Annotated in this window: 352 protein-coding genes, 13 tRNA genes, 3 rRNA genes, 5 pseudogenes, 4 riboswitches and 1 other annotated feature (1 of these 378 cut by a window edge); of the genes and pseudogenes, 289 read left to right on the forward strand and 84 right to left on the reverse strand. The window is 45.2% G+C overall.

What is annotated here, in order from left to right:
* Positions 1-124: 124 nt before the first annotated feature.
* Positions 125-301 carry a YjfB family protein gene (locus tag ACEN8J_RS02745; RefSeq protein WP_165148697.1) on the reverse strand — a complete coding sequence of 59 codons (177 nt, stop codon included), beginning with the start codon at positions 299-301 and terminating at the stop codon, positions 125-127.
* Between the two features lie 56 nt (positions 302-357).
* The gene (locus tag ACEN8J_RS02750) at positions 358-2328 is read right to left on the reverse strand and encodes a methyl-accepting chemotaxis protein (protein WP_069011024.1); all 1971 of its coding nucleotides are present in this window, start codon (positions 2326-2328) and stop codon (positions 358-360) included.
* A 164-nt stretch (positions 2329-2492) separates the two neighbouring features.
* On the opposite strand from ACEN8J_RS02750, the gene ACEN8J_RS02755 reads away from it, so the two are divergent.
* Positions 2493-2909: a hypothetical protein gene (locus ACEN8J_RS02755; RefSeq protein WP_069011025.1), complete on the forward strand. Its 417-nt coding sequence runs from the start codon at positions 2493-2495 to the stop codon at positions 2907-2909.
* A gap of 219 nt (positions 2910-3128) precedes the next feature.
* Here the strand turns inward: ACEN8J_RS02755 and ACEN8J_RS02760 are convergent, their stop codons facing one another.
* Both ACEN8J_RS02760 and ACEN8J_RS02765 read right to left on the reverse strand, forming a co-directional pair.
* Positions 3129-4256, reverse strand: coding sequence for an SGNH/GDSL hydrolase family protein (locus ACEN8J_RS02760; RefSeq protein ID WP_069011026.1), 1128 nt, complete (start codon positions 4254-4256; stop codon positions 3129-3131).
* Between the two features lie 253 nt (positions 4257-4509).
* Positions 4510-5223 carry a GT-D fold domain-containing glycosyltransferase gene (locus tag ACEN8J_RS02765; RefSeq protein ID WP_029518346.1) on the reverse strand — a complete coding sequence of 238 codons (714 nt, stop codon included), beginning with the start codon at positions 5221-5223 and terminating at the stop codon, positions 4510-4512.
* A 215-nt stretch (positions 5224-5438) separates the two neighbouring features.
* Between ACEN8J_RS02765 and ACEN8J_RS02770 the strand changes: the two genes are divergently transcribed.
* From ACEN8J_RS02770 to ACEN8J_RS02790, 5 genes are read left to right on the forward strand one after another with little or no spacing between them, the layout of a single operon-like run.
* On the forward strand, positions 5439-6146 hold the full coding sequence (locus ACEN8J_RS02770) for a glycosyltransferase family A protein (protein ID WP_029518347.1): 708 nt from the start codon (positions 5439-5441) through the stop codon (positions 6144-6146).
* Positions 6147-6165: 19 nt separating this feature from the next.
* Complete coding sequence (locus tag ACEN8J_RS02775; RefSeq protein ID WP_322252280.1) at positions 6166-7146, forward strand: polysaccharide biosynthesis protein; 981 nt, start codon at positions 6166-6168, stop codon at positions 7144-7146.
* Positions 7147-7148: 2 nt separating this feature from the next.
* Entirely contained in the window at positions 7149-8492 is a 1344-nt protein-coding gene (locus ACEN8J_RS02780; protein WP_340887102.1) for a nucleotide sugar dehydrogenase, read from the forward strand.
* On the forward strand, positions 8485-9360 hold the full coding sequence (locus tag ACEN8J_RS02785) for a class I SAM-dependent methyltransferase (RefSeq protein ID WP_165148709.1): 876 nt from the start codon (positions 8485-8487) through the stop codon (positions 9358-9360). Before ACEN8J_RS02780 ends, ACEN8J_RS02785 begins: the two co-directional genes overlap by 8 nt.
* Positions 9357-10472 carry a tetratricopeptide repeat-containing glycosyltransferase family 2 protein gene (locus tag ACEN8J_RS02790; RefSeq protein ID WP_029518351.1) on the forward strand — a complete coding sequence of 372 codons (1116 nt, stop codon included), beginning with the start codon at positions 9357-9359 and terminating at the stop codon, positions 10470-10472. The genes ACEN8J_RS02785 and ACEN8J_RS02790 overlap by 4 nt, the downstream gene beginning before the upstream one ends.
* Here the strand turns inward: ACEN8J_RS02790 and ACEN8J_RS02795 are convergent.
* Positions 10464-11342, reverse strand: coding sequence for a DUF72 domain-containing protein (locus ACEN8J_RS02795; RefSeq protein ID WP_495594225.1), 879 nt, complete (start codon positions 11340-11342; stop codon positions 10464-10466). The two genes, ACEN8J_RS02790 and ACEN8J_RS02795, sit on opposite strands and share 9 nt — an antisense overlap.
* A gap of 254 nt (positions 11343-11596) precedes the next feature.
* Between ACEN8J_RS02795 and ACEN8J_RS02800 the strand changes: the two genes are divergently transcribed.
* The 5 genes from ACEN8J_RS02800 to ACEN8J_RS02820 all read left to right on the forward strand — a co-directional run bounded on the left by ACEN8J_RS02800 (position 11597) and on the right by ACEN8J_RS02820 (position 15907).
* Positions 11597-12382, forward strand: a complete 786-nt coding sequence (locus ACEN8J_RS02800; RefSeq protein ID WP_029518353.1) for a class I SAM-dependent methyltransferase — start codon at positions 11597-11599, stop codon at positions 12380-12382.
* A gap of 22 nt (positions 12383-12404) precedes the next feature.
* Entirely contained in the window at positions 12405-13415 is a 1011-nt protein-coding gene (locus ACEN8J_RS02805) for an MBL fold metallo-hydrolase (protein ID WP_340886261.1), read from the forward strand.
* 75 nt (positions 13416-13490) lie between these two features.
* Entirely contained in the window at positions 13491-14126 is a 636-nt protein-coding gene (locus ACEN8J_RS02810; RefSeq protein ID WP_029518355.1) for an NAD(P)-dependent oxidoreductase, read from the forward strand.
* 245 nt (positions 14127-14371) lie between these two features.
* Positions 14372-15010 carry a TetR/AcrR family transcriptional regulator gene (locus ACEN8J_RS02815; protein ID WP_029518356.1) on the forward strand — a complete coding sequence of 213 codons (639 nt, stop codon included), beginning with the start codon at positions 14372-14374 and terminating at the stop codon, positions 15008-15010.
* A gap of 105 nt (positions 15011-15115) precedes the next feature.
* On the forward strand, positions 15116-15907 hold the full coding sequence (locus ACEN8J_RS02820) for an SDR family NAD(P)-dependent oxidoreductase (RefSeq protein ID WP_165148718.1): 792 nt from the start codon (positions 15116-15118) through the stop codon (positions 15905-15907).
* Positions 15908-16049: 142 nt separating this feature from the next.
* On the opposite strand, the gene ACEN8J_RS02825 is transcribed toward ACEN8J_RS02820, so the two are convergent.
* Together ACEN8J_RS02825 and ACEN8J_RS02830 are read right to left on the reverse strand one after the other, a co-directional pair.
* Complete coding sequence (locus tag ACEN8J_RS02825) at positions 16050-16487, reverse strand: GNAT family N-acetyltransferase (RefSeq protein ID WP_069011036.1); 438 nt, start codon at positions 16485-16487, stop codon at positions 16050-16052.
* Positions 16488-16556: 69 nt separating this feature from the next.
* Positions 16557-17114, reverse strand: a complete 558-nt coding sequence (locus tag ACEN8J_RS02830) for a phosphatidylglycerophosphatase A family protein (RefSeq protein ID WP_069011037.1) — start codon at positions 17112-17114, stop codon at positions 16557-16559.
* Between the two features lie 152 nt (positions 17115-17266).
* On the opposite strand from ACEN8J_RS02830, the gene ACEN8J_RS02835 reads away from it, so the two are divergent.
* The 3 genes from ACEN8J_RS02835 (at position 17267) to ACEN8J_RS02845 (ending at position 19994) form a co-directional block, all read left to right on the forward strand.
* Positions 17267-18325: a GerMN domain-containing protein gene (locus ACEN8J_RS02835; protein ID WP_069011038.1), complete on the forward strand. Its 1059-nt coding sequence runs from the start codon at positions 17267-17269 to the stop codon at positions 18323-18325.
* Positions 18326-18600: 275 nt separating this feature from the next.
* A complete protein-coding gene (rph, locus tag ACEN8J_RS02840) occupies positions 18601-19362 on the forward strand; it encodes a ribonuclease PH (protein WP_013311675.1) in 762 nt (253 codons plus the stop codon).
* Complete coding sequence (locus tag ACEN8J_RS02845) at positions 19362-19994, forward strand: XTP/dITP diphosphatase (RefSeq protein ID WP_165148721.1); 633 nt, start codon at positions 19362-19364, stop codon at positions 19992-19994. Before rph ends, ACEN8J_RS02845 begins: the two co-directional genes overlap by 1 nt.
* Positions 19995-20089: 95 nt before the next feature.
* On the opposite strand, the gene asnB is transcribed toward ACEN8J_RS02845, so the two are convergent.
* Positions 20090-21934 (reverse strand): asparagine synthase (glutamine-hydrolyzing), encoded by a 1845-nt coding sequence (gene asnB, locus ACEN8J_RS02850; RefSeq protein ID WP_340886259.1) that lies wholly within the window; start codon positions 21932-21934, stop codon positions 20090-20092.
* 163 nt (positions 21935-22097) lie between these two features.
* Here asnB and ACEN8J_RS02855 point away from each other — a divergent pair, with 163 nt between their 5' ends.
* Positions 22098-22457 (forward strand): hypothetical protein, encoded by a 360-nt coding sequence (locus ACEN8J_RS02855; RefSeq protein WP_318628045.1) that lies wholly within the window; start codon positions 22098-22100, stop codon positions 22455-22457.
* Positions 22458-22781: 324 nt separating this feature from the next.
* Here the strand turns inward: ACEN8J_RS02855 and ACEN8J_RS02860 are convergent, their stop codons facing one another.
* Positions 22782-23075 carry a magnetosome magnetite crystal formation protein family gene (locus ACEN8J_RS02860; protein WP_016324668.1) on the reverse strand — a complete coding sequence of 98 codons (294 nt, stop codon included), beginning with the start codon at positions 23073-23075 and terminating at the stop codon, positions 22782-22784.
* Between the two features lie 174 nt (positions 23076-23249).
* On the opposite strand from ACEN8J_RS02860, the gene ACEN8J_RS02865 reads away from it, so the two are divergent.
* Positions 23250-23323: transfer RNA gene (locus tag ACEN8J_RS02865), tRNA-Arg, on the forward strand.
* Positions 23324-23391: 68 nt separating this feature from the next.
* On the opposite strand, the gene ACEN8J_RS02870 is transcribed toward ACEN8J_RS02865, so the two are convergent.
* Positions 23392-24735: a 6-phospho-beta-glucosidase gene (locus ACEN8J_RS02870; RefSeq protein ID WP_318628046.1), complete on the reverse strand. Its 1344-nt coding sequence runs from the start codon at positions 24733-24735 to the stop codon at positions 23392-23394.
* A gap of 186 nt (positions 24736-24921) precedes the next feature.
* Here ACEN8J_RS02870 and ACEN8J_RS02875 point away from each other — a divergent pair, with 186 nt between their 5' ends.
* From ACEN8J_RS02875 to ACEN8J_RS02890, 4 genes are all read left to right on the forward strand, one after another.
* Positions 24922-25896, forward strand: a complete 975-nt coding sequence (locus ACEN8J_RS02875; RefSeq protein ID WP_318628047.1) for a LacI family DNA-binding transcriptional regulator — start codon at positions 24922-24924, stop codon at positions 25894-25896.
* A gap of 240 nt (positions 25897-26136) precedes the next feature.
* Positions 26137-27531: a helix-turn-helix domain-containing protein gene (locus tag ACEN8J_RS02880; protein WP_141695476.1), complete on the forward strand. Its 1395-nt coding sequence runs from the start codon at positions 26137-26139 to the stop codon at positions 27529-27531.
* Between the two features lie 230 nt (positions 27532-27761).
* Positions 27762-27923: an aspartyl-phosphate phosphatase Spo0E family protein gene (locus ACEN8J_RS02885; RefSeq protein ID WP_176715706.1), complete on the forward strand. Its 162-nt coding sequence runs from the start codon at positions 27762-27764 to the stop codon at positions 27921-27923.
* A gap of 61 nt (positions 27924-27984) precedes the next feature.
* Positions 27985-28182, forward strand: coding sequence for an XRE family transcriptional regulator (locus tag ACEN8J_RS02890; protein WP_370682681.1), 198 nt, complete (start codon positions 27985-27987; stop codon positions 28180-28182).
* A 261-nt stretch (positions 28183-28443) separates the two neighbouring features.
* Here ACEN8J_RS02890 and thiE read toward each other — a convergent pair whose 3' ends face one another.
* The 6 genes from thiE to ACEN8J_RS02920 all read right to left on the reverse strand — a co-directional run bounded on the left by thiE (position 28444) and on the right by ACEN8J_RS02920 (position 34727).
* Positions 28444-29130 (reverse strand): thiamine phosphate synthase, encoded by a 687-nt coding sequence (gene thiE / locus ACEN8J_RS02895; RefSeq protein ID WP_495594226.1) that lies wholly within the window; start codon positions 29128-29130, stop codon positions 28444-28446.
* Entirely contained in the window at positions 29127-29957 is an 831-nt protein-coding gene (thiD, locus tag ACEN8J_RS02900; RefSeq protein WP_069011045.1) for a bifunctional hydroxymethylpyrimidine kinase/phosphomethylpyrimidine kinase, read from the reverse strand. Before thiD ends, thiE begins: the two co-directional genes overlap by 4 nt.
* Entirely contained in the window at positions 29954-30799 is an 846-nt protein-coding gene (gene thiM / locus ACEN8J_RS02905; protein WP_039272594.1) for a hydroxyethylthiazole kinase, read from the reverse strand. The genes thiD and thiM overlap by 4 nt, the downstream gene beginning before the upstream one ends.
* A gap of 71 nt (positions 30800-30870) precedes the next feature.
* A complete protein-coding gene (gene tenA / locus ACEN8J_RS02910; RefSeq protein ID WP_029518370.1) occupies positions 30871-31560 on the reverse strand; it encodes a thiaminase II in 690 nt (229 codons plus the stop codon).
* 136 nt (positions 31561-31696) lie between these two features.
* Positions 31697-31799, reverse strand: a riboswitch (TPP riboswitch).
* Between the two features lie 178 nt (positions 31800-31977).
* Positions 31978-32931: an AEC family transporter gene (locus tag ACEN8J_RS02915; protein WP_495594227.1), complete on the reverse strand. Its 954-nt coding sequence runs from the start codon at positions 32929-32931 to the stop codon at positions 31978-31980.
* 74 nt (positions 32932-33005) lie between these two features.
* On the reverse strand, positions 33006-34727 hold the full coding sequence (locus ACEN8J_RS02920) for an NAD-dependent malic enzyme (protein ID WP_495594228.1): 1722 nt from the start codon (positions 34725-34727) through the stop codon (positions 33006-33008).
* A 397-nt stretch (positions 34728-35124) separates the two neighbouring features.
* On the opposite strand from ACEN8J_RS02920, the gene ACEN8J_RS02925 reads away from it, so the two are divergent.
* From ACEN8J_RS02925 to ACEN8J_RS02940, 4 genes are read left to right on the forward strand one after another with little or no spacing between them, the layout of a single operon-like run.
* Entirely contained in the window at positions 35125-36246 is a 1122-nt protein-coding gene (locus ACEN8J_RS02925) for a glycosyltransferase (protein ID WP_029518373.1), read from the forward strand.
* A gap of 4 nt (positions 36247-36250) precedes the next feature.
* Positions 36251-37516, forward strand: coding sequence for a polysaccharide biosynthesis protein (locus tag ACEN8J_RS02930; RefSeq protein WP_340886256.1), 1266 nt, complete (start codon positions 36251-36253; stop codon positions 37514-37516).
* Positions 37500-38726 carry a glycosyltransferase family 4 protein gene (locus tag ACEN8J_RS02935; RefSeq protein WP_029518375.1) on the forward strand — a complete coding sequence of 409 codons (1227 nt, stop codon included), beginning with the start codon at positions 37500-37502 and terminating at the stop codon, positions 38724-38726. The genes ACEN8J_RS02930 and ACEN8J_RS02935 overlap by 17 nt, the downstream gene beginning before the upstream one ends.
* A complete protein-coding gene (locus tag ACEN8J_RS02940) occupies positions 38686-39597 on the forward strand; it encodes a glycosyltransferase family 2 protein (RefSeq protein ID WP_029518376.1) in 912 nt (303 codons plus the stop codon). The genes ACEN8J_RS02935 and ACEN8J_RS02940 overlap by 41 nt, the downstream gene beginning before the upstream one ends.
* Here the strand turns inward: ACEN8J_RS02940 and ACEN8J_RS02945 are convergent.
* A complete protein-coding gene (locus ACEN8J_RS02945) occupies positions 39565-40272 on the reverse strand; it encodes a response regulator (protein ID WP_029518377.1) in 708 nt (235 codons plus the stop codon). The two genes, ACEN8J_RS02940 and ACEN8J_RS02945, sit on opposite strands and share 33 nt — an antisense overlap.
* A gap of 45 nt (positions 40273-40317) precedes the next feature.
* On the opposite strand from ACEN8J_RS02945, the gene ACEN8J_RS02950 reads away from it, so the two are divergent.
* The 3 genes from ACEN8J_RS02950 to ACEN8J_RS02960 are packed head-to-tail and all read left to right on the forward strand — an operon-like array spanning position 40318 to position 46975.
* Positions 40318-40767, forward strand: a complete 450-nt coding sequence (locus tag ACEN8J_RS02950) for a hypothetical protein (protein WP_029518378.1) — start codon at positions 40318-40320, stop codon at positions 40765-40767.
* Positions 40764-42497 (forward strand): ATP-binding protein, encoded by a 1734-nt coding sequence (locus tag ACEN8J_RS02955; protein WP_483595104.1) that lies wholly within the window; start codon positions 40764-40766, stop codon positions 42495-42497. Before ACEN8J_RS02950 ends, ACEN8J_RS02955 begins: the two co-directional genes overlap by 4 nt.
* 50 nt (positions 42498-42547) lie before the next feature.
* A complete protein-coding gene (locus ACEN8J_RS02960; protein ID WP_029518380.1) occupies positions 42548-46975 on the forward strand; it encodes a putative glycosyltransferase family protein in 4428 nt (1475 codons plus the stop codon).
* 42 nt (positions 46976-47017) lie between these two features.
* Here ACEN8J_RS02960 and ACEN8J_RS02965 read toward each other — a convergent pair whose 3' ends face one another.
* Positions 47018-47713 (reverse strand): response regulator transcription factor, encoded by a 696-nt coding sequence (locus ACEN8J_RS02965; RefSeq protein ID WP_069011053.1) that lies wholly within the window; start codon positions 47711-47713, stop codon positions 47018-47020.
* Between the two features lie 160 nt (positions 47714-47873).
* Between ACEN8J_RS02965 and ACEN8J_RS02970 the strand changes: the two genes are divergently transcribed.
* Positions 47874-49247 carry a sugar phosphate nucleotidyltransferase gene (locus tag ACEN8J_RS02970; protein ID WP_340957594.1) on the forward strand — a complete coding sequence of 458 codons (1374 nt, stop codon included), beginning with the start codon at positions 47874-47876 and terminating at the stop codon, positions 49245-49247.
* Between the two features lie 94 nt (positions 49248-49341).
* Here the strand turns inward: ACEN8J_RS02970 and ACEN8J_RS02975 are convergent, their stop codons facing one another.
* The 7 genes from ACEN8J_RS02975 to ACEN8J_RS03005 all read right to left on the reverse strand — a co-directional run bounded on the left by ACEN8J_RS02975 (position 49342) and on the right by ACEN8J_RS03005 (position 57393).
* Positions 49342-50676: an ISL3 family transposase gene (locus tag ACEN8J_RS02975; protein WP_341039891.1), complete on the reverse strand. Its 1335-nt coding sequence runs from the start codon at positions 50674-50676 to the stop codon at positions 49342-49344.
* A gap of 19 nt (positions 50677-50695) precedes the next feature.
* On the reverse strand, positions 50696-51877 hold the full coding sequence (locus ACEN8J_RS02980) for an MFS transporter (RefSeq protein ID WP_029518384.1): 1182 nt from the start codon (positions 51875-51877) through the stop codon (positions 50696-50698).
* 72 nt (positions 51878-51949) lie between these two features.
* Positions 51950-52240, reverse strand: a complete 291-nt coding sequence (locus ACEN8J_RS02985) for an ArsR/SmtB family transcription factor (protein WP_058710457.1) — start codon at positions 52238-52240, stop codon at positions 51950-51952.
* Positions 52241-52481: 241 nt separating this feature from the next.
* Positions 52482-53000, reverse strand: a complete 519-nt coding sequence (locus ACEN8J_RS02990) for a thioredoxin family protein (protein ID WP_029518385.1) — start codon at positions 52998-53000, stop codon at positions 52482-52484.
* Between the two features lie 256 nt (positions 53001-53256).
* Positions 53257-55113: a beta-glucoside-specific PTS transporter subunit IIABC gene (locus ACEN8J_RS02995; protein WP_495594229.1), complete on the reverse strand. Its 1857-nt coding sequence runs from the start codon at positions 55111-55113 to the stop codon at positions 53257-53259.
* A gap of 232 nt (positions 55114-55345) precedes the next feature.
* Entirely contained in the window at positions 55346-56188 is an 843-nt protein-coding gene (gene licT / locus ACEN8J_RS03000; protein ID WP_341039889.1) for a BglG family transcription antiterminator LicT, read from the reverse strand.
* Positions 56189-56421: 233 nt separating this feature from the next.
* Positions 56422-57393 (reverse strand): LacI family DNA-binding transcriptional regulator, encoded by a 972-nt coding sequence (locus ACEN8J_RS03005; protein WP_495594230.1) that lies wholly within the window; start codon positions 57391-57393, stop codon positions 56422-56424.
* 213 nt (positions 57394-57606) lie between these two features.
* Between ACEN8J_RS03005 and ACEN8J_RS03010 the strand changes: the two genes are divergently transcribed.
* Both ACEN8J_RS03010 and ACEN8J_RS03015 read left to right on the forward strand, forming a co-directional pair.
* On the forward strand, positions 57607-59064 hold the full coding sequence (locus ACEN8J_RS03010; protein WP_342434415.1) for a glycoside hydrolase family 1 protein: 1458 nt from the start codon (positions 57607-57609) through the stop codon (positions 59062-59064).
* Between the two features lie 165 nt (positions 59065-59229).
* Positions 59230-59306, forward strand: a riboswitch (glycine riboswitch).
* A gap of 18 nt (positions 59307-59324) precedes the next feature.
* A riboswitch (glycine riboswitch) is annotated at positions 59325-59419 on the forward strand.
* A gap of 159 nt (positions 59420-59578) precedes the next feature.
* A complete protein-coding gene (locus ACEN8J_RS03015) occupies positions 59579-60997 on the forward strand; it encodes an alanine/glycine:cation symporter family protein (RefSeq protein ID WP_029518389.1) in 1419 nt (472 codons plus the stop codon).
* 57 nt (positions 60998-61054) lie between these two features.
* Here the strand turns inward: ACEN8J_RS03015 and ACEN8J_RS03020 are convergent, their stop codons facing one another.
* The 5 genes from ACEN8J_RS03020 to ACEN8J_RS03040 all read right to left on the reverse strand — a co-directional run bounded on the left by ACEN8J_RS03020 (position 61055) and on the right by ACEN8J_RS03040 (position 67097).
* Complete coding sequence (locus ACEN8J_RS03020) at positions 61055-62227, reverse strand: iron-containing alcohol dehydrogenase (protein WP_340933007.1); 1173 nt, start codon at positions 62225-62227, stop codon at positions 61055-61057.
* A gap of 148 nt (positions 62228-62375) precedes the next feature.
* On the reverse strand, positions 62376-63203 hold the full coding sequence (locus ACEN8J_RS03025; protein ID WP_029518391.1) for a carbohydrate ABC transporter permease: 828 nt from the start codon (positions 63201-63203) through the stop codon (positions 62376-62378).
* 22 nt (positions 63204-63225) lie between these two features.
* Positions 63226-64101 carry a carbohydrate ABC transporter permease gene (locus ACEN8J_RS03030; RefSeq protein WP_029518392.1) on the reverse strand — a complete coding sequence of 292 codons (876 nt, stop codon included), beginning with the start codon at positions 64099-64101 and terminating at the stop codon, positions 63226-63228.
* Positions 64102-64134: 33 nt separating this feature from the next.
* Positions 64135-65418: an ABC transporter substrate-binding protein gene (locus ACEN8J_RS03035; protein WP_029518393.1), complete on the reverse strand. Its 1284-nt coding sequence runs from the start codon at positions 65416-65418 to the stop codon at positions 64135-64137.
* Positions 65419-65615: 197 nt separating this feature from the next.
* Positions 65616-67097 (reverse strand): PTS transporter subunit EIIC, encoded by a 1482-nt coding sequence (locus ACEN8J_RS03040; RefSeq protein ID WP_340933003.1) that lies wholly within the window; start codon positions 67095-67097, stop codon positions 65616-65618.
* A gap of 318 nt (positions 67098-67415) precedes the next feature.
* On the opposite strand from ACEN8J_RS03040, the gene ACEN8J_RS03045 reads away from it, so the two are divergent.
* Both ACEN8J_RS03045 and glpK read left to right on the forward strand, forming a co-directional pair.
* Positions 67416-68240, forward strand: coding sequence for an MIP/aquaporin family protein (locus ACEN8J_RS03045; protein ID WP_029518395.1), 825 nt, complete (start codon positions 67416-67418; stop codon positions 68238-68240).
* Between the two features lie 32 nt (positions 68241-68272).
* Positions 68273-69766, forward strand: coding sequence for a glycerol kinase GlpK (glpK, locus tag ACEN8J_RS03050; RefSeq protein WP_029518396.1), 1494 nt, complete (start codon positions 68273-68275; stop codon positions 69764-69766).
* 85 nt (positions 69767-69851) lie between these two features.
* Here glpK and ACEN8J_RS03055 read toward each other — a convergent pair whose 3' ends face one another.
* Positions 69852-70892, reverse strand: coding sequence for a LacI family DNA-binding transcriptional regulator (locus tag ACEN8J_RS03055; RefSeq protein ID WP_029518397.1), 1041 nt, complete (start codon positions 70890-70892; stop codon positions 69852-69854).
* 311 nt (positions 70893-71203) lie between these two features.
* Here ACEN8J_RS03055 and ACEN8J_RS03060 point away from each other — a divergent pair, with 311 nt between their 5' ends.
* Genes ACEN8J_RS03060 through ACEN8J_RS03070 form a run of 3 tightly spaced genes read left to right on the forward strand, consistent with a single transcriptional unit; the run spans position 71204 to position 73197 of the window.
* The gene (locus tag ACEN8J_RS03060) at positions 71204-72550 is read left to right on the forward strand and encodes a GH1 family beta-glucosidase (RefSeq protein ID WP_495594231.1); all 1347 of its coding nucleotides are present in this window, start codon (positions 71204-71206) and stop codon (positions 72548-72550) included.
* 18 nt (positions 72551-72568) lie between these two features.
* Complete coding sequence (locus ACEN8J_RS03065; protein WP_029518399.1) at positions 72569-72847, forward strand: hypothetical protein; 279 nt, start codon at positions 72569-72571, stop codon at positions 72845-72847.
* 26 nt (positions 72848-72873) lie between these two features.
* The gene (locus tag ACEN8J_RS03070; RefSeq protein WP_230585102.1) at positions 72874-73197 is read left to right on the forward strand and encodes a hypothetical protein; all 324 of its coding nucleotides are present in this window, start codon (positions 72874-72876) and stop codon (positions 73195-73197) included.
* 86 nt (positions 73198-73283) lie between these two features.
* On the opposite strand, the gene ACEN8J_RS03075 is transcribed toward ACEN8J_RS03070, so the two are convergent.
* The 3 genes from ACEN8J_RS03075 to ACEN8J_RS03085 all read right to left on the reverse strand — a co-directional run bounded on the left by ACEN8J_RS03075 (position 73284) and on the right by ACEN8J_RS03085 (position 75530).
* On the reverse strand, positions 73284-74048 hold the full coding sequence (locus ACEN8J_RS03075) for an exodeoxyribonuclease III (protein ID WP_029518401.1): 765 nt from the start codon (positions 74046-74048) through the stop codon (positions 73284-73286).
* 16 nt (positions 74049-74064) lie between these two features.
* Positions 74065-75144, reverse strand: a complete 1080-nt coding sequence (locus ACEN8J_RS03080) for a hypothetical protein (protein ID WP_029518402.1) — start codon at positions 75142-75144, stop codon at positions 74065-74067.
* A 312-nt stretch (positions 75145-75456) separates the two neighbouring features.
* A tRNA-Arg gene (locus tag ACEN8J_RS03085) sits at positions 75457-75530 on the reverse strand.
* Positions 75531-75787: 257 nt separating this feature from the next.
* Between ACEN8J_RS03085 and ACEN8J_RS03090 the strand changes: the two genes are divergently transcribed.
* From ACEN8J_RS03090 to yajC, 67 genes are all read left to right on the forward strand, one after another.
* Positions 75788-76696 carry a hypothetical protein gene (locus ACEN8J_RS03090; protein ID WP_185156363.1) on the forward strand — a complete coding sequence of 303 codons (909 nt, stop codon included), beginning with the start codon at positions 75788-75790 and terminating at the stop codon, positions 76694-76696.
* A gap of 143 nt (positions 76697-76839) precedes the next feature.
* Positions 76840-78153, forward strand: coding sequence for a trigger factor (gene tig / locus ACEN8J_RS03095; protein WP_028541569.1), 1314 nt, complete (start codon positions 76840-76842; stop codon positions 78151-78153).
* A 411-nt stretch (positions 78154-78564) separates the two neighbouring features.
* Entirely contained in the window at positions 78565-79155 is a 591-nt protein-coding gene (gene clpP, locus ACEN8J_RS03100; protein WP_016324659.1) for an ATP-dependent Clp endopeptidase proteolytic subunit ClpP, read from the forward strand.
* A 12-nt stretch (positions 79156-79167) separates the two neighbouring features.
* The gene (gene clpX / locus ACEN8J_RS03105; RefSeq protein WP_013311623.1) at positions 79168-80424 is read left to right on the forward strand and encodes an ATP-dependent protease ATP-binding subunit ClpX; all 1257 of its coding nucleotides are present in this window, start codon (positions 79168-79170) and stop codon (positions 80422-80424) included.
* A 110-nt stretch (positions 80425-80534) separates the two neighbouring features.
* The gene (ispG, locus tag ACEN8J_RS03110) at positions 80535-81653 is read left to right on the forward strand and encodes a flavodoxin-dependent (E)-4-hydroxy-3-methylbut-2-enyl-diphosphate synthase (protein WP_025718670.1); all 1119 of its coding nucleotides are present in this window, start codon (positions 80535-80537) and stop codon (positions 81651-81653) included.
* A 218-nt stretch (positions 81654-81871) separates the two neighbouring features.
* Positions 81872-83599, forward strand: coding sequence for an ATP-dependent protease LonB (gene lonB, locus ACEN8J_RS03115; protein WP_029518404.1), 1728 nt, complete (start codon positions 81872-81874; stop codon positions 83597-83599).
* Positions 83600-83709: 110 nt separating this feature from the next.
* Positions 83710-86046, forward strand: coding sequence for an endopeptidase La (gene lon, locus ACEN8J_RS03120; RefSeq protein WP_023989969.1), 2337 nt, complete (start codon positions 83710-83712; stop codon positions 86044-86046).
* An 18-nt stretch (positions 86047-86064) separates the two neighbouring features.
* Entirely contained in the window at positions 86065-86676 is a 612-nt protein-coding gene (gene yihA, locus ACEN8J_RS03125) for a ribosome biogenesis GTP-binding protein YihA/YsxC (RefSeq protein ID WP_029518405.1), read from the forward strand.
* A 287-nt stretch (positions 86677-86963) separates the two neighbouring features.
* Positions 86964-87551, forward strand: coding sequence for a hypothetical protein (locus tag ACEN8J_RS03130; protein WP_029518406.1), 588 nt, complete (start codon positions 86964-86966; stop codon positions 87549-87551).
* Between the two features lie 271 nt (positions 87552-87822).
* The gene (gene speD / locus ACEN8J_RS03135; RefSeq protein ID WP_480282588.1) at positions 87823-88221 is read left to right on the forward strand and encodes an adenosylmethionine decarboxylase; all 399 of its coding nucleotides are present in this window, start codon (positions 87823-87825) and stop codon (positions 88219-88221) included.
* Positions 88222-88467: 246 nt separating this feature from the next.
* A complete protein-coding gene (gene hemA, locus ACEN8J_RS03140) occupies positions 88468-89862 on the forward strand; it encodes a glutamyl-tRNA reductase (protein ID WP_029518407.1) in 1395 nt (464 codons plus the stop codon).
* A gap of 16 nt (positions 89863-89878) precedes the next feature.
* On the forward strand, positions 89879-90706 hold the full coding sequence (gene ccsA, locus ACEN8J_RS03145; protein WP_029518408.1) for a cytochrome c biogenesis protein CcsA: 828 nt from the start codon (positions 89879-89881) through the stop codon (positions 90704-90706).
* Between the two features lie 8 nt (positions 90707-90714).
* On the forward strand, positions 90715-91362 hold the full coding sequence (locus ACEN8J_RS03150; protein ID WP_069011260.1) for a precorrin-2 dehydrogenase/sirohydrochlorin ferrochelatase family protein: 648 nt from the start codon (positions 90715-90717) through the stop codon (positions 91360-91362).
* 1 nt (position 91363) lies between these two features.
* Positions 91364-92290: a hydroxymethylbilane synthase gene (hemC, locus tag ACEN8J_RS03155; RefSeq protein WP_165148789.1), complete on the forward strand. Its 927-nt coding sequence runs from the start codon at positions 91364-91366 to the stop codon at positions 92288-92290.
* Positions 92291-92294: 4 nt separating this feature from the next.
* Positions 92295-93851 carry a uroporphyrinogen-III C-methyltransferase gene (gene cobA, locus ACEN8J_RS03160; RefSeq protein ID WP_165148791.1) on the forward strand — a complete coding sequence of 519 codons (1557 nt, stop codon included), beginning with the start codon at positions 92295-92297 and terminating at the stop codon, positions 93849-93851.
* 48 nt (positions 93852-93899) lie between these two features.
* Positions 93900-94898, forward strand: coding sequence for a porphobilinogen synthase (hemB, locus tag ACEN8J_RS03165; RefSeq protein WP_069011262.1), 999 nt, complete (start codon positions 93900-93902; stop codon positions 94896-94898).
* Positions 94899-94928: 30 nt separating this feature from the next.
* Entirely contained in the window at positions 94929-96233 is a 1305-nt protein-coding gene (gene hemL / locus ACEN8J_RS03170; RefSeq protein ID WP_165148793.1) for a glutamate-1-semialdehyde 2,1-aminomutase, read from the forward strand.
* Positions 96230-97144 carry an RluA family pseudouridine synthase gene (locus ACEN8J_RS03175; RefSeq protein ID WP_340932990.1) on the forward strand — a complete coding sequence of 305 codons (915 nt, stop codon included), beginning with the start codon at positions 96230-96232 and terminating at the stop codon, positions 97142-97144. The genes hemL and ACEN8J_RS03175 overlap by 4 nt, the downstream gene beginning before the upstream one ends.
* Positions 97145-97270: 126 nt before the next feature.
* Positions 97271-98596, forward strand: coding sequence for a LysM peptidoglycan-binding domain-containing protein (locus ACEN8J_RS03180; protein ID WP_069011265.1), 1326 nt, complete (start codon positions 97271-97273; stop codon positions 98594-98596).
* A gap of 409 nt (positions 98597-99005) precedes the next feature.
* Positions 99006-101672 (forward strand): valine--tRNA ligase, encoded by a 2667-nt coding sequence (locus tag ACEN8J_RS03185; protein ID WP_029518416.1) that lies wholly within the window; start codon positions 99006-99008, stop codon positions 101670-101672.
* Between the two features lie 36 nt (positions 101673-101708).
* Complete coding sequence (locus ACEN8J_RS03190) at positions 101709-103085, forward strand: bifunctional folylpolyglutamate synthase/dihydrofolate synthase (RefSeq protein WP_029518417.1); 1377 nt, start codon at positions 101709-101711, stop codon at positions 103083-103085.
* A gap of 6 nt (positions 103086-103091) precedes the next feature.
* Positions 103092-104471: a UDP-N-acetylmuramate--L-alanine ligase gene (gene murC, locus ACEN8J_RS03195; protein ID WP_013311605.1), complete on the forward strand. Its 1380-nt coding sequence runs from the start codon at positions 103092-103094 to the stop codon at positions 104469-104471.
* Between the two features lie 166 nt (positions 104472-104637).
* Complete coding sequence (locus ACEN8J_RS03200; RefSeq protein WP_495594232.1) at positions 104638-105858, forward strand: SPOR domain-containing protein; 1221 nt, start codon at positions 104638-104640, stop codon at positions 105856-105858.
* 121 nt (positions 105859-105979) lie between these two features.
* Positions 105980-106222 (forward strand): DUF4321 domain-containing protein, encoded by a 243-nt coding sequence (locus tag ACEN8J_RS03205; RefSeq protein ID WP_023989955.1) that lies wholly within the window; start codon positions 105980-105982, stop codon positions 106220-106222.
* A 22-nt stretch (positions 106223-106244) separates the two neighbouring features.
* Positions 106245-106853: a Maf family protein gene (locus tag ACEN8J_RS03210; protein WP_039272577.1), complete on the forward strand. Its 609-nt coding sequence runs from the start codon at positions 106245-106247 to the stop codon at positions 106851-106853.
* Positions 106854-106866: 13 nt separating this feature from the next.
* Positions 106867-107559, forward strand: a complete 693-nt coding sequence (radC, locus tag ACEN8J_RS03215; protein WP_025722728.1) for a RadC family protein — start codon at positions 106867-106869, stop codon at positions 107557-107559.
* A gap of 106 nt (positions 107560-107665) precedes the next feature.
* Complete coding sequence (locus tag ACEN8J_RS03220) at positions 107666-108700, forward strand: rod shape-determining protein (protein ID WP_013311600.1); 1035 nt, start codon at positions 107666-107668, stop codon at positions 108698-108700.
* A 55-nt stretch (positions 108701-108755) separates the two neighbouring features.
* Positions 108756-109577 (forward strand): rod shape-determining protein MreC, encoded by an 822-nt coding sequence (mreC, locus tag ACEN8J_RS03225; RefSeq protein WP_029518420.1) that lies wholly within the window; start codon positions 108756-108758, stop codon positions 109575-109577.
* On the forward strand, positions 109577-110107 hold the full coding sequence (mreD, locus tag ACEN8J_RS03230; RefSeq protein ID WP_029518421.1) for a rod shape-determining protein MreD: 531 nt from the start codon (positions 109577-109579) through the stop codon (positions 110105-110107). Before mreC ends, mreD begins: the two co-directional genes overlap by 1 nt.
* Positions 110108-110189: 82 nt before the next feature.
* Positions 110190-110852 (forward strand): septum site-determining protein MinC, encoded by a 663-nt coding sequence (locus ACEN8J_RS03235; RefSeq protein ID WP_029518422.1) that lies wholly within the window; start codon positions 110190-110192, stop codon positions 110850-110852.
* Positions 110853-110855: 3 nt separating this feature from the next.
* Positions 110856-111653 carry a septum site-determining protein MinD gene (gene minD / locus ACEN8J_RS03240; RefSeq protein ID WP_013311596.1) on the forward strand — a complete coding sequence of 266 codons (798 nt, stop codon included), beginning with the start codon at positions 110856-110858 and terminating at the stop codon, positions 111651-111653.
* Positions 111654-111993: 340 nt separating this feature from the next.
* Positions 111994-112839: a peptidoglycan DD-metalloendopeptidase family protein gene (locus tag ACEN8J_RS03245; protein ID WP_495594233.1), complete on the forward strand. Its 846-nt coding sequence runs from the start codon at positions 111994-111996 to the stop codon at positions 112837-112839.
* Positions 112832-113710, forward strand: a complete 879-nt coding sequence (locus ACEN8J_RS03250) for a M50 family metallopeptidase (protein ID WP_029518424.1) — start codon at positions 112832-112834, stop codon at positions 113708-113710. The genes ACEN8J_RS03245 and ACEN8J_RS03250 overlap by 8 nt, the downstream gene beginning before the upstream one ends.
* Before the next feature lie 47 nt (positions 113711-113757).
* Entirely contained in the window at positions 113758-114942 is a 1185-nt protein-coding gene (locus tag ACEN8J_RS03255) for an Rne/Rng family ribonuclease (RefSeq protein ID WP_341071169.1), read from the forward strand.
* Between the two features lie 98 nt (positions 114943-115040).
* Positions 115041-115128 (forward strand) — a sequence feature (ribosomal protein L21 leader region).
* 13 nt (positions 115129-115141) lie between these two features.
* The gene (rplU, locus tag ACEN8J_RS03260) at positions 115142-115453 is read left to right on the forward strand and encodes a 50S ribosomal protein L21 (RefSeq protein ID WP_013311592.1); all 312 of its coding nucleotides are present in this window, start codon (positions 115142-115144) and stop codon (positions 115451-115453) included.
* A 13-nt stretch (positions 115454-115466) separates the two neighbouring features.
* Complete coding sequence (locus tag ACEN8J_RS03265; protein WP_013311591.1) at positions 115467-115805, forward strand: ribosomal-processing cysteine protease Prp; 339 nt, start codon at positions 115467-115469, stop codon at positions 115803-115805.
* Positions 115806-115810: 5 nt separating this feature from the next.
* Positions 115811-116128, forward strand: coding sequence for a 50S ribosomal protein L27 (rpmA, locus tag ACEN8J_RS03270; RefSeq protein WP_039272574.1), 318 nt, complete (start codon positions 115811-115813; stop codon positions 116126-116128).
* A 146-nt stretch (positions 116129-116274) separates the two neighbouring features.
* Entirely contained in the window at positions 116275-117012 is a 738-nt protein-coding gene (locus ACEN8J_RS03275) for a Spo0B domain-containing protein (RefSeq protein ID WP_029518427.1), read from the forward strand.
* Between the two features lie 13 nt (positions 117013-117025).
* Positions 117026-118336 carry a GTPase ObgE gene (gene obgE / locus ACEN8J_RS03280; RefSeq protein ID WP_029518428.1) on the forward strand — a complete coding sequence of 437 codons (1311 nt, stop codon included), beginning with the start codon at positions 117026-117028 and terminating at the stop codon, positions 118334-118336.
* Between the two features lie 157 nt (positions 118337-118493).
* Positions 118494-118931 (forward strand): ACT domain-containing protein, encoded by a 438-nt coding sequence (locus tag ACEN8J_RS03285; RefSeq protein ID WP_013311587.1) that lies wholly within the window; start codon positions 118494-118496, stop codon positions 118929-118931.
* A gap of 43 nt (positions 118932-118974) precedes the next feature.
* Positions 118975-120261 carry a homoserine dehydrogenase gene (locus tag ACEN8J_RS03290; protein WP_029518429.1) on the forward strand — a complete coding sequence of 429 codons (1287 nt, stop codon included), beginning with the start codon at positions 118975-118977 and terminating at the stop codon, positions 120259-120261.
* Positions 120262-120288: 27 nt separating this feature from the next.
* Positions 120289-121257, forward strand: coding sequence for a homoserine kinase (gene thrB / locus ACEN8J_RS03295; protein ID WP_029518430.1), 969 nt, complete (start codon positions 120289-120291; stop codon positions 121255-121257).
* Positions 121254-122153: a prephenate dehydratase gene (gene pheA, locus ACEN8J_RS03300; protein WP_029518431.1), complete on the forward strand. Its 900-nt coding sequence runs from the start codon at positions 121254-121256 to the stop codon at positions 122151-122153. Before thrB ends, pheA begins: the two co-directional genes overlap by 4 nt.
* Positions 122154-122170: 17 nt before the next feature.
* Positions 122171-123055, forward strand: coding sequence for a branched-chain-amino-acid transaminase (gene ilvE, locus ACEN8J_RS03305; protein WP_029518432.1), 885 nt, complete (start codon positions 122171-122173; stop codon positions 123053-123055).
* Between the two features lie 159 nt (positions 123056-123214).
* Positions 123215-124813 (forward strand): LysM peptidoglycan-binding domain-containing protein, encoded by a 1599-nt coding sequence (locus tag ACEN8J_RS03310; RefSeq protein WP_029518433.1) that lies wholly within the window; start codon positions 123215-123217, stop codon positions 124811-124813.
* Between the two features lie 547 nt (positions 124814-125360).
* Positions 125361-126916 (forward strand): 16S ribosomal RNA (locus ACEN8J_RS03315).
* A 402-nt stretch (positions 126917-127318) separates the two neighbouring features.
* Positions 127319-130265, forward strand: a 23S ribosomal RNA gene (locus tag ACEN8J_RS03320).
* 151 nt (positions 130266-130416) lie between these two features.
* Positions 130417-130533 (forward strand): 5S ribosomal RNA (gene rrf, locus ACEN8J_RS03325).
* Together the 16S, 23S and 5S rRNA genes with 11 tRNA genes alongside form the textbook arrangement of a ribosomal RNA operon.
* Positions 130534-130552: 19 nt before the next feature.
* Positions 130553-130628 (forward strand) — tRNA-Asn (locus ACEN8J_RS03330).
* Positions 130629-130631: 3 nt separating this feature from the next.
* Positions 130632-130723: transfer RNA gene (locus tag ACEN8J_RS03335), tRNA-Ser, on the forward strand.
* 17 nt (positions 130724-130740) lie between these two features.
* A tRNA-Glu gene (locus ACEN8J_RS03340) sits at positions 130741-130812 on the forward strand.
* 10 nt (positions 130813-130822) lie between these two features.
* Positions 130823-130898, forward strand: a tRNA-Val gene (locus ACEN8J_RS03345).
* Between the two features lie 29 nt (positions 130899-130927).
* Positions 130928-131004 (forward strand) — tRNA-Met (locus tag ACEN8J_RS03350).
* Between the two features lie 26 nt (positions 131005-131030).
* Positions 131031-131107, forward strand: a tRNA-Asp gene (locus ACEN8J_RS03355).
* 28 nt (positions 131108-131135) lie between these two features.
* Positions 131136-131211 (forward strand) — tRNA-Lys (locus tag ACEN8J_RS03360).
* A gap of 35 nt (positions 131212-131246) precedes the next feature.
* Positions 131247-131321 (forward strand) — tRNA-Gly (locus tag ACEN8J_RS03365).
* 5 nt (positions 131322-131326) lie between these two features.
* Positions 131327-131403: transfer RNA gene (locus ACEN8J_RS03370), tRNA-Arg, on the forward strand.
* A 12-nt stretch (positions 131404-131415) separates the two neighbouring features.
* A tRNA-Leu gene (locus ACEN8J_RS03375) sits at positions 131416-131495 on the forward strand.
* A gap of 7 nt (positions 131496-131502) precedes the next feature.
* Positions 131503-131576 (forward strand) — tRNA-Pro (locus ACEN8J_RS03380).
* A 115-nt stretch (positions 131577-131691) separates the two neighbouring features.
* Complete coding sequence (locus ACEN8J_RS03385) at positions 131692-132396, forward strand: BofC C-terminal domain-containing protein (protein ID WP_029514796.1); 705 nt, start codon at positions 131692-131694, stop codon at positions 132394-132396.
* Positions 132397-132625: 229 nt separating this feature from the next.
* The gene (gene ruvC, locus ACEN8J_RS03390) at positions 132626-133129 is read left to right on the forward strand and encodes a crossover junction endodeoxyribonuclease RuvC (RefSeq protein WP_029514797.1); all 504 of its coding nucleotides are present in this window, start codon (positions 132626-132628) and stop codon (positions 133127-133129) included.
* The gene (gene ruvA, locus ACEN8J_RS03395; RefSeq protein WP_307347889.1) at positions 133126-133740 is read left to right on the forward strand and encodes a Holliday junction branch migration protein RuvA; all 615 of its coding nucleotides are present in this window, start codon (positions 133126-133128) and stop codon (positions 133738-133740) included. Before ruvC ends, ruvA begins: the two co-directional genes overlap by 4 nt.
* A 50-nt stretch (positions 133741-133790) precedes the next feature.
* A complete protein-coding gene (gene ruvB, locus ACEN8J_RS03400; RefSeq protein ID WP_013372650.1) occupies positions 133791-134798 on the forward strand; it encodes a Holliday junction branch migration DNA helicase RuvB in 1008 nt (335 codons plus the stop codon).
* A 228-nt stretch (positions 134799-135026) separates the two neighbouring features.
* Positions 135027-137120, forward strand: coding sequence for a SpoIID/LytB domain-containing protein (locus tag ACEN8J_RS03405; protein ID WP_495594234.1), 2094 nt, complete (start codon positions 135027-135029; stop codon positions 137118-137120).
* 7 nt (positions 137121-137127) lie between these two features.
* A complete protein-coding gene (gene queA, locus ACEN8J_RS03410) occupies positions 137128-138156 on the forward strand; it encodes a tRNA preQ1(34) S-adenosylmethionine ribosyltransferase-isomerase QueA (protein WP_029514801.1) in 1029 nt (342 codons plus the stop codon).
* Between the two features lie 20 nt (positions 138157-138176).
* Positions 138177-139316 carry a tRNA guanosine(34) transglycosylase Tgt gene (gene tgt / locus ACEN8J_RS03415; protein WP_318627550.1) on the forward strand — a complete coding sequence of 380 codons (1140 nt, stop codon included), beginning with the start codon at positions 138177-138179 and terminating at the stop codon, positions 139314-139316.
* 34 nt (positions 139317-139350) lie between these two features.
* Complete coding sequence (gene yajC / locus ACEN8J_RS03420; protein WP_029514804.1) at positions 139351-139686, forward strand: preprotein translocase subunit YajC; 336 nt, start codon at positions 139351-139353, stop codon at positions 139684-139686.
* A gap of 87 nt (positions 139687-139773) precedes the next feature.
* On the opposite strand, the gene ACEN8J_RS03425 is transcribed toward yajC, so the two are convergent.
* Positions 139774-140163, reverse strand: a complete 390-nt coding sequence (locus ACEN8J_RS03425; RefSeq protein WP_029514806.1) for a TIGR04086 family membrane protein — start codon at positions 140161-140163, stop codon at positions 139774-139776.
* Positions 140164-140369: 206 nt separating this feature from the next.
* Between ACEN8J_RS03425 and ACEN8J_RS03430 the strand changes: the two genes are divergently transcribed.
* Positions 140370-141146 carry a YetF domain-containing protein gene (locus tag ACEN8J_RS03430; RefSeq protein WP_029514807.1) on the forward strand — a complete coding sequence of 259 codons (777 nt, stop codon included), beginning with the start codon at positions 140370-140372 and terminating at the stop codon, positions 141144-141146.
* Positions 141147-141151: 5 nt separating this feature from the next.
* On the opposite strand, the gene spoVB is transcribed toward ACEN8J_RS03430, so the two are convergent.
* Positions 141152-142726, reverse strand: a complete 1575-nt coding sequence (gene spoVB, locus ACEN8J_RS03435; protein WP_209949769.1) for a stage V sporulation protein B — start codon at positions 142724-142726, stop codon at positions 141152-141154.
* Between the two features lie 307 nt (positions 142727-143033).
* On the opposite strand from spoVB, the gene ACEN8J_RS03440 reads away from it, so the two are divergent.
* From ACEN8J_RS03440 to ACEN8J_RS03470, 7 genes are all read left to right on the forward strand, one after another.
* Positions 143034-143291, forward strand: coding sequence for a post-transcriptional regulator (locus ACEN8J_RS03440; RefSeq protein WP_013311570.1), 258 nt, complete (start codon positions 143034-143036; stop codon positions 143289-143291).
* Positions 143292-143381: 90 nt separating this feature from the next.
* Positions 143382-144638 carry a protein translocase subunit SecD gene (gene secD / locus ACEN8J_RS03445; RefSeq protein ID WP_028542425.1) on the forward strand — a complete coding sequence of 419 codons (1257 nt, stop codon included), beginning with the start codon at positions 143382-143384 and terminating at the stop codon, positions 144636-144638.
* The gene (gene secF, locus ACEN8J_RS03450; RefSeq protein WP_495594235.1) at positions 144628-145545 is read left to right on the forward strand and encodes a protein translocase subunit SecF; all 918 of its coding nucleotides are present in this window, start codon (positions 144628-144630) and stop codon (positions 145543-145545) included. Before secD ends, secF begins: the two co-directional genes overlap by 11 nt.
* Before the next feature lie 199 nt (positions 145546-145744).
* Positions 145745-146701, forward strand: a complete 957-nt coding sequence (locus ACEN8J_RS03455; protein ID WP_029514810.1) for a cation diffusion facilitator family transporter — start codon at positions 145745-145747, stop codon at positions 146699-146701.
* A 33-nt stretch (positions 146702-146734) separates the two neighbouring features.
* Entirely contained in the window at positions 146735-149131 is a 2397-nt protein-coding gene (gene recJ / locus ACEN8J_RS03460) for a single-stranded-DNA-specific exonuclease RecJ (RefSeq protein WP_209949770.1), read from the forward strand.
* Positions 149132-149200: 69 nt separating this feature from the next.
* Positions 149201-149713 (forward strand): adenine phosphoribosyltransferase, encoded by a 513-nt coding sequence (locus tag ACEN8J_RS03465; protein WP_029514814.1) that lies wholly within the window; start codon positions 149201-149203, stop codon positions 149711-149713.
* A gap of 222 nt (positions 149714-149935) precedes the next feature.
* The gene (locus ACEN8J_RS03470; protein WP_318627549.1) at positions 149936-151993 is read left to right on the forward strand and encodes a methyl-accepting chemotaxis protein; all 2058 of its coding nucleotides are present in this window, start codon (positions 149936-149938) and stop codon (positions 151991-151993) included.
* A gap of 137 nt (positions 151994-152130) precedes the next feature.
* Here ACEN8J_RS03470 and uraA read toward each other — a convergent pair whose 3' ends face one another.
* The gene (uraA, locus tag ACEN8J_RS03475; RefSeq protein ID WP_318627548.1) at positions 152131-153441 is read right to left on the reverse strand and encodes a uracil permease; all 1311 of its coding nucleotides are present in this window, start codon (positions 153439-153441) and stop codon (positions 152131-152133) included.
* Between the two features lie 269 nt (positions 153442-153710).
* Between uraA and ACEN8J_RS03480 the strand changes: the two genes are divergently transcribed.
* The 29 genes from ACEN8J_RS03480 (at position 153711) to crcB (ACEN8J_RS03620) (ending at position 224258) form a co-directional block, all read left to right on the forward strand.
* A complete protein-coding gene (locus ACEN8J_RS03480) occupies positions 153711-155888 on the forward strand; it encodes a RelA/SpoT family protein (RefSeq protein WP_495594236.1) in 2178 nt (725 codons plus the stop codon).
* 137 nt (positions 155889-156025) lie between these two features.
* The gene (gene dtd, locus ACEN8J_RS03485; RefSeq protein WP_069012461.1) at positions 156026-156472 is read left to right on the forward strand and encodes a D-aminoacyl-tRNA deacylase; all 447 of its coding nucleotides are present in this window, start codon (positions 156026-156028) and stop codon (positions 156470-156472) included.
* Positions 156473-156590: 118 nt separating this feature from the next.
* Complete coding sequence (locus ACEN8J_RS03490; protein ID WP_165150826.1) at positions 156591-156752, forward strand: hypothetical protein; 162 nt, start codon at positions 156591-156593, stop codon at positions 156750-156752.
* Positions 156753-156983: 231 nt separating this feature from the next.
* Complete coding sequence (locus ACEN8J_RS03495) at positions 156984-157490, forward strand: type 1 glutamine amidotransferase domain-containing protein (RefSeq protein ID WP_029514821.1); 507 nt, start codon at positions 156984-156986, stop codon at positions 157488-157490.
* A gap of 59 nt (positions 157491-157549) precedes the next feature.
* Positions 157550-158020 (forward strand): hypothetical protein, encoded by a 471-nt coding sequence (locus ACEN8J_RS03500; RefSeq protein WP_069012463.1) that lies wholly within the window; start codon positions 157550-157552, stop codon positions 158018-158020.
* Between the two features lie 392 nt (positions 158021-158412).
* On the forward strand, positions 158413-160770 hold the full coding sequence (locus ACEN8J_RS03505; RefSeq protein ID WP_029514825.1) for a PEP/pyruvate-binding domain-containing protein: 2358 nt from the start codon (positions 158413-158415) through the stop codon (positions 160768-160770).
* A 294-nt stretch (positions 160771-161064) separates the two neighbouring features.
* Positions 161065-161664 (forward strand): acyl-CoA-like ligand-binding transcription factor, encoded by a 600-nt coding sequence (locus ACEN8J_RS03510; RefSeq protein WP_029514826.1) that lies wholly within the window; start codon positions 161065-161067, stop codon positions 161662-161664.
* A 465-nt stretch (positions 161665-162129) separates the two neighbouring features.
* Positions 162130-162750 carry an antiterminator LoaP gene (gene loaP, locus ACEN8J_RS03515; RefSeq protein WP_029514827.1) on the forward strand — a complete coding sequence of 207 codons (621 nt, stop codon included), beginning with the start codon at positions 162130-162132 and terminating at the stop codon, positions 162748-162750.
* Between the two features lie 240 nt (positions 162751-162990).
* Positions 162991-166362 (forward strand): condensation domain-containing protein, encoded by a 3372-nt coding sequence (locus tag ACEN8J_RS03520; RefSeq protein ID WP_318627547.1) that lies wholly within the window; start codon positions 162991-162993, stop codon positions 166360-166362.
* Positions 166363-166399: 37 nt separating this feature from the next.
* The gene (locus ACEN8J_RS03525; protein ID WP_340932961.1) at positions 166400-170188 is read left to right on the forward strand and encodes a non-ribosomal peptide synthetase family protein; all 3789 of its coding nucleotides are present in this window, start codon (positions 166400-166402) and stop codon (positions 170186-170188) included.
* Between the two features lie 87 nt (positions 170189-170275).
* A complete protein-coding gene (locus ACEN8J_RS03530) occupies positions 170276-171010 on the forward strand; it encodes an aspartate/glutamate racemase family protein (RefSeq protein ID WP_029514833.1) in 735 nt (244 codons plus the stop codon).
* Positions 170992-172038 (forward strand): methyltransferase, encoded by a 1047-nt coding sequence (locus ACEN8J_RS03535; protein WP_029514834.1) that lies wholly within the window; start codon positions 170992-170994, stop codon positions 172036-172038. Before ACEN8J_RS03530 ends, ACEN8J_RS03535 begins: the two co-directional genes overlap by 19 nt.
* A 104-nt stretch (positions 172039-172142) precedes the next feature.
* Entirely contained in the window at positions 172143-173123 is a 981-nt protein-coding gene (locus ACEN8J_RS03540; RefSeq protein ID WP_029514835.1) for an acyltransferase domain-containing protein, read from the forward strand.
* Positions 173117-175417, forward strand: coding sequence for an ACP S-malonyltransferase (fabD, locus tag ACEN8J_RS03545; RefSeq protein ID WP_029514837.1), 2301 nt, complete (start codon positions 173117-173119; stop codon positions 175415-175417). Before ACEN8J_RS03540 ends, fabD begins: the two co-directional genes overlap by 7 nt.
* Positions 175410-178418 (forward strand): type I polyketide synthase, encoded by a 3009-nt coding sequence (locus tag ACEN8J_RS03550; protein ID WP_340932954.1) that lies wholly within the window; start codon positions 175410-175412, stop codon positions 178416-178418. Before fabD ends, ACEN8J_RS03550 begins: the two co-directional genes overlap by 8 nt.
* Entirely contained in the window at positions 178394-183025 is a 4632-nt protein-coding gene (locus ACEN8J_RS03555) for a type I polyketide synthase (RefSeq protein WP_049816864.1), read from the forward strand. The genes ACEN8J_RS03550 and ACEN8J_RS03555 overlap by 25 nt, the downstream gene beginning before the upstream one ends.
* A gap of 42 nt (positions 183026-183067) precedes the next feature.
* A complete protein-coding gene (locus ACEN8J_RS03560; RefSeq protein ID WP_495594237.1) occupies positions 183068-193519 on the forward strand; it encodes an SDR family NAD(P)-dependent oxidoreductase in 10452 nt (3483 codons plus the stop codon).
* A 119-nt stretch (positions 193520-193638) separates the two neighbouring features.
* Complete coding sequence (locus ACEN8J_RS03565) at positions 193639-199395, forward strand: SDR family NAD(P)-dependent oxidoreductase (RefSeq protein WP_495594238.1); 5757 nt, start codon at positions 193639-193641, stop codon at positions 199393-199395.
* 16 nt (positions 199396-199411) lie between these two features.
* Positions 199412-206416 carry a beta-ketoacyl synthase N-terminal-like domain-containing protein gene (locus ACEN8J_RS03570; protein WP_495594239.1) on the forward strand — a complete coding sequence of 2335 codons (7005 nt, stop codon included), beginning with the start codon at positions 199412-199414 and terminating at the stop codon, positions 206414-206416.
* Positions 206413-211368: a type I polyketide synthase gene (locus tag ACEN8J_RS03575; RefSeq protein WP_342434390.1), complete on the forward strand. Its 4956-nt coding sequence runs from the start codon at positions 206413-206415 to the stop codon at positions 211366-211368. Before ACEN8J_RS03570 ends, ACEN8J_RS03575 begins: the two co-directional genes overlap by 4 nt.
* A gap of 605 nt (positions 211369-211973) precedes the next feature.
* Positions 211974-213218, forward strand: coding sequence for a histidine--tRNA ligase (gene hisS, locus ACEN8J_RS03580; RefSeq protein WP_029515740.1), 1245 nt, complete (start codon positions 211974-211976; stop codon positions 213216-213218).
* 85 nt (positions 213219-213303) lie between these two features.
* On the forward strand, positions 213304-215082 hold the full coding sequence (aspS, locus tag ACEN8J_RS03585; protein ID WP_029515739.1) for an aspartate--tRNA ligase: 1779 nt from the start codon (positions 213304-213306) through the stop codon (positions 215080-215082).
* Between the two features lie 152 nt (positions 215083-215234).
* Positions 215235-215984: a tRNA threonylcarbamoyladenosine dehydratase gene (locus ACEN8J_RS03590; protein ID WP_029515738.1), complete on the forward strand. Its 750-nt coding sequence runs from the start codon at positions 215235-215237 to the stop codon at positions 215982-215984.
* Between the two features lie 175 nt (positions 215985-216159).
* On the forward strand, positions 216160-217458 hold the full coding sequence (locus ACEN8J_RS03595) for an NCS2 family permease (RefSeq protein WP_029515737.1): 1299 nt from the start codon (positions 216160-216162) through the stop codon (positions 217456-217458).
* 97 nt (positions 217459-217555) lie between these two features.
* Positions 217556-219373, forward strand: a complete 1818-nt coding sequence (locus ACEN8J_RS03600; protein ID WP_029515736.1) for an ABC transporter ATP-binding protein — start codon at positions 217556-217558, stop codon at positions 219371-219373.
* Positions 219374-219608: 235 nt separating this feature from the next.
* The gene (locus ACEN8J_RS03605) at positions 219609-221750 is read left to right on the forward strand and encodes a HelD family protein (RefSeq protein WP_318627539.1); all 2142 of its coding nucleotides are present in this window, start codon (positions 219609-219611) and stop codon (positions 221748-221750) included.
* 357 nt (positions 221751-222107) lie between these two features.
* Positions 222108-223418: a replication-associated recombination protein A gene (locus ACEN8J_RS03610; protein ID WP_029515734.1), complete on the forward strand. Its 1311-nt coding sequence runs from the start codon at positions 222108-222110 to the stop codon at positions 223416-223418.
* Positions 223419-223503: 85 nt separating this feature from the next.
* Entirely contained in the window at positions 223504-223905 is a 402-nt protein-coding gene (crcB, locus tag ACEN8J_RS03615; RefSeq protein ID WP_029515733.1) for a fluoride efflux transporter CrcB, read from the forward strand.
* Entirely contained in the window at positions 223902-224258 is a 357-nt protein-coding gene (crcB, locus tag ACEN8J_RS03620) for a fluoride efflux transporter CrcB (RefSeq protein WP_029515732.1), read from the forward strand. The genes crcB (ACEN8J_RS03615) and crcB (ACEN8J_RS03620) overlap by 4 nt, the downstream gene beginning before the upstream one ends.
* Before the next feature lie 114 nt (positions 224259-224372).
* On the opposite strand, the gene ACEN8J_RS03625 is transcribed toward crcB (ACEN8J_RS03620), so the two are convergent.
* Entirely contained in the window at positions 224373-225203 is an 831-nt protein-coding gene (locus ACEN8J_RS03625; RefSeq protein ID WP_165149671.1) for a PPK2 family polyphosphate kinase, read from the reverse strand.
* Positions 225204-225302: 99 nt separating this feature from the next.
* Here ACEN8J_RS03625 and ACEN8J_RS03630 point away from each other — a divergent pair, with 99 nt between their 5' ends.
* The gene (locus ACEN8J_RS03630) at positions 225303-225767 is read left to right on the forward strand and encodes a DinB family protein (RefSeq protein ID WP_069012468.1); all 465 of its coding nucleotides are present in this window, start codon (positions 225303-225305) and stop codon (positions 225765-225767) included.
* 90 nt (positions 225768-225857) lie between these two features.
* Here ACEN8J_RS03630 and mnmA read toward each other — a convergent pair whose 3' ends face one another.
* Positions 225858-226979 (reverse strand): tRNA 2-thiouridine(34) synthase MnmA, encoded by a 1122-nt coding sequence (gene mnmA, locus ACEN8J_RS03635; protein WP_029515730.1) that lies wholly within the window; start codon positions 226977-226979, stop codon positions 225858-225860.
* 304 nt (positions 226980-227283) lie between these two features.
* Between mnmA and cymR the strand changes: the two genes are divergently transcribed.
* The 4 genes from cymR (at position 227284) to ACEN8J_RS03655 (ending at position 229746) form a co-directional block, all read left to right on the forward strand.
* Positions 227284-227703: a cysteine metabolism transcriptional regulator CymR gene (cymR, locus tag ACEN8J_RS03640; RefSeq protein ID WP_013311532.1), complete on the forward strand. Its 420-nt coding sequence runs from the start codon at positions 227284-227286 to the stop codon at positions 227701-227703.
* 10 nt (positions 227704-227713) lie between these two features.
* Positions 227714-228865: a cysteine desulfurase family protein gene (locus ACEN8J_RS03645; protein ID WP_029515729.1), complete on the forward strand. Its 1152-nt coding sequence runs from the start codon at positions 227714-227716 to the stop codon at positions 228863-228865.
* 136 nt (positions 228866-229001) lie between these two features.
* Entirely contained in the window at positions 229002-229523 is a 522-nt protein-coding gene (locus tag ACEN8J_RS03650; RefSeq protein WP_029515728.1) for a PRC-barrel domain-containing protein, read from the forward strand.
* Positions 229524-229533: 10 nt separating this feature from the next.
* Entirely contained in the window at positions 229534-229746 is a 213-nt protein-coding gene (locus ACEN8J_RS03655; protein ID WP_013311529.1) for a YrzR-like zinc ribbon domain, read from the forward strand.
* A 165-nt stretch (positions 229747-229911) separates the two neighbouring features.
* Here the strand turns inward: ACEN8J_RS03655 and ACEN8J_RS03660 are convergent, their stop codons facing one another.
* Positions 229912-231885 carry a methyl-accepting chemotaxis protein gene (locus ACEN8J_RS03660; RefSeq protein ID WP_029515727.1) on the reverse strand — a complete coding sequence of 658 codons (1974 nt, stop codon included), beginning with the start codon at positions 231883-231885 and terminating at the stop codon, positions 229912-229914.
* A 211-nt stretch (positions 231886-232096) separates the two neighbouring features.
* Between ACEN8J_RS03660 and ACEN8J_RS03665 the strand changes: the two genes are divergently transcribed.
* The 11 genes from ACEN8J_RS03665 to ACEN8J_RS03715 all read left to right on the forward strand — a co-directional run bounded on the left by ACEN8J_RS03665 (position 232097) and on the right by ACEN8J_RS03715 (position 245396).
* A complete protein-coding gene (locus tag ACEN8J_RS03665; protein ID WP_029515726.1) occupies positions 232097-233164 on the forward strand; it encodes an AI-2E family transporter in 1068 nt (355 codons plus the stop codon).
* A 351-nt stretch (positions 233165-233515) separates the two neighbouring features.
* A complete protein-coding gene (alaS, locus tag ACEN8J_RS03670; protein WP_029515725.1) occupies positions 233516-236149 on the forward strand; it encodes an alanine--tRNA ligase in 2634 nt (877 codons plus the stop codon).
* A 136-nt stretch (positions 236150-236285) separates the two neighbouring features.
* Positions 236286-236546, forward strand: coding sequence for an IreB family regulatory phosphoprotein (locus tag ACEN8J_RS03675; RefSeq protein ID WP_007431624.1), 261 nt, complete (start codon positions 236286-236288; stop codon positions 236544-236546).
* A gap of 9 nt (positions 236547-236555) precedes the next feature.
* On the forward strand, positions 236556-236972 hold the full coding sequence (gene ruvX / locus ACEN8J_RS03680; protein WP_029515724.1) for a Holliday junction resolvase RuvX: 417 nt from the start codon (positions 236556-236558) through the stop codon (positions 236970-236972).
* Positions 236973-236985: 13 nt separating this feature from the next.
* Complete coding sequence (locus ACEN8J_RS03685; RefSeq protein WP_241113411.1) at positions 236986-237294, forward strand: DUF1292 domain-containing protein; 309 nt, start codon at positions 236986-236988, stop codon at positions 237292-237294.
* Positions 237291-237596, forward strand: coding sequence for a DUF1292 domain-containing protein (locus ACEN8J_RS03690; protein ID WP_013311522.1), 306 nt, complete (start codon positions 237291-237293; stop codon positions 237594-237596). Before ACEN8J_RS03685 ends, ACEN8J_RS03690 begins: the two co-directional genes overlap by 4 nt.
* Positions 237597-237690: 94 nt before the next feature.
* Positions 237691-238719: an endolytic transglycosylase MltG gene (mltG, locus tag ACEN8J_RS03695; protein WP_069012469.1), complete on the forward strand. Its 1029-nt coding sequence runs from the start codon at positions 237691-237693 to the stop codon at positions 238717-238719.
* 11 nt (positions 238720-238730) lie between these two features.
* Positions 238731-239660: a peptidase U32 family protein gene (locus ACEN8J_RS03700; protein ID WP_318627537.1), complete on the forward strand. Its 930-nt coding sequence runs from the start codon at positions 238731-238733 to the stop codon at positions 239658-239660.
* A 32-nt stretch (positions 239661-239692) separates the two neighbouring features.
* On the forward strand, positions 239693-241024 hold the full coding sequence (locus ACEN8J_RS03705) for a peptidase U32 family protein (protein WP_069012471.1): 1332 nt from the start codon (positions 239693-239695) through the stop codon (positions 241022-241024).
* 223 nt (positions 241025-241247) lie between these two features.
* Complete coding sequence (locus tag ACEN8J_RS03710) at positions 241248-243494, forward strand: methyl-accepting chemotaxis protein (RefSeq protein ID WP_495594240.1); 2247 nt, start codon at positions 241248-241250, stop codon at positions 243492-243494.
* Positions 243495-243620: 126 nt separating this feature from the next.
* Positions 243621-245396: a peptidoglycan D,D-transpeptidase FtsI family protein gene (locus ACEN8J_RS03715; RefSeq protein WP_495594241.1), complete on the forward strand. Its 1776-nt coding sequence runs from the start codon at positions 243621-243623 to the stop codon at positions 245394-245396.
* On the opposite strand, the gene ACEN8J_RS03720 is transcribed toward ACEN8J_RS03715, so the two are convergent.
* Entirely contained in the window at positions 245384-246538 is a 1155-nt protein-coding gene (locus tag ACEN8J_RS03720; protein ID WP_069012474.1) for an AI-2E family transporter, read from the reverse strand. The genes ACEN8J_RS03715 and ACEN8J_RS03720 overlap by 13 nt on opposite strands.
* 179 nt (positions 246539-246717) lie before the next feature.
* Between ACEN8J_RS03720 and ACEN8J_RS03725 the strand changes: the two genes are divergently transcribed.
* Positions 246718-248103: a polysaccharide deacetylase family protein gene (locus ACEN8J_RS03725; RefSeq protein WP_449292374.1), complete on the forward strand. Its 1386-nt coding sequence runs from the start codon at positions 246718-246720 to the stop codon at positions 248101-248103.
* A gap of 99 nt (positions 248104-248202) precedes the next feature.
* On the opposite strand, the gene ilvD is transcribed toward ACEN8J_RS03725, so the two are convergent.
* The 3 genes and pseudogenes from ilvD to ACEN8J_RS03740 form a co-directional block, all read right to left on the reverse strand.
* Entirely contained in the window at positions 248203-249891 is a 1689-nt protein-coding gene (gene ilvD, locus ACEN8J_RS03730) for a dihydroxy-acid dehydratase (RefSeq protein ID WP_341039864.1), read from the reverse strand.
* A 353-nt stretch (positions 249892-250244) separates the two neighbouring features.
* Positions 250245-250484, reverse strand: a pseudogene (locus ACEN8J_RS03735) (KGG domain-containing protein); the annotation flags it as partial.
* A gap of 176 nt (positions 250485-250660) precedes the next feature.
* A complete protein-coding gene (locus ACEN8J_RS03740; protein WP_069012476.1) occupies positions 250661-251695 on the reverse strand; it encodes an acyltransferase family protein in 1035 nt (344 codons plus the stop codon).
* Positions 251696-252008: 313 nt separating this feature from the next.
* On the opposite strand from ACEN8J_RS03740, the gene ACEN8J_RS03745 reads away from it, so the two are divergent.
* The 4 genes from ACEN8J_RS03745 (at position 252009) to mgrA (ending at position 255420) form a co-directional block, all read left to right on the forward strand.
* The gene (locus ACEN8J_RS03745) at positions 252009-252815 is read left to right on the forward strand and encodes an alpha/beta fold hydrolase (protein WP_039272872.1); all 807 of its coding nucleotides are present in this window, start codon (positions 252009-252011) and stop codon (positions 252813-252815) included.
* A gap of 14 nt (positions 252816-252829) precedes the next feature.
* Positions 252830-253600 (forward strand): HAD family hydrolase, encoded by a 771-nt coding sequence (locus ACEN8J_RS03750; protein WP_069012477.1) that lies wholly within the window; start codon positions 252830-252832, stop codon positions 253598-253600.
* Positions 253597-254337 carry an NAD-dependent protein deacylase gene (locus tag ACEN8J_RS03755; protein WP_039272876.1) on the forward strand — a complete coding sequence of 247 codons (741 nt, stop codon included), beginning with the start codon at positions 253597-253599 and terminating at the stop codon, positions 254335-254337. Before ACEN8J_RS03750 ends, ACEN8J_RS03755 begins: the two co-directional genes overlap by 4 nt.
* An 84-nt stretch (positions 254338-254421) precedes the next feature.
* The gene (mgrA, locus tag ACEN8J_RS03760) at positions 254422-255420 is read left to right on the forward strand and encodes an L-glyceraldehyde 3-phosphate reductase (RefSeq protein WP_039272878.1); all 999 of its coding nucleotides are present in this window, start codon (positions 254422-254424) and stop codon (positions 255418-255420) included.
* A 126-nt stretch (positions 255421-255546) separates the two neighbouring features.
* Here mgrA and ACEN8J_RS03765 read toward each other — a convergent pair whose 3' ends face one another.
* On the reverse strand, positions 255547-256413 hold the full coding sequence (locus tag ACEN8J_RS03765; protein ID WP_495594242.1) for a helix-turn-helix domain-containing protein: 867 nt from the start codon (positions 256411-256413) through the stop codon (positions 255547-255549).
* Between the two features lie 219 nt (positions 256414-256632).
* On the opposite strand from ACEN8J_RS03765, the gene ACEN8J_RS03770 reads away from it, so the two are divergent.
* The 10 genes from ACEN8J_RS03770 to ptsP all read left to right on the forward strand — a co-directional run bounded on the left by ACEN8J_RS03770 (position 256633) and on the right by ptsP (position 269528).
* A complete protein-coding gene (locus tag ACEN8J_RS03770) occupies positions 256633-257811 on the forward strand; it encodes a galactokinase (RefSeq protein WP_029515710.1) in 1179 nt (392 codons plus the stop codon).
* 1 nt (position 257812) lies between these two features.
* Positions 257813-258802: a UDP-glucose 4-epimerase GalE gene (gene galE, locus ACEN8J_RS03775; protein ID WP_029515709.1), complete on the forward strand. Its 990-nt coding sequence runs from the start codon at positions 257813-257815 to the stop codon at positions 258800-258802.
* Between the two features lie 17 nt (positions 258803-258819).
* Positions 258820-260463 carry a UDP-glucose--hexose-1-phosphate uridylyltransferase gene (locus ACEN8J_RS03780; RefSeq protein ID WP_029515708.1) on the forward strand — a complete coding sequence of 548 codons (1644 nt, stop codon included), beginning with the start codon at positions 258820-258822 and terminating at the stop codon, positions 260461-260463.
* Positions 260464-260647: 184 nt separating this feature from the next.
* The gene (locus tag ACEN8J_RS03785; RefSeq protein WP_069012479.1) at positions 260648-261811 is read left to right on the forward strand and encodes an iron-containing alcohol dehydrogenase; all 1164 of its coding nucleotides are present in this window, start codon (positions 260648-260650) and stop codon (positions 261809-261811) included.
* Between the two features lie 174 nt (positions 261812-261985).
* Positions 261986-262504: an NfeD family membrane protein gene (locus ACEN8J_RS03790; protein ID WP_029515706.1), complete on the forward strand. Its 519-nt coding sequence runs from the start codon at positions 261986-261988 to the stop codon at positions 262502-262504.
* 48 nt (positions 262505-262552) lie between these two features.
* Positions 262553-264088 (forward strand): flotillin lipid rafts scaffold protein FloT, encoded by a 1536-nt coding sequence (gene floT, locus ACEN8J_RS03795; RefSeq protein WP_039272892.1) that lies wholly within the window; start codon positions 262553-262555, stop codon positions 264086-264088.
* 189 nt (positions 264089-264277) lie between these two features.
* Positions 264278-265153 carry a glucose PTS transporter transcription antiterminator GlcT gene (gene glcT / locus ACEN8J_RS03800; protein ID WP_029515704.1) on the forward strand — a complete coding sequence of 292 codons (876 nt, stop codon included), beginning with the start codon at positions 264278-264280 and terminating at the stop codon, positions 265151-265153.
* 238 nt (positions 265154-265391) lie between these two features.
* Positions 265392-267437 carry a glucose-specific PTS transporter subunit IIBC gene (ptsG, locus tag ACEN8J_RS03805; protein ID WP_029515703.1) on the forward strand — a complete coding sequence of 682 codons (2046 nt, stop codon included), beginning with the start codon at positions 265392-265394 and terminating at the stop codon, positions 267435-267437.
* Between the two features lie 110 nt (positions 267438-267547).
* Complete coding sequence (locus ACEN8J_RS03810; protein ID WP_013372579.1) at positions 267548-267823, forward strand: HPr family phosphocarrier protein; 276 nt, start codon at positions 267548-267550, stop codon at positions 267821-267823.
* Complete coding sequence (ptsP, locus tag ACEN8J_RS03815) at positions 267816-269528, forward strand: phosphoenolpyruvate--protein phosphotransferase (protein WP_029515702.1); 1713 nt, start codon at positions 267816-267818, stop codon at positions 269526-269528. The genes ACEN8J_RS03810 and ptsP overlap by 8 nt, the downstream gene beginning before the upstream one ends.
* Before the next feature lie 119 nt (positions 269529-269647).
* On the opposite strand, the gene gcvPB is transcribed toward ptsP, so the two are convergent.
* From gcvPB to gcvT, 3 genes are all read right to left on the reverse strand, one after another.
* Positions 269648-271144, reverse strand: coding sequence for an aminomethyl-transferring glycine dehydrogenase subunit GcvPB (gcvPB, locus tag ACEN8J_RS03820; RefSeq protein ID WP_029515701.1), 1497 nt, complete (start codon positions 271142-271144; stop codon positions 269648-269650).
* Complete coding sequence (gene gcvPA / locus ACEN8J_RS03825) at positions 271141-272496, reverse strand: aminomethyl-transferring glycine dehydrogenase subunit GcvPA (protein ID WP_341071151.1); 1356 nt, start codon at positions 272494-272496, stop codon at positions 271141-271143. The genes gcvPB and gcvPA overlap by 4 nt, the downstream gene beginning before the upstream one ends.
* A 126-nt stretch (positions 272497-272622) precedes the next feature.
* A complete protein-coding gene (gcvT, locus tag ACEN8J_RS03830) occupies positions 272623-273723 on the reverse strand; it encodes a glycine cleavage system aminomethyltransferase GcvT (protein WP_340886200.1) in 1101 nt (366 codons plus the stop codon).
* A 176-nt stretch (positions 273724-273899) separates the two neighbouring features.
* Positions 273900-273999, reverse strand: a riboswitch (glycine riboswitch).
* A gap of 392 nt (positions 274000-274391) precedes the next feature.
* Here gcvT and gcvH point away from each other — a divergent pair.
* The 15 genes from gcvH to ACEN8J_RS03905 all read left to right on the forward strand — a co-directional run bounded on the left by gcvH (position 274392) and on the right by ACEN8J_RS03905 (position 295314).
* The gene (gene gcvH, locus ACEN8J_RS03835; protein WP_069012484.1) at positions 274392-274784 is read left to right on the forward strand and encodes a glycine cleavage system protein GcvH; all 393 of its coding nucleotides are present in this window, start codon (positions 274392-274394) and stop codon (positions 274782-274784) included.
* A 427-nt stretch (positions 274785-275211) separates the two neighbouring features.
* Positions 275212-276690, forward strand: coding sequence for a PTS mannitol transporter subunit IIBC (locus ACEN8J_RS03840; protein WP_340956525.1), 1479 nt, complete (start codon positions 275212-275214; stop codon positions 276688-276690).
* Between the two features lie 81 nt (positions 276691-276771).
* On the forward strand, positions 276772-278850 hold the full coding sequence (locus tag ACEN8J_RS03845) for a BglG family transcription antiterminator (protein ID WP_341071150.1): 2079 nt from the start codon (positions 276772-276774) through the stop codon (positions 278848-278850).
* Positions 278847-279281: a PTS mannitol transporter subunit IIA gene (locus ACEN8J_RS03850; RefSeq protein WP_165149651.1), complete on the forward strand. Its 435-nt coding sequence runs from the start codon at positions 278847-278849 to the stop codon at positions 279279-279281. The genes ACEN8J_RS03845 and ACEN8J_RS03850 overlap by 4 nt, the downstream gene beginning before the upstream one ends.
* On the forward strand, positions 279278-280423 hold the full coding sequence (locus tag ACEN8J_RS03855) for a mannitol-1-phosphate 5-dehydrogenase (RefSeq protein WP_165149649.1): 1146 nt from the start codon (positions 279278-279280) through the stop codon (positions 280421-280423). Before ACEN8J_RS03850 ends, ACEN8J_RS03855 begins: the two co-directional genes overlap by 4 nt.
* A 214-nt stretch (positions 280424-280637) precedes the next feature.
* Positions 280638-282791, forward strand: coding sequence for a DUF454 family protein (locus ACEN8J_RS03860; RefSeq protein WP_495594243.1), 2154 nt, complete (start codon positions 280638-280640; stop codon positions 282789-282791).
* Positions 282784-284439: an amino acid ABC transporter ATP-binding/permease protein gene (locus ACEN8J_RS03865; protein ID WP_449292376.1), complete on the forward strand. Its 1656-nt coding sequence runs from the start codon at positions 282784-282786 to the stop codon at positions 284437-284439. Before ACEN8J_RS03860 ends, ACEN8J_RS03865 begins: the two co-directional genes overlap by 8 nt.
* Before the next feature lie 255 nt (positions 284440-284694).
* Entirely contained in the window at positions 284695-287229 is a 2535-nt protein-coding gene (gene pulA, locus ACEN8J_RS03870) for a type I pullulanase (protein ID WP_495594244.1), read from the forward strand.
* Between the two features lie 232 nt (positions 287230-287461).
* The gene (locus tag ACEN8J_RS03875) at positions 287462-288103 is read left to right on the forward strand and encodes a 50S ribosomal protein L25 (RefSeq protein WP_029515690.1); all 642 of its coding nucleotides are present in this window, start codon (positions 287462-287464) and stop codon (positions 288101-288103) included.
* 284 nt (positions 288104-288387) lie between these two features.
* Entirely contained in the window at positions 288388-289884 is a 1497-nt protein-coding gene (locus ACEN8J_RS03880; protein ID WP_495594245.1) for a methyl-accepting chemotaxis protein, read from the forward strand.
* A gap of 189 nt (positions 289885-290073) precedes the next feature.
* The gene (locus ACEN8J_RS03885; RefSeq protein ID WP_495594246.1) at positions 290074-290322 is read left to right on the forward strand and encodes a hypothetical protein; all 249 of its coding nucleotides are present in this window, start codon (positions 290074-290076) and stop codon (positions 290320-290322) included.
* A 36-nt stretch (positions 290323-290358) separates the two neighbouring features.
* Positions 290359-292020 carry a sensor histidine kinase gene (locus tag ACEN8J_RS03890; protein ID WP_176715758.1) on the forward strand — a complete coding sequence of 554 codons (1662 nt, stop codon included), beginning with the start codon at positions 290359-290361 and terminating at the stop codon, positions 292018-292020.
* Positions 292017-292781 (forward strand): LytR/AlgR family response regulator transcription factor, encoded by a 765-nt coding sequence (locus ACEN8J_RS03895; RefSeq protein WP_029515686.1) that lies wholly within the window; start codon positions 292017-292019, stop codon positions 292779-292781. The genes ACEN8J_RS03890 and ACEN8J_RS03895 overlap by 4 nt, the downstream gene beginning before the upstream one ends.
* A 190-nt stretch (positions 292782-292971) precedes the next feature.
* Positions 292972-294225 (forward strand): L-lactate MFS transporter, encoded by a 1254-nt coding sequence (locus tag ACEN8J_RS03900; RefSeq protein ID WP_029515685.1) that lies wholly within the window; start codon positions 292972-292974, stop codon positions 294223-294225.
* Positions 294226-294402: 177 nt separating this feature from the next.
* Complete coding sequence (locus ACEN8J_RS03905; RefSeq protein WP_029515684.1) at positions 294403-295314, forward strand: serine/threonine protein kinase; 912 nt, start codon at positions 294403-294405, stop codon at positions 295312-295314.
* Between the two features lie 43 nt (positions 295315-295357).
* Here the strand turns inward: ACEN8J_RS03905 and ACEN8J_RS03910 are convergent, their stop codons facing one another.
* On the reverse strand, positions 295358-297445 hold the full coding sequence (locus ACEN8J_RS03910; protein ID WP_238437891.1) for a vWA domain-containing protein: 2088 nt from the start codon (positions 297443-297445) through the stop codon (positions 295358-295360).
* Positions 297446-298083: 638 nt separating this feature from the next.
* Between ACEN8J_RS03910 and ACEN8J_RS03915 the strand changes: the two genes are divergently transcribed.
* The 22 genes from ACEN8J_RS03915 (at position 298084) to ACEN8J_RS04020 (ending at position 321372) form a co-directional block, all read left to right on the forward strand.
* Entirely contained in the window at positions 298084-300252 is a 2169-nt protein-coding gene (locus ACEN8J_RS03915) for a hypothetical protein (protein ID WP_023989860.1), read from the forward strand.
* A gap of 119 nt (positions 300253-300371) precedes the next feature.
* Complete coding sequence (locus tag ACEN8J_RS03920) at positions 300372-300797, forward strand: hypothetical protein (RefSeq protein WP_013311475.1); 426 nt, start codon at positions 300372-300374, stop codon at positions 300795-300797.
* 130 nt (positions 300798-300927) lie between these two features.
* Positions 300928-301377 (forward strand): J domain-containing protein, encoded by a 450-nt coding sequence (locus ACEN8J_RS03925; RefSeq protein ID WP_069012492.1) that lies wholly within the window; start codon positions 300928-300930, stop codon positions 301375-301377.
* A gap of 32 nt (positions 301378-301409) precedes the next feature.
* Positions 301410-301958 (forward strand): FHA domain-containing protein, encoded by a 549-nt coding sequence (locus ACEN8J_RS03930; protein WP_495594247.1) that lies wholly within the window; start codon positions 301410-301412, stop codon positions 301956-301958.
* A gap of 67 nt (positions 301959-302025) precedes the next feature.
* Positions 302026-302553: an FHA domain-containing protein gene (locus ACEN8J_RS03935; protein WP_025720819.1), complete on the forward strand. Its 528-nt coding sequence runs from the start codon at positions 302026-302028 to the stop codon at positions 302551-302553.
* Positions 302554-302588: 35 nt separating this feature from the next.
* Positions 302589-303419, forward strand: coding sequence for a PP2C family protein-serine/threonine phosphatase (locus ACEN8J_RS03940; RefSeq protein WP_340956510.1), 831 nt, complete (start codon positions 302589-302591; stop codon positions 303417-303419).
* A gap of 22 nt (positions 303420-303441) precedes the next feature.
* Positions 303442-305319, forward strand: a complete 1878-nt coding sequence (locus ACEN8J_RS03945; RefSeq protein ID WP_165149639.1) for a serine/threonine protein phosphatase — start codon at positions 303442-303444, stop codon at positions 305317-305319.
* A gap of 44 nt (positions 305320-305363) precedes the next feature.
* Complete coding sequence (locus ACEN8J_RS03950; protein ID WP_069012495.1) at positions 305364-306683, forward strand: normocyte-binding protein; 1320 nt, start codon at positions 305364-305366, stop codon at positions 306681-306683.
* A complete protein-coding gene (locus tag ACEN8J_RS03955) occupies positions 306680-307369 on the forward strand; it encodes an iron-dependent peroxidase (protein WP_134902813.1) in 690 nt (229 codons plus the stop codon). Before ACEN8J_RS03950 ends, ACEN8J_RS03955 begins: the two co-directional genes overlap by 4 nt.
* Positions 307370-307400: 31 nt before the next feature.
* On the forward strand, positions 307401-310052 hold the full coding sequence (locus ACEN8J_RS03960; RefSeq protein ID WP_495594248.1) for an Hsp70 family protein: 2652 nt from the start codon (positions 307401-307403) through the stop codon (positions 310050-310052).
* A 62-nt stretch (positions 310053-310114) separates the two neighbouring features.
* Positions 310115-310627, forward strand: coding sequence for an RDD family protein (locus tag ACEN8J_RS03965; RefSeq protein ID WP_029515675.1), 513 nt, complete (start codon positions 310115-310117; stop codon positions 310625-310627).
* A 68-nt stretch (positions 310628-310695) separates the two neighbouring features.
* Complete coding sequence (locus tag ACEN8J_RS03970) at positions 310696-311274, forward strand: RDD family protein (protein ID WP_029515674.1); 579 nt, start codon at positions 310696-310698, stop codon at positions 311272-311274.
* A 108-nt stretch (positions 311275-311382) separates the two neighbouring features.
* Complete coding sequence (locus ACEN8J_RS03975; RefSeq protein ID WP_340886180.1) at positions 311383-312159, forward strand: DNA and RNA helicase; 777 nt, start codon at positions 311383-311385, stop codon at positions 312157-312159.
* A 25-nt stretch (positions 312160-312184) separates the two neighbouring features.
* Positions 312185-312784, forward strand: coding sequence for a hypothetical protein (locus ACEN8J_RS03980; RefSeq protein WP_039272935.1), 600 nt, complete (start codon positions 312185-312187; stop codon positions 312782-312784).
* Positions 312781-314193 carry a phage tail protein gene (locus tag ACEN8J_RS03985; RefSeq protein WP_318627527.1) on the forward strand — a complete coding sequence of 471 codons (1413 nt, stop codon included), beginning with the start codon at positions 312781-312783 and terminating at the stop codon, positions 314191-314193. Before ACEN8J_RS03980 ends, ACEN8J_RS03985 begins: the two co-directional genes overlap by 4 nt.
* Complete coding sequence (locus ACEN8J_RS03990) at positions 314190-314837, forward strand: hypothetical protein (protein ID WP_495594249.1); 648 nt, start codon at positions 314190-314192, stop codon at positions 314835-314837. The genes ACEN8J_RS03985 and ACEN8J_RS03990 overlap by 4 nt, the downstream gene beginning before the upstream one ends.
* A complete protein-coding gene (locus ACEN8J_RS03995) occupies positions 314819-315343 on the forward strand; it encodes a hypothetical protein (RefSeq protein ID WP_342425119.1) in 525 nt (174 codons plus the stop codon). Before ACEN8J_RS03990 ends, ACEN8J_RS03995 begins: the two co-directional genes overlap by 19 nt.
* Before the next feature lie 15 nt (positions 315344-315358).
* Positions 315359-315748 (forward strand): DUF4280 domain-containing protein, encoded by a 390-nt coding sequence (locus tag ACEN8J_RS04000; RefSeq protein WP_342425118.1) that lies wholly within the window; start codon positions 315359-315361, stop codon positions 315746-315748.
* A 24-nt stretch (positions 315749-315772) separates the two neighbouring features.
* The gene (locus ACEN8J_RS04005; RefSeq protein ID WP_495594250.1) at positions 315773-318499 is read left to right on the forward strand and encodes a hypothetical protein; all 2727 of its coding nucleotides are present in this window, start codon (positions 315773-315775) and stop codon (positions 318497-318499) included.
* A 10-nt stretch (positions 318500-318509) separates the two neighbouring features.
* Positions 318510-318998 (forward strand): hypothetical protein, encoded by a 489-nt coding sequence (locus tag ACEN8J_RS04010; protein ID WP_029515665.1) that lies wholly within the window; start codon positions 318510-318512, stop codon positions 318996-318998.
* A 56-nt stretch (positions 318999-319054) separates the two neighbouring features.
* Complete coding sequence (locus tag ACEN8J_RS04015; protein ID WP_029515664.1) at positions 319055-319675, forward strand: suppressor of fused domain protein; 621 nt, start codon at positions 319055-319057, stop codon at positions 319673-319675.
* Between the two features lie 764 nt (positions 319676-320439).
* Positions 320440-321372 (forward strand): DUF2167 domain-containing protein, encoded by a 933-nt coding sequence (locus ACEN8J_RS04020; protein ID WP_449292415.1) that lies wholly within the window; start codon positions 320440-320442, stop codon positions 321370-321372.
* A 170-nt stretch (positions 321373-321542) separates the two neighbouring features.
* Here ACEN8J_RS04020 and ACEN8J_RS04025 read toward each other — a convergent pair whose 3' ends face one another.
* The gene (locus tag ACEN8J_RS04025) at positions 321543-322574 is read right to left on the reverse strand and encodes a PocR ligand-binding domain-containing protein (protein ID WP_318627524.1); all 1032 of its coding nucleotides are present in this window, start codon (positions 322572-322574) and stop codon (positions 321543-321545) included.
* 188 nt (positions 322575-322762) lie between these two features.
* Here ACEN8J_RS04025 and ACEN8J_RS04030 point away from each other — a divergent pair, with 188 nt between their 5' ends.
* The 4 genes from ACEN8J_RS04030 (at position 322763) to ACEN8J_RS04045 (ending at position 328156) form a co-directional block, all read left to right on the forward strand.
* On the forward strand, positions 322763-323896 hold the full coding sequence (locus ACEN8J_RS04030; RefSeq protein WP_495594251.1) for a glycerol dehydrogenase: 1134 nt from the start codon (positions 322763-322765) through the stop codon (positions 323894-323896).
* Position 323897: 1 nt separating this feature from the next.
* Positions 323898-325658 (forward strand): dihydroxyacetone kinase subunit DhaK, encoded by a 1761-nt coding sequence (dhaK, locus tag ACEN8J_RS04035; protein ID WP_165149623.1) that lies wholly within the window; start codon positions 323898-323900, stop codon positions 325656-325658.
* A 228-nt stretch (positions 325659-325886) separates the two neighbouring features.
* Complete coding sequence (locus tag ACEN8J_RS04040) at positions 325887-326138, forward strand: hypothetical protein (RefSeq protein ID WP_039273050.1); 252 nt, start codon at positions 325887-325889, stop codon at positions 326136-326138.
* Between the two features lie 404 nt (positions 326139-326542).
* The gene (locus ACEN8J_RS04045; protein WP_340886173.1) at positions 326543-328156 is read left to right on the forward strand and encodes a cellulase family glycosylhydrolase; all 1614 of its coding nucleotides are present in this window, start codon (positions 326543-326545) and stop codon (positions 328154-328156) included.
* 331 nt (positions 328157-328487) lie between these two features.
* Here ACEN8J_RS04045 and ACEN8J_RS04050 read toward each other — a convergent pair whose 3' ends face one another.
* The gene (locus ACEN8J_RS04050) at positions 328488-329492 is read right to left on the reverse strand and encodes an LLM class flavin-dependent oxidoreductase (RefSeq protein ID WP_341039819.1); all 1005 of its coding nucleotides are present in this window, start codon (positions 329490-329492) and stop codon (positions 328488-328490) included.
* Between the two features lie 151 nt (positions 329493-329643).
* Here ACEN8J_RS04050 and ACEN8J_RS04055 point away from each other — a divergent pair, with 151 nt between their 5' ends.
* A complete protein-coding gene (locus ACEN8J_RS04055) occupies positions 329644-329967 on the forward strand; it encodes a DUF3817 domain-containing protein (protein WP_029515655.1) in 324 nt (107 codons plus the stop codon).
* Between the two features lie 129 nt (positions 329968-330096).
* On the opposite strand, the gene ACEN8J_RS04060 is transcribed toward ACEN8J_RS04055, so the two are convergent.
* Together ACEN8J_RS04060 and ACEN8J_RS04065 are read right to left on the reverse strand one after the other, a co-directional pair.
* Positions 330097-331047: an acetylxylan esterase gene (locus ACEN8J_RS04060; protein ID WP_069012508.1), complete on the reverse strand. Its 951-nt coding sequence runs from the start codon at positions 331045-331047 to the stop codon at positions 330097-330099.
* Between the two features lie 36 nt (positions 331048-331083).
* Positions 331084-331347: a YkgJ family cysteine cluster protein gene (locus tag ACEN8J_RS04065; RefSeq protein ID WP_238437904.1), complete on the reverse strand. Its 264-nt coding sequence runs from the start codon at positions 331345-331347 to the stop codon at positions 331084-331086.
* A gap of 296 nt (positions 331348-331643) precedes the next feature.
* Between ACEN8J_RS04065 and ACEN8J_RS04070 the strand changes: the two genes are divergently transcribed.
* A complete protein-coding gene (locus tag ACEN8J_RS04070; RefSeq protein WP_013311445.1) occupies positions 331644-331901 on the forward strand; it encodes a GlsB/YeaQ/YmgE family stress response membrane protein in 258 nt (85 codons plus the stop codon).
* 118 nt (positions 331902-332019) lie between these two features.
* Here ACEN8J_RS04070 and ACEN8J_RS04075 read toward each other — a convergent pair whose 3' ends face one another.
* The gene (locus ACEN8J_RS04075) at positions 332020-333321 is read right to left on the reverse strand and encodes an MFS transporter (protein WP_029515653.1); all 1302 of its coding nucleotides are present in this window, start codon (positions 333319-333321) and stop codon (positions 332020-332022) included.
* Positions 333322-333600: 279 nt separating this feature from the next.
* On the opposite strand from ACEN8J_RS04075, the gene ACEN8J_RS04080 reads away from it, so the two are divergent.
* The 3 genes from ACEN8J_RS04080 to ACEN8J_RS04090 all read left to right on the forward strand — a co-directional run bounded on the left by ACEN8J_RS04080 (position 333601) and on the right by ACEN8J_RS04090 (position 335961).
* Positions 333601-334452: an amino acid ABC transporter substrate-binding protein gene (locus ACEN8J_RS04080; RefSeq protein WP_165149613.1), complete on the forward strand. Its 852-nt coding sequence runs from the start codon at positions 333601-333603 to the stop codon at positions 334450-334452.
* Between the two features lie 73 nt (positions 334453-334525).
* Positions 334526-335194 carry an amino acid ABC transporter permease gene (locus ACEN8J_RS04085; protein WP_069012510.1) on the forward strand — a complete coding sequence of 223 codons (669 nt, stop codon included), beginning with the start codon at positions 334526-334528 and terminating at the stop codon, positions 335192-335194.
* A 14-nt stretch (positions 335195-335208) separates the two neighbouring features.
* On the forward strand, positions 335209-335961 hold the full coding sequence (locus ACEN8J_RS04090; protein ID WP_069012511.1) for an amino acid ABC transporter ATP-binding protein: 753 nt from the start codon (positions 335209-335211) through the stop codon (positions 335959-335961).
* A gap of 118 nt (positions 335962-336079) precedes the next feature.
* Here ACEN8J_RS04090 and ACEN8J_RS04095 read toward each other — a convergent pair whose 3' ends face one another.
* From ACEN8J_RS04095 to ACEN8J_RS04105, 3 genes are all read right to left on the reverse strand, one after another.
* A complete protein-coding gene (locus ACEN8J_RS04095) occupies positions 336080-337234 on the reverse strand; it encodes an MFS transporter (protein ID WP_495594252.1) in 1155 nt (384 codons plus the stop codon).
* Positions 337235-337496: 262 nt separating this feature from the next.
* Positions 337497-338777 (reverse strand): AAA family ATPase, encoded by a 1281-nt coding sequence (locus tag ACEN8J_RS04100; RefSeq protein ID WP_029515648.1) that lies wholly within the window; start codon positions 338775-338777, stop codon positions 337497-337499.
* A gap of 1 nt (position 338778) precedes the next feature.
* The gene (locus ACEN8J_RS04105; RefSeq protein ID WP_029515647.1) at positions 338779-340236 is read right to left on the reverse strand and encodes an RtcB family protein; all 1458 of its coding nucleotides are present in this window, start codon (positions 340234-340236) and stop codon (positions 338779-338781) included.
* A gap of 546 nt (positions 340237-340782) precedes the next feature.
* On the opposite strand from ACEN8J_RS04105, the gene ACEN8J_RS04110 reads away from it, so the two are divergent.
* The 5 genes and pseudogenes from ACEN8J_RS04110 to lpdD all read left to right on the forward strand — a co-directional run bounded on the left by ACEN8J_RS04110 (position 340783) and on the right by lpdD (position 351612).
* Entirely contained in the window at positions 340783-341112 is a 330-nt protein-coding gene (locus ACEN8J_RS04110) for an ArsR/SmtB family transcription factor (protein WP_013311437.1), read from the forward strand.
* Between the two features lie 29 nt (positions 341113-341141).
* Positions 341142-342923, forward strand: a complete 1782-nt coding sequence (locus ACEN8J_RS04115) for a SulP family inorganic anion transporter (protein ID WP_029515646.1) — start codon at positions 341142-341144, stop codon at positions 342921-342923.
* Positions 342924-343442: 519 nt separating this feature from the next.
* Positions 343443-345047: pseudogene (locus tag ACEN8J_RS04120) on the forward strand (S8 family serine peptidase).
* Positions 345048-345571: 524 nt separating this feature from the next.
* Positions 345572-351085 carry a S8 family serine peptidase gene (locus ACEN8J_RS04125; protein ID WP_495594253.1) on the forward strand — a complete coding sequence of 1838 codons (5514 nt, stop codon included), beginning with the start codon at positions 345572-345574 and terminating at the stop codon, positions 351083-351085.
* Between the two features lie 179 nt (positions 351086-351264).
* Positions 351265-351612: a prenylated flavin chaperone LpdD gene (gene lpdD, locus ACEN8J_RS04130; protein WP_029515644.1), complete on the forward strand. Its 348-nt coding sequence runs from the start codon at positions 351265-351267 to the stop codon at positions 351610-351612.
* Positions 351613-351623: 11 nt separating this feature from the next.
* Here the strand turns inward: lpdD and ACEN8J_RS04135 are convergent, their stop codons facing one another.
* Entirely contained in the window at positions 351624-352211 is a 588-nt protein-coding gene (locus ACEN8J_RS04135; RefSeq protein ID WP_029515643.1) for a hypothetical protein, read from the reverse strand.
* Between the two features lie 223 nt (positions 352212-352434).
* Here ACEN8J_RS04135 and ACEN8J_RS04140 point away from each other — a divergent pair, with 223 nt between their 5' ends.
* Both ACEN8J_RS04140 and brfA read left to right on the forward strand, forming a co-directional pair.
* Positions 352435-352806 carry a DUF4190 domain-containing protein gene (locus ACEN8J_RS04140; protein ID WP_025720792.1) on the forward strand — a complete coding sequence of 124 codons (372 nt, stop codon included), beginning with the start codon at positions 352435-352437 and terminating at the stop codon, positions 352804-352806.
* Between the two features lie 93 nt (positions 352807-352899).
* Positions 352900-353139, forward strand: coding sequence for a ribosome rescue factor BrfA (gene brfA / locus ACEN8J_RS04145; RefSeq protein WP_495594254.1), 240 nt, complete (start codon positions 352900-352902; stop codon positions 353137-353139).
* A 153-nt stretch (positions 353140-353292) separates the two neighbouring features.
* Here brfA and ACEN8J_RS04150 read toward each other — a convergent pair whose 3' ends face one another.
* Both ACEN8J_RS04150 and fabV read right to left on the reverse strand, forming a co-directional pair.
* The gene (locus ACEN8J_RS04150; RefSeq protein WP_013311427.1) at positions 353293-353445 is read right to left on the reverse strand and encodes a DUF1540 domain-containing protein; all 153 of its coding nucleotides are present in this window, start codon (positions 353443-353445) and stop codon (positions 353293-353295) included.
* A 296-nt stretch (positions 353446-353741) separates the two neighbouring features.
* On the reverse strand, positions 353742-354929 hold the full coding sequence (fabV, locus tag ACEN8J_RS04155) for an enoyl-ACP reductase FabV (RefSeq protein WP_495594255.1): 1188 nt from the start codon (positions 354927-354929) through the stop codon (positions 353742-353744).
* A gap of 189 nt (positions 354930-355118) precedes the next feature.
* On the opposite strand from fabV, the gene ACEN8J_RS04160 reads away from it, so the two are divergent.
* From ACEN8J_RS04160 to ACEN8J_RS04180, 5 genes are all read left to right on the forward strand, one after another.
* Positions 355119-361871, forward strand: coding sequence for a WIAG-tail domain (locus tag ACEN8J_RS04160; protein ID WP_495594256.1), 6753 nt, complete (start codon positions 355119-355121; stop codon positions 361869-361871).
* A 157-nt stretch (positions 361872-362028) separates the two neighbouring features.
* Complete coding sequence (locus ACEN8J_RS04165) at positions 362029-362526, forward strand: hypothetical protein (RefSeq protein ID WP_029515638.1); 498 nt, start codon at positions 362029-362031, stop codon at positions 362524-362526.
* 168 nt (positions 362527-362694) lie between these two features.
* The gene (locus ACEN8J_RS04170) at positions 362695-363405 is read left to right on the forward strand and encodes a response regulator transcription factor (protein ID WP_029515637.1); all 711 of its coding nucleotides are present in this window, start codon (positions 362695-362697) and stop codon (positions 363403-363405) included.
* A 2-nt stretch (positions 363406-363407) separates the two neighbouring features.
* The gene (locus ACEN8J_RS04175; RefSeq protein WP_342434371.1) at positions 363408-364787 is read left to right on the forward strand and encodes a HAMP domain-containing sensor histidine kinase; all 1380 of its coding nucleotides are present in this window, start codon (positions 363408-363410) and stop codon (positions 364785-364787) included.
* Between the two features lie 214 nt (positions 364788-365001).
* Positions 365002-366069, forward strand: a complete 1068-nt coding sequence (locus ACEN8J_RS04180) for an ABC transporter ATP-binding protein (RefSeq protein ID WP_029515635.1) — start codon at positions 365002-365004, stop codon at positions 366067-366069.
* Positions 366070-366217: 148 nt separating this feature from the next.
* Here the strand turns inward: ACEN8J_RS04180 and ACEN8J_RS04185 are convergent, their stop codons facing one another.
* On the reverse strand, positions 366218-367501 hold the full coding sequence (locus tag ACEN8J_RS04185) for a pectate lyase family protein (protein ID WP_029515634.1): 1284 nt from the start codon (positions 367499-367501) through the stop codon (positions 366218-366220).
* Positions 367502-367881: 380 nt separating this feature from the next.
* On the opposite strand from ACEN8J_RS04185, the gene ACEN8J_RS04190 reads away from it, so the two are divergent.
* Entirely contained in the window at positions 367882-368619 is a 738-nt protein-coding gene (locus ACEN8J_RS04190) for a cyclase family protein (RefSeq protein ID WP_029515633.1), read from the forward strand.
* Positions 368620-368780: 161 nt separating this feature from the next.
* Here ACEN8J_RS04190 and ACEN8J_RS04195 read toward each other — a convergent pair whose 3' ends face one another.
* Positions 368781-369194, reverse strand: coding sequence for a DUF4183 domain-containing protein (locus tag ACEN8J_RS04195; RefSeq protein WP_013311418.1), 414 nt, complete (start codon positions 369192-369194; stop codon positions 368781-368783).
* A gap of 446 nt (positions 369195-369640) precedes the next feature.
* Between ACEN8J_RS04195 and ACEN8J_RS04200 the strand changes: the two genes are divergently transcribed.
* A complete protein-coding gene (locus ACEN8J_RS04200; protein ID WP_080658569.1) occupies positions 369641-370282 on the forward strand; it encodes a DUF4183 domain-containing protein in 642 nt (213 codons plus the stop codon).
* On the opposite strand, the gene ACEN8J_RS04205 is transcribed toward ACEN8J_RS04200, so the two are convergent.
* Positions 370260-370439: an oxidoreductase gene (locus ACEN8J_RS04205; RefSeq protein ID WP_238437886.1), complete on the reverse strand. Its 180-nt coding sequence runs from the start codon at positions 370437-370439 to the stop codon at positions 370260-370262. The two genes, ACEN8J_RS04200 and ACEN8J_RS04205, sit on opposite strands and share 23 nt — an antisense overlap.
* A 282-nt stretch (positions 370440-370721) precedes the next feature.
* On the opposite strand from ACEN8J_RS04205, the gene ACEN8J_RS04210 reads away from it, so the two are divergent.
* Together ACEN8J_RS04210 and ACEN8J_RS04215 are read left to right on the forward strand one after the other, a co-directional pair.
* Positions 370722-371306, forward strand: a complete 585-nt coding sequence (locus ACEN8J_RS04210; protein WP_165149595.1) for a TetR/AcrR family transcriptional regulator — start codon at positions 370722-370724, stop codon at positions 371304-371306.
* 74 nt (positions 371307-371380) lie between these two features.
* Complete coding sequence (locus ACEN8J_RS04215; protein ID WP_134902644.1) at positions 371381-371962, forward strand: NAD(P)H-dependent oxidoreductase; 582 nt, start codon at positions 371381-371383, stop codon at positions 371960-371962.
* Between the two features lie 145 nt (positions 371963-372107).
* On the opposite strand, the gene ACEN8J_RS04220 is transcribed toward ACEN8J_RS04215, so the two are convergent.
* Together ACEN8J_RS04220 and ACEN8J_RS04225 are read right to left on the reverse strand one after the other, a co-directional pair.
* A complete protein-coding gene (locus ACEN8J_RS04220; protein ID WP_029515629.1) occupies positions 372108-372437 on the reverse strand; it encodes a hypothetical protein in 330 nt (109 codons plus the stop codon).
* A gap of 215 nt (positions 372438-372652) precedes the next feature.
* The gene (locus ACEN8J_RS04225) at positions 372653-373846 is read right to left on the reverse strand and encodes a glycoside hydrolase family 5 protein (RefSeq protein WP_495594257.1); all 1194 of its coding nucleotides are present in this window, start codon (positions 373844-373846) and stop codon (positions 372653-372655) included.
* A gap of 378 nt (positions 373847-374224) precedes the next feature.
* Here ACEN8J_RS04225 and ACEN8J_RS04230 point away from each other — a divergent pair, with 378 nt between their 5' ends.
* The 10 genes from ACEN8J_RS04230 to ACEN8J_RS04275 all read left to right on the forward strand — a co-directional run bounded on the left by ACEN8J_RS04230 (position 374225) and on the right by ACEN8J_RS04275 (position 385144).
* Positions 374225-375247, forward strand: coding sequence for a substrate-binding domain-containing protein (locus tag ACEN8J_RS04230; protein WP_495594258.1), 1023 nt, complete (start codon positions 374225-374227; stop codon positions 375245-375247).
* A 322-nt stretch (positions 375248-375569) separates the two neighbouring features.
* On the forward strand, positions 375570-376820 hold the full coding sequence (ulaA, locus tag ACEN8J_RS04235) for a PTS ascorbate transporter subunit IIC (RefSeq protein WP_322157765.1): 1251 nt from the start codon (positions 375570-375572) through the stop codon (positions 376818-376820).
* Positions 376821-376894: 74 nt separating this feature from the next.
* Complete coding sequence (locus ACEN8J_RS04240; protein WP_165149587.1) at positions 376895-377236, forward strand: cupin domain-containing protein; 342 nt, start codon at positions 376895-376897, stop codon at positions 377234-377236.
* A gap of 118 nt (positions 377237-377354) precedes the next feature.
* Positions 377355-377798 carry a HEAT repeat domain-containing protein gene (locus ACEN8J_RS04245; RefSeq protein ID WP_029515623.1) on the forward strand — a complete coding sequence of 148 codons (444 nt, stop codon included), beginning with the start codon at positions 377355-377357 and terminating at the stop codon, positions 377796-377798.
* 168 nt (positions 377799-377966) lie between these two features.
* Positions 377967-378959 (forward strand): Gfo/Idh/MocA family protein, encoded by a 993-nt coding sequence (locus tag ACEN8J_RS04250; protein ID WP_165149585.1) that lies wholly within the window; start codon positions 377967-377969, stop codon positions 378957-378959.
* 297 nt (positions 378960-379256) lie between these two features.
* Positions 379257-381017, forward strand: a complete 1761-nt coding sequence (locus ACEN8J_RS04255; protein WP_495594259.1) for a cache domain-containing sensor histidine kinase — start codon at positions 379257-379259, stop codon at positions 381015-381017.
* Between the two features lie 2 nt (positions 381018-381019).
* Complete coding sequence (locus ACEN8J_RS04260) at positions 381020-381820, forward strand: response regulator transcription factor (protein WP_495594260.1); 801 nt, start codon at positions 381020-381022, stop codon at positions 381818-381820.
* A gap of 135 nt (positions 381821-381955) precedes the next feature.
* Positions 381956-383299 (forward strand): extracellular solute-binding protein, encoded by a 1344-nt coding sequence (locus ACEN8J_RS04265; protein WP_029515619.1) that lies wholly within the window; start codon positions 381956-381958, stop codon positions 383297-383299.
* Positions 383300-383325: 26 nt separating this feature from the next.
* Positions 383326-384207 (forward strand): carbohydrate ABC transporter permease, encoded by an 882-nt coding sequence (locus ACEN8J_RS04270; protein WP_029515618.1) that lies wholly within the window; start codon positions 383326-383328, stop codon positions 384205-384207.
* Positions 384208-384262: 55 nt separating this feature from the next.
* Positions 384263-385144: a carbohydrate ABC transporter permease gene (locus ACEN8J_RS04275; protein WP_069012544.1), complete on the forward strand. Its 882-nt coding sequence runs from the start codon at positions 384263-384265 to the stop codon at positions 385142-385144.
* A 476-nt stretch (positions 385145-385620) separates the two neighbouring features.
* Here ACEN8J_RS04275 and ACEN8J_RS04280 read toward each other — a convergent pair whose 3' ends face one another.
* From ACEN8J_RS04280 to ACEN8J_RS04290, 3 genes are all read right to left on the reverse strand, one after another.
* Positions 385621-386043 carry a hypothetical protein gene (locus tag ACEN8J_RS04280; protein ID WP_165149566.1) on the reverse strand — a complete coding sequence of 141 codons (423 nt, stop codon included), beginning with the start codon at positions 386041-386043 and terminating at the stop codon, positions 385621-385623.
* A gap of 467 nt (positions 386044-386510) precedes the next feature.
* Positions 386511-386897, reverse strand: a complete 387-nt coding sequence (cdiI, locus tag ACEN8J_RS04285; RefSeq protein ID WP_165149564.1) for a ribonuclease toxin immunity protein CdiI — start codon at positions 386895-386897, stop codon at positions 386511-386513.
* 24 nt (positions 386898-386921) lie between these two features.
* Positions 386922-390248, reverse strand: a complete 3327-nt coding sequence (locus ACEN8J_RS04290; RefSeq protein ID WP_495594261.1) for a CdiA family toxin C-terminal domain-containing protein — start codon at positions 390246-390248, stop codon at positions 386922-386924.
* A 377-nt stretch (positions 390249-390625) separates the two neighbouring features.
* Here ACEN8J_RS04290 and ACEN8J_RS04295 point away from each other — a divergent pair, with 377 nt between their 5' ends.
* From ACEN8J_RS04295 to ACEN8J_RS04310, 4 genes are all read left to right on the forward strand, one after another.
* The gene (locus tag ACEN8J_RS04295; protein WP_165149562.1) at positions 390626-391588 is read left to right on the forward strand and encodes a helix-turn-helix transcriptional regulator; all 963 of its coding nucleotides are present in this window, start codon (positions 390626-390628) and stop codon (positions 391586-391588) included.
* 109 nt (positions 391589-391697) lie between these two features.
* On the forward strand, positions 391698-392324 hold the full coding sequence (locus tag ACEN8J_RS04300) for a type 1 glutamine amidotransferase family protein (protein WP_495594262.1): 627 nt from the start codon (positions 391698-391700) through the stop codon (positions 392322-392324).
* Between the two features lie 51 nt (positions 392325-392375).
* A complete protein-coding gene (locus ACEN8J_RS04305; protein WP_495594263.1) occupies positions 392376-392900 on the forward strand; it encodes a VOC family protein in 525 nt (174 codons plus the stop codon).
* Between the two features lie 307 nt (positions 392901-393207).
* Positions 393208-394332 carry a serine hydrolase gene (locus ACEN8J_RS04310; protein ID WP_340886134.1) on the forward strand — a complete coding sequence of 375 codons (1125 nt, stop codon included), beginning with the start codon at positions 393208-393210 and terminating at the stop codon, positions 394330-394332.
* A 354-nt stretch (positions 394333-394686) separates the two neighbouring features.
* On the opposite strand, the gene ACEN8J_RS04315 is transcribed toward ACEN8J_RS04310, so the two are convergent.
* From ACEN8J_RS04315 to ACEN8J_RS04345, 7 genes and pseudogenes are all read right to left on the reverse strand, one after another.
* Positions 394687-395046, reverse strand: coding sequence for a putative zinc-binding protein (locus tag ACEN8J_RS04315; RefSeq protein WP_029515604.1), 360 nt, complete (start codon positions 395044-395046; stop codon positions 394687-394689).
* Between the two features lie 190 nt (positions 395047-395236).
* A complete protein-coding gene (locus ACEN8J_RS04320) occupies positions 395237-395569 on the reverse strand; it encodes an Imm8 family immunity protein (RefSeq protein WP_495594264.1) in 333 nt (110 codons plus the stop codon).
* A 216-nt stretch (positions 395570-395785) separates the two neighbouring features.
* Complete coding sequence (locus ACEN8J_RS04325) at positions 395786-396577, reverse strand: hypothetical protein (RefSeq protein WP_165149552.1); 792 nt, start codon at positions 396575-396577, stop codon at positions 395786-395788.
* Between the two features lie 632 nt (positions 396578-397209).
* On the reverse strand, positions 397210-397392 hold the full coding sequence (locus ACEN8J_RS04330) for a hypothetical protein (protein ID WP_238437884.1): 183 nt from the start codon (positions 397390-397392) through the stop codon (positions 397210-397212).
* A gap of 4 nt (positions 397393-397396) precedes the next feature.
* Positions 397397-397597, reverse strand: a complete 201-nt coding sequence (locus ACEN8J_RS04335; RefSeq protein ID WP_412178793.1) for a nucleic acid/nucleotide deaminase domain-containing protein — start codon at positions 397595-397597, stop codon at positions 397397-397399.
* Positions 397598-397668: 71 nt separating this feature from the next.
* Positions 397669-398139 (reverse strand): hypothetical protein, encoded by a 471-nt coding sequence (locus ACEN8J_RS04340; RefSeq protein WP_165149548.1) that lies wholly within the window; start codon positions 398137-398139, stop codon positions 397669-397671.
* Between the two features lie 9 nt (positions 398140-398148).
* Positions 398149-401108, reverse strand: a pseudogene (locus ACEN8J_RS04345) (contractile injection system protein, VgrG/Pvc8 family).
* Positions 401109-401527: 419 nt separating this feature from the next.
* Between ACEN8J_RS04345 and ACEN8J_RS04350 the strand changes: the two are divergent.
* Together ACEN8J_RS04350 and ACEN8J_RS04355 are read left to right on the forward strand one after the other, a co-directional pair.
* Positions 401528-402094 (forward strand): GNAT family N-acetyltransferase, encoded by a 567-nt coding sequence (locus ACEN8J_RS04350; protein ID WP_340886133.1) that lies wholly within the window; start codon positions 401528-401530, stop codon positions 402092-402094.
* A gap of 460 nt (positions 402095-402554) precedes the next feature.
* On the forward strand, positions 402555-402722 hold the full coding sequence (locus ACEN8J_RS04355; protein WP_017426816.1) for a hypothetical protein: 168 nt from the start codon (positions 402555-402557) through the stop codon (positions 402720-402722).
* Between the two features lie 171 nt (positions 402723-402893).
* Here the strand turns inward: ACEN8J_RS04355 and padC are convergent.
* Positions 402894-403145: pseudogene (gene padC, locus ACEN8J_RS04360) on the reverse strand (phenolic acid decarboxylase); the annotation flags it as partial.
* Between the two features lie 200 nt (positions 403146-403345).
* Here padC and ACEN8J_RS04365 point away from each other — a divergent pair.
* The 28 genes from ACEN8J_RS04365 to ACEN8J_RS04500 all read left to right on the forward strand — a co-directional run bounded on the left by ACEN8J_RS04365 (position 403346) and on the right by ACEN8J_RS04500 (position 434790).
* Positions 403346-405586 carry a right-handed parallel beta-helix repeat-containing protein gene (locus ACEN8J_RS04365; RefSeq protein ID WP_495594265.1) on the forward strand — a complete coding sequence of 747 codons (2241 nt, stop codon included), beginning with the start codon at positions 403346-403348 and terminating at the stop codon, positions 405584-405586.
* A gap of 1069 nt (positions 405587-406655) precedes the next feature.
* Positions 406656-406946 carry a TIGR04540 family protein gene (locus ACEN8J_RS04370; protein WP_440723522.1) on the forward strand — a complete coding sequence of 97 codons (291 nt, stop codon included), beginning with the start codon at positions 406656-406658 and terminating at the stop codon, positions 406944-406946.
* Between the two features lie 3 nt (positions 406947-406949).
* Positions 406950-407546 carry a DUF1819 family protein gene (locus tag ACEN8J_RS04375; protein ID WP_449292400.1) on the forward strand — a complete coding sequence of 199 codons (597 nt, stop codon included), beginning with the start codon at positions 406950-406952 and terminating at the stop codon, positions 407544-407546.
* A 10-nt stretch (positions 407547-407556) separates the two neighbouring features.
* Positions 407557-408123, forward strand: a complete 567-nt coding sequence (locus ACEN8J_RS04380; protein WP_449292401.1) for a DUF1788 domain-containing protein — start codon at positions 407557-407559, stop codon at positions 408121-408123.
* Positions 408124-408141: 18 nt separating this feature from the next.
* On the forward strand, positions 408142-411711 hold the full coding sequence (brxC, locus tag ACEN8J_RS04385; RefSeq protein WP_449292402.1) for a BREX system P-loop protein BrxC: 3570 nt from the start codon (positions 408142-408144) through the stop codon (positions 411709-411711).
* Between the two features lie 77 nt (positions 411712-411788).
* Positions 411789-415340 (forward strand): BREX-1 system adenine-specific DNA-methyltransferase PglX, encoded by a 3552-nt coding sequence (pglX, locus tag ACEN8J_RS04390; protein ID WP_495594266.1) that lies wholly within the window; start codon positions 411789-411791, stop codon positions 415338-415340.
* Between the two features lie 79 nt (positions 415341-415419).
* Entirely contained in the window at positions 415420-417978 is a 2559-nt protein-coding gene (gene pglZ / locus ACEN8J_RS04395) for a BREX-1 system phosphatase PglZ type A (RefSeq protein ID WP_495594267.1), read from the forward strand.
* Between the two features lie 17 nt (positions 417979-417995).
* Positions 417996-420050 carry a protease Lon-related BREX system protein BrxL gene (gene brxL, locus ACEN8J_RS04400; protein WP_449292406.1) on the forward strand — a complete coding sequence of 685 codons (2055 nt, stop codon included), beginning with the start codon at positions 417996-417998 and terminating at the stop codon, positions 420048-420050.
* Positions 420051-420575: 525 nt separating this feature from the next.
* Complete coding sequence (locus tag ACEN8J_RS04405; protein WP_449292407.1) at positions 420576-421235, forward strand: hypothetical protein; 660 nt, start codon at positions 420576-420578, stop codon at positions 421233-421235.
* Between the two features lie 57 nt (positions 421236-421292).
* A complete protein-coding gene (locus tag ACEN8J_RS04410) occupies positions 421293-421604 on the forward strand; it encodes a hypothetical protein (protein ID WP_449292408.1) in 312 nt (103 codons plus the stop codon).
* The gene (locus ACEN8J_RS04415) at positions 421553-422035 is read left to right on the forward strand and encodes a hypothetical protein (RefSeq protein ID WP_495594268.1); all 483 of its coding nucleotides are present in this window, start codon (positions 421553-421555) and stop codon (positions 422033-422035) included. The genes ACEN8J_RS04410 and ACEN8J_RS04415 overlap by 52 nt, the downstream gene beginning before the upstream one ends.
* A 158-nt stretch (positions 422036-422193) precedes the next feature.
* The gene (locus tag ACEN8J_RS04420; RefSeq protein WP_449292410.1) at positions 422194-423039 is read left to right on the forward strand and encodes a tyrosine-type recombinase/integrase; all 846 of its coding nucleotides are present in this window, start codon (positions 422194-422196) and stop codon (positions 423037-423039) included.
* A 175-nt stretch (positions 423040-423214) separates the two neighbouring features.
* Entirely contained in the window at positions 423215-424765 is a 1551-nt protein-coding gene (terL, locus tag ACEN8J_RS04425; RefSeq protein WP_495594269.1) for a phage terminase large subunit, read from the forward strand.
* 199 nt (positions 424766-424964) lie between these two features.
* The gene (locus ACEN8J_RS04430) at positions 424965-425171 is read left to right on the forward strand and encodes a hypothetical protein (RefSeq protein WP_318627481.1); all 207 of its coding nucleotides are present in this window, start codon (positions 424965-424967) and stop codon (positions 425169-425171) included.
* Between the two features lie 90 nt (positions 425172-425261).
* Positions 425262-425567 (forward strand): hypothetical protein, encoded by a 306-nt coding sequence (locus ACEN8J_RS04435; protein ID WP_318627480.1) that lies wholly within the window; start codon positions 425262-425264, stop codon positions 425565-425567.
* 174 nt (positions 425568-425741) lie between these two features.
* Positions 425742-425975, forward strand: coding sequence for a hypothetical protein (locus ACEN8J_RS04440; protein WP_495594270.1), 234 nt, complete (start codon positions 425742-425744; stop codon positions 425973-425975).
* 88 nt (positions 425976-426063) lie between these two features.
* Positions 426064-426744, forward strand: coding sequence for a hypothetical protein (locus tag ACEN8J_RS04445; RefSeq protein ID WP_318627478.1), 681 nt, complete (start codon positions 426064-426066; stop codon positions 426742-426744).
* 260 nt (positions 426745-427004) lie between these two features.
* Positions 427005-427292: a hypothetical protein gene (locus ACEN8J_RS04450; protein ID WP_449292413.1), complete on the forward strand. Its 288-nt coding sequence runs from the start codon at positions 427005-427007 to the stop codon at positions 427290-427292.
* Positions 427293-427404: 112 nt separating this feature from the next.
* Positions 427405-428712 carry a phage portal protein gene (locus ACEN8J_RS04455; protein WP_495594271.1) on the forward strand — a complete coding sequence of 436 codons (1308 nt, stop codon included), beginning with the start codon at positions 427405-427407 and terminating at the stop codon, positions 428710-428712.
* Positions 428702-429088, forward strand: coding sequence for a cysteine-rich VLP protein (locus tag ACEN8J_RS04460; RefSeq protein WP_016821850.1), 387 nt, complete (start codon positions 428702-428704; stop codon positions 429086-429088). Before ACEN8J_RS04455 ends, ACEN8J_RS04460 begins: the two co-directional genes overlap by 11 nt.
* 403 nt (positions 429089-429491) lie before the next feature.
* Positions 429492-430106 carry a DUF4355 domain-containing protein gene (locus ACEN8J_RS04465; RefSeq protein WP_340956409.1) on the forward strand — a complete coding sequence of 205 codons (615 nt, stop codon included), beginning with the start codon at positions 429492-429494 and terminating at the stop codon, positions 430104-430106.
* A 31-nt stretch (positions 430107-430137) separates the two neighbouring features.
* Positions 430138-430968: a phage major capsid protein gene (locus tag ACEN8J_RS04470; RefSeq protein ID WP_495594272.1), complete on the forward strand. Its 831-nt coding sequence runs from the start codon at positions 430138-430140 to the stop codon at positions 430966-430968.
* 98 nt (positions 430969-431066) lie between these two features.
* On the forward strand, positions 431067-431285 hold the full coding sequence (locus ACEN8J_RS04475; RefSeq protein WP_340956407.1) for a hypothetical protein: 219 nt from the start codon (positions 431067-431069) through the stop codon (positions 431283-431285).
* Positions 431278-431589: a phage head-tail connector protein gene (locus tag ACEN8J_RS04480; RefSeq protein ID WP_016821846.1), complete on the forward strand. Its 312-nt coding sequence runs from the start codon at positions 431278-431280 to the stop codon at positions 431587-431589. The genes ACEN8J_RS04475 and ACEN8J_RS04480 overlap by 8 nt, the downstream gene beginning before the upstream one ends.
* Complete coding sequence (locus ACEN8J_RS04485) at positions 431589-431879, forward strand: hypothetical protein (protein ID WP_016821845.1); 291 nt, start codon at positions 431589-431591, stop codon at positions 431877-431879. The genes ACEN8J_RS04480 and ACEN8J_RS04485 overlap by 1 nt, the downstream gene beginning before the upstream one ends.
* On the forward strand, positions 431876-433027 hold the full coding sequence (locus ACEN8J_RS04490; RefSeq protein ID WP_449292414.1) for an Ig-like domain-containing protein: 1152 nt from the start codon (positions 431876-431878) through the stop codon (positions 433025-433027). Before ACEN8J_RS04485 ends, ACEN8J_RS04490 begins: the two co-directional genes overlap by 4 nt.
* 62 nt (positions 433028-433089) lie before the next feature.
* Entirely contained in the window at positions 433090-433215 is a 126-nt protein-coding gene (locus ACEN8J_RS04495) for an SHOCT domain-containing protein (protein ID WP_256873800.1), read from the forward strand.
* 90 nt (positions 433216-433305) lie between these two features.
* Entirely contained in the window at positions 433306-434790 is a 1485-nt protein-coding gene (locus tag ACEN8J_RS04500; RefSeq protein ID WP_495594273.1) for a recombinase family protein, read from the forward strand.
* 200 nt (positions 434791-434990) lie between these two features.
* Here the strand turns inward: ACEN8J_RS04500 and ACEN8J_RS04505 are convergent, their stop codons facing one another.
* The 3 genes from ACEN8J_RS04505 to ACEN8J_RS04515 all read right to left on the reverse strand — a co-directional run bounded on the left by ACEN8J_RS04505 (position 434991) and on the right by ACEN8J_RS04515 (position 438976).
* Positions 434991-435278: a hypothetical protein gene (locus ACEN8J_RS04505; RefSeq protein WP_340956397.1), complete on the reverse strand. Its 288-nt coding sequence runs from the start codon at positions 435276-435278 to the stop codon at positions 434991-434993.
* 204 nt (positions 435279-435482) lie between these two features.
* Entirely contained in the window at positions 435483-437159 is a 1677-nt protein-coding gene (locus tag ACEN8J_RS04510; RefSeq protein ID WP_340956396.1) for a hypothetical protein, read from the reverse strand.
* 398 nt (positions 437160-437557) lie between these two features.
* The gene (locus ACEN8J_RS04515) at positions 437558-438976 is read right to left on the reverse strand and encodes a hypothetical protein (RefSeq protein ID WP_340956394.1); all 1419 of its coding nucleotides are present in this window, start codon (positions 438974-438976) and stop codon (positions 437558-437560) included.
* 584 nt (positions 438977-439560) lie between these two features.
* Between ACEN8J_RS04515 and ACEN8J_RS04520 the strand changes: the two genes are divergently transcribed.
* The 10 genes from ACEN8J_RS04520 (at position 439561) to ACEN8J_RS04565 (ending at position 451202) form a co-directional block, all read left to right on the forward strand.
* The gene (locus tag ACEN8J_RS04520) at positions 439561-441519 is read left to right on the forward strand and encodes an ATP-dependent nuclease (RefSeq protein ID WP_449292835.1); all 1959 of its coding nucleotides are present in this window, start codon (positions 439561-439563) and stop codon (positions 441517-441519) included.
* Between the two features lie 154 nt (positions 441520-441673).
* Positions 441674-442477, forward strand: coding sequence for a hypothetical protein (locus tag ACEN8J_RS04525; RefSeq protein ID WP_069010468.1), 804 nt, complete (start codon positions 441674-441676; stop codon positions 442475-442477).
* A gap of 154 nt (positions 442478-442631) precedes the next feature.
* Positions 442632-442775, forward strand: a complete 144-nt coding sequence (locus tag ACEN8J_RS04530; RefSeq protein WP_176715681.1) for a hypothetical protein — start codon at positions 442632-442634, stop codon at positions 442773-442775.
* 255 nt (positions 442776-443030) lie between these two features.
* On the forward strand, positions 443031-443336 hold the full coding sequence (locus ACEN8J_RS04535) for a hypothetical protein (RefSeq protein ID WP_318627462.1): 306 nt from the start codon (positions 443031-443033) through the stop codon (positions 443334-443336).
* A 402-nt stretch (positions 443337-443738) separates the two neighbouring features.
* On the forward strand, positions 443739-445133 hold the full coding sequence (locus ACEN8J_RS04540; RefSeq protein ID WP_318627461.1) for a TldD/PmbA family protein: 1395 nt from the start codon (positions 443739-443741) through the stop codon (positions 445131-445133).
* A 2-nt stretch (positions 445134-445135) separates the two neighbouring features.
* Positions 445136-446479: a TldD/PmbA family protein gene (locus ACEN8J_RS04545; RefSeq protein ID WP_449292833.1), complete on the forward strand. Its 1344-nt coding sequence runs from the start codon at positions 445136-445138 to the stop codon at positions 446477-446479.
* 216 nt (positions 446480-446695) lie between these two features.
* Positions 446696-448087 carry a threonine synthase gene (thrC, locus tag ACEN8J_RS04550; protein ID WP_208332658.1) on the forward strand — a complete coding sequence of 464 codons (1392 nt, stop codon included), beginning with the start codon at positions 446696-446698 and terminating at the stop codon, positions 448085-448087.
* A gap of 381 nt (positions 448088-448468) precedes the next feature.
* Complete coding sequence (gene gdhA / locus ACEN8J_RS04555) at positions 448469-449845, forward strand: NADP-specific glutamate dehydrogenase (RefSeq protein ID WP_025718156.1); 1377 nt, start codon at positions 448469-448471, stop codon at positions 449843-449845.
* A gap of 258 nt (positions 449846-450103) precedes the next feature.
* Positions 450104-450496, forward strand: a complete 393-nt coding sequence (locus ACEN8J_RS04560) for a MarR family winged helix-turn-helix transcriptional regulator (protein WP_318627554.1) — start codon at positions 450104-450106, stop codon at positions 450494-450496.
* Between the two features lie 52 nt (positions 450497-450548).
* Positions 450549-451202 carry a nitroreductase family protein gene (locus tag ACEN8J_RS04565; protein WP_069010473.1) on the forward strand — a complete coding sequence of 218 codons (654 nt, stop codon included), beginning with the start codon at positions 450549-450551 and terminating at the stop codon, positions 451200-451202.
* A gap of 143 nt (positions 451203-451345) precedes the next feature.
* Here ACEN8J_RS04565 and ACEN8J_RS04570 read toward each other — a convergent pair whose 3' ends face one another.
* From ACEN8J_RS04570 to ACEN8J_RS04580, 3 genes and pseudogenes are all read right to left on the reverse strand, one after another.
* Positions 451346-452503, reverse strand: coding sequence for a VanZ family protein (locus ACEN8J_RS04570; RefSeq protein WP_342425095.1), 1158 nt, complete (start codon positions 452501-452503; stop codon positions 451346-451348).
* 7 nt (positions 452504-452510) lie between these two features.
* A complete protein-coding gene (locus ACEN8J_RS04575; RefSeq protein WP_340956375.1) occupies positions 452511-453854 on the reverse strand; it encodes an amino acid permease in 1344 nt (447 codons plus the stop codon).
* Positions 453855-454148: 294 nt separating this feature from the next.
* A pseudogene (locus tag ACEN8J_RS04580) lies at positions 454149-455452 on the reverse strand (VWA domain-containing protein).
* 179 nt (positions 455453-455631) lie between these two features.
* Here ACEN8J_RS04580 and ACEN8J_RS04585 point away from each other — a divergent pair.
* Positions 455632-457626 (forward strand): AraC family transcriptional regulator, encoded by a 1995-nt coding sequence (locus ACEN8J_RS04585; protein ID WP_495594274.1) that lies wholly within the window; start codon positions 455632-455634, stop codon positions 457624-457626.
* Positions 457627-457799: 173 nt separating this feature from the next.
* Here ACEN8J_RS04585 and ACEN8J_RS04590 read toward each other — a convergent pair whose 3' ends face one another.
* Positions 457800-458852, reverse strand: coding sequence for a 2,3-butanediol dehydrogenase (locus ACEN8J_RS04590; RefSeq protein WP_029515549.1), 1053 nt, complete (start codon positions 458850-458852; stop codon positions 457800-457802).
* Positions 458853-459192: 340 nt separating this feature from the next.
* Between ACEN8J_RS04590 and ACEN8J_RS04595 the strand changes: the two genes are divergently transcribed.
* Together ACEN8J_RS04595 and ACEN8J_RS04600 are read left to right on the forward strand one after the other, a co-directional pair.
* The gene (locus ACEN8J_RS04595; protein ID WP_013311372.1) at positions 459193-460230 is read left to right on the forward strand and encodes a LacI family DNA-binding transcriptional regulator; all 1038 of its coding nucleotides are present in this window, start codon (positions 459193-459195) and stop codon (positions 460228-460230) included.
* Positions 460231-460348: 118 nt separating this feature from the next.
* Positions 460349-460999: a hypothetical protein gene (locus ACEN8J_RS04600; RefSeq protein WP_029515548.1), complete on the forward strand. Its 651-nt coding sequence runs from the start codon at positions 460349-460351 to the stop codon at positions 460997-460999.
* A 140-nt stretch (positions 461000-461139) separates the two neighbouring features.
* Here the strand turns inward: ACEN8J_RS04600 and ACEN8J_RS04605 are convergent, their stop codons facing one another.
* Positions 461140-461373, reverse strand: the 3' portion of a protein-coding gene (locus ACEN8J_RS04605; protein WP_029515547.1) for an AraC family transcriptional regulator. It continues 696 nt past the right edge of the window; the window shows 234 of its 930 coding nt (coding positions 697-930); its start codon lies beyond the right edge, outside the window; the stop codon is at positions 461140-461142.

A 461373-nucleotide genomic window follows, 5' to 3' on the forward strand; every position in this document is an offset into this window, starting at 1 on the left:
GTGGACGATATGTCTAGTTTACTACGTTTTATGCTGAACGAGAAATTGGGAGATAAAAAAACGATTCTACCCGGGTCTGTCCAGACCTGAGTAGAATCGCCCTTAACCAAGCATATGCATGTATTTACGCGCGAATGTCCAGTTGACCGCCAAGATGAGGCTGTACGCTTTTTTCCATCATCTGCACTAAGGCCTGTCCTTGTTCACTGGCCTGATCCGTAGCCATACTTAATACCTTCACACTTGCGGCTTGAGCCAAGCTGGCCTGACTCATACCTGTTGATAATGCTGCGATATCCATGTTCCAACCCTCCTTCATTGTGAAGACTCTTTCTCTGTATTTATCGGTTGGAACGGTTATTTTGTTTCATCCAATTGGAATTGTGTCAGCAAATCTTGAAGCTGCTCTGCCAGACGGGTCAAATCTGCGGCAGACGAACCGATCTCTTCCATGGAGGCGAGCTGTTCCTCAGCGGCTGCGGACACGGTCTCCGTATGGGATGCCGCTTCTTCAGCGATGCGTGTAATTTCCTCCATGCTGCTGACGACTGTACTTGTTCCATCTGCGACTCCAGCGGTAGAAGCTGCGACGTTATCCAGCTGCTTCGCTGATTTGGCTACCGCTCTACGGATACGTGAGAAGGAGCGACCGGATAGGTCAATGGAATTGATACCTTCGCTTACGCGTTCCTTGGCGGATTCCATAGCGGTCAGGGCTTCAGATACACCGCTCTGTATTCCTTGAATCTGTTCACGAATTTGTTGTGCGGAATGAGCTGAGTTTTCAGCCAGCTTGCGGACCTCTGTGGCCACGACAGCAAAACCTTTACCATGCTCCCCTGCACGTGCCGCTTCAATAGAAGCGTTCAATGCGAGCAGATTAGTCTGGCTGGCGATTTCCGTAATGACAGTAACAATCGTTCCAATTCGTCCAGATCGATCATTCAAAGCACCGATAATGGTGTCCAGTTCTTCCACGGTAGTGCGAATGCCATCAATGGAAACGACGCTGTTGCCGATATGCTCACTGCCTGCATCCGACGCCTGAATGGCCTGTGCGGAGTAAGTAGTCATTTCAGCCATAGTTTCGGTCATAGCGGTGATGTCTGTTGCCATGCCGCTAACCCGTGTCTGATTAGCTTTAGCACTGCCCACTTGGCGTTCGCTGCCAGCAGCCACATCTTGAATGGCTATGGTCACATGCTCGATAGCCCGGGTCGTTTGTTCTGCACCTGCTGCAAGCTCTTGCGAGGATGCCGACAAATTGCCAGTCATCGCTTGAATTTCTCTAATCATGTTACGCAGGTTATCTACCATTTGTTGAAAATATCTTGATAATTCACCAATTTCATCTGTACTGGTCGTAGCCACGTTAATCGAAAGATTACCTTGGCTGATGGCATCCATAGAATTACGCAATCTTTGGATAGGCTTAAGTATACTGCTGATTAGCCACATTGCGAGCACGCCAATGATGATGGCTGCAATCACCAACACTACGATCGTCGTGATAAGAATCGGTTGGGCGGAGGCACTGGTTTCTGCTTTGTCCATTGTGCCGGCAATTTTCCAGCCTGTCAGCGCATTGGTTTTGAAAATCAGGTGTTTATCTACGCCATTAAGATCGTAATTAAAGCTGCCTTCCTTAGAGTCAAACAGTTTGGGTATTGTTTCTCCCATTTTGGTACTTCCGCTGACTTCTGTCGGGTGGGTAACGATACGTTTGGTACCATCTAATATCATAATATAGCCATTTTGTCCGATTTTTAAATTTGTGATTTCTTTCAAATTTTTCAGGTTCAGGGAAAGGCCGAGAACACCGCTGTTGTCGGGAAGTGTACGTGAAATATACACAACGGGGATCTTAGCCGTATTGAGTCCAACAGGGCTGATTACGGTTTGGCCGGGTTTCTCCAGGGCCTGTTTGTACCACGGGCGCTCACGAGGATCGTTTGTGGAGCCTACGGCTTTGCCAATAATGAGCTTACCTTCGGGGGTTCCTACAAACATATCAACAGCTTCCGCGTGCATTTTCAAATAAACTTGTAATCTTTTTAGAATGGCATCATCTGCTTCAGCACTGTTATCACTAGCCGTCATCGTTGTAGAGTAATATTCGAGATCCGCGATTTTGGCTTGAATCGTTTGAGTAACTGCACGATCGGATGCAGTAACGCTAGTTGTCGCACTATCAAGTAATTGGCGGTCCGTCTGGTTATATGCTGCTTGATAAGAAAAAGAACTTACAATAATACTAGGAACAAGCATGACCAGAAGGAATGCTGCGGTCAATTTCTTGCGTAGTGTTAATGTTTTCAGTCGTTTCATCTAACCCCTGCTTTCTATCTATATATTCATTTCTAAAGCTTATATCATATGTATTTACTATCGGTTATTTTGAGCTGAATTGATAGATTTATTACTAATTTGTCCAATACGCCAAAGAATTTCTTGCATAACATGGAGTATCTTGCAATTTGGAGGGATAAGGTATGGGTTTTTTTCTGGATATGAGAAGCTCCACCAATTCATCAAAGACAGGTGAAGGTCCCGATATTCAACTGGGTCCTATACCGGAGCGATTCGGTTTGATTACTCTGCGAACCTTTCTTGTGCCAGGTCCGATTGTGACTTTTAGTGGTTCCATTGGTCTAATCGGTGAGCTTGGCGATACGTATGCAGTTGAAATCGTGCGTGGAGCCGACTATGATCCGAGCGAGGTAGTCTACCGCGCCGAGGGGGTACTGGGCGTGACCGGATCTAATGAAACGCAAGCTTTTAATGCACAGGATCTATCCGCTCCATTGGCAATACAAACAGTATATTCTTCTTATATTTCTGGTGTTTCGACCACTGTTCGTAATGGTCCAGAGGTATTCACGGGCATCGCTTCGACTCCGTTTCTGTAAATATATCAGGTGAATATTTCTTTAGTAAATACTCGCTGCCTGTTCGTGGTTCTCCTAGGATAGGCCGCTGCGCAGAAGCTTAACTAGCCACGAGCATAGACAGACAGCTGCTACAGACTCGTGGCTATAATTCTCAACAACACCCAGAGCACAAATGACCTAGTTGTTGTAATTTCCTTTATGAGCGTGTTCTACAAAGTTGATCGTGCTTCTCGGATTCTATTTCTTAAGAATCTCTCGCAAATACACTGTCAACTCATCTGCCGCTTTGGTATGGGCGGGGAGCCCGGGATGGCTGCGAGACCCTATCGTTTCTTCCGTCGTGTTAGGCAGTTGGAATACAGACACATTCCCATCCCTCGTTCTTTTCTTGTATGCATCTACTGCTCGGTAGATTGAGGGCATCATAGGAGTACCCAGCATCCCATAGGCCCATACAATATGAGCCGCAGGATTGCAATTCCGAAGCTTGACAAGAAAACATTCGATAGCGCTTTCAAAAGCTTGTAAATCTTCTTCATTGAATGTGCCGTCCTCGTTCAAGCGTTGCTTGTACACTTTACCGCTTGCTGGGTCCGTCCATGCAGGAGAATAAAAGGCTCCCCCGTCATTAGTCCCCAAATTCACTACGACCACGTCCGGCTGCCATGAGGTAAAATCATGATCTGAAAATGCCCCTAATGCTTCATTTCTCTCACCGGTCAGCACACCACATATCTGTTCATAATATGCCGGTATGTTCGTATCGGGATTATTATCCCAGCCCGTTAGGACACCCCAGCCGCTTTGTGAAAACACTCGGTAGTCCGCATTTAGTGCTTCGGCTGTTATGGCTGTATAATTGCGTAGTGCTGTGAACAGCATGGGAACCCAGTCTGTCTCGTCCTTCGCTCCAATCGTTCCTTCTCCCGAGGTAATGCTGTCACCGATAAATTCCACCTTGAGGGGCTTATCAGTGACCGGTAGCAATTCTCCGTCAACCTTCAGGGCATGAATTTGCAACAAGCAGTGCGGGTCCGAACTCATAGGCTGGACATCCTTGACCACACGGACATTTTTGACTGTATCAGGGTTTAACCCTCTCAAAAGACAGATCCAATGCCGTCCTGCAGTCACCATCAGGCGACTCATCGGGACACCATTGATGACAATACTGATCCAGGGCTCATACACCTGGTAATCGGCCTCAATTTCAATCCACAGCTCTGAGCCTTTGATATTCAATTCAATGCCACTTCCTGTCCAAAATAGAGTAAGCGGTGTACGTGTTTGCGTAGTTCGACCATGAACCTTTATATGCTTTGCTTTTGCAAGTGGGTATGTCTTCAATCTCTTGTTATGTGACATTTCAACACCCTCCTTATGGTTTTTAATGAATGCTAGTTTCTGTAATATTGTAAAAGAAGTTACAGGAAATCTCAAATTCTATTTCTAAACAAGCAAGGGCTCAAAGCTTTATATGGATTATCCTTTTTGATCACGCTTTAGAACTACATATGGTATCAAAAAGCACCAGCCAATTGAAATTTGCTGGTGCTTTTTGATATACGGAGCAAGGATTTTTGCTAAGTATATTTTTTCACAAATATTATTTTATCTATTAATTAGCTTTGCCGAACATGACGATATTAATCGCCTTGCCGAAGTCTATACCTACTTTGCCAGTGAGTTCTGCTGTTTTTTGTGCTAACACGACTGCATTGACACCACAAGAGAACAGCGCAATGTCAAAGTCATCTTTGTGTGCTGCGATCCATTGGAGAGTTTCAGGCATTTGTTCATATTGATGAAATGCCAGTGTGTGGGCAATATGCAGCTTGTACGGATCTGCCTCAAGAACAGGCTTTACTTCAGTGGCCGTCCGGGTGACCAGCAGAATGCGTCGATTTTTCAGCATGTCCCAGAAAGCGGGTGTCCCAGCCAAATACCGATTCAGGCAGGCGTGGCAGGTCAGCGCGGGGGAAAGAGCATAGTGAGCAAAGACCTGATCGGTCAGCTCCCGCTTCATATAGGATGGTGCTTTAATAGATTCGTCATCATATGGCAAAATGCCAGTAATGGTGGCTTTGCTCACTGCCTCAGCCACCGCGTCCCGTAGTTCCGTATTTGGTAGAAACAGTCCCTTTTGACCGAGATTGGCTTTGACCGCCCAACGTTCCTGTAACACCTTTTCCATCGGCCAGACGGTATCCTGCGCCAACACCAAATTTTCACCATCTCCAATACGAATGAGCGAAAAGGACTGGTGCTGATCGAGTGCTAGCTTCAAACGCTTCAGTACCTCGTCCATCTCCAGATACTTTGGATTCGTCATATCATGTTTCCTCCCTGTCGTTCCTGCTTGTTCAACTTTTCAGATGGAGTAAAAAACTTTGTATTCTATCATATGTCGAAAGCGAAAAGGTTTTTGTATGAACGGCTATTCTTTTTGGATTCTACCTATTTTTACAAGATTCGTTGTATCTGTACGTGCCGTTTCAGGAGCGTCTTCATAACTTGAGAGAAGACGGTTGAAAGGGAGGAAGATCAATGAATCGCAAGGTTGTAATTGAAATTAATTTTAATAACTATGGGATGAATCCCAACCGCCTGACACGTGAGTGGATCAGCGAGCGACTGGATATATTCAGAACCTTTACGCTGCGTAGTTTACTCAGTCAGACAAATGCGGATTTCCTATCTGTCGTCAAGCTGGCGGGCGGATGCAGTGACATCGTGGAAGAGGAGCTGGCCCGACATGAGCCCATTCCCGACCACATCCGTTTTGGTACGAGCATCGAAAGTAAACGTCGTATCCATGCGTACATCGAAGGTGCGGACGAACTGCTCATTGCTCGAATAGATTCCGACGATTTGTATCACCAGTCCTTTGTACAACAGTTGCATGATTACAAGTTTCAATCGGAGACGGTTGCGCTGGTGAACCAGATGGGTTACCTGTGGGATGCGGTTGAGGGGCAGATGGCACCGGTGTTTCACCGTTCGCCTTCTTTTTATGTGTTTCGCTATCAAGTGGAAGATTTTCTGAATGATTACCGTGTGGTCATTCCTGGAAAGGGTACGCACGGATATGTAACGGAGCTGCCGCATGAGATCATTCCACTTCGCAACTATGTGAACGTCATTCATGCTGCCAATACTTCGGTGAAAAAAGTGCCGGCGAAGGATCGGCTGTCAGAGAATGAAATGAATGCTGTGCTGGCAGAATTTCTGGGAACAGGCATTGCCAATTCGTAACGGTCAGGAGGAGATTATATTGTTCAAAGGAAAAAAACTGCTGGTGACCGGAGGAACGGGATCTTGGGGGCAACGCCTAACCGCTGAATTGCTGAAGGAGGACCCGGCGGAGATTCGTATTTTCTCACGCGGTGAATTTGCACAGATTGCCATGCAGCGGCAATTTCTATCGGATCCTCGCCTGAATTTCATGATTGGAGATATTCGAGATCTTCAGGCATTGCAGGAGGCATGTCGCGGAGTGGACTATGTATTCCATTTGGCGGCATTAAAGCATGTCCCTGTGTGTGAGAGACAGCCGGAAGAGGCTTTCAAGACGAACGTACACGGTACGGAAAACGTGATCCGGGCCAGCATTGAGCAGGGAGTCGCCAAGGTAATTGATGTCTCTACAGACAAGGCAGTAGATCCGGTGAATGTATATGGCATGACGAAGGCGATAGGTGAAAGACTGATGATCCGCGCCAACACTTTAAGTGAGCGTACTCGCTTTGTGTGTATACGCGGCGGCAACGTGTTGGGGACGAGTGGAAGTGTCGTGCCCCTGTTCAAGCGCCAGATCGCGGATGGGCAGGATTTAACGCTGACGAGCCCAGATATGACACGCTTTTTCCTCACGCTCGGAGAGGCGATTGGCTTGCTGCTGAAGGCTTCTGTCACGGCGGTTGGGGGAGAGACGCTAGTGATGAAAATGAAGGGCTGCAATATTGCAGATCTAGCAGAAGTGATGAAAGAACAGGCGGGGCAGCCTGCGTTGAAAGTAAAGGAGATTGGTATACGTGGTGGGGAAAAGCTGCATGAGGTGCTGATTTCGCCCTATGAGGTGCCGCATACGTATCGCTATGATGATCGCTATTTTGTTATTCTTCCCCAGCAAGCAGACAAGCGCTTACTGAGCCAATACGGTGGATTGGAACGAGTGAGCTTCGATCAATATCGCTCGGACGATGAGTTAATGGATCGCGCTGGAATTGCTGAGCTACTGCGAGGCATGGAGTAATGATGAAAGAGGTGGGTATTTTGCAGCTTATGGAAAAAATAACTAAAGGAACTATAAAGGTTGCGGTAATCGGCCTCGGTTATGTAGGGCTGCCCATGGCAGTGGAAATGGCAAAGGCTGGTTATGATGTATATGGTGTGGATTCCGATCCCGTCAAAGTAGCCAAGCTGCTTCAAGGAAAGTCGTACATCATAGACATTGGTGATGATGCATTGGAAGGTCTGATTGGACAGCAATTGCATCCGGTTACGGATATCAAGGTACTGGAGCAAGCGGATATCGTCGTGATCTGCGTGCCTACGCCGCTGACGGACGGACACCAGCCGGATACGTCCTATATTGAAACGGCTATTGATCAGGCTATACCTCATTTGCGTAGACAAACACTGTTGATTCTGGAAAGCACCACCTATCCGGGAACGACCGAGGAACTGATTCGACCGGTGATAGAGCAGCGCAGGGGCTGGACGGTAGGTAAGGATTTCTATGTGTGCTTCTCGCCGGAACGTGTGGATCCGGGTAGCGTTCATTTTAACATTCGCAACACACCCAAGGTGATCGGCGGTTGCACGCCGGATTGTCTGGCAGTGGGAGCAGGGTTTTATGGGTCCTTTTTGGACCAGATTGTTCCGGTAAGCTCGACGACCGTGGCGGAAGCCGCCAAGCTATTCGAGAATACGTTCCGCAGCGTCAACATTGGAATGGTCAATGAGTTGACAGCCGCCTGTGAGAAAATTGGCATCAATATATGGGAGGTACTGGATGCAGCGGCCACCAAGCCATTCGGCTATATGCCTTTTTATCCGGGACCTGGCATCGGGGGGCACTGTATCCCGGTTGATCCGCTATACTTGTCATGGAAATCCGAGCAGCATGGTTTTCCATTGGAATTCGTGGACTTGGCAGATCGCATGAATCGGCGTATGCCGCTGTATATTGCGGAGCGAATTGAAGCTATGCTTGCTCAGAAAGATAAAGCCATAAACAAAGCCAACATCATTCTGGCAGGTGTGGCCTACAAAAAGGACATTGATGATGTTCGCGAATCCCCGGCTCTTGTCCTGTTCGAGCATTTAACTAAAATGGGTGCTTCGGTTAGCTTCACCGACCCGTATGTATCAAGTTTTAAGCTGAACGGTGAAGAAATCCCATCTCGGACGGCAAATGCCCAGCTATGGGAAAGTGCAGATATCGTAGTCATTACGACAGACCATTCTGTGGTGAATTACCAACAGCTGGTCGACCATGCCCCGCTGGTCTTCGATACACGTAATGCGACTGCACATTGCACAGGTGGACATGTCGTGATCTTGGGGCATCCCGGAGGGGGCGCCGCTGTTGGCTAACCGTGATCAGGTAAACGAACGTTATTACGGGCAGATTAATTCGGAGGAATCTCATGAAGCCACCCGCAATAGAATTCACTGGATTTGTCGCCATGTACAGGGTCATACGGTGTTGGATGTTGGGTGCAGTCAGGGCATAACGGCTATTTTGCTCGGGCGGGAAGGCTTTGAGGTAACGGCTATTGATTTGGAAGAGGGCAGCATTTCTTATGCAAAAAAAGAACTTCGTCAGGAATCCGCACCCATCCGGGGACGAGTCCACTTTCAGTTAAAGGACATTTCACAATTTGAGCGTCCTCCCGGTGGATTTGATACCATTATTTTAGGGGAGATTTTGGAACATTTTGCGCATCCCGACAACCTGCTGGCTCATGCTTACCGCTTGTTGAATAAAAAGGGTACGCTCGTCTTGTCTGTACCTTATGGTTACCATCCGTTTCATGATCACAAGCGGACTTACTATGCCGGGAGCCTCTCCCGTGTGTTGTATCCTTATTTTGATGAACAAGCGTTGGAGGTGCATCACAAATATTTGTGCTTTGCAGGCCGCAAGAAGTCGAAAGAACTGCGTGAGGTCAAACCAGAGGCAGCGCATCTGAATGAGTGGATGAAACTGGACGAGGAGCAATTTCGACTGGTGGAGCAGCAGCATGTTCGCAAAATGAATCAGCGAAAGGCCGCACTCGACAAGGCGGTACAGCGAATCCGGTATATGGAGGAACAACTTTTGCCGATGGAAAGGTATGCACGTGTCGAACAGTTAGACAAGACGCAGGCTGAAAGGAGAGTTGCATATACTGCTGGCGAGTCTACCGGAAAAACGAGGGGAGAATCAGCCAAAGGTAAAGGGGATGACGTGAAGTCATGACTGAGCATCCAATGACCATCAGCTTGTGCATGATCGTAAAGAACGAGGAGCACACACTTACCCGCTGTCTGGATTCGGTCTCAGACCTGATGGATGAAATCATTATTGTGGACACGGGGTCGACGGATCAGACGAAGACGATAGCGGCGCGCTATACGGATCGGCTATATACATTTGAATGGAAGGATGATTTTGCAGCCGCCCGTAATGAATCATTTGACAAGGCGACGTGTTCCTACGTCATGTGGCTGGATGCGGACGATGTGCTGCTGGAGCCGGATCGTGAGCGCCTGCGTGCCTTGAAGCAGCGTTTGTCTAAGGATATCGACGCAGTGGTGATGCCACTTCATTTGGCAGAGGGGGAGCAGGGTGAACTGTTGTTCACCTCACGCCGTATCCGTCTCGTGAAGCGCGAGCGACAATACCGCTGGGAAGGGCGTCTGCATGAGGATCTGGTGATACCTCAGGGGCAAATCGTTCATTCAGATGTGGCAGTAACACACCGCCGAATGCAAGACCACATGCTCCGTAACCAACGTATTCTCGCCCGGTGGATCAGCGAAAGCGGCAAGCTGGAGGGGCGTCTGCTGTATTTGCACGCCAATGAATGTTTTGACCGTAAAGAATATGCCGAGGCGGTAGAGGCGTTCAATCTTCTGTTGGAGGAGCCGAGCGGCTACCGTGAGGATCGGATTACCGCTTGTGCGCGGTCGGCGGAATGCTATCTTCACCTCGGGAAGCCGGAGCAACAGCTGGATCGTCTGTTACGTTCCTTTCGATACGGTGTACCGCAATCAGACTTGTGCTGCATGATCGGTGACTGGTTTTTCACAAGAAACGAATGGAGCACTGCCGCGTACTGGTACGAAAAGGCATTGGAGCAACAGCATCACCTTCCGGGTATGCGACCTGTTCCACTACCATGCTACTCCTGGTTACCTCATGTGCGGCTCAGCCATTGCTATGCCCATGTAGGTCAGCTGGACGCTTCGTATGAGCATAACCAGACCGCTTTACGCTATTTACCTGACGACCCGCATTTACTGGATAATGCACGCAAGCTCAAGGAGGCTATTTCCAACTCCCCACCCTCAGCCCGTTCCTCAAAATAGTTCAAGCTGTTCCGGCCCGTTATTCTCTTCGTGTGGCTTGCGAGGGGGAAAAGGTTTAGGGTCCATGCCAAGCATGGTCATGAGTTGCTTGGCATTAGCAGCGGCGTCTCCACCGGAGTTGTTGTTGAAAATAACACACACCTCGCGGCTTTGCTGCTCCAGCTCCAGCAACCTGTCTCTCCATTCGGTCAACTCTTGTTCATTGTACCGATACAGATAACGAACCTCCCGCCAATTCGGTGCAGAGCTTTGATTCCAGCCCGATATGTTCCGCCCGTGGAGACGTACGATTGTCAGATTACCGTCTGTAGCCAACGGCACAATGGGAACCGACCCTGGTCCTGCCTGCGGCTCGTCGCATACGCTGTGTATCCAGCCTTCTTCACGCATGAATGCCAGCGTTTGTTTCCGAAAATCGGGTGTGAACCAGCTTTGATGTCTGAATTCAAGTACGGATGGGACCTCTCCCATCCTATTTTTTGTGTCTCGCAGTACAGCGACATTCTCACGTGTACAGTCGAACCAGGGTGGGTACTGAAACAGCACGGCTTTGAGCTTGCCCGCTTCGTGAAGAGGCTGTATCGATGCATGCAGTGCTTCGTACATGGCATCTATTGTTTTGAAGTAAGGTTGCTTGCCGCGGGTATGTCCAGTCATGCCTTGGTAGGCTTTGACGAGAAATGAAAAAGAGTCAGGGGTTTCCGCCGCCCAGCGTGCCATACGATCTGTGGGCTGCACCGCATAGAAAGAGCTATCCATTTCTACTACCGGAAAATGGCTTCCATAGATACTTAGTTTTTGGTTAGCTTTGGTACCCGTTGGATACAAGTCATCGTGATCGCCCCAACCCGTAAGTCCAATTCGAATCATAATTTCCCCGCTCCTTTCCTTCATGAAAACTTCGAAAGGCGTTCCCATGAATCATTTTAATGATAAAATGGGGTGAATCACATGAAGTTGGTATGAAGTTCCTATGAATATTTAAGCTCAAATACGGTTATTGTAACATGTTTCCTTATTCAGGATTTTGCGAAACCCTTATTCGTAATGCTTTTGAGTTTCCAGTTTGAAAAAGCTAATATAGTATGTAATAGAGCGAAATGAGTTCATGGAGGAGAAACGATATGGCAGAATGGTACGAGCAAAGCTTTGGGGAAGATTATTTATTGGTATACAAGCATCGCGACTTTCAGGGAGCCTATCAGGAAGTGCAAAAAATGATCTCCTGGCTTAAATTACCGCAAGGCTCCAGCGTATTGGATTTATGTTGTGGGATGGGACGTCATTCGCTTGCGCTCGCAGATGCAGGTTATCAGGTGACAGGTGTGGACCTTTCCAATGTGCTGCTGAGAGAAGCTCGTGCAGCTGATTCCGAAGGACGGGTAAGTTGGCATCAAGGGGATATGAGAGAGGTGCCGCTGGATGAAAGCTATGACGCGGTGATGAATTTGTTCACCTCCTTTGGTTATTTTGAACAGGATGAGGAGCAGCTTAAAGTGCTAAAGGAAATATATCGGCTGTTGAAGCCGGGAGGACGCTTTATCATAGATTATTTGAACCCTGCTTACGTAGCCGCTCATTTGGTACCGCATTCGTCGCGGGAGGATGAAGGGAATTGGATTGAGGAGCATCGGGTCATTGAAGATGGATTTGTGAAAAAGCAAATTGCGATTCGGTCAGCTGCATCCGTTACGGGCACTGAGGCAGCCTCTGCTCTGGGCACGACTCCTACTGAGGGAGAACCTGCGCGCGTGTATCATGAACGAGTGAAGCTATATCCATATGAGAAGTTTCGTGGATTGCTAGAGCAAGCCGGACTATCTGTAGAGCAGGTACACGGAAGCTATAATGAAGATCAATATATTGAAGATGCTTCGCCTCGAATGATTTTTGTCGGCGTGCGGGCTTGAAACAGAAAGGCGGGTGGAAGCCATGAAAATGCCAGAGCTTACACCGTGTGAGCGAATAGACGGAGGCTTTCAGGTCAAAATATCCATGTCCTTTCCGCTGCGCTGGGTGAATAGCTATGTGCTCAAGGGAGAGCACGGTTTTACAATTGTAGACCCGGGGCCGCGCAATATGGACACCGAGGCAGAATGGGCGCATGTCTTCCACCAGCTGGGAATGTCCTTTGGGGATATTTCGGACATTGTGGTCACTCATCATCACCCCGATCATTACGGATTGGCGGGCTGGATGCAGCAGCAAAGTCAGGCTCGTGTACATATGTCAGCCCGAAGCCATAAGGAAGCGATGATGATGTGGGACGCTCCAGAATCGACGGTCGCTATGGAGAACAGGCTTCCCAGCTTTTTTGTCCAGCATGGTTTTCCTTTGGAGCAAGTGCCGGCCTTGGAATTACATATGCGGCAGGCTTATTTGCAAGTGAATCCACAGCCTGAGATTACCGTTATTCCTACCGGCATAGACGCTCGTCTGGAATGGGGTGGACGCAGTTGGCTGCCCGTCGAGACGGGAGGGCATGCGCCCGGACATATGTCCTTATATGACCCGAATAGCGGTGTTATCCTCTGCGGTGACGCAGTTTTGCCGCAGATTTCTCCTAATATCAGTCTGCTGCCGGGCAGTGATGCCCAGCCGTTGAAGTCTTATGTAGACGGCTTGCAGCGTCTAGGCGAGCTGGAGGTAGCGTGGGCATATCCGGGGCACCGCAATCCGTTTGGTTATTTTCGGGAGCGGACGCAAGCGTTGCTGGCACATCATGAAGAACGACTGGAGAAATTTCAGCAGCTGATCCAACCGGAGGGAAGCACAGCCTATGAGCTGTGCATTGCCATGTTCGGTGGCAAGCTGGGTATTCACCAGCTAAGGTTTGCCATGTCCGAGACGCTGGCTCATCTGGTGGAGCTGGTGCGCCGTGAACGGGCCTCTATGAGCGAGACGAACCCAATCACGCGCTTCTATCCCTTTTGCCGTCAATAGTCACGGAAAGTTGACCAACAAGTGACATAACGAAACAACATGACAAGCGGCATGCATGCCGGAAAAGAGGACTTTATGAATTTGCTGCTGCTGGGAGCTACCGGACGCGTAGGACGGTATATATTAGATTATGCGTTAGCGGACGGTCATACCGTTACGGTCCTTGTTCGTTCACCGGACAAGTTGGAGGATTACATACCTGGATATGGGAATCAGCTGCAAATCGTACAAGGCGATGCCACTAATGGAGAGGACGTAGCACAGGCGCTGAAGGGTGGGGCGACGACTGTGATCAGTGCGCTGAATACGGATGGAACGACTACCTTATCCGTTAATATAGCCCTGCTGATCCGGCTCATGCAGGAACAGTCCATTTCTCGGCTCATTACGGTAGGAACGGCAGGAATTTTGCAAAGCCGGACCGAACCGGACCTGTATCGTTACGAGTCCTACGATACCCGACGACGCAGCACTCGTGCGGCCCAGGAACATCGGCGAGTGTACGAATTGCTGCGTGAATCGGCACTAGACTGGACAATCGTATGTCCAACCTATCTACCGGACGGAGCGCGGACAGGTATTTATCGCGTGGAAAAAGATTTTTTGCCTGAAGGTGGCTCACAAATTACCACCGCGGATACGGCTGATTTTACTTATTGGCAATGCAAGAGTTACGAATTTATCCGTACACGGGTAGGTATTGCCTACTGATCGTGAAACACCCAACATAGCTTCATTTTTAAGCAATCAACCAGAGCACGGTAAGTGTATCTACTTATTGTGTTTCTTTTTTTATTTGACAAATACTCAGGCTTAGAATACTATGATTCTTAACGGAAACACCGTTTCCCGAAAGTCTTGTGTAGTTCTTTAATTTATTATAGTAGCAACAAGCAACAGTTTTTAATAAGCCAGGATTTTGCAAAATCCTCAAGCAAAAGGAAGTGCATTCAATCATGTCCGAGCCATCGCCTCCCTATAAAACCTATTCGGAAGTGAAGCAACAGCAGCAGCAATTGCTACGTAAAAATGTCATCGATGCCGCATGCATCCTTCTTGTGGAAGAAGGGCCTGAGGCTGTGACCGTACGGCGAGTTGCGCAGAAATTAAGCTGTTCCACCAAGATCATTTACAATATTTTTGGCAGTAAGGATGGTCTTGCCAATGAGATGTACCTGGATGGATGTCGGCTATTGGCTGAAACCTTCCAGCAAGTACCTGTTACCGAAAGCGTACTCGCTGATCTGGAAGCTCTATGCTGGGCGTACTGGGAATTTGCACAGCTCCATTCAGCCTATTATAAAATGATGTTTGGCGGGGCATTGTCTGATTTCAAGCCCGATGAACAGAGCTTGGAGGGGACCACAACGGCACTGTCACGAATTCTGCAAACCGTCATACACGCTATGGAGCAGGGAGCATTGAAAGAGCATGATCCGTTGCTGGTTGTCCGGATGTTTTGGTCTGCTTTACATGGGGTCATACATCTTCAGTTTGCAGGTCATTTTTCAGATGTAGATATGGCTCAAGGGGTGTATGCATTTACACTGAAGAATACGCTCGTAGCATTTAAAACATCCTCATCCCCATCGTAAAAATGAAGTGTACTGAGGTCGTCATAGTAGATGACTTCAGTTCATTATAGAGTAGTGGTAACAATGTTTCTAAAATAAAACAACGATACTATGGAGGTTATCATCATGTTTATGTACGCAAACAAAACAGCTCTGATCACAGGGGCATCATCCGGTATTGGCGAGGCATTTGCCTATTCGCTCGCAGCTAAGAAATGTGACCTCATTTTGGTAGCTCGGAATGAAACCAAATTAGAAGCGCTGGCCAAGGAGCTCATAGCTAAATATAACGTAAAAGCAACAGTGATTGCGCTGGATCTTTCCACACCCGGAGCATCCCAGACATTGCATCAGGAGGTTCAAAAACAACAGCTAAAGGTAGATCTCCTGATTAACAACGCGGGTTTTGCCACCTATGGATACTTTGAGCAGGTTTCAGGAGAACGACAACATGAGGAAGTGATGCTCAATGTGGCTGCTTTAGTCGACATCACACATGCATTTATGCCTGATTTATTGCGTAAGCGGGATGGGGGGCTCATCAATGTTTCTTCCACAGCCGCATTTCAGCCCGATCCTTATATGGCCGTATATGGAGCAACCAAAGCATTTGTGCTTTCTTTTACTGAAGCGCTATGGGCCGAAAATCGGAAACGGGGGCTTAAAGTTTTGGCCCTTTGTCCAGGCTCAACAGAAACGCCGTTTTTTGATATTGTTGGCGCAAGTGAAGCGTCAATTGGAATTAGGGAAACTCCCCAAACCGTTGTGAAGAACGCGTTGAGAGCATTTGAAAAGGGACGTAGTCACATCATTTCCGGTCGCCAAAACTATTGGGTAGCTCAGGTGTCCCGGTTCTTCTCTCGTCAATCCACGCTGGGAATTGTAGAACGTGCACTGCGTCCACAAAATGGATTGTAATTTATGAATGAAGGTAATCTGAGCTTGAAATGTTAGAATGGCAATGAATAAGCTGTGAGTATTATGCACCGGGTCTGATCGTTTATAGCTCGACTTGAATCAGACCCGGTGTTCCTATTTGTATAGATCAAGCGCTTAGATCCTATTCTAGTCCTCGGGAATATAGTAAAATTCCATCCCGTTTCTCCCAGCCATTAGCTGACCAGAAGCGTTGACCCCCTGCGTTATGCTCCATCACAAACAGATGACATTTATCAATGCCTTCTCTCAGCAAAGCAGATAACGCTTTATCCACCAATCTGGGCGCGATCCCTTGACCACGATGTGCTGCAGCTACACCCAGATGATACAGAAACCCCCTGCGACTATCGTGGCCCGCTAAAATCGTGCCTATGATGTTTCCGTTGTACTCACAGACAAAGCTAAGTCCTTCGTTCCGTTGTAAAAAGCGTGCAATTCGCTCCGGTGAGTCGGCCTCGCTTAATCCCAATCCGTCTAAGCCATTCCACAGCTCAATGGCTTGATCATAATCATTAGCCTGCATCGTACGGAATGCATACCCTTCAGTAATGTTTGCCATGTCTAGTTCTCCTCTAACCCTTATATATCTGCTATATTCCCACGCGTTGTTTGTTATTTAGCATGTTGTTTAACGTGTTGTATTCGGTGCGCTTTCTTCCCCAAGCTCCTGCTCACGCTCTGCCTGTTTGCGATGGGCGATACGGCTGCTGGCCGAAGCTGCGATAGCGCCCACAATGTCGTCCAGGAACGTATGGATCGGCCCGAGGCTTTTATCATTCAGGCGTTCCAGCACACCTGGTTTGAGTTTATCGACATAACCGTAATTGGTGAATCCAATGCTGCCGTACACATTTACAATGGAAAAGGCCAGAATTTCATCCACCCCGTATAATCCCTCATCATTTTCAATCATATCCTGCAATGGGGGAAGAAGAGCGCCCTGTTCTGCAAGGATATCCAGTTGGATGCCCGTGAGCACGGCATTTTGAACCTCGCGCTTCATCAGTACCTTGTCCACATTCTCCATACATTCTTCCATCGTTAGGGTTGGGTAATATTTTTTCTGTAAAAGCATGACCAGTTCTGCGATTTCAGTCATGTTAACGCCACGCTTGTGCAGCCACTCGCGGGTGGCATCAGCTACCTTTTTACTGTTCAGGCTGTAAGGTACTTTTTTCTTGTCCATAAAATTGAAGTTACCCTCCTCGTATAGATCCTGATTTCTACTGCAATTATGACCAGTGTGTCCAGTCTGCTGAAAAAGTAGTTATTTTTTACGCGAGGCTTGTATACATATTAGTACAATCTGTACAAAATTGTTAGGGAGGAACTTCACTTATGAATATAAAACACCCATGGCGTATGACCTCTGTAGCTGGACTGCTATCCCTACCCCTGTTGTTGTCAGGCTGCAGCCTTTTCGGCAACGAATCGGCATCCATTGACCCCCCGCCGTCCACGACAGAGCAGTCCATGATTAAGGCTGTAACCGGAAAAGCACCTGCCAGTACAGGGCAACTGAGGGCTGTTTTTTTGCAAGATCATAACGGTTTGCTGGCCCCGGTATCTTTACCGATGGCTACAGGGGATGTACAGGCAGATGCCAAGTCGGCGCTGGAAGCCCTGGTTGAGGGGGGGCCGTATGCCGGATTATTGCCAGAGGGATTTAAAGGTGTAATTCCCCAAGGCACGGAAGTGAAAAGTGTGACAGTGGACAAGAACAACAAGCTGGCTGTTGTCGAATTCAACAAATCTTTCGCCAACTATAAGCCACAGGATGAACGAAAATTAATGGAGAGCTTGACCTGGACCCTGACCGACCGTCCTGATATTGAGAGCGTACAGATCTGGGTGGAGGGCAAAAAGCTGAACGAAATGCCTGTTGGCGGCACACCGCTGGATCATCCGTTGACACGTGCAGTAGGTATTAACTTGGAGATTGGTCATGGCGTAACACCACTGGATTCCAGTCCAGTCACTGTGTATTTCTCTTCATCTTCTCCTGCTGGAGTTCAATACTATGTACCTGTAACACGGTTGGTCAGCCCTGAAAAAGATCGTGTCCAGTCAGCACTGCATCAATTGATTCAAGGGCCGCAGACCAAAGATGGGTTACAAGAAGTGATGACAGGAGAGACGGCACTGAAATCGGTAGAACGCTCCAAAGACAACGTCATTACGGTATCGCTCTCGGATGATATGTTCGCTAAGGGAGAAGCAGTGCCTGCTGAATTTTTGGAATCGGTTGTGCTGACAGCGGCAGACAATTCAGATGATGCAGTCAAAACAAAAATTCGGATTGAACTGAATGGTGAAAAAAGCGTGATTGGACAAAATAATCAAAATTATGGAGAGCCTGTAGCCAAGCCGCAGCATATTAACGAAATCCCTCTTTAAGGGCGTGTTCAAAAGTCGGCTTTTCAGGACCGAGAAGATTGGATGAAGCTAGGGACTGAGTAGCGGAGCGTAGACAGATCTACGTGAGCAACGGAAGGCCCGGCTGAATTCAAGATTCGACGTTGAATCCGCTTCTTGATTAGCTTCGTCATGGAAAGACGACTTTTTGAACAACCTCTTTAAGGGCGGGAATCGTCCTTGGGGTGCTTTTGCCTGCACACTTTGGTAAAATAAACATATAAGAACAGGTTGCATACGACGTAGGAGGAAAAAGCATGAGTAGATCTAACGGACGAAACGGTGATGAGCTGCGCCCGATGAAATTGACAGCAGGAGTAAATAAATACGCGGAGGGCTCTGTTTTTATAGAGGTTGGCGAGACGAAAGTCATTTGCACGGCTACTGTAGAAGAACGCGTCCCCCCCTTTATGAAGGGACAAGGAAAAGGCTGGGTAACCGCAGAGTATTCCATGCTTCCGCGTGCGACTCATAGCCGTAATCAGCGTGAAGCTGCGCGTGGCAAGCTGACAGGCCGTACCATGGAAATTCAGCGTCTGATTGGAAGAGCATTGCGTTCGGTGGTCAATTTGCAGGCGCTTGGTGAACGGACGATTACGTTGGATTGTGATGTCATTCAGGCGGACGGCGGAACACGTACAACCTCAATTACCGGTTCTTTCGTAGCGTTGGCGATTGCGGTCAATAAAATTGCTACCCAGCACAAGCTGCCTGTTTTTCCAATTACCGATTTTCTGGCTTCCGTCAGCGTAGGGGTTGTAGGTGAAAAAGCGTTGCTGGATCTGAACTATGAAGAGGATTCCAAGGCCAAAGTGGACATGAATCTTGTCATGACTGGCAGTGGAAAATATGTCGAGCTGCAAGGTACAGGTGAAGAAAGCCCATTTGACCGTAACGAATTGGATCAACTGCTTAGCTTGGGCGAACAAGGGATTCTGCAAATGATTGAGCGCCAAAAAGAAGTACTTGGACCGATTGCTGATAAGATCGGTGCTGGACGTACAGGAGCTGGCGCCTAATGCAGCTGGATGGCCCGGTCGTCATTGTAGCTACGAAAAACAAAGGAAAAGTGCGGGAATTTGCGCATGCTTTTGCGCCGTTTGGCAAGGAAGTGAGAAGCATGTACGATTATCCCGACATTCCTGATGTCGTTGAAGATGGCAAAACCTTTGCCGAAAATGCACTGAAAAAAGCTAAAGCGGTTGGAGATGTGCTCGGATTGCCCGTGCTGGCCGATGATTCAGGCCTCTGCGTGGACTTGCTGGACGGTGCACCGGGGGTATACTCTGCCCGTTATGCTGGAGAAGGTGCCAGCGATCACGAAAACAATATTAAGCTGCTCGACGTTCTGGAATCGAAGCAGCTGGGTGATGATACGGGACAGCCTTTGCTAAGCCCGGCTCAATTCGTCTGTACCTTGATTCTGTATAATCCGCAGACTGGCGAGACGCTGGAATCGACAGGTTCTGTGGAAGGCTGGATTACTACTGAAACCGCCGGCAGCGGTGGGTTTGGGTATGATCCGCTGTTTTATTTGCCAGAGTTTGAGAAGACAATGGCCGAGCTGACGTTGGAACAAAAGCAGGCTATCAGTCACCGAGGGATAGCTCTGCGTAATTTGGCAACAAAGCTGGGTAATCCACAGGCATAGCTTGGTAACAGGGGCGAAATTATCCCCCATTCACATAACGAAAAAAGGCTATCCGTCAGTCATGAGTTGCGGATAGCCTTTTTGGTATTTTTAGCTTATCGAATCGCAACCTTGTAAGTGCGCAACCAGTTATCCACTTGGGCCAAATAGGCAAACAACTGCGGACCCGACATCAGTTGACCAAACCAAGGCAGATTGGTGGATGCCTCCGGTGAGGCGGCAATATCGCGTACCTTTTGCGCATCAATCAGCTTGAGCAGTGGGGAAGAGGAGTCATCCAGCAGCTGCAGCGCCTGCTTTTTCACAGCCTCAAGGTAGGAAGGGTTATGCGTTTTTGGATATGGGCTTTTTTTGCGATACAGCACATCATCCGGCAATACGCCTTCAAGCGCCTTGCGCAAAATACCTTTTTCACGTCCGCCTGTCATCTTGATGCTCCACGGAATGTTCCATACATATTGCACCAATCGATGATCGCAATACGGCACCCGCACTTCGAGTCCGGCTCCCATACTCATCCGATCCTTGCGGTCCAGCAGAGTAGGCATAAAGCGGGTGATGTTCAAATAGGACATAACGCGCATTTGTGCAGCTTTTCCTGTTTCTCCTGGTAGCTTCGGCACTTCTCCTACCGCTTCGGAGTAGCGGTCGTTCAAATACTCCAGCGGCTTGATCCAGTCCCGCACTTCGGGAGACAACAGACTGGCTCTCATGTCGGGTGCAACTGCCCACGGGAATGTACCCGAATTCAGCATATCCTCCCGGTGGAACCATGGATATCCGCCAAAAACTTCATCCGCAGCCTCGCCGGAAATAGCGACCGTAGCCCCTTTTTTAATCTCCCGGCAAAAGAGATACAGCGACGAATCCACGTCCGCCATTCCGGGTAAATCCCGCGTTAGCGTGGAGTTGTTCAGAGCTGCTACGACTTCTGGCGTATCGAATTCAATCCAGTGATGATTTGTCCCTAATTCATCCACCATCCGCTGAATCCAGGGGGCATCGGCTCCTGGTTGAAACGCATGGGCTTTAAAATGCTTGTCGTTATCCACATAATCGACCGAATACGTATGAACTTGTCCCTGCCCGGTACGTTTGTAATAATTGACAGCTAATGCGGATAGAGCGCTTGAATCCAACCCGCCAGACAATAAGGTACACACCGGAACATCCGAAATGAGCTGCCGCTCCACCGTATCCAGCAACAGTTCTCGTACCTTAAGCGCCGTTTCTTCGGTGTTATCCTCATGCGCAATGCTTTCCAGTGTCCAGTAGGCTTGAATGCGCACGCCGTCGCGGCTGTAAGTTAGCGTATGCCCGGGGCGTAGCTCCTTCATAGACGAATAGACGCCGTGTCCGGGGGTACGTGCAGGCCCGATGATAAAAATTTCAGCCAATCCCTCGGCGTCCACTGCTGCTTCTACCGCTGGATGCTGAAGCAGTGCTTTGGGTTCTGAGCCAAATACGAATACTTCTTCGGTCTGGCTATAAAATAGCGGCTTCACTCCCAGCCGATCCCGTGCCAGAAATACCTGCTCCCGCTCACTATCCCAGACTGCAAACGCAAAAATGCCGTTTAACCGATTCACACATTCGGGGCCCCATTCGATATAGGATTCGAGCAGCACCTCCGTGTCGCATTGTGTACGGAAAAAATGCCCGCGCTGTTGCAGCTCTTTTTTCAACTCAGGCGCGTTATATATTTCCCCGTTATATACAATCGTATAAGTGATATCCTCCAGCTGCCGGATCATGGGTTGAGCGCCATTTTCCGGGTCCATAACGCTCAGTCTTCGGTGTCCGAAGGCACACGGATTGGATATCCAGGTACCCGCAGCATCTGGTCCGCGATCGGAGAGCGTTTGTGTCATATTCAGCAGCAGCTCAGATTGATGCATTAAGTCTCCGTTCCACTGTATGAAACCTGTAATTCCGCACATGTCTGTTCATCCTCTCTTTATCGTGTTCATCCAGTGTTGGAATGAATCAAAAACTAAATCCCCAGTTCAACAGTATATATGCCGAAAAGAAGCATAAAATGTCTGTCCGTTCCGAAAACTACTGATGGGGCAACCCGTCTACTCGCAAGGAAGGAGGAAGACCATGTACTACATCAAGGATGCCAAAATACGCCGCTTCACTGAACTGGACGGAGTGCGCTGCGCTGAGGTAGAGGTGCGGCCCGGTGCCGCAGATGACCCGGAACTACTGGTCTATATTACAGCCAAGGATCAGACGGATGGTCAGCATGACTATGACATGGTACGGATCATCCGTAATGACGCCAATCTGGAGCTGGATTGGTACGACAATAATCTGCATTCGGCATTTGAGGAAGTGACAGACAAGGCTTTTACCGACTCTACACACATTACTGCTGGTGAGGAGCGAGAGAAGTTCAAAAAAGAATTGCTCTCGTATGGGCAACTCAGTACAGAGTTCGCCAAGGAGTTCGGGGCATGAGGATATGGTGTGCTATGCCTCGGCTTTTGTTGATTTGGGCCCCGGCGCCATCGCCGGATCAGCGTGAAAGGAGGGGGAAATCATAGACGGCAAAGCGAATTATAAGAAAAATAAAGGCAGCAGTTATATTCATAACAATGAGTTTGCAGAAGAAGTACTGGAGAAAAACGTAAGACATGAGGTACGTAGAAGCCCTAAACGCTTTGGGAATAAATAAGTAGCCATAGCCATTGAACTAAATAGCAACAGCAACTCATCAAAAATAACCCTAAAGAAGCCTCTGTATCCCGCCAAATTTGCGGAATATAGGAGGCTTCTTTTGAACTAAGCCGCTTCACGCAGCGTCATAATTCCTTTGTAGATGTTATACACAAAAACCCCGAGATAGACCACTACGAATAGCAGTACAAACCCGATCACTGAACCTGCATGATTCGCCGTTATAATAAAATACACTAGCGGAATCGCCGCAATAATGGGGAAAATATGCGATAAAATAGCTTTTTTTGCATGTCCCTGAACATATTCGTCCCGTACTGCAATCCACACAATGACAGGCACTAGAAAAGGTGCGAAGAAAATGCTGAAATAACAAAGTGACGACAAAAGACCTCTCACGGATTAACCCCTCCTTTATGCATGGTTCTTTGTACATAATACCCCGTTAGCGTCCAAATGATTCCTTTGCAGCCAGCTTCCCTACATCATGAAAAAAATGCTTTTGACAGTTGCTCGAAATGTGATATAATAATCAATGCGCTGAATACATAAAGTTTTATTGATCACCATCTTGTCCCAGTAGCTCAGCTGGATAGAGCAACGGCCTTCTAAGCCGTCGGTCGGGGGTTCGAATCCCTCCTGGGACGTATAGCAAAAAAAGCTTCCTACATGTAGGAAGCTTTTTTGTGTTTTAGTGGGATGATAGACGCCCTTTTTATACCGTTGCCTTCTCCTTATGAGCAAAGAATTGAGGCAGATGCTCTTTGTGTGCTTCTAGTAATTCATCCAGCACGGTTTGAGCAATGTCCCCGCTTGGTACGAGCGGATTCAGGGTGAAGGCTTGCAGTGCGGTTGCATAGTCACCGGTGACCGCCGCTTCTATCGTCAGCTCTTCCATTGCCTTCATCACTTGCAGCAAGCCCCGCTGTGCAGGTGGAAATTTGCCAAAGTTGACAGGTTCGGCACCATGAGCGCGAATGACACTGGTCACTTCGATGGCGCTATCATAGGGAACATCATCAATCGCACCATTGTTACGTGTACTAACCACCATCAATGTGCCTTTGTTGTTATAAATGGAATTAATGATCTCACAGGCTGCATCGCTGTAATGCGCACCGCCGCGTTTGGATAGTTCCTCTGGTTTGTAATCCAGATTCGGATCTTTATACAATTCAAACAGACTTTCTTCCAGACGTTTGACCACTTGGCCCCGAGTTCCTTCGTTTTTGGCTTCCTCTAATTCTTCCTTGAGCATGTTATCCGTCATATAGTAATACCGATGGTAAGGACAAGGCAGCATTTTCAATTGACGAACTTGATCATACAGAAAGCGCATGTTCTTAATATTTTCTACGACTTTCTCTGGCTTTGCGCCCGGAGCGTACAGTCCTTCAATAACTTGCTCTGTTAATTCGACCCCTGTTTTGTCATAAACTTTGTGCCAATGAAGGTGGTTAATGCCTGCAAATTTAAAGAATAGCTCTTCTTCCGGTTTGTCCAGCACAGCCGATGCACTCTTGATCGCGCCGATTGGAACATTACATAATCCGATGACTTTATCCCACTGACCATAACGAAGCACGGCTTCGGTGACCATACCCGCAGGGTTGGTAAAATTAATTAACCATGCATTCGGACACAGTTCTTTCATATCTTCGACGATACTGAGGATAACAGGGATGGTACGAAAAGCTTTGAACATCCCACCGGCCCCATTAGTTTCCTGACCGATTATGCCGTGCTTTAACGGAATACTTTCATCCTTAATCCGCGCTTCCAGCAAGCCTACCCGAAATTGGGTCGTTACAAAATCAGCGTCCTTCAACGCTTCCCGGCGATCCAGGGTCAAATGTACCTCACAATCAATGCCTGCGGCTTTTACCATCCGTTTGGCCATGGCGCCTACGATCTCCAGTTTTTCACGACCTGCCTCAATATCTACCAGCCACAATTCCCGAATGGGAAGCTCTGCATAACGTTTGATGAAGCCTTCTACTAGTTCTGGTGTATAGCTGGAGCCTCCGCCAATGGTTGCAATCTTTATGCCTTTTTTCATAGTTAGTGCCTCCTAAGTATGTTTTGTAAACCGCTTTCTTAAGCACAAATTCACTGTAATCCCTGTAATGCATTACAGGTCAAGCGCTTTTAAAAAACTTATTTTGGGAAGGTGACAATTATAGGGCGGACACTACGAACATGCTAAACACGAACATGCTAAAATAGAAAGAATGAGGTGAGAAAAATGGCGAATATTCATGAAATTGCAAAGCTGGCGGGGGTATCCTCGGCTACGGTGTCCCGTGTCATTAACAACCATCCGTACGTAAGTGAACCGACAAGACAGCGTGTGCAGGAGGTCATAGATCGACTGGATTATGTTCCTAATCTCAATGCGGTATCTTTAAAAAAAGGGATGACCAAGCTCATAGGGATTATTTCACTTTCTTTTAATGATTCATTGGGTTTATTTGTGCGCGGATTTACAATGTATGCCCAGGAGCATGGCTTTAATATAGCGCTGTTTATTACCAATGGGGAGAAGGAACAGGAGCTTGAAGCGCTGGAAATGTTGCGGAGAAAGCAACTGGACGCTTTGGTCTGTATGATTCGCGTTAATGAGTGGAGTGTGATTGAGCATTATACAAAATATGGTCCGATTGTGACCTGGCAGCGTGTAAACATTGAGGCAATCCCGTCTGTATTTATGGATCAGTATCAGGGCTATACGCTGGCATTGGAACATTTGTACACCCGAGGATATCGGAAAATTGTGAATGTGTACGGCAGCATGCGGGGGTTGAATACAAAAGAACGCATTCGAGCTTATCATGACTTTTGCGAAAAATATGATTTGGACGCTGAGGCCTTCCCGCATTTTTATGATTTAAATTCAATAGAAGCTGGTGAACAAATAGCTCATTGGTGGGCAGAACGAGCACCAACAGACAGGCCGGACGCCTTCGCCTGTTCTACCGATTATTTGGCAGCAGGTCTTTTGACTGAAGCGCGTAGGCTAGGTGTTTCTGTACCGAGTGATTTTGCAGTAGTAGGCTTTGATAACACCGAAATCTCGCATTTGCTTGATTTAACTACGATTCATTACCCGATAGACAAGCAAGCTGAGAATGCGTTCATTATGATTCGAAATGCCCTCGAAGGGCTGGAAGAAACGATACATCATCTGGAATTCAAATTAGTAGAGCGAGCGACCACCTGAATTCTGAAAGGGTTGTGTATCAAAGCTTCTCAATGAAAATGATGGAGGTGTTCACCCATCCATTGTTACAAATATTTAAATGCTAATGAATATATGAATTAATGTGGTATTTTCACCTTTTTAAGGGGTACTAATAATGTGGATATTGACTAATGCTCATTGACGTATGTTAAAATTTGGACAATAATTTGAGATGAGATTATAAAAATTTGGTATTTTTATATGAAAGGTGGTTATGACTTGGGACATACACCTACGATCTTAGATAAGTTTGAGAATTTTTTAAAACAAAACAATTTGACTTTGGCGCAATTTTCCGAACATTCAGGTGTTCATCAAAGAACACTTAATAATTGGATTACTAAGCATCGTCCTGTTGCTATACATCAGTTGGATCGAATCACGCTAGCCATGGGATTACCGGAAGGTTTTTTTTACGAACTATACATAGATAATTATATCATTGAGCGTTCCCCAGATTGGCGGCGAATTGAGCCGTTGTTATTTCGCTGTGCGGAACTGGACAAGTTACATGCGATCCAGCTTGTAGTGGCCCATATCATGGACAACCTCCTTTATTCCCCGAAGCTATTCGATGCGGCAGAAAAGTTATTCGCACAAGGTCAGCGTAATGCTGCTTTGTTACTCTATGAGGGGATTGCGGAAGGCGAGAAGTACCAGCACTCTGAACGCTTGGCTATCTGTCAGTATCGTCTGTTTACGATTCAGGTAGGGAACGATCAGATCCGAAATCTCAAGGCGGCTACTCGATTTGAGCCCTTTGTCGAACGTCTGGATGAAATAGATCAACTTGATGCGTTGAAGGATCTAGCGAATGTGTATCGTTCATTACACGAGTGGGATATGCTTTATGAAACAGCTCAAAAAATGAGACATAAAGCGGAAATTTATTATTCTATGAAACAACGGCAGAAGAAGCAAAAGAGTGAGGAGTCTTATATGAGGCTAAGTCGTCCCATATTTGTTTACATTACCTATGCTGATTTACTGTGTGCTAGTGTCTGTGAAGCCCAAGGCAATTATCAGCAAGCTTTACAGTTTACATACGCCTACGCAAATTTAGATTGGGTGATTGAGACGGACGAGGAAACCCGACACTGGATCAACTTGTTCGAGCATTGGGCAGTAGGTAATATCTTTGTAAATAAACTTCTGTCTGGGGATACCAGTGTGCTTCCAGATTATGTTGAATATATTGTAGCCACATCAATTACTAACGAAGATGAAAAGCTCTCAAAGCTGTTGAACATTATAATAGCGGCTAACCGATATGCAATAGATGTTGATGATGTACTCTCACGTTTTGAAGTGGAGTTTAATTCTTTTGATCCAGCATCTACTGATATGTACACACATCAAGTCGTACCAGAACACATAACGCTTTTTAAATATGAACTTGCTAAATATTACTTGAATAGAGGTAGCTACTCGCATGGCTTTAAATACTTGCTAGACGTTTTATCTAAATCATTAACCATTAATAAAGAAGCTTTTTTCATTAGGTGCATAAGACTATTTGAGAAGTTTAAAGCGTTTGCAGATGTTAAGGCTCATATGAAGTACGAAAGTTTAGTGAGCGAAGGGCAAAGAGAAAGATCGTTTTATTATTGGTAGTAGTATCCTTTTATTCATGTAGGATTAAAATCCTGTATGTAAATATTATTAATAGAAACTAGAGCCTCTGCTCCACTTTATTAGTGGAAACGGAGGTTTTTTGCATATTTTAAGGACGCCCTTATTTATGAAAACTTTTGTGATATTCTCTTTTTGTTAGGCGCATCATCCGAAAAACCAAAAAACGTCTTTTTATTCTAAAATGTGACATAGAGGAGGGGATCATACTGATGAACCAAGGTGTGACTTTACTTCGTGTCGAGAGAGCTAGGAGGAAACTGTACCAAGTCCAGAAAAAGTATGGATTTTTAACACACCCCAAAGTAATTGAGCAATCTAAAAGGTTGGATTACCTGTTGAATCATTACCAAACATGCAGATCGAATCATTAAGCTCTGGTGTATTACATGTTGCGTAATACATGATTCCAAAAACTAAAACTTGGAGGTAGTGATGTTGAATCATCGAAATTCTGTAACCCCTTTTGGATGGGAGATCAAGCAAAAACTGCTCGAGAAAAGAATGGATCAGAAAACTTTTTGTAGTACATATCATATTCCAGCTTCCAGATTGTCAAATCTCATTCATGGGACACGCAAGGCTACAAGATACAGAAAACAAGTATCCGAATTGCTCGGAATTGAAGAATAATGTATTATTTCTATTTTTGAAACGACTCTGTCTGAACATAAGTATTAATTAAAAGCGACTTATGCCATCGTGTTTCTTTTGAGATAAATAAAAATAGGATAATTCCGAATAAGATCATAAACATAATCAGTTCTACGATCGTATCGGTTATAATACTGGTCTTATATAAAGTCTCGACAACCTAAGAAGACGATCTGATTAATCATATCGTCTTCTGCTGGGTATGAAACGAGAAATTATTTAGTCAATCGAAACAATTTGCTATGATCCATACATCCCTCGATTTTTGATGCCTAGCACTACCTTTTTCTTTAATTCCTTGACCGTACCTCTAACCTGCTTTGTCTGTGTCACGGCTGAAATCACCGCTACACCATCTGCACCTGCACGTGCGACTTCCTCAACACGGTCGACTGTAATACCTCCGATCCCAACAATTGGCACATCAATTCCCGCTTTACGCATCTCATATAAAATTGCTGGCCCATGTACAGCATGGGCATCATCCTTCGAGAAGGTGGGATAGATTGGCCCGACGCCGAGATAATCAGCACCTTGCAGAATGGCTCGACGTGCTTCCTCAATGGTATGGGCAGAGACGCCTAGAATTCGATTTCCGATTCGCTCGCGGACGGTTTCGGCAGATTCATCGTCCTGACCGATGTGAACACCGTCAGCATCGATTTCAAGAGCCAGCTCCACATCGTCATTGATGATGAAGGGGACACCATCGTGGCGGCACAGTTCCTGTAGCTGGCGCGCAAGTTCGAACATAGGGATACCCGTTAATGCGCCATGGCCTTTTTCCCGAAATTGGACCATGGTTGCCCCGCCAGCCAGAGCCTCCTGCACGACCCAGCCTGGTTCCGCTAGGCAATTCACGCTTCCAAGCACCAGGTACATCTGTAGCTGGCGGCGCACCACCTCTGACAACATTCTGCCGCTCATAGAAGCATCTCCTGACGACGACGGAAGGCCCAATGATTGGTGGGCCCATGTCCCTGTCCAAGCTGCAAAGATTCCTCAATCGCCGCCTGGATGAAGGCTTTGCCATTCGAGATAGCCTCCGGTACAGACATCCCTTTCCCTAATTCCGCGGTAATCGCTGCCGAGAAGGTGCACCCAGTTCCGTGTGTATGGACAGTCCGTACTCGCTTGCCGCTCAGCTCTGTAAAGGCGGTTCCGTCAAAGAGCAGGTCAACAATCTGTTCGCTGCTCTCGCTCTCGTCAGCGTGGCCACCCTTGATCACAACGAATTCTGATCCCATACTGCTAATATGTCTTGCAGCCTCGCGGCGATCCTCCATCGTACGGATGCTGATCCCTGTCAGGGCTTCCGCCTCCGGGATATTCGGTGTAACGACCAGGGCCAAGGGGAGCAGTTCGTCCTTCAAAGCCTGCACCGCTTCCAATTGCAGCAGTTCAGCGCCCCCCTTCGCAATCATCACGGGATCGACGACGACCTTTTTCCAGCCGAACTTTCGGATCTGCTCACTCACAAGACGGATGATACCCGCATTAAACAGCATGCCAGTCTTCAGGGCATCCACTCCAAGGTCTAATCCTACAGCTTCGATCTGTTCCGCTGTTGCTTCCTGTGGCAGCGGATATACGCCGTGGACCCCTAAGGTGTTCTGTACAGTAATGGCCGTAATAGCTGACATGCCGTATACGCCAAGCTCTTGAAAGGTTTTGAGATCGGCTTGAATTCCGGCCCCGCCGCCACTGTCTGAGCCGGCAATCGTCAGTGCTCTGGGTACACGAGTGTCTGTCATCGCGCACCACCTGCTGTAGTTGTTCCAGCTTCACGGATCGTGACATGCCCCTCTAGCGAACCAGTATGTAGTTTGGCGAGCTCGTCGAGAAAGGCAATCTGGAAGCTGCCTGGCCCTAGCTCTGCGGTACGTGCTGCGGCTCGGGAAGCTGCTGCACTGTAAAATGCCAAGCCTGCTGTACCTGCGAGCAGCAGGTTGGGTTCAACAGCTGCAAAGGCACCTAACACAGAGGTCAGCAGGCAGCCTGCTCCGGTTACCTTCGTGAGCAGTACGTCTCCGCCGCTTATCATTCGTGCTTCGGCCCCATCGGTGATGACGTCTTCTTTTCCAGTGATGACAACCATTGTATTGAGCACTCGAGCAGCCCGAATTGCCAGATCGACATGGCCGCTGTCAGCACTGTCACCAGCATCTACGCCTTTAATCTCACGCGCTTCTCCAACAAGATGCGCGACTTCGGCCGCGTTGCCTCGTACCAAGGAGATTTTGACTTCATTCAGGATTCGCAGTGCAGACTCGGTTCTAAAGCTCGTTGCTCCCGCACCGACCGGATCTAGCAGGACTGGAACACCGTGTGCATTTGCTGATTGTCCAGCAATGATCATGGCATCCACCAGTTCGCGGTTCAGCGTACCGATGTTTAATACGACGGCTCCCGCTATTTTTGCCATGTCTGCTACTTCCTCGGGTGCATAGGCCATCACTGGGGAGGCACCCAATGCATACAGGCCGTTGGCGGTAAAGTTGGTGACTACCACATTGGTGATATTGTGAACGAGGGGTTTGCTATTTTGTACCTTCGTTAGGAGATCCGAATAACTTTTTTCCCATGTACTCATCATGATTATCCTCTCTATAGTTGGTGGTTTAACAGGACATTAACCGTACTTCACTCATCGAATTGACAGGCTGACTATTCCAAGACCGCTGCCTGCATCTGGACCGGCCATTCTTCCTGCTTATAAGCCATGTCCCAGAACTTATATTCCAGCTGGCAGCTCAGTATAAAATGCTCAATCATCCGCTCCCGCTCAGCAGCCGTTGCCCCTTCCGCCCAAGCATCTACACGTTCTCGGAACTTGAGTGTTGTATCATCAAGCTGGTCTCCATAAAAGCCAATCCATTCATAGAACGGATGGGACTTATCCGGCTTTACTTCATCTAGCAGCCTGCGGCCAATCTCGGCATACGTCCACATACATGGCAGCAGCACAGCCAAGATCTCGCCCAGGTTGCCCTCATGCGCAACCGTCAGCATGTGCCGGATATAGTGATGAGCCGACGGAGCGAGCGGATATCCCTGCAATTCTTCATAGGTCACCCCTGCGACAGCACAGAAATTTTGATGCGGATGAACCTCGCTGTGGAGAATAAAAGAGATTTGTTCATTAAATACATCCATGTCCTCCCGATTCGTGCATTTGGAGATTGCGATGCCGTATATCCGCATGTAGGCGTTCAAATATTCAAAGTCCTGTTTTACATAGTGAATCAGCTGTCCCCTTGTCAAACTTCCTTCAGCAATACCTCTCACAAAGGGATGCTCAAAAATCGCTTGAAAAATGCCGTCCGCCTGCCGACGGAGTTCTTGTGTAAAACTCAATTTCGCCACCTCCATAAAATTGAAGAGCAAGAAGTCCTGTAAGAATATAATTCCGGAACAACGCTAAAAAGCCGCCCCAGAAAAATGGAGCGGCTTCAACAATAGGCCCAATACGCAAAAAACGCTTGAAACCTTATATACGAAGGCTCCACTTTCCTACGCTAGTACGAACTAGATCAGGTTCAAAGGGTCCAAGATACGTTCTTGTCTCAGCCATAGCGGCTCCCCTAGTGGACTTCTATTCTTTTGACTATTACTGTACATACGTTCATACGCTATGTCAAACATGTCTATCTGGTCAAGGGCCAAACGACAGAGCTGAAGTTCGCTTCCGAGAGGGAAAAAGGCGCTGGAGAAGTTCAGTTCCGTCTACACGAAGGAATTCGCGGCAGGCTCCAATGTCTAAATAATCAGCATTTATACCAATAGAGAAATCAGTACTGGGAGTGTAACGAGGGATATGACAGCACTGATGACAAAGGAGGAGGCTGTTTCTGATTCCAGGCTTTCAAAACGGGTAGCAATCATAGCGGCGACTGCTGAACCCGGGAAGGAAACGAGCAGAACTGCCTTCACAGTATCGGCAGACGACAGACCGCACAGGTAGGCAATCAGCAGCATTAATAAAGGCTGTACAATTGTTTTTAACAGTGCGATGGCAAAGGCACTTACACTAAAACTAATGTTGCGTACGCCAATGGTCACTCCGACAGCGAATAAAGCGGCCCCGGACGTAATGTCTCCGATTTGATTCAACGATTTGTTCAACAAATCCGGTGAATGGAAGCCGAACAAGGTCAAAATTACACCAACCAGTGGAACCAGCGCCAGCGGTTCTTTTAAGCCGTGAAGAATGGAGTCCCGGATCAGTCTTCCAAGGTGACCGTTTCGTTCCTTGCCTGAATTCCTGCTGGCTACGGTAGCTATAATAGTAGCCGCCGGGTCAAGGACGGCATTGACTACGATCCCGGTAAGCGCAATCGGAATGGCGACAGCAGAGGAACCGTAGATGGCTCCAAGCACCGGAATACCCATAAAAGCAAAGGTAGGCTGTGCTGAGTTCAAAGCAAACATGGCGGCATCCTTGACCGACTGCTTCCCCGCAAAGCGGGACAGTAGAAGGAGAACGACAAAAAAGCCGACAATGCCAATGAACAGTGCCAGCAGGAATGGCCATTGCTCGATGAGTGCTTTCCTGTCCGTTGTCGTGATACCGATGAATAGATGCGCAGGCAGTGCAAATTTGGTAACGAGCGCGTTTAAGGCCTTGGAGGAAGAGGCATCAAAGCTTTTGTAATGCCCCGCTAACCACCCTAAAATAATTACGAAAAAAATCGGCACCAAAATATACAAGATATGTCCGACACTCATAGATCGATTCTCCTTGCTTGAACTGACGTATTCTGCCTGTCTGAACAAGGCAATATTCTTCCCTAAACGGAGCATTAGTGAGGATGATGAATTACACTTTCTACTGCTTTGACCTTCGTATATTCCGGTTTCCACATTGCATCTCGTATAGCTTGTTCTACATTTGAAATGTGTGCCTGGGCTACCTGATCCTGAATCGCTGCTTTCGCAACCGCAACCGCAACAGCGTACGAAACATCACGTAATTTTCGGATATGAGGGAGCAGCGCACCGCCAGGCTTATTCGAATCCACGCCATTGGCGACGGCATCTGCTGCGGCTGAAAACATGGCAGGGGTAATTCTTTTGGCTTTCACTACAATCGCACCCAGACCTAGTCCCGGGAAAACAAAGGCATTGTTCGCCTGTCCAATTTCAAATTCCGTACCGTTATAGGTGACGGGCTCAAAAGGACTTCCGGTAGCGATCAATGCTTTGCCATCGGTCCACTGTATCAAATCCTCGGGTACCGCTTCGGCAAGGTTTGTAGGATTGGACATGGGCATGATGATCGGGCGTTCTACATGCTTGGCCATTTCCTTGATAATCTCTTCTGAAAAGGCACCGGCTACACCGGAAGTTCCGATCAATAGAGTAGGCTTCACCTGACGGATGACCTCCAGCAGCGGTATTTTGCCGTCATCCGACCGCGTCCATGAGCTGACTTCCTCTTTTTTACGTACATACGGTTTCTGATAATCCAGGACATCTTCCATATCGTCCGTTAACAGCCCGCGGTAATCAAAAGCCCAAAAGGACTTGAATGAATCCTCCTCCAAAAGACCATCCGCGATCATAGCGCCCCGAATTTGGTCAGCGTTACCGATCCCTGCTGCTCCTGGGCCGAAGACAAGTACCTTTTGCTCACGCAGCGGAGTCTTGGTGACACCCACCGCCGAAAGAATTGCAGCCAAGGTCACCGCTCCTGTACCTTGTATATCATCGTTGAAGGTGAGTATACTTTGACCGTATTTTCCTATAATATGGCGTGCATTTACGCTACCCACATCTTCCCAATGTAAAAGCGCCTTCGGGAATTGCGCTAACGTTTTGCTGATAAAAGTATCAATAAACTGGTTATAGGCTTCTCCGCGAACCCGTTTATGGCGGTTTCCGATGTACAGTGGATCATTCAGCAACTTTTCATTATTCGTACCTACATCCAGTACAATGGGCAGCACCCGCCCGGGATGAATGCCTGCCGCAGCCGTATACACTGCAAGTTTGCCAATAGCAATGTTAATCCCCCCGACACCCCAGTCCCCAATCCCCAAAATACTTTCGGAATCCGTCACGACGATCAGGTCCACATCCTCGCCGCTCAAACCGGAATTATAGAATGCTTGTCCAATACCGTTCGGATTATCTATCGACAAATATACGCCCCCAGGACGGTTGTACTCGTGACTGTATTCTTGAATCGCAGTTCCTACGGTCGGCGTGTAGACTACGGGCAGCATTTCACTCAAATGATCGGTTAACAGCCGGTAGTAGAGTACGACATTTCGATTATGAAGGTCGTTGAGAGAAGCATTTTTACGCAGCATGGTGGGTTGTGCCAGAAACTGCTGATATGCCCGTACGCTCTGTTTCTCTAATGAAAGGACGGTGGGAGGAAGGATTCCATCCAAACCCAGTTCTTTGCGTTCTTCTTCTGTAAAAGCAACGCCTTTGTTCAAAAGGGGATTTGCTAACACATCCTTTCCCCGCAATGGAGTAGATAATGACCCATCGCGATTGACATAAAAAGCTTCCATAGAAAGACCTTCTTTCTTTTCATTTTCATGATTATTCATGACGAAAGATGACATGTTGTCCATAGTATAGACATGCGAATCTGTTTTATTCATCTATCTTTCTATGACAAAATAACCATATTCATTTCTTTCTATTGATCTAAAAGAACCGATTTTCGATATAGATTCGCTAACTAATTCTGATGATTTTGGTTCTAATGGATCGGGTCTAAATACTCTGGTTTTATCAAGTATGAAAATCAGTTTTTCTTCTCTTATTCCCTTATATATCATGGAGTGTCAGCTATTTTGTTAAGAAAATATGAAGTATTTGGGCATTAATTTAACCCCTATAAACAAACATTTTTAATTCTTTTTCAACAAAATAGAACTATTCGGAGGAAAAGGAGAGGTTTGTGTGCAGGGACCTATAGCCATTTTTAGCGATAATGACAGGGCTATTGATTATCCCAATGTAATTTGTTTTTACCAATATATACAGTGCAAGGACACGGAGGCAGCTTCAGTCTACGAGAACGCATGTTGCTGCTTGATTGATTATAGGGAGCCGGGGGAGGCGGTGCGGAAAGCCAATCAGATCCGCAGCCAATTTCCGCAAATGCCATTGTTACTGGTGACGGATGTAACATTTCCGTTCAGTGATCAGCATATGGTGCAAATCACCGGAGTAGGCCGTTTGCGACTGCTATTTTGGCAAGCCAATGACACCGAAGAAATGCTTTCGGAAATACAAAGCTTGCTCTATCCCGAGTATTCGACCAAAAGCCAACATATTGCATTTATCTTGTCTGTATATAACGAAGAGCAACGTTTTGTTCATGTCAAAACCTTTGCTGAACGACTGCAAGCCTTTATCCGTAGCCATATTATTGAAGGTTCGATTTATCTCATTGATGATGGCAGCCACGATGGCACCCATGCCTTGATTAAAGCGCTGGAGGCAGCAACGGACTTATCCGTAAACCGGATTAATCAGAATCTTAGTCCGCTGCTTCAAACAAGGGAATTGGGACGCAATACACGTAAGGCAGGGACGTATCTGGAAGGGATGCGGACCATTGGTGCGGATTACTACGTATTTGTGGACGCGGACGACTCCTTTTTTATTGAGGATATTGCCAGAATGATTAATGTTGTTCAGCAGGGCTATTATGATGTCGTGATCGGAACCAAGGATATGACCGCCGAGAATCGGTCTTTATTGCGATCTGTTGTCAGCTTTGGTAAGCGGGTCATTTCACGTCCTTTTTTACCCACAGGTGTGGTGGATTCCCAGACTGGGCTTAAAGTGATGAGTTCGGTTGCAGTGAAACGGATGTTTCCGCATTTAAAGGAACAGCTCGGATTGGCGCTGGATCTAGAAATGATGTTTATTGCCAAGCGACTCCAGCTTCGTGTGCTGCAATTACCCGTCAAATGTATTGACCGCGATGGATCGCACATCCATGTCTGGAAGGATTCTATTCGTTTTTTGCGCTCTATCATTGATATTTGGCGACTGGATCGGCGGGTGAGATAACAACGTGAACAACCGATTGCGTTCGTTGATGTTTCCTCTCTTTAATGTGCTGCTTAACGGGTTTAATTTTTTCTTCCACATTGCAGCGAGCTGGTATCTTACCGGACAAGCCTATGGTCAAGCGAATGCGCTGCTGGCCCTCTTTGCACTGTTGTCCGTTTTGGGCTTATCCATCCAGCTATTGACCGCCAAGCTGGTATCCAAGGGTGGCAAGATGCTTGCGCTACGTAGCTTACCGCTCGGTTCTCTATTACTAAAAGCACCATTGGTGCTAACTGTGCTTGCCATGATCATTTTACTCATCATTCATCCGTTATTGCGCTCGCTTTTAGGCGTCGATTCCGCCCCGCTATTCATGCTGTATGGCTTGATCGGCCTACATATTTTGGTGAGTTCGTGCCGTGGAGATTTACAGGGTAGGGAACGCATGTTGGCGCTCAATGTGAACTATTACATTGAAGTAATAGGGAAGCTGAGCTTGTTTTTTGTTCTGGCTGCACTGGGGTTAAAGCTGGAAGCCCTACTATTGGCGAGCTGTGGGGGAATGTTGCTGTCGCTACTCCACGGCTGGATCGTTTCGGCTCGTGGCTTGTCCTTATTCACAACCAGTGGAGAACATATCCCTTCTGGGCTATGGAAGTCATTGGGTCAGGATTTCACCGATAGCCTTATGACGAATTTATTCATTTTGTTTTGTATCTCTATCGACATGTTGTATGTACAGCATTACTTTCCCGAGCAGGCCAGCAGCTATGCCATTGCGCTGAAGTACAGCCAGTTGGTCTATTACGTTTCGTATAGCCTGATTGCTGCCTTTATTCCAAAGCTCGGTGCGCAGGGGCATGACCGCCAAGCTTTGGGCAAGTTGATTGCCGTCTATGCCGGATTAATGGCTGTAGCTGCGATCTGTGTATATGTGGGCACGACCTTTGTGTTCCCATCCTCTATACCCATATTATTCGGAGCCTCTTACCAATCGGCCGAGGCCTATATTCCATGGGGGGGATGGGTGTACTGGTTATTTTCCATCGTGCTGTTTTTTGTGCATGTGCACGTATTGGTGGGCAGACGCAAATTTATGTTCAGTCTGATGGCAGGAGCCGCGGCTTTATTAGTAGCCTTTCATATTGCCCACACAGAGCCGGTAGATTTCTTGCTATCTGAGTTCATGGTTTACGGAGCTATGGCTCTCTACTTTGTGATAGACGCCTATGTGCATTTGTTCAAAATAAAGATAAAGGGGGATGTACCCCATGAATACCATACATGAACAGGACGGTAAAACCGTAGTTCTATTGCTGTCCTGGCGTGACATACGTTCACCTAAAAGCGGAGGAGCAGAAATTTTCACCCACGAAATGCTTAAACGCTCACAACAAGGCCGCTTCCAGTTCATTCATTTTTCACCCCAATTTGAGGGGATGCCTGAGCATGAAATTATCGACGGTATTACGTATATTCGAAAAGGAAACATATACAGTGTTATTTATTATGCGATGCGCTATTACCGTCGTCATCGAAGGAAGATCGACTATGTGATTAACCAGGCGAATACGCATCAATTCTTTACCCGATTTTGGGTGGAGGCATCCAAGCGGATTTTTTTCATACATCAGCTAACAAGGGAAATATGGTTTGAGAACGCCAAATTCCCGCTAAATGTTATTGGGTTTCATATGGAACCCTTGATGCTTAAGCTGGCTCGTAAGGATCGAACGCTTACGGTATCTCCGTCTACTCGGTATGATCTACTTAAGCTGGGCTTTCACCCGGATCGTGTTCATCTTTTACCGGAAGGCATTGAGTTTGATCATTGGCCGCGCGAACAATTTTTAACGAAGGAACCTAATCCGACCTTCATGTACGCTGGGCGCTTCGTCAAATATAAAGGCATTGATCTGGTCGTTGAGGCCTTTGGGCAGCTCAAGGAAAAGTTCCCTCAGGCTATGTTATGGATTGCCGGAAAAACCGATAAAACCTATGTGGCAGAACAATTGTTGCCGATTATGAAACGGTATGGATTAACATACGGAGAACCGGATGAACAGGGGCAATCGCAAGCTGATATTACCTTTTACGGATTTGTTTCAGCAGAGCATAAGCTGGAGCTGATGAGTCGTGCCCACGCGCTGGTGTTTCCTTCCTTGCGTGAAGGTTGGGGGTTGACAATTACCGAAGCGGCAGCGGTTGGAACGCCCAGCATTGTCAGCAATTCACCGGGTCTGGTGGATGCAACGGATTTTGGGAAGAGCGGATATCTATGCTTTCACGGCGACATCCGGGGATTATCTGAACAAATGGAAAGAGCAGCGAAGGGCGGCGAAGATTACATGGCCATCCGTGAGCGGGCGTATCAATATGCGTTAAGATTCCATTTTGATCATACGGCTGCTGCGTTTGAGCAGTTGATGGAAGATTGGATAGAGGAGGCGGAACAGAGTGGACAAAGTGGTCATTCTCTTCTCCACGTACAACAATGAACGGACGATAGAGCCTTGTTTGCGAAGCTGTATGGGGCAAAATTACAAGGATCTGCATATTGTAATTGCTGATGATGGCTCCAGTGACCGGACCGTCGAGACGATTCGTATGCTGTCGGCAGGGAGCGCAGTACCCGTAACGGTATTGGAGCTTCCCCATGGGGAGCGGGGAGTCGCTAGGGTTAGAGCGGTTGAGGAAGCGAAACGCTTGGGTGCCGAATACATATTTGTATTGGATTCCGATATGATTTTAGCCGAACATCTGATTCAGCAGAGCATCGACTTTTTTGATGATCATCAGGATATTGGCGCTTTGGTCGTTCCGGAGGAGGCGTATTCGGAAGCGGACAATTTTTTTTCCAAAGTGAAAGTTTTTGAGCGAAATGTGATTAATAACGCGGGTGAGACCTTGGGAAAACGCTCCATTGAAGCGGCACGCTTCTGGCGAATGAGCGCTTATGAATCGACGGGCGGGTTTAATGCGGAGCAGATTGCTTTTGAAGAAATACAGCCGACCTTACGTTATATAGAGTCTGGTGGAGTCATTCGCCGGGCGGTATTTACACGGGTATATCATGATGAAAAACAGGTCTATCTGCACGATGTATTACGTAAAAAAGCCTACTACTTTTCAGTGATGGATCGTACGATGTCATCTGAAGAGGGCGGATTACGAAAGGCACTGGAACGTTGGTATTTCTTCCGTCCGGTGCTGTATACGTGGGGGAATTTGAAAAACTATATCCGTCACCCGTTGCTGACGATGGGGATGTTGTGGATGTATGTATGCCTAACTGTGATTGGGGTAGCCGCCGTGTTAAAGGGCGGCACCCGTCACTCAGGCGATCTCGCTAAGGCGGATAAGGCGTAACGATGAATGTCCGAGGGTCAGCGTATCCAGCGTGTACAGGTCGGGATCGGAAGATTCCGACTCCTCATACGGTATGTATAATGAATGCGTGGTTAACTGAATACCTTCCCCGTCAGGATGACGTAGTGAGCGCCCAATAGGATACAGCTCAGCAAGTGCAATGTGTACAGCGGTTACGATATCTTGTTCATTCAGCAGCACATAGGGTCGGTACGGAGCATTCAAAATGCTGTCTATAAATACTGACAGGTCGGAAGCTACGTTCTGGTCTGCTGCATGCAGGCTGTTTCGATTGAGTTTGGCTTGATCAAGCGCCTCATACAGTATTTTTTTTAGCGTATCATCATCCAGCTCCAGCGGTTTCGTCAAAAAACGGAACACACCGACTTGATTAATCGCCGATAAAATGGACTGCGTATGCAGGTGACCAGACAAAATGATTCGTACGATATGTGGATAATCTTTCTTAATCATGCGAAGGAAGGTAATCCCATCCAGACCAGGCATGAGCAGATCGGAAACGACCACATCAATCGGGTGCTGTTCCAGCACTTGTAGGGCTTCTTTGGGCGTGTGAGCGGTATGTAAGGTGAATGCTTCTTGCGTCAGGGTCCGTTCAAGTAGGGACAGAACCATAGGGCTGTCGTCAACAAATAGAATGTTTTGGGGTGTCATAAGAACTGCGCAACTCCAATCAGGAAGTAAGAAATGAGGAACTACATGTATAATATCAGCGTTTTGGCATTTTTGAAAGATGTCAATACAGAACGGGCGTTGCGTCTTTTTTGTGAACGATTTGATTCGGCTGAGCATGCCCTCTGGGAAAAAGGTATGCGTCTCCTTCATCAGTATCATGCTGCACGGCATACAGGGGTGACCCTGGTTGTCTCCAGCGCACTTCAGCATATGGACGATCGTCATGATATTTACGTTGTTGATCTGCGGGAATACGGCGAGGAAGAGTTGGATCGCTTATATATCGCAAAAACATGCGAGTTGATCCTACTGACGGACGGGGCAACGGAAACCGCTGCGAGGTTTGCTGCCCTCCAGCGCCGCACTCCCCGTTTGCTGTGCGCACGGCTACCGCTGGTCAGCTACGAGCTGGAATGCCTGATGCAGGCTATTTTGAGCCGTCGTGAACAAAATGGAGGGGACAGGGAAGCATGAAACAATGGGCTTTGTTGAAACCAGGTTGGCAAAAACTGATCCTGTACCTGATCGTACTGGGTGTGACCGTGTTTTTGGCCGCTGTGCTTCAATGGTTTGTCGTGCGACAATTCAGTGTTCACTTGGCGGAGATTCAGAATGAACAGCTCCAGTATGAGGTACAGGAACTTTCTAGCAGCATAACCGAGCGTTATGCCGCATGGCAGGCTGAATTGAAGGAGCTGTCGTCCAGTCTGGGCAGAGATATGCTGAATCAGGGAACACGCCAGTATCCTGAGGGGTTTAAGCGTGAAAGCGGGGCCTTTTATGTGCTGGATGAACAGTATCATGTGATAGTCGGACGAGATAATCGTGAGATGAAAAGTGCGGTCCAGCAGATTAAGTGGCTGCAAAATGGTTGTGCAGTAAGCTCTTTTGTGACAGAGGATCATCAGCCTGCCCAGTATATCGCATGCAGGATTCAAGGAGCGCAGATGGGCGGTTTTATGGTGCGCAAGGTTGACGCTGATATGCTCAGCGGAATTATTAAAAGTAAACCGGTTAACCAGTATGAGACTTTATTTTATAACGGTCAATTTAAAGTTGTAGCTTCCCGAAGTAATCCGGATATTAACCGAACGGACATCACGGGCGTCACCCGTAGGCTGCTGGAGGGCAATACAGGTGTCATTGAAGATGACGGTGAAAAATACGGGATAGGATTTAGCCGCATTGGGGAAGAAGCCCTTTACATATCGGTTAAGGATGTCAGCGAGGATACAGCACAGCGAATCAGCTCCTTCGGCAAACAGTTGTGGATGGTCATGGTTCTAATATTGTTCATTCTGTGGGCCATGCTCGTACAGTTCCGCAAAAGGATTGTGAAGGATGCCATCGTGAACAACCAGGTGCGTGATCAACGGCGAGATGAAGATATGCGACAGCAGCAGGACACGTATTATTTGCCGTTAATGCAGACGATTGAGCAGCAGCTACAAGAGCTGCAAGAGCAGACTGGCCGTCTCACAGGCGGTGATGATTTGAAGCTGCTGGGATTCTATCATGATCTAGCAAACCGCTTTGAAGCGGCATCCAGTCAGGGAAAAGGAGCCTCTCATGAGGAACTGGAGTATTTTCGCGAGTTGAATGAAAATTTTATCCAGGGTCGTCTCAGACAGGAATCCTCACTGGGAGAGTTACTGACGGGAGTTCGTAGCTTGCGCGATGAGCTGGAAGAGAAGATGCATGATAATAGTGGAATTAGCTTTACAGATATGAATGAAGTATTGTCTGAGTCGCTGAAATGGGCGAACCGTTCATTGAACATAAAGAACATTCAAGTGATCTTGCGGCAAGAGCCTGTTCCATCGATTGCAGTACAAGCACCCATGCTGTACAAAACGATTCAGGGACTGCTGGAAAATGCAGTTCAGGCCATGGGCCAAGGCGGAGAATTGCCTGAGGATCAGGAACAGGGCCGAACAGGTCTGCGGTCCAAGCGGAAATCTCAAGTGCTTAAGGTTAGTTCACGGCTGGAAGAAGGAGAAATTGTTATTATCATTGAGGACACAGGCGGCGGGATTGATGATAAAATGCGTTGGAGCTATTTCCAGCCAGACTATTCCCAAAACTCGCAGGAGCATGCGTTCAGCCTGTACCATATGGATGCATACCTGAAGACCATAGGCGGCCGTTTAAAGCTGCGTAATACCGATCAGGGCTTGCAGGCAATCGTTCGTTTGAGAAGATAGGCCCAAGATAACCGACGGATATACGAGAAGTTCAAGAGAGGGGGACAAGCATGAAAAAATGGGTATTTCGCTATCGTTACGATATGGCGGCAATGATGTTGATGCTGATTGCGATTGTTGCATATCTTGCACCCATCTATGGACCAGGGCAAATTGTGTTTAGCGACATTGCTTTTGGAGCCACCTCTCATCGGTATCTGGAGGAAATAACCGGGGTATGGAACGAGCGATGGTCTACCTCGACCTTGTTCAATGCTCCACGTATCCTGTACATCTTGCCCTTCTATGGACTGTCACTCTTATTTGACGAAAGCGGACCGGTCTTGCTCAAGTCGTTTATTACAGGCTTGTTATTTGTTTCGGCATTTTCGATGTATGCCTTTGCCAAACGATTGGTTAGCGTGTATTATTCACCAAGCTTTACGAAGACCCGTATTTTTGCCATCATGGTCGGCTCGTTGTTTTATGCGTTGAATCCGTGGGTTATTTTCCGCATTCAGCATATTTATTTGCTCTGTGGATATAGTTTATTTCCGTTAATGCTGCGATTCTTTTTCAGTGCGGTGGACCCCAAGTTTCAAATTCAACAAATTAAAAACTATCATCCCCACAAGTTGTATCAGCGGAACTGGATCGACCTGTTTCTGTTGGCTGCGGTATTCACCGTTAGTGCTGCGGCAATTCACTATTTTTTCTTCGGCATGATTTATTTGGGCTTGTTCACCATGTTGCTATTGATCAAGCTGACCTGGACCCACCGTAAGGCTGGTCGCACCTATTTGCAGCCGTTATACGACAATTTTTTGCGTAAAGGGATCATTTTTGGCATGTTTTTCGGTCTGCTCAGTTTTTATTGGTTGTCTCTATATGTCGGTAGCATGTTGATGGACGCTCAAGCGTCTCAGCATAATATCAATGTCGTGGATACGTTGTCTCTGTTCAGCCGCAACAGCAGTTTAAATAATGTGGGTTATTTACTGAGCTATTGGTGGCCCATGTTTTCCTTGTCCTCACTGCCTGTCATGTTTTATGTAGGAGGGGGATTTTTGTTGCTATTGATCGGGTATGCGATGGTGACACGTTCACATAAAAATCCGATCATTCTGATCTTCTCGCTACTTACGCTGCTGTTTCTGGTTGCAGCTACCGGGACGACGTTCCCATCGATTGCCAAGTGGTTTGTCATTCTGGTTACGAAAACCCCTGTGATTGGTTCGGTTTTCCGTGATCCTAACAAATTTATTGGACTGATTGCCCTTAATTTCGGGGTGTTGCTGACCTTTGGTGTCATTCAATTTATGGAATGGTTCGGATCATCGCCGCTACAGCGTGTATATAAAAAGCTGGCGGTCGTTATCGTCGTCCTGTGTCTGGGGGTATATTTTGCTCCCTTGCGCACTCAGTTCATTGAGGGGTACTACAAGCCAGTACAAGTGCCGGAGGCTTATGGTCAAATGGCTGAAAAGCTGACTGATCCGGATCGTTTCGATAGCAAGGCATTATACTTTCCGATTGCTGACAATATGATTCAGAGCTATAACGGAGTAGCCACGCCCAAATGGAATAAAGGGAAGACCGCAAACGAAAAGGCAACCGGAGATTTTCAGGTATACTCTTCTCCTAAAAATACGATCTTTCATCATGAGGGCAATGATCCCGGTATTACATACTATATGAATTTTCTACAGTATGTCATGGACAACGGATTAAGCTCCCGATTAGGTTGGCTGTTCTCTACCTTTGGTGTTAACCAGTTGGTCTACCATGATGAATATGTGGGACAGGAGAAGCGTCAGGATTTCCACCTCTCTCAGCTGGAAGGTCAGACCGGGCTGAAACGTACGTACCAGAACGGGCTATTTTCCATATTCAATCTCGACCAGACACCGCCCTATATGAACATCCTTGCGAGTAAAATTGTAACACCTTACGGTTTTAGCCGACTAGAGAGCTACAGTCATCTGCCTGGTTTTGATTTTAGCCGCTTTGGAGTGCTGTTCAGTGCGTTAAAGCCTGAGCTAAAAACCATCCAGACGATTAACAAAGGGGATTATGTGGAAGCGGCGTCCTTTAATGACTTGCTATTGTCACAGCTTCCAGCAGAGGATTACTTACGGCCTTTTGATGCTATTGAGGATGGTAATGCCTTTTTAAAATGGTCCAAAACCTTTGCCTCGACCAACGATTGGTTGTGGTATTTATCCTCCCAAAATATACGGAACTTTCCGTTCGATATGGAAATGGATGCAGGGATTGCGGTCACCTTTGCCAGTAAGAAGCTGGATGTGGCCCCGTATCAGATGAGCAGCATCGAAGGGAAGACGGTTGTGGACTTTGATTCCATGTTGCGGACCGAAACCTTCTTCAAGCCGGATAACCCGCAGTTGTTCAGTGTGCAGGCTAATCCCCGTGAGGAATTGAATGATGTGCCAACTCTGCATGGTGAAATTATGAAGGGAGACCCGAGTAATATATGGCAGGTCGCTCGATCAGGTTTGCTGGAAGCCAAGGAAAATAATCCGTATCAGTTCCAAATTACCGTTTCCGGTCGTGGGACGAACAAAATGCATGTGAAAATGAGATTTTACGATAAGAAAATGCGTGAACTGGGGGTTAGCTATGTCGTGGCGCCTTCGGAGGGATATAATTTTGACAGTGTGAAATTTTACGGGGAATACGTGTCGCCGCCCGGCAGCTATTGGATGCGAATGGATTTGTTAACCCTGCAGCGCCCACAGCAAAAAAATTACTGGTGGATTCATGATATCCAGCTACGTGATTTGGGGCAATACAGTAAGCCTAACACGTTTACGATGCACAAAAAACTGGATCAACCTCAAACCTCGCATGTATATGCCAGAGTGTTTATGAATAAGGCAGGCGGGAAATTACAAGTCACGCTACCGGACAAAGTGGTTAGTATCAAGACCCAGGATAATGGTTTAAACCAATTTCAATGGGTCGATCTGGGGGAACATGTTTTTCCAAAAGGAGATACTCCAGTCACGGTTAATAACCTGCAAGGTTTTAATGCGGTCAATCAATTTGCGATTGTGCCTGTGGATCAGCTAGATCAGTTATCTTTTCCAGTGGAGCAGGCATTGAAGCGGGGCAAGCTCTTTTTCACCTTGGAGGCAGAGAACGATTTTAACGCCCAAGGGAATGTGCAGACGGAGCGTGCTTTACCAAGACTTAGTATGGGGCGGGGGATCAGCTATCAGAAGGGGACGTTAAGCAGGGATGTGGAAGTCGCCAAAACGGGAACCTATGCCACAGCTATTTTGGCTAATCTACCTGCAGGATACCATGGGTCATTAACGATGAAGTGGGTGAATGAAGAGACGGGAGAGGTGCTGACCAGAACGATTCGTACGGAAGAGTCGTATAAGCGGTTACCCGCTACCTCTTTATCTGAAAAGCAGGTTATTGAAACGGTGCCCGATCAGGATGGTTTTGCCAAGAAAATCATACAAATTCCCGGTCTGCTGAACGACTATGGCCGAATAGAATTCAAAAATCTGTTCCTAACCAAGGGAAAGTATCACTTAACCCTTGTGCTGGACAGCCAAGTACCGTCATTGAGCCGTTTTGGAGATATTCATCGAATGGGCGGGCAGGAAGTGACGGTAATGCCTGGGGAGAACACGAAGGAGTCATTAGACACGGATGTCGGATGTGTAGCGGATATACGACCTGGCCAGACGAACCTGTCATTTATGGACGAAGGACTCTCTATCCGTTACGCACCTAGCTATTCCTGTGACTGGAATATATATGCGTCCAAGAAAATGAAGGCCGAGCCGCTGCAAGAGTATGCCGTGCAGTTGGATGCGCGATCAGCACAAGTTGGAAGTCGGCACATGAAGGTCATATTTTTGAATAAAGCGTCCCAGGTTCTCCAAACCTCCTATATTGATGAGGTGGAGGAGAGAGATAAGGAACAATGGAATCATTATGATCAAATTGTGAAGGCACCGGCAGGAACCGCCATGATGCAGTTTCAAATTTTAGCGCATGCGCACAAGAAGCAGTCAGGCTTATTTCAAATGAAGGAATATTCCATTATCCCTTATCAAGCCATGATTACAGTGGATCAATTTACGTTGTTTGAGGGAACGGATATGGATACCTTTTTTATGGCACCACATGCTTCGGAAAGCATTCAGGCTACTCGTGAGAATTCCATGGAACGCAGTTTTACGCTATATAATCCGACGCATCAGCAGGTGCTGATCCGGGAGACCGAATCACCCAATCCACTATGGGAGTTCAGGCTGGGTGGCGAAAATCAGCGAGCCCGTCTGTCTGTGAATGGAGTAACTACCGGATTTATTACCAATGGTAACGGGAACGGGAAAGTCGTCGTTATTCTGGCTTCCGCCTACCGTTTCGGATGGGGACTGTTCCTCATAGGGATACTGGGTGGAGCAGCTTGTTTTCTTCCTTATCGGCGATGGAAGAAGCGAAACCTTCCATAAAAAGCAAGCTGCTCAGTGGGGAAATGGGTAGCCATGATACGGCTACATCTCATATTTGTAGCCTCTGCCCCAGACGGTACGGATGTGCTGAGGATTTTTAGGGTCACGTTCTATTTTTTTGCGGAGGCTGGAAATATGTACGTCGATAGTGCGATCCAGATAAGCGCCATCTCCGCCTTTGATCCGATCCATCAGCTCACTGCGGGTAAAGACTTTACCTGGATTGCAGGACATTTCTTTTATAATAGAAAATTCGATTTGAGTGACTTCTATTTCTTGGTCATCGACTAACAGACAATGACGGTAATCATTCACCCATACCCTTACCTTTTTATTCTTTTGAGTTACCGTTTGCGATTCAGTGAGCATGTTGCGGCCGCAGCGGCGCAGCAGGGCTTTGATGCGGGCATTTAACTCTATCAGACTGAACGGCTTGCATAAGAAGTCATCTGCTCCGTCATCCAGAGCTTTTATTCTTATATTCAGCACGGTGTTATTAGAGATGACCAGCATAGGGACTGTGGTAAATTGACGGATTTGGCTGATCAGCGCACATTCGACTTTACCGGAAAACATTAGAGCGGTCACAATAATATCCGGCTTAAAACGCATGAGTGTAGGAATTGCAAGTTTAGAGTCATAAATAAGCTCGGTATGATAGCCTTCCTCCTGAAGGTGAAGAGCAATCATATCTGCCAAACCTTTTTGATTTTCAATGATGAGTATTTTTATGGGCATGACTGACATCTCCTGTACAGACAAAGATACAATAGCATTGCATAATCATGTATTTGCCACGATAATACATACTTATGTATTCGGCAGAAATGCGAAAAATGAACAGTCTTATAATGTAAGAAAAATATTAATTTACAGGAAGAAGGTTGCATCTTTGCGAATGATTTTATTATCTGGAGGTTCGGGTAAACGTCTGTGGCCCTTATCCAATGTGAACCGTCCCAAGCAGTTTCTTTCCATACTACGTCACGACGAACGGCCCGAAAGTATGCTGCAACGAATATGGAGGCAATTAGATGAGGCGAATTTGGCAGATGAGGCCTATTTTTCGACGAGTGGAACTCAGGCCGAGCTGATTCGAGGACAAATTGGCGGAGATGCTGTAGTGATTGAGGAGCCGACTCAGCGAGATACTTTCCCGGCCATTTCCCTGGCTACGGCCTACTTGCATGACGTTGCAGGCGCATCACTCGACGAGATCGTAGGGGTCATGCCTGTGGACGGGTATGCGGGAGATGAATTTTTTGAGCATCTGCGCAGGCTTCCTTCCATATTAGAGCAATCAGGAAGCCATATCGCATTAATGGGGGCTGCTCCGACGGAACCCTCTGATAAATACGGATATATTGTGCCTTCAGCCTCTCCTTCACTTGACCAGCCATATTATAGGGTTAGTTCATTTGTAGAAAAGCCGGATCTGATTCGTTCAGAAGCGTTGATCCGTGAAGGGGCCTTATGGAATTGCGGGGTGTTTGCTTTTAGACTGGGCTTTTTATTGGATATTCTGAAGCAAATGGGTATACCAGCCGACTATGAATCTCTTTCGACAAATTATGCAGACTTGCCTAAAACTAGCTTCGATATCGCGGTAGTAGAGCATACTCATAAGCTCTCTGTGCTTCCATATCATGGAGAGTGGAGAGACTTGGGCACATGGGATTCGTTGGTGAGAGAAGTAAGCTCGAAGCTGAGTGGTCCAGGATATATTTCAGAAGCTTCACATGACTCGCATATCATCAATGAACTGGAGATTCCGGTCAGTATCTGGAATGTCCCGGACATTATCGTCGTTGCTGGGCCGGATGGCGTGCTGGTTACGGATCGGCAGTCATCCACAGGAATTAAGGATATGGTGGCGGAAATTGAAATCGGACCACGTTTTGAGGAGCGCTTCTGGGGAAAGCAAACGGTGTTATCCCATCAAGCGGCAGCAAGTGGATTGCAGACAGTGACCAAACGCGTGGTCATTTCAAACGGGAGATTTATCAGCTATCATGAGCATCAGTTTCGTAAAGAAGTTTGGACTATAGTTTCTGGAACCGGGAGTGTCTCTATCAATGGCGTGATACAGACAGTCAGCCCCGGTGAGGTCATCGTCATTGAACCCGGTACAAAGCATTTTATAGGGGCAGTAGAAGGAGATTTAGAATTCATTGAGTCACAAATCGGACATATCGTATCCGAAACGGATATTATCCGTTATGAATTTCCTGATTCGATTGACGACCATACTCATGAAGTGTCTACAATATAGGGACTGATAGATACGAACGAGGTTTATCAGAAGGCAGTGAAGAGTAGTAGGAACTATTTTTTATGGGTATTCGGATTTTATGGCGGAGAAGGGTTTATAGCTGGCCCTTCTCCAATTTCTCGATCAAGGTGGAAAAATCGATTCCCAGCAAGATTATTTCTTCTGGCTTACGAACAACTTCAATAGGTGGCATATTAAACATCGGGAAGTTTTCCTCCCGTAGATCGTAGCTATCAAACCGCCTCTGGTACTTAGGCTTACGTTGCTTTTTAAGTCCCTCTGTAAAGAGTATTTTGGCTCGTAGGGCTTCAAAAGAGTATCCCCTGCTTAAACGATTAATGACTCGAATAAGGCTGTTTAGAGACTCCGTATAAGCGTTTGTAATGCGATGGTCGAAGTAGGCGAATATTTCCTCTTCCCAGTTCTTCATAGCCTTTGTAAGTGGTTCAAAAGCGGATTGCAGTTCAGTTGGTATTTTAGCTTTCCATTCGTTGTATTTAAGGAATGCCGTCTGTCTGCTATCACATTCCCAAATATCGAAATATGATTCCTTTAAGTCATAAGCAGTGCCGAGAGAAGGATGATTCTTTGTCCAAAGGTCAAGCGTAATTTTATCCATCTCTGTAAGCGCTATATGGCGTTTTAGGAGGATAAAACGGTCGTGCCTCAGCCCGCGGCGTTCTTTTGGCGATAATCCTTCTCGGAGCTGCTTACGAATGGTTTCTAACGCTTGGTTTGCCATACGGAGAACATGAAACTTATCGACGATGATAAGAGCTTTTGGCAAGATAGCCCTCACGGCGTCCTTATATGGTTGCCACATATCCATTGTGACGTATCGTATTTGTCCTCTATTTGGAAGGCGTGAGAGGCAGTCTATAACGGTTTCCTTGTTACGATTGGGCAAAACGTCTAACAACGTATGTTCCTCAATATTGGTTAAAACGCATCTTGGCTTAATAATGTGTATTTCGTCAATCCCAAGCCAATTAGGAGTTTCAAAACGAAGCGTTACTTTAAGACGATTGAGGTAATCACGAAAGATGTTACGTATCGTTTTTTCATGCAATCCAACATCCTCGGATATGCTGACAAACGTGCGTTTAAGGCTTTGCTTCTCTATATAAGACAATAATCGTTTGGTACAGTTTCGCTTTTCGTCTATGGTGTGATCTAAGTGTTCCCAAAAGGTTCGATTGCAATCTTTACAGCGATACCTCTGACGCTTTATAAGAAGGCCTGCACGCTTGCCATGAATGGGCAAGTCCATATAAACTTGTTCCCTGCTGTCGTGTTTGTAGAGGTTGGCTATGCATCCGCAATGAGGGCAAGCCAAAGGTGGAGAGTTCGTCACCACTTGTATTAGAAAATCAAATTCATTTTCACTAATACTTAATATGTTGAAGTTTGGAAGATTTAAAATATCCATATGAATTTCTTCTATGCATTTATGATGCAAACTCCTTCTTTGTTTTCGCGTGACTGGTCAAAATACCGCTGAATATAAAAGATAACAACGAACCGGCAAAGCATATAGCCGCAAACATGCCTACGGCGGAAAAACCGTTAAAAGTCGCGTAAATCAGGCCTGCGATCCAAGAACCGAGCGTTGTCGCAGCGTACATGTTTGAATTGGCCAAGCTGGAGATCGTGCCGCGGATGGTCGGATTTAGTGAATTCAGCATTCCCAATATTAGGGGAAAAGAGATCCCCATGTTAACGAATATGAAAAAGTAAACACTTTCGAAAGCCGCAACCGACGGCAAGAGAGGCAACACAATAAAACATATGATAGAGACAAGAAAGCCTACAACCAGCGTATTGAAACGGTTTAACGTTTTGATCACATAGGCACCGCCAAAGCTCCCGACTATATTCCCAAGACCTAGAAAAAACATTACGTATCCCGTTTGATCAATTGAAAGGTGAAAGCGATCCGTCACCCATTTTCCAATGAAAGAAAAGGCAGCAAAGAATCCACATTGAAATAAGAAATGAGCGAGGAAAGCCTTTCTTGCCATTCGGCTATTCAATAGTGGGATGTATCTACTGAAAATCGGAGTCCTGGTTTTTTGGCCTTGATTTGGTTTCATTTCGGGCAAAGCATAGAAGATGAATACTGCTACCAATAATGCACATGCACCGATTGTAAAAAAAGGATAATACCAATGGGTTGAGGCAAGCAGACTTCCAATAGGGATACCGAACGCTTGGGAAGCAGCCAAGCCTGCCATGACGAATCCTGATACTTTGGCGATTTTTGACGTTGGAAACAGAGTAGGGATCGAGGCCCAGACTTGAGGCGCCGTAAATGCTGCGCTGACTCCGGCTAAAAAACGGAAGAAGAACATCGACCAAAAACCTGTGGCAAAGCCGCATAACATGGTTGAAACAGAGAAGCAGATCATGCCGGAAAGCATTACTTTTTTGCGATCCCATCCATCGGAAAGCGGTCCAGCAATCAGTGCAAAAATGGCATAACCTAAAGCATAAGACCCTACCATCCAACCGGAATATTCAGTTGGGATATGAAACAAGCTCTGAAGAGTGGGGATGAGCGGAGATATCAAAAACGTATCCGTACCGATAACAAACATGATGAGGAAAAATAAAGCAGTTAATTTGATCATTTTATTCACCCTTTTTAGTTAGTTCTATAGTTCAAAGATTATTGAACTAATGAATAAAAAAAGAATTTCTTTCTACAATGTATCCAGAAATCCAGGTAAGTAAGTTTGAAATGTCTCCAAATCGATGCTCATATACTTCGTTTGAGCTTCTTTTCGTACCTTGATCAATTTCGCCTCCTTTAAAGCACGCAAGTGATACGAAGTATTCGATTTCGTAGTATCGCGAATGTGTCCTACTTCTCCACAATTCATTTCCTTCTTGCTGGCGTATAGAGCTCGTATGATGTCCAATCTTGTTTCATCAGCTAACGCCTTAAATATTTTGACTCTGAGCTCATCATTTATTATTTTTTGAGTAGTCATAAAACCATTGTACTAAGATATCGCTACAAATCAAGTCTTTAGAAAAATACCACCATATTCTCCGATTTTTAAGTGAAATGTTTTGATTTTGTCTCCACCATAAAATCCGAATGCCCCTTTTTTATTAGAGCTTGGAAGACCTGTGCATTCCTAAAAAGGTATTCATGCGTTATACGAATGAATACCTTTTTTTTGCATAAACAGTTCTCTGTGTTTGTAATGAATTGAATAGAAAAGAGACTTATAAAATAATAATTTTCTTGGAAGTCAGCCACTCTTTTACAGCATCCGTACTGAGGTCTCTTTTGGGCGTCCATTCTATTTTATCAACCAGCTTGCCGTTTCTGAATTCTGCAATAGTGGGGGTGTATTTAACATTGTAATCCTCTTTGAATTTATTCCATTGAGGCTTGTCCTTATGGATTTTGTGAACGTTCAAAAAAGTAATTTTAGAGCCTAGATTATACTGTTCGATCATCTTGTTAAAGTTAGGCTCAAACCGATTGCAGTCTCCACAACTGGGTCTGCCGACATAGACAAACACACTTTGATCCTGCTGAATCAAACGCTTAAAACCATCTAGTGTAACCGCATTCAAGTGGTCATATATTTCGGGATAATTGCTTTTGCTTGCTTGGATCTCTTTATCTTTCTGCTGAACAACCTGCTCCAGATCTTGAAATTTAACTACAGCTGAAATAGCGATACCAATGAGAAGCAATACAATGACACTTAACCCGGCGATATATCCTTTTTTCACAGAAACCCTCCTTTTTTTACAATCTCAAACTTACAATAAATGATTTTTTCGTTTTTCACTGTAACACTTGTCTCATTATGTATAAAAAAGAAGCTTTCCCGTAGGGAAAGCTTCTTTAGTCAGCATTTTGCATAATTCGATTCCCAACGCTTGTAAGTACAGTATATAGACGAATTAAAGCATTTCGATCTATATACTGCTGATTTGAAAACGCTCCTGGGATTTATGCAAAATGCCCTAGTCTGATAATTAAATGTTAGATCACAACAGTCAACAAGTAATCCTCACGCTTCACTTCAGTTTCCATTGTGTTCAATACGTCCAGGTATTGAGCGGAATTTGTTACGATAATCGGCGTAGTCGTTGTATAGCCTGCCGCTTTAATTTGTTCGATATCAAATTCGAGCAACAATTGCCCTTGCTTCACTACATCACCCTCTTTGACGCGCTTGTCAAAGAATTGTCCTTTCAGCTTCACTGTATTCACACCAACGTGAATCAGAATTTCTGCTCCGTCATTGGAAGTAATACCGATGGCATGTCCGGTTGGGAATACGGTCGTAATCGTTCCATTGACAGGAGATGTCAGCACACCCTCTGTAGGATCAATAAGGATTCCTTTCCCCATAGCACCTGAAGCAAAAGCAACATCAGAAGATTGTTCCAAAGGCAATACTTTACCTTGCAGTGGGCTTACGAGAATTTCTTTCTCGATTGTCACTTCTTTCTTTATAGGCGCAGCTTCTGTTTTTGCAGTTTCTTCTTTTGGATCATCAAAGCCCAAAATCATAACCAACACAACTGCGAGTACAAAGGCAACGAGCAAACCGATGACTACCCACAAGAATCCAGCTCCAAAATAAGTTGGCAGCGCCAGTAAACTAGGCAGGGAGAAGGATTTTGCAGTCGCTCCGCCAGAAGCGATAATAGCGCCCCCAATACCACCGGATATGCAAGCATAAATGAAAGGTTTTTTCAATTTCAAAGTTACACCATAAATCGTTGGTTCTGTAATCCCGAATACAGCTGCCAGTGTAGAGGAACCCGCCAAAGCCTTCATTTGAGTATTTCGTGATTTCAGGAATACCCCCAGTGTTGCACCGGCTTGAGAAAGTACGGCTGCTGTAAGCATTGGAAGCATCGTGTCATAACCCAATGTTTGAATATTGGACAGCATAATAGGAACGAAGCCCCAATGTACACCGAAAATAACAAACACTTGCCAGAATGCACCAGCCACAGCTCCGGCGATCAATGGGCTTAAATTGTATACCCATGTAAAACCGTTCGCCAAGCCTTGACTGATCAGGTTACCGACTGGACCAAAGGCCAAAAACGTCAACGGAACAACAACTAGCAGTGATAGCATAGGGACGATAATGTTTTTAACCGATTGATGAACAAAGGAATTAAACCAACGTTCCACATAGGACTGTACCCATACCGCGAGAATAATTGGGATTACGCTGGAACTGTATTTTATCAGAATGATTGGAATCCCGAGAAAAGCCAGTTTTGCCGGATGATCCACCGCTGCAATAACATCCGGGTACACGAGTGCTCCAGCAACTGCGACCGATACAAAGGCATTTGTCTTAAATTTACGGGACGAAGTAATAGCCAGGAATATAGGCAAGAAATAAAATACGCTGTCCGAAGCGGCGTTCAAAATGAGATACGTACCGCTTGTAGTATCAATCCAATGAAGCGACGCAATTAAGGCCATAATCCCTTTGAGCAAACCTGCTCCGGCAAGAGCACCCAAGAGAGGTGAGAAAATGCTGGAAATGATATCGACCGCTTTGCCGAGAACATTTGTTTTTTCGGAAGATTCTTCCTTTTTGGCATTAGGATTGTCTGCATCCTGCAAATTCGTTTCTGCCATCATATGCTCAAATACTTGACCTACATTGTTGCCGATGACCACTTGGAACTGGCCGCTGCTTTCCACCACTGTAATGACACCAGGTGTTGCTTCCAGTGCAGCTTTGTCTGCTTTTGTGCGATCTTTTAATTTAAATCTCAAGCGTGTAGCGCAATGGAATACGGAATTGACATTCTCTTCGCCGCCAACGAGAGTCACTATTTTTTTAGATAGTTCTTTATCACTCATATTTAGAACTCCTTATGGGTTATTCTTGCTACTGATAGGGTTTACCGTTTACATTTGTTGCTAAGATGCGCCGGCATGCATCTTTTTAACCTTGTAAACAAGAAAAACCTAAACTCGTGGTGAAAACTGCGCACTCTTCCTATAAGGGAACGTCGATTTCACCATCAGTTTAGGTTTTGCCTGCCTTACCAGTCACAATCCATGAACGATGAGGGGTATGAAGTTGTTAGTCTTATATGTTATTACGCTCAGTTACCCGATGAATATGGATAGTTAGATATACGTATTCATCCTTGCTTAAATATTGATCGTATGTTTTTTCCAGATACTCATTGATCTTTTGGGCGCAAGCAAAAGCTTCGGCATACGTCTGCTTCACCTGGTTGTACAAGAATTCTTCACCACTGTGAATGACTTCTTTACGAATCACTCGCATCGCAAAATATTGCAAATGTGTCAAAAATCTCGAATAGCTAAAAGAAGACTCATCCAGCACAATCCCGTAATGGTACGTAATAATGTTCAATATATGTTGGACAATCTCAGTCATTTTCAGTGTAGATTTCATTTCGTTACCGTCAATCCGTGCATTCACCATATGCAATGCAATAAATCCCGCTTCATCTTCGCCCAATTTTACTCCGAGCGTATTTTCAATTTTTTGGAGAGCATCCAGTCCAACTGCAAATTCTTTTTTGTAAAAGCGTTTAATTTCATACAGCATCGCGTTTTGGAGTGCCAGTCCTTTTTCTTGCCGTTGTATGGCAAAATGAATATGGTCGGTCAACGTTAAATAAATATTATCGCTTAACTCCGTATCCAACACTTCTGTTGCATGGGTTACGATTTCATTCACGACCTCCAGATGAGATACAGGAATATCGTTCAGCAGCTCGGTTAGTTTGGCCGTGAACTCGTTTTCATTTAACATGAAAATCTTATCTATTTTATCATCATCGACTTGATCGCCAGCCACCTTTTTGAAGGAAATACCTCTTCCCATCACGATGACCTCTTTGCCTTTATCGTTTTTAGTCAATAGGACGTTGTTATTGAGCACCTTCTCAATAATCATTGAAGTTCCCCCTCCCATCCTTTACCAATAAAAAATGCCTAAGCACAATTCAATACTATTGTTAGCAATAGTACTCAATTGAACTCAGGCATTGCCCGCATCACCGGTCACAATCCTTCGATATAGTGCTATTGTAGCACAAAAAAAAGCGATTTCAACATTTTTTATTCTGTTTCGACAAAAAACATTTTATATCAAGACCCTTTTGCCTAATTTGCAAGTAAAGCGTTACCTTATGTGGTCGTACGTTCAATGAGGCTGTACTCTAGCGAATGAAGCTCCATTTGGCGTCCAATCAGCTGGGGGGAAAGCATGAAAAAAGCATTTTGTGCTTGAGCCATGATGGGATTTTGAATCGTTGTAATCCCCAACGTATGCGACAGCTCCGTGTTATCAAACCCAACAATCGCCAGATCTCCCGGTACGTTCAGCCGTTGTCTGCGTGCTTCGCAGAGAATGCCCACAGCTACATAATCGTTAGCACATAAAATAGCCTCTGGGAATTCCCCCCGATGCTGTAACAAATCCCGTACGACCCGTTCGCCATCACGGATATTATAAATTGAAGAGTGATTCCAGTGTTGCAACACTGGCAGATTGTGCTCACTCATGATCTGTTCATAGGCTCGTTGTCTGCTATGGGTATTGATGCTGCTCGGACGGCCAAAAGCATTGGCTATACGAGTATAGCCTTTTTGTATCAAATGCTTTAGTGCTAGCATGTAACCTTCATATTGATCCATTGCCACGGAGCGAATATCGGTATGCTCCATTCGTTGCCAGGCCACGATTGGGCCATATTTACAATAGGTACTCAAAAAATCAGTGTCATTCACGCAGGAAATGATGACCAGCGCGTCGACTCTTTTTCTTTTTAAATCTTCAAAAGCTTGAAGCTCTTTCTTTTTGTCTTCTCCCGAAGTATAAATAATGGTCTGGAATTCATATTGTCCGGCGATTTCTACAAAGCTGTCCAGAAAAGCAAGAACAATTTCATTAATCGTTGAAGTGATGATACCAATCTGAAGCGTCTGACCCTTGGATAGGGAAATGGCATTCCGATTAGGAACATAATCTAATTCCTGCATGATTTTCAAAATCTTAGCTCTTGTTTCATGACTGACATGGGGGGACTGATTTAATACTCTGGATACCGTAGCCTTGGAAAAGCCCGCCAGTTTTGCAATTTGATCAAGATTCGACATGGTGCTTCTCCTCACATAAGAAAAAAATACTTGACATGAAACGCGTTACAACAATTAGGATGCTTATGAGGGCATTACATCTATTTTAAAGCATCTGTCAATGCATTTCAAAGGAGAACGGTTACCGTTAGGTATGGATTCACATTTGCAGCATTTGATGGGATTACTTAGGCCAAAGTAAAAATCTTATATACGGAAAGAGGTCTTTATACCATGACGAAGATGCTAAAAGGATTTCCGAAAAACTTCTTGTGGGGCGGGGCAACTGCAGCCAACCAATTGGAAGGTGCTTTTGACGTAGATGGAAAAGGCTTGTCCAGCGCAGACATGATTGCTTATGTACCCAAAGCGGAACGTAAGAACGATCACGCTATAGAGATTTCGTCCGAGCGACTCGAAGACATTTTGGCAGGCAAAGTCAATGCCCGTTTCCCAAAACGTGAAGGTGTGGACTTTTACCACCACTACAAAGAAGATATTGCATTGTTCGCTGAAATGGGCTTTAAAGTATTTCGTATGTCCATCCACTGGTCGCGGATTTTCCCGAATGGCTATGATCACGAACCGAATGAAGCAGGATTGCAATTCTACGACAATGTATTTGATGAGCTGCGCAAATATAATATTGAGCCCTTGGTAACATTGTCACATTATGAAACACCGCTAGGTCTGACTCAGAAGTATAATGGCTGGCTGGGTCGTGAAGTCATACAGCATTACGTCAATTATGCCGAAACGGTGTTTACACGCTATAAGGATAAAGTAAAATACTGGCTGACCTTTAATGAAATCAATGTAATGACCATGAGTCCGTTCACCGGTGGCGGTGTGGTTATTGACCGTGTAGAAAACAAACAACAAGCGATATATCAAGCATTGCATCATCAATTTGTAGCTAGTGCACTGGCAACCAAACGGGGACATGAGATCATCCCGGGTGCTCAGATCGGCTGTATGTTGGCACGTATAGAAAGCTATCCACATACGTGTAACCCAGCGGATATACTGAAAGCCCAGCATGAAAATCAGATGAACCTATTCTTTACGGATGTGCATGCCCGTGGGGAATATTCCAACTATATGAATCGTTATTTTGTAGAAAATAATATTGTGATCCAGACAGAACCCGGCGATGCCGAAATTTTGAAAAATAATACGGTTGATTTTATCTCATTTAGCTACTACATGACCTTGACCGTATCGGCAGGTCCAGAAGGCGAGAAAGCAGCAGGAAACCTGATTGGCGGCGTGAAAAATCCGTATCTGCAGTCCTCCGACTGGGGATGGCAGATCGATCCGATCGGCCTGCGTGTTACACTGAATACGTTTTATGATCGCTATCAAAAGCCGCTGTTCATCGTGGAAAATGGCTTGGGTGCATATGATAAGGTGGAAGAGGACGGCTCTGTGCATGACACGTATCGCATTGATTACTTGCGTCAGCATATTGTCCAAATGAAGGAAGCGATTGCTGACGGTGTTGATCTGATTGGTTACACCAGCTGGGGCCCTATCGACCTCGTGAGCATGTCTACTTCCGAAATGTCCAAGCGCTACGGATTTATTTACGTTGATCTGGATGATGACGGTAACGGAACGCTCAAACGCTCCAAAAAAGACTCTTTTAACTGGTATAAAAATGTGATAGCAACCAATGGTGAAGAATTGTAATTTCATATCGTCTCGGGCGGGTATAGCAGAGGACATCCTAAGGATGCAATCTGCTGTACCCGCTTTTTTGATAGACATAATAATATTTCAGAGGGCTTCACAAACTTTTCACTTGTAATAAGCTGAAAGTTTTCTGTATAATGAATAAAAATTTCATATGTCTGGTTGATGTTTGCGGGAGATGGAACGAAAGTTCCGACCGAAGGGGCAAAACTCTCAGGTGCTTAGGCTGTTTACAGCCACAAGCGGGGACCGTAAACGGACAGAACTCTGGAGAGACCCTTAATTGGGCGCCGAAGGTGCACCGCAGAGAACATCTGCTTAAACTCTCAGGCAAAAGGACAGAGACGCGAATAACCTGTGACAGGGAATACCCTAGGCTTTTTTATGAGCTATTAGAGGCAGAAACCTGCACAAGATGGTTGTATTTTTTCGTGCCTTTAACCTCTCCAGGAGTCGAATCAGCTGATTTGACTCTTTTTTGTTTTCTAATATGCTGGAGGAGCGGGTTGAAATGAATTTGGTACATGTGTTAGAAGCGATTAGCAGTTGGATATGGGGGGCGCCTCTCATCATTCTTGTCATGGGAACGGGGTTGTGGCTGACCATACGTCTGAAAATGTTGCAGGTATTCCGCCTGCCCCTGGCGATCAAGCTGATCGGTAAGGCCCCGAATGAAGGCAGCGGGGATGTAAGTAGTTTTGCGGCTTTGAGTACGGCGCTAGCGGCTACAGTTGGCACAGGAAGTATTGTCGGCGTAGCGACAGCCATTAAGCTGGGCGGGCCGGGTGCCTTGTTCTGGATGGTCGTTGCAGCCTTTTTTGGGATGGCGACGAAATATGCGGAAGGTGTACTTGCAGTAAAATACCGGGTGAAGGATCGGAATGGACAATTTTCCGGCGGCCCGATGTATTATATTGAGAAAGGTCTAGGACGTCGTTTTAAACCGCTGGCGATGCTGTTTGCTTTTTCGGGCATGCTGGTAGCGTTGTTCGGGATTGGAACGTTTCCGCAGGTCAAAGCGATTGTATCTTCGACGGAAAACAGTTTTGGCGTTCCGCCCATTGTAACGGCACTGATTATAGCTATCCTTACTGGACTGGTTACTATTGGAGGACTCAAAAGTATTGCCAAGGTATCGACGAAGGTCGTTCCTTTTAAAACAGGCTTGTACGTACTGATCTGTCTCATCGTACTGATTCGGTTTGCTGACCAGCTTCCTGCCGCAATTGCGCTGGTGCTCCATTCGGCATTTTCAACTACATCGGCAACGGGCGGATTTGCCGGAGCTACGATTATGCTGGCGATGCGAAGTGGGGTAGCCAGAGGTATTTTTGCCAATGAGGCCGGATTGGGAAGCGCACCGATTGCAGCCGCAGCTGCCAAAACCAAATGGCCTGCGGAACAAGGGCTGATTTCCATGACAGGCGTGTTTATTGATACGATGGTTATTTGTGTGATGACCGGGTTGACGCTACTGGTTAGCGGTGTGTGGAGCGGGCCTACCGATGCGGGCCTGATGACTCAGCAAGCATTTTCCAGCGCATTCCCGCTGGGGGCAGAACTGCTCACAATTATTCTGATTATGTTCGCGTTCACCACCATGCTCGGCTGGAACTATTACGGGGAACGCTGTGTTGAATACTTGCTTGGCGTCAAGTGGATTAAGCCATACCGTTATCTGTTCATTCTACTCGTTGGCGGGGGCGCGTTCATTAAACTGGATGCGATTTGGCTGCTGGCAGATATCTTTAACGCAATGATGGCTTTCCCGAACCTGATTGCACTGCTTGGTTTGTCAGGCATTGTCGTTGCAGAAACCCGAACCTATATGGATTCTCTGAATTCTAGTAAGAAAAAGGGCATTCTTGCAGGTGCCAGTGTAGGGGCAGCTATTCAAGTAGAAGAAAAGGGACAAACGGTTAATTCATAAATTTCAAAAGGGAGTGCTCTCAGCCATCACAGGCTTGAGGACACTCCCTTTTGAATGTTATAACGATGCACGCAAAATAGCTAAAATATCTTCTTGATTCAGCTTTTTATAATTACCGAAGCCTCCATATTCCATTTCACGGGCTGCAATGGTTGCGATTTTTTCCAATTGCTCATCATTAATATTGTAATCGGCCAGGGTGGAAGGGGCACCGAGACTTGTCCAGAATGCACTAAGACGGTCAATACCCTCCAAAGCGATTTCTCTATCTGTTTTATCTACGGTGTCTAAGTCAAACATGCTGAGCATCAGCCGTTTCATGCGTGCAGCATCCTGATCCACCGTATGTCTCATCCAGTTGGGGAATAGGATCGCCAGACCGCCAGCATGAGGAATATCATATACAGCAGATAATGCATGTTCAATCGTATGCGAAGCCCAGTCCCCGAAGTAGCCCATTTGCAGTGTTCCGTTAAGAGCAATCGTTCCGGCATATAAAATCGTTTCGCGATGCTCGTAGTTGTGCAAATCCTCCAACAGCTTAGGTGCAGTTTCGATTACGGTTTGCAGCACGGAAAAGCACATACGATCTTGCAACGGTGTATTTTTAACATTGTGAAAATACTGTTCAAATACATGGCTCATCATATCCACCATGCCATATACCGTCTGATCACGTGGCACAGAGAAGGTGTTTTTTGGGTCCAGAATCGAGAATTTCGGATGCGTCACCGCGCTGCCCCATACGTATTTTTCGTTTGTTTCCCAGTTGGTGATAACAGAATCTGGATTCATTTCTGAACCGGTAGCGGCGAGTGTGAGGATGGTACCGAATGGCAGAGCCTGGGTAGGCATGTGCTTTTTATTGATAATATCCCACACATCGCCGTCATATTCAGCCCCTGCTGCGATGGCTTTGGTGCAATCAATAACGCTTCCGCCGCCTACTGCAAGTAAGAAGTCGATGTTTTCATTTCGGCAAATGTCGATGCCCTTCTTAACGGTGGACAAGCGCGGATTCGGCTCTACGCCGGACAATTCATGAATGTTAAGATGTAGCGGCTCTAATGCGTTTAATACCTGGTCATACAGACCATTTCGCTTGACACTTCCGCCTCCGTATATCAGTAAAATATTTTTGCCGTAATTCAGCAGCTCCTGCTGCAGTTCTTCAATTTGATTGTCTCCAAATATTAATTTGGTGGGGTTATAATATGTGAATTTGTTCATCTGGAAAGTTCCCCTCAGTTCATAGTTCATGTTCAAATCGTAAATCGCTTAACCTGATTGCCTGTTGAATACCTAACTTTACCATGTAAGCTATTTGAAATGACGATTAACTATTATACATGAAATGAATAAGGGAATTCAAATAAATCTAATCTTTGACCGCTCCGGCGGCAAGATCGGAAATAAACTGGCGGCTAATGAAAAGAAATAAAATTATAAGTGGCAGTACAGCAAGCAGGGTGCCCGCAATGACCATCGCATAATCCGTATTGTATATCCCGTTTAATTGTGACAGTGCAATCTGGAGTGTGAATTTACGCTCATCCGTTAAGACGATTAAAGGCCATAAATAATCATTCCAGGCTCCTATAAAGGTAAACGCGCCGAGAAAAGCGAACGCAGGACGTAGAATAGGCAGTGCTACATTCAAGTACAGCCGAAAAAAGCTGCATCCGTCCATCCGCCCCGCATCCAGCAGCTCCTTTGGAATGGATTCTTCCGCATATTGACGAATCCAGAAAATGCCGAAGGCATTTACCATCCCCGGGATAATAAGCGCTTTGAACGTACCTACCCATCCAAAGGTGGCCATCATGACAAAGGAGGGGACAAGCGAAAGTTGTGAAGGGACCATCATTGTAGCTAGCAGAACGATAAATAGCACTTTTTTGCCCGGAAAATCAAACTTGGCGAATGCAAAACCTGCCAGCGAATCGAAAAACAGAACCAATAAGGTAACAGAACCGGCTACAAAAAGGGTATTAAAAAAGGCTCCGGCAAAATTAATCTGCTGCAATACTCTCGTTATGTTATCCAAGAAGTGGCCGCCAAACCACAATTGCGGTGGAAAACGATAGATGTCTGAAGTTGTACGGGTTGCCATGACGATCAGCCAGTAAAATGGAAACATCGACAGGATGATTCCCACCAACAATCCGGCATATAAAACAAAGGATTTTGCACGTGTCTGCATCATGTTGTGAAGCTCCTTCCCATCGTTATTTTTTACCTTGAACGAGTTTCCAGTTGATGATGGAGAATAGAGCAATGATGAGGAACATGCCCCATCCGACGGCTGCACCATATCCAAAATAGTTGTTAATGAACGACTCGCGGTACAGGTATAAAACGATGGTCATGCCACTTGCCCCGGAACCGCCGTCATTACCGACCAGGACCTGTGGCTCGGTGAAGAGTTGCATACCGCCGATGGTGGACGTAATGACCGTAAACAGAATGACTGGGCGCAGCATGGGGATAGTGATGCGGAAAAAAGCTTGCGCTCCGGTTGCTCCGTCTATTTTGGCGGCCTCATACAGCACATGCGGAATACTCTGAAGTCCGGCCAGATAGATGATTGCGTTATAGCCCATCCATCTCCATACGACCATAGAAGAAATGGCAATTTGGATACCCCATGGCACATTCAGCCATTGAACCATGGGCAGTCCCAAGAGTTGCAGAAGGTAGTTGAGAAATCCGAAATTGTTGGCAAATAAGGCACCAAATATGATGGCGACAGCCACAATAGACGTCACATTGGGCAGGAAGAATCCAACTCGCCATAAGGTGCGCATTTTCACAAATGGGGCATAAAGCAGAAAGGCAATAATCAGTGCGAAGAATAGCATTGGAATTGTTGCATACACCCAGATCACAAAGGTGTTGCCTACAGCCTGCCAAAATTCATGATCTGTTACAAGGTAGCGAAAGTTGCCCCAGCCGTTGTAGGTCATGTCTCCGATTCCGTCCCATTTGTGAAACGCCAGGTATAATGAAAAACCAATCGGAAACAGTCCAAAGATGCCAAACAGCAGATAAAACGGCGAGATCGCAGCATAAACGGCACGGTGCTTCCAGATTTCTCTCAGCATATTGTCCACACGCCTTTTTTGAATTTTGTTTTTTTATCGCTGTAATTCCCGTTCGATTCGTTCCATGGTTTCCGTCCATAATGCATCAGGATTAGCATCCTGCTTGGCAACATTAGCAAGGCGACGGGTCACAATGCCGTGGATGACAGGGTAGCGCTCGCCGAAATAGCTGCTTTTCACATGACGTGCGGAGGCGGCGAAGATGAGTCCGGTGGCCTGACCCCCAAAGAAAGGCTCGGGTGTCCCCATGATAGGATCGTTATAGACGCCGGGAGTGGACGGGAACAGACCGATTTTGTGGTAGGCTTCCAACTGGTGTTCCGGGTTTTGCAGCCAGGTCAGGACTTCAAAGGCTTCTTTGGGATGTTTGCTGGATTTGAGGATAGAAATGAACGAACCACCCAGGTTGCCGTCTCCTCCAGGAGCACGGGCGACTCTCCATTTGCCAGCTGTATCCGGCGCGGCCTCTGTGAGAACTTGCTTCATCCAAACAGCCCCTACAAAAGAGGCAATTTTGCCGTTATTGACCGAAGCGTTCCATTCGGGAGTCCAGCCATCCGCATTGGCGAGCAGATGCTTCTTGTGGAAATCGACAGCGGTTTTCCAGCCCAGACGGATGTCAGGAGATTGATTGCCAATATAGCTGCCATCCGGCTTGAAGTAGAGGTTTGTATGCTGAGCGAGCACTTGATTGTAAACGTTTACAATATTATCAGCCAAAAACGAACGGCTTCCGAATTTCTGCTGAAGTTGTTCTCCGGCTGCCATGTAATCATCCCATGTGCGGATCGAGGCACTAACCTTTTCAGGATCACTAGGCAAGCCTGCTTGCTTAAATAGATCGCTTCGATAGAAGAGGGCAGTAGGCCCAGTATCCATGGGAAATGCAATCATTTTACCATCAGGAGTGATCCCCTGATTCCATTTCCATTCCAAATATTGATCTTTTAGGCGGTCTGCTCCGAGCTCCCTTAAATCATAAAAACGATCCGCACTTGGAAATAGCTCCACCATCCAGTCGTTCAGAGCTACGATGTCTGGTTCACCAGAACGAGCTGCGAGCGTTGTCTTCAGTTTAGCTTTGAAGTCACCACCTATTTTTTGAGTTTTTAATTCAATGTTGGGAAAGTGTTTTTCCGCTTGGGCGAGTAGTTCATCATCAATGGAACGGTTCCAATACCATAATGTAAGCGTTATCTTTTTTCCATTTGACAAATTAGTTTCAGATGATTGACTTTCAGAGAACGAGGGTCCACTACAAGCACTGAACATAGTGAGAAAAGCAAGACATAATACCAACCATTGTACTGTCTTCACATCATTTCCCTCCTTGCTGTCTGAGATAATCTGCCTGCTAAACAAGTTGTAAATGGTTTAGCTCCATCATATGAAGCTGTTACCCATTTATGTGCATTGCCTTAACCAAAAACAAAAAATTTGAAACGTTTATCCATAAAAAAAAGCACGTGCGTCTGTTATATGAAGAACGCACGTACTTAAGTTAGGGATTCAGCTCATGACATCAACCGCAGTATTTCATCTTTCAGAATTTCGGACCGAGTCCCGAAAATAACCTGCAGGGTACCGTTACCAAGCCTGATGATTCCCGACGCTCCGAGCTGCCTGAGAGCTTGATCGTTAACTGCTTTGTCGTCTTTGACGACAAGACGCAGCCGTGTGATGCAGGCATCAATGCTTAGGATATTGTCCGAACCGCCGAGATAGGTTAGTACCCTGCCTGCCTGACTGGACGGAGTGTCGGATGTAGCGTTTGCTTTTTTATTGGGTACAGATTCGTTAGCCTCAGACAGGAGACTGTCTTCTCCATCATCTTCACGCCCAGGAGTTTTTAGGTTGAATTTGAGAATGATAAATCGGAACAGAAAGTAATAGATGAGGGCGAAGACAAGCCCGACCGGGATCATTCGCAATGGGTGAGTGGAGAGCTTCATATTGACCAAATAGTCAATGAGTCCTGCTGAAAAGGAAAAGCCCAGTTTGACATCCAATAGGTATACGACCAGGCCGCTCAGGCCTGTCAGCAGAGCATGAACGCCGTAAAGCAATGGTGCAATGAACATAAACGAAAATTCGAGGGGCTCGGTAATTCCGGTCAGGAACGATGCCAGCGCAGAACCGATGAAAATGGAAGCGACGGCTTTACGTTTTTCCGGTTTAGCCGTATGGATGAATGCGAGAGCGGCTGCCGGGAGAGCAAACATCATAATAGGGAAGAAACCGGACATGAATAGACCAGCTGATTTATCGCCTGCAAAGAAACGGGTCAGGTCACCATGAACAACTTCGCCAGCTGCATTCGTATAGTTACCAATCTGAAACCACGCGATTGAGTTTAGTACATGATGCAAACCGAGCGGGATCAGCAGCCGATTGGCAATCATGAATACCATTGATCCGATTCCGCCAAACCCGACAATCCAGTTGCCGAAGGCTGCAATCCCATCTTGTACCGGACTCCAGATCATTCCGAGCAGAATGGCCAGAATCATGGTCGTGAAGGCGGTAATCATGGGGACAAAACGTTTGCCTGAGAAGAAGCCAAGCCAATCCGGGAGCTGAATATTATGATATTTTTTAAACAGAAAAGCAGACCATCCACCGATAAAAATACCACCCAATACGCCCATGTCCAGCTTGACGTCGTCTGGAATATATGCAAATATACCCGGCACTGCCGCCAAAATACGGGTCAACACCATATAGGCAATGACTGCCGATAATGCGGCTACTGCGTCGCCTGCCAGACCAATGGCAACACCAATGGAGAAAATGAGCGAAAGGTTACCGAAGATAGCCCCCGCCCCCTCGTTCAGAAAAGGAGTGACATAATGATTCAGAAATCCGCCAACTACGGGACCAAACGGTATATCCGTTTCATAATTAATCAGAGCTAATCCTTGCAAAATCCCTGCGGCGGGTAGAGTAGCTACTGGAAGCATTAACGACTTGCCGATTTTTTGCAGAAATTTCAGCATAACATTCTTCCCTTCTTCATCGAGTTTGGGAGTGTCGTATTCATCCTGAAATCCTTACTTGTGCCCATTTTTTTACATCATAAATCGGGGGATCTAACATGGTCAACGATTATTTTAAGCTATGAAATGACGTAAATCCGCAGTTGACATCGCTTACATGCTTATATAGTATCAAATTTAAGTTAATAATCGTGACGGAGACAAGAGAGCCACGCAGACATCCCATGGTACAGCACAGGGTTGATTTGTGATGGCTTTTCTTTTTTTTGTGCGATGAAAGCGATCAAAATCGGGTGATCTATTGAGGAGGTAGGTTGTATGTCGCCATACGCAGCCGAATTCATAGGGACAATGATTCTTATTGCCCTAGGTGGCGGAGTGTGCGCAGGGGTGTCCCTGAAAAAGTCATTTGCCCACGCTTCCGGCTGGATTGTGGTCGGAATGGGTTGGGGGCTTGCGGTAGCTATTGCGGTGTATGCAGTGGGTCAAATCAGCGGAGCGCATTTGAATCCGGCAGTTACACTCGCGTTGGCATTTCAGGGTAGTTTTCCATGGCAAGATGTATCCGGCTATATTGTGGCTCAGCTTCTTGGAGCCATGGCGGGTGCGATCATCGTCGTTTTGCATTATTGGCCCCACTGGAAAGAGACGGAGGACACAGCAGCCAAACTCAGTGTATTCGCGACAGGACCAGCTATTGATCATCCGTTTGCCAACGTGCTTAGTGAAATGATAGGTACTTTCATCTTTGTTCTTGCTTTACTGTCGTTTGGCGCCAATTCATTTACAGACGGCCTGAAACCGCTGATTGTTGGTTTTTTAGTTGTCAGTATCGGTTTATCCCTTGGAGGCACAACGGGCTATGCCATCAATCCAGCGAGGGATTTTGGGCCGCGTCTGATGCATTATTTACTACCGATTCCCGGTAAGGGAGCATCCAACTGGAAATATGCATGGGTGCCCATTATAGGACCGCTATTGGGGGGATCTTTCGCAGGGCCATTTTATCAGGCTGTTTTTAAGGGGAGTGTGACTCCAGCTTTCTGGATTTTACTAGGGATCATCGTGATTGTACTCTTGATTACCTTCCGTATGAGTCGTACTTATAAAAATCATAAAACGGATCACAAACTTATAGCGTAAAAACGATGGATTTACACGGGGAGAGATGAACAATGGGAAAATATATTTTGTCACTAGATCAGGGAACGACAAGCTCAAGAGCGATTTTGTTCAATAGCGAGGGAGATGTAGTGTACTCGGCTCAGCGAGAATTTCCGCAATATTTTCCTCATCCCGGCTGGGTAGAGCAGAATGCGAATGAAATCTGGAGTTCTATTCTCGGAGTCATTGCCTCCTGTCTTTCCGAATCCGGTGTAAAAGCAAATCAAGTGGCTGCCATCGGCATTACCAATCAGCGAGAATCGGTGGCTGTGTGGGACAAAAATACAGGAGTGCCCGTATATAATGTACTCGTATGGCAATCACGCCAAACCTCGGACATCTGTGATGAATTGAAGCGACAAGGGCACGAGGAACTGTTTCACAGCAAAACAGGGCTGCTGATCGACCCGTATTTTTCAGGCACTAAAGTAAAGTGGATTCTGGACCATGTAGAGGGCGCGCGGGAAAAGGCGGAACGAGGTGACCTGTTATTCGGTACGATTGACTCGTGGCTGATCTGGAAACTATCCGGCGGAAAGGCACATGTGACGGACTACTCGAATGCAGCCAGGACGCTCATGTACAACATTTATGAGCTAAAGTGGGACGAAGAGCTGCTGGACATTCTGGGTGTTCCGAAAATCATGCTGCCTGAGGTAAGACCTTCTTCTGAGGTATATGCGCACACCGTGGATTATCATTTCTTCGGTCAGAATGTACCGATCGCCGGTGCAGCAGGTGACCAGCAAGCAGCCTTGTTCGGTCAGGCATGTTACGAAAAAGGGATGATCAAAAATACTTACGGCACAGGCTGCTTTATGCTAATGAATACGGGGGATCAGCCTGTTGAATCTAAACACGGCCTGATTACGACCATCGCTTGGGGACTGGAGGAAGGCAAAGTGCAATATGCACTCGAGGGGAGTGTGTTTGTAGCGGGGTCGGCGATCCAGTGGCTGCGAGACGGGCTGCGTATGTTCCGTGATGCGAAAGACAGTGAGCCTTATGCCGCTCGTGTTTCGTCTACGGAAGGAGTGTATCTTGTCCCCGCTTTTGTCGGACTGGGGAGCCCCTACTGGGATAGCGAGGTGCGCGGGGCAATGTTCGGCCTGACACGAGGGACCACGAAGGAGCATTTTATCCGCGCCACATTGGAGTCACTCGCTTATCAGACCAAGGATGTGCTTACAGCCATGGAGATCGATTCAGGTATTGCGGTGAAGACGCTGCGGGTGGATGGAGGAGCTGTATTGAACAATTTTCTGATGCAATTCCAGAGCGATATTTTAGATGCAACGGTGGAGCGGCCAGTGATCCATGAGACGACGGCACTGGGGGCTGCATGTCTGGCAGGTTTGGCTATTGGATATTGGAAGAGTACGGATGAACTTCGTAAGCGGGTGAGGGTGGAAACCTCTTTTGCCCCGAATATGGATGAATCAACACGTGCAGGCTTGTATGAAGGCTGGAAAAAGGCTGTGAATGCGACGATGGCCTACAAGTAATGATTAAGCGCTGGGTCTCTGAATATTAAACTGCAAAAAGATGACTTCTGAATCTTATCAGGAGTCATCTTTTTTAAGGCATGAGCTAACCTTTGACCTTCGTATGGTTCCAATGTTGGCCGGCTCCGCAGGAACTACGAATGACCAGTTCCGGCTCGACTTTAATACATTTGGTATCCATTTGTTTATTCATCAGGTCAAACAGTACCATAGCAGCTAGACGGCCTATTTTTTGCTTGTCTTGTTTTACAGTCGTCAGTGGAGGTTCGGTATAACGACAGGCTTCTATATCATCACATCCCACTACAGCAATATCCTCGGGTACCCTCAAGCCGCTTTCCTTGAAAGCACGTATGGCACCAAAGGCAAGCAGGTCGGTCGCCGCAAAAATAGCTTTTGGTAAATTTCCTTGCTGTATCCACGCTTTCGCGACCTGGTATCCATCTTCTGCCGCGTAGTCCTTACCATACACGACCCATTCAGGTCTAACATCAAGACTAAACCGTTTTAGTGAAGCAATAAAGGCCTCCTCTCTCTCTTTAATAACCAAGGAGGGGCGTTCAATGCCTATAAACCCCATGTCGCGGTATCCATTCATGTAAAAGTGCTCAACAACCTTCATTGAAATCTTCTGATTGTCGGACATAATGTAGCAAGAACTGGCTCCGGTTAGTTCAATATCGACACCGATACAGGGGATAGGGCTGGCATCGAGATCAAAAACACTCTTCTCCACTTCATCTCCAGCAATAATAATGCACCCGTCCACTGAAAAATATTTCGAGCGTGCCAAATAGTCCTCTCCATTATCCAGAAATTTCTCATTTGAAAAAAACAGCAGATCGTAACCAAGCAAGCCAATCTGTTTTTTGAAGACATTAATGATATCTACAAAAAAAGGATGACTAAAATCAACATTCAGCTTACCAGCGAATATAACGCCTACCAGATTAGATTTTTTGGTAGCCAGCGTTTTAGCCGAGGAGGAGGGTCTATAGCCTGTTTCCTCCATGATTTTAAGTACCCGCTGCCGGGTTTCCTCACTGATGTCTGTGTAATTGTTAATGATTTTCGAAACCGTTGCTACTGAAACGCCTGCCATGCTAGCTATTGTTTTTATATTCATGGAATCCTCCGCAACTAAACTGATTTAGTTAAATTGACTTTGTTTTTCAAAATTAATGATTACTCGTATTCTATGCTACCTCATAGAAGTGAGTCAACCGTGCTAATAAAGGATGACTCCTAATATTTTAAGGAGTAATAACGGTGATTTGTGTTTTATTTGATAATTTACAAATCTCTATTTACAAATACAGGCTATCCGATACATAATAGTAGCTGTAATTAACTAAACCGCTTTCGTAAAGGTAAGTGCATTTATTCTAAGATAGCCGGAGCTGTGAAGTCTTGATTCCTGAAAGGATGATACCGAGTATGAGTGAGAATACCTATACATTCCCCACCACGTTTATGTGGGGAACTTCGACCTCTTCTTATCAAATTGAAGGTGGCGTGGATGAGGAAGGAAGAACGCCTTCTATTTGGGATACTTTCTGTCGAGCGCCCGGGAAGGTGATAGGAGGGGACTGTGGAGATGTAGCTTGTGACCATTTTCACCGCTTTAAGGAAGACGTGCAATTAATGAAGCAACTTGGCTTTTTACATTACCGTTTTTCTGTGGCCTGGCCGCGCATTATTCCCGCACCCGGCGTGGTTAACGAACAGGGGTTGCTCTTCTATGAGCGTCTACTGGATGAGATTGAGTCGGCTGGGCTAATTCCAATGCTGACGCTGTATCATTGGGATCTACCGCAGTGGATTGAGGACGAGGGCGGTTGGACGCAGCGAGAGACTATCCAACATTTTAAAACGTATGCCTCTGTAATCATGGATCGATTTGGAGAGCGGATAAGCTGGTGGAATACGATAAATGAGCCCTACTGCGCCTCTATTTTGGGCTATGGCACAGGAGAACATGCTCCCGGCCATGAGAACTGGAGGGAAGCCTTTACTGCCGCTCATCATATTCTGGTGTGTCACGGGATAGCCATGAACTTACACAAGGAAAAGGGCCTGACGGGCAACATCGGTATTACGCTGAACATGGAGCATGTCGATGCAGCCTCTGAACATCCCGAAGATGTAGCCGCTGCTGTCCGGCGGGATGGTTTTATTAATCGTTGGTTTGCCGAGCCATTGTTTAACGGGAAATACCCTGAGGATATGGTGGAATGGTACGGGGCGCACTTGAACGGATTGGATTTTGTACAGCCTGGTGATATGGAGCTGATTCAGCAGCCAGGGGATTTTTTGGGCATCAATTACTACGCCCGCAGCATCATTCGAGCGACTACAGACGCTTCGTTGCTTCAGGTCGAGCAGGTTTCTATAGAGGAACCGGTAACGGATATGGGATGGGAGATTCACCCTGAATCCTTTTATAAGCTGCTGACGCGGATTGAGAAGGACTTTTCCAAGGGATTACCCATCCTGATTACGGAAAACGGAGCAGCGATGAAGGACGAACTGGTGAATGGAAAGATTAAGGACATTGGGCGCCAGCATTACATTGAGGAACATTTAAAGGCATGCCATCGCTTTATTGGGGAGGGAGGTCAGCTTAAGGGCTATTTTGTCTGGTCATTCCTCGATAACTTTGAATGGGCCTGGGGATACAGCAAACGTTTTGGTATTATACACATCAATTACGACACGCAGGAACGGACGCCCAAACAAAGTGCGCTGTGGTTCAAGCAAGTGATGGCGAATAACGGGTTCTAAAAAGAAAAGGGGTGCACGATGCAGCAGTACTATTTTGACGATCAAGGACGTTTTGTGATTGAGAATTTTGCGCAGGCCAAGCCCTTTTCTAGTTTTCTACCCGGTATTGCTGGTGTTCAGGGAATTCCTCTGTGGGCGTATTATGTTAATCGTGGACAAGGAATTGCGAGCTTTGGTGTGGAGGATAAGAATGGAGCCATCATGGAGTTTTTTCCGGCCAACCGAACAGCTCCTTTATTGCTAGCAGTGCTAATCCTGATGCAAGTTTGCATGGAACGGGATATATCGCGAGGCTGAGCGGATCTACGGCAGAATTTATTCATATGTGGATATGGATGATGACGGGCGGGCAGCCGTTTGGCTATGATCATAGGGGCCTATCCTTGAAGCTGGAGCCCAAGCTGCCAGGCTGGCTGTTCACAGCTACAGGTGAGCTATCTTTCTGTTTTCTCGGAAGCTGTCAGGTGACTTATTTTAATACGGATCGCAAGGATACTTATCCACCGGAATGCATAGTGACCCAGTATGTACTGCATTACGCTAGTGGCGAAAAGAAGACGATAAGACAGGCTATATTAGATCATAAAGAGGCACAAGATGTGAGAGAGCGGTTGATTTCCCGTATCGAGGTATATTTGGGGACATAGCTCCATTCATTAAAGCGGTCATGCTGCAATAACAGAGCATGACCGCTTTTTAAAGTTTCATAAATCCTTGTGTCAGGGCAGGGGACTTATGCTGAAATATCTTGCAACTCCAATATCACAGGACAGTGGTCACTGCCTGTAATATGACAATCAATGTTCGCATCCATCAATAGCGAACGAAGTCTCTCCGAGACGAGGAAGTAATCGATCCGCCAGCCAATATTCCTTTCTCTCACCTTTGGCATGTAGGACCACCAGGAATAAACATCCGTCCGGTCAGGATAAAAGGTTCTGAAGGTATCTATAAATCCGGCGTCTAGCAGCTGTGACATGCGTTCCCGTTCCTCAGGCGTAAAACCGGCATTTCCGTAGTTAGCTTTGGCGTTTTTGAGATCGATCTCCTGATGAGCTACGTTCAAGTCTCCACACACGATGACAGGCTTCAAAGCATCCAGTTGTTGCAGGTAGCTGCGAAAACGGTCTTCCCATTCCAGTCTGTAGGGCAGTCGGGATAAGTCCCGTTTGGTATTTGGTGTGTACACATTGACGAGATAAAATTTTTCGAATTCCAAAGTGATGGTTCGGCCCTCCGGTTCTTCATTTTCTTCAAGTCCATAATGCACAGAGAGCGGCTTGATTTTGGTGAAAATAGCCGTGCCGGAATATCCTTTTTTCTCAGCATAATTCCAGTATTGTGTGTATTCCTCCATGTTCTCCATGAGGATCTGCCCTTCTTGAAGCTTCGTTTCCTGTACGCAAAAAATATCGGCATTCGTTTCTTTTAAATAAGTATAAAACCCTTTGGTCACACAGGCTCTTAAGCCATTTACATTCCAAGATATTAATTTCATTTGATTAATCTCCTTGCTACTTCACGCGGTCAAGCGATGTGATTTGTATATCCTTTGTTGACATAAGCTTATAAATGTCTTCTATCTGGACTTCATAGGTCTTTTCATCAAAATGGTCCTGACCAAACATATAATCGTTTAGTTCTATTGCCTTAAGGTTTCGGTTGGTATTCATAGCCGAAGGGAAGTATTCGATGTCTAATGAGGCTTTATTTCCGGCCAACACTGTTTTGAGAACTTTTGCAGTTTGTAATACCCGTTCTTTTTCCAATGACAATCCTGAGTCAGTTAGATCCTCGAATACAATTATACGAATATATTGATCGCCGACCGCTTCGGGATTCAGTTTAAAATCGTCGTATTCTTTGATCATTTTATCTGTTTCCCCTTCTTGCACCCCAGAATGAACAGCGGCTGCATCATTGTATAGCTTCTGTATAACAGGTTTGAGCTTCATGTCCAGTTGGCTCTCCCAAAGGGCGTTAAGATATTTTTCTCTAAATGGGACATCCTCATAAGGACGCTTGGTCATGTTAAAGAGGACGGAAGGATGACGATTAGAGATCGCCTCCATGGTATATTCAGTGAAGGGAATACTATGATAGCTAATATTTTGAATTTGAAAGTCCTCTCCGTATTTCTGCTCCAGATATTGCTCTGATTCTGCGGCTACGTTGCGTTTATTTTCACCTGTTTGTGTAAAAGGTTCTATAATATCTACGTATTTCATTGTGACTGCAAGAAGTAGAAGTGTAGCTCCCACAGTGAGACTGAGCAACATGCGCCATTTGGAAGGCAACGATGCACTTGTCGGCGCGCTACCCACATTGCTTGTAATTTGAAAAGATCGTATTGTAAAAATAATGCCTAAAATGTGGAGAATAATGGCCAGCGGTCCCGAAATAATAAGCAGGTATCCGAGAGAAAATAATGTAAAATAGATCAGAATTCCCTGTGTGATGATCAGAGCCGCTCCTCCAATCATATAGGAAGGAATGGCGAGATAAAACATACCCAATCCAGTACCTAATATAGAAAGCAAAGTGGCAACAAAACGATGAATTTCCCGCGACTTTTGGAGTTTATTCGTAGTCAAGGGAGTCAGCCAACCTCCTTTACTTCAAAATGGTGTAACATGATAGATGATAGCAATATCTGCGTTTTATTGAAAGAGTAGTGACTTGAAACCAGCGCCTAAAGTAGCGTGGCAGACTATTCTTTCTACATTATTTATCATCAAAAAAAGCTCCCTTGCGGAAGCTTTTTTTTGATGTAATTTATCAAGAGAGATACTCTCCTTATGGTTGACTGCGAAGTATAGGCTAACGATGCCGATGGGCCGACGTTCCCCTGTGAGTTATCTCATGAGAACAAAAAAAGCCTCCATTATGGAAGCTTCTTGTTATGACGTCCCAGGAGGGATTCGAACCCCCGACCGACGGCTTAGAAGGCCGTTGCTCTATCCAGCTGAGCTACTGGGACATAAAATTCAAGCGAATATTAATATATCATATGGATAAAAGAAATTCAAGTCTTATTTTGCATATATCGCTTATTTAGGCTTTATACAGCATAAATTCTGAGTAGACGTAGTTTTTTTTGCCTTATAAAAGGGTATGTTAGAATACAGGTGAATATGTGTAAGACGAGTGGTTGGACTTCGGCTACTGTTTCTCATATAATCTACAAATACTTGAGCTTGTGAAGGAGAGGGGGTGCCTTGAATAAAGGACTCCAAGGTGACGACAAAAGAAAATAATATTGTATTGTTTCCGAAGACACTGGACTATTATCAAATCCAACTTACTGTGATGCTTGAAAACGAACGTTACGGAGAGGCGATGGCGATGCTGCGTTTTTTAATGCAGTGTCAGGGACAGGAGCAGAAGCAATACGATGAATGGAACGCTCTATTACAATGGCTGGAAGCTGCATTTCCACAGTACGCTGACAGCGGGGCGGTAACGGACGCTGTGGAAGAAGAGGTCAGTGAAGTAGAGTTAGCTCGCCGTCATGCACGCTTTAAGCAGGAGCAGGATGCGGGCTACGGCAACAAGCTGTTGCGGATGGCTATGGATGAACCCTTATCCGAACAGACGATTTTAGCGTTGGAGCAGTTGTCCTATTTGGAACTGCCAGAAATCGACGATGCCTTGCTTCGCTGGATTACGGACCGGGAAATCCATCCTTTACTTCAATTCCGTGTTCTACAGACAATGCGACGACGCGGAATGGAAGGGACGATAGAAATCAGACGGGGTGATGAACAAGCGGAAATCGACATTGAAACGGTTCCGTTACAGCCTGGTGATTTTCCAGAGTCGATTATGCGTATTTTGGAACGGGTGGCTGATCAGACTGAGGTGCACGAGCCTACACTATTCTATTTTGCACAGGAGTTGTGGTCACAGTTTGTGATGGCAGTATACGGTACGAATGATTATAGATCCATGTTGGTGGAAGAGGACGGAATGCCGGATATTTGGGCTGCAGCACTCCATCAGACCGTTTCGGAAAGTTTGAACGGTAATAATAATGAGGAAGAAACCCGTGCTATATATGGTATTACAGATGCGTTGCGCTTCCGTTTTGAGCAGGCGTATCGGTCGATGCGACTATTCGTAGCGGCGGGAATGCACACTCCTTAGTGACCGGAAACGTTTACCTGTGAAGCATTCAAAGGGCTGCTCTTGAAAAAGACAGTAATGTTAGATATACTATAGTGGTTATTTTGTGTGCGTTGATTGTAATGAAAACTAAGTGAAGATTTTGTTGGAGGGGAAAGCATAAAATGAAAGCAACTTGGGAGAAAATAGAGAAGAACCTTGGGGTTCTTGAAGTTGAGGTTGACGCGGATCGTGTAGCCGCTGCACTCGACAAAGCTTTTAATAAAGTGGCAAAACAAGTAAGTGTACCAGGATTCCGTAAAGGTAAAGTACCACGTCCTATCTTTGAAAAACGCTATGGTATTGAAAGTCTGTACCAAGATGCAATTGACATCCTGTTGCCAGAAGCTTACAGCCAAGCTGTAGAGCAAACGGACATCTTCCCGGTTGACAGCCCTGACGTTGAAATTGATCAATTTGCTAAAGGCGAATCTTTCAAGTTCAAAGCAAAGGTTACTGTTAAACCTGAAGTGACTTTGGGCGATTACAAAGGCGTAGAAGTGCCTGTAAGCAAACTCGAAGTAAGCGACGAAGAACTGGCTCAAGAACTGGAGCGCCTGCAACAACGTCATGCTGAACTGGTTGTCGTTGATGAAGATGCTGCTCAATCCGGTGATACAGCTATTATTGACTTCGACGGTTCCGTGGACGGTGTACCATTCGAAGGCGGACAAGCTGAGAAGTATTCTTTGGAACTGGGATCTAACACATTCATCCCTGGTTTTGAAGAGCAAGTGGTTGGTTTGCACACTGGCGATTCCAAGGACGTTGAAGTAACGTTCCCTGAGAACTACCATTCTGCTGACCTCGCTGGCAAACAAGCGGTATTCAAAGTGAAAGTTCACGAACTGAAACGCAAAGTTCTTCCTGAGCTGGACGATGAATTTGCTAAAGATGTAAGCGAATTTGACACACTGGCTGAATTCAAGGAAGACTTGAAAAAGCAATTGTTGGATCGTAAGGAAAACGAAGCTAAAGCAGCTCGCGAGGGTGCTGTAGTAGAGAAGGTTGCTGAGAATGCAACAATCGACATTCCTGAAGCAATGGTGAAGAGCGAAGTGCAAAACATGGTTCGCGATTTCGACAACCGTTTGCGTAGCCAAGGTATGAACCTTGAAATGTTCCTTGGATTCTCTGGTCAAAGCAAGGAAGACCTGGAAGAGCAAATGAAAGCTGATGCTGAGAAGCGCGTACGTAACAACCTCGTGCTGGAGCAAGTGGCTAAAGCAGAAAACATCGAAGTTTCCGAAGCGGAAATTGATGAAGAACTGAAAAACATGGCTGAAGCTTACAAACGTTCAGTTGAAGAAATCCGTAGCATTCTGGAAGGTAACGGCTCGTTCGCTAACCTGAAAGAAGAAATTTCACTGCGCAAAACCATTGCTTTGTTGGTGGAAAACAGCAAAGAAGTAGAAGCGCCAGTTGAAGCTGCTGAGTAATTCAGACGATAAAATATACGGAGTATGCTGTAACAAGCTGAAACGTAGTAATTAGATAGGGATAAGGCACGTAGTGAAAGTTACGTGCCTTATTTTTACCTTTGATAACCCAAATTTTAGTCGTTTATGGAAAGTGCTGTGAGTCGCGTTTTCTTGTTTTACATAAGTCACTACCGTATATTTGCACATACATACGAAACATGGTTAAATATGAGAAGGTCTCGGCAGAGTGTACTGTAAATAGCCCGCACTGCATATATGAGCGCATGCAAATATGACACGAGACTCTGAACATGTTAAAATATTTTGTAAGGTGTTCACGTTTCATGCTTGCTGCTTCCGTTTTAATGGGACATAAGGAAGCGGATGAATACAGGTGTTCATTTTAATAAAGAAAAGAGGTTGGTCGTGATGAGTCTCGTCCCTATGGTTGTGGAACAAACGAATCGAGGAGAACGATCTTACGATATTTACTCGCGGTTGCTTAAGGATCGTATTATTTTCCTAAGTGGCCCGATTGATGACGATGTCGCCAATCTCGTCATTGCACAGCTATTGTTCCTTTCTGCGGAAGATCCAGAGAAGGATATTAATTTGTACATTAACTCGCCAGGCGGTTCTGTAACTGCGGGCATGGGTATATATGATACAATGCAATTCATTAAGCCGGACGTATCGACGATCTGTGTAGGCATGGCTGCAAGTATGGGTTCGTTGCTGCTAACAGCGGGTGCGCCAGGTAAGAGATACGCGCTTACCAATAGTGAAGTCATGATTCATCAGCCACTTGGTGGCATTCAGGGGCAAGCCTCCGATATGCTGATTCATGCGGACTGGATTATCAAAACACGTGCTAAGCTGAATCAAATCTATGTAGAGCGTACGGGTCAGCCCCTCGAAAAAATCGAACGTGATACTGACCGGGATTTCTTCATGGAAGCGGAAGAGGCAAAAGCATACGGTATCATTGACCAGGTGCTGTCTAAACCGATTAATCTGTAAAGGGGTGGCTCTATGTTTAAATTTAATGATGAAAAAGGACAATTGAAATGTTCTTTCTGCGGTAAATCTCAGGATCAGGTTCGCAAGCTTGTTGCCGGACCGGGCGTATATATATGTGACGAATGCATTGAGTTGTGTACGGAGATTGTAGAAGAGGAATTGGGTCATGAAGAAGAAGTAGATCTGAAAGACATTCCGAAACCAATGCAAATCCGTGACATTCTGGACCAATATGTTATTGGTCAGGATCAAGCGAAAAAATCGTTGTCTGTAGCGGTATATAATCACTACAAACGAATTAATACTCAAAACAAAATTGATGATGTGGAACTGCAAAAAAGTAACATCTTGATGCTTGGACCTACAGGTTCGGGTAAAACGTTGCTTGCGCAAACCATGGCTAAAATTTTGAACGTTCCTTTTGCTATCGCAGATGCCACTTCCCTTACGGAAGCAGGTTATGTGGGTGAAGACGTTGAAAATATTTTGCTGAAACTGATTCAAGCTGCCGATTATGATGTAGAAAAAGCCGAACGCGGCATTATCTACATTGACGAAATTGATAAAGTAGCCCGCAAATCCGAAAACCCGTCCATTACGCGTGACGTTTCGGGTGAAGGTGTACAGCAGGCGTTGCTTAAAATTTTGGAAGGCACGGTTGCTTCTGTACCACCTCAAGGCGGTCGCAAGCATCCACATCAAGAGTTTATTCAAATTGACACCACGAATATCCTGTTCATTTGCGGTGGTGCCTTTGATGGTCTGGAGCAAATGATCAAACGTCGTATCGGTAAAAAGGTTATCGGCTTCAACGCTACCAGCGAACAAAAAGACCTGAAACCAGGCGAATATACTTCAATGGTATTGCCTGAGGATCTTTTGAAATTCGGTCTGATACCGGAATTTGTAGGACGCTTGCCAGTAATTTCTACGCTGGAGCCGCTTGATGAGAACACATTGGTTCGTATTCTGTCCGAACCGAAAAATGCGTTAACCAAGCAATACCAGAAGCTGCTTGAGCTGGATAATGTGCAACTGGAGTTTAAGCAAGATGCTCTGGAAGCCATTGCTCGTGAAGCGATCAAGCGTAACACGGGTGCCCGTGGCCTTCGTGCGATCATCGAAGGTATTATGCTGGACGTAATGTATGAGGTTCCTTCCCGTGAGGATGTGACTACTTGCGTCATCAATGAGCAGGTTGTAAAAGACAAAATCGCACCGGAACTCGGTGGTACAGATAAGGATAAAAAACAAGAAGAGAGCGCCTAAGGATTGATACTTCGCGATCTCTAAAACATGAGAAGCCGGATCTCCACTTCACTAAACCTGTATGAGGTTTTAAGGGGTGGAGGTTTGGCGTTAATGGGAGAGAAAAGTACATGTTCTTAAGACAAGACACACGTCCCGTTAAAGTCGGGAATCTGACGATTGGCGGCAGCAATGAAGTCATCATCCAAAGCATGTGTACAACTAAAACAGCAGATGTGGAAGCAACTGTAGCCGAGATTCTTCGCTTGGAAGAAGCCGGATGTCAACTGGTGCGGGTTACCGTCAACAATGAGGAAGCTGCCGCAGCCATTAAGGAAATTAAAAAACGGATTCATATTCCGCTAGTTGCAGATATTCACTTTAATCACAAGCTGGCTCTACTGGCAATTGAAAATGGGATTGATAAAGTTCGCATTAATCCAGGTAACATAGGACGACGTGAAAAAGTAGAAGCTGTCGTGAAGGCATGTAAGGAAAAAGGGATTCCGATTCGAATTGGTGTGAATGCCGGGTCATTGGAACAGCATTTACTTGATAAGTATGGCTACCCTACGCCAGAAGCGATGGTAGAAAGTGCGCTGTATCATATCGGGATACTGGAAGAACTTGATTTCCATGACATTATCGTGTCACTGAAGGCGTCTGATGTTCCTATGGCGATTGCTGCTTATACGAAGGCCGCTGAAATTATTAAGTATCCGCTCCATCTGGGTATTACCGAAGCGGGTACACTCTTTACGGGTACAGTTAAAAGCGCGGCAGGTATGGGCGCTTTGCTAGCATCAGGCATCGGCTCCACTATGCGTATTTCACTTAGTGCTGATCCGGTGGAAGAAGTGAAGGTAGCCCGTGAGTTGCTCAAGACGTTTGGATTAATCACAAACGCAGCTACATTGATTTCTTGTCCGACTTGCGGACGTCTGGATATTGATCTGTTCTCTATTGCCAACGAGGTAGAAGACTACATTGCAAAACTCAAGGTACCGATTAAAGTATCCGTACTGGGTTGTGCAGTAAATGGCCCGGGTGAAGCGAAGGAAGCTGATATTGGAATTGCCGGAGCGCGCGGTGAAGGCCTTTTGTTCCGTTATGGAAAAATGATTCGCAAAGTACCTGAGGCTGATATGGTGGACGAATTGAAAAAAGAAATTGATATCATCGTCAAAGCATATGAGGAAACAGGGAAAATACCTGGACGTGAAGAACGTCATACCGCCGAGAAGGTGTAGGCAAAAAGCAGTTATTATAAAGAGGCATAGTCATAATCTATTGTCATCATTTAAACGCCGTGGAGAGCAGCTCTGCTACAGAACTGTTCTTCGCGGTGTTTTTGTATTTCTCTCTGATCTTTTGAAAGACCGCCGTTTAGCTATCGCGGAAAAGGAAATACTGTTTTTCATAGAGCGGCATTTTTAAAATTGCTGAGATGAGAAACGGAGGAAATACGATGGACTTGACTATGATTTTGTTATTGGTGCAAATGTTTTTCGGGATTGTTATTGGTCTGTATTTCTGGAACCTCCTGCGGAGCCAGAAAACGAACCGTAGTGCGGTAGATCGGGAATCCCGCAAGGAATTGGATAAGCTACGCAAATTGCGTTCTATTTCACTTACCAAGCCGTTGGCTGAACGCACACGTCCTGCCACATTACAGGATATCGTGGGTCAGAAGGATGGACTGCGCGCGCTCAAGGCTGCGTTATGTAGTGCGAATCCGCAGCATGTCATTATTTATGGCCCGCCGGGTGTAGGGAAGACAGCTGCTGCACGCGTTGTGCTGGAAGAGGCTAAGAAGAATCTGTCCTCTCCGTTCAAGGGAGATGCCAAATTCACGGAGATTGATGCTACGACGGCCCGCTTTGATGAGCGCGGTATTGCGGACCCGCTGATAGGTTCAGTGCATGATCCAATCTATCAAGGGGCAGGAGCGATGGGGGTAGCGGGTATCCCACAACCTAAACCCGGAGCTGTGACGAAGGCGCATGGGGGGATGCTGTTCATTGATGAGATTGGTGAGCTGCATCCAACGCAGATGAATAAACTCTTGAAAGTACTGGAGGATCGCAAGGTATTTTTGGAGAGTGCGTATTACAACTCGGAAGATTCGAATACTCCTGCTTATATCCACGATATTTTCCAAAACGGTTTGCCAGCCGATTTTCGTTTGGTGGGTGCGACGACCCGTTCGCCGCATGAACTGCCACCTGCGATTCGCTCCCGGTGCATGGAGATTTATTTCCGTGCCTTGCAGCCACAGGAGATTGCTCGTATTGCAGAGGATGCCGTCCACAAGCTAGGCTTTGGCCCTTGTCCTGAGGCGGTAGAAGTTGTACAGCGTTACGCAACGAACGGTCGGGAGGCGGTCAATATGATCCAGCTGGCTGCTGGTTTGGCACTTACCGAGAAAAGGGAATGTCTCAATGCTTCCGACGTCGAATGGGTAGCGGGCAGTAGTCAAATTCAACCGCGTCCTGACCGAAAAATACCAGGCTTGCCGCAAATCGGATTCGTTAACGGATTAGCTGTATATGGCCCGAACATGGGGATGCTGCTTGAAATTGAAGTTACAGCAGTTCCGGTTCCTGAGGGAAAGGGCAGCTATAATATTACGGGGGTTGTGGATGAGGAAGAAATCGGAGGCGGGTCCCGTACACTGCGCCGTAAGAGCATGGCTAAAGGTTCTGTAGAAAATGTTCTAACTGTTTTGCGTACGCTCGGATTGTCTCCGTCGAATTACGATTTGCATATCAATTTCCCTGGGGGTACGCCGGTAGATGGCCCGTCCGCAGGAATTGCGATGGCAACAGCCATTGCTTCCGCGATGCGGGGAATTCCGGTGGATCATGAAATTGCAATGACTGGCGAAATTAGCATCCATGGTCGTGTCAAACCGATTGGTGGTGTATTAGCCAAGGTTGAAGCCGCTTTTCAGGCAGGAGCCAAAAAAGTGATCATTCCGCAGGACAACTGGCAAGCTCTTTTTGACAGCATTGAGGGTTTAAAAGTGATTCCCGTACAGTCGGTTACCGAAGTGTTCCGACATGTGTTCGGGGAAGAGATAACGTCGGATTCGCCTGTACATGCGCCAATTGAGACTTTTCGCCCATCCCAATCTTCCTTGTTACAGGCTGATGGAACGCATAACGGGACGATATCAGATACAGGATCTTGCTGATGAACCACCCTTTCATTGGTTTTTTCATAAAACATTTGATAAAATATGAAAGATAACAACTTGAGGATTGTAAAATCCGGAACCTGAGAATCACTGGAGGTGCGAAAGCGATGGGACCCACCAAGACAAAAGGTCGTCGTTTTCCTTTGCTGCCTTTAAGAGGGCTTCTGGTCTACCCGAGTATGGTTCTGCATCTCGATGTGGGCCGGGAAAAATCGGTCAAGGCTTTGGAAAAAGCGATGGTTGAAGACAATTTGATTCTCCTGTGTTCTCAATCAGAAGTAAATATTGAAGAACCTACACAAGAGGACATCTTTCGAGTCGGCACGGTAGCCAAGGTACGCCAGATGCTCAAACTTCCTAATGGAACCATTCGAGTATTGGTGGAAGGGCTGGAACGGGCCGAGATTATTCAATATACGGACAATGAAGAATATTACGAGGTAATGGCGAAGGAGCTGCACGAGGCAGAAAACGTACAGCCTGAGACGGATGCGCTAATGCGCACTGTATTAACTCAGTTCGAGCATTATATCAACTTGTCCAAAAAGGTAACACCGGAGACTCTCGCTGCGGTATCGGATATTGAGGAGCCGGGACGGCTAGCAGACGTAATCACAAGTCATTTGACGCTCAAAATTAAGGAAAAGCAGGATATACTGGAGACGATCGACGTTACTCAGCGTCTGGAGAAGCTTCTGGATATTTTGAACAATGAGCGTGAAGTACTGGAGCTGGAACGTAAAATCAACCAGCGTGTGAAGAAGCAGATGGAAAAGACGCAGAAGGAGTATTATCTGCGTGAACAAATGAAGGCAATTCAGAAGGAACTTGGCGAGAAGGAAGGTCGCGCGGGAGAAGTTGAAGAACTGCGCAACCAGCTAAGTGAACTAGAGTTGCCTGTTCCGGTGAAGGAGAAGGTCGAAAAGGAAATCGATCGTCTGGAAAAAATGCCGGCAAGCTCTGCCGAGGGTGGCGTCATCCGTAATTATGTGGATTGGTTGTTAAGCTTGCCATGGAACAAGTTTACCGATGATGATCTGGATATCGTCAAAGCTGAAGAGGTACTTAATAACGACCACTACGGATTGGATAAACCCAAGGAGCGTGTATTGGAGTATTTGGCTGTACGCAAGCTGGTGAAGACCATTAAGGGACCGATTCTGTGTCTCGTGGGTCCGCCAGGGGTCGGCAAGACCTCGTTGGCCCGTTCGATTGCCAAATCCATGGGTCGGGAATTTGTCCGCATCTCTCTCGGAGGTGTGCGGGATGAAGCGGAAATCCGTGGTCACCGTCGGACTTATGTTGGTGCGATGCCAGGGCGGATCATTCAGGGGATGAAGACCGCAGGAACGTCTAATCCAGTATTTTTGCTGGATGAGATTGATAAAATGGCTTCCGATTTTCGAGGAGATCCATCGGCGGCATTGCTCGAAGTGCTTGATCCTGAACAAAACAATACGTTCAGTGACCATTTTGTTGAGCTGCCGTTTGACCTGTCCAATGTGATGTTTGTAACGACAGCCAATGCTGCACACAACATCCCGCGTCCGCTAATGGACCGCATGGAGACGCTCTATATTCCTGGCTACACCGAACTGGAGAAGCTGGAAATCGCCAATCGGTACCTATTGCCCAAGCAGAAGAGAGAGCATGGCTTGGACGAGGAACAACTGGTTATCGGGGAGGATACGCTACTGCGTGTCATTCGCGAATATACGCGTGAATCTGGTGTGCGGAATCTTGAGCAGCAAATGGCTTCTCTGTGCCGCAAGGCGGCGAAGTCCGTTGTATCTGGTGGCGAAGGACCAATTCAAATCACACCGGATAATCTGAAGGATTATCTGGGTATCGCTAAATTCCGTTACGGTGTTGCAGAACTGGAGGATCAGATCGGTACGGTTACAGGCTTGGCATGGACAGAGGTCGGTGGTGAAACACTGATGATTGAAGTGACGGTCGTACCTGGTAGTGGTAAACTGATTCTTACGGGTAAACTGGGAGACGTTATGAAGGAATCTGCACAGGCGGCATTCAGCTACACCCGTTCCAAAGCAGTTGATCTGGGCATTGAACTAGACTTTTATGAGAAAAATGATATCCACATTCATATTCCTGAGGGTGCGATTCCGAAGGATGGTCCATCTGCGGGAATTACTATTGCTACCGCGTTAATTTCAGCTTTGACCAACCGTCATGTATCCAAGGATGTGGCTATGACGGGCGAAATTACTCTACGCGGCCGTGTATTGCCGATTGGTGGTTTAAAAGAGAAGTCGCTGGCTGCCCACCGGGCAGGCTACAAAAAAATTCTGCTTCCCAAAGATAATGAACGGGATTTAAAGGATATTCCCGACAGTATCCGGCAGGATGTTGAATTTGTCCCCGTTGCCCATATGGATCAGGTGCTAAAGCATGCTTTGGTTGAGCAGGCAAGGGTACATTAGAGAGGAATTAAGGACACAATGAAAGTAACAAAAGCAGAATTTATAATAAGTGCGGTTGGTCCCGATCAGTTTCCTGTGGACGCTTTGCCAGAGATTGCTCTGGCGGGGCGCTCCAATGTAGGAAAGTCTTCATTGATTAATCGGTTGATTAACCGTAAAAATTTGGCGCGTACCAGTTCTACGCCAGGTAAAACCCAGCAACTCAATTATTACCGGATTAATGATGATCTCTATTTTGTCGATTTTCCCGGTTACGGTTACGCCAAGGTATCCAAAACGTCCCGCAAGGCTTGGGGGCAGATGATTGAGTCTTATTTGCTGGAGCGTGAGCCACTCAAACTGGTGCTTCAAATGGTAGATTTGCGCCATCCGCCGTCCAAGGACGATATCATGATGTATGATTGGCTGCGTCATAACGGGCTTCCCGTATGTGTTGTAGGCACGAAGGCAGATAAAATCCCTAAAACGCGGCGAGAAAAGCATTACAAGGTAATCAAGCAGGAACTCGGAATACTTCCCGGGGGATTGTTTATCCCCTTTTCATCCGAAGAAGGTATGGGCAAGGAAGAGCTGTGGTCTGTCATCTCCAGCTATATAGAGAATGACGAAGAAGAGCAGACGGAATTGTAAGGCTAGGGACGTCCTTGAGGACGTCCTTTTTTCATGGTTCGGGCTTCAAAAAAATAAACTTACTAAATAGGTGGGAATAATATATAATAACAAAAAGAACTCGTGGATTTTAAGCCGAAAAGTGAGTATATGGGGGATAATGCAGTCTCAACCCCATCATTTTCCGTTTATTTCCGATGTATGGCGGGAATTTATGATTTGATGTGCAAGAAAAGCACTTTAGGTCTGATGTATAATAAATTTAAAGCTTAAACTTATAGGTTCAGGAAAGAATTGAGGAGATGGGTATGGCTCAGCGGTTAGCCACAGAGTATGTTAAAACCACTTTGACCTTGTCGGAAACCCAAATGGACGAATTTTTGCGGGCAGTGGATGATCCCCAGGTGCATTACTATATTAAAGTTCTAGATAACGGAAGACAGGAAATCGTTCTGGAGCATAGTGCGGGTGAGGAAGTTCATTTGTTTTTTGAAGCCAAAGAGGGAGCGTTTGTGTGTGAATTGACTTGTCGCTTAATTCATCCGCAACTAACCCTGTTTATACGCAAACTTTTTGTTCGTTTTAAGGGCGAAGGCATCGTTTACCGAATGTATCAAGGATTCACTATGGTGTATTTTTATAATGAAGGTACGGTTCGTAAAATTATGGAGAAGAATGCCGGAGGTTCCAGGCTGGTATTCGAATATAAAAATACGGTGCAGGAATTGCAACAGCTTTTTCAGCATCAGAACGTTGAAAATGAAATATCTGACGTATATCATCTCATTAATTCGTTGCTTGACCAGCGGAATTTGGCGCGTACTTTCTCGGAGTTGGAACAGATTGACCACAAGCTTCGAATGAGTTGCTCAAAATTATTTGCACTGGAAGCTTAATAAGGCATGAATATATGGAATGAATCGTTATGCCATGTAGTCCCTTTCTTTACCGAAATAGGCTTTTTTATTCTTAAAAAATGATTGCATTTGCTGCACATAGATGTTATTTTTAATCTCGTTGAAAATGAAATATAGGAACCAGGATTCACTCAGGACATTGAATGTTGCGAGAGGTTATTCCCTCGGGAAGTGAATGACGACGTAGGTCCTAGCGGATGAAATTTTTCCAAACATTTTATTCCTAGGAAGGGGGAACCGAAAGATGGAATTGGAGTACTCAACTTTCGGAAGACACGTTGCCGTAGATACTTGGGGTGTTGAGTTTGAATTACTGAATGATGCGCAGTTTTTGGAGGCTCAATTAGTTGAAGCAGCTGAAGCTTGCGGAGCAACGGTGATGTCCGTTCAATCCAAGCAGTTCGAACCACAGGGAGCTACCGTGCTTGTACTGTTGTCGGAGAGTCATCTCTCTATTCATACGTATCCTGAGAGAGGGTTTGCCGCTATTGATTGTTATACTTGCGGTGAGACTGTCGATCCGCAGTTGGCTATTGATTACCTGGTATCCGTTCTAAAACCGAAAAAAACATATGCGAAAAAGCTGATTCGCGGCTTGGGAGAACTTCAGGTGGAATCACCAGAGTACAAGCTGGCTGAGTTAGTGTAAATCGTTTTTTATGGAGCCGTTTGTGCGTCCTATATTATAGCCATGGAACATTTCCATGGTTATTTGTTTTAAAAGTGGTCTACACTAAATCAAATCATACAGAACGTGCTGGTTTCATGAAAGCTATTCAATTTTCATAAACAATTCATAAAACAGCCGGAGGAGATTCGGACTTCTGTGATATAATTAACATAGTTTATGATAACAGTGGTTATTCTTATTACAGTTTAGGCAGGTGAATTTGCAATGCACATCGTCGTTGTTGGGTTGAATTATCGTACGGCGCCTGTGGAAGTCAGAGAGCGTTTTACATTTGCAGAACAAGATTTGCCAAAAGCGCTGGAGCAACTCAAACTTACCAAAAGTGTGTTGGAGGGCGTAGTTGTCGCAACCTGCAATCGGACTGAAATATATGTTGTAGTGGACCGCCTTCACATGTGCGGCTATTTTATACGCAGTTTTATGGAGCAATGGTTTGGCATTCCGCGTGATCAATTTACACAACATTTATATATATATGAGGACGAGCAGGCGATTCGGCATTTGTTCCGTGTGACTTGTGGTCTTGATTCTATGGTAATCGGAGAAACACAAATTTTGGGACAGGTAAAGAACGCTTTTCTTCAGGCTCAATCCCAGAAAATTACGGCAACGTGGTTTAATATGTTGTTTAAGCAGGCCGTCACATTGGGCAAGCGTGCCCATTCAGAGACATCTATTGGAGAAAGTGCCGTATCTGTCAGCTATGCAGCAGTTGAGCTAGGCAAACGGATTTTCGGGATGTTTACCGATAAAAAGGTACTGATTCTCGGTGCTGGTAAAATGAGCGAACTTACGGTTAAGCATTTGTACAGCGGCGGAGCAGCCGAGGTTATTGTAGCCAACCGAACCTTGTCCCGTGCGGAAGACCTTGCCTCCAAGTTCCATGGAACGCCGGTTACGATGGAGGAAGGCATGAATCGGTTGGCGGACGTGGATATTGTTATTAGCTCGACAGGTGCCCAGGGGTATATTCTGGATCGGACTCGGGTTGAAGCAAGTATGAAACGTCGACAGTCCCGTCCTTTGTTTATGATTGATATTGCGGTTCCGCGTGATCTCGACCCGGCTATTGGTGAATTACAGAATGTTTTCCTGTACGATATTGATGATCTGGAAGGGATCGTGGAGAGCAATTTGGAAATGCGCCGTACCGAAGCTACAAAAATCGAGCATATGATCGAAGATGAGCTTAGCGAGTTTTATCAATGGTTGAAAACGATGGGAGTGCGTCCGGTGATTCGTGCATTACAGGAAAAAGCGGAGTCTGTACATCAGGATACGTTGGAAAGCTTGTTCAATAAGCTTCCCGAGCTGGATGAACGGCAACGCAAAGTGATTAGCCGTTTGACGAAGAGCATGCTGAACCAGATGATGCATGATCCGATCAATCGGGTAAAGGAACTGGCTGTCCAAAAACAGGGGAATGAGGCCCTAGACATGTTTAGCCACATTTTTGCTCTGGAGGATCGTTTGGATGACGCCGCTCAGAAAGTAGATAAAAGCGATGCATCTGCGTTAATAAAACCGGAAGCCGGTGTTCATGAAAAAACCGTTCAGGCTCAGGCTTTGCCAGCGTCGTTTGCGCCGGCCAGCCTGTAAAAGTGGGTGAACAGACGTGGCTTCAGGCATGCTTATATATGATTCAATGATTTATGTTTTTGCCCTGAGCCTTCTGTTTGTATTCTCGGATGGGATTCGTCGCAATGCGAATGCTAAACGGACAGGTACAGGGCTTCTTGTTGTCGTTCTGGTGCTCCAGCTTGCTTATATGGGGATAAGAACCTGGAATGAAGGGCACCTTCCTATTTTCGTGACCTACGATTTTCTATTTCTGTTTTCAGTTATTTTAGTGCTGATTTCTTTGATTTTGACACGTTATCAGCGTTCCGAATTTGCGGTATTGCTGCTTAATATTATTAGTTTTGCAGTGCTGGTGCTCAACAATATATGGATGGAGCCTCTCGACAATCCACTTGGAAATTGGCATACCGTGCATGGGCTGCTCCTGATTCATATTGCGCTGGCTAATCTTGGTTTTGTAGCGATGACGGTAGCAGCTGTATTTTCGGGGTTATATCTGTTTTTGCATCGTAAATTGAAAGTAAAGAAATGGAATGACACGATCAGACGCCTGCCGAGTCTGGAAATGATGGATCGGTATACGCATATGGCGCTGTTGATTGGTACTCCTTTGCTGGGAGTCTCTATTGTAGTTGCCGTTATTTCTATTATTGCTGAGGAACGCTGGCTTCTCTTGCTAGATACCAAGGTGCTGATGACAGCGATTGCCCTGTGTGTGTATATTATATTTTTAGTGAGCAAAAGATTGAATCAGCGTTCAGGGCTTGTGATGGCAAAGTGGGCATTGGTGGGCTACACGCTATTGATTCTTAATTTTTTGCTGAATTCCTGGTCTGTATTTCATCAGTGGACGGGAGAGTGAAAAGCCATTTGCAGCATTTTGTCCCGATTTCGTTGAATTGTAACAATAAGATCTGTTGTATTGTAGGCGGCGGCAGGATTGCGGAACGAAAGGTTAAGGGGATGATGGAAAGTGGGGCGTCCATTACCCTCATTAGCCCGAATATAACGCCGGATTTACAGGTCCTGGCCGATCACAAGCAGCTCCACTGGGTAAATCGCGTATATCGCGAGGGTGACCTCCAGGGAGCCTTTCTTGTATATGCCGCTACGAACCAGAGAGAAGTGAATAATAAGGTTGCGCATGAGGCCAGACAAAGGGGTATACTGGTAAATGTGGCGGATCGCTCGGAAGAGGGAGATTTTATAACGCCGGGCATCATCCGACGAGGGAGACTGACGATTAGTATCTCTACAGAAGGGGCAGGCCCCGCTGTGACCGCTGATATTACATCAGCCTTGGATACGTTGTTTGGTAGCGAATACGAGCCATATCTGGATTTCATGCACGATATGCGACAGATCATCAAACGTAAGATAAGTTCCCCACAGCAAAGGACTAAACTACTGAGGCGCTTGGCGAGTAGCGGAATTTTGGATCAAATACGCCGTCATGAATTTATGGCTTGGACCGAACAACAAATAGACCTGTGGATTGCGCAAAATCAGGAGGAATAACATGCGAACAATTGTGGTAGGCAGCAGACAGAGTGCGCTGGCGTTAACTCAGACCGGGCATGTCATTGAAGATTTGAACGCGCTATGCGCGGAGCATGGAATGGATTTGCAATTTGTCGTAAAGAAAATCCTGACCAAGGGTGATCGAATATTGGATGTAACCTTGTCCAAAGTGGGTGGCAAAGGGCTTTTTGTCAAAGAGATTGAACAGGCCATGCTGGCTGGTGAGATTGATATGGCAGTACATAGTATGAAGGATATGCCTTCCGAATTGCCGGAAGGGCTTGTCAACGGCGCTGTACCGCGTCGTGAGGATCCACGTGATTGCCTGATCACATTGGGCGCCGAGAGCCTGGAGGATTTGCCTCAAGGGGCAAAGGTGGGCACGAGTAGCCTGCGCAGAGCCAGTCAAATCAAGTCCATGCGACCTGATCTACAATTGGAGCCTGTGCGTGGGAATATTGATTCCCGTCTGAAAAAGCTGGAGACGGAAGGTTTTGACGCTATCATTTTGGCGGCAGCAGGTTTGCATCGGATGGGCTGGAAAGATCGAATTACATCCTATATACCGGAAGAAGACTGTTTGCCGGCGGTTGGGCAGGGAGCGCTGGGTATTGAATGTCGCGCGAGTGATGAAGAGCTATTGGCCTTGCTGCGCCTTTACAACGACCGGGATACCTCGGCTACCGTTGCGGCAGAACGAACCTTTTTGGGCGTGTTAAATGGGGGGTGCCAAGTGCCGATCGGGGCTCATGCCGTCTGGGCTGGTCAAGAAATCAGCCTTACGGGCATGGTAGGCTCGCCAGATGGCGAGGTTATTTTGAAGGAAACGCTCCAGGGAAATGATCCGAAAAAGCTGGGAGAAGCGGTGGCGGCCAGTTTGATAGCCAAAGGAGCAGAACAGATTCTGGCGCAGGTGAGGGGATGATAGCATGGCAGGAAAAGTATATTTGGTAGGTGCAGGACCCGGAGACGCAAGATTAATTACGGTCAAGGGTTGGGAATGCATTCAATTGGGCGATGTCATTGTGTACGACAGACTGGCAAGCCCGCGCCTCTTGGGATTGATGAAGCCAGGGGCCCAAAAAATATATGTTGGAAAGTTGCCAGATCGTCACACTATGAAGCAAGAGGAAATTAATCAGCTGTTGGTGGATTTGGCCTTGGAAGGAAAAACAGTTGTTCGTCTTAAAGGGGGAGACCCTACTATATTTGGACGAGTCGGCGAGGAAGCCGGGCTACTGCGTAAACATGGTATTTCCTATGAAATTATACCCGGCATCACATCAGCAATCAGTGTGCCCGCCTATGCGGGGATTCCAGTCACACACCGGGATATGGCCTCATCGCTATCTATCATTACAGGTCATGAAAGTCCGGATAAACTCGACAAAAGTATTCATTGGGATAAAGTGACGAACGCAACGGGCACACTGATCTTTATGATGGGTGTAGCAAAGATTGGCTATATCAGTGAACAGCTGATAAAACACGGCAAGCCATCAAATACTCCTGTTGCCTTGATCCGCTGGGGAACCCGTGCCGAGCAGGATACGCTGGTGGGTACGCTTGCGGATATTGAAGCTAAGGTGAAGGCTACGAATTTTCAGCCTCCCGCCGTCATCGTTGTCGGAGAAGTGGTCAATCAACGTGAACAGTTAAAATGGGCTGAGGACATGCCTTTGTTTGGCAAGCGAATTTTGGTTACTCGCGCGCGTGCGCAGGCCAGCAGTCTGGTCCATCGGATAGAAGAGCTTGGTGGCGAGCCTTATGAATTTCCAGTTATTCAGACGGTCGCCCCTTCGGACGAGCCAACCAAACAGGAAATTAAAGAGGCATTTGCGCGACTGCCAGAATATGATTGGGTGTTTTTTACCAGCGTTAATGGAGTGGAATACTTTTTCACGCACTTAAAGGAACAGGGCAAGGACGTACGTATGCTGTTCAAAGCGCGTATTGCCGCAGTCGGACCGGCTACAGCAGCCGCGCTTCGGACGCACGGAATTGTGGCAGAACAGATCGAGGGCCCATTTCAGGCAGAGGGCTTGCTCGAGGGATTTGAGCAGGATTTGCAGGCAGGGCAGAACGTATTTCTCCCAAGAGGTGATCTAGCTCGGCCGTGGCTGCCAGAAAAGCTGAGGGAGATGGGACTTCATGTGACCGAGGCTGATTTGTATCAAACGGTGCTAGCAGCCAACACACAGGATGATGAACTTCTCAAGCTGCTTGAGGAGCGTGCCATTCATGCGATTACGTTTACCAGTTCCTCAACTGTAACCTTTTTCTTAGAAGCCCTCAGACAAATGGGGATCCATGATCCGGTGTCGCTGCTGGAGGGAGTTACGATTGCTGTGATAGGTCCTTTGACCGGTGAGACAGCTACCCAAGCCGGCTTGACTGTAAGTTTTATGTCAGAGAAGGCGACCATTGAAAGTCTGATCCAATCGTTGTGTGAGTGGAAACGTTCAAGTACTGTTATGACATTATAATTTTTTTGTTTTTACTAATGAATGTATAAAAAATGGAGGTTTGTAATCATGAGTGTTCCTTTTACCAGACATCGCCGTTTGCGCCAGTCGGCTGCAATCCGCAGTATGGTGCGTGAGACCGTATTGAATCCCACTGATTTTATCCAACCGATCTACGTAACATTTGGCACTGGGGTGAAACAGGAAATTAGCTCTATGCCAGGTGTATACCGTTTTTCTCTGGATCGGCTGGAGGAAGAACTGAAAGAGATTAGTGAGCTCGGCATTCCCGCTGTGCTCCTATTTGGCATCCCAGAAACCAAAGACAGCGTAGGGACTTCGGCTTTTGTGGACGATGGTATTGTTCAGGAAGCTACTCGTCTGATCAAGTCGCGTTATCCCGAACTGCTGGTTGTGGCTGACACTTGTTTGTGTGAGTTTACGGACCATGGACACTGCGGTATGGTGCACATGCATGAGCATGATGGTGAGGTATGCGGTGAGGTATTGAATGATGAATCTCTGGAGGTGCTGGTACGTACAGCTGTATCTCAGGCCAGAGCTGGTGCAGATATTATCGCGCCATCTAATATGATGGACGGTTTTGTACAGGCGATTCGGCAGGGGTTGGATCTAGAAGGCTTTTCACATATTCCAATTATGTCGTATTCCGTCAAATATGCGTCTGCTTTTTACGGTCCTTTCCGGGAGGCCGCAGATTCTGCGCCGCAGTTTGGTGACCGCAAATCCTATCAGATGGATCCTGCTAATGCACGTGAAGCATTGCGAGAAGCAGAATCTGATGTGCTGGAGGGGGCAGATATGCTGATGGTGAAGCCTTCCCTTTCTTATCTTGACGTAATGCGCACGATTAAGGATCAATTTGATCTGCCTATGGTGGCTTACAACGTTAGTGGTGAATATGCCATGGTCAAGGCAGCGGCTCTTCAAGGCTGGATTGATGAAAAAGCAATGGTGCTAGAGATTTTGACAAGTATGAAGCGTGCGGGTGCAGATATGATTATTACCTATTCGGCCAAGGATGCGGCAAGATGGTTGAAGCAATAAGTCTATTTTCAGAAGATAGGAGTGGTCAGAATGATCGACGAACAACGAACAGTGCGCAAGGATACGAACTCCAAAGTAGCCTTTGATGAGGCAAAACAATACATTCCGGGTGGCGTAAACAGCCCGGTACGGGCTTTTAAATCTGTTGGAATTACACCTGTGTATATCGACCATGGCGAAGGATCGCGCGTATATGATATTGATGGTCAATCCTATTTAGACTATGTATGTTCATGGGGACCGCTTATTATGGGCCATGCACATCCCGAAGTGGTTAAAGCTTTACAGGCTGCTGTTGTAAAAGGAACCAGCTTCGGCGCACCAACGTTGGCAGAAACCGAAATGGCCAAGCTCGTATGTGAGCGTGTTCCTTCTATGGACATTGTACGTATGGTTAACTCCGGAACTGAGGCGACTATGAGTGCGATTCGACTCGCACGCGGATTTACGAGCCGTAGTAAAATCCTTAAATTTGAGGGATCATATCACGGTCATGCGGACAGCTTGCTGATTAAAGCAGGCTCTGGTGTTGCCACATTAGGCTTGCCCGATAGTCCCGGTGTGCCTGAAGTTGTGGCCACCCATACAATCACTGTCCCTTATAATGATCTAGCTTCGGTGAAGCTAGCTTTTGAGAAATTTGGCGAAGAGATTGCCGCAATTATTGTCGAGCCAGTAGCAGGCAATATGGGAGTTGTACCGCCACAGCCTGGATTTTTGGAAGGTTTGCGTGAGGTAACCCAGCAGTACGGAAGTCTGCTGATTTTTGATGAAGTGATGACTGGATTCCGGGTTGGACTTCATTCGGCTCAAGGTCGCTTTGGTGTGACACCGGATCTTACCTGTTTGGGTAAAGTGATTGGTGGTGGACTCCCTGTAGGTGCTTACGGCGGACGTCGTGATATTCTGGAGCGGATTGCTCCATCGGGGCCCATTTATCAAGCGGGTACGCTTAGCGGAAATCCGCTGGCTATGGCAGCAGGTTATTCGACACTTAAATTGCTGACGCCAGAAGTATACGATCGCTTGGAAGAGCGGGCAGCACGACTTCAAGCCGGATTCGAACGTAATGCGAACGAGCTAGGTATCCCTGTCATGATCAATCGCGTGGGTTCCATGGTTTGTCCATTTTTTACAGAAGAAAAGGTTGTCAATTTTGATACAGCTAAAACGAGTAATCAGGACCACTTCCGTCGTTACTTTACTGAAATGGTGAATGAGGGAGTCAGTGTAGCACCATCTCAATTTGAGGGTATGTTTGTATCGGGCGTGCATACGGTAGAGGATATTGATGCCACCATTGAGGCGAACTATCGCGCGCTCAAACGTCTATGAGCTGGCAAGGTGGCTGGAAAAGAAGAGGACCGTGGCTGGAAGTCACGCCAGGACGGGAAATCACAGACGAGGAAAAAAACAGCGCTGATGCTGTAGATCAGTGGTTGCTGAATCGTTTGGAATTACCGGAAAAGCTGTGGCGCAGACTGCGCCATGATAAAGAGATTGAACTTACAGGGGACCGGCTACGGCTGGCCCTTTTTCCTGTAATGAACCTTGGCATCACCCCTCGCTGGTATGATTTGAAGGTACTGTATGAAGATGATTTTTGTCTGGTAGTACATAAACCAGCAGGTATGGCAGTACATCCGGACGGTGGTGTGCAGGATGGTCCGCTGACGTTGGATCATGCTGTCGCATCCTACTATGAGATGAATGGCATTCATGCGGTGGTACGGCATGTACATCGTCTGGATGTGGATACGACGGGCCCGGTGCTATATGCCAAAAATGAGTTTGCGTTGCTCAAGCTGGACGAGCAAATGAGAGCTAAGGATATCGACCGCCGGTATGTAGCTTTGGTACGAGGGGAAGTACCTCCATCGCTGCGAACGTTGGATTGGCCGATTGGCAAGGACAGGCATCATAAGCAGCGCCGTCGTGTATCTCCGACTGGGCAGAAGGCGGTTACCCATATTGAACTCGGGGAAGTATGGGGAAGCGGTTCAAGTGCAGTGAGTCTCGTATATCTGACGCTGGAGACAGGACGGACGCACCAGATTCGCGTACATCTTAGTCATGCTGGCTACCCGTTGCTTGGGGATGTATTATACGGGGGGCGTGCTACTGATTTTGGCAGGCAGGCGCTACACGGAGAGCGTCTTACCTTCTGTCATCCGCTGAGTGGCGAAACGATTACTGTGGAGGATGCTTGGCCGGATGATTTTCAAAAGCTGCACAAACAGCTATAAAAGATGGCATGCCTTCTATTTTGGCGCATATACTTGAACCTAGAAACGGTTTGCAATATGGAGTTTCCGTGCGCCTGACCAGAAGTCAGAGGATGTGCGGAGACTGCCCAAAGGAGGATGCCATCCTTGAACAAACAACAGAATGATCAGCCGCAAGGCTTGCGTTTTGATATTTATGAACGCATTCATTTGACGGAGGAAGCTGCCGGGATTGCTGAGTTGGAGGAAATCGAGCTTCTGCCACGCATTCAGGTTGTAACCCACGGCGACCATGCCGCTTTGCGAGGGCATTTGCTGCTGGAGGGCGTGTACCGCACACCTGAACAGTTCACGAGCGAGCTTCATCATTTGATCCCTGTGGAAATTACCATTCCGCTAAACCGCGTAGGGAGATTGGAAGATATCTCTGTCGAGATTGAAAATTTTGATGTGGACCTGCTTTCTTTACGTAGTCTAAACATTACAGGCGTTCTTTCTTTGCATGGTGTGGAAAGCTCGCACGCGGAAGAGACGGCGGTCTGGTTGGATGAAGAATTTACCGTAGTGCATGCACCTGAGCATCCGGTTCAATCCCTTTCCGCCGATGAAGAGTATCGTCAGGCAGAGGCCTATTCTACCAATGACTCGACCTCTGATTACGTTACAGATCCTGAAACCTCCTACAGTGTGCCAGTACAACAGGAGTCCATTTCCTGGGAACAGCTGTCTGAGGACCAAGGGGAACAGCAATCATCGTCGGAACAGCAAGCTTATGAGCCAGCAGTAGATCCTAACCGATTCTATGAGCCTTGGACGGGCAAAGCAGTTGAAGATAACTCTCCCGAGGTCAAACATGAGCATGGGTCTCCGGAAGTGTGGGGATTTCAGCAAAAGGAAGCATGGGCAGGGGGAAATGAGTCCAAAGTATCTTCCGCATCTCCTAATGTAAATTATGACCCTTTGCTGTCTGAACCGCATCCTGCTACGGAGTCCGAGGTCTATCTGGAGCCACAGTTGGAAGCGAGTCAAGTAGATAGCTTCGACTTCAGGCCTGAAGCGTCAGAACAGGTGAATCACGAGGCCCATGACACTTTTACTGAGGATAAGCCAGAGATGCGTGTGGCGCTTAACAGTAAAAAGGATGAAGAGGCAGACGAGCCAGACCCGGTTGTCTACTCATCATTGCTCCAATCCAGCCGTTCGGTGAAAGAAGCGGAATACCAGCAGCAATTGGAGCAGGAGCCGCAGGATCAGAAAGCCGAAGAAGAGCGGGAGAATGCCAAGTGGAAGAACCTTTTTTTTCATACACAAGATGAAACACCTTTTCGTAAGGTGCGGTTATGCATAGTACAGCGCGAGGATACACTGGAAACCATAGCTGACCGTTATCAGCTCAGCACGCGTGAGCTTCAACTGTATAACAGATTGGCGGAGCATCATGTGGAAGAAGGACAGGTATTGTACATCCCTTGATCCGGTTGCTGAAAAATGCACAGCGGGTGTTGACTATAGTCAATGGGAAATGTATGATGTGGTATAGTTATTGAAAGACTGAGATCGGGAAGAGTAGGCAGCAAGCCCTTCAGAGAGTGGAATTGCAGCGCTGTGAGGTTCCGCAGGAAGCTACTGGCCGAAGTCACCCGGGAGTCGCCTGTTTGAACGGTTCCTCATTTAATTCCTACGGAAGATAAGAGGTTCACGGTAGAATAAGGCCGGTCCGCAACCGTTATCTGCATAAAGTGTCACACCATGTGTAATGGATCAGTGGATACATACACTAGGGGTGAAACAAAGGTGGTACCGCGAGAGAACAGCCTTTCGTCCTTTGAGGATGAAGGGCTTTTTTTATTTGCCAATTGAAAAATCATGGAGGTATCCTGATATGTCAGAACAAGACAACAAGACAACCTTGGAAATGCCAACAACGTACGATCCAAAATCAGCAGAACAAAAATGGTACAAAACGTGGATGGAGAAGGGCTATTTCCGCGCTGGGCAACATCCAGAGGCAGAGCCTTTTACAATCGTTATTCCACCACCGAATGTTACAGGTATGTTGCATATTGGACATGCTCTTGACTTTACTTTGCAGGATATTATTATTCGCGCCAAGCGGATGCAGGGCTATGATGCCTTGTGGCTGCCAGGGGCAGACCATGCGGGTATTGCTACCCAAACAAAGGTAGAGCAAAAGCTGCGTGAAGAAGGCCTGACACGTTATGATTTGGGCCGCGAGAAGTTTTTGGAGAAAGTGTGGGAGTGGAAGGATCTTTACCTAGATAATATCCATAACCAATGGGAAAAGATGGGCTTTTCTCTCGATTATTCTCGTGAGCGTTTTACGCTGGATGAGGGACTGTCCCAAGCGGTACGCGAGGTATTCGTTAAACTGTACAAGAAGGGTCTGATTTATCGCGGTAAACGCATCATAAACTGGGACCCTGCTGCACGTACTGCATTATCGGACATTGAGGTGGAATACAAAGAGGTGAACGGAAATCTGTATCACCTGCAATATCCACTGAAAGACGGTAGCGGATTTATTACGGTAGCCACTACACGTCCTGAAACGATGCTGGGCGATACAGCTGTAGCTGTACACCCGGAAGATGAACGCTACAAGCAAATGATCGGCAAAACGCTTGTGCTCCCAATCATCGGACGGGAAATTCCGGTCATTGCGGATGATTATGTTGATAAAGATTTCGGTAGCGGCGCGGTTAAAATTACACCGGCTCACGACCCGAATGACTTTGAAATGGGACAACGTCACCAGCTGCCACAAATTACAGTGATGGACGAAACGGGAACGATGAATGCCGAAGCAGGCAAATATCAGGGCCTTGATCGTAGCGATTGCCGTAAGCAAATCGTCGCTGATCTGAAAGAGCAGGGCGTACTGATTCGTATTGAAGAGCACGTACATCAAGTAGGCCACAGCGAGCGTACAGGTGTAGTTGTAGAACCTTATCTGTCCACACAATGGTTTGTGGAAATGAAGCCTCTGGCAGCTAAAGCCATTGAAGTGCAGAAGGCTGGCAACGGGGTAAACTTTGTACCGGATCGCTTTGAACGTACTTATCTGCATTGGATTGAAAATGTGCGTGACTGGTGTATTTCCCGTCAATTATGGTGGGGACACCGTATTCCGGCTTGGTACGATGAGGATACCGGAGAAGTGATTGTATCGGCGGAGGACCCTACAACTTTGCCTGAGTATGCTGGCAGAAAGCTAAAACAGGATGAGGATGTGCTGGATACTTGGTTCAGCTCGGCTTTGTGGCCGTTTTCGACACTGGGCTGGCCTGAGCAGACAGAGGACCTCAAACGCTACTATCCGACTAATGTCTTGGTTACAGGCTATGACATTATTTATTTCTGGGTATCGCGTATGATTTTTACAGCACTCGAGTTTACGGAAGAGATTCCGTTCAAGGACGTACTTATGCACGGGTTGGTTCGTGATGCGGACGGTAGAAAAATGTCCAAATCCCTCGGCAACGGTGTTGATCCGCTCGACGTGATTGACCAATATGGTACCGATGCCATGCGTTATATGATTTCCACCAGTAGCACGCCTGGGCAAGACCTTCGTTTCCGCTGGGAGCGGGTGGAGCAGGCCCGCAACTTTGCCAATAAAATCTGGAATGCGTCACGCTTTGCGCTGATGAATCTGGAAGGCGTCACTTCGGCAGATATAGACATTACTGGTGACCTGAGCACCGCTGATCGTTGGATTCTGCATCGTCTAAACGAAACTTCACGCGACATCACGCGTCTAATAGATGCTTATGAATTTGGCGAGACAGGCCGCCTTCTGTATAACTTTATTTGGGATGATTTGTGCGACTGGTACATTGAGTTTGCGAAGCTTTCCCTATATGGCGACAACGCAGATGCGAAAAAGAAAACGCAGTCCGTACTTGCATATGTATTGGACCGGACGCTGCGCATGATTCATCCGTTCATGCCGTTTATCTCTGAGGAAATATGGCAGCATCTTCCACATGAGGGAGAAACGATTACACTGGCCGCTTGGCCTGTTTATGATCCGGCTTTTGAGGATAAGGATGCAGTTGCAGAAATGAATTTGCTGATCGACGTAATTCGCGCTGTGCGCAATATCCGTGCTGAAGTCAATGTGCCGATGAGTAAAAAAATTGAGTTGCTCATAAAACCCGGCGATCAAGCCGTTCTCGATATCATTAACCGCAATGGGGAATATGTGCGTAGATTCTGTAATACGTCTGAATTCGACGCGGGATTAGAGTTCACCGTTCCAGATAAAGCGATGACATCTATAGTTAGCGGCGCAGAGTTGTACCTGCCGCTGGCCGGACTGCTTGATATTGCCCAGGAAATTAGCAGACTGGAAAAAGAACTTCAGCATTTGAACAGTGAAGTGGAGCGCGTGGAGAAAAAGTTATCTAACCAAGGCTTTGTGGCGAAGGCACCAGCTAAAGTCATCGAGGAAGAGAAGGCCAAGCAAGCCGATTACTCAGATAAGCGCGCTAAAGTTATCGCACGTATTGAAGAACTCAAGGGATAATTTCACTCACAATAAAATGACCTGAAGGTGAAGAGGATGTCAGATACGATCAGGGGCGGAGATACGGCTCCTTTACAAAGCTATGATGAGGCAGTGGAATGGATTAACGGCTTGATTCCGTTTGGTATCAGACCTGGACTGGAACGAATTGAACAACTAATGAGTAAATTGGGTGATCCGCAACGACATCTGAAATTTGTGCATATTGCGGGAACCAACGGTAAAGGCTCGACTTGTGCCTTTCTGACCTCTGTGCTACTTAAATGTGGGTACGATGTCGGGACTTTTACGTCTCCGTACATCACCCGATTTACGAACCGCTTTCAATTCAATGGGACCGATATTCCCGATGAAACGCTGGTTTTGCTTGCCAATCGCTTGTATCCGTTGGTGAAAGAAATCGCAGATAGTGAATTGGGATCACCTACAATGTTTGAGGTATCGACAGCGTTGGCTATTTTATACTATGCTACGGTATCTTTCCCAGATGTTGTGGTATGGGAGACAGGTCTTGGGGGAAGGATGGATGTAACTAATATCGTGAATCCAATCCTCTCGGTTATTACAAATGTCGGCTATGACCATACGGATATTTTGGGAGATACGCTCGAACAGATTGCAAGGGAAAAAGCCGGTATCATCAAACCGGGTGTACCTGTCGTCAGTTGTGTTTCCCAACCCGAGGCTATTCAGGTCATACGTGAAACGGCGACAAAGCAAGGAGCTACCTTGTACCTGGCAGGAGAACAATTTACGTATGAACGGCTAAACGGAGATGAAACAGCTCAAACCTTTTCATTCGCGGGGCCCTTCCGACATATGGAAATTGACATCACGTTGTTAGGCGAGCACCAATGTTCTAATGCGGCAGGAGCTATGATGGCACTTGAGGTCCTACGTCAGTATATGGCTTTTGTGTTGGATGATGCAGAACTGCTGGAGGGCTTTAGGCAAACTGCCTGGGCAGGGCGTCTCGAACAAGTCAGTACATCACCGAGAATTGTTCTTGACGGGGCTCATAATCCAGAAGGAGCACAGACGCTGGCCAAGAGTCTTCCTCAAGTGTATTCGTACAAAAAATTGGTTTTAATGATGGGGATGCTGTCAAACAAGCATCATGAAGCATACTTGCAGCATATACTGCCACTAGTGGATACGCTTATCCTGACCGAGCCCGATTTTCGGCGCAAAATGAATGCCGCTGAATTGGCTCATCTCGTGGAGAAGCTGCGGCCGTCTTATGCCAAAACGGATTTAAAAATAATTGTAGAAGGTGACTGGAAAAAGGCTCTTGGCCTGTTTCAATCACATACGGAAGCGGAAGATCTGGGGGTGGTGTCCGGCACGCTGTACCTTATTGCAGATGTACGGGCTACCCTTATGTATCAAACCGATTCGGAAAAAGGTTGGTGAAATTTGTTGATTACTTCGGAACATGTTCATTTTATCGGTATCGGCGGCTACGGGATGAGCGCGATTGCTCGGGTCATGCTGGAGATGGGTTATACCGTGACTGGCTCAGATGTGGCATCACAGGAGCTGACAGAAAAACTGGCGGCAAAAGGCGCAAAAATATATATTGGACACACGCCTGAGCATATTGCAGGCGCGGATATCGTCGTCTATTCAACAGCATTGTCACGTGACAATGTGGAGCGGGTGGCAGCGGAGGAATTGAATATTCCAACTCTGCACCGTTCGCAGATGCTGGCTCGCTTGCTTAACGAACGTAAGGGAATAGCTGTTGCGGGTGCGCACGGTAAAACGACAACCTCTTCCATGATCGCTCTGGTTATGGAGAGATGTAACGTTGATCCAACGTATATTATTGGCGGCGAAATCACGAATTTGGGGACGAATGCCAAAGCAGGTAAAAGCGAGTTTGTCGTTGCTGAGGCGGATGAGAGTGATGGTTCTTTCCTGCAATATCATCCTTGGCAAGGCATCGTAACCAATATTGAAGCAGATCATTTGGAAAATTACGATGGCGACTTTAATCGTCTGAAAAGTGCTTATGTACAGTTTTTGAGTCAAATTCGACCGGATGGAGCGGCTATTGTGTGCGCAGATGATCAGAACATCCGGGAAATGCTGCCTCAACTCCAGACTCGGGTCATTACTTATGGAGTGGAGCATGAAGCGGATTATATGGCGACAGATATCCAATTAGGTGACCGTCGATTAAGCTTCACTATGAGCCGTAAGGGAACAGCACTCGGAACAATCGAACTATCAGTGCCGGGTAAACATAACATGTATAATGCGATGGCGACTGTAATTTCATGTTTAGAAGCAGGGATTCCATTCGATCAAATCGCTGCTACAATTGTGGAATTTCACGGAGCGAAGCGTCGGTTTCAAGTACTAGGTGAAAGCAATGACATACTGATTATTGATGACTATGCGCATCACCCAACAGAGATTGAGGCTACGATTAGCGCAGCAAGAGCGACTGGCAAGCGTATTATTGCTGTATTCCAGCCGCAACGCTATAGCCGCACCTTTTTCCTGCTCGATGCGTTCAGCCGCGCGTTTAGCGAGGCTAGTGAAGTCATCATTACCGATATTTATTCACCAGCGGGAGAAAAACAGATTGAGGGCGTGCATTCTTCCAAGCTCGTGGATTTAATCGTCCAAAACAGCAATGCTAATGCAATCTATTTGCCGACCAAAGAAGCTGTGATCGAGGAGTTGAAAGATCGATTACAGCCGGGTGATCTTGTGCTGACGATGGGAGCAGGAGATATCTGGAAAGCAGGTGACGCGTTAGCGCGCCATCTTCGCGGACAGCAAGTGTAAACCGTATAAAAATGAGCTGTTGCGCCAATGAATTACAATTATTCAAGGGTATTCCGAACACGACTGTGTTTCGGGATACCCTTTTTTGTAATGCTGGGGCATATATTCTTAGCTTGACTCATACAACAGACTATGAGGAAGTATGGGACAAGGAGGGAGTGCATCCATGAACAAGACCAAGATGACATTCCGGTTCGACCAACAGTTGCCGGAGACAAGCCGGGAGGATAAGCTACAGGTGCTTCCGTACAAAAACGAGTCGATTACGAACGAACAGAGTGAAACTGATAACCCGCATAAAGGAACGGAACGGAACAGAGGAATGGAGAAAAATACTGCAACTACGCAAGAATCAAAGATCAAAGAACCTGAGGATCGGAATAAACGCATTTCAAGTCGGCGTTTTGCTCCGACATTAAGAGTACAAGAGGGATGGGAAGATCCCTTTGGTCGTTCGGCGGCTTCCTGGTCAGATGCGGAAGTTCTACCGGATAGCCTGGAAGAGGATGAGGAAGCTTATCATTCTGGCCAAGAGTACAGAAGACGTCCGCCCCACCCTTCTAGATGGAAACTGGTTGGCTCTGTAGCCAGCGCACTGATGACCGGAGGCATGTTTGGATATATTATGTTGTTACTGTTTAACGGAGGAGGCATGGTTCCGGGATCAGATCCTTCAGTAGAGGAGGCTGTACCGGTCTTTAAAGAATCTGTTGGTGCGGATGCAATATCTGCAAAAGAGAACTCTGTCCCTGCCACTGTCATAAAGGCTCAGGTACCACCTCAAACCTACTATTTGTTGCAATATGGGGTTTTCAGCACCCCAGAACGGGCCTTACAAGCAAAAGAAGAACTGTTAAAGGCAGGTATTGCAGCAGGAGGGGATACCGAGAACCAAAACCGGGTATATGCAGGAATATCACCGGATAGGGAGCAAGCCAAGTTGCTCAGCAATCAGTTGAAAACACAAGGAGTCGAATTGTATGTTCGTGAGCTTGAATTGCCTGGTTTTGAAAAAGCGGCTTACGGAGGCGAAGGTGATAAACTCACTAGCTTTTTTCAGTTAAGTAGCTCATTGGTGGGTAAGTTGAGCGGACTTTCCTCAAACTTGCTCGGAGAAGGAGGTCCGAATACGGTACCAGCCTCCGACATGAAGGAGCTGAACGACCTGCATCAGCAGTGGACACAAAATATCACTGTACTTCCCAGTGGTCTTCCGAAGGAAGCGGTTGCCTCCGCAACCTCACTTGAAAAGGCGATGAACAGCGCGATCTCTGCACTTGGGGAATATAATAAGAATACAGCCAAGGAACACATTTGGGAGATTCAGTCCTCCATGATGGAATATGTTTTGCGTGAGAGGGAATTTATCCAATTCATAAAACAATAGGCTAACCATATTTTCCGGCAAGGAACTGGAAATAGTTCCCCATGCCGGATTTCTGTTTGTATTGCAGTACAAATCACCGTATAATAATGAAGGTGTCAAAAAATGGCGAGGGAAGATCAGGATGAAAAAAAATGTAGGAATGCTTATACTGTTTTTATTGCTCGGTTGGCTCTTGGGTGCATGGATTGCCAAAGCCCTTCAATCGATCAAATTCCTTTCTTTTCTGACCCACCCCACTAGGATATCTTGGTCGCCGAGAGCGGACCTGGATATTATCAGCTACAACATAACAATAAATTTTGAATTGAGCCTGCTTAGTCTGATCGGCATCATTGCCGCGTTCTGGCTGTACCGCAGGCTCTAACTGATGAAAAGGAGCTTCCCTTATGGACGGGAAAATTACGCCCCGCATTATTTTGGCATCGACTTCACCAAGAAGGAAGGAATTGCTCGCATTTTTGAGACTCCCCTTTGAGGTGGTGCCAAGTCATGCGGATGAGAGCACGCCTGAGAGCTGGACGCCTCAGCAAATCGTGGAGACCCTTGCGGCACGCAAAGCCCAAGCGGTCGTGAACACCGTCACTCAGTCGAAGGAAGCCGGACTGGTGATTGGCAGTGATACCATTGTCGTGCTGGATGGTTCGGTATTGGGCAAGCCAGCCGACCATGCGGACGCAGTTCGCATGCTGACTGCATTGCAGGGAAGGACACACCGCGTGTACACCGGGGTAGCCTGCATACATACCGGAACCGGCGAAGTGCTTGTCAGACATCGCCAAACGGAGGTTACAATGAAGCCTCTGAGTCAAGAGCAAATTGTGGCATACGTGAATACTGGTGAACCGTCTGACAAGGCAGGAGCGTATGGCATTCAAGGCATGGGTGCTACGCTGGTGGAATCTATTCAGGGTTGTTATTTTAACGTCGTAGGATTGCCGCTTTCCTTGCTGTCGGACATGCTGTCCGATTTTGGAGTGAATGTGTTGCGTCCATAAAGGGGATAAACATATGCTGGAGTCGCCAATACTGATGCTTCGCGACCTCCCCCATGAAGAACGACCAAGAGAGCGCATGATGACATATGGGGCGGATGCCTTAAGCAACGCGGAGTTGCTGGCAATATTGCTGCGTACAGGAACGCAAAATGAGTCTTCGGTGCATTTAGCGCAGCGTATTTTGCAGCAGGCAGGAAATTTGCGTCAACTGGTGGATATGAGCTTGAGCGAGTTGACCCAGATTAAGGGCATTGGGGATGCTAAAGCGATACAGCTAAAAGCGGGTATCGAACTGGGGCGTCGATTAGCTTTGTCTCGCCATTTGGAGACCCCGGTGATTAGTTGCCCGCGGGATGTGGCAGATCTGTTGTTTGAGCAGCTTCGTTATTTGCAGAAAGAGCATTTTGTATGCTTGTTCCTTAACACTAAAAATCATGTCATTGCTCAGGAAACACTATCTATGGGTAGCCTGAATTCTGCCATCGTGCATCCACGTGAAGTATTTCGGGCAGCAATCAAATGCAGCAGTGCTTCAATAATTTGCGCTCATAACCATCCGAGCGGTGATCCGAAGCCAAGCCCCGAAGATGTCCAGTTGACTCGCCGCCTGATGGAAGCGGGCAACATCGTGGGTATCGACGTGCTTGATCATATAGTGATCGGGGACGGGACCTTTGTAAGTTTGAAGGAACAAGGTCTGATATAATATAATATTTAAATCAAACATTTAAACACGACCGGATAATCCGGCCTGAATAAACCGCTTATACATTGGATAACAGATTTCAGGGAAGAGAAAAGGAGATTACATCATGCTGGGTGGCTTTACAAAAGATTTGGGAATAGATTTGGGGACGGCAAACACGCTTGTATACGTAAGAGGTAAAGGAATTGTGGTTCGTGAACCATCTGTAGTCGCTTTGCGTACAGATACAAAAACCATTGAGGCTGTTGGTGAATCTGCGAAAAAAATGATCGGTCGCACACCGGGAAATATCCGTGCGATTCGTCCGATGAAGGACGGTGTCATTGCTGATTTTGATACGACAGCAACGATGATCAAATATTTTATCCGTCAGGCGCAAGCCCAACGCTCTTTGTTTCCACGCCATCCGAACGTGATGGTTTGTGTGCCTTCGGGCATTACTGCGGTGGAGCAGCGTGCTGTTGAAGATGCGACGAAGCAAGCAGGCGCAAGAGAGGCATATACGATAGAGGAGCCGTTTGCAGCAGCAATTGGCGCTGATCTTCCTGTATGGGAGCCTACAGGCAGTATGGTTGTCGATATCGGTGGAGGTACAACCGAGGTGGCAGTCATTTCCCTGGGTGGGATTGTAACAAGCCGCTCCGTGCGTGTCGCTGGCGATGAAATGGACGAGTCCATCATCCAATACGTGAAGCGCCAATACAATCTGATGATTGGTGAACGGACTTCAGAGCAACTGAAAATGGAAGTGGGTTCAGCTATGCCATTAGAGCAAGTGGAAACCTCGGAAATCCGCGGACGTGATCTGGTAACAGGTTTGCCGAAGACGATCACGATTACTTCTGATGAAATTAGTGAAGCATTATCGGATACAGTCAATGCAATCGTGGATGCGGTTAAAGTAACACTGGAAAAATGCCCTCCCGAATTGGCAGCGGATATCATGGATAGAGGTATTGTACTTACTGGCGGTGGAGCACTTCTACGTAACCTGGACAAGCTGTTGGCAGGTGAAACCGGAATGCCGGTGATCGTAGCAGAAAATCCTCTAGATTGTGTGGCAATCGGTACAGGCAGAGCGTTGGAAAATATTCATTTGTTCAAATCGCGCAGCAGTTCTGCCGTCCGTTCCAAACGTTGAATCGGGGGTGTAGGAACTGTTTAAGCTGTTTGGCAATAAAAGACTATTTGTTCTATTGATAGGAATCGTTCTGTTTATTGCCCTTATGGGGATTACACTTGGACAGAGGAATTCCTTAACCTGGCCCGAGAAGTTCGCCAGAGATTCGATTGGCTTTGTGCAAGGTATCTTTTACAGGCCCGCTTCTGCAATAGCGGGCTTCTTTGAAGATATCGGGAATATGCGCAGTATCTACGAAGAAAATGAACGGTTAAAAATTGCTGTGGCAAAGCTGACTCGTGACCAAATTCAGACCCATAATTATGTTGAAACAAATGCCAGACTGCAGAATGAACTGAAGTTCACCCAAACGCAAAAGGCGAAAAATAATTATGATTATCGTGTTGCTCAAGTGAACAGCGTCAGCAATGATTCCAAAACGCTTGTGATCGATATTGGTGAGAAGGACGGAGCGAAGGTTGGTCAGGAAGTCAGTTCGCTTGAAGGATTTGTCGGAGTCATTAGTCAAACGGGGAATTTTACGTCCACCGTTACCCTATTGACTACATTGGATCCTAAAAATCCGAATTCTTATGCTATTGCAGCGACAGTCTTGGGCAAGGAAAATCAATCGTTTGGTATGATTGAAAGCTATGATCCGGGTACGAACAGATTTCAAATGACTCGCATTGAGGAAAAAGATCCAATCGCAAAGGGTGATCAGATTATTACATCTGGCGCAGGTGGTAAATTCCGCAAAAACCTAATGGTTGGAACGGTAGAGAAGATTCAGGTTGGGGAGTTTGGCAAAACACGGACAGCGATTATTAAACCGGCAGCTAGCTTTGTGGATTGGAAAGAACTGCTCATCCTCTACACTCCTGAGGTACCGGAATAATGAAGATGCGCGGTCAGGTTCTAATACTGCTGCTGTTTGTACTGTTTATAGCTGAAGGGACGATTCTTCCATGGCTTCTTCCGGATAGTTGGCATTCAAGAATGGTTCCGAATTTTGTGTATGTCGTGATCTTGTTTGTGTCTGTGTATTACAGCCGTCATACAGCATTGGTGCTAGGTATTGTTTTTGGACTTATTCATGATGTAGTGTTCTATGGGTTTATCATTGGGCCTTATTCTTTTGCAATGGGGTTGTCTGCATACTTATTGGGGCTTGTTTTTACAGCTCGACGTGCGCAGATGCCCATTATGATGGCAGCCGTGTTGATTGGTAGTTTCCTCTTGGATTCTATGCTTTTTGCCATTGACCAGCTGTTCCAGCTGAATCATCAGACTTTCAATTGGGCACTTGCTCAGTATATAATTCCTGATTTATTTATCCATTTTCTGTTCGCCCTCATCATTTATGTCCCAGTTCGCAAGCAGTTGCAGCGTTTGGGTACCCGTGTGAAAAAGGAAGAGGCTGTCTAGGTCTTTTTACACACATTTTGTCCGGGTTAGCAGGGATTTGACGTCCCGGGGACGAAATGATTGAGATAGGAGGGACAGGCTAATGGCAGTGAAATCGAATCATGTCACGATTAAAGGCATCAAAGATGGCCTGGTATTCCTGCTGGACGATCAATGCGAGTTTGAGAATTTGCTGGGTGAGCTGCGTTTTAAGCTGGAGCACAGTCATCAAAATATTTTAACAGGCCCGATCATTCATGTGGATATTAAGCTGGGAAGCCGAGAAGTGACAGAGGAACAGAAGGAAAGTATTCTGGAGATTTTGAAGCAAAAGGGGAATCTGCTCATCAGGTCTGTAGAATCACCTGGACTGCCTGTGGAAGTGCAGGGAAAGCCCCCTATTCATACGGTGACAGGGATTATCCGATCTGGTCAAGTGCTTCATCACAATGGGAACCTACTCTTTTTGGGAGATGTAAACCCGGGTGGAATTATAACATGTACTGGTGATATTTATGTCCTCGGCGCTCTGCGAGGCATGGCGCATGCAGGGATGGAGGGAAATAGTGAAGCGATTATAGCGGCTTCCTATTTTGCACCGACACAGTTGCGAATTTCCGAAATGATCAGCCGTCCACCAGACGAATGGGAGACACGTGAATCCGGTATGGAATTTGCGTATCTCAAGGATGGCGCTATGCAAATAGATAAAATGAGCAATATTGTGCGTCTGGGCCGCGATTTTAACGTGTTCAAAGGGGTGTAGCACATGGGAGAGGCTATCGTCGTCACTTCAGGAAAAGGCGGCGTCGGCAAAACGACGACGTCAGCCAATATAGGAACAGCGCTTGCACTGCTCGGCAAAAAGGTATGTTTGGTGGATACGGATATCGGTTTGCGTAATCTAGACGTTGTGATGGGTCTAGAAAACCGAATTATTTACGACCTTGTTGATGTAGCGGAAGGTCGTTGCCGTTTAAATCAGGCACTGGTTAAGGACAAGCGTTTTGAGGAGCTGTATATGCTGCCAGCCGCTCAAACCAAGGACAAGAGTGCTGTTACGCCGGAGCAGGTTAAGGATATTATTTTGGAGCTTAAAAAGGATTTTGAATATATATTGATCGATTGCCCTGCGGGTATTGAACAAGGCTTTAAAAATGCCATTGCTGGGGCGGATCAGGCTATTGTTGTGACTACTCCGGAAAATGCAGCCGTACGCGATGCAGACCGGGTAATTGGTTTACTGGAAAGCTCACATGTGATATCACCCAAGTTGGTGGTTAACCGCATTCGCAATAGCATGGTTAAATCCGGAGATATGTTGGATATTGATGGGATTTTACAAGTGCTTAGCATAGACCTTATTGGGATTGTGCCGGATGATGAAATGGTAATTAAAGCAGCTAATACAGGGGAGCCTACCGTTATGAATCCAGATTCACAGGCCGCGATTGCTTACCGTAACATTGCGAGACGGATTTTGGGCGATACAGTGCCCCTCATGCAGCTAGACCAGAAGAAAAGCGTGATGACACGTTTTAAGAAGTTTTTTGGTATGGGTGGATGAGGAAAACCGGAAGTTATGGCTGGTAAATTGCTTCCACGCTTCCTAAGTGATTTTCTATTGGTTCTAAGGTAGGAGCTGTAGTAGTATTCATTTGTAATACTAGACACTTAAATAAGTAATAATCTTATTTAAGTGTTTTTGGTTTGTCTTTTTAAATTCCTATAATACGGCTTCTCAAAATTTAGGGTCACTACATAAATATTATAAATACAAAACAAATCCGGTGCGCTAGCGCCGGTTTTTTTGATTTTTAGGTACTTATTCCCGAACCGGACAACATAAGTTGAAGCCCGTCCTCATAAGATGTATCAAACATACCTCGCTGAGGGGGCTGAACAGGATGAATAAAGATTCCGGAATCAAGCAGCGCAGAGAAGAACGTATACAGCAGCTAATCGCGGGAAGCAAAGCGGAGACGTATCCCTCTGGCATATATCAGTACAGGCACGGGGATAAAGATATGAGGTCGATGCCTATAGTCAGTGCCAACTCGCCCAGAGACCCAGAAACGGAGTGGAAAAATGAGCGGCAACACTGGCAGCAATCTTTTGGGGCGAATCGTGCTCCGTCTTTTTGGACTTCCTTTTGGCGAAGATCAGTCATAGCAACGGTGTTATTTGGAATGGTATGGGGAATGTTTCGTTGGGATATTCCCTATGCAGTGAATTTGAGAATGTTTATTGCGGATGCCTTGAATAAGGATATGGATTTTGCAGCCGTCGGACAATGGTATGAAACTTATTTTGACGGAGCTCCTTCCTTTTTGCCGATTTTTGGCGAGGAGCATGAAACGCACAAGGTAGCCGCAAATCGAAAGGGCTCTCCACCGATCGAAGGCACTATAACACAGCCTTTTGTACTGAGCCTGAAAGGGGTAGAAATTACGCCGAATGTCACTGGCAACGGGGCAATCGCTGTTAAAAGTATAGATGCAGGACGAGTATTAGACATATTAAATCATCCCAAAAGCGGGATTTCGGTTACAGTTCGACACACTGGCGGTATCACAGCAACTTACGGAAGGCTTTCCCGCTCTACCTTAAAAGTGAACGACTGGGTTCAGGAGGGAGATGAGATCGGTGTACTGCCAGCAAGTCGCAGCGGCAGCGAGGCGGCAACTTTATTTTTGGCAGTTCAGAGAGGGGATCACTACATTGACCCGTCGGAAGTGGTAGCCCTTGATTAATGTCCGAGGGGTGACCTTATCACTACATCCACTGTTTGTATTGGTTATGCTGACCTCTATAATAACGGGACATTTTATCGAGATCATCACTTTATTTACATTGGTGTTTATTCATGAGCTAGGTCATGCGACAGCTGCTTCGTTGTTAGGCGCGCGGGTGCTTTCCATACAGATGTTACCCTTTGGAGGAGTTGCGGTCATTGAGGATCAGGGGAAGCTCAATGCGTGGAAGGAGATTGTCATTGCGCTAGCGGGGCCCCTGCAAAACGGAATCATGATCATCATCCTTTTATGGTTCAAAAATGTGAGTGGACCGGAGTATGATTATGTAAATTATATAATTCAGGGGAATGCAGTTATTGCACTGTTTAATTTGCTGCCCATTTTACCACTTGATGGTGGGAAAATATTGCAGGCAATGATTAGTTTATCCTTTTCTTATCACCGCACATTAGTGTGGACCTTTAGGGCCAGTATCGTAACGAGTCTGCTATTTTGTATGTATGGTATTTCACCGTTGTTAAGGCAAAATGGGCCTATGCATTTAAATCTGCTGGCGGTAGGGATTTTTTTGCTTTATTCTAATATTGTGGATTATCGGAATATCCCTTACCGTTTTATACGGTTTTTGCTGGGGAGGGACGAGCTTTTTTACCGCGAAATAGCTAAGGGAAGTATTGCCTTACCTATTGTATCCCTGCCAATGAAACATTTGGAGCCTATTTTGCGTCTTTTCAGAAGAGATCGGTATCATATGGTTTATGTTATGAATGAACAGGGACGAATTGTAGCCGTACTGCCGGAGCAACGCCTTATTCGCTCTTATTTTGCGACACGCCCGCCAGATGGTGGAGAACCCAAGCCTAAATAATGTTTTATGAGTAAGAAAGAGGCTGTATCCAGAGAGGTTGAAAAACCATGAAGCAAATGATTGTACAATGCCAGCAGCAGATGACCCAAATGGCGCTGTTGGAAGAGGGACGATTGGTTGAATATGCGGCTGAACTACCGCGAAAACGGGGGATTCTAGGTTCTTTTTTCAAAGCGAGGGTGGTCAATGTGCTACCAGGTATGCAAGCCGCCTTTGTTGACATTGGACAGCGAAAGAATGCCTTTTTGTACGTAGATGACGTACTTCACGCTCATTTGGACAAGCAGCCGGAGGTAAAGCCATCCATTTCTGAAGTGTTAAAGGTGGGGCAGGAAATTGTAGTACAGGTATTAAAAGAGGCAGTTGGTAGCAAAGGAGCCAGGGTCACCACTCATTTTTCACTTCCGGGTCGCTGGATCGTATATATGCCCCGTGCTGATTATGTGGCCGTATCCAAGAAGATCGAACGTGAGGGCGAGCGCACCCGTTTGAAAGCAATGGGAGAGCAGCTACGCACAAGTGAGGAAGGACTCATAATCCGTACCGTTTCGGAGGACATGAGTATAGATGCGATTGAAAATGATCTGAATCAACTACGTAAGCAGTGGGCGGCTATTCAGCGTAAAGCTGGTGAACACTCGGCTCCGTGCGAATTACACCGGGATTTAAGTATTGTTCAGCGATTGATTCGGGATGTGTTTACACCTGAACAGGATGAACTGGTCATTGACAGTGAAGAGCAAGCAAAGGATGCAGAAATCATGCTGCAACAGATTGGTCCTGCGAAAGCTCATGTAAGTATATTTCGTGGTGCAGAAGAAACGATTTTTAAAGCTTATGGCATTCATGAGCAGCTGGAACGCGATTTTGCGCGAAAGGTATGGCTGCAGGGCGGTGGATACATTGTCATTGATCATACAGAGGCATTAACCGTTATTGATGTGAATACGGGAAAGTTTACGGGAGGCAGTAATCTGGAAGAGACGGTGACCCGGACTAACATTGAAGCAGCTAAAGAGATTGCTCGCCTGGTACGTGTTCGTGATATTGGTGGTATCATCATCATTGATTTTATTGACATGGAACAAGAGGAGAACCGTCGGGAAGTATCCTCTGTGCTGGAAGCAAGATTGAAGAAGGATCGGACCAAATCTTATGTTGTCGGTTGGACGCGGTTAGGTTTGCTGGAAATGACCCGCAAAAAAGTGCGTGAAGAAAAGACGCTCGTGTAGAGCGATGCGTAACCCAAAATCATTTTAAAACTAAAGGTTGAATGTGCACAAAGCTTGTGCTACAATCATTTAGTATGTGTGATGCGTAAGATTGGCTGCACATGCTGTAACCGCTCCAATCAGGTACTGAAGTGCAGTATCCTAAGGGAATCTGCCACCTGCAATTAGGCGAGTCTGAGACATAAGGAGGTGCAAGCAAATGTACGCAATTATCGAAACAGGTGGTAAGCAATACAAAGTTCAAGAGGGCGACGTATTGTTCATCGAGAAGTTGGAAGCTAATGATGGTGAAACTGTAACGTTCGATCGTGTTCTGGCAGTGTCCGGCGACAATGGCTTGACAGCAGGTACACCGCTTCTTTCTGGAGCTTCTGTAACAGCTAAAGTTGAGAAGCATGGTCAAGGTCAAAAGGTCATCGTATACAAATACAAACCTAAAAAGAACTACCATGTGAAGCAAGGTCATCGTCAACCGTACACGAAAGTGACGATTGAAAAAATCCAAGCGTAAGAGGGTGCGATAAGTGATTATCGTGCGTATTACACGACTGGAAGATGGCAGCATACAGGGGTTTTCCGTTAAAGGACATGCAAATTTCGCTAAATCTGGCGAGGATATCGTATGTGCTGGCGTTTCGGCGGTAACAGTAGGAACTGTCAATTCGATTGGAGCTCTTACGGACGTTGAGATGGAAACGGAAATGGAAAACGGCTTTTTAAGCGCGTATCTTTCTCCTGAAAGTTATCATGATGCGAACGCACAGGTTCAACTGTTGCTGGAGTCCATGGTGATTATGCTGACAAGCATTGCTGAATCATACGGTAAGTATATTCAAATAGAAAATAATCAAAGAAGGAGGTAGACATCATGTTGAAATTGACATTGGATCTTCAATTATTCGCATCGAAAAAAGGTGTAGGTTCCACAAAAAACGGACGTGACAGTAAATCGAAACGTCTTGGAGTGAAACGTGCTGACGGTCAAGCAGTTACCGGCGGTAGCATCCTGGTTCGTCAACGCGGAACGAAAATTCACCCGGGCACGAACGTGGGCATCGGTAAGGACGACACCCTGTTCGCGAAAGTGGACGGCGTTGTGAAGTTCGAACGTTGGGGCCGTGATCGCAAAAAGGTGAGCATCTACCCGATCGACGTTGCTCCAGTAGCAGCTACTGTAGAAGCTTAATAGCGGCTTAGACACGCTGAAAAGCCTCCGGCACTTTTGTCGGAGGCTTTTTTGCATGATGGTAATGAACTGGAAAGTTAGTCTGTGCTATACTGGATTAAGGTTCTTTAATAATCCATTTAATTATCGCAGAACGGAGAGAAGCCATGTTCCAGCGGATAAGAGCGCCTTATCTGGCGTTGGGTTCCATTCTGATTCCTTTGGTTTTTTCACTGCTCTATCCCGAAGTATTAACGATTATCTTATTAGCAGTATGGTCTGTAGTTGCTGCATGTTTTGGTATGTGGTATACGAATAGACAGGTTGAGTATGAGCGGAAAGCTGCTTTGCGTTCTTTTGAGCGTACAGCGATTGCAATGCTTAACCATCATCGGCATGACTGGATGAATGACTTGCAGGTGCTTTATGGATATATTCGCATGAATAAGCATGATAAATCTGTTGCTTATGTGGAAACAATAAAAGGGCGCGTGGCGGAAGACAGTAAAATATCTAAGTTGGGTATTCCCTCACTGGTGTTTTATTTACAGTCTTTTCGCGTGAACGCCGGTAATTTACAGTTGTCGGTACAGGTTGAGGAGCAGTTAAAGTTAGACGCTGTCATGTCTCCCGAAGACGGCGAGTCGCTTGCCTCGGCCGTCATAGAAACGGTGCGTGCGTATCAATATGGCGGGGGCCGGTCGTCCTGGGGAGAAGTGCGCAGATTGACACTTTATTTCGGTATGGATCAGAATGATGTTATCGTCCGTTTTGAAGGAAGTGACATACCTGCGGATTTGAATATCCTTAAGCGGGTCAGATCCGTACCCGGAAGTGAACGCATTCGAACAGAGAAGCTCCCTACGGGCGAAATGTTTCAAATTCGGATGCAGTGCCAGACATAAGGAAGGTGTAACCATGTTTGTAGATAAAGCGAAGATTTTTGTTAAAGGCGGAGACGGCGGAGACGGATTAATTGCGTTTCGTCGTGAGAAATACGTTCCTGAAGGTGGCCCAGGTGGTGGTGACGGAGGGAACGGTGGAGATGTAATTTTCCGTGTAGATGAGGGTTTGCGTACCTTGATGGATTTTCGGTACCAACGACATTTTAAAGCCCAGCGTGGAGTGAAAGGTCGTAACAAAAGTCAACACGGAGCCAATGCGGAGCACATGATCGTACGTATACCGCCGGGAACGGTCATCATAGATGATGATACTGGTGAAGTAGTAGCAGATATGACACGTCATGGTCAACAAGTCGTCGTAGCTAAAGGAGGACGCGGAGGGCGCGGGAACATCCGTTTTGCTACGCCGAGTAATCCAGCGCCTGAGTTGGCTGAGAACGGTGCAGAGGGACAAGAACGTTATATCACGCTTGAGTTAAAAGTAATGGCTGATGTAGGCTTGGTCGGGTTTCCTAGTGTTGGGAAGTCTACCTTGTTGTCGGTTGTATCTTCCGCAAAACCGAAAATTGGGGCCTACCACTTTACAACGATTACTCCGAATTTGGGTGTTGTGGATGTGGGTGATCATCGTAATTTTGTGATGGCGGATTTGCCTGGTTTAATTGAAGGGGCTCATGAAGGTATTGGGCTGGGACATGAATTTCTGCGGCACATTGAGCGGACGCGTATTATTATCCATGTCGTGGATATGGCGGGCTCCGAAGGACGTGACCCGTTTGAAGATTGGACTAAAATTAACGACGAATTGAAGCAATATAATTCAGCATTGGCTGAGCGTCCGCAAATTGTGGCGGCCAATAAAATGGATATGCCGGAAGCTGAAGAAAACCTGGCTCACTTCAAAGAGCAGATTGCTTCTATACGTCCTGATCTTGAAATCATGCCTATTTCCTCACTGACACGTCAAGGTGTGAAGGAACTGCTCTACCGGGCTGCTGATTTGCTGGATCAAATACCGGACGAGCCGGTTGTTGAGGAAGTAGCAGAAGTTAATGAACGTAAGGTATTTAAGCTGGATACAGCAGAAGACGAGGGCTTTACAATTGTACGTGAAAACGATACATTCGTGGTGCAGAGCCCTAAAATTGAGCGCATGATGAAGCGCATGCAGTTGAACTCGCATGATGCCATTTTGAAATTAGCAAGAACGTTACGCCACATGGGTGTGGATGCTGAGTTACGCAAGCGTGGCGCCAAAGATGGTACATCTGTACGCATTGCTGATTTCGAGTTCGAATTTGTTGAAGGCAGCAGCTACTACTAAATTTCAAATAAAGGTCTAAAACCTGAACGGTTACTGTACTATAGGAAACTCTATAGAAGGCAGTAGCCGTTTTTTGCATTGTTTGCTTGCCGATTTTCATGAGTTTCGATATAATGTCCTCTATACAAAAACATAAGTCTTTGAGGAGAGGACGTTCTTGAAAGAGCGCTATTACTTGGTACGGGAAGATATTTTGCCTGAAGCTATTGTTAAGACCATACAGGTGAAACTGCTGCTGGCTTCAGGAGATGTTAAAACCGTGCATGATGCCGTCGAGCAAGTTGGGCTAAGCCGAAGCGCCTTTTATAAATATAAGGATGGCATACATTTGGTTAACCAGCTGGAGCGTGAGCGAATTGTTAATATCTCTATTGATTTGGAACATCAATCCGGAATGTTGTCCAGGGTACTTGGCAGAGTGGCAGATTTCGGAGGCAATGTGCTGACGATTCAGCAAAGTATTCCACTGCAAGGCAGAGCCAACGTAGTCATCTCGGTAGAAATGTCCAGACTCAGTGAAGAGTTGGGTGTTCTACTGGAGGGCTTGGAAGATATCTCTGGAGTCAAACGTGTTCGCCTGATTGGGCAAGGTTAAGGCAATACAGTTCATTAGATAAAAGTTATCAGGAGGGGAATGGATGAAACCGGTCAAAGTAGGATTGTTAGGTTTGGGGACGGTAGGAACGGGGGTCGTTCGAATCGTAGAAGGCAATCAGGAAGACTTGAGCAGACAAGTCGGTTCACCGATCATCATTGAAAAAATAGCTGTAAAAAACATAGAAAAATATCGTTCCATTGAAGTGGAGACGAGCAAACTTACTGAGGACCCATGGGAAGTTATTCGGGACCCTGAAATTGATGTAATTATCGAAGTCATGGGCGGCGTTGATCAGACGAAGGAGTACATTCTTGAAGCGCTGGAGCGGGGTAAACACATCGTAACGGCAAATAAGGACTTAATGGCTTTGCACGGTTCTGAAGTATTAGCAAAGGCGCAGGAAAAGCAGTGTGATATTTTTTATGAAGCGAGTGTAGCGGGTGGTATCCCGATCATTCGTACACTAATTGAAGGTTTCTCCTCCGACCGCATTACCCGCATTATGGGGATTGTGAACGGTACGACAAACTTTATTTTAACCAAAATGAGTCAGGAAGGGGCCTCGTACGAGGAAGTTCTCAAGGAAGCACAGGAGCTTGGGTATGCTGAATCCGATCCGACCTCAGATGTGGAAGGACTGGATGCAGCCCGTAAAATGGCAATTCTCGGCACGCTGGGTTTCCGCTCTAATGTAGAGCTCAAGGATGTAAGTGTCAGCGGCATTTCAAAGGTAACCAGTGAAGATATTGCTTTTGCTAAAAAACTAGGATATGAAATGAAATTGCTAGGCATTGCAGAGCGCCAGGGTGATGAATTTACGATTAACGTTCAGCCGACCATGGTACGCAAGCAACATCCATTGGCTTCGGTGAACGGGGTATTCAACGCGGTGTATGTGCATGGTGAAGCAGTGGGTGAAACCATGTTTTATGGTGCGGGTGCAGGTGAAATGCCGACGGCAACATCAGTTGTAGCCGATTTAGTTGCTGTAGTGAAAAATCTCAAACTTGGTGTCAATGGGCTTAAAGCCATCGTTCCTTACAACCCTAAAAAAATTAGTAACGACGAAGATGTGTATTTCAAAAACTTCGTGCTTCTGCATGTGGATGATAAAGCAGGGGTGTTGGCACGGATTACGCAAGTATTTGCTGAATTTGATGTCAGTCTGGCATCTGTTGTGCAGCAACCGAATGAGGTTAACCCCGATGCTGAAATTATTATCGTGACTCATTTAGCCAGTAAAGCAAGTATGAAAAAGGTTTTGGAGCATTTTGAAACTTTGGACGTCATCCGTCGCATCAAGAGCGTATATCGAGTAGAGGGATAGTCAATAAAAGCAGGAGGAATTGTCTGTATGACCGTTTTAAAAACAGCAAGAGTGCGTGTGCCCGCGAGTACGGCCAACTTGGGTCCGGGCTTTGATACATTGGGCATGGCGTTGTCCTTATATGCATGGATTGAAATGAAGGAGGCCGAACAGACGGCTTTTCATTTATACGGAGATGAAATGAATGGTGTTCCCCAAGATAAAACTAATCTGATTTTCAAGGTAGCACAAATGGTTTTTCGGGAAACGGGTGTATCAGTTCCTGAGCTCGATATTTCGATGTACTCAGATATTCCACTCACTCGTGGTTTGGGCAGCAGTGCTTCCGCCATTGTGGGCGCCTTGGTCGCTGCAAATACGTTGATTGGCTCGCCTCTGCCGGATTCCAAGTTGTTCGATATGGCAAGCGCCATTGAAAAACATCCGGATAATGTTGGAGCTTCTCTGTTTGGCGGTATTATTACAGCGATGTGGGACGGTGAGCGTGCTAGGCATTTACGACTTGAACCGGATACCAATCTGGAGGTTATGGTAGTTATTCCAGATTTTCAGCTGTCCACGTCGAAAGCCAGAGAGGTTCTACCCGCACAAGTATCATTGAAGGATGCTGTATATAATATAAGTCATGCTTCCATGCTGGTAGCAGCATTGGCATCAGGGCGAACCGACTTAATCGCTGAAGCGATGCGTGATCAGCTTCATCAGCCTTACCGCGCGGCACTTGTGCCAGGTATGGCAGAGATCTTGCAGGATGCGCACCATTATGGTGCTTTGGGTGTGGCTCTAAGTGGGGCTGGACCAACGTTGCTGGCATTGACAGATCGGCGGGAAAATCGGAAAGCAGAGCTGGAGCAGTATTTAACGGATACCATGAACAAAGAGGGGATCACTGCTTCTGTTTTAAAATTGCGCCCTGAGGATGAAGGAGTTAAAGTATATACAGAAGGGAATACTCTCCCTTTTATGGATATGATTAAAGGGGAACTTACGATATGAAACGAATTGCACTTCTTCCTGAGGGGACTGTTTCTCATGAAGCGATTAAGTATTTGTTAGGAGATACGTCCCATGAATTACTTTTTTACAAACATATCGCGGACGTATTTCAGGCAGTAGACAAGGGTCAGGCAGACTATAGTGTAATTCCCATTGAAAATACGATTGATGGCTCTGTAAGTTTGCATATGGATTGGCTTGTACATGAAGTAGACATTCAAATGCAGGCGGAATGGGTATATCCTTCAATTCAAAATCTTATTGGTCATCGCAGTGAATTTACGAAGGATTTGGACAAGCTAGATTTGAGCAAAGTGGTCAAAATTATGTCTCATCCTGTGGCGCTTCCCCAGTGTAAAGAATTCATACAGGCTTCCGCTCCTCAGGCCGAGTTGGAGAGTGCAGGAAGTACGGCGGAAGCTGTCGAAATTGTTAAACATAACCCCGGTAAAGGCTGGACCGCTCTCGGAACCAAGCTTGCGGCTGCCAAACACGGATTGGATATTTTGGCCAGCAAAGTGACGGATCACGATAACAACTTTACCCGCTTTGTCTTGATCGGTCATCAACCTATAAGTCTCCCGGGTACGCCTGAAGGTCAGCGAACCAGTATTTTGGTCACGCCGCCGCAGGATTTCCCGGGAGCGCTGCATCAGGTTTTATCCGCATTTGCATGGCGCAGGTTAAATCTGTCCCGTATTGAATCGCGTCCGACCAAAAAGCAATTGGGGAATTACTATTTTTACATTGAAGTTTTGGAATCTCTGCATTCCGTGCTACTTCCGGCAGCCTTTGCAGAGATCGAGGCTTTGGGGTGCCATGTACGTGTTCTTGGCTCTTATCCAAGCTACAAGTATGTTGAAGCAGCGATCGAACCTATTTTAAAGGAACATTAATCGGAGGTGTGGTTTTAATGGCAGAACAATGGATCTATCTGGATGGGCAGCATGTGACTAAGGAAAACGCAAAGGTTTCCGTATATGATCATGGATTCTTGTACGGAGACGGTATATTTGAGGGCATTCGTATCTATAACGGGAATATTTTCAAATGTAAGGAGCACTTGGAGCGTCTGTATGATTCTGCGAAATCCATTCAGTTAAACATTCCGTTGTCTCCTGATGAAATGTTGGAAGCAATGGCTGAAACGATTCGTCTTAACGAAATGCGTAACGGATATATCCGTCTGATTGTATCCCGAGGTGCAGGAAATCTAGGTTTAGATCCTCTTCGTTGTGCGAAGGCGAGTGTCATCATTATCGTGGAGCAGCTCGCCATTTACCCGGAAGAAGCTTACTTGACTGGCCTGAAGACAATTTCTGTCTCTCAGCGTCGCAACATCCCGGATGCTTTGAATCCGAAGATTAAATCATTGAACTATCTCAACAATATCCTCGTGAAGATCCAGTCTAACTATGCTGGTGTAGGTGAGGCTATTATGCTCAATTCCCAAGGGTATGTGACGGAGGGCTCTGCAGACAACATTTTCATTGTCAAAAACGGAGTGTTGTATACACCTCCTTGCTATTTGGGGGCGCTTGAAGGGATCACTCGTAATGCTATTATCGATTTGTGTGCTAAGCTTGGGTACTCCCTTAAGGAACAACCTTTTACACTGCATGATGTATATGTTGCGGACGAGGTGTTTTTTACAGGAACTGCGGCAGAAGTTATTGCAGCTTATGAAGTGGATGGTCGTACGATCGGCTCTGGCGTTGCTGGCCCAGTAACTTTGGAGCTCCTGGCTGAGTTCCGGAAGATCGTGGATCAGGATGGCTACAAAGTGTGGCAGGACTAAAATAAAACCGAATCCTTTTAATTGAATGCTCGCGAGAGTATTCAGTTAAAAGGATTTTTTTGTTTGTATGGGGTCATTCGCCCGGGAGGTGCATAGGATGTAATAACAGAAGCCGGGCGTTTATCCCGCCCGAACGAAAGTCTAGGAGGTTTGTGACCTGTGAAAATACACATCGTCAAAAAAGGTGACACTCTGTACTTGCTGGCACAGAAGTATAATGTGACGCTGGAGAAAGTTATTGCCGCCAATCCCCAATTGGCAGACCCTAATCAGTTGAGCATCGGAGAGAAAATTAAAATTCCGACAGAGCCTGTCACGATGGAAACACAGCCGTCAACGGTATATCAACACAAGGTTAAGCAAGGAGACTCATTGTGGAAGTTGTCTAAGGCGTGGAATGTACCGCTCAAGCTAATTATTGATGCCAATTCCCAGCTTAAAAACCCGAACGCACTACTGGTTGGAGAAACAGTTAATATTCCACACTACAAAGAAGAGAATTCTGATTTTACTGAGAATAAAAAAAATACCGCAGTCAAAGAAGAGATGACACAGCCTAAACCTGAATCCCCCACTAAGCAAGAACTTACCCAGCCCAAGGCAGAGATGACACAGCCTGAGCCGGAGAATATGCCTAGCCCTAAAGAGGAGATGACACAGCCGAAAGAAACAGTGAATCCTCCTAAGCTTCCTGAATTAAAACTGCCTGAAGTTCCTATGGCACCCGTAAATCCCGCTCCACCTCAAATGCAGCCCATAGTTACACCACCTGCTCCACCTCAAATGCAACCTATAGTTACCCAACCGATTGCATCTAAGCCACAGCTTCCTACAACTGTTGTGAAGCAACCTGTAGCTGAAAAGTTTTGCGGCTGCACAAAATCGGAGCCGATGGTAAATTCCGAGTGGTCGATACAACAGCCGACATCTGATTACAGCCCACAAATAAATGCAATGCCGAACTCGTGGTATCCGGGGATTGGGTCTCCTCAAGCGCCTATAAATACCTCCTTAGCAGAATATGCCTCTCCTACTGTAGTTTCTGATCAGGGCTATCATCATGACTGTGAGCATCCATGGTGCTGGGGGCCTGTGCAGACACCAATTATAAATGCCTATCCAACACCTTATCCTGCCTATTCAGATTGCTGCGCCCCCGGATATTATCCGAGCCATGAAGCGTCTGAAAATGCATCCTATCCTGTCTATCCTCCATTTATCCATCAAGGGCATCCGCCGCAGTATTCAGAGAGTACAGTCCAGAGCAGTCAATGGAGCCAGGCATGGGGAGGACCTCCATATGGTTTGCCTGCGGCTGGACACGTATCCGACTATAGCCAACTACAAGGGCAACAATCTGCGAATTCCCCTTATCATCCGTTTGCGCATGGGAATGCACCTATGTATCCATTAGAGGGATATACAACACCCTATATGTTTATGCCAGACTGTGGATGCCGGGAAGAGAACGTCCAGTCGGCACCAGCAATTCCAGGAACGCAGGAGGTAGGTAACAATCTGACTATAGCATCCCAAAATGAAATTGATTCTTCTTCTAAAACAAAGGATCGTAGCGTGAGTAAAGGTAAATCAAAAGACAGCTCTGGCAGCACATCCAAAGAAGAGACGTCCAAAGTCAAGGTTTCCAGTAAAAATGCTACTAATAAGAAGCAAAAATCCCGTAATTCAACTGGAGGAGAAACTCGTTCCTCATCCTTTAGTGCTCGTTCGCGTAAAAATCCATGGATTAGGGACTGACGTGGCTAAAAGTAAAAAGTAAAAGAAGAGAGACTCCTAGTAGTGCCCCGGCTTTATTAGTCATTAAGAGAAAGAAATGAATGTTAAAGAGACTGTTATTCTGCTTGAGGGAATAATGGTCTCTTTATTTAAATGCAGTGATTTTAAAGATGAGAAAATAATTTTTAAAAAAAGGTGTTGCTACTAAGCTTATATATGTGGTATATTCTTATAGCTGTCTTTTACAAGATAGTTAGCAATACGAAAACAAAGCAGAGTTGATTGTAAAATTCTCTTAAAAAAAAGTGTTGCAAAGACGCGTGAAACATGATATATTATTTAAGTCGCCGCTGAGATGCGGTGGTGAAACAAAGTGAGATATGATGTAGGTTTGATCTTTGAAAACTGAACAACGAGTGAGTGCGGATTTTGCTTGCGAAATCCAACGCTGAGATTTTGGTACATGCCATCAGGCTGTATAAAATGGAAGCAAACAAGAGATATTTTTTATCTCGTCAGTTTCAAAATGAGCTTATCGCTCTTTCTATAAACCAGCTTCGGTTGGTCTTTAATGGAGAGTTTGATCCTGGCTCAGGACGAACGCTGGCGGCGTGCCTAATACATGCAAGTCGAGCGAGGTTAGTTAGAAGCTTGCTTCTAACTAACCTAGCGGCGGACGGGTGAGTAACACGTAGGCAACCTGCCCACAAGACAGGGATAACTACCGGAAACGGTAGCTAATACCCGATACATCCTTTTCCTGCATGGGCGAAGGAGGAAAGACGGAGCAATCTGTCACTTGTGGATGGGCCTGCGGCGCATTAGCTAGTTGGTGGGGTAAAGGCCTACCAAGGCGACGATGCGTAGCCGACCTGAGAGGGTGATCGGCCACACTGGGACTGAGACACGGCCCAGACTCCTACGGGAGGCAGCAGTAGGGAATCTTCCGCAATGGGCGAAAGCCTGACGGAGCAACGCCGCGTGAGTGATGAAGGTTTTCGGATCGTAAAGCTCTGTTGCCAGGGAAGAACGTCTTGTAGAGTAACTGCTACAAGAGTGACGGTACCTGAGAAGAAAGCCCCGGCTAACTACGTGCCAGCAGCCGCGGTAATACGTAGGGGGCAAGCGTTGTCCGGAATTATTGGGCGTAAAGCGCGCGCAGGCGGCTCTTTAAGTCTGGTGTTTAATCCCGAGGCTCAACTTCGGGTCGCACTGGAAACTGGGGAGCTTGAGTGCAGAAGAGGAGAGTGGAATTCCACGTGTAGCGGTGAAATGCGTAGAGATGTGGAGGAACACCAGTGGCGAAGGCGACTCTCTGGGCTGTAACTGACGCTGAGGCGCGAAAGCGTGGGGAGCAAACAGGATTAGATACCCTGGTAGTCCACGCCGTAAACGATGAATGCTAGGTGTTAGGGGTTTCGATACCCTTGGTGCCGAAGTTAACACATTAAGCATTCCGCCTGGGGAGTACGGTCGCAAGACTGAAACTCAAAGGAATTGACGGGGACCCGCACAAGCAGTGGAGTATGTGGTTTAATTCGAAGCAACGCGAAGAACCTTACCAGGTCTTGACATCCCTCTGACCGCTGTAGAGATATGGCTTTCCTTCGGGACAGAGGAGACAGGTGGTGCATGGTTGTCGTCAGCTCGTGTCGTGAGATGTTGGGTTAAGTCCCGCAACGAGCGCAACCCTTATGCTTAGTTGCCAGCAGGTCAAGCTGGGCACTCTAAGCAGACTGCCGGTGACAAACCGGAGGAAGGTGGGGATGACGTCAAATCATCATGCCCCTTATGACCTGGGCTACACACGTACTACAATGGCCGGTACAACGGGAAGCGAAATCGCGAGGTGGAGCCAATCCTAGAAAAGCCGGTCTCAGTTCGGATTGTAGGCTGCAACTCGCCTACATGAAGTCGGAATTGCTAGTAATCGCGGATCAGCATGCCGCGGTGAATACGTTCCCGGGTCTTGTACACACCGCCCGTCACACCACGAGAGTTTACAACACCCGAAGTCGGTGGGGTAACCCGCAAGGGAGCCAGCCGCCGAAGGTGGGGTAGATGATTGGGGTGAAGTCGTAACAAGGTAGCCGTATCGGAAGGTGCGGCTGGATCACCTCCTTTCTATGGAGAATCGTTTCCTGCGATGGAAACATTCAAATTCGCAGGTACATGTACCTGCGACCGGATATTCAATTCGGTTCATCACATTCGTGTGAATGAAATGAATATCCTGAACTTACTCACTCGTTGCTCAGTTTTGAGAGCTCAAACTCTCAAGCTTCGACGAATACTTCATTCACACATCCGTGTGGAACCGAAATATTCATCGGGTTTCGCTTCGATGAAGCGAATTGCACCTTGAAAACTGGATACCGAAACGAAATTGCGTTTTAGAATATTCCTTTAAGCTGATCTTGTGTAAACAAGTGAAATAAAGGTAGCAGGTAAGGAAAGATCTTTTGCCTTTGGCAAAAATCATTCTTTATCGAACATCGACATTTTCTTTTATCAAAGAAAAATCTAGGTTAAGCTACAAAGAGCACACGGAGGATGCCTAGGCGCCAGGAGCCGACGAAGGACGTGGCGAACAACGATAAGGCCTCGGGGAGCTGTAAGCAAGCTTTGATCCGGGGATGTCCGAATGGGGAAACCCGGCTGTCTTCATCGACAGTCACTACTCACTGAATTCATAGGTGAGTGAGAGGCAGACCAGGGGAACTGAAACATCTAAGTACCCTGAGGAAGAGAAAACAATAGTGATTCCGTCAGTAGCGGCGAGCGAACGCGGATTAGCCCAAACCAAGGAGCTTGCTCCTTGGGGTTGTGGGACGTCTCACATGGAGTTACAAAGGAACCGGTTAGATGAAGAGGTCTGGAAAGGCCCGCCAGAGAAGGTAAAAGCCCTGTAGTTCAAAACTTGTTCCCTCCGAGACGGATCCCGAGTAGTGCGGGGCACGTGAAACCCCGTATGAATCCGGCAGGACCATCTGCCAAGGCTAAATACTCCCTGGCGACCGATAGTGAAGCAGTACCGTGAGGGAAAGGTGAAAAGCACCCCGGAAGGGGAGTGAAATAGATCCTGAAACCGTGTGCTTACAAGAAGTCAGAGCCCTATGATATTTTCCTTTGGAAAAATCACGGGTGATGGCGTGCCTTTTGTAGAATGAACCGGCGAGTTACGTTCCCGTGCAAGGTTAAGGTGAAGAGCTGAAGCCGCAGCGAAAGCGAGTCTGAATAGGGCGATTTGAGTACGTGGACGTAGACCCGAAACCGGGTGATCTACCCCTGTCCAGGGTGAAGGTGCGGTAACACGCACTGGAGGCCCGAACCCACGCATGTTGAAAAATGCGGGGATGAGGTGGGGGTAGCGGAGAAATTCCAATCGAACCCGGAGATAGCTGGTTCTCCCCGAAATAGCTTTAGGGCTAGCCTCGGAAAGAAGAATCGTGGAGGTAGAGCACTGATTGGGTGCGGGGCCCGCAAGGGTTACCAAGCTCAGTCAAACTCCGAATGCCATAGATTTAGTTCCGGGAGTCAGACAGTGAGTGCTAAGATCCATTGTCGAAAGGGAAACAGCCCAGACCATCAGCTAAGGTCCCCAAGTGTGTGTTAAGTGGGAAAGGATGTGGAGTTGCACAGACAACCAGGATGTTGGCTTAGAAGCAGCCACCATTGAAAGAGTGCGTAATAGCTCACTGGTCGAGTGACTCTGCGCCGAAAATGTAACGGGGCTAAACACACCACCGAAGCTATGGCTTGATGCTTTGCATCAGGGGTAGGGGAGCGTTGAATGCGGGTTGAAGGTGTACCGTAAGGAGCGCTGGACTGCATTCAAGTGAGAATGCCGGTATGAGTAACGAAAAGATCTGTGAGAATCAGATCCGCCGAAAGCCTAAGGGTTCCTGAGGAAGGTTCGTCCGCTCAGGGTAAGTCGGGACCTAAGGCGAGGCCGATAGGCGTAGTCGAAGGACAACAGGTCGAAATTCCTGTACCACCGTAATCCGTTATGAGCGATGGGGTGACGCAGTAGGGTAGTGACGCGGACTGATGGATGTCCGTCTAAGCAGTGAGGCTGATGTGTAGGCAAATCCGCACATCGTAAGGCTGGGCTGTGATGGGGAGCGAAAATTGTAGTAGCGAAGGTCATGATCTCAGACTGCCAAGAAAAGCCTCTAGCCAGGAGAAGGTGCCCGTACCGCAAACCGACACAGGTAGGCGAGAAGAGAATTCTAAGGCGCGCGGAAGAACTCTCGTTAAGGAACTCGGCAAAATGACCCCGTAACTTCGGGAGAAGGGGTGCCTCGGTAGGGTGAATAGCCCGAGGGGGCCGCAGTGAAAAGGCCCAAGCGACTGTTTAGCAAAAACACAGGTCTGTGCGAAGCCGCAAGGCGAAGTATACGGGCTGACGCCTGCCCGGTGCTGGAAGGTTAAGGGGAGTGGTAAGCCTTCGGGCGAAGCTATGAACCGAAGCCCCAGTAAACGGCGGCCGTAACTATAACGGTCCTAAGGTAGCGAAATTCCTTGTCAGGTAAATTCTGACCCGCACGAATGGCGTAACGACTTGGGCGCTGTCTCAACGAGAGATCCGGTGAAATTTTAATACCTGTGAAGATGCAGGTTACCCGCGACAAGACGGAAAGACCCCATGGAGCTTTACTGCAGCTTGATATTGAATTTGGGTACGATCTGTACAGGATAGGTGGGAGCCGTCGAACTTTGAGCGCCAGCTTGAAGGGAGGCATCCTTGGGATACCACCCTGATCGTATCTAGGTTCTAACTTGGTACCGTGATCCGGTACGAGGACAGTGTCAGGTGGGCAGTTTGACTGGGGCGGTCGCCTCCTAAAGAGTAACGGAGGCGCCCCAAGGTTCCCTCAGAATGGTTGGAAATCATTCGAAGAGTGCAAAGGCAGAAGGGAGCTTGACTGCGAGACCTACAAGTCGAGCAGGGACGAAAGTCGGGCTTAGTGATCCGGTGGTACCGCATGGAAGGGCCATCGCTCAACGGATAAAAGCTACCCTGGGGATAACAGGCTTATCTCCCCCAAGAGTCCACATCGACGGGGAGGTTTGGCACCTCGATGTCGGCTCATCGCATCCTGGGGCTGAAGTAGGTCCCAAGGGTTGGGCTGTTCGCCCATTAAAGCGGTACGCGAGCTGGGTTCAGAACGTCGTGAGACAGTTCGGTCCCTATCTGTCGTGGGCGTAGGAAATTTGAGAGGAGCTGTCCTTAGTACGAGAGGACCGGGATGGACGTACCGCTGGTGTACCAGTTGTTCCGCCAGGAGCACCGCTGGGTAGCTATGTACGGAAGGGATAAGCGCTGAAAGCATCTAAGCGTGAAGCCCCCCTCAAGATGAGATTTCCCAATTAGTAAGACCCCTTGAAGACGACGAGGTAGATAGGTTGGGGGTGGAAGTGCAGTAATGCATGGAGCTGACCAATACTAATCGGTCGAGGGCTTATCCTAAAATAAAACGCAAATGAGTTTCGGATCCAGTTTTCAGGGTGTAACCTTGAACGTATGTACAAGTGACATACAACAAGCGCATGGCTATTCATTCACACGATAAGTGATGAAGCGAATAACCTTACGGAAGAATTTGCATAGCAAATTCATGTTTGGTGGCGATAGCGGAGGGGTTCCACACGTACCCATCCCGAACACGACCGTTAAGCCCTCCAGCGCCGATGGTACTTGGACCGCAGGGTCCTGGGAGAGTAGGACGTCGCCAAGCAGAGCTTTATGATTATTATTCCCTGATAGCTCAGTTGGTAGAGCACTCGACTGTTAATCGAGTTGTCACAGGTTCGAGTCCTGTTCGGGGAGCCATATGGAGAGGTGTCCGAGTTGGCCGAAGGAGCACGATTGGAAATCGTGTAGGCGCCAAAAGCGTCTCGAGGGTTCGAATCCCTCTCTCTCCGCCATAATTATTTTATTGTATGGCCCGTTGGTCAAGGGGTTAAGACACCTCCCTTTCACGGAGGTAACAGGGGTTCGAATCCCCTACGGGTCATAAGTAATATGGAGGCTTAGCTCAGCTGGGAGAGCATCTGCCTTACAAGCAGAGGGTCGGGGGTTCGAACCCCTCAGCCTCCACCATTTATTTAAATAGAAGTCCCTTATATTATCGCGGGGTGGAGCAGTTCGGTAGCTCGTCGGGCTCATAACCCGAAGGTCGCAGGTTCAAATCCTGCCCCCGCAACCAATTAACTTTTGAATGTAAACTGCTATGGAACTGTGGTGTAGAGGCCTAACATGCCTGCCTGTCACGCAGGAGATCGCGGGTTCGAATCCCGTCAGTTCCGCCATTTTTACAAAGTTATGTTACCCTGTTGGGAGCCATTAGCTCAGTTGGTAGAGCACCTGACTTTTAATCAGGGTGTCGAAGGTTCGAGTCCTTCATGGCTCACCATTCATGCACTTATATGTCATGGATATAATGATATTGCGGACGTGGCTCAGCGGTAGAGCATCGCCTTGCCAAGGCGAGGGTCGCGGGTTCGATTCCCGTCGTCCGCTCCATATTTGCGCCCTTAGCTCAGCTGGATAGAGCGTTTGACTACGAATCAAAAGGCCGGGAGTTCGAATCTCTCAGGGCGCGCCATTAACTTCATAAGCCGGTGTGGCGGAATTGGCAGACGCGCGCGACTCAAAATCGTGAGGGAAACCGTGGAGGTTCGAGTCCTCTCACCGGCATGTATTTCGGGATGTAGCTCAGCTTGGTAGAGCACCTGGTTTGGGACCAGGGGGTCGCATGTTCAAATCGTGTCATCCCGATTCAAAAGGAAAGTCGCTGGAAGCAGCGGCTTTTTTGTTATATTAATTATCTTTTTGTATAAATCAGTAATCACCAGGTCACACTAACACAAAAAGTGGGACGGAAGGGATTACTGTGAAGCGATTAAGTTGGAAAAAACAGATGAAACGGCGCTGGAAACAGTGGAGAAGAACAGTGTGGGCCTGTAGCATTTTGGGCGCGGCTTGTTTGCTGGCAGGGTTGGGTATTCTGTTATCGAATTATATGCAGGCTATGTTGTCACAGCCACTCGCTACTACCGTCATGGCAGAGGAGGGCATGGAGGAGGCTTCACATCTGGGTCCAACTGAAGATCACTCCTCACATATGCAACTATTACAAAGTATTCGTGCTTCCGGTATAAGCAGGAAGACCCGTCTGTTAACCACCTACGTATGTGGTACGGAAACACTTTCCTTGGGAACGCTAAGTTCACAGCAGCTAGAGACCTTACTGAAGCAACATCCCGATTGGAAGGGACGACTTAATACCAAAGGAGAGGTGTGGCTGGAACGCAGGGTGGAAGACTTGTCAGAGTCATGCAAAGAGCGTGGATACATGGGTTTGAGCACTGACGGCCAGCTTACATTGTATGAAGGACTGCCTAAAAGAGAAAAAGTTATCCGCACTTTTTTTCAATTGGATGTGGGTTCCATGGAGACGGCCTTGCCAGAAGGGGTGTATAAACAACTTCAGCAGGGAATCCGTGTACAGGATATAAATGAGTATAACAGTGTAATTTCCACTTTTAGTGACTTTGCCGTGGAGCGAACACAAAGGGTATTAAAACAGCACTATTGATTACAACTGCGAGACGTTAGGCTTTGCCCATGAGGTGAGGCTTGAAGCGTCTCTTTTTATGTTTTTACTCATGTTTAAATTTTTTCCTCTATTAGATACAAAGTTTTGTTATAATGAAAAGAACGACACATATGTTCGCTTTATATGGTATTTGGCTTTTGAGTATATTCAGGATAACGTTGACTATTGGTTAGTTACGCCATGATTGAGCGATAGAGGAGAGATTTTTTTGCGTTTTCTAGGAATTGATCCGGGTATTGCTATTGTGGGCTTCGGGTTTGTAGACAAGATTGGCAGTAAAGTGGTGCCTGTACAGTATGGCTGCATCCAGACGGAGGCTCATACACCGGAAGAAGAAAGGCTGCTTCATGTGTATGAAGGCATGTTGCAATTAATAGATAAATATAAGCCTGATGCAGTAGCACTGGAGAAGCTCTTTTTTAATCGCAACGTTACAACCGCTATGTCTGTAAGTCAGGCACGTGGGGTGCTGGTGCTGGCTGCAAAACAACGTAATTTGCCTATAGGTGAATACACGCCGATGCAGGTAAAGCAGGCTATTGTAGGGTATGGTAAGGCTGAGAAGAAACAGGTACAAGAAATGGTTAGAATGTTTCTAAAGCTTCAAACTGTGCCGAAACCGGACGATGTAGCGGATGCTTTGGCGGTGGCTATTTGTCATGCGCACTCCTATGGACTAAATTCAAAATTAAATGAGGTATTACGAAAATGATAGATTTCTTGCGTGGTTCTGTGGCCCATTTGGAAAATGAATATGTCGTTTTAGATGTACAGGGTGTAGGGTACCGGGTATTTTGTCCGAATCCTTACGCGTTCGCCAAAACTGAAGGTCCAGTGGTTATTTATATTCACCATCATGTAAGGGAAGATGCTATTTTACTGTTCGGTTTTGCGACCCGTGAGGAGCAGCAGCTATTCCGTAAACTGATTGATGTATCTGGTATTGGACCACGTGTTGCGCTTGGTATTTTAGGAGGCGGTACGCCTGCTCATGTGGTAACGGCGATTTATCAGGAGAATATCACATTTCTCACCAAGTTACCGGGGATCGGTAAAAAGACGGCACAACGTATGATTCTGGATTTGAAAGACAAGCTGGACGGTATTGGCTCGTTGGGGATGGCAACCGGATTGTTTGCTGAGCCTGTCGTAGAAGAAGGCGAAGGTTCATATTGGGGCGAGGCCCGTGAGGCGCTCAAGGCCCTCGGTTATACTGATACTGAGTTGGATAAGGTATGGAGCAGAATGAAGAAAGATGCAAAACCTGATGAATCTGCCGATATTTTGATGAAGCGGGCTTTGCAACTGTTGTTTGCCGGATAGGACGCGGATGTCCGTTAACAAGTGTCTGGTGAAAAGAGGAGCGATGGAATATGGATGACCGGATTATTTCCGCCAATTTGATGATGGAAGACCAGACGGCGGAGCTAAGCCTTCGCCCCCGTTATCTAAATGAATATATCGGGCAAAATCAGGTTAAGGAAAATCTGAAAGTATATATTGAAGCGGCCAAAATGCGTAAAGAAGCGTTGGACCATGTACTGTTGTACGGACCGCCTGGGTTGGGTAAAACAACTCTTGCTAACATTATTGCCAATGAGTTGGGGGTTAATCTGCGTACGACTTCAGGTCCTGCAATTGAAAGACCGGGAGATTTGGCAGCATTGCTGACCAATCTTCAAGAGGGTGATGTTTTGTTCATTGATGAGATTCATCGCCTTCATCGTACGGTGGAAGAAGTCATGTATCCGGCGATGGAGGATTTTGCGCTGGATATTATGATTGGTAAAGGCCCGAGTGCACGCTCAGTCCGTCTGGATTTGCCACCCTTTACTCTTATAGGGGCCACTACGCGCGCTGGGCTGCTCTCTGCGCCATTGCGTGACCGGTTTGGTGTTATTAGTCGATTAGAGTTTTATACGACAGACGAGCTGGCTTACATTGTGTCTAGGAACGCGGATATTATGGAGATTGAAATTGTCGGGGATGCGGCGGAGGAAATCGCATTGCGTTCACGGGGGACACCGCGTATTGCCAACCGACTATTAAAAAGGGTGCGTGATTTTGCCCAGGTTGCCGGAGACGGAATTATTCATTCTGAGTTGGCTGCAGAGGCGCTAAAGAGACTTCAAATAGATCCTCTCGGGCTGGATGAAATTGATCATAAAATGCTTAAGGCCATGATTCATTCATTCCGGGGCGGACCTGTAGGATTGGACACAATTGCTGCAACCATTGGTGAAGAGAGTCAGACTATTGAGGACGTGTATGAACCCTATTTGTTACAAATTGGTCTTTTACAAAGAACACCTCGGGGACGAACAGTGACTCCGGCGGCATATGCCCACCTTGGAATCCCCATGCCAACGGATCCACGGTGATTAGGAAACATGATGCACTTTTTTAAAAAATTATTGCATGGTTACATGCAGTATGGTGAATACGATATCGGCTGACGGATGACTGAGGGAATGAGAGTATAAGTAAGATTTTGGCGGGTTTATATTTTGGTTTATTCCGCCGATGTATTTAAAGGGACAGACAAGGATCGAGAGCCCGATAAATTACGCAAATATAAGTGCTAGGCAGCTAGATTGGGGGAGCCAGAAATGAGTGGAAAAGCATTTAACCGAGAAAGTATTTTCGGTGTATGGATGGGCCGGGCCAAACGAGCAGCAGCGATTATGGTATTAGCTACAGTGTGCATACCTTGGTCTTCGGGCGTTCACGCTGCCGCCGCCCAAGAGGATATTCGTGTAGTGATTTTTGCGGATCTAGGCAGCAAATATAAAGCGACAGTCCCCGCTGTAACCTTGAAATCATCAGGAGGTCTGAGTGTTGGACAGAACAGTGGAGGCAGCTTTCAAACTTGGATGGGACTGCCAGACAGTACAGCTCGTTTTAGTGTAGACAGCTATCGGGTGAAGGTACTTGAAGGAAATGAAGCAACGGCGATAAAAGCGGCACAAGCCCTGCAAAAGACTAATGATAAACCTACGGTTTTTATCGGTTCAAAAAATGGTAGCTCTGTGTATCAAGTGTACGCGGGAATATATGCTAGTGAACAGTCTGCGCAGGCTGCTGTACAGCGGATTTCCTCGGCAACCGGAGCGCAGGCCGAGGTGAAGGGAAACAAGCATTGGTCCACTGGAAGCTACGGAAGCGAGCAGGAAGCTAATCTCGTTCGAACGACAATTGCTGCGGCGGGCTTTGATGCTTTTACTGTGATTCAATCAAGAGGTCAGTATGCCGTGTGGGTTGGAGAAGAAAGTAATGACAGCAAGCTGTTGGCTTTGAAAACTGAGCTGGAGAGCAAGCAGCCGAGACTCACGTTGTCTAAAGTTAATGCTACTCAAGCCGGCCTCATTATAAGACAGGAAGCAGGAGTCACGACCGGCTCGCAGGTGATGTCTCATTACATGCTAAGTGGTTCTGATAATAGCAAGATAATTGTCAACGGCGGTAATAATGGAGTACAAGTGATGGAAAGATCACAGCGTACATATCGCGGCGAGATGGAGATTGGCATGACGTCAGGCCAGCTGGCGCTTGTGAACGAAGTTCCTTTGGAGCAGTATTTGTATTCCGTGGTAGGAGCAGAGGTCTATTCCTCATGGCCAGATGAAGCGCTCAAGGCTCAAGCGGTAGCGGCTCGTAGCTATGCGCTTGCCCAAGGCAATCGGTTTCAGATCGGCAATGTGGTAGATGGCACGTTAAGCCAGGCTTACAACGGGAAGAGCTCGGAACATGCCAACGTCAATAAGGCTGTAGATGCAACGGCTGGTGAAGTCATTAAAAGTGGCGGTAAAGTGGTCGAAGCTGTATTTTCATCTAATGCGGGCGGTGTGACAGCAGATGCCTCTGAGGTGTGGAACAGTGGTGGCGAAGCCTTTGCTAGCGTAGACAGCTCGGGGGATACTTCGGCGCAAAAAGGAGCACAGGAGTGGTATCATGTACTTCTCTCCAGTGGCAAGACAGGGTATATTCGTGAGGATAATGCTAAGGAACTGGAGGGTGTCACAGAAGCGGGGTTAGACAAAATCACCGTCACTGCGGAAAATACAAATGTGCGTCCTATTCCCCAAATTCAATCGACGGTTACACCAATAGCCAAGGCGCAGCCGGGCGAAGAGATCATTGTATTAGAAAAGGTGCCTCAGTCCGGAGACTATGCATGGGTGCGGGGGCCCTTTACGTCAGCTCAGCTTGCTAAATCCCTGCAAGGGAAAGTAACGGGCACAGTGCCTTCCTCTATTAATCACCTCGATGTCACCAAACGTGGTCCATCAGGGCGAGTGTTGGAGGTTGAAGCGAACGGAACCCCTTTGAAAGTGAAATATCCGGATATGTTTCGCTCAGCAATGGGCGGCCTCCCGAGCACACTGTTTGATATTGCGAGTACCGGAAGTTATACTGTATTAGGCGCTGATGGGGCTACTTCTCATGTAAGTGGTACACAAGGCACTCAAATCCTGTCCGCATCTGGCAGCAGTACTTCAAGTGGTAACGGGGTGATCGTCATGAATGAAGATCGTCATGCACGAGTCATTGACAAAACACAAAGCTTTATTTTTACAGGTAAAGGAAATGGTCATGGTTTGGGCTTATCCCAATGGGGTGCCAATGGTTTGGCCGAGCAGGGGTATGATTACAAGAAAATTTTGCAACACTATTATAAAAATGTGGATATAGTTAAGGACTGACCAATATATGAACGTAAACGACTACGATTTTGAACTGCCTGAAACATTAATTGCACAGACGCCTTTGCTTGATCGGAGCGCTTCCAGATTACTGACATTAAACAAAAATAACGGTGAAGTGGGCCATCATACGTTTTCGGATATTGTGCAGTATCTCCAACCAGGGGATACGTTGGTATTAAACGATACGAGAGTGATTCCTGCACGCTTGTTTGGCATCAAGGAAGACACGGGAGCTAAGGCTGAGGTTTTGTTGCTTAAGCAACTGCAAGGGGACCGATGGGAAGCATTGGTGAAACCTGGTAAAAAGCTGAAAAAGGGTGCTGTTATCGTTTTCGGTGATGAGCTGAAAGCAGTAATTGAGGAAGAAGGAGATATGGGCGGAAGGGTACTGTCATTTTCATATGACGGTATTTTCCAGGAGATATTGGACCGCTTGGGCCAAATGCCGCTTCCGCCGTATATCAAGGAACAACTGGATGACCGCGAGCGCTATCAGACCGTTTATGCTCGGCATGAAGGTTCGGCTGCGGCTCCAACGGCAGGGCTGCACTTTACAGAAGAATTGCTGGACCAGATTAAAAAGAAGGGCGTTACCGTTGCCTTTATCACACTTCATGTTGGCTTAGGGACGTTCAGACCGATGTCTGTGGATACGATTGAAGAGCACGTAATGCATGAAGAATACTATTCATTGTCACAGGAAACAGCCGATGTACTCAATGAAACCAAGGCGCGCGGTGGAAGAGTCGTGGCGGTGGGGACGACCAGTTGCCGGACGCTGGAGACGGTGGGTAATAAATTTGGTGATGGAGTATTAGAGGCCAGTAGTGGCTGGACACAGATTTTTATTTATCCAGGCTATGAATTCCGTGTGGTGGATGCGATGATTACGAATTTTCATTTGCCCAAATCCACCTTGGTTATGCTGGTCAGCGCACTGGCGGGCAGGGAGAATATTATGCATGCTTACCAGGAGGCGATTGACCGACAATATCGGTTTTTCAGCTTCGGGGATGCAATGTTCATTTATTAATTAAGGATGGTTGAGAAAATATGGCACCAGCAATAAGATACGAACATATCAAAACCTGCAAGCAATCGGGAGCCCGTCTCGGGCGTGTACACACTCCTCACGGAGTTATTGAGACACCAACCTTTATGCCTGTGGGAACTCAGGCTACTGTTAAAACGATGAGTCCTGAGGAACTAAAAGCGATGGATGCTCAAATTATTTTGAGTAACACGTACCATTTGTTTCTTCGTCCGGGCCACGATATTATTCGTGAAGCGGGTGGACTGCACAAGTTTATGAATTGGGATCGTCCTATTTTAACGGACAGCGGCGGATTCCAGGTGTTTTCTTTAAGTGAAATGCGCAAGATTTCAGAGGAGGGTGTTCATTTTCGCTCTCATTTAAATGGAGATAAAAAGTTTCTTTCGCCTGAAGTGGCGATGGAAATTCAAAACTCGCTTGGCTCAGATATTATGATGGCCTTCGATGAATGTCCGCCGTTTCCGGCTGAATATGAGTATGTGAAAAAGTCACTGGAACGCACCAGCCGTTGGGCTGAGCGTTGTCTAGAGGCACACGCGCGTCCTCGTGATCAAGGTCTGTTTGCCATTGTTCAGGGAGGCATGCATGAAGATCTGCGCAGGCAAAGCGCTGCGGATTTGACTTCCATGGATTTCCCGGGGTATGCTATTGGTGGACTGAGCGTAGGTGAACCGAAACATTTGATGTATGAAGTGCTCGATTATACGGTTCCTCTGCTTCCCACCAACAAGCCACGTTATTTGATGGGCGTGGGTTCGCCTGATGCTTTGATTGAAGGCTCTATCCGTGGTGTGGATATGTTCGATTGTGTACTTCCAACCCGAATTGCTCGCAACGGGACAACGATGACCAGCCAAGGTCGTCTTGTCGTTCGCAATGCCCAATATGCAAGTGATTTTGGCCCGCTCGATCCTGCTTGTGATTGTTATACCTGTCGCAATTATTCACGTGCTTACTTGCGACATTTGATTAAAGCGGATGAAACCTTCGGGCTCCGACTGACAACGTATCATAACTTGCATTTCTTAATACAATTGATGCGTAATGTCAGACAAGCGATTATGGATGACAGGCTGCTTGATTTCCGAGATGAATTTTTTGAGCAGTACGGTCTTCATGATAATGATAAAGGATTTTAAGTTTTAGGGAGAGTATACGAAAGGGGGATTTAACATGTTTCATTTTGCTACAGCCGCTGCTACACCCGGTGGAACTGGCGGACTTTTTCAAATGATCTGGCCACTGGCTCTGATGTTTGTAATCTTCTATTTCTTGCTGATTCGCCCGAATCAGAAAAAACAAAAGCAACGTCAAACGATGCTTCAAGCTTTGAAAAAGGGAGATAAAGTCATTACAATCGGAGGTCTTCACGGTACAATTATGGAGATTACGGATGATGTAGTAGTTTTGCGTGTGAATGATGTCACGAAGCTGACCTTTGACCGCAGTGCAATCAGCAACGCGATTGCAAAAGACACGGCATCTGAGGAAGTTGTTTCCAAATCGTAAAATGCTGGTGACCGTTATACAAAAACCGAGCCTTTGAGGAGGCTCGGTTTTTTGTGTTGTTTTATTACATGGGTACAAACATTTTGATTACTTGTTGAGATTAATGCCAAACATCCCACCACCTGCGCCTATGACAAACGCGAAACCTAAGTGTAACAGGTCCTTGCCGACCATGCCCGCATCCAATGCCAGAAAACCGACCAGCAGAACGATTAGTCCATACAGGATACCTGTAATACCGCCTTGATACCAGCCTTTGTTTGCTGATCTTTTACCGGCGACGAAGCCACCAGATAGCATGGCGAATGCATGGACGATGTACGTATACAATGATAAGTCCTGTTCCTGCATCTGTGTCAGCCACAAGAGTAGTGAAAGAATCAATGCGCCAAGCAGCATCCATGCAAAAGCATAGAATAAGCCGGATAAAATAGGATGGGCCAGACGAAACGAACACCAGCGGCGAATGAGCTCCATTGATAATTCCTCCTGTACCAAGGTTTGAACTATTATCATTCTATGGCCAAGCCTCACGGCTTAGTACCAAGTCGCAAGCAGTCTTTCTCTTTATTTCAATAATTTAGCCTTTTGTTTTTTGTATGAGCCAAGTGAGGAACGGTCAGAATACGTGTACAATGAACGACTCATGTCTTATTGCAAGTACAGGGGAGGAGGCGAACATATTGAGTCACGATATTTTTGCTCATATTTTTCGGACGCTGCTCATGTATTTTATTGTATATCTGGTGATGCGCTTGATGGGTAAAAGGGAGATCGGTAAATTGTCTGTTTTCGATCTCGTCATATCCATTATGATTGCAGAAATTGCTGTATTCAGTCTGGAGGACATAAAACGTCCACTTTACGAAGGATTGATTCCTTTAGGAGTGCTGTTAATTTTGCAAATTGGGATTTCCTATTTCAGTCTGAAAAGTCGGCGACTGCGCTTACTATTTGATGGTAGGCCCAGTGTATTGTACTCTAATGGACAATTAAACAAGGACGAAATGGTGAAACAACGTTACAATTTGGATGACTTGCTGTTACAACTTCGTGAACAAAATATAGAAAGTCTGGACGAAGTTGAATATGTTATTTTGGAAACGACAGGTAAGCTAACGGTTATAGGTAAGGATGATAACGTCGGAGTGGAACACGAAAAAATGAAGCAGGAATTAAACGGAACAGATTTGGCAAACAAAGAGCTACAGGTGGATAAAGTCCATCCTTCTCCACAAATCGGTGGAAAGTTTAGATATGAGGGACTGCCTATTCCATTAATCATGGATGGTAAGGTGCTGGATCGAAATTTGGAACGAATGGATATGAACCGGTTTTGGCTTAAAAATCAAATTCAAGCGAAGGGACACAAAGATTTTAAGGATGTTTTTTTATGCTCGGTTAACCATAGAGGTGATGTGTACATTACACCACCGGCCTATGGAAAATCTTCGGATTAGATTTCTTATGCTTTAAACCATCTTCTCAGGATTGGAATGCGTGTAAGGTTGTCCCAATCAATCATTTTGATCAAGGTCATCAGGAAAAGGTACAGAATAATTCCCAAGCCTGCGGCAAAAATAAATTGGAGCCACATTTGGTCGAACATCGTTAAATGTCTGTAGGTATATAACACTGCTGCTGCCATGATGATCATGCCTATCCCGGTCTTCCAGAAATCGAGCAAACGTACGCGGAAGCGAAGTAGCCTGCTGACACTGAAGCCATGAAGGAGAGTAACAATGGCACTGTTAATACAAATGGCGATGACAGCTCCGTAGATACCGTACTGAGGTTGGGATGCAAGCCAGACGATCAGCACAATTTTGATAACGGCTCCGATAAAGGTATTTAATAAGGCACTTCCAGGACGGTCTAACGCCTGAAGTGCTGCCTGAAGCGGGGCCTGAATGTACATAAAAAGAGCAAAAGGTGCCATGAGCTTAAGCATTCCTGCAATATCGCCATTATTGTAGAGTAGCAGACACAGAGGTTCCGCCAATACATACATGATCACGGCAAATGGGGCTCCTGCAACCAAAGCGAGCCGAAGCGATTGATGTAGACGTTTGTGAATGGCTATAATATGCCCCTTAGCCGCTGCTTCGGATAACGAAGGAACGAGTGAAACAGCTAATGAACTGGTCAGAACCCCAGGTAGTAATAACACAGGAATGACCATGCCCTGCATGGCTCCATATTGTGCGGTTGCCACGCCAGTTGCAATGCCTGCTACGGCAAGGCTGCGCATGCACAAGATAGATTCGAGCAAATAGGATAAGGAACCGACAAGCCTTCCAGCAGTCACGGGAACGGATATAGACATAAGACGTGACAAAACAGATGATTGCTCGGGATAAACCTCAGAGGAGGGGCCAGGCGAATTCGGCTGAAGGATGCGATCTTTTCGCTGGTTACACACGTATTGCCATAGAAGCACAATCATGCCAATGAATTCGCCCGCCAGAGCACCGAGCATGGCACCTGCAGCAGCGTAGGCTACCCCATGGGGAAGTAACAAGTAAGCAAACCAAATGACACAAAAAATGCGCATAACGGTCTCGGCAATCGAGGAACTAGCGGAAGGAATCATATTTTGCTTTCCCTGAAAATAGCCCCTATAAGCTGAAGAAACAGCTACAATGACAATCATTGGGCTCATGCTCACGAATGTATAATACACGCGGCTGTCGGTCAGAAGATGGCTTGTGATCCAAGGCGCGAACACAAGACAGAGCACCATGGCGATCAGACTGAGTGTAATGGTGAAGCGCAGGCTGGTGTGCAAAATACGCCGCGACATTTCGGGCTGTCCCGCCGTTTCGGCTTCGGCTACTAGCTTGGCTACCGCAAGAGGGATTCCCCCTGTAATAAGCGTCACCAGAACGATAAAAAAGGGATACCCCTGTTGGTACAAGCCAACTCCTTCGGGGCCGATGATACGCGGGAGTGCGATTCGGGGGATAAAACCTAGTATCCGGTTGATAATTCCTGCTGCCAATAAAATAATTGCTCCATGGATGAATGTCTGCTTTTTCAATCGCAACTCCCTCTTCCCCAAAATGTAATTCTGCGTCTATACATTACTTTAGAAGATATGCTGGACCTGTCCATCTTCATGACAAGCTTTTCCGTTCAGAAACAAAGTGATTTAGACAACAAGAGGGAGAGTGGTGAATTCTGCTATTGACGAGCGAAATGATTGCATATATTGTTGATTTAAGGCTATTTTCAACGAGAAGAAGGGTTTTCCAGGATCAGGACAGAAATGTTCTACAAAGCAGTCAATAACCCCGCTAATTGCTGATCTGCGGAACCGGTAGTCGCTGGGAGGAGGAACGGCCATCGTGGGTATGGAAGAGCTGGATGAGCAGGATTGGGATGACGCAATTGAGATGCTTTGTCAAAGTAAGGCGGACGAGTTGATTCTCGTAGGCTATGAGCATGTCACAAGTAAGGACGTGTGGAATTGCGTCAGCCATAAATATGAAAAGGAGGGTATTCCTCCGCTGCACAAGCTCGTTAACGATATACTTTCCCTTAAAGCGACGAGCTTTATGAACTATTTGACTATGTCCGCATTACGGGGCTCCACTTTCGAATAGAAGGGGGTCTTTTTTTGCGTTCAAATTGACTGCTTTTTGAGGGGTAGCTATAATAGGAATATTGAGAATGAAAGGGGAACATGGGACGGAATGAAGAGAATTCTAAGTTTCATCGTGGTCGTGCTCATAACTACTGGTGTTATGATCGGGACAAGCCCGGGCCTACTGAACAGTTTAAAATTAGGCCTCGATTTAAAGGGAGGCTTTGAAATTTTATATGAAGCCCAGCCTTTGGAAGCCGGGCAGAGTGTAACCAGACAGTCTCTTATACAAACAGCTCAAAGTCTGGAGAGACGGATTAATGCGCTCGGTACGACTGAGCCGGAAGTAACAACAGAGGGAAGCAACCGTATTCGCGTGCGGCTTGCTGGTGTCACTAATGAGGCAGAAGTTCGCTCCATGCTGAAAAAGCCTGCAGAATTAACGTTTCGCAGTGCAACGGCAGCAGATGCTAAAAAGCCAGGTCAATACAGCAAAATTGAGCTCCGCGGTAATGATTTTGTGGAGAATGGCGCTGTTGTAGGCTATGATCAGCTGAATCAACCTGAGATTAGTATCAAAGTCAAGGACAAAGCTAAATTTGCAGAAATCACAAAGCGACTTCTGAATAAAGAATTAGCTATTTTCCTGGATCAGGAATTGCTGTCTGCACCCACAGTGCGTGGGGAATTAACGGACGGTAGCGCGTCAATCACAGGTAGCTACACTCGTGATGAAGCGAATAAACTGGCGGATACGATTAATCTGGGTGCCCTTCCGCTCAAACTGACGGAAAAATATTCTCAGAGTGTAGGTGCTACGCTGGGTCAATTGTCACTGGATCAGACGATTCGTGCTGGGTTGATTGGCTCGATCATTATTCTGGTATTTATGATTGCGATGTTCCGTGTACCGGGATTAGTGGCCAGTTTCTGTCTCATCGTTCATACTTGGCTGGTGCTTGCGATCTTCTACTTGGGTGGATTCGTACTCACACTCCCAGGTATCGCTGCCTTCGTGCTCGGGATCGGAATGGCAGTCGATGCCAATATTATTACGTATGAACGGATTAAAGAAGAAATCAAGACAGGCAAAACGATACGTTCTTCCGTTATCGCAGGTAGTAAGGCTTCGTTCCGTACCGTTATGGATGCCAATATTACGACAATTATAGCGGCAGCAGTTATGTTTGGTCTGGGAACAGGTTCTGTTCGAGGATTCGCTCTGGTGCTTATCGTTGATATTGTCACTAGTATCTTGACGAATATCTTCTTCTCCCGCTTCTTGCTCAATCTGCTGGTTAAAGCGGATGCTGTGAAGAAGCCAAAGTATTTTGGTGTGAAGGAGAGTGATATCAGTGCGCTTTAATTGGGACTATAAATATATCAAGATGAGCAAGTGGTTCTACACGTTCTCGATTATTATCACACTGCTTGGTATTCTGAGCTTGTCGATATTTGGCTTGAATTACGGGGTGGACTTTCGTTCCGGTTCCAATGTGGATGTCAATTTGACTAAAGCCGTTACACAAGAACAGATTCAAACTTTGCTGAATAAGCAGGGGATTGGCAAAGAGGTGGATTATACACCGGGGAAAGAGCGTTTCGGCATTCGCTTCTCACAGGTGTTGACGGATCAGCAAGTGAATGATTTTAAGATTTCTTTTAATAAACAGCTGGATCCGAAGGCTTCCTTTGAGGTCAATACAGTGGATACGGAAATGGCGCAAGAACTAGAACGAAATGCGTTATGGGCGATTTTATTGGCTTCTGTGGCTATCGCTATTTATATCTCAATCCGTTTTGAATGGCGGTTTGCCGTTGCAGCAATTGTTTCGTTGTTGCATGATGCCTTCCTCGTCATCAGTATTTTCTCGATTTTCCGGCTTGAGGTGGATTTGACCTTTATTACGGCAATTCTGACGATTGTTGGTTTCTCCATTAATGACACCGTCGTTATTTTTGACCGTATTCGGGAAAATCTACGATTTGCGAAGAAGAAGTCCAGGGACGACTTAGAGCAGGTAGTTGATCACAGTATTGCGCAGACAATGACTCGGTCACTTGCAACCGTGTTTACGGTGTTTATTGCCTCCGTATGTTTGTTCATATTTGGCGGCGAATCGATCCGTATGTTCTCACTTGCAATGGTCATTGGTTTGTTGTTTGGTGCTTATTCCTCCATTTTCATTGCCAGCCCGCTGTGGGTGGCATTGAAAGGAAAACAAAAATCTCCGACAGCTGGCGGGGGCGCGGCCAAAACTGCAAAGTCTTAAGTTACGCAAATACCAGTAGTATAAATTAAAGAGAAAGCCGCGTCTGCTTGGGCGCGGTTTTCTAAGGTTTTAAGATTTACCTTAAGTAAGGCTCAGTAGTGGCACTTAAATGTGAATGGTTTTTGATTTTGAGAAATTCGGTTATTTTAGATTGAGCTTTATTGGGAAAGGGTTAGTTCAGGATTGAGGGGGAAACGTTGTGAATAGCGAACGCAGCCGATCATTGGAAACTGCGGCGTTGAGCGGGATTGTAGGTAATCTCGCGCTGGCTGTTCTAAAGGGAGCCGTCGGTTATGCGGCAAACAGCAAGGCGTTGTTGGGAGATGCACTGCACACGGCTGCAGATAGTGCTTCCCGTTTGCAGGAGCTTCTGTGTTCCAAGGGTGCTACAGGGCACGGAATGCTGGCACGGTTGCGAAACGGTGAAAAGGTTCGAACGGTCATATCTGTGGTACTGGCTATTTTAGTGCTGATGAGCGGTCTTCAGCTAGCTATCTCGGCTGTTCGTTCATTAAGCAGTTCGGAACCGCAGGCACCCGGTCTGTATGCATTAATTACCGTATTTATTGCGTTGGTATTGAGAGAAGCGCTATTTCAGTTTCAATATCGCTACTCGATTAAACATGGTCATAAAGAGGAAGCAGATCGGTACGCAAACCATGAACGTTACTCGCTGTATGCATCGTTGATTGCATTGATTGGCATGATCGGCGCAATGACTGGCGAAGCAATGGAATGGCCTGCATTATTATATCTTGATCCAACCGCAGCTTTGCTCGTAGCCTGTCTGGTGCTGCGTAAAGGATATTTGATGGTAATGAATACCGCTTACCAGGTTCCTGCGCAGCCCTTGCAGGAGGAAGACTCCCGACGCTTTATGGAGACGATTCAACGGGTGTATGGTATTGTAACGGTTGAACACTTACATGCCCAGGAAACAGGGCATTTCATAACAGTGGATGTAACGATAAGTGTGAACCCGCGGATTACGGTACAGGAAGCGCAGGAAATCGCCGATCGAGCCAAAAATTTACTGTTAGCCCGTTTTCCACAGGTGACCCATGTACAAATGCAGTTCATTTCTTATCAAGCCGGATATCCATACAAATCCAATCATGAACTGCCAGATAATGATGTGTCGTCGTTGCTTCAATAGGGCAGGACGACTATGAAAGAAAGGTGAATAGGATTGCTTCATTCGCAGTACAGATGGAAGACCCCAGAGGCTAACCTGGAAGCGGCTCAGCTGTTGACAGGGGAACTGGGGATTTCACCATTGTTGTCCCGGCTTTTAGTGAACCGGGGCGTCACTACCGCCGGGGAAGCAAACCGCTTTTTGTACGGAAGTGTGGACGATGTACACGACCCTTTTTTGCTTCTTGGTATGGAAGAGGCTGTGCCGAGAATTCGTCAGGCTCTGGAACGTGGCGAGCATATATTAATCTATGGAGATTATGATGCGGACGGCGTATCCAGTACATCATTGATGATTCAGCTCATGCGTTTTCTAAAGGCTTCCTATGATATTTATATTCCTCATCGTTCTAACGAGGGATATGGTCTGCATAACCATGCCCTTGATTGGGCACATCAGCAGGGAGTTACACTGGTCATTACGGTAGATACGGGAATTAGTGCAGTAGAGCAAATTGCTTATGCAACTTCCTTGGGGATAGACGTTATTGTGACGGACCATCATGAGCCGCCTGCAGTACTTCCCGAGGCATATACTTTGATTAATCCGAAGCTCCCCGGTTGTCCATACCCATTTAAAGGTCTTGCAGGTGTTGGTGTTGCCCTGAAGCTCGCTCAGGCGCTGTTGGGTGAAGTGCCGGAGGAATGGTTTGAAATCGTCGCTATCGGCACGGTAGCCGATCTGATGCCACTACATGGTGAAAATCGGACGATGGTACGCAGAGGGATTCAATCCATGAGAAACTCTGCTTTTCCGGGGATTCGTGCGTTGCTCCATGTAGCGGGCGTAGATATATCTACAGTGACTTCAGTCAACATCGCATTTGCCTTGGCTCCGCGGATTAATGCCAGCGGGCGCCTGGATCATGCGGGACGAGCCGTTTCTCTGCTGACGACAGAAAAAGAGGAAGAAGCAGACCAACTTGCGCATGCGCTGGACCTGCTCAATCGTGAGCGTCAACAGGTGGTCGAACGTATTGTGGAGCAAGCCGAGCAACAATTGGCATCCAAACTGAACGGAGGCAAGCTACCGTCAGTTATTGTATTGGCTGGTGAAGGCTGGAATGTCGGCGTTGTCGGAATTGTGGCATCCAAGCTGTTGGATCGCTATTATCGACCGACCATTATTCTGGGTATAGATGCTGAGACAGGTATGTGCAAAGGTTCCGCCCGTTCTATTCCTGCATTGGATATTTACAGTGCTCTTACGGACAGCCATGAGCTTATGGAGCATTTTGGTGGTCATCCTTCGGCAGCGGGTATGACGCTGTCCTGTGATAATCTGGAATTGTTTGAAGAGCAGCTGAACCGCTATGCGGGTTCCATTTTGACACCAGACGATCTCATTCCTGTAGCTGAGGCTGATATGGTCTGTCGTTTGGACGAGGTATCTTTGCAAGTGGTTGAAGAACTGGAGTTGCTTCAGCCTTTTGGTATGGGGAATCCATCTCCACGATTCGTATTACAGGGTCTGCAATTGCGTGAGGCTCGTAAAATGGGACGTGAGAAAAATCATGTGAAGCTCCTGCTGGAGCAGAACGGTTTATCGCTGGACGCGATTGCCTTCCGTCGTGGCGATTTGGCTGATTTTTTACAGCAAGAAACGGAGATAGATCTGCTGGGTGAATTGTCAATTAACGAATGGAACGGTAAAAGGTCTCTCCAGCTCATGATGCAGGACATTCGAGTGCAGGCGCCGCAAATTTTTGATTATCGTGGAGTGTCGGACCCTTTTGCCGAATTAGAGCGGGGACTCAAGATCTTTCATCCACGCATAGAGGAAAGAAAGAAAGACGTTGCGGTGTTGGTCCACCCGTCATCTAGGCTTCGTACATCTAGCTCCGTGGACACTGAATCCTTATGGTTATACGATAAAGATGGCAGCGTTATTCCCAGTGATGGTCAAAGAGATGCACAGCACTCTGTGAAGTCGCTGTTCGTACTGGAGCCGCCGGATACACCGGATCAGTTCCAGGCATTATGGTCTACCTTTGAAAATGTAGAAAACGTATTTCTCCTTCATTCAGTCAGTGAACGTGGCGGTCGACTCGTAAGCCCAGACAGAGAGCTGTTCAAGCGCATTTACGTTGTGCTTTCCCGATTGGGAACACAGCCTATTGATGAAAAGGCAATGCTGCCTGCTCTTAGTCGACAGTGTTCCTGTTCAGTACGCATGTTATCCAAAGTATTGGACATCTTCGAAGAGCTTGAGTTTATGACGCGTACAGATGGTCAATTCCGTTTTGTATCCAATCCGCCCAAGCGGGATTTAACTGCTTCTCCGCGCTATCAGGAATTATATAATATGGCTGAAATGGAGCGGTATTTGCTGGATGCGGACACCACCCAGATGACGAGCTGGATTATGTCTCTTATGAAGGGTGCGTCTTGAGATACTATTTCGTAATTTATGTTGTAAAATGTATATACTAATTTGAAGTTTACAGTAGGAGGAACTAAGTTGGACTACAAAGAATATATTCGGGTGATTTCCGATTTTCCACAACCAGGGATTAGTTTTAAAGACATTACAACCCTAATGAAAAATGGTGAACTGTACCGCAAGGCTATCAACGATATGAAGGAATTGGTATCGGATTTAAAAATTGATTTGATTGCAGGTCCAGAAGCACGTGGATTCGTTATCGGTGCGCCTCTGGCTTATGCGCTTGGCGTTGGTTTTATTCCCATCCGTAAAAGTGGCAAGCTCCCTGGAGAAACCATTGAGGAAGCATACGGTTTGGAGTATGGTAAAGATACGCTGGCGATGCATAAGGATGCTATAGAGCCAGGCCAAAATGTTTTGATTGCTGATGACCTGCTTGCTACAGGTGGAACTATTGCTACATCCGTAAACTTGGTACGCCAGCTTGGTGGCAATGTGGCAGGGGCTGCTTTTCTTATCGAGCTGTCTGATCTAAACGGTCGGGCGAAGCTGCCTGACGTAGATGTATTCACCCTGATTACGTATTAAGTATTTCGAAACCTGGGTTTCCCGGGAAATAATTATGTATGGATTGCCTAAATAGTCCGATGGAACATCTCTTTATCTAAAGAGTTGCTCCATCGGGCTATTTTGTTTAGAAGCGTTTTAGGTGTGACTTTGTTTGACTGGTGCAAATTACCACTGTTTTTATTGGGAATAGTTATAAAAAATTTAAAATAAATGTCGATAAATAATTAAAAAGGAGCAGAGGTGGTCATATTGGGTTTATTTCGATTTAAGAGTTTACAGGCACGGACATTTTCTACCTTGATTCCGCTTGTACTTATAACGCTGATTTTAATCAGCTTTTTGTCTTATTTTTTTGCCAAGCAGAAGCTAGATACGGAAATAAGCCAAAATGCTGCTCATTCCTTATCGAGAGTTAAAGCAGATATTGCAGCTAACGTAGATCGTCATGCTTTACTTGTTTCGATGCTGACTAAGAGTGCGGAACAACTGGGAACAGGAATGAACATTGAGGGTTATGGACGATTCTTTGAACAAGAGCTGGCATTAAATGATATGACCTATGGGTTAGGGATTTATTTTGCTAAAGGTGCGTATGATCCGGGAGTGACTTACCGTTCCATATATGTGCATAGAGATGGCCAGCTAGTGAAGCAAACGATTGAATATGATGATCCACAATATGACTACTTAACACAGCCATGGTATACAGAAGCCGTGGAACGTGGTAAGGAAATAAATTTTACGGAGCCTTTTTACGATAGCAGACTGAAAGTCAATATGATTACTGCAGGGAAAGCATTTTATGACAGGGAAGGGAAGCTGTTAGGTGTCATTACTGGCGACCTGAATATGACAAACATTCAAACGTTTATTGAAAAAATGAAGTTTGGTGCTAACGGTAGTGCGATCTTGATGGATAAGAATGGAGCCATTTTGTCATCCGGTCTTCCGTCCTTAAAAGCAGGCGAGCCGTTAACAAAAACGATGAATGCGGAAGCAGCACAATCTATTCAAAGTGGTACGTCCGGACAACTATCCGTACCCATTGATAGTGAGGACTACCGGATAATGTACGAAACACTCCCACAAACCGGATGGAAAATCGGCGTATTACTGCCAGAATCCGATTTGAACCGCTCTGCGAACGAAATGCTTAAACTTCTTCTTATTGTTAGTGTTATAGGCATCTTGCTAATTATGGGAGCGTTATTAATTAACAATTCAGGTATGATCAAAGAGATTAAAAAAATTATGCAGATAACCAATCGTATGGCTCATGGGGATTACAGCGTTGAACTAACACAACAACGTAAGGATGAATTTGGCCAAATGGCTGACGGGATCAATAAGGTGATTGCGGCAACCAGAGGAATGGCATCACGTTTGAGCGAAGAGTCAGATGTTATCTCAGGCGTATCTATAAAAATTTCCCAAGAGATTTCTGGGGCTACTAAAGATGCGCAGCATAATGCAGGAGAACTGGCACAGGTGAAGGAAGGAGCCGAGCTTCAATTGGTCGCAGCAGCAGAGAGTGCGACTGCGATGGAAGAAATGGCTGTTGGCATACAGCGTATTGCTGAATCTATCCAGCATGTATCCGAGGCTACCACTGAGATTGAACATAAGGCACAACAAGGAAATGAACGGTTGACCGTGGTCAACCAAGGAATGCATAAAGCGAAAATATCTATGGATGAGGCAGGCAGGGTAGTAAGCTCATTGAATGAGCGGTCCGCCCAAATTGGCAGCATAATTGGAATGATTCAGGAAATTAGTGGGCAGACCAAGTTGCTATCACTGAATGCTTCCATTGAAGCCGCACGTGCAGGGGAGCATGGCCGAGGGTTCGCTGTGGTGGCTTCAGAAATCGGCAAGCTGGCTGTAAACGTGAGCGAGTCTGCGGAACAAATTACGAGTCGAATCCGATCCATGCAGGAAGAAACCAAATTAGCTTTGGAAGGAATGCAGCAGGGTGCTCTGGAGATGGATGAAGGAGTATCTATTTTACTTGAGGTGGAAGAACGTTTTATTGCGATGAATCAAGATATTCAGCAGGTGGCGATAGAAGTGCAGGAGGTTTCATCTGCCTCAGAAGAAATGTCGGCAGGTTCAGAGGAAGTTGCAGCCTCTATTGGATATCTTGCAGACATTGCGAAAGCTTCAGCTAAACGTACAGAGCAAGCCTCGGAACGATCCGAACGGCAGCTTAAGGATCTGGAAGGTATGGACAGCTCTGTCAAGACACTTACAGGTGTCTCTGATACGCTTAATCAGGTCGTATCTCGCTTTCGTGTGTGATATCTTTAGAAAAAAAGGCCGTGCATAAAAAAACGCCGCTCCATTGAGATATGGATCTTTACACGCTTGTCTATACAGCCTGAGCGTGTTGATCCATAACTAACATGGAGCGGCCTTTTAAAGTTGAAAAAAAGATATCAATCTGGTGTTTTCTCGGTTAAAGGTTCCTGTGATTTATCGTTGGACCAGCCGAGCACGTCAATCAGCTTGAAGAACAAGCTGAGGATGATGCCGATGATTGTAGCCAATGCCATACCTTTCAAGGTTACAGCGCCCCAAGTGAGCGTAGTACCACTGATTCCAACAACAAGCACGATGGTCGCAAGCAGCATGTTAGTTGGCTTGGCGAAATCAACCTTTTGCTCAACGAAGATTCTTAGACCGGAGGCAGCAATGACACCGAATAATAGTAAGGATACGCCACCCATAACTGGAGCTGGAATATTAGAAACAATCGCTGAGAACGTGCCTGAAAAGGACAGCAGGATGGCAATGATAGCCGCTCCGCCAATAACCCATACAGAGTACACTTTAGTTAATGCCATGACACCAATATTTTCACCATAAGTCGTATTAGGCGTAGAACCGACAAAACCCGAAATGACGGTGGAAATACCGTTACCCAGCAGAGAGCGGTGGAGACCAGGATCTTTGGACAACTCACGCCCGACAATGTTGCTAGTCACAAGTAAGTGACCAATATGCTCTACGATGACGACCAGAGCAACAGGAAGAATCGTCAGCATAGCAGAGGTATTAAAAACTGGAGTGGTAATTGCAGGATGTCCGAAAAAAGGAGCGTCTGCGATGGCCTGTGTATTGACCATGCCCATAAAATAAGCAAGCACATAGCCCACTACGATACCGATCAGAATATGGATGATTTTGGCAAACCCGCGAAACAACACCGCACCCAGAACAGTAACCCCGAGTGTAACGAGCGAAAGAGTAATCGTTTTGGGATCTGGAGTCCATGCTTTAGTAGGATCGGCATTGATAATGCCTGCCATGCCTGCTGCAACCGGAACCAGCTCCAGACCGATTAAGGCTACGATGGAGCCCATAACAGCTGGAGGAAAAACGACGTCCAGCCAACGGGTTCCGGCATATTTGATCACCAGTGCGACGAGGCAGAAAATAATACCTGTAATGATGAAAGCACCGAGGGCCATAGCATAGCCGTTGCCGCCAGGATTGTTTTTAAGCACAAGACTGACGGGAGCGATAAAAGCGAAGCTGGAGCCGAGATAGGCGGGGATTTTGCCACGGCAGATCCAGATGTACAACAATGTGCCAATACCGTTCATTAGCAAAATCATGCCGGGATCGACGCCGAAAATATTCGGCACCAGCACGGTACTGCCAAACATGGCAAACAAATGCTGTACGCTGAGCAGGAACCCAGGTCCTGCCGGTAGCTTTTCATTAACTTGAATTTCGCGTTGCAACGCAGTTCACTCCTTAGTTCTTTCAATTATTCTTATATACATTAATTACTTTTCGTAATTTTTTCAATATAATTCGTTTCAATTCGTCAACATTCCTCATTTTACTTATCCATGTGTGACAGAATAATGCTACAATGCCAAACCTGTAATAGTTGACGTGTGACGTGCTAACCGTCATAATTGTAGGAAATCACTTTTAAAAGGGAACCTTTGCGCGACATTGATCGGCGGGTTCCATTTTGCATAGAAAGGACACGGAATAGAGCAGAATGGGGATAGAGCAATTACTTAAAAAGGCCGGGGCCTATACCAGAGAAGCAGATCTTATCCGCATCAGGGACGCCTATGATTTTGCCGAACAGGCCCATTCCGGCCAGACTCGTAAGTCCGGTGAACCTTATATTCTGCATCCGCTTGCGGTTGCTGATATCGTCGTTAATATGCAGATGGATACCATCTCCATTATCGCCGCTCTTTTACATGACGTTGTGGAGGATACGACGGTGTCTTTGGCGCAGATTCGCGAGCATTTTGGCGATATATGTGCGATGCTTGTCGATGGTCTGACGAAACTGGAGCGTATCCAGTTCCGTTCCAAGGAAGAACAACAGAACGAAAATTATCGAAAAATGTTTATTGCTATGGCGCAGGACATTCGTGTCATTGTCATTAAGTTAGCAGATCGTCTGCACAACATGCGTACCTTGAAATATCAGTCAGAGGAAAGCCAGCGTCGGATTGCTTATGAAACGTTAGAGATTTTCTGTCCGGTTGCAAACCGACTGGGTATTTCAGCCATTAAGTGGGAAATGGAAGATATTGCTCTGCGCTATCTGAATCCTCAGCAGTATTATCGCATTGCTAATTTGATGCATAAGAAGCGGGCAGAGCGGGAGCAGTTTATTGATAATGTCATACAGCGTATCAGAGAAAAGCTGGAAGAGATGGGCATTCAGGCTGATCTGTCCGGACGCCCTAAACATATTTACAGTGTGTTTAAAAAAATGACGACGAAGAACAAGCAGTTCAATGAAATATATGATTTGCTGGCGATTCGAATTATTGTGGATAACATTAAAGACTGTTACGCCACACTGGGGATTATCCATACGTTGTGGAAGCCGATGCCGGGGCGGTTTAAGGATTATATCGCTATGCCTAAGGCCAATATGTATCAGTCCCTTCATACGACAGTAGTAGGTCCTAACGGGGAGCCTACCGAGGTGCAAATTCGCACAGTGGATATGCATCGTACCGCTGAATTCGGGATTGCGGCCCATTGGGCCTATAAAGAAGGCAACGGAGCAAACAACACTAACTTTGAGGATAAAATCACCTTTTTTCGAGAAATCCTGGAGCTGCAAAATGAAGCGAAGGATGCGTCGGAATTTGTGGAATCGCTCAAAATGGACTTTTTCTCAGACCTTGTGTTTGTGTTTACTCCTAAGGGAGAGGTCATTGAGTTGCCAGCCGGATCCGTTCCGCTGGACTTTGCTTTCCGTATTCATACCGAAGTTGGCAATCGAACGATTGGCTCTAAGGTAAATGGAAGAATCGTACCTTTGGATTATCGGCTTAAAACTGGGGATATTGTCGAAATTATGACGTCCAAACATTCTTATGGACCTAGTCAGGACTGGCTCAAAATTGCTCAGTCCTCTCACGCGCGCAGTAAAATCAAACAATGGTTCAAGAAAGAAAAGCGTGAGGAGAATGTTGAAAAAGGCCGTGAAAATCTGGAACGTGAGCTAAGAAAACGCGATATCGAGCCATCGGTGTGGATGAGCGACGACAAGCTTCAGGAAGTGGCACAGAAGTTCTCTTTTAACGATTCCGAAGATATGCTGTCTGCGATTGGTTTTGGTGGTATAACCGCAGCGCAGGTCTGTACACGTTTGACAGAGAAGCTGCGTAAGGAACAAGAAGAGGCACGGTTGATCGAATTGACGACCGAGGTCAAGGAGTACAAGCCGCAGGGCGAACGGAAAAAAACACCTACCAACGGTGTCAGCGTCAGAGGCGTCGATAATTTACTCGTTCGTTTTGCACGATGTTGTAATCCCGTACCGGGAGATGACATCATTGGCTATGTAACACGTGGACGCGGCGTATCCGTTCACCGGACGGATTGCCCGAATATTCCTTCGGGTACGGGCGAAGACCAGGCGCGTGTGATTGAAGTAGAGTGGGAAGAAGCAGCGGAAGTCAATTACAGTGTCGATATTGAGATTACGGGCCATGATCGCAACGGTTTGCTGAATGAAGTGCTTCAGGCCATTTCTGAGAACAAAACCAGCTTCTCGGCCGTTACAGGTCGTACAGATAAAAATAAAATGGCGATGATTCACATCACGATTCTCATTCGCAACACGGATCATTTGCATTCTGTTGTCGAACGGATTAAACGGGTGAAGGATGTATACACCGTGCATCGGATTATGCAATAACCTTATGAAGCGTACAGATAGGTTTATAGCCTTTGTAACATATCTTGGGTAGAAAGACCCATAGGCTGCTAAAAGAGCCGTAGTACGGCTGTGAGCACCTTTTAAAAGGGAAGGTTAAAGGAGATATCGGATAGTCGATGAAGATCATTATTCAGCGCTGTAAAGACGCTCAGGTAACGGTGAATCAAAAGGTGGTTGGCAAGATTGGAACCGGATTAATGCTGCTGGTTGGTATTGGTCAGGGAGATACAGCAGCCGATGCCGTTTATTTGGCGGATAAAACGGCGGGATTACGTATATTTGATGATGCTGAAGGCAAAATGAATGACAGCGTTCTGGATGTCGGTGGAGCCATTTTGTCTGTCTCTCAATTTACGTTGTATGGTGACTGCCGTAAAGGAAGAAGGCCTAACTTTATGGGGGCGGCCAAACCTGAGGAAGCGGAGAAGCTGTATGATTTCTTCAACAGTCAGCTTCGAGCCAAGGGCCTGAAGGTAGAAACGGGAATTTTTGGGGCTATGATGGATGTTTCATTGACGAACTGGGGCCCAGTCACACTGATTTTGGATACCGAACGTTCGTAACTATACATTCACGGCGAGGTCTGAGTAGAATAAAATAGCTGTTCAGAGGGACCATAATGTCATCCCAATTGGTGATTAGCCAGGCGGATAGCCTAAGGGTGACAGGAGAGACGAAGCTATGCGTCAAACCCCAAAAATGGACGGGCATCGAAGCACTATGCTGCTTTTTCCCGGTAGTATGCAGGAGGCAATCAGCCTTACTCGTAATGCTGATACGTTATTACAGCATGTTGCAACAGCCATAGACAAGCCAGGACGCGGCGCTTTGCCGCGCAGGTAACATTGGGTTAAATGGAGCGTTAATAAGGTGCCACCCGAAAGTAGCATAAAGTGGCCAAAAATAAAATATGTAGCATTGAATTAGTGGAGGAGCCGAAAGGCTCCTTTTTCTTTTCCGCCGCTGCGAATTGTTATAAAAACAGATCAAGTGGGTAATAACAAATCGTGGTAGAAAAATAAGCTTAATTTTAAACTTGTATCAGGGATAACCGGAAAGGAGATCTGAACATTCATGAGTAAAATTGCATTTTTATTGGCTGACCAATTTGAAGATTCCGAAATGAAGGTACCTTATGATGAATTAAAAAAGGCTGGACATGAGGCGGATATTGTTGGGCTGAAGCAAGGTGAGAAAGTGAGCGGTAAGCAAGGTAAAGCAAGCTATACTATTGAAAAAGCCATTGCAGATGTGAAATCAAGTGATTATGATGCAGTTGTTATTCCTGGTGGATCATCTCCGGAAAATCTCCGTTTGGATGCAAATGTTCTGAAATTTGTAACTGAAATTAATGAGTCCAAAAAAACGATTGGCGCTATCTGTCACGGGCCACAAATTTTGGCGAGTGCCGATTTGTTACAAGGCCGGACGATTACAGCTTATCCTCCATTGAAAGATGACTTGATTAATGCGGGTGCTTATTTTGAGGATCGAGAGGCGGTTGTGGACGGTAACTTTATTACGTCTCGGACCCCTAAGGATGAGCCCGCTTTTGTGCGTGAGTTGTTAAAGGCATTGTAATTTCCGTGAATGCTTCCTAGATTTATGCCAGTACAATTCCCTAACGAGGAGGATTTGATATGGCTAAACAGATTCAGGCTTATTTTCGCACAGAAGATGAAGCTGAGGGCGCTAGAGCTTCGCTTCAGGCTTATAGAACTGAACATTTGGAAGTAGGTGCTCTGGATGAGACGCTCGGTCGGGAGACGAGGGTTTTAATTCCGTTGGTCCCTTATAACAATACTGGCTCTGTGAGCACAGGAGGCTCAGCGGGTGCGGCAATCCCTGCGGCGGGTGCTTATGGCGAGAATATTTTACCAGATGTGAAGGATGGCCAGATTAACTCTGGCTCAGCCCAAAGGGATCTGGATGAAGATCGGAGCGGAACAACGAATCATGACGGAGGGTTGCTCCGTGCAACAGATGTGTATATTAACGGTGATCAAGATGAATTACGGTATGTATTATCTGCAAAGGTGAATGATGCCGATTATGATGAGGTCATTTATAAGCTGCGTTCCAATCGTGGATATGTATCGCAGTTGGATTAAAGTTGAGAGCACGGCACAAGATTGTCGATACTTGAGAATTTAGCTACAAAAGAGTGACTGTAATACAATTGTAATATTCGAAACATCATTCCTTAATATTAGCAGTTTATAATAACAGCATGACCCCCTTTTGATATATCTTTTTGAGCCTGCGGACCGTTTCCGCAGGCTATTTTCTTTTTTAGGACTTATTTGTACAGTAAGTTGCTATGAGGCTAACGATACAGGATACAAAAAAAGTGAAAGATTATTTAATTTGACACTGACTGTCTTTTTGTATAAAGTGTAAAAAGATACTAAGTCCCGAAATAATAAAAATATAAACAATAAATATACCCATTTCCAATTACGGGACCGAAATATTACAACTGAAAAAGTTAGGAAGTGTCAAAATGGGTAATGAAATAGAATGGTTTGCAGAGATAACTCCTGAGCTGCGGAAATGGACCGGAGGCAAAGGAGGGATGCTTGCTAGGATGCTTCAAGCTGGTTATCCGATTCCTAATGGTTTTATTGTTTTTCCACAGGCCTTTCAAGGGGAAAAACTTAAGGAAAAGACATGGAAAGAAATGATCAGGTATTTGGAAAAGCTTCGTAAGGATTACCCTAATGTCTCATTTGCAGTAAGGTCTTCAGCCTTGAGCGAGGATTCAGCCTTAGCTTCTTTTGCAGGAGAGTTTGAAAGTGTCTTAGAAGTACAAACAAACGAGGACGTTCTGAAAGCCTTGTATGTGGTTCACCATTCTCAATACAGTGAGAGGGTGCGGGCATACAGTGCAGTTAAGGGTTTTGAAGAAGCACACCAAATGGCGATTGTAGTCCAAATCATGGTTCCTTCTGAAATCTCGGGTGTTCTTTTTACAGCAGACCCTATTACGGGCAATCGTTCAGTAATGTCTGGAAATTTTGTGTTCGGGTTAGGGGAGCAACTGGTATCTGGTAAAGGAAATGCTCGTGTTTTCTCCTTATTTAAACCCTCAGGTCGATATAAAGGGCCAAAAGAATTACTTCCTTATATCAAAAAGCTATATTGGTATGCTTCCCGTCTGGAAAAAGCGATGGGAGAACCACAGGATATTGAATGGGCCATTGCCAATGGCCAACTCTTTTTTTTACAAGCACGACCTGTTACTACTTTAAGCCCTGGAAATATGGATACATTTGAATGGAATGATTCTTTATCAGGTGATTTTCTTTGGACGAATACTAATGTAGGTGAATCCATTTCAGATGTGGTTACTCCCTTAAGCTGGTCTATTATTCGTGCTTTGGACGAAGAACATAATGTGATTCCTGGTCATTATTTAATGTCTGGTAATATCTGTGGAAGAGTATACTCCAATGTGAGTGTACCATTGTCCGTTTTTTTTGCATTTGGGTGGAATAAAAAGTCAATATTAAAAAAAATGAGCAATGTTTTTGGGGAAATTCCAGATGAAATCCAAATTCCTATATATCCGTTTTCTAGGAAAGAGCTCATTAAAATAATGCTCCCCAAGATGCTGTATGCTTTTAAACAGACCCGAAAAGCGATGAAATTATTACCACAGCACATAAAAGAAACAGCGGCCTGGTGCACTCAAACGGAAGAGTTAATTGGCAATGTCCAGTCCAAGGAAGAATTGATTACATTATGGCGTGAGCAGCTTTGGCCTAAAAATATTGAAGCGATGTGGATTGCACTGGAAGGACCTAGTAGCAAGATGCAAAATTTTGTTCGATTGAAGGAAAAGTTGGAGAAATGGCTTGGACGTGATGATGCTAGTGTACTTCTATCTAATCTGAGCGGAAGTACAGGTTTGGCCAGCTTGGGACCTGTTGTTGGTATATCTTCAGTCGTGAAAGGTGAAATGAGTCAGGAGGATTATCTATTGGAATATGGGCATCGAGGCCCACATGAGTTTGAGCTATCGATACCTGATCCAAGAGAAGAACCGAGTTGGCTGGAAAAGCAAATCCAAGAAACAAAGAAATCTGGAATAAATGTTGACGATTTATTGTATAAACAACGTGAACAAAATGAAGTGGTTTGGAGAAGATTGGAGCAGCGTTTTCCATACAAGATAAATAAGTTGAAACGTGTCATAGCAAAAATTTCTGAAGGACCGCATTTAAGGGAAGCTGTTCGTTCGGAATGGACGCGTGTCTTCAGATTAAATCGCTCTTTCGCGCTGAAAGCAGGCGAGTTGATTGGCATAGGAGAAGATGTATTTTTTTTATATGTAGATGAGATATTGGGCTGGCTTGCAGGAGGAAGTGTTATTGAGGAGAGAATCTCGACCAGAAAAGTGAACTATTTAAAATATAAGCAACTGCCTGCGTTCCCCTCGATTATACGTGGGCGATTTGAACCTTTACAATGGATGGAGGATCCCAATCGCAGAGTAGATTATTATGATCCATATATACCATTAGATAGCTCTATCCATTCCGAAATCATTGAAGGAGTTGCTGGAGCGGCAGGTAGAATTGAGGGGACTGTACGTGTACTGAGGAATCCTGAGGATGGACACCAGCTCCTTCCTGGTGAAATACTGGTGACCTCGACAACGAATGTAGGCTGGACTCCACTTTTTCCAAAAGCAGCTGCGATTGTAACAGATATAGGAGCACCACTCTCTCATGCTGCAATTGTAGCCAGAGAGCTAGGCATTCCAGCTGTTGTAGGATGTGGAAATGCTACTACAAGAATGAAAACCGGCGACAGGGTTATTGTTGATGGTGGGCAGGGAATTGTACTAACGAGGTGAGGAGATAAATTTTTTGAATTTCTCAATAGAACCAACCTGATTCAACCTATCAGCTTCTGTACGCCGCATATTCGCCTATAAAAGCTGATATTGGAGTGGTTTCAAGTTTTGATGTATTGCTTTACAGTCAGGAATAATACAATCCTGGGTATCGTGAAGTACAAAGGATCATGATAAACTGAGTGTAAACGCAAAATCGGGCAATAGTGTGCATGTGGTCAAAAATATATGCTGAAGCAAATTGCTCGATGAGGAGTGAAACTTGAATGAGCAATCTATTGAGGAGTGAAACAAATGTCACTTGAACACCAGCAAAATCTTGGGCTGAGGGAGCGAAAAAAAGCAAAAACCATTGCATCGATTCAAATGCATGCGTTACGCCTATTCAGCGAACTGGGATATAACGAAACTACTGTGGAACAGATTGCAGAAGCAGCGGAGATTTCACCAAGCACCTTTTTTCGCTATTTTTCGAGCAAGGAGGATGTGATTGTTACAGATAACTATGATCCCCTGCTTATATCTGCATTTGAAGAACAGCCAGCTCATTTAACTCCACTTCAAGCTGTGCGTAATGCTATGTTAGCAACCATGTCTGACATGTCCGGCGACGAAATGTCTACTACACGTGAGCGTAACCAACTCGTGATGTCAGTACCGGAACTCCGGGCTGCAACCTTGAATAATTTGACTGATACAATGCATATGATTGCTGAGATGGTTTCCAAACGGGTGGGACGAGATCCTGGAGACTTGCAGATTCGAACTTTTGCAGGCGCCGTCATAGGTGTTAACATATCTGTTATGTTGCATTATGCGGAAAATCCAACTGAAAATTTTTCTGAATTATTATCTGAAGCATTAAATCTCTTGGAGACTGGCCTTCCACTATAAACAATTGAGCCTATGTTTAAGAAGAGGCTTCTGTTTGCCTCCTTAAATCTCATTTCATAATATTAAATAAACAAGCGGTAAGCTGTCTTCGGTATCTGGTCGGAGGCAGCTTGTTTGGGTTCACAATACATAAAATATACTGATTATATCAATTTATGATTTTTTCATGGTAGTGATGGACCATCCTGTTCGTATAATTTTTATGTATAGTAAAATTAAATGCATAAATTCAACAAATGATATTAGTGTAAAGCTGTTATATATTCATGATACCGTATGATATCAGGAAATGATTTAATTGGATAAAAAATAGATAGGTGTCGAAATTTGTATGAAATTAGTTGTTGATTAATGTTTTTCCTTTTGATAATATCTACTTCATAATATAACTATAAAAGGGAAAAAATATAATATTTAAAATTGAAATATTTCTGCGTCTCTACTGAGAAGGGATTGACAGCGATTATGAGCTGGTATGTGCTGCATGTCGAAACCGGACAAGAAAATGTGGTTCGAGCGATGATACGTAAATTCTACAATCCGTCGTCAATGTATGCGATAGTTCCCAAACGTAGGCTGTTAGAGAAAAGACAGGGTCACATCTATGAAGTTTGTCGAACGATTTTTCCAGGTTATGTATTTGTAAATACGGAGATGAATGCAAAAACTTATAATGATCTTAGGCGGCTTCCTAAATGCTATCGACTTCTAAATAATTTTAACCATCGTTATCATCAAATAGAGTCTAAAGAAATAAGAGTGAATCCGGAAGATAGAATTGAGTCCTATTCGTTCTCAAAAATTGACGACGAAGAAATGAGACCTATTCTCCAACTTATTGATAAAGATGAAATTATAGGATATTCGTCTTTATATCTAAGAAATACAAGGGCCGTTGTATGTGACGGTCCGCTAACGGGTGAGGAAGAAAGAATAAAAAAGATTGATGCGCGGAAAAAAAGAGCGAGGATTATCTTGAGGCTGAATGGCGCAGAAAAATATATTGATGTGGGAATTAAGATTGTTTCAGTATCGGAAAATGCCCAAATGAACATTACCCCAAAAAATCAGAGTGAAGCCAACTGATGCTTCGGTACATTGGTGTAGCGATGAGGTCATATTGCAGTTGTGTGTGTAGTCTATTGAAAAATAGATGAGTGGGCGAAGCTATGTTCATTTCGAAATTAATACAGTTGATGTAGAGGGCTTCTCTAATTAGTTCTAAATATATAGGGTCATATTCAGAGGATGCTAAGCATCCTTTTTATTATGTTTATAGGTTGATCAGGAAGCGTATATTTTGAGTAAAAGGAGATGTTGAGGTGCATGTCGAGTTCCGAAAATCCTCATAGAAAACAAAATGATATCGCTATTATAGGGATATCTGGGATATTTGCCTCTGATGCTACAATTGATCAGCTCTGGGATCATCAAAAAGAGGGGAAAGCGTTTATCAATAATTTATCAGAAAAACGACAGCAGGATATGAATTCCTATTTAAACTGGATCATGGGGAAAGAGGAAAACAGAGCTATTTCATTTGCACGCCAAGCCTTTTTGTATAACGTTGATTATTTTGATTATCCTTTCTTTTCCATCTCTTTCGAAGAAGCATGTGTGATAGACCCTTCTCTTCGTTTGTTGTTGCAAGTAGTATGGCATACGCTGGAAGATGCGGGGTACGGTGGCGATTCATTGTATGGAACCAGAACAGGTGTGTTTTACGGAGAAAGTGATCTGCCGGAATATTCATATGCTCAGATGGTCGCCGATGTTAATCCTGTCCTAGGTGATCTATGTGTTACGGAGAATTTATCTTCGTTAATTCCTAGTCGGATCGCTTATATCATGGATTGGCATGGTCCCACTGTAGTAACCAACGCTTCAGATGCTTCATCATTAGTTGCAGTACATCAGGCTTGCCAATCGATACGGGCGGGAGAGTGTGAACAAGCACTAATAGGGACGTCCCGCATTAATTTGTTTCCAATACAATCAGGCGATACTCAAGTAGATTATGGAGAAGGAGTTATGGCAATCCTGATCAAGCCCTTAAACAAGGCGATGCTGGACGGAGATCACATTCATGCTGTTATAAAGGGCTCGTCGACGAATCATCATGGACGAGTACGAGATAGCAGTACATATAAGGATTTGCTTGTACAAGCATGGAATAATGCAAGTATCGATCCTTCAACTATTTCATTTATAGAAACACATAACATTGAAAATAACTTGGAATATGTCAGGGAAAGAGAGGGGATACAGTCTGCATTTTCACATTTGAGGGGAACACAGAGTCAGCTTTTCTTGGGATCTGTAAAATCCTCTATAGGACAGTTGTATCATGCTTCTGGTCTGGCAGGGCTATTGCAAGCTGTTATGGCCTTAAAATATAAGGAACTGCCGTCAGGAGCATACAAGCAATGGGGAGATGCTAATATCACTCCGGATGACTCTGCTGAATGTTATAGCGATGTTATCCAATTCTCGACAAAAAAAGAAGTTTTGCGGTGCGGGATCAGTTCCTTTTCTAGAGGAGGGGCCAACTGTCATGTCATTTTAGAAAATTTCTTGAAGACACCCTCAGAGGAAAAAGGCCAAGATTGGGAGATGTTGGCTCTTTCGGCTCAGAGCGAATCGAGTTTGCTAGAGTTAATAAACAGTTACAAAGAGTGGATGACTCAATCTGAAGGATATCGGTTAGGTGATTTATGCTATACCGCAAATGCTGGTCGCAAACACTTTGGATATCGATTGGCTATTATAGCTTCGAATAAAGAGGAAATGCTAGATAAACTGACAGCATTATGTACAACAAGTTTAGAACTGATGGATGTACCAGCGGTATATTATAGTGAGTTGGACAATCATCAACCTGTTATTGAGAAAGTAAGGGAAACATATTTGAAAAAAAATGAAGAGCGTGAAAAAGCGATGAACGAGCTTGGTCAGTTGTATGCACAAGGGGCAGAGTTCGTTTGGGATGAAATATACAAAAATAGTGATTATCAAAAGATCAGCCTGCCTGTATATCCATTTTCAAAGCTGCGTTGTTGGATAGATTCGTCGGCGCCAGTCATAAAAAGTATTGGCACTGAAAGGGAGAAAAGAGAGGTAATCATATTAGAATTATTTAAAAAATACCTTGGCTTCTCTCACATTAAATTGGCGGACAATTTTTATGAATTAGGTGGAGATTCTATTACAGCTATCAAGATTGTGAATGAATTGAATGCTATATTGCATACCGATCTAAAAGATGTGGATGTGCTTAAAAACCCGTCTGTTGCACAACTGACTGAATTGTTGAGGAATACAGAAGGGATGGTACCTGGTCCATTCAGCACTATAAAAAAGCACCCTGTTAAACCATATTATCCATTATCGTCAGACCAAAGCAGGATATTTGTAATGATGCAGTATAATCCTGATTTTACGATGTATAACAAGCCTTTGGCCCTTATTGTGGACGGAAATATGGACTTTAACAGACTACAAATAGCTATTGATCGAATTGTGAGAAGACATGAGGCGTTACGGACGTCATTTGATGTTATGGATGGAGAGCCGATCCAAATTATTCATGATGATGCGAGAATAGAAATGGAAATGTATCCTTCAATATTAGAGGAAGACGAATTGAAAGTGATGATGAAAAAATTCACGAACCCGTTTAATTGGAGAACGGCGCCTTTGGCACGAGGAGCTCTAGTTCAATTAACAAATGGCAAACAAGCGCTGGTATTTGATTTCCATCATCTAATCTCTGATGGCACTTCGCTATTGATTTTTTTCAAAGAGCTAATCCACTTCTATAAATCAAATCAGGAGCTGGAGCCGCCTACAGTTCAATTTAGAGATTATGTGGTATGGCAAAATGAACGAAAACATTCTCCAGAGAAGGAACAGATGCGGCAATTTTGGATATCCAAATGCGCTGCACCAATCCCTCAATTGAATTTGCCTGTAGATTTTGAAAGACCAGCCCATAAAACCTATCAAGGTTCACAAATCTGTTTGCAAATGAATTCAGAGTTAGTAGAGAGCATATATCGTTTTTCTAAGGAAACAGACTCAACGATATATATTGTGCTGCTCGCCGCCTATCATTTACTGTTAGAGAAACAAACTGGACAAAACGACATTATCATCGGCTCTGTATCACAGGGAAGACCTCATAGAGATGTTGATCCTGTAATTGGCATGTTTGTTCATACCATAATCATGCGTAACTGTTCCAGCAAAGAGATTACGTTCCATGAATTTATCAATCAGGTTAGGACAAATACGTTGCAAAGTTTTGAGCATCAAGACTACCCATTTGAAGATTTGGTGGCAATGCTACAGCTGAACAGAGATAGAAGCCGTAACCCTTTATTTGATGTAGCATTTATTCTGCATAACATGTACACCTCTCTGAAAAGTCCAGAGTTTTATGATATATACAATTATCCGTATCACAACGGAGTTTCTCTGGTTGATCTTGCTTTGGAAGTACATGAGACTGTAGAGGGAATTTCATGTAACTGGGAGTATAGCACTTCGTTGTTCCAGCAAGAAACCGTGCAAACACTAGGGAAGGAATTCATGAAAATCTTGGCACAGCTTATCTGCCAACCGAATATTCCAATCGGTAAGCACCCTTGTCTTCACAAAAATGTGAATATAGTGGAAGATGTTGAATTCTTGTTTTAGATGGCTGATCTGGGATCGGCAAGTAGGAGGGTAAACAATGGAGACTATATCTAAAGAAGGAATAAACCAACCTGCAGATCGAGTTGGCTTGGAATTTTGGAGTCGTACTTTGGATAAAAAATTGGACATGACTGGCTTCCCTCATGACTATACTGGACAAGAGTTGAAGACGAATAAAGTTTTGAATACTCGTCTATTTTCTGGCGAAGTACAGACTGGATTATTTGAGATGACCCGGCACTCTCATTTGGGTGTTTTTATGATTTTGGTATCTGGCGTAAAATATCTGTTATCCCGCTATACTGGCCTGCGGGATATAGTTGTGGGGACACCTGCTTTAAAAATGAAAGAAAGTGAACCGGCAGGTAGCTCATGGGTTTTGCTTCGTAGCAAACTTATCCCAGATATGACGATCCGCGATTGGATCAACGGAATGAAGGAAACTATGACAGAAGCATTCCGGCATCAGGATGTATCGTTCCACGCTATAGCGCAGCGAGCTGGAATTGTATACTCGGATGACACCAGACCGCAGATAAAAACACTTGTGTTATTTAACCCCATTCAGTCAAGGGAAAGCATAGATGAAATTCATTCGGAGATCATTTTTGACTTTGATATGATTGAGGGAGTATTATCTTTGACAATTAAGTACTCTCCCCAATTGTTTTCTGCCGCTACGATAGAGCATCTAACAGATGCATTGTTTCTGTACTATGCCTGCATATTGAAAGATACGCAAACAATTCTGGAAGATATTAAACTTCTTTCTGAGAGCAATCGTCATCAGTTACTGTATCAATTTAACAAGCCGCAAGAATTGCAATCCGGTACTGCTTGCACATTTCAACAATTATTCAATGAGCAGGTTCGAGCACAGCCTGAGAAAACCGCTTTAATTTTTGAACATCAAGAATGGACGTATCAAAAGCTCAACGATCAGGCTGATCGTTTGGCTTTTGATCTCGTAAAAAACCATCAACTGCTCCCAGAAGAAGCAGTTGCCGTATACATGAATAGATCACCTTATGTATATATAGCCATGTTAGCGATTTGGAAGGCAAGTGGCGTGTTTGTTCCTATTGACCCGGCTGTTCCATTGGAACGTGTGACAGATATTCTTCGGGAAGGGAATGTACGCATTGCACTAACAACAGCTGCTAACAAGCAAGCTTTACGGGGAATTAAGCCAAAATGTGAATTGCTGGAAAGAGTTTTCTGCGTAGATACAGATGATCTTAGTGTCATGGCAGTAGAGCCCTTATTAATGATCAGCTCAGGTGGATCGCTGGCCTATATCATTTTTACATCTGGATCAACCGGGAAACCCAAGGGAGTTGAAATTGAGCATAATTCTGTCGTCCGATTCCTACATGCTATCGATGAAGTAATCGCTCCTGTTTCCCCTCAAGTTATTCTTAATGCTGCCAGTATAGCCTTTGATTTATTTATATCTGAGGCCTTGTATGGTCTTTTCAAGGGAATTCAAGTCGTTATTGCCAATGAACGAGAACATATAGATTCTGCTGAGTTGGGGCGTTTGGTAGAAGAACATCATATCGATGTCATGATGATTACACCTTCGCGACTGCAACTGATGATGCTTCACAAGGAGTCTGCGAAAGCACTGCAGCGTATCAAAATGTTTCTTATTGGCGGTCAAGAATTGAAGATAGGTTTTTTACGTGAGATTCAACAAATGACCAAAGCTTATATTGTGAATGTCTATGGACCAACGGAAGCGACGTGTTTGGCGACATCAGCTGTATTGAATCAGGCTTCCCAAGTCACGATTGGTCGCCCATTGGATCATTATAGATGCTACATTGTAGATGAAAAGAATCGGTTGCAACTGATCGGTGCAATTGGCGAATTGGTAATAGCCGGAACCGGGGTGGCGCGGGGCTATGTGAACAATCCAAGGTTGACCGAGGAGAAATTCATTGAAGACTTGTTGTATGAGGGACAAAGAATGTACAAGACAGGCGATCTGGCACGTTGGTTGCCCAATGGGGAGATTCAGTATCTGGGACGGATTGATAGTCAGGTCAAAATAAGAGGATACCGCATTGAAACTAGTGATGTTGAAACCGCTTTAATCTCTCACCCAGATATTCGTGAGGCGGTTGTGCTTGTCAATCCAGGACCCAATGGTGTTGGGGAACTGGTCGCTTATTTGATTAGCGATCATAAATTGAGCTTCAACGTCCTATACGACTTTTTGAAGCTGAAGGTACCTGAATATATGGTTCCGGTGCGCTATGCTCAGGTGTCTGCTCTACCTCTGACGGTAAATGGAAAAATTGATAAATCTGCTTTGGCAAGCATGGATCAACTGAAGTTGTCTGGAGCTACACTTTACCGGGCACCCATGAATAATATCCAGAGAGCTTTAGTTGAAGTATGGCAGCAATTGCTTGAAGTTGAACGGATAGGAATTGATGATAATTTTTTTCAAATTGGAGGAACCTCCTTGTCCGGGGTCAAAATGGTTGCACTGCTGAGTGACAGATACACTATCTCCATTAACGACTTATTTGATTATCCGACTATCGCTCAACTGTCTCTTCACGTGGTTGAACATGCAGGGTATTTTCATCATTTGCTTGAGGTGATGAAGCCTTCAGCTGTTCATACGGATGTGGATATGGTTGCGTCACTCGGATCAAGAGAGGAGGCACTACGGACATACCTAGCAAAAGTGGAGGCTTGGCGGGATCGAGATCTCACGCTGCAAAAGTCCTACAAGCATATTCTATTGACAGGTGGTACAGGTTTTTTGGGTACACATCTTCTACAGGAGCTTCTCAACAGATCGAATGCCCGAATTACCCTTCTAGTAAGAGGTGAGTCTCGAATAATATCAGAGGACTATCTCCAAGAGAGATTTCAATACTATTTTTTAGAAGGACATCATGAAGTAGGATGGGCAAGAGTATCTGTAGTTTGCGGTGATGTAACACTATCGAATCTGGGATTGGAATCTACAGAATATGAGAAATTGGCTGAGGACGTGGATTGTATCATTCATACGGCATCACTGACAAGACATTACGGCACAGCAGCGGAATTTGAAAAAGTGAACATCGATGGTACTCGACACATACTTCATTTTGCTGCTTTCAAGAATATCAAGGACATCCACTTTACGTCCAATATGAGCATCGGTACGGGAAGTAATATTCAGTTGTTTGACGAGTATATTGAAGAGGTAGGGCCTATTCGAGCGGATATTAATAATCACTTTCTAAGAAGTAAAATGGAAGCTGAAGCACTGTTGAGGACCGCTAGAGATAGGGGACTGAGTTGTACAATTTATCGCTTAAATTCTCTTAATAATAACACTCAAACAGGAAAGTTTATGGTTAACAAGGAGAGTAACGCATTTTATTCTTTTGTAAATGCAATGAATAACATCGGTCTGTTTCCAGATTTGCATGAACCAATATTGGATATGACAGGTGTGGATCAAGCTGCCAAAGCTATTGTTACTCTATTCGACCGGCCTGCTCTGCATAATCAAAACCATCATGTATTTAATCCTCATCGAATCAGTTGGGGACAGTTGGGGAGAGAACTACAATCTATCAATGAAAAAATAGAACTGGTCGACTATGAATTATTTATACGTATCATAACTCAAAAGTTTAATGACCCTTCTACTCGCAAAGAAGTCATAAATGTCATTCTCAATCTTTTTTTACTCCGCAATACTGAATGGTTGAATTATTTACGTGTATGTGACCGAACAGAACTCATACTTGACCGTCTTGGATTTAAGTGGGGAACTATCGGGAAGCAACAGACCGAATGCTACCTTAGCTGATAATTATCGACTCTTATATACATATGACACGAGGGTAGGGAGGTGCAGTGGTTGAAGCTGATAGACCATTGAAGGAGGAAACAGAAGATGAGAACAATTGGGTTAGTCGGTGGATTAAGCTATGAATCGACGTTATTTTACTATAAGTATATTAATGAGCGTGTTAATCAGCAGCTTGGAAAAACTCATTCGGCCAAGTTGATTCTAAACAGCTTGAATAATGAGGAAGTTTTGTCTCTTGTAAATGCTAATCGAATGCAGGATGTTACGGAAATATTAGTCAATGCTGCAATCGTAGTTGAGAGAGCCGGGGCTGATTGTCTGCTGATATGTTGCAATTCGGTTCATCAAGTAGCGGAAGAAGTACAACGTCATATTCGTATACCTCTTCTTCATATAACAGATGCAGTTACAAATAAAGTTTCCGAAACAGGCGTTAAGCGGGTTGGACTTATCGGAACCAACTTTACAATGAAAGAAACATTTTATAAACGCAAGTTGGAAGAAAGAGGGATTGATGTTATCCTTCCAGATCAGCCTGATCGCAATTATATACATCAAGTGATTTTCAGCGAATTGGTGCTGGGCCTGTTTACCACGGAAGCTAAGAGAAAGTTCCAACGCATTATCCTTAAATTAATCTCTGAAGGTGCTCAGGGAGTCATACTGGGCTGCACAGAGATTCCGTTGCTTATTAATCAAAAGGATGTCAGCGTTCCTGTTTTTGATACTACTGCATTGCATGCAGACAGTGGAATTGACTTTATGTTTGGAAGTGCGAATACTAGAGAGGAGTTATCGCTATGGAAACAACAAATGTGAACAAAGTTGAGGTTAAGCCGCAATCTATACCGCCACAGGCTAGTGTTATGGGGTATATTGGTAGTTACTTTTTCTCGTTTGTGATTAAGACTGCAACAGAGTTGGGTGTGTTTAAAGGTTTACAGCAAGGGAAAAAAACGAACGACGAGTTAGCGACTCATTTGGAGCTAGACTCAGTTTCTTTACGAAGATTGTTAAGAGCATTAGTCGCCATGGATCTTCTTAAGGTTGATGCATCTGGAAATTACGAGGTAACTGCGTATGGAGCTACATTGCAACCAGGGGAAACCCCTCAATCGATTGAGCCCATTGCAAATTATTTGCTAGGGGATTTTATTATTGAACCTATGATGAATTTGGGATACAGCATCCGGACCGGACGGCCTGCATTCGACAATTCCGCATGGTTTGAAGCTGGGAAAATAAATATTGAGCAGCAGCAAGTGGTCAACCGTGCGATGGAAGTATATTCAAAAGTAAGTTTACCAACAATACTGAATTCATATTCATTTGACGAGTTTGATGTCATTGTGGATGTTGCGGGTGGTCTAGGACAAATATTGGCTGGTATTCTAGAGGAAAATGTAAATAGTCGCGGGGTTTTATATGATTTGCCATCAACGATCGAGCGAGCAAAGGAATATATAGATTCTGTAGATATGACAGGACGTTGTGAGTTAATTGGTGGAGATATGTTTGAAACAATTCCGGCTGGTGGAAATCTCTATATTATCAGCAAAGCGTTAAACGATTGGGATGATGAGCACGTTCTGTCCGCACTCAGTAATATACGTTCAGCGATGTTAAATGACTCTAAATTAATTATTATAGAGATGCTTGTTGATGATAAGCATCCGACAAAAGAAGAGGTAATTCGGGATTTACTGTTTCTGGCCGTCACTCCGGGTGGAGGCGTTAGAACTCAGTCGGAATTCGAGGTGTTGATACATCGATCCGGTTTACAAATTACACGTGTTATTCCCACTTCAGATCAATTCTGCATTATTGAATGTGAGCGAAAACAATAATTATAGTTTTTATGATAATCTAAAGTCCGTTTTGTAAAGTTATGTTCATCAAAAGGTGAACATAACTTTTTTCATATGCATTGCAAGTGGAGGTGGTGTTGTGTATGAATCAGTCAGTTGTATTTATGTATCCGGGTCAGGGATCGCAGTATTATCACATGGGAATTCAGCTGTACAAACATAATGATGTGTTTCGAGTGTGTATGGACACATTAAATGACCAGGTATACGGACTTATCGGGGAGTCAGTACTGGATATCATTTATGACCCGGGCCGTAGGGTGGGAGAACGTTTTGACCGTACGTTATACACTCATATTGCGATTTTTATGGTCGAATGCTCACTCACCAAGATATTTCTGAGTCATGGAATTGAGCCGAATGCTGTCATTGGAACAAGCTTGGGAGAATACGCAGCAACGGTAACCGCAGGAGTATGGAGCATGGAAACGGCTCTTCAAGCGGTCGTTCGACAAGCAGAGCTGCTTGAATCTACCTGTGCTGAAGGAGGAATGTTAGCCATTCTGCACAATTTGAATATATATTCGTCTGATCCGTTGTTGCGTGAGCTTTGTGAACTTGCAGCTGTAAATCATCAATCACATTTTATTGTATCAGGTAGTGCCCGAAATATTGATCGTGTAGAGCAATTGCTTAAGAGCAAGGAAGTTGTCTGCTTACGGCTCGCGGTTTCGCATGGGTTTCACTCGTCCTGTATTGATCCCGCGGAGAAGCCATACCTGAGCTATGTGCAGGAGCAGATCCTACATAAACCTGTGATTCCTTATGGATCAAGCGTATACGGTAAAATTATTGGACGACTGGAGCCAGATTACTTTTGGAAGGTTGCCCGTAAACCGATCCGATTCGCTGAGGCAGTAAGTTCTATAACACACGAACAAAAGAAAGGCATCTATATTGATATGGGGCCTTCGGGCACCTTGGTAAATATTGTGAAAAATCTGCCTATATATAATCAAAAACAAACGGCTTTGTCTATAATGACACCCTTTCATAAAGACTGTAATCAATTGGATGACATTATACGGCGTTATGCTGATTCAAAGGAGAATGGCGTATGTTAGCATTTGTTTTCCCTGGACAGGGCTCGCAGCGTAAAGGAATGGGTGAAGGATTATTTGAGGAATTTCCTGAGCTTACACGGCAGGCTAATGCCATTCTTGGTTATTCCATAGAGGAATTGTGTTTAGTGGATGCGTACAATCAGTTGCAACAAACGCAATTTACACAGCCTGCTTTATACACAGTTAATGCACTTATGTATCTAAAAACGTTGCAAGTAAGTGGTGTTTCTCCCGAAATTGTAGCAGGGCACAGTCTGGGGGAGTATAATGCATTATTTGCTGGAGGTGCCTTCGATTTTGCCACAGGTTTGAAGTTGGTGAAAAAAAGAGGAGAATTAATGAGTCTCGCCGCTGGTGGCAAAATGGCAGCCATTATAGGAATGGATATGAACAATATCCAACAAACTTTAACACAGAATAGACTGGACGGCATAGATATAGCTAATCTGAATTCTCCACAACAAGTAGTGATTTCTGGATTAGAAGAAGATATGGGGCGGGCAAAGTTGATTTTTGAGGCGACTTCTACCATTACTTATATCCCACTTACTGTGAGCGGAGCCTTTCATTCCAGATATATGGAGGAAGCAGGGAATAAATTTGCTGCTTATTTAGATGGGTTTGCATTTTCTAATTTAAAAATACCAGTTATATCGAATTTTAGTGCCAGACCCTACACTAAGTCAGAATTAAAATCAAATCTGGTTCGACAAATGACAAGTTCCGTAAAATGGTGTGAGACCGTGCAGATTCTCTTGGGGTTGGATCATGTGGAAATCAGAGAAATTGGCCCAGGTCATGTTTTGACAAGTTTGACGCAAAAAATCAAACAGGGAGCTGCTCCCATTACGTTATCTCGGGAAGAATGGAATTATAAAGAGTCTGAACAAATTCAGCTAACCAATGACACTAGGACACCTACTAGTCCGCTAGTGTCTGGGATTACACCAGAGTTTCTCGGCTCTGAGGAGTTTAGAAAGGATTATGGCATCAGATATGCCTATCTGACCGGAGCTATGTTCAAAGGGATTTCATCCAAAGAGATGGTAGTTAAGATGGGCAAAGCAGGTATGATGGGCTTTTTGGGAACTGGAGGGTTGTCTATTCCTCAGATTGAATCTGATATTCAATATATTCAGCAGGAGTTGGATGAAGGACAAGCTTACGGAATGAATTTTTTACATACACCCGGCAAGCTTGATAGAGAAAGAGATCTTACGGAACTTTATCTCAAATATGAAATACGTAAAATAGAAGTTTCAGCATTTATTAATATAACAGAGTCACTAATCCGCTATCGTGCTAATGGTTTATACGATAAACCGGACGGAACGGTAGAGATTCGCAACCGCGTTCTCGCTAAGGTATCGAGACCGGAGGTTGCGGAAAACTTTCTGAGTCCGGCCCCTGTTTTATTAGTGGAGAAAATGGTCCAGGCTGGTCAAATTACGCAAGAACAAGCGAAAAGGCTGGCTCAGGTTGCAATGGCGGATGATCTATGTCTGGAAGCTGATTCGGGAGGACATACAGATGGCGGAGTAGCCTACGTATTAATGCCTGCTATCACGAGGTTACGTGACGACATGATGAAGAAGTATGAATACAAGAAAAAGGTGAGGGTCGGCGCAGCAGGTGGTATTGGTACTCCTGAAGCCGCAGCAGCTGCATTTATGTTGGGTGCCGATTTTATAGTTACCGGTTCTATTAATCAATGTACTGTGGAGGCAGGTACTAGCAATAATGCCAAAGATATGCTTGAACAAATCAATATTCAGGACACGACCTATGCTCCGGCAGGAGATATGTTTGAATTAGGGGCCAAAGTACAAGTTCTAAAAAAAGGTGTGTTCTTTCCAGCACGGGCTAACAAGCTCTATGATCTATATCGTCAATATAATTCATTGGAAGAGATTAGTGATAAGGATCAGAAGCAAATTCAGGAAAAATATTTCAAGCGAAGTTTTGATGAAGTATACGAGGAAGTTAGACGACATTATCCACAACAGGAGATTGAAAAAGCGGAACTAAACCCCAAGCGTAAAATGGCTTTAATTTTCAAGTGGTATTTTGCTTATTCGTCGTATTTAGCTTGCAGTGGGGAAGCAGACAATCGACTCGATTATCAGATCCAATGCGGCCCAGCACTGGGCTCATTTAATCAGTGGGTTAAAGGTACAAAATGGGAACGCTGGCAGCATCGTCATGTAGATGACATTGGCATCAAGATCATGACAGAAACAGCCCAAATACTGAATCGTAGATTTATTGCGTTTCATGGAGCAGTTTATGAGTAAAGTTCAATCGGGAAGAGTGAGGCGGATGAGATCCAAAAAGGCAGATATCGCGGTGGTAGGTATGTCATGCCGTTTTCCAGATGCTTATGATTATAACCAATTTTGGAATAACCTCGAAGAAGGTGTAGACTCTGTTCGGGAACTTCCTCCTGATCGCTGGGATGTGAAGACTTATTATGCAATGGATATGGACAAGTCTGGCCAAAGCATAAGTAAGTGGTGCGGTATATTGAACCATGTTTATGACTTTGATCATCAATTTTTCAAGATATCTCCTCGTGAAGCTATTCATATGGATCCTCAGCAAAGATTAATGCTAGAGGAAACTTGGCATTGTATTGAAGATTCGGGTATCTCTTTAGCCACACTTCAACATAAACAAACTGCCGTCTATGCAGGTGTTATGACAACGGATTATCGTCAAGAGATGATAGATACAGAGCATGGAATGGACAGTTATGCATGTTTAGGCAACTTTGAAAGCCTATTATCCAACCGCATTTCCTATACGTTTGACTTTCAGGGAGCCAGTCAAACTATCAATGCTGCTTGTGCTTCTTCACTTGTTGCAGTACATGAAGCGAAGCAAGCTCTAAGGCTTAGGAAATGCGACTATGCGTTGGTTGCTTGTGTCAATCTAAATCTTCATCCATGGAAATATGTCTCTTTTTCAAAATCTCGTATGCTAAGCCCTGATGGTATGTGCAGGGCTTTTGATCTCCATGCTAATGGTTATGTACCTGGGGACGGGGTAGCTGTTCTTTTGCTACAGCGTTTGGATGAAGCGGTTAAAGACCAAAATCATATCTATGGCATTATCAAAGGTTCGGACGTCAATCATTCCGGAAAAAGTCAGTCGATTACAGCTCCACGTATACAGGCACAGCAAGATGTCATCAAAGGTGCATATCAAGATGCAGATTTGCGTCCCGAAATGGTCAATTATGTGGAAGCTCATGGAACAGGCACTTCATTGGGAGACCCGATAGAACTGGAGGGTTTGACACGGGCGTTCCGAGAATTTACAGATAAGAAGCAATTTTGCAAGATCGGATCTGTCAAAACCAATATCGGCCATTTGGAGAGTGCTGCAGGGCTAGCAGGTATAATCAAAGTGTTAATGATGATGAAGCACAGAAAAATCCCCAAAACCCTCCATCTTAAGACTCTAAATCCGATCGTGAATTGGGCTAACTCTCCGTTTATCCCTGCAAATGGTTTATCATCTTGGGAATCCGTTGAGGAAGGCGGTCCATTGCGTGCCAGTGTCAGTTCTTTTGGTTTTGGTGGTGTTAATAGCCATGTATTGCTTGAGGAGTATCAGGGCGCCGAGACGGACGAGGTATTCAATACAAATAGAAGTGAATTTTTTGTTTTATCTGCAAAGACTCCTCAGGCATTGGAAAATTTACAAGAGGCATGGAGGACATTCGTTACCACTGAAGATTTTAAAGCTCACATTTTAAGCGATATAAGCAGTGTATTGCTAATGGGCAGAGAGGCATTCCAGTATCGTTGTGGCATACTGGTACACCATAAAGAAGAATTGAAAGAGAAACTGTTGGCTGACTATTTGCCTCAAATGAAAGCGACGAAATGCTCATGGGAACTGAACATTAGTAATCTCTCTTGGGAAAGTTATGCAGATATTGAGCCATTATATGTAGAATGTAGTTTATTCAAGCAGGTTATCGATGACGCCATGAAGACATTAAGAAGCTTGCATGTAGGCAGGAAAATAAGCAGTGGTTTCTTTCAGGAGTCCTGGATTGGGCTAGAAAAATCACTATACCAGTTAATTACAGGGTATGCATACGCCTTTTCATTTATATCTCTTGGGCTGACTCCGTCCGTCGTAACTGGACATAATGATGGCTGGTGGGTTGCGATGGCTATAAGTGGCATTCTGACACTGGAGGACATACTAGCTGTAAAAACGGGGAAATGCGAGCTAAAAGACGTAATGTTTTCTTGTCCTGTTATTCCTATTCGGGAGCCAGTTATAGGTGAAATTTATGCTTCATTACAATGTAATGAAGCATATATCCATGATCTAATCAGTTTGACAGAACACGGAGTAAAAGAACAGTCAGGTTCTTCAGTATCCAAGTCACCAAATGATAATGGACTTCAAACATATATCCAAAAATCCAAGCTGCTATACCCTGTACAGTACACCTTTAAAGGGTACATTGACGATTGGGAATCGGTCATCCAAAAAGAGACAAGCTGCAGTATTGTCGGTATATTGTGTGATGAGCAGCTTTTAAATACAGGGAATGTAAACCACGATTTACTCTTGATTGTGCTTGCGAGTTCTCTGAGAAAGCTGTATCGAAAGTGGAATTTAGAGGAACAACAATTCATTATTGGATCACGATTGGAAGAGATAATGGACTTACTAGATGAGGGGATTTTGCCCAAGGAAACGCTTGTGCAAATAATGATACAAACCAATACAGTAGAACGAGCAGTTGAAATTATAAACAATAATTTGATGAAAATTCATCCTGAACGTAAATATCCATTAATGAAAAAATACTATCAGAATGAAATGAAAGTAGCTATGAATCCCGAATGGATCAGCAGGATAGAAAATGTAGATCATGATTTGTCACAACAAGCGGATGTGGAGGTTGTATATATAGACAGCTGCCATACGGTCGCTGACCCTGGCATACATTTTGGAGCAACAATCGATACAGTTACGCAGTTTTACCAAGGTGTTTTTCAGCTGTGGTTGAAAGGTGTACCTATTCGTTGGTACCGATTATTTCAAGACAAGCCATATCATAAAATTGGCTTGCCAGTGTACCCATTTGATCGGAATACGTTTCGGATCAATGGACGAAAAGAGCAGGTATTGGTAAACAATGCTTCCGAATTGGAGGACTTGAAGCTTAAGCAACTGCTGCAAAGTCTTGAAAAAGGTGAACTGGAAATTGATGACATCAAAAGGGAGATGGGGGATGCGTGGTGTCAGACGATCAATTCACAATAGATGAGATTTTACATTTGATCAAAGAAGGGAAGATGACTTCAGACAAAGGATTTGAGCAGATTCGTAAAATCAGAGATAGTTTGAAATCGACGGAACGAGCAACCACATACTATCAGCCATTGTGGAGAGAATGTCTTCCCAATTCCGACGGAGGAGTTCCCGAACAGGTCATCGTTTTCGGTACAGATACCGGCCTTTGGAATAGCTTGAAAAAACGCGGCATCAAGGCTGTACTTGTACAGCCAGGGGATGCCTATCGCTCTGTGCAAGGTGATATCTATGAAATAGACCCTTTGAATCCGAAGCACTATGAGATGTTGTTCAGCACCATAAAACAAAACCAGCAGACCGCCGAAGCCCTTATTTACGCTTGGTCGGACCAACGGTTTGTATCGGAAAAAGAAGAATTGCAAACCGAACTTGAGCGTGGAATCTATTCTTTGTTCTACCTCAGTAAAGCATTAATGAGGGAGTCTTTGCCCAAGAGATGTAAGTTGCTTTACGTTTATCAAGGAAGTGGTCAGCCGCAGAACGCGGCAGTATCAGGATTTGCTAGAACACTTCGAAAAGAAAATCCTGCATTGATATATGCTACTGTAGAACTTAGTGAGTCGGCTGAAACATCTCTTGATCAATTGTTAAGTGAATTTTCTGTGGATGATGAAGAGGTTGAAATTCGTTATCAGCAGCAAAAGCGGTTTGTACGTTATATGTCACTAATCAATGAATTAGGTACATCTAGCATTTCATTGAGGGAGAAAGGTACTTACATGATTACCGGAGGATTGGGAGGATTAGGCTCCATTTTCGCTGGATATTTGGCCAGTAAGTACAAAGCTCGTCTGGTTATCGCAGGACGTTCGCCTCTCACATCCGAACATGAGCAAAAGATCAAGCAATGGGAACGGTGTGGGGCAAGTGTTCTGTATGTGCAGGCAGATATTTCGTTGCGTGAACAATGCATTGCAATGATTGCCAAGGCGAAAGAGAGATTTGGTCATATTCATGGGGTGATACACGCGGCAGGCGTGCTGCGGGATGCGTATATTTTGAGGAAGTCTATTGATCAAATAGAGGAAGTACTGGCTGCTAAGCTGTATGGAACAGTGTGGCTGGATGAGGCGACCCGTCATGAAGAGCTGGACTTTTTCCTAATGTTCTCTTCCATTATGTCGGTCATAGGGAATGCAGGCCAGTGTGATTATGCATATGCAAACGCCTTTATGGATTATTATGCTCATCACCGTACAAGCATATTGCAGATGGAGGGACGCAGTGGAAAGTCTTTATTGATAAATTGGCCACTCTGGAAAGAAGGTGGAATGACAGTAGACGCCCCTACCCTTGCTTTCATGGAGAATACCATGGGAATTCTCCCCATCTCCACTGAAGAAGGGATAAGAGCATTTGAAGATGCGTTACATATGTCGGGAGATCAGATGATTGTTTTAAAAGAGAATCCGTCGAAAAAAATAAAATTGTTTAACTCCACTTCTAGTATTAAGGAGAAATTCTCGGCTAAGGGGCAACTTTCTGAATCGGATGAACAGATGATTTACCGTGGCTTGTGCGAGGATATCCGAATGATTACTTCGGACATTCTATTCGTTGATAAAGATACGATTGAAATGGATACCGACTACAGCGAATATGGATTTGATTCCATTTCTACCACTGATTTTATTAATCGGGTCAATCAAAAATTTCACTTGGAGTTGACTCCGCCTGTATTCTATGAATTTGTGAATATGGGCTCTTTTGTTTCTTATTTAAAAGATAACTATACAGAACGAGTGGCTTCTTTATATACTGTCAATTCTTCAACTTCTTCATTCCACTCGGATGAATCCGCGAAAGAAGCAGTAGTAGAACCAGCGGATATTCCATCGAATATTCCTGCTCAAGCCTTTGAGAACGCAAATGAACCGATTGCTATTATTGGTGTTGCTTGCAAGATGCCTCAGTCAGATAATCTTAACGAATTTTGGTTGAATCTGGAGGCAGAAAAAGATCTGATTACCGAAATTCCGCCAGATCGATGGAATTGGGAGGAATATGATGGCGATCCGACCAAGGAAATGGGGAAAACGAATATTAGATGGGGCGGTTTTATGAAAGACATAGATGCTTTTGATGCCTTTTTCTTTGGTATTTCCCCCCGCGAAGCAGAATTAATGGACCCGCGTCAGAGAATATTTTTAGAGACCGTTTGGAAAGTAATTGAAGATGCAGGTTACAAAGCTTCTGTATTGTCCGGCAGCAGAACGGGGATTTTTGTTGGTGCTGGAAGCTCTGATTATGACGATTTGTTAAAAGAGCACAAGATAGAAATGCAGGCGTACACACCGACAGGACTGTTTAACTCCATTCTAACCAATCGTATTTCATATTTACTGAATTTTCATGGCCCAAGCGAACCCATTGATACGGCTTGTTCAAGCTCTTTGGTTGCTATACACCGCGCTGTGGAAAGCTTGCGTAGTGGTGAATGTGAAGTTGCTATTGCTGGTGGCGTGAACGTATTGGCGAGTCCCAATCTATATATTGCTTTGGCCAAAGCCGGAATGTTGTCTGAAGATGGAAGATGCAAGACATTTGACAAGAAAGCGAATGGATATGTTCGGGGGGAAGGGAGTGCAGCGGTGATGCTAAAGCCCCTCTCACAAGCCAGACGGGATGGTGATCATATTTATGCGGTGATTAGAGGAACAGCGGTCAATCATGGAGGCCGTGCCAATTCACTTACTGCACCCAATCCAAATGCACAGGCAGATTTAATCGTAGATGCATGGACGAAATCAAGAGTGGACCCTTCCACTGTGAGCTATATAGAAGTACATGGTTCGGGAACATCTTTGGGCGATCCAATTGAAATTAACGGACTGAAAAAAGCTTTTGATGAATTATATACCGCTTGGGGACGGCAACCAACGGATAAAACCCATTGCGGGATAGGTACAGTAAAAACAAATATAGGTCATTTGGAATCAGCAGCGGGTATCGCAGGTCTAATCAAAATTGTACTTTGCTTGAAGCACAAAAAGCTACTTAAAACATTACATTATAAGGAACAAAACCCATATATCAAACTGGAAAATAGTCCGTTCTACATTGTAGAAAACACGAAAAAATGGGAAAAGACAGGATATGATATTCCTCGACGTGCAGGTGTAAGTTCCTTTGGTTTTGGTGGGGTAAATGCCCATATGGTTGTAGAAGAATATAAACAGAGCTATGGTCGTAAACCAAATGAACCACAAATTTTCTTGTTTTCAGCCAAGAACAAAGACACACTTTGTCACTATATTGAGGAAATTCGTACATTTTTATTAAAACCTGAAGCCAATATGGGTGACATCGCTTTTACGCTCCAGATCGGCAGAGAAGCTATGGAGGAAAGACTAGCTGTGGTTGCGTCAAGTATCGGGGAGTTGGTGGGGAAACTAGATCTGTATCTTCAAGCGAAAAGCAATATAGAAAATGTTCACACGGGAAATGTAAAGTTAAGTAATTCCTCTTTGCAGGTTTTGATAGAGGGAGAAGAGGGAGCTGCGTTTATGAACCTGCTCCTGAGCAAAAAGAAGTTGGAAAAGCTTGCCCAGTTATGGGTGAAAGGTCTGGATATTGAGTGGACATTGTTGCATTCTCATACCAGACCGCAGCGAGTATCGCTTCCTACGTACCCTTTTGAAAAACAACGATATTGGGTGCCAGTCACAAAAATAGAAGAAATCACAAAAGAAGAGCGTGTATCCCGTCTACATCCATTACTGCATGAAAATACTTCTATCTTATCGGAGCAGCGGTTTTGCACAGCTTTTACCGGGCAGGAATTTTTTGTGAAGGAAGAACAGGGGGCCGACTATAAGATTGTTCCTGCAGAGGTCTTGGTAGAAATGGCAAGAGCGGCAGTAAAGTGGTCAACCGAAACCCAAGCGGAAGAGCATAAATATATTCGATTGGAAAATATTGTTTGGGGAAGCCCCGTTTTAATTCAAACAGCAACTATTCAAGTAACCATCGCACTCTATGCCGAGGATCACGATGAAATCAGCTTTGAGATTTATCAGGCCGGAAAGCAAGAGCAAGAAATGGAAATATTTAGTCAAGGTTATGCCAGTCTGAAAGATAGCATGGACCTTAATTATGTTGATTTACAGGCCGCGCGTATGGATTGCAATCAACAGCTGTTATTGTCTGTTGATCACCTGCCGGAAATTGGGGATATTTACGCAGGTGCGGATATGATCCTAGTAAGGCTGTCATTACCACACAATATGTCTGAATCCATACAGTCATATGCGGTTCATCCTAATTTGATTCATGCAATTACCCAATTGTCTGCGATATGGCAGACTCACATGGAAAATAAACGTTCCCATGCTGACATATCCTATCATCCTGTGTCCATAAAAGAACTTGACATCTATCATTCCTGCACATCCAATATGTGGGCTAAGCTTCAATATGCTCCCAATAGGGGGAATGAGGATTGTATACCGTCACTGGATGTAGAAATGTGTGACGAGCAGGGGAAGGTATGCATACGTATCAGGGGGCTGGTAACGGTGTCAAATGAATATCCTGCTATTCAGATCGGATTCTGATTATGTTCTTGGAAGAATTCAATTATAGAAAGGGTTTTGGCCATGACAAGTACAATGATGCTTGAGCCGAGATGGAAAGAACAGGCTATCACAGAGAAGAGAACGCTGTCAGTACATTTTCGGCATGTTGTCATGCTTTGTGAGATGGATCCATCTATGTGTGAACTCATAGATGTTCAGCTTAACGGAACAACTTGTATTTCTCTACAGTCCGAACACACTTCCGTAGAAGAGCGGTATCAGGCTTACACCGTTCAGGTATTTGAAACTATCCAGCAGTTAATTCAAGACCGAACTTATCAGGATATCCTTGTTCAAATTATAGTTAGCCGTGAAGGTGAAGGCAGGCTTTTTACAGGGCTTGCCGGGATATTGAAAACGGCGCAGCTTGAATATCCAAAACTATCTGGGCAGCTGATTGAAGTGGATACGAATGAAGACGAGGGCCTTTTGATTCAAAAACTTGCAGAAAATAAGAATAGTCCGTCAGATAGTCATATTCGTTATATCAATGGGAAAAGGCAGGTTATGCATTGGGAATTTATATTAGAGGACGAAGGTATCCAAGATTGGTTGGAACAGGCTACACCATGGCGAGATGGTGGTCTGTATTTAGTGACAGGAGGTACTGGAGGGTTAGGAAAGATTTTTGCCAGAGAGATTGCGGAGAATACACAATCTTCCACTATCATTCTTATGGGTCGTTCTCCTCTGGATGAGCATAAGGAGAAGTGGATATGTGAGCTTCAGAAGTTAGGGGCACATGTTATTTATAAAAACCAGGATTTGAATGACAAAGAGGGAGTAGTTGAATTCATAAATACCATAGAGAGAGAGTATGGTCATGTTAACGGTATTATTCATAGTGCCGGGATCATTCAAGATCATTACATTGTCAATAAAAATTCAGAAGAGTTTAGAGCTGTCCTTGCGCCCAAAGTGTCAGGATTATTGTGTTTGGACGAGGCAACCAAAGGCATGCAATTGGACTTTATTATATTGTTTTCATCAGTGGCTGGTGCGCTTGGAAACCCCGGTCAGGTCGATTATGCTGCAGCAAATGCATTTCTGGACGCCTATGCAGGCTACCGGAATGATTTGCGGGAGCTTGGATCTCGGCATGGTCGGACGCAATCCATAAACTGGCCACTGTGGAGAGAAGGCGGCATGCAGATTGATGAATCCATTGCCAAAATATTGGAAGAGCGTACGGGGATGTCCCCCATTTCAACAGAGACAGGCATTCGAGCTTTCTATAAAGCATTCAGTCTGGGTCAGGAACAAATAATGTTGGTCAAAGGGAATCGGTTAAAAATAGGTGATTATTTGAAAAGGGGTATTGATGGGCAGTCTGCAGCTGCAATTATAAAACAGCCAGTGGAAGTAGACCATGAACGGCTAATGGAAGAAACAGTGTCTAAGCTCAAGTCGTTGCTTGCAGAGGAAATAAAATGGGATGAAGAACGTATTGATATCTTTGAACCATTAGAAAGTTACGGAATTGATTCTATACTCATCTTGCAGCTAAATCAGAAGCTGGAGCGTATTTTCGGGGAATGTTCAAAAACTATCTTTTATGAATGTAGGACTTTACAAGAATTAGCCCTTTATTTCATTTCTAATTTTCGGGAAGCTTGTATACTGTGGACAGGATTGACTTCCTCATATGCAGCTCCAGAGGAATCTTTGAAAACAGCAAAAGATGTCCGGCAGAGAGGACCGGTTCTGGTGCCGCGTCATGGAGCTAAGCGAAAATCCCGAATTGGAATTCCGTCGTCAACTGAAAAAGAGGTGGATCCAATTGCCATTATCGGTATAAGTGGTCATTATCCTCAAGCAGATCATCTACAAGAATTCTGGTCCAATTTAGTAAGTGGAAAAGATTGTATAACAGAACTGGATGAGGAACGATGGGAGCTGGACTCTTTTTATCATCCGGATCGTGAAGAAGCAATTCTTCAAAATAAAAGCTATAGCAAATGGGGGGGATTTGTCCGAGGATTTGCTGATTTTGATCCTTTGTTTTTTAATATCTCTCCTCGGGAAGCTATGAGCATGGACCCACAGGAGCGCTTGTTTATACAAGCTTGTTGGGAAGCACTGGAGGATGCAGCTTATACACGCGAGCAACTGAAGACACGTCACCAAGGAAGAGTGGGTGTATTTGCGGGAATTACCAAAACAGGATTTAATCTGTATGGGCCAGATATGTGGAGGCAGGGAGAGACTTTGTTTCCGCATACATCATTCAGTTCGTTAGCGAATCGGGTGTCTTATTTGTTGAATTTGAATGGACCTAGCATGCCGATTGATACAATGTGTTCATCATCTTTGACAGCTATACATGAAGCTTGTGAGCACCTTCGTCATGGTCAATGTGAAGTAGCCATTGCAGGAGCCGTTAATCTATACCTGCATCCTTCCAGCTATGTACAGCTATGCGGACAGCACATGCTGTCGGTGGATGGAAAATGTAAAAGCTTCGGGCAGGATGCCAACGGATTTGTCCCCGGGGAGGGAGTGGGCGTATTTATATTAAAGCCGTTGTCCAGAGCGACAGCAGATAAAGATCATATTTATGGCTGTATCCGTGGAACAAGTATAAATCACGGCGGTAAAACGAATGGATATACGGTCCCTAATCCATCTGCTCAAGCAGAGCTTATTCGGACTGCTATGGATAGAGCGGGTATAGATGCTCGAGCCATCAGTTATATCGAAGCTCATGGAACTGGAACTCTCCTAGGAGATCCTATTGAAGTTACCGGACTTACGCAAGCGTTTAGGGCATCTACGAAGCAATCACAATTTTGTGCAATTGGCTCAGTTAAAAGTAATATTGGACATTTGGAAGCGGCTGCTGGTATGGCAGGCATGACTAAGATAATTTTACAAATGAAATATCGAAAAATTGTACCCACTTTACATGTGAAACAATTGAATCCCAACATTCCCTTTTCAGACACTCCATTTGTGGTTCAAAGGCAATTATCGGATTGGAACCGTCCTGTGGTGGAGATGGATGGGGAGCGAAAGGAATATCCTAGAATCGCTGGCATCTCCTCTTTTGGAGCGGGTGGGGCCAATGCACATGTAATTATGGAGGAATTTACGGAACCTGTTGAATCCATAGCTTCATTTGATGTGAACTCAGGTGAAAAAGCCATCGTTGTATTATCCGCAAAAAATGAAGACAGGCTGTTTGCAAAGGTACATCAGCTGCTGGCTTTTATAGAAGAAGGGCAAATTCAAGATGATCATTTACGGAACGTGGCTTATACCCTTCAAGTAGGTAGAGAGGCTATGGAGGAACGTTTGGGTTTGATGGTGGGTTCTGTCAAGGAACTGGAAGAAAAACTCAAGTTGTTTTATGAGAAAAAAGGAGATTTTAAGGATATTTATAGGGGGAGAAGCAAGCGTAATAAAGAGTCGGTGATGTTGCTATTAGCAGATGAGGATATGAAGAAAGCCGTATCGGCATGGATTCAGAAGAAAAAGTACACAAAACTTCTGGATCTTTGGGTAAAGGGAGTAGATATCGATTGGACTCAAATATACGAAGCGGACATTCCTACAAGAATGAGTCTTCCAGTATATCCGTTTGCCAAGGAACGGTACTGGATATCCGAACGGTCCCGAACTGACATAAAGGACAGCGTATATTCTTCAGCGGCAGGATCGGCCTATATTCATCCGTTGCTTCACCGCAATACATCAGATTTAACTGAGCAAAGATACAGCTCCACATTTACGGGTGAGGAATTCTTTTTGACTGATCACCAGATCAGAGGACATAAAGTCCTGCCAGGTGTGGCACATTTGGAAATGGCAAGAAAAGCCGCAGAGTTGGCGACAAACATGTCTTCAGCAGATCAACTTACCATCAAATTAAAAAATGTGGTATGGGCCAGTCCGGTGATGGTTGATACGCTGCCTGTTGAAGTACATATCGGATTATACATGGAGGATAGAGGAGAGATTGGTTATACCATCTACAGAAAGTCTGAGGATGGTTCGGATAATTTTGTAAACAGCCAGGGCCGAATCGAAATATGCACGAACATCAAAACACAAACACTGGATATCTCAAGTCTACAAGCAGCCTGTAATCAAACTAGCATGACGGGGGCAGCTTGTTATGAAGCTTTTGAAAAAATGGGTTATTCTTACGGTGAAGGACATCGAGGAATTGAAGTGCTCTATGCTGGGACAGATCAGGTTCTAGCGAAACTGCGTCTGCCACTGGTGACGAGTGGTTCAGGGAAGGCATATGTTCTGCATCCGGGTGTGGTCGATTCAGCATTGCAGGCAACCATCGGATTGCTTAGTCAGCGACAGACAGGGAACAATCCACTTTTGCCGTTTGCCTTACAAGAAATTCTTATCTTACAGTCCTGCACTTCTACCATGTGGGCGTGTATTCGTTACAGTGAAGGATATGATGCAGGAAGCTCATTGTTAAGAGTGGATGTCGATATCTGCGATGATGCGGGGAATATCTGTATTCGAATGAATGGACTTACTTCAAGAATTTTAAAGGAAGAAGTAACGGATAAGCCCGATATTTCTACATTAATGCTGTCACCTGTATGGAAACAGCAAACCATTGAACAGGCAGTCCTAACTACGGAATGCATCAAGCACGTAGTCTTGCTTTGTGAACCTGATGAAAGATGGATAGGACCAATACGAAAAGGACTTCGTGATGTGGTGTGTGTCTCCCTGCTTTCCAAGGCCATACATGCGGTAGATAGATATCAGGATTATGCATTACAGGCATTGGGAGAAGTACAAAAAATTATTCGAGATCAGGCCAATGGACAGGTGCTAGTGCAGATTGTAGCTTTCAATCCGCTAGAACGTTATATGTTCACTGGCCTATTAGGCTTGCTCAAAACCGCGCAAATTGAAAGCAGCAAAATTATAGGACAAATGCTGGAGATTAGTACAGTTGAAACGGCGGATCAACTTATTAGAATGATTACAGAAAACGCTCAATGCTCACCGGGTCTGCATGTTCGTTACCATGAGGAAAGACGTTGGGTCTCGGAGTGGGAGGAAATTAGTAGACAGTCCGAGGCCATGAAGCCTTGGAAGGATAATGGAATATATCTGATTACCGGTGGTGCAGGGGGATTGGGACTTATTTTTTGCGAAGAAATGGTAAGAAACTCTCGCTGTCCGACTGTGATTCTCGCTGGGAGATCTCCACTGAATGAACTTGTGAAGTCCAAACTAACTGAATTTGAAGCATCCGGGGCTAGAGTTTTATACAAAAGGACAGATATTACAGATCGTCAAGCAGTCCGTGTGTTGATGGAAAGCATTAAAGAGGAGTTTGGGGCTTTAAATGGTATTATCCACAGTGCAGGTGCGATCTACGACAGTTTCATTTTGAACAAGCAGGCGGAAGAAGTAAAGAAGGTAATGGCTCCCAAGGTTGCTGGCACATTGTATTTGGATGAAGAAAGCCAAGAGTTTGATTTAGACTTTTTTGTTCTATTTTCATCTGCTGCCGGGATTTTGGGGAATGCTGGACAATCTGATTATGCGATGGCCAATTTGTTTATGGACAGCTACGCTGAATATCGGTCCGGATTGGAGACTTCTTGTCAGCGAAAAGGACAAACTCTGGTAATGGATTGGCCCCTTTGGAGGGACGGAGGTATGCGTATGGATACGGATACCGAGAAGTTCATGCTACAAAATACTGGCATGCAGTCAATTAGCATTCAAACCGGATTGGATATTTTTTATCAGGCCATGTCTTCAGGGAGAAAACAGGTTATGGGCATATATGGTCAGGTTTCGCGAATGAGGGATAAACTGCTTACCTTAAAAAAAGCGAAGACCAAGCCGATTCAACCACGTTCGACAGCTGCTGATAGTACGGAAAAACTGTTGCATAAGGTGCTTATGATTTTGGCGGAAGCAATATCCAATGTTTTGGATGTGAATGCTAAGGATATTGATGATGATGCTGAATGGGGAGAATATGGATTTGACTCTATTTCATTAACTCAACTGGCTAATCGTCTTAATCAGGCTTACGAATTGGATATAACGCCAGCTCTATTTTTTGAATATTCAGGAATTCGGGAATTTGCGAAGTATCTGTTACTAGAACACCGTGACTTTTTCAATTGGCAGGCGCCAGAGCAACTAGGGTATGGAGAAGCATTGCCAGAACCATCGGAAACGAAAAATGACTTAGGAGCTTGGAAATGGGAAGAAACAGCAAGCCTTCATTCCAGACGTATGAACCCCAGATTTGTTGCTCCTGTCCTACAAGAACATGCAGTTCTGGAACCAGTGGCTATCATCGGAATAAGTGGAATTTTCCCTATGGCCGAAAATGTAGATGAGTTATGGCAAAATCTTGTCCAAGGTAAAGACTGTATTACTAAGATTCCTCGTGAACGCCAGGAATGGGGCACCTGTGATCCAGGTGTGAATTCGGAGGTGCCGTGGGGAGGTTTTATAAGTGGAGTGGATGAATTTGATGCCCTGTTCTTTGGGATTACTCCTCGAGAAGCCGAACTGATGGATCCTCAGCAGCGTTTGCTAATGACCTATGTTTGGAAGGTTTTAGAAGATGCTGGGTATTCGGCTAAAGCAGTATCAGGAACCGGAATGGGATTGTTTGTAGGCACAGGAAGAACTGGCTACAGTGAGCTGCTTACCAAGTCTGGTACAGTCGTCGAGGGATATTCATCCACAGGGAAGGTGCCCTCCGTGGGACCGAACAGGATGAGCTACTTTCTTGATATTCACGGTCCTAGTGAGCCTATTGAAACTGCTTGTTCCAGTTCTTTGATTGCAGTTCACAGAGCAGTTCAGGCGATCAGAAATGGTGATTGCGAAACGGCTGTGGCAGGCGGCGTTAATACGCTGCTTAGTCCGGAAGATTATAAGAGCTTCCATAAAGCGGGGATGCTCAGCAAGGATGGAAGATGTAAGACCTTTTCGGACCAAGCGAATGGTTACGTCAGAAGTGAAGGAGTTGGTATGATACTCCTCAAAAAATTGAAGGATGCTGAACTGGACGGTGACCATATCTATGCAGTTATTAGAGCAACGGGAGAAAATCATGGAGGAAGAGCCAACTCTTTGACCGCGCCTAATCCGAAGTCACAGGCAGAATTATTAAAATCTGTGTACCAAAGGGCTGGGATCAGACCTGATACAGTAGGTTATATCGAAGCTCACGGTAGCGGTACGCCTCTAGGAGATCCTATTGAAATCAATGCACTGAAGCAGGCCTTCCAGGAATTAAAGAATCGGGATCATAACGGTAGTGACAAATCCGGCTATTGCGGATTGGGAACTGTGAAAACTAATATCGGACATTTGGAGATGGCGGCTGGCATCGTTGGTTTAATTAAAGTTGTGTTGCAAATGAAGAATCAAACGCTTGTGAAGAATCTGCACTTAGAGACAGTGAATCCGTATATTGAGCTGGAGGAAAGCCCCTTCTATATCGTTCAGGAGACCTGTAAGTGGGAGCCTCAGTTGGATAATGAGGGTAAGGAGCTGCCAAGACGAGCAGGAATAAGTTCCTTTGGTTTTGGAGGAGCGAATGCACATGTGCTGGTGGAGGAATATATTCCGCAGGAGAACCGTAAGGAGCATTTCGGAGCAACACCGCGCACACCCGTAATGGTTGTTCTGTCAGGTAAGGATGAGCAGCGGTTGCAAGAGCAAGTGCTTCAATTGCTTGAAGCGATGGAGCAGGGGGATTACGGCGACGACAGGTTGGAGTCCATCGCCTATACCCTACAGGTTGGACGGGAAGCCATGGAAGAACGATTGGGACTGATCGTGGAATCCGTCTCGGATTTAGTAGCACAGCTGAGGGAATATGCGGAGCATCAGAAAGCTGGCAGATGGTTTCGCGGAAATGTCAAACGCTATAAGGAAACGATATCCGCCCTGGAGACGGATGAGGATATGCAGGAGATGATCCGTCAGTGGATTTATAAAGGGAAATATGCCAAGCTGTTGGATTTATGGGTTAAGGGGTTGAGCATGAACTGGCAGGCGCTGTACGGAGAGAACCGGCCGTGCCGTATCAGCCTACCCACATATCCATTTGCGCGGGATCGGTACTGGGTTCCGCAGGCGGAAGGGAAGGAAGCGGCCGGGCGAAGCCGGGAGGATACGGATTCTCGATTGCATCCGTTGCTGCACCGGAATATTTCGGTATTGTCGGAGCAGCGGTATAGTTCCACTTTTAGCGGTGAGGAATTTTTCCTGACGGATCACAGAGTGCAGGGACGTAAGATGCTGCCAGGGGTAGCCTATCTGGAAATGGCACGAACAGCGGTGGAGCAGGCGCTGGAGGGGAAGCCGGGAGAGTGGATTACGTTGCAATTACAGCAAGTGACCTGGATGCAACCGATCACAGTCGAAGAGCAGCCGGTAGAGGTAAGGCTCCGTCTGATGGCGGGCGAGGAAGGTGACATTGGTTATGAAATCTACAAGGGATCAACGGGAGCCATGGAAGATGTGGTGTACAGCCAAGGAACTGCTCGTGTGGTGACAAACGTGGAAAGCGTGCGGGAGGATATAGCGAAGCGGATGGCGGAGCACCGGGCTGCGGGTGCACAAGAGGTGCCGATTACCGCCTGTTACGAAGCGTTTGCGGCGATGGGGATTGAATATGGAGCAGGCCAGCGCTCGCTGGAAAGCGTGCAGGCTGGAGCGGACCAGGTATGGGCAAGAGTGTCGTTACCTTCTGGTGTGTCGGTAACAGCCCACGATTACGTGCTTCATCCCAGCTTGATGGATGGGGCGTTGCAGGCAGCCATTGGGCTGACCCTACTGGGGCCGCAAGAAAACACAGCGGGCGCTCCAGCCCTGCCATTTAGCCTGCGGGAGCTGACCGTGTACGGTCCGTGTACAAGCCAGATGTGGGTACACATGAGCGAAGAAGGGGAGCGAGTACAGGAAGAGCGGGTGCAAAAACGGAGTGTGGATGTCTACGATGACACAGGCAGGCTATGCGTAAGTCTACGCGGATTTACCTCACGGCCGCAGGGAGGGGGTTCGCGTTCCTTAACGCAGTCTTTGACGTATCCTTTGGCACCGTCTGAAGTAGAAGTGGCAGCAGAGAACGTGATTGTAGCGCCCGTATGGGAGCCGTGTAGGATCACGGAAGAAGCGGACCCTTCCGGGTCTGCTCAGAGCGACATAGTTCTGATTGGCGGGAGCCGGGAGCGACGGGAAGCTGTGATGGCATACTACCCGCAGGCGCAGGTTGTGGCTCTCCATGCCGGAGAGCCGGTGGAGGACATTCAGGGGAAACTGGAGGATTGCGGAAGCATCCGCCATGTGATCTGGATCGGTCCGGAAGCGGAAATCCCGGCCCTAGAAGAGAAGCGGATTATTGAGGGCCAAGAAGATGGGGTAATCCAGTTATTCCGACTCGTCAAAAGTATGTTGCAGCTGGGGTATGGACATCGGACGTTGGAATGGACGGTGATTACGGTTCAGGCCCAACCGGTAAATAAGTACGACGAGGTCGATCCGACCCACGCGAGTGTACACGGTTTTATCGGTTCGATGGCAAAGGAATATAGCCATTGGAAGGTTCGGTTAGCGGATATGGAAGCGGGAGTGGAGTGGCCATGGTCTGAGCTGCTGTTCCTGCCGCCCAATGCAGAAGGAGACGGGCTTGTGAACCGGGAAGGAGAATGGTACCGCCAGGAACTTGTCCCTGTGACGATGGAAACGGGTTATCCAACGCGCTACCGCCATGGGGGCGTGTATGTAGTCATAGGTGGAGCGGGGGGATTGGGAACCGTCTGGAGTGAATATATGATCCGTACGTACCAGGCACAGATCGTTTGGATCGGGCGGCGGACAGAGGATGAAGCCATCCGAGCTAAGCGGGAACAGTTAGCAGGGATCGGACCCGAGCCGATGTATATCGCAGCGGATGCATCGGACGAGACCGCCTTGGGAGAAGCGTGTCGATTAGTACGTCAGGCGTATGGAGATATCCATGGTGTGGTACACTCGGCGATCGTGCTGTCAGACCGGAGTTTGGGACAGATGGAGGAGGAGGAATTCTGTAAATCGCTGCGGGCTAAGGTAGATGTGAGCGTACACCTGGCGAGAGCATTTCAAGGAGAAACCTTGGATTTTGTATTGTTCTTCTCTTCCTTTAACGCATTCACCAAGGCAGCGGGACAAAGCAACTATGTGTCAGGCTGTACCTTTAAGGATGCATTCGCGCACCAGCTATCCGTAGAGTGGTCGTGTGAGGTGAAGGTGGTGAACTGGGGGTATTGGGGCCAGGTTGGTGTGGTATCAGGAGAACGATACCGCAAGCAGATGGAGCGGCTAGGGATCCAATCCATACGGACGGAAGAGGGGATGCGAATATTGGAGCAACTGGTATCGGGACAGCTGCACCAGTTGGGGGTCATGCGAACGACAGATCCGTTGGGAATCAAGGAAGTGAACTGGGGTGAGTTCATTACAATGTAGGTATGGTGCGCACAGATTTTTAAATTTCATGGATAATGCAACGCGGCGAAAGGGCGGTATATGTGAAGTCCGCTATGCCCCTAATGGTCTGGCGGAAATAAGCAGATGGAGAGATGGTCATGAAAATAACGAAGCGTCTGGATTTATTTAGCGAGTCGATGAACTTGATGAACACATTCCTTCTGAAATGGTTAGGTAGCCAGCTAAAACAATTAGGAGTGTACCCGGATTGTAATTTGGAAATCAACGAGATACGTGTGAACGGGAAAATTAACAGCATGTACATGAAGTGGCTAAACGAAAGTTTAGCCATACTGGCTAGAAACGAGGAGTCTAGTTTTATGCCATTAGATGAACTTGTGGAAGAATGGGACAAAAAAAAGAAGGAATGGATTTTGTACAATCCAGACTTACAATCCAGAATTCATCTGTTAGAGCCGATGTTGTTTCATTTGTCTGATATTCTGAGCGGGGCTTATCCTGCTACCGATATTATGTTTCCGAATGGATCTATGAAGCTGGTGGAGAATGTTTACCAGAACAATCCTGTTGCCGACTATTTTAACGATATTTTGTCCGATCAAGTTGTTGCATATGTTACGGGGTGTATCGATCGAAACTTGTCTGCACGTATTCGCATATTGGAAATCGGGGCGGGCACCGGGGGGACCAGCGAGGCGGTGTTAAGCAGACTGGAACCTTTTCAAGAATATATTGAAGAATATTGCTACACTGACGTATCTAGAGCTTTCCTCATCCATGCGCAGGAGAAATACAACTCACGAAAAATACCGATGACGTATAAGCTTTTGAATATTGAAGAGCCTGTTGCCGCACAGAACATTGATGAAGGTGGTTTTGATTTGATTATCGCCACTAATGTGCTGCACGCCACTCACAATATAAGACACACATTAAGGAATGTAAAAGCTTGTACGTCTCGGAATGGATGGCTTCTTTTAAATGAGGTTACCGCTAATACCCTATTTACGCATTTGACTTTTGGTTTGTTGGAAGGGTGGTGGATGTATGAGGATACGGCAGTACGTATCCCGGGGTGCCCGGGGCTTTATCCTGAAATGTGGGAGAAAGTGCTGCATCATGAAGGATTTCATTCAGTAACTTTTCCTGCGGCAGGGGAACATCGATTGGGACAACAAATTATTCAGGCTGAAAGTGATGGCGTCATTCGTCAAAAAAAGCAGCTAAATATATCGCTTAGGAGCGGGCAACACGAAGAGACAGAGACTTACACATGTCAGCGATGGAACCAGGTGCCAGTAGCGACACATATGTCTCAAATGAACGGAGGCCTGTTTCGTCAAAAAAGTGAACACTTCTTTAAAACGCTAATTGGCAAGGTGTTTAAAATTCCTCCAGAGCAGCTGGATAGTGAGAAGCCTTTAGCCGATTACGGTCTGGATTCTATTCTTGTGGTTCAAGTGACAAGTGAATTCAAAAAAATAATGAAGAATGTAAGTAGTACTTTATTTTTTGAGCACTCCACGATCCGTGAATTGGTGGATCATTTTATCCGTACTAGAGAAGCTGATTTAATAGCACTTGTCGGTATTGAAGAGGAACCGAAGGAGAATCAGGCTATACAGAATTATACAGCCCTAAAATTCCCCAATGTACGAATACGGGCTAACGCTTTTGAAAATCATCTATATCTGCCTGACGAGCCTGATTTTAAGCTAGAGGTGAGTTCTAATTTTGACCATGAAGTGGCTGTAATTGGTTTGTCCGGACGTTATGCGCAAGCCAAAAATATTAATGACTTTTGGAATAATATCCAGAAAGGGAAAAATTGTATTCAGGAGATTCCACAGGACAGGTGGAATTGGGCGGATTATTTCAAGGGAGCGAAAGGCACGAAAGGATCAATTTATACAAAATGGGGTGGATTTATTGACGATGCTGATAAATTCGACCCTTTATTTTTTCGTATATCCCCCCGTGAAGCAGAACTAATGGATCCGCAGGAACGCATTTTTTTGGAAACCGTTTATACCACAATTGAAGATGCAGGGTATACTCCTACTTCTCTCGGTGAACATCAAAGAGTGGGAGTGTTTGTGGGGATTATGAATGCGCATTATCCGACAGGTGCTTCATACTGGTCTGTCGCTAATCGAATCTCGTACACTCTTGATTTCCGAGGACCCAGTCTAGCGGTAGATACGGCCTGCTCCTCTTCGCTGACAGCTCTTCATTTGGCGATGGAAAGTTTGCGAAGTGGGACTAGTGACTGTGCTATTGCAGGTGGAGTCAATTTGATTGTGGATCCCGCCCACTACTTGAAACTAACAGACATGAATATGTTAAGTACAGGCAAACAATGCAAGTCTTTTGGTGATGAGGCAGATGGTTTTGTTGATGGTGAAGGTGTAGGAGCCGTCATTCTAAAGCCTCTCCGTAGAGCCGTAGCAGACGGTGATCATATTTATGGAATTATCCGTGGAAGCATGTTGAACTCTGGAGGAAAAACTAACGGCTATACGGTGCCTAGTCCCGCGGCACAGTCGCAAGTTGTTTCCGATGCACTGGAGCGTGCTGGAATTCATCCAAGGTCCGTTAGTTATGTGGAAGCGCATGGTACAGGAACAGCCCTAGGTGATCCCATTGAAATAGAAGGCTTGAAGCAGGCCTATGAAAAATCTACCCTTGACAAGCAATTTTGTTCTCTTGGCTCTGTTAAGTCCAATATCGGACATTGTGAAAGCGCGGCAGGCATTGCGGCTTTAACCAAAGTATTGATGCAAATGAAGCATGGTCAATTGGCTCCAACGCTGCATTCAAAGACGCAGAATCCGGAGATCCCATTTGAGGATACTCCTTTCGTACTCCAGCAGGAACTGGCAGAATGGAAACGACCTCAGATTGAAATGAACGGTACGGTAAAGGATTTTCCGCGTATTGCAGGCATTTCATCCTTTGGAGCCGGAGGAGCGAATGCACATGTGCTGGTGGAGGAATACATTCCGCAGGAGAACCGTATGGACCATTTCGGCGCTGCACCACGCACACCCGTGATGATTGTTCTGTCAGGCAAGGATGAGCAGCGGTTGCAAGAGCAAGTGCTTCAATTGCTTGAGGCGATGGAGCAGGGGGATTACGGCGACGACAGGCTGGAGTCCATCGCCTATACCCTACAGGTTGGGCGGGAAGCCATGGAAGAACGATTGGGACTGATCGTGGAATCCGTCTCGGATTTAGCAGCACAGCTGAGGGAATATGCGGAGCATCAGAAAGCTGGCAGATGGTTTCGCGGAAATGTCAAACGCTATAAGGAAACGATATCCGCCCTGGAGACGGATGAGGATATGCAGGAGACGATCCGTCAGTGGATTTATAAAGGGAAATATGCCAAGCTGTTGGATTTATGGGTTAAGGGGTTGAGCATGAACTGGCAGGCGCTGTACGGAGAGAACCGGCCGTGCCGTATCAGCCTACCCACATATCCATTTGCGCGGGATCGGTACTGGGTTCCGCAGGCGGAAGGGAAGGAAGCGGCCGGGCGAAGCCGGGAGGATACGGATTCTCGATTGCATCCGTTGCTGCACCGGAATATTTCGGTATTGTCGGAGCAGCGGTATAGTTCCACTTTTAGCGGTGAGGAATTTTTCCTGACGGATCACAGAGTGCAGGGACGTAAGATGCTGCCAGGGGTAGCCTATCTGGAAATGGCACGAACAGCGGTGGAGCAGGCGCTGGAGGGGAAGCCGGGAGAGTGGATTACGTTGCAATTACAGCAAGTGACCTGGATGCAACCGATCACAGTCGAAGAGCAGCCGGTAGAGGTAAGGCTCCGTCTGATGGCGGGCGAGGAAGGTGACATTGGTTATGAAATCTACAAGGGATCAACGGGAGCCATGGAAGATGTGGTGTACAGCCAAGGAACTGCTCGTGTGGTGACAAACGTGGAAAGCGTGCGGGAGGATATAGCGAAGCGGATGGCGGAGCACCGGGCTGCGGGTGCACAAGAGGTGCCGATTACCGCCTGTTACGAAGCGTTTGCGGCGATGGGGATTGAATATGGAGCAGGCCAGCGCTCGCTGGAAAGCGTGCAGGCTGGAGCGGGCCAGGTATGGGCAAGAGTGTCGTTACCTTCTGGTGTGTCGGTAACAGCCCACGATTACGTGCTTCATCCCAGCTTGATGGATGGGGCGTTGCAGGCAGCCATTGGGCTGACCCTACTGGGGCCGCAAGAAAACACAGCGGGCGCTCCAGCCCTGCCATTTAGCCTGCGGGAGCTGACCGTGTACGGTCCGTGTACGAGCCAGATGTGGGTACACATGAGCGAAGAAGGGGAGCGAGTACAGGAAGAGCGGGTGCAAAAACGGAGTGTGGATGTCTACGATGACACAGGCAGGCTATGCGTAAGTCTACGCGGATTTACCTCACGGTTGCAGGGAGGGGGTTCGCGTTCTTTAACGCAGCCTTTGACGTATCCTTTGGCACCGTCTGAAGTAGAAGTGGCAGCAGAGAACGTGATTGTAGCGCCCGTATGGGAGCCGTGTAGGATCACGGAAGAAGCGGACCCTTCCGGGTCTGCTCAGAGCGACATAGTTCTGATTGGCGGGAGCCGGGAGCGACGGGAAGCTGTGATGGCATACTACCCGCAGGCGCAGGTTGTGGCTCTCCATGCCGGAGAGCCGGTGGAGGACATTCAGGGGAAACTGGAGGATTGCGGAAGCATCCGCCATGTGATCTGGATCGGTCCGGAAGCGGAAATCCCGGCCCTAGAAGAGAAGCGGATTATTGAGGGCCAAGAAGATGGGGTAATCCAGTTATTCCGACTCGTCAAAAGTATGTTGCAGCTGGGGTATGGACATCGGACGTTGGAATGGACGGTGATTACGGTTCAGGCCCAACCGGTAAATAAGTACGACGAGGTCGATCCGACCCACGCGAGTGTACACGGTTTTATCGGTTCGATGGCAAAGGAATATAGCCATTGGAAGGTTCGGTTAGCGGATATGGAAGCGGGAGTGGAGTGGCCATGGTCTGAGCTGCTGTTCCTGCCGCCCAATGCAGAAGGAGACGGGCTTGTGAACCGGGAAGGAGAATGGTACCGCCAGGAACTTGTCCCTGTGACGATGGAAACGGGTTATCCAACGCGCTACCGCCATGGGGGCGTGTATGTAGTCATAGGTGGAGCGGGGGGATTGGGAACCGTCTGGAGTGAATATATGATCCGTACGTACCAGGCACAGATCGTTTGGATCGGGCGGCGGACAGAGGATGAAGCCATTCGAGGCAAGCGGGTACGGTTAGCGGAGATAGGACCCGAGCCGATGTATATCGCAGCGGATGCATCGGACGAGACCGCCTTGGGAGAAGCGTGTCGATTAGTACGTCAGGCGTATGGAGATATCCATGGTGTGGTACACTCGGCGATCGTGCTGTCAGACCGGAGTTTGGGACAGATGGAGGAGGAGGAATTCTGTAAATCGCTGCAGGCTAAGGTAGATGTGAGCGTACACCTGGCGAGAGCATTTCAAGGAGAAGCATTGGATTTTGTATTGTTCTTCTCTTCCTTTAACGCATTCACCAAGGCAGCGGGGCAAAGCAACTATGTGTCAGGCTGTACCTTTAAGGATGCATTCGCGCACCAGCTATCCGTAGAGTGGTCGTGTGAGGTGAAGGTGGTGAACTGGGGGTATTGGGGCCAGGTTGGTGTGGTATCAGGAGAACGATACCGCAAGCAGATGGAGCGGCTAGGGATCCAATCCATACGGACGGAAGAGGGGATGCGAATATTGGAGCAACTGGTATCGGGGCAGCTGCACCAGTTGGGGGTTATGCGAACGACAGATCCGTTGGGAATCAAGGAAGTGAACTGGGAGAAGCAAATTGTATGCACTCATTAAAACAAGGAGGACAACCATGAAGAATGGTGAGCAATTCGACATTTACAGAGAACAAATAAAAGCCGTAGATAGACTTTTAATTCAGATATTACAAGCTCAGTTGCGTACTATGGGGCTGCTGAACGCAAATCCAGAAGATGATCGTTTGTGGGCAAGCTATGGATTAAAGGAGATATATAGATTATGGATGAAAGAAAGTTTGGATATCTTTACACGTAATCCGGCCGTTGTCTCTACCGTATCCGATATTCATGAAGTTTGGGGGAAATGGGAACAAAGCAAACAGCATTGGACTAAAGATGCTAATTTGAGAGCCCAGGTTCTACTGGTTGAAGCTACGTTAAAAGCACTACCAGAAATCTTAACCGGAAAAGTTCCCGCAACTGATATTATGTTTCCCAAAGGTTCCATGCACCTTGTCGAAGGTATTTACAAGCATAACAAGGTTGCTGATTATTTTAATGAAATGCTCTCGGATCAGGTAACTGCTTTCTTGGAACATAGGCTAAAGCAACATAGAGAAACAAAAATACGTATTCTGGAAATTGGTGCGGGAACAGGAGGAACAACATCAATAGTTCTCGATAAACTAAAGCCATTCCAACAATATGTTGAGGAATATTGTTACACAGACATTTCCAAAGCTTTTCTAAAGCATGGGGAACGAGTTTATGGAGAACAGAATCCTTTTCTGAAATTCGAGGTTTTAAATATTGAAGAAGCCGTAACCGAGCAAGGGATTGAGGTAGGGAAATATGACATTGTCATTGCGGCTAACGTATTGCATGCTACCCGGAATATCCGGCGAACCCTACGCAACGCTAAGAGCTTGATCTCTAATAACGGTCTGATTCTCTTAAATGAAATTTCAGACAAATCCATCTTTACTCATCTGACCTTCGGTTTGTTGGAGGGATGGTGGATGTATGAAGATCCTGCCGTACGTATTCAGGGATGTCCAGGCTTATATCCAACTCAGTGGAAAAAACTATTGGAAATCGAAGGGTATCACCATGTTGGCTTTTTGGCAGCGGAAGAAACCCAGCTTGGGCAGCAGATTATTAGTGCGCAAAGTGATGGTATAGTTCAGGTCACTCGAGGTACGAAGCGGGACAGGGGAAGAACGTCGGTTTCAAGTCAACCATCATCTGGTGCCCCAACACAGACCAATCTTAAATCGAATGGAATGGACATCGAAACATATGTGAAAGAATGCATTGTCCATACATTATCAGAATCTTTAAAGGTAATGGCTCACCTAATTGACCATGATGATTCGTTCTCCGATTTCGGTGTCGATTCTATTACGGGAACACAATTGGTGCAGAGCATTAATCGCATATTGCACATCGAACTTGAAAGCACTGATCTGTTTGATTACAGCTCGGTTAATTTGCTTACAGCATACATCTTGTCACAGTATAAGGAAGTGTTTCCACCAGCAGTCCCTTCTCGGATATCGCCTTCTTCAAAACAGAATGTGCAGTATTTTGTAAAAGAAACTTTGCTTCAACATTTGTCCATTACTCTTAAAGTCGAAGTTAATATGATAGATTCTGAGGAGTCCTTTTCTGATTACGGTATTGACTCTATTACGGGAGTCCAATTTATTCAAGCGATTAACCATACGCTTGGCATTGAATTGGAAACTACTGATTTATTTGATTATAGTTCCATTCGTCAATTGTCCTCCTATATTTTGTCGCAGCATCAGGATGTAGTTGCACGGACATGGACCAACCGGTTTCAAACTGACGGCTTGTCTCGAAAAGGAATATCTGCCAACGAAAAAACAACAAAAGCAACCGACAATGCCCGTCCACTTGCCAGAAATGACTCTATTTTAAATAAAAAGACTTCTGAAGGAATTCCAATACAAGATAAAAAAGATGATATCGCCATTATTGGTATAAGCGGGCGCTTTGCCCAGTCGGCATCGGTTGAGGAATTGTGGGATCACTTGGTTCATGGAAATGACTTAATCCAGGAGGTATCCCGGTGGGATTTATCCCAGTATTACGATCAAGGGAAAGAGTATTGTAACTATGGTAGTTTTATAGAAGATATTGACCGATTTGATCCCAGATTTTTTAATATTACAGGACTGGAAGCTGCATACATGGACCCGCAGCAACGTATTTTTCTGGAAGAGTCTTGGAAAGCCTTGGAGGATGCTGGATATGCGGGTTCGGGGATACAAGGTAAGGACTGTGGCGTTTATGTAGGTTGTGGTCCTTCCGATTATGCAGAATGGCTCGACGATAACCCTCCAGCCCAAGCTTTTTGGGGAAACGCTAGTTCTATTCTCCCTGCCAGAATCTCCTACTACCTAGATTTGCATGGACCAGCGATTGCAGTAGATACGGCTTGTTCCAGTTCACTGGTAGCGATTCATATGGCCTGTCAGGGGCTCTGGACGAGAGAAATAGACATGGCCTTGGCGGGCGGCATATTTATTCAGACAACTCCCAATTTTTATGTGTATTCTAATCGTGCCAATATGTTGTCCCCAACTGGACGGTGCCATGCTTTTGATGATAGAGCAGATGGATTTGTGCCAGGCGAAGGAGCAGGTGTAGTTGTTCTGAAGCGTTTAGAGGAGGCCATTGCCGATGGTGACCACATATACGGTGTCATTAAAGGTACTGCGGTCAATCAGGATGGTTTTACTAATGGGATTACGGCACCAAGCGCGAAATCTCAGGAACGTTTGGAACAAACTGTATTCGATCGTTTTGGGATTCATCCAGAAAATATACAAATGGTTGAAGCGCATGGGACAGGCACACAGTTAGGTGATCCTATAGAATATAAGGCCTTGAATCGGGCATTTACTAGATACACCAATAAGAAGAGCTATTGTGCGTTAGGTACCATTAAATCGAATCTTGGTCATACCCAATATGCTTCTGGTATAGCTGGAGTGCTGAAAATATTACTTTCTTTACAGCATCGGCAAATGGTTCCTTCCCTCCATTATCAACATGGAAACATGAATATTAAAATGGACGATAGCCCCTTCTATGTAAATACAAGTTTCAAGGAATGGTCTGTTCCTTGGAATACAAAACGTTGCGCGGCCATAAGCTCTTTTGGATTCAGCGGTACCAATGCTCATATGGTGATTGAAGAAGCTCCTGAAATGAATCGGCATTATGCACCTGTCTCCAGTTATTTAATCGTTCTGTCTGCACGAACAGAAGAACAGTTGCAGCAGCAGGCCCATCAGTTGAGCGCTTATTGCAAGAAGGTGGAAGAGCCGGATTTAGGTAATATGAGTTACACCTTGTTACTGGGCCGTAAACACCTTGATTATCGGCTGGCATGCATTGTAAGTCATACGAGCGAGCTTGCTAATATACTGGATAACTGGCTGGAAACGGGAAGAACTGCGAATATGTATGTTTCCGCTCTGAATGGATCTGAGAATAGGGATGATCTGGAATTAAAACAGCATGGAAATGAATGTATTACGAAATGTATAAATGAAAATGATAAAACTCTTTTCGCTAGAAATTTGTCTACTATAGCTGAATTGTATGTGCAAGGATACGGGCTTAATTACCATCAATTATTTGCAAATGGGGGATATTCTAGAGTTTCATTGCCCACCTATCCTTTTGGCAAGGAAAAATTTTGGGTACCCCAAAAACAAACTATCTCAGATGCGGCCACCATTGCTCCAGACTCGCGAAAAGCTAGTATAGACGATCATCACAGATCAGAAACTCGAAAATTGTCTTATACAACGAAGCAATGGGCAGCAAGTCCGCTTGTCGGAAAAAGTGATATCGTTGGTACAGTTGCAATCTTGTCCACTCATGATACAGGAGAGCTTGCAGCCTGTCTGGCTTCTTATTTTTCAGATGTGCGAATATTAGGTAGAGATGAAATTAAAGATGATCTGTTGATGCAGGATCACATGTGGAATAAGTATACGGGCTGTATTGACCTGATTGGGTGCGGTTATGCTCAGGAGCCGGAAGTTGAATACATTTCCTGGCTGCAAAAGCTTATTGAGTATGGGAATAGAAACAATTTGATGTTGCTTTGTGTTACAAAAGACTTGGAATCTTATAAGAATGAAAAAATCAATTTATCAGGAGCTTTGAACGTTGGTTTGTATCGTATGCTGCAAAGCGAGTACAGCTATATCTGCTCACGTCATATGGATGGACAATCTGGAATGGCTGATAGATTGTTTGCAGAGCAAATTGCCTGCGAATACATGGACAACAATGAGGATACTGAAGTGTCTTACCGCGATGGACAGAGATATTGCGCGTTTTTGAATGAAGTCAATGTACAGCACAATCCAGTTCATGAACGGAAATTCCCCGAAAATCATGTTTTATGGGTGACAGGGGGAACGAAAGGACTAGGCCTACTCTGTGCGCGTCACTTTGTACAGCATTATGGTGTAAAGAAGCTGATGCTATCGGGTAGGGAACCACTGCCGCCGAAGGAGCAATGGAATTCACTTGAGGCTGTGGATAGCGCAACTGCTGCAAAGATACGGGCAATTCAAAGTATCGAACGCCTTGGAGTAGAGGTATTTGTCCTATCGGTTGAATTATCAGACGTGGAGGCCATGCGAATTACGGTGGAAACCGTCAAGCGTTTTATGGGTCCTATTGGTGGCGTCATTCATTGTGCGGGTCTGGCTGATTTGGAAAATCTGGCGTTTATAAGAAAATCTCCACAGGTGATTGGACAAGTATTGAATCCCAAAGTGCTGGGTCTAAATGTCATGTATCAAAGTTTCAGAAATGAGCCTCTGCGCTTCTTAGTGCTATTTTCTTCAGTGTCTGCCATTATTCCAGCACTTGGCGCAGGGATCAGCGACTACGCAATGGCCAATGCATATATGGATTATTTTGCTGAGTCGGTTACAGGACCTTGTTCGATAATGAGTATCCAGTGGCCTAGCTGGAGGGAAGTGGGGATGGGGGAGGTCACCAGTAAACCATACAAACAAGCAGGTTTGCTCAGTATGTCCAACGAAGAAGGATTGAATATGTTGGACAGCCTTCTGGCAGATTCCCGCTATCGAGTCATTCTTCCTGCATGGGTAAATCCGGTTATATGGGACCCTACTCAGTTAATGAAGCGGAGACTCTCGGTAACAGAGTTCGTGAAAGAGGAGAGAGGGCCAGTACAGGCTCCCATGCAAAATCTAGGAAGTGGATATCTGGATAAAATTGATCTTACGGAAAAGACACAATCATGGTTGGTTTCACTTTTTGCCAAAGAATTGAGAATTGACAAAGCCGAATTCAAACCGGATACTCCATTTCAACAATATGGAATGGATTCGATTTTGCTGGCTCAGGTCATCACCAGAATGGACTATGAATTAAAGGAAGTCTCACTTGATCCGTCCGTAATTTTGGAGTATCCAACCATGAAAAGTTTGACAGCCTATCTAACTGAGAACCACACGGATATACTTGAGACTTTTTTTAACATAGAAAGTCAAGCACAGGGAGTAACAAATACAGAATGTGAACAGAAGCCCGTTTCTCCCTTATTAGAAGAGAATATAGCGTTCCTAGACAGGGAAGAAAACGATTTATATAAAAATGATAAAATAGCTGTAATAGGAATTGATTGTCAATTTCCGGATGCTCATAATAAATATGAATTTTGGCTTAATCTAAAGAATGGTATGGATAGTATACGTGAAGCCCCCATCTCACGGGTGGGGCATATTAGACAAACGTTTGCCGGAAAAGCAATTGAGAGTGTGGGTGGGTTTATGGATCAAATTGAGGATTTTGATCCTGATTATTTTAACATCCCTCCATCCCTTGCCATACAAATTGATCCGTTACAGCGTAAAATTCTGGAGTGTGGCGCGGGTGCGATTGCAGATGCCGGATATACGAAAGAAGCTTTATGGAATAAGCAAGTGGGTGTATTTGTGGGCGCGAGAACCAATAAATATTATCAAAAGCTGAAAGAAAACGATAAAGATACCATTATCGGTGTTGGTCAAAATTTTATTGCTGCCCATTTGGCTCATGTCTATAATCTGAAAGGCCCTAATATGATAGTAGATACGGCTTGTTCCAGCTCATTAACCGCAATACATGTGGCGGCCAAAAGCGTATTGAACGGTGAGAGTGAGATTGCACTGGCTGGAGGGGTGGACATTATATTGGATGGGACCATATACCAACTTCTGGGAGCCGCTAATATCATATCTCCTGAAGGGCGCTCCAAGGCATTCAGTGCCGATGCTAATGGTATTGGTGTGGGCGAAGGATGTGGCGTAGTCGTTCTAAAGCGCCTGCAACAAGCCATCAAGGATAACAATAAAATCTATGGTGTCATTGACGGATCAGCGCTCAATAATGATGGAAATACCATGGGTATCACTACTCCAAACCCGGAGGCCCAGAAGGAACTTATTGAAAAAGCGATTGCAGATGCCCATATTCATCCTGAGACTATTAGCTATGTGGAAGCCCATGGAACGGGTACCCTTATCGGTGATCCTATTGAACTAAAAGCATTGACAACTGTGTTCTCAAAGTTTACAGGTAACAAACAGTTTTGCGGAATTGGTAGTGTTAAAAGTAATATTGGACACCTGATTAGTGCAGCAGGGATAGCAAGTTTCATCAAGGTTTTACTGTCCATGAGTAGTGGAGAGCTGCCAGCAACACTGCATTGCAGCAATCCCAACCCACGGTTTAATTTTGATGACTCTCCGTTTTATATTGTAAAGCGCCATTCGAAGTGGACAGGTATAGCGGGAATTTTACGTGCAGGTATCAGTTCATTTGGGCTTGGAGGGAATAATGCTCATATCATCGTAAGTAATGAAGGTGTTCCACATGCACTTCAGGCTGTATTGAGTTCAGATGATGAAGGGATTCGCTTTAACCGCCGACGCTATTGGCCAGAGCCAATGGATATTCCGGAGTCCATAAAACCGGTCACGCGGAAAGCGGAAGAATGGAAGCAGGGATTTTTTGAACCCATTGAGATTTATAGGGAGGGGAAACTGCAATGAGTAAAGGAACAACTCCCAAAACCTATGCACAGCGGCTAACTCATAACAATTTAATTGTACGGGATCATCAAGTGCATGAAATACGCACGTTGCCCGGGGTGGCTTTACTGGATATGATCTATAGACTGGCAGATTGCTATTTAGGAACCCAGGCCATCGAATTACGTCATGTCCTGTTCATGCAGCCTATCATCACATCCGAGTATTTTGACCAGCAGATTCTAGTTGCTTTCATTCCAAAGGAACGATATTGGGAGGTGAAAGTGACCAGTATAAAAGTAAAGAATGAGGAAGCTGTGGATACATCTGAGGTTATTAATATGAATTGTTTGATGTATAGAATAGAGCATATTTTCATAGAACCATGCCCCGATATTGCCGCCTTCGCGGATGATGCCACAGAGCAGTGGGACATGGAGGAGATGTATGAATTGGCCCGCAGATGTAAAATTCGGCATTTCACGTTTATGAAAACACTGGGAAACGTCTATCAACGGGGCAATCAGGAAGTAATGAAGCTCCAGCTAAGTGAGCTAGCGAAAAATGATGCCGATTATTTTTATGCGCATGCTGCATTGTTGGATGGGGCATCGATGGCAGGAATGTCTTTTTCCAAAAATGGAACGCAACATTGGGTGAACCAGGACGGTTCGCCCTATATGCCTATTTCAATAGAACGATTTTGTATTTATCAAAGGCTTCCGAGCACCATCTATACGTATACAGAGGAACGAGAAGTTGTAGACGGTCTACTGATCAATCCAGATCTCATATCCCGAGATATCACTGTATATAGTGAGACAGGTGAGGTGGCTGTTGAATTTCGCAATTTTTCAGTTAAACGTATCCGAGACGCCCAACTGATTCAAAAACTGATGGAACCTGTAGTTTCTCTGCCTGAGGAGAAGGATAAAGCGCAATCTGTTCAACAAATAAAACCTGTTTCGAAAGATAAATATGTGGGAATAGAAGAAAGTGAATACTCTTCTTTAACTACTAAAATCGCTATTGAGAATTTCCTGCGGCAAGAGATTGCCAAGGTACTCAAGGTAGATGCAGATACGATAGAAGTGTGTGCAGGATTTTACGAATTAGGATTGGATTCTATCGAACTGCTCCGATTGGTTAAAGTATTGGAGGAAAGAGTAGACACGATAATGTATCCCACTTTGCTATTTGAGTTTTCCACAATCGACAGCCTGACTGGATATTTACTTGAAAATCATGCTCAAGCGTTCAATGAAAATGTGGGGAGCGAAGACAATTATGATACGCCCACAGTACAGAACGAACGTACTCTTAAAACTGCTATTGAACGTTATTTGCAAGAGGAAATTTCAAGGGTTCTTCATGTATCTGCCAGTGAGATTGGAATACAACAAGGGTTTTATGAGCTTGGATTGGATTCCATTGAATTGTTGAAGCTGGTAAAGGTTTTAGAGGAGAAAGTGAGCGGAGCATTATACCCTACACTTTTGTTTGAGTACCCTAACATTACAGCATTAACTGAATTTTTATTTGAACATAGCGGAACTGCGTTCATAGAGGAAAAGGAGGAGCATACAGACCAGGGATCGCAAGTTGCTGTCGATCCACAGTCTAGTTTGCCTCAAGCATTACTCTTTGAACGTTTCTGGAGCCATGAATCGATACCGGCAACCCAAGTGCAGTATCCTGAATATCTCCATATCACGCTCATGTATAAGGGAAGCAAAAAGCTGTTATCCTGGTTCGAACGGCAAAGTAACGATGCATGGAAAATATTAGACCTTAATTCTGTTAGTACACAGTCCATCCAGCAATTTGAGGATTGTTTTGAACAAGTTTTTCATCTTATTCAGACGCACATTAAGAAATCAGGAAGTTCCGAAATCCTGATTCAGCTTGTTGCTGATGTGGATAAAGACCATAAAGCTGTATATGCATTGGAGGGTTTACTGAAAACAGCTTCTTTAGAAAATCACAAAGTTCATGGTCAAATTATTATGATTAGACATATGGCTACAAGGCAGGCAGCGGAAATTAGGGATATTTTAATACAGGAAGCCCATCATCTCGAAGATGGTGCCCGGACAGTTTTGTATCCAACCGATTCTACTGAACGTTTTGTTAATAAACTGTATGAAAAAAAGTTTCAGGAAATGGCTTCTCCCTTTAAAGAGCAAGGTGTATATGTAATTACTGGTGGTTTTGGTGGATTAGGATTTCATGTTGCCAATCATTTAGCTAGATGTAAGGCTAAGATAGCATTGATTGGAAGATCCGGATTAACTGAGCCACAGAATAGGCAAATGCGCTCATTAGTTCAAATGGGAGCAGAAGTCCGGTATTATCAGGCTGATGTTGGTGATCTGGCTGCTATAGAAAAGATAATGACAAATATTCGTGATCATTGGGGTTTTGTAACGGGAGTGGTTCATGCTGCCGGTGTCGTAAAAGATCAGTTTATTATCAATAAACAAATGCATGATGCACATGAGGTGTTTCGACCCAAAGTCAGTGGTATCTGGAATCTGGATCAGGCAACAAAACATGATGCGCTGGAATACTTCGTCATTTTTTCATCTGCTTCAGCTATTACTGGAAATTTAGGACAGGCCGATTATGCAAGTGCAAATGGATGGATGGATGCATTTGCATGGGAACGACAGGGTCGAGTAGAACGGGGAGAGCGCTGTGGACAAACGATAACGGTGAATTGGCCATTGTGGTCTGAAGGCGGCATGCGGATCAGTGAAGATATGCAGGATTTGCTGTATAAAGCGGGAGGAAGCGAAGCACTGCCTACGTCCAATGGGCTTCATATACTGGATGCTGTATTGGCAAATGGGAGCACTCATACAGTGGTTCTCTATGGCAATGTTCAAGCAATCAAGGAGCAGATGAAATCTAATATAACGATAAATCCAGGTATCTCTATTAGGTTAACGGAAATGAACGCGGATCAGGAAGAGGAAGCTGAATCAAGTGTTAAGAAAAAGCGAAGTCAACATGACGACATTGCTATTGTGGGGCTATCTGGGAAATATCCTATGGCAGATAACATAGAGCAATTATATCTTAATTTAAAAGAGGGAAAGGATTGTATTTCCAATGTTCCTACCGAGCGTTGGCGGGACAATAAACTGTCTTATGATGTTAGAGAGATCTATAATCACGGCGGCTTCCTGGGCAGAATCGATGAGTTTGATCCGTTATTTTTTAATATATCAGCTGCGCAAGCGGAAATGATGGACCCCCAGGCAAGAATGTTTTTGCAGACAGCTTGGGAAGCTTGTGAAGACGCGGGGTTCTCGCTTGATAAAAGTCATCATCAATATCCCTCCACCAGTGATCAGAGTGTGGGGGTATTTGCAGGGGTATTTTGGAATAACTATGAACTGTTTAGTGCGGAGATGACGCAGCGTGGAACGCCATTAGCATTTGGGATTGCAGCTTCATCAATAGCTAATATGGTTTCGTATTGTCTGAATTTTCATGGGCCATCCATGGCTGTAGACTCAATGTGTTCTTCTTCTCTTACTGCTATTCACTTGGCATGTGAGAGCATTAGACAGGGAGAATGTGACTATGCTGTTGCAGGTGGTGTTAACCTAGTTACTCATCCCCACAAATACCTTTTTTTGAAGCAAGCTCAGTTTCTCTCGACTGACGGCAGATGCCGAAGCTTCGGCAAGGATGGAGACGGATACGTTCCCGGTGAAGGGGTTGGAGCAATTCTTTTAACCAGTCTAGCCGAGGCAAAAAAGCAAGGTTATTCCATCTACGGAATCATTAAAGGTTCTGCAGTAAATCATGCTGGGAAAACTTCGGGAGCTACGGTACCAGATCCTGTAGCCCAATCGGAAGTCATTTCAAACGCTATTAAGAAATCAGGGGTTGATCCTCAAACTATTGGTTATGTGGAAGCCCATGGCACAGGGACCTCATTAGGGGATCCGATAGAAATGCGTGGCCTTGAATTGGCTTTTAGTGAGTGCGGGCTTAACAAACAACAGTGTGTGATAGGGTCTATTAAATCGAATATCGGGCATTTAGAAGCTGCTTCGGGCATTGCAGGACTAACTAAGATTCTGCTTCAATTTAAATATAAGGAGCTATTTCCTTCATTGCATGCCAAGGAAATCAACCCCTATATTGATTTTAAAAATTCATTTTTTCAAATTCAGCAACAATATGAAGCATGGGTAGCACCAGAAATCGAAATGAACGGAGCATGCTCTTCTTTACCTAGACGGGCTGGTATAAGCTCATTCGGGGCAAGTGGAAGTAATACTCATCTTATTCTGGAAGAATATGTACCATCGGAAACGAAGGGAACAAGCTCACTTTCAGGCACGGAAACATTGGTTATTATTCCACTTTCAGCCAAGAAAGAGGAAAACCTTAAGCAGATCGTGCATAATCTGCTCCAATTTCTTAAGATTCATAGCTCATCAGAGCGGGGAGCAAGCTATGAAAGACTTAGGGAACTGGCCTACACGCTACAAGTTGGGCGGGAGTCTATGTCTGTGCGAGTTTCTTTTGTTGCTTCTTCTGTGGATGAGCTGCTTCATAAGATGGAGCAATTTATTCAGGGAGAAGAGACAGTGTCAGAGAGAGCATGGACTCATGATTCAGACGATTTGGATTTTTTATTGGAGACATACATCGGTTCAGCTGATATGGAAGGTATAGCTCGATTGTGGGTAGGAGGCTTACATGTTGATTGGAGCAGGTTATATGGTGAGGATAAGCCGCATCGCCTTCATCTACCGACATATCCTTTTACCAAAGAACGTTACTGGGTTCCACATGAGACGGCCCACCCAGCAACTGAAGGATCTATGTTCAATGTTGCTACAACCGCAGCAACATCATCGCACCCTCTACTTAGAACGCGTCCCATGGTTGCAAAACGTGAAAATAGACTTGAGAATTGCTGGAATTTCACTGAGCAAACAGAAGTATAGTTAGATAATAAAATAATAAACAAAAAAAGCAGACCTGGGCTTTAAAGCCTAGGACTGCTTTTTTTTGTATTTGTTGAAATTCTTCGTGTCCATTTGTGACAATGATAGAAAGTTGCAGAGAAGCTATAGAATGTCTTGACTTTGTCGAAGCGGTTCATTAAAATCATAAAATAATGAAAAATGATTTGATGACGGGACCAAGTACTCCGAACCCACAAGCGCAGAGAGGAATTTCCAGGCTGTAAAAATTCCCTTGATGAACGGATGAATGACCTCCCCGAGAACAGGCGGCGAACAATTGAGGAAACCCTACTGAAAGTACATTGTAATTGTGCCGACAGTGGATGGTCCTGCATAATAGCCGTACTGCGCGTTACGGGCGTTATACGTATGAGCGGAGTCAGTATATTGCTGACGGGCAATGAGTGATTTTATGCTGGTTGTCTGGACAAACTCCGGAATGTGGGTGGTACCACGGGTGATTTGTAAACGACAATCCCTCGTCCCTGTTAATGTTAACAGGACGAGGGATTTTTTGTTTTATATTGAAAGTGGAGCAAGAAGAAAGAGCACAATATGAAATACAACGATGGGGGGATACGTTAATGGCCTTTCAAAAACCGACGGGAACACAGGATTTGCTGCCGGGCAGTGTAGAAAAATGGCAAGTGGTCGAGGAAAAAGCCCGTGAGATTAGCCGCCGCTTTAATTATCGAGAGATTCGTACACCAATGTTCGAACAAACGAATTTGTTCGTTCGAGGTGTGGGTGAAACGACGGATGTAGTGGAAAAGGAAATGTATACTTTTGAGGATAAAGGGAAGCGCAGCATGACTTTGCGTCCGGAAGGAACAGCAGGGGTTGTCCGCTCCTATGTGGAGAACAAACTATACGGGGAGCCGGATGTAACTAAGCTGTATTATATCGGTCCGATGTTCCGTTATGAGCGTCCACAGGCTGGGCGTCAGCGCCAGTTTCACCAATTTGGAATTGAGGCATTTGGGGCGGTCGATCCGGCACTGGATGCAGAAGTTATTGCTTTCGGGTATCAATTCTGCCGTGAACTGGGTCTGAAAGGAGTACAGGTGGAGATTAACTCCGTCGGTAATGCAGCCAGTCGCGCAGCTTATCGGCAGCATCTGGTGGACTTCTTGATGCCAATTAAGGATACGTTGACCAAGGAGAGCCAAGCACGCATTGAGCGTAATCCGCTGCGAGTGCTGGATAGCAAAGATGACCAGGACAAATTTGGAGGTGCACCTTCGATTTTGGATAGCTTGGACGAGGAATCTCGCATACATTTTGAGAAAGTGAAGCAAAATTTGGATGCCATGGGTGTGGAATATACAGTTAACCCGCGTTTGGTACGGGGGTTGGATTATTATACGTTGACAGCGTTCGAATTCAAAGCTGAAGGAATTGGTGCCATAGACACGATCGGTGGAGGCGGCCGCTACAACGGATTGGTTGGAGATCTGGGCGGACCGGATCAGCCAGGGATTGGTTTTGGCATTGGACTGGAGCGAATCCAGCTGATTTTGGAGCATCAAGGTGTCAAACTGAACGAATCCAAGCCGTTAGATATCTATATGGTGGCGTTGGGTGAGGCGGCAGAAACGGAAGTAACCAAACAACTATTCAAATTGCGTCAAGCTGGATTTTCCGCAGAACGAGATTATCTGGGTCGTAAAATGAAGGCGCAGATGAAATCAGCCGATCGCTTTAAAGCAAGGTATACTGCGATTCTGGGTGAAGATGAGCTGGTTCAAGGTGAAATTGCACTGAAAAACATGGAAACGGGCGTGCAGCGCACTGTTAAGCTGGATCAGCTGGTGGAAGAACTAGGATAAAGAAGATGTGTAACATCAGTCAGGGGGAGTCTCCCTCTGGCTGTCATATAGCATTAACTACTAAATATAAACAGGAGTGTGTATTATGAAAAGGAGTCATCAATGCGGCGCATTGACTCATGCGCATATCGGAGAAACAGTTACATTGAACGGTTGGGTACAAACCCGTCGTGATTTGGGGGGCGTACTTTTTATAGACCTGCGTGACCGTAGCGGAATTGTACAAATCGTATTTAATCCGGCATATTCCGGTGACGCACTGCAAATTGCGGACCGTGTTCGTAGTGAGTATGTGCTTGAGGTTACTGGTACCATTGTCAAACGGGATGCAGAAACGATTAACCCGAACCTGCCTACAGGTGAAATTGAAGTGCGTGTCACTGAAATCGAAGTATTGAATGCATCCAAAACACCTCCGTTCTTCATTGAAGATGGCGTGGAAGTAGACGAGTCACTGCGTTTGAAATACCGTTATCTGGACTTGCGTCGTCCGGAAATGCATCAGACCTTGAAGCTGCGTTCCAAAGCAGCAAAAGTATTCCGTGATTTCCTGGACGGTGAGGATTTCATTGAGGTGGAAACACCGATTTTGACAAAAAGTTCCCCAGAGGGCGCCCGTGATTATCTGGTACCTAGCCGGGTACATGAAGGTGAGTTTTTCGCCTTGCCGCAATCTCCACAACTGTACAAGCAATTGCTGATGGTTGGTGGCGTGGAGCGCTACTACCAAATTGCACGTTGTTTCCGTGATGAAGATTTGCGTGCTGACCGTCAGCCTGAATTTACGCAGGTCGACATTGAGACCTCCTTCATGCAACAGGATGATTTGCTGCCTATGATGGAGCGTCTTATGGTGAAATTGTTCAAAGAAACCGTTGGAGTAGAACTGGAAACACCGTTCCAACGAATTACACATGCAGAAGCAATGGATAAATACGGATCAGACAAGCCTGACCTGCGTTTTGGTCTGGAGTTGATTAATGTCAATGATATCGTGGCAACCAGTGGTGTGAAAGTATTTGCTTCAGTAATTGAAAAGGGCGGGGAAGTTAAAGTTCTCAATGCCAAAGGATGTGGCACGTGGAGCCGTAAGGACATTGATGACCTGGGTCCTTTTGCAGCACGTTATGGAGCAAAGGGCTTGGCTTGGATCCAAGTGAAAGAAGGCGAATTCAAGGGGCCTATCGTTAAATTCTTCACACCGGAAGAAATCGAAGCCTTGAAAGAGCGTACGGGAGCTGAAGAAGGCGATCTGTTACTCTTCTCTGCGGATAATAAAAAAGTAGTTGCTGATGTATTGGGCGCACTTCGTCTGAAAATTGGCCGTCATTTGGGCCTCATCGACGATAACAAATTCAAATTTGCCTGGGTCGTAGACTTCCCGCTTCTGGGCTATGATGAAGAACAAAAACGTTATGTAGCGGAGCACCATCCGTTCACTCGTCCGAAGGAAGAAGACCTGGCCCTCTTGGACACAGATCCAGGTCAAGTTCGTGCTCAGGCCTACGATATCGTGCTGAACGGCTACGAAGTGGGTGGTGGCTCGATGCGTATTTTCAAGCGTGAAGTTCAGGAGAAAATGTTCAAAGCGCTCAACCTGCCGCCTGAGGAAGTGAAGGATAAATTCGGTTACCTGCTGGATGCATTTGAATATGGTACGCCTCCACATGGTGGTATTGCCTTCGGTTTTGACCGTCTTGTGATGCTGCTTGCAGGTCGTACAAACCTGCGTGAAACCATTGCATTCCCGAAAACAGCTAGCGCGACAGACCTGCTTATGGATGCGCCAAGCGAAGTGGATCAAGCTCAATTGGAACAGCTTCACATCCGTCTTGCCCCGAAACCTGTTACTCCTAAAGCTTAAGATGAACGTTTGTCTTTGCAAGTGCACCGAGTGGCTTGTGGATAGATTATAGAATGCCGTGAACCCGTTACCCTTTTATGGATAATGGGTTCGTGGTTTGTATGCTGGAGTTCAAGTATAGAGTTTAAATCAGTGAGGGAGGATATACCATATTGTTGCATCAATTTTCACGAACGGAACTGGCTATCGGAACTGAAGGTCTTGAGGTTATGAAAAATAGCACGGTGGCCGTGCTGGGTATCGGCGGTGTCGGTTCGATTGCAGTGGAAGCACTGGCGCGCACAGGTGTTGGACGTATCATTTTGATTGATAAAGATGTTGTAGATATCACCAATATTAATCGCCAAATACATGCGTTGACAACGACGGTAGGTCAAAAAAAGGCGGATCTGATGGTAGAGCGTGTGAAGCTGATTAATCCTGAATGTGAAGCGATTGCACTGAACATGTTTTATACGGAAGAAACGTATGAGGAGTTATTTAAGTACGAACTGGATTATGTGCTGGATGCTTCAGATACGATTATTTACAAAATTCATTTGATTAAGGAATGCCTGAAACGGGGGATTCCGCTGATCTCCAGTATGGGCGCTGCGAATAAAATGGATCCAAGTCGTTTTCAAGTAGCGGATATTTCCCAAACCAGAATGGACCCGATTGCCCGTGTCATCCGCACCAAGTTGCGTAAGGAAGGCATTACCAAAGGCGTCAAGGTTGTATTCTCCGATGAGGAACCAAAGAAGCCACGTGAAGAAATTACAAAAAAAATTGTACCTGCCAACGCACCTGAAATCCGGAAAGCGAAGCAGCCGCCTGCAAGCAATGCATTTGTACCTCCGGTAGCAGGACTGATCATGGTTAGTGTAGCCGTGAAGGATTTATTAGAACACGCTGGTGTGTAAGTTGTAAAAATAGCATGGCAGTGCATTCGTTAGATTTACAGCAGTATGTATTCACTTTAAGACCTGTAGTTCTGTGCATCACATCCTTTGTGTCACAGTTGCTACAGCTCTTTTTTGTTTTGAAAAAGTGCAGCTTACTGTAAACAGATTGAACAACTTGCTGGAGGGTTTTGGTATGAAGGATGGACTATGGTCCAGAAGTCTCGGTTACAAGCCCGAGCATCATTGGAAAAAGGAATTAGCCGCTGGGGCCATTTCTTATTTTTCCGTGGTATACATTGTTATGGTTAATGCGACTATTTTGTCAGATGCCGGGATTCCCCTCCAAGGGGCGATGCTCGGGACACTGCTGACATCGATGATCGGCTGTCTACTGATGGCTTTTGGTGGGAAATCTCCAATGGTCGTTGTACCAGGGATGGGAATTAATGCCTTTTTCACTTATACGCTGGTACATTCCATGAAGCTGAGCTGGCAGGAAGCGTTGATGGTAGTTGCCGTCACAGGGGTGATATTCGCCATTGTGGCCTTTACATCATTGTACAAGCTGATTAGCCAAGCGATTCCCCATAATTTGCAGCACGGAATTACGGTAGGCATTGGTTTGTTTTTAACCTTTATCGGTTTGCAAAAAAGCGGCATCGTGATTGCTCATCAGACGACTTTTGTGGCTATTGGCCATTTTAATGATCCCAAGGTAATTACGGCTTGTGTAACGTTGCTGCTCGCTATTGTATTGTTTGTGCGTAACGTTCAGGGAGGTTTACTAATTAGTATTTTGGCGGGAACTGGGCTTGCTTATATACTGGGAGCTGTAGAGCCTACAAGCACGGTACGAACCTCTGAAACGGTGCGACAGTATGGGCAATTGTTTGGAGAGCTTTCCTTTTCAGGCATTGTCTCGGTAGCTTTCTGGATCGCTGTCTTTTTGCTCCTACTCATTGTGCTATTCGAGAATATTGGTATGATTACTGCACAAACCAACATGATTGGTAGACCGGATTTATTTAAAAACAGCTTGCGTGTGTTGGCTGTAACCAATATCTTTGCCGGTATTTTGGGCAGCAGTCCGGCGGTAGCCGCTGCGGAATCGACGGCTGGTATTGCAGCAGGGGGACGCTCGGGAATGACACCGCTGGTAACTGCTATTTTATTCGGGGCGACGTTTTTCTTTATTCCACTGTTGGCTTATATTCCTGATAGTGCCATTGCACCCGTGTTGATCATCATTGGGGGGCTAATGGTGCAAAATGTGCGAGAGATGGATTTCAGTGATTTTACTGAAGCGTTTCCTGCATTTCTGATCATGGTGATGATGCCCTTTACTTATAGTATCGTAGACGGAATGGCATTTGGTTTTATTGCATACCCCGTAGCCAAGCTGGCAGCAGGACGGGGCAAGGAAGTACCTATCGCATTATATATCATATCTGTACTGTTTGTGGCAAATTTTGTGCTTCATTCTCTGGTGTAGTAAACTCGAAGATAGATTGTACTGTTCATACCCGCGCAGAGCGCGGGTGTTGTTGTTTGAACAAGAATGGTCAGACAGGAAGCGAGGTTGATGGTATATGGAAAAAGAACATCATATACACCAAGAAGAGCAGGAGGACCGGATGAAGGAAAAGCCGGGTAAAAGACCGGATAAGGCTGGCATGGGGCGGTTTATCAAATTGATTGCGAGTGCGCATCCGCCCAAAGCCATTCTGATCATCGCCCTGATTCTGACCCTGATTCAGACCATGGCTGGTTTAATCGTACCCATGATGACTAAAGGGTTGATTGATGGCTTGACCTTTTCTTCACTAAACCGTATGGTCATTGTTGGTCTGCTTGGCGCTTTTGTGATTCAAGCGGTGGCTTCGGCAGTTTCTATCTATATGTTGAACTATGCTGGGCATAAGATTGTGGCTAATTTGCGCAAACGCTTATGGCATAAAATCTTATCTCTACCTATACCTTACTTTGATAGAAATCGGTCAGGAGATACGATGAGTCGCGTCACTAATGATACAAGCCTGATTATGAACTTAATTACGGAGTATCTAGTCAATTTGATTTCTAATGTGATTGCAATTATTGGTGGTATTGCATTGTTATTTTATCTGGATTGGGTGATGACGCTCATTATTATGGCTATTGTTCCGCTAACAGCTCTAATTTTATTTCCGGTAGGCAGAAAAATGTACCGCATCTCCAAAAAACAGCAGGATGAGATGGCAGATCTGACCTCAGTGTTAAGTCAGGTTATCGGCGAAATCAGACTGGTGAAGGCCTACGGAACCGAAAGCAGAGAGGCTCAGGCTGGTGAGGATCGTATTTACCGGATGTTCCGCTTCGGTTTGCAAGAGTCACGTATCCTGGCCCTTGTAGGTCCAATTTCTACCTTCTTGTTGACTGCAGTACTGGTCATTATATTGGGGGTTGGTGGTGTTCGCGTTGCATCGGGTGTGCTGACCGCGGGGGATTTGGTGGCATTTATTTTGCTGCTATTTCAGGTGATCACACCGATGGCACAATTCACGACTCTGTATTCACGTCTGCAAAAGGTGGTTGGGGCTACTGAACGGATTCAGACGATTTTAGATCATGAAGAGGAACCGCTCGAGTTGAAGCAGGAAGCGGCAAAAGAGAGCAGAGATATTATACTTCGTGATGTTGTCTTTTCCTATACCGAAGGTGAAGAGGTTCTTCATAATGCAAACTTGGTCATTCCGGCTAACCGGACGACAGCATTCGTGGGTCCGAGCGGGAGTGGGAAATCCACCTTATTTTCATTGCTAGAGCGCTTTTATGTGCCAGATACAGGGGAAATTCGTTATGGAGACGAACCGATATCGTCATATACACTTTCCTCTTGGCGCTCCAAAATTGGTTATGTATCGCAGGAAAGCTCAATGATGACCGGAACGGTCAGAGATAACATTACATATGGCTTGGGGCGCGAAGCTGACTTGGAAGAAGTGAGACGAGCAGCTACGATGGCGTATGCGGATACATTTATTATGGATCTACCTCAAGGCTACAACACTGAGGTGGGAGAACGGGGAATGAAGCTGTCCGGAGGCCAGCGTCAACGGATCGCTATTGCGCGTGCGCTTCTTCGTAGCCCTGACATCCTCATGCTGGATGAGGCTACATCTAGTCTGGATAGCTCATCTGAGCATGAGGTACAGAAGGCCCTAGCGAACTTGATGGAAGGACGCACGACGATTGTCATTGCTCATCGTTTGTCTACGGTGGTTCACTCCGACCAGATTATCGTGTTGGACAAGGGCAAGGTGACCGGTGCAGGAACTCATACAGAGTTATTAGAGTCCCATCAGGTGTACCGTGAGCTGGCTCAAAAGCAGTTTGTGGAGATGGGGGAGAGAAGTATGGAGTATTAGAGGCCGCTTCGCGTGTGACTTGATCCTCCGATCGCTCCGCTTCTTCGGATTCAAATCACCCGCTTCGCTGGTGCCGAAAAGCTCCATACTTTTGTGAAAGAGTAGGGAAATAGGGGGATTAGAAATAAGGTTGGATTTTTATGGTTAAATGTGTTACGCTTACTTTCCTTTTTTTGTGTCGGAGCAAGTGGATGATGCAGAAATCGAGACTTGATATTCTTAGGAGGTAACTGAAATGGAGAATGAGTTTCAAAGTGCCTATCAAGAAGAACAGCACAGGCTGTCGCTTGCTATGGAGGAAATTGATCGGAGATTGGAACGGCTTCGCAATACGCCAGTATACACTGGGCATGATTTTACAGAGCAAGTGCTGGAATCTGCACGGGAGGAAAAACGTCAGGCTTTGGCTAAAAGCTCGCAGGAGCCTTATTTTGGGCGTATGGATTTTGACGAGCGTGGCAGAGGGCAGCGGAAGCCGCTTTATATCGGTAAAATTGGAGTAGAGCGTGAAGAAACGTCAGCGTATCCGCTGGTGATTGATTGGCGTGCACCGATTGCCAGCTTATTTTATTCATTTACAGGTGGTGAAGAAACCGCGTCCTATGAAGCTCCTGAGGGAACTATTGAGGGTTTGGTCTATCTGAAGCGCAACGTTGTCATTCGGAAAAGAATTCTGGAACGGGTAGCCGATACGTATAATCGTGAAAGCGACGAGCCGGCCGTTTCCGATGAGTTTCTCGTTTATCGTTTGGGTGAAAACAAGGATAACCGTTTACGGGATATCGTATCTACCATTCAGGCGGAGCAGGATCAGATCATCCGCGCGGCTAAAAATACTGCCCTCGTTATTCAGGGGGTAGCGGGTAGTGGCAAGACGACGGTAGCGCTGCATCGTCTCGCATTTTTACTGTATCAATACAAGGATCAGGTATCAGCGGACAAAATGGTCATTTTCGCACCAAACCATATGTTTCTCGACTATATTTCAGATGTACTTCCTGAGCTGGGGGTCGGAGATATTCAGCAAAGTACATTTGCAGACTGGGCGCTGGACTTGTTGGGTTTGGATTTACCTTTGGCTGATCCTGCCGAAACATTATCTTATTGGTTTGAGAGTGGCAGTCTGAGAGAGGAATCCATGGATGAGGCGCCGGGAAGATTCAAGGGTTCAGTTCACTTTATGGAGTTACTTCAAGCTTTTGTTGAACGACTGGAGCCCATTTCCGTTCCCGAGGAGGATTTTTCACCATGGGATGGAGCGATGCTGCCGCGAGCTGAGATTTTGAATTGGTTTAATGAGGAGTATAAGCCTTATCCGCTCGCGAAGCGGAAGGAGCGTGTGCTGGCAAGAGTGCACCGCTGGATTGAAATGGAGCTGAAAAAGTCGCCTTCGGCGGCAGCACTCAAGGAACGCAAAAAAAAGGCAGGGGCACGGGAAAAGGCATATGCTAAAAAATGGCCACAATACGACGCACTGACGCTCTACAAGCAGCTTTTTCAAGCAGCTAAAGGGTTACCCGCAGATACGGCTGCAGAGATGAAGGCTTCTCTGCCGACTGCTATTTTTAAGGCTACACAGTCGGATCTGCGAAAACAGATTATCCGTGAAGAAGATCTGACTGCGTTAGTGTATCTCCACGTGCTGATTCATGAGGTAGAATCATCTCAACGTTTTGACCATGTGGTCATTGATGAAGCGCAGGATTTTTCACCTTTTCATATCGCATTGCTGGATTTGTTCGTCAAAGGACATTCCTTTACTATACTGGGCGATTTATCGCAGGGCATTCATGAATACCGTGGCGTACATGCATGGGAGGAAATGAGTTCTCTTTTTGCACCGGAACATACCGGGTATTTTGCGCTTACGCGGAGCTATAGATCAACCTTGGAAATTATAGAATTTGCAAACACGATTTTGGAGCAGGGAGTTCGCGGCGGTATTACGGCAGTTCCAGTATTTCGTAGTGGCGATCCGGTGCGCACTATATCTTACGACTCATCGGTGCGTGAGCAGAGTTTGCTCACCGCTCTAAAAGAGCTGTCCTCCAGGGAGTATCGTACTGTATCTGTGCTGACACGTACCTTAAAAGAGGCTGTGGAACTGCATGAGGTTTTCACAAGTGCGGGGATGGATGTGAATTTGATTGACGGTGGTAAAAAGCAATATGAAGGCGGTTTGTCAGTACTGCCTGTATACCTATCCAAAGGTCTGGAGTTCGATGCAGTTATTGTGGCGGATGCCGACCATGAGCATTATGGAGAACGGGCATGGGATGCCAAGCTGCTGTATGTAGGATGTACCCGTGCGCTGCATGAGTTGTGGCTATTGCATGATGGCTCACTTCCTAGTTACGTACAGGCACAGACGAAGTAAACAGAAAAAGCGTTGTAAAGTACCGCCTGAGTTGTTGTATTCCTTTTTGTTTACTGTTTATCTTAGTGATGGAAATTATGAAATCATGTCAGTCGAAGAACAGCCACGAAATCATCTTTCGTCTAAGGCTGTTCTTTCTTTTTTATGGGCGACTGACTTGAAGACCTACAGCTGTGCCATGACCATGCTATCTGCAACTTGTTAACGGATATGGTAGAATAAGAGTCGGTTTACACCGTATCAGAATTATAGATGACTTGAATTTTCATGTTTTTCAACCGTATGAGCGAGCCTAATATAGTATGTTTTCAAAGATAAAAGAAAGTGTTCGTTCATAATCATAAGGAAGTGAAAGAAATGGACTTATTTTCATATTCCCAAGAGTCAACGCCAAGCAATCGGTTGCTTGCGGATCGCTTGCGTCCGACTTCACTGGATGAATATATTGGACAGGAGCATGTTGTGGGTCCAGGTAAGCTGCTGCGAAGAGCCATAGAGGCAGATCAGGTTTCTTCAATTTTGTTGTACGGACCACCGGGATGCGGCAAAACAACGCTGGCACATATCATCTCGCAACACACGCAAGGCGATTTTGTACGTCTGAATGCTGTAGAAGCATCTGTGAAAGACGTAAGAGAAGTCATTGATCTTGCACAGACGAATAAATCGATGTATGGCAAAAAAACCATTCTGTTTCTCGATGAGGTACATCGTTTTAACAGTTCACGTCAGGATGCACTGCTGCCTGCGGTGGAAAAGGGCACGATCGTGTTTATTGGCGCCACGACTGAAAATCCCTTTCACTACGTCAACGGCGCTTTAATGAGCCGTTCTACGTTGTTCCAGCTTGAAGCGCTAACGCAGGAACATTCGCTGGCTGCTATGCGCCGCGCCTTAAGCGATGCGGACAAAGGGCTTGGCTACATGCAGCTCCAGGTCGATGAAGCTGCACTGGCTCACATCGCTTCCATGGCGAACGGCGATATCCGCCGCGCTTTAAACGCGCTGGAACTGGCGGCGCTCACAACGCCTCCGCTGGCAGACGGCACGATTCACGTGACACTGGAAGTCGCTGAGGAATCCATTCGCCGCCCGATTGTCAAAGCAGATGAATCCACGCAGTATGATGTGTTGTCGGCCTTCCACAAAAGCATTCGCGGCTCCAGCGATGCCGCGCTGTTCTGGTTCCTGTACGCCGTAGAAAAACTCGGTATGGACCCGATGACCTTTATCCGCCGCCTCATCGCGGCAAGCAGCGAGGACATTGGTCTGGCGAACCCGCAGGCAATGGTGCAAGCGGTGAGTGCGCTTGAAGCCTATCGCAATAACGGCTGGCCCGAGGCCAAGCTGAACATTGCACAGGCTATTTTGTTCGCTGTGGAAAGCCCCAAATCGAATGCTGTATATACGGCGATTTCACGGGCCATGTTGGCTATGGACGATATCAAATCGGCTGAGGTGCCACTCCATTTGCGTGACGCACACTACAAAGGCTCGGAAAAGCTCGGTCATGTAGGCTACCAATATCCACATAATTATCCGAATCATTATGTGAAGCAGCAATATTTGCCCGATGCGATAGCAGACCAAACCTTCTATCAGGCTACTGAGCAGGGGAATGAGTCAAAAATCAGGCAAAACCAGCGCTGGCGGGATTCACAGTCTTAATATATGTGCGACTTAATATACAGAGTGTGTACGATATCGTCACGTTACGCCATGATCGTGCAAGTGCGAAGAAGGGGATAAAAAAATGAAAGACATGTTATTCGTTGCCGCAGGCGGAGCGCTTGGAACCTCTACCCGTTATGGCCTGCAATCGCTGCTGCCTGCGGCGGGTGCGGATTTTCCACTTGGTGTGCTGCTAATTAATTGGATCGGCTGCCTGTTTCTTGGTTGGTTCTTTACGGTAACCTTGCGATCATGGCGGATCAAGCCGCGATTGCGACTTGCCATCGGAACAGGCTTTACAGGGGGCTTTACCACCTTTTCCACTTTTGCAGTGGATGCTGTACGCCTCACAGTTCACGATCGTATGCTGACGGCTGTGTTGTACCTCCTGCTAAGCGTAGGCGGAGGGCTATTTTTGACATGGACAGGTATCCGTCTAGGTACAAAAATGACGCAGGCTGCTCCGAAGGAGGAACGCTTATGATCTGGTGGGCGGCGGCAGGCGGGATTATGGGTACACTGGCGAGATACGGGCTTGGTATGTGGGCCGGCAAGAGGTTGGGTACCGTATTCCCGTGGGGGACGTGGATCATTAACGTCAGCGGTTCATTGCTGCTAGGCTGGCTCTATGGTGAGTTTACGCAACACCAGTTGTCTCCTGCACTCTGGATGCTGTTAGGAACAGGTTTTTGTGGCAGCTACACCACCTTTTCCACATTCGGCTATGAATCTCTTCAACTGATGGAGCGCAAAGAATACCGACGCATGGCTACGTATGTACTTTCCTCTGTCGTGGTAGGAGTTGTAGCTGCGGCTATCGGGTACAGAGTCAGTTAAGCTTTATACATTTTCGAAATAACACGTAAAAATGCAATAAAAAGCTTCCAATCCCGACTCAAGGCATTCTCAGCCGTGATACGGTTTTGGAAGCTTAGTGCTGTACCTATACAGCTATTTTTTATCTCGTTCTTTGTACAATTCAGGTAAAAGGGATTCGAGTTCAGGTCTTGGATCAGGATCAGACAACTTCATTTCCTCCAGCGTTTGGACGGCAATCCGCAGCACAGTATAATCCCTATACCAACGGTTGTCTGAAGGAACGACATACCAAGGAGCTTGTTTGGTTGCGCTTAGCTCTAATACATCCTCATAATACTGGGTATATTGCTTCCAAAATTTCCGTTCCTGCAAATCACTTGGATCGAGTTTCCAGTTTTTGTGAGGCTTTTCAATTCGGTCGATCAGCTTTTCTAACTGAAATTGCTTTGAAATATGTAAAAAGATTTTAACCACCTTTACACCATTATCCAGCAACAACTGTTCAAAATGCTTGATATGCTTAATATTCCGTTTGGCCTGCTTATCGGATATCTGTCCGTGAACACGTGTAATTAGCACATCCTCATAATAAGAACGGTTAAATGCTGCAATATATCCACGTCCTGGGGTAACGCTATGAGCACGCCACAAGAAATCATGACTTAATTCCTCAGCCGTAGGCGATTTGAAGCTGTGGACTGTCACCCCCGCCGGATTCAGATTAGAAAATACTTGTTTGATGACGCCATCTTTGCCGCTGCAATCCATGCCCTGAAATATAAACAAAACGGATTGTTTTTTCTCTGTAAATAATTTGCTTTGTAATTCCGTGAAGCGTTCCTTCAATTGATCTGTTTCCTGTCGGATTTCTTCTTTATTTTTGATATTATTTGTATCCTTAGGGTCCCATTCTTTCAAAGAAACTTTTTTACCTGGTGTCAGCATTCCTAATGAATCAGACATAAAGGCACGCTCCTTTTCAATTGAAGTATGATCTTGTTTACATCATATACCCAAATGAGGATGTTATCAAAAGTTACTTACCTTAAAGGAGGAATTCAATTGGCGACGATAGCTGAGATTTCTGAAGATTTAGAAAAATGGACTGTATTTCTTACAGCTTTATCTCCATACTCAGATGAGCTACTTCGTAAACCCATAGTGGGTACATGGTCAATACAAGATATGATCAGTCATATTATGGGGTGGGACAAAAGCTTCACTAAGACACTCATACAGATTATCAATGAGGAACAAATTACGCTCCAAGAACATCCTGATGTACAAGCGTTTAACGATTCGTCCGTTGCATTCGGCAGAAATATGAAACCACATGATTTGTTAAATGAAGCTATTGCAGAGCGTAGGCGAATGATTGTGAAGCTCAAGATGGTTTCAGAATCAATGTTTATCCGTCAATTTCCTAATAGCTCATACACCATGGGAAATTTTTTGCAAGAAATGTTTGTCCAGCATGACAGACATCATAAAGAGCAGATTATGAATTCTTTACAAGCCATGAACTAAAATAAACTTTCATAAAAAAAAGTCGCCCCTTCCAAATCTGGAGAGACGACTTTTTTAATTCCTGCTATATCAATGCAAAATGGCTTTCATTTAAACCGTTTCAGGCTGAAGTTTTTCAACCTTATCAATGGTTCCTCCACCCAGACAGCGTTCCCCGTCGTAAAATACAACAGCTTGTCCAGGCGTAATGGCCTTTTGATGTACATCGAATATGACATGCACGGTCCCATCCGCAAGCCATTGTAAAGTTACTTGCTGATCAGGTTGGCGATAACGGAATTTGGCTGTGCAACGGAATTCGCCGGTCGGACGAGTATCTGCGCCTTCAATCCAGTTCACATCTGTTGCAATCAGGCTGGTAGAATACAGGCTGTGGTGACGATCACCCTGTACCACATACAGAATATTCTTCTCCAGATCCTTATCCGCTACGAACCACGGTTCGCCTGAACCTGAGCCGCCAATGCCCAAGCCTTGACGTTGACCCAGTGTATAGTACATCAGACCATCGTGGCGTCCTTTGACTTCACCAGTAGCGATATCCACCATGTCTCCACCTTTTGCAGGTAGATATCCACTCAGAAACTCCTTGAAATTACGCTCGCCGATAAAACATACGCCTGTGCTGTCTTTCTTCTTGGCCGTATACAGTCCCGCAGCTTCCGCAATTTTACGCACTTCTGGTTTCGGCAGATGACCGATAGGGAACATGGTTCGGGATAGCTGCTTTTGGCTTAACGCATTCAGGAAATAAGTTTGATCCTTGTTGCTGTCCACGCCTCGCAGCAAAGTAAAGTGGCCGTCTTCTTCCACAACCCGTGCATAATGTCCAGTAGCAACATAATCTGCTCCCAAATCCAGCGCTTTATTTAGAAACTCGCCGAATTTAATTTCACGGTTACACATGACATCCGGGTTGGGTGTGCGTCCAGCTTTATATTCATCAAGAAAATAAGAGAATACTTTATCGAAGTATTCTTTTTCAAAATTGACGGTATAGTAAGGAATGTCGATCTGTTCGCAGACACGGCGCACATCCTCCGCATCCTCCTCAGCCGTACAACGGCCAAATTCATCCGTGTCATCCCAGTTTTTCATGAAGATGCCGATTACGTCATAGCCCTGCTCCTTCAGCAGCAGCGCAGTAACGGATGAGTCGACGCCACCGGACATCCCGACGACGACACGGGTTTCATGATTGGCTTTAGCCATGGTCATCACCCAATTCTTTCAATATAGTTGTAGAACCCACCTATTGTAACATAAACGATAATAAGATACGATGTTTGGACGATCAAACGACACGGCGAACGATGGAAGAAAGCTACATAAAGCGGGCTAAAGCTGTTCCAAATCGCCCGAAAGCAACTTTTTTTAAGATAGTTACCGTAATGTTTCCCTTTACCTGCCCTAATATGTTAACATAAGCTGAGGGTTAGGATCGGAATAGAGAGGTTTACAACACCAGTTATTCCGCGTGTTTAACGGAATTGTTACTATAAGTGAGGTGGCACAATTGAAAATATCAACGAAAGGCCGTTACGGCCTGACCATTATGATGGAACTTGCAGCCAGGTTTGGCGAAGGTCCAACTTCTTTGAAAAGTATTGCCGAAAAAAATCAGCTGTCAGAGCATTATCTGGAACAGCTCATTGCGCCTTTGCGTAATGCAGGTTTGGTAAAAAGTATCCGTGGTGCTTACGGCGGTTATATTTTGGCGAATGAACCGGCAGGAGTAACAGCGGGAGACATCATTCGTGTACTGGAAGGTCCGATTTCTCCGGTCGATTTCACGGAAGAAGACGATCCGGCAAAACGTCAGCTGTGGCTGCGAATTCGTGACAGCATCGCTGAAGTGTTGGATTCTACTACACTTAAGGACTTGATCACATACCAAGAACATGATGAATTGGATAATTACATGTTCTACATTTGAGGTGGATAACATGAACAGAATTTATCTGGATCATGCCGCATCGACTCCTATGCATCCTGAGGTTGCGCAGACTATGATGGACATCATGACTGGCCAATTCGGCAACGCTTCGAGCGTTCATGCCTTTGGCCGCGATGCCAAGCGCACCGTCAGCGCTGCTCGGGATGCCGTTGCGGCCTCTTTGGGCTGCAAGCCTGAAGAAATTATTTTTACGAGCGGAGGAACAGAAAGTGATAATCTGGCCCTGTTTGGGACGGCTACGGCAGACGGCCGTACTTCAGGGCATATGATTACAACTGCGGTTGAACATCATGCAGTGCTTCATGCTTGTGATGAGCTGGAAAAAGCGGGGTATGAGGTAACTTATGTCCCGGTCAACGGGTTTGGACGCGTGAACCCTGCGGATATCGAGGCTGCCATTCGACCAGATACTTTTTTGATCAGCATGATGTATGCCAACAATGAGGTGGGCGTCATTCAGCCGATCTCAGAAGTAGGGCAGATTGCGAGAGAACATGGAGTTGTATTCCATGTAGATGCGGTTCAAGCTTTCGGTCATATATCCATCGACTGCCGGAACCTCCCGATTGACTTACTGAGTGTGTCTGGTCATAAGATTAACGGACCGCAAGGGGTTGGGGCATTGTATATCCGCCAAGGTACACGCCTTCAGCCGCTAATGCATGGGGGACTTCAGGAAAAGAAACGCCGTGCCGGAACAGAAAATATCGCCGGTATTACGGGGCTGGCTAAAGCCGCAACTCTTGCTAATGCTTCCATTGAGGAGCGTGGGGCGCACGATACGGTTCTTCGCCAGACGTTGCTTAAAGGGTTGGAAGACACTCTGGGTAGCCAAAATTTTGTGATTAACGGTGACCCTGATCATTCTTTACCTAATGTTCTCAATGTTAGCTTTCCGGCCATTGGTACAGAGACCATGCTGATGAACCTTGATATGGAAGGAATCGCAGCAGCAAGCGGATCAGCCTGCACTTCCGGATCTTTAGAGCTATCGCATGTATTGCAGGCGATGGATCTTCCTGAAGATGTTTTACATTCAGCGATTCGGTTTAGCTTCGGTTTGGGTAATACTACGGAAGAAATGGAATACACGGCCAAGAAAATTGAAACCATATGGAAGCGGCTGCGTACTAGGTACTAGGGATTTCTCCGCATTTTAATAAGAAGGGAGGGGCGGTTTTTCCATTTCATTGCATGAACGGAAGCAAGGTCTGACAGGCATGTAGGAAAAGGACCGCACCTTCGTTCAGATTGCAGAATGAGGAGGTACCCTATATATGAAGCTTCAAGATATGATCGGACTTGCCGTTTTCGATGTGGAGGACGGGAAGCAGATTGGTAAAATACATGACTTTATGGTGACAGCGGATTGGCGAATCTCAGGGATCGAGTTGGAAGGAAAGGGACTTTTTTCTTCTCACGTGAAAATGGTTGCTTGGGATGACATCGTTGCTTACGGTGAGGATGCGATCATGATTCGCAATCAGCAGGCTGTGCGTAAAATGGAGGCCCATGATATACAACATACGTACTTGCTTGGGCCTTGTAAACTGAAGGATCTATCCGTGCTAACAGAGGAAGGGCTTATGCTCGGGCACATCTCGGATGTTTATTTTGACCAGGAAATGGGCAATAACATAATAGGCTTGGAAATCAGCGATGGTTTTGTATCGGATATTATAGAGGGGCGGAAATGGCTGCCCTGCACCGAAGAGATGTCCATCGGGGAAAATGCTGTTATGGTTCCCCCATTAAGCGAGCAGCGTCTGGAAAAAGCCATATATTCTGTTAATGGATAGGGTGAGTTTATTGAGATGTCCGAATTGTAATTCCAAAGATATCGGAAAAATTGGCTCCCATCAATTTTATTGCTGGGGATGCTTTATCGAACTTCAGGTGAATGGTGAAAAAATGTCTGTCTACCAAGTGGAAGAGGATGGAACGCTCAGTTCGCTGGACGACCTATTCTTTGGAGATGAGATGGCACAACAGGACTTGCCGCAAATTCACGCTTCTTCCTAAGCTGGACACCAAAGGTGGACAGGCTGCTTACTAAGAGGTGTGATCTACATACGGCTTAGTAGGTTGTATAACGCTTGATAAAAAACAACGAAGAGGGTGCCCCGTACGGCCATAATGGCTGAGGGCACCCTCTTTTGTATACCGTTATTGTGAAGATTGTAAGTTCTACAATTTAAAGCGTTTGACCTCTTCCAATAGAAGATCTGCATGAGAATCGAGTTTGGCAGAAAGGTCAGCAATATTATTCATGGCATGACCTTGTTCTTGCACAGAGGAGGCCACTTCCTCTGTAGATGCTGCACTTTGCTCAGAAACAGCGACAACGCTGGAAATGACGTCGGAAATATGCCCGGCATTCACACGGAGATCATCTGCGGCGGCTGTAACGTCCTCAATTTGGGCAAGCATATGCTGAGAAGCGCCACGAATGGACTCAAACGCCTGTCTCGTTGCAATGGCAGCGTGCTCCTGTTCTACAGTTACAGCAAGAGCCCTCTTCATTTCCTCCGCGCTTTGTACTCCTGCAATCTTAATTTCTTCCAGCTTACTCATGATACTGTCACTGGAACTGCCCGCTTGCTCAGCCAGCTTTCTCACTTCTCCCGCGACGACGGCAAAACCTCGTCCGTGTTCCCCGGCCCGTGCTGCTTCGATAGATGCATTGAGGGCCAGTAGGTTTGTTTGTGCGGCGATATCATGGATGGCTCCGGCCAGCCGCTCAATATCCTGAGTTTTTAGCGTGAGTGAATCTACGGCTTCCCCTGCCGCAGTCGTCGTTTGTCTGGACTCGGCGGCCAGTTTCGCTTGACGTTCAGCTGTTTCATACCCTGCAAGCACGGCAGAATCTGTTTCGAATACGGCAGTTTGGGTCCGTTTGACACTTTCGCCAATCTGGTCGATGGAGCCTGTCATGTGAGTCAGCTTCTCAGAGCCGGAATATACAGCCTCAGCTTGGTCGCTCGCTCCTTGGGCAAGTTCCTGAACTGCGCTGGAGATTTGTGACGCGATGGTTCCAGTATCCTTAGCGTGCTGATGCATATCATGGGAAGCTGAGCTGACATCGCCTGCAGTATCTGATACCTTGCGCAACAGGTGAGATAGATTATCAGACATGATATTAAAATCTGTACCCAGGCTGGCAATTTCATCTTTACCCTTAATGTCCACACGAGCTGTCATATCGCCTTCAGCTATACGTTTGACGTTCACTTGAAGCTTCCGAATTGGCTTGATAAAGTTGTTTGCCGCCCAGATTGCCAGCAGCATAGCAACGACCAAGATGATAGCAACGGTAATAATCAACTGATTACGAGTGGAGTAATACTCCTGAAAAGCAATATCTTTTGAAATGGACAATCCTACAATCCAGCCAGTGCTAGGCATCTTTTTAAAATAAAGCTGACGGTCACTGCCATTATAGGTATAGTCTGTTTTTCCCGAAGCTGTGCTCAGCAGGGCCGCAGTTGATGAACCCAACTCGGGCGTATCCTTAAGGTTTTTACCGGCCAGCTTGCTGTCTGGGTGTGCGACCACAACTCCATTCTGGTCAATCAGAAATGCGTAGCCTAATCCGTTCAGGTTTATGTCTTTAATGATTTTTGTCATATCATTTAACATAATATCCTCGCTGACTACCCCGGTGATAGAGCCGTTGGAATCTTTGAGAGGTTTAGCAATAGAAATGGTGAAGTCATTGCTGCCTGCATCGGTGTAAGGTGAGGAATAATACATTTCTCCCTTGGTTTTGGCATCCTTGTACCACGGACGAGCGCGAGGATCATAACCAGCTTCAAACCAGCCAGATCCATCCCAGTAGGATCCATCTTCAAAGCCTGCGTAGATGTTGGAAATATTTTGATCTTTATAGTTTTCAAAAGCTGCTTTCAGAGATACGGTTTTGGCATCTGATGAAATATCACTCGATTCCAGACCTGCAGCCAGTGTCTCGATAATTTTGGCATTGCCGCTGGTCCATCCGTCGAGCTGATTGACGGTTTCGGTGGCTTTACTAGTCATAAGCTCTTGTATGTCACGGTTAGCCTGATTTTTGATACTTGTCATGCTAATAACGGATAAAGGCCCGGCTGCAACGATAACAATGCAAGTGAAAAGGAGAATAAGCTTGATTTTTAAGTTCATGTAATGACCCCCGATGTTTCAGAAATATGAAATCCTAAAATAGTGCTTTGTACTTATATCGTCAGATGGAATGACTTTGTTAATTATTTTCATCCGTTTTCATCATTTTTTTACAATGGTAATCGATGGAGCATTCCAGACTCGCGGGAAGGATTAAAGTAGAGGTACAGGCATATACTTAAAGAAGGCTAGTCCGGTAAGGGGGCACGAAATGGAGCAATTAACGAAAAGTAGACTGTTCCGGTACGGAATATGGACGCTGCTGGGACTTGTCATTCTATATTTTATCTGGCTGCTGCGACCTTTGTTTTTTCATTTGTATGAATTTCTGAAAACAATCATTGCTCCGTTTGCGGTAGCGATGATCATCTCCTATGTACTTAATCCTGTTGTCAATATGCTGGGCGGTCGCAAGGTGCCTCGAAGCGTAGCTGTGCTGCTCATCTATGCTGTATTTTTGGCCAGTCTCGTTGTGATTCTGATGAACCTGATTCCGATGTTTATTGAACAACTGGATGAGCTGAATGAGCATCTGCCTGAGCTGACCATGCATGCACAGGGATTAATGACGAATATGGATAGCGGCATTTTGCCCCAAGGGGTGCGAACGGGTATGAATCAATGGTTTTTCCAACTAGAGAATCGGATGGCAACCGGAATTTCTACCTTTATGGATAACATCGGCGGGATGATCAACATGCTGTTCAATGTATTCATTGTACCGTTCCTCATTTTTTATATTTTGAAAGATTTTGATGTGTTCGAGCGGACGATTGTGTCTTACCTCCCGCGTTCTCGTCGTAAGGCGATTGTAACGGTACTTAAGGAAATTGATCAGGCGCTTGGCAACTATGTCAGGGGACAATTACTGGTATGCGTCATTATTGGCGTGCTGGCTTATCTCGGATATATGCTGATTGGCATGCCTTATGCGCTGTTGCTGGCAGGAGTGGTTGCGGTTTTTAACATCGTTCCATATTTGGGCCCCTTTTTGGGAGCCGCTCCGGCAGTAATCATGGCTTCTACAATCTCCTTCAAAATGGTGCTTTTGGTCGTGGTCGTTAACACTTGTATTCAAGTGTTGGAAAGCAATGTCATTTCTCCCCAGGTGGTAGGACGAACGCTGCATCTGCATCCGATAGCCATTATTTTCGCTCTGCTAGTGGGTGGTGAAATTGCGGGAATTACCGGCTTGATTTTAGCGGTTCCCGTGATGGCGGTATTAAAGGTAGGACTTCAACATTTTTTTGCTTATTACGTGAAGCGGAAAACGATCTGATTTTGTCCTTACACCGTATGTATCTTGTCTGATATCGCGTTGACACGGCTAAATGACACGGATATACTGAATTGAGTATGTTTAAATGTGTTTATCCAGTAGGGAAAGCTCATTTCGAAGTGCGGGCTGAACCCGCCGGGATGCTCCCGTTACCAGTGAAAACAAGGCGATCGATCGTCCGTTAAGCAAATGTTGGTGTGCAGCTTGCGCATGGGCATTTCGTACAGAGGGGACGGCGTTAACCAGGGTGGTACCGCGATACAATCGTCCCTGATCCGTTCAGGGGCGTTTTTCTGTTTTTTTATGGCCTGTGCCAGGAACCAGTGACACCATAATTAGGAGGCTACTTATATGAAAGCTAGTGAAATCCGCTCCAAATGGCTGGAGTTTTTTGAAAGCAAGGGACATGTGATTGAACCAAGCGCGCCGCTTGTTCCACATAAAGATCCTTCCCTGCTGTGGATTAATGCGGGTATGGCACCGCTTAAGCCTTATTTTGACGGACGTGTGAAGCCAGAAAATCCACGTATCGCCAATTCGCAAAAATGTATTCGGACGAACGATATTGAGAATGTCGGTAAAACGCGCCGCCATCACACCTTTTTCGAAATGCTCGGCAACTTTTCTATTGGCGACTATTTTAAGGAAGAAGTCATTACATGGGCATGGGAGTTTCTGACGGATCCAAAATGGATTGGTTTTGATCCGGAACGTCTGGCTGTAACTGTGTATCCTGAGGATGAGGAAGCGTACAAGCTGTGGAACGAAAAAGTTGGACTTCCTGCCGAACGTATCATCAAACTGGAAGATAACTTTTGGGATATCGGTGAAGGTCCTTGCGGACCTTGTACGGAAATCTTTTATGATCGTGGCGAAGCCTACGGTAGCGACATGACGGACCCTGAAATGTATCCGGGGGGAGAAAATGAGCGTTATCTGGAAGTGTGGAACCTCGTTTTCTCACAATTCAACCATAACAAAGACGGTAGCTATACGCCGCTTCCAAACAAAAATATTGATACAGGGGCTGGATTGGAGCGTTTTGCATCCATTCTGCAAAATGTGGATTCCAACTTTGATACGGATATCTTCCAGCCACTAATTCAAAAAACAGCGGCGATGGCAGGAGTGAAATATAACGAAAATGTGGACAGTGATGTGGCTCTTAAGGTTATTGCTGACCATGTTCGTACCGTAGCTTTTGCAATTGGTGACGGTGTGCTGCCTTCTAATGAAGGACGCGGTTACGTGATCCGCCGTTTGCTGCGCCGGGCTGTGCGCTATGGCAAAATGCTGGGCATGAACCGTCCATTTATGTTTGAGCTGGTGGAAACCGTTGGGGATGTCATGGGTGTGTATTACCCTGAGGTAGTGGACAAGCGTGATTTCATCATCAAAGTGATCAAAACGGAAGAGGAACGCTTCCATGAAACACTGACAGATGGATTGGCAATTTTGTCCGATATCAGTGCTCAGGCGAAGGCAGAAGGTCGCAATGTCATTAGTGGAGCAGATGCCTTCAAACTGTATGATACGTACGGGTTCCCATTCGATCTCACAGAGGATTATGCAGACGAGCAGGGCTTGAAAGTAGACCGTGAAGGCTTTGATGAAGCGATGCAGGAACAACGCAAACGCGCCCGTGATGCACATCAGGACAGCGCCAGCATGAAGATTCAGGGCGGAGCTTTGTCCGATCTGGCGGTTAAAAGTGAATTTGTTGGATATAATGACCTCGTAACTGAGTCTAAAATTGTGGCGATTGTATATGAAGATGTACTGGTGGACACTGTTAGTGAAGGGCAGTCTTGCCAGGTCGTGCTGGATGTGACTCCTTTCTATGCCGAAAGCGGAGGACAAGTCAGTGACCAAGGCTTGCTGCGTGGAGGTACGGTAACCGCGAAGGTCGAAGGATTGTTTAAGGCGCCACAAGGTCAGCATGTGCATCAGGTTGTTGTAGAAGCTGGTGAGCTGAACGTTGGCGATACGGTGAAAGCTGAAGTTGATCAAGCTTCACGTGGAGAAATTGAGAAAAACCATACGGCTACGCATTTGCTTCACAAAGCGCTTAAAGAAGTGCTGGGTGACCATGTCAATCAGGCGGGTTCTTTGGTAGAGCCTGGGCGTCTGCGTTTTGATTTCTCCCATTTTGGAAGCATTACACCAGAAGAACTGGCGGATATTGAACTGCGTGTAAACCGTGCCATCTGGAGCCAACTGGACGTTAATATTGAACTGAAACCGATTGATGAAGCCAAGGCTCTCGGAGCAATGGCGCTGTTCGGTGAAAAATATGGAGATATCGTGCGGGTCGTTAAAGTAGGCGATTACAGCATTGAACTATGCGGTGGCTGTCATGTCAGCAATACTTCGCAAATTGGCTTGTTCAAGCTTGTCAGCGAGAGCGGCATTGGATCAGGTGTACGTCGTATTGAAGCGGTGACCGGACGTTTTGGTTTTGAATATATGGAAGGTCAATTAGAGCTGTTGAAGGTATCGGCTGGACTTGTAAAATCCAAGCTGTCTGAGGTACCAAAGCGTATCGAATCATTGCAGCAACAAATTAAAGACCTTAGCCGTGAAAATGAATCGCTGCAGAGCAAGCTGAGCGTTATTGAGGCAGGCCAGCTGACCGATCAGGTCGTGCAAGCAGGCGGGGTGCAGCTGCTGGCTGCGCGCGTGCAGGCTTCCAGCATGGACGCGTTGCGTGCGATTGCTGATGAACTGAAAGGGAAACTTCCGGCTGCTGTGCTGGTGCTCGGCGCTGCAATGGACGATAAAGTTAATTTTGTCGTAGCAGTTCCGGCAGAGCATACCAAGGCCGGACTTCATGCAGGCAAGCTCGTGAAAGAAATTGCTGCCGTATGCGGTGGCGGCGGTGGCGGACGACCTGACATGGCGCAAGCCGGTGGTAAGGATGCCAGCAAGCTGGATGAAGCACTTCAACGTGCGCATGAACTGGTGGCGGCAGCCTCACAAGGATAAAGTTCGATATTTTTTGCAGATTTTTGGGAAAAAACGGGCTTAGATATTTCCTTGTAGGGCTTTGCTTATGGTATGATGTAAAAGAATAAGCTGGCATAAACATGTACACATGTTTTGTGGAAGCGAGGTGTCAACAATGGATTCCATGGACAAAACGGTCAAATTTAATGTCAAGGCAGATGAAAAGGAAGCTTCTGCTCAGGAGATTTTGTTGACCGTATATGATGCGTTGGTAGAAAAAGAATACAATCCGATCAATCAAATTGTCGGCTATTTGCTATCCGGTGATCCGGCTTATGTGCCACGGCATAATAATGCTAGAAGCCTGGTACGTAAAAAAGAACGCGATGAGTTGATTGAAGAGTTGGTTCGTTTCTATCTTGCTAAGCATCGTTAGGAGACAGGCATGAAAGTAATGGGATTGGATTACGGGGATCGCCGAATTGGGGTCGCCGTAAGTGATGCCTTCGGCTGGACCGCCCAAGGATTGGAAGTCATAGAACGACGCGGTGACGACAGCGAGTTCGGTAAAATTGCAAATTTGGTTCGTGAAAATGAGGTCGGCGAGGTTGTTGTTGGCTTGCCGAAAAACATGAACGGAACCGTGGGTCCACGCGGTGAGATTTGCATCGAGTTTGCGAACCGACTCAAGGAGTTACTGGGTTTACCCGTTCACCTTTGGGATGAACGGCTGACGACGCGTTCGGCGGAGCGTACGCTTCTGGAGGCCGACGTCAGCCGAAAAAAACGCAAGCAGGTGGTAGATAAACTGGCCGCAAGCCTGATCTTGCAAAACTATTTGGACGCACACAGTACAAGGTGAGGGGGATTTCGTAATGGCTGAAAATCAAGTGGGTATGGAAGAAGAGCCGGAAATTATTTATATTGCCGATGACGAGGGCAACGAGGAAGAGTTCGAGGTCATTATGAAGTTTGAGGTAGATGGTTCCGAAGCGAAGTACATGATGGTTGCGCCAGTGGACCCTGAAGCTGATGAGTCCGATGTGTACGCCTTCCGTTACGAGGAAGAAGGCGATGATATTAAATTGTTTGTGATCCAAGACGATGCCGAATGGGAAATCGTCGAAGAGACCTTTAATACATTCGTAGAAGAAGAGGAAGAGGAAGAGGAAGACGGGAAATGACGAGCTATTCACGTGAAGACCTGAGTTGGACCTCTGATTTGAAGGAAACGTTCGACGGCGATGTAGAGTTGCAGGATGAACAGGGCCATGCGATTCGCATGGAATTGGAAGCAGAGTTCAAGGTAGGAGAGCAACGGTACGCCGTATTGCGTAGACCCGGGGCTGCTGTTGGCGAACATGAACTTTACCATGTAAGCTCATCCACAGACGGCGAAATCTCTATCACCACCATTGAAGATGATGATGAGTGGGAAGATATTTCCGAACTGTACGATGAATGTACGTTGCCGGAAGAACTGTAAGTCTGGATAGCGATGAGATCAAACCTGAAAGGGCGGACCAGTCCGCCCTTTTTGGCTGTGAAGGAGTTGGGTGGATGTGAAGCGAAGGACGAGGATGTTTACGTTGTTGCTACTGCTTATCATTATAGCAGGAGGGGTAGCCCTCTATATTTGGAATGCCATGCAGCCTGTTCAGCCCCAAACACAACCCGTTGCTTTTACGGTGGTGCAGGGAACAGGAACATCGGCAATCGCAGATACGCTGGAGCAAAAGGGACTTATACGTAATGCGCTCGTGTTTAAGGCTTATGTAAAATTCAAACAGCAAGGAAGCGCATTTCAGGCCGGAAAATATGAGGCGCAGCCTGGCGCAACCTTTGATCAGTTGATTACTAAGTTATCGGCTGGAGATGTTGTCAAAGAGGAAATGATTCGTTTTACAATCCCGGAAGGTTTTACGATTAGACAGATGGCTGATAAGCTGCAAAAGGAAGGACTGGCAGACCGGCAGCAATTTTTGCAGCTGGCCAACGATCCGTCCGCTTTTGACGTCGCGCTGGTGCGGGACATTCCAAAGCAGGCGGGGCTTCGCTATGCGCTGGAGGGCTACCTTTTCCCGGAAACCTATGAGCTGAAAAAGGGCAGCACGGCCAAAGATATGATACAGGTGATGCTAGAACAGACACAAAAGCGGTTGGAGACTGTTTCCGATCTGGATGCCAAGCTGAAACAGCGGGGTGAAACGCTGCATCAACTGCTGACGGTTGCTTCTTTGGTAGAGCGCGAGGTGGTTGTGGAAGATGAGCGGTCTGTAGTAGCTGGCGTCATTTATAACCGGCTCAAACAGGGTAAGAAGCTGGAAATTGATGCTACGGTTCAATATATGCTGGACAAGCAAAAAGAACGGCTGTATTACAAGGATTTGGCTGTGGAAAGCCCTTATAATACGTATTTGCATCTGGGACTTCCACCAGGGCCGATTGCAAGTCCCAGTCTGAACTCAGTGATAGCGGCTTTACAGCCGAAAGCTACAGATTATTTATTTTATGTGACCAAAAAAGACGGGACACATGAACATTTGTTTGCCAAAACGTATAAAGAACATTTGCATAACATTCAGGTAAGTAACCGTAAGACAAATTAGGAGGTGAGCCTATGGCTTACAAACCCGAACTACTGGCAACTGCCAGCTCTCCGGAGGATGCCCGCCATATGCTGGGGGCTGGAGCTACTGCATTACTTATTGGAGATGACCGCTTTGGAATGCGACTGCCGGGACATTTTACACCGGACCAAATCCGTGAAGTGGTAGAAGAAGCACGCAAGCATGCGGCGCAGGTATATGTATCTATGACGAATTTGATGACGAACGAGCTATTGCCGCTCATTCCCGAATATGTGCAGACCCTAGCTGGATGCGGCATAGACGCCATTGAGTTTAATGATCCCGCAGTGCTTATGGCCGTGAAGGAGTATGCCCCGCATCTGAAGCTGTTCTGGAACGGTGAGATGATCTCTACCAACTTCGCAACCGCCAACTATTGGGGTGAAAAGGGGGCTTCCCGGGTCATTTTGGCTCGTGAGCTGAGTATGGATGAAATTACCGAAATGATACCAAAGTTGAACATAGAAGCACAGGTTCAGGTACATGGCATGACTAATATTTATCACTCCAAGCGTAAGCTTGTTCAAAGTTATATGCTGCACCAGGGACGTAATGTAGAAGGGGATTTGGGTAGAGGACGCGGCTTGTTTCTGATTGAAGCAGAGCGGAAAGAAGAGAAGTTCCCTATTTACGAGGATATAAATGGGACACATATTATGAGTTCAGATGATTTTTGCATCATGGAGGACCTGCATATTCTAATGGAGGCGGGCGTGCATAGCTTTAAGATCGAGGGCTTATTGAAGCCTACGGCTTACAATGAGGCGGTTGTTCGTGCTTATCGTAAAGCAATAGATAGTTATACAGCCGACCCAGATGCTTACGCTTATGATGAAAGCTGGCTGGATGAAGTTCGCCGTCTTCAAGATCCTGAACGGGAACTTTCCTTCGGATTTTTCTATAAAGAGCAGGTTTATTAATTTTAAAATGAATTTACAGAGGGGGGAACGTCATGGGGACGATAACCAAAGCGAGAAAATATATAGGTAAACGGAATCGTTTGGACAAGCCGGAGCTGTTGGCTCCTGCCGGAAATCTGGAAAAACTGAAGTTTGCCGTTCACTATGGCGCGGATGCTGTATATATTGGTGGACAAAAATATGGTCTGCGTTCTAACGCCGATAATTTCAGTTTTGAGGAAATGCGCGAAGGTGTAGAATTTGCGAACAAGTATGGTGCTAAAGTGCTTGTGGCCACCAATATCTATGCCCACAATGAAGATATTGCCGGAATTGAGGAGTACTTGCGCAATCTGTACGAGGCGGGAATTCATGCCGTTATCGTCGCTGATCCGGCTATTGTATCCGTGGCATTGCGCGCTGTTCCTGGATTGGAAGTGCATTTGAGCACACAGCAGTCCACGCTGAACTGGCAAGCGGTAAAGTTTTGGAAAAACGAGGGGTTACCGCGTGTGGTACTTGGACGTGAGACCAGTCTGGAGGAAATCGAAGAAATTAAAAAGCATGTGGACATCGAAATCGAGGCTTTTGTCCATGGTGCGATGTGCTCTTCATTTTCCGGCCGCTGCGTGTTGTCCAATCACTTTACAGACCGTGATTCCAATCGTGGGGGATGTTGTCAGTCTTGCCGCTGGAAATACGATCTGTTTGAGGATGCCCGCCCAGGTGAGGTTTGGATATCTGAAGAAGAGGCACAGGTTAGCAATGCACTGAAACAGTTCCAGCTCGGTGTTAACCAGCTTCCATTGTTTGAAGAGAGTGATAATGCTTTTTCTATGGGTTCCAAGGATCTATGTATGATTGAAAATGTTCCTGATCTGATTGATGTAGGTGTAGACAGTTTTAAAGTAGAGGGACGGATGAAGTCTATCCACTATGTGGCAACGGTCGTGAATGTCTATCGCCAAGCGATTGATTCCTATATGGCTGATCCTGAAAATTATGTGCTCAAACCAGAATGGATTGAAGAAATTAACAAGGCAGCTAATCGTCCGCTGAATACAGGGTTTTTCTACGATACACCGGATCATGAGGATCATATTTATGAGCCGGAAGAAAAGGCAGTCCCTTATGATTTTGCTGGACTAGTCATGGACTACGATGCCGCGAGTGGGATCGCAACTATTCAACAACGGAACCATTTTAAACCCGGTCATGAAATTGAATTTTTCGGTCCGAACGGAACATTCTTCAAACAAACGGTCGGAACGATCTGGGATGAGGAAGGCAACGAGTTGGATGCTGCTCGTCACCCGCTTCAACGAATTAGAATGAAGGTAGATCAGCCCGTATCGTATTTTGATATGATGCGTAAAAAGAAATAAATAAGCCTTAAGTCACAGATGAAAGAATCAAAAGCCTCTCCTATCGGTTGGAGAGGCCTTTTTTTGAATAGTTTTCTAGGAAAAAAGTTTCACAAAATTTAGTCGATGCTCAAAGGAAAGCTACATTCCTTGTCGAATAGTTCCGATAGAAGTTATATAGATAATAGATACATAATGGATGACGTGGAATTAGAAACTAATTATATGGTGGTAGGTGAGAGGAATGGGTTTACGGAAAAAAGAGGGGAATACAGTAAAAAGGCAACCCAAGAAAACGGATCAAATGCAGGGTTTGAAAGGCAGTAAAGCAACGAATAAAGGGGAACAAACGGTTGCGATGTCTTCGAAGGTTGCGCCCTGGTTAGCTAAGGCGATTCGTAAGGGTACACACAATTTAAAGCGTTTACTTAAGCCAGAAAGGTACAGTAAAGATTTCATGCATTTGGTCAAAAACTATAATCCGATACGTTCGGTTGGAATGAAGTTGTTTCTGATCTTTTTTGCGGCAATTATGTTATTTGTGGTCAGCTTGGGGATGCTCTCATACTACAAGGCTAAAAGTACGATTGAGCAAAATGCAGCAACGGCTTATCAGCAGACCGTTCAGCAAACTTCAGAAAAGCTTGACATTATTCTAGAGCGCTTTCAAGACACATCGACACAGGTATTTTTTGATACTGAATTAAGTGATCAGTTGCAAAAGGCTGTAAAGCAAGATAAAAATCCCTTTGCATCTTTTGTTGCTATGGGCGAAGTAAACAAGAAATTAACGAATATTGCTTTTACGAATAAAGCGATTGATTCATTGTATTTGTACCCGGAAGAAACCAAGTTTGCTGCTATGGGCACTGGAACACAAAAAGATGTACGGCAGGAAGCATGGTTTAAGGATATTTTGAAAAACAAGGGAATTGTTTGGTTACCTACACAGGTGAATGACAATGGCAGCAAGACCTTTCGCCTAGCACGCTCCATGAACAGTATGTCTGGGTTGGGAGGGACTTACGTTCTGGTTATGGATTTAAAGTCCAGTGCGGTGGAGGACGAGTTGAAAGGTGTTAATTTGGGCTCAGGCAGTATGATTAGCCTTGTGACAGACAAGGGTGAGTTTGTAGGTTCTAACAATGAGAGCTTGGCAGGAGGAAAGACAAAGCTGGATTACGTTTCCAAGCTTGAAGGGATTGAAGGAAATCAAATTATGGAGCAGGTTGCAGATGGCAAAGAGCAAAATGTGCTTACAGTTCATAATACGCTGGGAACTTCCAAATGGATTCTCGTGGGTGTAGTACCTGTATCTGAGCTGGTGAGAGACGCTAAGGGGATTCTAACCACGACCTGGATATTTGCTGCAGTGGCTACACTCATTGCATTGTTCATTGGCCTGTGGATCGTGCGCCTCGTGGCTCGTCCATTGACACACCTGAAGGATTTAATGGTCGAAGGCGCCAAAGGCAACTTGCAAATTCGAACGAACTATAAGGCTCAGGATGAAATTGGGCAGTTGTCAGAAAGCTTTGATATCATGATGGAGCAAATTACATTGCTGGTAGAGCAGACGAATGCCTCAGCTCAGGAGGTTCTGAAAACAGCGACGGAACTAGGCGATGCCTCGAAGAAGACAGCCATTTCAGCCAAAGAAATAGCAGCAGCAACGGAAGAAATTGCTCATGGCGCCGCCAGTTTGGCAACAGAGGCCGAACGTGGCAGCGGACTAACCGGGAATATATCTCAGCAAATGGATACGGTTATGGCTTCCAATCATGAAATGAGTCTGGTCGCACAAGAAGTTGAACAATCCAGTGAACAAGGGACAGTTCAACTGAAAAATCTATTGAGCAAGACTAAGGTTACGGAAGAAACTACGCATGCTCTGGTAGGCAAAGTAGATGAACTGAAGAAGACAACTTCCGATGTCTTTAAGGTGCTGGACGTATTACAGGATATTGCTAAACAAACGAACATTCTGTCACTGAATGCGACGATTGAAGCAGCACGAGCGGGGACGGCTGGGCGTGGTTTTATGGTGGTAGCCAATGAGGTTCGGCAGCTGGCTGAACAATCACGTCAAGCTATTCGCACAGCTACGGGTATTACTAATAACATCGTCAATGAGATGAATGAAACGGTACAGGCGTTATCTGAGGTGTACCCGCTGTTCCGGGAGCAGATGGGAGCCGTGCAGGAAACAACGGACATTTTCCAATCGGTGCAGCAGCAAATGGGAGAGTTCGCGCTTCGGTTGGGAACGGTCACCGCCTCCATTCATCATCTGAGTGAATCACAGACCACATTGTCCGAGGCAATGACCAATGTAAGTGCAGTAGCTGAGCAATCCTCGGCCACTTCACAGGAAGTCGCTTCACTCAGCACTGAACAGGCCAATATTGGTAATCAACTGGTAGGTTTGTCGGATAAACTGGAAGGAGTATCAGTGAACTTGAAGGAACAGCTTTCGCGGTTTACGGTGTAGATATAACTAAACCATGGGAATCAGGATTGTCACTGATCTCCGTGGTTAACCCATTCAACGTTAAAAGTTGAGTGGGTTTTCTTTTTCAACTACAGGACATACTACTGGAAAAAAGATGAAAGAAGGATGGGTGTGCCGAGACGTGGTAGCAGTTTCATACGAAAACGTCGAATTGCATATATGGCCTTGGGGGTGATGGCGCTACTGCTGATTTTATTATTCCGACTGGCTTGGCTTCAGGGGACAGCGGGCATTCATATGTCCGTTTATGGGGGGCATTCGCTTAAGGAAATGTCAGCACGTCAGCGACAGGAGGGCATTTCTATCGACTCTGGACGTGGACAGTTTACGGACCGGCATGGGCGACCCTTGACTGGCGGAGTAGTATGGACGCCAGTACTTTTTCCCGATGTAGATGGCAAAGCGGCTTTACATGGCGAAGAACTGGCCGAGCTACTGCGTACGAATAAGAAGCAACTACTGACACGATGGAAAGGGCTGCAATCCCCGCTCATATGGCGAGATGGGCGCGGAGAGCCCGTACAAATCAATCCGCATGAAGCAGGCAAGCTGCTGAAGTTAGCCCCTTCGCTTATTGAGCTTGTACCTTATGCGAAACGTTACAGGGATTTCCCCAATGGCAGGCAATGGCTTGGCTTTTTGTATGAACGTGCCGACCGAGCGAGTGAACTGCCGATGGGGGCAGCCGGGCTGGAAAGAACGCTGGAGCCGCTACTGAGCGGCGTCGGTGAAACGTTCGTCTCCCGATTTGTAGATGCGCAGCGTCGTCCATTGGCTCATGTACCGCTGCGTGTCAGTGCTCCATCCAATGGTCACTATCCATTACAGGTACAGACTACAATTGATCTACCTATACAGGAACAGATTGAAAAGCTGACGGAATCTAGTCATTTGGCAGAAGGGGCGGTGGTAGTGCTCGATGCAGGCAACGCGGATGTACTGGCGATGGTGTCTCGCCCTTTTTATAATCCCGGTCATGTTGATCCCCAGAAAAAAACAGACTGGTCTAATCGTGCACTTAAGGCGATAACGCCTGGTTCCATTTTTAAGTTGGTTACGGCTGCTGCTGCACTTGAATCAGGTGTTGTCCAACCGCAGGAACAATTCCATTGTCATGGAACTTATGGCAAGTACGGTTTGGCTTGCTGGAAAAAAGAAGGACACGGTACCCTGAACCTGGAGGAAGGGCTTGCCGTATCCTGTAATAGTGTGTTCGCTCATCTCGGCGAACGGCTTAATCCTGAGCAAATTCAGGCCACAGCCTCTGCACTGGGATTGGTCCGAACTGTGGGCTGGCAGGAGCGGAATCTTGCAGGACTACCTCAATTCAGACCGCTGGATCACGAAGAAAAGGGAGCCGTATTCGGCCCCCATACGAACGCGTCTGATCCGGGCGTACGTGTACAGACAGCTATCGGCCAACGTGATGTGCTGGTGACGCCTCTCCAAGCTGCCAATCTCATCGTCACCTTGCTGCATGATGGTCAAGTACATGCACCACGCGTCGTCAAACGCATCAGTTATGCAGATGGTAGCACCTTACTGGAACTACCTACTCACGCTGCACCTTCACCTGAGGGTAGCCGCTTGATTCATACATCGACGGCTCGCACGCTTCGTGAAGCAATGGAAAAGGTTGTGACACAGGGGACTGGTGCCTCGTTGCGTAATAAATCATGGAATCTGGCCGGCAAATCAGGTACGGCCCAAGCTTTGAAGAACGGTCAACCTATAAATCACCAGTGGTTTATAGGTTATGGTCCGATAGAGCGGCCTCGTTATGCGGTCGCCGTCCTTGTGCAAAATGCTTTAACAGATTCTACAAATCAAGCTACAGCACTGTTTGGTCAAGTGATGGATCTGTTAGCTCAATCCTCTTGAGTACCACGAGTAGCTTCACGATCCTCCTCCTGTATTTTAACGATAAACGGAGGCTCGTCAAATTCCTCTGTCGGAAACCGAATCCATTGCTGCAGATAGCCTTGCTGCCACAATTCCTTGAGCAAAATGATCAGAATGGGGGATAGGATTAATCCGGCCAGTCCAAAGATGGACAACGATATAATGGCAAAGGAAAGCATCAGATAGGCAGATGAAACACCGATGGAATTACCAGTGATTTTAGGCTCTGCCAGCTGACGAACGATAACCGTGACAGCCATGACAATAAGCAGGCCTACTGCCAGGCCGGTATTGCCTGTGATGAACAGATACACGGCCCACGGAATAAAAATAACAGGTACACCCAACAGGGGCAGGATATCGAACAAAGCTGCCACGAGCGCCAATGAGAGGGCATTATCCACTTGCAAAATGAGTAAACCTATAAATACGAGAACAAAGGTAATCCCCACCAGTAGAGCTTGAGCCTTGAGAAAAGCGGAGATAGCTTTAAGTACGTGGTTTTTCAGAAAAAGATAAGCAGTTTTTAGTGTCTTGGGTGTTTTACTACGGGCAATGCTCTTCCAAAGATTAATTTCCATACTTAAAAAGAACGCTAAAATGATTGCAATGGCAAAGTTGCCCATAAAAACAGTGAAAGAACTGAGGAACTGTATGAAAAAGGATAAGCCTAGCTGTGCCCATTTCGTAGCAATGGTGGTGGCAGTCGCAAAATATTCATTCACACGTTCGGTAACACCCGGAGGTAAAGCAGCGATTTTATCTTGAGAAAGATGAAGATACCGCGTGAATTCCGCTTGGATAATCTGAGTATACTGTGGGAGGTTTTGCGCGACTTTCGTAAATTGCGTAACCAGAATCAGACCCAATCCGAAAAAAATAGCAAGTAAAAGGATAATAAACAGCAATACGGAGAGTGCGGAGGCAAAAGGTTTTTTCATTCCTTTTCGATGAAAATAACGGGCAGCAGGTTCAATGCACCAGAACACGACGAACGAAAGGAACACAGGTGCGGCAAGTTGATACAGTTTGCTGGATACGAACATAATTAAATACACGGTTAATACGATCAAACCGATATCAAAAACGGTACGCCAATATTTTTTGTACAATGGAAGCATATGGATACAACGACTCCTTTTAGATTTTTATTTATTGTACACTAAATTGGACCTCAATGCTGACCGTATGAAGTAGCGAAATCTCGGCATGTTTACGTCATTGTGATAACATATAAGTAAGTGAGTTTTCCTCAGGAAGCCTGCTTGGGGAGTTCAGAATAGAAAAGTGGGGATAAAACGTGCAGACTTTGCTGTTATGGATGTTTTACATTTCAACTTTTTATGCTTTTATTCCGGCGCTGGTTAGTCGTATATTTGGTTTCCGGGTGTTCAGGCGCGGCAAAAGTGAACAAGAATATGCGCTCACCTTTGATGATGGCCCTGATCCAGTGTATACATCGCAGCTGCTTGATTTACTGAAGCGTTTTGATGCCAAAGCTACTTTTTTTGTTGTTGGGATAAATGCAGAAAAACACCCTGAGCTTCTGAAACGCATGCATGATGAAGGTCATCTAATCGGTATTCATAATTATGTGCACAAATCGAATTGGCTTATGCGGCCTGTTACTGTTAGAAGACAAATTGCCCAGACAGAGTCAGTCATTCGTCGAGTAACTGGCGAGGGAACGACCTTTTATCGCCCACCTTGGGGGATAGTGAACTTCTTTGATATTTCCAACACCAATGGTCGTCGAATCGTATTATGGTCTTCCATGTTCGGGGACTGGAAGGCAAGCATTGGAGCGAAACAATTGGCAGAGAGAATGCTTAAAAAGCTAAGGGGTGGCGAGGTGATGCTGCTCCATGACTGTGGTACGACATTGGGGGCAGACGCGGAAGCGCCACAGAATATGCTAATCGCACTGGAGAAGCTACTGAGGGTCGCCCAAGAACGACAATTACGCAGCGTGCGGGTGGATACATTGTTTTGCCGTCAGTCTGTCAATCAACCTACTGCCTCCGAGATGTCCAGTATGGGTTGGTATAAAAGAACGCTGGTATTTGGATGGCTTCAGTATGAGCGTCTATTTCATGTTTTGTTTCGTCTTCGTCCCGTAAGTCAGGAGGATACGATCTTTTATTATCGTCGCCGTATCTATCATGGGCCAAATGTAAATATGGAGAACAGCAGGTGGCTAAAAAAAGGGGACCCGGTAATCGAACTTCATTTTGATAATAAAAAGTTGTTCCAATTGGGTTCGACGGCAAAGTCGATGGTACATCTAGCTATTCAATTAATTCGGATTGTAAAAAAACAACTTCCTGATCTGACCCAACGCATTGTACATGATTCTGAAATGAAAGGTGTAAAGGCGATCTATGCAGTAAGTATGATTCATCGGGGACCAGAGAAGTTGGGATTTCAAGTTCGAGAGCTTCCCAAAGGATTGTTTAAGCATGTGTCCACTGTATATCTTAAGCTGTTATTTCGTGTTATCCATCCTTCGGGCTTAGAGAAATTGAGTGAAAAAAAAGATGTAATGGTACCGAAAATAATTGTGATGCCACTGGATACCTTGTTTGAACGTTTTCATCAGGGAGACTCACACCGCTCAAACGAAGCTCTTGAGCAAGCAGCTCAGAGAGATGATGTCCATGCACTCAACAGCGAGCTGACTGAATAGGCTAACCCTGATGACCTAATAAAAAAGCCTCTCGATCCTTTGTTAGGGATCGAGAGGCTTTTTAGCCGTTCATAAAGTAGTCCTATCTTAGCAAAGCATTTAGATTTTCATAATTCCGCCGTTACTTGCGTTCGTCACCAGCTTGGAATAACGCGCCAGGTAACCCGTTTTCACCTTCGGCTCAAAGCCTTTCCAGTTGGCGCGACGACGTTCGAATTCTTCGTCCGTAATCTGGAGCTCAATCTTACGATTGTTCAAGTCCAGCTCGATGATATCGCCGTCCTCAACAAAAGCGATAGGTCCGCCTTCTGCAGCTTCGGGGGAAATATGACCGATGGAGATACCACGGGAAGCACCTGAGAAACGCCCGTCTGTAATCAGACCCACCTTGGCACCAAGCCCCATGCCCACGATTTGTGAAGTTGGAGCGAGCATTTCAGGCATACCAGGTCCGCCCTTTGGACCTTCATAACGAATAACAACAACGTGTCCTTCATTAATTTTACCGTTGGCGATACCTGCCAGTGCATCTTCCTGTGAATCAAAGCAGATAGCAGGACCCTTGTGATAGCCACCAACCGAAGCATCAACTGCACCGACTTTAATGATGGAGCCTTGCGGTGCCAGATTACCGAATAATACAGCCAGACCGCCGCGTTCGGAATAAGGGTTGTCCAGTTTGTGGATGACGTTAGTGTCCAGAATTTCCTGACCCTCTACGTTTTCACGAATGGTTTTTCCGGTTACAGTAATACAGTCTCCATGCAGTGCGCCCGGTTTCTTCAACAATTCATTCAACACTGCGCTTACGCCGCCTGCATTATGAACATCCTCAATATGATAGTCGGAAGCAGGTGCCAATTTGGACAAATGAGGTACGCGGTTTGCGACTTCATTAATACGTTCGATAGGGTAGTCAACTTCTGCTTCATGGGCAAGTGCCAATGTATGCAATACTGTATTCGTGGAACCGCCCATTGCCATATCCAATGCAAATGCATTATCAATAGCTTCTTTAGTCACGATATCACGTGGTTTAAGATCCAGCTTAATCAATTCCATCAATTGGCGTGCAGATTGTTTAACGAATTCTTTACGTTCTTCTGCTACTGCAAGAATGGTGCCGTTACCCGGCATAGCCAGACCCATCGCTTCTGCGAGACAGTTCATGGAATTCGCTGTGAACATCCCTGAACAGGAGCCACATGTCGGACAGCCATATTGTTCTAATTCAAGCAAGCTTTGATCATCGATTTTACCAGCCTGATATGCACCTACGCCTTCGAAGACGGAGGTCAGGGAAATAGAGCGTCCGTTCTTGTCTTTACCAGCTTTCATAGGGCCGCCGCTGACGAAAATAGTTGGAATGTTAACGCGCAATGCGCCCATCATCATGCCAGGGGTAATTTTATCACAGTTAGGAATACAAACCATGCCGTCAAACCAGTGAGCGGACACGACAGTTTCCAGAGAGTCAGCTATAATTTCGCGACTGGGCAGAGAATAACGCATACCGATGTGGCCCATGGCAATGCCGTCGTCTACACCGATGGTGTTAAACTCGAAAGGTACACCGCCTGCGTCACGAATGGCTTGCTTGACAATTTTGCCAAACTCCTGCAAATGGACGTGGCCTGGTACGATATCAATATACGAGTTACATACCGCAATAAACGGTTTGTCAAAATCTTCTTCCTTGACACCCGCTGCGCGCAGCAAGCTGCGGTGAGGAGCGCGATCAAAGCCTTTTTTAATCATATCGGAACGCATTTTCGTCTTAGCTGTCATGATGCTGGTTTCCCCCCAAAGTATAAAAATAGTATGGCGTTCAATGGACGCCGTGATAGCGCAGATGTTTTCTAAAGAGTCTATCATAGATGTGAGCTTTTTTCTACATATATGAAGATATTGAAAAAATACAAGAAGTGTTCTGTAATCAACAATATATAGACATGAGCAGTTTTATTTGTCTATATATTGCATTTAGAAGAGGTTTTAATTTGAATCTATTAGAAATATCTATACTGATAGGTTTGTGTATCAGGGAAAATATGAAAGAGCCCATACCGCAATAAAGCAGATGGGCTCAGCTTGTTTATATGTTAAAGGAGAGCGGAAGAGGACATTACACCTTAATTTCTGCCACCTTTACGACCGATGTCTCTGTAGAAATTTTTGTCGTGCGACTCAGCTGTAGCATCGCCACCCTTTTTGCCGATTTCCTGATAAAATTCTTTATCGTGAGAGTTTGCAGTTGCTTCCCCGCCTTTTTTACCAATCTCCTGATAAAATTCCTTATTGTGCTTCTTGGAAGTAGCTTCTCCACCCATACGACCTGCCTCTTCGCGACTCATTTTCCCCTGATTTTGATTACGTGCCATTACAAATCACTCCTTAATAAAAAAGTTGTTTTTTGTTGCGCGCATCCTTTACTTACCACGTCACGCCTGTATGAAACAGGCTCCAAGTGGAGTAAAGAGGGGGTAGACTTGCTCACATGTTGGTCTGTAAGTGGGTTGTGGCGTGTTCAATGTTAAATAAAAAATGGATAAAAAAATTACGCGGACCGTCTAAAAGGATAAGGAGCTGGCCTTAGCATCCACTCTACCTGTGGCTCAATCAGAGGTCGTGTTGCAGTTCGAACCCAAGGCATGGTCAACATACAGCACAGACCAGCAGCACACACCACAATCAACATGACTTCCACTGGAGTGTCTATATATTCGTAGACTCCCTTCGCAACGACGGTACGGACGATCAAGCCATGCAGTAAAAAGACATATAGTGTCCGTCTTCCCATCTCGGTTATACGTCCTGTGACAGCTGGAACAAAGCTTAGGAACGCCATGGATGCTATCCATTGAACTCCATAAATGCCGATGCGGTAAATTCCTGCGTACCATTCGGTATGGCCCAATTCACCGTAAGTCATATTGCCATACAGCCAGCCTGCCGGGATGTCGAAATACGACGTTCCCGCCAGTACCATAAGCAGAAGAGATATAAAGCCAGCGATTATGCGGACTGGAGCTGTGAAGAACCGCCGAACGTCCGCATAATTCAAATGATAACCTGCTACAAAGTAAGGCAAATAAACAAAGGTTCTGCATACGCTCAGCCATATACCATCCACAGGGAGATACCCGACGAGGATACCGAGCAGCACGGATATACCCAATTGGAGGACAGGTGGTATTTTCTGAAAAGACAGCATTAGCAGTCTCCAACAGATATGGCTGGCAAGGAACCAGAGTAGCAAATAAGGAGCAAAGAACGAATGATGGATATGGGGAACGTGGAAGAGCGCAACATCCAAGATCGAATAGAGCGATTGAAAAATAAGATATTGCATACCGATCTGAAGCAGAACTTTTCGGCCTGCAGATCCGGTCAAAGATGTTTGGGCAAAGTAGCCTGTAACGAGTACAAACAACGGCATATGAAACATGAATATCCAGCTGAACCATTGTTGAGCAATATGAAATGAACCGACTAGAGGTTCCAGAGCATTTCCTGCAAATACGCATATGATCAACAGAAATCGCAAATTGAGAAAGAAGCTTTCCCCTTGTACATCATGGCTTGTCGTCATGTGTTTCCCTCCGAGCGGCTTCTGCCGAATAAACTATTTAAAAAATAATTCTTTACAAGGAACAAGGTACGATACTCTGGACTTTATCATTGTGATTTTATTCACAATAGTAAGCGTTATCATAACCTTATTGTGTGGCGAAAGCTTGAACACCAGACAAAGACGGGCTAATACCTGGAAATGTATGCTGATTTGACCCTGTATGTGCAACGATGTTACCCTAACAAGGCTATAGTTACGCTGAGAATACAGCGGCACATTTTATATTCAAATTACGAATTACGAGGTACGAAAGACGAAAGGGACTTTTACAATGAGAAGAAGAACAAGAAGATCATACAATTCATATGGGACACGTGGTCCTCGGAGAATATGGAAAGTTCTCTTAGGCATCCTGATTATTATTGCACTGATAGCAGGGTGGGGAGCATGGAAGGTATTTACGCCTTATCAGCCTGACGAGACGGCGGCGGCTGCATTAGCCGAAGTAGCGGATGCTGTGAAAGTAAATGAACAAGAACATTGGGTTGGTTTTGAGCCTGTAAAAAGAAGCGGAGCTGGAGTCATTTTGTATCCAGGGGCGTTGGTGAAGCCCGAAAGCTATGCGCCTTTGGCACGCCGTCTGGCGGAAAAGGGTCATCATGTGATTATTGCAAAAATGCCACTCAACCTTGCATTGATCTCCCCGGATCTAGCGAATGAAGTGCTAAAGGCATATCCGAAAGAAGCGTTTGTTATTGGAGGTCATTCGTTAGGTGGAGTGATGGCGGCCCGATATGCAGCTGCGCATCCTGATCAGGTCAAAGGTGTATTTTTCCTTGCCTCCTACCCGGATAACAAAGGAAATTTAAAGGATAAAAATCTGCCTGTTATTTCTCTACTGGGAAGTGATGATGGAGTCGTCCAGATGGAAAATGTCCAAAGTGGTAGAACTTATTTACCAGCCAACACGCTGTATTTTACAGTCGAAGGGGGTAATCATGCTCAATTCGGCAGTTATGGTGCCCAAAAAGGGGATAATCCTGCAAAAATTAGCGCTGTCGAGCAATGGAATCAGACGGTAACGGCTTTACAGGACTGGATGAAAGAAAGTGTGGATGTGGCTCCTAAGAATCAGTAAAGGAGGTATGCTGCATGTCTGAGCTGATCGTGCAGGGGGAGCGGTACCCATGCCGTGGTATTCTATTGGATAAAGATGGAACGTTGCTGGATTTTATTCAGTTGTGGGGCCCCTGGGCTCGTTCTATACTGGATATGATGGAGCAGCATCTTGCCGTGGCGGGTGCCGGTTTTACGGTGGAAAAAGGTACCGTTCTAGGTACTGTTCACGATCAGGAGGGCCGTGTGATCGGTTACGATCCTTCTGGCCCGCTGGCCGTGGGGACGGTGGACGAAAGTACAGGGGTACTGGCTTGGCAGCTTTATACTGCTGGTGTACCGTGGAATGAGGCTGTGCGGCTTGTCCGCGACTTTAATAAAACGGCGATGGCTGATATTCGGCGACATCGGGCAGCGAAGGTGTTTCCAGGATTGCGGACATTGCTGGAGCAAAGCCGCCATGCCGGGCTGAAGCTGGCAGTTGTGACCTCTGACAGTACCGAGGCTGCACAGGAGCATTTGGAGTGGATGGGGCTGACATCTTATTTTGACGAGATTATCGGACATGATAGGGTTACATACGGTAAGCCTGACCCGGAAATGGCTGAAAAAGCCTGCGCATTACTAGGATTGTCGCCGGCGGACGTGGTAGTCATCGGAGACAGTAATGGGGACATGCAGATGGGCAAGCGTGCCGGAGTGCGGCTCGCTATTGGATTTGCGCCAGAAGCAGAACGTTCTGGTCATTTACTGGATGCGGATAAGGTTGTTCGTGGATATGAAGAACTGGAGGTGCGTAGGGTATGAAAGTTAATACGTTGGCGGAATGGATACAGCAATCGCAGAATGTTGTTTTTTTCGGCGGAGCAGGCACATCGACGGAAAGCGGTATTCCGGATTTTCGTTCGGCAGCAGGCCTGTATCAAAGTGAGGAGAAATTGCCTTATTCCCCTGAGGTTATGCTGAGCCGTTCATTTTTTGTGAAGCATCCTGAGGTGTTCTTCGACTTCTATCGCAGCAAAATGCTGCATCCCGATGCGGAGCCGAACGGTTGTCATCATTTCCTCGCGTCATTGGAAAAACAAGGCCGTCTAAAAGCGGTTGTGACCCAAAATATTGACGGTTTACATCAGGCTGCAGGTAGTGTGAATGTACTAGAACTTCATGGCTCGGTACATCGCAACCACTGTATGGAATGTGGACGCTTTTACAGTCTAGATGAAGTGATGAACAGCTCTGAGGTTGTACCCAAATGTCCGATAGATGGAGGAATTATCAAACCGGATGTCGTTTTATATGAGGAGGAGCTGAATCAGGATACCATTATTCAATCCGTTCAGGCTATTTCACAGGCTGATCTGCTGTTAATTGGAGGAACGTCGCTGACAGTACATCCCGCTGCGGGCTTGATTACTTATTTTCGTGGTAAACATACGGTGCTGTTGAATACAGATCCGACCTCGTATGATCATAAGGCGGATCTTTTAATCACTGATCCAATCGGTAAAGTTATGGAAAAACTTGCTCATCAATTAGGTTTGTAATCGTTTTCTTGTCAACGCCTGGATAAAAGCGCTATGATGATGTTGTGATGGACATTACAATGTTTCGAGAGAGGCTGGGATAGCATGGTTTATTTAGCTGGCGAAGATCGTTATGAAAGTATGAAATATAACCGTACAGGGAGATCAGGTCTAAAACTGCCCGCTATTTCGCTGGGCTTGTGGCACAATTTTGGCGGGATTAACAACGCGGAGAATGGCCGTAGCATGATTACCCGCTCCTTTGATCTGGGAATTACGCATTTTGATTTAGCTAATAACTATGGCCCTCCTGCGGGATCAGCTGAGGAATTTTTTGGACAAGTTTTAGCCAGTGATATGAAACCGTACCGGGATGAGTTGGTCATCTCCACCAAAGCGGGCTACAATATGTGGGCAGGGCCTTATGGAGACTGGGGATCTCGCAAGTATATGATATCTAGTCTGGATCAGAGCCTGAAGCGGATGGGGCTGGACTATGTCGATATATTCTACTCTCACCGATTTGATCCTGATACGCCGCTGGAAGAAACGATGGGAGCACTGGATCATATCGTACGTTCTGGCAAAGCGCTGTATGTGGGTGTGTCCAATTATAGTGCGGAGCAAACAGCGGAAGCAGCTCGCATTCTGAAGGAACTGGGAACACCGCTTCTGATTCATCAGCCGAAATACTCCTTGCTTGACCGCTGGATTGAAAATGGATTACAAGATGTACTGGACGAAAACGGGGTAGGCAGCATTGCCTTTTGCCCGCTGGCGCAGGGATTGCTGACCAATAAATATTTGAACGGAATTCCTGAGGATTCACGTGCAGCGAGTACATCGGTTTTCCTGAATGAGAACCATGTGACGCCAGAGACACTTCGCAAGGTACGCGCCCTGAATCAGATGGCTGCTGCACGCGGACAAAGTTTGGCTCAATTCTCGCTGGCCTGGGCTCTGCGCGGCGAACGTCTGACCTCTGTCTTGATTGGGGCAAGCCGTGTAAGCCAAATTGAAGAAAATGTTGCTACTTTATCCAATCTGGACTTTTCTCAGGAGGAACTGGATCGGATTGATTCGATTCTGAATGCCGGGAACTGACAGGACGGCGGCACAGCCTAATGGCGAAAGTTAATTTGTAGTCATCGGCCTAATTTCGTGTTCTCTTATACAATATAAATTAACAGCCCGTATCCGTTTAAAGGATGCGGGCTGTTTAAGTCTGTTTTACGACTGTGGATACTGCTTAACCTTGCTTCGGTACTCGGTTGGAGACTGACCACAGAAGCGCTTGAATTGACGTGAGAAATATAAGGCATCAGTTAGTCCGACCGAAGCGGCCACCTGCTCTACCGATAGTTCAGGACGCTCACGCAGCAGTTGACGTGATTTGTCAATTCTTAGCTTAAGCAGATAGGTGACGGGGGAGATGCCCGTTTCCTTTTTGAATATCCGTGACAAATACGCACGGTTATAACCAAGTCCTTCAGACATTTGCTCAATGGAAACGGGATGTGCGTACTGAGTGGACATATATTGCACCATCTGCTTGACTGTACGTTGAATTTGTGAATCCGCCCCGGACGGATCAGTCCAGTCGCTCAGGTAATTGCCTGCTTCCCCCATAATCAGATACAAATAGCCCAAGGCTGATAAATGAGAACTAGATTTTCTGCTATAAAAGGCCAATTGCATTTGCTTCAAATAACCGGGGATTGGACTTTGATCGGAAGCATGGAAGACAGGCTGGTGAACACGCAACCCTGCTTCCTGCACCACCTGCTCAGTATGGTGTCCAGTAAACGCAGACCAACGATAACGCCACGGTTCCTCTTCATCAGAGGTATAGCTCACCAGCTGACCAGGATGGATAAGGAAAAAATCGTTTACTTCAAGCTGATATGTGTGCTGTTCCGTTCGGAAGATGCCTTTTCCCGATTCTACAAAGTGGAGCAGATAGTAATCATAGATTTTCGGCCCTACGGCATGACCGGATTTGGTTTGGCTCTCTCCTGCAAAAAGCACATGCAGTGGGCTATTTTCATAAAACACTGGATTAGAGGCGACAGCATAAATATATGAATGCGTTTGCAAAATAGGGTCATCCTTCCTGCATTTGTGAATAGTTTAGCGTATGCGGTATACTTACATTGTACATATCCAAGTCACATTTATCCATAGCTTAAACACATGGATGCATTACATTGTGTGACGCTTTCATTTATACTGAAATCATAAGAGATGTCAACCTGATTAAGATGTTACAGGGAAATCAGGTGGCCTTTACTAACGGTATACGAGGTGGATGCGGATATGAACTCTACTGAATTAAAGAAACATTTTATTAAAAAATATGGTGAAAGCAGCAATGAACTGCGGATATTTCATGCACCTGGACGTGTCAATCTGATTGGAGAGCATATCGACTATAATGGTGGTTATGTACTCCCGGCTGCGCTGGAATTTGGAACGACGCTGATCCTTCGTGCGCGTAATGATGATGAGATTCATTTTGCTTCGACAAACCTGTCGTATGAAGTATCTATCTCCCGCGGAGAAATAGGTAAAAACAAAACGGATGAGTGGGTGGACTATCCGGTGGGCGTGTTGGTAGAGCTAGCTGATAAGGGAGTTTATCCGTCTAAGGGATATGACCTGCTCTATCACGGAGAAATACCGAACGGTGCTGGATTATCCTCTTCAGCCTCCATTGAGGTTGTTACAGGATACGCGTTCCTCACTATTGAAAAACAGAAAACAGATACGGTCGAAATCGCTTTGTTGTCCCAGCGAGCAGAAAACAATTACGTTGGTGTCAATTGCGGCATTATGGACCAGTTCGCTGTAGCGAACGGAGCAGCTGATCATGCAATTCTACTGATGTGCGATACGTTGGATTACCGCAAAGTTCCATTCCGTACGGGAGATTATAAGTTGGTGATCGGCAATACAAATAAGCGTCGCGGTTTGGTGGACTCGGCCTATAACGAGCGTCGTAGCCAATGTGCCGAAGCACTGTCCATTTTGCAGCAGCAGGAGCCGTCACTGGAATACCTCGCTCAGCTGGATGAGACGCGTTTCGGAGAGCTTCAGCACCACATCACGGACGAAACAGTGCGTCGGCGGGCACAGCATGTGGTGGAGGAAAACGCTCGTGTATTGGCCTCTGTCGATGCTCTCGCGGCGAATGAACTTGCAGCTTTTGGTCAGTTAATGAATGCTTCTCATGATTCATTACGCGATTTGTATGAGGTCAGCTGCACGGAGCTGGACGTCATGGTTGAAGAAGCCCGACGCATTCCTGGCACGTTGGGTGCTCGTATGACGGGAGCTGGATTTGGAGGGTGTACGGTTTCGTTGGTTCATGAGGACGATGTTGAACGTTTTGTGAAGGAAGTCGGCGAAGCTTATCAGACCCGCACAGGGCTGGAAGCCAGCTTTTATGTATGCAAGGCAGGAGACGGAGTTAAAGAACTGAAGGAGGACGAATAACATGGCCATTTTAGTAACAGGTGGAGCTGGATATATCGGTTCACATACCGTAGCAGAATTGTTGAATCTGGGAGAAGAAGTTGTGGTGCTGGATAATTTGCAAACAGGGCACAAAGCAGCGTTGCTTGGGGGCAAGTTGTATGAAGGGGATTTGAGGGATAAAGAATTACTGTCCAAACTGTTCTCTGAAAATAGTATCGATGCAGTTATCCATTTTGCAGCCAACTCGCTGGTTGGAGAAAGTATGCAAAATCCTGGTAAATATTACGACAACAATGTATTTGGCACGCTGAGCTTGTTGGAGGCGATGAAAGATGCCGGAGTGCGCCGAATTGTATTTTCCTCTACTGCGGCTACCTACGGCGAACCGGAAAAGGTGCCGATTGAAGAGGGTGACCGTACAGAGCCAACCAACGTGTATGGTGAAACAAAGCTGATGATGGAGCGCATGATGTCGTGGTTTGATAAAGTTTTAGGCATCAAATATGTGTCTTTACGGTATTTTAATGCGGCTGGTGCGCATGAGAGCGGCAAGATCGGCGAAGATCACCGACCAGAAAGTCATCTGATCCCATTGGTGCTCCAGACAGCCTTGAAACAGCGTCCACACATCGCTGTGTTTGGTGAGGACTATGCGACACCTGACGGCACATGTGTTCGGGATTACATTCACGTAAGTGATCTGGCGGATGCTCATGTGCGTGCAGTAAATTATTTGCGCGAAGGGAATGACAGCAACGTGTTCAATCTGGGCAACGGACAGGGCTTCTCTGTGAAAGAAGTAATTGAGACAGCACGCAAGGTCACCGGGCTCGAGATTCCAGTTGTGACAGAACCTCGCCGCGCAGGCGATCCAGCGATATTGGTTGCATCTTCTGACAAGGCTCGTTCGGTGTTGGGCTGGAGTCCAGCGCGTACCCAACTGGAGGATATTATTAGCGGAGCATGGGGATGGCATCAGTCGCACCCTCACGGCTACGGCGACGAATAGACGGGAGACGATGACATATGAGCGAGCGCCAATCTGCAGATAAAGGCCAAGGCCGGGAACATTCCCGGCATCTGGCCCATGACATCGACGAAACTGTACAGCAGTCGGCTCTATATGCGGTGGAGCAACTGGTTGCATTCGCACAAAATAAGGGCTTGGTCGGTCCGCAAGACACAGATTACAGCCGTAATTTGTTATTGGATCAGTTTGGTTTTTCCGAGCCTTATTCAGGTAGGGATGTAGGGGGCATTATGGCCCCTGAAGCCCTCCAGCCTGTGCTTAATGTATTGATAGATTATGGTTTTGCCATAGGCCTTATCCCCGAAAACACAGATACGTATCGTGATTTGCTGGATTCCAAAATTATGGGACTACTGATGGCGAGACCATCTGAAGTCATCCGTGACTTTCATCAAACGGAGGCTGAACGTGGCATAGAGGCGGCGACTGATGCTTTTTATCAATTATCTATCGATTCGAACTACATCCGAATGGATCGGGTTGCCAGCAATGTGTACTGGAATCAGTCGACATCTTACGGAGATATGGAAATTACGATTAATTTGTCCAAGCCAGAAAAAAGTCCCAAGGAAATTGCGATGGCGAAGCTTTTGCCGCCGCCTGTTTATCCCAAGTGTCAATTATGCCGTGAAAACGTTGGATATGCAGGAAGAGTAAATCATCCGTCCCGTCAAAATTTGCGTATCATTCCGGTGGAATTGAATGGGGAACCGTGGTTTTTTCAATATTCACCCTATGTGTATTACAACGAGCATTGCATCGTGTTCCATCATAATCATGTACCGATGAAGCTCACGAAGGATACACTGCGCCGATTACTGGCCTTTACGAAAGCGTTTCCGCATTATTTTATTGGCTCCAATGCGGATCTGCCGATTGTCGGCGGATCGATTCTGACCCATGATCATTTTCAGGGTGGTCGTCATACATTCCCAATTGAAAAAGCGGGTGTGGACGGCGTATACCATAATGAAGCGTTCCCGCAGGTTACAGCAGGGATTGTAAATTGGCCGATGTCGGTCATCCGTTTTACGTCAACAGATGCCGAGGCGCTGTTGGAAGCGGGAAATGCTGCTTTTGAAGCCTGGAAAGCTTATAGTGATCCTGTAGCTGATGTCCTCTCTCATACAGAGCAAGAGGGGGAAACGATTCCGCATAATACTGTGACGCCGATTGTGCGCCGTGATTCCGAAGGCAGGTATCAGATGGATCTCGTACTGCGCAACAACCGAACGAGTGAAGAGTACCCGGAAGGTATTTTTCATCCTCACCGCGAGATGCATCACATCAAGAAGGAAAATATCGGTCTGATCGAAGTTATGGGACTTGCCATATTACCGGGGCGGCTCAAGGATGAACTGGATGGAATTGCAGATATTTTGTGTGGGGATGACAAACTGGCTGTGGCTGTACAGCAAGAAGGACATCCGCTGTTTAAGCATGCAGACTGGATTTACCAGTTAAACACTCGGTTCGGTCGTTTGCCTGACAAGGAGACGGCTGTTCGTACCATACAAAATGAGGTTGGACTGAAATTCAGTGAAATTTTAGAGCATGCAGGAGTATATAAACGGAATCCGTCCGGACAGCAGGCCTTTGGTCGTTTTATGAAACAATTGGGATATACTTTGGGAGAATAAAATTGCTTGCGAAGCACATACTATACTACGAGAACCCTCCCAAGATATGACATGGAACCATGCTCCTCAAGGAGTGTGGTTTTTTTCTGAAAACAAAGCAGATTTGTTTCCTGTAACCGAAAAGGTTATAATAGAGTAGTTTCTTAATATTAAACTTTAGAACTATTGGAGGCGAGCGTTTGCGATGAAAGCATTCGAATTTTATAATCCTACACAATTGATCTTCGGTAAAGGACAATTGGAGGCTCTCAAGCGTGAAGTTCCTAAATATGGTAAACGTGTATTGCTTGTATATGGCGGCGGCAGCATTAAGCGCAGCGGCTTGTATGATAATGTAATAGGTTTGCTTGGTGAAATCGGTGCAGAGGTAACGGAACTGGCTGGTGTGGAACCGAATCCTCGCTTATCTACAGTACATAAAGGCGTGGAATTGTGTAAAACACATCAAATCGACCTCGTTCTGGCTGTAGGAGGCGGTAGTGTGCTGGATTGTTCCAAAGCCATTGCTGTTGGTGCAAAATATGATGGCGACATGTGGGATTTTGCAGAGCGTAAAGCGGCACCACAGGCAGCATTGCCATTAGGTACGGTTTTAACTATGGCAGCCACTGGTTCTGAAATGAATGCGGGTTCTGTTATTACAAATGAAAAAACACAGGAAAAATTGGGCTGGGGCAGCGTATTTGCGTTCCCTGCGTTTTCTATTCTTGATCCAGTGAACACATACTCACTGCCGCAAAATCAAACGGTTTACGGAATCGTAGATATGATGTCACACACGCTGGAGCATTATTTCCATCTGGAATCCAATACTCCGGTCCAACTTGGCTGGTGCGAAACGATTTTGCGTACGGTAATGGACGCGGCTCCAGGTCTGGTCAACGATCTGGAAAACTACGAGCTGCGTGAAACAATTATGTATTGTGGTACGATGGCGCTGAACGGCTTCCTGAACATGGGGCTGACAGGTGACTGGGCTACTCACAATATCGAGCATGCGGTGTCTGCTGTTTATGATATTCCACATGGTGGAGGACTGGCTATTCTGTTCCCGAACTGGATGAAACACAATCTGCATGTGAAGCCTGAACGCTTCAAACAACTGGCTGTCAATGTGTTCCATGTAAACCCAGAAGGCAAGAGTGATGAGGAAGTGGCGCTGGAAGGTATTCAGGCGTTGCGTGATTTCTGGAACTCGATTGGTGCACCAAGCCGTCTGGCTGATTACGAGATTGATGCGTCCAAAATCGATGTTATGGCTGATAAAGCTGTGAAATTCGGATCTTTTGGTGGCTTTAACAAGCTCAATCGCGAAGATGTAGTCGAAATTTACAAAGCATCCCTGTAAAACGACATTTGTATCATTTAAAGCACGTTTGTGCGTCATTAGACGTACGAACGTGCTTTTTTGGGTTTGATTTGGGATATTGGAGGAAAATTTTGAAACTTTTTTAGGTTGAATACGTAAACATAGTTATAGACTGGAAACCAGACTGAAAAGGTACATGGAAGGAGGAGTCGCATGGAAACCATATTTTGGTGGCTATTGGCAGGGGGCGCTATCTTTACCGTGGTCAGTGTGCTGATCGGGGATGTACTCGGTAGTTGGCTGGATGGTGCATTGGAGCTGCCGGGCCTTGACTGGTTCAGACCTGTCGTTTTACTTGGAGCCATGACCGCTTTTGGCGGAGCTGGAGTACTGCTGACAAAGTATACCGGGCTGAGCACGGGATGGGTCGTCGTGCTTGCTTTAGGGATTTCGTTTGTCATCGGAATACTCGTGTTCTTTGCGTTTATCAAACCCATGGCGAATTCGGAGGTATCCAGCGGCTTCTCCATGCGTGAGCTGACTGGCCGGATTGGTGAGGTCACCATTCCTGTTCCTGAGGTTGGTTACGGGGAGGTTATGATCCGCTTGGGTGCAGGCAACACCATACATACAGCATCGAGCTTTGATCACAAACCGCTTGCTGCGGGAACCCGTATCGTCGTGGTTGAGGTCGCAGAGGGCGTCGTCCGCGTAGCGTACCTGGACACCTAGACGGCGCAATCGCTTAACTTGAAGGGAGCGTGATCGGGAGTGTCAAATTTGCAAGATATTGTGCTGGTCCCTGGGATTGTTGTTATCGTTATCGTCATATTAGGGATCGCTTTTTGGGCCCGCTACAAAACGGTAGGGCCGGATGAAGGGATGATCGTGACGGGTTCTTTTCTGGGAAATAAAAATATTTCCGAGGATGACTCTGGACGTAAAATTAAAATTGTACGCGGCGGGGGGGCCTTCATTTGGCCTATTTTCCAGCAGTCCGAATTCATCTCTCTGTTGTCCCATAAACTGGACGTAACCACACCGGAAGTGTATACGGAGCAAGGAGTTCCCGTGATTGCGGATGGTGTGGCGATCATCAAGGTCGGCAGTTCTATTGAAGATGTGGCTACAGCAGCCGAGCAGTTCATCGGGAAGCCACTGGAGGCTCTTAGGGGAGAGGCTCAGGAAGTGCTGGAAGGGCATTTACGCGCAATCCTCGGCTCGATGACAGTGGAGGAAGTATATCGTAATCGGGATCGGTTTGCGCAGGAAGTACAGGGCGTGGCTGCTCGTGATCTAAAAAAAATGGGCTTGCAAATTGTTTCATTCACCATCAAAGATGTGCGTGATAAGCACGGATATCTGGATGCGCTTGGTAAGCCGAGAATTGCCGCTGTGAAACGGGATGCTGAGATTGCGGAAGCAGAAGCTGTGCGGGATGCCCGGATTCAGAAGGCGCGTGCGGAACAGGAAGGCCAGAAGGCCGAACTGCTGCGAGATACCAACATTGCCGAGGCAGCCAAAGAGAAAGAACTGAAAGTGGCTTCGTTTAAAAAAGAACAGGATACAGCGAAGGCAGAAGCCGATCAGGCTTATCACATCCAGGAGGCCCGTGCCAAGCAGACTGCCGTCGAGGAGCAGATGAAGGTCGAGCTGGTGCGCAAAGAACGGGAAATTGACCTTCAATCCAAGGAAATACAGGTACGTGAAAAGCAATATGATGCGGAAGTGAAAAAGAAGGCAGAAGCCGATCGGTATGCGGTCGAACAAGCGGCGGAAGCAGATAAATCGCGTAAAATGCGTGAGGCTGAATCACTGCAATACTCGATTGAGACACAGGCTAAAGCGTCAGCTGAACAAAAACGTCTAAACGGGCAAGCAGAAGCGGATGCCGAACGCGCCAAAGGTACGGCAGACGCAGATGTCATCCGTTTGCGTGGACTTGCAGAAGCGGAGGCCAAGGAAAAACTGGCGGAGGCGTTCCAGAAGTTTGGAGAGGCTGCCGTGCTCGATATTATCGTAAAAATGCTGCCTGAGCTGGCTGGACGTATTGCCGAACCGATTGCGTCCATCGATAAACTCACCGTAGTTGATACGGGAAAAGGAGAAGGAGCAGCGCGTGTCAGCAATTATGTCACCGAATTGATGGCTACGGCGCCCGAGATGCTGAAAAGTGTATCTGGTATTGATGTGGAGCAGTTAATCAAGGGGCTGACCACTGGGAAAAAAGGCCTTCATTCCGTGCCGTCCTCCGGTGAAGCGAACAAGCAGCCTCTTCCAGCCTCGGTGGAGGCAGCACTAACAGATAAAGAATAACGATAAGTCTTTGGGAGCTTCTATCCCTAACCAAAAGACCGCTTTTCATCACAGCATTTTCCGGCAATGTGATGAAAAGCGTTTTCTTTTTATTGACCTTTAGCCGAATATTTGGTACTTTAACGTGGATTCCTCTGAGCTTCATGCTATAATTCTTAGGATCAAGGTTCTGATAAAAGAGGTGCGGATGTGAGCAGCCTAAAAGTGGCCAAAGCGCTGAATAACAATGTGATTATAGGAATGCACCCCGAGCATGATGAGGTTGTCGTGATTGGAAAAGGAATCGGTTTCAATCGCAGACCCGGCGATCTTATGCCGTTGGATTCAGTTGAAAAATTATTTATATTAAAAAGCCATGAAGAACAGGAGCAATACAAACGGTTGCTTCCTGAGCTGGATGAAAAGCTCATCGAGGTCATCGGTGAGGTGCTTCATCTTGTTCAGCTTCAAGCAAAGAAGCCTCTAAATGAGCACATTCTGATTGCTTTAACTGACCATATCGCTTTTTCCATCAACCGTCATAAACAGGGAATTACGATTCATAATCCGTTTTTGTATGAGACTAGGGAAATATATCCTCAGGAATACAAGATGGCTGAGCAGGCTGTTGCTTTAATCAGGGATAAGATGAATGTAGATCTGGGAGAAGATGAAATCGGATTCGTGGCCCTGCATATTTATAGCGCCATGACAAACCAGCATATTTCCGAGGTTAGGAAGGATTCTCGTCTGATTGCTGATATGGTTCAGGTTGTCGAGACGACACTGGATTATCGAATTCCTCTCCAATCCCTTGATTATTCTCGACTGCTGACTCATCTGAGGTTTGCGATTGAACGTGTGCGCCGGGGAGAGATTGTGCAGGAGATTTATCGATTGGACAAGCTTTTGAATGAAGAATATCCAGAAATGTATATGCTGTCCTGGAAACTGACGAAGATTATGGAGAAAAGGCTACGTAAACCTGTTTATCCGGCTGAGGTTAGTTATTTGACAATGCATCTGCAGCGGTTGTCCCAACGCAAAGAGCAGGGGGAGCAACAAAAAGTGATAAAACCGGAATAAAAAAGTATTGCCTCGCATTTAGTGGGGTGCTATAATCAATTTTGCAATGAGGAAGACAACAACTGAACATTTAACGTGTTACTGATTCGATCAGGCATGAGTTGTTTTAAGTTATGATTGTTTACAGCCTACTGGGGTAAGCTATATCCCAAGGTTGTTTTCAAACATACTTAAATCGGCTCATGCCTTTTTTGTTGTTTTGCCTCTGTTCTAAATTTCAGAGAAGGATGTGGAAGGTATGTTTAAAAAGCTTTTCGGCGTTTTACAGCGTGTCGGTAAAGCATTAATGCTTCCTGTAGCGATTTTGCCAGCTGCGGGGCTTTTATTGGGTATCGGTAACATGCTGGTCAATCCTGATTTTCTCCAGTATATTCCGGCATTAAATGCGGGCTGGGTTCAATCGGTTGCGACGATCATGATGAATGCCGGACAAATCGTTTTTGATAATCTGGCACTGTTGTTCGCAGTCGGCGTAGCCGTCGGTCTGGCGGGCGGTGAAGGTGTAGCAGGTCTGGCTGCCATCATCGGTTACCTCGTTATGAACATTACTCTGGGTACAGCCGTGGGTGTCACACCTGGTCTGATTGCTCAAAAAATACCGGGTTATGCGAACGTGTTGGGAATTCCAACGCTTCAAACCGGGGTGTTCGGCGGGATAATCATCGGTATACTGGCCGCAGCCATGTACAACCGCTTTTTCAAAATTGAGCTTCCTTCGTATCTGGGCTTTTTCGCGGGTAAGCGTTTCGTTCCAATTGCAACGGCGGTATCCTCACTTATTGTCGGACTAGCACTGGTTCTGATCTGGCCTCCAGTTCAACAAGGACTTAACGCAGTATCTCACTTTATGGTGTATTCCAACCCGACTTTGTCGGCGTTCCTGTTCGGGGTTATCGAACGCGCGCTGATTCCATTTGGTTTGCATCACATTTGGTATTCACCGTTCTGGTTTGAGTTTGGTGAATATGTTAACAAAGCAGGTCAAACTGTTCACGGTGACCAGCAGATCTTCTTCAGCCAGCTTCGCGACGGAGTGGCTTTGACAGCAAGTACGTTCCAAGTGGGTAAATTCCCATTCATGATGTTCGGTTTGCCAGCAGCAGCGCTTGCGATGTACCATGAAGCAAGACCAGAACACAAAAAATATGTAGCAGGTATTATGGGTTCAGCAGCATTGACTTCGTTCTTGACAGGTATTACGGAGCCACTGGAATTTTCCTTCCTGTTCGTAGCTCCACTGCTGTTTGCAGTACACTGTATATTCGCAGGTCTGTCATTTATGACCATGCAAATTTTACATGTCAAAATCGGTATGACCTTCTCAGGCGGATTTATTGACTTCCTGATTTTCGGGATTATTCCAACCCGTACGCCTTGGTGGTATGTAATCATCGTCGGTCTGATTTTGGCAGTTATTTATTACTTCGGATTCCGATTCATCATACGGAAATTCAACTTGAAAACACCAGGGCGTGAAGAAGCCACAGAAAATGTGGATGGCGCAGCAACTGGTAGTAGTGATGAGCTCCCACACAACATTTTGGCAGCTTTCGGCGGTTCATCGAATATCAAGCATCTGGATGCTTGTATCACACGTCTTCGGATCGAGGTTAATGAGAAATCAAACGTTGACAAAGCTCGTCTGAAACAACTTGGCGCATCGGGTGTCCTTGAAGTCGGTAACAATGTACAGGCAATTTTCGGTACACGTTCCGACACCATTAAATCTCAAATGGCTGATATCATGGCTGGACGTACACCTGCACCAGCTCCGGCGCAACCTGCTCCACAAGAGGAGAAGGAAGCTGGAGAAGAACAACAAACCATTATTGTAGAAGATATTGTAATGCCTGTTAACGGCGAATTGGTTGATATCTCGACGGTTCCCGATCCGGTATTTGCAGAACGTATGACAGGTGACGGCTTTGCGGTCGTGCCAAATGATGGAACGATTGTGTCCCCTGTTTACGGCAAAGTATTCAATGTATTCCCGAGCAAGCATGCGGTTGGTATCCAATCCGATGGCGGTAAAGAAGTGCTTGTTCATATCGGGGTGAATACAGTGAAGCTTAAAGGTCAAGGATTTGACGTTTTGGTGAACGAAGGCGATCTTGTGTCAGCTGGCCAGCCTATTATGAAAGTAGACCTGGAATACGTGAAGGCAAACGCTAAATCCATCATCTCACCTGTCATTTTTACTAACCTTCCTGAAGGTTCTTCGGTAACTTTAAACAAAACTGGAGTATTGAAGGCTGGCGAAGATGGTATAATTACGATAAAATAAACTCTATGTGTTTCGGATTAGTTGATTAGGCGGCTTAGGCCGTCTGATCAATTATTCGGTATACTGCGTGTAAACAAATATTATCTTTAGGAAAGTGGGAGGAACAAATTATGCAAACAACTTTTAGAATTACGGATGAAGACGGTATCCATGCACGTCCTGCAACTGCGCTGGTAAATACAGCTAACAAATTCAGCGGTGCTGAATCTTTTGCCGAAGCTAACGGTAAAAAAGTAACTTTGAAATCCATTCTGGGTGTATTGTCTCTGGGTCTGGAACAAGGCGATACTATTAACATTATCTGCGAAGGCGCTGAAGCTGCCGAAGCACTGAAAGCTCTTGAAAATGTAATCGTCAACGAAGGGCTGGGCGAAGTTCATGCTTAAGATTTCTGGGATTGCCGCTTCGGCAGGCATAGCCATTGCCCGGGCGTTTATCTTGGAGCATCCGAATTACGCTGTAGAGAGACGCGCGGTTGGTGATGTTGAAGCTGAAATCGCAAGATTGGATGCGGCTTTGGCACAATCTCAAACCGAATTGGAATCGATTAAGGAGAAAACGCTTAAGGAACTGGGAGAGAAAAAAGCAGAAATTTTTGCATCTCACCTGCTCATTTTGAATGACCCTGAATTGATCGATCCGGTTAAAGCTAAAATCAGAGACGAGCAGCTTAATGCTGACTATGCTTTGAATGAAGTAGCTACACAGTTCATTTCCATGTTTGAAAACATGAAAAGTGCCTATTTGCAAGAACGCGCATCGGACATGCGTGATGTAACCAAGCGGATCCTGAATCACCTGCTTGGTGTTCATTTTGTTAGTCCTGCAGAAATTGCCGAAGAAACGATTGTGCTTGCAGAAGATTTGACACCTTCCGACACAGCTCAGCTGAACCGTGAATTTGTTAAAGGTTTTGCAACGAATATCGGCGGACGTACTTCGCATTCGGCTATTATGGCTCGCTCACTTGAAATTCCTGCAGTTGTGGGAACGAAAAATATATTGTCTCAAGCTAAAAGCGGCGATTTGATTATCGTTGATGGTTTGGATGGTCACGTATTCGTGAACCCTACCGAAGAGATTGTTGCAGAATACCGTGCTAAACAAGTGGCATACGACAAGCAACGCGAAGAGTGGCGCAAGCTGCGCGGCGAAGCTACGGTTTCTGTCGATGGTGTCCATGTCGAACTGGCAGCCAATATTGGTACGCCTAATGATGTAGCTGGTGTCCTGGACAACGGTGGTGAAGGCGTTGGCTTGTACCGTACGGAGTTCTTGTACATGGGACGCGATAAGCTTCCATCCGAAGAAGTACAGTATACAGCGTACAAAACTGTTCTGGAAAGAATGGAAGGTAAACCGGTTGTAGTCCGTACTTTGGATATCGGTGGTGACAAAGAACTTCCTTATCTGGACCTGCCGAAAGAAATGAATCCGTTCCTCGGATTCCGTGCTATTCGCCTGTGTCTGGATCGCCAGGATATTTTCCGCACTCAATTGCGTGCTTTGTTGCGTGCGAGTGTGCATGGTAACTTGCGCATCATGTTCCCAATGATTGCTACGCTGAACGAATTCCGTGAAGCTAAAGCTGTTTTGTTGGAAGAAAAGGAAAAATTGGTAGCTGAGGGTGTATCCGTATCCGAAGAAATTCAACTGGGCATCATGGTAGAAATTCCTTCTACAGCGGTATTGGCTGACCAATTCGCAAAAGAAGTAGATTTCTTCAGTATCGGTACAAACGATCTGATTCAATACACAATGGCAGCGGATCGCATGAACGAGCGGGTTTCTTACCTGTATCAACCATACAATCCATCCATTCTGCGTCTGGTGAAAATGGTTATTGATGCCGCTCACCGTGAAGGACGTTGGGTTGGTATGTGTGGCGAAATGGCAGGAGATACAACAGCAATTCCGTTGCTGCTGGGTCTCGGACTTGATGAGTTCAGTATGAGCGCCACTTCCATTCTGCCAGCACGTAGTCAAATTTCCAAGTTGTCCCGTGCGGACATGGAAAAACTGGCTACAAAAGCTCTGGACATGCAAACAGCAGAACAGGTTGTTGAATTGGTTCAAAGCATCGAAGGCTAAGGAAGGGTATTACATTTCAAAGGTTATATCTTTTTCCAACAAAAAATTGCTGTGTACATACAGCAGCCGGTATCTAATTAGATACCGGCTTTTTTGCATCCTTTAAGTAGAATTTGTTTTCAACTGCATGAGCAATTCAGTACAGGTTTGCGGGCTGCAGTAGTTTCGTCCAATCGTGTGACTGGAGTAGTATATGGTGCATTGAGCACCAGCTCAGGGTTCTCTTCTGCTTCCCGCGCAATATGAATCATAGTGTCGACAAAAGCATCAAGTGTTTCCTTACTTTCTGTTTCCGTGGGCTCGATCATGATGCACTCCTCTACATTCAGCGGGAAGTAAATTGTAGGTGGATGGTAGCCGAAATCAAGCAGACGTTTGGCTACATCAAGCGTGCGCACTCCAAATTTTTTCAAGCCTCGCCCTGACATCACGAATTCGTGTTTGCAATGTCCAGGGTAGGGCAGATCAAAATATGGAGCGAGCCGATGCATCATATAATTGGCATTGAGTACAGCACATTCCGATACACGCTTTAAGCCATCAGGACCGTAGCTACGGATATAGGCATAGGCACGGACGAGAATACCGAAGTTCCCGTAAAAGGCTTTAACCCGTCCAATAGAATCTCCCTGTTCCCGGTCCCAGTGGTACACCCCCTGTGGATCCCGTGCGACAAGCGGCTTGGGCAAATAAGGGATGAGCCGTTGCTTTACGCCGACAGGCCCAGCGCCGGGGCCACCGCCACCATGCGGGGTACTCATCGTTTTGTGCAAATTGAGATGCACTACATCGAAGCCCATATCTCCGGGACGGGTAATCCCCATGATGGCGTTGGAGTTCGCCCCGTCATAGTAGAGCAGACCACCCGCGTCATGCACGATGGCAGCAATGTCAGTGATTTGCTTCTCGAACAGCCCAAGCGTGTTCGGGTTGGTCAGCATGAGCGCAGCAGTGTCGTTGCCTACGGCTTGACGCAGCGCATCCAGATCCACTAGCCCCTCAGGGGTGGAAGGAAGGGTGACTGTTTCGAAGCCTGCGACGGTTGCACTGGCGGGGTTCGTTCCGTGCGACGAATCCGGCACGAGCACCTTGGTACGTCGCTCACTACGTGCTTCGTGGTATGAGCGAATCATCATCAGCCCGGTCCATTCGCCATGGGCGCCCGCGGCGGGCTGAAGCGTGACGGCATCCATGCCAGTTAACGCAGCCAAATCATTTTGGAGCGTATGCAGCAACTCCATGGCACCCTGGATGCTCTCCTCGGGCTGATATGGATGGATTTTGGCGAAGCCTGTATATCGGGCGACATCCTCATTCACCTTCGGATTGTATTTCATCGTACAGGAGCCGAGCGGATAAAATCCATTGTCCACGCCAAAATTGCGCCGGGACAAGGCGGTATAATGCCGAATAACGTCTACTTCGGATACCTCGGGTAATGCTGCAGGTTCGCTGCGCAGCGCATAGTCTGGCAAAAGCTCTGCCACCGGGCGACGGGGAACGTCGCACTCGGGAAGGGAATAGGCGATGCGACCCGGACGGCTCAATTCAAAAATGAGCGCTTGATCGTGTTCCTTTAACAGCTCTTGTTTCTGATCCTGTCCGGTATGTGTCATAGCAATCCCCCCAAGGTGTGCACAAATTGGTCAATCTCTTCTTTGGTTCTTTGCTCCGTCACGGCAATCAACATGTGACCAGCAAGTTCCTCATAGTCCCGGCCCAAATCGTAGCCAGCGATAAATCCAGCAGCTAGCAGCTCGGCCTGGAGTCTGCTCATATCTGTACCCTCAGGCAGTCTCAGGGCAAACTCGTTAAAGGTCGGTGCGTTAAACGAGGCAGTTACGCCCTTCAAGCTCAGCAATTGCTCTAAAGCATATCGGCTTTTATGCAAATTTAGCTCGGCTACTTCCTTGATCCCCTGTCTACCCATAACAGACAAGTATACAGATGCAGATAAAGCTAGCAACGCTTGATTGGAACAAATGTTAGAGGTGGCCTTTTCGCGGCGGATATGCTGTTCGCGCGCTTGCAAGGTCAGCACGAAGCCGCGTTTACCATTGCGATCAGTGGTCTGACCCACAATACGGCCGGGGATACGGCGCATATGTGCCTGAGAAACGGCAAAGTATCCACAGGTCGGACCGCCGAGAGAAGAGGAGATGCCAAGTGGCTGCGCGTCTCCTACCACAATATCCGCGCCCTGTTTGCCGGGTGTCTCCAGCAAGCCAAGTGCCAGTGGGTTGGCACTGACGACCAAAAGACCTTTGTGTGCATGGATGAGGTCAGCCATCGGCTGTAGATTTTCCACGGCTCCGAAAAAGTTGGGGCTTTGGACCAAAACAGCCGCGGTCTGTTCCGATACGGCCGCCGCTAACGCATCAGCATCCGTTACACCGTCCGAACAGCCGATCTCCACGATGTCCAAATTCAATCCGCGTGCATAGGTTGCCAATACCTGACGTGCCTCTGGATGGACGGACCTCGATACGATAAGCTGTTTACGGCGGGTAGCTGCGGCGGACAGTGAGCCCGCTTCCGCCAGTGCAGTCGCTCCGTCGTACATGCTGGCATTAGCTACAGCCATGCCCGTCAATTCGCAAATATACGATTGAAACTCGAAAATGGCTTGTAGCTCGCCTTGGCTTACTTCCGGCTGATAGGGGGTGTAGGCTGTATAGAATTCCGAGCGTGAAGTGATGTGCTGGATGACGGACGGAATATGATGATCATAAATTCCTGCGCCAAGAAAGCTGGCATGTGTGTCTGTATTGGCATTGTGTCCGGCCAGCTCGGTCAAGTGACGGGTTAAGGCTTTCTCATCGAGTCGAGAAGAAAGAGGGAGTTCCCCTTGATATCGAATGGCCTCTGGAATGTCACTGAATAAATCATCAATGGATGATACACCGACCACACGCAGCATTTCGGTTTGATCCTGTTCAGTCATAGGGAGATAACGATGCTGCTTCATAGGTTCTGGCTCCTTTCGAAAAGCAAAATTTTAAATCCGTAAATGAGCTAATAAAAAAGTGTGAGATGAAAACCCGGAAATACATATCTGACATGTTTGCTTTATAGAAATAAGGAGAGTTTAAGATCAGCGTGGGCGCTTATAAAAGGGGGCTGCCACCACCTCGGCACGCAGGCGTTTGCCACGAATCTCAACCTCCAGTGGTGTGGAGAGGGCGCTAAAACGACTGTCCACCAAGGCGAGGCCCAGATTACGCTTCAAGGAGGGCGACTGAGTCCCCGTTGTGACCTCACCGATGTGTTGTCCTTCTGCGAATACCGGATAATGGGCGCGTGGGATACCGCGGTCCATCATTTCTAGCCCGATCAATTTACGAGGAACCCCTTGTTCTTTTTGACGCTGAAGTGCTTCTCTACCGATAAAATCTCCTTTATTCAGCTTGACGAAGAAACCCAGACCGGCTTCGAGTGGTGAAATTGTGGCAGATAACTCCTGTCCGTATAGCGGCAACCGAGCCTCAAAGCGTAGTGTATCCCGAGCACCAAGTCCAGCGGGAATCAGCCCATACGACTCACCGGAACGAAGCAAACCCTCCCATACGGCGGGTGCTTCCGCGGCAGGTACGTAAAATTCAAAACCGTCTTCGCCCGTATATCCGGTTCGTGAGACGAGTGCTTTTGCTCCGAACAATGGCACGTTCTCATGAAAGTGGAAAGATGCCAGATTCGTAATATCCGTATCTGCCACGGCTGCGGCAATACGTGCTGCTTCCGGTCCCTGCAATGCCAGCAATGCTATTGCATCAGACACATTCTCCATGTGAACGGATGCAGGCACATGACGAAGTAACCAATCCCAATCCTTATCAATGTTGGAGGCGTTCACAACGAGCATGTAGCGTTCCGGTCCTTTGCAGTAAACAAGCAGGTCGTCTACTACACCTCCATCGGGGTAACACAGGAGTGAATATTGTGCCTGACCTGGTTCCAACTGGCTGACATCATTCGTGGTCACCCTTTGTAGAAAAGCTTCGGCCTCTTTGCCTTCAACCAAAAACTCACCCATATGCGATACATCGAATAAACCCGCACGTTGCCGGACGGCCTCATGCTCCTTTTGAATGCCGCTAAACTGAACGGGGAGCTCCCAGCCTCCAAAGTCAATACAACGAACCCCAGACTGCGTCCCGTAGGATGAATATAGCGGTGTTTTTCGCAAATTAGTCATGTTTCCACTCCTATCCGGTGTAATCGGCTAAACAAAAAAGACAGGCCGAAAAAAACGTATAGACAGCAGTCTATACTCTTTTTTCAGCTCTGTCCTTGATACCAGAAAGTTACCCCGGTATGTACCGGGTTTCCTCTTGGGTGATCCGCTCCAATAGCGAATGCTCTCCAGAGATGCGTCCGGCAGAGGTCCTTTTGCCTGAGAGATTCACCTGCAATGCAGGCTTACTCCTTCGGCGCTACCTTCGGGATCAGCAGTATATTACCTGGCTTTGCAGATAACAACTTGATCCGATTCGCGTGCACAACTGTCTCACAAGCGGCAACAGCTATGCGAATCTTTTTGGCAGTCTCTCCCTCTGCGTTCATCCGCGTTTGCAGTTGTCGGGTGTTTCCCAAAGTATTTGCTATAACCCATTAATACGCAAATTCATTCAAAATGTCAATAAAAATGTCATCAAAAACAATAGAAAAAACATTTAATATATAAATAAGGATATGTAAGCGTTTGTTATAAATTATTATATTTTTATATAGAGCGCTATAGGAGGTAATATGAAGTATTTTTGTTAGTATTATTGACATGAGTGTTCTTATTGTCATAATCTTAACCTGTCTAATACAGGTGAGCAAATGCGATTTTATTCATATGGAAGTGAGGGGAACAGAATGGGTGAAGTGAAGCAGCAACTTTGGTATACAGACGAACATGAGTGGGTTCAGCGGACAGAGAATGGAACGGTGCGGATTGGTATTACAGACTTTGCACAGCACCAACTGGGTGATATTGTTTTTGTAGAATTACCTGAGGCGGGAGTAACGATTGAGCAGGGAGCGGAGATCGGTACGATTGAATCGGTGAAGACGGTATCCGACCTTTTTGCTCCGGTGACGGGAACCATATTAAAAGTGAATGAAGCGCTGGAAGGTACACCTGAGCTAGTGAATGAATCTCCATATGACAAAGGTTGGATGGTAGAAGTAGAGATGGATAAAGATGTGGAGGAATCATTGGGCAAACTACTGTCGGCGGATCAGTATGAGCAGTTGATTTCGGAGTAATAAATAGAGCAATGCAGCATGAAATAATAGCGTGTTATTCGGAATTTTATATTGATTTTTAATTGAATAAGAGCATCGTTAGTTTGCTCGATTTTTGTATAAAATAGTCGCTATGATTTGACGTAGCGGCTATTTTTTTGTCTTTTTTATGAAAACGTAATTACGTGTGTTGTTCTGATATAGTGGGTTGTCCCCATATAGGAATCATACATAATCCAGCGCGGTTTTTCGACTAATTTCTATAGCTACAGGTCATATTAAGAAGAATTATGCAGGTATAATATCTTCCTGGATAATTTAAATTTAAATGTTGTCATCAACGTTCATGACGAAAGTACGTTTTCATTTCGTTGATGAAGATAGCGCTGTCATTTAGTATGAATTTTAAGAAAAGGTAGTGATGCTTACCTACAAGGAGGATTTGAATATGAGTACATTGGACGCAAAGCCAAGTTCAAAAGGAGGCACTCGTGTCGCCGTACAGCGTTTTGGCCGTTTTCTTAGCGGTATGGTTATGCCCAATATGGGAGCCTTTATTGCGTGGGGGTTGATTACGGCACTCTTTATTCCGACCGGATGGTTCCCGAACGAAGGTTTTGCACAGTTGGTTGATCCGATGAAAAATTATTTGTTGCCACTGCTGATTGGTTATACAGGGGGCACGATGATTCACGGACAGCGTGGAGGTGTGATCGGTGCCATCATGACGATGGGTGTCATAGTAGGAGCCGATATCCCGATGTTCCTGGGCGCGATGGTAGCTGGTCCGCTGGCTGCGTGGATATTGAAGAAGTTCGACAAGGCCATTGAAGGCAAAGTCAGATCAGGCTTTGAAATGCTGGTCAATAATTTTTCGGCCGGGATTATCGGTGCCATTCTAGCACTGCTTGCCCATGTGGCGATCGGCCCGGTTGTACAAATGATCAGTCAAGTGTTGTCGGCAGGGGTACAGTTCCTCGTGAACGCGGGGCTATTGCCGCTTGTCAACCTCATTATTGAGCCCGGAAAAGTATTATTTTTAAACAACGCGCTGAATCACGGAGTATTGAGTCCGATTGCGTTGGAGGAAGCTGCAAGAACAGGCAAATCCGTACTGTTCATGCTGGAATCCAACCCTGGGCCGGGGCTTGGTATTTTGCTGGCCTACTGTCTGTTCGGCAAAGGCTCTGCGAAGTCGTCAGCTCCTGGCGCAGTCATCATTCATTTTTTCGGCGGGATTCATGAAATTTATTTCCCTTATATTTTGATGAAGCCGATTCTGATTCTTGCAGCTATAGCTGGCGGTGTTGTGGGAACCTTCTGTTTCATGTTGACAGGTGCCGGACTGGTTGCTGCTCCTTCACCGGGTAGTATCATCGCCTATTTTCTAATGACGCCAAAAGGTGGATATTTGCCAATGCTGAGCGGGGTGATCGCTGCTGCGGTCGTATCCTTTGCTGTTGCAGCAGTGTTACTCAAGACAGGTAAGCAACAAGAAGAGGGGCTGGAGGAAGCTGCATCTCGCCTGAAAGATATGAAAAATCAAAGCAAGAGTGCCAGTGCTAACGCCACTGTAATGGAAGATAACCACGAATCTGATCGTGCTGCCGAGATTGTCGCAGATCGAACGCTCAAGGATAAATCCGAAGTGAACAAGATTGTCTTTTCCTGTGATGCAGGTATGGGTTCAAGCGCGATGGGTGCCTCGATTTTACGCAAAAAAATGAAGCAGGCGGGCGTAGGCGTAACAGTTACGAATACGGCAATCAGTGAAATTCCACAGGATGCGGATATTGTCATTACGCAAAAAACGTTGACAGACCGGGCTAAAACAGTAGTCCCGAATGCTGAACACATTTCCATTGACAATTTTCTGAAGAGTCCTGAATACGAAGCGCTGGTTGAACGTCTGAAATCCGATTCTTAATCCCCGTCATAGTCAGGCGGACTGTATGCAGTGTACGTCTCCTGCTGGAGGGATGAGCTTGGGAAGGAACGGTATGCGCTTATGAATATTACGAAACGACAACGTGACATCGTGGAATATCTTCTGGAGCAGTCCAAAGAGGTTACTGCCGGGGAAATTGCCACGAAGATCAATGTCAGCACAAGGACGGTTCATCGGGAACTGGGCGCAGTCGAGCATTGGCTGGCAACTCATGAGGTGAAGCTGGAGAAAAAGTCAGGGATTGGTATCTGTATAGATGCAGACCCAGCTCAGCTTGTATGCCTGCGAAAGCAATTGCTGTATACGAATCCAGACGAATATTCGGCTGAGGAGAGAAAGATCGTGGTTCTCTGCATGCTGCTGGATACACGGGAGCCGATCAAGCTGCTGGCGCTGGCTTCAGATCTGAAAGTCACGGTAACTACGGTCAGTCATGATCTGGACGAATTACAAGACTGGATCGGAGATCGAGGGCTCGTGCTTGTCCGCAGACGGGGATATGGTGTCGAGATTACCGGACGGGAGATAGACAAAAGACGGGCGATTTCCGAGCTGGCCCTCGAACATTTGGATGAATCTGATCTGTTTTCCAGCCAGGGAGAGGTTCGTTCTGTGACTCGTGTCTCCGACAAATTGCTGGAGATGATTGGCAGAGGGAACTTGCTGATCGTGGAAAAGGCCCTCTGGCAGCCCCATGAAAAGTGGCTGGAAAACATGGTGGAAAGCAAATATATGGAGTTGCTGATTCAGATTTGCGTTTCGCTGGCACGTCTACGACTCGGGTATGTTATGGATCCTCTTCTCTCCTATTTAAAAACAGATTCGGATGAGAATATCATGCTGCGTACAGCTATGGTAGAACGCATATGCACAGAATTGTCAGCGGCGCTGGATATTAACTTTCCGGACCCGGAACGATCTTATTTCAGGCTGCTGTTCCGTGATGCCGAGGATCATTCTACCCGGCTGCTGCCGCTCGATGATCTTGTACTGCTGGAGTCGGTTCATGAGTTGATTCGTCGTGTGGAGGAAGAAACAGGCACGCCATTGGAAGAGGACCGTGTTCTGCGTGAAGGACTGATTGCCCATATGGCTCCGGTATTCAAACGTTTGAAGGAAGGCAAGTCGATTCGTAATCCCCTCCTTCAGCAAATCCGCAAGGATTACAGCAGCTTATTCGACTCAGTGAAAAAGGCTGCGGCGGACATGACAGAAATGAAAGTCCCTGATGAAGAGATCGGATTTCTCGTCATGCATTTCGGCGCTTCGCTGGAGCGGCTGCGACAATTGCGGCGGGAGGTGCGGGCCATCGTAGTCTGCACGAGCGGCATTGGTTCATCCAGACTTCTGGCAACAAGGCTCGCCAAAGAGCTGCCACAGATCAAAATTGTGGATAGGGCCTCATGGTACGAGGCGGCGCGGATCCCCAAGGAGGATTATGATCTGATCATTTCGACAGTAGAGCTACCGCTTGAACCAGATCGCTATCTTAAGATCAGCCCGCTGCTGACGCAGGAGGAGAGTGATCGCCTGCGTCAATTTATCCAGCATATTACACTCAATCATCCTGATGACCATCAGCAGGAACACGTCGTTCAGCCCGGTCAGGACATGGAGTGGCTTACCGGTCTGCGGAAAAGTCTCGATGAAATTGTACACATTGTACAGCAATTTCAAGTGTACCCGCTGGAAAATCAGGAGATGGATATGGCGGCGACCGTAGAGGCTATATGCATGTTGGAGGCGGGGCGGGGGAATGTTACAGAGCCTTCTGCGGTTGCTGCACAACTCATGGAAAGAGAGCGCCAAGGTAGTCAGGTGATCTCTGATACCTCCATTGCTTTAGTTCATACGCGTAGCCACTATATTCGCAAACCTTCGCTTACCTTGTATAAGCTGGCAGAGCCGCTGTTGGCGGATACAGGCGAACAGGTAGAATGCGTGCTGCTCATGTTGGGACCTCGTGAGCTGCCGAGAGAAAGCTTGGAGGTATTGAGCGAGATTAGTGCATTACTCTTGCAGGAAGACATGGTTACGCTACTGGAACACGGTAGCAGGGATCATATTGTCAATTATATATCGAGTGAGCTAGCTGGATTTTTACACAGTAAATTAGGGACAGGGAGGAACCTACCGTGAGTATTATGACGATAGACAAAGTAAAAATGAATGCAACCGCCAAAGACAAATATGAGGCGATTCGTATGGCTGGACAAATCCTGCTGGATGCAGGACATATTTCAAGTGAGTACATTGACAAGATGCTGGAACGCGAGGAGATCGTGTCCACCTATATCGGGAACGGGCTGGCTATTCCACATGGCACCAAGGAATCCAAGACGCTTATTCAATCCACAGGCATCTCCATCGTTCAGTTTCCGCAAGGCGTAGATTTTGGGGAAGAAAAAGCATACATGGTAATCGGCATTGCAGCACAAGGCGGCGATCATATGGAGATTTTGACGAGTATTGCTGTGGTGTGTGCAGAGGAAGAAAACATGGAGAAACTTCGCAACGCGGTGACCCCACAGGAAATTATAGATCTGTTCGAAAGTGAGCTGGAGCTATGAGAGCCGTCCACTTTGGAGCAGGAAATATCGGTCGCGGCTTTATCGGATTGATTCTGTCGCGTGCAGGCTATGAGGTTGTCTTTTCAGATGTCAATGACACCCTTGTATCCGAGTTACGCCGTCGTAAACAATACACCGTAGAGTTAGCCAATGATACAAAGGATACGGAGCTGGTCATGAATGTGACGGCGATTGACGGCAAGGATGCAGCGGCTGTAGCCGATGCGGTAGACCACGCTGATCTGGTAACGACCGCAGTAGGTGTCAGCATCCTCAAGCACATTGCAGCAGGCATTGCGGAGGGCATCAAGCGGCGGGTAGAGCGAGGAGCGAGGCCGCTGCATGTGATTGCCTGTGAAAATGCAATCGGAGGCAGTGCGCAACTGAAAGAGCATGTTTTTGCGCTATTGGATGAGGCGACCCGTGCCAAGGCTGAGGCTTCGGTGTATTTTCCAAATGCTGCCGTAGACCGGATTGTGCCGATCCAGCAACACGAGGACCCGTTACATGTGCAGGTAGAGCCTTTTTATGAGTGGGTGGTGGATCGTTCGCAAATGGCATCTGAGCATGAAGAAATCGAAGGTATCCTGTACGTGCAGGATCTAGAGCCTTACATTGAACGAAAGCTGTTCACGGTAAATACGGGACATTGCGTGGCAGCTTATCTTGGTTATACCGCAGGTTATGCTACCATTCAGGAGGCCATGAAGGATAGCAAGGTGGTGGATTCGATACAAGGGTCACTGGAGGAAACGGGAGCGGTGCTTGTGAAGCGCTTCGGTTTGGATCAAGAGGAGCATAGGAAGTACATCTCTAAAATTTTGGATCGCTTCCGCAACCCTAATCTAATAGACGATGTTACTCGGGTCGGACGTTCACCATTACGCAAGCTGTCTCCCAATGACCGTCTTGTACGTCCCGCGCTCCAAGCGCAGGAGTATGGCATTCCGACGGATCATCTGGCGTTAGGAATGGCTGCTGCCTGTAAATTTGATATTACGGAAGACCCCGAGGCAGTCGAGCTTCAGCAGGTGATCCGCAACGAAGGGCTGGGTGTGGCGCTGACGCGTTATACTTCCATAACCGCAGACCACCCGTTACATCGGCAGATATTGGAGCAATATGATATTATAAATTCATAAAACAACGGATTACTAACATTAAATTTCGATAATCCTCTTGAAGACAAAGCATCCACATCAACACTAGCGTGTTCTGTAGAGATGTGCTTCAAGAGGATTTTTATATGCGTGATTTACATCACATAACAACCTGCTTAAATTGTTTATATTGATAATGATTATCATTATCTATAAAATGAAACCATTACTATTATAACTATTAGGGAGGATTATAGTGAAACCGATCTATATTACCTTAGGGTTTTTATTTTTAGCGCTTGGAGTTATTGGTGTAGTGCTACCGTTGCTACCGACTACACCGTTTCTGCTGCTCGCGACCTTTTTCTTTATGCGGGGGTCCGAAAGGATTCACCAGTGGTTTTCGAATACCTCTCTGTACCAAAAGCATCTAGAGAGTTTTGTTCAAACAAGGTCGTTGAAGCTGTCTACGAAAATCACGACATTGGGCTTAGCGTCAACGATGCTGATTATAGGCTTTATTTTCACCCCTAATGTGTGGGGCAAAACGCTCATCGTCTTGGTCATCCTTTTTAAATATTATTACTTTATATTCCGAATCGGAACAGTGAGAAACGCTGCAGCAAAAATAACACCATCATCTTCACCTGCACCTACTCCAAAAAAAAAGTCTAAAATGGTCGACAGCCGTCTGCTCGGTCTAGTGGAACATTCTCGAAAATATATCGTATGGGGTGTGCTTGTGCAGTGGATCGGTCTTTTGGGGAGTATAGCCGCTGTGTTGTCTATGGCCTTTGTTATGCAGCAGGCATGGGAAGGACAAGTGACTCGCAAGCTGATTCTATCTATGACGGTCATTGTTATTGCTGCTATTGCAGTTCGCTGCCTGAGCAATTATGCAGCCAGTATGTTATCCTATCGTGCTTCGGTAAATGCTAAAAAAACGCTGCGCTCGCAAATTTACAGCAAGTTGCTGAAGATAGGGCCCGCATATACAGATCATACCTCCACCTCGGGGGTTATTCAGGTTGCTGTAGAAGGGGTAGAGCAGCTTGAAACCTATTTCGGTAGATATATGCCTCAGCTATTTTACAGTCTGCTTGCCCCCGTAACGTTATTCATTACCCTCTCTTTTGTCAGCTTCAAAGCAGCCATTATACTATTGATCTGCGTTCCCTTAATTCCAGTGTCGATCATTGTCATTATGAGGATGGCTAAAAAGCTTTTTCGGAAATATTGGGGTAGTTACGTCAATTTGGGCCACAGCTTTTTGGAGAATGTGCAAGGTCTGACTACGCTCAAAATGTACGGAACAGACCAGGATAAACATCAGGAAATGAACACAGCAGCTGAAGATTTTCGCAAAATGACGATGAAAGTGCTGACTATGCAGCTTAACTCCGTGGCCATTATGGATCTTATCGCATTTGGTGGTGCCGCTGCGGGTGTACTGGTCGCGGTAAGCGAATATTCTTCTGGACGAATTGGCTTGGCAGGAGCAATCATCATTGTTTTGCTGTCGGCAGAATTTTTTATTCCTCTGCGTCTTCTGGGTTCTTACTTTCATATCGCCATGAACGGAATGGCTGCAAGTGACAAAATATTCCAAATATTGAGCACAGAGGACCTTATCCAAGGACAAAAAAGCATAGAAACCACAGATATTCGTCTGGAACAGGTGAGTTTCGCCTACGACGAAAGAGATACCTTACGAAATGTATCCATGGATATTCCCCAGGGCAGCTTTGTATCCATTGTTGGGGAATCAGGCTCTGGTAAAAGTACGGTAGCCGGATTGATTGTTGGGCATCACGAGGGGTATCGAGGAAGCCTGACGATTGGAGGAACCGAGCTTACCGATATTTCGGAAGAAAGCCGCATGCGTCATATGACCTGGATCGGTTTTAACAGCTATATTTTTAAAGGCACCGTGGAAGCAAATTTAAAAATGGGCAATGAGCACGCGGATGAGCAACACATGCTGGAAGCTTTGCGACAAGTGAAGCTGTATGATTTTATCCTCTCAGAAGGAGGTCTGGAAGCAGAACTGGAAGAGCAGGGAGCCAATCTGTCAGGAGGACAGCGCCAGAGGCTAGCACTAGCCAGAGCATTGCTACATGATAGTCGTGTCTACATTTTTGACGAGGCCACCTCTAACATTGACAGTGAAAGTGAGGAAGGCATTATGGAGGTTATACATGCGCTGGCAGGTCAAAAAACAGTGATTCTTATCTCTCACAGACTGGAAAACGTAGTCCAATCCGACTGTATCTATGTGCTGCAAAACGGTTTGGTGGCAGAATCCGGGACGCACCATGAGCTGTTGAGCCAGCAGGGGCATTATGCGGAGATGTATCTCAGTCAACACCGGGTAGAGCAGTTTGGAAAAGGAGGGGCTGTATATGCGTAGACACGGATTACGGATCATGGGCCAATTATTGGTACTGGCGGGACCTCTTTTACCTGTGCTGCTCATCACGATTGTTACAGGAGTGCTTGGTTTTGTTTGTGCTATTGGCATTATAGTGTTTGGAGCCCTGGCTCTGCTTACAGCAACGGGCATCACGACAGGCTACACCCTATCGTTTTTGCTGACAACGATCGTGGTTTGCGCCGTACTGCGCGGGGTATTCCGTTATGGCGAGCAAATGAGTGGTCACTATCTCGCTTTCAAGCTGCTGGCTGTACTACGTGACAAGATGCTTCAAGCCCTGCGAAGACTCGCTCCAGCCAAATTGGAAGGCAAGGACAAGGGAAATCTGATCTCACTCATTACAAGTGATATTGAGTTGCTGGAAGTATTTTATGCGCATACGATAGCTCCTGTTATGATTGGCATCATCACCTCACTGCTCATGGTGTTTTTTATCGGTTCTTATGAGCCTCTGCTAGGCTGGCTTGCTGCGCTTGCTTACATAACCGTCGGTTTGTTTATTCCCCTACTTACGACACGTATGGGCAAGCGCCAAGGGATGGAATACCGGAGCAGCTTCGGCCAGCTGAGCAGTTATTTTTTGGACAGCTTACGTGGGATGAAGGAAATTGTGCAATATGGGCAAGGGGAACAACGATTAAATGAGATTAACCGTCGTACGGATCAGTTGGATGCCAAGCAGAAGGACTTAAAGCATCATGAAGGCATCACAAGAGCCATCACAGATGCGGCTGTAGTTGGATTCTCATTCTTGATGCTGCTGGCTGGATTGTACGGTATGTCTAATGGTCAGGTTGACTTTACAGGTATGCTGATTTCTGTCATTGCCCTGTTTAGTTCATTTGGTCCGGTCATCGCACTGAGCAATCTGTCCAACAATTTGCTTCAAACGCTGGCGAGCGGGGAACGAGTGTTGAGTCTATTGGAGGAAACTCCGGAGGTAGAGGAAAATATCGACGGGATGAGTGTCGCCTTTACTGGGGCACGAGTAGACAAGGTGACTTTTTCATACGATGGTCAAACGGTGCTGAATGATGTAAGTCTCATGATACCGCATAAGCGGATTTTAGGCATTCAGGGTAAAAGCGGCTCTGGCAAGTCTACACTGCTGAAGTTGCTGATGCGATTTAGGGACCCGCAGCAAGGTGAAATTTTGCTATCCGGACACGATTTGAAGGAAATTGGAACCCGACATTTGAGAGGCTTACAGAGCTATGTCGACCAGCATACGTTCCTGTTTGATGATTCCATTGCAGCTAATATCAAAATCGGAAAGCCTGATGCTACACATGAGCAGGTGGTGGAAGCAGCACGTAAGGCATCCGTGCACGATTTTATTATGACCTTGCCTCAGGGGTATGACAGCCGAGTTGGAGAATTGGGGGACAGGCTGTCTGGTGGAGAACGTCAACGCTTGGGGCTGGCCAGAGCCTTTGTCCATGATACGCCTCTCTTACTGCTCGACGAGCCTACCAGCAATTTGGACAGCCTGAACGAGGCGATTATTTTAAAATCGTTAAAGGAACAGCAGCAAGATAAAACGATTGTCCTTGTTTCGCACCGAAGTTCTACCATGCGGATTGCTGATGATATTTTTCAAATGGATAATCGAAGACTGTCCTGACTTTTCTAACTATTGTTATATCCTAAGGGCAAAAGTTGTAGCCTGTTCATGGTATTGTCATAAAATGGAGTGTGTGTTGAAATGGAAGCGTCATCCTTGTTTAAATCATCCAGCTTTTCAAGCTTGTCTTATTTTGATAGCCTATTAGGTAAAGATTTTATAAAATCCTAAGGTATATTGACAAGTCATAAACATCATAAATGATGGATGAACAGAGGCTGTAAGCCGATGTACAGAAATGGGTGGTGAACAGAAATGTCAGATTTCAATCAGCTTAAGGAGCTTGAGCACACAAAATATCCCATATATGAAGGCTATGATTTGGGTCTTACTTATACGCCTGCGGGCACCAAGTTCAAGGTATGGGCCCCGACTGCGAAGCAGGTCCATATAGCGTTGTATAGCGATGCGGGGGCGTACGATCAGGAGGGGAACGTTCAGGAGCACGGCGGGGGTCAGGAATTTCTCATGATCCGTGATGATCAAGGGGTATGGTCTATAGAGCTGGAAGGTGACTGGAACAAATATTATTACATGTACAGGCTGGAGTGGGCGGACAACACTGTTCATTATGCTGCCGATCCATATGCCACAGCGGTATCAGCCAACGGGCAACGTACAGCGATCATTGATTTGGCTCAAACCAACCCGGATGGATGGGAATTGGATGCGGGGCCTACCCTTAAGCGGCCGACGGATGCCATTCTCTATGAGGTTCATGTGCGTGATTTTTCGATGGATACCCATTTTAATACAGGGAAAAAAGACTTATCTGCTGCTCAGGGACGGTTTGAGGCCTTTACGTATACGGGATTGAAGGATCCTGAGGGGAACAGTATCGGGCTGGATCATCTGCTGGAACTGGGCATTACACATGTTCATTTGCTTCCAGTAGCTGATTTTCATACGGTGAATGACTTTGCGGAATTAGATACTGAATATAACTGGGGCTATGATCCCCAGCATTATAATGTGCCGGAGGGGTCTTATTCTTCCAATCCGGCTGATCCGGAGGCACGTATACGAGAGCTGAAACTGCTGGTAAAGTCTTTGCATTCTGCCGGCATCGGTGTCATTATGGACGTTGTATACAACCATACGTATTCGGTGGAACAGGGGCCATTTGAGCCTGTTGTACCTGGATATTATTACCGCACGGATGAACAAGGGCAGCTCACCAATGGATCAGGTGTAGGCAATGAGGTGGCAACCGAACGTCCGATGGTGCGCAAGTATATCAAGGATTCACTACGCTATTGGGCAGAGGAATATCATATAGACGGCTTTCGATTTGATCTGATGGGTCTGATTGATACACCAACCGTGGTGCAGCTTACGCAAGAACTTCGCTCTGAAGTGCGTACGGATCTGCTGATCTATGGTGAGCCTTGGACGGGAGGAGAATCTCCACAACCCTTGCTTACGCTAAAAGGAACACAACGGGACAAAGGCTTTGCTGTTTTTAACGACAACTACCGTTCTGCTATTAAGGGGGATAGCGACGGTACTGGAAGCGGGTTTGCCACGGGGGCAGAACATCAGGAGGAGCAGGTGCTCAAAGGTGCTTTTGGGGCTATTCATGATTTCACAGCTCAGCCATCGGAGACCGTCAATTATGTAACTGCCCACGATAATCTCAATCTGTGGGATAAAATTTTGACGGTAAGACATTTGCGGGAGCACTGTCGTTTTCCACAATGGGAGCAGGGGAAGCCACAGGATGGGAGGACACCTGAACATGCTGTTGCCGAAGCAGATCCGTATGGGGAACTGGATGAAAATAACCTGCTAGAGGACGAAACCGTGCGCAAGTCCCTGTTGGCCAACGGCATGGTACTCACATCTCAAGGTATTCCTTTTATTCATGCAGGGGATGAACTGTTGCGCTCCAAATATGGAGACCACAATAGTTACCGGAGCTCAGATGTGGTCAATGCCATTCATTGGGATAACAAGGCGAGGTTTCGCCCCGTGTTTGATTACTACCAAGGCTTAATTGCTTTGCGACGCAGCCACCCAGCATTCCGAATGGACCAACGTGAGCTGGTGGAGCAGCACATGGAAGTGCTGCAAAGCAGTGGGCATGTGGTGGCCTTTGCTTTGAGGCACCATGCTAACGGCGATGCCTGGAATCATATTGTGGTGATTTATAACGGCTCGGATACGGAGCAGACGATAGTATTGCCTGCGGAATCGGATCGTTGGCATGTGGTCGTGGACGCACACGGGGCTGGTAATGAGACACGGTATGAAGTCGTAGGCCATCGTGTAACTGTATCGCGCTGGTCAATGATGGTGTTATATGATCAGGAAGAACCTGCACGAGTCTCCTTTTTGACTGAACAAGATCAGGCTAATCGTCAGGCGGAGAACGAATTGGAAGACTCGGATGAGGGAACAGATCAAGAAATTGCAGGTACAGCCAAGGCATTGACAGATGTGCAGCTTGGAAACGATAATGAAGTCGCTCCATTTCGTACGATTGAACTGATCTACGAGCGTACGGATCGGCAATACACTGGCTGGAACGTATGGGTATGGGGAACTGGGCATCGCGACGGACATGTCGAATTTCGGGATTTGGATGACGGTCGTGCAATAGCGCGTATTCAGGTGGCTCCTGATATACAGCGAATTGGCTACATTGTCCGGCTTAATCACTGGGATGCCAAGGATGTTGAGGCAGATCGATATATTGATATAGACCAGAACCAGTCTGTGATGCAGGTACTGATTCATAGTGGCAGAGAAGAATATTTGTTACTGGTAAATGATAATCGGGCCGGTTAGACTTGCGTGCTTGGTTGCGTATATACACAAAAATAGCATTTTTCGATCATTTCGAGAAATGCTATTTTTTTATGCAAACGTGTGTCAGTTTCAGAAAAAAGGGGTAAAATAGAATTATGGACTTGTTTAGTTTTGCCAGCTAGCTGGCTTACATCCTGTAGTACGACTGGTAAACAGGCAAGATTCTTGGAGGAAAATCATTTGTAAGGTAACCTGAAGGAGGTTGTATATCATGAGTTCTAATGGAGGAAGTATTCAACTGACCGCCCAGCCGAGAACAGAGAAGAAGGGTTCGGCCATTCGTGGATTGAGGTTAAAAGGACGGATTCCAGCTGTGGTTTACGGCTCTGAGCTTGAAGGAACCCCTGTACATGTCGATGCCAAGGAATTTAATAAAGTAGTCAAAACCGGACGTTCAGAGGTGTTTAACCTCACAGTAGAGGGTGGAGAAACCATTCCAGTTATTATTAAAGATTATCAACAGCGTGATAACCAATGGTTGCATGCCGACTTTCTGAAAATCTCCAAAAACAAACCGCTTCGCGTGCGTGTTTCTATTGATTATCAGGGTACACCTGCAGGTACAAAAACAGGCGGTATTCTGCAAGTTCAGGAAACGGAAGTTGAGGTCGAAGGTCTTCCGGCTGATTTGCCATCTACCATTGAGGTGGATGTATCCGCGCTGGATGTTGGCGACAAGCTGAGCGCTAGCGACTTGAAACTCCCTAAAGGAGTAACACTGCACGTCCCTGAAGAAGAACTGCTTGCTTCTATTATCGTTCCACGTGCAGTTGAAGTAGAAAATGCTGCTGTGGAAGGTGATGCAGCGGCAACCGAAGGCGCTGAAGAGGCTTCTGAAAACAAGGAATCCTAATATTATCAGTGGTACATGAACCTTTTCCAATTGCAAAGATCATCAAAAATGAATTCAAAATCGCTCCCTGTCAGGGGGGCGATTCTTTGCATTCATTTATTTACAATTACATACTCTTTCCCTTTAAGAGTTGTCCTGTTGTAATTTGACGATTAAAGGGAATGTGGAGTGTTTGCATGATTTTCATTCACTACGTGTTCTGATATGACGATATATAAAGTATGGTATTTACATTTTTATTTTATAAATACCTAATATATATTCTAAGGAGCGCGTACACAATCATGGACAGAACGAGTGAATTGTTGTGGCAAAGAAACAAATTGGTGATCATTATTTTTTGGATTATGGCCTTGAGCGGCATCGTCCCGGCATTATCTAATCCCTCGATGTGGGTATCTAATGGTGTAGGATTTGTAGTCGCGGCAGTTTTAACGATCCTGAATGTGAAAAAGAAAGGAATCCGCCTTATTCCGTGGATTACTACGTTTTTTAGCGTATTAATGTGTATAATTTTGAACTTATCTAACGTCGAGGTAGGGACCACCATATTAATTTGCTCTTTGTTTTTGCTGTATCCGTCTTACCGGTATTTTCTGGTAGCTATGACCTTAAATCTCTGTAATATATTTGTGCAAATAACAATCGGTACGCCCCCAATTCCCCCGGCTACCGGTTCTTTGCGCTATGTGCATGAGTTTATTATTGTTTTACTCATTGGTTTGCTACTGTTAGTGGTATCGGTGTTAAATCAAAAGCAGTTTAAGAAAAGTGAAGAGCAAAATAAAGATATCGATGCTACAAGGCAACGAATTGAATTTCTGTTTGAGCAAGTTAGACAAGCAGTGGCTGGATTGCATAGCTTTACAGAACGATTCAGGAATCAAGTAGATGCGACGGGCAGCGTGACAAATGAAGTCGCTATCGGATTTCAGGAGGTTGCCAAAGGGGTAGAAATGCAAGCTTCGAATATCACCGAGGTTACGGATAACTTGGCTCAATCTGACCAGCACGTGCGAGAGGTAGCTGATCATTCCCGAGAACTGAAGCAGCTTTCCGAAGATACGAAAAATGCCGGGGACAGAGGGAGCAGTCAACTGCTTGCATTGACGTCTCAAATTAAGGATTTGGGTCAAGTCATGAGTCGTACCAAAGAAGAACTGGACGAGTTTAGAGTACAAAGTGATAACATGTCTGCCATGCTTAAAGATATTACTCAAATCTCGAAACAAACTAATTTGCTGTCCTTGAATGCATCCATTGAGGCCGCCAGAGCGGGAGAGCATGGAAAAGGATTTGCCATCGTAGCTGGCGAAGTGCGTAATTTGGCTGAAATGGTAGGGAACACCTCGGTGGCGATGGAAGCTATTTTGACTCAACTGAGAACTCAGATGGATTCTGTCGTAAGCCAATTTGACATGGGACAGCACAGGCTACAGCAAAGTATGGAATCGGCACATTCGACCGAAATTGTACTGGAAGACATCCTGCAAAACGCCAATAAAGTGCTGATGCAGGCCGTGGATGTGGAAAACAGTACGAATAGCATGCAGCAGTATTCATCTCAGGTTGTTCAAGAGATGACGGAATTTTCAAGTGTAACGGAACAGGCGAGTGCAGCATCAGAACAAATTTTGGCTGGAGTAGAGGAACAACGAAATATAACCTCCAATATGGTGACCGGGTTTAGTGAGCTAGAGGCGTTGATTATCCAATTAAAAGAACTGGTACATGATCAGAAGGAGTACAACAGTCCTACCGAAATCAGCAAAAGCAAATAACCGACAAGCTTCTTCATCGGACTAGAGAGCCGGGGAGTATCGCTATCAAGCGGTACTCTCCGGTTTTTTTCTGCGTTTGAAGAAGGGAAATGAAGAAGAGGCGATTTCTAGAAGCTATAATTAGATGGAAGTTGATGGTATAATTTGTGGCAGTTTAAATGCTTTGTAACTAAGGGGGGATAAATTCTTATGGAGCTTAAATATTTGTTATTCGGCGTGTTAAGCCTATTGGGTAGTGGAGTGATATATACGATGGAGCGCTTTATAGCGGTCATTCAATGGGCTGCGAATTTCGTACCTGTTAAATTGAATAGTTCGGGCATTTCTATGTCAGAACCTGATATGCCGAGTTTTGTTGACAATATATTTGTTATTATTTTATTCGTATGTGGCTTGATGATACTTGGGTATGGTGTGTATGAACGACGTACACGATAACATAAGCATATTCGTTTTTATTTGGGAGGAACGCAGGTGAACGCCTTGTTGGAAATGCTGATGCAGCTATTTGAGCGCGCAGCGTTGTTACTAATTTGTTTATTTTTTATTACACGTATCCCCCGATTTAAGGAAACCTTGCAAAAGAACAGTCATTCTCCGGCAGAGCTGGCCATACTAACATTGATTTTTTGCATGTTTGCACTGTTCGGCACCTACACCGGGATTGAAGTTGAAGGTTCGCTTGTTAACGTTCGAATCATAGCAATTATGGCAGGCGGTATTTTGTTTGGACCCTGGGTTGGGATCGTTACAGGTATTATATCGGGTATCCATCGTTATCTGATTGATATCGGGGGAGTGACCTCGATTCCGTGTCTGATTACGAGTATTCTGGCAGGTGTGGTGTCAGGATACATCGGCCGCCGGGTCAATCGTTCCAAGAGATGGCTGGTCGGTATCGCCGCAGGTATGGTCTGCGAAGCGTTGACGATGCTGCTCATTATGGTGATGGCACAACCCCATAGCCTTGGAGTGGACATCGTTTCCAAGATTGGTCTACCGATGATTATCGGAGAAGTCAGTATCGGTTTAATCGTTCTGTTGATACAGAGTGTGGAGGGGGAAAAGGAGAATATCGCGGCCAGACAGGCCAAGCTGGCACTGGATATTGCCAATAAGACGTTACCTTATTTTCGCTCCATTAATGCCGAATCCTTGCATACGATTTGCTCGATTATAAAAGAAGACATCAAGGCAGACGCGGTGGCGATTACGGATACCAGAGATGTGCTGGCCTATGTCGGTTTTGGCGAAGAGCGTTATCACATCGGAGATGAGATCATTAGCGATGTGACTAAATCGACAATCCGCAGCGGTAAAATCACGATTCGCAACCATATTGCAGACGATAAAACACCCCAAATCCAGTCTCTGCTCATTATTCCGTTAGAAGAGCGGGGAGAAGTAACCGGAACCTTGAAGATTTATTATCGCAAAGCTTATAAAATCACGTATCCGTTGCAGACGATGGCGATTGGCTTGTCTCAAATCATTTCCACGTTAATGGAAGTGTCGCGTGTGGAGCAAATTAAGGAAGCGGCGAATAAAGCTGAGTTAAAGGCACTCCAAACGAAAATTAATCCCCATTTTCTGTTTAACGCGCTGAACGCCATTGCCTCTACGACACGCACCAAGCCGGATAAGGCCCGAGAGCTAATCATTAATTTATCGGGTTATCTGCGCTATAATTTGGAGCTGAATGATGATTTGATTGAAATTCATAAGGAGCTTCAGCAGGTGTCTGATTACGTAGAAATTGAAAAAGCACGCTTCGGCAACCGGCTTCAGGTAGAGTATGTAATGGATGAGGTGTCTGTGCGTATTCCAAGCCTTATTATCCAGCCCCTGGTTGAGAATGCGATTAATCATGGAATCCTCAAGAAAAAGGGGGCAGGTACAGTAACCATTTCTGTAAAGGATCGTGGAGAAAAGGTGCGTATTTCTGTGGCAGATACCGGGGTGGGTATACGCGATGATGTTGTGGATAACCTGTATCATGATCGGGTTCCGGCTAAACAGATCGGCTTGTACAATGTGCACAGACGGCTCAAGCTTATGTACGGCGAAGGAGTTATTATTCTAAAGCATGAGCCGGGCACCGAAGTTTATTTTGACATACCAAAGGAGAAGTCATGAAGGCCATAATTGTAGAAGACGAACTTCCGGCACGTGAAGAGCTGGAGTATCTTATTCAGACTCATAGCAACATTGAGGTGACCGATAGTTTCGAGGATGGGCTAGATGTGTTTCGGTTTCTGCAAGATCAGGAGACGGACGCGATCTTTCTGGACATTAACATTCCTTCATTGGACGGGATGCTACTGGCACAGAACATTAGCAAATTTGCCAAAAAGCCCTATATTATTTTTACGACCGCCTATAAAGAACATGCGGCGCAGGCTTTTGAACTGGAGGCGTTCGACTACATCCTCAAACCATATGATGAAAAAAGGATCGCATCTATGCTACGTAAGCTGGAAAATGCTTATGAGCAGCAGAACGTTCCAATACAGGAGCCTGTCCAGACGGCGCAACCCCGAGCTGCTGAAGCCAGCACCGTTGCTGCGCCAGGTCGTATTAATCTGCTGAAAAATGACAAAATCATCGTAACGGATGCGAACGATATTTACTATGCGTGTGCGCAGGAAAAGGTGACCCGTGTCTTTACTAGGCACGAAGAATATACGATGCCGATGAGCATTTCAGAATTTCATAGCCGGTTGCCGCAGCAGGACTTTTTCCGCTGTCACCGATCGTACACAGTTAATCTGTCGCAGATCCGTGAAATTGTACCTTGGTTTAATCATACGTATCTCCTGCGTTTGCGTGGACTAGAGGCTGAAATTCCAGTAAGCCGTAGCAAGGCCAAGGAATTTCGGCAAATTATGCGACTTTAAAGGCATTTCATTCCGCTATATGTGCATTTCATTCCTCAAACGATTTCTGGCTGACATGCAGGGTTATAATAACCCGTGTAGAGAGAATCCTTACAGACTTGCTCCTCCTCAGGCGCAAAGTATACTGGATTCCCGGTTATCATAATCACAAATTGACGCTGTAGAGCCGGAATGAAAAGAGGAGATTGAAATGAAAACAAACAGCGGAAATCGTTGGCTTGTCGTACTTGGAACAATAATTGTACAAATGGGATTAGGAACCATTTACACATGGAGTTTATTTAATCAACCGTTGGTGGACCGCTTTGGCTGGAACCTCAGTTCGGTTGCCATTACATTTTCAATTACCAGTTTTGCACTGGCGTTTGCTACCTTATTCGCAGGCAAACTACAGGATAAATGGGGACTACGTCGTTTGATTTTGTGTGCAGGTGTCGTGTTAGGAGCAGGGCTCATGCTCAGTTCACAGGTAACTTCGTTATCCCTGCTATATATTTTGGCGGGTATTGTCGTAGGTTTTGCGGATGGAACGGCATATATTACATCACTTTCTAATCTGATTAAATGGTTTCCTGAGAAAAAAGGACTTATTTCCGGTATTTCGGTTGGGGCATATGGAACAGGCAGTCTTATATTCAAGTATATTAATGGTTCGTTGATTCAGTCCGTTGGTGTATCGCAAGCGTTCTTATATTGGGGAATGATCGTGCTGATCATGATTGTGGGTGGTTCTTTCCTGGTAAAAGAAGCTGTAGTCGTGAACAAGCCTTCGGTACAAAATGGGGTTGTACAGCGGGACTACACCGTTAAAGAAATGCTGCGCACCAAGCAGGCATACCTGCTGTTCGTCATGTTCTTTACCGCTTGTATGAGTGGTCTATACCTGATTGGAGTCGTCAAAGATATCGGCGTACGGATGGCCGGCCTAGATGTAGCAACAGCCGCGAATGCGGTCGCTATGGTCGCTATTTTCAATACGGCAGGTCGGATCATTTTAGGTGCGCTATCGGATAAAGTAGGTCGTCTGAAAGTAGTAGCGGGTGCTCTATTAACAACGGCGGTTGCAGTTACAGTGCTGAGTCTATTACCGCTGAATTATGGTTTGTTCTTTGCCTGTGTAGCAGGAATTGCTTTTTGCTTCGGCGGCAACATTACAGTCTTTCCTGCCATCGTAGCTGATTTCTTCGGTCTGAAAAATCAAAGCAAAAACTATGGTATTGTGTATCAAGGCTTTGGCCTCGGTGCGCTGGCGGGATCATTTATCGCAGCCTTGCTCGGCGGATTCATCCCGACCTTTACCACGATTGCGGTGCTGTGTGTCGTATCGTTCCTAATTGCCCTCACCATTCGCACTCCGGAACAAGGTAAAGGCAAACTGCGCAGTGAACGGAAGAAAAATACGAACAGTGTGCGTAGCATGAAGCCCGGAACAAAACTGGGTTAAAGGATTTGAGAAAAAAGGACCAGATGAATGCCAAAAGACCTGTCATCATTTCTCTGTGGGAGATTATGGCAGGTTATTTGTTTTTCCAATAATCTATTTTACGGTATAATAAAAAGATGTGTAATAAGCCGATATATACAAAAGACATAAGCTAAGAACCTGACAGGAGGACGAGTCATGATCGTGGATACAAGCGGGAATCTGCTTGCCCGCAATACGAAGCTGCGAAATACATATCAAATTCGAAGCGCCTTGTCCCGCAGTGAGCTGGCCATCGTGTATACGGCAAGGCTGTTGGATAACCGAGAAAAGGTCATTGTGAAGGAATTTTTTCCGAATGCACTGGCTTTGCGGGGGATGGATCGAAAAACGGTCACTTGCGGTGCTTCTATGCAATCCAAATACGTGGAGTTTATGCATTATTTTTTGCGTGAAGGGCAAATGTTGAAGGAGTTAAGTCACCCGGGAATTGTCGGTTATATAGATCACTTTGAGGAAAATGGAACTGCCTATCTGGTCATGGAATACTGTGCAGGCAAGACACTGGATCGAATGATGAAAGAAGAGGCTGCGCCAACGTATGACCCCACTTTTTTGTACCATACGCTGCTACCTTTAATTGATGCCATGGAGTACATTCATGACAAAGGAATTATTCATCGGGATATTAAGCCGGGCAACATTATGATTGGGGAAAATGGCAACGTCAAGCTGATTGATTTTGGTTCGGCTGTGCATTTTGAAGGCAAAGAGCATCCGATTTTCACCACGGCGGGCTATTCTCCGCTGGAATTTTACTCTAATCGTTCGCAGCAGGGACCTGTGTCGGATATCTATAGTTTGGCCGCTACGCTGTATTATTGCCGAAAAGGAACACCTCCGCCAGATGTGCCAGGCCGATTATTTGCAGATCATGCTGAGCGGATTCAGATTGAAAATGCGGGACTTTCTCTGCTGCCGTATGTCATTCGGCGTGGTCTGGAGGTACAGGCTAACAAGCGCTGCCGCTCACTTCGATGGTTTAAAGCCGCACTACGTGCGGAATATTGGATAAAAAAAGGGAAGCGCCCTACTCTTACGGTTCGTTAATCGTAAGAGACGGCGCTTCTCTTTTTTTACGTTGTGACCGACATTATCCTGTCGGAGCTTGGATATGGTCGGTGTACACTGAAGTATTTGGTTTAATCGCTTTGTATCGCAGCTCGATTTCAGTGACACCATCCTCGAATGTAATGTACAGTTTGTCACTGTACTCCATGACCGCTTTTTTGTTGCGAGCTAATCTGATCTTTCCATGCTGTAAGGCACAGCGTGTATCATGTTTCACGATCAGGCTCCCTTTTTTACCTGCGGAAAATAGGATCCGTTCCGCTTCTGGCAACGGTTCGTGAACGTCAAGCGTACGGAACAACTCCTGCAAGCTGACCTTACGACCCGGAAAGGAGGTGAGCGGCCAGGATTTTACCGGAATCTCCTGCCCACTTGCTGTAGCGAGAAAATATCCTTCGATTCTTCCGGCAAACTGCGGCTTCGGCCGCAAGAACCAATACAGAAGAGCGGCTACCACGATACTGATGGCTACTGTCCATTTAATGGCTGTATACCGAGATTGTACGGTAACGGTTAGTGTAGCGCTGCTGGATGCTCCTTCCGGATCGGTGGCAGTAATCTTTAGCTGAGAGTCACCTGTGCGGAGCTCGGATAGCAGCAGATCATTACCGTTAATCTCAGCATGGATCGCATCCCCAGAGGCTTCTGAATCCAACTTATAGTTCAGCTTGTCATGATTCGGGTCAACAATAAAATCCGATATACTTCGACGGGAATCACCGTCTTCTTTCACCAGGTGAATCGTCAGGTCTTTTAAGACCTGTGGCGCTGCATTGGCCGCGTGAACTTTATGTACAGTTCCCTTACGGTACCATTGCGGACTATCCAGAGATAGCTGCCATGTATAATCCCCGGTTTGAGGGAACGCATATTCGGTATGGAAGGCTCCTGACTTATAGGTCATAGGCACCTTTTTGGCTGTGCCCCCCTTTGGAGTAACAATAATATGGGCTTGGAGAGACGTATATACGGCTTCATCCGTAAGCTTTTGACTGTCGGGTAACAGGAGCTGAGCTTGAAACGGTGTGGCTTGACCTTTCAGCAACTGCACAGGCTTGTCGCCATGAGTTGCCGATGCTTGCTTTCCTCCTATGGTTGCTTCGGCTTCCAGTCGGTAGCTGCCAAGTAAATTGATTTTCACCAAATCCCCGCGTATGCCCCGTAGTTTCAACTTCACTTTGCCTGCCTGTGGATGCTCGATTTTTAAAATCGCATATCGGCTCGACTTGTACCTGCGGACATTTTCTGAATTGGAATATAGCTGTGTTTCCAGAAGGGGATGCTCCGACAAAAGCACCAGATTGGCTTCCTCCATACTGGAATCAGGTAGAGTTACAGTTAATTCCTGCATCTCGCCAGTGGTCGTAATTGCAGCAATTGGAACGAGCTTGGAGCGAATTTGACTGGCGAAAATACGGTTCAGAATTTCCGGCAGATCCTCGGCACTACTCGTAATAAAAGAAGCTCCACCCGTTTGAGAAGCGATCCGTTCGAGTTCTTGTCGGTTCACTGTGCCATCATGGTTCAGACCAATCGTGTACACCGGATATCCTTTGGTCTGTGCAGATTTGATGACAGAGGATACATCGTTATTGGAGTCACCTTTGGATCGGGAACCAGAGGAGGCACCAAAATCAGTCTCTCCATCTGACAATAGAATCATAAAAGGCTGACGCCCTTGGGATGCTCCTGCCGCTAGAAGCTCCGAGCCTTTGCGCAACCCAAGTCCCAAATCCGTATAACCGGAACGGTTAAGTGTTCTGATTTCCTGCTGGATCTGGGATTTTTGCGCTGCCACGGCAATCGAAGTGAGTGGTTTCGAGGCGACCACGTGATGATTGTAGGCAACGAATCCGACGCGTGTGCGGTCTGCATCACTCAAATCCATAAACATATTGATGACTTCCGCGGCAATGCCCTCAGGATCGGTATCCCTCATGGAATAACTGGTATCCAATACAAAAACGGCATCATAACCCTCGATCGGGACAGCGCCTAAAGATGCTGCATTAGCCTGATTTACAGTGCAAATGACCCCGTTTAAGCCCATTTGTAAAAATAGTACAAAAGTCATGAAAATGATAATCCCTAGTTTCCTTATTCTGAACATAAGCTCCTCCATCGCCGAGGCCAACATGGGGGATCAACTCTCCTAATCCTTGGGATATAAGGGATAAAGGATCAAAACAGCTGATAAACCTCACATTAGCCATGAATTTGATTCTTTTACGCTTATCAGAAATATCCAATGGACTTCTATCGGTAATTGAGTTCCATTTGTGAATATTTCCCTGAAGAAACAGGTCTAACATATCATGAAAATTACGTATTCACGCATAAAATGAGTCAAAATGCCCTGTTTCAATCTGAGACTACAGAAATTGACAAAACTGAAGAATGCTTTGTATGATAGCTCTCGTATCAACGGCAAAAATTGGGATTGAAGTTAGGAATACGAAATCATAAATTTGAAATTTCTGTGTTATCTGACTTTTGATTTTGAAAAAACATCTCATGTGCATGCTTTGCCGTTAAAAGCCGAATAACGCTTCGGACCGATTTTCGAGGTTACATGCCTGTACCGTAAATGTGGTATAAGCTCAATCCTTTGACGAATTTAAATGTTAAGTAGGGGGGAGGAGGCAAAAGAACTAAAAATGAGTATTCGTCCGTTTCAAATTGGACATCCCGTGTCCGTATATGGAGCAATGGACCTATAACTCATACTTTATTCATTTGCCGACAGCGATGGAAATCATTTATCAAACCAACCGGACAATGCTTTTTGAAGAGATTAACCCGGAAAAGCTGGACCTGATCACCATAGTAGGTGATGTGAAGGGTATTGACAGCTTGAGCGATGAGAAGATCAAGGAAATTAATCAGCACCTTCTGGTGCGCAGCTTTGACGAATTTTTGGATAAGTTTTCGCCGACCGTGTATTCGTTTTTTAACGCGGCCAATCAAAAAGTCGTCTACACCCTTAAAAAGCCAGAAGGAATTGATGAGGATAGCATTTCTGAAATTCGTGTAAATCAAAGTAATGACTTTCTGAAAATGTTGTTTACGCTCATCGATACCAAGCGGAGTCAAGGAATCACTAATGTAGATTTCAAATTTGAAAATCTGCTGGATATGATTTCACCGAAAAAGGTCATGGATGATATTCGCCAAGTCCGCAAAGAAATTCACTATATGTACGGTGAATACGACAAGCTGGATGATGGTGACCCGAAGAAACTCGACATGGGGGACAAGCTGAATGGCATGTTCGAGGAAGCGAGTCAAAACTACAACAACGTTATGGCTATGCTTCCACTGGCAATTGAGGACATCAAAACCCGCCTTCTGCTCGGTGGCGCCCAAGAGGAAAACTCCGGTGAACTGATCCAGGTGGGCATGCTCTCCATTGGGGAAAGCGGCGAACTGAAAATTATTGAAGCGCCGAAGAGCGACAGCACTGAGCTGATGTTGTTGGATGAGAACAGCACTGGCGATCTCTCTCAAGTATTCGAAGAAGATTATAACTCTATCACAGATACGCCTTCTGATTATGTGAAGGATTTGGTAGTTCGCACGTTTGTGCCACTGCCAGCTGTTCAGACCAAGGTGGATACAGCAGTTGAGGTTCAGAACTACAACACGTATCTGGAGTTCTATAAAAATGCCAAGGACGATTTCGTAAAGGCGGTTAAGCCGCTTGTGGAAAAAATTCTCGGTGTCAAAATGTTCTTCGATCAATATGCAACGAAGAGCAAAGGCATGCTGCCGACAATGCTGGTGGCGAACAACAAGCTGGACATGCTGGTAAAAAGTAGCAATATTCCGCGCCTGGAAACGTACCTGAACACTGTGAATGCTAAGAATGAATTCAGCGACACGATCTGGTTCGGTATCGTTCCATCCGTCGAGCTGGAAGCAGCCGGTAAGGTAAAGGTTTCACGTGAACGCTTCAAGGGCAACGAGAAGGTCGTTAAGCAGGGCGGCAATTCAATGGAATCGCTCTCGATGCTGCTGCAAGTCGTGAAGGATTACAAAATTCAAATGTTCTTTAATTTTGAATCCGGTGAAGAAACGACTTTCAACAGTATGGCAACAGCAGGCATTGATAAATATGTCGATAAATGCGCTAGTCTCGTTCGCAGAGAATATAGCGAATTTGCAATTCCTTGTGTACCGAACTTTACGATTATTCCGAAGGACAAATCGGGTGTCATTATCGACAGCAAAATGCTACAGACCGAAGATGGTGTACAGCTCTCTAAGGAGAAAGAGGATATTCTCAAGCTGTGGATCGAGGGCGTTTATGTAGGTGCAGCCTACGTTGCCGCCGGCTTGGTCGCTTCCTATCAGTGTCCTGAATACCTGCGTGAGACGTTCAAAACGGTCAATAAGAACTTCCCTGGCGTACGCTTCGATATCGAGGCAGGAGACAACAGTCTGCGCACGGTGACGACGATGGCCAAGGAAATCACCGGTTTCACCAACACGATCAAGGATGCCATCAACCGTAAAAACTTCGGCTTTGTATTCTCGTCCGAGAATGCACAGATCCAGGATAAGGATATCCGCCGGATTACCGTCTACAAGGCGAGAAGCATGGCGATGTCTGAGGACGGTTTTGACTCCATCTACAAGACGCTGGTCAGCACGTACATTGAACGTATTTTGCGCTACCAGACAGGGGACTTCAAACACGAAAATATCGTCCGCTTCTTCAGTAACAATCCGAGCAGTCAGAAGAGCAAGTGGCTGAGCAGCAGAGGATCTGTTAACTCGATCATTCAGGACGGAGACGATATGAGCTTCATTATTGATGAGAAAAGCAATATGTGCCATATCGACCTGGTCTTCAACGGTAATGTGAAGAACCTGGAAGTCATGATCACTAAAGGAACCAGCTCGGTCAAATCATGATCCGAGCCCTACGAAAGATGTTAGAGGCGTTTCTTTCTAGAACCGCCTTTATACATAAATCGCGAAGAAGCTCTGCTTCTTCCGCCATCATATTACCTAATTTCAAGGAGGCAACACACATGGGATTCAGATTGAAAGTAGAAGGACAAGAAACAATTGAGCTGGGCTTGGATAACATCCAAACGGTTATTTATGACACCGATACACCGGACGATTCCAATGCACGCTCCACTGACGTGGGCTCCACGCTGCGCATCAGCGGCAAAATCATCACAGCAGTAGACGGTGACAGCGCGGATGACACGCTGAAACTGGCTTTGTGGTCTCTGGTTCCTGCTGAAAAAGCAGACAGCTACCGTAAAGTAACACTGGAAGTTATCGCAGCTGATCAAGTTGTGCGTAAAATCCACTTCCCGAATGCTTTCGTTGTAGACTACAACGAGCACTTCGGCGACACAGAAGGTGTAGGTGCATTTACACTCTACATCAAACAAAAGAAAGACAAAACCGAGCTGGCTACAATCGACGGCGGATATCCGGTTTAAGCTTAACGTCTTCACGTTAAGTGCAGCTTAAACACACACTCACCCGGCACACAAGTGCAGGGTGGATAAATATTAAGAGGCCTACGGGTCTCTTAATATTTATTTTTTTCGGAGAGGGGAACATCACACAATGACCAACTACTATGAGCTGCTCGGTGTCAGCCGGGATGCTTCGGAGGCAGAGATTAAGCAGGCTTACCGTAAACTGGCCAAAAAGTATCATCCTGATACCAACCAGGGAAGCGAGGAAGCAACGCGCAAGTTCAAGCTGATTCACGAGGCTTACAATACCTTGCGTGACGAAGCATTGCGGCAGGCATACGATGCCGAGCTCATCCGAAAAACTGAGGGAGCTGGCGGGGAACAGCAAGAGAGAGGGAGAGGGGATACATCTTCCGGTGGTGCGCGTACGACAGCCAAAGGATTCAATCCAGCTGACATAGGAACTGATTTTGAGCAATTTTTTGGTTTTCATCCGAAAACGAAGGAAGGCTCACCAGGGAAAAAAACGAAAAAATCCGGTGATCCGACGGATACCTCAGCGATGTTTAACCAATTTTTTGGTATTCGAAAAAAATGATGATTTCAGGATAGAAATGGGGGAAGCAAGCAGTGAAAACGGCGCAGAACAGATGGGTTTTCATCATAGATGTTGCCATGTTCGGGCTGATGCTGGCGATCGCCTTTTATGTGTTTAATCGTACAGGCTACAGCGGTTTGAAAACCGTGGTCGCGACAGGTATTGGAATCGGCGTGCTTGTATACATACTGCGCAACCTGGTGTCCGTTGTACCTGTGCCCAAGTCAAGGGCACAACGTCAGCGGATTGCCAAGCTGGTGTTGATTGATGAAGAGGGCGAGTCCATTAAAGAATGGTATATCGAAGGGGAAACGTCGCTCTTAATCGGCAAAACGACGTCACGTTCGGAGGCGGATATTGATTTGGCAGGTACAGATTATGCCTCCCTGATAAGTGTGGAACATGCGGTACTCAACCGGGTGAATAGCGACTGGTTTGTAGAGGATGTGGATTCCGGTAATGGTACAGGCTTGCGGTCTGCCAACGAAAGTGTAACCAAGAAGTTGGAAAGCGGTGAGCCATACCGGATTTACTCAGGTGACTTATTATATATTGCCAATACGAGGGTGCTCGTTAAATAGATGAGGATGCTGCAAAATTCTCAGATCGCTGAAAAGACAATCATGACAATGGGGGAAGGAACCGACTATGAGTTTGACAAGATGCCCGAACGGACACATGTTCAGTACACGAAAGCACGGAAATACGTGTCCTTATTGCAACACGGTAGTAAATGTAGCTGCACCCAAGAGCGCGGAGCCAGCAGCGAAAACAAACGTCGCGGGAGATAATGACAAAACAATGCCGTATTTGGGTGAGACGGTGGGTATTCATCCGGTAACTGGATGGCTGGTATGCATCGAAGGAGCACAGGTGGGTCAGGACTATCGCATTATGGCAGAGAAGAACTTTATCGGACGCGCAGAGGAAATGCATGTCCGCATTATCGGGGACAACACGATTTCTCGCAGAAATCATGCGGTCATTGTGTATGATCCGAAGAAACGCAACTTTTACTTGCTGCCAGGCGATTCATCAGGTTTAGCGTACCACAATAACGAGGCGGTATATTCACCAGCAGAGCTGGCTGCCTATGACGTGATTCAGCTGGGACACAGCAAATTTATCTTTATCCCGCTGTGTGGCGCCCATTTTGAGTGGGATAACGAAAACTAGGATGGAATTGGGCAATGGTGCAGGGAGGTAACGATATGCAGCCTTATTTTGTTGTAAGTGGAGCTGCGGTACTATTCGCTGTTCTTCTCATGATCCGTATACGACTGACGCGAAGTTCCGGCAGCCGTACCGTAAGTGGAATTGAAATCGGAAATGGTCAAACGATCGGGAGCCGGAGCGAGCAGGATGATTATTTCTCCAGTATGACGACACCTGTCGGTACGCTGGCTGTTGTCGCAGACGGTATTAGTGGACTGGCCAATGGACGTATGTCCAGTACCTTGGCTGTGACGACTTTTACAAAGGCATTTGCCAAGCTGGAAGATGCAACGAATTTGAACGGATATTTTGCAGAGGCGTCAACTCAAAGCAATCGCGGCATTTTGCAAAATTTGAATGGACAGGGTGGAGGAACGACGCTGGCTGCGGTCATTGTGTGCGGCTATCAGCTGTATTACGGAGCGGTGGGCGACAGCCTGATTACGATTTACCGTAATGGTCATTTCCAAACAGTCAATTCCAAGCATACAGCAGAAACACTGCTGGAGGAACGAGTGCTTGCTGGACAAATGACCTCGGAGGAAGCCAAAACGAGTCCAGTGCGCAATCAACTGGTCAACTACTTGGGCTATGAGGGCTTTGAGAGCATGGAACTGGGGAGTGCACCGATTCGTCTGTATTCGGGCGATCATGTGCTGTTGTGCAGCGATGGCATTCAGGAGGCGCTGACGGAGATTGAATTGGAAGAGATTATGCGCAAGGGTGGAACACCGCAGGAAACAGCGGATGCCATGATCGACGCCATTAATGATAAAGGCTTTAAAAGTCAGGATAATGCAACAGTACTTATTTTGGCGATAGGATGAAACAAGAAAGACGGGGGTAGCGATGCGCAAGGACAACAGCGATTTTAGTACCGCCTTTGTGTCGGAAGCGGGCTCTTACATAGACAACCGGGACTATTTTGCATTCATGGAGACGGACGACATGGCCTGTTATGTCCTCGCAGACGGTCTGGATTCGGATCAGGAGCTGCGCAGCGCAGAAATGGTTGTCAAAACGGTGCTTGAAAACTTCATGGAGAAGCCTTCCATGTCCAAGCGGCGCTTGATGAGAGATCTGCGTGAAGCGCAGGAATGGCTGCAATTTGAAAGCCGTCGTGTTCGGCTCAAAGCCAGTCTGCTGATGGTAGTGACCAACTACAACAAAATGGTGTACGTTTCGTGCGGTAATGTGCGGCTATATCATTTTCGCAATGGAAGGCTTAATTTTCGCAGCAAGGATCATAGTCTGGCTCAGTCATTGGCAGATGATGGACGCATTCCAGACGAAGCGACCAGCACACATGAGGAACGAGGTAATCTGCTGGAATACTTGGGAAATCCGAATGGAGTTCATGCCCATTACGCCAAAAAGACCCAGCTTGCAGATGGAGATGTAATCCTGCTCGCCACATCCGGGATGTGGGAGGACGTTGAGCTGGCGGAAATGCTGGGGGCGCTAGAGGAAGCGAAGGATCCGGTCATGCTGACGGACACATTGGAAGAGGTTCTGCTAAGCAAACAGCACCGGACGGTGAACAATTACACGGCTGCGGCCATTTATGTAAATAAAGTTTTTCAGGAAAAGCCTAAAAACCGCCGTAAGCTGATCAAACGGATTTTGATTGCGTTGCTCGCCTTTGTAATCGTGGGCGGGGGAGCATGGATTACACTGGCACGTATGGCAGCGAACAAGGCGGCTGCGCTGGAAACGATGGTCGAATCGGCACAGGCCGCGGATGATTATGCCAGGGCAGGAGATTATGCGAAGGCACTCAAGTCCTACAGTGAAGCGAAAAACGCGGCGGTTAAAATTAACGATAAGATTCATAAGCGACTATATACAGCCGAGCAGAAACTATCTCAATTACTGGTGGACGGAGACGGCTACGTGGAAAAGGCGGACTTTACCAAAGCTGAAGCCAGCTACGAGAAAGCACGGAAAAGCGCTGGTCTGTACCCGCCTTTCAATGTGAAGGATATTGAGCATAAAATCGACCAACTGGACAGCTATGCTGAGACGGCGAGCTGGATGAAGGACGGAGATATGAAATTTCAGGGCGGCGATTACACGAATGCACTCAAGCTGTACAAAAAAGCAAATAAGGCTGCGATGGAATCCGGTTATACGTCTGCGCAAAAAGAACTGGAGAAGAAAATTACCGAGGCCAACGATAAATTGACTGCTATTCAGCAGCAGCTCAAGGAGATTCAAGCTGGCAAGCTTCAGGCTAAAGGGGATCGAATGATGAAGGATCTCGATTATGAAGGAGCCATTGATGCCTATAGCGGGGCACAGGAAATTTATCAGGAGATCGATAAGCTCGAAAGTGTTCTGGCATTGGAGCGGAGCATAGCCAAGGCGGAGGAAAAGCAGAGCGCTGAGCAGCAGAAAAACGGTCAGCTTCCTGCTGGATTGGGATTGTCTGACGGAGCGTTGAACGACACGGACGCAGGGGACGCAGCGAGTAATGCTTCAGCTTCCGTCGCTGCAACCCCTGCTGCAGAATCGCAAACGAAGGCTACGCCAACGGCTTCAGCGGGAACTACACCCGCGAAGAAGGAAGTCTCTTCAGCGGCAAAAAATAGCGGTACGGGCGATGGAAATGCCTCTTCGGCCAAGGCGGGCACCAGCAAAGAACAAGGAACTGCTGATTCCGCTTCTAAAGCAGAAGGAGCGTCTGATTCAGAGAACCAAGATCGGGCTGCTGCGAATGGAAGTTAAGTTTTCATGTTCAATGAAGCTGGAGCCGAAAGGAGTGAGACGTCGTGAAAGAGCTGGTACAGGACCGTTTGAGCAAGATGGACGATTTGGAGCAGAGACGTTTACTGAAAAATATGATGGCGGGGGTATTTATGAACCTTGTCGAATATCAGGAAGAAATGACCCGCCAGCTAGAACGGCGGGTATTTGAGGAAATTGAGAATACGGAAGAAAAGATTGATGTGTACGTGTCATTGACATCGCGTGAGGACTATGACCCGATTCATGAATTTTTATACCCTGTGTTACCGTCGGATACGGAGGAAAAGCAGATTGACATCAGCCATGTGGCAGAGGTGGTACGCGAAGGCGGATCGATGCCGCTGTTTACGCTTTTCCTTGAGATGGAGACCGAACGAATCTCAGCACTGGTGCGCAGCAAGCGAATTTTCTCAGGAATGTTGGTCACGGAAACCGGCAATTATCCGATTCGTTTTCGTCTGGAGCATAACCGTTCTTATATTTTAGAGATTGAGCAGTTATATCACACGTTTATGCAAAATGGCATGCCGTGGAAAACAATTAATCACCCGTACGCTTATAAGTTTGTGGACTGTGTATTGATTGGTGGAGACGGCGAGCCGGCCGCCCATGAAGAAATTCATGAAATTACAATTTCATTGGAGGAATTCGACGGTTTTAAGAAGGGTGACGTTTTTCCGCTTTGGAACATTGAAAGGCTATCTCTAAAGAACAGCGGCTTTCCTATACCCGCTATGGATCGTGTGAATTATGAGCATGTGCTACCTTTGCGAAAAACAGGTCCTGAGCATGGTTACTTGATTGACGGGACTGAAGGCGATATCCGGTATATCAAGCGTACAGAAGAGGAACTGACGATTGTCACACCACGTGATAAGTCTGGCGAATGGAATGTGTTGAAGGTTACGAAGCCTGTTACAACGAGACTTAGTCGTCAGACTTATCCGTTATTGTCCAATCGGCGACAGGACAGCTTTTTGGGCCGCTATGCAGGAAAACAGGCCGTGATTGTCCGTGCCAAAGCGGAAATCATGCGCATCGTAAACTCGTTTGAAGCAGCGCAGGGGCTTGAGCTGGAACGTGTAGACATCTGGGGAGGTGCAGGGAGAAATGATGTAAGCAACCTTTTAACCAAAACCCAGACGTATCCGTTAAATCCGTTTGTCAGCGATAACGTACGGACAGAGGAAGGCAAGCAGATCATGCGTTTGGGGTTCAGACGTGGTTCTGACGATGTTTTGCCCACTGCGCCTGCTTATATTTTATCCGATTTAATGAGCTTTCTAGTATCAGAAGTGCAGATGTATTTTCCGGAGTACAAGTGTGAAGGAGAATGGGTGTGAATTACGTCTGGGATTTGCTCATGCGCGCGAGGGAACAGGGGCTGGATGTAGATAAATTCCGCTTCGTACCCGCTGTCAGCTACTCTCCGTATATGGAGCTTAGTCTGGCAGAGTTGAATACTTCCCATTTGGAGCAGGTAGTGGAAATCAATCCGTACTACCGCTTTTATTCTATTTTTCGGGATCTGTTTCCACCGGATGCTGAAGAGTATCTAGAGCTGAGAGAATCGCTATTTGATATTATGATGCATTTTCTGGCGGAAATGGACTTGTATCAAGGGATGAATCGGCGGGAGTACCATATCCGGTTTGTTCAGCGTGATATTGCAGAGGGCATTTTTGGCCCGAAGGTAAAGGAAGGCTTTGGACAATTAAACCGTGAGGATCAGGACGCGATTGCTGAAGGATTGCTGCGCCTGTATGAGACGGGAGAAGCCGTACATTTGCTAAAAGAAACGATGCGGCGCGTCTTTCATCGCTCAATCATTTACACCAATTGTGAGGAAAAAGACGAACTGCTCATCTATATCGGCCAAGAGGAGACACCATTGTCACGGATTAAAGTGGATTTGATTCTGGATTTGTTTCTTCCGGCACGTTTTACGACGGAATTGTATTGGACAAGTCATTTCGGCATTTTGGAGGAAGATCCTACGATGAAAATAGACGCTATCGCCCTCTATTAAGGCTAAATGGCTAAGAAAGGACATGTGAACGATGAACGGACCCTATACATACAGGTTGCTAGACCCGCTCACCGATCGAAAAAGCATACGCTTCACGGCGAAATACACGCGGGCGGAATTGGAGCAAATGACGACCTTTCAGTTACGCGGAATATGCGATAAGGAACGACTGGTCGAGGGCTTTGCCAATCGCCTGGCACGTGAAGAGTTGATTCGCGTGATTTTACGTTTTCGGAGCGCGGAAGAGCATTTACTCATCACAAGGCCAAATCCTGGCGGCTTTGAACGCATGGAATCGGCACTACAGCGAAACTGGAACGACCGTCGGCAGGAGAGCAGCGGCATCCGGGTTCCCGCCAAAATCACGCTGTATCAGGGTGTACGCACAGGTCGCATGGACAACTACCGGATTGAATCCGATTTGCCTTGGCTGAGCTCATCTAATGTGCTGCTGGTGAATGCAACAGGAGAACTGTGCGGTGTTTTGAATTTGGTGAAGGATGAGACACGAACAGGCGTATATTATCTTTCTCGTCATCGTGATGCTGAACTGCGAGAGACGTCCAATCATAGTTATAGCCTGCTGTTTCTGCGAAGACAGGAATCAGAATATTTTTATAACCTCTACTATGGAGATAAGCCAATGCTGCCGCTGAAGCTTCAAGGTCACCGGATTCCGGTGGCAGAGCTGATCATTCGGGGCACGGAAACTACAGATGCGGTACTTGCGATTGATTTTGGCACCTCGAACACCACAGCAGGTGCTTATTTGGATAGCTCCTACGTTACGGCTCCTGATACAGGTATGAGCAGCACAGTAAGGCTGAACGCCATCAATTATGTGTCATTCCCCGGCCCAGAAGGGGCAGAAGGCGACTGGATCGAAGTATTGCCGACTGCTATTCGCGTCGCAGATTGCTCCAATCCAGAACATATCCTTTATGTATTTGGGGAGGATGCACTACGTGGATCTGACGTGGCAGGAAGCCGTGCAACAGTATTGCGGGGGATCAAGCGGTGGGTCAACGATTATAAGCGAATCGAGGAATTAATGGATTCCGAGGGGAATACAGCAACTGCTTCCCGCAATGATATTTTAGCTGCTTTTATCCGTTATGTGATTGCTACAGCCGAGCAGCAATTTAAGTGTCGGTTCCGCAACCTGCACTTTTCTGCTCCGGTCAAGCTACAGCCCCAGTTTATAGAGATGTTTAGCGATATTTTGCCTGATTACCAGATTGAAGCGGAGGATGCGCTGGACGAAGGGCTGGCTGTGCTGTACAACACGCTGGCAGACCAGATGGAACGAGGGACTTTTGCGGACGGTGAGGAGTACCAGGCACTTGTTATTGATTGTGGTGGAGGCACGACAGATTTGTCTTCCTGCCGATTCCGAATTGAGGACGGACGTATTGCTTACAAGCTGGATATTCACACAACATATGAAAACGGGGATACCAACTTTGGCGGCAATAATCTGACGTATCGGATTATGCAGTTTATGAAAATTGTATTTGCAGGTTATTATGCTGCCGAGACGCGTTTGCCTGACACCGATATTGATGCCCTGATCGGCATTCCTTCGGGAGATTTGTACCGTCATGTGGATGAGTTTGGTGTAGATGCTGTATATGCGGGACTGGAGGAGCGCTACCGAGAGGCAGAGGCCATCTTGCCTACCGCGTTCAAACAGTATGAGCATGCTACACGGGATGAATATCAGCGGGTACTGAGTAATTTTCATCTATTGTGGAGCGCGGCAGAAAATATGAAAAAAGAATTTTTTCTACGTACGGGGATCTTGCGCAGCCGCTTCGAATCCGAGCAGGTATTATCTGCTGAAAGCGACCTGAACATTGCAGTGATGGACCGTTGGCTGGTTTCAGTCATCGAGAACGGACGGTTTCGTGATGAATATGGTTTGCCTGATGTGGTGTTTAACATTCGGGAGATACAGCAGCTTCTTAAGGCAGATATCTACAATATTGTGCGCAAGTTTCTGGATGAGTTTTATCTGGAGGGACGCTTGCAGGATTATTCGATTATCAAGCTAACCGGGCAATCCTGCCGGATTGACGTATTTCGCGAAGCACTCAAGGAATTTGTACCGGGGCGCAGTATTGAGTTTCGTCAAAAGGCAGAGGACCTCAGCCGGGTACCTGAGTTGAAAATGGCCTGTCTGCGCGGGGCTATCCGTTACCTGAACGCTAAAAAAATGGGCACGATTGAGCCTGTCATTACCAATCATATTCCGGCTATTCCGTACACGGTCAGCGCATGGACGCATACGGGACGCGAGAAGGAGCTGATTGCGAGTTTGGAAAGCAATCGGGTACGCGGTTCTATTTCCCGGCCGTCTCATGCGGCTGAGGTGGAGTTCTTCCTGACGGCCGACGGCGGCAAGCTGCGTCAGCGCCATGTGTATCGTAGTCGGCCAGAAGCTTTTGAACCCATGCCGTATGAGGAAATTGCAGTGCTGTACGGGCGGGATATCCCGCAGGATGATACGGACTCCATCCGTAATGGGGAAACGAAATATTTTGTTTTTGTCGGAGATAGCCGCTGGGGCTTTTATGTAGTGCCGATTACTCGCCGAGATGAATTGCTGCATCTGGGACCCAAACGCTTTTTTGCCTTCGAGAATGATCTCTCCGAGCTGGATTTCTTTGACGGCACGAAATAGTAAATTAAGGGTTTTGCAAAATGCTGAAATTAGAAAAGTACACAACACTTGGAGGGGATAACGTGCTGTATGCAGGTTTTTGGAAACGAACTTTGGCTTATATCATCGATGGCCTTATTCTATGGTTTGTATTTTTAATATTTGGATTGATCTGGATGGTAATTCGGACCTTAGGGGATTGGGTACCGTCTCCGGCAGAAAGCTCTTTGCTCTCAGACGGATCGTCTTCTATTGTTACCATGAAAGTAATAGGACAGACCTTGCTGAATTGGGGAGCTATATGGCTATATTATGCGCTTATGGAATCATCCAAATGCAAAGCCACGGTGGGCAAGCTGGCTCTCGGCATCGTTGTAGTAGATGAGTTTAATCACAAGCTCAGCTTTGGACGTGCTAGTGCCCGCTACTGGAGTAAGCTTCTATCAGTCATCATTTTGTTCGCCGGCTTTATTATGGCAGCCTTTACGGCGAGAAAACAGGCTCTCCACGATCTGATTGCCCGTACCTACGTTGTGGACAAACGCGAGCTGAATTATATCCTTCGTGAGCAGGCTGGGCGCGGAGCTGGAATGTAACATTTAGGTTGGCACACAGATTCAAAGATTCTGATGAACAGCAGGCTTTAAACAGGAGGAGCAGTAGGATGTACGCTGGTTTTTGGAAAAGATTTTTAGCCCATTTGCTAGATTATACTATTTTATTTGTGACTATTCGTTTGATTGATACGTTGCCGTTTGTGACGATAGGGTTTGTCTCTGCGTTCGTAAAAATGCCGAATTTTTCGGAGTTTGTTTCACACTTAGACGATGTGTCGGTGAGAATTTTGGGAGCTATTATTATTTTTGGCCCTCTTTTATTGGATTGGCTTTACCACACCATCATGGAATCATCAAAATGCAGAGGAACGGTCGGCAAGCTGGCTGCGGGGATTGTCGTTGCGGATGAAAATAATGAAAAAATATCTTTCGGACGGGCCAACGCCCGCTACTGGGGTAAAATCATTAGCTTAGTCACTATATTTGTAGGCTATATCATGGCAGCTTTCACTGAAAAAAAGCAGGCGCTGCATGACAAAATCGCTCGTACCTATGTGGTGAACAAAAATTGGCTGGACTACTCTGAGTATATTAAGCAAAATCCATCGCTGACAGAGATGCCTGTCCCGGCTCCTGCACCCGGTGTGAATCGGTTGTCCGTTCCCTTGAATAAAGAAGAGCAGTAATGACGTCGCAGAGCGACCCGGCTGGCGCATAACGTTGCTAACGCAATGTCATTACTGAGGTGCCGGGCGACACTTGTGCCGAAATCGGCACGGAGAGGAGGAAACCACATGTTAACCCATATCGTGCCGAAGTTCGAGAAAGGCCGTATTCTCAAAACCGAGATGCTAGAGAACCTGCGGGACTACCCCCGCAGCTTTCTCGATATCCGGTATCAGGATTATTCGGATGGCATCATTACAGGAATGAACGTAACTGTCGGGGAGTACACGCTAACCATTGGTAGAGGCATCGTGAAGCACAAGGGTAGATTGTATCTGCTGGAGCAGGAGCAGGAAGTGCCGTATGCGGCCACAGGGCGGCTGTCGGTGTTGAAGCTGCTCTTTTTGGAACAAACAGATCGCCCGGATTTCACAGCCCATCATGCAGATATCGTGCTGGAGGATGAGGCAGAAATCGGTCTGGATGAGATGGAGCTGGGCCGATTCAAGCTCAAAGAGGGAGCCGTGCTTCGCTCGGATTATCAGGATTTTGCCGACATGGCAACGGAATTCAATACATGGAGTGATATCCATGCTCCTTTTGCGGGTTTGAAGCAGAGTACATTGCGCCCGGAGACGATGCGCTACTTCGCATCCGAGCTGCTTAAAAGTGGTGCATCAGATCCGATGGATTGTATGTTTGCGTTGATGTGCCTGAACTCGGAAGTTGTAGACAGGGAATCCATTCAGCATTACATCGCAAACCGAAATGGTGCGGAATACAGAGATTATTCTCATGCTCAGTTGCATAGACAGCTAGTTCTTATTCTGGAAGGCGCCGGACGTGGAAAACGAACAGCAGGCCGTTGGCAGGGCGGCGGAGCCGGACGGATGATTGTGGATTAGAAAATCAGGTAGAGGAGTGTGCATTATGAAATATGAGGATGAAAAGATTTTGGATCAGCTCCGTGAGATGGAGAAGCTGAAGAGGCCTAACAATATTTTAGCAGGACCCATAATCATTGACGGTCAATCCTATGTGTTTGAAGAGCGGTCTTTCTTTAAGGATCGGCTGAAAATGCATGTCCCCTCTATCTTTAGTCCAATGCCCAAGCATTTGCAAAAGATTAAATATCCTCATGAGCAACGTCCAGAAATGATTTTGACGAATGATTTGGGCAGTGTGGATGTTACCCTGAATCGGGTGGACCAGACGCTACAAGATGAATGGGTGGAACAGCTCACTTCTGGCATGAAGGCAATGATGAAAAATATGAATCCTGCCCATGTATTTTATGAAGAAAAAATAGAAGAGGTACATGGTAAGCAGATTGGCTATTTTGACTTTAAAAGTCCTGCGCTGGACCAGCCCATCTACCACAATATGTTTTACTTTGAGCTGGAAGGAAAGACGGTCATGGGAACATTTTGTTGTCCGTATAAGCAGTATGCTGAATGGCGGGATGTCGCCCTACAGATGATACGCACCATTCAAACGGTTGACGAGGCAGAAAAGGAGGGATATGAATGAGTAACCCCATTTACACCACAGCAGATGTTCAGGTGGCCCCTTATCAGTTTCAACGTGTATTAAGTATCCATCTCATTAAACAGTTAAACGAACATGTGAGCTTCTGCATACGTGGAATTGTTTCGGAGGACAAGCTGGATCAATACGTAGAAAAAGCAGATGAAGATGAGCACATCGAAGTCTTCTTAAAAAGTGAAGGCAAGGAGATCCGGCTTTTTCAGGGAATCGTCACGAATATTGCTGTAAAAGCTGTAAACGGAGTACGCGAGCTTACGATTGAGGCTAGCAGTGAAACCTTAATAATGGACATTCGCCCCAAACGTCGTTCATTCCAAAAAACAGCGGAATCATATAACAATCTATTTTCGCATGTTACAAGTTCATATACTGATGCAGAAGTGATTGACGAGGCTTCTCATGGCGCAGCTATCGGTGAATTGTTAGTGCAATACAATGAAACGGACTGGGCTTTTGTCAAAAGAATTGCTTCTCGGCTGCATGCTGCTTTAATTCCAATTACGATGCAACAAGGATTGAAATATGTGATTGGTATCCCCCATTCTAGTGCCCCTCAACCGCTGAACGAACATAACTATTCCATAAAAAAAGACTTGAAGGAGCACAAGCTCATGTCCCGTAACGGACTGCCGGAATACGGTGAGTCTAACAGCTTGAGTTATGAAGTGACCAGCAACAAAGTGCTAGAGCTGGGCAGTTCCGTCATTTTTCATAGAAGAACGCTTTACATAGCTAGGGCGGAGACGACCACGGAAGGAAATCTGATCGTTAATCGTTACATTTTACGGGATGCACATGGGTTAAAATGCCCAACCGTCTATGCCTATGATCTTTCAGGAGCCTCTCTGTTTGGCAAGGTAATTGATATTTCCAAAGAAAAAGTAAAAATCAAGCTGGAAATTGATCAAGGCTCGACTGCATCCGGGGCTATGTGGTTTCCCTATTCTACGGTTTATTCTTCTCCTGATGGCAGCGGTTGGTATGTTATGCCGGAAGCAGGTGATCAAATTCGTCTGTACTTTCCGGATGAACGGGAGCAGCATGCTTTTGCCGCCAGTTCTGTCGATCTTGCCTCCTCTGATCCTGTTAAAAGAAGTGATCCTGCGGTTAAAAGTATCAGCACCAAATACGGCAAACAAGTCGTTTTCAAGCCTGGTGCAGTAGAAATTATCAACAGTGGGCAAATGCTCATGCGTCTCACGGATGAAGGCGGGATCGAAATTAATAGTAACAAAAAAATAACCCTGTCTGCTCAGGAAGATATCCAAATTACAGGGGGAGCGAAAATTATTATGGAGGGGAAAGAAGGCGTAAGTTTTATTCAATCCGGAGCCAAACTCGACATCATGGACGATGTGAGATTAACCGGGGGTAAGGTGAACATTGAATGAAGCTCATGGATCGGGATGCTGCGTTGCAGGATTTGCTGGAAAAGCACGTATTTACGGAATGGATACATGATTTGGCTCTTATTGAAAACAACTTTCTGACGCGCCAGCAAGCCATTGAAGACGAGCTTATAGCAGCTCTAGAGTCGCTATGCCAGCTCGCTACCCTTCAGCACGAGCAAGGTCGTAAGGGGGATATTCGATATATTTATATCTCCTTGCTCAGAACTCGTGTTGCGAAAAATAAAGCGGTTTATCGTCTAGATGCCTATGATGAAAATTGGTTTCTGGATGAGACTGAATGCGCTGTGGAATGGTCGGCAGACTTTGTTTTCGAGCCTCTGTTCAATCGTATGACTAAGCTGGAAAAGCTTAAATCAGATTATGCCCGTAAGATCTCGACGATGGATATTGAACAAATTCAACAAATTGAGGCGGTCAAATACCATCTGCTCACTGTAGAGTTCTTGAAAAGCCAGATGCCAGTTTTTATAGCTTCCCCTTCGTTAGAAAGGATGCCAAAAGCAAATGTATGCACGATATTTGCTGGAGAGTATCGAGATGATAGCGAAATATTGTGCCGTTTTACGCGTAGTGAGGGAGCAGAGGCACGAGAGGGGGAATCTTCATGGATTATTTCCTCTTAAAGCAGGATGTGCGGTATACCCATGTTCCTACGCTACAAAAGGTGATGGAAACGATTGATCCGTGGAAGCTGTATGATTTGCAGCCGGAGGATATTGTCAAGCCATTGATGTTTCATGTGAAGGCAGATGCAGAAAGTATTTTTATTGATTATCTAGAAGGTCCCATCCCACTCATTTCAGGTGCTTTAAAACGCCTTGTCCAGGCCTATGTGCCGGAGATGCCTATGAAATTAACGGTACTTACTCAGATCGAACAGAAGATACAGAAGAATTACTATATTCCTTTTGTGGAGCGGCTTGCAGCAGTACATCCAGAAAGCGAATGGAATTTGGATCAAAGTGTGCTTAGAAAGCTGGTATTACAAGCAGATGCTATTCGGAGCCACAAGATATTTACAATCCAGGAGAGTTCTACCCCGATGATCATCGTCCGTTTGGATGTGGCGGAAAGTATATTGCGGCGTGATTATACCGGGATCGCTTTGGAGCAAGTCCAGGTGAAATAGGGAGGGAAAGGGAACATGTCAGATAATGAGTATTATGTCGTACGGGGGGCCTGTATGCGTTGCACTTGCGGGACGCATCCTCGAAAGATCAATTTGCCGAACAGCCACGGGGCTTTTGTTAATGGTAAACCCATGATGAATGAAGGAGATTATTCTCCTGAGAATGTCCCTCATTTTGGAATTTGCACCAGTCCAGAACAGCCGAGTGCCGAGACTATATATCTGATCGCCGAAGATGGCTCCACAATCTCAGGGAAGCCATGCTTACCAATGCTGACGGATAAGTGGAAAAACACAAAAGAACCGACAAAGGTGGAAGGCCAGCCAGCCTTGACGACCTCTTCATTTCAGACTTGTTTATATCATGGATTTATCGAATTTCATACGAATGGCCAGCAGGAGTAGTAGCTGGAAGGGAGGTTTGAAAACATGATAGGATATGATCAGATTCGAATAGATTCCCCCTACCCCATTCAGGTCTTAAAGGATGTTCAGATCGAGTGGAAGCCGGGTGAACATGGGCGTATTACACTCACAGGCATTTGTAGGGAGTCGAGTCATGCCACGGCTGCGCTGGATGCGACCTCAGAGGATCAGCTACATGTGTATGCGCAGAATGGACAAGAGGAAATTAGCTTGTTTAAGGGTGTTGTCCATACGGTAGAAGTTGAGAACCATAATGGAGTGTATACACTTACACTGGAAGGAATCAGTGGCTCATTTGAGCTGGATATTGTCAAAAGAAAGCGGTCTTTTCCTGAGGAAAAACAAACATATAAACAGTTAGTGAATAAGCTTGCTCAAGGCTATGAGCGAAGTGATGTCTTGTACCAGACCGGTGAGCAGTCGGTAGGCGAAGCCATTTTACAGTATGATGAAACCGACTGGGAGTTTATGAAACGGATGGCGAGCCGTTTACATACAGTAGTGGTCAGCGACATATGGGAGTCCGCATCGCCGAAACTGTATTTCGGCATGCCTGCTGGCACCCAGCGAACCATTCGGAAGGATACGCCATATACGGCAAGTAAGGATTTAAAGGGCTACCAGCGGGCAGGCGGAACGTCAGCCGGGCTACATGATACCGACTTTTTCAAATACGAGATTGAAAGCGGAGAACGGTATGCTCTTGGAGACGAGGTGCAATTTCGCCAGAAAATAATGATTGTAACTGAATTGCGAAGCCGCATGGAAAAGGGGCATTTGCTATTCAGTTATGTGTTGGCCCGCGCAGAGGGCATTCGCAGTGATTTCATCCCCAATCCCAAAACAATCGGAATTTCTCTGGAAGGAGAGGTCATTGCGGTACGGGGAGAGGAAGTGAAGCTGCGGCTGGCGATTGATAAGGATGATGGGGTATCCGAGCCGCATTGGTATCCGTTCGCTCCCCCAACGGGAAGTGCGATGTACAGTATGCCGAAGGTGGGAACACAGGCAAGCCTGTACTTTCCAGATGCGTCTGGTTCCAGAGCAATGATTTTGGGTGCGGTTCGTACAAATGGAGACGGTTGCGCGAAAACGAGTAATCCTAATGATCGATATTTTGGAACGGAGCATGGAAGTGAACTGAAAATGGCACCGGGTCGCATCCATATCATGGGTGATCCGGGTGGGACATTGCAGATGAGTCTGGACGATGCTACTGGGATTGAATTAACTAGTCCCAAGAAGTTATCGTTAGAAGCAGAGCAAGAAATCATTCTGAATACGCCGAAGAAAATCATTATTGATGGAACCAGCCAGGTCATGGCGTATCAAACGGGAGGAAGCACGGGGCTTTCGGTAGAAAACGAATACCACGTGTTGGGAGGAAACGTCTGGGCGGACGGTAGCGACCGAACTGCATACCCGCCGTTTGATGATGAACCGAAGGAAGGCGAGCCACCTCCACCGCCGCCACCCCCTGAACCGTTTAACTGGGGCAAGCTGGGGATGAATATTTTGGGCGGTTTGGCAGTTGTGGCAGCCGTAGCCGTGGTAGCAGCCATTACGGTAGCGACGCTTGGAGCGGGTACGGTGGTCATTGCAGCGGTAGCCGGAGGAGCGCTGCTGGCGGGTGGCTTGGGTGTAGCAAGCTTGGCCGCATCAGATATCGCCCGAGGGGAAGTGAGCGACTTCAGCGACTATGCCCTGACCGGCTTGAAGGAAGCGGGAATCGGGGCGGTATCTGGAGCAATCTTTGGCCCTCTCGGTGTAGGGGGAACCTTACTGAGGAAAGCAGCGATCGGCGGTGTCACAAATGCCGCGGAAAATCTAGCGAGTCAGGTGCTGAGTGGTGAAAAGATCAACTGGGGCTCAGTAGCAAAGGACGCGGGATTGGGTTTTGTCACCGTAGGCGTACTGGATTCCAAAGTAGGCAAGGCCATTGGCGGATTCGCTGAAAAAGTAGGCAGCAAAGTTACACCGCAATGGATTAGCAAAGGTGTAGATGCAGTCGGGGCAGGCTTTGGCAAAGCTGTAACCAAGCTGGAGCAGGCCGGCAGTAAACTGGGGCAGAAGTTCAATGAGCAGCTGAGTAAAATGGCAGACGGCCTCAGCCCCGGGAAGTTGGCCACAGCCAACGGAGCGCCAGTTCCGCACGTTAATAAGATGGACAGCGGACCACTTCCACAGACGGATGTGCAGAAGAATTACAACAAGGTCATGAAGGAAATGGAAGAGAGCGCGGCGAAAAAGGTTGAGGGAACAGTAGGAAGTAAAGAAAAAGTAACTGTTAAGAAGTATGGTGAGTGGAAATATGATAAATCTGGGAAGCAAAAGCATCACCTTAATCAAGATGCTGCATTTAAAAAAGATGGGAATGGCAAACAGGTAATCCCGTCAGATGAAGGATATACTATCGAATTAGAGGGCAATGCATTTAAGGATGTTGGTTCACCACATTTTATGGCACATAAAACTATGGAAGAATTTTTTAATAGATATAGAAAAGGGGATAAAAAAGGTTTAATTCCTACAAATGCTGAATATAACGTAGCATTATATAAATCGTTGAGAAAGGCCGGATTAACCGAAAAACAAACCTTAGATGTAGTGGAGAAAGCTAGAAGCCAACGGTTAAAATATGGTTTACAAGATGATGATCCAATACCAAAAATACCAGGACAAATAAATTCTATATATAAATATTTATTTCAAAAAATAAAACTAAACTGAGGGGAAGAAAATGAACGAAGTAAAGGATTTTTACGATAATACAATATCTAAAATTGACTTTTTCAGTAACTGTGGGGATGCTATTAATGCTACACTCAATGTTAATGTTACGCAAGTACGTAACTGGGTTGATGTTGAAAAAAAAGTTAATTCTACTTGGGATAATGTTAGACTCCAAATAAGAAATCAACTAACTTCGACTCTACATGAGAATTGGCGAGAAGAATACAGACAGTGGAATAATATTACTATGGAGGCTAAATTATTACTTAAGGATGGAGTCCTTAAAAATATTTCTACATTTATAGAAAGAAATAAATTAAACAATTGTATATATGAGAGCGTTGAGTGGGATTTGCTTACTGCAATGATGGAATATGCATATAGCACGTATGTAAAACCAGGCTTTCATACAGAATTGTTGGAAATATATAATTCAGGACATATACCTTGTGGTTGGAAAGGGAAGTGGCCTCAAGGAAGCCTATTGGTATTCTAACAGCCTATGGGAGGACTTCAATACAAAGAGATTGCTTATAAGAGGAAGTGATAATATTGGATATAAATAATCAATTATTAGAACATTATAAGAAATACATTGGTGAGCCAGATTTAATAAATATAGAGACCGTTTCAGAAAGTCTAAATATAAACTTAATCATTTTTCGAGCAAACGACCAAAGAGACTTTCATACTATTATAACGTCAGGAATGAGCTTATTACCTGCACAAGTTTCAGAAGATAATAAAGATTGGGAATATACAGAACTTATCATGTATCTTCCGGCATCATGGCCTGTGGCTAAAGAGGATATTAAAGATTTTAAAGATTATTGGCCATTTGGTTGGCTAAGAAAACTTGGCAAGTTCCCGCATGAAAGAAACACATGGTTTTGTTATGGAGACACTATACCTAATGGGGAACCTCCAGAACCAATTGCAAATGACAATAATTTCACTTGTATGCTATTATTACCTCCCATTCGTGAAGATGAAGGATTTAGCTCGTTAATGTTAAGTAAAGATAAAACAATACAATTTTTAGTTGTTTGTCCAATATATCAGGAAGAAATGGAATTTCAACTATCAAAAGGTTTTGGTGCTCTTCTTGAAAAGTTTGATGAATACAACGTAAATGATATTGTTGAAGTTAATAGATTAAATGCATGTAAATAAGGATATTAATAGCTAATTAAAAGAGCGAGAATAACAGATTGTAAAAAGAATTCACACAATTAATTGGCCCCAAAATTATAATTTATCTTAAAAAACTTATTTCACTCGAACATGAGAGGAATAAGTTTTTTTCTCGTAGAGAATAACCAGTTGTGTGCTATGGTGACACTATAAAATATTGGTGAATAGTCCCTAGTCTCCAAAACAAGCAGTGAACTCTTAGAAGGCTATTCAATAATTAGCTTATTTCTAATCAATCAACCCTATGAAAGCCTATACATTCTTTTAAATAAAAAAGTTGACATATGTCTAAAAACAGGTGAAAAGTCACTAAGACTAAAGTCTCTTGTTAGATGAATTATGCATTCCTTAATCTGATGAAATTCGACATTTTTTATGCTAGATGGATTGTTCGGAATTAAGCTAGAAGTCAATGGGGTTGTCGTATCAAGGAATAAGCCCCGTTTAGGAATTCATAAGTAGGAAACTGGAACGGAGAAGCAGTGCTATTGCGCAATTGTGCTTGTCCTTTATGAGTATTTCTAATCGTTCATTCACATTTTATTAATTCAGTTCGATTAGATTAGAATATTTGCATACATATGTATAAAAATGAGTATTAAGTCTCGGAAACTCCCTTTGCTACTGTGAATTGACAAAATATGAAGCAGTGGCTAATATGGTTGGGTACACGGGAGATATTGGAATTTATAAAGGGGTAATGAGTTTTGAACAAGAGACTAGATAACAGATGTAGTAACAAAATGAAATGGGGCCAAACGATTTTTGGAGCGCTGTTGGCGCTTAGTCTGGTGTTACTCAGTGGGGGTAATGCGTGGGCCTCATCCAATGAACAATTAAATTGGATTGAGGGCGGCCGAAAGGTAGATCTGGGAAAAATGGCTACGGTTGAACTGGACTCATCTCTTCTTTTCTTGGATGCAGCTAACACAGCAAAGGCAAGCGAGATGAATCATGATAAGCCATCTGGCAAGGAAATTGGGAGTATATTTCCGAAAGATGAAAATCAAAATTGGGAAGTTGTTTTTGAATACGATGAACTTGGACACATCAAGGATGATGAAAAAGAAGATATCGATGCGGATGCTATTCTAGATAGTTATAAAGAGGGGACGGAAGAGAGTAACAAGGAAAAAGCGGAAAGTGATCGCTTGTATGTTACGGGCTGGGATGTCGAGCCTTTTTATAATGAAGGGACCCATAATCTAACCTGGTCTATGTTGGCGGAGGATGGGAACAAGGAAAAGCTGATCAATTATAATGTTCGCTTGCTCACTCGTCAGGGTTATATCTCTGCAATATTAGTGTCCGATCCTGCGCATTTGGACGCAGATAAGAAGTTTTTGAATGAGAACATATTACCCAAGCTGACAGTCAAATCAGGTGAGCGGTACGAGGAATTTAATGCTTCAACGGACAAAATTTCCGAATACGGCCTAACCGGGTTGATTTTGGGAGGAGCAGGCTTGGCAGTAGCTAAAAAAGTAGGCTTGTTGGCATTACTCATTGCTTTTTTTAAGGGCGCGGGAATTAAGGTTATCCTACTTATTGGTGCTGCTTGTGCAGGTGTGTTTGGCGTGATAGGCAAGTTTTTTGCCAAATTATTTCGCAAGAAAAAATCGGAATCCATGCACAATGAAACGAACGCCCAGGATCAGTCAGAAACACTACAGTAAAGATAAAAAACACTCCATAAAATTGCTGATAAAAAGGAGATGGTGTTGAGCGTAAAACACAATCTCAGGTAGCCTGAGAAGCACAACCTGGATACGTAATTTGAGCAGAACAATATGAACAGATGATCATGGTGACGTTAGACCCGTGAATCATCTGTTTTTCATTTGTTTTATCCCTTGTAATACTTTCGGTACACCGCGGGCGTTGTGCCTTCATACTTTTTGAATATTTTGATAAAATACCCCGGCTCATTAAAGCCGAGCTCGCTACTGATCTGAGATACAGGAATATCTGTAGCTTCGAGCAACTGCTTCGCCCATCTAATCTTCAAGCGGGAAAGATAGCTGGAAAAGTTCTCACCCGTTTCCTTGGCAAACAGCCGACTAAAATAGCTTGGGCTAATGTGGCACAAGTCAGCCATGGCTTTCAAAGAAAAAGTTTCACCCTTGTGCTCAAAGATATATTCGAAGGCGGATTTGAGTACGGGATTTCCGCACGGAATATCCACATCTTCTGAGGAATTCAGATAGGCATCTGCTAAGAAATTATTCATTTCTTTCTTAAGGTTTTCGATATGCTCCAGCGAGTAGCCAGGAAGGATCTCGGACAACTGCGGAGTGGAATGTGTGGCCGACGCCTTCTCGAACATTTCCGCGAGAAGATTTTTGTTCATGGCTTCTTCTACAATATAATTACACAATAAGGATAACATGTTGGAGATCGTCTGAATTTCCTGATAGGTCATGGAGGGCAGATCGGCGTAGTCGTTCTTAAGTTCCTCCCATTTGGAACTGTACAGTTTTTCATTTTTTGACGTGAGGATTTGCTCCAGCTGTAGGGCACTCGAAGGATCGGCTAAGCGGACCTGACCTGCCATGACGGCGCCGATGTACTTATCGTCAATAATGATCGGTACCGCGATGTCGACGATGTCATAATGACAGAGATAAATATAAGGTTTGTTGGAACGTACCGCTTCAAGTCCACCGCGAGAGTCACATTTTTGGCAGTAGGGAAGGAGATTCTCATTCTGACGAACCTTCTTGCAGAACGATTGGCATTGGCTGTGGCTAGTTACGGGATTCCCTTTATAATCGACGGTAAGAATAGCTAATTGGGTAACGGATGCTAATGAATCCTGCAACTGCTCCCACTTTTTTAAATCAAAGATTTTCTGGATGCTCAAATGTTCACGTATCAAGATCTCATCCCTTAATAGTAAATTATCCTGTAAGCGATAACAAAAAAGTACAATTCGTGATCCTTAGTGCAAAAAAATACGATTGTAGATTATAATATATTCCTTGATTCCTCCAATGTAAAGTTTACATGGTTCGGTTATAGTTTTAATCAGAACGAAGCCAACACAATCATAAGGAGGAATTATAGATGAGAAAAGCTTTTATCAGCCCAAGCAAATATGTACAAGGTGAAAATGAATTGTTGAATTTGGGTTACTATGTGAGCACCTTCGGCAAATCCGCTTTACTGATTGCGCATCCTGCCGACGTGGCGCGGGTAAAAGATAAACTTGATTCCACTTTGGGTAAATATAACGTGACTTTTATTGAAAGCGGTTTTATGGGTGAGTGTTCCAGACAGGAAGTATCCAGACTTCAGGAAATTGCTACTGCAAACGGATGCGATTGTATCGTAGGTCTTGGCGGCGGGAAAGCGATCGACGCGGCGAAATGCGTAGCTCAAGGGGAAGCGCTTATCATCTGTCCGACGATTGCTGCGACAGATGCACCGACAAGTCACTCGGCCGTTCTGTACACTCCGGAAGGTGCTTTCGACGATTACGCCTATTTTAAGCAAAGTCCGAGTGTCGTATTAGTCGACACCACCGTAATTGCCAATGCACCAACCCGATTCCTTGTATCAGGTATGGGTGATGCACTGTCAACTTACTTTGAAGCCCGTGCGACCTCCCGTTCTTACTCCTGGGTCAATGCCGGACTGCCTAACGGAGTACGCGAAGGACAGTGTGCGCCAGCAGTAGGTACAAATGCGGCGATTGCACTTGCAACGCTATGCTATGAAATGCTGTTGAAAGACGGTGCCAAAGCAAAAGCGGCATGTGATGAAAACCAGGTTACGCAAGCACTCGAGAATATCATTGAAACTAATATTTTACTCTCAGGCCTCGGCTTCGAGAGCGGCGGACTTGCGGCGGCCCATGCGATTCATGATGGACTCACGATTTTGGAAGGCACGCATCATTATTATCATGGAGAGAAAGTTGCGTTCGGCACGATCGCACAGCTGGTGCTCGAAAACGCACCGACGGAAGAATTACATCAGGTACTTGATTTCTGTTTAGCCGTCGGTTTACCGGTCTGCTTGGCTGATATCGGCGTCGATCATATCAGTCAGGAAGAACTCATGGAAGTAGCTGCAAAGGCCTGCATTCTGGAGGAATCGATTCATTCCATGCCGTTTCCGGTCACAGTGGAGCAGGTTGCAGCGGCAATCGTTGCGGCCAACCGTATCGGGAGCCAGTACAAAGCGGAGGTAAAGTAGCATGAAAAAGGTCATCAACCGTGCGGAAAATTTGGTTCTTGAGATGTGCAGTGGTATTGCGCTCGCGCATCCTGAGTTGGAATTTCTGCCAAAATACAAAGTGCTCAAGAAAAAGGAATTGAACGCGGAGAAAGTAACGCTCATCAGCGGCGGTGGCAGCGGGCATGAACCCGCCCACGCCGGCTTCGTTGGCCAAGGGATGCTCGATGCCGCAGTCTGCGGTGATGTCTTCGCCTCTCCCTCACAAATTCAAGTATATCAGGCCATCCGAGCGACGACCGGGAAAAAAGGTGCGCTGCTGATTATCAAAAATTACAGCGGCGATATTATGAACTTTAGAAACGGCGCCCATCTGGCCACTGAAGACGGTCTGGAAGTGGACTATGTAAAGGTTGAGGACGACATCGCGGTAGAAGACAGCCTATATACAGTCGGACGGCGCGGAGTGGCGGGAACGGTACTCGTCCACAAGATCGCGGGTGCAGCGGCGGAAGAGGGCCGGAGTCTGGCGGAAGTTAAAGCAGTAGCCGAGAAAGCCGCTGCGAATGTACGCAGTATCGGATTCGCATTGACTTCGTGTACCGTGCCGGCGAAGGGCACGCCAACATTAGAGCTCGGGCATGATGAAATCGAGTACGGCGTCGGCATTCACGGCGAGCCTGGGACCAGCCGCGAGAAGCTGACGGATGCGGATACGTTGGCAGGCAGAATGGTAACCGATCTCCTTCGAGACATGCAGATTGAAACTGGCTTCAGCGGAGAAATCGCCTTATTGATCAATGGTTTCGGCGGTACTCCTTTGCAAGAACTGTACCTCTTCAACCATTCGGTTACTCGCGAACTAGCAGCGAAGGGGATCAAGATTGATCGCACTTTTGTCAACAATTATATGACGAGTATCGATATGTCAGGTATCTCGGTTTCCATCATGAAGCTGGACAACGAACTGAAAACGCTCCTCTCCCATGAAAGTAACGCGCCTGCGTTCAAGGTGGCTGGACCTGTTGATCATGTCGTATTCACGGATATTTCAACTGTAGCAGACGAAAAGCGGCAAGTATCCTTTGAGGTGGAAACGGACCCTGCCTTCGCAGTTATTGAGAACAACAAAGTTACGTTGAACAATCTTACCTACCTAGTCGATAAGATGAGTGAGGTTATCATCAAGAATGAGGTACCTTTCTGCGATCTTGACGCTCATGCAGGCGACGGCGACTTTGGCATGAGCGTTGCTAAGGGATTTCGTCAGCTAAAACGGGAATGGAGAGACATTCTGAATCAAGACTCTTTGACGATGGGAGCCTTTCTTCATTCATGCTCGCTCGTCATCATGGAATACTGCGGTGGCGCTTCGGGTCCGATCTGGGGCTCAGCATTTCGCGCAGCGGCACGATCTGCTGGCGAACGAACCGAACTCACCGTTTCCGAATTCGCAGATATGATGCAGGCTGCGGTGCAAGGCATACAATCAACAGGCGAACGTTCTTTCGGCAGAGGAGCCGTTGTTGGCGATAAAACACTTATAGATGCATTAGTGCCATGTACAGATAGCTGGTTGGAGAGCGCAAAATTAGATTTTGACGTGAAGACAGCCTTTGTAAGTGGTGCTCAAGCCGCTGTATTAGGGGCCAAAAAGACGGAAGACATCGTGGCGCGTATGGGCCGTGCCGGAACGGTAGGAGAGAGAAGCCTTGGTTATCCAGACGCGGGGGCTTATGCGCTTGGCGTGATTTTTACGGAGCTTGCTGATTGTTTGAACTGATTTTCTATAAATCCAAAATTGCTGGCACGAACACTTCGTTTAGGTTTCCATTCCTGCCCGTACCACTCGCTAATTCTTAAAAATTCAAGGTTTGTTCATTGCAATTGATGTGCATTAGGTTTATAATTTCAGACGGATTCAACGGGCTTATCCCGGAATCCATGGGAGTTCATCCCATCTGAGCTAGCTTACTGCATGCTCAAATATGAATTAAGCGAGGGATTTACAATGAAAACCTGCTGCACCATCCAAGTTGACGAAGACAGTTTAGTTATTGATTTGCCAGAAGAAGGAACCACGCTAGAGTCCCTGCTCGGTGATATTGAGAGCTGTGGAGGTAGTGAAGAACCTTGGCTACAACTTATTGACAAGGTAATAGGTAACTCATCTGAGACTGTACTGACAGAGCAAGCGACGGATGGCGGCGATATGAAGAAAGATCAGACGACCAAAGAACCTCAAGCAACTGCTCAGGGGTAATAGGGAGATCATACGTTAAGACGATATTTGTAACATTATTCGATCACATATAAGATCATCTATAAGACTGCTACCGAGCCAAGGCACGGGAAGCGGTCTTTTTTTATTAAAATAACTAAAATTCTCCGAATTTTGCAATTAGTAAATGAGTCTTTTGTCCCTTTAGTACTCCATAGTAGCCAACCAAGTAGAACACATCCCAAAACCGTGACTTCCTGTTCATTTTCTATCATAAAGTCGAAATGTAACATGGAACTAACTATAATAGTAGTATCATCCATATACAGGTAAGTGACATCGATGTTTGGACCTGATCCTCTTGTTGTATAAAGGAGGGGGTAAAAGAGCAGAGAACAACGTACTGATAAGTCTCATCTACTTTATAAAAAGGAAGGAATGTGTAAATGATGAATGGGCAATGGATCCTGTCAAGGATCGCAAAAAGAGTAGCGGTGATGCTAACAGCAGTATTACTATTAACGTTAACGAACGGATTCAACTGGAATACGCAAACAGCAGAGGCTGCTGGGACGACACCTGTGGAACGTTACGGACAACTTTCAGTAAAGAATGGTAAATTGGTGGATAAAAACGGTAAACCTGTGCAACTCAAAGGTATTAGCTCTCACGGCGTCCAATGGTTTGGGGATCTGGTAAATCAGGACTCTATGAAATGGCTACGGGACGATTGGGGCATTTCCGTATTTCGGGTTGCACTGTACACTGAAGAAGGTGGTTATATCGCCAATCCTTCTTTGAAAAATAAAGTGAAAGAAGCGATTGAGGTAGCACAGAAACTGGGCTTGTACGTCATTATCGACTGGCACATTCTTTCAGATGGCGATCCGAACATTCATAAAAATGAAGCCAAAGCTTTCTTTAATGAATTTTCAACTCAGTACGGCCATTTACCTAACGTAATCTATGAACTTGCCAATGAGCCGAATGGAAATGTGAACTGGAACAATCAAATCCGACCTTATGCGTCTGAGGTATCTCAGGTTATTCGCGCTAAGGACCCGGACAATATTATTATTGTAGGAACAGGCACATGGAGTCAGGATGTACATGATGCAGCAGACCATCCACTTCCAGACAAGAATACAATGTATACCGTACATTTCTATGCGGGTACGCATGGACAATTCTTGCGCGATCGGGTCGATTATGCACTGAACAAAGGCGTGGGCATATTTGCTACCGAGTGGGGTACAAGCGATGCTTCGGGTAACGGTGGTCCGTTCCTGAATGAATCCAAAGTATGGACTGATTTTCTGGCTAGCCGTGGAATCAGTTGGACTAACTGGTCGCTGTCAGATAAAAATGAGACCTCTGCTGCGCTGATGTCTGGTGCTGACCGTAAGGGCGGATGGCCTGATTCACAATTGTCCGCTTCTGGAAAATTCGTAAAACAGGCGATTCTGGAAGGCTCCAGCAACATTGGTGGAGGCGGAAACAACGGTGGGGATAACGGCGGAGATGGCAACACTGGCGGTAATAACGGTGGTGGCAACAACGGCGGCGATAACGACAACGGAGGAAGTACACCAGGCAGTAACGATCAAGGAATTGTGCTACAGTATCGCACCGGTGACACAAATGCCAAGGATAACGCAATCCGTCCTGAATTTAATATCAAAAATAAAGGGAAAACAGCTGTGAAGTTGAGCGATCTAAAAATTCGCTACTATTACACAGATGAAAGCAAACAAGCTCAGCAGTTTTTTGTAGACTGGGCCAGGATTGGCAATGAGAAGGTAAAAGCAACTTTTGTAACATTGCCGAATCCAAAGGCCAAGGCTGATAAATATGTGGAGATTTCTTTCACAGATGGAGCCGGAACGATTCAGCCCGGTGGGGAAAGCGGAGAAATTCAACCCCGTATTCATGCTGCAAATTGGAGCAATTTTGATGAGACCAACGATTACTCCTATGGTGCTACCCAAAAAGCATTTGCAGACTGGGACCATGGCACTGTATATCAGCAGGGTAAGCTGGTTTGGGGTATAGAACCTTAGGAACCTTAGAATTTAACCGTTATTAACTTTATCGGAATGAGTAAAGAATGGGACTTTTGGGTGCAATTTTTCCAAGGTTTGGAGTATAGAATATGCGCCTTTGGTATATACGAACTGGAACTTTAGGAGGTAACAACTGGAACTTTAGTTTCGATGTGTATACTACCAAAGTACCATATGGTGTTAGACTTTTGTAGTGCTTGAATTACTTCCATAGTGTAGATGGGTTGGTTCCAATGAACCCTTCTCTACGACAAACCCCCGCTGTTGCCATTATAGGCTGGCGGGGGTTTTTTATGTTTCTGAAGCTCAGCCTCCGTTCAACGGCTGTCTATACCAAATCAAAAGCTTTGGCCAGCAGACGGTAGGACTGAACACGTTTATCAAAGTCATGAATGGATGAAACGACCAGTAACTCATCGGTACGATACTGCTCAGCCAGTCTTAGTAGCTGTTCCTTACACTGTTCAGGGGTACCAACAACACGCCATGCTGCGGACTGACGCAGCCGCTCACGATCCAACTCTGTGTATGGATAGGCCATTGCTGTTTTCACCGACGGAAGAGAACTCATTTCTTTACCTTGCATGAGCAAAAGGAAATACAAACTAGCACTGGACGCCAGCTGCTCAGCTTCTTCTTCGGTTTCAGCGCAGGCCACCGTAACTGCCGCCATGGAATGGGGCTTATCACCCAGGATCGAAGGCTGAAATTGCTCGTGGTAACGTGCAGTAGCTTCTACACCGCCTGGAGTCCCGAAAAATTGGGCAAAGGCATAGGAGGCCCCCATCATCGCGGCCAATCGGGCGCTCTCTCCGCTGGAGCCGAGCAACCATAATTCAGGAACGGTCGATATCATTGGGGAGGCATGAAGACCGGCAAACTGATGATTGTCAGGCACCGAATCATGGAAGTAGTCGATTAAATCGAGAATCTGCTGTGGATATTGTTCGACAGATTGGTACTTGCCTTCCTGCAGGGCGCGAGTAGCAAGCGGTAAACCGCCGGGAGCCCGCCCTATTCCCAGGTCGATACGTCCTGGATGGAGTGCCTCCAGCAAACGGAAGTTTTCGGCGACTTTATACGCGCTATAGTGTGGCAGCATAATACCGCCTGAACCCACACGTATGCGTGATGTGTGAGCAGCCAAATGCGCAATCAGCACCTCAGGGCTGGAATGCGCTAGTGTTTTGGAAGCATGATGTTCGGATACCCAATAACGGCTGTACCCCAGTTGGTCAGCTTCGCGGGCTAAATCTGTTGTATTGGATAATGCATCCTGAGCAGTACCGCCTTCAGGAATATGAGACTGGTCCAGTATACCCAGTTTAAGCATTTATAATCACCTCTTACACAACTCTATCAGACACAACTCACTAGGTCAAAATTCAAAATGGATAGGTTGGAGTTTGGGGACCTTTTCGTTATAATAAAGGATGTGTAAAGGATGAGAGTACATCCTTGCTAATGGAGAGGGGATTGAAATTGTGTTAAGAACACCTTTAGGGCGTGTCCGACTCATGCTCTGGATTCAAGCTATAGCTTATTTGGCGATACTATTCACCCACCAGCCGCTGCAAGCAGCGGGCATGGCCCAGGCGGTTATGGTGATTGGTAACATATACCGGGTGAGCTTTTTGTTGCTCCTCGTTGCTTTGATCTATGGGAAAACAGCACTGCATTGGTCTATACGGCGGCCTCTTTTTATTATGTTTGCCTCCTTCATTCCGTTTGGTCTGATGATTATGGATTTTGTTTGGGTGCGAAAATGGACAGGGGATTCGGCAGCAGAACAGCGAGCTGCATCGTAATCTTAGAAGTTTTGTTTTGTGTGAGTTGTCGAGGAGTTTGTCTGGCGTAAGCGGGACTGGCCCCGATGCAGCAGAAAAGAACATTACGCAGGTTGATGCGTGGTGTTCTTTTTTTGTGCACCGGAGGAATTATGAAAAATGCTGCACTAAAAATTCAACTGTTTTACGTCTTTGAAAGCCTTCAACCCAATGTCCGGTAAACGGATAAATTTCAATCGTTTTCGGTGATTCAATACGGTTATAAGCGGCGAAAATCGTCTCTGGCATACACACAGTATCCTTGAACCCTACCGATACCATGATCGGGATACGAATACGATGAGCAAGATTCATCACGTCAAAATAACTTAATGTATGTAGCACCTGCTCCAAATGCTCCGGAAATCGGTTAGCAAATTCAGCTGCTTCCGTCAGCGAACTGGTAGAATTCATCATACCAAAATCCATATGACACATATTGGGGATATCCGCTACTGTAATAGCAGCTTTATCGCTGAGCGCAGCCACCATTAATGAAAGTCCGCCGCCCTGACTGGCGCCACTGATTGCGATTTTAGCCGAATCGACATCCGACTGCTCCGCTACCCAATCTACGGCTCTAAGGGCATCAGTTGTAATCGTTTTGTAGTAGCAGGTATCTTTGTCCAATATTCCTTTCGTTACCCAGCCTTTAACCGTACCATGAGCATCACCCAGACGGTCTCCCGTTTCTCCACCTTGACCACGTACATCTACTGCCAATACAGCAAAGCCAAGCATAAGCCAGGAGGAATAATCTTCAGGATAGCCTTTTCCGCCTGTATAGCCATGAAACAGAACGATACATGGCAGCTTTTGATCTCCGGCAAATCGGGGGCGTACATACCAGGCATGCAGAGGCGTATCATCGACACCCTCAAAAGTAACCCGGTAGGCAAGAATATGAGGATATGGCGTTTCTACGAGAGTTTTGAACGCATGTACAGGTTTGGCGTGGACTTCTTCCAGTGTTTTGGCCCAGAATAAATCTATATCCTTCGGGGCGGTAAGATCGGGTCGATATTGCTTCAATTCGGCAATTCTTTTTTCAATAACATTCATAATCAAAATTCTCCTTCATATAGAATGAACTTCTCCTTAAGTTTTACCCGGTAAAGTTGACTCCTCTAGCTCTCTCAGTAGCTGATATGCTCTTTCATTAGTGCTTCCGCACGTATCCTCATCAGCATGGAACCCACTGCATACAACTGGGCGCTCAGGTTTGCCAAACAATCGGCAACGGTAATCGGAAGTTAGCTGAGGGCAAGGAACACCAGCTGGTTTTCCATCTGGCATGCCGGGAATAGGGGAAGAAATCGTAATGGCAATACAGCACGCGGCACATCCTACTCGACACTCCAGTTGGGGTCACTCCTTAAAATCTGTTATTTTTGTAACTTATGCATGAAGTGACATTAATCAAGCCATAATGTGAGGATGGCACAAAAAAAGCAGGAATACAAGGATAAACGCATATGAGACACACTTTTCACACAAGGGGTATAAATAGTCGTAGAGGCACGTAAGATGGTATCAAGTCCCTAAATCAGTGTTCCATACTGTGGTAATATTAACCAATCGTCTTTTGTGTGTTCAAAAGGAGTTCGAGTGGTTAATAATAGAACACAACGATAAAAACTTAAACGAGGTGACGCAAAATGAGTTGGTTATGGGCATTGATTGTTGGTGGTATTATTGGTTGGTTGGCAGGAATTATTGCAGGTCGTGATGTTCCGGGTGGCGTGATAGGTAACATCATCGCTGGTTTTATCGGCGCATGGTTAGGTAGCTTGATTCTGGGAAACTGGGGTCCTGAAATCGGATCATTCTACATCGTTCCTGCATTAATTGGTGCGATTGTGCTGGTCGTGATTGTAAGCTTGATCTTCCGTTCCGTTGGACGGACTAGAGGCTAACTTTACGAATCATTGAATAGACTAGCCCCTATGGGGCACAAGGCTAAAATGGAAAGAAGCTGCTTCCGCAAGGTTCGCAAATGAACCTGTGGGAGCAGCTTTTTTTTGAGGAAAAGTCCTATTGAAAACGCCTGATATGAGGAACACTCAGAACGCCTAGCACGATACACATGCCGATGGTTGCAAACATACCCATGGTGAACATACCACCAAGCTTATCCGCCACAGCACCTACTGCCAGATAGCCGACAGGGAGCAGGGCAAAGGAAAACATTAGATCCAGACTAGCTACACGTCCAAAAGACTCGGCTGGGACTAATTCCTGAAGGCTCGTCTCCCAGATAATCGCAAATATCATAATGCCAAACCCTTCGAGCATCATGCTCATAATCAGTCCTGGCATCCAAGTGACTACAGACAACAGTAGTAAAGCAAGACCGCTGACAAAAGCTCCTATGTAAGCGAGCAGGCCACGATGCTTCCAATGCTTGCGTGATCCATACACAAAGGCCCCCAACATGGCGCCAATACCGCTACTTGCCATCGCAATGCCATATACGACTGGATTGTAGCCATGATGAACCTTGAACAGCCATGGAATGAGTACAGCGATAATGCCTGAATAACAAATATTAATGAATGAAAAGGCAAGAATCGTAATCCATAGCCAAGGATGGCTTTTGAGAATGGTAAAGCCTGCGATAAAATCCTTGAGAAAATGCTGTCCCCCCTGATCTTGCTGTTCTGGATCTACCTGACCTTTGCCGATGATGGAGGCCAAATGAGCGCTCAGCATCCAAAAACAGGCAAAAGATATCAGATAAGCGATAGAATCCAGCCCAAAGCCCACACCCGGTGAGGAAAAAGATACAATGAAGCCTCCTAACGGAGGACCAAGTAGACGGACGGCTTGTATACTAATCTGGCTAAGCGCGTTGGCTGCATTGCGTATGTCCGGTGTGAACACCTGTGCACGTAAGGCAGAATAAGCGGGATTAAAGATACCGTCCATCAATCCGTATAACGCTAGGCCAACGAATAGAAACGGCAATTTCATCCCGCCCGTAAACATCAGCACGGCCGCAATGAACATCAGCCCAAACCGGGCGATATTCGTAAACAGAAGGAGACGGATTCGGTCAATTCTGTCCACAATCATTCCTGCGAAAGGCAGAATAAGTACATTAGGCAGCATATAAACCGTCATCGCCAGTCCCATGATAGTAGTCGAGCCTGTTAGGGAATAGATAACCAGTGGCAAAATGACTGTGGTGACTGAGCTCCCCAACATTGCGATCCAATGTCCAAGCCACAACAAGGTGAACGCTTTGGATTGTTTTAAGGGTGAAGTGAAAGTAGCCCAGGCCGAGGGACTGCCTTCAGGTGAAGTAGAGGATAAGGTTGAATTCTGGGTATCCATGATCACACTCCGGTACATATTTCTAAATTGCATATTAAAACCTATTATACGAAATCTCAAACGTGAGGGTACAGAAAAAGTTGCTGTGAGGGGAGTTATAATGAATAACCTGCCAATGAAAGAGTCAACCTAGAATAACTTTAGGCCACAAAAATATATAACTTACCTTTTTCATAGGGATTATTGGATAAAAGCATTGACGCGTGAAAATGAATGATGTACTATTCAATGACCAGCCGCGTGCTAGGTTATCAAGAAAAGGGAAAGAGTGTGGATACCATGAAAAAATTTAGTTTTTTGCCGATTGTACTCATCGTGATGGCATTGCTGGTTTCGGCCTGCGGGAACAACGATAAAGGCGCCAGTACCAATAATGCATCTACCGGAGAAAACGGATCTAATAATGGAAAAGCAGATACCACTGCTACAGCTACTCTTGAATCTGTAAAAGCAAGCGGCAAGCTAAGAATTGGCACGGAAGGCACCTATGCTCCGTTTACCTACCATGATGCTGCTGGTAAACTGACGGGCTTCGATGTCGATATTGCGACTGAAGTGAGCAAACGCCTGGGTGTACAACCGGAGTTTATCGAGACGCAATGGGACGGCATATTCGCAGGGTTGAACTCCAAGCGGTTTGACACAGTGTTCAATGAAGTATCCATTACAGACGAGCGCAAGCAAAAATATGATTTTTCCGATCCGTACATTGTCTCCAAGGCAGTTCTAATCGTAAGCGAAGACAATACAGACATCCATAAATTTGCTGATCTAAAAGGGAAAAAGTCCGGGCAATCCCTGACCAGCAACCTGACTCAAATCGCGAAAAGCAACGGTGCGGAAATTGTGGCAACAGAGGGATTCAACCAAGCCATTGACCTCCTCACTTCCAAACGGGTGGATGCGACCGTCAATGATGGATTATCCTATCTCGATCTGAAAAAGCAAAAGCCAGACGCACCCATCAAAAAGGTGGACGAATCTCCAGATGCTTCACACAGCGCAGCTGTATTCAATAAAGGCAGCGAAGATTTGATCAAGGAAGTAAACAAAGCGTTGGCTGATATGAAGGCTGACGGTACGTATCTGAAAATTTCCGAGAAATATTTTGGAGCCGACGTATCCAAATAATAAATGAAGACCAAACGTTCGCCAAGGCGAACCGAATCTTCTCAAACCTATCTTTTCAAAGGATGTCTGTACAATGGATGATCGCCAAATACAAATCATTATGGATTCATTATTGCCTCTGCTAAAAGCAGGGGTTTCTTTTACGATTCCGCTCACGCTTATCTCCTTTGCTCTGGGACTCGTGCTGGCGCTGATTACAGCGTTAGCCCGGCTGTCCAAATGGAGAATACTCAAGCTGATTTTCGGCTTCTATGTATGGGTGATTCGAGGAACTCCGTTGCTGGTGCAATTGTATATTATTTTCTATGGTTTACCTTCCGTAGGTATTACATTGGACCCGTTTATTGCTTCAGTAATCGGTTTTACCCTCAGCGTAGGGGCTTATAGCTCTGAAATTATACGTGCGGCTATCATATCTATTCAGGAAGGCCAATGGGAGGCGGGATACTCCCTGGGGATGACGCGCTGGCAAGTATTGCGACGTATCGTGCTACCGCAAGCATCCCGTGTGTCCATACCTCCGTTGGCTAATTCATTCATCAGCTTGGTGAAGGATACCTCACTGGCTGCGACCATCACCTATGTGGAAATGTTCAGAACGGCTAACCAGATTGTAGCTACCACATACGAACCGCTATTGGTGTATACCGAGGCGGGGGTTATTTATCTGCTGTTTAGCACTATTTTGACTGTGCTGCAAAATTACCTGGAGAAGCGACTAGGCCGTTTTTCCGTCAGATAAAGGAGATTGTACCGGTGATCCAAATTCGGAATATACACAAATCGTTCGGCTCGCTGGAAGTGCTTAAGGGTGTTGACGTAACGTTGGGTAAGGGGAAGGTGCTTGTTATCATCGGTCCTTCCGGTTCTGGTAAAACAACGTTTTTACGCTGCTTAAATTTGCTGGAGATTCCTGACCAAGGAGAGATTCAAGTAGGGGATATTGCACTGAATTTTGCGAAAGGAACGAAGCTCCGGCAAGAAAATATTTTGGCGCTGCGCAAGCGGACAGGGATGGTGTTTCAATCCTACAACCTTTTCCCACATATGACAGCAGCACAAAATGTGATGGAGGGACAAGTCACGGTTCAGAAAAAGAGCAAGGACGAGGCGCGCAAACGTGCATTGGAATTGCTTAAAAAAGTGGGGTTGGCTGATAAAGCCGAATCCTATCCGCATCAGTTATCAGGAGGACAGCAGCAACGGGTCGGTATTGCCCGGGCAATGGCGGTCGAACCTGAGGTGCTTTTGTTCGACGAGCCGACCTCCGCGCTCGATCCTGAGTTGGTAGGCGAGGTGCTCAAGGTCATGAAGAAACTGGCTGCTGAAGGAATGACGATGGTCATTGTCACCCATGAAATGAAATTTGCAGCCGAGGTCGCGGACCATGTGATTTTGATGGATCAGGGCATAATCGTTGAGCAGGGTACGCCGCATGAGGTTCTGGAGCAGCCCACCAGTCCACGGGCTATTCAGTTTTTGAATCGTCTGAGCGGGGAAGTGGAATAAAGGGAACTACAGTATTTATTAAAATAAGCGTTTAGACTGAATAAAAGGCAGCTACAGCCGGGCATTGAAAAATAAGCCTCGCACCCGTAGCTGCCTTTTGCTCATCAGTTGTCTTCTTTTATTTCATTTTTAATGTAAGCAAAAAAGTAATCAACAGAATACAACAGCCTGCTATAAATGGAGCAAACAGATTTGCATCCAATAAAAAACCCGCTAGAGTAGGGCCTAAAATATTCCCAACACTCATATAGGCATTATTCATACCAGCTACATATCCTTGCTCATTCCCGGCCATCTTCGATAATTGTGTATTAAGAGCTGGACGAAGCATAGCTGTGGCAAAGAAAATAAGGGAAGTGACAAGGAAGATACTCCAGAAATCTTTGGCTAAGAGAAATAAAATATAAGCAACAGAGGTGAAAAGAAGCGATCCTTTGATCACTCTTTGTTCACCAAACTTATTGATTATTTTAGCAACAACTAATGTTTGCATACCGACTCCGATCACAGCACCTGCGGTCAGAATGACAGCAATATTTTGCGGCGAGAATTGGAAGCGGTTCGTTACATATAAACCAAGAACAGATTCAAAATTAGCGAGTCCAAAGGTCATCACCAGGACAAGTACAAAGAGCATTGTATATTTTGACTTCAATGATCTCGCGTATTGTTTATAAATAGATTCCTTCTGAATCATTCTTGCCCGTGCTGCTTTCATTTGCTCTTTCGATAAACTTTCAGGCAAACAAAACACTGAAAAAATAACAGCAGCTATAGCAGCACCTGTCGCTGTGTAAAGCGGCACTCTCGTTCCATATCCTGCAAGAAGACCACCCAATCCAGGTCCAATAACAAATCCGAATGACATGGCTGCGGCGAGCAGGCTGTTCCCTTTGGCGCGTTCTTCGGTTGTTGTAATATCCGCTACATATGCCATCATAGGAGGAACAATCAAGGCTGCTGCCATTCCTTCCAGAAGTCTTGAGGTATACAGCATCCATAATTCATCTCCGATAGCAAAGATAAATTTAGCTACAGCAAAAACAATGACACCTACGAGGATAAAAACTTTTCTCCCATATCGATCAGACAGCTGTCCAGTCAGGGGAGAGAGCAGGAACTGCGTTATGCCATAGGCTGCTACCAATAAACCGATTGCCCGCCCACTGGCTCCAAACTCAATGATCAGTTCCGGCAGGATGGGGGTAATTAAACCCACGCCCACCATAACAATGAAGATATTAATCATTAGAATCCCAAGTATTCTTTTCATGCAAAAAACCTCCTTATCCATTGGTTTCTGGATAGGAGGCAGACATACGAACAAGAAGATACACTGCTCCCGTCAAAGAAGCAATGCTCTTATCGTTAATACCCAAAAGCCTACACTAATCCTATCCAGAAAATTCGTAAGATTACGATTTTTTTCTTTGGTGGAATAGGATTAGTAGATCATTGGCTTAAGGTCACCCTTTCGATACTTTATTGTTTATCAACGTAACATAAATTTCTTGATAAGGCAATGAAAGGATAAATCAGAAGAACCCGACTCGTCCTTCGGCCACATTTTTTAGCCAGTCCTGCTTACGGCTCTTATCGAGCTCGCCTCGCATACCTTTGATAATCAGTTCAATATCGGCTTTTCCCTGCTCATGCCACTCCAGAGCCGTGCTGACATAAAGTTCTCCGAGCTGTGCCAGCGAAAACCCGTCAGTCATGGCTGCTGCCTTCTGCGTACCTGTTTCCCCTGCAAAAACAAGGAAGTTGCGCAGCTTGAGATATGCCAGTCGCAGTGCTTCGTCAGGCAAACTAATTTCATAGGCACGGTCAAAACGACCTGCCCGGTTCATCAGACCTGGGTCAATTTTTTCGGGATAATTGGTCGTTCCGATCAGGAAGATGCCCTCCTTGGAGGTAGCGCCGTCGAGGGTATTCAGGAAAAAGGAACGAACCTCCTGAGGCATGGAATCAATGTCCTCAATAACCAGCACCATCGGAGCCAGGCGAGTAGCCGCCTCGAACACCTCTTTGACCGATTCACTGGTTGTATACTCCGTTATTTGCCAGTAGGCTGCCGGACCCGGTACACTGCTGGCAATTGATTTTACAAGTGTTGTTTTACCGTTACCCGGATGGCCGTATAGCAGAATGCCGCGCTTGTAAGGAATGTTATAAGTCTGATAGAAGGTACGATCCGCTTCAAAAAACTGGTCGAGGGATCGGAAAATATCCCGTTTGATTTCCGCTTTCAAAATCACGTCATCCCGCGTAATTGCGCGGGTTATCGGCTCTGCCTGCCGAGAAAGTCCACGGCTTGTGTCGGTAAACACGGTGACACGCTTCATATTCTGCTTACGTTCACGACCGCGTACTCCCGCGAGGAAGCCTTGCAGCTCCTGGTCGCCTATCGCAAATACGTAATCTTCATTGTACACGCCATTATCACGGAAAAAGGGAACTCGCGCCAGCGCGATGCCCCACTTGGGATAGGCGAATACATTATTACGCATCGACAGATGCACGCCGTATTCAGGAGTCGGTCCGTCATCATCATACTGGATGGTGCGTTCCTCCAAACGATCGAAGACCCGTGCCACATGCTCCAGGTCGGGACTACCTGAACGAATATCCTCCTCCAGCAGATCCCAATACTCAATATTAGGATCATCGCTGGCATACAGCACGTATTTTACGCCATAGCGGTTATAGAGTGCTTCACTGATACCGTCGATCAGACGGGCATAAGCGGCATAACCGGTAATGCGTCCATCTGTACGTTCATCAAATTCATAAATAGCTGGGATGTCTATACTCAAATTATTTGGCTCCTTTCAGGGCAGCTAGCGGCTTGCATTTGGCTACAACTGCTGCGAGTCCTGCCCCGGTGACACTTTCGATAATATCATCTACATTTTTGTAGGCTTGCGGAGATTCGTCGATAATGCTTTCCAGTGATGCCTGATTGACCACAATTTCGTCGTCTGTCCCTACACCCAGGGCCCCTGCAAAATCGTCCACACTGACGAGTCGTTTGGTCGCAGAACGCGAACGAATACGGCCTGCTCCATGGCAAATGGAGTGGAAGTTATCCTGACCGCCCGGTAAGCCTACCATAATATAAGAGGCTGTTCCCATAGAGCCGGGAATCAGGGCCGGATGCCCTGTCGCCTGATAAGGCCGCGGATTGTCGGGGTGTCCTGCTGGAAGAGCACGCGTAGCACCTTTACGATGCACAAACACACTACCGTGATCCGGATGGGATTCCTCCCAAGCATAATTGTGCATTAGATCGTACAAAGTACGCAACTCGCACTTTGTACCAAAGACATCGCGAAAGGCTTCACGCACGGAGTATGCGATGAGATGTCGGTTCACCACGGCATAATTCAGCGCCGAATACATCATATCGACATAATGTGCAGCTTCGGGATGGTCCAGCGGTGCGAATACCAGTCTCGGGTCAGAGGTACCGAGTCCGAGACGGCTCATCGTCTTGGCAATGGCAGATGAACTAGCCTGGCTGACTGCTCCACCCCAAGCCCGCGATCCAGAATGAATCATCACAGCCACCTGACCGTCGAACATCCCCCAAGCTTCAGCTGTTTCACGGTTTTCCTCCGCGATTTCAATCGCCTGAATTTCGACGAAATGATTGCCTCCACCCAGTGTGCCGAGCTGTCGGTGAGCCCGGTGCCATGTACGGTCTTCGACAAGATTCAGCACCTCCTCGTCAAAGGAGAACTTACTGTGCTCTACATGGGTGAGTGAGGTGGATTTCTTAGGAGTGTAGCTGTCCGGAATATATTTGTTGGGTAAGCCGTGTAGACCCTTGCGTACAATATGCTCCAGTCGGATATCCGAATAATGCCCGCGTTGGTGGGCTTCCATGGGCAAATATTTGTCGATGGTTTTGACCAGCTTACGGCGCAGCTTGGTTTCCTTCAAAGCATCCTTGTGCAGATTGGTCAGGTGTACGCGCATGCCGCAGCCAATATCACTGCCGACGATGGAGGGAGATACGTAACCATCCTCCATTCCCCATACAGCAGTCGTACCGATGCAGGTTCCGACGCCTACATGTACATCTGGTGTGTATCCCATATAGCGGATACCTGGAATTTGTAAATTGTTATTAGCCATCTCGAACACTTTGTAATCCAGTGAGGAGAAAAGTTGCTGAGAAGCATAGACGGTTAGATCACCTGCCGGAAGCTTCATCAGATGGCTGTATGGTCCTTCATGCAAGGACGAGTCGGTTGTATGTTGTATATTCATATAAATGGGTAGTTCCCTTCTTCAAGTAAATTCATAAATACTTGCATAAAAAGATTTAAAAAACAAAAAAAGCCGCAGACTTGTCGTCTACGGCTTCTTGCACCGAAAGTGTTATTACATTTTATGATCAACACATCATAAATACGTAAAATAACTTGTTCTTCCAATAGCATAAAAAAATAAAAAAGCCTGGCTAATCACGCCGTCAGACAGCGTGATATCACCCATCATGTCGCCCGAACGGGGCCGATGAGACGAAAACTCAAATATGTGGTTGTATCATGCTGCCTGTCTGTCGTTATCATGTAAAGCACGGTCATGTCTGTCGGCCCCCTTTTCTTAAAGTTAATTGCTATGTTAATGGAAACCTGTGGAAGCTGTCAACCCCTGAAAGGTAGAAGTGTGGAAAAATGTGACTTTACTCATGGTGAAGTGTGAGTAACATCATAGTTCAATTGGCCCGAAGCTGTTATTGTACTAAATATTCAAATATTCAGATATTGTTGATCGTTTATAGGACAATTCTGTGAGGGGGACGGAGCAGGCATGGAAGGAGATCTCCAGAAATTTAAGGCCGACTTTTTCAAAGCATTGGCTCACCCTCTGCGCATCCGCATTTTGGAGGTGCTGAGTGAAGGGGAACGGAATGTGAACGAGCTGCAGACTGCGCTCGGTTCTGAAGGTTCTGCCGTATCGCAGCAATTGGCCGTTTTACGAGCCAAAAATTTGGTGAACAGCTTCAAGGAAGGTACATCGGTTGTGTATTCACTACGTGATCCGCTTTTGACGGAGCTGCTTGCAGTGGCGCGACGGATTTTTGACAATCATTTGGTCGAAGCTATCTCGTTGCTGGAAGGTATACGTAACGAGAAGTAATGCTATTACAGAAAAGAAGGGTTACAGGAATGAAGTGGATAGGAAGGTTCGAAGGCTATAACGCAGGGGCTTTGCGAAAGGATCTCATTTCCGGAAGTATTGTAGCGATTGTGGCGATTCCACTCGGTATGGCGTTTGCCATTGCATCAGGAGTAAAGCCGGAATATGGGCTGTATACGACCATTGTTGCGGGAATTTTGGTTTCGCTGCTGGGAGGATCCAAATTCCAGATCGGAGGACCTACAGGCGCGTTTATTCCGATTTTGCTAGCTATTGTCATGCAATACGGTTATGAGAACTTACTCATAGCCGGTTTTATGGCGGGCATTATGCTCATTTTAATGGGTGTACTCAGGCTGGGGGCATTGATCAAGTTTATTCCCAAGCCAGTAACGATTGGCTTTACGGCCGGAATTGCCGTGACGATATTCAGTGGTCAGATTGCTAACTTTCTCGGCTTGCGCGGGGTAGAGAGGCATGAAACTTTTCTGCCTTCCATGGCAGAGCTCATCCATCGACTTCCTTCACTGAATGTGTATAGTATCCTGACGGCTTGTATCTGTCTTGCCGCGCTTATTTTGGTGCCTAAAAAATGGCCCAAGATACCCGGATCACTGGTTGGTCTACTCTTGTCAACGCTGGTGGCAGCTTTACTTTTTCCAGGGCAGGTGGCTACGATTGGCTCTGCGTATGGCGCAATTCCAGCATCTTTGCCTGAGCTACATATTCCTGCGGTGACGTGGGATTTGATCGTGAAACTCTTGCCGCCAGCACTTGTTATTGCAATGCTGGGAGCTATTGAATCTCTGCTTTCAGCGGTGGTAGCTGACGGTATGACGGGAGCCCGGCATAGCAGCAATCGTGAACTGGTTGGACAAGGGATTGCTAATTTGCTGACACCGCTGTTCGGCGGTATTCCTGCGACAGGTGCAATTGCCCGCACCGCCACAAATATCCGTAATGGTGCTGTTTCTCCTATGTCAGGCATCGTACATGGGTTCGTGGTGCTCCTCATTCTGGTGCTTTTTGCACCTTATGCATCTAACATTCCGTTGGCCAGTATGGCTCCGGTGCTGATGGTAGTAGCGTGGAATATGAGTGAGCGCAAGCATTTTGCGCACATTCTCAAAACGCGGACAGCGGATTCTATTGTGCTGGTTGTCACCTTTTTGTTGACGGTTTTTACGACGCTGACAACGGCTGTGGAGGTAGGCCTGATTCTAGCGGTTGTATTGTTTGTTAAACGTATGAGCAGTACACTTTCAGTAGACAAGGTACTTCCTGATCCTTCTGTAAAACATGAAAAAGTAGGCGCGCATATGGTTACAGATCAGCATGATTGTCCACAAGTGGCTATTTACAATGTGGAAGGCCCTCTATTTTTCGGTGCAGCCTCGGTATTGGAAAACTCAGGTGTGGGAGGCCGGACGGATCACCTACAAGGGATTTTGTTGTTACGTATGGGAAAGGTTCCTTTTATGGATATGACGGGAGAAGGTAACTTTACTGCATTAATTCAGAAATACCGGAAGTCTGGCGGGACAGTGCTTGTTTCCGGACTCCAGCCTCAACCGCTGGCATTACTACAGAAAACTGGATGCTACGACATGATTGGACAAAAGCATTTTTTTGAACACACAGGAGAGGCCCTTACGGCTGCTCTTGCACTGGTGAATCAGGATCATTGCTGTGGATGCAGGCAAATGGCTTTCCGAGAATGTACGAGTCTGTGCCGCAGACCGCAGCCAACCAAATCATCCTTTCCAGATGGAGCCGTCTCGGTTCCCATACCTGTAAATAGCGGCAGATAACACTCTTTTAAGTTTCTTGCTGAATGTCGAAAAATCTCTTCTGATCTCCGAAACCAAGTGCACAATGAAGACTTGCATTTGCTTCGAAAATGGAAGAGATTTTTCTTTTCTTCAAGGAAAAAAGGAATAAAATTCAAAAAAATGCTTGAATATCTGATTTTATGACACTATACTAGATTCAAAAGATACCATATGTTTCATTCTTTTGTTTTAAATTGTATTTTAATACTTGCACATTAACCTCCTCGATTACTTCTAAATTTCTTATCCTACCTTTCTCTTCATTTTTTTCACTTATCATTTTCAAACTTGTCCACCTGTTTCTACCCGATGCTCGTTTTTTACGGTCTGCACCAAGGGTTGTTCACCTCAGAATGATGATCTATGGATTTCACCCCGGCGGAATCTATATTTTTTAAAGGAGGTGAGTACCAGAGGCTATTTTGTGAGCTTTTGACGTAGCTGTCCGGAAGGTTGTCCTTGAGAATTAAAAAACCAAGTAAAGGGAAATGGAAAGTATTGATTAAGTCGAAAAATATCAAAAAGACGCTGTCGGTCAGTTTTACCGCTCTTCTTGCCTTTTCTCTAATTTCCCCGGTATATGGGGATTCCAGCACAACCACCTCAGAGGAGGATCAACCATTTCCGCCAAGGTTTCAGCCAAGCTGAACCAACAATTCAGTGCCAGTGAGTATGTCACCTATCTGGTTAAATTGAAGGATCAGGTGGATACGGAGTCCGTTGCCAAGCATGCTTTCCAAAAGGCCTCTGCAGAGCAGATTTCACCCGCTGCTGCTAAGCTTTCTGTACGTACAACAGTTGTGAACTCTCTCATGGATACAGCAGAAAAAACGCAACAATCCGTGGAAGAATACTTAAAGAAAGAAGTTAATAACGGAAGCGTCAAAAAGTACAAGAGTTACTTTATCGTGAACGCTTTTGCGGTCACCAGCACCAAAGAGGTCATGGATAATCTGGCCACACTTCCTGAGATCGACAAAATTTTACCGGATGAAAAGCGGGAACTGCAAAAGGTAGAAATAGATAAGGATGCCCAGCCTGTGGTTGAGGAATCTACAGCTGACCAAGTGGTTGCAGATCAGGCCGCTGTAGATACGGCTATGACGGAAGAGAATGCGCAAAAATCGGTGGAAGAATCCGTATATAAGGATGCGGTAACGCCAAGCCGTGTCGAGTGGAATATCTCTAAAATCAAAGCACCACAGGTTTGGGCCAAAGGCATTGACGGCAAAGGCATTGTTGTCGCCAATCTGGATACAGGCGTTGAAAAGAAAATGGCGTGGTCTGAATGCTTCCGGTCAGGTCGTGAATCCAGAACTGAGCTGGTATGATGCGGTTGATGGAGCATCGCTGCCAACTGATTCAAATGGACATGGTACACATACGATGGGTACAAGCGTTGGCTCGGACAGCAACGGTACGAATGAAATCGGTGTTGCTCCTGGCGCCAAATGGATTGCGGTTCGAGTATTCAATCCAGATACCACCGACTCCATCTTACTGGACGGTGGACAATGGATTCTTGCTCCTGTAGATAAAAACGGTAAAAAGCACCCTGAGCTTGCACCGGATGTGGTGAATAACTCTTGGGGCGGTGGACCTGGCCTGGATGAATGGTATCGTCCAGTCACCAAGGCGTGGAGAGCGGCTCAGATTTTCCCTGAGTTCTCCGCAGGCAACACAACACTGTCCAATCCGGGCGGACCTGGGTCTGTAGCCAATCCGGCAAATCTGCCGGAGGCTTATGCGACAGGAGCCACGGACGTTAACAACAAGCTAGCCAGCTTCTCGCTGCGCGGTCCTTCTCCTTATGGCGAAGTGAAGCCTGAAATTTCGGCTCCTGGTGTAAACATCCGTTCTTCTGTACCGGGCGGAGTGTATGAGGGGGGATGGAACGGTACCTCCATGGCAGGCCCGCATACTGCCGGATTAGCAGCATTACTGCTTCAGGCCAAACCATCTTTGACCGTGGACCAACTGGAGGATGTTATTTCAAAAACAGCAACTCCGCTGACAGACAGCCAGTATCGGACTTCACCGAACAATGGTTACGGATATGGTCTGATCGACGCGCTTGCTGCGGTGAACTCCGTACTTAAGTAAAAATAATCAGACAGGATTAAGAAAGTCTTCCAAAAATCCCTTTGAGCGGCTCGTACAGAGATTGCATACACCTGCTAACCGTGTAATGCACTAATTACGTAGCCGCTAAAAAGGGGTTTTCGTACATAAAAGAATATAAAAGTTATAGAATTTCAAGAAAAATGCAAAAAAATGACTTGTATATCTGTTTTGATAACTTTATACTATTCCATAATATATGATTATATATCAATTTTTAATATAAACTGTAATGATATAACATGTTTTTCTTCGAAGTTCTCCTGCTTTTTCTCCTTGGTTTCTACTGAATTTCATCGCTCTTCTATTGGGATTGTAAACTCACCTATGAAGTACCGCCATCTATGAACAGCCAAATATTTTTGTGCCTCTATATTCTATGAAGGAGGTGGTCGCCAACCACATCATGTTGCGCAACCCGTGTGTTTGATGTGCAAGGCATGAGGTCTTACTCTGTACAGGTTATTTCAGAAACATTAAACCTAGTAAAAGGAGTGGAAAAGTAATTGATTAAACCTAAACGATTCAAGAAACCACTGTCTATCGGACTATCTTTACTAATGGCCTTTTCCTTTGTTCAACCTGCTTTGGCGAATAACACACCGGATGGCTCCAAGCTGGAGCTGAAATCAGCCTCTCACAAGGTCACGACCGCGAAGGTATCTCCGAAACTGACCAAACAGTTTGAGGAGAATAACTATGTTACCTATCTGGTCAAATTAAAAGAACAGGTAGACACCAACAAGGTTTCCAAAAATGCTCTCCAAAAGGCCTCACTTGAGAAAATAACACCCTCCGCTGCCAAAATGGCTGCACGCAGCCATGTGATCAGCTCTCTGCGTGAAACCGCTTCAAGAACCCAATATGGGCTTGAAAATTACTTGGACAAGCAATCAGAGAGCGGCGGAGTGAAGGAATATAAAAGCTATTTTATTGTCAATGCATTGGCTGTAACAAGCACCAAGGAGGTGCTGGATCATATTTCGAAACTACCTGAGGTCGATAAAGTCTTACCGAATGAAACGCGTTATCTGCAAAAGGTGACAGTTGACAAGCAAGCAGAGGGAGCAAATGCCAAAACGGCTGAAACAGCTACAACAGCGACAGCAGCAACGGCGAAGTCTGCATCGGTAGAGAAAGCTGTAGAGCTGGAGAAGGACGATGGCAAAACATCGGCTAAGCCTGGCAATGCAGGTAAGAACGCTGTAGACCCATCTACGGTGGAATGGAACATATCCCATATTAACGCACCACAAGTGTGGGAAAAAGGAATCGACGGAACCGGAATCGTGGTCGCCAATCTGGATACAGGTGTAGATTATACACATCCGGCCCTTCATCGCAAATGGCGGGGTCTGGACGCGGCAGGCAATGTCGTGAATCCCGAGCTGAGCTGGTACGATCCGCATAGTCATTCGACGCTTCCGGTCGATCAGGAAGCCGATTCCCATGGTACGCACACGATGGGAACGATGGTCGGCTCTGAGGAAAACGGAACGAACCGAGTGGGCGTTGCACCTGGCGCGAAGTGGATTGCGGTTCGGATTTTTAATCCGGAAACGACGGATGCAATTATACTGGATGGCGGTCAATGGCTGCTTGCGCCAAAAGATGCCCAAGGGAATCTTCATCCCGAGCTTGCTCCAGACGTAGTGAACAACTCGTGGGGGGGCGGACCGGGTCTTGATGAATGGTTCCGGCCTGTGGTTCAGGCCTGGCGGGATGCTCAAATTTTCCCCGAATTCTCTGCAGGTAACACCTCTCTTTCCAATCCGGGCGGACCTGCCTCAGTAGCCAATCCGGCGAACTATCCGGAATCCTTCGCTACTGGAGCCACGGATAGCAATGATAATCTGGCCAGCTTCTCATTGTTAGGACCCTCACCCTATGGTGAAGTGAAGCCCGAAGTTTCCGCGCCGGGTGTTAATATCCGGTCATCTGTTGCTGGTGGCGCCTATAAAGGCGGATATAACGGTACTTCTATGGCGGGACCTCATGTTGCGGCCCTTGCAGCGCTGTTGCTGCAAGCGAATCATTCGCTTACCGTAGATCAACTTGAGGAAATTTTGATGAATACGGCTACACCACGAACGGACAGCACATATCCTACTTCACCAAACAATGGCTACGGACATGGTGTCATTAATGCGCTGGATGCGGTCGGTTCGGTCATGCAGGGTCTGGGCTCCGTGTCTGGTAAAGTTGTAACGGGTGGCGACGATCTGGAAGCACCTGTTCTCGAGCATACACCGCCCGCTGCGGCATTCGAGGGTATTGATATACCTCTGACTGCTCATGTAACGGATGATGTCGGCGTGACAGCCGTTGAGGCATTTGCCAAAACAGCGGGTACGTCAAACTATGTATATATTCCGTTGGAACGGACCTCCGGCGACAGCAAAGATGGTACATATCAAGCATCCATCCCGACTTTTTTGGTGGATAGCGCTGGTCTGGAATACTATATTCGTGTAAATGATTACGGTAATAACGGATTTGAAACTGAAGTATATAAGGTGAAAATCTCTAAAGGGGTAAAACCAGGCTACACACAAGACTTTGAAAAAGACATTGCCGGTATTAATATCGGTGGACAGGGCAGTGTTTGGAAATGGGGAACTCCAACAAGCGGCCCTAAAAGCGCACATTCGGGTACAAAGGTCATCGCGACCAATCTCGAAGGCCAATATCAGACCAACTCCAACAGTTATTTTATGGCCCCTCCGATTGATCTGACCGAGAGCTCAAAAGGGGCACTGGTCAGCTTCAAGCATTGGTACGATCTTGAAAACAATTCTGATTTCGGCAAAGTGTACGTAGCAACCACAAACAATCAGAATGCGTTTGAGCAGGTATTATCGTTTACCGGCGCCAGCAACGGCTGGAAAACACAATATCTTGATTTGCGGGCATTCGCGGGTCAAAAGGTATACCTCCTGTTCAACTTTACTAGTGACAATACGGTTGTGAAAGATGGCTGGTATATTGACGATCTGTCGATTCAGGAGCCAGACACCGTTGCACCTGCTGCGCCGAGCAATTTGACTGCTGAAGCAGATACTGTGGGCAACGTCACGCTGGGCTGGAATGCTTCCTCCGATGAAGATGTGAAGCAGTACAAGGTATATCGTTCTACCCAGTCAGGTAAAAATTATGCTTCCGTCAGTACAACCTCAGCACTGACATTCACAGATACCATCACGGTCGGTGGAGCGACCTACCATTATGCAGTGGCGGCCGAGGATTATAGTGGCAATGAAGGAATCAAGTCGAATGAGGCTTCTCTGAGAGTAGACGTGCCGGATACGCTGTATAGCGATCATTTTGATGGCAGCTCGGATAATGGCTGGACTCATTCCGGCACCAAAGATGAGTGGGAACGCGGCATTCCTAAGGAAGTAGGACCAGAGAGCGCAGCGTCCAGACCCAATGTGTGGGCAACCGATCTGGATAGCAATTATGAGAACGGAGCTGAATTTTCGCTGGTTTCACCAAAAATTAATTTGCAAGCTGTACGCAACGCAACACTGACCTTCAATCACTGGTTTGAAATTGAGGCTGGCTATGATTACGGTTATGTGGAAGTGTCCAAAAACAATGGTGACACGTGGAGCGAGCTGGGCAAATTCTCTCACAATACGAACGGGAAAAAGTGGGCTCCAGTTTATTACAATCTGGATAGCTACGCCGGCAATGAAATCCAAATTCGCTTCCGTTTGAAATCGGATAACAGTGTGAACAAGAACGGCTGGTATATTGACGATTTCCGTGTGCTTGGCATTCCAGCTACGACAGTGACTAAGGACATCGCACCTGAGTCGAATATCAAGCTGGAAAAAGCGGAAGAACAGTTCCCGCTGTACAAAATTACAAGTACTGAAAAGAGTGAATTCCAGGAGAAAGTGAAGCCGGCAGAAACAACGGTGGAACGTGGACGTGTCGGTCTCGACAGTCTTCCAGCCAGCGCTACGGTTACGGTATTGGAAACCGGACGTTCGGTAAAAACGGATCCGACCACGGGCAAATACAGCTTCACCCATGTAGCCGGCGACTATACGCTGAAGGCTGAAGCCTACGGTTACGTTCCTCAAACGAAAGCAGTCACGATTGAGAATAACAAAGTCATCAGAGCAAACTTTAGTCTTCAGGCCATACCTCACGGTACGATTCACGGGGTCATTACCGACAAGCAATCCGGTGAACCGATCCAAAAAGCGAAAGTGTTGGTGGTGGAGGATGCACGCATTGCTCCGGTAGAAACGAATGAGGCTGGAGAATTTACGCTGGACGTGCTGGAAGGAACATACACGTTGTCCATTGCAGCCGAAAATTATTATAGCGACAGTGCATCCGTTACTGCTCCTCCGAACGGTAGTGTGGAAGCGAATGTCATGTTGAAACCTTTTATCGGGTTCCAAGGAGGCATTGCTTACGATGACGGGACAGGAGAAAATGCTAGAGCCTTTAACGCGGCAGGCAATTCATGGGCAGTCAGAATGACACCTGAGTCGGAAGTGACTCAAGTGACAGGAGCATCGCTTTTGTTCTGGAACTCTGCCTTCCCGAATCCGGGAGGAACGGCATTCCAATATTCTGTCTATGACGCCTCCGGTGCCGCAGGAGCACCTGGACGATTGTTGGCTGGTCCATTCGACGGGACTGCCGTACGGGATGAGACACAATGGACGACGGTACAGCTCCCAGAGCCGGTGACGGTTCAAGGTGACTTCTACATCGTATATACACAGTCTGCTGTAGGCACACAGTCGCCGGGTCTTGCTACAGATGAAAGCAGTCCCAATGCGCTTCGAAGTTGGCAAGGTGTAAGCGGCACATGGAGCCAATCACCTGAGGAGGAGGGTAACTACATGATCCGGGCTATCGTCAGATATCCGGTGAATGCTCCAACGATTACGACTCCTACGAAGGCTACCTATACGCAGGAAGAGACGATTACCGTAACAGGAACTTCTCCGGCAGAAGGAGCCGATATTCAGCTCTTTAACGGTAAGGAGCTGGCTGGCACAACGAAGGTGAAGGATCGCCAGTTCAGTTTGTCGGTTGATCTTCAACCAGGTGCTAATCCGCTAAGTGTCCAAGCAGCGGTATACGGCAAAATAACGGATCGTTCCGAACCGGTGGTCGTGACACTTGACCAGACTAAACCGGGTCTGATCCTGACTTCGCCAGATGAAGGAGCCCGTACGAATGCGGGTGTCGTGAGCGTCACCGGTACGGTGTATGACGAATTCCTCACCGATTTGACGATTAACGGCGAGCCAGCCGAATTTGGAAGTGACGGCACCTTTAACAAGCGATTGCTTATCAACGAAGGTGAAAATCAAATTACGGTGACGGCCAAGGATCTTGCCGAAAACGAAACAACCGTTACGCGCTCGGTGTATGTCGATACAGCTCTGCCGAAGCTTGAAAACATTAGTCCTGCTGAGGATGTGCGTATTACTCCAGGACAGTCGGTACGAGTATCCTTTGACAGTGCATCCGGTTTGGAAGCGTCCTTCCATGTGGAGCTGCCTTTCAACCTGTCCACTTTGGGTCGCAACGATATTCCATTAAATGAAACTTCGTCAGGCCACTATGAAGGTACTTATTTCACTTCATCTTCTCTGAACCTGGAAGGCGGAGTCATCGTGATCCGGGTAAGGGATGCAGCGGGAAATGAAGTGGAGACGGAGGCGCCGGGAAGATTGTATGTAACCAATGGTGGGGGACAGAACCCTGATCCGAATCCACCTACATCCAATGAGAAGCCAGTAGCCATTATTCAGGCTAATGAATCCGCTAAGAAGAACAAAAATGTACAATTTAACGCCAAAGCTTCCCGTGATGTAGACGGTGAGATCGTCAGTTACAGCTGGAATTTTGGGGATGGTGATACGGCGGTCGGTTCCAAGGTGAAGCATAAATTCACCACAGCTGGAACGTATACCGTGGAGCTAACGGTGACGGATAATGACGGCGCAAGCGGTAAGACTGTGCATACGATCACGATCCGTTAACACCCAGTAGGAAATGGAATGCTTGTTTTAGAGTATCAATGAAGGCCCACAGCAAGCCACGGTTTATAGAGGCTGCTATGGGCCATTTTTAATTGTCGAACCGTTCAGGAAGCGATACAATGAGTAGAACTCTATAAAGTGAATCGTTTCACAATAATATTTTAGCAGGAGAGGATCATATGATTCATTTGCAAAAAGAAAGCGGACGTATCCGTCTTGTACTGGATGCCTATTTTATGGGGGAAGATATCGTTGTACTCATTTCTGGCGGTGATCAGCCCCATTTGGGAACGATTACAGCAGGGGCCAGACTCGAGCCGATTCAAACTGTGCAATTGCAAAATCACAAGGAGTTTTATATTACCGAAGAAATTGCAGTTCGCTTACGAAAAGAGTTTGCGGGCAATTTTGCCATTTGCTGCGGGACACATTTGGACCATGCATCCAAGGACGAAATCCGAGTGCTGACAGATATGGCCATACAACTGGGAAAAGAGCTCATTGGAGAACTCAAGCAAGCACGCTAGTAGCAACCTTTTTAAGTGAACTCTCGAAAGAGCAGATTGCGATAGGGGTATTTACTAAAGGAATACTTAAAAAGCAATGCAAAGCCATCGTCCTCAATTTGTACGGATTTCAGCGCAGAGGATGGAATCAAACTACGGATCATGACATGAACTGCACGCTGGTCTTGTCTGTTGATCGCTTTGGCTAAGGCAGAAGCAAAACATGGATTACGTGCTAATTCGCGATACAGCGGAAAAACGGCTTTTGCGATGGCGCGATGAACTCTCGGCTCAAATGTAAACTGCACAGTCCCCGGTGGAATCGTTGTTCCATTCGTATAATAGAGCATCGGTGGCTGAGCTAAAAAGGAAATAAAGTAGCCGATGCCATTCGTGCCTAAGCCTTGTTTGGCGGCAAATGGAGCTACTGAGCAGAGAAGGGATTTCATCCGATCCAAATTCGCCTGAACGACAGCTCGAGACCATTGAACTGCAAACGCACGGCGAGTTGCTATAGCTTTGTAAAATGGCAGCATGGCAGTGGATATTATCCTAAGTGTGTTTGCATTTAAACGTTTGTGAGGCGAGCGCTTTCTGTGGGATGTTGCACGATATAGCATAGCTCCGACCTCCTTGGCAGGATGCTCTCATGGAGCACAATTGATCTGTAACAGGTAAAATACTGTATGCCCAGTTACCTCAAAAAGTGCTAATATCGCTATGTTTCTTCTTTTTAACGTTCTAATTTAAAAATTCGAAATAAGTACTGTCCTGATTTGTAAGATTGTGGTACCCTAGAACTTATATAATTGCTATTTTTCGTATTGGAGTTGAATTTAACAGATGAGTGATTTGTACAAGGAGCCTCGATCTTCCGATCCTTTTCAGGAGACGAACGATTATAACGCCCCATTTAACCCGCCCCCAGTAGTTCCACCTACCAATAGTAAAGCTGTTGCCTCGATGGTGCTCGGGATTTTATCTGTTGTCATTCCCTATATCGGGTTGATTATCGGAATTGTGGGTATTATTTTGTCCAGTCTTTCCCTGAAGGAAATTAACCGTCATGGCGAGCAAGGCAGAGGTATGGCCATTGCTGGACTGGTATGTAGTATTATCGGTACACTGATTTATACACTGATCATCATTTTTATAGTTATTGTTTTTATTGTAGCGGCCTCCAGTGGCGATCCGGATATTTTTTCAGACATTTAATGAATTGAAGAATGCTTGAGTCAGACAAACCATTCACGATTTGACTATTGGATGCTATGATAAAAGGAGTCCAATGAAGGAGAGTGAAGCCGTATGGCACGTACTCAAACACAAAAAGCGCTAAGCAAGGCAAAACGCGCTGGAATCTATTGCGTGGCACAGAGCCGCAAAACAAATGACCATTATGGCGAGATTTCACAGCACATACGAATGAAGCCGACCAAGCAGGAACAATTACAAAAGGTCAAGCATAAGAAGCGAATCGTTCAGAGCGACGCTTCTTTTTTTGTCTTTAGAGAGAACAGCAGTGTCCTTTTCGGCGTGGATTTATAAAGTAGCAGAGAAATGATTGTATACAAGCGAAAAGCGCTTTTCTGTACCGAAAAAGGACTTGATAATAATTATCATTCTTGTTAGAATATCATAAGAAAGAAGGAACCCGGGCATGGGCTCCTTCATTATAAAGCTAGGCTTGAAATCAAAGATTTACTTGGCTTCGAAGGTTTTGCAGTCTGTTTCTTCAGACTTGTGAGTGTCTTCTGGTCTGTTGCTTACGATGTAAATGGAGCTAGCGCTGCATTTATTCTCTTGGGCCCAGTACGTACAAGAGTTGACTTCACACAGAACGTCTTTTGCCATGTTGTGCACCTCCTTATATGGGTGTGATGGGCTGAGCAAATAGTATCACGGTCAGTCAAGGTAGGACTTGTCCAACTGTGTTTACCCTCTTGTTAGGAAGAGGGATTTTGCTATGCCTACCTGTACAATATCAAATGAAATTTAAAATTGCAATGATAGCATCATTTGCAGTTCAAAGCGGACATAAGTGTCCCTTTTAATTAAAAACAAAAGCTGTCCTCCATGCAGAACGAAATGTTTCTCTGCTGGAGAACAGCTTTTTTTGTTTTTCTAACATAGGGACAGCACTAAAAGACTTAGCGCACGTTAGGAATATTTATGATGGGATCAATATCAGCATCATAGTCCACACCTTCGAACTCAAAGCCGAACAGTTGGAAAAATTCGCGACGATATCCTTCAAGATCTGACAATTCGTAGATATTGTTGGTCGTCAGCGCCTCCCATATCTTCTCAACCTCTGCCTGCACGTCTTCGCGCAGTTCCCAATCATCAATGCGAATACGTCCTTCTTCATCTACAGGAATTTCTGGTGCGTACAGACGCTCAGCAAACAGGCGGTAGCTCTGTTCTACGCACCCTTCATGCAGCCCTTTTTCCTTCATTACCTTATATAAAACAGAAATATACAGAGGAACGACAGGGATAGCGGAGCTTGATTGGGTAACGAGTCCTTTGGTGACTGCGACGAAGGCGCGTCCGCCTGTAACTTTCAGCTGATCGTTCAGCTGACGTGCTGTCTCCTCCAGATGATCCTTTGCACTTCCGATACTGCCCTCTCTGTAGATGGCTTGTGTAATATCTGAACCGATGTACGAAAAAGAGAAGGTCGTTGCAGTATCGGCGAGCACGCCGCCAGCACGCAAGGCGTCAATCCACAATTTCCAGTCCTCACCGCCCATAACTTCTACAGTTCCTTGTACCTCTTCTTCTGTTGCGGGTTCGAGCGTCACGCTGCTGACTTCCCCGGTGTGGAAGTTAACGGTCTTGTTTGTGTAAGGCTTACCAATAGGTTTAAGCACGGAATTAAACGTTTCGCCTGTGCGGGGATTTGTACGGCGACCTGAAGCGACACTATAAACCACTAGATCGACTTGTCCCAGTTCTTCGCGAATGGCTTCCACCGTTTTGGCTTTGACCTCATCCGAGAAGGCATCTCCTGTCACGCTTAAGGATTTAAGCCCAGCTTCCTGAGCGGCTTTTTCAAATGCAGCAGAATTGTACCAGCCTGCCGATGCTGTGCGTGTAGCCGTAGCATTGCTAGGACGATACACGCCAATTGTATTGGCACGCGCACCGAAGGCGGCAGTAATGCGAGAAGCCAATCCATATCCGGCAGATGCCCCGATTACAAGTACATTACGGGGGCCTTGGATAGCAGGACGGGCCTGTACATAGTCAATTTGCTCCTGAACATGTTGGGCACAGCCCACCGGATGAGCAGTGGTGCAGATAAAGCCACGTGTTCTTGGTTTGATAATCATGTTATTGTAATTCCTCTCTTCTTGTAGCGATCTTCACCCTTACTATTTTAACTTTTAACTATTTTTTTTCAAACGTGGATTTTAGTAAGTATCCTTTTTACCCAAAAGTGAATCTCTGTACAGGGTGGCAAGTGCCTAAGGGTCTGCATATGATGCTGTAACGATAAACATGAGAAGGGAGAGAGCTGCTTGAAGAACAAGAGCCGAAAAACCAACAGAAACAAAAAGCCGCTCTATCGTGTAATTGACCCGGATATGAATGAGTTAAGTATGATACAACGCTCAAAACCACTGCCTGCGGAGAGGGAGACAGAAGCAAGACTTCATCAAGTTGCTTCTCCGCCTCCCCCAACTACAGAGGAGTCGGAGCTAAAGACAGTTGTCGAGCCTGAAGTCGAGGCTCTGCACGAGAAAGAAATTGAGGTTGCAGATGTTGAGGAGACTCCAGCTTTGATGGAAGAACCCCCACTGCCAGAGCTAGAGCCAGAGCCAGAGATAGAGCTAGAGCCGGAACCAGAACCTGATCCAATTGATGTGGAAGAAATTTTGAACAATAAGAAGGCTCCGCATGTAAACAATGCTTTCATCTATACAGACGATTTGAGTGATTTCGCTGTGACAGGTGAAAAGATCGCTCCCGCTTCCATAGATTCCAGCAAGCTGAAACAAGAGAGTATCCAAACGGAATTTCTAGCAGATTATGCTGTTCATACAATTAAAATAGCTGACGGTGCTGTGACTGCTTCGAAGATTGCTCCCGACTCCATTACGGTCGAGCATCTGTCAGACGCATCAGTGGCAGGCAGTAAATTGCAGGATCGCTCTATTAGTGGTGAAAAACTTCGTGATGGCAGCATCACTCCAGAAAAGCTGGCGGATAAAATTATCAGCGGCGATCATATTGCCAATGGCTCGATTGAAAGCCGTCATTTCAAGCAATGGATCGTGTCTTCAGATATGCTTCAAGATCAGTCGGTCACCTCCGATAAAATTCGCAGCGGTACGATTCAATCGAACAATTTGGCGAATGAAGCTGTTGATAGCTCCAAGCTGGGCGATCAGTCTGTGACCACCTCCAAATTGCGGGATGGGGCTGTGGATGGAACTAAAATCCAGGCAGGCAGCATTGAGAGCGCGCACCTGACCGAGCATGCCGTTCATGCAAGGCATTTGGCCCCCGGTTCGATTAATCGCAAGCAGCTATCCGACGGAATTGTGGGCAGGGAACAATTGGAGGAAGGTGTTGTCAGCGGGCGTCATCTGGAGTCTGAGGCAGTCACCAGTACGCACATTCAGGCAGGAGCGATTGAAAGAAAGCATCTGGGTCCTGGCTCCATCGGGGAAGAGCAGCTTGGAACGGGCCAAGTAACAGCCCGGCATATCGCGGATCGGAGTATTCAATCCAATAAACTGGCAGATCAGTCTGTAGGCTCATTGCAGATTGTTGATCAATCCGTCACTTCATCCAAAATATCGGATCAGAGCATTCTCCCACACAAAATTGCCGATGAGGCAGTACTTACCAGACATATTGCAACAGCAGCCATACAAGGACCTCAGATTTCTCCAGAGGCAGTTTCTTCCGTGCATCTTCAATCCGAAATTATTCGGAAAGATCATATTGCACCAGAGGCGGTTACGGAGCAACATTTGCATTCCGGGGCTGTGACAAGCGAGAAAATAGGGAAGGGTGCAGTTCTGGATTACCATGTGGCGAATCAGGCTATCAAGGAAAATCACATCGCTTCGAGCGCTATTAAGTCTGACAAAATCGCTGACGAGGCGGTTATAGAAACTAAAATTGGCACAGGGGCGGTAACCGGAAATAAAGTTGCGTCTCAAGCCATTACCCACGTACACATTGCAACGGGAGTAATCCGTGAAAACCACCTTGCCGACAACAGTGTGGGCGGAAAGGCGTTACAGGCTCAATCGGTGGATTCAACCCATTTGGCCCAGAGCTCTGTACAGAGCAAGCATCTTGGGGAAGACAGTGTCGGAACCGCGGCGTTGCAAGAACAGTCCGTTACCGCAGACATACTAGGCGAAGGCGCTGTTCATACCGCGCATTTGGCCAGTGGTGCGGTATACTCCCACCATTTACAGGATCATGCCGTTACTTCGTTGAAACTATCGCCGGAAAGTGTGGCTACGGATAAAATTAATGATTTGGCGATTACTGCGCCTAAGCTAGCTGAGGGCAGTGTCACTTCCTCCAAGCTGTCTGCTCGTTCGGTGCAGCCATGGCATATTACGGATAAAGCAGTACTGAGCAACCATCTGGCTGTTGAAGCAGTGGAGGCGAATCATCTGGCGCCGGAATCCGTCACCTCCAACCATTTGCAGTCTGCTTCGGTCCAAACCAAACATCTCGCCCCAGATAGTGTGTCCGGCCATGCACTTCAGTCGGAAAGCGTCACTTCCGAGAAGTTAGCGGCTCGGGCTGTGCAGGCTTCCAACCTGGCGGAAAACAGCGTGGGACCCGGGCATTTGGCTGCACAGGCCGTACAAACCAGACATTTGGCCGCAGGATCAGTAGAGGACACGATATTAGCCCAGAATGCTGTGAAGTCTGAGCATCTTACAGCAGAATCCATCCAATCCGAGCATTTGCAAAGCGGGATCATTCAGGGAGAGCATATTGCATTGCAGGCTATAGCGACTCAAGCCATACAGGATGAAGCGGTTACCTCTGCCAAACTATCAGAGGAAAGTGTAACCTCTACCAAGTTGTCAGCCCATGCAGTGCAGTCCGAGCATATTATGGATGAAGCTGTACAAAGCAACCATTTGGCCGTGGCGGTTGTGGACTCGACCCATCTGGCATCTGGAGCGGTCACCTCGGTGCACCTACAGGCCTCCTCGGTGCTAACGAGACATTTGGCTCCGGATAGTGTGTCCGGTCGTGCACTTCAAGCGGAAAGTGTAACCTCGGAAAAGCTGGCAGCCCGCTCGGTACAAGGATTGAACCTTGCAGAAGGCAGTATCGGCCCTTCACATCTATCTGTGCAGTCCGTACACACGCGGCATTTGGCAGCTGGAGCGGTACAGGATAGAGTGCTGGCAGAGGGAGCGGTGAAGTCCGTGCACATTGCCCCGGAATCGATCCAACCACACCATCTGCATACTGAAATCATTCAGGGCGAGCATATTGCATCCCAGGCCATTTCGACCGATGCTTTACAAGATGAGTCTGTGACATCTGACAAACTGGCAGATGAGGGCGTGACTGCCGCCAAGCTGTCGGCCCACTCCGTACAGTCGTGGCACATTACAGACGAAGCAGTGCAAGGAAATCATTTGGCAGCAGAATCCATCCAGTCGAACCATCTGGCACCGGAAAGTGTCACTTCAGCCCACTTGCAGTCTTCGTCAGTGCTCACGAGCCATCTGGCCCCGGATAGTGTGTCCGGCCGTGCGCTACAAGCGGAAAGCGTCACCTCGGAAAAGCTGGCAGCCCACTCGGTGCAAGGAACGAATCTTGCGGAAGACAGCGTCGGCCCGTCACATTTGTCTGCACAGTCGGTACACGCCCGGCATTTGGCAACTGGCGCAGTACAGGATACAACGCTGGCAAAGGGAGCAGTGAAGTCGGTACACATTACCGCGGGGTCAATCCAGCCACATCACCTGCACACAGGAAGCATTCAGGGCGAGCATATCGCATCCCAGGCCATATCGACCGATGCTTTGCAGGATGCGTCTGTTACCTCCGATAAATTGGTGGATGAGGGTGTGACTTCCGCCAAGCTGGCGGTCAACTCGGTACAGCCGTGGCACATTACAGACGAAGCAGTGCAAGGAAATCATTTGGCAGCAGAATCCATCCAGTCAAGCCATCTGGCTTCCGAATCCGTTACCTCTCGCCATTTGCAGGCTTCCTCAGTGCTTACGAGTCATCTGGCGCCAGATAGTGTATCCGGTCGTGCACTACAGGCGGAAAGCGTCACCTCGGAAAAGCTGGCAGCGCGCTCGGTACAAGGGACGAATCTTGCGGAAGGCAGCATCGGACCGTCACATCTGTCTGCACATTCCGTACACAGCCGGCATCTGGTAGCCGGAGCGGTACAGGATAGAGCGTTGGCAGAGGGAGCAGTGAAATCCGTGCATATCGCTCCAGAATCAATCCAATCACACCATTTGCACCCTGGAACCATTCAGGGCGAGCATCTGGTATCTCAGTCGATATCGACTGATGTTTTACAGGATGAGTCTGTGACATCTGATAAATTGGCCGATGAGGGTGTGACTGCCACTAAGTTGTCGGCTCACTCGGTACAGCCGTGGCACATTACAGATGAAGCAGTGCAAGCTAATCATTTGGCAGAAGAGGCCGTTCAATCAAGTCATCTGGCGCCGGAATCTGTCACCTCAGCCCACTTACAGTCTTCGGTGATACTTGCGAGTCATTTGGCGCCGGATAGTGTATCCGGTCTTGCGCTACAAGCGGAAAGCGTCACTTCGGAAAAGCTGGCAGCACGCTCGGTACAAGGGACGAATCTTGCGGAAGACAGCGTCGGTCCTTCGCATTTATCTGCACAGTCGGTACACACTCAGCATTTGGCAGTCGGCGCTGTGCAGGATACAGCGCTAGCTGAGGGGGCAGTGAAGTCAGTACACATTGCCCCGGAATCCATCCAGCCGCATCACCTGCACCCTGGAACTATTCAGAGCGAGCATCTGGCATCCCTGTCGATATCGACCGATGTATTACAGGATGAATCCGTTACGTCTGATAAATTAGCGAATGAGGGTGTGACTGCTGCCAAACTGTCGGCTCACTCGGTACAACCGTGGCACATTGCGGACGAAGCAGTGCAAGCCAATCATTTGGCAGAAGAGACCATCCAGTCGAGCCATCTGTCACCGGAATCTGTCACTTCAGCCCACTTGCAGTCTTCGGCGGTACTTGCGAGCCATCTGGCCCCGGATAGTGTGTCTAGCCGTGCGTTACAAGCAGAAAGCGTCACCTCGGAAAAGCTGGCGGCACGCTCGGTGCAAGCGACGAATCTCGCGGAAGGAAGCGTCGGCCCTTCACAATTGTCTGAGCATGCCGTACACCCCCGGCATTTGGCACCTGGTGCAGTACAGGACAGAGCGCTGGCAGAAGGGGCAGTGAAATTCGTGCATATCGCACCGGAGTCCGTCCAGTCGCATCATCTGCAAATGGGAACCATTCAGGGTGTGCATATCGCCTCACAAGCAATACCGACCGATGCTTTGCAGAATGAGTCCGTTACGTCCGACAAACTGGCGGATGAGGGCGTGACTGCCGCCAAGCTGTCTGCTCACTCAGTCCAGCCATGGCACATTACAGACGAAGCGGTGCAAGCCAATCATTTGGCAGAAGAGGCCGTCCAGTCGAGCCATCTGGCTCCTGAATCCGTCACCTCTGATCATTTGCAGGCTTCCTCGGTATTTGCGAGACATCTGGCCCAGGACAGTGTGTCAGGTCGTGCGCTTCAAGCAGAAAGCATCACCTCGGAAAAACTGGCGGCACGCTCGGTGCACGCGACGAATCTCGCGGAAGGAAGTGTTGGTCCTTCACAGCTGTCTGAGCATGCCGTACACCCTCGGCATTTGGCACCCGGTGTTGTACAGGACAGAGCGCTGGCAGAGGGGGCGGTGAAGTCCGTGCATATCGCACCGGAGTCTATTCAACCGCACCATCTGCATCTTGGAACTATTCAAGGTGTGCATATCGCCTCACAAGCAATATCGACCGATGCTTTGCAGAATGAGTCCGTTACGTCCGACAAACTAGCGGATGATGGCGTAACTGCCGCTAAAATATCTCCTCATTCGGTCCAGCCGTGGCACATTACAGACGAAGCGGTGCAAGCCAATCATTTGGCAGAAGAGGCCGTCCAGTCGAGCCACCTGGCTCCTGAATCGGTCACCTCTGATCATTTGCAGGCTTCGGCAGTGATGACTCGGCATATTGCGCCGGGGAGTATATCGGTTCACGCGCTCCAGGCAGGCAGCGTGAACGCTGAGAAGCTTGCACTTCGGGCGGTGCGTGCTTCGAATTTGGCAGAAGCCAGCATAAACTCCGTGCATTTAACGGAGCATGCCGTACACGCTCAGCATTTGGCCGAGGGGGCGATCCAAGGGTCCGCACTGGCAGAAGGCGTGGTGCAGTCCAGGCATATCGCGCTGGATTCAGTCCAGTCGGAGCATCTGCAAGCAGGGGCTATTCAACCACAGCATGTAGGCTGGCAGGCGGTGGTTGAGGATGCTATACAAGAAGGAGCGGTAACATCCAGCAAGCTGGCAGATGGAACGGTACAGTCCCGTCATGTGGCTGAGGAGGCTATTGAGAGCCACCACATTGGAGAGGAAGTTATTGATTCGCATCACCTAAAAGCAGGCTCAGTGACACGGGCTCAGCTGTCCACAGATATTCATCTCTCGGGACTTTTGCCAGAGGAAGGTATCAGTGGCGACAGACTTCAGGCAAACAGTATATCTCGAAACCATCTGCAAGCTCAGGCCGTCGACAGCGAGGTGCTGAGCCCGGGAGCTGTGGGAGCAGAGCATCTGCAGGCCGCTGCGGTACAAAGCCATCATGTGGCAGAGCAGAGCATTGAAGGCCATCATCTGGTGGAAGGCACTGTAGGCTCACGTGAGTTGGAGCTGAACGCAGTGAAGCCGGAGCATTTGAGCATCACTCCGGTTCGTACGTGTGCGAATCAGCCCGCATTGCAGCAGTTCGGCAGAGCGCCGTTTCTTTTGAAAGGCAGTGAAGGAGAGACGGAAGTGACCATTGTATTCGGGGAGACTTTTGTAAACCCGGACTACACATTAGTAGCGATGACGAACCACCCTCTCTTTCATGCGACGCTGAAATCTCAGACGCCGAATGGAGCAGTGATCGTCGTAACCAAGTGGAACGAAACCGCGCATAACTACGGTATTATTTCCTGGATCGCCATTGGCTAGTGAAGACGGTTATTGTAAAACTCATAGCGTGCAGACTCATGTATTTTCTAAATACAGAGCTGCACGCTTTTTCATATACTTTTCACACATTTGCTCCACAATTATGCCGAATTCTCCTGATAAGCTAAAGATACTTTAAAGGAGAGGTGATTCAATCATGAAAAAATGGACTAAAAATGCAGCAGCCGTATTGACCGTAGTAAGTGTACTGGGAGGAGCAAGCAGCGCATTCGCCGCTACAGCAACAACGACTCCAGCGAGCACTGCACCAGTAACCAAAGCTCCTGCGGTTATGACACCAGCTACCAAAACACCGGCAAAAGCACCTGTGACGAAAGCACCTGTGGTAAAAACACCGGTTAAAAAAGCTGTAACAGCTCATAAAACAACAACCAAAGCAAAGAAAGCCCCTGCCAAAAAATCCGTTGCGAAAAAAGCGGCAAGCCACAAAACTAAAGCAGTGAAAGGGCAGCACCGTACAGTTAAACATCATGCCAAAAAACATAATGTTGTTAAACACAAAGCAACAGCTCATAAAACTCGTACACATCATGTCGTAGCTAAAAAAGTGACCCACAAAACTCCAGTTAAAAAAGCAGTCCCAGCAAAAACAGCTCCAAAAGCAGCAGCCAAAGTAGTAACAACCAAGAAATAAGTTTGATGCGTAGTTAGCACTCAGCTCGCCTGGCATATACAGCAGCGATTCATGATAAGAAAGACGGGACCGGGAACGGTATACCCGTCTTTTGTCTATTCTGCTAGGCTTCTGTTAAGCTTAAAGAGAGGATGGAAGCATCCAGAACAACGGCAAGGGGTTAAGGCCATGACAAAAATAGTAGTAGTGGATGACGATGTGTTCATTCTGCAATTAATATCTGAATATTTGAAAAAAGAATCCTACGAGGTGACTTCCTTTTCCAGCGGTAAAACACTGGTAGAGCATATCCGTACGAACCGTCCGGATTGTCTCGTTCTTGATATTATGATGCCTGGCATTGATGGGCTTTCTCTACTGACTCAGCTTCGTGAGTTTACGGAAATGCCGATCATTATGATCTCTGCCCGTGGAGAAGAGAACGACCGTATTCACGGGCTGGAGCTGGGCTGCAGCGATTTTTTGACCAAGCCCTTTAATCCAAGGGAGTTGGTAGGAAGGGTCAAAGCAATGCTGAGACTGAGCAAGGCCGGAATGTCTGCATCGGACGATAGGCAAGCGGCAGAAAACGCAGATCTATGCCATGCGGGCAATCTGTATATTTTTGCTGACTTTCGTAAAGTCACAGTGGACGGACAAGAGCTGAATTTAACCTCACGTGAATTCGATCTGTTGCTGTTTCTTGCGAATCATCTGGAAAGACCTTTTGGCAGGGAACATCTGATTCAGCAGGTGTGGAGCTATGATTTTATAGGTGATGTGAGAGTCGTGGATGATCTGGTCAAACGGATTCGTAAAAAGTTAGCTGAATATCACTCTACGCTCGTCATTAACACCGTATGGGGTTTCGGATATAAAGCAACGGTTCAGGAGTTGTAATCATGCGTACGATGAGAGCTAAAATACTGCTTTCCCTGTCCATCGCCATGCTTATTACCGTCTGTATTACAGTGGTCTTATTCATCAGACTTATCGACGACATTCTGGTGAATCAAGCCAAATCCAAACTTCATGAGCAGGCACGCAAAGCCGTCCATATTATGAGTGATGGAGGCTTTGATCGACTGGATAATGCTGAATTTAACTATGTTATCAAGGGCGTGCTTTTATCTACCGATTACTTTATTTTAAGCACGGATAACCACATCATTGACTCAAGCGTTTCTGGAATGGAAGGCAAAAAGATCGAACATTTGCTTTTGATCCGCCAGGGATTTTTTGCATCGGTTCATCCGTCTGCCCAGGATCTGACCGCTACACATGAAGGGGTGGCTGTGCTTCAAGGTAAAAAGGTACTGTTTACGAATGAGGAATTGCCCGGACAACCTTTTCGTATTTTTGTATACTCACCCTTATCTTCTTTGAGAGCCCTGTATGTACCGTTAATGAGAACCACATTACTGTCTATCATCGCGGGTTTTTTAGTGATTCTCGTCATTGGTCTGATGGTGGTCTCGCGTCTGGTGCGTCCGCTCAAACGATTGAAAGAGGCGGTTGGCAACTATGAGCCGAATCAGCCGCAGGATAGTGATTTTCCACAGGCGGATAAAAGTGAGATTGGCGAGCTGATCGGCACCTTTCATTCCATGTCCGCCCGTATTCAGCAGCACCATCACGGTCAAATTGAATTTCTACAAAATGTATCTCACGAGCTAAGGACACCGTTAATGTCGATTCAAGGCTATGTATATGCCATACAGGATCAAGTGGTATCCCAGGACGAGGGACTGAGTATCATCAAAGTGCAGTCCCAGCGGTTAATTGACATGGTGGAAAAGCTGCTGCAGCTATCGAGGCTGGAGGCGCTGAATGAAGAGTGGCCTGTCTCTCTGGTTGATCTTAGAAGCATGGCGGAGGATGCTGTTCATCTATTGATGCCGGTGGCTGCTGAACGTTCTATCTCGCTCCGAGTGGAGGGAGAGGGTCTGCATGTGGCCGTTCCGGCCGAGCAATTGTTCCGCATGATATTGAATTTGCTGCAAAATGCAGTTCGGCATACCTCTGCGGAGGTTGTCATTCATTTGGAGACAGGGACAACACCGGAGGTTGTATGGGTTATGCATGTGGATGATGATGGGGAAGGGCTGACCGAACAAGAGGCAACCGAGGTGTTCGGAAGATTCTATGCGGGCTCGAATGGTGTCACAGGTCTTGGATTGGCTATTTGTCGTCAAATTGCTACCCGGTTGAATGGAGAACTACTCTGCACACGTTCGCCATTGGGTGGAGCACGCTTCAGCTATATCCAGCGCATGTTATAAATGAGTACAAAAATGGTTAAAAATGATCGTTTTTTCGGAGAAACATTTCATTTATCTAACATCGAATGGAAGTTTTTCGGTGATATTTGAGATATAGCTTGACTGGTAGGTACTAAACTGAGTAAAATTAATCGTATATACCTTGACTCATGGACGTCGTTTTTTTAGATAGTGGTCAATAATAGTGATGAATAATAAATGAAAGAGTGATGAGATGAACCGCCTTTTGGAAGTGAAGGACTTAACGATATCTTTCAAGACCCGCCAGGGACTAGTGCAGGCCATTCGTGGCGTAAACTTTCATGTCAATAAAGGAGAGACGCTGGCGATTGTGGGCGAATCCGGCTCAGGTAAAAGCGTAACCTCACAAGCTGTTATGAAGTTGATTCCGACCCCTCCGGGCATTTATCAAAAGGGTCAAATTATGTTTGACGGACAAGAGCTGATTAATAAAACGGAAAAGCAGATGCAAAAAATTCGTGGTAAGGAAATTGGCCTGATTTCTCAGGACCCAATGACTTCGCTTAACCCGACGATGAAAGTGGGCAAGCAGATTACGGAAGTGCTTTTCAAGCATGAAAAAATATCCAAGGATGCTGCTCGCAAGCGGGGTATTGAGTTGCTGAATCTAGTAGGTATTCCACATCCAGAACAGCGTTTTAACCAATATCCGCATGAATTTAGTGGCGGTATGCGTCAACGTGTCGTCATTGCGATGGCATTGGCTGCTAATCCGAAACTTCTGATTGCCGATGAGCCGACGACTGCGTTGGACGTAACGATTCAAGCTCAAATTTTGGAACTGATGAAAGATCTTCAGAAAAAGATTGATACTTCCATCATCTTTATTACTCATGACCTCGGTGTTGTGGCGAAGATGGCTGATCGCGTTGCTGTTATGTACGCAGGACAAATCGTGGAAACAGGTACGGTTAATGAAATTTTCTACAACCCGAAACATCCATATACATGGGGCCTTCTCGCCTCTATGCCAAGTTTGGACAGCCATGGTCAGAAGCTGGCAGCTATTCCGGGAACACCTCCGGATCTGCTTCACCCACCTGTAGGGGATGCTTTTGCAGCTCGCAGTTCTTATGCTATGAAAATTGACTTTGAGAAAGAGCCTCCACTCTTTCAATTATCCGATACGCATTTTGTGAAATCATGGTTGCTGCATCCAGATGCGCCAGCGGTTGAGCCACCAGATGCGGTAAAGGCTAAGCTTCGCAAGCTGGATAACGCATTTGAAAAGCCGGTTTTGGTAGAACAATACGGTAGTTAATGTGCGCTATAATTTGTAATTAAACAAATGAAAAATAAAAAAAAGGGCTGTTCTCTCCGTGTGGAATCATTCTACGGAGGAAGCAGCCTTTTTGGTGTAAAATCGCAGGTTGTATGCGTCTGCGGTTATTTGTGTTAATGGGCAGTGTTTACAGCTTACCAGAGCCAGCTTGGGAAGTGACTTCTGCCTTCACACTGGCGGATGGGGAAATTTTATCGTTCAGCGATGGTTTCCAGCCTACAGAGGAGCTAAGACCCGCACTGGAGCCTGCATTAACAGCTTGTCCATTCAGGATTGTGCCCGTATCTGACAGGGCAGTTCCACCAAAGACAGTCACGATTTTAGCTGCAGATAAACCGGCAACGTCAATAACATTGTTTTCGGCGAAGATTTTGGAGGATTTACCTGCGCCCCATATATACAGTGAAGGATATTCGGAGCGTTTTACATCACCTGTATAGTAATTGTTGTACAGATGGACTTGTCCATACCGCACGCGTGGTGTGCGTTGTACCGTGTTTTCATAATAATTGTGATGCAGGGTTACACGTAAAGTCCCTTCATCTGCTGTTTTACTGTCGCTGTTGCCAATAATCGATGATTTATCATGATCGTAAAAATGATTGTAAGAAACCGTAACCAGATCGCCCTGGTTAATCACATCGAGAAGCCCATCATGATGCTGGTATTCTTGACCGTAAAAGGAGCCGTTTTGGCTATCTGGGTGAGATCCATCATTGAAGGTATTGTGGTCTACCCATACATGTGTGGCGCCGTTAATTGTAATGCTGTCATATTCCGAATTCCAATTGCCTGTGCTGCCGTCCGTTGGGTCCCATTGAGGAAAATAATCGTAGGCATCCTGGAACTCAATATTACGGATAATGACATTATCTGTCCCTTTTTTTAGTTGAAGGTTCGCGCCGTTAATGACGGCATTGCTACCCTGACCGACAATCGTTGTATTAGAAGGAATCTCAATGACGACACGACTGGCCTGATTTTTTTGTGAAGCCTCACGTGCCTTTTCCAATGTGCCGGACGGAGCCTTTTTACCCCAAGTGGATGGGTCATAAGCTTTGAGGTAGGCGTCAAAATCATATTTAGAGTCCTTGTAATCGTTCAATCCCAACGGCTTGTTATTGTCATCGACGTTGGCGTTGATCGTGCCTTTGACATAAATGATTTTAGGCGTACTATTGCTGTTTTTGCCCAAAGCATCGACTAATTGCTTGCGATTCGTTACGGTGAAAATATTAGAAGAAGAGGCTGCAGCTCCGCCTGTTGTGCCTGTAGAAAAGGCTGCCCAACCGTTTTTGTTACCAAGCGTTTCTTTACCAATATCGCTGGCTGCATGAGCAGGTGAACCAAGAGGGGACAGGGTAGTGAATAGCAGAGCTGCTGCAATTCCGAGTGAAAATCTCTTTTTCATAAAATACCTCCGTATATTGGATGAATAGAGTAGACAAACGAAGGGAGTCCCGGGTGCTCCTGTGGTTTCTACATTTTCTATCATACTTCGTGTTCCAGTATTTGTTAATATAATAAAAGTTACATACTAAAATTTTTGTCGAATTTTTTATATAATTCAATAGACCCCTACTTTTTCCAATCAAGACGTATATGTAATAATGAAAACGTTAACAATCACACGGAATAGGAAATGTATATATGAATATATGGAATTGTTTTTGTGTTTTTTCTCAAAATGTTAACGATTTCAATCTATACATTCTGGAAGGTCGATTTATAGATTTTTGCAGAATCCTCAGGTAAAATGGCTTGTAATAAAGCTGAGGAGGAATGGGCATCATGGCAGAGCATTTAGCAGATATCTTGAAGTTGTTGAAGCAAAAAGAGTGGGTAGATTTGTCCCACGCTTTTTATCCTGAAATCCCTCATTTTCCAGTATTCGATAATGTTCAGGTGGATACCCTGTTTACCCACGACGATGGCTTTTTTGTAAAACAATACTGCTTTCCAGGTCAGTATGGGACTCACATTGACGCACCCGTTCATTTTGTGAAGGGCAAACGTTACTTGCATGAGCTTTCATTGAAGGAGCTGGTTTTGCCGCTCGTTGTCATTGACCGTTCAGCAGCCGTTGCAGCTAATTCTGACTATGAGCTTACGGTTGCGGATATTTTGGACTTTGAGAAAGAGCATGGACGCATTGCTGATCAGTCCTTTGTCGCTTTTCGCAGTGATTGGAGCAAACGTTGGCCTGATTCAGATGCCTTCTCGAACAAGGATGACGCCGGAGATGCACACTGTCCAGGCTGGTCGCTAGAGGCGCTACGCTTTTTGGTAGAAGAACGGAATGTGGCTGCCATTGGACATGAAACGCTAGATACGGATTCTTCTGTAGCTTATCGCAAAGCTGGCAAGCTGGTAGGGGAATATTACATATTGGAGCAGGATCGGTATCAAGTTGAGATGCTGACAAATTTGGACAAGTTGCCCCCGACGGGCGCGGTCATATATAATATCGTTCCGAGCATTCAAGATTCCCCCGGATTTCCAGTGCGCTCCTTTGCTATTTTGCCTTAATCATACAGTACCCAGTCATTTGAAAACGATTGTATATTCATCTTGAGCTTAAAAGACCGATTCAGATATCGACATCTGAATCGGTCTTTTCTAGCTTATACGGGGTAATGTACAGTGTGAATGACCGTTCAGTCCATCTTGAATCAAAAGGATGAAACGTCTTAAGTGATAATTGTTACGGTAGGGGCAGAGATGGTGGGCTGAGTTGATATGGTGGAGGTTGTGCCGCTAAAATCAGATATTTCTATGACAGCGGGGACACCTGGTGTAATATCTACAGAGGCAATGACCAGACTTGCCGTGGTCAGGGTGAATAAGGAACTCTGCTGAATAACTCCATTAATATAATAATTAGCAGAATCAGTAGCCGTTAATGTTGGTAAAGCAACTACTGGAGCGTCGGCGTCATCTACGAAGCTTGCAGCAGGAATAGTTGTTGTTGTTGCTCCGATCATCCCGGCTGTAATTGTTGCAAAAAAACGAGTCACGGCTGGGGTTACAGTCGTGCTTATGGCACCACCAGTTGCTACGGGAGCAGTAGCTACTGCTGTGTACACAGGTTTTATGATGGGCATAGTTTTCATCTCCTTTCTTTACTGGTATGAGCCATTCGGTGGCTCTTAATCAATAAATGATTTCTCAACCTATTCGGAAACGGCATATTAACCTTTCTATTAATAATAGGGTGAATGGAGAAGGCCTATTTTGCTACAAATACAGATGGAAGCGAATACTTGGAATCGGCATCCTACAAATGCCTAAAACCCTAAAGAGGGATATGCATACAATACATAAATAAGCATGTGAGAAGGAGGTGTATACGACTGGTATGAGGAGACGCGATTCATCACTAAGAAGGCAAGGAAAGAGAACCGTACATTGCAAGATCAACAAACGTAAAAAGTGTAAAACAAGTTATTCACTCAAAGGTAGAACAAAAACGGGGTTCCATGCCAAAAAGCATCCAAAGCTAATCATGCAACGGAGATGTAGAAATACTCCTACCAAGCGGAGGCGGAGAATGGGCAAGACGGGAAAGCCGGGTGTTCCGGGTTCGGCAGGAGCACAGGGCATTCCTGGTTTGACAGGGAAGCAAGGCGAAGCCGGGTTAACAGGGGTACAAGGTATTCCAGGTTTAGCAGGAGCACAAGGCATACCGGGAACTGCGGGAACACCGGGAGTCCAAGGAATACCAGGAATACAGGGTCCAGCAGGAACACGGGGAGCGCCAGGTCCGGCTGGCGTCCAAGGTAGTTCAGGTGCAACAGGTGCACCCGGCCCTACTGGAGCACAGGGCATAGCGGGCCCAACCGGAGCCCAAGGAATAACAGGCCCAACCGGTCCGGCAGCTGACATTTCAAATATTGAAATTATACCCATAGCCGAGCGATATTTTTATTTTGCACCTGCTACAATTGAGTCTTCAATCACGATTATGGCGGATCAATTTTCTGTAGATGGTGTACAGGAGCCCTTTCAGCGGTTTAATGTCGGAAGCAACAGTTATGCCAATCTATACATTAATGGAATGATACAAGAAAGCACATTGTATAGACTGACACCTGAATCGCTGACGATTCGCCTTAACGAAGGGGAGGCAATTTCCTCCGGCACACCTATTATTGTGGAAATTGTTCAATTTAGTGTGCGAGCCAGTGGATGATACTGTTCGCGGTGAGGCAACCCAGAGGCAGATACAGCTGTTTTTGGGGCAACGAGCCTTTGCGTCCGACATGCCAAAGCTGAAGACCGGCCTTGGAGCTTTGGTTATGGATGGCGTGCACGACTTTTTGCAGCGGGGAAATGTGCTCGTCGCTCATATGCCAAGACTGCCTGAGTCTTTTCCCTGCTGGGTGACTGCATGCACCTTAAGCATAATGAGTCCCGCCTGCCCGAGCGCCCGTTTTATTCGATTACATATCTATTTTATATGAATAAAATGTGGCGATACACGTATCATTAATTGTATTTATGATCATTCACTTATAAAAACATGGTATTTAGGTTTAATACAATATATTTCAAATGAAAGTATGAAGATAGAATGAGCCTGCATAAAAATATAATTTGCATTTTAGTTAGTTATCACTTACTATAATTTTATGAACAAGAAAACACATATAGACAGCAAAAAGAAAGATATTCTGCAGGCAGCGATGTGCTTATTTGCAACCAAAGGAATTGACGGGATTTCAGTCAAAGAAATTGGAGAGGCTGCCGGTGTGACGGATGCCGCGATTTATAAGCATTTTAAGAGCAAAGATGCGATGGCCTTGGAAGTATTTGGGCAGTATTGCAATAGCTACACCACCTTAATTGACTTCTATCGCAAGCAGAGTGGGAACTTCGTTAGTCGTTTCCATCAACTGGTGGATGAAGTGCTGAATATGCATGATGAGGACCAGTATGGTTTGCTTCTACTATCACAGCATCATGAGCTGTATGTTGAAGCAAGCCAGAGCCAGAATGTGCGTCAGCCGCTGGAGGCGTTGACTGAATTCATCGAACAGGGGATTCAACAAGGTGAACTGCCGAAGCAGGATGCTCAGCTATCCGGTGTGCTCATCATTGGAGCTATTACACGCTTGTCCGTATCCAGCCTGGAAGGTGAACTTCCACAGCAGCTGGTTCCATTTGCAGCAGAGGTCAAACAACGTTTAACTGCTTTATTAAGTAAAGGTCAGTAGTGGCCTTTTCTTTTTAAATATAAAGTTAGTGTTTTCTAACTAAAATCATAATGTGAAGATAGGAAGTGGCTTATATGTCTAAAAAAATATTGGTGATTCAAGGGAATCCAGTCGCTGGCAGTTATGGAGAAGCGTTGGCTCAATCCTATGTAAAAGGAGCGAAGGCTGCAGGAGCAGAGGTTCGTTTGTTGCAGTTATCCGAGTTGGATTTTAACCCAAATCTATTAGGTGGATATCGTAATAAATTGCCGCTGGAACCTGATTTGATCCAAGCACAGGAGTCGATTAAATGGGCAGAACATCTTGTTTTTGTCTTTCCAATCTGGTGGGGCAGCTTGCCTGCATTAATGAAAGGCTTCATTGACCGTACCATTATGCCGGGGTTTGCGTTTAAGTATCAAAAAGGAAAATCCTTGCCTGACAAGCTTCTAAAAGGAAGAACAGCTCGCCTCATTACAACGATGGACGGTCCGCACTGGTACTACCGATTTTTCCAGGGACAGCCTGGGCATCGGATGATGAAGGATTCCACGCTGCATCTATGTGGTGTCAAACCAGTGCGTTCTACGACCATTGATCTTATGAATAAGTTATCGGATCAGCAGCGCAACGATTGGCTGAGCAAGGTGGAGCAGCTAGGTCGAAGCATGAGCTAGGTGTTCCCCTGACCCAAACCCATTGGCCTACAGGTAAACCATAGCGGTATCTGAGCATAATCGACCTGCGAGAAGGAAAAAGACCGCAATGGGAGCAACTAGCTCGCATTGCGGTGTTCGGAATAGCTTATGTTTGCAATCAACGTTAAATAAATATCGATGCAACGATTAAAATAAATCCGATCGCTAGACCGGCAGGGCCCCAATAATGCATAGGGATAAAAAATAGACTGTGCTGGGTTCCCATTCGATAGCGTTGTCCCGTTTCCATATCAACTAGCACTTTGTCCGAGTCGGAGTTGAGTGCTTTCCCCAAATACCAGATAATAACTCCCGACACAATGAACACAAAAGCCATTGGCAGCCGGGAATCTATGGAGTCAAGCCCTAGAGCGGATACTAAACTACCGACAATAACAAATAAAATCCCTGGAATAATAATATTTAAAATACCAAAACCCTTCCAAATAATCACATGAATACTTCCTTTCTAAATTAAAATCCAACATATGTATTTATCGGTTGAAAGAGAGATTTAGTTTACAAAATGACCCATTCAATGGGGAATTTACAATGTGTAAAACTGGAAGAACAAAAAAAGCCGTTTCTCCACATCTTCATAGCCCAGCATAATCTGGCCTGAAGGAGGAAAATCGGCTTTTTTAATTAAGTGAAGTTGAAGGCCTGTGCCTATTCGGCTGCTGCTTCCGCTTGCTGGGCTACGGAAACAACAGGCTTCATAATTCGACCCAGCATATCTTGCTTCGGACGATTCCAGGTAGTCCAGTCATCCAGCAGCAGACCGCCTGTGTCGCCGCTATTCGGATTCAGGGACCAGTACGTAAAGTACAGGTTGTTGGCACCAATATAGTCAACAAGCGCATTTTGCCATTTCCCCTCAGGGGAGGACAAATCAACATTACGGCCGCCGAATTCACCAACCAGCACCGGAGCTATGTTTTGTTTGCTGATGTAGCCCCAGGTTTGATCCCAGATCGCAGGCAGGTTGGACGGGAAGGCCGGGTCGTTGAACCATGGCTGCGAAGATACACCAGGGCCGTAATCATGTGGAGAATATACGACACGGTTCGGTACGTCCAGAACGACAGGATAGTTGGCTACACCTGTCAGGTTGCCACCCCACCAGTATTGGCTATTGTTGCCTTGTACATTGTGGTCTACACCTTCTACGAGAATCAGCCAATTTGGATTCACCGACAGAATCGCATTCCCTGCACGTTGTGCCGCCAGACGCCAGTCTGTTGAGGCATTGCCTGTACCCCAGCTTGCTTGACCGTGTGGCTCATTGTGTAAATCCGCACCAATGACGGTTGGGTTGTTTTTGTAACGATCAGCCAACATTTTCCAGTCGCTAATCCAGCGAGACTCAGGGTACTGGGATGTGTACCACAGCTCGGATTGCCCGCCTGAGCCTGGACGGTGACGGTCAAGGATAATCTGAATACCGCGTTGTCCAGCTTTTTCGATCAGCTTGTCCATAATTTGAATCGGGTTTAATCCGACCAGATCAGGGTTTTTGTGATAATCAATACTGTCTGGACGGGAACTGGAATCGAACAACTGATTGCTGTAAGGCAGACGAATCAGATTGTAGCCTTCTTTCTTCACCTGATCCAGCATGTCGTCCATTGAGCGGCTCCACAGTCCATGCAAGGTGTAATTAGGAGTTTCCAGACCGAACCAGTTCAGGCCGTTAAATGCCGCTTCTTTCCCGGATTCGTCTACAATCTTGTTTCCTTGGGTGTGATAATATCCTTTCACACTGGCTGCATCTGCAGAAGCGGGTGTATAGCCATACAGTGTGAAGCCCATTACGAGGGAGGCAATGACGAAAAATGTTTTTTTTAATCCTTTTTTCTTCATAATTCTGCTTCCTCCTTTATTTAAAAGAATTTGTAACCGATTACATTTTTATTTTATGTTCAAATCTTCCATCAAACAAGTTCATAAAATTCGTATATTTCTAAGATTTCGTTCGAAATCAATAGATTTATAACAACGGATTATCAAGCTAAGTAGGAAAGTTCCTCTTGTAAAAGATTCGTGAAGGAGTTTCCACCCCGTATTTTTGGCCGCGCTTGTATATGAGGTAGAGGCACGCTCTAACTCTTCATTTATTATATTTTCCTGCTGTAAAAGAAGGTATATAATAAAGTGAAATTCACTTTACATACAGGTTGCAGAATATATATATTTGAAAATTAACATGCCTGACATGCAGAAAAAGAAAGGAGGGTAATTATGGTAACAACGATGAAGGAAGTTGCAGAACGTGCCGGGGTGTCGAAGAGTACAGTTTCGCAGTTTCTGCAAAAGAGATACAACTATATGAGTGAAAACACCAAGAAGAAGATCGAGCAAGCGATTGAGGATCTCAGTTATATACCCAATGAGGTGGCACGTAGTCTCAAGCAGAAGAAGACCTTCATTGTGGGGGTTATTTCTTCAACCATTTTATCGAGATTTACAACAGAAGTCGTGCGTGCCATTGAAGATGAATGCCAACTGGAAAATGTCCAGGTCATTGTCTGCAATACCGATGATGATTCGCTCAAAGAGAAAAAGTATGTCCAGTCGATGATTGCTCGGCAAGTGGATGGACTTATCATTTTCCCGACGGAAGAGAACAAGAAATTATATGTTTCCCTTGCCAAGAATGGCTATCCCTTCGTGTTTGTGGACCGAAAAATCGATGAACTCAGCGTAGATACGGTGCTACTGAATAATGAAAAGGCCAGCGAGCTTGCGGTTGAAGCACTCATTGAGCATGGTCATAACAACATTGGGATTATCACGTTCCCCTTAGGCAAAAAAGCGATCACCACACGAAGTGAGCGACTGTCAGGTTACCGAAATACGCTGGGTAAACATGACATACCCGTGAATGAAAACTATATCAAAAGCGGCAGGTTGGATGAAATGCCTAATCTGATTGGACAACTATTTCACATGGAGAATCCGCCCACTGCAATTATTGCTACGAATGACATGATTTTGGAGCAGGTGCTGATTTATGCAAAAAATAATCATCTGACCATACCTAATGACTTTTCCTTGATTGGCATAGATGATGTATCCTTTGCGTCTTTTTATAATCCGCCGATCACAACCGTTTCCCAGCCGAGTTTTGAAATGGGGAAAAGAAGTGCCAGGCTACTGCTGGAGAAAATTGATCAAAAAGAACAGGATCATGAGGAGCTGTCAGAAATCATCCGTATGAATCCGGTCATCAACCACAGAGAATCGGTCCTAAAGCTGAACTGAATGTTTGAATAAGTCCTTTTCATCTTTTTGAAAACGTTTTTATGAATTCTATTGTAAAAAGAAAATAAAGAGCTATAATGATCTTATGATTCGAGTCATGAATACCCTTTCATTTATGGTTGTCCTGAATTTAGTGATGATGGTGATTGAAGAGAGGGGAGGAATAGAGCTCAAACGAATAATGCATGGAGTAATTTGTGATTTAATTCACAAAAAAATGATTCTTCTTCTTTTTACATTCCCGGAAGGGAAATTTTTTTCGAGTATTACTAAATCGATTTAGTAAGAATGGAAAATAAATAAAAGAAAGTCGGAGATCACTATGGAAATGTTTATGAGCATTATCAGGGAGCCATCCATCATTATCGCGATTGTGACATTACTCGGCCTTATATTCCAGAGGAAGAAAGTATCAGAAATCATTACGGGAACTACCCTTTCTTTCATGGGCTTCACCATGATCAAGGTCGGCGGCGGCATTTTAGGAGGCGTTCTCACTAACTTCAGCCAAATTTTTTCTTATGCGTTCAACCTTAAAGGTGTCGTACCCAGCAATGAAGCCATTATGGCACTGACCATTGATCAGATCGGGGCGGATGCTGCGCTCATTCTGCTCTTTTCCATGATCCTTAACATCGTGCTTGCACGTCTGACCAAGTTCAAGTACATTTATTTGTCTCTTCACTTGATTTTGTTTATGAGCTTTGCCGCTACAGCCGTTATGAAAGGTCTAGGTCTCAGTTCGCTGACTACGATCATCGTCGGTTCATTGGTCATTGGGAGCTATATGGCGGTGTTTCCTTACCTACTCCGAAATGCCAGCAAAAACATTATTAAATCGGATGATTATACGATTGCTCATGCTTCCATGACCTCTTACATTCTGGGCACCTATTTAGGGAAAGTGTTCGGCAACCGTGAAAATGACACCGAAAATGTAAAAATTAATGACCGCATCAGTTTTTTGCGCGACCCCAATGTTGCAACGACCTTGACGATGCTTGTGCTTTTACTGGTATCTGGACTGGTTGCTGGTTCTGACTATGTCAGCAAATTATCGGATGGCAAAGAATACATCGTCTTCATCCTCGAACAGTCAGCTATTTTCGCAGCCGGCTTGTATATCGCAAAAGCAGGTGTTAAGCTGTTCACAACTGAAATTGTACCCGCTTTCAAAGGCTTCTCCCAAGTGTTCGCCCCTGGAGCCATCCCTGGTGTGGATGTTCTAGTACTGTTCGATAAATCACCCAATTCCGCGTTGGTAGGTTTCTTGGTCAGCTTCTTCACAGGCGTTGCCTGCGTCTTTCTTTTCCCGTTTATCGGATTGCCTGTCATTGTGCCAGGAATCATGGCCTGTTTCCTCGCTGGTGGTGCAGCCGCGATATTCGGCAATTCCAGCGGTGGTTTCAGAGGAGCTGTTATTTCCAGTTGTCTTAATGGATTCTTACTCTGTCTACTGCCAGCTCTCACTTTGCCGCTCTTTTCTTTTTTGGGTGCCGAAGGGGTGACGTTCGCCGATCCCGACTTTACCACCCTTTCTGGAGTACTTTGGCTTATTTTTCGCTGGTTTTAAACTAAACCGATTTATGAATTTTTTCAAAATAACTCATCTAAATCAATTGTGCTTAAAAAGAGGAGGAATGATCCATGTTTTTTAATGACCAAGATATTCAAATTGATATCGTTGACAGTAATACCACCCGGAAAGTGCTAGCCCACAGCGACCAGCTTATGTATGTCAAAGTGATGTTTGCTAAAGCACAAATAGGGGAAATCCTGTTGCATAAGCATGTCCATGAACAAGTCACCTATGTAGTGAAGGGAAGTTTTAAGTTCATGATTGATGATGGCGAAACCAAGGAAGTGCAGACCGTCAAAGAAGGAGACAGCATCCATTTTCCATCCGATACTCTTCATGGCTGTATCCCACTGGAGGATGGCGGCATTCTGCTAGATGCATTTACACCAGCACGTGCAGATTTCCTGTAACGTCCGATCATTTCATTTTTATCTTTTTTAGAAGAAGACCGGCAAGTATGTTATATTTAACAAACGGCAATCGTGATGAACAGTAATATAGTGATTTTTAGAAAAGGATGAGACAATTTTGGAAAACAACGAAACTCAGCAGGAATTTGCAGAAGTATATGAGCAGCTTAAAGTAGCTGCAAACCGAACCTCCGATTGGAAAACACGCCTAGCTGCGGTAAATGATCTGGGTGCATGGAAGAACCAGCAGACGATTGACTTGCTGACACATCGTTTGAATCATGATACGGTATATGCCGTTCAGGAAGCCGCTTACCGCAGACTTCAGGAATGGGGCGAGAATGTACAGCCGCCTGTGCGCAAAGAGGGTGAGCTTGTTAAGGGCCTGACGAAGATTCTGGTGCGGATTAAAAAAAGCTTGCCAGCCGACCATACCTACAACGATTTTCGCGAGAAGCTGCACAAGATGAGAGTCGATATTTATGACATCTATGAAGGCGACAAGGGCGCTGAATTTGACCAGTGGCTGGAGCAAAAATGGGCTTCATTATCCACAAGGTAATTTCTGAACCCTGTAATTATATGTATTTTAAGGATGGTTGCAGGTGATACAGACAGAGCCTTAACAAGGATAAGGGATTATCTTTGTTAAGGTTTTTTTGTATATATACTTCGGCAATAGGGTACGATGGGATCGGATTATTTTAGTGTGTACATGGGAGGGACTAACATGAGCAAGGCGAAGCTGTGTTTTATCGGGGCTGGCTTTCACGCTTCAACGAATATATATCCTGCTGTTATTGGGGCAGGTGCTGAAATTCAGGCGATTGCGACTAGAGATTTAAGCAGATCGAAGAAAGCACTTCAGCGGTTTGGAAGTAGTGGCACACCTTATGACAATTACAAGGCTATGCTGGAGCAGGAAGACTGTGATGGAGTTGTCGTGATAGCACAAGCGGCAGATCATCCTTCGCTCGTACTAGACTGCATTAAGGCTGGAAAACATGTCTTTGTAGACAAGCCACTGGGTTGGAATGCCGAGGAAGCGGCCCAAATTGCAGATGCGGCAGAAGCAGCAGGCGTCGTGCTGATGGTCGGTTTCATGAAGCGCTACGCACCTGTATACATAAAGTTAAAAGAATGGATTGAGGGTGGCTCGCTTGGAGCCGCACGCTCATTTCAGGCAAAATTTCTCGTGGACAGTACCCAGTTTTGTAAAACTGGCGAAGACTTCATGAAGCTGGCGGCGGTTCATATGGTCGACCTGGTACGTTATTTGTTCGGGGAAGTGGTACAGGTTACCGGATTTGCGAACGATAACGGTGAGTGTATTTCCCATACGATTGCCTTGAAATTTGAAAATGGTGTAGTGGGCAGTCTATACTTCGCAGGTATGACAGCATGGACACGCGAGAGTGAAGGGATTACGGTAACTTTTGATCACGGTTTTGCGAACGCGGATGAGGTGAATACACTGATCATTCACAAGTCGGAGAGTCATACAGAGCTTCCTTGGAAATCCCTTGCGGAAAATGATACGGTTCTGACACCATCAGCTTCCGCGATGTCGGGCGGGTACCGTGATTTGTACTTGCGCGGTTTTGTCGGTGAAATTGCTCATTTCATGAACTGCTGCCAAGAAGGACGGACGCCTGATTCAAGTGGACGAGACAACGTGAAAACGATGGAGCTGTGCGACCGCATTTTGGCTGCCCTCCAATAGGATACCTATTTTATATACAAGCTTCGGAGCCTGGACGGTACCTTAGTTTGGGTGATTTTAAAGAAGCTTCGGTTTAACTGGTCAGTAGATGGCTCCTGCATGTGTCGGGAGTCATTTTTTTTAATAAGTATCGTTATTACGTGTTATTGTCGAACATAATGATTCCAGAGATTGCTGTCCATTTTGATATAATCTCTGCTGAAAATATGCCAACAAAGGAGAATGATGCGCTAGAATAGAAAATAGAAAGCGTTCTCATTATCTACTTTTCTGCGATGGCTCAGGGGGAGATGGCATATGCGTTTAAGGTACCAACCATTAAACACATTACGTAATCAGATTTTTATCGGATTTATACTGGTGATGCTTATTATGATGAGTGTAGCGGGGGCGTTCATTTATCTCAATGTGTCTCACCTGTTAAAAGACAGTGCCGAGCGACATATTGGTCAAACTGCGGTACAAGCAAGCGGTAGGCTGGATGCATTAATCGGCCAGATGAACAGTTTGACGGAGCAGGTCGCTAATCACCCGTCTGTTCAGCATATTTTGCTGGAGGAGCGCAACGGGGGCAAGGTGAATTTTGGACAGCGTCAATCCCTACTGCAAGTGATGCATAGCTATCAGGCATATATGCCGAGTGTCGGCTCACTGGAACTGTATACTGCTGAAGGGAAGATGTTGTTTCCGATTAGAGAGGGCAGTCTGGAGGAACGTATCGGACAGGCAGACATCCGGGAAGCGAATCAGATGAAAGGAAGACTGGTCTGGATCGGCATTGATCCCGAGGACCCCAGGTCACTGCTAGCAATTCGGCAGGTCAGCTTGGTGGATCGCTGGTTCTCACGCGGAGGGTACCTCATTACCCGTATGGAACGAAGTTATTTTGGACTGAATGGTGCGTCAGCAGTCAATGAAGAAGCGGATGAAACCATGCTGCTTGTAGATCGTCAAGGCCAGCTGCTGTCGGGTGAACCAATGAACCAGACGGATTTGTCAGGTGTACTGCACAGCAAGACACAGACGGTTCATATTGGGGAGCGGGAATATGTGAAGGCGGTTCAGCAGTCGGAGCGGACGGGCTGGTCGCTGCTGATCCTGATTCCGGTTAGCGTCGTCACAGACGGAATTACGGTTTTACGGACTACACTTATCATTTCCGCGTCTCTTGGTGCCGTGCTTTTCCTGTTTATGTCCTTTATGTTGTCTACGTTGATTACAAGACCGATAGGTCACTTGATTCAGGCGATGCGTCGTTCACGGGAAGGGGCGTTGGCTCTGAATCCAGAACCGGCAGCAGCGGTCGAGCTGCGAGAATTGAACGCAGAGTACAATACGATGATTGTCGATATCAATGAATTGATCCATGTCATTTACGAAAAGGAGGTTTTACAAAGCCAGACCGAGCTTAAAGCTCTGCAGGCGCAGATCAATCCGCATTTCCTTTTTAATACGCTGGATGCTTTCAACTGGTCGCTACAGGAGAAGGGAGAGGAGGAGCTTGCCGGGCTGATGGTGTCTATGTCGCGGCTGTTTCGTTATGTTATCGAACCGGCTCACCATGACTCTTGGGTGACCCTCGGGGAAGAAATGGCGCAAATCCGTCGTTATCTGGAACTGATGGAGATGCGTCTGGGTGAACGTCTGAGCTGGCAAATTCATATGCCTTCAGAGGCAGCCAGAATTCCGCTTCCTAAACTGCTGATCCAGCCTATTCTAGAGAATGCTATTTTGCATGGTGTGGAAAATCGCATCGGCAACGGCCGTGTTGAAATCAGTGTCACTCCTTCGACCAGACCGGGGTGGACCAGGATCGCGGTCATAGATAACGGACCTGGAATGACGATGGAAGAACTTGCAGCTGTGCGTACAGCGTTGATGGGGGGAGCAGCCTGCGAGAGCAAGGGAACCGGTATGGGACTGGTTAATGTGCAGCGCAGGCTCGCTCTCTATTATGACAGCGCATCTTATCCAACGGACGGTGTGCTGATACATAGTGCTGAGCAGGAAGGAACGGTGGTCGCTTTTGAAATTCCTGATGAATATGGAGGGCGGTAGCAATGAGTGTTTCATCCAAAACCATTGTCATTGTAGACGATGAACAGCGAACACGTCAGGGGATACACCAGACACTGGAGCAATGGGCAGCCGGGAAATACCGGATTGTGACATTCGGTAATGGTTTGGAAGCACTAAATATACTGCGTGCAGAGACGGTTCATCTGTTGATTACGGATGTCCGGTTGCCGGAATTCAGTGGGCTGGATTTAATCCGCTCTCTGGAACGGGATTCACGACGACCAGCGACCATTGTCATCTCAGGGTATGCGGAGTTTGATTATGTCCAGCAGGCTCTTCGTCTGGGAGCCGTCAATTATTTGCTCAAACCGATTGATAAACAAGAGCTGCTGAATGCGGTCAATGAAGCGCTTCGGCTTGAAGAGGAGCGGCAGCGATACGAGAAGCTGGACAAGCTGGCTGACCCTGTTCTGCTAGAGCTTGATCTCCAGGCGGCTACCCTTAGTGATCCGGTACGACGTGCCTTCACCTATATGGCGGAGCATCTTCACGAAGCCATTACGATGGCGCAGACTGCCGCGCATTCACACCTGAATGCGAGCTATTTTAGTGTTTTATTCAAGGAGCAAAGTGGTTTGTCCTTCAGCGAATATCTGCATCGGCTGCGGATGCAACGGGCCAAGGAGCTACTGCTGCATACCCAATTGACGATTGCCCAAATCGGCGAACGATCAGGCTACCGAACAGATAAATATTTTATTAAAGTATTCAAAGCGACCGAGGGGATAAGTCCCAGCCGCTACAGGCAGCAGATGCGTACAGGGCCGGAGAATATCGACTGACAGTAGGCAGATCAAACCCAATAAAAGTGGAATTATACCCAATGAGCGTACCCTGTTGAAAGCAGGAATAGAGTGCTAAACTTACAAATGATAACGGTTACAAAAAATATAAATACAACAAACGGAGGTCTAACGATGTCCAACGAGTATGGTTTACGTAAGCGCTCACATCAAAAATGGTTTGCTGGGTTGACCCTGCTGCTGTCATTCATGCTGGTGCTATCCGGTTGCGGTGCTGGTAAGGATGGTCAAGGCGGTTCCAGTGGAGACGGGGGAAAGGTTACACTCAAAATGATGCACCTCTGGCCAGAGGGAAGCTCGGCACAGCAGAGCAAGCTTGTGACTCAGATTATAGATCAATACCAAAAGGATCATCCGAATGTCGTCATTCAGCAGGAAGTGCTGGAAAATGAACAATATAAAAACAAACTCAAAGTGCTGTCAGCTTCCAATGAATTGCCGGATATCGGCATCACCTGGGCAGCAGGCTTTATGGAGCCTTACGTTAAAGGTGGATTATTTACGCCGATGGATGACCTGCTGCAAGGTTCCAAGCTGAAGGACAAATTCGTACCGGGAACGACCGAAGCTTATGCGCTGAATGGCAAAACGTATGCGCTTCCGATTGAATTGAATATTACACCTATTTATTACAACAAAGCCATATTCCAAAAATACAACTTGAAGGTACCTACGACTTTTGACGAATTTAAGCAGGTTGTGAAAACACTTACGGATCATGGAGTAGCACCGATTGCATTAGGCAATAAGGACCGCTGGACCGGCTCGCTCTGGTATATGTATTTGGCGGACCGTATAGCAGGTAACGAAACGCTGAAAAAAGCGATTGACGGCTCAGGATCGTTCGATGACCCTGGTTTAATTCAGGCAGCCTCCGAAGTTCAGACGCTTGTGGATATGAATGCATTTAACAAAGGATTTAACGGCTTGTCCAATGATGAGGGAAAATCCGAATTTATGAACAACAAGGCAGCTATGTATTTGATGGCTACTTGGGAATTGCCGAATTTTACGACCAATCCCGCAATCCCGCAAGCATTTAAAGATCAAATTGGCTTCTTTAAATTCCCGATGGTTGCAGGCGGCAAGGGCAACGAGAACAGTTGGGTAGGAGGTCCGGGAGTAGGTTTGTTTGTTTCTGAGAATTCCAAGGTGAAAGAAGAGGCCAAAGCGTTCGTTGAATACTTTGTAGTTAAATGGGGAGAACAATCGGTCACACAGGCGGGCGTTATTCCGGCGACGAAAGTGGACACCTCCAAAGAAAAATTGCCCAAACTGTATGTCGATTTGCTGAACGGACTGAATCAAGCCAGCAGTATTACGTTGTTCGCCGATGTACAGATGAAGCCGAATGCAGCACAGGTACATTTGAATATGATTCAGGCGTTGTTTGGTAAAGCGGTGACACCGCAACAATTTGCCGACCAGCATAAGGCTGCCATCGAGAAAGGAAATTGAAATTGACCACCTAAGGAGGTCCAACCGTGGAAAAGGTCATGTCCAATAAGCTTGTCATTGCTCTCTATGTATTGCCTTCTCTGCTGCTGTTATTAGCCGTAATATATGTACCCATCGTACTGACCGGCTATTACGGCCTGAATCAGTGGAATGGAATCGGTTCTATGACTTTTGTGGGGCTGGACAATTATCAACATTTGCTCACAGACAGTGCATTCTGGCAAAGTGCCTGGCATTCGCTGCTGCTGGCCTTGTTTTCAGGCATCAGTCTGATCGGTTATCTGGTCATTGCGATGATTTTGTCAGGAAAAATCAAGGGAGCGAATCTGCTGCGGAAAATTTATCTGATTCCCATGCTGTTGTCATCTGTAGCGATCGCACAGCTGTGGCTCAAAATGTATCATCCAACAAACGGAGTGTTCAATTCCATACTGGCGTCGGTCGGAGTTCACAACCCGCCTGAATGGTTAGCTAATCCGTCCTTGGTGCTGTTTGCTTTGTTCATCCCGATTATTTGGCAATATGCAGGCTTTTATATCCTGATCTATTATGCCGGGCTGAAAAACATTCCCGAAACGCTGATGGAGGCTGCACGGATTGACGGGGCCAGTGCCTGGCAGATTGCGACTCGTATCAAATTGCCCCTGTTGCGCGAGGTGATTAACGTTACGATCATATTGTCCATTGTCGGCTCGCTCAAATATTTTGACCTCATCTACGTCATGACGGATGGTGGGCCGAATGGAGCCAGTGAAGTGATGGCTTCGTACATGTACCACCAGGCATTCCGCAGCTTTGATTTTGGATACGGTAGCGCTACAGCCTTTGCCCTGTTGCTCATCTGTCTGATCGCTACGTGGCTGATCCGCAAGGTTACGGCTACTAGTGACACCATCCAGTATTCATAATACGGTCATGCAAATAGATGAGGGTAACAAAGGACAGGAAGAGGGAGGAACGGATATGAAAACCCAGGCAGCCGCCAACTATCCGCTTGGAGTCGGTACCCGCGGCAAAATGTTAACTCGGGTCGGTTATGCCGCTTTGTATATCATTTTAATCATCTTGGCGGTGACGCAGCTTTTACCGCTGGTGTGGCTGATGCTTTTCTCACTTAAAAATAATCAGGAAGTGTTTAACCTTCCGCCGTTTGCACTCCCGTCCCAGCCACATTGGGAGAACTATATGAATGTGTGGACCAGCGGCAATATCGGGCGGTATTTCTTCAATAGTGTGTGGATTACGGTCATATCCGTGGCGTTAACGGTGCTGCTCGCCAGTTTTGTAACGTTTGCCATTACGCGTATGCGGTGGAAAGGAAGCCAGCTGGTTCTCGGGCTCTTTATGGTCGGACTGATGATTCCAGTCCATTCCACCTTGATTCCGTTGTTCAGTATGTTTCTCAAACTGCATTTAACAGACACTTCACTCTCTATCATCCTGTCGTATGTTGCTTTTAATCTGCCGACAACGATGATGATCTTGCTGGGATTCTATTACGCCCTGCCCCGTGAAGTGGAAGAAGCGGCTGTTATGGACGGTTGCTCCGTCAACCGAATGTTCTTCCGGATTGTGCTGCCCATGACCACCCCCGTCATGGCAACGACGTCTATTATTAACATGATCTATAACTGGAATGAGTTTATTTTCGTGAATACGTTTATTAGTTCGGACGAAAACAAAACACTGACCGTCGGCGTTCAAAACTTTATTGGACAATATACGACCGACTGGGGAGCTATTGGGGCTACGTTGATGATCAGCATTTTGCCCATTTTGCTCGTGTTCCTCATCATGAGTGACCGGATTGTGGAAGGGATCGCAGCAGGGTCGGTTAAGGGGTAAAACAGATTTCCCAGATTAGAAGAGCACCCCCTAGTGTAGACATGGGAACAAACTTTTTGGTTTGTCCGATGAATGCTAGGGAGGTGCATTTTTGTGTGCGGGTCTAGGTTTGAGGTGAAGGGAATACTTAATGAAGTAACTCCATAATTTAAAGTCTTTTCAGAAATTAAATGGAAAGCAAACGAACGTGTTGATATTTATTTACCGACCAATTGTGTGAATGGATCAGAGGTTATGATGTGGTTGGTAACCCTGATAGGGAGGAATGGCAAGTTGTGTTATTCATATAGGAATTGGGATTCATTCTGCTAATTGACTGCTTATTTTTGGCATGAAAAAAGCACATTCCTACTCGTATCTCAAGTGGGACTGTGCCTTTAAAAGACTATCATATTTGTGTTAAGTTGTTGGTTTGCATATCTGTTAATATTATAAATTAAATTTGTCCGAAGTTATTAACAAGCTATTGACATGGCTTATTTGAATCTTTCCAAAGCATGATATGGATTCGAAATATTTTCACCAACTTCATCAATTGTTTCTATAATTTCTTTTAATATTAATTCGTCTATATCCTTATCTTGATTTATTGAATCTTTAATTTTTTGAAAGCAATTTTTCAGTCCGAGGTTTACAACAATTGAAAGAATAATATCTACATCATCATAAGAATCGGTATTCCATAACCTATAAAGAACCATATCTATACTATTTCTTACTTCACTTTCCAATAACTCGTAGGTCATAACTTGTCTATCTGTTAATTGGCTAAGAATTAATAAAAAATCCTTTTTCTCAATTTTACCAGTATTAAATTCATTCAATACGTTTTGAAACATCAATGCTAATGTTTCTGTTGGTAATACATCGGGTAATTTCTCAATTTCTTTAAGATTCATTTTTTTATTTCCCCTCTATTGGAATGTGAAATTCATTTAAGGATTAATTTTTAGTCCAAGTTCCATCTGTTTTTAATTCTTTATTACCTATTTTTTTCTCAACTTGGTAAACAGATGCTCATCTTTTAATAAAATATAGACCGTTGTTCACTGGCGAGTTTTTGATAAAATCGTTTGCGTAACGCTTTGAGATACCAATCTGACATTTCGAATTTCCTCACCCGTGGTTTGAGTGTGCGTATGGTATTTCTGATAGAAAGGGATGAAAATCCATTGTTTTCTGCAGGAAAGCTGGACTATTATGTTTTTTTGCCTTAGATTTCGATAATACAAAAAAAGCTCGTTCCTACTCTTAGGTTCAAGTTGGAATAAGCCTTTGAAAGTTTATCAAGTTTGTGTCAAGTTTTTAGTGTTTGGTTTGTTATATTGTGCGATCTTGTTATTGGGTGTGTAAACATCCTATTGTTTTAAGCGTATAAATTTAACTTCTCCTTGATTTGAGCTAAACAACTTTCAACTTTAGCGACATTCTGGGAATGTCTTGATAGATACTCTTGAGCTACCTTAACTAAATACTCAAAAAACATCTCATAATCCACAATTGCATACACTTCTACACTAGTTACTGGCGGAGTTGTTGTGAAATTCACTCCACTATCTCCAAAATACTCTTCATCATTTGGAGTGCATTCAGTAGCAAAATAGCAGCTAGTATAACCAATACCAAATCCTTTACCCTTTTTAAATTCATTAAGAGCTTCTAAAAAATAGCCATCCCCTAAAGTACCGTAGTATGCCTCCATATTCTCAATTTTTTCCTGAGCATCTTCTACATAATATATTTCATCATCCATCTTATTCATTCCCTTATTTATTAATTAATTTTTCGGAATCACAGGGAAAAAGTTTGTTATTTCTCCAGTAGCTTTATCCCTGTAACCTATAAATTCCAGTTTTTTACCGTCAACTTCAGCATATCCAACAATTTCATCAGAAACAGCATTTTGTCGTGTGTCTATTTTTATTTTATTATGTTGAATGCCCTCTTCCATTGCCTCTCTCCCCAACTTAAGCATCTGTTCATCAGAGACTAGTTTCGGATCGTATACAGTTTTTGGATTCTTATACTCTTTCCACTGACCAGTAAAGTTTCCTTTTCCACCATTATCTAAGCTCATTCCGTCATAAACAGGGAGTTTGTATTTAACCTCATAAATTCCCGGAATATCTGGATGTGGCGTTTTTATCGCAGCTTGATTAATATTCTTAACTTGGTCGCCAAAGTTGTCTAAAATATACTGTTCAAAGTTTTCGAGGTTATGGCCACCTTTTATTCCTATAGTTGGTTTTGCTTTAAACCCTTTCACTTCAATTAAATGATCATCATAACCTGGTTTATAATTGATTCTAACATTAGGAGCTTGTGACGTCCCCTTAGTATTCTTCGATTTAACAATTTCTTTTTCCTTTTTTAAATACTCTTTTATATTTGAGGCTTTTCTTGTATTTGTACTTTTAGCTACATTATATATGACCTTCTTTTGAATTTTACTATTTTCTTCTCTAGTTGCCTTGGAGGCAGTCTCTCGTAGCGTTTTCCTTGCCTGTTGATCCTGTTGTTTATATTGGTTTTTCGTTGTTAACCTTTCATTTGGTTGTGGTTTGTAGCCTTTGGTTTCAAGAGTTTGGTTATTTTTTGGGTTAGCTATGTTTTCTCTAGCTTCTATTTGTTGTCTCGCTAATAATTCCTGGACTCTTACTTTTGCACTTACTCCAGAAGAAATATTAAAGAACCCTTTTCCTCTACCCAGTTTTGAAAGTATCCCCTTTAATTCCTTAGTATGGTCAATCCCCCCTCGACCACCAAACATAAGAGGGTTTTCTGTGATAATAGCATAGAACATCCATTTCTTCTCTTCTTCAGATACTCCTTGTTTCCTAGTTAGCATGAAGAAATCGCCGGGATAATTATGTTTCCATTCACTATAGTATTGGCGATCCGGTTTACCGTCACGAGTACGTACAAGACCATCTTCTCCTCGATAACTCCCCGGTTTAAGTTTGGGTGTAAAGTCTTCGGTATATGCTGCCCTAAGATAATCCTGCCAGATTCTTTCGTATTCTTCTTCTGTCAGCTCTGGTGGCGCAGCTTCTTTTTTTGCTTTAAGGGCAGCTTCAGTTCTATCTTTTTCTTGTTCTTTATATTCCCTCAGCATTCTATCTTTAACGCTTTTAGGTACCTGTTGATAGGCATGAACCATAGTTTTTGATGCTGCAAGCATGTTTTGAACCAGCTCTAATGGGCCACCGGAATGCGCTATATGACGTGCGCTTGTATACACTTTTCCTAGAATCCATTTGCTATAGTAGGCATGTCTCGCTTGCTCATGCTCGTATTGAGTAATCAACCCTTGCACCGCTAAACCAGCCAAGTGTTTCAACGGATTAATGCCGTTCCCCTTACCGCCTCCAATCGTAGGAGTTCCTTTGCTCCGAACGGGGATCATAGCGGTTGCTTTCAGAATGACACCCGCCGCAGGCCCACCTAAAGCTCCCGCAACAACGCCAGCCACTTTTCCCATCACTGGAATGGAGCCTAATAGCTTGGACACCGTACCCAACAAAGAGTTGGCCTGTTGAAGTGCAGCTGGATTTGTCACTTTGGCGGTAGGAGTGCTGCTTGATGTCTTAGCTGCTGATGGAGCTTGCGCCGCCTCATATGCTTTGATGCTCATCAATGGTGGCTCAGGTACAGGAGGGAGGTCGGCTACGAAAACAGGTGCCTTCACCGTACCTTCCTGATAAATCACCGGAGCCTTGGTATCCGTCTCACCATCCAGTACCATGCTGCTGGCTCCGCCTTTTAGATACATCGCCGTTCCAGCTTCCAGTGAAAGTCCCTCGCCAGCATTGAGCTTCACATGACTACCCTGAATCTGCACATTCCCCGGACTGTCGATGGTAATGCCGTTAACTTCATGCAGTGTAATGGAAAATTCACCGGAAGTGGATAGGGTCAGATCATGCTCAGACATTTCTACGCCGCTACCTTGCACATGTTGCCATACCTTCACATTCGACTGTCCATTGGTGTGGCGTTGTTGTCGCAGTGAATCCGTGACATAGGCATCTTGTTCGCGGTGGGTAGGCAGATACAATTCCACTTGTTCCCCGATCTCAGGCATATCGTACCAGCCACTATGTTCTTCCGCGACATAACGGGTGGCTACGGGAAACCAGCACGCTTTAGCAGGATATTGCTTCGGGTCAATGTCAAGTTGAAGCTGTACAAAATCCTCCTGTACCTTCTGCACCGTTCCTGTCAGTGAAATCCCAGTGGCCTGATCGTTTTCATACCGGGCATAGCGGATATCCTGTTCGACTTGAAGATCGTAACGGGTACGCAGTAAGCCATCCGTTAGTGTGGTTACTGCCCGAACCACGACCAGTTCTTTACCTTGTCCAATGGGTAACGTGATGAGGTCGCCCAGCGCATAGTATTGCAGGCTTTCGATCATATAGGTGACATACGAGCCAGCACGTTCGCCTGGCTTTTCCGCATCCAGCTCATGAAACGTTTTACGTACTCGATAAAATACATCCCGCTCTACCTTATGCTGCTTGCCTTCAGGCATCCCGAAGAAAACCTTGGGCGAGGCTGCGGTTACCTCTGGCACAAGTACGGAACCAAAGCGAGAAGCGAGGCGTTTTAAAAACGCCCAATCCGTCTCCTCATATTGTAAAACAAATGTCTCCAGTTTGGCATAGTTGGTCACCGTATCAATGGCATCTCCGTACTGATATTTTCGAACCAGCGCAGTGACCAGATCATCATAAGTACGGTGAATATCTTGATAGGAGCGCCTTTTACGCTTAATATCCATCTGGTACGAATGGGAAGCGGCCTCTAGTTCAAACGTATACACGCCTCGCACGCAGTGTACGGACATACGTGTAACAATCCCATGGAACAACCTTCTCAGCGATTGTCCCTGATCATCCAACTGACGAATCACAATCGGCTCATGCTCCATATCCTGTCCGATGCATGCAGCTCCTTGTTCTTCGGAGAGCAAGCCACTGATATGTAAAAAGGCATGATCGTTAATGGTACGTGTTATTTGAAGTTGTTCGATATGTAGTAGCTGAAAGGGACCATAAAAGCGTAGGCTTTCATATCCGATCCCATCTGATAATACGCTCAAGTGAGTTCATGACTCCTTTCTAGATGCGATGGATATTTCCAATTGAAGCACGTCATTTTGCAATTGCTTCTGATTATAGAAGCAGCAGATGGGTGCAACAGTGAGTCAAAATAGATATGTATTACAAGGTTTGTACGCTATAAAGGGACGAGAGGTGATATTTAATAAACAACCCAGCATATGTATTTATCGGTTAAAAGAGAGATTTAGTTTACAGAATGACCCATTGGAAGTGGTATTTACAATGTTTATTTCTGGAACTAGGAGATATCGGAGGCGAGTTTTGAGAAGAAAAAAGCATATAATAGGTGGTAAGAGGGAGTATACAAAGATATTTATAAAAGATTGAACTTTAATGAGAGATGAGGGTTCAGGTTATGCCAAAAAACGATAATATGCTGGCCATTCTATGGATGCTGAATTCGGGCGTAAAGATGACGGCAAAACAAATATCCGAAAAGTTAGAAATAAATATAAGGACAGTTTATCGGTATATTGATGCTCTATGTGCCAGTGGAGTGCCTATAATATCCGACACGGGTCATAATGGCGGGTATAGCCTGCTGAATAATTTTATTAGAGCACCTTTACTATTTGATATGGAAGAAAAAAAGGCACTTCTTCATGCTGCTGTTTTTGCAAAAGAAGCTGGATACCCTTTGAGTGAGGCATTAGGCAATGCCACATCAAAATTGAAAATGTATTCAAATCAAGAGCAGGAAAGTATACTTAGCCGTCATTTAGCCGGGTTTGAAGTGATAAATCGCATGGGAGCTCCTTCTCTTCAGCCGATATTGGCAGAATTGGAGCAGGCTGTAGCCAACGAATTTTCTGTAGAAATGGATTATCGCACAAGTCATGAAGAACAACCCAAGTATAGGGTGATAGATCCCTATGGAATGGTTTACTGGAACAACAAATGGTATACTATTGCATTTTGCCACCTAAGGAATGAGATCCGTAGCTTTCGGGCAGATCGGATTCTACAAATCAAGCGGACTCCAATCCTATTTAAGCGTCCTGAGGATTTTTCGGCTCGTGAATTTTTTATGCAAAATCTGTTACCTGATTTAGTGGGCAAGGACGGTTTAATTTCTTTAATGATCGGAGGTAGGTCAGAGGCATTGGATGACTTATGTCTGCATTGGTTTTTGGGGCATCATCTGAAAGAGCGGACCTCCAATCAAGCAATCTTTTTGCTTGAGGAAAAATCACTTCATACCTATGTCCCTTATTTACTCCTACCCTACGGGAAATCCATTCAAGTCATCGAACCACAGAGTTTGAAGAAAAAACTTGTTGCTGTTGCGTCGGAGTTAATGGAATATTATCAACGTTAAAAGCTTCACTGACAGCGGATGTCAGTGAAGCTTTTTTATAATGAAGATAATCACGGATTACCGAGGGCTGGTATCACTTGATAAATTATAAAATAAGGAGAACCTGTGAATGAATAGTACGGTATATCTGTATGTATTTGACACCATGGCAGACTGGGAGATAGGTTACTTAACTGCCGAACTGAACTCGGGAAGATATTATAAAAAGGGGCTGGCCCCATCCAAAATAGTTACCGTGGGAATGGAAAAGACTCCTGTCACTACCATGGGCGGATTGACAATCCTGCCAGATATCAAACTGGATGAGTGCAAAATTGAAAGCACGGATGCATTGATTTTACCCGGTGGAAATACATGGACAGAAACCATTCACCAACCGATCTTAAAAATCGCTGAGAGGTGCTTAGAGGAAGGGATATGGGTTGCTGCGATTTGTGGTGCTACCATGGGACTTGCCCAGGCAGGATTGTTGAATTCACGTTGGCATACAAGCAATGATCTGGAATACCTCAAAATGACCTGTCCCACCTACACGGGCGAAAAGTATTACAAAATGGAGTCTGCTGTAACCGATGGAAAACTAATCACTGCATCTGGAACAGCTCCTTTGGAATTTTCCGTACACGTCTTGAAAGCTCTGGGTGTGTTTTCTTCTAAGACATTAGAAGTCTGGTATAGTCTAAATAAGACTCGTGCATCCAAATATTACTATGAGTTGATGAATTCAATCCAATAAAGGAATAAGCATAAAACTGAACTGTTACGATCATTTAAAGGAGGAGTCAAAATGACTGAAAGCAGAGAATATATGGGAGTGTCAGGTAAATATACAAAGAAGGGGATGCCCAACGGCTTTACATCTATTACCCCTTTTATTACAGTGAAGAATCCTTCTGAAGCAATAGAGTTTTATAAAAGTGTTTTCAATGCAAGGGTTAAGGATATTACTGAATTTCCTGATGAGAATGGCAATAAAATCATTGTTCATGCTGAATTAGATTTTGGAAATGGTTTTTTGCAGCTGGGAGCAGCGAATCCGACATATCAATTGGTCTTGCCACCAGATGGAGACAATGCGTGTTATTCTTTCGGAATTTACGTAATGAATGTGGATCAGGTCATTGAAAATGCGGTAGAAAGAGGAGCAAAAGTAAGGGAACCCGTTACAAACTTTGTATCAGGTGATCGATTCGGAAGTATACTGGATCCTTGTGGAGTAAGATGGTCTATTATGACCAGGATCGAGGATTTGTCAGAAGAAGAAAGCAGTCGTAGGGTTGCTGAATGGGCCAAAAGCTTTAGTGAAGAATAAAGGCAATCACTTTTTAAAAGTATTAAGAGTGACGGTCTGCTGAAATGATGTTAAGGAAAGATTGAAGATAGAATGCATTGGTAATTTGTTCTTCAATGAGGTTCTAGTTGATAATGACTCTATTGCACAAATTTGTATAGGGATACCGTATCTTTGGTGGGCGGTTCCCTTTATAATTATTTTCAAAAAAATGGTTATATGTGGTTATTTGTATGATTACTAGCTTCTAAAAGAAAAGTGATTCCCGTGGGGAACTGTGACGGCTTATGTGAACTTCAGTCTAAGCGTGTCCATTAAGGAGCAAAGTATGAAAATAATTTTATTAATAGTAGCTATAATTTTAATATTTGTTCTCATATGTATCCTGTTTTTGCTCATTGCGAAGCGCCAAAATAATAAGAAAACAGAAATGGATGTTCTGAACTTTTTAAAGGAAAACCCGAGTAAAGCATCTTTGTATATGGTCAGAAATGGTATGGAGAAAATCAGCTATAACTCAGAAGTTAAAATGCCGCTTGCCAGCACGGTCAAAGTGATCATTGCTATCGAATTTGCTCGCCAAGTTGTGGCGAAAATATTAGACGAGCAGGAACTTGTTCCTTTAGAGGAATTAAATAAATTTTATATCCCTGGTTCCGATGGTAACGCTCATCATAACTGGATTCAATCCATTCGCACAAACCATAAAGAGGTTCAAGGAAAAATTACGTTATTGGATATTACTCAAGGTATGTTAGCATATAGTTCCAATGCCAATACAGAATTTCTGATGGCGAAAATGGGTTTGGATAAGATAAATGAGAATATTATCAAACTCTCACTTTCTTCCCATGATAAAATCTTTCCTTTTTCATCTGCGGGATTCATGTCTCCTTATACCCAAGAGACCGAAAACATAGGCTTTAAAGAGTCGATACAAAAGATAAGTGAGATGAGCTACGAGGAATATATGAAAAAATCTATTGAAATTCATCAGATTTTAAATCGTGATCAGGGGATAGAATGTATTCAGAAATGGAACACCAGGCAGAATTATGTACGAAAGCTTCAAGTGCTGGAATCGCGCAAGCTTCCTCGTTCAACGACTAAAGAATATGCTTACCTCATGAAGCTCATACACAAGGAGGAGTTGGTTCCTTCTACTATAAATCCATATTTAAAAATGCTAATTCAGCGACAAGTAGATAACTCCAAGTTAATAGAGTTTGGAAACAAAGGTGGATCTACCATTTCTGTTCTAACAGAGGCTTTATATTGTACGGATCGGGAAGGAAATGACATTCAACTAGCCATGTTTATTCAAGATGATTCTGGGGTGGATCATATTTGGCTCAAGCAGAAGCTGGATTTGTTTTTTTACAAATTATTAACGGATACTGCATTTCAAGAAGAGGTAAGAAGCAAATTATCATATGATAAGGGAAGAAATTGAATGTTTTTTTATTTTGTAAAAATTCTGCTGATTCCGCTTATACTTTACTGTATCATGGCTTACTTTCCATTTAAAAACCGTATTTCGTGTCTCTTTATGGTTTATTAGCGATATATCAAGTATTTATTTGTATTTTATCTAGTATTTCATACATTATATCCACTCCTTTAGAACGACGGTTTGAGAATTTGTGTACCAGGTATTTTAAATTGTGAGACAAATTCATTTAAACATTCAAAAATTATTCTCCTTATTAAAAAGATGTTGCTGTATAAAAATAATACTGGTGACCCTTAAAGATGTGTTAGGAGCCACCAGTAAAAATTCGATACACACTTTTATTTTGATTAAGAATTATTGTCCAATTTGTTCTAAGATTTGTGTGTAAGCATTCCTATAATGATCGGGGTTAGGATCTTCTCCTATTATCTTGGGTACGTCAAAGTCAGACAGCAGGAAATGGTGTTTGGCTTGAACCTCATGTCTTGCTAAGCAGCTCTTGCAACAGGACAAGGGACAGCCGTCAATTGCAATGATGTCACGTCCCGATTTTGCTGTTCTGACAAGCGGTTTGACATCACCACCAACACCAGCAATACAGGACATTTCAGCAACCTTTTCTCGATCCATTTGTATAGCGATCATGTTAGCGGTTTGTGCTGCAGAGGAACATCCAGAACATGAATAGACAAGAGGTAAATCAGTTCTTTTCATCTTTGTACACTTCCTTGTTTTTTCTTTGTGATCGATCACGGTATCTTTGGTTTCAGCTGAAATAAATTTAAAATTGTTTGTATTTTAACTTAAATTTACAGTCTAAACCGTGATCGTGATCACGACAATATTTTAGTAAAATCTGCTATGGGGCTAACTGTGTGTGTGTATAAATCAGCTAGATCCCCAATTATTTATCCATCTCCCAACGAAAATATGCAGATAGGTTTTTATATGCCTCATTAATATCATTATCTGCGCATTTATTAATGATACGATTTAATGTAGCTTCAAGTGTATTTTCATTAAAGTCCTTTGCTATAAAATGACCATGACCGATAATAATATCACCTTGACCTGCCATTCTATCTAACCTTTTAGGACTTACTAGTTCAAATGAAAACATGTCTGATGCTCCATTTATTTCACTGGGTCCGATATCTATACTATAAGTAAAATAGAAGTCGTCTATATCTTCACCCCAATCCTCATACATCTTTGTTAAAGCCTTTATTATAAGCATTTAATTATCCTCCTATTCTTCAATATCAATATGAACGTTACTTATCTGTTTTGGTACCCGTGCTTAACCAGCGCTGTATTCTTCGAACACTTTCTCTTGTAAGTCAAACACGTTAAGATGTGGAGGGATCTCAAGTCATTGTTTTAGGGAAAAGATAGGGGCGTGTTCTATACAAAACGAAACAACTCTCGCAGTGACTTCTTTGGCGCTATGTTTTTATTTTGGTAGAGTGTAAATAACATCAAATGGGTTCTTATCTTCGAAAAACTCGGTGTATAGCTTTGCAACTTCGTTTGAACTCAAGTTCATATTAAGTCGCAATAAGTCCCCTAATTTCACCAATATGTCAGCTTCTCTTGAGGTTACTATTTTCTTTTGTACTATATGTTCTGTATTTTTTGGGGTTACCCATGCCCAATCATTCATGGCCGCTTCAGTAAATGGATATCCAAAAGATAACGAACTAACATGAGCGTATTCTGAACACAGAGGATGAACGATTAATAAAAAGGCTGCAATTATTCCTGAACGATATCTTATCCTTTGTGCTTTTTGAACCTCTTGAGCAAATGATTCTAGGTAATGAGGGATTTCTCCCCAATTAGAACGTCCCATTGAAACTAGTATTTCAACGGCAAATTTATGATTTAATTTATTGGCCAATTGTAAGAATATCTGATTGTTTGTACAGCCAGAGGCGGTAATTGCACCTAAACATCTTGCAGCTTCCTGAACGTTAGTCGCACCTTCTGATATAAGTTTCACATATTCGTCCAACATCGTATCGTAGCTAACGAATTCTGGAGATTCCACAATTGTTTCGATTAAAAGTGCCTTTGTACTCTGTTCTTTAACCAGAGGAATCATACTAACAAGTTGAGCAAAATAGTCACCCACTAATTCTTCTAAATTGCAATCATTTTTTAATAACTTTAGAGCAGCTACTATAACACTATCATCTTTATCTAAAGACGCGTTTATTATTAGGTGCATAATTTTTCCAATCACATATTTCTTCCTCTCAGGCTTAGATTAAAAGTCATCTTAATCTTTTAATTTGTTCTTTTGTTGATCTGACAAAAAAATCCTGAGTAATTTTTCATTCGACGATAATCTATTCAAGCGGCTAAAGACTTTTTGAGTAACCGCCACTTATACGTTTGTATTGTTTAACTTATTGCGGTGTATAAAAAGAAACCACAACACGCGACTAGCACGTATTATGGCGTTTAATTTTACATACGATATGGAAATTTTCATAGACACTTTTAAATAGTTTCCGTAGTTCTATTTTATATGGTTTTATAATCCTGTTTCATTGTCTTCCATTAAATGTGACCAGTATCCTTAAACGTCTTTCATTGCTACAGGATCAATTTGGTCAAACATCTTTTGGAGTTCATGTGTATATTTTTGTGTACTATATTCATTTTGTTGTTTCATTTTCATTGCTAATTCATTTTTTATTAAAATGGAACAAAAAAATATCTTCAAGTCTTTATTTATCATATATAAATGAGGTTCATGAAGGGGTGAAGTAGTAAAAAGTTCACTGCTGCTTTCTTTAAAATACAATCCACACGAGTTACGCATACCGAAACTTGTAAAATGACCAATTTTAATATACTGTACGCCTTCAATTAAATTTTTTGAAAAGTATCTAATCCATAGAATATAAAATCATTATATTCCTCTGGCACTCCGATACTGACCATAAACTCAGCATTATCATGACTTACACCGAGTCTTACTAATTCATTGTAATCATAGTCTCTTATTTCAGATTCATAGTAGTCACGAATCTCACTAATATCAATATCCACACTTTCACTTCTCCTTTAACTTTTCAAGCTCACTAAATAGTTCAGCATTTCCTCGATCCCTTGAAGCCTTATCTCCCCCATACTCAACGCTATAGGTTACTTCTGCATGAGGAAGTTCATTAGCAAGTAGTTCTTTACAATTATGACCACCAAGAACACAAGGTTCTCTCTCAGTATAAACACGTTTGACTATATGTCTGCCCATTTTTTTCTGCAGCAATTTTATCCTCAATGAAAGGCACTAAACCAATCAAGGTATTACGGAATTATCACTAACTATTGGGGCAGAGTTGGTAAAAAAGGTCGCTTGTTTTCCAATTCAAACCACACTTCAATATGCTTACATAATGGAGGAATGTCTGCTATTGCTTGTTCACACAAAGTTTCATAACTATCTCCTAAAATCTCTTTTAAGTTATAGTTTACAGCATATTCATCACTTAATTTCGCTTTATAAACTATAACTGGCTCAATTATATAATTCTTATGACGTGTGTTATTGCTGACATTTATACACCATTGAAGTTTACCACTAAAAGCATTGATACAATCTTCTAATTGTGTATATACTTCATTCTTATTATGAAATCTAAAATAAAACCCCGCTGGGCGGTCATAAATATTATTCGGATTATACATTGATGTTCTATGCCATTCAAATGACCCTAGTTTTGAGATAGTATAAGCCATTAACTCAGGATACGCTACCTCTCCATTTTCCGAAAAATAAATACTTTTAGGGGACATTGTTCTCACCTACTCCAAAGATTGTGTACTTACAGACACCTTTCCACCATTTAGCTTATTTATAGTATTCATATAATCTTTAGCATGAATCGGTTGGTCACTTAATCGAGGATCATAGACATACTTACCATCAGAATACACAGTATGGTAGTCAAAACTTTTTGTTTCACCATACTCAGTAACTTTTATTGTCCCATATTTTTCTGATGATGTTATTGTAATAATTTTACCTCTACCTCCTGACGCGTGTGCTAAATCTTCTGCTATTTCTGAACAATCATATTCTAAATTCGATTTGTATCTAGCAGCATTGGAGGACATTTCATTAACGACAGATTTATTACCTACAACTTTACCCGTCCCCTCCGTTTTAGGAGGTTTCTCCTTGGGTTTGCCTGCTTTTGAAGGCATAACTTCTGATGCGTTCTCAATAGGTTCGGATGCATTTTTTGTGGTGATGCTCTTCTGATCTATTCGCTGTTGGATTCTCCTCACATTTTCTCTTGCGAGCCTAGCGTTCTCAGATGCCCCTTCTTTGCTCTTTTTGGAGAATTCATATTTAAGGGCTCTACCTTCACCACCTCGACCGTCAAGTGGCACTGGCTCTGCAAATATGTTTGCATGGCTCATCCATCGTTGTTCTTCTGGTGTGATGCCCTCTTGATTAGATAGAATCAAAAAATCTCCTGGATAGTTTTGTTTCCAGTCATCGTAGTATTTAAAATCTGGATTTCCATTCGCTGTACGAACCACCCCGTCCTCAGCACGGTAGCTTCCTGGCGGAATTTCAGGTCTGCGATTTTCTAATGAAGACCAATAGACATAATCTCTTAGAATTTTCTCATATTCTTCATCTGTAAGCTCTGGTGGTGCAGCTTCTTTTTTCGCTTTAAGGGCTTTAGCTCTAGCTTCTTTTTCTGCTTTAAGAGCAGCTTCAGCCCTAGCTTTTTCTTGTTCTTTATATTCCCTCAGCATTCTATCTTTAACACTTTTAGGTACCTGTTGATAGGCATGAACCATGGTTTTCGATGTTGTCAGCAAGTTTTGGATCAGCTCTAATCGGCTGCCGGAATGTACTATTTGACGTGCGCTCGTATACACTTTCCCCAGAATCCATTTGCTATAGTAGGCATGTCTCGCTTGCTCATGTTCATACTGAGTAATTAACCCTTGTAATGCTAGACCAGCCAAGTGTTTCAACGGATGAATGCCGTTCCCCTTACTGCCTCCAACGGTAGGGGTTCCTTTGCTCCGAACAGGGATCGCTGCGGTTGCCCTCAGAATCACACCCGCCGCAGGTCCACTTAGCGCTCCCACAACAACGCCAGCCACTTTCCCCATCACTGGAATGGAGCCTAATAGCTTGGATACTGTCCCCATCATGGCATTCGCCTGTTGAAGCTCTGCTGGACTGGTGACTTTTGCTTTAGGGGTGGAGGCTTGGCTGCTAGATGAATCCTTGGCTGCTGACTGGGCTGCTTCATAGGCTTTGATGCTCATCAATGGTGGCTCAGGCACAGGAGGGAGGTCGGCTACGAAAACAGGTGCCTTCACCGTTCCTTCCTGATAAATCACTGGAGCTTTGGTATCCGTCTCACCATCCAGTACCATGCTACTGGCTCCGCCTTTTAAATACAGTGCCATTCCAGCTTCAAGTGAAAGCTCCTTCCCAGCATCGAGCTTCACGTGACCACCCTGAATCTGCACATTCCCCGGACTGCCGATCGTAATGCCGCTACCTTCATGTAGTGTAATGGAAAATTCACCGGAGGTGGATAGGGTCAGCTCCTGCTCAGACATTTCTACGCCACTACCTTGCACATGTCGCCATACCTTCACATTCGGCTGTCCATTCGCGTGGCGTTGTTGTTGAAGCGAATCCGTGACATAGGCATCCTGTTCGCGGTGGGTAGGCAGATACAATTCCACCTGTTCCCCGATTTCGGGCATATCGTACCAGCCGCTATGTTCTTCGGCAACATAACGGGTGGCTACGGGAAACCAGCACGCTTTGGCAGGATCTTGCTTCGGATCAATCTCTAGTTGAAGCTGTACAAAATCCTTCTGTACCTTGAGCACTGTTCCTGTCAGCGAAATTCCGGTGGCCTGATTGTTTTCATACCGGGCATAGCGGATATCTTGTTCGGCTTGAAGATCGTAACGGGTACGCAGCAAGCCATCCGCTAGTGCGGTCACTGCCCGAACGACGACCAGTTCTTTACCTTGTCCAATCGGTAACGTGATGAGGTCGCCCAGCGCATAGTATTGCAGGCTTCGATCATATAGGTGACATATGAGTCAGCACGTTCGCCTGGTTTTTCCGCATCCAACTCATGAAACGTTTTCCGAACTCGATAAAATACATCCCGCTCTACCTTATGCTGCTTGCCTTCGGGCATCCCGAAGAAAACCTTGGGCGAAGCTGCGGTTACCTCTGGCACAAGTACGGAACCAAAGCGAGAAGCGAGGCGTTTTAAAAACGCCCAATCCGGCTCATCATATTGTAAAACAAATGTCTCTAGTTTGGCATAGTTGCTTACTGTATCAATGGCATCTCCATATTGAAATTTTCGAACCAGCGCAGTGATCAGATCATCATAGGTGCGGTGAATATCTTGATAGGAGCGTCTTTTACGTTTAATATCCATCTGGTATGAATGGGAAGCGGCCTCCAATTCAAACGTATACACGCCTCGCACGCAGTGTACGGACATATGCGTAACAATCCCATGGAACAGCCTTCTCAGCGATTGTCCCTGATCATTCAACTGACGAATCGCAATCGGCTCTTGCTCTATATTATGACCGATACAAGCTGCTCCCTGTTCTTCGGAGAGCATGCCACTGATATGTAAATAGGCATGATCGTTAATGGTACGTGTTATTTGAAGTTGTTCGATGTGTAGGGGCTGAAAGGGACCATAAAAGCGTAGGCTTTCATATCCGATCCCATCTGATAATACGCTCAAGTGAGTTCATGTCTCCTTTCTAGATGCGATGGGTATTTCCAAGTAAAGCACGCAATCTTAAATTCGCTTCTGATTATAGAAGCCGCAGATAGGTGCAAATTTAAGTCAAGATAGATATGTATTACAAGGTTCGTATAAAGGTACGAGAGGTGATATTTAATAAACAACCCAGCATATGTATTTATCGGTTAAAAGAGAGATTTAGTTTACAGAATGACCCATTGGTTGGGAGATTTACTATGTTTATTTTTAGAAGTAGGAGTATGAGAGGGAAGTGTAACAGGAGTTAATATAAGAATATAGTGATACGCCACATGGTTTGCCATTATGATGGATTTTCGTGTTGGCAAATCAGTTACCTAAAACCTAAATGGTAGCCTGTCCAAACGATCTAAATTTAAAAATAATGGAGTGATAGAATGATAAGAGGACTTGTACTTTTAACTGGTGGGAATATTGAAGATTACTTACCAGACTTATATGATTGGAGTCTTACTAAAACCGAAAAAGAGCAACATACTTGCCGACCCATAATCGAACTTCCTCCATATAACAATTATAAAGAGAATGTACTGAAAAGGCTTGCAAATGGGCAATTAATATATATCTTGGTTGATAAAAGTAACAGTAATAAGCGGATAGGAAAGATACAGCTTTTTGACTATAATTCTCGAAATAAAAGTGCAGAGATCGGATACTATTTGCCTCTAAAACATAGAAAACAAGGATATGCGAATGTATTGTTAGAGCTATTTATAGATACCATTTTTGAACGTAAGGATTTGGAGTTGAACAAAATTTATGCAACGGTTGCAGCATGTAATCAAGCTTCTATAAAATTATTAGAAAAATTCCATTTTAAGCTGGAGGGAACTTATCGAGAGCATTATTGGTTTAGTGATGGTTCGATATGCGATCAATACCATTATTCTTTGTTAAAAAGAGAGTATGCTAGCTTAGCTGAAAAAGAAATAGAAGGAAATTAAACTATTATTTTTAAAATGGAACGAGTTAATTTCAAGTAAATCCGTTCCATCCTCTCGACACACGTTGAGGCCGTAGTAAAGCTATGTCGAGTCGATATATAGAGGTGCTTAATTGTAGCTTCCTATGTCCTTTACGAGCTGGGGAAAAGTTTATAGAAATAAGGTATGGCACAACAAAATAAATGTTTCGATTTTTTTGGATTTAAAGTGGTTGGACACATCCGATGTATTTAACTGAAAATGTGAGTATTCAAGAGAGCGTCCTTAGTTTGGCGTTCTTTTCTTTGTACGCTACCTGTAAGAATTCCTCAAGCAATAAGGTTATTCCCTTCTGTGACGTGCAATCAACTTGCTGTGGTACAATTACTTTAAATAAATACGGATGCAGGGAAGGTGAACCCCTTGGATAAATTTAAAGATCTGGAGAAATTGATTAAACTTACCGAAGAGACTTTCTGAGATGGATATTGTGAACAGACCTGAATTCTCGGAATGGGAGGATAAGCATCATTACAAGCAAGCATTGGAGAATGAAGCTTTGTACTGGCAGGGCATGAAGGACGGAGCACAGTTTGTATATGTTGTATTAGAGATGATGCTTCATGATGAAAAAGAGAAAGAAGAATAGCCAATGGAGATTAGATGGTTATAGAGAACATTAAAAAAGATGCTGGGCACCTACCAACCTGGTCATACCCCTGTCAAGTAGACAGGGTATGACCAGGTTGGTAGGTGTTTTAATTTGTCTTACGTTATGAGACACAGGCTCAGGCTTTTTAGTTCAATTCGTCTTGATTGACTATGCTTGCACCTTACCCGCACGAATATCATCTGTCATGCCCGCGTAAGGTGCCTGGGCAATCAACTTCTCGTTGTTCACACCTGCATTTTCAATGAAAGTAATATATGCGAATTCAGGAACTACATGCTTCGGATAAGTCTGATATTTTTCACGCGATTCTTCCATCAGAGGGATGAAATCATTTTGATAGCGTACTTTAATCTCTGGATGCTCATGCACCCATTTCGGAAAGAAAATAATACCATGCATGGTCAATGAAATGGCTGGATGGGTTCAGTATCGGAGAAGCTTCGCCGAAAGAATAATAAACTTTAAGTCGGTATAAGTCGATTAAATAATTAAGGGCTTATATATACACAAATTTCTATATTAGAACATACCTAGCAGTGAACTTAGGCCCAAGCGTAGAAGCCGTATCTAAAAATAGAATTCATTCCAGGAGGTAAGCTATGAATAAGAGAACAGGCTTTAGATTTTTAGTTGTAATTATGATGATTTATGTATTTACTTTTAATCTGGGTGTGGAAACTGTAAAGGCAAATTCCGTATATTATGTTTCTACAACGGGGAATGACATCACTGGAACCGGTACACTATCAAATCCATGGAAAACCATACAAAAGGCAGCAGATACCATGAAAGCCGGAGATACCTGCATCATACGAGGTGGTACATACCGGGAAACAGTAACACTTCATACTTCCGGAAGTTCTGCAAAACCCATAAACTTTGAGGCTTATACAGGAGAGAACGTAACGGTATCCGGTGCCGATCTGGTTACTGGCTGGAAAAATTACTCCGGATCCATCTATTATGCGGAAATGAAGGGTTCCCTTGGAACAAAAAATCAGATATTTGTTAATAAGCAAATGCAATTTGAAGCCAGATGGCCCAATTCACCAACACTTGATCCCTTAAATTCAAAATATGCAACAGTTGATTCCGGTTCCACTACAACCATCAAGGATGGAAACTTAACTCAGGCACCTGGATACTGGGTTGGCAAAACGGTTTGGAGTGTTCCGGGAACAGGCTACAAATCTTATAAAAGTACCATTACCAGCTCAAGTGACGGCTCCATTACCTTTGATCAAATAGATACTGCAGCGACAGGCGGTAACAGCTATTATATTACTGGTAACCTTAAAGATCTTGATAGTGCGGGAGAATGGTATTATGACAGCACTACTGGCAGACTTTATTTATGGGCACCTGGTGAAGTTGATCCGAATACTTTGACAGTAGGAGCAAAGAAGCGGACTTATGCATTTGATTTAAGTTCCCGATCTTACATAAATATTACCGGAATTAATATCTTTGCCTCCAGCATTAAAATGTCGAATTCTAATTACTGTAAAGTTTCTAATATGATTGCGGAATATGTCAGTCATGATTCGGATGTTACGAGACAATACAGTACAGGGATATTTATGTCCGGTACCAATAATGAGCTTAGAGACAGTACTTTGACCTACAGTTCCGGTAATCTGGTGAGTATAGAGGGAACAGGAAATAAGGTAATTAATAATCTTATTCATGAAGCAAATTATTCGGCAGCGGATATTCCGGCAATCTATCTATTGGGGGCAAACCATCTAATCAGTCATAATACGGTATATAACGCTGGGCGTCATCTGATATTTATGCCTACCCAAAACAGCCAGATACAATATAATAATCTGTACAATGCAGGAAAGCTGACAAAAGACTGCGGAATACTCTATGAATTTGCCTGGGATGGGCAAGGGACGGTAATTCATCATAATTACATCCATGATAATCTGGCAAAGAATTATTCCGGCACTGGTATCTATCTGGATAACGGTAGCAAGGGCTATATTGTGCATCATAATGTTGTATGGGGAAACTATACAGGGATAAGATTGAACACACCCAGTAATTTTAACCTGATTTATAACAATACCACCTACAGTAACGGAAATGTAGGATATTGGGGAAGTAATTTTCAGTCAGATATGTACGGCGACAGAATTTTCAACAATATCTTTACTACTACCTTTACACTGCCTGGTACTCATATAGAGGGAAATAATATTACCTCAGAAACCAATCCGTTATTTGTGAATCCCACAGCATATGATTTCAGGTTGCAGTCTACTTCTCCAGCTATTAATGCAGGGGTTGTAATATCTGGAATCACGAATGATTATGTTGGTGCGGCACCGGATATTGGAGCATATGAGTTCGGTGGAACTGACTGGACTGCTGGGCATGATTTTTCTTCACCTCCGGACCCGGTTTTTGAGAGTGTCGGCTTACTTTATGTTAATAACGTAAGGCAATCTGATTTCGAGAAAGGGATAATCTCACCATGGGCAGCAACATATTCAGATACTGCTGCAAGTGTATCGGTACCAAGAAGCGGCTCTAAGAGTGTTAGATTGGGACCCGGAGAAGATGGTATCGAGCAGGTACTTACGGGGCTAAGTCCTAATACCAGCTATATGTGTACCGCCTGGGTTAAGGCAGACATAGGAGAGCGGATTCAGATTGGCGTTAATGGCTTTGAAGGAACGGATGCATCCGCAACATCTGACAGTACATCCTGGACAATGGTAAACATTCCTTTTACAACCGGAGCAGGCGCTACCAGGGCAACAGTGTATGCTTACAAGAATCCTGGTACAGCATATGTTTATGTGGATGATTTTGGGGTAGTTGAGCAATAAATTATTTTACTGGTTTTATGTTTGACAGGATTGTCAGAAATTCAGAAAAACCAAGACTGCCTTGGGGCAGATGGATCAGGAGGGACACTTTCAGTAGAAAATAAAAAAAGAAAGACATAAAGACTCTGATCTAAAAATGATAGATTTTTCGCCAAGGGGCGACCAAGCCTTAGGGTCATCATTTTTGTACACTCAAGGCACGTGGAGTGCGTGGTAGTAATATATCGGGATCAGATGTGAATAGCACTCAAAGTTTGCCCAAAGCCTAAATAGTTTGCCTAAGAGCCGAGCGATAATCAGGTATTCGCTCCTTATTTTCTCGGCTTTTTCTTATTTTAGGGGAAAGGGGAGATCCTAAACCACTCAAAATCCTTGTTATATCAGGCTTTTTCTCGATTTATTCATCCATCATTCGCTTCACCCCGAAACCCCGCGTCCCCTTTCTTTTCCCATTGGAAGTTCCCAGTATCCGCCGCTTGAAACCTATTATGCATATTCACAGATTCCCTCTGCTCATACTGGTCGGGCAATAGCGAAAGTAAGCTATGATTTTGAGCGTATTGAGGATGTAAAACAATACATGCTGGAAAAGTTTAGATTACACATTCCTTACCTGACTAACGTCTGAAAATCGAAAAAGCATAACAGCAATGATTGCCAACTTTCAATTGGAGGTGGCCGAGGCGGAGTTAACTTTAAAGTGAGTGCTCGAAACAAATATGGACATGCATCGATATACCTACATTTCGAGGAATGTCAGAAGAAGCTGTACCATTCCTTCGAGAGCAGGATTAAGGAACTTCAGAAGGATATACACCCCATGCTAAAAGCTGAGGTTCGAAAAATAGGGGTTAGTTTTAAGCCGGACAATGATTTGGATACTACGATCAGGAACCTGTCTCAACTTCTTGATAAGATGTTGAAGACGATGGGACCAGAACTGTATGCAGGGCTTAGATAAAAGACTGAACAAACCGCTGAATAAGCGGTTTTTCTTTTTAAGTCAGTAAGGTATAATCATGGAATAAGAATAAAGTAAGAATCGAGTAAAAATGGTGATACTTATGAGGTGGTCACGTTGGAACTAAAGCTTTTCTATAAAACGCAAAGGGAACTCGCCACAGCAATCAACGAGATTGTTGATGCCTATTGGGATGATAATGTAAGCGAGGATTTGCTGAAAAAGAACATAGCGAACATCTATATAAACAACCCACAGAAGATTTTGAAACAAGCGGAATTCACCACAATTCTCAAGCAACAATGTGGCAAACGACGGCTGGAGGTTGTTGAACGGGTACTAACCATAACTGGAATGTTAGAGTATGAAAAATCCACTGGAGAAAAAGCAGGGAGTTGAATTATGTCTACAGAATTAGAATATAGTGCCACTTTAACTGGTGCTTCATTCATGTTCTATGAATTTAAGCAGGTCATAAGTCTTAGATTGAGTGGGTTTAGTGAGCAGGACATAAGGAAGAAAGTTCTTTCCGAAAACCTATTTCAATATCAGATTAATGCAAGTCTAAAACGTAGTTTGCCTTCAGTATTACGGAGAGTAAGGACCCTTGATGAATTGTTATGTCAAATGGTTTTAGAGCAAACATTGGAAGCGGGTAAGCTCATTAACCTGTATGCCATTATGAAAACGGACAGACTATTCTTTGAATTCATGAACGAAGTTGTTCGTGAGAAGCTGGAGTCAAATCATTATTTACTGGAGAGAAAAGATCTGAACCTTTATTTCGTGTCCAAAGCTGAACAAGATACAGGGGTAGCAGGTTGGACAGAGCAAACTGTTACGAAATTAAAGAATGTCATCCAACGGATACTGCTTGAGTCAGGCATATTGAAAGATAAACAGACAGGTGAGTTAAGTCGTATTCTCATGGATGACCAGTTAAAGCAACACTTGATTCATATCGGAGACGTCGCATATGTAAGAGCGATGGGTGAGTGAGGGTAGAAGAATGGCGAATTTGAATAGCAGATTGGATAAGATTATCCCAAAGATCAAGGAAGATAAGTTTATTGAGGGTAGAGGACTTGGGAATGAAATAAGCTTTTATGTATTTGATTATGAGCCGGAGAAGGAACTACTCATGCGGGATTATATCTCCCATATTTTGAAGGAGTTCAGTTATGAAGGTTCTAACCGCCGGATAATTGAGTTTGATCTGTATAAATTGTTAATCGAGATCGCGAAGGAAAAGAGGATTTACGATCGTATCCCCCAGATGGAAGAAAAACAGGGTAAAGATGCTTTATTTAAGGCAATGGCTAATTTCGCCAAGCCTGATATATTTCTTCAAAAAATTAAAGAGCAAATAGCCGATAATAATGTTGTGTTCATCACGGGGGTTGGCAAGGTTTATCCGTTTGTGCGTTCCCATAATATATTGAACAATCTTCAAGAAGTTCTGGATAAGATCCCTGTAATTATGTTCTTTCCAGGAAAGTATGACGGTTTATCACTTCGCTTGTTTGATCGATTCAAAGATGACAACTACTACAGGGCATTTCGTTTAGTGGATTAACTTCGAGGGGGCAGTTCTGTGCGTATTAAAGATATGTTTGTGAAAGATATTGAACGTAGCATTAAAGGGGTTATCAAGGTTGCACAAACCGATGAAAATAATATTTACCAAGAACTTGATGAATATGTAGTAACACGAGAACTGAATAAGCATTTATCCAAGTTTTATGAGAACTATCAGCAGAGTATTGATGGTACTACCGATAAGATGGGTGTTTGGATCTCAGGCTTTTTTGGTTCGGGTAAATCGCATTTCTTGAAAATTCTTGCGTACTTGCTTGAGAACAAGAAGGCGAAAGACAAGCGTGCAGTTGATTTCTTCGCCGACAAAATTCAAGATCCAATCGTTCTCGCTAATATGAAAAGAACTTCAAACGTTGAAACAGAGGTTATCCTATTCAATATCGATTCAAAAAGTTCCTTGGACAATAAGTCTAAGGAAGATGCTATCCTTCGAGTATTCTCTAAAGTATTTTACGAGCATCAGGGCTTCTACGGCGACATCCCCGGTGTTGCGGAGATGGAGAAGTATCTTACAAAAGAAGGTGTGTATGAAGACTTTAAACGCGAGTTTAAAGCGGCGGCGGGAGAAGAATGGGTAGAACGCCGTAATACTTTCTACTTTGATGCGGATTATGTCATTGGTGCACTAACCAAGGTTACCTCTATGTCCGAAGAAACAGCTCGCAATTGGTTCGAAAATGGAGTTAATAATTTTGAAATCAGTATTGAGAAGTTCTCGAAGGATGTAAAGGAATACATCGCACAGAAAGGGAACAACTTCCACCTTATTTTCCTGGTTGATGAGATTGGCCAATACATAGGTGACAGTAGACAATTGATGCTTAACCTACAAACATTGGCAGAGGATCTTGGAACACATTGCTCTGGTAAAGTGTGGATCATGGTTACTTCGCAAGAAAGTATAGATAGCATTGTAAAAGTAAAGGGCGATGACTTCTCCCGCATCCAAGGACGATTCGATACGAGATTGTCGCTTTCCTCGATCTCAGTTGATGAGGTTATTAAGAAGCGGATACTTGAAAAGAAGGGGCATGTCGTTGACAAACTAAAGCTTCTTCATCTTGAGAAGAGTGCAACACTCAAGAACCTTATGAGCTTCAAGGATAGCACAGCGGATCTGAGAGGTTATGAGAATGATCTGGAGTTTGCGGACGTGTATCCGTTCCTTCCTTACCAGTTTAAGCTCCTACAAAACGTTTTCGAGCAAGTGCGTAAACATGGAAGTTCAGGCAAGCACTTGTCTGAAGGGGAGCGTTCTATGCTCTCTGCGTTCAAAGAAGCGGGCTTGCGGTTTAAGGATGCGGAGGAAGGCACACTTATTCCTTTTTACGCATTCTACGATACAATAAAAGAGTTCCTAACTCCTTCGATTTCAAGGGTTATCGAAGGTGCATATGAGAACCCTGCGTTGCGAGACGACGAATTTAATATGGATCTGCTTAAAGTGCTATTCATGATTAAATATATTAAAGAGATTCCTGCCAATATTGATAATATTGCTACACTTATGGTCACGCAGATCGATGAAGATAAGTTGGCGTTGAAGGAGAAAATCAAGGTTTCACTTCGAAAGCTGATTTCACAAACGCTCATCCAGAAAAACGGTGATTCCTACCTATTCCTGACGGATGACGAGCAAGATATTAACCGTGAGATTAAGGCGATGAAGATTGAAGAGGATGTCATCAAGCGTGAGCTTGCTAATTACGTTTATCAAGACCTGTATGATGACAAGAGATACCGCTATTCGGCACAATACCAGTTCTCTTATAATCAGAAGATGGACGAGAAGAACATCGGTAATCAAACATCGAGTATCGGAATCAATATTCTCTCGCCGCTGTCTGATCATTATGCCAAATCCGAACAAGAACTAATGCTCATGTCTTCTGGCACAGGCGAGATGATTCTAAAATTGGGTGCAAATGAGGCTTATGTTGAAGAAATGGAAGAGGTCCTCAAAATCGAGGAGTATCGTAAGAAAAAAAATCCTACACAACTCCCTGAGAGCATTCAGAATATCCTGAACAATAAACAAGCCGAAGCAAGAGATCGTAAGCGTCGGGTACGGGATATGCTGGAAGAGGCGATCAAAGGCGGTACATTCTTTATCAATGGCAATAAGGCGGAGATTAAGGGTTCGACGGTTAAAGAGCGGATTAACGCTGGATTCCTTTCATTGGTTGAGAACGTCTACACGAAGCTTGGATACGTGAAGAACTTCTTGGAATCGGAAAAGGATCTCATCTCGATTTTGAGAAGAAAAAATGAGCAATTGACCATTGATGGCGGATCATCGAATTCGAATGAGCTGGCAGTAAAGGAAGTCATGGACTTTATCAGCTTGCAGGATAGTATCCAAAAGCAAATACGTGTTAAAACGATATTGGATCGCTATAAGGATAAGCCGTACGGCTGGAAGGATCTCGATATATCAGGCTTGATTGCTGAGTTAATGAAAGAACAGCGGATTCGCCTACGGTTTAATTCCGAGTATTTAGAACCAGAAGATGGTAATATTCTAAATGCTTTGACCAAAACGAGTGAGATCGATAAAGTAATTGTCGTTAAGCGGCATTTCGTTGATGAGTCGTTATTGAGAGTTGCTAAAAACATTTGTAAGCAAGTGTTTAACAAAACGGATGTTGCTGATGATGAGGATGGTCTTATTAAGGATATTCGTCATCTTATTGATCAGCAAGTGATCGAGATTAAAGCATTAAAGAGCCGTTATGAAGGAAGGAAATATCCTGGAGGAAGTCTTCTGGACAAAGGTCTTGAGTATTTTGGTGAGTTTACTAAAGGATTAGATAATGTGTCGTTCTTCACCAAGCTTCGTGATTTAGAGGACAACCTTCTTGATTGGGAAGAAGATGTGACCTATGTGAAGAGCTTCTTTGCTTCTCAAAAGGATATTTTCGACAAAGGTCTTCGTGCAATTGAAAAGTACAAAGAAAACGATGTTTACTTGTCGGGGAACGAGATAAAAGCGAATGCTGATAGATTACAAGAGATCTTAAATGAAGTACAGCCGTATCGCAAAATCAAAGATATTCCTGAGCTGGTGAATAAAATTGAAGAGCAGATTCAAGGTGTACTTGAAGAGAAGAAAGTAGCGGCTAAAAGCGTTATTCAATTGGATATTAATCATCTTACGTTGCGGGCTAATGAGGATGGTGTGTCTGAGGAAACGAAAGAACGAATTCAGACTTATTATGAAAACCTGTTCAACGCAATGGATGAGCTTGTCGATATTTTTAAGGTGGATGCTACAATAACGCAAAGCACCGCTTTCAAAGAGAAACAAGAACTTATTATTAACCGTGAAATTCTTGAGTTTGAAAAGAAGCAACAAGTGGAGCCATCAGTTACAGGGGGCGGCGGCAGAGATAAAACGCCAGTTATAGTAAAGCCTGTTTCTCAGAGAGAACGAGTAAAAGTGAATGATCTACTTGCCACTAAGACCTTACGCACGGAAGCTGATGTGGATATGTTACTGGACACATTGTCTGCAAAGCTGAAGCAAATTATTAAGAGTAACAAACAAATCGAGTTTATTGATTAAAAAAGTGTGCCGTGGCTTTGGCCGCGGCACTCTGATTATTGTAAAACACATCCAATATTAGGTTGGTGAATTAGCTCATGAATAAGACGGCATTGAAAAACTTTGCGACGAGTGCTCGTATAGAACTGATTGAAAAAGTTAAAGCTAAAGCTTTTAAAATAGGAATTACAGAAGAGAACATTAAGAAGGCTCAATTTGAAAGTTCAGATTCCCTTTATATTGATGGAAAACAGCTCTCGGCAACAGAGAAAAAGCAACGGAAAAAACTGATCTCACGAATTAGTGAAATTGGATATAAGCAGGTTATTGAGGAAGTAGCATATACCTGGTTTAACCGTTTTACTGCACTTCGGTTTATGGAAGTTAATAATTATCTTCCTACCAAGGTAAGAGTATTGTCCTCCAACAACACCGATAGTAATGAGCCTGACATTATTAAAGAGGCATTATCGGTTGATTTAGATGTCGATAAGGAATTGGTATATGATCTGAAGCTTAATAATCAGACTGATGAGCTTTTTAAGTATTTGGTTATTAAGCAATGCAATAGCTTAAATAAGGTTCTTCCATTTATGTTTGAAACGATTGATGATTACAAGGAGATACTTTTTCCAGATGGGTTATTGGCGAAAAAATCGTTCCTGCGGGAGATGACTGATGTAACAGCTATTCCAGAAGCGGATTGGGAGCAGGTTGAGATTATTGGTTGGCTTTATCAGTATTATATTTCTGATGAGAAGGATAGAGTATATAAAGATAAGGGGAAGCACAAAAAAGAGGAGATCCCATTTGTCACTCAGTTATTTACACCAAGTTGGATTGTCCGTTATATGGTACAAAACTCGTTGGGAAGATACTGGATTGAATCACATCCAGAAGATTTTGAGATTAAAGGGAGATGGGAGTATTACCTCGAAAGCCAAAGTTATGAGATTGGACCTGAAAGGAAATCGACTCAGTATTTTCAGAAGGATCTAAAAGTAGAAAATATCAAGTGTTTTGACCCAGCAATGGGAAGTGGACATATTCTTGTTTATATGTTTGATATACTGTTTGAGATTTATAGTAAATGCGGTTATATGGATAGGGAAATTCCGAGACTTATTATTGAAAATAACCTATATGGATTAGATATTGATGATAGGGCGTATCAACTTTCTTGCTTTTCTGTTGTGATGAAAGCAATGCAATACAATGATCGTTTTCTTAGAAATATTGAAAGAGAAGGCTTACAAATAAATTTAGCTTCTATTCAGGAGACAAACGGTTTAAATGAAGATGATATCGGTTTTATTGCAAACGATAGAAATGGTTCTGTATTTGAACAAACGAAGGAATTTATTAAACAGTTTCAAGATGCCAAGATATATGGCTCATTAATTAAGCTTAAAGAATTTGATATGGGTTTTCTGGAAGAACGTCTTTCAGAGATTCAAAATAATCCCGTTGAGGATGTGTTTTTAGAGTATTCAAGAGCCAAAGCGTTACAACTCCTTCCTCAGATTATAAAACAGGCGAAAATCATGGGATGCTATTACGATATAATAGTAACGAACCCACCTTATATTACTGATGGAAGAATGAATGGTAAACTATACGATTATCTAAAATTGTACTATCCAGATTCAAAGGCAGACGTGTGTGCATCATTTATGGAAATTAATCATTATTTAAAACCGCATGGATTTTTAGCGATGATCAATCAGCATTCCTGGATGTTTTTGTCAAGTTTTAAGGATTTGAGAATCAAAATTATTAACACGAAAAACATTTACTCAATGTTACATTTGGGAGCGAGAGCATTTGAGGAGATTGGCGGCGAAGTAGTCCAGACTACTGCATTTGTTATAAGAGATAAAAGTAATGAAATTGACAAAAGTATGAAAGGTGAATATATAAGATTAGTTGATTTTAAAAATCACGAAGAAAAAAAAATAAAGGCATTAGAAGCCGTAAGAAACTCAAATGTTTTTTATAGGTACGTTACTAATTTAAATAGCTTTAGTAAGATAACTGGAAACCCCATTGCATATTGGGTGAGTGATAAAATAAAGAGCATCTTTGAAAGTAATAAGAATTTAGGTGACGTTTCAAAACCAAGACAGGGCATGAAGACCTTAGATAATGAAAGGTTCATTAAGTATTGGTATGAAGTGGAATGCAATAAAATCAGTTTCGATTCTGTTGACTTAGAATCAGCTAAAGTATCGAAAAGAAAATGGTTTCCAATAAACCACGGTGGGGAATTCAGAAAATTTTATGGGAATAATGAATTTGTAGTAAACTGGGAAAACGATGGATATGAGATGAAAGAATTAGCCATAAGTAAATATAATTCTGTAACGAGAACTATAACCAACATAGGGTTCTATTATAAAGAAGGGCTAACATGGACAGCTATTTCAAGTGGAACTTTAAGTGTGAGAGATTTTAAACAAGGTTTTCTTTTTTCGAATGCTGGGTTTTGTATGTTCGATTGTGAAAGCAAAAACTATATTAACGCTTTATTAAACTCTAAAGTGAGTGGGAAAATACTGGAGATACTTTCTCCAACCTTAAATTATAATGTAAGGGATATTGCTAATATACCTTATATATATTCCAACTCATCAGATCGGAATGAAAAAATCGAATTATTGACAAACCAGTGTATTGAGATTTCTAAGAGGGACTGGGATTCATTTGAAACTTCTTGGGATTTTAGAGTAAATCCGATTATTTTATATCAACAAGGAACCGATTTAATATCGCAAGCTTATGGTGCTTGGAAGAAAAGTGTTGATAATGACATTACTTGCATAAAAGAAAGCCAGGAAGAGATTAATAAACTATTTATTGAGATTTATGAGCTTACAGATGAGATATCACCAGAAATTTCAGATGAAGATATCTCGATAAGACAAGCGGTAAAAGAGAGAGATATAAGGGCATTTATTTCTTATGCAGTAGGATGTATGTTGGGGAGATATTCTTTAGATAAAGAGGGGGTGATTTTTGCTGGAGGTAAATTTGATCCAGAGGTCTACCAGACATACCCAGTTGATAGAGACAACATCCTCTCTGTTCTCCCTGGTTCTTATTTTGATGATGATATAGTTTCCAAATTGATTGAATTTGTTAAAGTAACTTTTGGAGAGAGTCGATTGTTTGAAAATATGGAGTATATTGCTGAAGCTCTCTCAATGAAGGAAGGAGAAACATCCAAAGAGGCAATTAGGAGATATTTCCTCGCCGAGTTCTACAAAGATCACATTCAAATGTATAATAAGAAGCCTATTTACTGGCTATTCACATCAGGAAAACAAAAAGCATTCAACTGCCTTATCTACATGCACCGTTACGATAAATCAACGTTGTCAAGGATCAGGACAGATTATCTCCACGAGCTTCAGATTCGTATGGATGCCGAGAAGAAAACCCTTCTTGACATTATAAATGGAGATGGAACAACTAAGGAAATTGCAAATGCGAAGAAAGAACTCAAGTCACTTGACCTGAAGATCGAAGAACTGCGGGCATACGATGAAAAACTTCATCACATGGCAGACATGCAAATTGAAATCGATCTTGACGAGGGTGTTGCTGTGAATTACGCAAAATTCGATGGTTTGCTCGCTCCAATCAAATAATTTGGTTACAATGGGGATATGCCAGTTCATCTTGGTATATCCCTGTTTTTAGCCCGATGAAAAAAGGTGTTGATAAATAATGAATATGGATGAAGTTACAAAGGCACTGCAAGAAGCTTTTCTTCAGCCCCTCAATGAAGGTGAGCGTAAGAAGATCATCTTCTGGTTTGATAAGGATCAGGAGTTTGCCGACTACATAAATGAGATTTCCCTTGAGAACGTCAAAATACATACTCTGACTGAGGGAAATAGCTTCTATACGAAGGTGTTGCTCGAAGAAGAGGATCCCACTTCGAACTATTTGATCTATTCCAACCTGGACATGAGCATGGAGGACAATTGGCTGTTGGATACAATTCTGTATTCGAAGACGTTCTATGCAGATAGGATATCCCTCATCATGAATGAACTGAACATCGATCCTTCTCTTCGGAGTTCAGTAAAGAAATATGAGAAATTCTTTGGGAGTAAGGATCGGATTAAGAAATTCAAGGGGTTCGAGGTTAAGGCAAATTCTGAAGGAACAATTGAACTAATGATGATGAATGCGTTGTGCAACCTCAAGACTCCAGATTTCGAGGATGTGCTGAAAGTTGTTCTGATGGATTCACTTGATGACAGCGAAAATAAGTATCTGGATTCGATTTCGAAGTATGTAGGGTTAGAAGTGTTTTGGAATACGGTAACTGAGCGGTATGGCTATGAGCAAAGTCAAAAGTCGCTTAAAACGCTGTTTATCCATCTGACGGTCACTGCACTTAGCCATACGGTTAGTGAGGAACGTCTTTCGCTGGTTAAAGGCTACATTGCTACTCGAAACAAGTCCAATGCTTTGGTGTTCGTCGACCACTGGATGCATCATAAAACGGATTATCACATTTATGATGAGTATGCTGAAATTGCCGAGAGAGAAATTAGGCTATCGGATATCGTAAACCTGCTCCCTGTTGAAGCGTTTAAGGCGGCGGATACGTTCCCTTACTTCGATAAGGCAATTATCATCTATATCGCCAACAGTCTGGAAGATCGGCTTGAGGATTATGATGCATATACGAAGCTGATTAACCTACGGAGAGCAAAGCACTATTATGAGCGGTATCAATCCATTTATGAAGCATTGTTCTATACCGTAAAAATGTTCGAATTTCATAAGAAGTACAGCATGGGTATTCCGAGGACGCAAGCAGTAGACATGTACCGAGCGTATGTGAATGACTATCACCAAATGGATATGTACTACAGAAAATTCTATTTTGCTTACGACAATGATTCGAACAGCGAAATTCTAAAGAAGCTCAAAGTGATGGTTGAGAACCTATATACCAACTGGTATATGAGCGAATTAAGCTCGCACTGGTCCGCCGCTGTACACGATGAGATGAAATCAAGTTGGGTTCTGCCAGGGATTCAAAACCAGAAGGATTTCTATCGAAGCTTTGTTGCTCCGAAAATTTCCAATGGTGATCGGGTATTTGTTATCATATCAGATGCCCTGCGTTATGAGATAGCGGCGGAGTTGGCGGATAAGCTGAATTCGGAGACAACGGGAGCTTGCGACATTCAACCATTATTAGGCGTACTCCCATCCGTCACGAAATTGGGTATGGCATCACTTTTGCCGCACAAGAACTTAGAGATTGACTTGAGTGGTAATGTATTAGTGAATGGCAAGTCTTCAAGCGGCATCGACAACCGAATTGGAATTCTCCAATCAGCAGTATCTGATAGCACGGCAATTCATTTTCAAGAGCTGAAAAATATGAACAAGGCTGGTCGCAGGGAGACATTCAAGGGTAAGAAACTGGTTTACATTTACCACGACAGCATTGATGCAACGGGAGATAAGGCATCGACCGAGATTTATACGTTCACAGCGGCGGAGAAAGCCATTGATGAATTGTACGATATAGTTAAAATTATCAAGGATGATTTGAGCGGTACGAACATTTTCATTACAGCGGATCATGGTTTTGTATATCAACGTGATGCATTGGAAGAGAGTGACAAGATTGAGAACGAAGGTATTCAAGCCTTTGAAGTCAAACGGAGATATTTGTTCTCCCAAGAAAAAGGAGAGCGGAGCGGTCTTCTCGATATTAATTTGGACAAGATGATCCATAATGAACATCAGATCACAACTTACGTTCCGAAAGCCACGATTCGTTTTAAAATACAAGGAGCTGGAGCTAATTTTGTTCACGGTGGAGCCAGCCTTCAAGAGATCGTTGTGCCACTCATTCAATTTAAGAATATCCGTAGTGGGCAGAAGAATAGTCGTGAAATCGAGAAGGTGGATGTTAAGCTTACAAACACTACCAGAAAGATTACCAATAGCCTATTTAACCTTACCTTCTTCCAGACGGAGAAAGTAGAGGACAAACGAATTCCTCGAACAGTGAAGATCTACATGGTGGATGATGCCGATAACGTGATTAGTAACGAGGAAATGATCATCTGTGATCGCACATCTGATAAGCCAGACGAGCGTACATTTAAGCTTCGGTTTGCGTTGAAGTCGATTCCGTATGACAAGAATAGTAACTATTACCTCATTACGAAAGACATTGAGACGGATATCGTCATTGAAAAAACACAATTCACAATCAATTTGGGCATCGTAAGTGATTTTGACTTTTAGAGGAGGGAGGAAACCAAATGGAGACAATAAATGAAGGACAAACACTTGATTTAGATCGGAAACTGAATGACGTATTTTCAGGAAGGGTCGTCCGAAAAGATCTGACGAAGCTTATGAAAGAAGGGGCAAACGTCCCTGTGTATGTACTTGAATATTTACTTGGCATGTATGCGGCGACAGATGACGAGGATAACATTCGAGAAGGAATTGAGCGGGTAAAGAAGATACTCTCAGATAACTTTGTAAGACCAGATGAGGCGGAAAAGGTTAAATCGAGAATCCGAGAATTGGGGCAATATTCAGTTATCGATAAGATCACCGTCACCCTAAATGAGAAGATTGACTCCTATGTTGCGGAGTTTTCGAATCTTGGACTTAAAGGGGTTCCGATTTCGCCGAGCTATGTCAAAGAATTCGATAAGCTTTTGGCCGGTGGCATCTGGTGCATGCTGAAGATGGAATATTTCTTTGATGAGGAAGTGAAGAACAGTAATCCATTTAGTATCAGTAGTTTGAAGCCGATTCAGATGCCGAACATGGATCTGAACGAGGTATTCGAGGGTAGAAAGAGCTTCACGAAAGAGGAATGGATAGACGTACTTATTCGTTCGACGGGCATGGAGCCAACTCAACTTGAGGAAAGAGTGAAGTGGCATCTGTTGCTTCGACTTGTGCCACTTGTCGAGAACAACTATAACATGTGTGAGCTGGGTCCACGGGGGACGGGTAAGTCGCATGTTTATAAAGAGATCTCACCTAACTCTATTCTCGTATCAGGTGGCCAATCGACGGTTGCTAACCTCTTTTACAATATGTCCAGCAAGAAGGTTGGTTTAGTTGGGTTATGGGACATTGTGGCTTTCGACGAGGTGGCGGGTATAACGTTCAAAGATAAAGACGGCATTCAAATCATGAAGGATTACATGGCTTCAGGATCCTTTGCACGAGGCAGAGAAGAGAAGGCGGCTTCTGCTTCTATGGTATTCGTCGGGAATATCAATCAGAGCCTTGATTCTTTAATAAAGACATCCCATCTATTTGCACCATTCCCTGAAGCAATGGCAAATGATTCAGCGTTTTTTGATCGGATGCATTACTACTTGCCAGGCTGGGAAGTTCCGAAGATGCGTCCTGACTTCTTTACGGATAAGTACGGTTTCATTGTTGATTACATGGCTGAATACTTCAGGGAAATGCGAAAACGCTCGTTTGCAGATGCCATTGATCGCTACTTTAAGCTGGGTAATAATCTGAATCAACGAGATGTAATAGCGGTTCGTAAAACAGTTTCAGGCTTGGTGAAGCTCCTTTATCCAAACGGGGAGTATACAAGAGATGACATCGAGGAAATTCTGAAGTATGCCCTTGAAGGAAGAAGACGAGTAAAAGAACAGCTCAAGAAAATCGGAGGCATGGAATTCTACGATGTTCATTTCTCCTACATTGATAAGGAAACGCTGAGTGAGGAGTATGTTTCCGTTCCAGAACAAGGTGGAGGCAAACTTATACCTGAAGGGCTTGGAAAATCTGGGCATGTTTACACCGTAGGGCATGGCGATTCTGGCATGATCGGGGTATATAAACTGGAGAACCAGGTCGTTTCGGGGACAGGGAAGTTTGAGAAGTCGGGTGTTGGATCACATCGAGGAGCAAAAGAAAGCTTGGATACCGCTTTCCGTTACTTTACTTCAAATAGTAAGAGTATCAGCGGTTCGATTAGCACGAAGACCAAGGATTATTTGATGCATATTAGCGACTTGCAGGGCATCGGATTGACGGATGAATTAGCTATAGCTGAATTGATAGGATTATGCTCAGGTGCATTAGAGCGACCCGTTCAAGAATCCATGGTCGTACTTGGTAACATGACGGTCGGCGGTACTATTGCAAAAGTTGAGGAGTTCGCCAATACGCTTCAGGTTTGTGTAGACGCGGGAGCGAAAAAGGTATTGATACCAGCCTCTTCCGTAGTGGATTTTCAAACGGTTCCTGCTGATCTGCTGATAAAGGTTCAGCCCGTATTTTACTCAGATCCGACCGATGCAGTGTTTAAAGCGTTGGGGGTAGGATAAGGAAATGGATGATAAGATACATAAAATTATTACCGAGCTTGATTATGGATCTGCCTATACCATTACTTATACCGATTCTGACGGAAAAAAAAAGTGTTATGATCTTTGGTGAGACAAAGAGAACACTATATATCGTTTACAGACCATCTATTTGCTTGATGGAAAACCAGAGGAGATTGGGGAGACTGTTGGGTACAACAAGTCTGAAGTAACAAGGATATTGATCGAGCTGTCAGCCTATGATCAGTTCCATGTCCGTGAAATTGACTGAAAATAAGAGTTGTCAGGTCGTCGAAAGGGTGGTTTTCGGACTATTTTTGAGATTTTTGCTTACGAAATTCCCATCAACATTGAAGAGTAAGCTGGAATACATATGGGGAATGGCCGATAGTTGGCTGTTCCCTTTTTTCGTGCTGGTCTAATAGCTACTACTTATAGGGAAAAGAAGGAATTACATTCAAATTTGTTGAATTAACTCTGATAAGACAAATCAACATGTTCAACAGCATGAGAAGGGGAAGCTAGATGATCTGGAATATAAGAAATCTTGTCACATTTGTATTTGTCATTGTCATGTGGATGATTGTGGATCGTTTACACATCAATAATGCGTTAGCTTTTATAATCATTTTCATCCTGATGTTTTTGATACTATATGTGCCTATTCTTTTTACTGTATTATGGGATTCTAATTTGAAGAGAATTGAAAAGTTTTTAATGTCGCGAAAGAGTAAGCCAGAATACCATCTATTTTATGCTCTAGCCCATGAAATCGATGAAGAAGTAGAAGACTCAATCCGACTATTGCTCGAAAAGTATAAGGGAATTCACAAACAAGCGTTATATAAAACCGTTTTTGCTTTCTATAAAAAAGAAATTCTGACGGTTAAAGAAGAAATCGAATTGATCAAACCACTGGCATATAAAAATTACTATCGAGCTATCGTATGTATGGAAGAAGGAAATAATGCGGAAGCTCACAAAATCATTCACGACATTCCAACGCCTTGGATGAAAAATGCAATTCTTTCCGAATTGGAGTTGAAATCAAATCATTATGCAGCAGCATTAAAACTGGCACAACAAGCCTTGCATCAATCCAAAGGTTTACAAAAGTATGTACTGTTCAAAACGTATCAACGGAAATTCCCTGAGATGCAATCTGTAAATGGAACACAACTTTAAAAACAAAGGTCTATGCACATTCGCATAGGCTTTTTTCGTGCTGGAGGTGAGCAGAAGATGAGCAAAAATAGTGACAAGCCCAAAAGAAATAGTCCGAAGATACTAACCAAGTACGATCAATTTGTTGTGCCAAGACTCAGGGATATTCCCATTTGGGTACGTGAAGGAGCCACAGATGAAGAGATTGCTAAGCGACTCAATATTCATATTTGGACATTAGGCGATTACCGTAGAAAGCATCCCAAATTTGCGGAAGCATTGGAACGTCCAACCAAGTGGGAAACCCATGTATATCCTAGACTAGCGGAAATCCAGCAATGGTGCGAAGAAGGCGTGAATGCAGAGACATTATCAGGAAACTCGATATAGGTAAAACGACTTGGTACGAGTATATTGATAAACATCCGATGCTGGCTGAACTAGTCAAATGGAGCAAATCTGTCCCTATATCCCACGTAGAAAATTCACTTTTGAAAGCTGCTACAGGGTATGAATATGAAGAAATTAAAACGATTATTGAAGAGGATAAAAATGAAAAAAAGAAAACACGCATTGAAAAGGTGAAAAGGTATCAGCCTCCTAATCCGACAGCGATGATATTCTACTTGAAGAACCGCGCACCTAACGAGTGGAATGATCGGCGTGAGCTAGTGGTCAATACGAAGGCACTGGAGCAGGAACGGAAGCAGCTATTTCTAGATATGATCGAATCTGATATAGTGGATGCCGAATATGAAGCTATTGAGGAATCGGTCGAGATTGAGGAAGGATATATGGAGCCAGATGATTCGCAGCCATAACGTTATGCCGTCAGTATTTGTATAGATAAACGCCCATTTCAGCCCTGAATTAGCCCGTAAATTGCCCAAATTCAGTGCATAAGATAAGTTATGCAATCAGTGGACTTTCCCTCGCATCAACGGTATGATGTGACACACAAGCGAAGGGTGGGGCGAATATGGACTATATTCAAGGGTTTGAAGTACATTTACGGAGCAAGGATCGGAGTGAAAATACGGTTTCCTGCTATATTAGAGACGTATTGCAGTTTATAACCTGGTATCAAAGGAAAACGGAATATGGACTGGACAAGTGGATTGAACTGGATGGAGTAGAGTACAAGAAGGCTCTGCAAAGCACCAACCAAGCTGTACTCACCATTAACCGTAAGATCGCCAGTATCAACGTATTTTCACAATGGATGCACCAACAAGGCTATATTAAGGAAGATATACATATCGAAGCGGTCAGAAACAAGGTTGTTCGCCAATACAAAGGGTTAGCAGAAAAGGATTTGTGGAAGCTGCGGAATGAAATTCACCGTATGGGTAATCGGATGCATATCTGTATGATTGAATTGTTGCTTGGAACGGGGATACGGGTAAGCGAATTGGTTGGCATCAAGCTGAAAGATATTGAAATAAGTGAACGCAAAGGATTATTGAAGGTATTCGGTAAAGGGAATTCCTTTCGTACTATTCCATTAAATAAGGATGTACGAAAAGCCATTACTCGGTATCTTGAAGTCAGACCACACAGTGAATCAGAATGTCTATGTATTGGCCAGCGTGGAGCATTGGAACGAAATGCGATCAACCTGATTTTGAACAAATATGGAGATCGGATCAACGTAAAGGTCACACCCCATATGCTCAGACATACACTTGGCTATAAGCTGGTGAAAACGACTCCCTTGACGACCATCCAACAAATCCTTGGACATGATCATGTAGCAACGACCAATATCTATACCCTAACCACGCAGCAAGATATGGAAATGGCTTTGTCGAATATTGAGTGGTAATGAGCCACTCTTTTTGTCGTGGAGGGAGGGGTACTTCTATGTAGATAAACGGAGCTGCCAGCAAAGGGTGCAGAAATTTTTGTGATGATTTTATAGTGAATATGAGAAAGGAGCTATACCCATTGAAACGATAAAGCAAGAAGAGCAACGCCAAGCTGAGCTGCTGAAGCAGTATATGGAGAAGCATTTCAAGCCGCCCAAAATGAAACAATTGATCGAAACGTTCTCTTTCTCTGAACTACGCAAACTTATTGGTGAGATGGACATTGAGTTTTTCGCTTTAGCCTATTTTCCTAAATACTTTGATCGAGCATTTGGACAGTTTCACAAAGAGTTATTTTCGGAATTAAGACATATGCTTGCGAATACAGGACTGATTACAGCTTTCGGACTCCCAAGGGAGCATGGAAAGTCAACGATCAGTTCTTTTTTATTTCCGCTGTATGCAACTTTATATGATAAATCACAATTTACATTGATCATATCAGCCACAGAACAAATTGCATTGCCCTTCTTGGACATGATCAAAGATGAGCTAGAAACAAATCAGATGCTGATTGAGGATTTTGGGATTCGTAAAGGGAGCCGCTGGAACAATAATGAAATATGGCTGAAGAGTAAAGGTGGGCTGGACTCTTGCATTATGATTCGTGGGATTGACGGTAGCTTGAGAGGAATTCACTATAAGCATCATCGTCCTACCTTGGTTCTAATGGATGATTTGCTCAAGGAGGATACGGCACGATCCGAGGCCAAACGAGAACAGATTAAAAATACATTTACGGATGTTATTCTGCCTATTGGTACAAGGGATACCAATATTCTGATCTGTGGAACCATTTTGAATGAAGAGGACATCATGGCTGATTTGCTCAAAGGTAAAATCCCAGGTGTGAGGAGTATTCGTAAAGCAGCTGTGCTTCAATTTTCGGAACGGGATGATCTGTGGTCAGAGTGGGAGCGACAATATAATAACTTGCAAGACGAGGACAGGATCAATACGGCTTTGTCTTTTTTCATGGCGAATGAGAAGGAAATGCTAAAGGGTACAGAAATCCTGTGGAGCGAGTACTTGGACTATTATTATTTGATGTGCAAGAAGCAAGCCATGGGTGAAAAGAGTTTCTATAAAGAGCTACAAAACGATCCGCGTTTAACAGACGAATACATATTTCAAAATCTCATGTATTGGGACAGATTGCCTGAATTTGAGGACATGGAACTAGCCATGTACATTGATCCAGCTATTAAAGCAGGGAAGAAAAATGACTTTACGGCTATTTCAATTATTGGTCAGCACCGAAGGACGAAGCAAATGTATGTGATTGACGGGAACATCTATAAACTGCTGCCGGATGATTTGTTCCAAGTGGCTATTGAAAAATTGAAGCTTTATCCTGTAGATAAGCTGGGATTTGAAGTCAATCAAGCGCAAAGCTATATGAAGCAAAAGTTTGAAGAAGAATTATGGAAAGTGAAGATACATACGCCTGTTGAAAGTGTCCATTCCAAGGGGCAGAAGCATGAACGAATTATTAGCTTGGAGCCGGAAGTGAAGAAGGGCCATATTCTTTTCAATTCGGATAACCTCAGATATAACCATCAAGTGAAGGATTACAATCGAAACTGTACATACGACGATGCGCCAGATAGTTTATATGGGGCTGTTCAATTGATACAGTCGGTCAAGAGTCTGAAGTTTTATGATCGAAGTTTGTTATTTTGAGGGTTTTGCTAAAACTCAAATCTTATTTTATCCAATCTCGTTAAGTCAATGGACAGGATACAGCAGGAAAATGTCGAATCACTAATTATGACCGCATTTGCTGTTGTAACTCTAAGGGGTGTGTTAAATTGGAATAAAATGGTTAGCATATCGAATCTTTCCTGAACCATTAGGAACCACTTATCAGGATTATGACTTAATGAATAGAGCTGACGTTGAAAAGTTATTTGATTACTGTCAAATATTGGAGGCTATGATTTCAAGACAGGGTTGGCAATTTTTAATAAATCATCATAGCTATCTAGTATTGTTTGAGATAAATAAAGGAAGTGAACGGTTTGATTGTGAAAGCCTTGAAGAATTTATTTTTGAAGTTGAATCTCATATTGATTCGTTACCTATTTAAGCTCCCTCGAAGTAGCAAAAGGCAGCTATGGGCAGACATGAGTACGGTGAAACTATGTACGACTATATAAGTATCCATTCGGATAAGTACATGTCCAAAATTAAATCGGAGGTTGCTGAGCAATTCTTAACCTCTGTTTTGGGATTCACAAAAGCAAGTCACCTAACATTTCATAAAGAAGTCAATGGGGAGATTGTTAAAGTAACTGGTATTCTCGCTAATCCAAATGGGAACTATGCTTTCGACACACTTGATGGTACTGAAGAAGTAAATTTAATTGAAATTGATGTACCAACATACACTGATGACATCTTAGAACTAATATTATCTAGCATTGCAATTTCGATTACGAAAGAATTTTCGTGGATAATTGACGACGACCATGGATTGAACTAACGGGTAGAATAGTTAAGTGTTGTGGCAACCATACAAGCTGATAACTGTAATCAAGACAATAACAGTTACAGCACTCATGATGCCTAAATTTCTTGAACTTTTTAGACATGTGAATCGTATGTATCATGATACATAAAGAAACATTATAGGAATCCTTATGAGGGAGAGATTTTATTGAAGAAGGGCTTAAAGTGGACGCTGTGGATTGTATTGCTGCTGATTTTAGGTGGTATTGTTTTAAACTTTTATTTGAATTATTTCACATTCGCCTATGCCTTGATGGGAGTACTCCTGCTTGTATTCTCGGGTTGGGGAGCTGTGGCCAAATTAAATAAAGACGTACATGAATATGAGGACCATATGAGAAGAAATTCGAATATAGAAGACATTGAACAATATACCAGATAGCGTCCAGACTGCGAGCTTAATTTTTTTATAATACAATATTGGTAAATGAAGGATAGAATTAAACATTATAAAATATGGAGGTCGGAGTGTGGGGATTTACAAGAAGAGATTGCTTATTATGGCAGGATGTATTGCTCTATACGTAACGTTAACAGGTTGCGGGGAATCAACCAAAGAAAGCAAAGACAACGATAATGCTGTAGAGACAATAAGCACGGTTGAATCAACTGCTGCAGATGAAGCTGTGACTGATACAGTAAGCGGTGAGGCTTCTGAGCCAGTAAAAGATCAAGGCACAACTATAGAACCTCTGATCACCAAGGCAGGAGGACTTGGTGATACGAAGGAAACTATCGAACATCTCCGCGGGGCAGATGAGAATGGGCAAAATGCTGGCATTAGTTCTTATCAGAACAATAGTTTTCTGGCTATTTATGCCGAAGATGACGTTACAAAGAAAGACACGGCTTTGAATGTAACCCTGTCATTTGAAGCTACGGATACGCCAAGGCGCTCTGTAAAGGAAGCTATACGCGAGGCTTCTTCTGTAATTCCAAGTGACGCTGTTAAGGTCAAGGAGTATAAGGTAGACGAGGGGCGAGATGTTATCCAGTACGAGAGTAAGCTCCTTTCAGAACGGTTGAAGGGTTGGTATGAACTTGATGCAGCGAATAGTCCAGAATCTATGCCCGGCACCTTTATCGTCATACTGAAGCACGATGAAGAGGGAGTTTTCTCAGTCGTGGTTGGTGCTGGTAATAATCCGTAAATAAGCTCAACAGATAATAACTAGAGTTGGACGAGTGCAAATAAGGTTAGCTCCTCGCCTGTATCTTAATAATTTTCTTTGAAGATAAACGAGCTGTTAAACAGATGAAATGTATTTGTGTCCATTTACGTTTTGATAATAAGACACCTGGTATTAAATATCCGTCCACCTGTTGCCCGTAATAATATATTGTTACCAATAGATACTTGTTATAATCCCCGTTTGGCTTAATCACGGGTATGTAAGGAGGTTAATATTCTATGGACGGCTGGAATGAGGAGAAGGTTCTGGAACAGAGTGATATTCATCAATTGAGTGGTGAGATCTATCAGATCCTACACGAGAGGATTGACAAGCTAGGTGTAGCATATGGCATCGTTAGTGAATTTAATTATAACCCTGAGGAACCACCGTTCTGGACTATTACTATCGAGGACTATGAAACCGTGCTTACCTCGGCCATCTTGTTCCAATATAAGAAACAGCATAGAAATTTGAAGGATGCGTTAACTCATTTTATGCGCGATCACTTCCCATACTTCACTTAAGCAGAGTATCAACGGTGAAAGGAAATTCAACAAGGAACTACCTTATTAAAAGGTGGTTCTTTTCTTTATTCAAGCAAAAATTAGATAACCCATTTTGAAAGGAAGGATGTATTTGCAAATTACGGAACAAATCATTATAGAATGTCTAAATGAACTCCAATCGGCTGCAATAGCCAAACAGAAATATGCAGATTACTACAATGGTCAGCATGCTATTCTCAAGAACTATGCAATGCAAGAAAGCCGCAGCAACCAAAAGCTTATCTTCAATTTCCCACGTAAGTTCGTGGATAATGAAGTCGGTTATCTGCTCGGTAAGCCAGTAAACTATGTGTCCAAGTCGGATCAGGATGATGCCATACATAATATAGATATACATATGAGTCATTGGGACAAAGAGCATAATCTACAGCTTCGGAAACAGTCTGAAATCTTTGGTGAGAGCTTTGAATTGAACTATATTGATTCGGAAGGTCAATTTTCAGCGACGGTGCTATCCCCTTTGAATGCGTATGTATTGGAGGACGGAACAGCAGAAAGAAATGTACTGTTTGGCTTACATAAATTTACCCGTCGATTCGATAAGCAAGTATATTTGGATGTGTACACCAACCATGAAATTCTACATTATACAATCGGCAACGTTGACAAACAGATTCAGAGTAAGCAAAATCAATCGCCTGAATTAAAATATATCGGCAAACATAATCACATCTTTGGAAGAGTTCCGCTCATCTCCTGTCTAGCCAATACGGAGAGAAAAAGTGGCTTCCAGGATGTGATTTCTTTGTTCGATGCCTATAACGCATTGAATTCCGATTTGGTCAATGAAATTGCAGATCATCGCAATGCCTATCTGGTGATTGAGAATGCCAAGCTGGAAGCTGAAGACTTGTTGAATATGAAGAAGATGGGCATTATTCAAGTTCCGGCTGGAGGAAAGGTAAGCTGGCTTACGAAGGAGATTAATGATTCTTTTGTAAAGAACGAGTTGGACAATATTGAACGCAAAATTTTCGACATGATGGATCAGGTTAACTTTAATGAAAATTGGGCCAGCAATACATCTTCCCTAGCGCTTAGAAACAAGCTGCTGAATCTGGAGAATCGAGTAGCAATGCGTGAAGCCTTAATGGAAAAGGCAATCAAGCAGCGTCTACGCAATTTCTTCACCTTTCTGTACATTAAAGAAGGCGTTCAATATGATTACCGGGATATTGCGGTGAAGTTTACTCGCAACTTGCCGACAGATTTGGTTGGGATGGCATATGTGATTGTGAAACTGAAAGAAGTGGTCTCACAGGAAACGTTGCTGACGTTGCTTCCGTTTGTTGAGAATCCGAAGCTGGAATTCAATAAATTTCATTCGGAGCAGCAACGATTAATTGCTACGGATAAGGAGGTATCAAATGCAGAATAAAAATAGGTTTAAGCGACTGGTCAAGAATAATTGTGCTTGTTATTTTGGAGCGAAGTACGGTATCCCAAACTATTGCTGTTTACAGGATGGCCCATGTGTATTCTTTATTCAAGGTGATGCTCTGCCCCGTTGTACATATTTTGAAAATGGAGTGCTGCCAATGGATGAGAAGCTGGAGCGAGAATATAAGTCTGATCGGAATGTAGAGGTTGGGTTTAATACAGCAAAACCGAGGGTGAACTGTACACGTTGTGGAGGAACATTTTCGGCAAATTCGAATCGGCAGAAATACTGTGACAAGTGTAGAGGTAGGGCGAGAAAAGAAAGTATCAGGATGCGTGTTCGGAAGTCCAGACAAAAAGACAGCTCGATGTAACGCTTTAGAGGTTGAAAAAGTCATATAAACAAAGGGTTAAAAATAGGCGGGAATGAGGAGTTGGTATGCTTGTACCTTTTCGTCACTTTTGCGTTTTCTAATGCGTTACATGATTGTCTTGAACATGATATTCAATATGATACAGTTTCACCATACATATACGTTTCTGAGGTTTAGGTAAGCAATAGGGTGGATGTAACGCTTTAGGCTATCCAAAATACGCATAAACAAAGGATGAAAAACAGGCAAAAGTGGGGAGTTGGTATGTTTGTACCTTTTCCTCGTTTTTGTGATTTCTAAAGCGTTACATTGCTGTCCTGAGCATGACATTAAAAGGCTCCATACATACATAAGCGTGTTCGGTTCTGAGGAGTCGGATGGGCAATAAAGGAGATTAACGAAAGTGAAATTGGAACAAGTGAAGCAGTTGATTGAAGAAAACCAAACAAACGAGGAATGGCAAACGTATCTTCAGGGTTTAAATCCGTATAGCGTAGAAGGGATAGAGCGATATATCCAATCCAACAAGGAAGCAAAAAGTTGGTTCGATAGCACGGTGGACAAACGATCCGCTAAATCGTTGGAAACGTGGAAAGCCAATCATTTGGAAAGTGCAGTGGACGCTGAGATTAAAAAGCGATTCCCGGCTAAGGATGAGAAAGAAATTGAAGTCGAGAAGCTGCGAGCCGAAGTGGAGAATATGAAGCTAGAGAAGCAGCGTGAACGGTTAACCAGCCAAGCGATTAAAATTGCATCCGAAAAGAAACTTCCACTCCCTTTAGTGGATTTTTTTATTGGTACAGATGAAGACGCAACGACAGCGAATTTAGATATGTTGGAACAATCGTTACAACTGGCAATTCAACAGCAAGTCGAGCAACGACTCAAAGGAGATGGCTATACACCTCCGGCTGGTTCAACAGGTAGCACATTTACATTGGATTCGATCAAAGGAATGTCCCAAAACGAAATTAATCAGCATTGGGATCAAGTCAAACAAGCATTACAAAACAAATAATAATCAATAGAAAAGGACAGGGTGATTAGATATGTCAGTACAAAATTTTATTCCTACCATTTGGAGCGCACGTTTAAATGAAAGCCTGAAAAAGAATTTGGTGTACGGTAATGTCGTCAACACCGATTACGAAGGGGAAATTCAAGGCCAAGGCTCCACTGTAAAAATTAATTCGATTGGGGCAGTAACGATTGGCAATTATGATAAAGCTGCTGGAATCGGTAACCCACAGGAACTAGATGCTACGCAAAAAACGTTGGTGATCGATCAGGCCAAGTATTTCAATTTTCAGGTGGATGATGTGGATGCTGCTCAAGCGAATGTGAATCTACTGGATGGTGGGATCGTAGAAGCTTCGTATGGGCTTGCTAATGTGGTGGATCAGTATCTCGCTGGATTTTATACAGAGGTTAGAGCTGAGAATACAATCGGTAATGATACAACACCTATAACTCCAACGAAAGATACGGCCTATGATTTACTGATTGATCTAGGCGTACTATTGGACGAAAATAATGTACCTGAAACGGAACGATTTGTGGTGGTTCCCGCATGGTACTATGGCTTGCTGCTGAAAGATGCACGTTTTACCAAAGACCCAAATATTATTCGCACAGGCTATGTGGGAGATATTGATGGCATGACTGTTTATAAATCCAACAATGTGCCAAATACAGGAGGAGTTAAGTATAAAATCATCGCAGGTCATAAGAGTGCGATTTCGTTTGCCGGGCAAGTGGATTCGGTGGAGGCGTTCAGACCAGAGAAACAATTTTCAGATGCAGTGAAAGGGTTACAAGTATTCGGAGCTAAATGTATCAAGCCGGAGGCTCTTACTGTACTCACAGCCAATAAGTCTTAATTGAGAATGGGATCATATGAAAACACATTATAATAGAAGAAACACGTTTAGGGTGTCCGCTTTGGTTGCCCTTATTTTCATTTTTGGAGGGTGATAAGATGTGGTTTTTGAATCAGGAAACAGACTGCATATGGGAAGTAACAGATCAGGAGCTGATACTGCGGTTACAGGCTAGTGGACATTATGAGCAAGTAGAGGAACCTAAACAGGATAAGACGGAGCAAGATGTACCCCAAACGAAAGCTCAAGCTACCAAGAGCATGAAGCGTACCGAGAAGGAACAGGTAAAGGAGGTACAGGAGACAGCACATGAGTGAGCTAATGGATTTGATGAAACGATTATTAGGCATGGAACCAACAGACATATCCAAGGATGATATCCTGATCCATTATTTGAATAAAGCGAGGAGTAACATTTATGGCTATTGTAATGTGGCGACACTGCCTGTGGAATATGATCATGTCATGGTCGATTATGCGGTGTTTCTTTATAAGAATAGGGAGTCGGTTGGACTTATAAATAAACAGGAGGGAGAGCGATCAGCTAACTATGAAACAGGCATTCCGACAAGTATTCGATTGGCTCTTCCTCTACCTAAAATCAAGGTCGGAACAGATTAATGTTCTATGATACGAAGCTGGAAATTTTGGATAATGCCAATTTCACACCTGTTCTGTCAGTGAAGGCAGATGTACAACCTTATCGCAAAAGCTTTTCATTTGAAGATGGTTACATACTAGAGACAACATATCGAGCTTTCTGTCCACTGGAATCTTTATTGCAATTAAACGGCTATGTTCGAATTGGCAAGGCTGTCTTTATTATTTTGGACATGAAGGAATGGAGCGATTATGTGGAGTTGTATCTGTATCGCTGCAAGCAGGATTTTGCATTGGAGGTGAAGGAGTGACACGAAGCTTAGGACCCATGCTGGATTTCTTCCTGCGAGAGAAGGGAGAGCTTGTGCATATTAATGGTATGCGACAGCTTGCTCTAATTCAAGATGCGACAAATACCATTCAAATGACCGATGAAAAAATTATTCGGGCAGCAACACCTTTACATACAGGAGATATTGTGGATTATCGTGATGAACGTTATTTAACTACTAGTCAGGTGGATCGAAATGAAAAGTCTTGTCGAGGCAGAATGAAAAAGTGTAATCAACGGCTGGCTTTGAACTGGAACGGGCAGGTAGAATGGTTTGATACTGTGGTAGAAGCCAGAACGTTTTCAACGGAAACAGGTAAAGTTATCTCCATGCCAGAGGGAAATATTATGGTTAGTTTACAGGACAATGCAGATACGAGGGGTATTACATTAAGCCAACGATTTTATATGACTCATCAGCCATTTAAAGTGACTGGAATTGATCGCACGATGAATGGCATCATCCTGTTAAGCTGCACATTAGATAGCATAAATACAGCTTATGATGATGTGGAAAATAACATTGTAGACCGATGGAAGTACGAAATTGCTCATACATACGCATTACATATACACCAGGGAACGATAGCTCATGTACCTCTAAACGAAACAATACAGTTGAATGTGACTGCTACGGATAATGGAAATGAGATAGCCAATCCGACGATTACCTATATATCAAGTGATCCAAGTGTAATTAGCGTAGATCAGCAAGGTCAGGTTATGGGCATCGCTTTGGGACAAGCAAGCATCACTGCGAAATTAACGTATCACCTCACAGTACGAAGTACCATTGAATTGAGAGTCGTTAAAACGGGGACACATATCTATTCGATAGCCATTATCGGCAATTCAGTTCTAAAAACAGGCCAAAGCGCCTCATACGTTAGTCATATTTATGACCATGGTACTGAAGTGTTCAACCAGTCGGTAGAATGGAGCCTACGGAATCAAGATGGTTCAACTCCGATCATGGGAAGCATAACAGCGAGTGCAGGAAATTGTGTGACGGTGAAAGCTGGAAGCAGTAGTGGAGCGGACAATAAAGCCCTTGTACTGACTGCCACTTTAGTAAGCGATCCTAGCATTACCACAGAAAAGAACATTAGTCTTAAGAATTTATTCTAAGCTTTGTATCTATCGGCTTGCCTTCGTGGTGAGCCATTTTTATTTCAAAGGAGCACATACATATGCAACGAAAATCTATTGATTATCTACTGAGTCTAAGCCTATTGAAGCAATTGAGATTACAAAATGTCATTACAGAAGAAGAGTTCATAGCGATTGATGAGCTGAATAAAAAGTCTTTCAAGTAGCTGTAACATTGGACAGAAATGGACTTGATGATGTACCGCACGCATTATAACATGTGACCGTATAAGAAGATATCGAAGGGAGAAACACCTATGGCACAAGCCACAACCGCAAAAAAAGTCGTTGTCGTTCCCATTAAAACGATGGACATCGTAGAAGGAATTCAATCTATTCAAAAGAAGAAAGTCGCTGCCTATTGTCGGGTCAGTACAGATTCCGAGGAGCAAAAGGAGAGTTATACGAATCAGGTCAATTATTATACCCAATACATTCAAAACAACTTGGAATGGGAAATGGCGGATATTTTCGCAGATGAAGGCATCACCGGAACCAGCACTAAAAATAGAACGCACTTTAATCGCATGATAAAGGATGCCCGAAACGGTAAACTGGATCTTATACTGGTCAAGTCGATTTCGAGATTTGCTAGGAATACACTGGATTTATTGAAATATGTACGGGAACTTAAAAGTCTTGGAGTGGCTGTATTCTTTGAACGGGAGAATATTAATACACTGGATACCACAGGTGAAGTATTACTGACTATCCTCAGTTCCCTTGCCCAAGATGAGAGTCGAAATATTTCGGAAAACAGCCGGTGGGGAATACTACGTGGCTTCCAAAACGGCAAAGTTTTCTGTAACACGAACCGCTTCCTCGGCTATGATAAGGATGAACATGGTGAACTGGTCATTAATGAGAAGGAAGCCGAGATTGTACGGCGCATATACGAGGAGTATTTGGATGGCAAAAGCTATCAGGCGATTGCCAGAGGATTGATGCGAGATAAGATTAAAACAGTCACGGGTGGCGATACGTGGTGGGATTCCTCCATTACCTTAATTCTGACCAATGAGAAATATTACGGAGCTTTGCTTCAGCAAAAGACGGTAACGGTAGATTTTCTAACCCACAAACGAATAAGGAATAAAGGACAAGAACAGCAATATTTAATTGAGAACAACCATGAGCCGATTGTATCCAAGGAACTATTTGAAGCGGTGCAAAAGGAAAAGGAACGGAGGGCCAAGCTGAAAGGGAGTGTGATGGGGGAGAGTAAAAGATACTCCAGTAAATATGCACTAAGCAGTAAAGTATATTGTGGATGCTGTGGAGCCATTTTTAAACGCCGAACCTGGAACAGCAATAATCTATCCAAAAAAGTAGTATGGCAATGCAAAACGTATGTAAATGAAGGGAAAGCAGCATGTGATGCCAAATCAGTCGATGAACAAGTTTTACATTCCGCGTTTGTACGATTGTTCAACCGGATGTATAAGGATAAGAAAGGATTCAATAAAACGCTAAAAGCCAATGTTGAATCGGTACTTTCCAGCAGAGTAGAGCAAGAAACACTATTGAACATCGAAGGACAGATGCAACAATTGAAATCCGACTTGAAGGAATTAGTGAATCTCAAGCTACGGAATCAGATTGATGAAATTGTATATGATGAAGAAACGAACAGACTTTCCAGTGAGCTCAACGAGCTACGGCAACAGATGCTGATACTAGAGGAGGAAGAGGATCAGAAAGCAAAAATCAAGGAACGAGTCGATGAGATTATTCAAATCTAAGCTCACGGCAAGATATACTGGAACAATTTGATGATAACCTATTTAATGCGTTGGTGGAGAAGATCACGATTCTCTCACCAGCGCATTTTGTTTTTACCTTGAAAAGTGGAATGAGCATAGATGAAATCATAGAAGATTAATAAAACATTGTTAAATGAATTTATCGGCTAGAGAAACCATAGTCTGAGACAATCAATGGGCTAACGAATATTTGTGGAGTGTATGACGGGAAGAATCAATCGAATCCCGTCTTTTACTCCTTCCATATAGATGGATTGTTTGTCTTGACTTAGCTGATAGCCTATGGCTTCTTCCCATTCAGATAGTAGATGTTGGATATCCTCAGTTTGGTTGGTTTTGAATTGATCCATTTGAGTGAATAGATGCTCATCTTCTGATAAATTTGAAGCCTGTTGTTCACTGGCTAGTTCTAATTCATAAAACCGTTGGCGTAACGCTTCGAGAAACCAATCTGGCGAATTTGACATAGCACATTTCCCTCCCGTTGTTTGAGTGTGTGTATGTTAACTCTGATGGGGAGAGATGGCAAGTTATTGTTTTGGTGTAGGGATTGACTATTTGTCCTTTTCTCTTGTTTTAAGCTATGAAAAAACATTTCCTTTTGATAATCCAATTTGGAATAGAATTTTTAAATGTAAATAAGTTGTTGCATTCCTCTTTTTCAATTCTTATTATATTGTTCTGTTTATCCAATCATTTAATAAATTTAATGATGTAATTTCAACACCCTTTTTATTAAAATTTGTATTAATTGAAATGTTATGGTTTTTGAATACAATTAAAGGAATTATCTTATTGATTTTTGTTTGAAAGATATCTTCAAGTACTATTAAATTATTTTTTATTTCAATCATTTCATATGCTATTTCATTTATATAGTCAATTGTTTTACCGATATCTTTTTTTAATCCAAAGGTTGTGAATTTATATGTAATATCCTTACATTCAGATACAATTAGAACATCATTAATTACTGTAAGAATATCATATTCACAATTAAAACTGAATTTTTTACCTTTGTAATTAAAGTCTTTTGCATTAGTAAACACTTTATTGGTGTGAATTTTAAAAATATTTGACGCTGTTAAAACAGTTTCATTTTTAATATTGTTCTTAATAATATCTGAATTATCTTTTGTACACTCAGGAATCAGATTATACATCAATCTTGAACTTAATAATTGAACGCTGTTTATTAATAAGGGCAGAGAAAGTAAATATATAGATTGGCTAGAAATCTCAAGTTGTAATAAAGGTTTTTCTAAAAGTCTATATCTATATTTATCTAATGGATCTAAATATTCACTATGATCTGAGATTCTCAATGTTAAATAGTCTATTAAACACTCGGCCTCGTCTTCTTTGCATTTTGTAACATTCTGAACTAAAGACACTAAATTTATCTTAGAAAAGATATGAGCTAATCTTTTTTCTTTTTCAATACTATAAGACTCAAACTCTAATAGCGAATTCAGGTAATCAAAATCAAACCCTAAATTTTTTTTGAAATTATTTTTCAATTCATCTGCTATTTTGGGGAGATCTTCAAAAGGCATTTTAGTACGTTCATCAACAATTTCTTTTTTAAACTTATTTAAAACCTTGTGCCAGTTGTTATCTTCAAAAGAAATCACACCATTTATTATTTTAATATTTTTGTTTTGAAAGACTCTGCTCATTACCAATTCTCTTTGGGAAATTAAAGTAATAGCCGAGTAACTAAGGTAATACATTTGACGAAAAGCATCCCTATTAAAATTATAAAGGTGACTCTTTGATAATTTAGGCTTCATTATTAAAGCAAATAAATACTGAATGATAGCTTTATCAAGGCCTTGAATACTATCTATGTCATGATCCATAATGCCATTACTTGATTCAATTGCTTCCAGTAAACTAGATTCAAGAAGATTAATGCTTTTGATATTAACTAATTTCAAATCTCCACGTAAAATTAACCTTGTCCGTTGATGAAATTGAATTATATAGGAACTTAATACATATAGGTTTATAAGCATGTCTTCTTTATCAAATGTTTCAATTATTAGTAATAGCTTATCTGTTATTTGATTGATTAGCAAATTGAAAAAAATTTTTATATCTTTAGAAAGTATATCTAGGTTTAGCATTGCATTATACTCAAGTAATTCGTAAATTAGGGCATTATGTTTTTCTAATGGAATATTTTTATGATTCTTAGCAAATAAAATAAAATCTCCTGCTTTACTATATTGTACATGAGTTTCTATGAGATTGAGTGAGAATAAATCAAGGTACACAGTGTCTAGTTCACATTTCTCGATACTTTTCGATATGCTAATTAATTTATCAGTAAAATGTTTATTCATTTTCTCGGATCTCCTAATATGTAAAAGTAACAAAAAAATTATTAAAAAGGAACGAAGTTTAGTATTTATAGGTATCACTAGAATATTGGTTTTAAATTATTGTACTAGACATAAATGAAAGGAAAAAGTATTTTTATAATATATTCTTAATGTGTCACATTTCTAAACATTGACTTTATAAAGGTAAAATTGAGTTTTTTTTGAAATTTCCAATAGATAATTCATTGTTATTATTTAAGTATAAAAGAAGGTTGATTTTAGGTCTACATTTCATTTTGAAATGCAGACCAAGGTAGTGACATTGTTTAAGTACCAATTATATTGCTCAATTAAAATCTATTTTGAATAATTGCTAGAAGGCTACTATGGATACAGACGAACTATAAGGCATATTTCCATTATTTCAATGAAGCTTGGACTAGCCCTGGCTTGGACAATATAGCTAAAAGGTCAGTCTTTAATAAGTCACCTGATAAGTACATTGTCATGATCTCCATGAGTATCGGAGTAGATAACACAGTAATTTTTCGTTGTTTAGCATCTTTAATCATTTGTGGAGCAATTGGTTCACGCTTATCTGGTGCCTTCGAATATTGGTCATTCAAGATAAGTAAGGTTGCATATATCTCCCTGGCTGGAAATTCATCACGAAAAGTCTTAAGATTGTCTTGTACTTTATTTAACATGACTTTATTCAGCGAACGGCTGCCACCTTTAACTTCTATAGCAATTCGTTTACTATTAATGATTGCAATCAGATCAAAGAGTCGTGGCTTATTTTGAAGATCGCGCTTGAGGTCTAAGTCAGTAATTTGAGCTCCAAAAATTTCCTTGAAGGCTCGTTGAACAGCAACAACTAATCGTTCATCTGATTGAGTTAATAAATCGATAAATGTCATCATAATACTCTCTTGATTTTGAAGTTGATCTTCCTTGTATTTAAATTCCTGTAACAGTCGTTCCTTTTCAACTTTTAAAAGCAGTTTTTTTTTGCTTAAGATATTTGGAGTATATGCTCCAGCCCAACGGTCAGGGAACCAGCCTGGTCGGAACTGAGGCAAAAATTCATTTAGAATATATGCAATGTAATGGCCTCTTTTTTCCGTATTCTTGATGTTTGGGAGCACAATCAATTCACTATTACCTTCCTGTAAAACGAAGGAAACAGCTTGGTTCTTAACATTAGTAAATAACGACTGGAAGTGCTTGGGATTCCTTTTCCTTCTAGTAAAGAAGGGCTTATTTTCTTGTTGAGGAGTAGTAAAGGCTACTTCCCATGCAAGATCTTTTTTGAATTTCTCATATAAATCCTTAACAGCACGATCAGAGTTGGAATAAGAAATGGAAATTGGACCTGTCTTTGGGGCAATATCAGTAATAGTAAGGAATTGGTGAACATTTAAAAGCCATGTGTAATTATGTTTTTTTTCCTCAGAACTCATATCGTGTTGCAATTCTCCTGCAATCACCACGACAGGAATACCCGCTTTTAGGGCCTCTTGGATTTTTGGCGAGAGTTCTCTTATTGCATAGCTACATTCATAAATTACTGCATCGGAGTTAAAATATACTATACTTTTCCGTTGCGGAGTTCCCATTTCTTTTTCTAAGTTCTGAAGCTGATCAATTCTTTCTACATTTTGGTTATCAGAAGCATTCATAAAATCAATTAGAATCATTTGAAATTCTTGAGGGGCAGGGATAGCTTCAAATCCTTGCCCATCGTAGCGTCGAACCAAACTTGAAGAAAACGCGTCAAATGACGGACTTAACTGTGCATTGGTCTTAGAATAAACGTCGAGAAGCCAGATTTTCATGCTTTCACCTCAAATTAAGCGTGTCATTGTTAAAAAGTGGAGCTCATATATATAATAATAGTAGCATACCTCCTAATTCAAAGTTCTACAATTCCTGTAAATGTGTAGCAGCGTTCAGTCAAATCCTAACAATAATTTCTAGTCTGTTGTATCCATCTTTATAGTACTTTATGGATGAATAATTGGATTTATAGTACAATTGGAACCTTACATGTAGTATAAAATTTCAAAGAGATAGTATAGGAAATATATATAATAAAAAGAAATATATCCCTTTTGTTGTCTCGACACATGTGGAGTGCGTGGTAGTAATATATCGAGATGAGAAGCAGTAATGCACGAGGGATTGGGGGTAATTTAAATATGTTCCTGCATTCAAGAAATCGCTTTAGGGTTGAGTGCGGGAACATATTTTATTTACATACAGAGGGCACACGAGAAGTCGATGGTAGTAAAATGCTGGAGGAAAAAATCGAGGAATTTTTGAAAAAATTATATTATTTTCTCAAGTTGTGCAGGAATATTTTGGATCACATCGAATTTCAAGATTAGGACTAAAGTAATGATTCGAGGAGGTCTAAAGTATGAATTTGCATTCTTTTAAAATCGAGGGATTCAGGAGGCATCTAAACACTCAAATAATGTTCTCTGATGCTACATTTCTAATTGGAGAGAACAATGTAGGAAAGAGTTCCGTATTAAAAGCATTGGAATATTTTCTAAGTGGTAAATCCAAGATATCAATTGATGATTTCTCTCGTACATTTGATAAAGAAGATAGTTTAGAATGTGTAATTGTAGAAAAAGTAGTTCTAACGGCTGAGTTTAGGAATCTTCCAGAAGAAGCAAATGATTGGAGAGGTTTTAAAGGTCGGCTTATACCATATGATATAGAACCTGGTTCAAATGAAACAGGGTTGAGTTGTGTTTATAGGAAGACATTTTTCCCTGATAAAGATTTTGCAGGTGAAATGAAAGAATATAAAAGAGAACTTAAGGCAGAATATATTTCTTGTAAAACACTGGCTGATTTTATCGAAGTAGGTCTGGATCAATCAATTGTGAATGAACTATTTCCTGATGAAAAGTTAACAAAGAAAATTGGACTAAAAGAAATTAATTTTCTAAAAGATAATAATGTTTCTGAAATTTTTGATGTGAATGAGTCCGAGGAAGATTGGTTCTTAAATCCTGGTGGGATAGCTGCTAACGTTCTTTCACGATTGCCTAAATTTTTGTTAATTCCAGCTCAAGATAAAGTGGACGAACTTTCTGGAACTAACGGAGCCCTCATTAAAACTCTAACTAGCTTATTTGATGATGTTAGGGATTCCTCTGAGAACTTTAAAAAAGCTCAAGAATATTTAACGTTATTAGCTGCCGAACTAGACCCAGAAGATGAAACTAGTGATTTTTCAATAATGTTAAAAGGTCTGAATAAGGTAGTGGGAGAAGTATTTCCAAATACCTTATTTGATGCAAGAGCAAATTTGTCCGATGCTAAAGAAATCCTAAAACCTAAATTTGATATTAAATTAGAAAGTAATATATCAACCAAAGTAGAACAACAAGGTACGGGAGTTATTCGATCTGCTGTGTTTGCCATGCTTAGATATCGCAGCATGCGAGAGAATGAGCGGAGTAGAAAAGAAAACTCCTCTGTGCGTCCCCTTTTTATTGCTTTTGAGGAACCTGAAATTTATCTACATCCTAAAGCAGCATTTCAGATGAGAGAAACCATTTATCAATTGGCCCAAGAACCTTTGAACCAAATTGTATGTACTACTCACTCGCCGTACATGATTGATTTATCCAAGAAATCCTCTCAGATTTTGAATAGTTTGCAGTTTAATGTAAAACAAGTTGATTATAAAGACAGAGAAAATAAAATAGAAGTGGAATCAATCACAGCTAACCCCTTCAATGTCACTAAAGCATTCAGAAATTTACAAGAAAATGATCAAAATTATGTTAAATTGTTACTTAAAATTGATGACTCCATTGCGAAAATCTTTTTTGCCCGGAATATTCTCATAATTGAGGGGGACACTGAAGACTTAGTCTTTAAAGAAACAATTAACCGGATGAACGAAGAACAAAGGAAAGATGTGGCTTATAGTTGGGAAATAGTTAAGGCAAGGGGCAAAGCAACAATTATTTCTCTTGTCAAGTATTTAAAGGCTATGGGATTTCGACCATATGTCGTTCATGACTTGGATACTGGGAAAGAACATGCCGAGAAATTTAACGTTCCAATCCAAGAAGCTGTTGGGGATACAACTCAGATATTTCCTCTAATAAATTGCATCGAAGACATATTAGGCTATCCTGCTCCATCAAGTAACAAACCTTTCAAGGCTCATGAGCATATACAAAAATCATGGGGACAGGACTGGGAGGGCATTACTGATGGTTGGAGAACAATTGTTGAAAGTATATTTTTTAATTCAAATGTTGTAAAAGAAGATAGGGATACTGCAATGTACGAGGTAGCGTCAGTTCAACAAGAAATAGCTCCTACAAACGATAATAAAAATGATTGATCTTATCTCATAGTACTTAGCCCCTCAAATAACAAGATGCTTTCCATGTAATTATACATTTATGATTTAAAAGATACTTCACAGAGCTCCGTAATATTTTCCAATAGTCCAACATGAATGATGAACAGATTATCTAAATGAGGAGCAATTTTAAATGCTTGATCAAATTTCTAAATCTTTAAGTGCTTTTGGCTATACTGGAGGAATTGTAGGACTACTTATCGCTTTGTTTGGGTTTATTTCTAAATTAAAGCCGATAACCTTGTTAACATCAACATTTACAGAAAAAATACTTTTAAGCAAAGAAAAAAGATTTATCGTAACAATAACAAATTTTTGTTTACAAACACTTTATGTTTCAATACTATTCTTCGCAACATTAGTGTATTCTTTTAATTTGAATCAAAAGTATTATATAGCTTTTAGTATCCTCTTGTTAGCAATTACTATGGTAGGAGTTATTCTAGTCATTTTAATCAATTTGTTTGAAAAAGTTAAAGTTTTTGTTAGATCAATAGTATTCAGCACAAAACCACTTACAAAAATACTAACTGCAATATTCTATCTCCTAGTTATTTTTTCCTATATTTCAGTTTTTCCTTACTATATGGGTTCTCATGCAGCAGCTTTATTAGTAGTAGATTTAAACAAAACTGAGCAGCAAACTTTGTTGCTAGGCGCACTTATGTTATCTATTTTATTGTCAGCATTTTTAGTCGGTGGAATAAAACTTATGTTTAGCACAATGAATGCTAATAGATATAATTTATATGGTAGAGCTCTATTTATACAAGAACAAGGAACACTTAAAAAGTGGTTTATTTATCATCCCACCAATAACCTGCACTTTATTCTAGGTGACACTCCTAATCCATCAGAATCTACTGTATATCGTTTTATAGAAACGACTGTTTTATTGAATGAAAAGATATATGTTTATAAAGCTGAAAATGCTTAATTACTTTAACAGTAAAATGATTATTAAAAAGGGCGGCAGAAAACCGTCCTTTTTAGTTTTATGAACTATGCGAACTTTGATGACTAATACTCTAAAAAGATGATAGACTTATTGTGGATCGTCATTTTTCTCCAGAAGACGAGGTGATTTGTACATGGCAATTATAGAAGAAGAAATAATCAATATTGGGCAAGAAGCTACAGATAATAACGAGTTGATTAGCTTGCTTCGTGCAATGAAGAAAGATGGTTTTGCACTTTTCATGCAACTAAAATATGGCCTGGTCGTTAAATACTAAACTTCAGCAAATGTGCTTAATTATCAGTGAACATAGAGATCAAGAAGATATTATTAAAGATATATTAGAAATAGTCGATTGTTGTAAAGAAGTTATCACGAATGCGGTACAATGTCTGTTCCTGATCAAAATGAATCTAGAAACAAAATCTTCGCGTGAAGCTAGAATAGCATTTAATTCTTCCAATATTACGTATCCACGTACCACATCGGTTATCATCCTTTGCTACACTTTAAATTAAAAGGAGATGATAATTTGGATACCCGACCTAAGATACTAAAGAACGTGGAACATACAAACTCATCTGAAAATACGACTAAAGAATACGAGAGCTTGGTACAGCAAGAAGACGAGCACATAGAAAGACTTAAAACATGCACAAAGCTCATTTGGGATGCGCTAACTATTATTTCTCAAAAGGCAAGTGTACTGCACATGGAAACCGTCAAAGAAGCAGCAGACCATCTTCATATCATGGAACTGGATTTACGAAGAGAACTGTTTAAGGTTCGTTTGAAAAAAAGTATTTTAGCGAACAAAATGAAGAAAACCCAAGCATAGCAGCGGAGGGGACGGAATCGTTCTATAAGAAGCGGAGCGTTCGCCTTTGAACCCGGATTTTAACCGCTAAAATATAATTAAAAAATCTGGGGACAACAGTGATCGGAAGAATGATCCGTCTACGTAGCGGCCTCATATGCACTTACTTGCTCAATCCACCCAGTAATCAAAACGCTCAAAAACCCGACATGACCCTTCATGGTCTGGTCGGGTTTTCTCATTTCAATCCCTCCATTCCCGCGCATAAATCTTCACTCTCCCCGCAATCACCCTACGCCCAGATAGTTACACCCACTCCCAAGATCATGTATAGTAAAGTTATGGGAAATAAACATGAACCCGCATATGATCTTGATCGCTTAGACGTACAATATGAAACATGGCAAAACGAGGAGGAACGTGATGATACATCCAACACAGGTTCAGGATATGCTGCAAGCCGCGCTGGAGACGGGCGGGGATTTTGCAGAGGTGTTCGTCGAGGATCGTACGAATGGACAACTGGGCATGACCGGGGGCATCGTAGATACGGCGCTGTCGGGCCGGGATTTTGGGATTGGTATTCGGATCATGAAGGAACATTTTTCGGTGTATGCCTACACCAGCGATATGAGCGAACAGAGTCTGATCCGACTGGCCAAATCGGCTGCCAAGGCCATTCGTGGCGGTGGAGCGCCAGGTACACACACCATTACCCTTCATCCCCATGCGATCCCTAACCAACATCCGATTGCGATCATCCCTGACGGTTCACAGAAACGCGCCAAGATTGACATGATGAGGCGGGCGCATGAGGCGGCAAGCCAATATGATCCTTCCATCACGCAAACCTCTGTTGGGATTAGCAACTCGATCCAGAACGTCTTAATCGCCAATAGTAACGGGCTGCTGGTGGAGGATACCCGTACGTATACCCGCATGAGAATAAGCGCGATTGCGACTCATGGGGAGCATAGACAATCCGGGTTCCGTGGGCCGGGAGCGTATGCTGGGACTGAATTTCTGGAGAACCTGAATATCGAAGGAAATGCGAGACACGCCGCTCGGATTGCGTCCACAATGGTCAAAGCGGGATATGCGCCTAGTGGCAGACTGCCTGTCGTGATTGAGAATGGCTTCGGCGGCGTTCTTTTCCACGAGGCGTGTGGGCATGGGCTGGAATCTACGGCGGTGGCGCATGGAACTTCCGTGTTTGCCAATAAAATCGGGCAGCAGGTGGCTTCACCGCTCGTTACAGCTATAGATGATGGAACGATTCCGAATGCATGGGGTTCGCTCAATATCGATGACGAAGGGGCGCCAACACAGCGCAACGTACTGATCGAGAACGGTATTTTAAAAGGATATCTGATCGACCGCATGGGCTCGCGCCAGATGGGTGTACCTGCGACAGGATCGGGACGAAGACAGTCCTATAAATTCGCGCCTGCATCCCGTATGAACAATACGTTCATTGCGAATGGCGAGTCTACCCGTGAAGAGATCATTGCCAATACGGAGTACGGGATCTATGCCAAATCGCTGGGCGGTGGTTCGGTGAATACCTCGACGAGCGAGTTTAATTTTGCGGTTGAAGAGGCGTACATGATTCGCAACGGTAAAATTGCCGAGCCGGTCAAAGGCGCAACGTTGATCGGCAAAGGGATTGAAACCCTGCAAAATATTGATATGGTCGGCAACAATCTGGATCATGGTCAGGGGATGTGCGGCTCGGTTAGTGGAAGTCTTCCGGTGAACTGCGGACAACCGACGATTCGAGTATCCGAAATGACCGTCGGCGGACGAAAGGGGGAATAGCGATGAATATTCAGCAATTTCAGGAAGCGTTGTTCGCGAAAGGTCGGGAAATGGGCTACGCGGATATGGAAATCTACTATGTAAATGGAAGTTCTACCTCGGTGAAGGTACTGAAGGGAGAAATTGACCAATATACCATCGTTGAAAATGGCGGACTTTCCTTCCGTGGTGTCATTAACGGCAAAATGGGCTATGCCTCTACGGAGAAGCTGGAACCGGATGTGATCGACTTCTTATTGGAAGAAGCACTTAGCAACGCGGACATATTGGAGAGCGAGGAGCAGGATGAGCTGTTTGCAGGCTCTGAGAGCTACCCTGAGCAGCCTGCCTATGCCTCAACGCTTGCCGACACGGCTCCTGAGATTCTGATCGAAGCGGCGCTGGAAATGGAACGTACAGCGCTTGCCGCAGATCCACGGATCGTGATGGCTCGACATTGCTCGGTCAGCATTCGTGAGAATGAGGTCCTGATTGTGAATACCAAAGGACTGCACTGCCATCGTCGTAAAAGTCTGGCGACCGCTTATGTGTATGTGATTGCAGCAGACAACGACGAGACCGTTACCGGGGGCTGGCATGATTATTCCCTGCGGAGCGTGGAGGAAATCGATACTGCGGATGTGGCGCATAAAGCCGTAAAAGAGGCGGTTTCCAAGCTGGGTGCGCACACGATCCAATCGGATAACTATCCAGTCATTTTCCGTCATGATGCAGCAGCGCAATTGCTGGCTGCGTATACGTCGGTATTTTCTGCGGAGTCGGTGGATAAAGGCTTTTCACGCTTGGCTGGGAAACTGGGACAAAAGGTGGCAAGCGAACATATCACACTGATTGATGATCCGCTAATGGAGAATGTTCCGGCAGGCAGCACGTTTGACGCGGAAGGCAGTGCGACCCGCCGCAACGAGATCATCAAGGATGGAGAACTGCGGACGTATTTCCATAACCGCAAGACGGCCCGTAAGGCTGGGGTGGAGAGTACCTCTCATGCTTCCAAAGGCAGCTATAACGGTAAAATCGGGGTGTCGTATCATAATCTGTACGTGGCTCCAGGCGCGTCTTCGTTGGAAGACATGATTCGCAAGATGGATCGCGGGCTGATGATCGTTGAGCTGCAAGGGCTGCATGCAGGTACGAATACGGCGTCCGGTAATTTTTCGCTGGCTTGTCTGGGCTACTGGATTGAGCAGGGGCAAGTGGTCAGAGCGGTTAATCAAATTACCGTATCGGGCAACTTCTTTGACGTACTACAGCAGGTAGAGGAAGTGGGCAACGATTTGCGTTTTACAGGAAGCTGCACATCTCCTTCGCTCAAGCTGGCTGCACTCTCGATTTCAGGCTCCTAATGGCTGAAGCAGCCTGCTTTTTTTCAGACTTACGACCTGTTCCTGACGTTCTGATTGTCTAGCAATGATAGATGCCTGATGCATCGGGGTATGGTAAAGTAGGAGAAAGTCTTTAAAATATGAAAAAAAGGCTTGGTTACAGCACCGCGACAGGGTATTATAGACAATAATATATTCGAAAAAAGGTTCGAATTGAATTTTTATTGGGGGATGTATATGAGATATATAAGCACTAGAGGTCGAGTAGAAGCCAAGGGATTTATTGATACTGTGCTCATGGGGTTAGCTGACGATGGAGGTCTAATGGTACCGGAGCAGATTCCGACCGTGTCGGCAGCTACTTTGGAGCAATGGGCGACATTGAGCTACAGAGAGCTGCTGCTGGAAGTTTTTGCGCTGTATATCAATGATGAGATTCCTCGTGAAGATTTGGAGCAGCTGGTAGAGCGCAGTTATGCAAGCTTCCGCCATCCAGAAGTTACGCCAGTGAAGAAGATCAACGATTCCCTATCTATTTTGGAGCTGTTCCACGGGCCTACGTTCGCGTTCAAGGATGTGGCGCTACAATTCATGGGGGAATTTTATTCCTACGTGTCCAAAAAGCAGAATGAAATCATTCACATTTTGGGTGCAACCTCGGGCGATACCGGGGCAGCAGCGATTCAGGGCGTGCGCGGCAAGGAAGGAATTAAAATCTGTATTTTGCACCCACACCAAAAGGTGAGCAAGGTACAAGAGCTGCAAATGACGACGGTAGACGATGAGAATGTACTGAATCTGTCCGTAAAAGGGAACTTTGATGATTGTCAAAAGGTCATTAAGGACCTGTTTGCCGATCTGGATTTCAAAGCCAAACATCATTTGCGGGCGATTAACTCAATTAACTTTGTGCGCATTTTGGCGCAAACCGTATATTACTTCTATGCTTATTTCCGGGCACAGGAGTCTGCGGGTACGAAGAAGATCAATGTCAGCGTGCCATCCGGCAACTTTGGCAATATCTTTTCCGGCTTTCTTGCGAAGAAAATGGGTCTGCCCATCCATAAGCTGATCATTGCCACGAACGAAAATAATATTTTGGAGCGCTTCGTGAAGACTGGCGAATACCAACCGGGCGATTTCAAAAGCACATACAGTCCTTCCATGGACATTCAGGTGGCAAGCAATTTCGAAAGATACCTGTACTACTTCCTCGGGGAGGATGCGGCCAAGGTATCTGAATACATGGATAAGCTCAAAACCGAGGGACGGATTGTGATCGGTGCAGAGGATTTGAAGCGTGTCCAGCAGGATTTTGAAGCGCTGGGTGCTTCGAATGAGCAGTGTCTGGAGCTGATCAAAAAATACAAAGCCGAGTACGATTATTTGCTGGATCCGCATACAGCTTGCGGTATTGCCGCGTATGAGGCGTATAATAGCGCGGACGAAGTATGTGTGACCTTTGCGACAGCGCATCCAGCCAAATTTGATGAGGCCATTCGTCTGGTAGATATCAAGCAGGAGTTCCCGGCACAAATTGAACAATTGTTCTCGAAATCGCAGCATCAGCAGGTGGTAGAGCATGACGAAGCAGAAATTGTGCGTCAGCTTGAAGCCTTTTATGTGTAACAGAATGGGAAAAGAGGCTACGCCCTGTGCGCAGCCTCCTTTTTTATATCCATATTTTCCAGATATGATGTATGTATTAGTTTGAATTTGTTCACATTATAATGCCATATAGAGTAAGGTGTTGGGGCCTTAGAAATCGTGGAAAAAGCCCGTAAATCAAGGGATTTAGCTTCAGGAAACTAACAGGCAATGAGAGGTTCATAGAGTTATTTAATGAAGGATACAAAAATCTTTTATAGGCGAATTTGCTGTATTATTATAAAAAATCATGTATAGTTAACTAAATTTTATGAATACATAAGGTTCCACTCTCGAAGGTGCAGAATCAAGTCGTTCCGTCATTTAACAGAGGGGCTAATTATAAAAGGGGTGTATTAAGTAATGACCATGATCCGTCCAGAGCAGAGTCAACAAGCAGCAGCCGAATATGTGCAGTCCGTTTTTGAGAAGGTTATCGCGCGCAATCCTCATGAGAATGAATTCCATCAGGCCGTCAAGGAAATATTGGATTCACTAATTCCGGTATTGGCTAAGCATCCTAAGTATATGCAGCAGGGGCTTCTGGAACGGCTAGTGGAGCCGGAGCGAGTCATTACCTTCCGTGTACCTTGGGTGGATGATGCGGGGGTTGTACAGGTCAACCGTGGCTTCCGTGTGCAGTTTAACAGTGCGATAGGGCCTTATAAAGGTGGACTTCGCTTCCATCCGTCTGTCTATCTGGGAATCGTCAAGTTTTTGGGTTTTGAGCAGATTTTCAAAAATGCATTGACGGGTCTTCCCATTGGTGGTGGTAAAGGCGGCTCAGATTTTGATCCCAAAGGGAAATCAGATAACGAAGTGATGCGTTTTACACAAAGCTTCATGACGGAATTGTATAAATATATTGGTCCGGATGCCGACGTTCCGGCAGGGGATATTGGTGTAGGCGGACGTGAGATTGGCTATATGTTCGGGCAGTACAAGCGGATTCGCGGAGGACATGAAGGCGGCGTCCTAACGGGCAAAGGAATTCATTACGGAGGCAGTCTCACACGTACGGAAGCGACCGGCTACGGTTGTGTGTATTTTGTAAACGAGATGCTGCAGGCTCAGGGATCGTCCTTTGAAGGAAAGCGCGTCGTCGTGTCGGGATCGGGGAATGTATCCATTTATGCGATTGAAAAAGCACAGCAGCTCGGTGCTACAGTCGTGGCATGTAGTGACTCGAATGGCTACATCTATGATCCAGACGGTATCGATCTGAAGCTGGTGAAGCAGCTGAAAGAAGTGAACCGTCTGCGGATTAGCGAGTATACGCAAGAACGTCCAGGCGCAATCTATACAGAGGGCTGTTCGGGGATCTGGTCGATCCCATGCGACATCGCACTGCCATGCGCCACTCAGAATGAAATTGACGAGCAAGCAGCCCAATTGCTGGTAAGCAATGGCGTAAAAGCTATAGGCGAAGGTGCCAATATGCCATCTTCGTTACAGGCCATTGAAGTGTTTTTGGACAATGGAGTTCTGTTTGGGCCAGCCAAAGCTGCCAATGCAGGTGGAGTAGCCGTGTCGGCGCTCGAAATGTCACAAAACAGCATGCGTCTATCTTGGACCTTTGAGGAAGTAGATGCCAAGCTGCATGATATTATGAAAAATATCTATGCTAACAGCGTGAAGGCGGCTGAGGAATACGGCGTGCCGGGCAATTTGGTTGTCGGAGCCAATATCGCAGGATTTGTGCGTGTGGCTGACGCAATGCTGTCACACGGAATTATTTAGCACAACGGAACATAATAAAGTTGAATTGAAGCTGAGCGGCTCTTGTGCGAGTCGCTCAGCTTTTATTTGCAAAGAGCACTTTATTTTTCTCAGGGACTTGATTTATTTTTAATGAGGATGTATATTACTTGATAGATCAATAATTGATAGATCAATAATTGATAGATCAATGGTCGGATCACGAAGCCTAGCGATATGCTTAAGGGAGGAGAGATTGATATCACCCAGACACCATCCGAGCCTGAGTATATTTTTGACATGCTATTGTTGCTGAACAAGCAGATTAGCTCCAAGTTTGAGCGTTGTGCAGGAGTCAGCGCATCCAGATTGCAGCTATTGTGCAAGTTGTATCAAGTACAGGAGATTAGTCAAACTCTGCTGCAAAAAGAGGTTGGCATTGATGCTGCAGCCGTAACGCGCCATTTGAAACAACTGGAATCAACAGAAATGGTCACACGACGCACGAAGCCAGAGGACAACAGGGTTACCTTGGTAAGCCTGACCGATTATGGGCGTGCACGCATTGTCATCTTTAAGCAGGAGCGCTCGCAATTTGTAGCTCAGATGCTACAGAGCTTCGACGAGACCCAGCGGCACCAACTAGCTGATATGCTGCAAGTGATGAATAGTCATATATCCGATATGGACTGACAACATTTTTTTTAACATTACTATACCCACAGAGGGATAAGGAGAGATTGGAATGAATAATACGAACACATCCAGTACTGTAAAAACGAATGATTTTAAAGAAATCGCCCTGGGACGCCGTTCTGTAAAAGTATACGATCCGTCCGTGAAGATCAGCCGTGAGGAAATGACAGAGATTTTGACAGAAGCTACACGCGCACCATCTTCCATTAACCTGCAACCTTGGCGTTTCCTCGTCATTGACAGCCCTGAAGGTAAAGCCACACTGGCACCATTGGCCCGTTTCAACCAACGTCAAGTGGAGACATCTTCGGCAGTGATCGCTGTGTTTGGAGATTTGAACAACTTTGATAATTTCGAACAAATTTTCGGAGAAGCTGTAGAACTGGGCTATATGCCAAAAGACATTAAAGAAATGCAACAGGAAAAAGTAGCAGCTCACTTTGCAGCGCTTGATCCCGTTGTGAACAAAGAAACGGTCTTGATCGACGGTGGTTTGGTATCCATGCAGCTTATGCTGGTGGCGCGCGCTCATGGATACGACACCAACGCTATCGGCGGTTATGAGAAGGATCAAATTGCTGAAGCCTTTGGTCTGGACAAAGATCGTTATGTCCCTGTTATGCTCATTTCCATGGGTAAAGGAATCAACGATGGTCATCCTTCCACACGTTTACCTATTGATCAAATTGCACAGTGGAAATAAGTTAAGTTATATCTATATGCAACATAAAAATATACGCAAAATAAAAACAGGCGGAGCAAAGGCACATCCCTTTGCTTCGCCTGTTTTTTTATTCGCCAGGATGCAATGCAGATCCGGGGCTTGATGACGTGTCGATCCTCTGGTTATTTTTGTACTATATTCGCTCCCGACGTCTGTGTTGGGTCAGCGGGGTCATTCTGAGTAGGATGGTAGCGCTTGGGCCATATAATCTGGTGCGAAGTATGACTAAGCTCCTCATAAAATAACGGTGCTTTCTTGAATAGGCGTATGACTAGATGGAAAAAGAACCATCCGTTCATCACCAACAGCACAAGGCTGATCATAACATTTATCCAAGGAGACAGATGAGATCCCAGTACAGATCCACCTAGTACGTAATTAAGTCCAAAATACAACCAATACAAGAGACTGTAGCGCTTAATGAGCTCCCACAGGGCAACTCTTTTTCCTCTCCCTATCAGATGAATGCGTACCAGCCACTTCCCCGGAGTTCGTCCATTTGTCAGGTAAGGAACCACCATAAAGTAAATTCCACTGGAAACCCAGAAAGCAGCAGATACATGCATGGACTCCATAATGCTGAGCAACCCTGCCCAAAGGATAGAATCCACTAAATAGGCTACTCCTCGTCTCGTATAGGACACCCGTTTGGTCGTAATGTCCAAGTGCTTGTCCAGATGTTCCAAACGGGGAAGGAAGCGTGAGAACCATTCGCCGAGCAGAAAGCCCAGCATACCGCCCAATGTGTTAGCCATCAGATCGTCCACATCGAACACGCGATACGCATGGTCAAAAAATCCATACAGTCCTGTCAACTGTGTCACTTCAAAGAAGAGGGAGAGGATAAAGGACAAAATCAGACACCATCCCCATCGTGCACGGAAATAATAACGTAAGAACATACCGAAAGGCACAGTCATCACAACGTTAAAAACGACTTGCAGAAAAGCACGCTCCTTCAGCAAATGAACATAGCTGGAGAGATGGGCGGGTGAGACGGATGTTTCTCTTATAATGTCTTGCACGAATTGCAAGGGCATTAACTGCAACGCTCCCCCGGCTAATGCAGCATTATGACGCGATGCCGGAAGCGGGAGTATGACCAGAAAAAAGGCGTTCATCAAGTATAAAAGCATCAAGTAAAGCAGCCATGCTCTAGCCTTGTGAATATAGCCATACCTGCGATATTGCACGATTAGGAATGGCAGTGTGAACAATAACGCAGCAAAAGGAAACGCAAGAAAGGCATATGAAACAGGAAACAGGTACGATTGAATCATGTGCTGCTTACGCCTGCTTTCTCCGGAACTTCACTAACGACCAGATGATCAGAAATGCCATGAACGCCACGCACACGCTAATGCTGATGCGATTTTGCGGGTCAAGCAAGAACAGGAACGCAATGACCCATAGACATCCTACTGTAACTGCCGTTACATAAGGGAATCCCCATATCTTGAAAGTAGGCTCCACTGGATAAGATTTGCGCAATTTCAATTGGGACAGACAAATGCAGCTCCAGACGAGCAGCACGACAAAGCCAGGTACAGCCATCAAAATACGGAACAGCCCGTCCTGAGCGATATAAGCAACCATGGAACCGACAATCAGGACTACAGCGCAGAATTTGAGACTATTCACTGGAACCCCATTAGAAGATACGCGAGCGAGTGATTTAGGACCTTCTCCATTGACCGCCAACGAATGCAGCATACGTGTAGCCCCGTAAATCCCCGAATTGGCGGCAGACAGTACAGCAGTGATCAGAATAAAGTTCATGACATGAGCCGAGCCTTGAAGCCCTACAGAAGACAATACCTGTACAAACGGACTGGTATTCGTATCCAGTTGGTTCCAGGGAATCAAGCCACAAATAATGAGAATGGGCAACGTGTAGAACAGAACAACGCGAAGAATGAAGCTTTTAACCACTTTAGGCAGCACCTTTTCCGGGTTTTCTGTCTCCGTCAACGTCAGTCCAATCAGCTCGGACCCTCCGTATGAAAAGGTAACGACCAGCAGCGCTGAAAAGATAGCCAACCAGCCATTGGGTAGAAATCCGCCGTGCTGCACATAGTTGCTTAGATAAGGTGGAGTTTCCGTGTGAATAATCCCGAACAGTATACAGCCACCCAAGGCGATGAAGATAATAATCATGGCTATCTTAATACCCGCAAGCCAAAATTCCAGTTCTCCTAAACCGCCGACACTCAGCATGTTGACGACAATAATGAAAGCCGCACTGACTAAACTGAGTACCCATAGAGGGACATCTGGCAACCAATATTGCAGGAAGCTACCCGCAGCAATGACCTCAATGATACAGACGGCCAGCCACATGAAGCAATACAACCAGCCGATAATAAAGGACAGTCGTTCTCCAAAAGCTTTGCGAATAAAATCCTTCATATTCATGTTGGGATAGACGGTAGCCATCTCGGCAATTGCGCCCATAACGACCAAGAGCAGGAGTCCTGCGAAGACATAGGATAAAATAACTCCTGGTCCCGCCAAGCTAATCGTTTCGGTGCTTCCTTTAAAAATACCCGTCCCGATGACTCCGCCCATAGCCATAAAGGTAATATGCCGTGGGAGCAGCTTTTTGTGCAAAGTTGCTTCATTTGATTTCAATATGAAATCCTCCTTCATATAATGTATAGCTTCAGCATGGCCCAAACAGGCTTACTTCAATTAGACTTATACTACATGAAAATATCCAATTAGGAAATGAAAGAAATAGGATATGGTAGGGAGATTGAAATCGATAGAGGACAAACTGAAGATAACAGAGGCAGAATGCTGGCGCTGAGGATTGCTTTATCGGCGATCATTGTGCCTCTTATTGCTCTACTTGGTGATATTTAAGTGATCACGCAGGGGGCATGAGGGCGTTAATCTGGTGCAGTATTGGCGTTACGGCGGGAACTAGCTCCGCAATATTCCTTTAGCCCGTACTTGCTTGAGCCAACTAGGAAACTCATTCAGCAGACGGTCGTACAATTCTGCATCTGTCACGGAGTCAATGTCATCCAAGGCAAAGAAATCTGCATTATCTACTACGCGGCCGCGCATCTTATCCAACTTTCGAAGAATTCCGTAATCGGCTTTACCAAGACCTACAAATTGCCAGAAAATCGGAGTGCTTGAGCTTTTAATCAGCAGCTGTTCTATTTTTTTTGTTCATAAATACCTCCATCACTAAAAAAGATAATGTAGGTCGGGATCATGTCGTTGGGATCTTCTTTTGTGTATTTAAGTATGATATCCTTCATGACTTCTGGCTCGTTATTGCCCCACCCCAGCTCACTATCTTCACTAGGCTCAGCATAATTCCTATGAATGTAATTCTCGAAATTCCTCTCTGTGACGCTTGGAGCACGTTTGGCTTTGTCCGCAAAAAACCATACATCCATTTCACCATCGTCATCCATACAGGCGGCTACAGCCAACACACGTTCGCAGGCTTTTTGCACAGTCCCACCCGTGTACAATTTGAACATAGAAATAGAAGCATCGAATACAACCGCTACACGTGCTTTTTCACGGTCTATTTTTTTCTTTTTCAGTGAAAATTGTACATTCTGCTTGTGCAGATTAATTCTTGCGTTAATGGGGGCAGTCTCTTTTCCGCCAGCTTTAGCACCTACCGCGCTTAAGATCGCCGATGTAGGGATGTTCATCTGAACGGTATCCACTGGCGATTCCGTTTCCTCCACGGTCACACCATGAGCTTCGGCAAGCGGCTTTAGTCCTCCGTTGAAACCACGCCCAACTGCGCGAAGCTTGAAGCCAGACGTATGACGATACACTTCTGCCAGCACAAGCGATGTCTCACTGGTGGCTTCGGTGATGCTGTAGGTGATATGGGATTGCTTGCCTTGAGCAGTAACTGAGCAGCCAACCACATCGGCAAAAGTACCTGGGCCGTCCAGTGTGGCCGCAAACACACATTTTTCCACCCCGGTTCGTTCCAGTTCCTGGAGCGCTACAGTAAACTCAGTGGTTCTGTCATTTGGACGCTGTAACCGTACATGGCCGTGCGGGTCAGCGGGTTGATTGTAAAAAACGAAATAGTCATCTGAGGAAACCTTTCCGTCTGCTCCTACCATAAAACAGCTAACATCCAGTTCGGCAGGTGCATGCTTCCATGTAATGGTGACCCGCACTGTATCTTCCTTACCGAATGGTGCATTAGCTCCTGTACTCAATGCAACGTTGGGACCGCTCATGCTGTCAAACCCCCTATGTATTTTAAATCTTGTATTATACAAATTGTACCATGGAAATGGTATATTCACTTTGTTTCGTGCAGGAATATTTGTCTCATGGTAGACGCAGTAAAAGATGATATATAATGAGGTTGGTTTGGATACAAAGTATGATATTTATGAAGCGGAGGCCTTGACAAGTGAAGCAGGACCGGAAAAAGCAGACAGGTTCCCACACCGGGACGAGTAAGGAGCATGAGGCTGACGAGCTGAACGAGCTGCTGTCCTTATGGCTCCATTCGTCGATCCGTGTCATGGATGTCCGGCATATTCGACTGGAATCAGAAGAGTTGCTTCAACCGTATCGTCTTCCAGCGCAGGCTTTTATATTTGTATTGCAGGGTAGCGTGCGTTTGGATGGTGATTGGAAGGATACACCACATTCAGGGTACGTACTGCATGGCAGCAAAGGCTTTGAACTGAATATGAAACCCTCGCAATGTGGGATTGAATATATCCTTGTACTATATAAAGCGACTTCACTATCGGGACATACGGTGTATAATCATCCTTCGATAGCTCATGGTTTTGTACCGCCTTATCCGGTTATACTGTATCAAAAGCTTCAACTACTGAAGTACGCATGGCAGGATCAAGAGGCGCTATCCAAGATTCAGGCTCAGGGTCGGTTCTATGATTTTGCATATGAATGTATGAGGCAATTGCAGGAACCGAAGGCTCGAACTTCTGCGCGGGGTATCGTGACACAGGCCATTCGATTTATGCAGGATTGTTACGCGGAGTCCATTACGCTGGAACGTTTGGCCGGATTATTGGAATGTAGTCCGCGGCACCTGACCCGGTTATTTAAAAAACAAACAGACTGTAGCCCGATTACGTACTTGATTCAACTGCGAATGGACAAGGCGAAGGAGCTTTTGCGGAAGACGGATGCCACTTTACAGGATATTGCTGTCAGTGTGGGGTACCCGGATGTCTATTTCTTTAGCCGAGCATTCAAAAAATATACTGGCGTATCCCCGGTTCACTATCGGGACAGCCTATATTCATCTGCTTTTATGGGAGATACACGTCTAGATAATCCATTGAGCATGTCCGAATGTTCCATTGATTCGATAAGTGGCGCCCTGCATACTGGTATTGAGGATAATAATCATTATCAAAATTATGATGAAGGGATTTTACGAATGAATAGAAACGCAAAGCATTCCATGGCATTTATTTTATTGCTTAGTTTTACCCTGCTGCTCAGCGCGTGCTCAGACACATCCAGTCCTACGGCAACCGATGGTGCTTCGCAAGGGAACAATAATACATCAGCGGAACCAACATCACAGGAAAGGGTGCTGAAGGATGCACTCGGGCATGAGGTGAAGATTCCGGCTCAGCCTCAACGTGTGATCGCTTCTTATCTGGAGGATCATCTGGTGGCGTTGGGTGTTAAACCGGTAGCCCAATGGTCGGTGGGTAAAAATTCAGTTCAAGCTTACCTGCAAAAAGAACTGAAGGATGTTCCTACCATCGCTTCAGATCTTCCGTTTGAGGCGGTTCTGAACTTCAAGCCTGATTTGATCATTATGGACAGTGCGAGCATGGTGGAAGGCGACAAATATAATCAATACTCTAAAATTGCTCCAACCTACGTGGTAGGCAGTAATATGAACAATGATTGGCGTCAAGAACTGCTGACCGTGGGTGAGGTGCTGAATAAGAGCAATGAAGCGAAGCAGGCATTGAGCAACTACGACAAAAAAGCAGCAGAGGCTAAAGCCAAGTTGAGTCAGACGGTGGGACAAAAAACTGCGGCGGCATTATGGGTAACGGATAAAAACGTGTATGTCGTAAACCAGAATCTATCCAGCGGTGATGTATTGTATAAGGATTTGGGATTCAAGATTCCACAAGTCGTACAGGAGATTTCCAAAACGGCTAAGGCGAACTGGAGTAATTTATCGCTGGAGAAGCTGGCCGAGCTGGATGCGGATTATGTCTTTATCGTGAACAGCAAAAACGTAAGTAAAGAAGATATTGTAAAAGATCCTGTATGGGCGGGAATTCCAGCCGTTAAAGAAGGCCATGTATACGATTTTGGCAAGGATTCCAGCTGGTTGTATACAGGTACAATTGCAAATAGTCAAATGATTGACGATGTTCTGAAAAATGTAACTAAGTAATGTAACTCAATAAACTAGATTATAATAAAACAGCGCTATTCTCACTTAACGGCAGAAGCCACAGTAGGAGAGCGCTGTTTTGTCTTTTTAATTCCGTATGAACTCTTGCCGTGCAACCCGGTTTTATAATAAAAGATGTCTGCATAGAGCAGACATCTGGTTTATTTTCTAAATTAAGCTTGCGGAGATACCAGGATTTTAACCTGATTTTTCTCTTTCAGGAGTCCTTCAAAACCTTGCTCAATCACTTCTTCGAGCTTAATGCGTTTGGTAACCAGCTTGTCGGCTGGGAAATATCCTTTTTCCATCAGGCTGATAACAGCCGGGAATACATCACGGTAGCCGATAATACCCGTCAAATTGCGTTCCTTCATGACAATATTGTTCGGTTTAATCGGAGCTTCTTTTTCAAAAATGCTGACGATCATGATTTGTCCGCTGATTTTAGTAGATTCAATAGCTTGAGTCAGCACAGGAGGTACTCCAGTGACTTCATAGGCTACATCTACGCCACCGTTGGTCCGTTTGTGCAGCTCTTGCACCACATCATAAGTCTTAGGATCAAGCACAATAGCACCCAACTCTTCAGCTTTAGCTTTACGCTCCTCAGAAAGCTCTACTGCATAAATCTCAGATGCGCCCGAAGCTTTCAACGCTTCAATAACCAGCAATCCGATAGGACCAGCGCCAAATACTACAGCTTTATCGCCGACTTTCAGTTGGCTTTGACGAACAGCATACAAAGCAACGGCCGAAGGCTCTACCAATGCGCCTTGCTCGAAAGATACGCTTTCTGGAATTTTGTGAACCATGTGCTCGTCAGCTGCGACATATTCAGAAAATCCACCGCCGCCGCCTGCCAGACCGAGGAAGCCCATTTTATCGCAAAGATTATATTTGCCTTGTTTACATGCATCACATTCTCCACATGCAAAAACCGGTTCTACAACGACACGGTCGCCAACCTGAATCTTGGTTACACCTTCGCCGATTTCGACGACTTGTCCAGAGAATTCATGTCCCATTACGATCGGCGCTTTTTCGCCAGTCAATGGATGCTGAGCATCTTGGGGAATAAAGATTGGTCCTGCTACATATTCGTGAAGATCACTTCCGCAAATGCCACACCATTCTACTTTGATTTTTACTTTTCCTGCCAGAGCGGCGGGTTGCTCAATGTTTTCCAATCGTAAGTCTTTTACTCCATGCCATCTCAATGCTTGCATGTTTGTCATCTCCTTGAAGAATATATGATCATTGCCTCTATAAAAGTGAATGAATTAGGAAACGTTTCCGAAAAATAATATGTCACAAATTTTACACATTGTCAAACCAAATTCATACAAAAAGCACTTGATTTTTTTGTGAATATAATCACTTGTGACTACAGTGCTATATTCGGCTCGTTGCTTTTATACAAAGAGATTTTGTGGATTTTTCAGGTGAAGCAAAGACAAGAAGAAAACGACTTCAATTTTTAGACACTCATTCTGTGGTATAATATCAGTATTAAGACTTTATTTTAGAAAGTCAGAAAACGATTCCGTTCTTGAAAGGATTTTGGGCGTGACAGATCAAAAGAAAGTAACCATAGAGGATGTAGCCAAGCGGGCAGGAGTCGGTATTGCGACTGTCTCCAGAGCTATTAACGATAGTGAGGGCATCAGCCCGAGAACGAAAGCCTTGATTTTGCAAGTGATTGAAGAGATGGGGTTTACGCCCAACACCTCGGCTCAGAGCTTGAAAGTGCGTCAGACACGACAAATCGCGCTGGCCGTGCCGGACATTCGTAACGCGATTATTCCAGAAATCGCTTGGTCCGTAGAGCAGGCCGCCAAGCAGCATGGTTACCGTGTCGTGCAAATCAATACCGCCGGGAATGCCAGAATGGAGCTTGAAACAGTTCGTGAGGTCAAGAAGCTGCATGTCGACGGGCTCATCATTATGCCGCTGGCGTATCCGAAAATGTTGGTAGATCTGATTAACAAAGCTAGCGTTCCCGTGTCCATTATTAACTATGGCAAGAAGCTGGGCGAAGATGTCAAAGCGGATATCGTCAGTCTGGCCCGGCAAGAGGGAAGACTCGTGATGGAGCATTTGCTTAAAATCGGCAGAACAAGAATTGCCTATGCAGGCGCTGCGAAGGACAAAATCGAGGAAAGATACTTCGCTTATGAGCAGTCTCTCCAGCATGTGGACCCTTCACTCGTTTATTTTGGTGATGATTTCTCCTTTGAGACAGGGTTGCGTGCTGCCGATTATTTTTACAGCTTGAAACATATGCCGGATGCTATTTATGCGGTTAATGATATGGTGGCGATAGGGATCGTCAATCGATTTAAGGATTTGGGCGTAAAAGTGCCGGATGAGGTTGCTGTAGTTGGTATTGATAACAATCTGTGGGCTATGGTAACGACTCCTCAGATCAGCTCAGTTTCCATCATGGGGGAAGAGGTGGCACGATTGGCTGCGGAGCTGCTGCTCAAGCGGATTCAGGAACAGACACCTGGGGATTATGAGCGTGTGCAATTCGAGCCTCGTCTGATCGTGAGGGAATCGAGCGTCTCCGTGATCCGTAAGCCTACGGTGGGACGTGACGCGTAAAAGTCTAGATGGAATCTTCCTATTGTTAGATGGATGAACGGTTGCAGGCGTAGCAAGATAGGAGTGGATTTTGGGCAATTATAACGACCATTGTTTGTTCAGACAGGAGAGTGGATTCATGTTAAAAGGGAATGGGTTCGTTTCTGCAGCTTGTACTGCACTAATGCTGGCTGTAACCATAGGGTGTACTCCCCAGCCAGTGGGACAGGATGCTGAAACTGTGGCGCCGTCCGGAGCAAACCATGGGGAGTCTAAGCAAACTGCAGCCGATACGCAGCATACCCAGCAAAGTAAAGAGGAGCTTGTGCTGTCCTTTTATAAGGATTCTTCCCTCAGTGATGAAGCAAAAGTACGTCATATAACGGACCATTTAGCAGGAATCCAATGGGGAAAGATGAACGAAAACAATGAACATCAAAGCCTGGAAATGATCGAATATTTGTATAGGCAGCGAGCTTTTATTCCATCGAAAAGTTTTCCAAATGTGATCCGAGCTTCTGAAGGTTTGGATGGAGCTTTAAGCGAAAGCTATGCTGCCCTTATGGGAGATTTGTTTACAAGAGACAGAACTGCGATGACTCGAGCATTGGCAAATATGGACAAAACCAACCGCACACAAGGTATAGGAAGCATCGGGTATGCTCTCAGCTATAGAGAACCCAAGGAAGTCAAGAAAGAGATTCAACAATGGCAGGCAGGACAAAAGCTTACTACGGCAGAGAAGGATGTCATTCGAGCTTTGTTCGTCAAGCTGGATAATCCGTATTAATGCATGTATAGAGGAAATATTGAACAGCCGCGTCTCTACCGGAGGAGCGGTTGTTTGTGCTGTTTTTTTACATCCTGCCATCTATGATGGGATAAGCGTTAGTAGGACCATTGGTTTCATATGTTCATCTAACAACGTGCTCAAGTGGTCTGGTGATCCTGATCCGAGCGCAAGCGTTTGATATCACTAATTGGAGGCAGGCCGAACAAGCGGGCGTATTCGCGGCTGAATTGTGAGGGACTCTCGTAACCTACCTGAAAACCTACATCTGCCGCATCCGCTGACTCGGATAACAACAGGCGGCGGGACTCTTGTAGACGTAATTGTTTTTGATATTGCATGGGGCTCATAGCCGTAACCTCTTTAAAATGACG

The organism is Paenibacillus sp. Paensp38, from assembly GCF_059491915.1.

Bases quoted from the DNA above. Each gene is read 5' to 3' on its own strand.
- ACEN8J_RS02745 (WP_165148697.1), bottom strand. From the start codon at position 301: ATGGATATCGCAGCATTATCAACAGGTATGAGTCAGGCCAGCTTGGCT.
- ACEN8J_RS02750 (WP_069011024.1), bottom strand. From the start codon at position 2,328: ATGAAACGACTGAAAACATTAACACTACGCAAGAAATTGACCGCAGCA.
- ACEN8J_RS02755 (WP_069011025.1), top strand. From the start codon at position 2,493: ATGGGTTTTTTTCTGGATATGAGAAGCTCCACCAATTCATCAAAGACA.
- ACEN8J_RS02760 (WP_069011026.1), bottom strand. From the start codon at position 4,256: ATGTCACATAACAAGAGATTGAAGACATACCCACTTGCAAAAGCAAAG.
- ACEN8J_RS02765 (WP_029518346.1), bottom strand. From the start codon at position 5,223: ATGACGAATCCAAAGTATCTGGAGATGGACGAGGTACTGAAGCGTTTG.
- ACEN8J_RS02770 (WP_029518347.1), top strand. From the start codon at position 5,439: ATGAATCGCAAGGTTGTAATTGAAATTAATTTTAATAACTATGGGATG.
- ACEN8J_RS02780 (WP_340887102.1), top strand. From the start codon at position 7,149: ATGAAAGAGGTGGGTATTTTGCAGCTTATGGAAAAAATAACTAAAGGA.
- ACEN8J_RS02790 (WP_029518351.1), top strand. From the start codon at position 9,357: ATGACTGAGCATCCAATGACCATCAGCTTGTGCATGATCGTAAAGAAC.
- ACEN8J_RS02795 (WP_495594225.1), bottom strand. From the start codon at position 11,342: ATGATTCGAATTGGACTTACGGGTTGGGGCGATCACGATGACTTGTAT.
- ACEN8J_RS02800 (WP_029518353.1), top strand. From the start codon at position 11,597: ATGGCAGAATGGTACGAGCAAAGCTTTGGGGAAGATTATTTATTGGTA.
- ACEN8J_RS02805 (WP_340886261.1), top strand. From the start codon at position 12,405: ATGAAAATGCCAGAGCTTACACCGTGTGAGCGAATAGACGGAGGCTTT.
- ACEN8J_RS02810 (WP_029518355.1), top strand. From the start codon at position 13,491: ATGAATTTGCTGCTGCTGGGAGCTACCGGACGCGTAGGACGGTATATA.
- ACEN8J_RS02815 (WP_029518356.1), top strand. From the start codon at position 14,372: ATGTCCGAGCCATCGCCTCCCTATAAAACCTATTCGGAAGTGAAGCAA.
- ACEN8J_RS02820 (WP_165148718.1), top strand. From the start codon at position 15,116: ATGTTTATGTACGCAAACAAAACAGCTCTGATCACAGGGGCATCATCC.
- ACEN8J_RS02825 (WP_069011036.1), bottom strand. From the start codon at position 16,487: ATGGCAAACATTACTGAAGGGTATGCATTCCGTACGATGCAGGCTAAT.
- ACEN8J_RS02830 (WP_069011037.1), bottom strand. From the start codon at position 17,114: ATGGACAAGAAAAAAGTACCTTACAGCCTGAACAGTAAAAAGGTAGCT.
- ACEN8J_RS02835 (WP_069011038.1), top strand. From the start codon at position 17,267: ATGAATATAAAACACCCATGGCGTATGACCTCTGTAGCTGGACTGCTA.
- rph (WP_013311675.1), top strand. From the start codon at position 18,601: ATGAGTAGATCTAACGGACGAAACGGTGATGAGCTGCGCCCGATGAAA.
- ACEN8J_RS02845 (WP_165148721.1), top strand. From the start codon at position 19,362: ATGCAGCTGGATGGCCCGGTCGTCATTGTAGCTACGAAAAACAAAGGA.
- asnB (WP_340886259.1), bottom strand. From the start codon at position 21,934: ATGTGCGGAATTACAGGTTTCATACAGTGGAACGGAGACTTAATGCAT.
- ACEN8J_RS02855 (WP_318628045.1), top strand. From the start codon at position 22,098: ATGTACTACATCAAGGATGCCAAAATACGCCGCTTCACTGAACTGGAC.
- ACEN8J_RS02870 (WP_318628046.1), bottom strand. From the start codon at position 24,735: ATGAAAAAAGGCATAAAGATTGCAACCATTGGCGGAGGCTCCAGCTAT.
- ACEN8J_RS02875 (WP_318628047.1), top strand. From the start codon at position 24,922: ATGGCGAATATTCATGAAATTGCAAAGCTGGCGGGGGTATCCTCGGCT.
- ACEN8J_RS02885 (WP_176715706.1), top strand. From the start codon at position 27,762: ATGAACCAAGGTGTGACTTTACTTCGTGTCGAGAGAGCTAGGAGGAAA.
- ACEN8J_RS02890 (WP_370682681.1), top strand. From the start codon at position 27,985: ATGTTGAATCATCGAAATTCTGTAACCCCTTTTGGATGGGAGATCAAG.
- thiE (WP_495594226.1), bottom strand. From the start codon at position 29,130: ATGAGCGGCAGAATGTTGTCAGAGGTGGTGCGCCGCCAGCTACAGATG.
- thiD (WP_069011045.1), bottom strand. From the start codon at position 29,957: ATGACAGACACTCGTGTACCCAGAGCACTGACGATTGCCGGCTCAGAC.
- thiM (WP_039272594.1), bottom strand. From the start codon at position 30,799: ATGATGAGTACATGGGAAAAAAGTTATTCGGATCTCCTAACGAAGGTA.
- ACEN8J_RS02915 (WP_495594227.1), bottom strand. From the start codon at position 32,931: ATGAGTGTCGGACATATCTTGTATATTTTGGTGCCGATTTTTTTCGTA.
- ACEN8J_RS02920 (WP_495594228.1), bottom strand. From the start codon at position 34,727: ATGGAAGCTTTTTATGTCAATCGCGATGGGTCATTATCTACTCCATTG.
- ACEN8J_RS02935 (WP_029518375.1), top strand. From the start codon at position 37,500: ATGAATACCATACATGAACAGGACGGTAAAACCGTAGTTCTATTGCTG.
- ACEN8J_RS02945 (WP_029518377.1), bottom strand. From the start codon at position 40,272: ATGACACCCCAAAACATTCTATTTGTTGACGACAGCCCTATGGTTCTG.
- ACEN8J_RS02950 (WP_029518378.1), top strand. From the start codon at position 40,318: ATGTATAATATCAGCGTTTTGGCATTTTTGAAAGATGTCAATACAGAA.
- ACEN8J_RS02955 (WP_483595104.1), top strand. From the start codon at position 40,764: ATGAAACAATGGGCTTTGTTGAAACCAGGTTGGCAAAAACTGATCCTG.
- ACEN8J_RS02960 (WP_029518380.1), top strand. From the start codon at position 42,548: ATGAAAAAATGGGTATTTCGCTATCGTTACGATATGGCGGCAATGATG.
- ACEN8J_RS02965 (WP_069011053.1), bottom strand. From the start codon at position 47,713: ATGCCCATAAAAATACTCATCATTGAAAATCAAAAAGGTTTGGCAGAT.
- ACEN8J_RS02970 (WP_340957594.1), top strand. From the start codon at position 47,874: ATGATTTTATTATCTGGAGGTTCGGGTAAACGTCTGTGGCCCTTATCC.
- ACEN8J_RS02975 (WP_341039891.1), bottom strand. From the start codon at position 50,676: ATGGATATTTTAAATCTTCCAAACTTCAACATATTAAGTATTAGTGAA.
- ACEN8J_RS02980 (WP_029518384.1), bottom strand. From the start codon at position 51,877: ATGATCAAATTAACTGCTTTATTTTTCCTCATCATGTTTGTTATCGGT.
- ACEN8J_RS02985 (WP_058710457.1), bottom strand. From the start codon at position 52,240: ATGACTACTCAAAAAATAATAAATGATGAGCTCAGAGTCAAAATATTT.
- ACEN8J_RS02995 (WP_495594229.1), bottom strand. From the start codon at position 55,113: ATGAGTGATAAAGAACTATCTAAAAAAATAGTGACTCTCGTTGGCGGC.
- licT (WP_341039889.1), bottom strand. From the start codon at position 56,188: ATGATTATTGAGAAGGTGCTCAATAACAACGTCCTATTGACTAAAAAC.
- ACEN8J_RS03005 (WP_495594230.1), bottom strand. From the start codon at position 57,393: ATGTCGAATCTTGATCAAATTGCAAAACTGGCGGGCTTTTCCAAGGCT.
- ACEN8J_RS03010 (WP_342434415.1), top strand. From the start codon at position 57,607: ATGACGAAGATGCTAAAAGGATTTCCGAAAAACTTCTTGTGGGGCGGG.
- ACEN8J_RS03015 (WP_029518389.1), top strand. From the start codon at position 59,579: ATGAATTTGGTACATGTGTTAGAAGCGATTAGCAGTTGGATATGGGGG.
- ACEN8J_RS03020 (WP_340933007.1), bottom strand. From the start codon at position 62,227: ATGAACAAATTCACATATTATAACCCCACCAAATTAATATTTGGAGAC.
- ACEN8J_RS03025 (WP_029518391.1), bottom strand. From the start codon at position 63,203: ATGATGCAGACACGTGCAAAATCCTTTGTTTTATATGCCGGATTGTTG.
- ACEN8J_RS03030 (WP_029518392.1), bottom strand. From the start codon at position 64,101: ATGCTGAGAGAAATCTGGAAGCACCGTGCCGTTTATGCTGCGATCTCG.
- ACEN8J_RS03040 (WP_340933003.1), bottom strand. From the start codon at position 67,097: ATGCTGAAATTTCTGCAAAAAATCGGCAAGTCGTTAATGCTTCCAGTA.
- ACEN8J_RS03045 (WP_029518395.1), top strand. From the start codon at position 67,416: ATGTCGCCATACGCAGCCGAATTCATAGGGACAATGATTCTTATTGCC.
- glpK (WP_029518396.1), top strand. From the start codon at position 68,273: ATGGGAAAATATATTTTGTCACTAGATCAGGGAACGACAAGCTCAAGA.
- ACEN8J_RS03055 (WP_029518397.1), bottom strand. From the start codon at position 70,892: ATGAATATAAAAACAATAGCTAGCATGGCAGGCGTTTCAGTAGCAACG.
- ACEN8J_RS03060 (WP_495594231.1), top strand. From the start codon at position 71,204: ATGAGTGAGAATACCTATACATTCCCCACCACGTTTATGTGGGGAACT.
- ACEN8J_RS03065 (WP_029518399.1), top strand. From the start codon at position 72,569: ATGCAGCAGTACTATTTTGACGATCAAGGACGTTTTGTGATTGAGAAT.
- ACEN8J_RS03070 (WP_230585102.1), top strand. From the start codon at position 72,874: ATGTGGATATGGATGATGACGGGCGGGCAGCCGTTTGGCTATGATCAT.
- ACEN8J_RS03075 (WP_029518401.1), bottom strand. From the start codon at position 74,048: ATGAAATTAATATCTTGGAATGTAAATGGCTTAAGAGCCTGTGTGACC.
- tig (WP_028541569.1), top strand. From the start codon at position 76,840: ATGAAAGCAACTTGGGAGAAAATAGAGAAGAACCTTGGGGTTCTTGAA.
- clpP (WP_016324659.1), top strand. From the start codon at position 78,565: ATGAGTCTCGTCCCTATGGTTGTGGAACAAACGAATCGAGGAGAACGA.
- clpX (WP_013311623.1), top strand. From the start codon at position 79,168: ATGTTTAAATTTAATGATGAAAAAGGACAATTGAAATGTTCTTTCTGC.
- ispG (WP_025718670.1), top strand. From the start codon at position 80,535: ATGTTCTTAAGACAAGACACACGTCCCGTTAAAGTCGGGAATCTGACG.
- lonB (WP_029518404.1), top strand. From the start codon at position 81,872: ATGGACTTGACTATGATTTTGTTATTGGTGCAAATGTTTTTCGGGATT.
- lon (WP_023989969.1), top strand. From the start codon at position 83,710: ATGGGACCCACCAAGACAAAAGGTCGTCGTTTTCCTTTGCTGCCTTTA.
- yihA (WP_029518405.1), top strand. From the start codon at position 86,065: ATGAAAGTAACAAAAGCAGAATTTATAATAAGTGCGGTTGGTCCCGAT.
- ACEN8J_RS03130 (WP_029518406.1), top strand. From the start codon at position 86,964: ATGGCTCAGCGGTTAGCCACAGAGTATGTTAAAACCACTTTGACCTTG.
- hemA (WP_029518407.1), top strand. From the start codon at position 88,468: ATGCACATCGTCGTTGTTGGGTTGAATTATCGTACGGCGCCTGTGGAA.
- hemC (WP_165148789.1), top strand. From the start codon at position 91,364: ATGCGAACAATTGTGGTAGGCAGCAGACAGAGTGCGCTGGCGTTAACT.
- cobA (WP_165148791.1), top strand. From the start codon at position 92,295: ATGGCAGGAAAAGTATATTTGGTAGGTGCAGGACCCGGAGACGCAAGA.
- hemB (WP_069011262.1), top strand. From the start codon at position 93,900: ATGAGTGTTCCTTTTACCAGACATCGCCGTTTGCGCCAGTCGGCTGCA.
- hemL (WP_165148793.1), top strand. From the start codon at position 94,929: ATGATCGACGAACAACGAACAGTGCGCAAGGATACGAACTCCAAAGTA.
- ACEN8J_RS03175 (WP_340932990.1), top strand. From the start codon at position 96,230: ATGAGCTGGCAAGGTGGCTGGAAAAGAAGAGGACCGTGGCTGGAAGTC.
- ACEN8J_RS03185 (WP_029518416.1), top strand. From the start codon at position 99,006: ATGTCAGAACAAGACAACAAGACAACCTTGGAAATGCCAACAACGTAC.
- ACEN8J_RS03190 (WP_029518417.1), top strand. From the start codon at position 101,709: ATGTCAGATACGATCAGGGGCGGAGATACGGCTCCTTTACAAAGCTAT.
- ACEN8J_RS03200 (WP_495594232.1), top strand. From the start codon at position 104,638: ATGAACAAGACCAAGATGACATTCCGGTTCGACCAACAGTTGCCGGAG.
- ACEN8J_RS03205 (WP_023989955.1), top strand. From the start codon at position 105,980: ATGAAAAAAAATGTAGGAATGCTTATACTGTTTTTATTGCTCGGTTGG.
- ACEN8J_RS03210 (WP_039272577.1), top strand. From the start codon at position 106,245: ATGGACGGGAAAATTACGCCCCGCATTATTTTGGCATCGACTTCACCA.
- radC (WP_025722728.1), top strand. From the start codon at position 106,867: ATGCTGGAGTCGCCAATACTGATGCTTCGCGACCTCCCCCATGAAGAA.
- ACEN8J_RS03220 (WP_013311600.1), top strand. From the start codon at position 107,666: ATGCTGGGTGGCTTTACAAAAGATTTGGGAATAGATTTGGGGACGGCA.
- mreD (WP_029518421.1), top strand. From the start codon at position 109,577: ATGAAGATGCGCGGTCAGGTTCTAATACTGCTGCTGTTTGTACTGTTT.
- ACEN8J_RS03235 (WP_029518422.1), top strand. From the start codon at position 110,190: ATGGCAGTGAAATCGAATCATGTCACGATTAAAGGCATCAAAGATGGC.
- minD (WP_013311596.1), top strand. From the start codon at position 110,856: ATGGGAGAGGCTATCGTCGTCACTTCAGGAAAAGGCGGCGTCGGCAAA.
- ACEN8J_RS03245 (WP_495594233.1), top strand. From the start codon at position 111,994: ATGAATAAAGATTCCGGAATCAAGCAGCGCAGAGAAGAACGTATACAG.
- ACEN8J_RS03255 (WP_341071169.1), top strand. From the start codon at position 113,758: ATGAAGCAAATGATTGTACAATGCCAGCAGCAGATGACCCAAATGGCG.
- rplU (WP_013311592.1), top strand. From the start codon at position 115,142: ATGTACGCAATTATCGAAACAGGTGGTAAGCAATACAAAGTTCAAGAG.
- rpmA (WP_039272574.1), top strand. From the start codon at position 115,811: ATGTTGAAATTGACATTGGATCTTCAATTATTCGCATCGAAAAAAGGT.
- ACEN8J_RS03275 (WP_029518427.1), top strand. From the start codon at position 116,275: ATGTTCCAGCGGATAAGAGCGCCTTATCTGGCGTTGGGTTCCATTCTG.
- obgE (WP_029518428.1), top strand. From the start codon at position 117,026: ATGTTTGTAGATAAAGCGAAGATTTTTGTTAAAGGCGGAGACGGCGGA.
- ACEN8J_RS03290 (WP_029518429.1), top strand. From the start codon at position 118,975: ATGAAACCGGTCAAAGTAGGATTGTTAGGTTTGGGGACGGTAGGAACG.
- thrB (WP_029518430.1), top strand. From the start codon at position 120,289: ATGACCGTTTTAAAAACAGCAAGAGTGCGTGTGCCCGCGAGTACGGCC.
- pheA (WP_029518431.1), top strand. From the start codon at position 121,254: ATGAAACGAATTGCACTTCTTCCTGAGGGGACTGTTTCTCATGAAGCG.
- ilvE (WP_029518432.1), top strand. From the start codon at position 122,171: ATGGCAGAACAATGGATCTATCTGGATGGGCAGCATGTGACTAAGGAA.
- ruvA (WP_307347889.1), top strand. From the start codon at position 133,126: ATGATAGATTTCTTGCGTGGTTCTGTGGCCCATTTGGAAAATGAATAT.
- ruvB (WP_013372650.1), top strand. From the start codon at position 133,791: ATGGATGACCGGATTATTTCCGCCAATTTGATGATGGAAGACCAGACG.
- ACEN8J_RS03405 (WP_495594234.1), top strand. From the start codon at position 135,027: ATGAGTGGAAAAGCATTTAACCGAGAAAGTATTTTCGGTGTATGGATG.
- queA (WP_029514801.1), top strand. From the start codon at position 137,128: ATGAACGTAAACGACTACGATTTTGAACTGCCTGAAACATTAATTGCA.
- tgt (WP_318627550.1), top strand. From the start codon at position 138,177: ATGGCACCAGCAATAAGATACGAACATATCAAAACCTGCAAGCAATCG.
- yajC (WP_029514804.1), top strand. From the start codon at position 139,351: ATGTTTCATTTTGCTACAGCCGCTGCTACACCCGGTGGAACTGGCGGA.
- ACEN8J_RS03425 (WP_029514806.1), bottom strand. From the start codon at position 140,163: ATGGAGCTCATTCGCCGCTGGTGTTCGTTTCGTCTGGCCCATCCTATT.
- secD (WP_028542425.1), top strand. From the start codon at position 143,382: ATGAAGAGAATTCTAAGTTTCATCGTGGTCGTGCTCATAACTACTGGT.
- ACEN8J_RS03480 (WP_495594236.1), top strand. From the start codon at position 153,711: ATGGGGATAGAGCAATTACTTAAAAAGGCCGGGGCCTATACCAGAGAA.
- dtd (WP_069012461.1), top strand. From the start codon at position 156,026: ATGAAGATCATTATTCAGCGCTGTAAAGACGCTCAGGTAACGGTGAAT.
- ACEN8J_RS03490 (WP_165150826.1), top strand. From the start codon at position 156,591: ATGCGTCAAACCCCAAAAATGGACGGGCATCGAAGCACTATGCTGCTT.
- ACEN8J_RS03495 (WP_029514821.1), top strand. From the start codon at position 156,984: ATGAGTAAAATTGCATTTTTATTGGCTGACCAATTTGAAGATTCCGAA.
- ACEN8J_RS03500 (WP_069012463.1), top strand. From the start codon at position 157,550: ATGGCTAAACAGATTCAGGCTTATTTTCGCACAGAAGATGAAGCTGAG.
- ACEN8J_RS03505 (WP_029514825.1), top strand. From the start codon at position 158,413: ATGGGTAATGAAATAGAATGGTTTGCAGAGATAACTCCTGAGCTGCGG.
- ACEN8J_RS03510 (WP_029514826.1), top strand. From the start codon at position 161,065: ATGTCACTTGAACACCAGCAAAATCTTGGGCTGAGGGAGCGAAAAAAA.
- loaP (WP_029514827.1), top strand. From the start codon at position 162,130: ATGAGCTGGTATGTGCTGCATGTCGAAACCGGACAAGAAAATGTGGTT.
- ACEN8J_RS03520 (WP_318627547.1), top strand. From the start codon at position 162,991: ATGTCGAGTTCCGAAAATCCTCATAGAAAACAAAATGATATCGCTATT.
- ACEN8J_RS03525 (WP_340932961.1), top strand. From the start codon at position 166,400: ATGGAGACTATATCTAAAGAAGGAATAAACCAACCTGCAGATCGAGTT.
- ACEN8J_RS03530 (WP_029514833.1), top strand. From the start codon at position 170,276: ATGAGAACAATTGGGTTAGTCGGTGGATTAAGCTATGAATCGACGTTA.
- ACEN8J_RS03535 (WP_029514834.1), top strand. From the start codon at position 170,992: ATGGAAACAACAAATGTGAACAAAGTTGAGGTTAAGCCGCAATCTATA.
- ACEN8J_RS03540 (WP_029514835.1), top strand. From the start codon at position 172,143: ATGAATCAGTCAGTTGTATTTATGTATCCGGGTCAGGGATCGCAGTAT.
- fabD (WP_029514837.1), top strand. From the start codon at position 173,117: ATGTTAGCATTTGTTTTCCCTGGACAGGGCTCGCAGCGTAAAGGAATG.
- ACEN8J_RS03550 (WP_340932954.1), top strand. From the start codon at position 175,410: ATGAGTAAAGTTCAATCGGGAAGAGTGAGGCGGATGAGATCCAAAAAG.
- ACEN8J_RS03560 (WP_495594237.1), top strand. From the start codon at position 183,068: ATGACAAGTACAATGATGCTTGAGCCGAGATGGAAAGAACAGGCTATC.
- ACEN8J_RS03565 (WP_495594238.1), top strand. From the start codon at position 193,639: ATGAAAATAACGAAGCGTCTGGATTTATTTAGCGAGTCGATGAACTTG.
- ACEN8J_RS03570 (WP_495594239.1), top strand. From the start codon at position 199,412: ATGAAGAATGGTGAGCAATTCGACATTTACAGAGAACAAATAAAAGCC.
- ACEN8J_RS03575 (WP_342434390.1), top strand. From the start codon at position 206,413: ATGAGTAAAGGAACAACTCCCAAAACCTATGCACAGCGGCTAACTCAT.
- hisS (WP_029515740.1), top strand. From the start codon at position 211,974: ATGGCCTTTCAAAAACCGACGGGAACACAGGATTTGCTGCCGGGCAGT.
- aspS (WP_029515739.1), top strand. From the start codon at position 213,304: ATGAAAAGGAGTCATCAATGCGGCGCATTGACTCATGCGCATATCGGA.
- ACEN8J_RS03595 (WP_029515737.1), top strand. From the start codon at position 216,160: ATGAAGGATGGACTATGGTCCAGAAGTCTCGGTTACAAGCCCGAGCAT.
- ACEN8J_RS03600 (WP_029515736.1), top strand. From the start codon at position 217,556: ATGGAAAAAGAACATCATATACACCAAGAAGAGCAGGAGGACCGGATG.
- ACEN8J_RS03605 (WP_318627539.1), top strand. From the start codon at position 219,609: ATGGAGAATGAGTTTCAAAGTGCCTATCAAGAAGAACAGCACAGGCTG.
- ACEN8J_RS03610 (WP_029515734.1), top strand. From the start codon at position 222,108: ATGGACTTATTTTCATATTCCCAAGAGTCAACGCCAAGCAATCGGTTG.
- crcB (WP_029515733.1), top strand. From the start codon at position 223,504: ATGAAAGACATGTTATTCGTTGCCGCAGGCGGAGCGCTTGGAACCTCT.
- crcB (WP_029515732.1), top strand. From the start codon at position 223,902: ATGATCTGGTGGGCGGCGGCAGGCGGGATTATGGGTACACTGGCGAGA.
- ACEN8J_RS03625 (WP_165149671.1), bottom strand. From the start codon at position 225,203: ATGTCTGATTCATTAGGAATGCTGACACCAGGTAAAAAAGTTTCTTTG.
- mnmA (WP_029515730.1), bottom strand. From the start codon at position 226,979: ATGGCTAAAGCCAATCATGAAACCCGTGTCGTCGTCGGGATGTCCGGT.
- ACEN8J_RS03645 (WP_029515729.1), top strand. From the start codon at position 227,714: ATGAACAGAATTTATCTGGATCATGCCGCATCGACTCCTATGCATCCT.
- ACEN8J_RS03650 (WP_029515728.1), top strand. From the start codon at position 229,002: ATGAAGCTTCAAGATATGATCGGACTTGCCGTTTTCGATGTGGAGGAC.
- ACEN8J_RS03660 (WP_029515727.1), bottom strand. From the start codon at position 231,885: ATGAACTTAAAAATCAAGCTTATTCTCCTTTTCACTTGCATTGTTATC.
- ACEN8J_RS03665 (WP_029515726.1), top strand. From the start codon at position 232,097: ATGGAGCAATTAACGAAAAGTAGACTGTTCCGGTACGGAATATGGACG.
- alaS (WP_029515725.1), top strand. From the start codon at position 233,516: ATGAAAGCTAGTGAAATCCGCTCCAAATGGCTGGAGTTTTTTGAAAGC.
- ACEN8J_RS03675 (WP_007431624.1), top strand. From the start codon at position 236,286: ATGGATTCCATGGACAAAACGGTCAAATTTAATGTCAAGGCAGATGAA.
- ruvX (WP_029515724.1), top strand. From the start codon at position 236,556: ATGAAAGTAATGGGATTGGATTACGGGGATCGCCGAATTGGGGTCGCC.
- ACEN8J_RS03685 (WP_241113411.1), top strand. From the start codon at position 236,986: ATGGCTGAAAATCAAGTGGGTATGGAAGAAGAGCCGGAAATTATTTAT.
- ACEN8J_RS03690 (WP_013311522.1), top strand. From the start codon at position 237,291: ATGACGAGCTATTCACGTGAAGACCTGAGTTGGACCTCTGATTTGAAG.
- mltG (WP_069012469.1), top strand. From the start codon at position 237,691: ATGTTTACGTTGTTGCTACTGCTTATCATTATAGCAGGAGGGGTAGCC.
- ACEN8J_RS03700 (WP_318627537.1), top strand. From the start codon at position 238,731: ATGGCTTACAAACCCGAACTACTGGCAACTGCCAGCTCTCCGGAGGAT.
- ACEN8J_RS03705 (WP_069012471.1), top strand. From the start codon at position 239,693: ATGGGGACGATAACCAAAGCGAGAAAATATATAGGTAAACGGAATCGT.
- ACEN8J_RS03710 (WP_495594240.1), top strand. From the start codon at position 241,248: ATGGGTTTACGGAAAAAAGAGGGGAATACAGTAAAAAGGCAACCCAAG.
- ACEN8J_RS03715 (WP_495594241.1), top strand. From the start codon at position 243,621: ATGGGTGTGCCGAGACGTGGTAGCAGTTTCATACGAAAACGTCGAATT.
- ACEN8J_RS03720 (WP_069012474.1), bottom strand. From the start codon at position 246,538: ATGCTTCCATTGTACAAAAAATATTGGCGTACCGTTTTTGATATCGGT.
- ilvD (WP_341039864.1), bottom strand. From the start codon at position 249,891: ATGACAGCTAAGACGAAAATGCGTTCCGATATGATTAAAAAAGGCTTT.
- ACEN8J_RS03740 (WP_069012476.1), bottom strand. From the start codon at position 251,695: ATGACGACAAGCCATGATGTACAAGGGGAAAGCTTCTTTCTCAATTTG.
- ACEN8J_RS03745 (WP_039272872.1), top strand. From the start codon at position 252,009: ATGAGAAGAAGAACAAGAAGATCATACAATTCATATGGGACACGTGGT.
- ACEN8J_RS03750 (WP_069012477.1), top strand. From the start codon at position 252,830: ATGTCTGAGCTGATCGTGCAGGGGGAGCGGTACCCATGCCGTGGTATT.
- ACEN8J_RS03755 (WP_039272876.1), top strand. From the start codon at position 253,597: ATGAAAGTTAATACGTTGGCGGAATGGATACAGCAATCGCAGAATGTT.
- mgrA (WP_039272878.1), top strand. From the start codon at position 254,422: ATGGTTTATTTAGCTGGCGAAGATCGTTATGAAAGTATGAAATATAAC.
- ACEN8J_RS03770 (WP_029515710.1), top strand. From the start codon at position 256,633: ATGAACTCTACTGAATTAAAGAAACATTTTATTAAAAAATATGGTGAA.
- galE (WP_029515709.1), top strand. From the start codon at position 257,813: ATGGCCATTTTAGTAACAGGTGGAGCTGGATATATCGGTTCACATACC.
- ACEN8J_RS03780 (WP_029515708.1), top strand. From the start codon at position 258,820: ATGAGCGAGCGCCAATCTGCAGATAAAGGCCAAGGCCGGGAACATTCC.
- ACEN8J_RS03785 (WP_069012479.1), top strand. From the start codon at position 260,648: ATGAAAGCATTCGAATTTTATAATCCTACACAATTGATCTTCGGTAAA.
- ACEN8J_RS03790 (WP_029515706.1), top strand. From the start codon at position 261,986: ATGGAAACCATATTTTGGTGGCTATTGGCAGGGGGCGCTATCTTTACC.
- ptsG (WP_029515703.1), top strand. From the start codon at position 265,392: ATGTTTAAAAAGCTTTTCGGCGTTTTACAGCGTGTCGGTAAAGCATTA.
- ACEN8J_RS03810 (WP_013372579.1), top strand. From the start codon at position 267,548: ATGCAAACAACTTTTAGAATTACGGATGAAGACGGTATCCATGCACGT.
- ptsP (WP_029515702.1), top strand. From the start codon at position 267,816: ATGCTTAAGATTTCTGGGATTGCCGCTTCGGCAGGCATAGCCATTGCC.
- gcvPB (WP_029515701.1), bottom strand. From the start codon at position 271,144: ATGACACATACCGGACAGGATCAGAAACAAGAGCTGTTAAAGGAACAC.
- gcvPA (WP_341071151.1), bottom strand. From the start codon at position 272,496: ATGAAGCAGCATCGTTATCTCCCTATGACTGAACAGGATCAAACCGAA.
- gcvT (WP_340886200.1), bottom strand. From the start codon at position 273,723: ATGACTAATTTGCGAAAAACACCGCTATATTCATCCTACGGGACGCAG.
- gcvH (WP_069012484.1), top strand. From the start codon at position 274,392: ATGGGTGAAGTGAAGCAGCAACTTTGGTATACAGACGAACATGAGTGG.
- ACEN8J_RS03840 (WP_340956525.1), top strand. From the start codon at position 275,212: ATGAGTACATTGGACGCAAAGCCAAGTTCAAAAGGAGGCACTCGTGTC.
- ACEN8J_RS03845 (WP_341071150.1), top strand. From the start codon at position 276,772: ATGAATATTACGAAACGACAACGTGACATCGTGGAATATCTTCTGGAG.
- ACEN8J_RS03855 (WP_165149649.1), top strand. From the start codon at position 279,278: ATGAGAGCCGTCCACTTTGGAGCAGGAAATATCGGTCGCGGCTTTATC.
- ACEN8J_RS03865 (WP_449292376.1), top strand. From the start codon at position 282,784: ATGCGTAGACACGGATTACGGATCATGGGCCAATTATTGGTACTGGCG.
- pulA (WP_495594244.1), top strand. From the start codon at position 284,695: ATGTCAGATTTCAATCAGCTTAAGGAGCTTGAGCACACAAAATATCCC.
- ACEN8J_RS03875 (WP_029515690.1), top strand. From the start codon at position 287,462: ATGAGTTCTAATGGAGGAAGTATTCAACTGACCGCCCAGCCGAGAACA.
- ACEN8J_RS03880 (WP_495594245.1), top strand. From the start codon at position 288,388: ATGGACAGAACGAGTGAATTGTTGTGGCAAAGAAACAAATTGGTGATC.
- ACEN8J_RS03885 (WP_495594246.1), top strand. From the start codon at position 290,074: ATGGAGCTTAAATATTTGTTATTCGGCGTGTTAAGCCTATTGGGTAGT.
- ACEN8J_RS03895 (WP_029515686.1), top strand. From the start codon at position 292,017: ATGAAGGCCATAATTGTAGAAGACGAACTTCCGGCACGTGAAGAGCTG.
- ACEN8J_RS03900 (WP_029515685.1), top strand. From the start codon at position 292,972: ATGAAAACAAACAGCGGAAATCGTTGGCTTGTCGTACTTGGAACAATA.
- ACEN8J_RS03905 (WP_029515684.1), top strand. From the start codon at position 294,403: ATGATCGTGGATACAAGCGGGAATCTGCTTGCCCGCAATACGAAGCTG.
- ACEN8J_RS03910 (WP_238437891.1), bottom strand. From the start codon at position 297,445: ATGTTCAGAATAAGGAAACTAGGGATTATCATTTTCATGACTTTTGTA.
- ACEN8J_RS03915 (WP_023989860.1), top strand. From the start codon at position 298,084: ATGGAAATCATTTATCAAACCAACCGGACAATGCTTTTTGAAGAGATT.
- ACEN8J_RS03920 (WP_013311475.1), top strand. From the start codon at position 300,372: ATGGGATTCAGATTGAAAGTAGAAGGACAAGAAACAATTGAGCTGGGC.
- ACEN8J_RS03925 (WP_069012492.1), top strand. From the start codon at position 300,928: ATGACCAACTACTATGAGCTGCTCGGTGTCAGCCGGGATGCTTCGGAG.
- ACEN8J_RS03935 (WP_025720819.1), top strand. From the start codon at position 302,026: ATGAGTTTGACAAGATGCCCGAACGGACACATGTTCAGTACACGAAAG.
- ACEN8J_RS03940 (WP_340956510.1), top strand. From the start codon at position 302,589: ATGCAGCCTTATTTTGTTGTAAGTGGAGCTGCGGTACTATTCGCTGTT.
- ACEN8J_RS03945 (WP_165149639.1), top strand. From the start codon at position 303,442: ATGCGCAAGGACAACAGCGATTTTAGTACCGCCTTTGTGTCGGAAGCG.
- ACEN8J_RS03960 (WP_495594248.1), top strand. From the start codon at position 307,401: ATGAACGGACCCTATACATACAGGTTGCTAGACCCGCTCACCGATCGA.
- ACEN8J_RS03970 (WP_029515674.1), top strand. From the start codon at position 310,696: ATGTACGCTGGTTTTTGGAAAAGATTTTTAGCCCATTTGCTAGATTAT.
- ACEN8J_RS03975 (WP_340886180.1), top strand. From the start codon at position 311,383: ATGTTAACCCATATCGTGCCGAAGTTCGAGAAAGGCCGTATTCTCAAA.
- ACEN8J_RS03980 (WP_039272935.1), top strand. From the start codon at position 312,185: ATGAAATATGAGGATGAAAAGATTTTGGATCAGCTCCGTGAGATGGAG.
- ACEN8J_RS03985 (WP_318627527.1), top strand. From the start codon at position 312,781: ATGAGTAACCCCATTTACACCACAGCAGATGTTCAGGTGGCCCCTTAT.
- ACEN8J_RS03990 (WP_495594249.1), top strand. From the start codon at position 314,190: ATGAAGCTCATGGATCGGGATGCTGCGTTGCAGGATTTGCTGGAAAAG.
- ACEN8J_RS03995 (WP_342425119.1), top strand. From the start codon at position 314,819: ATGGATTATTTCCTCTTAAAGCAGGATGTGCGGTATACCCATGTTCCT.
- ACEN8J_RS04000 (WP_342425118.1), top strand. From the start codon at position 315,359: ATGTCAGATAATGAGTATTATGTCGTACGGGGGGCCTGTATGCGTTGC.
- ACEN8J_RS04005 (WP_495594250.1), top strand. From the start codon at position 315,773: ATGATAGGATATGATCAGATTCGAATAGATTCCCCCTACCCCATTCAG.
- ACEN8J_RS04010 (WP_029515665.1), top strand. From the start codon at position 318,510: ATGAACGAAGTAAAGGATTTTTACGATAATACAATATCTAAAATTGAC.
- ACEN8J_RS04020 (WP_449292415.1), top strand. From the start codon at position 320,440: ATGAAATGGGGCCAAACGATTTTTGGAGCGCTGTTGGCGCTTAGTCTG.
- ACEN8J_RS04030 (WP_495594251.1), top strand. From the start codon at position 322,763: ATGAGAAAAGCTTTTATCAGCCCAAGCAAATATGTACAAGGTGAAAAT.
- dhaK (WP_165149623.1), top strand. From the start codon at position 323,898: ATGAAAAAGGTCATCAACCGTGCGGAAAATTTGGTTCTTGAGATGTGC.
- ACEN8J_RS04040 (WP_039273050.1), top strand. From the start codon at position 325,887: ATGAAAACCTGCTGCACCATCCAAGTTGACGAAGACAGTTTAGTTATT.
- ACEN8J_RS04045 (WP_340886173.1), top strand. From the start codon at position 326,543: ATGATGAATGGGCAATGGATCCTGTCAAGGATCGCAAAAAGAGTAGCG.
- ACEN8J_RS04050 (WP_341039819.1), bottom strand. From the start codon at position 329,492: ATGCTTAAACTGGGTATACTGGACCAGTCTCATATTCCTGAAGGCGGT.
- ACEN8J_RS04060 (WP_069012508.1), bottom strand. From the start codon at position 331,047: ATGAATGTTATTGAAAAAAGAATTGCCGAATTGAAGCAATATCGACCC.
- ACEN8J_RS04070 (WP_013311445.1), top strand. From the start codon at position 331,644: ATGAGTTGGTTATGGGCATTGATTGTTGGTGGTATTATTGGTTGGTTG.
- ACEN8J_RS04075 (WP_029515653.1), bottom strand. From the start codon at position 333,321: ATGGATACCCAGAATTCAACCTTATCCTCTACTTCACCTGAAGGCAGT.
- ACEN8J_RS04080 (WP_165149613.1), top strand. From the start codon at position 333,601: ATGAAAAAATTTAGTTTTTTGCCGATTGTACTCATCGTGATGGCATTG.
- ACEN8J_RS04085 (WP_069012510.1), top strand. From the start codon at position 334,526: ATGGATGATCGCCAAATACAAATCATTATGGATTCATTATTGCCTCTG.
- ACEN8J_RS04095 (WP_495594252.1), bottom strand. From the start codon at position 337,234: ATGAAAAGAATACTTGGGATTCTAATGATTAATATCTTCATTGTTATG.
- ACEN8J_RS04105 (WP_029515647.1), bottom strand. From the start codon at position 340,236: ATGAATATACAACATACAACCGACTCGTCCTTGCATGAAGGACCATAC.
- ACEN8J_RS04110 (WP_013311437.1), top strand. From the start codon at position 340,783: ATGGAAGGAGATCTCCAGAAATTTAAGGCCGACTTTTTCAAAGCATTG.
- ACEN8J_RS04115 (WP_029515646.1), top strand. From the start codon at position 341,142: ATGAAGTGGATAGGAAGGTTCGAAGGCTATAACGCAGGGGCTTTGCGA.
- lpdD (WP_029515644.1), top strand. From the start codon at position 351,265: ATGATTCATTTGCAAAAAGAAAGCGGACGTATCCGTCTTGTACTGGAT.
- ACEN8J_RS04135 (WP_029515643.1), bottom strand. From the start codon at position 352,211: ATGCTATATCGTGCAACATCCCACAGAAAGCGCTCGCCTCACAAACGT.
- ACEN8J_RS04140 (WP_025720792.1), top strand. From the start codon at position 352,435: ATGAGTGATTTGTACAAGGAGCCTCGATCTTCCGATCCTTTTCAGGAG.
- brfA (WP_495594254.1), top strand. From the start codon at position 352,900: ATGGCACGTACTCAAACACAAAAAGCGCTAAGCAAGGCAAAACGCGCT.
- ACEN8J_RS04150 (WP_013311427.1), bottom strand. From the start codon at position 353,445: ATGGCAAAAGACGTTCTGTGTGAAGTCAACTCTTGTACGTACTGGGCC.
- fabV (WP_495594255.1), bottom strand. From the start codon at position 354,929: ATGATTATCAAACCAAGAACACGTGGCTTTATCTGCACCACTGCTCAT.
- ACEN8J_RS04165 (WP_029515638.1), top strand. From the start codon at position 362,029: ATGAAAAAATGGACTAAAAATGCAGCAGCCGTATTGACCGTAGTAAGT.
- ACEN8J_RS04170 (WP_029515637.1), top strand. From the start codon at position 362,695: ATGACAAAAATAGTAGTAGTGGATGACGATGTGTTCATTCTGCAATTA.
- ACEN8J_RS04175 (WP_342434371.1), top strand. From the start codon at position 363,408: ATGCGTACGATGAGAGCTAAAATACTGCTTTCCCTGTCCATCGCCATG.
- ACEN8J_RS04180 (WP_029515635.1), top strand. From the start codon at position 365,002: ATGAACCGCCTTTTGGAAGTGAAGGACTTAACGATATCTTTCAAGACC.
- ACEN8J_RS04185 (WP_029515634.1), bottom strand. From the start codon at position 367,501: ATGAAAAAGAGATTTTCACTCGGAATTGCAGCAGCTCTGCTATTCACT.
- ACEN8J_RS04190 (WP_029515633.1), top strand. From the start codon at position 367,882: ATGGCAGAGCATTTAGCAGATATCTTGAAGTTGTTGAAGCAAAAAGAG.
- ACEN8J_RS04195 (WP_013311418.1), bottom strand. From the start codon at position 369,194: ATGCCCATCATAAAACCTGTGTACACAGCAGTAGCTACTGCTCCCGTA.
- ACEN8J_RS04200 (WP_080658569.1), top strand. From the start codon at position 369,641: ATGGGCAAGACGGGAAAGCCGGGTGTTCCGGGTTCGGCAGGAGCACAG.
- ACEN8J_RS04205 (WP_238437886.1), bottom strand. From the start codon at position 370,439: ATGAGCGACGAGCACATTTCCCCGCTGCAAAAAGTCGTGCACGCCATC.
- ACEN8J_RS04210 (WP_165149595.1), top strand. From the start codon at position 370,722: ATGAACAAGAAAACACATATAGACAGCAAAAAGAAAGATATTCTGCAG.
- ACEN8J_RS04215 (WP_134902644.1), top strand. From the start codon at position 371,381: ATGTCTAAAAAAATATTGGTGATTCAAGGGAATCCAGTCGCTGGCAGT.
- ACEN8J_RS04225 (WP_495594257.1), bottom strand. From the start codon at position 373,846: ATGAAGAAAAAAGGATTAAAAAAAACATTTTTCGTCATTGCCTCCCTC.
- ACEN8J_RS04230 (WP_495594258.1), top strand. From the start codon at position 374,225: ATGGTAACAACGATGAAGGAAGTTGCAGAACGTGCCGGGGTGTCGAAG.
- ulaA (WP_322157765.1), top strand. From the start codon at position 375,570: ATGGAAATGTTTATGAGCATTATCAGGGAGCCATCCATCATTATCGCG.
- ACEN8J_RS04240 (WP_165149587.1), top strand. From the start codon at position 376,895: ATGTTTTTTAATGACCAAGATATTCAAATTGATATCGTTGACAGTAAT.
- ACEN8J_RS04250 (WP_165149585.1), top strand. From the start codon at position 377,967: ATGAGCAAGGCGAAGCTGTGTTTTATCGGGGCTGGCTTTCACGCTTCA.
- ACEN8J_RS04255 (WP_495594259.1), top strand. From the start codon at position 379,257: ATGCGTTTAAGGTACCAACCATTAAACACATTACGTAATCAGATTTTT.
- ACEN8J_RS04260 (WP_495594260.1), top strand. From the start codon at position 381,020: ATGAGTGTTTCATCCAAAACCATTGTCATTGTAGACGATGAACAGCGA.
- ACEN8J_RS04265 (WP_029515619.1), top strand. From the start codon at position 381,956: ATGTCCAACGAGTATGGTTTACGTAAGCGCTCACATCAAAAATGGTTT.
- ACEN8J_RS04275 (WP_069012544.1), top strand. From the start codon at position 384,263: ATGAAAACCCAGGCAGCCGCCAACTATCCGCTTGGAGTCGGTACCCGC.
- ACEN8J_RS04280 (WP_165149566.1), bottom strand. From the start codon at position 386,043: ATGAATCTTAAAGAAATTGAGAAATTACCCGATGTATTACCAACAGAA.
- cdiI (WP_165149564.1), bottom strand. From the start codon at position 386,897: ATGGATGATGAAATATATTATGTAGAAGATGCTCAGGAAAAAATTGAG.
- ACEN8J_RS04295 (WP_165149562.1), top strand. From the start codon at position 390,626: ATGCCAAAAAACGATAATATGCTGGCCATTCTATGGATGCTGAATTCG.
- ACEN8J_RS04300 (WP_495594262.1), top strand. From the start codon at position 391,698: ATGAATAGTACGGTATATCTGTATGTATTTGACACCATGGCAGACTGG.
- ACEN8J_RS04305 (WP_495594263.1), top strand. From the start codon at position 392,376: ATGACTGAAAGCAGAGAATATATGGGAGTGTCAGGTAAATATACAAAG.
- ACEN8J_RS04310 (WP_340886134.1), top strand. From the start codon at position 393,208: ATGAAAATAATTTTATTAATAGTAGCTATAATTTTAATATTTGTTCTC.
- ACEN8J_RS04315 (WP_029515604.1), bottom strand. From the start codon at position 395,046: ATGAAAAGAACTGATTTACCTCTTGTCTATTCATGTTCTGGATGTTCC.
- ACEN8J_RS04320 (WP_495594264.1), bottom strand. From the start codon at position 395,569: ATGCTTATAATAAAGGCTTTAACAAAGATGTATGAGGATTGGGGTGAA.
- ACEN8J_RS04335 (WP_412178793.1), bottom strand. From the start codon at position 397,597: ATGGGCAGACATATAGTCAAACGTGTTTATACTGAGAGAGAACCTTGT.
- ACEN8J_RS04340 (WP_165149548.1), bottom strand. From the start codon at position 398,139: ATGTCCCCTAAAAGTATTTATTTTTCGGAAAATGGAGAGGTAGCGTAT.
- ACEN8J_RS04350 (WP_340886133.1), top strand. From the start codon at position 401,528: ATGATAAGAGGACTTGTACTTTTAACTGGTGGGAATATTGAAGATTAC.
- ACEN8J_RS04355 (WP_017426816.1), top strand. From the start codon at position 402,555: ATGGATATTGTGAACAGACCTGAATTCTCGGAATGGGAGGATAAGCAT.
- ACEN8J_RS04365 (WP_495594265.1), top strand. From the start codon at position 403,346: ATGAATAAGAGAACAGGCTTTAGATTTTTAGTTGTAATTATGATGATT.
- ACEN8J_RS04375 (WP_449292400.1), top strand. From the start codon at position 406,950: ATGTCTACAGAATTAGAATATAGTGCCACTTTAACTGGTGCTTCATTC.
- ACEN8J_RS04380 (WP_449292401.1), top strand. From the start codon at position 407,557: ATGGCGAATTTGAATAGCAGATTGGATAAGATTATCCCAAAGATCAAG.
- pglX (WP_495594266.1), top strand. From the start codon at position 411,789: ATGAATAAGACGGCATTGAAAAACTTTGCGACGAGTGCTCGTATAGAA.
- pglZ (WP_495594267.1), top strand. From the start codon at position 415,420: ATGAATATGGATGAAGTTACAAAGGCACTGCAAGAAGCTTTTCTTCAG.
- brxL (WP_449292406.1), top strand. From the start codon at position 417,996: ATGGAGACAATAAATGAAGGACAAACACTTGATTTAGATCGGAAACTG.
- ACEN8J_RS04405 (WP_449292407.1), top strand. From the start codon at position 420,576: ATGATCTGGAATATAAGAAATCTTGTCACATTTGTATTTGTCATTGTC.
- ACEN8J_RS04410 (WP_449292408.1), top strand. From the start codon at position 421,293: ATGAGCAAAAATAGTGACAAGCCCAAAAGAAATAGTCCGAAGATACTA.
- ACEN8J_RS04415 (WP_495594268.1), top strand. From the start codon at position 421,553: ATGGTGCGAAGAAGGCGTGAATGCAGAGACATTATCAGGAAACTCGAT.
- ACEN8J_RS04420 (WP_449292410.1), top strand. From the start codon at position 422,194: ATGGACTATATTCAAGGGTTTGAAGTACATTTACGGAGCAAGGATCGG.
- terL (WP_495594269.1), top strand. From the start codon at position 423,215: ATGGAGAAGCATTTCAAGCCGCCCAAAATGAAACAATTGATCGAAACG.
- ACEN8J_RS04430 (WP_318627481.1), top strand. From the start codon at position 424,965: ATGAATAGAGCTGACGTTGAAAAGTTATTTGATTACTGTCAAATATTG.
- ACEN8J_RS04435 (WP_318627480.1), top strand. From the start codon at position 425,262: ATGTCCAAAATTAAATCGGAGGTTGCTGAGCAATTCTTAACCTCTGTT.
- ACEN8J_RS04450 (WP_449292413.1), top strand. From the start codon at position 427,005: ATGGACGGCTGGAATGAGGAGAAGGTTCTGGAACAGAGTGATATTCAT.
- ACEN8J_RS04460 (WP_016821850.1), top strand. From the start codon at position 428,702: ATGCAGAATAAAAATAGGTTTAAGCGACTGGTCAAGAATAATTGTGCT.
- ACEN8J_RS04470 (WP_495594272.1), top strand. From the start codon at position 430,138: ATGTCAGTACAAAATTTTATTCCTACCATTTGGAGCGCACGTTTAAAT.
- ACEN8J_RS04475 (WP_340956407.1), top strand. From the start codon at position 431,067: ATGTGGTTTTTGAATCAGGAAACAGACTGCATATGGGAAGTAACAGAT.
- ACEN8J_RS04480 (WP_016821846.1), top strand. From the start codon at position 431,278: ATGAGTGAGCTAATGGATTTGATGAAACGATTATTAGGCATGGAACCA.
- ACEN8J_RS04485 (WP_016821845.1), top strand. From the start codon at position 431,589: ATGTTCTATGATACGAAGCTGGAAATTTTGGATAATGCCAATTTCACA.
- ACEN8J_RS04495 (WP_256873800.1), top strand. From the start codon at position 433,090: ATGCAACGAAAATCTATTGATTATCTACTGAGTCTAAGCCTATTGAAG.
- ACEN8J_RS04500 (WP_495594273.1), top strand. From the start codon at position 433,306: ATGGCACAAGCCACAACCGCAAAAAAAGTCGTTGTCGTTCCCATTAAA.
- ACEN8J_RS04505 (WP_340956397.1), bottom strand. From the start codon at position 435,278: ATGTCAAATTCGCCAGATTGGTTTCTCGAAGCGTTACGCCAACGGTTT.
- ACEN8J_RS04510 (WP_340956396.1), bottom strand. From the start codon at position 437,159: ATGAATAAACATTTTACTGATAAATTAATTAGCATATCGAAAAGTATC.
- ACEN8J_RS04515 (WP_340956394.1), bottom strand. From the start codon at position 438,976: ATGAAAATCTGGCTTCTCGACGTTTATTCTAAGACCAATGCACAGTTA.
- ACEN8J_RS04520 (WP_449292835.1), top strand. From the start codon at position 439,561: ATGAATTTGCATTCTTTTAAAATCGAGGGATTCAGGAGGCATCTAAAC.
- ACEN8J_RS04525 (WP_069010468.1), top strand. From the start codon at position 441,674: ATGCTTGATCAAATTTCTAAATCTTTAAGTGCTTTTGGCTATACTGGA.
- ACEN8J_RS04530 (WP_176715681.1), top strand. From the start codon at position 442,632: ATGGCAATTATAGAAGAAGAAATAATCAATATTGGGCAAGAAGCTACA.
- ACEN8J_RS04540 (WP_318627461.1), top strand. From the start codon at position 443,739: ATGATACATCCAACACAGGTTCAGGATATGCTGCAAGCCGCGCTGGAG.
- ACEN8J_RS04545 (WP_449292833.1), top strand. From the start codon at position 445,136: ATGAATATTCAGCAATTTCAGGAAGCGTTGTTCGCGAAAGGTCGGGAA.
- thrC (WP_208332658.1), top strand. From the start codon at position 446,696: ATGAGATATATAAGCACTAGAGGTCGAGTAGAAGCCAAGGGATTTATT.
- gdhA (WP_025718156.1), top strand. From the start codon at position 448,469: ATGACCATGATCCGTCCAGAGCAGAGTCAACAAGCAGCAGCCGAATAT.
- ACEN8J_RS04560 (WP_318627554.1), top strand. From the start codon at position 450,104: ATGCTATTGTTGCTGAACAAGCAGATTAGCTCCAAGTTTGAGCGTTGT.
- ACEN8J_RS04565 (WP_069010473.1), top strand. From the start codon at position 450,549: ATGAATAATACGAACACATCCAGTACTGTAAAAACGAATGATTTTAAA.
- ACEN8J_RS04570 (WP_342425095.1), bottom strand. From the start codon at position 452,503: ATGATTCAATCGTACCTGTTTCCTGTTTCATATGCCTTTCTTGCGTTT.
- ACEN8J_RS04590 (WP_029515549.1), bottom strand. From the start codon at position 458,852: ATGCAAGCATTGAGATGGCATGGAGTAAAAGACTTACGATTGGAAAAC.
- ACEN8J_RS04600 (WP_029515548.1), top strand. From the start codon at position 460,349: ATGTTAAAAGGGAATGGGTTCGTTTCTGCAGCTTGTACTGCACTAATG.